The 453,007-nt window shown below is 73.5% G+C and carries 419 protein-coding genes, 4 tRNA genes, 4 pseudogenes and 1 riboswitch (2 of these 428 only partly in view); of the genes and pseudogenes, 229 read left to right on the top strand and 198 right to left on the bottom strand.

The window, feature by feature from the left end:
* Positions 1-581 carry the 5' portion of a phosphatase PAP2 family protein gene (locus ACFPL3_RS06605; RefSeq protein WP_343947037.1) on the bottom strand. 100 nt of this gene lie to the left of the window's left edge, so 581 of the gene's 681 nt are visible here — the first part of the coding sequence; its start codon is at positions 579-581; the stop codon falls past the left edge of the window.
* Between the two features lie 492 nt (positions 582-1,073).
* On the opposite strand from ACFPL3_RS06605, the gene ACFPL3_RS06600 reads away from it, so the two are divergent.
* Together ACFPL3_RS06600 and ACFPL3_RS06595 are read left to right on the top strand one after the other, a co-directional pair.
* Positions 1,074-2,456, top strand: coding sequence for a sugar transferase (locus ACFPL3_RS06600; protein WP_343947036.1), 1,383 nt, complete (start codon positions 1,074-1,076; stop codon positions 2,454-2,456).
* Positions 2,457-2,609: 153 nt separating this feature from the next.
* Positions 2,610-3,452, top strand: a complete 843-nt coding sequence (locus ACFPL3_RS06595) for a hypothetical protein (protein WP_343947035.1) — start codon at positions 2,610-2,612, stop codon at positions 3,450-3,452.
* A 38-nt stretch (positions 3,453-3,490) separates the two neighbouring features.
* On the opposite strand, the gene ACFPL3_RS06590 is transcribed toward ACFPL3_RS06595, so the two are convergent.
* Together ACFPL3_RS06590 and ACFPL3_RS06585 are read right to left on the bottom strand one after the other, a co-directional pair.
* Positions 3,491-5,011, bottom strand: coding sequence for a PIG-L family deacetylase (locus ACFPL3_RS06590; RefSeq protein WP_343947034.1), 1,521 nt, complete (start codon positions 5,009-5,011; stop codon positions 3,491-3,493).
* A gap of 297 nt (positions 5,012-5,308) precedes the next feature.
* Positions 5,309-6,334, bottom strand: coding sequence for a GNAT family N-acetyltransferase (locus ACFPL3_RS06585; protein WP_379588536.1), 1,026 nt, complete (start codon positions 6,332-6,334; stop codon positions 5,309-5,311).
* Between the two features lie 391 nt (positions 6,335-6,725).
* Here ACFPL3_RS06585 and ACFPL3_RS06580 point away from each other — a divergent pair, with 391 nt between their 5' ends.
* Together ACFPL3_RS06580 and ACFPL3_RS06575 are read left to right on the top strand one after the other, a co-directional pair.
* Positions 6,726-7,853 (top strand): glycosyltransferase family 4 protein, encoded by a 1,128-nt coding sequence (locus ACFPL3_RS06580; protein ID WP_343947032.1) that lies wholly within the window; start codon positions 6,726-6,728, stop codon positions 7,851-7,853.
* Between the two features lie 42 nt (positions 7,854-7,895).
* Positions 7,896-9,212, top strand: coding sequence for a lipopolysaccharide biosynthesis protein (locus ACFPL3_RS06575; RefSeq protein ID WP_343947031.1), 1,317 nt, complete (start codon positions 7,896-7,898; stop codon positions 9,210-9,212).
* Here ACFPL3_RS06575 and ACFPL3_RS06570 read toward each other — a convergent pair.
* Genes ACFPL3_RS06570 through ACFPL3_RS06555 form a run of 4 tightly spaced genes read right to left on the bottom strand, consistent with a single transcriptional unit; the run spans position 9,178 to position 13,239 of the window.
* Positions 9,178-9,960 carry a ChbG/HpnK family deacetylase gene (locus tag ACFPL3_RS06570; RefSeq protein ID WP_343947030.1) on the bottom strand — a complete coding sequence of 261 codons (783 nt, stop codon included), beginning with the start codon at positions 9,958-9,960 and terminating at the stop codon, positions 9,178-9,180. The two genes, ACFPL3_RS06575 and ACFPL3_RS06570, sit on opposite strands and share 35 nt — an antisense overlap.
* Positions 9,900-11,015, bottom strand: coding sequence for a glycosyltransferase family 2 protein (locus ACFPL3_RS06565; protein WP_343947029.1), 1,116 nt, complete (start codon positions 11,013-11,015; stop codon positions 9,900-9,902). The genes ACFPL3_RS06570 and ACFPL3_RS06565 overlap by 61 nt, the downstream gene beginning before the upstream one ends.
* Complete coding sequence (locus ACFPL3_RS06560; protein WP_343947028.1) at positions 11,012-11,770, bottom strand: polysaccharide deacetylase family protein; 759 nt, start codon at positions 11,768-11,770, stop codon at positions 11,012-11,014. The genes ACFPL3_RS06565 and ACFPL3_RS06560 overlap by 4 nt, the downstream gene beginning before the upstream one ends.
* Positions 11,767-13,239 (bottom strand): tyrosine-protein kinase domain-containing protein, encoded by a 1,473-nt coding sequence (locus ACFPL3_RS06555; protein ID WP_343947027.1) that lies wholly within the window; start codon positions 13,237-13,239, stop codon positions 11,767-11,769. Before ACFPL3_RS06555 ends, ACFPL3_RS06560 begins: the two co-directional genes overlap by 4 nt.
* Positions 13,240-13,439: 200 nt before the next feature.
* On the opposite strand from ACFPL3_RS06555, the gene ACFPL3_RS06550 reads away from it, so the two are divergent.
* Both ACFPL3_RS06550 and ACFPL3_RS06545 read left to right on the top strand, forming a co-directional pair.
* Positions 13,440-14,675: an O-antigen ligase family protein gene (locus tag ACFPL3_RS06550; protein ID WP_343947026.1), complete on the top strand. Its 1,236-nt coding sequence runs from the start codon at positions 13,440-13,442 to the stop codon at positions 14,673-14,675.
* Between the two features lie 8 nt (positions 14,676-14,683).
* Positions 14,684-15,457, top strand: a complete 774-nt coding sequence (locus ACFPL3_RS06545) for a hypothetical protein (protein ID WP_343947025.1) — start codon at positions 14,684-14,686, stop codon at positions 15,455-15,457.
* Here the strand turns inward: ACFPL3_RS06545 and ACFPL3_RS06540 are convergent.
* The gene (locus ACFPL3_RS06540) at positions 15,444-16,835 is read right to left on the bottom strand and encodes a hypothetical protein (RefSeq protein WP_343947024.1); all 1,392 of its coding nucleotides are present in this window, start codon (positions 16,833-16,835) and stop codon (positions 15,444-15,446) included. The genes ACFPL3_RS06545 and ACFPL3_RS06540 overlap by 14 nt on opposite strands.
* A 238-nt stretch (positions 16,836-17,073) precedes the next feature.
* Between ACFPL3_RS06540 and ACFPL3_RS06535 the strand changes: the two genes are divergently transcribed.
* The 9 genes from ACFPL3_RS06535 (at position 17,074) to lipB (ending at position 25,225) form a co-directional block, all read left to right on the top strand.
* Complete coding sequence (locus tag ACFPL3_RS06535) at positions 17,074-18,219, top strand: DegT/DnrJ/EryC1/StrS family aminotransferase (protein WP_343947023.1); 1,146 nt, start codon at positions 17,074-17,076, stop codon at positions 18,217-18,219.
* 573 nt (positions 18,220-18,792) lie between these two features.
* Positions 18,793-19,542, top strand: coding sequence for a nucleotidyltransferase family protein (locus ACFPL3_RS06530; protein WP_343947022.1), 750 nt, complete (start codon positions 18,793-18,795; stop codon positions 19,540-19,542).
* Positions 19,543-19,574: 32 nt separating this feature from the next.
* A complete protein-coding gene (locus tag ACFPL3_RS06525; RefSeq protein ID WP_343947021.1) occupies positions 19,575-20,906 on the top strand; it encodes a nucleotide sugar dehydrogenase in 1,332 nt (443 codons plus the stop codon).
* Positions 20,903-21,850 (top strand): NAD-dependent epimerase/dehydratase family protein, encoded by a 948-nt coding sequence (locus ACFPL3_RS06520; RefSeq protein ID WP_343947020.1) that lies wholly within the window; start codon positions 20,903-20,905, stop codon positions 21,848-21,850. The genes ACFPL3_RS06525 and ACFPL3_RS06520 overlap by 4 nt, the downstream gene beginning before the upstream one ends.
* A gap of 11 nt (positions 21,851-21,861) precedes the next feature.
* Positions 21,862-23,115, top strand: a complete 1,254-nt coding sequence (locus ACFPL3_RS06515; RefSeq protein WP_343947019.1) for a nucleotide sugar dehydrogenase — start codon at positions 21,862-21,864, stop codon at positions 23,113-23,115.
* 59 nt (positions 23,116-23,174) lie between these two features.
* Complete coding sequence (ctaJ, locus tag ACFPL3_RS06510) at positions 23,175-23,450, top strand: aa3-type cytochrome oxidase subunit CtaJ (RefSeq protein ID WP_343947018.1); 276 nt, start codon at positions 23,175-23,177, stop codon at positions 23,448-23,450.
* On the top strand, positions 23,437-23,964 hold the full coding sequence (locus ACFPL3_RS06505; protein WP_379588530.1) for a DUF5130 family protein: 528 nt from the start codon (positions 23,437-23,439) through the stop codon (positions 23,962-23,964). The genes ctaJ and ACFPL3_RS06505 overlap by 14 nt, the downstream gene beginning before the upstream one ends.
* 208 nt (positions 23,965-24,172) lie before the next feature.
* The gene (locus ACFPL3_RS06500) at positions 24,173-24,532 is read left to right on the top strand and encodes a hypothetical protein (protein WP_379588528.1); all 360 of its coding nucleotides are present in this window, start codon (positions 24,173-24,175) and stop codon (positions 24,530-24,532) included.
* On the top strand, positions 24,533-25,225 hold the full coding sequence (gene lipB, locus ACFPL3_RS06495) for a lipoyl(octanoyl) transferase LipB (RefSeq protein ID WP_343947016.1): 693 nt from the start codon (positions 24,533-24,535) through the stop codon (positions 25,223-25,225).
* Positions 25,226-25,274: 49 nt separating this feature from the next.
* Here lipB and pepN read toward each other — a convergent pair whose 3' ends face one another.
* The gene (pepN, locus tag ACFPL3_RS06490) at positions 25,275-27,824 is read right to left on the bottom strand and encodes an aminopeptidase N (RefSeq protein ID WP_343947015.1); all 2,550 of its coding nucleotides are present in this window, start codon (positions 27,822-27,824) and stop codon (positions 25,275-25,277) included.
* Positions 27,825-27,979: 155 nt separating this feature from the next.
* Here pepN and ACFPL3_RS06485 point away from each other — a divergent pair, with 155 nt between their 5' ends.
* Complete coding sequence (locus ACFPL3_RS06485; RefSeq protein WP_343947014.1) at positions 27,980-28,603, top strand: mycothiol-dependent nitroreductase Rv2466c family protein; 624 nt, start codon at positions 27,980-27,982, stop codon at positions 28,601-28,603.
* Between the two features lie 14 nt (positions 28,604-28,617).
* Here the strand turns inward: ACFPL3_RS06485 and ACFPL3_RS06480 are convergent, their stop codons facing one another.
* On the bottom strand, positions 28,618-29,496 hold the full coding sequence (locus ACFPL3_RS06480) for a LysR family transcriptional regulator (protein ID WP_343947013.1): 879 nt from the start codon (positions 29,494-29,496) through the stop codon (positions 28,618-28,620).
* A gap of 96 nt (positions 29,497-29,592) precedes the next feature.
* Here ACFPL3_RS06480 and ACFPL3_RS06475 point away from each other — a divergent pair, with 96 nt between their 5' ends.
* Both ACFPL3_RS06475 and ACFPL3_RS06470 read left to right on the top strand, forming a co-directional pair.
* Positions 29,593-30,657 carry an MFS transporter gene (locus tag ACFPL3_RS06475; RefSeq protein WP_343947012.1) on the top strand — a complete coding sequence of 355 codons (1,065 nt, stop codon included), beginning with the start codon at positions 29,593-29,595 and terminating at the stop codon, positions 30,655-30,657.
* Complete coding sequence (locus ACFPL3_RS06470; RefSeq protein WP_343947011.1) at positions 30,609-30,890, top strand: hypothetical protein; 282 nt, start codon at positions 30,609-30,611, stop codon at positions 30,888-30,890. The genes ACFPL3_RS06475 and ACFPL3_RS06470 overlap by 49 nt, the downstream gene beginning before the upstream one ends.
* Positions 30,891-30,909: 19 nt before the next feature.
* Here the strand turns inward: ACFPL3_RS06470 and ACFPL3_RS06465 are convergent, their stop codons facing one another.
* The gene (locus ACFPL3_RS06465) at positions 30,910-31,347 is read right to left on the bottom strand and encodes a CBS domain-containing protein (protein WP_343947010.1); all 438 of its coding nucleotides are present in this window, start codon (positions 31,345-31,347) and stop codon (positions 30,910-30,912) included.
* A gap of 293 nt (positions 31,348-31,640) precedes the next feature.
* On the opposite strand from ACFPL3_RS06465, the gene ACFPL3_RS06460 reads away from it, so the two are divergent.
* Entirely contained in the window at positions 31,641-33,140 is a 1,500-nt protein-coding gene (locus tag ACFPL3_RS06460; protein ID WP_379588524.1) for a serine/threonine-protein kinase, read from the top strand.
* Between the two features lie 3 nt (positions 33,141-33,143).
* Here ACFPL3_RS06460 and ACFPL3_RS06455 read toward each other — a convergent pair whose 3' ends face one another.
* Entirely contained in the window at positions 33,144-35,009 is a 1,866-nt protein-coding gene (locus tag ACFPL3_RS06455; RefSeq protein WP_343946592.1) for a S9 family peptidase, read from the bottom strand.
* Between the two features lie 180 nt (positions 35,010-35,189).
* Between ACFPL3_RS06455 and ACFPL3_RS06450 the strand changes: the two genes are divergently transcribed.
* A complete protein-coding gene (locus ACFPL3_RS06450) occupies positions 35,190-35,987 on the top strand; it encodes an LLM class flavin-dependent oxidoreductase (protein WP_343946593.1) in 798 nt (265 codons plus the stop codon).
* Positions 35,988-35,990: 3 nt separating this feature from the next.
* Here ACFPL3_RS06450 and ACFPL3_RS06445 read toward each other — a convergent pair whose 3' ends face one another.
* Genes ACFPL3_RS06445 through ACFPL3_RS06435 form a run of 3 tightly spaced genes read right to left on the bottom strand, consistent with a single transcriptional unit; the run spans position 35,991 to position 38,145 of the window.
* Complete coding sequence (locus tag ACFPL3_RS06445; protein ID WP_343946594.1) at positions 35,991-36,638, bottom strand: TenA family protein; 648 nt, start codon at positions 36,636-36,638, stop codon at positions 35,991-35,993.
* Positions 36,635-37,417 (bottom strand): MBL fold metallo-hydrolase, encoded by a 783-nt coding sequence (locus tag ACFPL3_RS06440; protein ID WP_343946595.1) that lies wholly within the window; start codon positions 37,415-37,417, stop codon positions 36,635-36,637. Before ACFPL3_RS06440 ends, ACFPL3_RS06445 begins: the two co-directional genes overlap by 4 nt.
* The gene (locus ACFPL3_RS06435) at positions 37,417-38,145 is read right to left on the bottom strand and encodes a 2-phosphosulfolactate phosphatase (protein WP_379588522.1); all 729 of its coding nucleotides are present in this window, start codon (positions 38,143-38,145) and stop codon (positions 37,417-37,419) included. The genes ACFPL3_RS06440 and ACFPL3_RS06435 overlap by 1 nt, the downstream gene beginning before the upstream one ends.
* A gap of 69 nt (positions 38,146-38,214) precedes the next feature.
* On the opposite strand from ACFPL3_RS06435, the gene ACFPL3_RS06430 reads away from it, so the two are divergent.
* The 3 genes from ACFPL3_RS06430 to ACFPL3_RS06420 all read left to right on the top strand — a co-directional run bounded on the left by ACFPL3_RS06430 (position 38,215) and on the right by ACFPL3_RS06420 (position 41,077).
* Positions 38,215-39,138 (top strand): TIGR03854 family LLM class F420-dependent oxidoreductase, encoded by a 924-nt coding sequence (locus tag ACFPL3_RS06430; protein ID WP_343946199.1) that lies wholly within the window; start codon positions 38,215-38,217, stop codon positions 39,136-39,138.
* 226 nt (positions 39,139-39,364) lie between these two features.
* On the top strand, positions 39,365-39,814 hold the full coding sequence (locus ACFPL3_RS06425; RefSeq protein ID WP_343946200.1) for a DUF418 domain-containing protein: 450 nt from the start codon (positions 39,365-39,367) through the stop codon (positions 39,812-39,814).
* 21 nt (positions 39,815-39,835) lie between these two features.
* Positions 39,836-41,077, top strand: coding sequence for an FAD-binding oxidoreductase (locus ACFPL3_RS06420; RefSeq protein WP_343946201.1), 1,242 nt, complete (start codon positions 39,836-39,838; stop codon positions 41,075-41,077).
* Between the two features lie 7 nt (positions 41,078-41,084).
* Here ACFPL3_RS06420 and ACFPL3_RS06415 read toward each other — a convergent pair whose 3' ends face one another.
* The 5 genes from ACFPL3_RS06415 to ACFPL3_RS06395 form a co-directional block, all read right to left on the bottom strand.
* Positions 41,085-42,665, bottom strand: a complete 1,581-nt coding sequence (locus ACFPL3_RS06415) for a DUF4153 domain-containing protein (protein ID WP_379588519.1) — start codon at positions 42,663-42,665, stop codon at positions 41,085-41,087.
* Positions 42,662-43,705: a HAMP domain-containing sensor histidine kinase gene (locus ACFPL3_RS06410; protein ID WP_343946203.1), complete on the bottom strand. Its 1,044-nt coding sequence runs from the start codon at positions 43,703-43,705 to the stop codon at positions 42,662-42,664. Before ACFPL3_RS06410 ends, ACFPL3_RS06415 begins: the two co-directional genes overlap by 4 nt.
* Positions 43,702-44,385 carry a response regulator transcription factor gene (locus ACFPL3_RS06405; protein WP_343946204.1) on the bottom strand — a complete coding sequence of 228 codons (684 nt, stop codon included), beginning with the start codon at positions 44,383-44,385 and terminating at the stop codon, positions 43,702-43,704. The genes ACFPL3_RS06410 and ACFPL3_RS06405 overlap by 4 nt, the downstream gene beginning before the upstream one ends.
* Positions 44,386-44,457: 72 nt before the next feature.
* A complete protein-coding gene (locus ACFPL3_RS06400; protein ID WP_343946205.1) occupies positions 44,458-44,631 on the bottom strand; it encodes a hypothetical protein in 174 nt (57 codons plus the stop codon).
* 19 nt (positions 44,632-44,650) lie between these two features.
* Complete coding sequence (locus ACFPL3_RS06395) at positions 44,651-45,418, bottom strand: GAF domain-containing protein (RefSeq protein ID WP_343946206.1); 768 nt, start codon at positions 45,416-45,418, stop codon at positions 44,651-44,653.
* A gap of 318 nt (positions 45,419-45,736) precedes the next feature.
* Between ACFPL3_RS06395 and ACFPL3_RS06390 the strand changes: the two genes are divergently transcribed.
* Together ACFPL3_RS06390 and ACFPL3_RS06385 are read left to right on the top strand one after the other, a co-directional pair.
* The gene (locus ACFPL3_RS06390; protein ID WP_343946207.1) at positions 45,737-46,051 is read left to right on the top strand and encodes a DUF485 domain-containing protein; all 315 of its coding nucleotides are present in this window, start codon (positions 45,737-45,739) and stop codon (positions 46,049-46,051) included.
* A complete protein-coding gene (locus ACFPL3_RS06385) occupies positions 46,051-47,724 on the top strand; it encodes a solute symporter family protein (protein ID WP_343946208.1) in 1,674 nt (557 codons plus the stop codon). The genes ACFPL3_RS06390 and ACFPL3_RS06385 overlap by 1 nt, the downstream gene beginning before the upstream one ends.
* A 97-nt stretch (positions 47,725-47,821) precedes the next feature.
* Here the strand turns inward: ACFPL3_RS06385 and hppD are convergent, their stop codons facing one another.
* A complete protein-coding gene (hppD, locus tag ACFPL3_RS06380) occupies positions 47,822-49,027 on the bottom strand; it encodes a 4-hydroxyphenylpyruvate dioxygenase (protein WP_343946209.1) in 1,206 nt (401 codons plus the stop codon).
* Positions 49,028-49,136: 109 nt separating this feature from the next.
* Here hppD and ACFPL3_RS06375 point away from each other — a divergent pair, with 109 nt between their 5' ends.
* The gene (locus tag ACFPL3_RS06375; protein WP_343946210.1) at positions 49,137-49,649 is read left to right on the top strand and encodes an Lrp/AsnC family transcriptional regulator; all 513 of its coding nucleotides are present in this window, start codon (positions 49,137-49,139) and stop codon (positions 49,647-49,649) included.
* On the opposite strand, the gene ACFPL3_RS06370 is transcribed toward ACFPL3_RS06375, so the two are convergent.
* Together ACFPL3_RS06370 and ACFPL3_RS06365 are read right to left on the bottom strand one after the other, a co-directional pair.
* On the bottom strand, positions 49,618-49,884 hold the full coding sequence (locus ACFPL3_RS06370; protein ID WP_343946211.1) for a DUF1876 domain-containing protein: 267 nt from the start codon (positions 49,882-49,884) through the stop codon (positions 49,618-49,620). The genes ACFPL3_RS06375 and ACFPL3_RS06370 overlap by 32 nt on opposite strands.
* A 44-nt stretch (positions 49,885-49,928) precedes the next feature.
* Positions 49,929-50,894 (bottom strand): zinc-binding dehydrogenase, encoded by a 966-nt coding sequence (locus ACFPL3_RS06365; protein ID WP_343946212.1) that lies wholly within the window; start codon positions 50,892-50,894, stop codon positions 49,929-49,931.
* Between the two features lie 54 nt (positions 50,895-50,948).
* Here ACFPL3_RS06365 and ACFPL3_RS06360 point away from each other — a divergent pair, with 54 nt between their 5' ends.
* The gene (locus ACFPL3_RS06360; protein WP_343946213.1) at positions 50,949-51,308 is read left to right on the top strand and encodes a MerR family transcriptional regulator; all 360 of its coding nucleotides are present in this window, start codon (positions 50,949-50,951) and stop codon (positions 51,306-51,308) included.
* On the opposite strand, the gene ACFPL3_RS06355 is transcribed toward ACFPL3_RS06360, so the two are convergent.
* Both ACFPL3_RS06355 and ACFPL3_RS06350 read right to left on the bottom strand, forming a co-directional pair.
* Positions 51,298-52,068, bottom strand: coding sequence for a PIG-L deacetylase family protein (locus tag ACFPL3_RS06355; RefSeq protein ID WP_343946214.1), 771 nt, complete (start codon positions 52,066-52,068; stop codon positions 51,298-51,300). The two genes, ACFPL3_RS06360 and ACFPL3_RS06355, sit on opposite strands and share 11 nt — an antisense overlap.
* Before the next feature lie 50 nt (positions 52,069-52,118).
* Complete coding sequence (locus tag ACFPL3_RS06350; RefSeq protein WP_379588517.1) at positions 52,119-53,270, bottom strand: ROK family transcriptional regulator; 1,152 nt, start codon at positions 53,268-53,270, stop codon at positions 52,119-52,121.
* A gap of 52 nt (positions 53,271-53,322) precedes the next feature.
* Here ACFPL3_RS06350 and ACFPL3_RS06345 point away from each other — a divergent pair, with 52 nt between their 5' ends.
* Together ACFPL3_RS06345 and ACFPL3_RS06340 are read left to right on the top strand one after the other, a co-directional pair.
* On the top strand, positions 53,323-53,937 hold the full coding sequence (locus tag ACFPL3_RS06345) for an HAD-IA family hydrolase (protein ID WP_343938165.1): 615 nt from the start codon (positions 53,323-53,325) through the stop codon (positions 53,935-53,937).
* On the top strand, positions 53,934-55,049 hold the full coding sequence (locus tag ACFPL3_RS06340) for an epoxide hydrolase family protein (protein ID WP_343938167.1): 1,116 nt from the start codon (positions 53,934-53,936) through the stop codon (positions 55,047-55,049). The genes ACFPL3_RS06345 and ACFPL3_RS06340 overlap by 4 nt, the downstream gene beginning before the upstream one ends.
* A 197-nt stretch (positions 55,050-55,246) precedes the next feature.
* Here the strand turns inward: ACFPL3_RS06340 and ACFPL3_RS06335 are convergent, their stop codons facing one another.
* Both ACFPL3_RS06335 and ACFPL3_RS06330 read right to left on the bottom strand, forming a co-directional pair.
* Positions 55,247-56,050, bottom strand: coding sequence for a class I SAM-dependent methyltransferase (locus tag ACFPL3_RS06335; RefSeq protein ID WP_343938169.1), 804 nt, complete (start codon positions 56,048-56,050; stop codon positions 55,247-55,249).
* Positions 56,051-56,069: 19 nt separating this feature from the next.
* Entirely contained in the window at positions 56,070-57,395 is a 1,326-nt protein-coding gene (locus ACFPL3_RS06330; RefSeq protein ID WP_343938171.1) for an NAD(P)/FAD-dependent oxidoreductase, read from the bottom strand.
* 108 nt (positions 57,396-57,503) lie between these two features.
* On the opposite strand from ACFPL3_RS06330, the gene ACFPL3_RS06325 reads away from it, so the two are divergent.
* From ACFPL3_RS06325 to ACFPL3_RS06305, 5 genes are all read left to right on the top strand, one after another.
* Positions 57,504-58,331 (top strand): sugar phosphate isomerase/epimerase family protein, encoded by an 828-nt coding sequence (locus ACFPL3_RS06325; protein ID WP_343938173.1) that lies wholly within the window; start codon positions 57,504-57,506, stop codon positions 58,329-58,331.
* The gene (locus tag ACFPL3_RS06320; protein WP_379588515.1) at positions 58,328-59,449 is read left to right on the top strand and encodes a Gfo/Idh/MocA family protein; all 1,122 of its coding nucleotides are present in this window, start codon (positions 58,328-58,330) and stop codon (positions 59,447-59,449) included. Before ACFPL3_RS06325 ends, ACFPL3_RS06320 begins: the two co-directional genes overlap by 4 nt.
* Before the next feature lie 119 nt (positions 59,450-59,568).
* Entirely contained in the window at positions 59,569-60,117 is a 549-nt protein-coding gene (locus tag ACFPL3_RS06315; protein WP_343938177.1) for a TetR/AcrR family transcriptional regulator, read from the top strand.
* Positions 60,114-60,554 carry an SRPBCC family protein gene (locus tag ACFPL3_RS06310; RefSeq protein WP_343938179.1) on the top strand — a complete coding sequence of 147 codons (441 nt, stop codon included), beginning with the start codon at positions 60,114-60,116 and terminating at the stop codon, positions 60,552-60,554. The genes ACFPL3_RS06315 and ACFPL3_RS06310 overlap by 4 nt, the downstream gene beginning before the upstream one ends.
* A 209-nt stretch (positions 60,555-60,763) precedes the next feature.
* Complete coding sequence (locus ACFPL3_RS06305; RefSeq protein ID WP_379588514.1) at positions 60,764-61,093, top strand: helix-turn-helix domain-containing protein; 330 nt, start codon at positions 60,764-60,766, stop codon at positions 61,091-61,093.
* A gap of 28 nt (positions 61,094-61,121) precedes the next feature.
* On the opposite strand, the gene ACFPL3_RS06300 is transcribed toward ACFPL3_RS06305, so the two are convergent.
* On the bottom strand, positions 61,122-61,559 hold the full coding sequence (locus tag ACFPL3_RS06300; protein WP_343938183.1) for an Hsp20/alpha crystallin family protein: 438 nt from the start codon (positions 61,557-61,559) through the stop codon (positions 61,122-61,124).
* A 188-nt stretch (positions 61,560-61,747) separates the two neighbouring features.
* Between ACFPL3_RS06300 and ACFPL3_RS06295 the strand changes: the two genes are divergently transcribed.
* On the top strand, positions 61,748-65,779 hold the full coding sequence (locus ACFPL3_RS06295) for a serine protease (protein WP_343938185.1): 4,032 nt from the start codon (positions 61,748-61,750) through the stop codon (positions 65,777-65,779).
* On the opposite strand, the gene ACFPL3_RS06290 is transcribed toward ACFPL3_RS06295, so the two are convergent.
* The 4 genes from ACFPL3_RS06290 to ACFPL3_RS06275 all read right to left on the bottom strand — a co-directional run bounded on the left by ACFPL3_RS06290 (position 65,776) and on the right by ACFPL3_RS06275 (position 70,256).
* A complete protein-coding gene (locus ACFPL3_RS06290; protein ID WP_343938187.1) occupies positions 65,776-67,101 on the bottom strand; it encodes an Nramp family divalent metal transporter in 1,326 nt (441 codons plus the stop codon). The two genes, ACFPL3_RS06295 and ACFPL3_RS06290, sit on opposite strands and share 4 nt — an antisense overlap.
* 175 nt (positions 67,102-67,276) lie before the next feature.
* The gene (locus tag ACFPL3_RS06285; protein WP_343938189.1) at positions 67,277-68,221 is read right to left on the bottom strand and encodes a TAXI family TRAP transporter solute-binding subunit; all 945 of its coding nucleotides are present in this window, start codon (positions 68,219-68,221) and stop codon (positions 67,277-67,279) included.
* A complete protein-coding gene (locus tag ACFPL3_RS06280; protein WP_379588512.1) occupies positions 68,218-69,594 on the bottom strand; it encodes a sensor histidine kinase in 1,377 nt (458 codons plus the stop codon). The genes ACFPL3_RS06285 and ACFPL3_RS06280 overlap by 4 nt, the downstream gene beginning before the upstream one ends.
* Before the next feature lie 2 nt (positions 69,595-69,596).
* Positions 69,597-70,256: a response regulator transcription factor gene (locus ACFPL3_RS06275; RefSeq protein WP_343938195.1), complete on the bottom strand. Its 660-nt coding sequence runs from the start codon at positions 70,254-70,256 to the stop codon at positions 69,597-69,599.
* A gap of 148 nt (positions 70,257-70,404) precedes the next feature.
* Between ACFPL3_RS06275 and ACFPL3_RS06270 the strand changes: the two genes are divergently transcribed.
* From ACFPL3_RS06270 to ACFPL3_RS06260, 3 genes are read left to right on the top strand one after another with little or no spacing between them, the layout of a single operon-like run.
* Positions 70,405-70,845: an NfeD family protein gene (locus tag ACFPL3_RS06270; RefSeq protein ID WP_343938197.1), complete on the top strand. Its 441-nt coding sequence runs from the start codon at positions 70,405-70,407 to the stop codon at positions 70,843-70,845.
* A 2-nt stretch (positions 70,846-70,847) separates the two neighbouring features.
* The gene (locus ACFPL3_RS06265; protein WP_379588510.1) at positions 70,848-71,897 is read left to right on the top strand and encodes an SPFH domain-containing protein; all 1,050 of its coding nucleotides are present in this window, start codon (positions 70,848-70,850) and stop codon (positions 71,895-71,897) included.
* A gap of 7 nt (positions 71,898-71,904) precedes the next feature.
* Positions 71,905-72,810 (top strand): YihY/virulence factor BrkB family protein, encoded by a 906-nt coding sequence (locus tag ACFPL3_RS06260; RefSeq protein ID WP_343938201.1) that lies wholly within the window; start codon positions 71,905-71,907, stop codon positions 72,808-72,810.
* Here the strand turns inward: ACFPL3_RS06260 and ACFPL3_RS06255 are convergent.
* From ACFPL3_RS06255 to ACFPL3_RS06225, 7 genes are all read right to left on the bottom strand, one after another.
* The gene (locus ACFPL3_RS06255) at positions 72,807-74,198 is read right to left on the bottom strand and encodes an APC family permease (protein ID WP_343938203.1); all 1,392 of its coding nucleotides are present in this window, start codon (positions 74,196-74,198) and stop codon (positions 72,807-72,809) included. The two genes, ACFPL3_RS06260 and ACFPL3_RS06255, sit on opposite strands and share 4 nt — an antisense overlap.
* Before the next feature lie 18 nt (positions 74,199-74,216).
* Positions 74,217-75,590 carry a DJ-1/PfpI family protein gene (locus ACFPL3_RS06250; RefSeq protein WP_343938205.1) on the bottom strand — a complete coding sequence of 458 codons (1,374 nt, stop codon included), beginning with the start codon at positions 75,588-75,590 and terminating at the stop codon, positions 74,217-74,219.
* 2 nt (positions 75,591-75,592) lie between these two features.
* Complete coding sequence (locus ACFPL3_RS06245) at positions 75,593-75,988, bottom strand: hypothetical protein (protein ID WP_343938207.1); 396 nt, start codon at positions 75,986-75,988, stop codon at positions 75,593-75,595.
* Between the two features lie 84 nt (positions 75,989-76,072).
* Positions 76,073-76,732 (bottom strand): response regulator transcription factor, encoded by a 660-nt coding sequence (locus tag ACFPL3_RS06240; protein ID WP_343938209.1) that lies wholly within the window; start codon positions 76,730-76,732, stop codon positions 76,073-76,075.
* Positions 76,729-77,823, bottom strand: coding sequence for a sensor histidine kinase (locus ACFPL3_RS06235; RefSeq protein ID WP_343938211.1), 1,095 nt, complete (start codon positions 77,821-77,823; stop codon positions 76,729-76,731). Before ACFPL3_RS06235 ends, ACFPL3_RS06240 begins: the two co-directional genes overlap by 4 nt.
* Positions 77,824-77,861: 38 nt before the next feature.
* The gene (locus ACFPL3_RS06230; protein ID WP_343938213.1) at positions 77,862-79,466 is read right to left on the bottom strand and encodes an alkaline phosphatase family protein; all 1,605 of its coding nucleotides are present in this window, start codon (positions 79,464-79,466) and stop codon (positions 77,862-77,864) included.
* A gap of 111 nt (positions 79,467-79,577) precedes the next feature.
* The gene (locus ACFPL3_RS06225) at positions 79,578-79,979 is read right to left on the bottom strand and encodes an NUDIX hydrolase (RefSeq protein WP_343938215.1); all 402 of its coding nucleotides are present in this window, start codon (positions 79,977-79,979) and stop codon (positions 79,578-79,580) included.
* Positions 79,980-80,047: 68 nt separating this feature from the next.
* Here ACFPL3_RS06225 and ACFPL3_RS06220 point away from each other — a divergent pair, with 68 nt between their 5' ends.
* Positions 80,048-80,230, top strand: a complete 183-nt coding sequence (locus ACFPL3_RS06220) for a hypothetical protein (RefSeq protein ID WP_343938217.1) — start codon at positions 80,048-80,050, stop codon at positions 80,228-80,230.
* A gap of 26 nt (positions 80,231-80,256) precedes the next feature.
* Here the strand turns inward: ACFPL3_RS06220 and ACFPL3_RS06215 are convergent, their stop codons facing one another.
* The 3 genes from ACFPL3_RS06215 to ACFPL3_RS06205 form a co-directional block, all read right to left on the bottom strand.
* Positions 80,257-81,756: a DHA2 family efflux MFS transporter permease subunit gene (locus tag ACFPL3_RS06215; RefSeq protein WP_343938219.1), complete on the bottom strand. Its 1,500-nt coding sequence runs from the start codon at positions 81,754-81,756 to the stop codon at positions 80,257-80,259.
* Positions 81,757-82,233: 477 nt separating this feature from the next.
* The gene (locus tag ACFPL3_RS06210) at positions 82,234-83,292 is read right to left on the bottom strand and encodes an NAD(P)-binding domain-containing protein (RefSeq protein ID WP_343938221.1); all 1,059 of its coding nucleotides are present in this window, start codon (positions 83,290-83,292) and stop codon (positions 82,234-82,236) included.
* 50 nt (positions 83,293-83,342) lie between these two features.
* Positions 83,343-84,347 (bottom strand): threonine ammonia-lyase, encoded by a 1,005-nt coding sequence (locus ACFPL3_RS06205; protein ID WP_343938223.1) that lies wholly within the window; start codon positions 84,345-84,347, stop codon positions 83,343-83,345.
* 54 nt (positions 84,348-84,401) lie between these two features.
* Here ACFPL3_RS06205 and ACFPL3_RS06200 point away from each other — a divergent pair, with 54 nt between their 5' ends.
* On the top strand, positions 84,402-84,842 hold the full coding sequence (locus ACFPL3_RS06200) for a hypothetical protein (RefSeq protein ID WP_343938225.1): 441 nt from the start codon (positions 84,402-84,404) through the stop codon (positions 84,840-84,842).
* A gap of 10 nt (positions 84,843-84,852) precedes the next feature.
* On the opposite strand, the gene ACFPL3_RS06195 is transcribed toward ACFPL3_RS06200, so the two are convergent.
* From ACFPL3_RS06195 to ACFPL3_RS06185, 3 genes are read right to left on the bottom strand one after another with little or no spacing between them, the layout of a single operon-like run.
* Positions 84,853-86,562 (bottom strand): glycerol-3-phosphate dehydrogenase/oxidase, encoded by a 1,710-nt coding sequence (locus ACFPL3_RS06195; RefSeq protein ID WP_379588503.1) that lies wholly within the window; start codon positions 86,560-86,562, stop codon positions 84,853-84,855.
* Positions 86,563-86,595: 33 nt separating this feature from the next.
* Positions 86,596-88,113, bottom strand: a complete 1,518-nt coding sequence (gene glpK / locus ACFPL3_RS06190) for a glycerol kinase GlpK (RefSeq protein WP_343938229.1) — start codon at positions 88,111-88,113, stop codon at positions 86,596-86,598.
* Positions 88,114-88,134: 21 nt separating this feature from the next.
* Positions 88,135-88,944, bottom strand: a complete 810-nt coding sequence (locus ACFPL3_RS06185) for an MIP/aquaporin family protein (protein ID WP_343938231.1) — start codon at positions 88,942-88,944, stop codon at positions 88,135-88,137.
* Positions 88,945-89,087: 143 nt separating this feature from the next.
* Here ACFPL3_RS06185 and ACFPL3_RS06180 point away from each other — a divergent pair, with 143 nt between their 5' ends.
* Both ACFPL3_RS06180 and glpK (ACFPL3_RS06175) read left to right on the top strand, forming a co-directional pair.
* Positions 89,088-89,852: an IclR family transcriptional regulator gene (locus tag ACFPL3_RS06180; RefSeq protein ID WP_343938233.1), complete on the top strand. Its 765-nt coding sequence runs from the start codon at positions 89,088-89,090 to the stop codon at positions 89,850-89,852.
* A 94-nt stretch (positions 89,853-89,946) separates the two neighbouring features.
* Entirely contained in the window at positions 89,947-91,443 is a 1,497-nt protein-coding gene (glpK, locus tag ACFPL3_RS06175) for a glycerol kinase GlpK (RefSeq protein WP_343938235.1), read from the top strand.
* A 155-nt stretch (positions 91,444-91,598) separates the two neighbouring features.
* Here the strand turns inward: glpK (ACFPL3_RS06175) and ACFPL3_RS06170 are convergent, their stop codons facing one another.
* The gene (locus ACFPL3_RS06170) at positions 91,599-92,141 is read right to left on the bottom strand and encodes a hypothetical protein (RefSeq protein ID WP_343938237.1); all 543 of its coding nucleotides are present in this window, start codon (positions 92,139-92,141) and stop codon (positions 91,599-91,601) included.
* Positions 92,142-92,311: 170 nt separating this feature from the next.
* Between ACFPL3_RS06170 and ACFPL3_RS06165 the strand changes: the two genes are divergently transcribed.
* Positions 92,312-93,715 (top strand): chloride channel protein, encoded by a 1,404-nt coding sequence (locus ACFPL3_RS06165; RefSeq protein ID WP_343938239.1) that lies wholly within the window; start codon positions 92,312-92,314, stop codon positions 93,713-93,715.
* An 85-nt stretch (positions 93,716-93,800) separates the two neighbouring features.
* A complete protein-coding gene (locus ACFPL3_RS06160; protein ID WP_343938241.1) occupies positions 93,801-94,088 on the top strand; it encodes a hypothetical protein in 288 nt (95 codons plus the stop codon).
* On the opposite strand, the gene cydD is transcribed toward ACFPL3_RS06160, so the two are convergent.
* The 5 genes from cydD to ACFPL3_RS06135 all read right to left on the bottom strand — a co-directional run bounded on the left by cydD (position 94,061) and on the right by ACFPL3_RS06135 (position 102,402).
* A complete protein-coding gene (cydD, locus tag ACFPL3_RS06155) occupies positions 94,061-97,465 on the bottom strand; it encodes a thiol reductant ABC exporter subunit CydD (protein WP_343938243.1) in 3,405 nt (1,134 codons plus the stop codon). The two genes, ACFPL3_RS06160 and cydD, sit on opposite strands and share 28 nt — an antisense overlap.
* On the bottom strand, positions 97,462-98,820 hold the full coding sequence (locus tag ACFPL3_RS06150) for an NAD(P)/FAD-dependent oxidoreductase (protein WP_343938245.1): 1,359 nt from the start codon (positions 98,818-98,820) through the stop codon (positions 97,462-97,464). The genes cydD and ACFPL3_RS06150 overlap by 4 nt, the downstream gene beginning before the upstream one ends.
* 34 nt (positions 98,821-98,854) lie before the next feature.
* Positions 98,855-100,237, bottom strand: a complete 1,383-nt coding sequence (gene zwf / locus ACFPL3_RS06145) for a glucose-6-phosphate dehydrogenase (RefSeq protein ID WP_343938247.1) — start codon at positions 100,235-100,237, stop codon at positions 98,855-98,857.
* Positions 100,238-100,252: 15 nt separating this feature from the next.
* Positions 100,253-101,842 (bottom strand): GMC family oxidoreductase, encoded by a 1,590-nt coding sequence (locus tag ACFPL3_RS06140; protein ID WP_343938249.1) that lies wholly within the window; start codon positions 101,840-101,842, stop codon positions 100,253-100,255.
* Positions 101,843-101,943: 101 nt separating this feature from the next.
* Positions 101,944-102,402 (bottom strand): DUF7144 family membrane protein, encoded by a 459-nt coding sequence (locus tag ACFPL3_RS06135; RefSeq protein WP_343938251.1) that lies wholly within the window; start codon positions 102,400-102,402, stop codon positions 101,944-101,946.
* 185 nt (positions 102,403-102,587) lie between these two features.
* On the opposite strand from ACFPL3_RS06135, the gene ACFPL3_RS06130 reads away from it, so the two are divergent.
* The 7 genes from ACFPL3_RS06130 (at position 102,588) to ACFPL3_RS06100 (ending at position 109,904) form a co-directional block, all read left to right on the top strand.
* The gene (locus ACFPL3_RS06130; protein WP_343938253.1) at positions 102,588-104,420 is read left to right on the top strand and encodes a glycoside hydrolase family 15 protein; all 1,833 of its coding nucleotides are present in this window, start codon (positions 102,588-102,590) and stop codon (positions 104,418-104,420) included.
* A gap of 12 nt (positions 104,421-104,432) precedes the next feature.
* Positions 104,433-105,821: a cytochrome ubiquinol oxidase subunit I gene (locus tag ACFPL3_RS06125; protein WP_343938255.1), complete on the top strand. Its 1,389-nt coding sequence runs from the start codon at positions 104,433-104,435 to the stop codon at positions 105,819-105,821.
* A gap of 11 nt (positions 105,822-105,832) precedes the next feature.
* Positions 105,833-107,080 carry a cytochrome d ubiquinol oxidase subunit II gene (cydB, locus tag ACFPL3_RS06120; RefSeq protein ID WP_379588497.1) on the top strand — a complete coding sequence of 416 codons (1,248 nt, stop codon included), beginning with the start codon at positions 105,833-105,835 and terminating at the stop codon, positions 107,078-107,080.
* A 72-nt stretch (positions 107,081-107,152) separates the two neighbouring features.
* A complete protein-coding gene (locus ACFPL3_RS06115) occupies positions 107,153-108,349 on the top strand; it encodes an AI-2E family transporter (protein WP_343938259.1) in 1,197 nt (398 codons plus the stop codon).
* A gap of 99 nt (positions 108,350-108,448) precedes the next feature.
* Complete coding sequence (locus ACFPL3_RS06110; RefSeq protein ID WP_343938309.1) at positions 108,449-108,889, top strand: DUF6325 family protein; 441 nt, start codon at positions 108,449-108,451, stop codon at positions 108,887-108,889.
* 28 nt (positions 108,890-108,917) lie between these two features.
* Positions 108,918-109,220: an SHOCT domain-containing protein gene (locus ACFPL3_RS06105; RefSeq protein ID WP_343938261.1), complete on the top strand. Its 303-nt coding sequence runs from the start codon at positions 108,918-108,920 to the stop codon at positions 109,218-109,220.
* A gap of 15 nt (positions 109,221-109,235) precedes the next feature.
* On the top strand, positions 109,236-109,904 hold the full coding sequence (locus ACFPL3_RS06100; RefSeq protein ID WP_343938263.1) for a GAP family protein: 669 nt from the start codon (positions 109,236-109,238) through the stop codon (positions 109,902-109,904).
* On the opposite strand, the gene ACFPL3_RS06095 is transcribed toward ACFPL3_RS06100, so the two are convergent.
* From ACFPL3_RS06095 to ACFPL3_RS06075, 5 genes are all read right to left on the bottom strand, one after another.
* Positions 109,905-110,312: a YccF domain-containing protein gene (locus ACFPL3_RS06095; RefSeq protein WP_343938265.1), complete on the bottom strand. Its 408-nt coding sequence runs from the start codon at positions 110,310-110,312 to the stop codon at positions 109,905-109,907.
* Between the two features lie 60 nt (positions 110,313-110,372).
* Positions 110,373-111,695: an MFS transporter gene (locus ACFPL3_RS06090; protein WP_343938267.1), complete on the bottom strand. Its 1,323-nt coding sequence runs from the start codon at positions 111,693-111,695 to the stop codon at positions 110,373-110,375.
* Positions 111,696-111,716: 21 nt separating this feature from the next.
* Positions 111,717-113,117, bottom strand: a complete 1,401-nt coding sequence (locus ACFPL3_RS06085; protein ID WP_343938269.1) for a M20 family metallopeptidase — start codon at positions 113,115-113,117, stop codon at positions 111,717-111,719.
* A gap of 98 nt (positions 113,118-113,215) precedes the next feature.
* Positions 113,216-114,181, bottom strand: a complete 966-nt coding sequence (locus tag ACFPL3_RS06080; RefSeq protein ID WP_343938271.1) for a LysR family transcriptional regulator — start codon at positions 114,179-114,181, stop codon at positions 113,216-113,218.
* Positions 114,148-114,825: an HAD hydrolase-like protein gene (locus ACFPL3_RS06075; protein ID WP_343938273.1), complete on the bottom strand. Its 678-nt coding sequence runs from the start codon at positions 114,823-114,825 to the stop codon at positions 114,148-114,150. Before ACFPL3_RS06075 ends, ACFPL3_RS06080 begins: the two co-directional genes overlap by 34 nt.
* A gap of 62 nt (positions 114,826-114,887) precedes the next feature.
* Between ACFPL3_RS06075 and ACFPL3_RS06070 the strand changes: the two genes are divergently transcribed.
* Positions 114,888-116,000, top strand: a complete 1,113-nt coding sequence (locus ACFPL3_RS06070) for an App1 family protein (protein WP_343938275.1) — start codon at positions 114,888-114,890, stop codon at positions 115,998-116,000.
* A 2-nt stretch (positions 116,001-116,002) separates the two neighbouring features.
* On the opposite strand, the gene ACFPL3_RS06065 is transcribed toward ACFPL3_RS06070, so the two are convergent.
* From ACFPL3_RS06065 to ACFPL3_RS06055, 3 genes are read right to left on the bottom strand one after another with little or no spacing between them, the layout of a single operon-like run.
* Entirely contained in the window at positions 116,003-116,881 is an 879-nt protein-coding gene (locus ACFPL3_RS06065; RefSeq protein ID WP_343938277.1) for a sucrase ferredoxin, read from the bottom strand.
* The gene (locus ACFPL3_RS06060) at positions 116,878-118,149 is read right to left on the bottom strand and encodes a cupin domain-containing protein (RefSeq protein ID WP_379588493.1); all 1,272 of its coding nucleotides are present in this window, start codon (positions 118,147-118,149) and stop codon (positions 116,878-116,880) included. Before ACFPL3_RS06060 ends, ACFPL3_RS06065 begins: the two co-directional genes overlap by 4 nt.
* Entirely contained in the window at positions 118,139-118,420 is a 282-nt protein-coding gene (locus ACFPL3_RS06055) for a hypothetical protein (protein WP_343938281.1), read from the bottom strand. The genes ACFPL3_RS06060 and ACFPL3_RS06055 overlap by 11 nt, the downstream gene beginning before the upstream one ends.
* Before the next feature lie 156 nt (positions 118,421-118,576).
* Here ACFPL3_RS06055 and ACFPL3_RS06050 point away from each other — a divergent pair, with 156 nt between their 5' ends.
* Positions 118,577-119,605: a TerC/Alx family metal homeostasis membrane protein gene (locus ACFPL3_RS06050; RefSeq protein ID WP_343938283.1), complete on the top strand. Its 1,029-nt coding sequence runs from the start codon at positions 118,577-118,579 to the stop codon at positions 119,603-119,605.
* Positions 119,606-119,655: 50 nt separating this feature from the next.
* Here the strand turns inward: ACFPL3_RS06050 and ACFPL3_RS06045 are convergent, their stop codons facing one another.
* The gene (locus ACFPL3_RS06045; RefSeq protein ID WP_343938285.1) at positions 119,656-120,801 is read right to left on the bottom strand and encodes a hypothetical protein; all 1,146 of its coding nucleotides are present in this window, start codon (positions 120,799-120,801) and stop codon (positions 119,656-119,658) included.
* A 94-nt stretch (positions 120,802-120,895) separates the two neighbouring features.
* Here ACFPL3_RS06045 and ACFPL3_RS06040 point away from each other — a divergent pair, with 94 nt between their 5' ends.
* From ACFPL3_RS06040 to ACFPL3_RS06025, 4 genes are all read left to right on the top strand, one after another.
* On the top strand, positions 120,896-122,167 hold the full coding sequence (locus ACFPL3_RS06040) for a DUF4241 domain-containing protein (RefSeq protein ID WP_343938287.1): 1,272 nt from the start codon (positions 120,896-120,898) through the stop codon (positions 122,165-122,167).
* Between the two features lie 63 nt (positions 122,168-122,230).
* Positions 122,231-123,013 (top strand): ATP-binding cassette domain-containing protein, encoded by a 783-nt coding sequence (locus tag ACFPL3_RS06035; protein ID WP_343938289.1) that lies wholly within the window; start codon positions 122,231-122,233, stop codon positions 123,011-123,013.
* A complete protein-coding gene (locus ACFPL3_RS06030) occupies positions 123,010-124,029 on the top strand; it encodes an ABC transporter permease (RefSeq protein ID WP_343938291.1) in 1,020 nt (339 codons plus the stop codon). Before ACFPL3_RS06035 ends, ACFPL3_RS06030 begins: the two co-directional genes overlap by 4 nt.
* A gap of 103 nt (positions 124,030-124,132) precedes the next feature.
* Positions 124,133-125,107: an ABC transporter substrate-binding protein gene (locus ACFPL3_RS06025; protein ID WP_343938293.1), complete on the top strand. Its 975-nt coding sequence runs from the start codon at positions 124,133-124,135 to the stop codon at positions 125,105-125,107.
* Here the strand turns inward: ACFPL3_RS06025 and ACFPL3_RS06020 are convergent.
* Positions 125,089-125,745 (bottom strand): GntR family transcriptional regulator, encoded by a 657-nt coding sequence (locus ACFPL3_RS06020; protein WP_379588595.1) that lies wholly within the window; start codon positions 125,743-125,745, stop codon positions 125,089-125,091. The two genes, ACFPL3_RS06025 and ACFPL3_RS06020, sit on opposite strands and share 19 nt — an antisense overlap.
* Before the next feature lie 116 nt (positions 125,746-125,861).
* Here ACFPL3_RS06020 and ACFPL3_RS06015 point away from each other — a divergent pair, with 116 nt between their 5' ends.
* Both ACFPL3_RS06015 and ACFPL3_RS06010 read left to right on the top strand, forming a co-directional pair.
* Positions 125,862-126,458 carry a PadR family transcriptional regulator gene (locus ACFPL3_RS06015; RefSeq protein WP_343938297.1) on the top strand — a complete coding sequence of 199 codons (597 nt, stop codon included), beginning with the start codon at positions 125,862-125,864 and terminating at the stop codon, positions 126,456-126,458.
* A gap of 50 nt (positions 126,459-126,508) precedes the next feature.
* Positions 126,509-126,904 carry an SgcJ/EcaC family oxidoreductase gene (locus ACFPL3_RS06010; RefSeq protein ID WP_343938298.1) on the top strand — a complete coding sequence of 132 codons (396 nt, stop codon included), beginning with the start codon at positions 126,509-126,511 and terminating at the stop codon, positions 126,902-126,904.
* Here ACFPL3_RS06010 and ACFPL3_RS06005 read toward each other — a convergent pair.
* The 5 genes from ACFPL3_RS06005 to orn form a co-directional block, all read right to left on the bottom strand.
* Entirely contained in the window at positions 126,894-127,460 is a 567-nt protein-coding gene (locus ACFPL3_RS06005; RefSeq protein WP_379588486.1) for a dihydrofolate reductase family protein, read from the bottom strand. The two genes, ACFPL3_RS06010 and ACFPL3_RS06005, sit on opposite strands and share 11 nt — an antisense overlap.
* Before the next feature lie 108 nt (positions 127,461-127,568).
* A complete protein-coding gene (locus tag ACFPL3_RS06000; RefSeq protein WP_343938301.1) occupies positions 127,569-127,922 on the bottom strand; it encodes a GNAT family N-acetyltransferase in 354 nt (117 codons plus the stop codon).
* 495 nt (positions 127,923-128,417) lie between these two features.
* Positions 128,418-128,490 (bottom strand) — tRNA-Lys (locus tag ACFPL3_RS05995).
* A gap of 80 nt (positions 128,491-128,570) precedes the next feature.
* Positions 128,571-128,646: transfer RNA gene (locus ACFPL3_RS05990), tRNA-His, on the bottom strand.
* A gap of 38 nt (positions 128,647-128,684) precedes the next feature.
* Complete coding sequence (orn, locus tag ACFPL3_RS05985) at positions 128,685-129,311, bottom strand: oligoribonuclease (protein ID WP_343938303.1); 627 nt, start codon at positions 129,309-129,311, stop codon at positions 128,685-128,687.
* A 102-nt stretch (positions 129,312-129,413) separates the two neighbouring features.
* Here orn and ACFPL3_RS05980 point away from each other — a divergent pair, with 102 nt between their 5' ends.
* On the top strand, positions 129,414-130,952 hold the full coding sequence (locus tag ACFPL3_RS05980; RefSeq protein ID WP_343938305.1) for a helicase HerA-like domain-containing protein: 1,539 nt from the start codon (positions 129,414-129,416) through the stop codon (positions 130,950-130,952).
* Between the two features lie 15 nt (positions 130,953-130,967).
* Here the strand turns inward: ACFPL3_RS05980 and ACFPL3_RS05975 are convergent, their stop codons facing one another.
* The 5 genes from ACFPL3_RS05975 to ACFPL3_RS05955 all read right to left on the bottom strand — a co-directional run bounded on the left by ACFPL3_RS05975 (position 130,968) and on the right by ACFPL3_RS05955 (position 137,507).
* Positions 130,968-132,506 carry a PH domain-containing protein gene (locus tag ACFPL3_RS05975; RefSeq protein ID WP_379588483.1) on the bottom strand — a complete coding sequence of 513 codons (1,539 nt, stop codon included), beginning with the start codon at positions 132,504-132,506 and terminating at the stop codon, positions 130,968-130,970.
* Positions 132,503-133,009, bottom strand: a complete 507-nt coding sequence (locus tag ACFPL3_RS05970) for a PH domain-containing protein (RefSeq protein ID WP_343946711.1) — start codon at positions 133,007-133,009, stop codon at positions 132,503-132,505. Before ACFPL3_RS05970 ends, ACFPL3_RS05975 begins: the two co-directional genes overlap by 4 nt.
* Positions 133,010-133,211: 202 nt before the next feature.
* Positions 133,212-134,081: a sucrase ferredoxin gene (locus ACFPL3_RS05965; protein WP_343946710.1), complete on the bottom strand. Its 870-nt coding sequence runs from the start codon at positions 134,079-134,081 to the stop codon at positions 133,212-133,214.
* A gap of 52 nt (positions 134,082-134,133) precedes the next feature.
* Positions 134,134-135,744, bottom strand: coding sequence for an AMP-binding protein (locus tag ACFPL3_RS05960; protein ID WP_343946709.1), 1,611 nt, complete (start codon positions 135,742-135,744; stop codon positions 134,134-134,136).
* A gap of 47 nt (positions 135,745-135,791) precedes the next feature.
* Positions 135,792-137,507 carry a glycosyltransferase family 39 protein gene (locus ACFPL3_RS05955; protein ID WP_379588480.1) on the bottom strand — a complete coding sequence of 572 codons (1,716 nt, stop codon included), beginning with the start codon at positions 137,505-137,507 and terminating at the stop codon, positions 135,792-135,794.
* A gap of 291 nt (positions 137,508-137,798) precedes the next feature.
* Here ACFPL3_RS05955 and ACFPL3_RS05950 point away from each other — a divergent pair, with 291 nt between their 5' ends.
* The 8 genes from ACFPL3_RS05950 to ACFPL3_RS05915 are packed head-to-tail and all read left to right on the top strand — an operon-like array spanning position 137,799 to position 146,770.
* Positions 137,799-138,680 carry an NAD(P)-dependent oxidoreductase gene (locus ACFPL3_RS05950; RefSeq protein ID WP_343940471.1) on the top strand — a complete coding sequence of 294 codons (882 nt, stop codon included), beginning with the start codon at positions 137,799-137,801 and terminating at the stop codon, positions 138,678-138,680.
* Positions 138,677-140,716 (top strand): hypothetical protein, encoded by a 2,040-nt coding sequence (locus ACFPL3_RS05945; protein ID WP_343940473.1) that lies wholly within the window; start codon positions 138,677-138,679, stop codon positions 140,714-140,716. The genes ACFPL3_RS05950 and ACFPL3_RS05945 overlap by 4 nt, the downstream gene beginning before the upstream one ends.
* Positions 140,713-141,738 carry a D-2-hydroxyacid dehydrogenase gene (locus tag ACFPL3_RS05940; protein WP_343940475.1) on the top strand — a complete coding sequence of 342 codons (1,026 nt, stop codon included), beginning with the start codon at positions 140,713-140,715 and terminating at the stop codon, positions 141,736-141,738. Before ACFPL3_RS05945 ends, ACFPL3_RS05940 begins: the two co-directional genes overlap by 4 nt.
* A gap of 13 nt (positions 141,739-141,751) precedes the next feature.
* On the top strand, positions 141,752-143,284 hold the full coding sequence (locus ACFPL3_RS05935; RefSeq protein WP_343940477.1) for an ABC transporter substrate-binding protein: 1,533 nt from the start codon (positions 141,752-141,754) through the stop codon (positions 143,282-143,284).
* An 11-nt stretch (positions 143,285-143,295) separates the two neighbouring features.
* On the top strand, positions 143,296-144,213 hold the full coding sequence (locus tag ACFPL3_RS05930) for an ABC transporter permease (protein ID WP_343940479.1): 918 nt from the start codon (positions 143,296-143,298) through the stop codon (positions 144,211-144,213).
* Between the two features lie 13 nt (positions 144,214-144,226).
* Positions 144,227-145,129: an ABC transporter permease gene (locus tag ACFPL3_RS05925; protein ID WP_343940481.1), complete on the top strand. Its 903-nt coding sequence runs from the start codon at positions 144,227-144,229 to the stop codon at positions 145,127-145,129.
* Entirely contained in the window at positions 145,126-145,998 is an 873-nt protein-coding gene (locus ACFPL3_RS05920) for an ABC transporter ATP-binding protein (RefSeq protein ID WP_343940483.1), read from the top strand. The genes ACFPL3_RS05925 and ACFPL3_RS05920 overlap by 4 nt, the downstream gene beginning before the upstream one ends.
* Positions 145,985-146,770: an ATP-binding cassette domain-containing protein gene (locus tag ACFPL3_RS05915; RefSeq protein WP_343940485.1), complete on the top strand. Its 786-nt coding sequence runs from the start codon at positions 145,985-145,987 to the stop codon at positions 146,768-146,770. Before ACFPL3_RS05920 ends, ACFPL3_RS05915 begins: the two co-directional genes overlap by 14 nt.
* On the opposite strand, the gene ACFPL3_RS05910 is transcribed toward ACFPL3_RS05915, so the two are convergent.
* On the bottom strand, positions 146,763-147,797 hold the full coding sequence (locus tag ACFPL3_RS05910; protein WP_343940487.1) for a LacI family DNA-binding transcriptional regulator: 1,035 nt from the start codon (positions 147,795-147,797) through the stop codon (positions 146,763-146,765). The two genes, ACFPL3_RS05915 and ACFPL3_RS05910, sit on opposite strands and share 8 nt — an antisense overlap.
* 68 nt (positions 147,798-147,865) lie before the next feature.
* Positions 147,866-148,366, bottom strand: coding sequence for a GNAT family N-acetyltransferase (locus tag ACFPL3_RS05905; protein ID WP_343940489.1), 501 nt, complete (start codon positions 148,364-148,366; stop codon positions 147,866-147,868).
* 47 nt (positions 148,367-148,413) lie between these two features.
* Here ACFPL3_RS05905 and ACFPL3_RS05900 point away from each other — a divergent pair, with 47 nt between their 5' ends.
* Together ACFPL3_RS05900 and ACFPL3_RS05895 are read left to right on the top strand one after the other, a co-directional pair.
* Entirely contained in the window at positions 148,414-148,968 is a 555-nt protein-coding gene (locus tag ACFPL3_RS05900; protein ID WP_343940491.1) for a TetR/AcrR family transcriptional regulator, read from the top strand.
* 86 nt (positions 148,969-149,054) lie between these two features.
* On the top strand, positions 149,055-149,762 hold the full coding sequence (locus ACFPL3_RS05895; RefSeq protein ID WP_343940493.1) for a Mut7-C RNAse domain-containing protein: 708 nt from the start codon (positions 149,055-149,057) through the stop codon (positions 149,760-149,762).
* A 4-nt stretch (positions 149,763-149,766) separates the two neighbouring features.
* On the opposite strand, the gene ACFPL3_RS05890 is transcribed toward ACFPL3_RS05895, so the two are convergent.
* Both ACFPL3_RS05890 and ACFPL3_RS05885 read right to left on the bottom strand, forming a co-directional pair.
* Complete coding sequence (locus tag ACFPL3_RS05890; RefSeq protein ID WP_343940495.1) at positions 149,767-150,420, bottom strand: RraA family protein; 654 nt, start codon at positions 150,418-150,420, stop codon at positions 149,767-149,769.
* Positions 150,420-151,298: an alpha/beta fold hydrolase gene (locus ACFPL3_RS05885; protein ID WP_343940497.1), complete on the bottom strand. Its 879-nt coding sequence runs from the start codon at positions 151,296-151,298 to the stop codon at positions 150,420-150,422. Before ACFPL3_RS05885 ends, ACFPL3_RS05890 begins: the two co-directional genes overlap by 1 nt.
* A 130-nt stretch (positions 151,299-151,428) precedes the next feature.
* Here ACFPL3_RS05885 and ACFPL3_RS05880 point away from each other — a divergent pair, with 130 nt between their 5' ends.
* Positions 151,429-152,421 (top strand): methyltransferase, encoded by a 993-nt coding sequence (locus tag ACFPL3_RS05880; RefSeq protein WP_343940499.1) that lies wholly within the window; start codon positions 151,429-151,431, stop codon positions 152,419-152,421.
* On the opposite strand, the gene ACFPL3_RS05875 is transcribed toward ACFPL3_RS05880, so the two are convergent.
* The 4 genes from ACFPL3_RS05875 to ACFPL3_RS05860 all read right to left on the bottom strand — a co-directional run bounded on the left by ACFPL3_RS05875 (position 152,422) and on the right by ACFPL3_RS05860 (position 154,183).
* Positions 152,422-152,748, bottom strand: coding sequence for a DUF1905 domain-containing protein (locus ACFPL3_RS05875; RefSeq protein ID WP_343940501.1), 327 nt, complete (start codon positions 152,746-152,748; stop codon positions 152,422-152,424).
* Positions 152,749-152,752: 4 nt separating this feature from the next.
* The gene (locus ACFPL3_RS05870) at positions 152,753-153,100 is read right to left on the bottom strand and encodes a hypothetical protein (RefSeq protein ID WP_379588474.1); all 348 of its coding nucleotides are present in this window, start codon (positions 153,098-153,100) and stop codon (positions 152,753-152,755) included.
* 79 nt (positions 153,101-153,179) lie between these two features.
* Positions 153,180-153,602, bottom strand: coding sequence for a hypothetical protein (locus tag ACFPL3_RS05865; RefSeq protein ID WP_343940503.1), 423 nt, complete (start codon positions 153,600-153,602; stop codon positions 153,180-153,182).
* 504 nt (positions 153,603-154,106) lie between these two features.
* A tRNA-Pro gene (locus tag ACFPL3_RS05860) sits at positions 154,107-154,183 on the bottom strand.
* A gap of 163 nt (positions 154,184-154,346) precedes the next feature.
* On the opposite strand from ACFPL3_RS05860, the gene ACFPL3_RS05855 reads away from it, so the two are divergent.
* The 4 genes and pseudogenes from ACFPL3_RS05855 (at position 154,347) to ACFPL3_RS05840 (ending at position 157,766) form a co-directional block, all read left to right on the top strand.
* On the top strand, positions 154,347-155,744 hold the full coding sequence (locus tag ACFPL3_RS05855; RefSeq protein WP_343940505.1) for an HNH endonuclease signature motif containing protein: 1,398 nt from the start codon (positions 154,347-154,349) through the stop codon (positions 155,742-155,744).
* Positions 155,724-155,797, top strand: a tRNA-Gly gene (locus tag ACFPL3_RS05850). The genes ACFPL3_RS05855 and ACFPL3_RS05850 overlap by 21 nt, the downstream gene beginning before the upstream one ends.
* Positions 155,798-156,066: 269 nt before the next feature.
* Positions 156,067-156,416, top strand: a pseudogene (locus ACFPL3_RS05845) (acyl-CoA dehydrogenase family protein); the annotation flags it as partial.
* A 174-nt stretch (positions 156,417-156,590) separates the two neighbouring features.
* Entirely contained in the window at positions 156,591-157,766 is a 1,176-nt protein-coding gene (locus tag ACFPL3_RS05840) for a PucR family transcriptional regulator (RefSeq protein WP_343940507.1), read from the top strand.
* A gap of 25 nt (positions 157,767-157,791) precedes the next feature.
* Here ACFPL3_RS05840 and ACFPL3_RS05835 read toward each other — a convergent pair whose 3' ends face one another.
* The 3 genes from ACFPL3_RS05835 to ACFPL3_RS05825 all read right to left on the bottom strand — a co-directional run bounded on the left by ACFPL3_RS05835 (position 157,792) and on the right by ACFPL3_RS05825 (position 164,319).
* Positions 157,792-160,059: a penicillin acylase family protein gene (locus ACFPL3_RS05835; RefSeq protein WP_343940552.1), complete on the bottom strand. Its 2,268-nt coding sequence runs from the start codon at positions 160,057-160,059 to the stop codon at positions 157,792-157,794.
* Positions 160,060-160,223: 164 nt separating this feature from the next.
* Positions 160,224-162,203 (bottom strand): hydantoinase B/oxoprolinase family protein, encoded by a 1,980-nt coding sequence (locus ACFPL3_RS05830; RefSeq protein WP_343940509.1) that lies wholly within the window; start codon positions 162,201-162,203, stop codon positions 160,224-160,226.
* A gap of 25 nt (positions 162,204-162,228) precedes the next feature.
* The gene (locus tag ACFPL3_RS05825) at positions 162,229-164,319 is read right to left on the bottom strand and encodes a hydantoinase/oxoprolinase family protein (protein WP_343940511.1); all 2,091 of its coding nucleotides are present in this window, start codon (positions 164,317-164,319) and stop codon (positions 162,229-162,231) included.
* A gap of 486 nt (positions 164,320-164,805) precedes the next feature.
* On the opposite strand from ACFPL3_RS05825, the gene ACFPL3_RS05820 reads away from it, so the two are divergent.
* The gene (locus ACFPL3_RS05820) at positions 164,806-166,287 is read left to right on the top strand and encodes an amidase (protein ID WP_379588471.1); all 1,482 of its coding nucleotides are present in this window, start codon (positions 164,806-164,808) and stop codon (positions 166,285-166,287) included.
* A gap of 128 nt (positions 166,288-166,415) precedes the next feature.
* Here ACFPL3_RS05820 and ACFPL3_RS05815 read toward each other — a convergent pair whose 3' ends face one another.
* Together ACFPL3_RS05815 and ACFPL3_RS05810 are read right to left on the bottom strand one after the other, a co-directional pair.
* Positions 166,416-166,691 (bottom strand): hypothetical protein, encoded by a 276-nt coding sequence (locus ACFPL3_RS05815; RefSeq protein ID WP_343940515.1) that lies wholly within the window; start codon positions 166,689-166,691, stop codon positions 166,416-166,418.
* Positions 166,692-166,911: 220 nt separating this feature from the next.
* Positions 166,912-167,253 carry a DUF6422 family protein gene (locus ACFPL3_RS05810; RefSeq protein ID WP_379588470.1) on the bottom strand — a complete coding sequence of 114 codons (342 nt, stop codon included), beginning with the start codon at positions 167,251-167,253 and terminating at the stop codon, positions 166,912-166,914.
* Between the two features lie 88 nt (positions 167,254-167,341).
* Here ACFPL3_RS05810 and ACFPL3_RS05805 point away from each other — a divergent pair, with 88 nt between their 5' ends.
* Genes ACFPL3_RS05805 through ACFPL3_RS05795 form a run of 3 tightly spaced genes read left to right on the top strand, consistent with a single transcriptional unit; the run spans position 167,342 to position 169,969 of the window.
* Entirely contained in the window at positions 167,342-168,238 is an 897-nt protein-coding gene (locus ACFPL3_RS05805) for a helix-turn-helix domain-containing protein (RefSeq protein ID WP_343940516.1), read from the top strand.
* Positions 168,239-168,249: 11 nt separating this feature from the next.
* On the top strand, positions 168,250-169,062 hold the full coding sequence (locus ACFPL3_RS05800) for a CPBP family intramembrane glutamic endopeptidase (protein WP_343940518.1): 813 nt from the start codon (positions 168,250-168,252) through the stop codon (positions 169,060-169,062).
* Positions 169,063-169,117: 55 nt separating this feature from the next.
* On the top strand, positions 169,118-169,969 hold the full coding sequence (locus ACFPL3_RS05795) for a phosphotransferase (RefSeq protein ID WP_343940520.1): 852 nt from the start codon (positions 169,118-169,120) through the stop codon (positions 169,967-169,969).
* Positions 169,970-169,979: 10 nt separating this feature from the next.
* Here the strand turns inward: ACFPL3_RS05795 and ACFPL3_RS05790 are convergent, their stop codons facing one another.
* A complete protein-coding gene (locus ACFPL3_RS05790) occupies positions 169,980-170,270 on the bottom strand; it encodes a hypothetical protein (protein ID WP_343940522.1) in 291 nt (96 codons plus the stop codon).
* Positions 170,271-170,320: 50 nt separating this feature from the next.
* Positions 170,321-171,226, bottom strand: coding sequence for a LysR family transcriptional regulator (locus tag ACFPL3_RS05785; protein WP_343940524.1), 906 nt, complete (start codon positions 171,224-171,226; stop codon positions 170,321-170,323).
* 83 nt (positions 171,227-171,309) lie between these two features.
* On the opposite strand from ACFPL3_RS05785, the gene ACFPL3_RS05780 reads away from it, so the two are divergent.
* From ACFPL3_RS05780 to ACFPL3_RS05765, 4 genes are all read left to right on the top strand, one after another.
* Positions 171,310-172,140, top strand: a complete 831-nt coding sequence (locus ACFPL3_RS05780) for an SDR family NAD(P)-dependent oxidoreductase (protein ID WP_343940526.1) — start codon at positions 171,310-171,312, stop codon at positions 172,138-172,140.
* 96 nt (positions 172,141-172,236) lie between these two features.
* Entirely contained in the window at positions 172,237-172,587 is a 351-nt protein-coding gene (locus tag ACFPL3_RS05775) for a YciI family protein (protein WP_343940528.1), read from the top strand.
* A 5-nt stretch (positions 172,588-172,592) separates the two neighbouring features.
* A complete protein-coding gene (locus ACFPL3_RS05770; RefSeq protein WP_343940530.1) occupies positions 172,593-173,810 on the top strand; it encodes an RNA polymerase sigma factor in 1,218 nt (405 codons plus the stop codon).
* 308 nt (positions 173,811-174,118) lie between these two features.
* Positions 174,119-174,382 carry a hypothetical protein gene (locus ACFPL3_RS05765; RefSeq protein ID WP_343940532.1) on the top strand — a complete coding sequence of 88 codons (264 nt, stop codon included), beginning with the start codon at positions 174,119-174,121 and terminating at the stop codon, positions 174,380-174,382.
* 76 nt (positions 174,383-174,458) lie between these two features.
* Here the strand turns inward: ACFPL3_RS05765 and ACFPL3_RS05760 are convergent, their stop codons facing one another.
* A complete protein-coding gene (locus tag ACFPL3_RS05760) occupies positions 174,459-174,860 on the bottom strand; it encodes a DoxX family protein (protein ID WP_343940534.1) in 402 nt (133 codons plus the stop codon).
* An 83-nt stretch (positions 174,861-174,943) separates the two neighbouring features.
* On the opposite strand from ACFPL3_RS05760, the gene ACFPL3_RS05755 reads away from it, so the two are divergent.
* Positions 174,944-175,726: an IclR family transcriptional regulator gene (locus tag ACFPL3_RS05755; RefSeq protein WP_343940536.1), complete on the top strand. Its 783-nt coding sequence runs from the start codon at positions 174,944-174,946 to the stop codon at positions 175,724-175,726.
* Between the two features lie 31 nt (positions 175,727-175,757).
* Positions 175,758-176,975, top strand: a complete 1,218-nt coding sequence (locus tag ACFPL3_RS05750; RefSeq protein ID WP_343940538.1) for an MFS transporter — start codon at positions 175,758-175,760, stop codon at positions 176,973-176,975.
* Positions 176,976-176,979: 4 nt separating this feature from the next.
* Here ACFPL3_RS05750 and ACFPL3_RS05745 read toward each other — a convergent pair whose 3' ends face one another.
* On the bottom strand, positions 176,980-177,798 hold the full coding sequence (locus ACFPL3_RS05745) for a serine protease (RefSeq protein ID WP_343940540.1): 819 nt from the start codon (positions 177,796-177,798) through the stop codon (positions 176,980-176,982).
* 186 nt (positions 177,799-177,984) lie between these two features.
* Here ACFPL3_RS05745 and ACFPL3_RS05740 point away from each other — a divergent pair, with 186 nt between their 5' ends.
* Positions 177,985-178,587: a DedA family protein gene (locus ACFPL3_RS05740; protein ID WP_343940542.1), complete on the top strand. Its 603-nt coding sequence runs from the start codon at positions 177,985-177,987 to the stop codon at positions 178,585-178,587.
* A gap of 112 nt (positions 178,588-178,699) precedes the next feature.
* Positions 178,700-179,146, top strand: coding sequence for a nitroreductase family deazaflavin-dependent oxidoreductase (locus tag ACFPL3_RS05735; RefSeq protein WP_343940544.1), 447 nt, complete (start codon positions 178,700-178,702; stop codon positions 179,144-179,146).
* Between the two features lie 228 nt (positions 179,147-179,374).
* Here ACFPL3_RS05735 and ACFPL3_RS05730 read toward each other — a convergent pair whose 3' ends face one another.
* Entirely contained in the window at positions 179,375-182,176 is a 2,802-nt protein-coding gene (locus ACFPL3_RS05730) for an AfsR/SARP family transcriptional regulator (protein WP_379588468.1), read from the bottom strand.
* 200 nt (positions 182,177-182,376) lie between these two features.
* Between ACFPL3_RS05730 and ACFPL3_RS05725 the strand changes: the two genes are divergently transcribed.
* Positions 182,377-183,774, top strand: coding sequence for an FAD-binding oxidoreductase (locus ACFPL3_RS05725; RefSeq protein WP_343940548.1), 1,398 nt, complete (start codon positions 182,377-182,379; stop codon positions 183,772-183,774).
* A gap of 93 nt (positions 183,775-183,867) precedes the next feature.
* Here ACFPL3_RS05725 and ACFPL3_RS05720 read toward each other — a convergent pair whose 3' ends face one another.
* The 5 genes from ACFPL3_RS05720 to ACFPL3_RS05700 all read right to left on the bottom strand — a co-directional run bounded on the left by ACFPL3_RS05720 (position 183,868) and on the right by ACFPL3_RS05700 (position 188,734).
* Entirely contained in the window at positions 183,868-185,646 is a 1,779-nt protein-coding gene (locus ACFPL3_RS05720) for a helix-turn-helix domain-containing protein (protein WP_379588467.1), read from the bottom strand.
* 39 nt (positions 185,647-185,685) lie between these two features.
* The gene (locus ACFPL3_RS05715) at positions 185,686-186,966 is read right to left on the bottom strand and encodes an MFS transporter (protein ID WP_343943341.1); all 1,281 of its coding nucleotides are present in this window, start codon (positions 186,964-186,966) and stop codon (positions 185,686-185,688) included.
* Positions 186,967-187,036: 70 nt separating this feature from the next.
* Entirely contained in the window at positions 187,037-187,798 is a 762-nt protein-coding gene (locus ACFPL3_RS05710) for a 3-hydroxybutyrate dehydrogenase (RefSeq protein WP_379588465.1), read from the bottom strand.
* Positions 187,799-187,890: 92 nt separating this feature from the next.
* Entirely contained in the window at positions 187,891-188,199 is a 309-nt protein-coding gene (locus tag ACFPL3_RS05705) for a hypothetical protein (RefSeq protein ID WP_343943337.1), read from the bottom strand.
* Between the two features lie 73 nt (positions 188,200-188,272).
* Entirely contained in the window at positions 188,273-188,734 is a 462-nt protein-coding gene (locus tag ACFPL3_RS05700; protein ID WP_343943338.1) for a MarR family winged helix-turn-helix transcriptional regulator, read from the bottom strand.
* Positions 188,735-188,808: 74 nt separating this feature from the next.
* Between ACFPL3_RS05700 and ACFPL3_RS05695 the strand changes: the two genes are divergently transcribed.
* Positions 188,809-189,636 carry an LLM class flavin-dependent oxidoreductase gene (locus ACFPL3_RS05695; protein ID WP_343943339.1) on the top strand — a complete coding sequence of 276 codons (828 nt, stop codon included), beginning with the start codon at positions 188,809-188,811 and terminating at the stop codon, positions 189,634-189,636.
* Here the strand turns inward: ACFPL3_RS05695 and ACFPL3_RS05690 are convergent.
* A complete protein-coding gene (locus tag ACFPL3_RS05690) occupies positions 189,578-191,782 on the bottom strand; it encodes a helicase (RefSeq protein ID WP_379588464.1) in 2,205 nt (734 codons plus the stop codon). The two genes, ACFPL3_RS05695 and ACFPL3_RS05690, sit on opposite strands and share 59 nt — an antisense overlap.
* A 173-nt stretch (positions 191,783-191,955) precedes the next feature.
* On the opposite strand from ACFPL3_RS05690, the gene ACFPL3_RS05685 reads away from it, so the two are divergent.
* Positions 191,956-192,390: a hypothetical protein gene (locus tag ACFPL3_RS05685; protein ID WP_343940466.1), complete on the top strand. Its 435-nt coding sequence runs from the start codon at positions 191,956-191,958 to the stop codon at positions 192,388-192,390.
* On the opposite strand, the gene ACFPL3_RS05680 is transcribed toward ACFPL3_RS05685, so the two are convergent.
* The 4 genes from ACFPL3_RS05680 to chvE form a co-directional block, all read right to left on the bottom strand.
* Positions 192,387-193,874, bottom strand: coding sequence for a DUF2235 domain-containing protein (locus ACFPL3_RS05680; protein ID WP_343940464.1), 1,488 nt, complete (start codon positions 193,872-193,874; stop codon positions 192,387-192,389). The two genes, ACFPL3_RS05685 and ACFPL3_RS05680, sit on opposite strands and share 4 nt — an antisense overlap.
* A gap of 16 nt (positions 193,875-193,890) precedes the next feature.
* Positions 193,891-195,141, bottom strand: a complete 1,251-nt coding sequence (gene mmsB, locus ACFPL3_RS05675; protein ID WP_343940462.1) for a multiple monosaccharide ABC transporter permease — start codon at positions 195,139-195,141, stop codon at positions 193,891-193,893.
* Entirely contained in the window at positions 195,138-196,676 is a 1,539-nt protein-coding gene (mmsA, locus tag ACFPL3_RS05670; protein ID WP_343940461.1) for a multiple monosaccharide ABC transporter ATP-binding protein, read from the bottom strand. The genes mmsB and mmsA overlap by 4 nt, the downstream gene beginning before the upstream one ends.
* A gap of 91 nt (positions 196,677-196,767) precedes the next feature.
* On the bottom strand, positions 196,768-197,892 hold the full coding sequence (gene chvE, locus ACFPL3_RS05665) for a multiple monosaccharide ABC transporter substrate-binding protein (RefSeq protein WP_343940468.1): 1,125 nt from the start codon (positions 197,890-197,892) through the stop codon (positions 196,768-196,770).
* Between the two features lie 284 nt (positions 197,893-198,176).
* On the opposite strand from chvE, the gene ACFPL3_RS05660 reads away from it, so the two are divergent.
* Complete coding sequence (locus ACFPL3_RS05660) at positions 198,177-200,780, top strand: ATP-binding protein (RefSeq protein WP_379588461.1); 2,604 nt, start codon at positions 198,177-198,179, stop codon at positions 200,778-200,780.
* 75 nt (positions 200,781-200,855) lie between these two features.
* The gene (locus ACFPL3_RS05655; RefSeq protein WP_343946993.1) at positions 200,856-201,905 is read left to right on the top strand and encodes a class I SAM-dependent methyltransferase; all 1,050 of its coding nucleotides are present in this window, start codon (positions 200,856-200,858) and stop codon (positions 201,903-201,905) included.
* Between the two features lie 72 nt (positions 201,906-201,977).
* On the opposite strand, the gene ACFPL3_RS05650 is transcribed toward ACFPL3_RS05655, so the two are convergent.
* Together ACFPL3_RS05650 and gltB are read right to left on the bottom strand one after the other, a co-directional pair.
* A complete protein-coding gene (locus ACFPL3_RS05650; protein ID WP_343946994.1) occupies positions 201,978-203,432 on the bottom strand; it encodes a glutamate synthase subunit beta in 1,455 nt (484 codons plus the stop codon).
* A gap of 48 nt (positions 203,433-203,480) precedes the next feature.
* The gene (gltB, locus tag ACFPL3_RS05645; RefSeq protein WP_343946995.1) at positions 203,481-208,037 is read right to left on the bottom strand and encodes a glutamate synthase large subunit; all 4,557 of its coding nucleotides are present in this window, start codon (positions 208,035-208,037) and stop codon (positions 203,481-203,483) included.
* Positions 208,038-208,688: 651 nt separating this feature from the next.
* Here gltB and ACFPL3_RS05640 point away from each other — a divergent pair.
* From ACFPL3_RS05640 to ACFPL3_RS05595, 10 genes are all read left to right on the top strand, one after another.
* A complete protein-coding gene (locus ACFPL3_RS05640) occupies positions 208,689-209,351 on the top strand; it encodes a (2Fe-2S)-binding protein (RefSeq protein ID WP_379588460.1) in 663 nt (220 codons plus the stop codon).
* A 193-nt stretch (positions 209,352-209,544) separates the two neighbouring features.
* On the top strand, positions 209,545-211,032 hold the full coding sequence (gene tig, locus ACFPL3_RS05635; RefSeq protein WP_343943880.1) for a trigger factor: 1,488 nt from the start codon (positions 209,545-209,547) through the stop codon (positions 211,030-211,032).
* Between the two features lie 168 nt (positions 211,033-211,200).
* Positions 211,201-211,809 carry a ClpP family protease gene (locus ACFPL3_RS05630; RefSeq protein ID WP_343943881.1) on the top strand — a complete coding sequence of 203 codons (609 nt, stop codon included), beginning with the start codon at positions 211,201-211,203 and terminating at the stop codon, positions 211,807-211,809.
* Between the two features lie 73 nt (positions 211,810-211,882).
* Positions 211,883-212,536 carry an ATP-dependent Clp protease proteolytic subunit gene (locus ACFPL3_RS05625; RefSeq protein WP_343943882.1) on the top strand — a complete coding sequence of 218 codons (654 nt, stop codon included), beginning with the start codon at positions 211,883-211,885 and terminating at the stop codon, positions 212,534-212,536.
* Between the two features lie 181 nt (positions 212,537-212,717).
* The gene (gene clpX, locus ACFPL3_RS05620; protein ID WP_343943883.1) at positions 212,718-214,001 is read left to right on the top strand and encodes an ATP-dependent Clp protease ATP-binding subunit ClpX; all 1,284 of its coding nucleotides are present in this window, start codon (positions 212,718-212,720) and stop codon (positions 213,999-214,001) included.
* Positions 214,002-214,195: 194 nt separating this feature from the next.
* On the top strand, positions 214,196-215,581 hold the full coding sequence (locus ACFPL3_RS05615) for an OFA family MFS transporter (RefSeq protein ID WP_343943884.1): 1,386 nt from the start codon (positions 214,196-214,198) through the stop codon (positions 215,579-215,581).
* Positions 215,578-215,718 (top strand): MFS transporter small subunit, encoded by a 141-nt coding sequence (locus ACFPL3_RS05610; RefSeq protein WP_343943885.1) that lies wholly within the window; start codon positions 215,578-215,580, stop codon positions 215,716-215,718. The genes ACFPL3_RS05615 and ACFPL3_RS05610 overlap by 4 nt, the downstream gene beginning before the upstream one ends.
* A gap of 15 nt (positions 215,719-215,733) precedes the next feature.
* Positions 215,734-216,015: a DUF6457 domain-containing protein gene (locus tag ACFPL3_RS05605; RefSeq protein ID WP_343943886.1), complete on the top strand. Its 282-nt coding sequence runs from the start codon at positions 215,734-215,736 to the stop codon at positions 216,013-216,015.
* A gap of 179 nt (positions 216,016-216,194) precedes the next feature.
* On the top strand, positions 216,195-217,694 hold the full coding sequence (locus ACFPL3_RS05600; RefSeq protein ID WP_343943887.1) for an alkaline phosphatase D family protein: 1,500 nt from the start codon (positions 216,195-216,197) through the stop codon (positions 217,692-217,694).
* Positions 217,695-217,736: 42 nt separating this feature from the next.
* The gene (locus ACFPL3_RS05595) at positions 217,737-218,465 is read left to right on the top strand and encodes a hypothetical protein (RefSeq protein ID WP_343943888.1); all 729 of its coding nucleotides are present in this window, start codon (positions 217,737-217,739) and stop codon (positions 218,463-218,465) included.
* On the opposite strand, the gene ACFPL3_RS05590 is transcribed toward ACFPL3_RS05595, so the two are convergent.
* Entirely contained in the window at positions 218,462-219,904 is a 1,443-nt protein-coding gene (locus tag ACFPL3_RS05590; protein WP_343943920.1) for an amino acid permease, read from the bottom strand. The genes ACFPL3_RS05595 and ACFPL3_RS05590 overlap by 4 nt on opposite strands.
* 96 nt (positions 219,905-220,000) lie before the next feature.
* Here ACFPL3_RS05590 and ACFPL3_RS05585 point away from each other — a divergent pair, with 96 nt between their 5' ends.
* Both ACFPL3_RS05585 and ACFPL3_RS05580 read left to right on the top strand, forming a co-directional pair.
* Complete coding sequence (locus ACFPL3_RS05585; protein ID WP_343943889.1) at positions 220,001-222,646, top strand: valine--tRNA ligase; 2,646 nt, start codon at positions 220,001-220,003, stop codon at positions 222,644-222,646.
* Between the two features lie 505 nt (positions 222,647-223,151).
* Complete coding sequence (locus tag ACFPL3_RS05580; RefSeq protein ID WP_343943890.1) at positions 223,152-223,805, top strand: TetR/AcrR family transcriptional regulator; 654 nt, start codon at positions 223,152-223,154, stop codon at positions 223,803-223,805.
* Positions 223,806-223,814: 9 nt separating this feature from the next.
* Here the strand turns inward: ACFPL3_RS05580 and ACFPL3_RS05575 are convergent, their stop codons facing one another.
* The 4 genes from ACFPL3_RS05575 to valS all read right to left on the bottom strand — a co-directional run bounded on the left by ACFPL3_RS05575 (position 223,815) and on the right by valS (position 228,758).
* Entirely contained in the window at positions 223,815-224,513 is a 699-nt protein-coding gene (locus ACFPL3_RS05575) for an alpha/beta fold hydrolase (protein ID WP_343943891.1), read from the bottom strand.
* 99 nt (positions 224,514-224,612) lie between these two features.
* Entirely contained in the window at positions 224,613-225,113 is a 501-nt protein-coding gene (locus tag ACFPL3_RS05570; protein ID WP_343943892.1) for a pyridoxamine 5'-phosphate oxidase family protein, read from the bottom strand.
* Between the two features lie 11 nt (positions 225,114-225,124).
* Positions 225,125-226,201 (bottom strand): serine hydrolase domain-containing protein, encoded by a 1,077-nt coding sequence (locus ACFPL3_RS05565; protein WP_343943893.1) that lies wholly within the window; start codon positions 226,199-226,201, stop codon positions 225,125-225,127.
* Positions 226,202-226,238: 37 nt separating this feature from the next.
* The gene (valS, locus tag ACFPL3_RS05560) at positions 226,239-228,758 is read right to left on the bottom strand and encodes a valine--tRNA ligase (protein ID WP_343943894.1); all 2,520 of its coding nucleotides are present in this window, start codon (positions 228,756-228,758) and stop codon (positions 226,239-226,241) included.
* Positions 228,759-228,831: 73 nt separating this feature from the next.
* On the opposite strand from valS, the gene ACFPL3_RS05555 reads away from it, so the two are divergent.
* Genes ACFPL3_RS05555 through ACFPL3_RS05540 form a run of 4 tightly spaced genes read left to right on the top strand, consistent with a single transcriptional unit; the run spans position 228,832 to position 231,634 of the window.
* Positions 228,832-230,310: a bifunctional folylpolyglutamate synthase/dihydrofolate synthase gene (locus tag ACFPL3_RS05555; protein WP_343943895.1), complete on the top strand. Its 1,479-nt coding sequence runs from the start codon at positions 228,832-228,834 to the stop codon at positions 230,308-230,310.
* Positions 230,307-230,684, top strand: a complete 378-nt coding sequence (locus ACFPL3_RS05550; protein WP_343943896.1) for a DUF4233 domain-containing protein — start codon at positions 230,307-230,309, stop codon at positions 230,682-230,684. The genes ACFPL3_RS05555 and ACFPL3_RS05550 overlap by 4 nt, the downstream gene beginning before the upstream one ends.
* 27 nt (positions 230,685-230,711) lie before the next feature.
* The gene (gene ndk / locus ACFPL3_RS05545; RefSeq protein WP_075950494.1) at positions 230,712-231,122 is read left to right on the top strand and encodes a nucleoside-diphosphate kinase; all 411 of its coding nucleotides are present in this window, start codon (positions 230,712-230,714) and stop codon (positions 231,120-231,122) included.
* On the top strand, positions 231,119-231,634 hold the full coding sequence (locus ACFPL3_RS05540) for a GNAT family N-acetyltransferase (RefSeq protein ID WP_343943897.1): 516 nt from the start codon (positions 231,119-231,121) through the stop codon (positions 231,632-231,634). The genes ndk and ACFPL3_RS05540 overlap by 4 nt, the downstream gene beginning before the upstream one ends.
* Here the strand turns inward: ACFPL3_RS05540 and ACFPL3_RS05535 are convergent.
* Together ACFPL3_RS05535 and ACFPL3_RS05530 are read right to left on the bottom strand one after the other, a co-directional pair.
* Positions 231,627-232,463 carry an MBL fold metallo-hydrolase gene (locus ACFPL3_RS05535; protein WP_343943898.1) on the bottom strand — a complete coding sequence of 279 codons (837 nt, stop codon included), beginning with the start codon at positions 232,461-232,463 and terminating at the stop codon, positions 231,627-231,629. The genes ACFPL3_RS05540 and ACFPL3_RS05535 overlap by 8 nt on opposite strands.
* A 23-nt stretch (positions 232,464-232,486) precedes the next feature.
* On the bottom strand, positions 232,487-233,443 hold the full coding sequence (locus tag ACFPL3_RS05530; protein WP_343943899.1) for a helix-turn-helix transcriptional regulator: 957 nt from the start codon (positions 233,441-233,443) through the stop codon (positions 232,487-232,489).
* 62 nt (positions 233,444-233,505) lie between these two features.
* On the opposite strand from ACFPL3_RS05530, the gene ACFPL3_RS05525 reads away from it, so the two are divergent.
* The 8 genes from ACFPL3_RS05525 to ACFPL3_RS05490 all read left to right on the top strand — a co-directional run bounded on the left by ACFPL3_RS05525 (position 233,506) and on the right by ACFPL3_RS05490 (position 239,775).
* Positions 233,506-234,078: a DinB family protein gene (locus ACFPL3_RS05525; protein WP_343943900.1), complete on the top strand. Its 573-nt coding sequence runs from the start codon at positions 233,506-233,508 to the stop codon at positions 234,076-234,078.
* A gap of 1 nt (position 234,079) precedes the next feature.
* Positions 234,080-234,517 carry a VOC family protein gene (locus ACFPL3_RS05520; RefSeq protein ID WP_343943901.1) on the top strand — a complete coding sequence of 146 codons (438 nt, stop codon included), beginning with the start codon at positions 234,080-234,082 and terminating at the stop codon, positions 234,515-234,517.
* A gap of 42 nt (positions 234,518-234,559) precedes the next feature.
* On the top strand, positions 234,560-235,483 hold the full coding sequence (locus tag ACFPL3_RS05515) for an ABC transporter ATP-binding protein (protein WP_343943902.1): 924 nt from the start codon (positions 234,560-234,562) through the stop codon (positions 235,481-235,483).
* A complete protein-coding gene (locus tag ACFPL3_RS05510) occupies positions 235,480-236,310 on the top strand; it encodes an ABC transporter permease (RefSeq protein ID WP_343943903.1) in 831 nt (276 codons plus the stop codon). Before ACFPL3_RS05515 ends, ACFPL3_RS05510 begins: the two co-directional genes overlap by 4 nt.
* A gap of 62 nt (positions 236,311-236,372) precedes the next feature.
* The gene (locus ACFPL3_RS05505; RefSeq protein ID WP_343943921.1) at positions 236,373-237,152 is read left to right on the top strand and encodes an ABC transporter permease; all 780 of its coding nucleotides are present in this window, start codon (positions 236,373-236,375) and stop codon (positions 237,150-237,152) included.
* A 30-nt stretch (positions 237,153-237,182) separates the two neighbouring features.
* Complete coding sequence (locus tag ACFPL3_RS05500; RefSeq protein WP_343943904.1) at positions 237,183-238,073, top strand: LysR family transcriptional regulator; 891 nt, start codon at positions 237,183-237,185, stop codon at positions 238,071-238,073.
* 105 nt (positions 238,074-238,178) lie between these two features.
* On the top strand, positions 238,179-238,922 hold the full coding sequence (locus ACFPL3_RS05495) for an SDR family NAD(P)-dependent oxidoreductase (protein WP_343943905.1): 744 nt from the start codon (positions 238,179-238,181) through the stop codon (positions 238,920-238,922).
* 76 nt (positions 238,923-238,998) lie between these two features.
* Positions 238,999-239,775, top strand: a complete 777-nt coding sequence (locus ACFPL3_RS05490) for a hypothetical protein (RefSeq protein ID WP_343943906.1) — start codon at positions 238,999-239,001, stop codon at positions 239,773-239,775.
* 4 nt (positions 239,776-239,779) lie between these two features.
* Here the strand turns inward: ACFPL3_RS05490 and ACFPL3_RS05485 are convergent, their stop codons facing one another.
* Genes ACFPL3_RS05485 through ACFPL3_RS05470 form a run of 4 tightly spaced genes read right to left on the bottom strand, consistent with a single transcriptional unit; the run spans position 239,780 to position 244,644 of the window.
* A complete protein-coding gene (locus ACFPL3_RS05485) occupies positions 239,780-241,444 on the bottom strand; it encodes an AMP-binding protein (protein ID WP_343943907.1) in 1,665 nt (554 codons plus the stop codon).
* Positions 241,441-242,352, bottom strand: a complete 912-nt coding sequence (locus tag ACFPL3_RS05480; protein WP_343943908.1) for an amidohydrolase family protein — start codon at positions 242,350-242,352, stop codon at positions 241,441-241,443. Before ACFPL3_RS05480 ends, ACFPL3_RS05485 begins: the two co-directional genes overlap by 4 nt.
* Positions 242,345-243,658, bottom strand: coding sequence for an MFS transporter (locus tag ACFPL3_RS05475; protein WP_343943909.1), 1,314 nt, complete (start codon positions 243,656-243,658; stop codon positions 242,345-242,347). The genes ACFPL3_RS05480 and ACFPL3_RS05475 overlap by 8 nt, the downstream gene beginning before the upstream one ends.
* The gene (locus ACFPL3_RS05470) at positions 243,655-244,644 is read right to left on the bottom strand and encodes a phosphotriesterase family protein (RefSeq protein WP_343943910.1); all 990 of its coding nucleotides are present in this window, start codon (positions 244,642-244,644) and stop codon (positions 243,655-243,657) included. Before ACFPL3_RS05470 ends, ACFPL3_RS05475 begins: the two co-directional genes overlap by 4 nt.
* A gap of 191 nt (positions 244,645-244,835) precedes the next feature.
* Between ACFPL3_RS05470 and ACFPL3_RS05465 the strand changes: the two genes are divergently transcribed.
* The 5 genes from ACFPL3_RS05465 to ACFPL3_RS05445 all read left to right on the top strand — a co-directional run bounded on the left by ACFPL3_RS05465 (position 244,836) and on the right by ACFPL3_RS05445 (position 249,464).
* Positions 244,836-245,522: a TetR/AcrR family transcriptional regulator gene (locus ACFPL3_RS05465; protein WP_343943911.1), complete on the top strand. Its 687-nt coding sequence runs from the start codon at positions 244,836-244,838 to the stop codon at positions 245,520-245,522.
* Positions 245,523-245,540: 18 nt separating this feature from the next.
* The gene (gene dapA, locus ACFPL3_RS05460) at positions 245,541-246,425 is read left to right on the top strand and encodes a 4-hydroxy-tetrahydrodipicolinate synthase (RefSeq protein ID WP_343943912.1); all 885 of its coding nucleotides are present in this window, start codon (positions 245,541-245,543) and stop codon (positions 246,423-246,425) included.
* A 38-nt stretch (positions 246,426-246,463) separates the two neighbouring features.
* Positions 246,464-248,419, top strand: a complete 1,956-nt coding sequence (locus ACFPL3_RS05455; RefSeq protein WP_343943913.1) for a TIGR03960 family B12-binding radical SAM protein — start codon at positions 246,464-246,466, stop codon at positions 248,417-248,419.
* Positions 248,412-248,921 (top strand): GNAT family N-acetyltransferase, encoded by a 510-nt coding sequence (locus ACFPL3_RS05450; RefSeq protein WP_343943914.1) that lies wholly within the window; start codon positions 248,412-248,414, stop codon positions 248,919-248,921. Before ACFPL3_RS05455 ends, ACFPL3_RS05450 begins: the two co-directional genes overlap by 8 nt.
* A 99-nt stretch (positions 248,922-249,020) precedes the next feature.
* A complete protein-coding gene (locus ACFPL3_RS05445) occupies positions 249,021-249,464 on the top strand; it encodes a group II truncated hemoglobin (protein WP_343943915.1) in 444 nt (147 codons plus the stop codon).
* Between the two features lie 92 nt (positions 249,465-249,556).
* On the opposite strand, the gene ACFPL3_RS05440 is transcribed toward ACFPL3_RS05445, so the two are convergent.
* On the bottom strand, positions 249,557-250,603 hold the full coding sequence (locus tag ACFPL3_RS05440) for a class I SAM-dependent methyltransferase (protein ID WP_343943916.1): 1,047 nt from the start codon (positions 250,601-250,603) through the stop codon (positions 249,557-249,559).
* 106 nt (positions 250,604-250,709) lie between these two features.
* On the opposite strand from ACFPL3_RS05440, the gene ACFPL3_RS05435 reads away from it, so the two are divergent.
* On the top strand, positions 250,710-253,538 hold the full coding sequence (locus ACFPL3_RS05435; RefSeq protein ID WP_343943917.1) for an AfsR/SARP family transcriptional regulator: 2,829 nt from the start codon (positions 250,710-250,712) through the stop codon (positions 253,536-253,538).
* On the opposite strand, the gene ACFPL3_RS05430 is transcribed toward ACFPL3_RS05435, so the two are convergent.
* On the bottom strand, positions 253,496-254,197 hold the full coding sequence (locus tag ACFPL3_RS05430) for a PIG-L deacetylase family protein (RefSeq protein ID WP_343943918.1): 702 nt from the start codon (positions 254,195-254,197) through the stop codon (positions 253,496-253,498). The genes ACFPL3_RS05435 and ACFPL3_RS05430 overlap by 43 nt on opposite strands.
* The gene (locus ACFPL3_RS05425; protein ID WP_379588453.1) at positions 254,194-255,336 is read right to left on the bottom strand and encodes an MFS transporter; all 1,143 of its coding nucleotides are present in this window, start codon (positions 255,334-255,336) and stop codon (positions 254,194-254,196) included. The genes ACFPL3_RS05430 and ACFPL3_RS05425 overlap by 4 nt, the downstream gene beginning before the upstream one ends.
* Positions 255,337-255,448: 112 nt before the next feature.
* Between ACFPL3_RS05425 and ACFPL3_RS05420 the strand changes: the two genes are divergently transcribed.
* The 8 genes from ACFPL3_RS05420 to ACFPL3_RS05385 all read left to right on the top strand — a co-directional run bounded on the left by ACFPL3_RS05420 (position 255,449) and on the right by ACFPL3_RS05385 (position 263,573).
* A complete protein-coding gene (locus ACFPL3_RS05420; RefSeq protein ID WP_343946032.1) occupies positions 255,449-256,039 on the top strand; it encodes an HAD-IA family hydrolase in 591 nt (196 codons plus the stop codon).
* Positions 256,040-256,091: 52 nt separating this feature from the next.
* On the top strand, positions 256,092-256,682 hold the full coding sequence (locus ACFPL3_RS05415; RefSeq protein ID WP_343946031.1) for a helix-turn-helix domain-containing protein: 591 nt from the start codon (positions 256,092-256,094) through the stop codon (positions 256,680-256,682).
* 100 nt (positions 256,683-256,782) lie between these two features.
* Positions 256,783-257,832, top strand: coding sequence for a BMP family protein (locus tag ACFPL3_RS05410; protein WP_343946030.1), 1,050 nt, complete (start codon positions 256,783-256,785; stop codon positions 257,830-257,832).
* Entirely contained in the window at positions 257,829-259,298 is a 1,470-nt protein-coding gene (locus tag ACFPL3_RS05405; RefSeq protein WP_343946029.1) for an ABC transporter ATP-binding protein, read from the top strand. Before ACFPL3_RS05410 ends, ACFPL3_RS05405 begins: the two co-directional genes overlap by 4 nt.
* A gap of 2 nt (positions 259,299-259,300) precedes the next feature.
* Positions 259,301-260,386: an ABC transporter permease gene (locus ACFPL3_RS05400; protein WP_343946035.1), complete on the top strand. Its 1,086-nt coding sequence runs from the start codon at positions 259,301-259,303 to the stop codon at positions 260,384-260,386.
* Complete coding sequence (locus tag ACFPL3_RS05395; RefSeq protein ID WP_343946028.1) at positions 260,386-261,258, top strand: ABC transporter permease; 873 nt, start codon at positions 260,386-260,388, stop codon at positions 261,256-261,258. Before ACFPL3_RS05400 ends, ACFPL3_RS05395 begins: the two co-directional genes overlap by 1 nt.
* On the top strand, positions 261,255-262,565 hold the full coding sequence (locus ACFPL3_RS05390; protein ID WP_343946027.1) for an amidohydrolase family protein: 1,311 nt from the start codon (positions 261,255-261,257) through the stop codon (positions 262,563-262,565). The genes ACFPL3_RS05395 and ACFPL3_RS05390 overlap by 4 nt, the downstream gene beginning before the upstream one ends.
* Before the next feature lie 15 nt (positions 262,566-262,580).
* Positions 262,581-263,573, top strand: coding sequence for an isopenicillin N synthase family dioxygenase (locus tag ACFPL3_RS05385; RefSeq protein WP_343946026.1), 993 nt, complete (start codon positions 262,581-262,583; stop codon positions 263,571-263,573).
* On the opposite strand, the gene ACFPL3_RS05380 is transcribed toward ACFPL3_RS05385, so the two are convergent.
* Complete coding sequence (locus ACFPL3_RS05380) at positions 263,534-264,337, bottom strand: helix-turn-helix domain-containing protein (protein ID WP_343946024.1); 804 nt, start codon at positions 264,335-264,337, stop codon at positions 263,534-263,536. The genes ACFPL3_RS05385 and ACFPL3_RS05380 overlap by 40 nt on opposite strands.
* Positions 264,338-264,420: 83 nt before the next feature.
* Between ACFPL3_RS05380 and ACFPL3_RS05375 the strand changes: the two genes are divergently transcribed.
* A complete protein-coding gene (locus ACFPL3_RS05375) occupies positions 264,421-264,855 on the top strand; it encodes an SRPBCC family protein (protein ID WP_343946023.1) in 435 nt (144 codons plus the stop codon).
* Here the strand turns inward: ACFPL3_RS05375 and ACFPL3_RS05370 are convergent.
* Positions 264,852-265,793: a zinc-binding dehydrogenase gene (locus ACFPL3_RS05370; RefSeq protein WP_343946022.1), complete on the bottom strand. Its 942-nt coding sequence runs from the start codon at positions 265,791-265,793 to the stop codon at positions 264,852-264,854. The two genes, ACFPL3_RS05375 and ACFPL3_RS05370, sit on opposite strands and share 4 nt — an antisense overlap.
* A gap of 73 nt (positions 265,794-265,866) precedes the next feature.
* On the opposite strand from ACFPL3_RS05370, the gene ACFPL3_RS05365 reads away from it, so the two are divergent.
* Positions 265,867-266,265 carry a winged helix-turn-helix transcriptional regulator gene (locus ACFPL3_RS05365; protein WP_343946021.1) on the top strand — a complete coding sequence of 133 codons (399 nt, stop codon included), beginning with the start codon at positions 265,867-265,869 and terminating at the stop codon, positions 266,263-266,265.
* 37 nt (positions 266,266-266,302) lie between these two features.
* Here the strand turns inward: ACFPL3_RS05365 and ACFPL3_RS05360 are convergent, their stop codons facing one another.
* Both ACFPL3_RS05360 and ACFPL3_RS05355 read right to left on the bottom strand, forming a co-directional pair.
* Positions 266,303-266,983 (bottom strand): Rid family hydrolase, encoded by a 681-nt coding sequence (locus tag ACFPL3_RS05360; RefSeq protein ID WP_343946020.1) that lies wholly within the window; start codon positions 266,981-266,983, stop codon positions 266,303-266,305.
* 23 nt (positions 266,984-267,006) lie between these two features.
* Positions 267,007-268,581, bottom strand: coding sequence for a flavin monoamine oxidase family protein (locus tag ACFPL3_RS05355; RefSeq protein WP_343946019.1), 1,575 nt, complete (start codon positions 268,579-268,581; stop codon positions 267,007-267,009).
* Positions 268,582-268,743: 162 nt separating this feature from the next.
* Between ACFPL3_RS05355 and ACFPL3_RS05350 the strand changes: the two genes are divergently transcribed.
* From ACFPL3_RS05350 to fxlM, 9 genes are all read left to right on the top strand, one after another.
* Positions 268,744-270,225, top strand: coding sequence for an APC family permease (locus ACFPL3_RS05350; RefSeq protein WP_379588447.1), 1,482 nt, complete (start codon positions 268,744-268,746; stop codon positions 270,223-270,225).
* Positions 270,225-270,959, top strand: coding sequence for an IclR family transcriptional regulator (locus ACFPL3_RS05345; RefSeq protein ID WP_343946017.1), 735 nt, complete (start codon positions 270,225-270,227; stop codon positions 270,957-270,959). Before ACFPL3_RS05350 ends, ACFPL3_RS05345 begins: the two co-directional genes overlap by 1 nt.
* Positions 270,960-271,176: 217 nt before the next feature.
* Positions 271,177-271,956 (top strand): TIGR03936 family radical SAM-associated protein, encoded by a 780-nt coding sequence (locus ACFPL3_RS05340; protein WP_343946016.1) that lies wholly within the window; start codon positions 271,177-271,179, stop codon positions 271,954-271,956.
* Between the two features lie 176 nt (positions 271,957-272,132).
* Positions 272,133-275,324 carry a translation initiation factor IF-2 N-terminal domain-containing protein gene (locus ACFPL3_RS05335; protein ID WP_379588446.1) on the top strand — a complete coding sequence of 1,064 codons (3,192 nt, stop codon included), beginning with the start codon at positions 272,133-272,135 and terminating at the stop codon, positions 275,322-275,324.
* 114 nt (positions 275,325-275,438) lie between these two features.
* A complete protein-coding gene (rplU, locus tag ACFPL3_RS05330; RefSeq protein ID WP_343942440.1) occupies positions 275,439-275,747 on the top strand; it encodes a 50S ribosomal protein L21 in 309 nt (102 codons plus the stop codon).
* 12 nt (positions 275,748-275,759) lie between these two features.
* The gene (gene rpmA / locus ACFPL3_RS05325; RefSeq protein WP_343942439.1) at positions 275,760-276,017 is read left to right on the top strand and encodes a 50S ribosomal protein L27; all 258 of its coding nucleotides are present in this window, start codon (positions 275,760-275,762) and stop codon (positions 276,015-276,017) included.
* A 79-nt stretch (positions 276,018-276,096) separates the two neighbouring features.
* Positions 276,097-277,560 (top strand): GTPase ObgE, encoded by a 1,464-nt coding sequence (gene obgE / locus ACFPL3_RS05320; RefSeq protein WP_343942438.1) that lies wholly within the window; start codon positions 276,097-276,099, stop codon positions 277,558-277,560.
* 103 nt (positions 277,561-277,663) lie between these two features.
* Complete coding sequence (gene proB / locus ACFPL3_RS05315; RefSeq protein WP_343942437.1) at positions 277,664-278,791, top strand: glutamate 5-kinase; 1,128 nt, start codon at positions 277,664-277,666, stop codon at positions 278,789-278,791.
* 44 nt (positions 278,792-278,835) lie between these two features.
* Complete coding sequence (gene fxlM, locus ACFPL3_RS05310; RefSeq protein WP_343942436.1) at positions 278,836-280,059, top strand: methyltransferase, FxLD system; 1,224 nt, start codon at positions 278,836-278,838, stop codon at positions 280,057-280,059.
* On the opposite strand, the gene ACFPL3_RS05305 is transcribed toward fxlM, so the two are convergent.
* The 3 genes from ACFPL3_RS05305 to manD are packed head-to-tail and all read right to left on the bottom strand — an operon-like array spanning position 280,004 to position 283,637.
* Positions 280,004-281,068 carry an L-idonate 5-dehydrogenase gene (locus ACFPL3_RS05305; RefSeq protein WP_343942435.1) on the bottom strand — a complete coding sequence of 355 codons (1,065 nt, stop codon included), beginning with the start codon at positions 281,066-281,068 and terminating at the stop codon, positions 280,004-280,006. The genes fxlM and ACFPL3_RS05305 overlap by 56 nt on opposite strands.
* Complete coding sequence (locus ACFPL3_RS05300; RefSeq protein WP_343942434.1) at positions 281,065-282,414, bottom strand: MFS transporter; 1,350 nt, start codon at positions 282,412-282,414, stop codon at positions 281,065-281,067. Before ACFPL3_RS05300 ends, ACFPL3_RS05305 begins: the two co-directional genes overlap by 4 nt.
* Before the next feature lie 11 nt (positions 282,415-282,425).
* Positions 282,426-283,637: a D-mannonate dehydratase ManD gene (manD, locus tag ACFPL3_RS05295; protein WP_343942433.1), complete on the bottom strand. Its 1,212-nt coding sequence runs from the start codon at positions 283,635-283,637 to the stop codon at positions 282,426-282,428.
* A gap of 82 nt (positions 283,638-283,719) precedes the next feature.
* On the opposite strand from manD, the gene ACFPL3_RS05290 reads away from it, so the two are divergent.
* On the top strand, positions 283,720-284,427 hold the full coding sequence (locus tag ACFPL3_RS05290) for a GntR family transcriptional regulator (RefSeq protein ID WP_343942432.1): 708 nt from the start codon (positions 283,720-283,722) through the stop codon (positions 284,425-284,427).
* 26 nt (positions 284,428-284,453) lie between these two features.
* Here the strand turns inward: ACFPL3_RS05290 and ACFPL3_RS05285 are convergent, their stop codons facing one another.
* From ACFPL3_RS05285 to ACFPL3_RS05275, 3 genes are all read right to left on the bottom strand, one after another.
* On the bottom strand, positions 284,454-285,350 hold the full coding sequence (locus ACFPL3_RS05285) for an MEDS domain-containing protein (RefSeq protein WP_343942431.1): 897 nt from the start codon (positions 285,348-285,350) through the stop codon (positions 284,454-284,456).
* Between the two features lie 62 nt (positions 285,351-285,412).
* Positions 285,413-286,060 carry a YdcF family protein gene (locus ACFPL3_RS05280; protein ID WP_343942430.1) on the bottom strand — a complete coding sequence of 216 codons (648 nt, stop codon included), beginning with the start codon at positions 286,058-286,060 and terminating at the stop codon, positions 285,413-285,415.
* A 13-nt stretch (positions 286,061-286,073) separates the two neighbouring features.
* Entirely contained in the window at positions 286,074-288,161 is a 2,088-nt protein-coding gene (locus ACFPL3_RS05275) for a RecQ family ATP-dependent DNA helicase (RefSeq protein ID WP_343942429.1), read from the bottom strand.
* A gap of 443 nt (positions 288,162-288,604) precedes the next feature.
* Here ACFPL3_RS05275 and ACFPL3_RS05270 point away from each other — a divergent pair, with 443 nt between their 5' ends.
* The 4 genes from ACFPL3_RS05270 to ACFPL3_RS05255 all read left to right on the top strand — a co-directional run bounded on the left by ACFPL3_RS05270 (position 288,605) and on the right by ACFPL3_RS05255 (position 291,893).
* Positions 288,605-289,804 (top strand): MFS transporter, encoded by a 1,200-nt coding sequence (locus ACFPL3_RS05270; protein WP_343942441.1) that lies wholly within the window; start codon positions 288,605-288,607, stop codon positions 289,802-289,804.
* A 47-nt stretch (positions 289,805-289,851) separates the two neighbouring features.
* Positions 289,852-290,025, top strand: a complete 174-nt coding sequence (locus tag ACFPL3_RS05265; RefSeq protein WP_343942428.1) for a hypothetical protein — start codon at positions 289,852-289,854, stop codon at positions 290,023-290,025.
* Positions 290,026-290,061: 36 nt separating this feature from the next.
* Positions 290,062-290,940, top strand: a complete 879-nt coding sequence (locus tag ACFPL3_RS05260; RefSeq protein ID WP_343942427.1) for an AAA family ATPase — start codon at positions 290,062-290,064, stop codon at positions 290,938-290,940.
* Positions 290,941-291,035: 95 nt separating this feature from the next.
* A complete protein-coding gene (locus ACFPL3_RS05255) occupies positions 291,036-291,893 on the top strand; it encodes a phytanoyl-CoA dioxygenase family protein (protein WP_343942426.1) in 858 nt (285 codons plus the stop codon).
* 8 nt (positions 291,894-291,901) lie between these two features.
* Here ACFPL3_RS05255 and add read toward each other — a convergent pair whose 3' ends face one another.
* From add to ACFPL3_RS05230, 5 genes are read right to left on the bottom strand one after another with little or no spacing between them, the layout of a single operon-like run.
* Positions 291,902-292,885: an adenosine deaminase gene (add, locus tag ACFPL3_RS05250; RefSeq protein WP_343942425.1), complete on the bottom strand. Its 984-nt coding sequence runs from the start codon at positions 292,883-292,885 to the stop codon at positions 291,902-291,904.
* Positions 292,885-293,934: an ABC transporter substrate-binding protein gene (locus tag ACFPL3_RS05245; protein WP_343942424.1), complete on the bottom strand. Its 1,050-nt coding sequence runs from the start codon at positions 293,932-293,934 to the stop codon at positions 292,885-292,887. Before ACFPL3_RS05245 ends, add begins: the two co-directional genes overlap by 1 nt.
* Before the next feature lie 20 nt (positions 293,935-293,954).
* Positions 293,955-294,683, bottom strand: a complete 729-nt coding sequence (locus tag ACFPL3_RS05240; RefSeq protein ID WP_343942423.1) for an ABC transporter permease — start codon at positions 294,681-294,683, stop codon at positions 293,955-293,957.
* Positions 294,680-295,423: an ABC transporter permease gene (locus ACFPL3_RS05235; protein WP_379588437.1), complete on the bottom strand. Its 744-nt coding sequence runs from the start codon at positions 295,421-295,423 to the stop codon at positions 294,680-294,682. The genes ACFPL3_RS05240 and ACFPL3_RS05235 overlap by 4 nt, the downstream gene beginning before the upstream one ends.
* A complete protein-coding gene (locus ACFPL3_RS05230; RefSeq protein ID WP_343942421.1) occupies positions 295,420-296,211 on the bottom strand; it encodes an ABC transporter ATP-binding protein in 792 nt (263 codons plus the stop codon). Before ACFPL3_RS05230 ends, ACFPL3_RS05235 begins: the two co-directional genes overlap by 4 nt.
* Before the next feature lie 119 nt (positions 296,212-296,330).
* On the opposite strand from ACFPL3_RS05230, the gene ACFPL3_RS05225 reads away from it, so the two are divergent.
* A complete protein-coding gene (locus ACFPL3_RS05225) occupies positions 296,331-296,930 on the top strand; it encodes a TetR/AcrR family transcriptional regulator (RefSeq protein ID WP_343942420.1) in 600 nt (199 codons plus the stop codon).
* A 388-nt stretch (positions 296,931-297,318) separates the two neighbouring features.
* Here ACFPL3_RS05225 and ACFPL3_RS05220 read toward each other — a convergent pair whose 3' ends face one another.
* Positions 297,319-298,173, bottom strand: a complete 855-nt coding sequence (locus ACFPL3_RS05220; RefSeq protein ID WP_343942419.1) for a TauD/TfdA family dioxygenase — start codon at positions 298,171-298,173, stop codon at positions 297,319-297,321.
* Between the two features lie 118 nt (positions 298,174-298,291).
* On the opposite strand from ACFPL3_RS05220, the gene ACFPL3_RS05215 reads away from it, so the two are divergent.
* The 8 genes from ACFPL3_RS05215 (at position 298,292) to ACFPL3_RS05180 (ending at position 303,894) form a co-directional block, all read left to right on the top strand.
* Positions 298,292-299,710: a vWA domain-containing protein gene (locus ACFPL3_RS05215; protein WP_343942418.1), complete on the top strand. Its 1,419-nt coding sequence runs from the start codon at positions 298,292-298,294 to the stop codon at positions 299,708-299,710.
* A gap of 21 nt (positions 299,711-299,731) precedes the next feature.
* Positions 299,732-300,292: a TetR/AcrR family transcriptional regulator gene (locus ACFPL3_RS05210; RefSeq protein ID WP_343942417.1), complete on the top strand. Its 561-nt coding sequence runs from the start codon at positions 299,732-299,734 to the stop codon at positions 300,290-300,292.
* Between the two features lie 61 nt (positions 300,293-300,353).
* Complete coding sequence (locus ACFPL3_RS05205; RefSeq protein ID WP_343942416.1) at positions 300,354-300,812, top strand: nuclear transport factor 2 family protein; 459 nt, start codon at positions 300,354-300,356, stop codon at positions 300,810-300,812.
* Between the two features lie 162 nt (positions 300,813-300,974).
* Positions 300,975-301,595, top strand: coding sequence for an alpha-ketoglutarate-dependent dioxygenase AlkB (locus tag ACFPL3_RS05200; RefSeq protein ID WP_343942415.1), 621 nt, complete (start codon positions 300,975-300,977; stop codon positions 301,593-301,595).
* A gap of 103 nt (positions 301,596-301,698) precedes the next feature.
* Positions 301,699-302,058, top strand: a complete 360-nt coding sequence (locus ACFPL3_RS05195; RefSeq protein ID WP_343942414.1) for an SPW repeat protein — start codon at positions 301,699-301,701, stop codon at positions 302,056-302,058.
* Between the two features lie 118 nt (positions 302,059-302,176).
* On the top strand, positions 302,177-302,776 hold the full coding sequence (locus tag ACFPL3_RS05190) for a TetR/AcrR family transcriptional regulator (protein WP_343942413.1): 600 nt from the start codon (positions 302,177-302,179) through the stop codon (positions 302,774-302,776).
* Positions 302,777-302,787: 11 nt separating this feature from the next.
* The gene (gene nadD / locus ACFPL3_RS05185) at positions 302,788-303,384 is read left to right on the top strand and encodes a nicotinate-nucleotide adenylyltransferase (protein WP_343942412.1); all 597 of its coding nucleotides are present in this window, start codon (positions 302,788-302,790) and stop codon (positions 303,382-303,384) included.
* Positions 303,385-303,468: 84 nt separating this feature from the next.
* Positions 303,469-303,894, top strand: a complete 426-nt coding sequence (locus tag ACFPL3_RS05180) for a hypothetical protein (protein ID WP_343942411.1) — start codon at positions 303,469-303,471, stop codon at positions 303,892-303,894.
* On the opposite strand, the gene ACFPL3_RS05175 is transcribed toward ACFPL3_RS05180, so the two are convergent.
* The 3 genes from ACFPL3_RS05175 to ACFPL3_RS05165 all read right to left on the bottom strand — a co-directional run bounded on the left by ACFPL3_RS05175 (position 303,879) and on the right by ACFPL3_RS05165 (position 305,138).
* Complete coding sequence (locus tag ACFPL3_RS05175; RefSeq protein WP_343942410.1) at positions 303,879-304,169, bottom strand: DUF1540 domain-containing protein; 291 nt, start codon at positions 304,167-304,169, stop codon at positions 303,879-303,881. The genes ACFPL3_RS05180 and ACFPL3_RS05175 overlap by 16 nt on opposite strands.
* Before the next feature lie 160 nt (positions 304,170-304,329).
* Complete coding sequence (locus ACFPL3_RS05170; RefSeq protein ID WP_343942409.1) at positions 304,330-304,752, bottom strand: ATP-binding protein; 423 nt, start codon at positions 304,750-304,752, stop codon at positions 304,330-304,332.
* An 8-nt stretch (positions 304,753-304,760) separates the two neighbouring features.
* Entirely contained in the window at positions 304,761-305,138 is a 378-nt protein-coding gene (locus tag ACFPL3_RS05165; protein ID WP_343942408.1) for an STAS domain-containing protein, read from the bottom strand.
* 436 nt (positions 305,139-305,574) lie between these two features.
* On the opposite strand from ACFPL3_RS05165, the gene rsfS reads away from it, so the two are divergent.
* The 5 genes from rsfS (at position 305,575) to ACFPL3_RS05140 (ending at position 309,420) form a co-directional block, all read left to right on the top strand.
* On the top strand, positions 305,575-305,979 hold the full coding sequence (gene rsfS / locus ACFPL3_RS05160) for a ribosome silencing factor (RefSeq protein ID WP_343942407.1): 405 nt from the start codon (positions 305,575-305,577) through the stop codon (positions 305,977-305,979).
* On the top strand, positions 305,976-306,602 hold the full coding sequence (locus tag ACFPL3_RS05155; protein ID WP_343942406.1) for a histidine phosphatase family protein: 627 nt from the start codon (positions 305,976-305,978) through the stop codon (positions 306,600-306,602). Before rsfS ends, ACFPL3_RS05155 begins: the two co-directional genes overlap by 4 nt.
* 10 nt (positions 306,603-306,612) lie before the next feature.
* Positions 306,613-307,347: a diglucosylglycerate octanoyltransferase gene (octT, locus tag ACFPL3_RS05150; protein ID WP_343942405.1), complete on the top strand. Its 735-nt coding sequence runs from the start codon at positions 306,613-306,615 to the stop codon at positions 307,345-307,347.
* Positions 307,348-307,522: 175 nt separating this feature from the next.
* Entirely contained in the window at positions 307,523-308,371 is an 849-nt protein-coding gene (locus ACFPL3_RS05145) for a DegV family protein (protein WP_343942404.1), read from the top strand.
* 116 nt (positions 308,372-308,487) lie between these two features.
* The gene (locus tag ACFPL3_RS05140) at positions 308,488-309,420 is read left to right on the top strand and encodes a ComEA family DNA-binding protein (RefSeq protein ID WP_379588434.1); all 933 of its coding nucleotides are present in this window, start codon (positions 308,488-308,490) and stop codon (positions 309,418-309,420) included.
* 15 nt (positions 309,421-309,435) lie between these two features.
* Here the strand turns inward: ACFPL3_RS05140 and ACFPL3_RS05135 are convergent, their stop codons facing one another.
* Entirely contained in the window at positions 309,436-309,975 is a 540-nt protein-coding gene (locus tag ACFPL3_RS05135; protein WP_343947134.1) for a hypothetical protein, read from the bottom strand.
* A gap of 128 nt (positions 309,976-310,103) precedes the next feature.
* Between ACFPL3_RS05135 and ACFPL3_RS05130 the strand changes: the two genes are divergently transcribed.
* From ACFPL3_RS05130 to ACFPL3_RS05115, 4 genes and pseudogenes are all read left to right on the top strand, one after another.
* The gene (locus tag ACFPL3_RS05130) at positions 310,104-312,431 is read left to right on the top strand and encodes a ComEC/Rec2 family competence protein (RefSeq protein ID WP_379588433.1); all 2,328 of its coding nucleotides are present in this window, start codon (positions 310,104-310,106) and stop codon (positions 312,429-312,431) included.
* 202 nt (positions 312,432-312,633) lie between these two features.
* A pseudogene (locus ACFPL3_RS05125) lies at positions 312,634-312,873 on the top strand (immunity protein Imm33 domain-containing protein); the annotation flags it as partial.
* Positions 312,874-312,941: 68 nt separating this feature from the next.
* Entirely contained in the window at positions 312,942-313,622 is a 681-nt protein-coding gene (locus ACFPL3_RS05120) for a hypothetical protein (protein ID WP_343942917.1), read from the top strand.
* Positions 313,623-313,647: 25 nt separating this feature from the next.
* Positions 313,648-314,685, top strand: a pseudogene (locus ACFPL3_RS05115) (MFS transporter); the annotation flags it as partial.
* Positions 314,686-314,887: 202 nt separating this feature from the next.
* On the opposite strand, the gene ACFPL3_RS05110 reads toward ACFPL3_RS05115, so the two are convergent.
* Entirely contained in the window at positions 314,888-315,481 is a 594-nt protein-coding gene (locus ACFPL3_RS05110; protein WP_343942916.1) for a TetR/AcrR family transcriptional regulator, read from the bottom strand.
* Between the two features lie 95 nt (positions 315,482-315,576).
* Between ACFPL3_RS05110 and ACFPL3_RS05105 the strand changes: the two genes are divergently transcribed.
* Both ACFPL3_RS05105 and ACFPL3_RS05100 read left to right on the top strand, forming a co-directional pair.
* Positions 315,577-316,494, top strand: coding sequence for an aldo/keto reductase (locus ACFPL3_RS05105; protein WP_343942915.1), 918 nt, complete (start codon positions 315,577-315,579; stop codon positions 316,492-316,494).
* On the top strand, positions 316,491-317,504 hold the full coding sequence (locus ACFPL3_RS05100; protein ID WP_343942914.1) for an NADPH:quinone reductase: 1,014 nt from the start codon (positions 316,491-316,493) through the stop codon (positions 317,502-317,504). Before ACFPL3_RS05105 ends, ACFPL3_RS05100 begins: the two co-directional genes overlap by 4 nt.
* A 163-nt stretch (positions 317,505-317,667) precedes the next feature.
* On the opposite strand, the gene ACFPL3_RS05095 is transcribed toward ACFPL3_RS05100, so the two are convergent.
* Entirely contained in the window at positions 317,668-318,270 is a 603-nt protein-coding gene (locus tag ACFPL3_RS05095; protein WP_343942913.1) for a chorismate mutase, read from the bottom strand.
* Between the two features lie 196 nt (positions 318,271-318,466).
* Between ACFPL3_RS05095 and ACFPL3_RS05090 the strand changes: the two genes are divergently transcribed.
* A complete protein-coding gene (locus ACFPL3_RS05090) occupies positions 318,467-318,928 on the top strand; it encodes a DUF6640 family protein (RefSeq protein ID WP_343942912.1) in 462 nt (153 codons plus the stop codon).
* Positions 318,929-319,193: 265 nt separating this feature from the next.
* On the opposite strand, the gene ACFPL3_RS05085 is transcribed toward ACFPL3_RS05090, so the two are convergent.
* Positions 319,194-319,643, bottom strand: a complete 450-nt coding sequence (locus tag ACFPL3_RS05085) for a hypothetical protein (RefSeq protein ID WP_343942911.1) — start codon at positions 319,641-319,643, stop codon at positions 319,194-319,196.
* A gap of 236 nt (positions 319,644-319,879) precedes the next feature.
* Between ACFPL3_RS05085 and ACFPL3_RS05080 the strand changes: the two are divergent.
* Both ACFPL3_RS05080 and ACFPL3_RS05075 read left to right on the top strand, forming a co-directional pair.
* Positions 319,880-320,232: pseudogene (locus tag ACFPL3_RS05080) on the top strand (cytochrome c oxidase assembly protein); the annotation flags it as partial.
* Positions 320,233-320,615: 383 nt separating this feature from the next.
* Positions 320,616-321,053, top strand: coding sequence for an SRPBCC family protein (locus ACFPL3_RS05075; RefSeq protein ID WP_343942909.1), 438 nt, complete (start codon positions 320,616-320,618; stop codon positions 321,051-321,053).
* A 6-nt stretch (positions 321,054-321,059) separates the two neighbouring features.
* On the opposite strand, the gene thrC is transcribed toward ACFPL3_RS05075, so the two are convergent.
* Positions 321,060-322,331: a threonine synthase gene (gene thrC / locus ACFPL3_RS05070; RefSeq protein WP_343942908.1), complete on the bottom strand. Its 1,272-nt coding sequence runs from the start codon at positions 322,329-322,331 to the stop codon at positions 321,060-321,062.
* Positions 322,332-322,339: 8 nt separating this feature from the next.
* A riboswitch (SAM riboswitch) is annotated at positions 322,340-322,456 on the bottom strand.
* 111 nt (positions 322,457-322,567) lie between these two features.
* Here thrC and holA point away from each other — a divergent pair.
* Complete coding sequence (gene holA / locus ACFPL3_RS05065; RefSeq protein ID WP_343942907.1) at positions 322,568-323,527, top strand: DNA polymerase III subunit delta; 960 nt, start codon at positions 322,568-322,570, stop codon at positions 323,525-323,527.
* A gap of 345 nt (positions 323,528-323,872) precedes the next feature.
* Complete coding sequence (gndA, locus tag ACFPL3_RS05060; RefSeq protein WP_343942906.1) at positions 323,873-325,321, top strand: NADP-dependent phosphogluconate dehydrogenase; 1,449 nt, start codon at positions 323,873-323,875, stop codon at positions 325,319-325,321.
* Between the two features lie 297 nt (positions 325,322-325,618).
* On the opposite strand, the gene ACFPL3_RS05055 is transcribed toward gndA, so the two are convergent.
* Positions 325,619-327,460: a sigma-54-dependent Fis family transcriptional regulator gene (locus ACFPL3_RS05055; RefSeq protein ID WP_343942905.1), complete on the bottom strand. Its 1,842-nt coding sequence runs from the start codon at positions 327,458-327,460 to the stop codon at positions 325,619-325,621.
* Between the two features lie 202 nt (positions 327,461-327,662).
* Here ACFPL3_RS05055 and ACFPL3_RS05050 point away from each other — a divergent pair, with 202 nt between their 5' ends.
* From ACFPL3_RS05050 to ACFPL3_RS04980, 15 genes are all read left to right on the top strand, one after another.
* Positions 327,663-329,300, top strand: coding sequence for a ferritin family protein (locus ACFPL3_RS05050; protein WP_343942922.1), 1,638 nt, complete (start codon positions 327,663-327,665; stop codon positions 329,298-329,300).
* A gap of 78 nt (positions 329,301-329,378) precedes the next feature.
* Positions 329,379-330,428 carry an FAD-binding oxidoreductase gene (locus ACFPL3_RS05045; RefSeq protein WP_343942904.1) on the top strand — a complete coding sequence of 350 codons (1,050 nt, stop codon included), beginning with the start codon at positions 329,379-329,381 and terminating at the stop codon, positions 330,426-330,428.
* The gene (locus ACFPL3_RS05040; RefSeq protein WP_343942903.1) at positions 330,425-331,627 is read left to right on the top strand and encodes an aromatic/alkene monooxygenase hydroxylase subunit beta; all 1,203 of its coding nucleotides are present in this window, start codon (positions 330,425-330,427) and stop codon (positions 331,625-331,627) included. Before ACFPL3_RS05045 ends, ACFPL3_RS05040 begins: the two co-directional genes overlap by 4 nt.
* Positions 331,624-331,986, top strand: coding sequence for a propane 2-monooxygenase effector subunit MimD (gene mimD, locus ACFPL3_RS05035; protein WP_379588430.1), 363 nt, complete (start codon positions 331,624-331,626; stop codon positions 331,984-331,986). The genes ACFPL3_RS05040 and mimD overlap by 4 nt, the downstream gene beginning before the upstream one ends.
* A gap of 78 nt (positions 331,987-332,064) precedes the next feature.
* Entirely contained in the window at positions 332,065-333,753 is a 1,689-nt protein-coding gene (gene groL / locus ACFPL3_RS05030) for a chaperonin GroEL (RefSeq protein ID WP_343942902.1), read from the top strand.
* A 43-nt stretch (positions 333,754-333,796) separates the two neighbouring features.
* Positions 333,797-334,825 carry an NAD(P)-dependent alcohol dehydrogenase gene (locus ACFPL3_RS05025; RefSeq protein WP_343942901.1) on the top strand — a complete coding sequence of 343 codons (1,029 nt, stop codon included), beginning with the start codon at positions 333,797-333,799 and terminating at the stop codon, positions 334,823-334,825.
* An 18-nt stretch (positions 334,826-334,843) separates the two neighbouring features.
* The gene (locus tag ACFPL3_RS05020) at positions 334,844-335,911 is read left to right on the top strand and encodes an amidohydrolase family protein (RefSeq protein WP_343942900.1); all 1,068 of its coding nucleotides are present in this window, start codon (positions 334,844-334,846) and stop codon (positions 335,909-335,911) included.
* A complete protein-coding gene (locus ACFPL3_RS05015; protein ID WP_343942899.1) occupies positions 335,908-336,606 on the top strand; it encodes an iron-sulfur cluster assembly protein in 699 nt (232 codons plus the stop codon). Before ACFPL3_RS05020 ends, ACFPL3_RS05015 begins: the two co-directional genes overlap by 4 nt.
* Positions 336,603-336,839, top strand: coding sequence for a metal-dependent transcriptional regulator (locus ACFPL3_RS05010; RefSeq protein WP_379588429.1), 237 nt, complete (start codon positions 336,603-336,605; stop codon positions 336,837-336,839). The genes ACFPL3_RS05015 and ACFPL3_RS05010 overlap by 4 nt, the downstream gene beginning before the upstream one ends.
* A complete protein-coding gene (locus tag ACFPL3_RS05005) occupies positions 336,836-337,081 on the top strand; it encodes a hypothetical protein (protein WP_343942898.1) in 246 nt (81 codons plus the stop codon). The genes ACFPL3_RS05010 and ACFPL3_RS05005 overlap by 4 nt, the downstream gene beginning before the upstream one ends.
* Positions 337,078-337,665: a hypothetical protein gene (locus ACFPL3_RS05000; RefSeq protein WP_343942897.1), complete on the top strand. Its 588-nt coding sequence runs from the start codon at positions 337,078-337,080 to the stop codon at positions 337,663-337,665. Before ACFPL3_RS05005 ends, ACFPL3_RS05000 begins: the two co-directional genes overlap by 4 nt.
* 66 nt (positions 337,666-337,731) lie before the next feature.
* The gene (locus tag ACFPL3_RS04995) at positions 337,732-338,562 is read left to right on the top strand and encodes a PhzF family phenazine biosynthesis protein (protein WP_343942896.1); all 831 of its coding nucleotides are present in this window, start codon (positions 337,732-337,734) and stop codon (positions 338,560-338,562) included.
* Positions 338,563-338,600: 38 nt separating this feature from the next.
* Complete coding sequence (locus ACFPL3_RS04990) at positions 338,601-339,791, top strand: Tm-1-like ATP-binding domain-containing protein (protein ID WP_343942895.1); 1,191 nt, start codon at positions 338,601-338,603, stop codon at positions 339,789-339,791.
* The gene (locus tag ACFPL3_RS04985) at positions 339,788-340,624 is read left to right on the top strand and encodes a phosphoenolpyruvate hydrolase family protein (protein WP_343942894.1); all 837 of its coding nucleotides are present in this window, start codon (positions 339,788-339,790) and stop codon (positions 340,622-340,624) included. The genes ACFPL3_RS04990 and ACFPL3_RS04985 overlap by 4 nt, the downstream gene beginning before the upstream one ends.
* Before the next feature lie 8 nt (positions 340,625-340,632).
* Positions 340,633-341,070 (top strand): SRPBCC family protein, encoded by a 438-nt coding sequence (locus tag ACFPL3_RS04980; RefSeq protein ID WP_343942893.1) that lies wholly within the window; start codon positions 340,633-340,635, stop codon positions 341,068-341,070.
* Between the two features lie 107 nt (positions 341,071-341,177).
* On the opposite strand, the gene ACFPL3_RS04975 is transcribed toward ACFPL3_RS04980, so the two are convergent.
* The 10 genes from ACFPL3_RS04975 to ACFPL3_RS04930 all read right to left on the bottom strand — a co-directional run bounded on the left by ACFPL3_RS04975 (position 341,178) and on the right by ACFPL3_RS04930 (position 349,801).
* Positions 341,178-341,540, bottom strand: a complete 363-nt coding sequence (locus ACFPL3_RS04975) for a MerR family transcriptional regulator (protein WP_343942892.1) — start codon at positions 341,538-341,540, stop codon at positions 341,178-341,180.
* Positions 341,541-341,583: 43 nt separating this feature from the next.
* Positions 341,584-342,921, bottom strand: a complete 1,338-nt coding sequence (locus ACFPL3_RS04970) for an NtaA/DmoA family FMN-dependent monooxygenase (protein WP_343942891.1) — start codon at positions 342,919-342,921, stop codon at positions 341,584-341,586.
* A gap of 11 nt (positions 342,922-342,932) precedes the next feature.
* Positions 342,933-343,757, bottom strand: a complete 825-nt coding sequence (locus tag ACFPL3_RS04965; protein WP_343942890.1) for an ABC transporter ATP-binding protein — start codon at positions 343,755-343,757, stop codon at positions 342,933-342,935.
* Complete coding sequence (locus ACFPL3_RS04960) at positions 343,747-344,571, bottom strand: ABC transporter ATP-binding protein (RefSeq protein WP_343942889.1); 825 nt, start codon at positions 344,569-344,571, stop codon at positions 343,747-343,749. The genes ACFPL3_RS04965 and ACFPL3_RS04960 overlap by 11 nt, the downstream gene beginning before the upstream one ends.
* The gene (locus tag ACFPL3_RS04955) at positions 344,568-345,410 is read right to left on the bottom strand and encodes an ABC transporter permease (RefSeq protein ID WP_343942888.1); all 843 of its coding nucleotides are present in this window, start codon (positions 345,408-345,410) and stop codon (positions 344,568-344,570) included. Before ACFPL3_RS04955 ends, ACFPL3_RS04960 begins: the two co-directional genes overlap by 4 nt.
* Before the next feature lie 4 nt (positions 345,411-345,414).
* Positions 345,415-346,380, bottom strand: a complete 966-nt coding sequence (locus tag ACFPL3_RS04950) for an ABC transporter permease (RefSeq protein WP_343942887.1) — start codon at positions 346,378-346,380, stop codon at positions 345,415-345,417.
* On the bottom strand, positions 346,377-347,885 hold the full coding sequence (locus tag ACFPL3_RS04945; RefSeq protein WP_343942886.1) for an ABC transporter substrate-binding protein: 1,509 nt from the start codon (positions 347,883-347,885) through the stop codon (positions 346,377-346,379). Before ACFPL3_RS04945 ends, ACFPL3_RS04950 begins: the two co-directional genes overlap by 4 nt.
* Before the next feature lie 5 nt (positions 347,886-347,890).
* Positions 347,891-348,619 carry an alpha/beta hydrolase gene (locus ACFPL3_RS04940; RefSeq protein WP_343942885.1) on the bottom strand — a complete coding sequence of 243 codons (729 nt, stop codon included), beginning with the start codon at positions 348,617-348,619 and terminating at the stop codon, positions 347,891-347,893.
* Positions 348,620-348,727: 108 nt separating this feature from the next.
* A complete protein-coding gene (locus tag ACFPL3_RS04935) occupies positions 348,728-348,850 on the bottom strand; it encodes a hypothetical protein (RefSeq protein ID WP_343942884.1) in 123 nt (40 codons plus the stop codon).
* 90 nt (positions 348,851-348,940) lie between these two features.
* Entirely contained in the window at positions 348,941-349,801 is an 861-nt protein-coding gene (locus ACFPL3_RS04930; RefSeq protein ID WP_343942883.1) for a LysR family transcriptional regulator, read from the bottom strand.
* Positions 349,802-349,903: 102 nt separating this feature from the next.
* On the opposite strand from ACFPL3_RS04930, the gene ACFPL3_RS04925 reads away from it, so the two are divergent.
* From ACFPL3_RS04925 to ACFPL3_RS04915, 3 genes are all read left to right on the top strand, one after another.
* The gene (locus tag ACFPL3_RS04925) at positions 349,904-351,265 is read left to right on the top strand and encodes an NtaA/DmoA family FMN-dependent monooxygenase (protein ID WP_343942882.1); all 1,362 of its coding nucleotides are present in this window, start codon (positions 349,904-349,906) and stop codon (positions 351,263-351,265) included.
* Entirely contained in the window at positions 351,262-351,735 is a 474-nt protein-coding gene (locus tag ACFPL3_RS04920; protein ID WP_343942881.1) for a cupin domain-containing protein, read from the top strand. Before ACFPL3_RS04925 ends, ACFPL3_RS04920 begins: the two co-directional genes overlap by 4 nt.
* Positions 351,736-351,821: 86 nt before the next feature.
* Complete coding sequence (locus tag ACFPL3_RS04915) at positions 351,822-352,715, top strand: CPBP family intramembrane glutamic endopeptidase (RefSeq protein WP_343942880.1); 894 nt, start codon at positions 351,822-351,824, stop codon at positions 352,713-352,715.
* Here ACFPL3_RS04915 and ACFPL3_RS04910 read toward each other — a convergent pair.
* Positions 352,685-353,350, bottom strand: coding sequence for a response regulator transcription factor (locus ACFPL3_RS04910; protein ID WP_343942879.1), 666 nt, complete (start codon positions 353,348-353,350; stop codon positions 352,685-352,687). The two genes, ACFPL3_RS04915 and ACFPL3_RS04910, sit on opposite strands and share 31 nt — an antisense overlap.
* A complete protein-coding gene (locus ACFPL3_RS04905) occupies positions 353,347-354,585 on the bottom strand; it encodes a sensor histidine kinase (RefSeq protein WP_343942878.1) in 1,239 nt (412 codons plus the stop codon). Before ACFPL3_RS04905 ends, ACFPL3_RS04910 begins: the two co-directional genes overlap by 4 nt.
* 177 nt (positions 354,586-354,762) lie before the next feature.
* Between ACFPL3_RS04905 and ACFPL3_RS04900 the strand changes: the two genes are divergently transcribed.
* Both ACFPL3_RS04900 and ACFPL3_RS04895 read left to right on the top strand, forming a co-directional pair.
* Positions 354,763-354,948 (top strand): hypothetical protein, encoded by a 186-nt coding sequence (locus ACFPL3_RS04900; RefSeq protein WP_343942877.1) that lies wholly within the window; start codon positions 354,763-354,765, stop codon positions 354,946-354,948.
* A gap of 117 nt (positions 354,949-355,065) precedes the next feature.
* Positions 355,066-355,953 carry an SAM-dependent methyltransferase gene (locus tag ACFPL3_RS04895; protein ID WP_379588427.1) on the top strand — a complete coding sequence of 296 codons (888 nt, stop codon included), beginning with the start codon at positions 355,066-355,068 and terminating at the stop codon, positions 355,951-355,953.
* A 105-nt stretch (positions 355,954-356,058) separates the two neighbouring features.
* On the opposite strand, the gene ACFPL3_RS04890 is transcribed toward ACFPL3_RS04895, so the two are convergent.
* The 9 genes from ACFPL3_RS04890 to ACFPL3_RS04850 all read right to left on the bottom strand — a co-directional run bounded on the left by ACFPL3_RS04890 (position 356,059) and on the right by ACFPL3_RS04850 (position 364,736).
* Positions 356,059-356,955, bottom strand: coding sequence for a helix-turn-helix domain-containing protein (locus ACFPL3_RS04890; protein ID WP_343942875.1), 897 nt, complete (start codon positions 356,953-356,955; stop codon positions 356,059-356,061).
* A gap of 159 nt (positions 356,956-357,114) precedes the next feature.
* The gene (locus tag ACFPL3_RS04885; protein ID WP_343942874.1) at positions 357,115-357,378 is read right to left on the bottom strand and encodes a DUF397 domain-containing protein; all 264 of its coding nucleotides are present in this window, start codon (positions 357,376-357,378) and stop codon (positions 357,115-357,117) included.
* 610 nt (positions 357,379-357,988) lie between these two features.
* Entirely contained in the window at positions 357,989-358,954 is a 966-nt protein-coding gene (locus tag ACFPL3_RS04880; RefSeq protein ID WP_343942873.1) for an NAD(P)H-dependent flavin oxidoreductase, read from the bottom strand.
* Positions 358,951-360,546: an AMP-binding protein gene (locus tag ACFPL3_RS04875; RefSeq protein ID WP_343942872.1), complete on the bottom strand. Its 1,596-nt coding sequence runs from the start codon at positions 360,544-360,546 to the stop codon at positions 358,951-358,953. The genes ACFPL3_RS04880 and ACFPL3_RS04875 overlap by 4 nt, the downstream gene beginning before the upstream one ends.
* A complete protein-coding gene (locus ACFPL3_RS04870) occupies positions 360,543-361,292 on the bottom strand; it encodes an enoyl-CoA hydratase/isomerase family protein (protein WP_343942871.1) in 750 nt (249 codons plus the stop codon). The genes ACFPL3_RS04875 and ACFPL3_RS04870 overlap by 4 nt, the downstream gene beginning before the upstream one ends.
* Position 361,293: 1 nt before the next feature.
* Positions 361,294-362,487 (bottom strand): CaiB/BaiF CoA transferase family protein, encoded by a 1,194-nt coding sequence (locus ACFPL3_RS04865; protein ID WP_343942870.1) that lies wholly within the window; start codon positions 362,485-362,487, stop codon positions 361,294-361,296.
* Complete coding sequence (locus ACFPL3_RS04860) at positions 362,484-363,218, bottom strand: enoyl-CoA hydratase/isomerase family protein (RefSeq protein ID WP_343942869.1); 735 nt, start codon at positions 363,216-363,218, stop codon at positions 362,484-362,486. Before ACFPL3_RS04860 ends, ACFPL3_RS04865 begins: the two co-directional genes overlap by 4 nt.
* Positions 363,219-363,243: 25 nt before the next feature.
* On the bottom strand, positions 363,244-364,188 hold the full coding sequence (locus tag ACFPL3_RS04855; RefSeq protein ID WP_343942868.1) for a hydroxymethylglutaryl-CoA lyase: 945 nt from the start codon (positions 364,186-364,188) through the stop codon (positions 363,244-363,246).
* 74 nt (positions 364,189-364,262) lie between these two features.
* Complete coding sequence (locus tag ACFPL3_RS04850) at positions 364,263-364,736, bottom strand: MarR family winged helix-turn-helix transcriptional regulator (protein WP_343942867.1); 474 nt, start codon at positions 364,734-364,736, stop codon at positions 364,263-364,265.
* A gap of 117 nt (positions 364,737-364,853) precedes the next feature.
* On the opposite strand from ACFPL3_RS04850, the gene ACFPL3_RS04845 reads away from it, so the two are divergent.
* The gene (locus tag ACFPL3_RS04845) at positions 364,854-366,224 is read left to right on the top strand and encodes an MFS transporter (RefSeq protein WP_343942866.1); all 1,371 of its coding nucleotides are present in this window, start codon (positions 364,854-364,856) and stop codon (positions 366,222-366,224) included.
* Between the two features lie 45 nt (positions 366,225-366,269).
* Positions 366,270-367,250 carry a zinc-binding dehydrogenase gene (locus ACFPL3_RS04840; RefSeq protein ID WP_343942865.1) on the top strand — a complete coding sequence of 327 codons (981 nt, stop codon included), beginning with the start codon at positions 366,270-366,272 and terminating at the stop codon, positions 367,248-367,250.
* Between the two features lie 9 nt (positions 367,251-367,259).
* Here ACFPL3_RS04840 and ACFPL3_RS04835 read toward each other — a convergent pair whose 3' ends face one another.
* From ACFPL3_RS04835 to ACFPL3_RS04825, 3 genes are all read right to left on the bottom strand, one after another.
* The gene (locus ACFPL3_RS04835; protein WP_343942864.1) at positions 367,260-367,448 is read right to left on the bottom strand and encodes a hypothetical protein; all 189 of its coding nucleotides are present in this window, start codon (positions 367,446-367,448) and stop codon (positions 367,260-367,262) included.
* Positions 367,449-367,524: 76 nt separating this feature from the next.
* On the bottom strand, positions 367,525-368,103 hold the full coding sequence (locus ACFPL3_RS04830) for a TetR/AcrR family transcriptional regulator (protein ID WP_343942863.1): 579 nt from the start codon (positions 368,101-368,103) through the stop codon (positions 367,525-367,527).
* A gap of 24 nt (positions 368,104-368,127) precedes the next feature.
* Positions 368,128-369,300 carry a PQQ-dependent sugar dehydrogenase gene (locus ACFPL3_RS04825; protein WP_343942862.1) on the bottom strand — a complete coding sequence of 391 codons (1,173 nt, stop codon included), beginning with the start codon at positions 369,298-369,300 and terminating at the stop codon, positions 368,128-368,130.
* Between the two features lie 190 nt (positions 369,301-369,490).
* On the opposite strand from ACFPL3_RS04825, the gene ACFPL3_RS04820 reads away from it, so the two are divergent.
* The 5 genes from ACFPL3_RS04820 (at position 369,491) to ACFPL3_RS04800 (ending at position 375,177) form a co-directional block, all read left to right on the top strand.
* The gene (locus ACFPL3_RS04820; protein ID WP_343942861.1) at positions 369,491-370,534 is read left to right on the top strand and encodes a Bug family tripartite tricarboxylate transporter substrate binding protein; all 1,044 of its coding nucleotides are present in this window, start codon (positions 369,491-369,493) and stop codon (positions 370,532-370,534) included.
* Positions 370,535-370,662: 128 nt separating this feature from the next.
* Complete coding sequence (locus tag ACFPL3_RS04815) at positions 370,663-371,397, top strand: IclR family transcriptional regulator domain-containing protein (RefSeq protein WP_343942860.1); 735 nt, start codon at positions 370,663-370,665, stop codon at positions 371,395-371,397.
* Between the two features lie 164 nt (positions 371,398-371,561).
* Entirely contained in the window at positions 371,562-372,302 is a 741-nt protein-coding gene (locus ACFPL3_RS04810) for a class II aldolase/adducin family protein (RefSeq protein WP_343942859.1), read from the top strand.
* Positions 372,299-373,747 carry an aldehyde dehydrogenase family protein gene (locus ACFPL3_RS04805; RefSeq protein ID WP_343942858.1) on the top strand — a complete coding sequence of 483 codons (1,449 nt, stop codon included), beginning with the start codon at positions 372,299-372,301 and terminating at the stop codon, positions 373,745-373,747. The genes ACFPL3_RS04810 and ACFPL3_RS04805 overlap by 4 nt, the downstream gene beginning before the upstream one ends.
* Positions 373,744-375,177: an aldehyde dehydrogenase family protein gene (locus ACFPL3_RS04800; RefSeq protein WP_343942857.1), complete on the top strand. Its 1,434-nt coding sequence runs from the start codon at positions 373,744-373,746 to the stop codon at positions 375,175-375,177. The genes ACFPL3_RS04805 and ACFPL3_RS04800 overlap by 4 nt, the downstream gene beginning before the upstream one ends.
* A 14-nt stretch (positions 375,178-375,191) precedes the next feature.
* Here ACFPL3_RS04800 and ACFPL3_RS04795 read toward each other — a convergent pair whose 3' ends face one another.
* From ACFPL3_RS04795 to ACFPL3_RS04780, 4 genes are read right to left on the bottom strand one after another with little or no spacing between them, the layout of a single operon-like run.
* Positions 375,192-377,396 (bottom strand): xanthine dehydrogenase family protein molybdopterin-binding subunit, encoded by a 2,205-nt coding sequence (locus tag ACFPL3_RS04795; RefSeq protein WP_343942856.1) that lies wholly within the window; start codon positions 377,394-377,396, stop codon positions 375,192-375,194.
* A complete protein-coding gene (locus tag ACFPL3_RS04790; protein WP_343942855.1) occupies positions 377,393-378,361 on the bottom strand; it encodes an FAD binding domain-containing protein in 969 nt (322 codons plus the stop codon). Before ACFPL3_RS04790 ends, ACFPL3_RS04795 begins: the two co-directional genes overlap by 4 nt.
* Positions 378,361-378,969 carry a (2Fe-2S)-binding protein gene (locus tag ACFPL3_RS04785; RefSeq protein ID WP_343942854.1) on the bottom strand — a complete coding sequence of 203 codons (609 nt, stop codon included), beginning with the start codon at positions 378,967-378,969 and terminating at the stop codon, positions 378,361-378,363. Before ACFPL3_RS04785 ends, ACFPL3_RS04790 begins: the two co-directional genes overlap by 1 nt.
* Positions 378,966-379,976: an aldo/keto reductase gene (locus ACFPL3_RS04780; protein WP_343942853.1), complete on the bottom strand. Its 1,011-nt coding sequence runs from the start codon at positions 379,974-379,976 to the stop codon at positions 378,966-378,968. The genes ACFPL3_RS04785 and ACFPL3_RS04780 overlap by 4 nt, the downstream gene beginning before the upstream one ends.
* Before the next feature lie 103 nt (positions 379,977-380,079).
* Between ACFPL3_RS04780 and ACFPL3_RS04775 the strand changes: the two genes are divergently transcribed.
* The 4 genes from ACFPL3_RS04775 to ACFPL3_RS04760 all read left to right on the top strand — a co-directional run bounded on the left by ACFPL3_RS04775 (position 380,080) and on the right by ACFPL3_RS04760 (position 384,017).
* Positions 380,080-380,772: a TetR/AcrR family transcriptional regulator gene (locus ACFPL3_RS04775; protein WP_343942852.1), complete on the top strand. Its 693-nt coding sequence runs from the start codon at positions 380,080-380,082 to the stop codon at positions 380,770-380,772.
* Positions 380,773-380,915: 143 nt separating this feature from the next.
* Entirely contained in the window at positions 380,916-382,433 is a 1,518-nt protein-coding gene (locus ACFPL3_RS04770) for a tripartite tricarboxylate transporter permease (protein WP_343942851.1), read from the top strand.
* Entirely contained in the window at positions 382,430-382,951 is a 522-nt protein-coding gene (locus ACFPL3_RS04765) for a tripartite tricarboxylate transporter TctB family protein (protein ID WP_343942850.1), read from the top strand. The genes ACFPL3_RS04770 and ACFPL3_RS04765 overlap by 4 nt, the downstream gene beginning before the upstream one ends.
* A gap of 22 nt (positions 382,952-382,973) precedes the next feature.
* Positions 382,974-384,017, top strand: coding sequence for a Bug family tripartite tricarboxylate transporter substrate binding protein (locus tag ACFPL3_RS04760; protein WP_343942849.1), 1,044 nt, complete (start codon positions 382,974-382,976; stop codon positions 384,015-384,017).
* Positions 384,018-384,026: 9 nt separating this feature from the next.
* Here ACFPL3_RS04760 and ACFPL3_RS04755 read toward each other — a convergent pair whose 3' ends face one another.
* From ACFPL3_RS04755 to ACFPL3_RS04730, 6 genes are all read right to left on the bottom strand, one after another.
* Entirely contained in the window at positions 384,027-385,001 is a 975-nt protein-coding gene (locus ACFPL3_RS04755; RefSeq protein WP_343942848.1) for a VOC family protein, read from the bottom strand.
* A complete protein-coding gene (locus tag ACFPL3_RS04750) occupies positions 384,998-386,068 on the bottom strand; it encodes a 4-oxalomesaconate tautomerase (RefSeq protein WP_343942847.1) in 1,071 nt (356 codons plus the stop codon). The genes ACFPL3_RS04755 and ACFPL3_RS04750 overlap by 4 nt, the downstream gene beginning before the upstream one ends.
* On the bottom strand, positions 386,061-386,750 hold the full coding sequence (locus ACFPL3_RS04745; protein ID WP_379588421.1) for a 4-carboxy-4-hydroxy-2-oxoadipate aldolase/oxaloacetate decarboxylase: 690 nt from the start codon (positions 386,748-386,750) through the stop codon (positions 386,061-386,063). The genes ACFPL3_RS04750 and ACFPL3_RS04745 overlap by 8 nt, the downstream gene beginning before the upstream one ends.
* Positions 386,747-387,481 (bottom strand): PIG-L deacetylase family protein, encoded by a 735-nt coding sequence (locus tag ACFPL3_RS04740; RefSeq protein WP_343942846.1) that lies wholly within the window; start codon positions 387,479-387,481, stop codon positions 386,747-386,749. Before ACFPL3_RS04740 ends, ACFPL3_RS04745 begins: the two co-directional genes overlap by 4 nt.
* A gap of 16 nt (positions 387,482-387,497) precedes the next feature.
* The gene (locus ACFPL3_RS04735) at positions 387,498-388,694 is read right to left on the bottom strand and encodes an FAD-dependent monooxygenase (protein WP_343942845.1); all 1,197 of its coding nucleotides are present in this window, start codon (positions 388,692-388,694) and stop codon (positions 387,498-387,500) included.
* Positions 388,695-388,791: 97 nt separating this feature from the next.
* Positions 388,792-389,379 (bottom strand): TetR/AcrR family transcriptional regulator, encoded by a 588-nt coding sequence (locus ACFPL3_RS04730; protein WP_343942844.1) that lies wholly within the window; start codon positions 389,377-389,379, stop codon positions 388,792-388,794.
* An 84-nt stretch (positions 389,380-389,463) separates the two neighbouring features.
* Between ACFPL3_RS04730 and ACFPL3_RS04725 the strand changes: the two genes are divergently transcribed.
* A complete protein-coding gene (locus ACFPL3_RS04725) occupies positions 389,464-390,504 on the top strand; it encodes an NAD(P)-dependent alcohol dehydrogenase (RefSeq protein ID WP_343942843.1) in 1,041 nt (346 codons plus the stop codon).
* A gap of 3 nt (positions 390,505-390,507) precedes the next feature.
* Here ACFPL3_RS04725 and ACFPL3_RS04720 read toward each other — a convergent pair whose 3' ends face one another.
* From ACFPL3_RS04720 to ACFPL3_RS04710, 3 genes are all read right to left on the bottom strand, one after another.
* A complete protein-coding gene (locus ACFPL3_RS04720) occupies positions 390,508-392,634 on the bottom strand; it encodes a DEAD/DEAH box helicase (RefSeq protein ID WP_343942842.1) in 2,127 nt (708 codons plus the stop codon).
* Between the two features lie 309 nt (positions 392,635-392,943).
* Entirely contained in the window at positions 392,944-394,284 is a 1,341-nt protein-coding gene (locus ACFPL3_RS04715; protein ID WP_343942841.1) for an MFS transporter, read from the bottom strand.
* A gap of 97 nt (positions 394,285-394,381) precedes the next feature.
* A complete protein-coding gene (locus tag ACFPL3_RS04710; RefSeq protein ID WP_343942840.1) occupies positions 394,382-394,999 on the bottom strand; it encodes a TetR-type transcription factor C-terminal domain-containing protein in 618 nt (205 codons plus the stop codon).
* A 110-nt stretch (positions 395,000-395,109) separates the two neighbouring features.
* Here ACFPL3_RS04710 and ACFPL3_RS04705 point away from each other — a divergent pair, with 110 nt between their 5' ends.
* The 3 genes from ACFPL3_RS04705 to ACFPL3_RS04695 are packed head-to-tail and all read left to right on the top strand — an operon-like array spanning position 395,110 to position 398,365.
* Entirely contained in the window at positions 395,110-395,931 is an 822-nt protein-coding gene (locus ACFPL3_RS04705; protein WP_343942839.1) for a MaoC family dehydratase, read from the top strand.
* Positions 395,931-396,743: an alpha/beta fold hydrolase gene (locus ACFPL3_RS04700; RefSeq protein WP_343942919.1), complete on the top strand. Its 813-nt coding sequence runs from the start codon at positions 395,931-395,933 to the stop codon at positions 396,741-396,743. Before ACFPL3_RS04705 ends, ACFPL3_RS04700 begins: the two co-directional genes overlap by 1 nt.
* Entirely contained in the window at positions 396,740-398,365 is a 1,626-nt protein-coding gene (locus ACFPL3_RS04695) for an AMP-binding protein (protein WP_379588418.1), read from the top strand. Before ACFPL3_RS04700 ends, ACFPL3_RS04695 begins: the two co-directional genes overlap by 4 nt.
* A 3-nt stretch (positions 398,366-398,368) precedes the next feature.
* On the opposite strand, the gene ACFPL3_RS04690 is transcribed toward ACFPL3_RS04695, so the two are convergent.
* Entirely contained in the window at positions 398,369-399,079 is a 711-nt protein-coding gene (locus ACFPL3_RS04690) for an alpha/beta fold hydrolase (RefSeq protein ID WP_343942837.1), read from the bottom strand.
* A gap of 93 nt (positions 399,080-399,172) precedes the next feature.
* Between ACFPL3_RS04690 and ACFPL3_RS04685 the strand changes: the two genes are divergently transcribed.
* A complete protein-coding gene (locus ACFPL3_RS04685; protein WP_343942836.1) occupies positions 399,173-400,027 on the top strand; it encodes an SDR family NAD(P)-dependent oxidoreductase in 855 nt (284 codons plus the stop codon).
* A gap of 614 nt (positions 400,028-400,641) precedes the next feature.
* Here ACFPL3_RS04685 and ACFPL3_RS04680 read toward each other — a convergent pair.
* Together ACFPL3_RS04680 and ACFPL3_RS04675 are read right to left on the bottom strand one after the other, a co-directional pair.
* Positions 400,642-402,084, bottom strand: coding sequence for an MFS transporter (locus ACFPL3_RS04680; RefSeq protein WP_343942834.1), 1,443 nt, complete (start codon positions 402,082-402,084; stop codon positions 400,642-400,644).
* Positions 402,081-402,923 (bottom strand): alpha/beta hydrolase, encoded by an 843-nt coding sequence (locus ACFPL3_RS04675; protein ID WP_343942833.1) that lies wholly within the window; start codon positions 402,921-402,923, stop codon positions 402,081-402,083. The genes ACFPL3_RS04680 and ACFPL3_RS04675 overlap by 4 nt, the downstream gene beginning before the upstream one ends.
* A gap of 115 nt (positions 402,924-403,038) precedes the next feature.
* Here ACFPL3_RS04675 and ACFPL3_RS04670 point away from each other — a divergent pair, with 115 nt between their 5' ends.
* The gene (locus tag ACFPL3_RS04670; protein ID WP_343942832.1) at positions 403,039-404,031 is read left to right on the top strand and encodes a LysR family transcriptional regulator; all 993 of its coding nucleotides are present in this window, start codon (positions 403,039-403,041) and stop codon (positions 404,029-404,031) included.
* Here ACFPL3_RS04670 and ACFPL3_RS04665 read toward each other — a convergent pair.
* The gene (locus ACFPL3_RS04665; protein WP_343942831.1) at positions 403,988-404,464 is read right to left on the bottom strand and encodes a MarR family winged helix-turn-helix transcriptional regulator; all 477 of its coding nucleotides are present in this window, start codon (positions 404,462-404,464) and stop codon (positions 403,988-403,990) included. The genes ACFPL3_RS04670 and ACFPL3_RS04665 overlap by 44 nt on opposite strands.
* 249 nt (positions 404,465-404,713) lie before the next feature.
* Here ACFPL3_RS04665 and ACFPL3_RS04660 point away from each other — a divergent pair, with 249 nt between their 5' ends.
* The 6 genes from ACFPL3_RS04660 to ACFPL3_RS04635 all read left to right on the top strand — a co-directional run bounded on the left by ACFPL3_RS04660 (position 404,714) and on the right by ACFPL3_RS04635 (position 412,005).
* A complete protein-coding gene (locus ACFPL3_RS04660) occupies positions 404,714-406,024 on the top strand; it encodes an SLC13 family permease (protein WP_343942830.1) in 1,311 nt (436 codons plus the stop codon).
* An 11-nt stretch (positions 406,025-406,035) separates the two neighbouring features.
* Positions 406,036-407,214 (top strand): CaiB/BaiF CoA transferase family protein, encoded by a 1,179-nt coding sequence (locus ACFPL3_RS04655; protein ID WP_343942829.1) that lies wholly within the window; start codon positions 406,036-406,038, stop codon positions 407,212-407,214.
* The gene (locus ACFPL3_RS04650) at positions 407,211-408,656 is read left to right on the top strand and encodes a carboxyl transferase domain-containing protein (protein WP_343942828.1); all 1,446 of its coding nucleotides are present in this window, start codon (positions 407,211-407,213) and stop codon (positions 408,654-408,656) included. Before ACFPL3_RS04655 ends, ACFPL3_RS04650 begins: the two co-directional genes overlap by 4 nt.
* Positions 408,657-408,670: 14 nt before the next feature.
* Positions 408,671-409,279 (top strand): TetR/AcrR family transcriptional regulator, encoded by a 609-nt coding sequence (locus tag ACFPL3_RS04645; RefSeq protein ID WP_343942827.1) that lies wholly within the window; start codon positions 408,671-408,673, stop codon positions 409,277-409,279.
* Between the two features lie 162 nt (positions 409,280-409,441).
* Positions 409,442-410,854, top strand: a complete 1,413-nt coding sequence (locus tag ACFPL3_RS04640) for a PepSY-associated TM helix domain-containing protein (protein ID WP_343942826.1) — start codon at positions 409,442-409,444, stop codon at positions 410,852-410,854.
* Between the two features lie 89 nt (positions 410,855-410,943).
* The gene (locus ACFPL3_RS04635) at positions 410,944-412,005 is read left to right on the top strand and encodes a glycosyltransferase family 2 protein (RefSeq protein WP_343942825.1); all 1,062 of its coding nucleotides are present in this window, start codon (positions 410,944-410,946) and stop codon (positions 412,003-412,005) included.
* 12 nt (positions 412,006-412,017) lie between these two features.
* Here the strand turns inward: ACFPL3_RS04635 and ACFPL3_RS04630 are convergent, their stop codons facing one another.
* From ACFPL3_RS04630 to ACFPL3_RS04595, 8 genes are all read right to left on the bottom strand, one after another.
* Positions 412,018-413,178, bottom strand: a complete 1,161-nt coding sequence (locus tag ACFPL3_RS04630; RefSeq protein WP_343942824.1) for an NAD-dependent epimerase/dehydratase family protein — start codon at positions 413,176-413,178, stop codon at positions 412,018-412,020.
* A gap of 158 nt (positions 413,179-413,336) precedes the next feature.
* Positions 413,337-414,443 carry a DUF4034 domain-containing protein gene (locus ACFPL3_RS04625; protein ID WP_343942823.1) on the bottom strand — a complete coding sequence of 369 codons (1,107 nt, stop codon included), beginning with the start codon at positions 414,441-414,443 and terminating at the stop codon, positions 413,337-413,339.
* Positions 414,370-415,980, bottom strand: a complete 1,611-nt coding sequence (locus ACFPL3_RS04620; RefSeq protein WP_343942822.1) for a M48 family metallopeptidase — start codon at positions 415,978-415,980, stop codon at positions 414,370-414,372. The genes ACFPL3_RS04625 and ACFPL3_RS04620 overlap by 74 nt, the downstream gene beginning before the upstream one ends.
* A 66-nt stretch (positions 415,981-416,046) precedes the next feature.
* Positions 416,047-417,672 (bottom strand): amidohydrolase, encoded by a 1,626-nt coding sequence (locus tag ACFPL3_RS04615; RefSeq protein WP_343942821.1) that lies wholly within the window; start codon positions 417,670-417,672, stop codon positions 416,047-416,049.
* Positions 417,669-418,976, bottom strand: a complete 1,308-nt coding sequence (locus ACFPL3_RS04610) for an MFS transporter (RefSeq protein ID WP_343942820.1) — start codon at positions 418,974-418,976, stop codon at positions 417,669-417,671. The genes ACFPL3_RS04615 and ACFPL3_RS04610 overlap by 4 nt, the downstream gene beginning before the upstream one ends.
* Before the next feature lie 19 nt (positions 418,977-418,995).
* Positions 418,996-419,925 (bottom strand): hydroxymethylglutaryl-CoA lyase, encoded by a 930-nt coding sequence (locus tag ACFPL3_RS04605; protein WP_343942819.1) that lies wholly within the window; start codon positions 419,923-419,925, stop codon positions 418,996-418,998.
* Positions 419,922-421,199: a hydroxymethylglutaryl-CoA reductase, degradative gene (locus ACFPL3_RS04600; protein ID WP_343942818.1), complete on the bottom strand. Its 1,278-nt coding sequence runs from the start codon at positions 421,197-421,199 to the stop codon at positions 419,922-419,924. Before ACFPL3_RS04600 ends, ACFPL3_RS04605 begins: the two co-directional genes overlap by 4 nt.
* 509 nt (positions 421,200-421,708) lie before the next feature.
* Positions 421,709-423,592, bottom strand: coding sequence for a helix-turn-helix domain-containing protein (locus tag ACFPL3_RS04595; RefSeq protein ID WP_343942817.1), 1,884 nt, complete (start codon positions 423,590-423,592; stop codon positions 421,709-421,711).
* Between the two features lie 343 nt (positions 423,593-423,935).
* Between ACFPL3_RS04595 and ACFPL3_RS04590 the strand changes: the two genes are divergently transcribed.
* Genes ACFPL3_RS04590 through ACFPL3_RS04575 form a run of 4 tightly spaced genes read left to right on the top strand, consistent with a single transcriptional unit; the run spans position 423,936 to position 430,197 of the window.
* Positions 423,936-425,996 carry a hydantoinase/oxoprolinase family protein gene (locus tag ACFPL3_RS04590; protein WP_343942816.1) on the top strand — a complete coding sequence of 687 codons (2,061 nt, stop codon included), beginning with the start codon at positions 423,936-423,938 and terminating at the stop codon, positions 425,994-425,996.
* Positions 425,997-426,021: 25 nt separating this feature from the next.
* On the top strand, positions 426,022-428,169 hold the full coding sequence (locus ACFPL3_RS04585) for a hydantoinase B/oxoprolinase family protein (RefSeq protein ID WP_379588414.1): 2,148 nt from the start codon (positions 426,022-426,024) through the stop codon (positions 428,167-428,169).
* Entirely contained in the window at positions 428,159-429,421 is a 1,263-nt protein-coding gene (locus ACFPL3_RS04580; protein WP_343947102.1) for a CaiB/BaiF CoA transferase family protein, read from the top strand. The genes ACFPL3_RS04585 and ACFPL3_RS04580 overlap by 11 nt, the downstream gene beginning before the upstream one ends.
* A complete protein-coding gene (locus tag ACFPL3_RS04575) occupies positions 429,421-430,197 on the top strand; it encodes an enoyl-CoA hydratase/isomerase family protein (RefSeq protein WP_343947103.1) in 777 nt (258 codons plus the stop codon). The genes ACFPL3_RS04580 and ACFPL3_RS04575 overlap by 1 nt, the downstream gene beginning before the upstream one ends.
* A 9-nt stretch (positions 430,198-430,206) precedes the next feature.
* Here ACFPL3_RS04575 and ACFPL3_RS04570 read toward each other — a convergent pair whose 3' ends face one another.
* The 3 genes from ACFPL3_RS04570 to ACFPL3_RS04560 all read right to left on the bottom strand — a co-directional run bounded on the left by ACFPL3_RS04570 (position 430,207) and on the right by ACFPL3_RS04560 (position 432,214).
* Positions 430,207-430,569, bottom strand: a complete 363-nt coding sequence (locus ACFPL3_RS04570; protein ID WP_343947104.1) for a nuclear transport factor 2 family protein — start codon at positions 430,567-430,569, stop codon at positions 430,207-430,209.
* Between the two features lie 103 nt (positions 430,570-430,672).
* On the bottom strand, positions 430,673-431,227 hold the full coding sequence (locus tag ACFPL3_RS04565) for a TetR/AcrR family transcriptional regulator (protein ID WP_343947105.1): 555 nt from the start codon (positions 431,225-431,227) through the stop codon (positions 430,673-430,675).
* A gap of 84 nt (positions 431,228-431,311) precedes the next feature.
* Positions 431,312-432,214: a LysR family transcriptional regulator gene (locus tag ACFPL3_RS04560; RefSeq protein WP_343947106.1), complete on the bottom strand. Its 903-nt coding sequence runs from the start codon at positions 432,212-432,214 to the stop codon at positions 431,312-431,314.
* Positions 432,215-432,287: 73 nt separating this feature from the next.
* Here ACFPL3_RS04560 and ACFPL3_RS04555 point away from each other — a divergent pair, with 73 nt between their 5' ends.
* Both ACFPL3_RS04555 and ACFPL3_RS04550 read left to right on the top strand, forming a co-directional pair.
* Complete coding sequence (locus tag ACFPL3_RS04555) at positions 432,288-433,211, top strand: DMT family transporter (protein ID WP_343947107.1); 924 nt, start codon at positions 432,288-432,290, stop codon at positions 433,209-433,211.
* Positions 433,212-433,257: 46 nt separating this feature from the next.
* A complete protein-coding gene (locus ACFPL3_RS04550; RefSeq protein ID WP_343947108.1) occupies positions 433,258-434,277 on the top strand; it encodes an endonuclease/exonuclease/phosphatase family protein in 1,020 nt (339 codons plus the stop codon).
* 10 nt (positions 434,278-434,287) lie between these two features.
* Here the strand turns inward: ACFPL3_RS04550 and ACFPL3_RS04545 are convergent, their stop codons facing one another.
* From ACFPL3_RS04545 to ACFPL3_RS04525, 5 genes are read right to left on the bottom strand one after another with little or no spacing between them, the layout of a single operon-like run.
* Positions 434,288-435,058, bottom strand: coding sequence for a FadR/GntR family transcriptional regulator (locus ACFPL3_RS04545; protein ID WP_343947109.1), 771 nt, complete (start codon positions 435,056-435,058; stop codon positions 434,288-434,290).
* Between the two features lie 38 nt (positions 435,059-435,096).
* Complete coding sequence (locus ACFPL3_RS04540; protein ID WP_379588413.1) at positions 435,097-436,233, bottom strand: 3-isopropylmalate dehydrogenase; 1,137 nt, start codon at positions 436,231-436,233, stop codon at positions 435,097-435,099.
* Entirely contained in the window at positions 436,230-438,419 is a 2,190-nt protein-coding gene (locus tag ACFPL3_RS04535; protein WP_343939030.1) for a hydantoinase B/oxoprolinase family protein, read from the bottom strand. Before ACFPL3_RS04535 ends, ACFPL3_RS04540 begins: the two co-directional genes overlap by 4 nt.
* Positions 438,420-438,431: 12 nt before the next feature.
* A complete protein-coding gene (locus tag ACFPL3_RS04530; RefSeq protein WP_343939032.1) occupies positions 438,432-440,531 on the bottom strand; it encodes a hydantoinase/oxoprolinase family protein in 2,100 nt (699 codons plus the stop codon).
* Between the two features lie 7 nt (positions 440,532-440,538).
* Positions 440,539-441,219: a GntR family transcriptional regulator gene (locus ACFPL3_RS04525; RefSeq protein ID WP_343939034.1), complete on the bottom strand. Its 681-nt coding sequence runs from the start codon at positions 441,217-441,219 to the stop codon at positions 440,539-440,541.
* A 290-nt stretch (positions 441,220-441,509) separates the two neighbouring features.
* Between ACFPL3_RS04525 and ACFPL3_RS04520 the strand changes: the two genes are divergently transcribed.
* Positions 441,510-442,973, top strand: a complete 1,464-nt coding sequence (locus ACFPL3_RS04520) for an aldehyde dehydrogenase family protein (protein ID WP_343939036.1) — start codon at positions 441,510-441,512, stop codon at positions 442,971-442,973.
* Positions 442,970-443,752 (top strand): SDR family NAD(P)-dependent oxidoreductase, encoded by a 783-nt coding sequence (locus ACFPL3_RS04515; RefSeq protein ID WP_343939038.1) that lies wholly within the window; start codon positions 442,970-442,972, stop codon positions 443,750-443,752. The genes ACFPL3_RS04520 and ACFPL3_RS04515 overlap by 4 nt, the downstream gene beginning before the upstream one ends.
* A 7-nt stretch (positions 443,753-443,759) precedes the next feature.
* Here ACFPL3_RS04515 and ACFPL3_RS04510 read toward each other — a convergent pair whose 3' ends face one another.
* Positions 443,760-444,791, bottom strand: a complete 1,032-nt coding sequence (locus ACFPL3_RS04510; RefSeq protein WP_343939040.1) for an NADP-dependent oxidoreductase — start codon at positions 444,789-444,791, stop codon at positions 443,760-443,762.
* Between the two features lie 134 nt (positions 444,792-444,925).
* Between ACFPL3_RS04510 and ACFPL3_RS04505 the strand changes: the two genes are divergently transcribed.
* The 7 genes from ACFPL3_RS04505 to ACFPL3_RS04475 all read left to right on the top strand — a co-directional run.
* Positions 444,926-445,822, top strand: coding sequence for a helix-turn-helix domain-containing protein (locus ACFPL3_RS04505; protein ID WP_379588412.1), 897 nt, complete (start codon positions 444,926-444,928; stop codon positions 445,820-445,822).
* Positions 445,823-445,908: 86 nt separating this feature from the next.
* Complete coding sequence (locus ACFPL3_RS04500; RefSeq protein ID WP_379588411.1) at positions 445,909-446,607, top strand: SDR family NAD(P)-dependent oxidoreductase; 699 nt, start codon at positions 445,909-445,911, stop codon at positions 446,605-446,607.
* A gap of 152 nt (positions 446,608-446,759) precedes the next feature.
* The gene (locus tag ACFPL3_RS04495) at positions 446,760-447,596 is read left to right on the top strand and encodes a TrmH family RNA methyltransferase (RefSeq protein WP_343946337.1); all 837 of its coding nucleotides are present in this window, start codon (positions 446,760-446,762) and stop codon (positions 447,594-447,596) included.
* Positions 447,597-447,732: 136 nt separating this feature from the next.
* Complete coding sequence (locus ACFPL3_RS04490) at positions 447,733-449,628, top strand: serine/threonine-protein kinase (protein ID WP_379588410.1); 1,896 nt, start codon at positions 447,733-447,735, stop codon at positions 449,626-449,628.
* Between the two features lie 225 nt (positions 449,629-449,853).
* Positions 449,854-450,189 (top strand): tetratricopeptide repeat protein, encoded by a 336-nt coding sequence (locus ACFPL3_RS04485; protein WP_343946575.1) that lies wholly within the window; start codon positions 449,854-449,856, stop codon positions 450,187-450,189.
* Between the two features lie 146 nt (positions 450,190-450,335).
* Positions 450,336-451,730, top strand: a complete 1,395-nt coding sequence (locus ACFPL3_RS04480) for an LLM class flavin-dependent oxidoreductase (protein ID WP_343946576.1) — start codon at positions 450,336-450,338, stop codon at positions 451,728-451,730.
* Positions 451,727-453,007, top strand: partial view of an MFS transporter gene (locus ACFPL3_RS04475; protein WP_343946577.1) — the 5' portion only. Its footprint extends 48 nt past the window's final position; the window shows 1,281 of its 1,329 coding nt (coding positions 1-1,281); it begins with the start codon at positions 451,727-451,729; its stop codon lies off the right edge, out of view. Before ACFPL3_RS04480 ends, ACFPL3_RS04475 begins: the two co-directional genes overlap by 4 nt.

Below are 453,007 nucleotides of genomic sequence, written 5' to 3'. Positions count from 1 at the left end.
CAAAACCCGCCGAGCGTGTCGGTGGCGTAGTGGTCCCCGTCGGCAACGAGCGCGAGCGCCATCGCGCCTCCCGGCAGCACCGCCCCCGACCCGATGAGGACGGCGCTCGTACCGGGCGTGGGGCGCAGCACGGCGACCAGCAGCAGCGCGACGACAATCCCGAGCGAGGTGGTGCCGCCCGTGTGGCCGCTCGGGTAGGCGAACTCCCCCTCGATCGTTCGTCCGATGATCGGCTTGAGCGTCGACGTGGCGACGCCGGTGAGCCCCGGACCCACGATCGCCAGCACGGCCAGCCTCCGGTGGCCGAGCAGGAGTGCAATCCCGCAGAGCGCCAACGCCAACATGACGACCGAGTCCGGGTTGCCGAAGGCGACGACGGCGTCGGACAGCGATGGCGCGCCGTCGGCGAGCGCGACGAGGACCTGCAGGTGCCGATCCAGCCTGCCCGCGGCGGAGCCGTCGGCGTACCGCGCGGCGAACACGCCGAAGACGAGCAGCGCCAGCACTGCGGTGACTGCGGCCGGTACGCGCAGCGCGGGCGGGAGGATCGTGCGGTCCAGGTGCGGAGCGGTGGCCGACACCCCACCGAAAGTACCGCTGTACCAGCCGCACCCGACCGCAGGCGAGCCGCGCGTGGGCTCCCCGTGGTGATCCCGTGGTCGCCACGGATCCGGCGCCCGTCCGCGCCGCCCACGCCATGGTGGAATCGCCTTCCGGCGAACGGTCGACAAGGGCCGCACCGCCGGTACGCCATTCGCCGAAAATACTTCGTTCGACGTCCGATGCTGTGAAAACCCTGAAGGTGATCGAATATTCACCGGTGCGCACCGAAAGGTAGGTCTGCATGATGTGAGATGTGTAACATTCCCTCGGGTGATCGTAAGGGAGTGGGGGGACCGAAGTCGACGATGTGAGGTCTCATGGGGGAGCCGGCTGAACCGCGGAGGGGTGCGCGGGGGACGGGGGGAGTGGCCGCTCGGCCCGCTCGGGGCCGAGCGGCGGTCCCGCGCGAGCCCGGCGGGAACGGGCGGCACCGGGGCTCCACGGGCTGGCGCGTCCGTCGCCTGCTCCTCGTGGCCTGGGATGCCGCCGCGTGGGCGGTCGCGCTGTTCACGGCGCTCGGCCTCCGGTACGAGTTCGAACTCGACGCCGAGGACGCGTTCGGGATCGCCCAGCTGATCGCCGTCGCCGTCGTCGCCCAGGTGCTCATCGGGGTGGCCCTGCAGGTCTACCGCGGTCGACACTGCATCGGGAGCATCGAGAACATCGTCGACACGGCGGCGTCGATCGCGCTCAGCGGTTTCGTGGTGTTCGTGGCGAACGTCGTGTCGATCGCCGAGTGGATCCCGCGATCCGTGGCGATCATCGGCACCCCGATCATGCTCCTGATCGCGGTCGGTTCGCGCATCGGGGTCGGGTTGCACCGCGCCCGCCGGTCGCTGCCCGATCACAGCACAGCGCAACGAGTGATCATTTTTGGTGCGGGGATCGGGGGCCAGCAGCTGTCCTGGTCGATGCTCACCGACCCGGAGGCCCGCTACCTGCCGGTCGCGTTCCTCGACGACGATCCGCAGCGGCGGGGGCTGCGGGTGTCGGGTGTGGGGGTGCACGGCACGAGCGCGGACATCGCCGAGGTGGCCGCCCGCACCAGGGCCGTTCTCCTGGCGATCACGGGCCACCACGTCGACGGCGCCGCGATCCACGAGTTGTCGCGCGCCGCCGCCGACGTCGGCCTCGAGGTGAAGGTGGTCGCGCCGCTGGCCGAGTCGCTCCGGCCCGTGCCCGCCGCGCTGCTGATCCCGTCGCAGGCGGGCTCGGCCGCGGACGGCGGCCGCGCGGTGCCCCCCCGCCCCGCCCCGGTCGAGAGCAGGGCCAAGCGCTTCGTGGACGTCACGCTGTCCCTCACCGCACTGGTCGTCCTCCTGCCGGCCTTCGTCGTCATCCCGCTGGTGCTCGTGGTCACCGGCGGTGAGGTCCTGTATCGGGCGAAGCGCGTCGGGCTGGGCGGCGAGATCTTCACGATGTTCAAGTTCACGACCATGGTTCCCGGCGAGGGCGGCCCGCGCCTCACGCGAGCGGGCGACCCGCGCATCACACCGTTCGGCCGCTGGCTGCGGATGACCAAGCTGAACGAACTGCCACAGCTCGTCAACGTGCTCAGGGGTGAGATGAGCCTCGTCGGGCCCCGCCCCGAGGATCCGCGTTACGCCGCCCTCTACTCGGCGGAGCAGCGGAAGGTGCTGGCCGTGCGACCCGGCCTGATCAGCCTCGCGTTCCTCAGGTTCGGCGACGAGGAGGCGTACATCGAGCGCGCCGACCCCGCCGACATCGAGTCCTACTACCTGAACGAGCTCCTGCCGGAGAAGCTCGCCATCGAGCTCCGGTACGTCAGGACCTGGACGTTGCGCGGGGACTTCCGGATCCTCGCCAGGACGGTGAAGCACCTCCTGTTGTGAGACCTGCCGCGCACGACGAGCTGCGCGATGGGCTTCAGCCTCGCACCCCGGCACGGTGCAGGCGGCCCGGAATCCACGGGCATTCAGCCGATGCGCGTCGGGGAGCAGAGGCCGATACTGGGCGATTCCTTGTCCTCGAACCGAGGAACCGCGATGGTTGCGAGAACCGAGACCCACGCGGCACCCCGACGAGGGGCCGCCTCGGCGTCATTCCTCCTGCTGGCCGTGGTCGCGGCGGCGTGTGGGGCAGGGGGGGCCGGCCAGGTGCGGCCGGACGAGCCCACCGCACCGCCCGGGCAGCCGGTTCCCGCGGAGACGGCCCAGTTCTGCACGGCTGCGGTCGACCTCGTGCAGGTGGTGGACGACGGGCCCGACGTCTCCGACCCGCCGGGGCCGCCCGAGCAGGTGGCGACGGCGTACAAGGAGTTCGAGGCGCGGCTGGAGCCGCCGCTCAGATCGATAGAGGCGTCGGTTCCTCCCGCCCTGCAGAAGGATCTGGCGACGATCGCGCGGCAGGCGCGGTACGCGGTGGCCACCAACGACGAAGCGCCCCTCGACACCCCCGAGTCCACTACGGCGACGGGCAGGCTCCGCACGTTCATGATCTCCGAATGCGGGTTCCAGCAGGTCCGGGTGACCGCCATCGATTACCGGTTCGAGGGCATCCCGCCGACGCTCCCGGCGAGCACCGTCGCGTTCACCGTCTCCAACCAGGGCGCGGAGTCCCACCAGTTCGACGTGTACCGGGTCAACGAGGGCGTTCCGCAGCCCTTCCAGGAGCTCGTGCTGCTGCCGGAGGAGCAGAAGGACGTGGTGCTCACCCGAGTCGGGTTGATCAACACAGATCCGGGTGACGCCGAGACGGAGTTCATGCCCCTCATCCCGGGCCAGTACGGGGTCGCGTGCCTCGTCCCGCAGGGATCGACGCCGCCGGCGGAGGGAGCCGGCCCACCCCACGCGGCGATCGGCATGATCGGCACGTTCAAGGTCGGGTGAGTGCCGGGGCGACCCCGGTCGCGCGCCTCCCGGCCCTCTCAGAGGGACGTGCGCCCGCCGACGCGCTCGCGGATCGGGACGAATGCCTCGGCGAACAGGTAGCCGGAGTGCCCGCCGCGCACGCGCGCGAGCGCCTCGATGTAGTCGAAGCTGCGAGGGTGCCGTCCGCCGATCATCTCGGTCGGATAGCACTCGAGCGCCTTCAGCTTGCGGTCCCAGACCGGCTCGACGTCGACGAACGTCGTCGGGTTGAACACGTAGCCGCTGATCTGGGGTGCCTGGTCGGTGGACGACGGCGTCTCGAACGTGAGGAAGCGTTCCACCGCGGCCCCGAGCGGCGTCATCGGCCTGCACGCCGCGTAGACGGCCTTGAACACGACCTGGTGGTCGGTGTTGGCGTCGCCGTTGTGGTGGGTGTAAACGGCCGTCGGCCGATACGTGGTGAGCGCAGCCTCCACAGCCTTGATCAGCTGGATGAAGGGGACACCGTCCAACCGCTGGTCGGGGAAGTCGTGGAACACGACCTCGCCGACGCCCAGCCTCCTGGCCGCCTCCACCGCGCATTCCCGGCGCGTCTGGCAGCGCGGAGTGCTCTCCAGCTTCTCCTGCTCGCCCTCACTCATGATCAGCACGGTGACGTCGCCGCCCGCCTCGGCGTGCAGCGCGAGCGTGCCGCCGACGCCGAGCACCTCGTCGTCCGGGTGGGCGACGACGCAGAGGACGCGCCTGCGCATCGGGTCACCGGGGAGCGGCCGGGGCCGGGGAAGCGCGAGCTCCGGCGCGGCCCTGGCCCGCTCGATGAGGATCGGGACCCCGTCGCCGCCGAAGGTGTGCGCCCCGGGGTAGGGCGGAGCGAGCGCGCGTACCAGGTTGACGATCTCCTGTGCGGGACGGGACCAGTCGATCTCGCCGTCCGCAGGCGTGCGCTTGCGCGTGTACGTGCTCGCCGCTCCGTCTTGCTCGGTGCGAGGGGCGGTGCCGTCGAGGACGCCGTCGAGGTGCGCCTCGAGCAGGTCGATCGTGGCGTCGTCGGCCTTGCGGAGGACGTCCGCGGCGTAGTCCTCGGGCTCGAGCGGGAAGCTGCGGGTGCCGATGACGTCGCCGGTGTCGATACCGGCGTCCATGTAGAACATCGTCACGCCGGTCTCGGTGAGCCCGTCGACCACCGCCCAGATCAGCGGCGAGCACCCCCGCCTGCCCGGAAGTACCGCGGAGTGGAAGCCGATGACGCCCAGCGGGGGGACCTCCAGCAGCGCCCGCGGGATGATCTGCGAGAACCCGACGACGAACACCACGTCCGGGTGCAGGTTCCGGATCTCGTCGACGTGGTCGCGGATGCGGCTGATCGTGCGCAGCACGGGAGGGCGGACCAGGTCGTCGAACGTGCGGAACCCGGAGACGCCCGCGCCTGCGGCGTCGTCGAGCACGAAGGCGCCGACGAGGTCCACCCGCGGGTGGGCGAGCAGGACCTCGACTGTGCGCCGCCCGTCGTCGAGCCCGCCGACGAACACGACGCGGCGCCGATCCTCGGTCTGCCCGGTCCGGGAGTCGTCGGCCACGTCGTCCCCCTCGTCATGCATCGGCCGCGCGGCGTGTGACCAGGCTCGGCGCCGGCGGGTGCGGCGTTACCGGGGTGGGCGGCTCGCCCGTCCCGTTCGCGCGCCAGTTGCAGTCGAGGCGAGGGTAGGGCATGGTCGTGTAACGCAGATCACAGTCGCGAACGGCAGTCTGCACGGGAGCAGCCATGGAGCACCGCCGGGTCCGACCCCGGGATCGCAGCGTGACGGCCCTCGACGTCGTCTTCATCGGGATGCTCGCGGTGTTGTTCGTCGTGATGGCTGTCGGCCTGCTGTTCCTCACCTGAGGGATCCGGAAGGTCGGATGAGCTCGCCAGCTCGGCTTCCCAGGAGTCGCTGACGCTTCTTGACGACGCTCCGCGCGGCCTCGCGCAGGACAGGTAGGAGCGCGTAGCGCGAGCGCCGGTAGGCGGGGATCCACAGCTCGTGCGCTCCGTACCTGCGCTTGTAGTCGCCGCCCCCGCCGAGGTCCATCAACCCCGTGCCCCGTTGGCGCCAGTACCGCATCGCGTGCCAGAACAGCAACTCGTTCGGCCGGAGGATCTGGTCGTTCCGCAAGCTGGCGCCGCCCCAGAAATAGGCGGCGCCGTGGTCTGCGGGGAAGATCGCCGTGGCGATGCAGCGCCCGTCCGGGGCGATCGCGCGCAGGCACAGGATCCGCCCTTCGGGCGCGAGGCAGCGGATCAGCTCGCGCACCCGCTCGACGGGGTAGGTCGGGACCAACCCCTGCCGGGCGAAGACCTGCCGGAGCTGGCCGTAGTACTCGTGGGCGAAGCCGAGGTCGGTGGTCTCCTCGACCGTGACCCGGTTCTTGACCGCCTTCCGCACCGCTCGCCTGCATGGGCTGGACATGCGCCCGAAGACGTCGCCCTCCTCGCCGCTGAGATCGACGACGAACGTCAGCGTCGGGCTGCTCGCGAACCCGAGCCCGGTGAGGTCAGTCGTCAGTTCGCGGTCCTTGAGCTCGAGGTGGTGGCATCGCAACGGGCCGAACGCGAAGTCGGCGAGAGCGGTGGCAGCCGCGCGCCGGTCGACCCCAGGCGCGAGGTTGAAGCCCATGTACTCGGTGGTCCAGCCCGGGAGCGGGCTGCCGAGGATCCGAACGCCGAAGCGTCGTACAACGAGGCCGGTGAAGTACCCGACGTGCTCGCCGTCAGCATGGACCCTGGCGACGACGGGCGTGCCGCGCTGGGTCCTCGCGAGGAAATCCAGCCACACCGGGCTCTGGAAGAGCACCCGGTCGGGAAATGCGTCCATTCGGTCGATCTCCGCCCGATCTGGACGGATGAGCTCGAAGGTCAGCATCTGCAATGCGCCTCCCGGTGATACCGATGATCGCAATTCGTCGATCGCCGGCGCGGAGGGCCGGAACGGGCGTCTGGCGCGGCCGCCACGGGGTGGCTGTTCGGCGGTCGACCTCGGGGCCCGAGTCCCAGGGCCCACCGCTCACCACACCACGTCGACCCGGCCGTGTCCACTGCCGGGAACGGGCGGATTCCACTAGGCTTGCCCGCTCGGAGGGCGCTCGGGGGGCGCGAACAACGATCTTCGACAAACCACGTCTTCGCCCCGCAGGAATCGCCGTCGCCTGATCGACGCACTGGCTGCCATTCCCACCTGCGGGGCTGGATCAGCGGAGCGGAGTTCGACGATGAACGGTTCGAACAGAGCACCGGACGATCGACCGGTCGTCTTCATGGCGACGACGCAACAGCCCTACCACCCCCGCCACTACCACCTGATGGCCGTCGGGCTGCACCGAGCGGGCGTGCCCGCGCGGATGGTCGCCCAGCCCGACCACGCCGAGCACCCGCCGGGGCCGGTTCCCGTGGTGTTCGTCGAGGTGTCGCCCGGCCGTCTGGCGCGGTTCCTGTCGGCGCCGAGGGTGATCCGCGCGGCGCTCGCCCTGCGCCCCCGGGTCGTCCACGTGACGAGCCTCGACCTGCTGCCCTGGGCGGTCCTGCTCCGCACGTTCGCCCGCGTGCCGGTGCTGTACGACTCGAACGAGGACTACCCGGCTGACATCCTCCTCAAGGAGTGGTTGCCGCGCCCGGCCCGCACGGTCCTGTCGAGGGTCGTGGGCAGGGTGGAGCCGTGGTGCGCCGCGCGGCTGGATGCGGTCACCCTCGCCGACGAGGGCACCGCGGCCAACTTCGCCGGGATCGGCACCCCGCTGATCGTGATCTACAACTTCCCCTGGCTGGAGATGCTCGGCGGTGCCGATGCCGATGACGTCGAGCCGGAGTTCGACGTGTCCTACCACGGCTCGTTGCCGCAGCTGTACCTCGATCCGCTGCTCGCGACGGCCCGGATCCTCCACGACCGCGGGGTGCCGGCGCGGTGGTGCCTCGTCGCGCGCGACTACCGCGACGAGGAGCGCTCCGCACTCGAGGAGCGCATCCGCCGAGCCGGTCTCCTCGACCGCATGACCTTGCGCTACAACCAGCCGTTCACCGAGATGCCCGGGCTCCTCAGGGCGAGCAGGCTGGGGTTCATCCCGCTCCCGGACCGGCCCAAGTTCCACCGGAACCTGCCGCGCAAGCTGTTCGAGTACCTCGCCGCGGGGCGGCCCGCCGTCGTGTCCGATCTTCCACCGATCCGCCGGCTCGTCGGCGACGCGGGCTGCTGCGTGCTCGTCCGGCCCGGCGATCCGGTGGAGTCGGCCGATGCGCTGCAGGAGCTCCTCACCGCCCCGAACCGCGCACGAGAGATGGGGGAGCGCGGCCGCAGGCTCGTGGCCGACCGGCTCAACGCCGAGCGCGAGGTCGGGCCGTACGTGGACCTCGTGCGACGACTGGGAGCGGGCGTGCGGAATGGCGGGTGACGGCGGCACCGCGGTCAACGCGGAGACGAGCTGAGGCCGGCTGTGCGTCTGCCACGCCCCACGCGGATCCTCAGCGGGATCCTCTCCATCCTGGCCGGCAGCTTCCTCGGCCAGGGCCTCATCGTGCTGTCGACGCCGCTGCTGACCAGGATCTTCGACACCACCGATTTCGGCCTGTGGGCCGTCTTCTCCGCGATCGTGTCGATCCTCGGCGTGGTGGCGACCGGCCGCCTGAACTACGCGATCCCGTTGCCCGGCGACGAACGCGACGCCTCGGCCATGGCGTGGGCCGGGATCGCCTTCGCGGTGGGTACGGCGCTGGTGATCGTCGGCATGGGGTGGGCGGCCGGGGGGTGGCTCACCGAGCGGATCGGAGCGCCCGCGCTGGACGGCTACTGGTGGCTCGTCGCGGTGACCGTCTTCGCGCTCGGGATCAACGACGTCTACTCCGGATGGCTGGTCCGCCAGCGCCGCTACCCGGCCCTCGGCAGGCGCAACGTCGTGCAGGGCGCGAGCCAGGTCGGCACGCAGCTCGGCCTCGGGCTGGCCGGTGTGCGGCCGTTGGGCCTGCTGGTCGGGATGGCGGCGGGCCGGTTGCTGAGCGCGGCAGGCCTCGTCGTCGGCCGGGAGGCGGTGCTGCGCGGGCCCGCGGCGTCGTGGCGCCGGGTCCGCGCGGTCGTGGTGAGGTACAAGCGCTTCCCCCTGGTGGCCTCCTGGGCTGCGTTGATCAACAGTGCGGGGCTCCAGGCTCCGATCCTCGTCATCGCCGCCGCGTACGGCGATGTGGCGGCCGGACTCCTCGGCCTCACGATCAGGGTCGTCGGGGCGCCGGCGTCGTTCCTCGGCGAAGCGGTCATGGGCGTGTTCACGGGTGAGGCGGGCGCGAGGGTGCGCAACGAGGACGGGTCCCTCGCGGGCTGGGTCAGGGGCACGGTCCTGCGGCTGATGGGGATCGGGGTGATACCGACGATCGTGCTCGTCGGGTTCGGCCCGGCGCTCTTCGCGACGGTCTTCGGCTCCGAGTGGCGGGAGGCGGGCCAATACGCCCAGTTGCTCTGCCTCGGCTACTTCGCGCAGTTCGCCGTCGCGCCGGTGTCGCAGACGCTGCTCATCCTGGAGCACCAGGGCCGTCAGCTGGCGTGGGACACGACGCGGCTCCTGCTGACCGTCGGCGGCCCTGCGGTCTGCGCCGTGGCGGGCGCCTCGATCACGACCGCCGTGCTCGTGCTGTCGCTCTGCGCCGCCGCCTGCTACCTGCTGCTCTACCTGCTCTGCGTGCGCGCGGCCGTCGCGGCGGATCGGAAGCGGCCGTCCGGTGAGGGGCTCAGGCGCGATTCGAGGCGAGCTCCCGATGACTGACCATCGTGATCCTCCCGAGCACGGCGCCGAGCGTCTCGTCGAGCCGGCCGAGTGGACGGTCGATGAGCTCGCCCGCGGCGTCGAGCTGCGGGTGGGTCATCACCTCGACCGGCCCGTTCGTGGCGCCGACGGCCGAGCGCACGTCCAACGCCGAGCCGAAGCGCGACACGGCCGCCACCCCCGCGCGGCGCAACCGCGCGTTGTACGCCGCCTTGTAGAGCCGGACCACCGCGGCTGGGGCCGGCCCGCAGTTGCGCGTGAGTCGCACGGCCGGGATCGAGTGCTCGCGGGCGAGGGTGAGCGCGATCGTGCCCAGCGGCCACGCGGTGTGCACGTGGTGGTGGGAGTCCACGTGCGACGGCCGGACACCCTGCGCGAGCAATGCCGCGATCTGTGCGCGCCACTCCACCGCGATCGCGTGGGCCTCGGTGCCGTCGAGGGCCCAGATGCCTCGGTGCCGCCAGACGAAGGTGCCGTCGGGGGCGCAGAACCGCGGGCAGGAGCGTAGCGGTGTCGTGAGCGTGGCGCCCTCCGTCAGGTTGAGGTGCACGCCGAGCCGGTCGGTGAGCCCCGCCTCGTGCGCCATCTCGACCGCGGCGCCGAACCCGGGCATGGTGGCCATCAGCGACGCGCTGCTGACCAGGCCCCGGCGGAACGCCTCGACGATCCCGGCGTTGACCGCGTCGTTCATCCCGAAGTCGTCGGCGTTGACGACGGCGAGCTGCGTGGGAGGCGTTCGATGTGGCATGGATCGGTCCTCGGGGTGCCGTCCTCGTCGGTGTGCGGTGGCCGACGCCAGCGCTCGAGCCCCGCCAGGAACCCGCAGCCGTACGCGACGTGCAGGACCACGAACGCGGCGCCGACCAGCGCGGGACGCGTCCCCGTTCGCTGCGCCGACCGGTGGCTCGCGGCGACGAGCGCCGAGGCGTAGGGAGCCAGCACCGGCAGCGTCCAGCGGGCGTCTCGGCGGGCCACCGCGACGAGGCCCGAGGCGGCCGCGGCGGCCACGAACACAGCGGGGACCAGGTGGCGGGGCGAGGCGAAGCCCCCGCGCTTCTGCGCGACCAGCACCTTGTACAACCCGTACCGGTAGTACTGGCGCCAGAGACGGCCGAGGGTGGCCCGGCTGAAGTACCGGGCGCGGATCGAGGGGTCGTACCAGATCCGCCCCCCGGCCTGCTGCAGCCGGAAGTTGAGCTCGTCGTCCTCGTTGCAGGCCAGCTCCTCGTCGTAGCCCCCGATGTCGGTGAGGACGGCCCGCGGGTACGCGCCGAAGGCGACGGTGTCGACCGCGCCCGGCAGGCGGCGCCCGGTCCGGAAGGCGACGCCGCCGACGCCGAAGCGCGAGCTCTGAGCCGCGGCGATGGCCCGGCCCAGGGCTCCGGTCCCGACCGTCTCGACGATGCCGCCGACGCACGCGCTGCCCGTCGCGCGCAGGACCACGACGCACCGGCGGACGTAGTCGGGCTCGAGCACGGCGTGCCCGTCGACCCGGACGATCACCTCCCCGGTGGCGTCGCCCAGTGCCACGTTCATCGCGGCCGGGACGATCTTCGCGGGGTTGTCGAGCACCCGCACGGCGGGCGGCGCGCCTGCGGGGCGCCGCCGCAGGAGCGCCTGCACCACGGTCCTGGTGCCGTCGGTCGACATGCCGTCGACGACCAGGATCTCCATCCGGTCGGCGGGGTAGTCCTGGTCGAGCACCGACCGGAGGCACCGCCCGATGAAGGAGATCTCGTTGCGGATGGGGAGGACGACCGATACCCGCGGGAGACGCGGACTCCGGCCACCTGCCTCGATCACCGGGACCCCCTCGCGAGCACCCGGTGGATCCGGGCGTGGACGGCGGGGTATGCCGGGCCGAGGATGCGTTTCGGGACGGCGAGCCCGTACCAGCGGACCTGCTGGCGGGCGCGCGGCGCCCAGCGCCCGGCCAGCAGAGCGGTGACCCGGTCGCGGTCGTGGGTGCGGAGCACGGCAAATCGGCCGACGAGCTCCACGCCTGCGTGGCGGCGTCGCCGCGCGGTCGGCACGGAGGTGTAGAGCACGCGGATACCCGCGGCGGCGGCCGTCTCGACGACCACATCGTCGGCGAACCCGTTCGGAACCGAGCCGATGGTGACCGGGTGCCCGACGATCCGCTCGAGGATCTCCGCGCTCGTGCGCCACTCCGCGAGCGCGGACTCGCGGGGGAGGTCGGGCATGCGCTCCGGGTGGCTGTGCGAGTGCGACCCGACTAGGTGGCCGTGCTGGGCCAGCCGCTCGATGTCGCCGGTGTCGAGGAAGCCGGGCTCGCCGATCTTCGAGGTCGTGACGAGGAACGTTCCGCGCAGCCCGTGCCGCTCGAGGATGGGGGCGACCACCCGCACCGCGTTCACCCCGCCGTCGTCGAACGTGAGCTCGGCGCAGCGGGCCATCGGGTGGGCGGCGAGCTCGTCCAGGAGCCGCTGGCCGATCTTGTAGTGCGCCGCCGCGGCACCCGGAAAGCCGCTGTCGTCCGGGTCCTGCCCGACCGCCAACACGTCGTGCAGCATGAGGGCGATGCGCGACCCGGTCATGACGGCGGTGGGGCGGACGGCCGCGGCTGCGACCGCGGCCGCGGGCTGGGACGAACGCGGCTGCCGTTGGCCGGTGGGGCGGCGGGGGTGAACGGAGGCGGCTGCTCGCCACCGTTCACCCGCGGCTGAGGGCTGGTCCAACCGCGCGCCGCGGTCCGGGCCGGGACCCGCGTCACGACCGCCCCGAGCAGGTGCGCCCCGGTAGCGGTGAAGGCGGCGGCTGTCGCCTCGAGGTCGTCGGTGGTGGTCCGGCCGTGCCGCACGACAAGCAGCGCGGCGTCACACCGGGCTGCCAGCGGAGCCGTGTCGGCGAACGAGAGCACCGGTGGCGCGATGACCAGTACGAGGTCGTACTGCGCGCGGACGGACTCGAGCACGGTGGGGACGGCGCGGGCCGCCAACAGGCTGGTCCGCTCGTCCCAGGTCGGGCCGATTTGCAGGACGTCGAGCCCGCCGTCCTCCCAGTGCTGGACGGCGTCGGCCAGGTGGGCCTGGCCGGTCACGATCCCGGCCAGCCCGGGTGAGGTCGGCAGGCCGAGGCAGGCCGCGAGACGTGGCCGAACCCCGTCGGCCTCCACGAGCAGCACGCGGTCGATGCTCTCGGTCATCGCGGCCGCGAGCTCGCAGCTCGTCCGCGCCGACTCGGGATCCGGCGTGGGGCTGGTCACGACGATCATCCGGCGGCGCACCCCCACGCCGAGCGACTGGAGGTGCACCCGAAGCCGACGGAAGGACTCGGCCTGCAGCGAGAGCGGTTGTGCCCGTAGGGCGGGGAGCCGCTCCCCGAATGTCGGCCCGGCGGGCACGCTCGCGAGAACCGGCGCTGAGAGCGCTTCGGCCACCACCCCGGCCGATCGCGCCCTGCGGTCGAGGGTGCGCCGGGCTGCCGCCGCCAGAACGCCGATCAGAAGGCCGACGGCCAGCCCGGACCCGACGTAGACCCACGGGGGCGGGGTTGCCGGGTTCAGGGGCGGAGCCGCCGGTTCGAAGACCCGAGCGCCGAGCGGCGGCGCTACCGCAGGATCCGCGGGTTGCTCGAGGTCGGTCACGAAGATGACGAACCGGTTCGCGACGGCGTTGGCGATGTCGGCCGCCCGCGTCGGCGACGGATCGGTGACCGAGATCGTCAGCAGGACCGACTCGGGCGCCGTCGTCGCCGACACACGACGTGCGAGGTCCGTGGGCCGGTCCGGCAACCCGAGGGCGGCGACGACCTCGGTCGCCATGCGATGGGACCTGACGACCTCGACGTAGGAGGTCATCCGCTGCGCGGACAGGAGGTTGCCCTCGTAGGCCGATGATGCGTCGGCAAGGCCTGCGCGCGCGGAGACGAAGACCGTCGTCCGGGCCGAGTACTCCACCGGGGTGACGAGGTAGAGCGCCACGGCACCGATGAGGCCGACGAGGAGCCCGGCGAGGAGCGGTCGCCAGTGGGTTCGGACCATGTTCACGTACTCGCGCAGGGTCACTCCCACCCCCTCGGGGTGCAGATCCGCTCGCCCTCCCGCGGCCGCCTCGTCGCCACGGGACCGTCAACGAAGGCTTGTGAAGTGCTCGTTCCCGATCAGCCCGCCGTTACACGCGACCGACACGATGCACCGGGTCTCGTAACGTGCGGCGTGACGGGAACGAGATCAGCGCGTCGGAGCAGACGCACGGAGGACCCGTGGTGACGTCAGCCGCACCGCTCACACCCGCCTTCGACGAGGATCGGGGCCGGTGGTCGGTGCGCGACGTCCTCGCGCCCACCGCGCTGGTCACCCTGCTCTTCGCCGGCTACTTCAAGGAGCTCACGGCGCTGGCGTGGCTGCCCGTCGACCTGACGCTCCTCGCACTGGTCGCGACCGCGGGATTCGTCCTCGCGACCGTTCTCCCTCAGGGTGCGCACATGCGGCTACCCGTGGGCGCCGTCGCCCTCGGCCTGGCGTTCGTCCCGGGGGTGCTCCTCGCCTCGGCGAACCCCTACTCGATCGACAAGACCCACAAGCTGGCGATCACGGTGGTCGCCGCGCTCGCGCCCCTGTACCTGCTGACCACGCCACGCAGACAGACGGCCTTCGTCGCCCTCCACGTCGTCGTCGGTGCGCTGGTGGCGATCGGGGAGGTGCTCTTCCCCGCCGGTGCCACCGAGACCATTCGGCTGGCGCTGCAGGGCGCGGGCACGATCGCGTCCGGCCGCGCGGTCGGTGTCGCGATCGTCGTGCTGCTCGTGCTCGCGCTGACCCAGCGTCGGCACCGCGCGCTGCTCTGCCTGGGCGCCGCAGTCCTCTCCTACTTCCTCGTCGGCAGCGGTTCCCGGGGTCCGATGCTCGCCGTGGTGGCCACCGTCGTGTTGGTGGCGGTGCTCGTGCCCGGCCGCGGCCGGGCGGTGCGGTTCCTCGTGCTCGGGGTGGCCCTCCTCGGGCTGACGTGGCTCGTCCTGAACAGCGGTCTGGAAGGAGCCAACCGGATCCGCGGCACGCTGAGCGGCGAGGAGTTGGGCGACGAGTCGCGTTTCTCGATCTGGGGCGAAGCCGTGGCGACGATCCGTGGAACGCCCCAGGGGGTCGGCTGGGGGGACTTCTGGACGGTTCTCCTACCCGGGGCGCGGCACAACCCGGACTACGTCCAGTACGCCCACAACGCCGTGCTGGAGACGGCGGTCGAGGCCGGGTGGATCGCTGCGATCGCCCTGGCGATCTTCATCGGGGCGAGCCTGTGGAAGCTGGGCCGAGCGCGCGGTGCCCGTGCGTTCGCGCTCTTCGGGATCGCGCTGTTCTTCACGCTGAACGCGATGCTGTCCGGGGACGTCAACGACAACCGCAACGCGTGGGCGGCGCTGGCGGTGGCGTGGGCGGTGGCCCCCGCGGAGCGCAGGGCGGCAGCGGACCCGCACACCGCCGCCGGCGTCGGGCGCGACCGGTAGGAGGTGTCATGGCGATCTGGCAGGTGGTGCGCGCGATCCCGGCCGTGATCCGGGAGTCTGCGACCCGGGCCGGGCCGGGCTCCCGCCTCGGGACGGTCCTCGTGGTCCTCGCCGCCGCCCAGGCGGTCGTCGCGGTGGGGCTGTCGCTGACCGCGCCCGGCACCTATCGGGAGCTCATCCGGGAGGACGGGCCCGTCGAGGCGGCATCCGCCCTCTGGTGGTTCCTCGCCGCGGTGATCGCCCTCGGGGCCCTGCTGCTGCCCGTCGTGCGCCGGGCCCGATCGGTGCTCGCCTACGGTGCGCTCGCCGCGTTCTTCGTCGTGTCCGGTGGTGAGGAGATCAGCTGGGGACAGCGCATCTTCGGGTTCGCGGGACCGGACGCCGTCGTAGAGATCAACAAGCAGCACGAGACGAACCTGCACAACATCGGGTCGATCAGCGTCTACGCCAACCTGTTCCTCCTGCTGACGCTGTTCGTGTTCGTGCTGTGGCCCGCGCTGGTAGTGGTCAGGGGCGGACCGGCACGGCTCGCGACGACCCGGCGACTGCCGGTCGTCACCGGGCACGCCACGCTCGTCTACCTCGTGTGGGTCGCGGCGTGGATCATCGTCGGCGTCCGGTCCGGCACCCTGGGTTTCCACCCGTTCAGCCTCTGGGGCGAGTACACGCAGCTGGACGACGAGCTGTTCGAGTACGGCGTCGCGCAGTCGTTCCTCTGCCTCGTGGTCCTCGACCTCGCGGGGGTGGTCACCGGAACCCGGGGCGGCGCTAGGAGGGGATGAACCACGGGTGGGGGAGGGCGAAGAGCTCCGCTCGGTCCGCACCGTTGTCCTCGGTCGTGAAGGGCCAGTCACCCTCGCCGACGTGGAACGTCTTGCGGATGAAGTCGTCGGCTTTCGCCAGCGCCACGGTGCCGGTGTTGGAGATCTCGTACGTGTCGCCCACCCGCACGCGGACCGGGTTGTCCAGGCTGCCCCATACGAGCCCTTCGCCCAGGGGTCCGGTGCTGCCGGTCTCGCCGGTCGTGACGTTGCGGACGGTGACGACGCCGACGTCGCTGCCCAGCGGGGCGTAGCCGCCTGCCTCGGTCAGCGTGGTGTCGTGCGGGACGTCGGAGGCGACGAGGGTGAAGCTGCCGTCCTCGCCGTATGCGTAGTAGGGCTGGTTCGAGGCAGGCGGGGCATCCGGCGACTCCTGCCAGCCGTACCAGGGCAGCGGCGGGCCCGCATCGTCGGTGCGGGAGGCCGTGTAGTTGCCGTACAGGTCGCCCTCGCCCACGCGCCAGCCCCACAGCCACTCGTCCCCGCCGTCCGTGGACCACGTCACGGCCTCCCGCGGGTCGAGGCCTGCGATGGCTCCCGGCGTCTGCGGGTCCAGGCTGTTCTGCGCGTTCGGTCCCGCCACCGATTCGCGGGTGACCGGCGAGTTGATCGAGAAGAAGTCCTGCAGCGGATCCTCGGCTGCGTTGGAGTACACGACGGCGTACGGCCGCCCGGCTTCGAGTTCGGCCGAATCCAGGGTGAAGTAGAGCAGCTGGGTGTCGCCCCCGACGCCGAAGGCCTCCTGCGTCTCCCGGTACCGCTGCACCGCGTTGATGCGCTCCTCGGCCAACACGTTGCCGAGATCCGGCGTTCCATCCGGGTCGATGGTCACGAGGCGCGCACGGATGATCCCGCCGTCGCCGTGCGCGTAGCCCGGTCGCCCGTCGCCCGTCGTCCACCCCGGCGGCAGGTCCTCCGGGGGAGGCGGGTTCGCCTCGTCGTCGTCCTCGCGTTTGTCCTCCACGCTCGTCCGGATCAGCTCCGGTGCGGGAGCGCCGGTCTCGTCGGTGTAGACCCCCTCGAGGTTGAACCCCGAGATGAAGCGGTACACCGGCGTCGGCTCGTCCAGCACGAAACGGATCGCGAACAGGTCATCCCCGTCCCTGATCGGCGTGTTGGCCACGTCCCACAGCCCGACCGGGATCTGCCGGTTGGTCAACGCCGGTGCGGTGGGCGGCGGGGGAGCGGACTCGTCTCCCGTCACGACCAGGGCGCTGGCGATGCCCAGGACCGCGATCATCCCGACGAGACCGGCGACCACGCGCGGGCGCAGCTTCGGTGCAGGCGGGCGGGTGGACCGCAGCTGCCCACGACCTGTCGTCGTCTGCGCCTCGCCCACGAGGGCTCCTCCCGCCGTGCGGTGCGGTGGTAACTTCCGTTGTAGCGCGCGCGAGTCTGCTGTTCAAACGGCGACACCAACCCGCAACACCGGCACCCGAGTGGGTTTCGCGGTGTCGCGGGAACGTGGGAGCGGCACGGGGACCGTGTCGGATCCACCGCCGGTCAGCCGGGACGCGGGGTGTGGACGTGAGGGTGAGCGAGGGGCGCACGGCCCGAGCGCGGATCGACGAGCGCGGGTGTCCCGCGTGACGCCGGCGTCGGCGGTCATCGAGCTCGCCGCCCCGATGCTGGGCGAGCCGGAGAAACGTGCGCTGGCCGAGGTCATCGACGACCGGTGGCTCACGATGGGGGACCGGGTGCGGAGGTTCGAACAGGCCTTCGCGGGTCTGCACGAGGTCGAGGACGCGGTGGCCGTCAACTCGGGCACCGCGGCGCTGCAGTTGAGCCTCGCCGCCTTCGACATCGGCCCGGGCGCGGAGGTCCTCGTCCCGTCGATGAGCTTCGTGGCGACCGCGTCGGTCGTCGTCCACGCAGGCGCCACGCCGGTGTTCGTCGACGTCGAGGCGGTCGACCGGCCGCACATGTCGATCTGTGACGCCCGCCGCCGCGTCACCGACCGCACCCGAGCGATCATGATCATGCACTACGGCGGGTACGCGATGGATCTCGCCGCATGGCGTGCGCTCGCCGACGACCACGGCCTTCTGCTCTTCGAGGACGCCGCCCACGTGGCGGGCCTGGCGGGCGCCGGCACCGTCAGCGATGCGGCGGCCTTCAGCTTCTTCACCAACAAGAACATGACCACCGCCGAAGGCGGGATGGTCGTCCTGCGCGACCCCGAGCGGCGCAGGCGTGCTCGGCTGCTGCGGACCCACGGCATGACGGCGCACACCCTCGACCGCGCGCATGGCCGGGCCGTCGGCTACGACGTGGTCGAGTGCGGCCACAACTGGAGGATGGACGAACTGCGCGGCGCGCTGGGGATCGTCCAGGTGGAACGGCTGGCCGGTTGGAACCGCACCCGCCGCGAGCTCGCGGCCCGCTACCGCGCAGAGCTGGGCCGTGCGACGCCCGAGATCGTCGTGCCGTTCGACCCGGGGCACCGGACGTCCGCGCACATCATGCCGGTGCTGCTGCCGGAGGGATGCGACCGTCCGCGGGTCGTAGCCGAGATGCGCGCTGCGGGCGTGCAGACGAGCGTGCACTTCCCCGCCATCCACCGCTTCGAGTACTACCGCCGCTCGTTCGGAGACGTCCGCCTCCCGAACACCGAGCGGTTCGGCGAGCGCGAGTTGACGCTGCCCCTACACCCGGCGTTGGACACTCCCGACGTCGAGCGGGTCGTGTCCGCGCTGCGCCGAGCACTTCGCGTGGCACGCTGAGAAACCGCTGAGAACGCACCCGCGAATCATTGCGCGGGTGGGCCTAGCGGATTGGTAGTTCCGGCGTACCTCGAACGTACCCACACGATCGGCCGTGAACCGCCCGGGGTGCACGTCCGAGACGGCAGCAGGGTGATGCGCGCTCGACCGACCGAGTGGTCGATCTGGCCCGTGTGCGCGTCTGTGATCCGGATTACAAGGTCTTTTTTGTGGCGTTCCGCCTCGTTGTGCGCTCGCCTTCCCACGCATGGCGGACGCCACCGATCCCGGCCAGCGAACGAGTGAACAGCAGTGCGGCTCGGAAACGCTGTGGCGGGGCCACGCGATATCGCATCCATGGTAGGGAGGGCAGCCGGCGGGATTGGGGTAACGATGGCGTCGCCCTAACCTGTTCATCGAACTCGTCCACCGAGAGTCGAGGGGTCGCTGGGGGCGGTGTGACGCTTCGGCCGGTTCGCGCAGCAGATCCTGTGCGGGCCGGGCGGACCGTGATCACGCGGTCTCCGGGCGTATCCGCGTGTGCACGGCGCGTTACCGCGGCGGCTCCACGGGGAAGGTGTACGTGAGGGGAAGATGGCCATGCACGTTGCGATTCTCGCCGGCGGTCGGGGGGTCCGGCTGAGGCCATACACCACCGCTTTTCCGAAGCCGTTGGTGCCGATCGGCGAGGAGTACGCGGTCCTCGACATCATCCTGCAGCAGCTGCGCATCCAGGGGTTCACCCGCATCACCCTGGCGATAGGCCATCTGGGCTCGCTGATCCGCGCATTCGTGGGTGACGGGTCGCGATGGGACCTCGAGGTCGACTACTCCGAGGAAGAACGGCCGCTGCACACCATCGGGCCGGTCCTGAACTTCCTCGATCGACTCCCCGAGCATTTCATCGTGATGAACGGGGACGTGCTCACGGATCTCAACTACGCCGATCTGCTGCGCTGCCACATCGAGGCGCACGCGCCGCTGACCGTGGCCACGTACCAGCGCAACGTGAAGATCGATTTTGGCACCCTCGAGACCGACCGCGGCCACATCGTGCGGTTCCAGGAGAAACCCACCCTGAACTACCGCGTGAGCATGGGCGTTTACGCGATGTCCCGCAAAACCCTTGCCGCGTACCCCCGGAACGTCCCGTTCGGCTTCGACGATCTCGTCCTCGACCTCCTGGCCCGCGGTCAGAAGCCGCGTGCGTTCGAGTTCGACGGTTACTGGCTCGACATCGGTCGTCCCGAGGACTACGACGAGGCGAACCGTTCCTTCGACGAGTACCGGTCCATTCTGCTGCCGCCCGTCCGGTCCGTATCGCAGGTGGGGTTCGCTTCGTGACCGGCGATGCGGGAAACGGCTGGAGAGCGTCGGTGACGCGGAACTGGAAGGTCGGGGTCGTCGGCATGGGGTACGTCGGCCTCACCTTGGCCGCGGCCATGGCCCGCAGGGGCAGCTACGAGGTGCACGGCGTCGACGTGCAGCCCGCGGTCGTCGACAGCCTGTCCCGGGGCGAACCGCACATCTTCGAGCCGGGGGTGGGCGAGGCCTTCGCGGAACTCGTCGGCAAGAAGATCTTCGTGGCGTCGCGGCTGCCCGAGGGCGCGTTGGACGCGGTCGTCATCTGCGTCTCCACCCCGGTCGACTCCGCGACGCACGAGCCGTACCTGGACAACCTCGTCGCGGCCACCGAACACGTCGCCGAGCGGTGCAGACCCGGCACGCTCGTCGTGGTGCGCAGCACCGTGCCGGTGGGGGCCGGCCGCCGCTTCGTCCTCCCGCCGCTCGTGCGGGAATGGGGGGCGGCGCGGCTCGTGATGGCCCCCGAGCGGACGATCCAGGGGCAGGCCCTGCGCGAGCTGGTCGAGCTGCCGCAGGTCATCGGGGGGATCGACCAGGACAGCCTCGAACTGGGGCTCGACCTCTTCCGCGGCCTGGCGAGGCAGCTGGTGCCGGTGTCGAGCCTCGAGACCGCCGAACTGGTCAAGCTCGCGAACAACTGCCACACGGACGTCATCTACTCGTTCGGCAACGAGATCGCGATGCTCACCGAGCGCCTCGGACTGGACCCGTTGGAGGTCATCAGGGCGACGAACCTGGACTACCCGCGGCCGGACATCGCGAAGCCCGGGTACGTGGGCGGGGGGTGCCTGTCGAAGGACCCGTATCTGCTGCTCTCGGGGGCCGAGCGCCACGGGTACACCCCGCAGCTGATCAGAACCGCGCGCACGGTGAACGAGAACCTGCCGGTCCACGTCGCGCGGCGCGTGGTCGACCTCATGCCGGGTGGGCGCGGCGGCACCCTGACCGTCCTCGGCTGGGCCTACAAGGGGTGGCCGCCCACGGACGACATGCGCGGCACCCCGATCACGGCCATGATGCCCGTCTTCACCGCGGCCGGGATCAGGGTGCTGGGGCACGACCCGCGGGTGCGGCGCGAGGTCATCCGCGACCACGGCGGTGAGCCCGTCGACCTCGCAGAGGGGTTCCGGGCGGCCGACGGTGTCCTGATCGTCACCGACCACCCCGACTACCGGGCCATCGACGTGCCCACCGCGCTCGCGAGCTCGCGGCTGAAGTTCGTGTTCGACTCGTGGCGAGTCCTCGACGCCGAGCGGGTGACCGCGTGCGGCGTGCACTACGCGGCCCTCGGCTTCGAGCGCTCGGAGCCGTCGCGGGTACCGCCGAGCGGGGTGGTCGCATGAGGGCGCTCGTGCTGGGCGGGGCCGGGTTCATCGGCGTGCACCTCACGCGGCGGCTGCTCGAGGCCGGGCGGTCGGTGACGATCGTCGACGACTTCTCCCGGGGCCGGCAGGACACCGAGCTCGCCCGGCTCGACGTACCGGTCATCCCCGCGGATCTCACGCGCCGCGACGCCTACGACCGGCTCCCGCGTGGTTGGGACGAGGTCTACCTGCTCGTGGCCGTCCTCGGCGTGCGGAACGTGGTGGGCGATCCCGCGCGGGTGCTGCGCGTGAACACCCTCGCCGTGCTGAACCTGCTCGACTGGATCGAGCCGGGGGCGCGCCTGTTCTTCGCGTCGACGAGCGAGACCTACGCGGGCGGCGTCAACGCCGGCCTCGTGGCCGTTCCGACACCGGAGACCGTCCCGCTGGTGGTCGAGGACGTCACGGCACCCAGGTTCACCTACGCGATCAGCAAGATGTGGGGCGAGGCGGCGGTCGTGCACACGGCGCGGGCGAAGGGGTTCCCCTTCGTGATCGGCCGGTTCCACAACGTGTACGGGCCGCGGGCGGGTACCGACCACGTGATCGGGGAGATGTCCGTTCGGGCGATCCGGCGCGAGAACCCGTTCCGCGTGTGGGGCGCCGACCAGGCCCGCGCGTTCTGCTACGTCGACGACGCGACCGATGCCGTCGTCCGCCTGATGGACGCGGACGCCGCCGTCGGGGAGATCGTGCACGTCGGCTCCGACACCGAGACGGTCATCGCGGACCTCGCCAAGCTGGTGCTCCGGCTGGCGGACTTCACCCCGGACCTGCAGGCGCTCCCGGCACCGCCCGGCGCGGTCGCGCGCCGGGTCCCCGATCTGACGAAGCTCCGCGCGCTCACCGGGTACGAGCCGCGGGTGCCGTTGGAGGAGGGCGTGCGGCGGACGTTCGCCTGGTACCGCGCTCGATCGGGGTGAGGGGCCCGCCCATGGCACGAACGGTCGTGATCGGACAGGGCTACGTCGGGCTGCCGCTGGCGGTGCGCGCGGTCGACGTGGGGCACGACGTCGTGGGCTACGACACCGACAAGCGCCGCGTCGAGTCGCTGCGCCGCGCGGAGTCGTTCATCGACGACGTGAGCGGCGCGCAGCTGGCGCGGATGCTCGCCTCCGGCCGGTACCACCCCACGTCCGATGCCGCGGACCTCGCCGGTTTCGAGCTCGCTGTCGTGTCGGTGCCGACCCCGCTGCGGGACGGGGCGCCGGACCTGAGCCACGTCGAGGCCGCCGCCGTCGAACTCGGCGGGCACCTGAGGCCCGGGTGCTGCGTCGTGCTGGAGTCGACCACCTATCCCGGCACCACCGAGGACCTCTTCATCCCGTCGCTGGAGGCGGGGACCGCGTTGCGCGCCGGGCGCGACTTCCACGTCGGTTACAGCCCCGAGCGGATCGACCCCGGCAACCCGAGGTGGTCGCTGCAGAACACACCGAAGATCGTTGCCGGGGTCGACGAGCGGTCGCTCGATAGGGTCACCCGTTTCTACGAGCAGCTGGTGGACCGGGTCGTGCCGGTGCGGGCGATCCGCGAGGCGGAGCTGGCCAAACTGCTCGAGAACACCTTCCGCCACGTGAACATCGCGCTGGTCAACGAGCTCGCGATGTACTGCCACGGGCTCGGGATCGACGTCTGGGCGGTCCTCGACGCCGCGGCGACCAAGCCGTTCGGGTTCATGAAGTTCACGCCCGGGCCCGGCGTGGGCGGCCACTGCCTGCCGATCGACCCCTCCTACCTGCAGTGGCAGGTGCGGCGCGCCGTGGGGAGCAACTTCCGCTTCATCGACATCGCCAACGACGTCAACGAGCACATGCCGGACTACGTCGTCACGCGCGTGGCCGAGCGCCTGAACCGCGGGTACAGGTCCGTCAACGGCAGCTCGATCCTGCTCATCGGCCTCGCGTACAAGCCGAACTCGGGCGACGCGCGCGAATCGCCCGCACTCGAGGTCGCGCACAGGCTGGCCGATCAGGGGGCCCTGCTCGCCGCCGTGGACCCCCTGATCGACCCCCAGCAGGTGCCGTCGTTCGTCCACCTCGTGCCTCTCACGCCCGAGCACCTCGGGCGCGCCGACCTGGTGCTCGTGCTCACCGACCACGACGCGCTGGACTGGCCGCTGCTCGAGCGGTGGGCCGACCGCGTCCTCGACACCCGCAACCGGCTCGGATCGGCGGCGGAGCGGCTGTGAGGTCGGGCCCGCCCCGCCCGGTGCGGCCGCCGCGGGCCGGTCGACTATCGTTCCAGCACGTGAGCGTGTGGGAGACGATCCTCTACTTCGCGGTGCCCTCGGTGGCGTTGTACCTGGGTATCGTGTTGCTCGTCGTCGCACCGCGGATGGCCCGCAGGCCCCGGTACCGAGTGGGTCAGCCGTGGCCGCACGAACCGATGTGGTGGACGGCCAACCCGGAGGGCGCGCAACTGCCCGCCGCGGGCCACGACGACCACCACCCCGCCGACCGCAGCCCCGCCCTCGTGGGCGCCCGCGCCGGCGCCGAGCGAGGAGGTGCCCGTGGCAGCTGGTGAGGAGCACCCCGGGAGCACCACCGACCACGGCGGCACCGGCACCGCCGTCGCCCACCCCGGCAGCGACGAGCTGCCCGTGGGCGCGGTCGTCACCGCCTCCGGCCGGATCTCGCGCGCGGAGGAGTTCGAGGACCCGGACCGCGCCGACCAGCCGTTCACGCCGGTCCAGATGGCCCGCCTCGACGAGGCGATCACCCTCGCCAGCCGGGAGACCGGCCTGCGCTTCTCGGTGTACATCGGCGACCTCGGCCCGGAGCCCACGGAGCGGGTGGCCGAGCTGCACGACCAGCTCGAGGATTCCCCCGAGGCCGTGCTCGTGGCCGTGAGCCCCGGGCAGCGGTACGTCGAGGTCCTCAGCGGAGCGGAGGCGCGCACCCGCCTGCCCGACCGCGGCGCCAAGCTCGCCGTCATGAGCATGGTGGCCTCCTTCAAGGAGGGCGACCTCTTCGGCGGGCTGCTCAGCGGCCTGCGCATGCTGGCCGACCAGGCCGGCGGCCGCCGCCGCACGCGCTGACCCGGCCCGCCCGCCGACCGGGAACCGCCGTTTCCCGACCGCTCACCGGCGGGTACCCCCGCCCGAGCATGCGTTGCGACCGGTAACAGATCGACCGTAACCTCCGAGCTTCAACACCAGTTGGTGATGGTCGACCACGTGGTCCGCGTCGCATACTGTGCGTCCACGGCCCCTCGGGGTCACGGACTGATGAAGGGCGGGAACCTACATGGGTGAGGCGGCTCAGGGACGACCGGCAGGCGACAAGCGTCGCGGCCGTCGTGGCACCACGGGCTCGTCCGTCCTCACGCCACCCACGGGCATGCCGGCCATCCCCGACCTCGACTCCTTCCCCGTGCAGCGGCAGGAGTCGCCCGGGGAGTCGGTCACGCTGCCGGCCGACCCGCCGCAGCCCCCCGAGCAGCACACCGTCGTCGACCCCTGCCTGTGCGGCCACGGCCCCGAGGCGCACGAGCACTACCGGCCCGGCTCCGACTGCGGCGCCTGCGGCCGCTCCGCGTGCGGGGAGTACCGCGCGGCCGACAGCGCCTGGCGGCGCCTCCTGCGCGGCGTGGGCATCGGCCGCTGAGTGACCCGGGTCTTCCCCGGCCTCACCCGCGTCGACCTGGGTGAGGTCGAGTACCACACCGCCACTGCCGCCATGCAGGACTGGGTGGCGCAGTGCCAGGCGGGCACCACGGGCGACCGCCTGTTCCTGCTGTCCCACCCGCCGATCGTCACCTACGGCGCCCGCACCTCGCCCGCCGACCTCCCGCCCGCGGCCTCCGGCCTTCCGGTGGTCGAGGTCGACCGCGGCGGGCAGGCCACCTACCACGGGCCCGGCCAGGTCGTCGGCTACCTCGTCGCCCACGTCCGCGACCGCGGCCCCGCCGACGTCGTCCGCTGGATGGAACAGGGCGTCATCGACGCGCTGGACGTGCTGGGCTTCCCCGCCGTCCGCAGGCAGACCCCGCCGGGCGGCTCCAGCCTCGTCGGCGTCTGGACGCCCGACCACCGCAAGATCGCCTCGATCGGGATGCGCATCCGCGGCGGTGTCAGCAGCCACGGCTTCGCGCTGAACGTCGACCCCGACATGACGGCCTTCGGCCAGTTCGTCGCCTGCGGCCTGGCCGACCCCATGACCTCCCTGCGGGTGCTGGCCGACGAGCAGGGCCGGCCGGTGCCCACGGAGGCCGAGGTCCGCGACGCGCTGGCGTCGGCGCTGGGTGCCGGCGCCGCCCTCGACCCGGCGGTACAGGAAAGCCACATTCAGGGCCGCTGAGGCCCTGAATGTGGCTTTCCTGAACTCCCGGGGGCGCCCTCGGGGGCGTCTAGGACCGGTCGAACTCCCTCGCGCCCAGCGCGCGAACGATCCCGGCCCGGCCTTCCGACACCAGGCGGCGCAGGGCGGGCGGGTGGGACTCGTCGGCCAGCCACGCGTCGGCGGCCTCCACCGTGGACTTGTCCACCGCCCACGACGGGAACAGCCCCACCACCACCTGCTGGGCCCGCTCGCTCGTGCGCCGCGACCACACCTCGGCGACCTCGGCGAAGTAGCGCTCGACGTACCCGCCGAGCAGCCCGCGCTGCGCCGGGTGGGCGAAGCCGCTGATGATGGCCTCCTGCACGGCGTTCGGGATCTCGTCGTCGTGCACGGCGCGGTCCCAGGCCCGCTCCTTGGCCTCCGCCGTGGGGATGAGCGCGCGGGCCCGCTCGGCCTGCCGCTGCCCGGTGGACGTGGGGTCGCGCTCCAGCTCGGCGTCGATCTCGGCCTCGTGGGCGTGGCCGTGCGCCACGAGCGCGTGCAGGAGCCGCCAGCGCAGGTCGGTGTCGACGGTGAGCCCGTCCGGCACGTCGATGTCGTCGAGCCATCCGCGCATGCCCTCCAGCACCGACGTGTAGAGCACGCTGCCGGTGAGCGCGTTGACCACGGCGAGCTGCGCGTCCGAGCCCGCCGGCGCGGTGTCGAGCCGGAACAGCAGGGAATCGACCAGCAGGGGCCAGCCGCGCTCGGCCGCCCACTCCTCGTCGGCGTAGGAGGCCACCGCGGTCTGGGCCTGCATCAGCAGCCGCTGCACGACGCCCACCTCGGACTCGGCGCCGAACCCGCCCGCCACGAGTGCCACGAAGTCGCGGGCCTTGAGCTCGGCCTCCCGCGTCATCTCCCATGCCGCCGACCAGCACAGCGTGCGCGGCAGCGGGTCGGCGATGTCGCCGATGCGGTCGACGAGCGTGGCGAGCGACCCGGGGTCGAGGCGCAGCGCGCAGTAGGTGAGGTCGTCGTCGTTGACCAGCACGAGCTTGCCGCGCGATACCCCGACGAGCTGCGGCACCTCGGTGCGCTCGCCCGCGACGTCGACCTCCACGCGCTCGGTGCGCACCAGCTTGCCGTCGCGGTCGTCGTACACGCCCACCGCGAGCCGGTGCGTGCGCAGCTCGCCTGCGCCCGGGCGGGCCCCGCCCTGCACCACCGCGAAGCGGGTGAACCGGCCCTCGCCGTCCACCTCGAACGAGGGGCGCAGCAGGTTCAGGCCGGTGGTGCGCAGCCACTGGGCGCCCCAGTCGGACAGGTCGCGGCCCGAGGACTCCTCGAGCGCGGCGATCAGGTCGTCGAAGGTGGCGTTGCCCCACGCGTGCCGCTGGAAGTAGGTGCGCAGCCCCGCGAGGAACGGCTCCAGCCCGACGTACGCCACGAGCTGCTTGAGCACCGACGCGCCCTTGGCGTAGGTGATCCCGTCGAAGTTCACCTCGACGGCCTGCAGGTCGGGGATGTCGGCGGCCACGGGGTGCGTGGAGGGCAGTTGGTCCTGCCGGTAGGCCCAGGACTTCTCCACGTTGGCGAACGTGGTCCACGCGTTGCGGTACTCGGTGGCCTCCGCCTGGCAGAGCACCGAGGCGAAGGTGGCGAACGACTCGTTCAGCCACAGGTCGTCCCACCAGCGCATCGTGACGAGGTCGCCGAACCACATGTGCGCCATCTCGTGCAGCACGGTCTCGGCGCGGCGCTCGTAGAGGAACCGGGTGACGCGGGAGCGGAAGACGTAGTCCTCCAGGAACGTGACCGCGCCTGCGTTCTCCATCGCGCCCGCGTTGAACTCGGGCACGAACAGCTGGTCGTACTTGCCGAACGGGTACCGCACGCCGAAGTTGCGGTGGTAGAAGTCGAAGCCCTGCTTGGTCTCGGTGAACAGCCGCTCGGCGTCCATGTGCTCGGCGAGCGAGGCGCGGCAGTAGATACCAAGAGGGATTTCCCCCTGATCGTCTTTGTGTTCGTCCCGCCACTCGGCGTACGGGCCGGCGATCAGCGCCACCAGGTAGGTCGGCATGAGCTCGGTGGTGGCGAACCGGTGCACGCCGCCCGCCACACTCTCGGCCGCCGCGTTGGAGACGACCTTCCAGTCCTCGGGCGCGGTGACCGTGAGGGTGTAGCGGGCCTTCAGGTCGGGCTGGTCGAAGCAGGCGAACATCCGCTTGGCGTCGGCCGTCTCGAACTGCGAGTACAGGTAGACCGAGCCGTCGACCGGGTCGACGAACCGGTGCAGGCCCTCACCGGTGTTCATGTAGCTGCCGGTGGCCACCACCCGCAGCTCGTTCTCCGCCGCCAGCCCGGGCAGCGCGATCCCGTCCTCCTCGCGGTAGCCGGACACGTCGAGCGGCTCACCGTTCAGCGTGGCCTCGGCCACCGCGGGACCCACGAAGTCGATCCAGCTGTCGGCGCCGGGCTCGGCGCAGCGGAACCGGACGGTCGTCGCGGTGGCGAACGTCGCGTCACCCGGGTTTCCGGCGCCGTCTGTGAGGTCGAGCTCGACGGTGTAGTCGACGACCTCCAGCAGCGCGGCCCGGCGCTCGGCGTCGGTGCGGGTCAGGTTGGGAGGGGCCATGCGGACGGCACTCCTGGGTCGGGGGAACCTCGGACAGGCTGCCGATCCAACCACGTGCGCCGGGCGGGCGCCGTCGAGATCGGGAGGTCGCGGAATGCCGGGCCGGTACGGCGGGTTGGTGCCTGCGTAGATCGAGGTCGATCCGAGGAGCAACCGTGCCCAGTGCCGCACCCGCCGCGACCGCCCGCGTCGATTTCTGGTTCGACCCGCTGTGCCCGTGGGCGTGGATCACGTCGCGGTGGATGCTCGAGGTACGCGCGGTGCGTGACGTCGAGATCACCTGGCACGTGATGAGCCTCGCGGTGCTCAACGAGGGTCGGGACCTGCCCGAGGAGTACCGCAAGATGATGGACCGCGCGTGGGGACCCGTCCGGGTCGCAATCGCCGCGGCGCGCTCCGAGGGCGCCGAGGTGCTCGAGCCCCTCTACACCGCGCTCGGCACCCGCATCCACAACGAGGGCAACAAGGACTTCGACGTGGTGATCAAGGAGGCGCTCGCCGAGCTGGACCTCCCCGCGAGCCTCGCCGACGCCGCCACGTCCACCGAGTACGACGAGGAGCTGCGCGCGAGCCACCACCGCGGGATGGACCCCGTGGGCCTCGACGTCGGCACCCCCACCATCCACGTCGACGGGGTGGCCTTCTTCGGCCCCGTGCTCTCCCGCATCCCGCGCGGCGAGGACGCGGGCCGCGTGTTCGACGGCGCGCGCCTGCTCGCGTCCTACCCCCACTTCTTCGAGCTGAAGCGCACCCGCACCGAGGGCCCGGAGTTCGACTAGCGGGTCGGGTCCGTTCAGGAGACGAGCGCGTAGAGCGCGTCGCGCACTCCGCGATCCTCGTCGCCGCCCCGCCAGACGACCCGCAGGGCGAGCGGTCGGGGCGGGTCGTGCAGCGGTAGCGGCACCAGCGTGCCGTCGGCCAGGTCGCCGGCGACGGCGAAGTCCGGCAGCAGCGCGATGCCCTGGCCCTGCGCGACCCACGCCTTGACGGTGGAGACGCTGGCGAGTTCGGTGCGCGGCCCGTCCGGCCCGAGCAACCGGCCCACGGCCATGCGGAACGAGCAGCCGGGCGGCGTGACCAGGAGCGGTTCGCCGGCCAGGTCTGCCGCCGCGAGCGGGCCGGCCGTCACCAGCCGGTTCCCCGGCCGGGCGGTGAGGTGCAGCCCGACGGAGCCGATGTCGACGAACTCCAGCGCGCCGACGTCGGCGTCGAACCCGAGCTCCCCGAGCGACGTGCCGACGTCGAGGAGGAGCGCGGCGTCCAGCTCGCCCGCGGCGACCGCGCGCAGGAGCGGCTCGCGCATCATCGAACGGACGTCCAGGCGCAGGTCGGGGCGGCGGTCGGCGAGCCGGGTGACGACGCCGGGGAGGCGGGTGGCGAGCAGCGTCTCCAGCGTGCCGACCCGGACGGTGGTCCGCGCGTCGGTGACGAGGCGCCGCACGGCGTCGGCGTGGTCGAGCAGCTGCCGCGCGGCCGGCACCAGCCGCCTCCCGGGTTCGGTGAGCGCCATGCCGTCGCGCCCACGCTGGAAGAGCGTGACGCCGAGGGTGCCCTCCAGGGCTCGGACCTGCTCGGACACGGTGGCGCGCGACAACCCGGCGCGTTCGGCACCCGCCGCGACGGTGCCCGTCTCCGCGACGGCGAGGAAGACGCGCAGGTGCCGCAGGTCCACCCCACCAGCCTAGGTCCGCGGCGTTCGGGAAAGCCGAACGCAGCCGCCGGGCCGGCCTGTTGGCCGTGGGGCCGCCCGGCCCGCAGGGTCGACGCCGTGACGACCGCTTCGCCCACCGCCACGTCCACCTCGCGGCTGCTCGGGATCTCCCTCGCGTACTTCGTGGTGCTCCTCGACACGACCGTGCTGACCGTCGCGCTGCCCGACCTGCGGTCCGCGACCGGCGCGTCGTCCGCCGAGCAGCAGTGGGTGGTCGACGCCTACACCGTCACGTTCGCCGCGTTCCTCCTCGCCGGCGGGGCGGCCGCCGACCGGATCGGTGCGGCGCGCGTGTTCCGCCGGGGGATCGCGGCGTTCGGCCTGCTGTCGCTGGTCTGCGCGGCCGCGCCGACGGCGGGCGTCCTGATCGGACTGCGGGCGGTGCTCGGGGTGGCCGCCGCGGCGTGCCTGCCGAGCTCGCTCGCGCTGATCGCGCACCTGCACCCGGACCCGCAGAGGCGGGCGCGGGCGCTCGGCACCTGGGCGGCGACGACCGGTGCCGCGCTCGCCGTCGGGCCGCCCGTCGGGGGGTTGCTGGTCGACCTCGGTGGGTGGCGGGCCGTCTTCCTGGTCAACGTCCCGCTCGCCGCGCTGGGGCTCGCCCTGACCGGGCGCCTCGCCGGCCCCGCGCCGACGCCGGGGCGGGTGGGACTTCGCCCGCAGCTCGCCGCCTGCGTCGTGCTCGCCTCGGTCACCGAGGGGGTCGTCGCCGCCCAGCCGCTGGCGGTGGTGCCCGCGGTGATCGGCGCGGTCCTGTTCGTGCGCTGGGAGCGGCGGGCCGCGACGCCCGCGGTGCCGCCCGCGCTCCTGCGTGCGCCGGGGGTGGCCGCCGGCCTCGCGGTGGGCGCGGCGGTCAACCTCGTGCTCGCCGGCGTCCTGTTCACCACCACGTCGCTCCTGCAGGACGACCACGGCCTCGCCCCCTTGCTCGCGGGGCTGGCGTTCCTGCCGCTCACGCTCCCGACCGTGATCGGCCCGCCGCTCACCGCGCGCCTGCTCGCCGCCCGCGGTGCGCGGCTTCCCGTTCTCACGGGCCTCGGGCTGCTGGTCGCGGGCCCGGCGCTGCTCGCGGCATGGCCGGCCGCGCGCCGTACCCGGTGCTCGGCGCCGGGCTGCTGCTGATCGGGGTGGGGGTGTCGCTCACGCTGCCCGCACTCGTCACCGTCGTCGTCGCGGCCGCCCCGGCGGGCACCGCAGGCACCGCCGGCGGCCTGCTGAACGCGGTCCGGCAGACGGGTGCGACCGTCGGCGTCGCGGTGATGGGCTCGCTCGCCGACAGCCCGGCGTTCCTGTGCACGGCCGTCGCGTCCGGCGCGGCCGCGCTGCTGTGGGTGCTGGATCGGCGGCGCCCCTGACCCGTCCGGAGCGGCGGGGTCAGTACCTCGAGATCAGCGCGTCGCGCAGCACGCCGGTCTCCAGCTCCATCTCGCGCACCCGGTGCTTCACGAGGTCGCCGATGCTGACCATGCCCACGAGCTTGCCGTGCTCCAGCACCGGCAGGTGGCGGTAGCGGCCCGCCGTCATCCGGGCCATCGCGTGGGCCACCGTCTCGTCGGGGCCCGCGGTCTGGACGTAGCGGGTCATCACCTCGCTCACGGGCATGGTGAGCAGCTGCGCGCCGTGCTTGCGCAGGGCGCGCACGATGTCGCGCTCGGACACGATGCCCTGGATGGCGTGGTTCTCGTCGCACACCAGCACGGCCCCGATCCCGTGCCGGCCGAGGCGCTCGACCACTTCCGCGACCGTGAGCCACGGCAGCACGGTGTGGACCGTCGAGCCCTTGTTGTCGAGGATGTCAGCGATCTTCATCATCTCTCCTCTGCGCCGCGCGGTGTGACCATCGTGCCCCCGCGGGGCCACCTCCCGCTTCCGCGCGACGGGGCCGTCACCGGAAAGACGCACGGTCCGTCACCGATGCCTGATCCTGTGCGCCGAACGGTCGGTGCGACGGGCGGTTCGGGACGGTTCCGGGGCGCGCGCCGCGGCGTCCCTCCGGGACGCCCGCGTGGCGCCACTGCACCGTCCGGATTACGACGTCGTCACCCGTTCGGACGCGGGGGCGGCCATGAGCGTGCTCTCAGCGCACCTGGCTACCCTTGCGGGCGATGAGCCCCGCATCCGATGACACCCCCGTCCGCGTCGGCGGCCGCTACCGGCTCGACGAGCGCATCGGCGCCGGTGCCATGGGTGCGGTCTGGCGTGCCACCGACGAGCTGCTCAACCGCACGGTGGCGGTGAAGGAGCTCCTCGCGGCCGCCGCGCCGCCCACCGCGGCGGGCAACGACGCGCTCGAGGTGTCGCGCCAGCGCATCCTGCGCGAGGGCCGCATCGGGGCCCGCCTGCAGCACCCGCACGTGATCAGCATGTTCGACGTGGTGGTGCACGAGGACCGGCCGTGGCTGGTGATGGAGTACCTGCCGTCGCGGTCGCTCGCCCAGGTGCTCGGCGACAAGGGCCCGCTGCCCCCGGAGCAGGTCGGTGACATCGGGCGCCAGGTGGCCGACGGGCTCGCCGCCGCCCACCTCGCGGGCGTCACCCACCGCGACGTCAAGCCGGGCAACGTGCTGATCGCCGACGACGGCCGGGTCAAGCTCACCGACTTCGGGGTCTCCCGTGCGGTCGACGACGTGCAGCTCACCCGCACCGGCCTGATCGCGGGCACGCCCGCGTTCCTGTCCCCGGAGGTGGCGCGCGGGCTCAACCCCACCGCCGCGTCGGACGTGTTCGCGCTCGGCGCCACGCTGTACGCGGCCGTGGAGGGCACCCCGCCGTTCGGGCTCGACGACAACGCCTACGCCCTCCTGCACAAGGTGGCCACCGAGCAGGTGCGGCGCCCGAAGCAGGACGGCCCGGTCGTCGACATGATCATGCGGCTGCTGAGCCGCGAGCCCGACGACCGGCCGTCGGCCGCGCAGGCCCGCGACGCGTTCGCCGCCGTGATCGCGGGCAGCGACCCCGGACTGGCTCCGCTCGCCGCCGCGGCGCCGGTGAGCACCGCCGTGGTGCCGCCCGCCCGGTCCGGTCCGCCCACGCTGTCGGACGCGCCCCGTCCCGAGCCGGCGCGGCGGGGGCGCAACCGCAGGATGCCCCTGCTGCTCGCCGCGCTCGGCGTCCTCGCCGTCGGCGCGGGGGTCACGGTCGCGATCCTCACCAGCAACGACCCGGGCGCCGGTGGCGCGCCCTCCGCGCAACCCGCCGTCAGCGCGCCCGCGACGACCAGCGCGCCGCAGCCCACCACCCCGCCCCCGGCCACCAGCGCTCCCGCCGCCGCGCCGACCACGACCCCCAGCGGCGCGCCGGCCACCGACGCCGTCGCGTTCGTCCAGAACTACTACGGCCTGCTGCCCGGCGACACCGAGTCGGCGTGGCGGCTGCTCGGCTCCCAGGCGCAGGCCGCGTCCGGCGGGCGGGGCGGGTACGACCGCTTCTGGTCGGAAGTGGCCTCGGTGAGCCTGCAGAACGCCCGTCAGACCGGCGGCAACACCGTGGAGGGCACCGTGGTGTTCACCCGGCGCGACGGCGGCACGTCGAGCGAGCCCTACCGGTTCGTGATCGGCACGGACGACGACGGGCAGCCGATCATGCAGTCGTTCAGCAGGCTCTGACGATCACGCCGTCTGCTCGGACAGCCCACGCAGGTGGGCCACCACCCACCGCACCACCTCGCGGACGAACACCACGCGGTTGTCCCGGCCGCGCACCTCGTGGCCCTCGTCCTCGAGGAGCAGGAAGCCGGGGCTCGCCCCGCGCTCGCGCAGCGCGTCGACCACCTGCTGCGCCTCGTCGACCGGCACCTGGGTGTCGTGGGTGCCGTGCACCACGAGCAGGGGCGCGGTGATGCGGTCGACGCGCTGCAGCGGTGAGAGCTCCTGCAGCAGGTCGGCGTCGGTGTGCGGGTCGCCGTACTCGGCGGCGGCCGCCGCGGCGATCCAGGGCTCGGTGCGGGCGTAGAACGTGGCGAAGTCGGAGATGCCGCACACGTCGACGCCGACGGAGAACAGCTCCGGGTACCAGGCCAGCGCCGCGAGCGCGAGGTATCCGCCGTAGGAGCGGCCGGACACCCCGACCCGGGCCGGGTCGGCGATGCCCGCCGACACCACGAAGTCGACGGCCGCGCGGACGTCCGCGATGGCGGCGAACCGGCGCTCGCCGTCGTCGGCGGCGCGGAACGTGCGCCCGTAGCCGCCGGAGCCGCGCACGTTCGGCGCGAAGACGGCCACGCCCTCCGCGGTGAGCGCCTGGAAGAGCGGCTGGAAGGCGGGCCGCTCCTGCGACTCGGGGCCGTGCAGCCAGATCAGCGTGGGCTGCGGGCCCAGCGCCCCGCGGGGGCGGAACAGCCAGCCCGACAGGCGCAGCCCGTCCTCGCCGCGGAACTCGTGCAGCGTGGGCTCCACGAACGACGCCCCGAGCTGCTTGGCGGGCCGCAGCAACGGGGTGGCGTCGCTGTGGACGTCGAGTGCGATGCGTGACAGGCGCGGGGAGACCGCCGGGCCCTCGTTCGCGAGGATCAGCGCGTTGCCGTCGAGGGTGAACGCGGCGCCGGTGACGACGTCGCCGGGCACCGGCACGACGGGTTCGAGCAGGCCGGAGCGCAGGTCGAGCAGCTCCACCTCGCTGCGCCCGTCGACGTTCCAGGACAGCGCGGCGCGGACGCCTGCGGGGTCGAGGGCCACCAGGTCGAGGTCGTCGTCGGGCCGCTCGGCGATGGGGTAGACGGCGGAGACCCCGCTCGACCCGCGGAGGGTGACGGCGAGGAGGGCGGGCCGCTCGCGGCCGGCGTCGGTGTGCACGTAGAGCTGGCGGCCGGTGACGCCGAAGCGGGCGTCGGCCACGCCGGCGCCGCCGGGAAGCAGCTCGGTGCGCCGGCCGCTGCGCAGGTCCACCAGCTCGAGCCGCCGCGCGCCCTCGGGGCCCAGCCGCACGACCGCGCGCCTGCCGTCGCCGCTCACCGCGCACACGTGCGGCGCCGGGCCGGAGGCGAGCACGACGGACGTGCCGTCGCGGAGGTCGACGAGGCAGGCCTGCCCGTCGCCGGAGCCCTCGGCGTAGATCGTGATCCCGAGCTGGCGGCCGGTGGGCGACCACACCCCGAGGGTGGCGGCCGCCGCGCCGGGTGCGAGGTCGCGCAGGTCGCTGCCGTCCGGTGAGACCACCTGCACGCCGGTGCGCTCCCCGCCGTGCGGGGCCACCTGGCAGGCGATCCAGAGGCCGTCGGGCGACCAGCACATCGCCTCGACGTCACCACCGGCGGGCAGCGGCCGGTCCGGCTCCACCACCGCCCTGCCCTCCGGGGGCAGCGGAGCGACCCAGACCCGGGGACGGCCGTCGCGATCGGAGATCCAGGCGAGCAGGGCACCGTCCGGCGACGGGGCCGGATCGAGGTAACGGGTGGGGAAGAGCCCGGGCGCGTCCGTGCCGCCCCCGAGGCGAGCGAGCCGTCGCTCGGTGAATCCCGGCATCGCCACGTTCTCCATCTCGTCACAGCCCCCTTCCTGCTGATCGCCGGCCTGGAACGTACTCGGTGGGCGGCGCCGTCCCGGCCGCGGCCCGCCGCGTTCGCGTCCCTCCTGTCGAGTGGACGACGCGGCATGCCACCGGCGCAAGTGACGACGTGTTTCCAGTTGGTGTCGGGCCACCGTGGTGTGATCGCGACCATGACGGAACCGACGGTCGGCGTGACCTTCCGCCCCCAGTGCCCGCCCGAGGATCTGCCCGAGGTGGCGCGGTCGGCCGACGCGGCCGGGATCGCGCAGCTGTGGCTGTGGGAGGACTGCTTCTTCGAGGGCGGCATCAGCACGGCCACGGCCGCGCTGGCCTGCACCGAGCGGCTCCACGTCGGCGTCGGGCTGCTGCCGGTGCCGCTGCGCAACCCGGCGCTCGCGGCGATCGAGATCGCCACCGTGGCCCGGTTGTTCCCCGGCCGGTTCCGCCCGGGACTCGGCCACGGCGTCCTGGAGTGGATGGAGCAGGTGGGTGCCCGGGTGCCCTCGCCGATGACGCTGCTGCGGGAGTACACCACCGCGGTGCGCGATCTGCTGCACAGCCGCACCGTCGATGTCGAGGGCCGCTACGTGCGCCTGCGCGACGTCACGCTCGACTGGCCGCCGTCGGTGCCGCCGCCCCTGCTCGTGGGCGGCCGCGGGCCCAAGACGGTGAGCCTGGCCGGGGAGGTGGCCGACGGCGTCATCCTCGACTCGGTGCTCTCGGTCGACCAGATCCGCGACGGCGTGGCCCACTCGGCCGCCGGGCGGGCCGGCGGCGGTCTGGCGGGGGAGCCGTTCGACACGGTGGTGTTCGTGGAGCTCGACACGTCCGCGCCGCGGCTCGCGGCGCGCGTCGACGAGGCGGTCAGCACCCTGGCCGAGGCCGGGGCCACCACGGTGGTGTTCCAGCCCACCGGCGAGGCGCCCGACCCGCGGCCGCTGATCGACGCGTGCGCGGAGCGGGCGTAGGGCTCAGCCCTGGTAGGCGGCGTCGAAGAACGCCAGCTCGAGGTCCGCGGCGCGCACGAACAGCTCCTGCACCCGGTCGCGGTGGGCCCGCTCCAGGTCGGTGCAGGCGCGGTCGAACTCGGCGCGCAGGAAGTCCACCCACGCGGTGAACGCCCGGCCGCTGTGCAGGGCGATCCACTCGGCCTGCAGCGGCTCCTCCGGCGGCGCCTCCTCCGGGCGGGTGGCCCAGTCCAGGTAGAGCCACTCGGCCACGAGGAGCACGGCGAGGCACGACGGGTAGTCGGCGCTGCGGCGGGCGGTGTCCATCAGCTCGATGAAGCCGCGCGTCGGCTCGAGCAGCACGGGTTCGGTGCGGTCGGCGAGGGGCACGTCGAGGGTGTCGAGGGCACGGGCGAAGAAGTCGTTCTCCGGGCCCGCCACCACGCCGAGCTGGCGGGCGTGCACCACGCGGGCGTCCGCGCGGTCGGCCGTGGCCACCGCGGCGCCCATCAGCGCGAGGAACGCGTCGACGAACTGGTGGTCCTGCACGAGGTAGGTCGTGAGCACGTCGGTGTCGAGCGCGCCCCGCCAGATCTCGTCGACGAACCGGTGCCCCACGGCCGCGTCCCAGGTGGGTCCGGTCAGGTCCCGCAGCTGCGCTGAGAACGTCACTCCGGGGACCCTATCGGCCACGGGACGTCCGGGTAGGGGGAGCGGCGGGCCGCCTCCGCGGCGGTGAGCGCGCCCCGCGCCACGGCGTCGTACAGCGCCGCGACCTCGGCCAGCTCGGCCCGCTGCCCGGCGACGAACGCGGGGTCCACCGGCTCGCCGTGGCCGGGCACCACGGTGCGCGGCCGCAGGGCGAGCAGCGCGTCCAGCGTGGCGGGCCACTCGGGCACCACGGCGTCCTCCAGGTCCGGTGGGGCGCCCTGCTCCACGAGGTCGCCCGCGAACACGACGCCCGCGTCGGGCACCGCCACGACCAGGTCGTGGTCGGTGTGGCCGCGGCCGGGGTGCAGCAGCTCGGCGCGGCGGCCGCCGAGGTCGAGCACGACCGGCGCGTCCGCGTCGGGCAGCGGGGGATCGGTGGCCGCGAGGGCGTCGGCGGTGCCCGGGTCGTGGTCGCGGTAGTGGGCCACCCACCGGGCCCGCTGGGCGGCCGCGGTGGCAACCAGGACCTCCCGGCAGCGGGGCAGCGCGTGCACCGGGGCGGGGGCGAACGCGGCGGTGCCGAAGCAGTGGTCGAAGTGCGCGTGCGTGATCGCGACGGACAGCGGCAGGGAGGTGATCGCCAGCACCGCCGCGGCGAGCTCGGCACCCTGGCGGGCGTCGCCGCGGGTGTCCACCACGAGGGCGCGCTCGGCGCCGAGCACGAGCCCGACCGTGAGGTCCAGCTCGGCGTACCGGCGGGCGAACACGCCGTCCCCGACCTCGAGCCAGCGCCCGTCCATCACGCGGCCTGCAGGAACCCGTCCCGCAGCCGCGGGACCACCGAGCTGGCGTCGAGCTGCGCGGCGAGCTCGACGTCGGCCGCGAACCCGTCGGCGTGCAGTTCCCGCCCGGAGGACGAGGCGGCGAGCACGTCCGCGAGCCCGCGCTCGCGCGCGGCGGCGAACTGCGCCACGGCGAGCTCGGCTTCGGGGGACCGGTCCGCCAGCGCGGCCGCGACGGCGCCCGCCCCGAGCGCGTCCTCGACCGCCACGCGCATCGAGTCGTCCGGCCACCGCTCGCCCGCGGGCACGATCCCGACCGGTCCGCCGACGGCCCGCGCCGCGGCCGCCACGGCGGAGGCGTTGCGCAGGCAGCCCGCGAGCAGCACGGCGCCCGTGGCGGCGACGGCGGCGCAGAGCGTGGCCCCGTTGGGGGAGGGCAGCGCGAGGCGGGTGCCCGCCGCCAGCCCGGTGAGCGACGCGGGGGACAGCGACGGGCCCGCTCCGCCCCGCGGGCCCGCCCGGACCACCCCGGTGGCGGGCGGGTGGTCGGGGTCGGCCCAGCGCAGCGGCAGCACCGCGGCGCCGCGGCCCACCGCCACGTCGACGGCGGTGGAGAACGACAGCACGTCCACGACGACCACGACGGCGCACTCGGCGGCCAGCAGCGCGGCGCCTTCCCGCCCCCACTCCAGCCGGACGCCGTGGTCGAGCTGGCGGTGTTCCGGGCGCGCTGTGGTGGGAAGCACGGGCCGGACGCTACCCGGGCCGCCGTCAGGCACTGACGGTAGCGAGGTGATCCCAGTAGCGTGACCGGCGTGAAGGTCCGCATCGGCATCGGTTCCCTTCCACTGGCCGGCGGTGCCGGCCCCGGCCCGGAGCTGGCCGAGCTCGTCGACGAGCTCGAGGCGCGGCGGATCGACTCGCTGTGGCTGGCCGACCAGGCCTCGCTCCCGCTGATCGACCCGCTCGTCGGGATGGGCTTCGCGGTGGCCCGCACGCGGACGCTCAAGGTCGGCAGCGGGGTGATCGTGCTGCCCGGCCGCAACCCGGCGCTGGTGGCGGCGCAGCTCGCGTCGCTCACCGCGCTCGCGCCGAAGCGGATCCTGCCCGCGTTCGGGGTGCGGCCGGCCGTCGCGGCGGAGCGGCAGCTCTTCCCGGCACCGGACGGCGCCCGGGCGGCCCTCTTCGACGAGTCCCTCGAGGTGGTGCGCCGCCTGCTCGCCGAGCCGCGCGTCACTCACCACGGCCGGTTCTTCCACCTCGACGACGTGTCGGTGGGCCCGCTGCCGCCGCGGCCACCGGACATCTGGCTGGGCGGCCGGGCTCCGGCCGGGCTGCGCCGGATCGGGCGGCTCGCCGACGGCTGGCTGGGCAGCTTCGTCACGCCCGACGAGGCCCGCGACGCCCGCGCGCAGATCGAGCGCGCGGCCGCGGAGGCGGGTCGGGAGATCGAGGACGACCACTACGGCACCAACATCGCCGTGGTGGCACCGGACGCCTCGGCGGCCGAGGTGGCCGCGGCCCGGGAGCGCGCCGCGCGTCGCCGGCCGGACCTCGAGCCTGCCGACCTCGTGCCGCACGGCTGGGGCGAGGCGCGCGAGCTCGTGCGCCGGTACGTCGACGCGGGCCTCACGAAGTTCGTGGTGCGCCCGGCCGCGCCCGTCGCGTCCTGGACGGCGTTCCTCGACGAGTTCACGGCCGAGCTGCGACCGCTCGAGGACGAGCTGAGCGACGAGTGAGTACCGAGGTCGGGGAGATCGATACCTTCGGCCGGTGACGCCCCGGGCGCGCCCGGTTCCCTGGAGCGGTGCCGGAGATCCACCTGCGCCCGACGGGCCTCGCCGAGCGCGTGCTCGCGCCGGACCTCGCCCGCGGCGTGATGCTGCTGTTCATCGCGCTCGCCAACTCGCACTGGTTCGTGCGGGTGCGGGCTACCTCGCCGGGTTCCCGCTGGACGGCTCGCCCGTGGACGCCGCGGTCGCGGGCGTCATCGCCACGGTCGTGGACGGGCGGGCGTTCCCGCCGTTCAGCGTGCTGTTCGGGTACGGGGTGGGGCAGCTGGTGCGCCGCCACCAGGACGCCGGAGCGCCGTGGCGCACCGTCAGCAGGCTGGTGCGGCGACGCGGCGCCTGGATGCTGGTGATCGGCTTCCTGCACTGCCTGCTCCTGTACATGGGCGACATCGTGGCCGCGTACGGGCTGCTCGCGCTCGTCCTGGTCGGGGCCGTGCGGTGGCGGGAGTGGGTGTTGCTGCCGCCCCCCGGACCCGGTGACGGCGTTCGTCGAGCGGGCGGCGGTGTGGCCGGTGCTCGTGCCGCTGGAGGCGGTGGGGCTCCTCGTGCCGTTCCTGCTCGGGATCATGGCGCCCGCAGGCGACTGCTGGAGGAGCCGGCTTGCGGACCGATCCTGTCCTGAAGGGCTCCTAACGTCGCGGACATGAGCGCGATCGACAACGTGGAGGGGCCGGTGCTGCGTCCCGGCGACGACGGATTCGACGACGAGCTCAGCGGCTACCAGCTCGCGCACCCGCACCGCCCGGACCTCGTCGTGGGCGTGACGTCGGCAGCCGACGTCGTGGCCGCGGTGCGGTACGCGGCCGACCACGGGCTGCCGCTCGCGGTGCAGACCAGCGGCCACGGCCGTGAGGTGCCGCTCGCCGGCGGCGTCCTGATCAGCACCCGGCGGATGGACGGCGTGCGCGTCGACCCGGCGGCCCGCGTGGTCCGGGTGGAGGCAGGCACCCGGTGGGCGCAGGTCGTGGCCGCGGCGGCCGAGCACGGGCTCGCGCCGCCCAGCGGGTCCGCGCCCGGGGTCGGGGTGGTCGGCTACACCCTCGGCGGCGGCATCGGGGTGCTCGCCCGGGAGCTGGGCTGGGCAAGCGACCGGGTGCGCAGCGTCGAGCTCGCCATGCCCGTCGGGATCCGGCACGTCACGGCCGGCTCCGACCCGGAGGTCTTCCGCACGCTGCGCGGCGCGGGCACCCCGCCCGGCACCGCCGTGACGGCGATGGAGATCGAACTCGCCCCCGTGGAGCGCATCCACGGCGGCGCGCTGTCGGTGGCGCAGGAGCACGTGCCCGCGCTGCTCGCCGCCTACCGCGACTGGACCGCCGACCTGCCCGAGTTCCTCACCTCGTCGATCGGGGCGCTGCCCTACCCGGACCTGCCGATGGTGCCCGCGCACCTGCGCGGCCGGTACGTGGCGCAGGTCCGGATCGCCTCCACCGGATCGGCGGCGGAGACGCAGCGGCTCGTGGCGCCGCTGCGCGCGGCCGTGCCGACCACCGGCGCGCTGGCCGAGCTGCCCTACGCGCAGGCCGCCACGATCTTCGCCGAGCCCGACCAGCCGCACCCCTACACCGGCACCAACACCATGCTGCGGGAGTTCGACCCCGCCGTGGCGGCCGCGGCCCTGGAGATCACCGGGCCCGGGGCGCCGGTGATGTGCGTGCTGGGGCTGCGGCACCTGGGTGGCGCGCTCGCCCGCCCTCCCGCAGTGCCCGACGCCGTCGCCCACCGCGACGCGCCGTACCTGCTGTCGGTGCTGTCGCTGGTGGACGGCACCGACGTGCCCGGCCGCCTGCACCGCGAGCTGATGGACGCGGTGGCCCCGTGGTCGCTCGGGCCCACCCCGAACTTCCGCTTCGGCGAGGAGGCGGCCCGGGAGTGGGCCCGCTGACCCCGGACTAGCAGCGGAGGTCGGCGAGCGCCTCCCGGGCAGCGGCCCGGGAGGCGTTCCAGCTGGGCCAGTCCGTCTCCGCCTCGCCGAGCCGGGCCGCGATGCGCGGGAGCACCTCGCAGCGCTGCTGCGCGGGCAACCGGACGAGGGCGGGCACGGCGTCGGCCGAGAGCCTGCCGAGGTAGACGGTGTCGATCTTCCCGGTGGTCTCGAAGCGCCCCACGTCGGACGCCGCGACGAACCCCTCCGGGTCGAGGGCCGCGAGCGCGACCAGTGCCGCCACGCCGGCGCCCGCCATCTCGCGCACCAGCGGCCGGGCCTGCAGGCGCAGCACCGCCACGAGCACGAGCAGGAAGCAGACCCCGAGCCACAGCTCGCAGGTCAGCACCACCAGCCGCAGCGTGGTGAAGCCGTACGCCTCCTGGTAGAGCCACATCCGCCGCAGCGCCGACAGGACGATCACCAGCGTGAGCCCGGCGAGCGCGGCCAGCAGGCTGCGCTTCCACGCGCGGTCCGCAGGCGTGGGGGTGGGGGCGAACCGGGACGCCAGCAGCACCACGCCCAGCGCCAGCACGGTGACCGCGAGCAGCTGCCAGAACCCACCGCGCGCGTACTCGGCGTAGGTCAGGCCGGTGGTGCGCCGGACGTAGTCGTCGGAGCCGAACAGCGTGGCGAACTGCACGCCGACGAACAGCCCGAACAATGCCACCAGGAACCCGATCGGCAGCGCCCACTCCACGCGGCGCACCCGGGCCGGGCCGCCCTTCTGCGGCTGTGGCGTCGGCGGCGCCATGAGCAGGAACCCGCAGCCGAGCACGGCGGCCGCCGCGAACGCGCACACCACGGCGCGGGTGACGACCGTGTCGTCGAGGGTGGGCACCAGGTCGTCGAGCACCCGCGCGAACGCCGGGTCGGCGGAGGCGAGCAGCGGCGCGAACACGGCCACCAGGCACAGACCCAGCGCGGTCGCCACCACCGTGCGCGCGCCGCCACCCCCGTCGCCCTGCCGCGCGGCCCGCAGCGCCCGCCCGGTCCACGGCAGCGCCCGGAACGCGGCCAGCACCACCGCCATCGTGCTGAAGGTGAGGCTGCGGAAGTGCCTGCCCGCAACCGCGATCGACCCCGCGGCCAGCGCCGCGAGCATGCACAGCGCCACCAGCCACTCCGCGTCGCGCACGGCGATGACCCCCGCGAGGGCGACGGCGGCGATCGCCCACGCCGCGTCGACCGCGTACGCGCGCGCCGCGGGCGGGGCCGGGTCGTTCCGGTACGCCTGCCGCGCCAGCGCCCCCACGACGATCGCGGCCACGGCGGCCATCACGAACCAGCCGATCCCGGGCCGCTCGACCGGCAGCGCGACCGCGGCGGTGAGCCCGACCGCGGCGGCCGCGCCGAGCACCCACCGCCCGGGCGGTGCGGACGGGCCGCGCCAGTGGGGGAACAGCAGCACCGGTGCGGACGCGAACGGGCCCGCGGCCGGGGCGGCCACCACCACCGCGCTCTCCGACGGCTCCTGCTGCGGCGCCTCCTGTTCGGGCGTCTCCGGTCCGGTCACGGTGTCCCCGGTGCCGCCCTGCGCCCCGCTCACGACCGCGCCGGCAGGGTCACGCGGATGCGGCAGCCCGGGCGCCCGTTCGTCGCCGGGCCGTCCACCACGGCGATCCGCCCCCCGTGCAGGTCCACCACCCACCGGGCGATCGCGAGCCCGAGGCCGGTGCCCCCGCCCACCGCCCGCTCCCCGCGCGTGAACCGGTGGAACACGCGGTCCCGCTCGTCCGGGGCGATCCCCGGACCCTCGTCCCGTACCTCGAGCACGAGCCCCCCTCCCTGTCGTCGTCCGACGACGTGCACATCCGTTCCGGGCGGCGCGTGGCGCGCCGCGTTGTCGAGCAGGTTGACGACGACCTGGTGCAGCCGGATGGGGTCCGCCTGTACCGCGAGGTCGTCCGGCCGCACGTCGAGCCGGAAGCCGACGTCGCGCCCCGTGACGTCGGCCGCCACCCGTGCCTCGGCCACCGCCTGGTCCAGCATCGGCACGAGCGGCACGAGCTCGGGCCGCAGCGTGAGCGCGCCCGCGTCGATGCGGGACAGGTCGAGCAGCTCGCCGACGAGCGCGCCCAGCCGCTCGGTCTGGGCGAGCGCGGTGCGCAGCGTGGCCGGGTCCGGCTCGGCCACGCCGTCGGCGACGTTCTCCAGCACGGCCTGCAGCGCGGCGATCGGCGTGCGCAGCTCGTGCGAGACGTTGGCGATCAGCTCGCGGCGCTGCTGGTCGGCGGCGGCGAGGTCGGTGGCCATCCGGTTGAAGGCGGTGGCGAGCTGACCGACCTCGTCCTTCGAGGTGGCGCGCACCCGGCGCGTGTAGTCGCCCTGCGCCATGGCCATCGCCGCCGCGGTCATCTCGCGCAGCGGGCGCGTCATGCCGTGGGCGAGCACCTGCGCGGTGAGCAGCACGATCGCGATCGCCACGAGCGTGATCGAGACCGGGGGCAGCCACCGGTACTGCAGCCACAGGTAGACGATGCCCGCTGCGCCCGACCCCAGCAGCAGGATGCTGATCTTCAGCTTGATCGACCGCAGCGGGTCGAGCGGGCGCGGCAGCAGGTCGACGAGCGCCGCGAGCCTGCTCATCGCGGCACCTCGAGCGCGTAGCCCACCCCGTGCACGGTGCGGATGAGGTCGGCGCCGAGCTTGCGCCGCAGCGCCTTGACGTGGCTGTCGACGGCGCGCGTGCCGGTGGCGTCGGCCCAGCCCCACACCTCGGCGAGCAGCGACTCCCGCGGGTGCACCGTGCGCGGCTGCCGGGCCAGGTGCACGAGCAGGTCGAACTCGGTGGGCGTGAGGTGGGCGGGCTCGCCGCCGCGCAGCACCCGCCGCTCGGCCGGGTCGATCTCCAGATCGCCGAGCACGATCCGGGTCGGCACCTGCTGCTCGGCCGCCCGGTCGACCCGGCGGAACAGCACCCCGACCCGGGCGGCCAGCTCGCGGATCGAGAACGGCTTGGTCAGGTAGTCGTCCGCGCCGACGGCGAGCCCCACGAGCAGGTCGGTCTCGGTGTCGCGCGCCGTCAGCATGAGGACGGGGATCGGGCGCCGCGCCTGGATCCGGCGGCACACCTCGAGCCCGTCGAAGCCGGGCAGCATGACGTCCAGGACGACCAGGTCGGGCGCGTCCGACTCGAACCGGGCCATCGCCGACGGCCCGTCGTGCGCCACGTCGACCGCGTACCCCTCGGCCCGCAGGCGCGCCGCGATCGACATCGCGATCGTCGGCTCGTCGTCCACCACCAGCACCCGCCGGCCCGCGTTCATGCCGCCGAATCTAGGGGCCGCCTGTGGAGGGGAGCTGTCGGCGATGTGGAGGAACTGTGTAGATCGCTTCCGCTACGAGCGGCCGGGGGCTACCTCGCCGTGGTCGTCGAGGCGTTCGGCGAGCAGACGCCGGGCGTGCTCGTGGGCCTGGCGCCGCGCGTCGGCGAAATAGGTGGCGGGATCGGTCAGCAGGCGCGCCAACCGCGCGCGTTGCACGTCGTCGCCGTTGGTCCGGGTTTTCGCCACGTCACCAGGTTAACCGTGGTCACGCCCCGAGGGCGACCGCCAGCAGCCGGGCGAGCACGCGCACGGTGGCGACGTCGTCCTCGTCGAGGTCGCCGACATGCAGCCCGTCGACGGTGAGGATGCCGAACTGGCGGGCCTCGGTGGCCACGGGCACCGCGATGAACGTGCGGTAGGCGTGGCCCCCGGGCTCCCAGCCGGGCGGGGAGGCGGCCTTGGTGTCGGCGCAGAAGAGGTCCAGGCGCCGGGCGAGCATGTCCAGGGCGAAGTCGCCGAGCTCGGTGCCCTCGACGAACGTGGTGCGCGGCTGCTCCGCGCGGCCGTGGAACCCGGCGGGGACGAGCCGCACGGGCCGCTCGTCGACGCGCGTGAAGAAGCAGGAGCGCAGGCGGTCGGCGCCGGGCAGCTCGGCCGCCGCCGCCAGCACCACGGCCTTGGCCTGGCCCTGCAGCTCCACCGCCTCCCGGCCGAACGACCAGCGCGGCCGGTCGGTGATGCCGCCGATGAGGTAGGTGAGCGGCTCGAGCGTGTCGTCCAGCACCAGCCGGATGCGCGCCTCCGCGTCCTCCGCCACCTGCTGGGCGGTGCGGGCCCGCACGCGCGCGTTGTGCTCGGCCCGCATCGGGATGCCGACGGCGAGTGCGGTGAGCGCGGCCCCGGCGGCCGCCGTGAGGGTGAACGACCAGCCGGACAGGTCGTTGACGAGCGCGCCGAGCACCCAGGCCGCCGTGGCCGCGGTGATCGTGGCCGGACGCGCCGCGGCCCGGAGCAGATCGCTGGTTCCCCCCATCGCGGGGGAGCGTAGCCGTGGGCCCCGTCACTGCGGGGCACGGGCGCGCCGCGCGCGAGCGACGCACATCCGCCCGAAAGAAGGAATGAGCCCGCCTGTACGGCCGTCCCTGCTACTGCGAGTGGTGGCCGAGCCGTTACTGCGTGACGTGGCCCACCGGGGTGCCTCGTACCTTCACCCGGTCGTGTCGCCCCGGTCCACGGGGTTCGCCGAAAGTGCCCAGCAGTTCGATCTTCCTGGTCAGGGGGCGCGGAACCGGTTGGTTCCGCGGTCGTTGCACCGGGCTGCAGACGACGTACGGATGGGGACGGTGCCGGGTTGAGAGACGAACTGACACTGCACCAGCGGGTGCAGGAGAGTCCCGAGTTCGCCGAACTGCGGTCCCGGCTGCGCCGGTTCGTGTTCCCGATGAGCGCGGCCTTCATGCTCTGGTACCTCGGGTACGTCCTGCTGGCCTCCTACGCGCCGGAGGTCATGGCGATCCCGCTGTTCGGCCACATCAACGTCGGGATCGTCGTCGGGCTGCTGCAGTTCGCGACCACGTTCGTGATCACGGGCCTCTACGTCCGCTACGCCGACGCCCGGCTCGACCCCGTCGCGGAATCCATCCGCACCCGCATGGAGGGCCACTGATGTCCGAGAAGCTGGGAAGCCCGATCCTCAACATCTCGGTCTTCGCGGCGTTCGTGCTGGTCACGCTCGTCGTGGTGTTCCGGGTGAGCCGCAGCAACAAGACCGCGTCGGACTACTACGCGGCGGGCCGGTCGTTCACCGGTCCGCAGAACGGGGTGGCGATCGCGGGTGACTACCTGTCGGCGGCGTCGTTCCTGGGGATCGCGGGTGCGATCGCGGTGAACGGCTACGACGGGTTCCTGTACTCGATCGGGTTCCTGGTGGCGTGGCTGGTGGCGTTGCTGCTGGTGGCCGAGTTGCTGCGCAACACGGGCAAGTTCACGATGGGCGACGTGCTGAGCTTCCGGATGCGGCAGCGTCCGGTGCGGGCGGCGGCGGCCACGTCCACGCTCGTGGTGTCGCTGTTCTACCTGCTGGCGCAGATGGCCGGCGCGGGTGCCTTGATCGCGTTGCTGTTGCAGATCCCGAACAGCAACACGTTCGGGCAGGGTGTCGTGATCGCCGTCGTGGGCGGGCTGATGATCGTCTACGTGCTGGTGGGCGGCATGAAGGGCACCACGTGGGTGCAGATCATCAAGGCCGGTCTGCTGCTGATCGGGGCCGCCACCCTGGTGACGTGGGTGCTCGGGCGCCACGCGTTCGACTTCTCCGCGCTGCTCGGTGAGGCGGTCGAGAAGAACCCGACCATGGAGACGTCCACCGGCGTGGTGAAGGAGCTGGGGGAGCGGCTGCTGATCCCCGGCCTGCAGTACGGCGCGTCCGACCTCGCGAAGATCGACTTCCTGTCGCTGGGGCTCGCGCTGGTGCTCGGCACCGCAGGCCTGCCGCACATCCTGATGCGCTTCTACACGGTGCCCAACGCCAAGGAGGCCCGCCGCTCCGTCGTGTGGGCGATCTGGCTGATCGGCATCTTCTACCTGTTCTCGTTGGTGCTCGGCTACGGCGCCGCCGCGCTCGTGCCCGGCGGGGCGGAGCGGATCGCGAACTCGCCCGGCGGCACCAACTCCGCCGCCCCGCTGCTGGCCTACCAGCTCGGCGGGGAGGTCATGCTCGGGATCATCTCGGCGATCGCGTTCGCCACGATCCTCGCGGTGGTGGCCGGCCTGACGATCACGGCGTCGGCGTCCTTCGCCCACGACGTGTACGCCAGCGTCATCAAGCGGGGCGCCGCGTCGCCGGACTCGGAGGTGCGCGTGGCCCGCCGCACCGCCGTGCTCGTCGGCGTGGTGGCGGTGGCGGCAGGCATCCTCGCCCGCAACCAGAACGTGGCGTTCCTGGTGGCGCTGGCGTTCGCGGTGGCGGCGTCGGCGAACCTGCCGACGATCCTCTACTCGCTGTTCTGGAAGCGGTTCAACACCACCGGCGCGCTGTGCAGCATCTACGGCGGGCTCGGGATCAGCGTCGTGCTGATCGTGCTCTCGCCCGCGGTGTCCGGCAGCCCCACCGCGATGGTGCCCGACCTCGACTTCGCGATCTTCCCGCTCGCCAACCCGGGCCTGGTGTCGATCCCGGCGTCGTTCCTGCTCGGCGCCGTTGGGGCCCTGCTCGGCCCGAACGACGAGGGCGCCGACGCCCGGCACGCCGAGATGGAGGTCCGCGCGCTGACGGGGGCCGGCTCGGAGAAGTCCACGGTGGCCCCGAAGACGGCGCCGCTGCCCAAGATCATGGTCTAGGTTCCGCGCCGCGGGGGCGCCCGAACGCCGGCAAGGTGGCTTTACTGGCGTATAACGCCAGCAAAGCCACCTTGCCGGCGTAAGGGGCGGGGCCGGCCTAGAAGTTGCCCCGCCGCGCCTGCTCCCGCTCGATCGCCTCGAACAGGGCCTGGAAGTTGCCCTTGCCGAAGCCCAGGGAACCGTGCCGTTCGATGAGCTCGAAGAACACGGTGGGGCGGTCGCCGATCGGCTTGGTGAAGATCTGCAGGAGGTAGCCGTCCTCGTCGCGGTCGACGAGGATGCCGCGCTTCCGCAGCTCCTCGATCGGCACCCGGACCTCGCCGATCCGGGCCCGCAGCTCGGGGTCGGTGTAGTAGGAGTCGGGCGTCTGGAGGAACTCGACGCCCGCGTCGCGCAGCGCGTCGACGGTGCGCACGATGTCGTTCGTGGCGAGCGCGAGGTGCTGGGCACCCGGGCCGCCGTAGAACTCGAGGTACTCGTCGATCTGCGAGCGCTTCTTGCCCATCGCCGGCTCGTTCAACGGGAACTTGACGCGGTGGTTGCCGCTCGCCACCACCTTGCTCATGAGCGCCGAGTACTCGGTGGCGATGTCGTCGCCGACGAACTCCGCCATGTTCGTGAAGCCCATGACCCGGTGGTAGAAGTCCACCCACTCGTCCATCCGCCCGAGCTCCACATTCCCGACGACGTGGTCGAGCGCCTGGAACAGCCGCTTCGGTGCGCCGTCGGGCTTGCGGCGGGTGGAGGTGCGGGCGACGTAGCCGGGCAGGTAGGGGCCGGTGTAGCGGGAGCGGTCCACGAGCGTGTGGCGGGTCTCCCCGTAGGTGGCGATGGCCGCGAGCCGGACGGTGCCGTGCTCGTCGGAGACGTCGTGCGGCTCCTCCAGGATCGTGGCGCCCTGGGCGCGGGCGTGCCGGATGCACCGGTCGACGTCGGGCACCTCGAGCGCGATGTCGACGATCCCGTCGCCGTGGCGGCGGTGGTGGTCGAGCACCGGGCTGGCCGGGTCCACCCCGCCCTTCAGCACGAACCGGACCGCGCCCGAGCGCAGCACGTAGGCGTGGTGGTCGCGGTTGCCGGTCTCCGGGCCGGAGTACGCCACCAGCTCCATCCCGAAGGCCAGCTGGTAGAAGGCGGCCGCCTGGGTGGCGTTCCCGACGGCCCACACGACGGCGTCCCACCCGGTCACCGGGAAGGGATCGCCCTGCTCGTCGTACTCGACGAGCCCGACGAGTTGCCGCAGCTGGTCGAGGTCGAGTTCGGCCAGCCGCTCCTGGTTGGTGAGGGTCTGCTCGATGGCCATGCCCCAGGACAGCTCATTCCGGAACTGCTGCGCAACTGCCCGCTTCCGATCTGGTCGGCCTGAACGGATTGTGGGTCCGATCGCCACATCGGCTGTACAGTTCGCCCACATGGAGCTGGACGCGCTCGACGTCGACCTGTTGCGTGCGCTGCGGGCGAGCCCGCGGGCCGGCGTGCTGGAGCTGTCCCGCACCCTCGGCGTCGCGCGCGGCACCGCGCAGGCGCGGCTGGACCGGCTGGAGCGCGAGGGCGTCATCACCGGCTACGGCCCCGACGTCGACCTCGCCGCGGCCGGCTACCCGGTGCAGGCCTTCGCCACCCTGGAGATCGCCCAGGGGCAGCTGGAGGACGTCGCCGCGGAGCTCGCGGCCCTGCCCGCCGTGCTGGAGGCCTACGCCACCACCGGCTCGTCCGACGTGCTGTGCCGGCTCGGCGCGTCCTCCCACCAGGACCTGCAGGACACCCTGCTCGCGCTGGGGCGCAGCCCCACCATCGCCCGCTCCACGAGCGTGGTGGTGCTCTCCGTGGTGGTGGAACCCCGGGTCCTGCCGCTGCTGGAGGCGCAGCCGCGCACGGGACCCAGCCGCGCGCCTAGATATGGACGTGCGCCGGCTGGTGGGTGATCCGCTCGATGTCCGCGGCCGTGGCGTCCAGCAGCCGGTGCGACAGCTCCGACAGCGCCCTGGCCACGGCGAGCTCGTCGCCGATCTGCGGGACGTCCTGGTCCTCCGGGCTGCGGCGGGCCACCCCGACCCCGGTGAGCTCGGTGGCCCCCGCGTCCAGGCGGGCCACCGCCCGCGTCTTGCCGTCGTGCTCGTCGATGTCGATCGCGACGCTCCAGCGCTTCACAGCCTGCATGGCGCTCACCTCGGCTCGCTCGGTGGCGAAGAAGTGTCCTCCCGTCAGGGGCGCAGCGCCAGCTTGCCGACGGTGGCCCGGGCCTCCAGCTCGGCGAGGACCTCCGGCCCGTCGGCCAGGTCGTGGACCACCGCGCGGCCCGGCGGGTGGACGCCCGCGGCGATCAGCGCGGCCAGCTCGGTCATGAGCTCGGCGAACAGCTGCGGAGCCACCTGGCTCAGCACGCCGATGTGCAGCCCGATCACGTGCACGGGGTGGGTGAAATTGAGCTCGCGGTTGGTGATCGCGGCCTCGCCCGCGGCCATGCCGTACACGACCACCCGCCCGGTGATCGGCCGCGTCGCCGCCCGCGCGGCCCGGAAGGCGTCGCCGCCCACGGACTCCAGCACGAGGTCGGCACCGCGGCCGCCGGTGCGGCGCAGCACCTCGTCCGTCAGGTCCCGGTAGTCGACGACGTGGTCGGCGCCCAGCGCCCGCACCACCTCGTGCTTGCCCGGTGAGGCCGTGCCGATCACGGTGGCGCCGTAGTGCTTCGCCGTGCGCACCGCCGCCTGCCCCACCCCGCCCGCCGCGGCCTGCACCACCACGGTCTCGCCCGGTGCCACCCGGCCGAGCCGGAGCGCGGCGAGCGCGGTGCCCCGGTTCAGGACGAGGCCGAGCGCCTGCTCGTCGGTCCAGCCCGTGGGGACGGGGGCCGTGCCCGCGGCGGGCAGCACCGCGTACTCGGCGAAGGCGCCGGGCCCGGTGCCGATCACGTGCGCGCCCGGCTCGGGGCTCGTCACCCCGGGGCCGGCGGCGACGACCTCGCCCGCCGCCTCGAACCCCGCGATGTAGGGCGCGCGCGGGCCGCCGTCGTAGGTGCCTCGGGTCTGCATGACGTCGGCGAAGTTGACGCCCGCCGCGCCCACCCGGATCAGGACCTCGCCCGGGCCGGGCGTCGGCACGGGGGCGTCGATGACGAGGCGCATCGCGCCCGGGCCGGTCAGCGCCGTCTGCTGGAGTGCTCGCATGCCACTAGGCTCGGACCCTCACACACGTGTGAAGGTCGATGTGAGGTGGGACACGTGCGGATCGGCGAGCTCGCCCGGCGCACCGGTGCGTCGCCCCGGCTCCTGCGCTACTACGAGGAGCAGGAGCTGATCAGCGCCGACCGCGGCGCGAACGGCTACCGCGACTACGACGAGGCCTGCGTCGACCGCGTCCGCCAGATCAGGGGGCTCCTCGACGCCGGGCTGCCCACCCGCGTCATCAAGCAGATCCTCCCGTGCCTGACCACGGGGGCGATTCACGTAGCCGACGCCACCCCGGAGACGATCGCGATCCTGGAGCGCGAGCACGCCCGCATGTCGGCGCGCATCGAGTGCCTCGTCCGCAACCGGGACGCGATCGCCGGCTACCTCGCGGCCGTGCGCCTCACTCGCTGAGGGCCTCGGTGAGCAGCGCAGGTGGGGTCTGCAGGTCGTGGGCCCGGAACAGCACAGCGTGCTCCACGCCCATCTCCTTGCCGTTCATGGCCAGGAACATCGGGATGAAGTCGGCGGGTGCGGGGTGGCCCGGGAGCGCCGCGAGGTACGCGGCGTGCGCCTCCAGCGACGCGACCCCACGCCGCAGCGGCTCGCCGGTGACGTCCACCCCGTGCGTGGCCCGTGGGTCGCCCGCGAACGACTGGGTGAGGATCCAGCGCGGGCTCCAGGCCTCGAGGCCCTCGTCGTCGATCTGCTCGGCGAACACCCACCGGTTCCCCGCGTCGCGCACCGCGTCGATCGTGGCGAGGCCGGCGGCCCGGTGGTCGGCCTGGTCGAAACCCATCGGCGACTCGACCTCGTACCCGCCGCCGAACACGGCGTCGGGCCGGAACCGCCGGATGGCCCGGCAGATGTCGCGCCGCAGGTCGAGGTTGTAGACGAGCATGCCATCGGGGTGCTCGAGCACGGTGAGGTCCGTGACGCCGACGACCGCGCACGCGGCCCGTTGTTCGGCGACGCGCAGGCGCGCGGTCTCCTCGGGCGGGTTCGGCATCCCGGCCTCCCCGCGGGTGAGCAGCAGATAGGCGACCTCGACGCCGCGTGCGGTCCAGCGCGCGACGGCGGCGGAGGCGCCGTACTCCATGTCGTCGGGGTGCGCCACGACGCACAACACCCGCTCGATGGACTCCTCGGGCAGCGGGGGCAGCAAGTCGGTCATGGGGGGAGCATCCTCCCGTTGCGCCCTGGCGTACACGATCTCGGCAAGAGTCAGGCGCTCCGCAGCGCGGCCCACGCCGCGAGCGACTCCTCGGTGAGCACCGCGTCGAGCGCCGTGGCGGCCGCCCCGTTCAGCGCGGCGTCGTCGCCCAGCGCGGCCGGGCGCAGCGGGGGAGGTGCCGCCCGACGGAACGTCATCAGGCCGTCGGCGAACGCCGCGGTGAAGGCATCGGGTGCGGCCGTCCGCAGCGGCTCCGCGAGGCCGCCCAGCGTCACGACCTGCGGATCGAGGGCGTTGGCGAGCCCGGCGATCCCGCTGCCGAGGCTCGCCGCCGCGCGGGCCACGGCGGCCCGTGCGGCGGCGTCGGTGCGGCCGAGCACGGTCGTGGCGTAGGTGCGCGGGTCGGGCGGCGGCGGTTCACCGAGGTGGCGGGCGAGCGCGCGGCCGTCGACGGTGAGGTCCCAGCAACCGCGCGCGCCGCACGGGCACCGCAGCGCGCGGTCGCCGAAGGGCAGGTGGCCGAACTCGCCGCCGGCGCCGGTGGCCCCGCGCACCGGCCGCCCGTCCACGACGAGGGTGCCGCCCACCCCGACCTCGACCGTGACGTGCAGCGCCGTGCCCGCACCCGCACCCGCCCCGGCGCGCGCCTCCGCGACGCCGGCCAGCGTGGCGTCGTTGTCGATGCGCAGCGGCACACCGGGAAGGCCGAGCGGCGTGAGGTCGACCGGGCCCCAGCCCAGCGTGGACGCCTGCACGACGCGCCCGTCCTGCACGGTGGCGGCGACCGCCACGCCGACCGCACGGATCCGGTCACCGAGCCGGGCGTGCGCCCGCCGGACCGCCTGCCGCACGGCGGCCACGGCGCGTTCGGGCTCGCGTCCTGCGTGCGGTGCGGCGTTCAGCACGGCCGGCCGCCCGTCGAGGCCCGCCACCGCACACCGCCAGTCCTCGTGCCGCAGGTCGAGCGCGAGGACGACCGGACCGTCGGGGTGCGGCGCGAGCACCGTGGTCGGCCGGCCGCGCCCTCCCGCGGCCGCCGGTGTCTCGGTGAGCAGCGCGAGCTCGCGCAGCCGGGCCGTGATGTCGGTGGCGGAGCCGCTGGAGAGGCCGAGTCGCTGCGCCACCGCGGCGCGGGTGACGCCCGGGGTGCGGCGCATCTCGGCGAGCACGGCGAGCGCCCCGCGCCAGCGCGGGCTTGCCATCGCCCCTCCCTCCCGGATTATGCTCGGTGTCCGAGTTTAATGGGAGGTCGCCATGGACGTGTCGTCGGTGCGCGCGGTCCTGCTCGACATGGACGGCACGCTGGTCGACTCCGACGCCTCCGTCGAGCGGGCGTGGACCACGTGGTCGGGCGAACACGGCCTCGACCCCGCCGACGTCCTGCCGACCGTCCACGGCAGCCCGCCCGCACCCACCGTGCGACGCCTGCTCCCCGCGCTCGACGACACGGCCGTCGCCGCCTCCGCGCAGCGCCAGATGGAGCTGCAGTACGACGACGTCGCCGACGTCGTCGCCGCGCCCGGCGCGCACGACCTGCTCGCCGTGCTGGAGCGGCGCCGCCTGCCGTGGGCCGTCGTCACCAGCGCTGACGTGCGGCTCGCCAAGGCGCGGCTGGGGGCGGCTGGGATCGAGCCGCCGCTGCTCGTCACCGTCGAGGACGTGCGGCGCGGCAAGCCCGACCCGGAGGGCTTCCTGCTCGCCGCGGGGCGGCTGGGCGTCGCCCCGGAGGCGTGCCTCGTGGTGGAGGACAGCGAGCCCGGCCTCGCGTCCGGCCGCGCCGCGGGCATGCGCACGGCGGCGCTGCGCGGGCTGGACGGCGACCTGCGGATCACCGACCTCGCTGAGCTCGTCCGCCTGCTGATCGCGTGATCCCGTTCCGCCTCGCCGTACCCGAGGCCGACCTCGCCGACCTGCGGGACCGGTTGCGGCGCACCCGCTGGCCCGAACCCGAGACCGTCGGCGGCTGGGCCCAGGGCGTGCCCCTGGCGTACCTGCAGGAGCTGTGCGCGTACTGGACCGACGGCTACGACTGGCAGGCCACCGAGGCCCGCCTCAACGCGCTCCCGCAGTACCGCACCGAGCTCGATGGCCTCGGCATCCACTACCTGCACGTCCGTTCGCCCGACCCGGACGCCCTCCCGCTCGTCCTCACCCACGGCTGGCCCGGGTCCGTCGTCGAGTTCCTCGACGCCATCACGCTGCTCACGCAGCCGCCGGACGCGTTCCACGTCGTGTGCCCCTCGCTGCCCGGGTACGGGTGGAGCGACCGGCCCTCCGGCCCCGGCTGGACCGTGCAGCGCACTGCGGCGGCGTGGGCCCAGCTGATGGCCCGGCTCGGTTACGGCCGCTACGGCGCGGCCGGCAGCGACTGGGGCACCTCCGTCAGCACCTGGATCGGCAAGCTCGACCCCGAGCACGTCGCCGGCATCCACCTCGTCCCGCCCCTCGCCGCGCCCGACCCGGCCACGTTCGACGACCTCACCCCCGGCGAGCGTGCCGCCCTCGACGACCTCGCCCGCGGTCAGGCCGACGGCGACGGCTACTCGATGCAGCAGTCCACCCGCCCCCAGACGATCGGGTACGGCCTCGTCGACTCACCCGCCCTGCTCGCCGCCTGGATCGTCGAGAAGTTCCACGCCTGGACCGATCCGGCGAGCACCCTCACCCACGACCAGCTCCTCGACAACCTCATGCACTACTGGCTCCCCGGCACCGGCGCGTCGGCGGCCCGGCTGTACTGGGAGAGCTTCCGCGAGGTGCAGCGCACCTTCGCCGGGGAGACCACCGACCAGGTGCACGTCCCGGTCGGCTGCTCGGTGTTCCCCCACGAGAACCCCCGCCCGTCCCGGCGCTGGGCGGCCCGGCGCTTCCCCGACATCCGCTACTGGAACGAACCCGACCGCGGCGGCCACTTCGCCGCGTTCGAGCAGCCGGAGCTCTTCGCCGCGGAGCTGAGTGCCTTCTTCCGCCTGGTCCGCTGAGGGCCGCCCGGGTCGCACACCACTTGTGGGGCCGGCACATCGGTTGCAGTCGGTGTGTGAGCACCGGAGGTGGTGTGTGGGCCTCGGGGGCGGTGGCTTCGGGGTGGTCGCACACCACGTGTGGGGCTTGCACATCGGTTGCAGTCGGTGTGTGAGCACCCGAGGTGGTGTGTGAGCCCGGCAGGACGGCGCGGGCCTCAGAAGCGGTAGCGCAGGATCCGCCCCACGTCGCGGAGCTTGGGCAGCCGGGCGAGCACCCGCATCTCGACGCGGCCGAAGCGGGGCAGGAGGTCCAGGCCGGGCATGTCGACGCTGCGCAGCGCGTCGAGGAGCAGCAGGCCGTCGTGCCAGGCCTCGAGTTCGTGGGGGTCGTCGATGCCCCAGCGGAGGGTGGCGCCGGACTTGCGGACGGCGGTGACGAGCTTCTGGAGGCGGATGCCGATGGTGCCGTAGGCGTCGAACAGCAGCTGCCCGCTCGGGAAGCGCCCGGTGATCCGTTCGACGAGGCGGCGGCCGTCCTCCTTGCGCAGGTACATGGTGAGACCCTCGAACACGGCGACGGTGGGGCGGTCGGCGGGCACCGCGTCGAGCCATCCGTCGTCGGTGACGGACGCGCTGACGAGGCGGTAGTCGCCTGTCGGGGGCGGCAGCAGCCGTTCGCGGAGCGCGACGACCTCGGGGTGGTCGAGGTCGATCCAGCGGACGGACGGCCCGGGGGCGAGCCGCTGCACGCGGGTGTCGAGCCCGCAGGCCAGGTGCAGGACGGTGGCCTCCGGGTGGGCGGCGAGGAACTCGCGGGTCCAGGTGTCGAGCTGCCTGCCGCGCAGCGCGACGCCGGCCGCGAGGGTGGCGGTCATGCCGGTGCGGCGGAAGTCGTAGTCGATCCGGTCGACGGCGCGGGCCGCGGCCTCGTCGTGCAGGACGGAGCGGGGAGCGCGGCTGTCGAGCGCCCGCCCGTACAGCGTGGCGAGCAGCGTTTCCGGTGCCCCGGTCAGTGTCACCCGCTCGCGCTCCACGTGGTCACCGGGCCGCCGGGTGCGGCACCTCGGGTGAGGACGTCTCGAGCGGCACGTCGGGGCCGCGGACGAGCCCGAGTTGCACGGTCTGGCGGGGCAGCACGGCGTCGAGGAGCCAGTCGGCGGCGGTGCGGGCGCGGTTGGCCGGCATCGACAGCAGGTGGTAGCCGCGGGTGACGGCCTTGGCCGCGATCCCGGAGAGCGGCACGTGCAGCGGGTTGGCCGCGGCGTCGTGCCCGCCGAGCTCGACGACGAAGCCGAGGTCGTGGTGGCGGTAGCTGCGGGGCGCACCGTGCCCGAGCGACGCGGCCACGTTGCGCGCCGCGAGCCCGCCCTGGCGGGTGGCGTGCTGCGCGGTCATCGCCGTGATCTCGCCGGGGCGGGTGAGGTCGGGCACCGCGGCCGCGTCGCCGCAGGCGAACACGTCGGGGTGGCCGGGCACCGTGAGTTGCGGGTCGACCACGAGCCTGCCCTTCTCGGTGGGCTGCCCGACGTCCTCCACGAGCGGGTCGGGCCGCACCCCGACGCACCACACGAGGGTGCGGGTCGACACCTTCTCGCCGGTGGTGAGGCAGACGTGGTCGCGGGTGGCCTCCTGCACCGACTGCCCGGTGCGCACCTCGACGCCGCGCTTGCGCAGCACGCGATCGGCCGTCTGCGAGAGGCGCGGGTCCAGCTCGGGCAGCACGTTGTCGGCGAGGTCGAGCAGCAGCCAGCGCACGGGCTGGTCGCGCAGCACGGCGTGCTGGCGCACCAGCGCGTCGGTGAGCAGCGGGCCCTGGGCGGCGACCTCGGTGCCGGTGTAGCCCGCGCCGACCACGACGAACGTGCAGCGCGCCTCGCGTTCGGCCGGGTCGGTGGCGGAGGCGGCGAGCTCGATCTGGCGGGTGATGTGATCGCGCAGGTAGAGGGCCTCGGGGACGCCGCGGAAGCCGTGGGCGTGGTCGGCGACGCCGGGGACGGGCAGCAGCTTGTTGACGCTGCCGACGGCGAGCACGAGCCGGTCGTAGCGCAGCTCGCCGCGCCCGCCCTCGGGGTCGGTCCAGCCGACGGTGCGCTCGTCGAGGTCCACCGCGTCGACCTCGCCGAGCGTCACCCGCACCCCGGGCAGGGTGGCGGCGAGCGGCACGGTGATCCGCCGCGGGTCGATCACGCCGGCGGCCACCTCGGGCAGGAGCGGGAGGTAGAGGAAGTAGTCCGTGGGGTTGATGAGCACGATCTCCGCGGCGTGGCCGATCCGCTCGGCGAGGCCGCGCGCGGCCGTGTGGCCGGCGAACCCGCCTCCGACGATCACGACCCGCGGCCGGGCCACCGCATCCGTCGACGTCATGGCCTTCGCCTACCCGGGGCCCTGGACCGGCAATCGCCGCGCCGGGCCCCACTACGCTCGGTCGCCGGGCGCCCCGTCCGGACGGCGCCCGGACGGGAGCGCAACAGCATGTGGACCCTCTCCGGCTTCGCCGACGAGATCTCCCCCGATCTCGACGAGCAGTGCCGGGTCCTGACCGACCTCGGTATCCGCCACATCGAGTTCCGCAGCGCGTGGGACACCAATGTGCTGGATCTCGACGACGACCAGCTGGAGAAGGTGCGCGTCACGCTGGAGCGCGCCGGGATCGGCACCTCGTCGGTCGGCTCGCCGATCGGCAAGATCGGGGTGCTCGACGACTTCGACGCCCACCTGGTGCGGATGCGCCGCGCCCTGCACGTGGCCCGGGTGCTGCAGGCGCCCTACATCCGGCTCTTCTCCTTCTTCATCCCGAAGGGCGACGACCCGGCGGCGCACCGCGACGAGGTGCTGCGCCGGATGGCCGCGCTCGCCGCCGAGGCGGAGGGGCACGACGTCGTGCTGCTGCACGAGAACGAGAAGGAGATCTACGGCGACACCCCGCAGCGCTGCCTCGACATCGTGGAGTCGGTGGCGTCCCCGAAGCTGCGGCTGGCCTGGGACCCGGCCAACTTCGTGCAGGTGGGCGTCACACCCTTCACCGAGGGCTACGCGGCGCTGCGCCCGCACGTGGAGTACCTGCAGGTGAAGGACGCCCTGCTCGCGGACGGCACGGTGGTGCCCGCGGGCGAGGGCGACGGCGAGGTCGAGGCCACGGTGCGCGCGCTGCAGGCCGACGGCTACGACGGGTTCTGCTCGATGGAGCCGCACCTGGCCACCGCGGGGACGCTCGGCGGGTTCTCCGGCGAGCACCACTTCCGCCGGGCCACCACGGCGTTCACGCAGATCCTCGACCGGGTGGGGGTGCAGTACCGGTGACGGTGCGCTTCGCCGTGGTCGGGTGCGGCGTGATCGGCAGGCTGCACGCCGAGGTGCTCGCCGCCGACCCGGACACCTCCGTCAGCGTGCTGGTGGACGTGGACGCCGCGGCCGCCGAAGACCTCGCGCGGCAGTTCGACCCGGCACCCGCCGTGACGACCTCCCTCGACGAGGCGCTGGCCCGCGCCGACGTCGACGCCGTGGCCGTCTGCACGCCCAGCGGTGCCCACGCGCAGATCGCCGTCGCCGCGCTGGAGACGGGCCGGCACGTGGTGGTGGAGAAGCCGGTCGACGTCACGGTCGAGGCGGCGGCGCCGATCGCGGCGGCCGCCGCCGCGGCGGCGGAGGGCACCGTGGTCTCGGTGATCAGCCAGCACCGCTTCGACCCGGCGAGCGTCGTGGTGCGCGACGCGATCACCGCGGGCCGCTTCGGCCGCGTGACGTCGGCGGTGGCGACGGTGTCGTGGTGGCGCAGCCAGGGCTACTACGACTCCGGCGCGTGGCGCGGCACGTGGGAGCTCGACGGTGGCGGCGCGCTGATGAACCAGGGCGTGCACACCGTCGACCTGTTGCTGTGGTTCCTCGGCACGCCGGTGGAGGTCATGGCGCTCACCGGGCTGCTCGCGCACGAGCGCGTCGAGGTGGAGGACACGGTGGCCGCGGTGGTCCGGTTCGAGTCGGGCGCGCTGGCCACCCTGCACGCCACCACGGCCGCCTACCCCGGCCTGTCGGTCCGGCTCCAGGTGCTGGGCGATGCGGGCTCGGCCGTGATCGACGACGACCGGCTCCGGTACTTCCACAGCAAGGAGCTGGCCGAGGCCGAGGCGGCGGGCGACGCGGGGGTCAGCGCCGACCAGGGCGACCGCTCCGACCAGACCGCGCGCGTGCTGCCCGGCGGCGAGGGGGCGGACACGGCCCACGGCCCGATGTTCACCGGCCACGCGCGGCAGTACCGCGACATCGTCGAGGCGATCCGCACGGGGCGCCGCCCGGGCGTCGGGCTCGACGACGCCCTGCTCGCGCTGGCCACGGTGCGCGCGGTCTACGAGTCGGCGAGAACGGGCGCCCCGGTGAAGGTGGCGGACGTGCTCGAGGCGGTGAAGGTCCCGGCGAGGTAGCCCGGGCCCACCCGCCCCCCTATGCCAGCAAGGTGGCTTTACTGGCGTATTCGGCCAGCAAAGCCACCTTGCTGGCATTCGGGCGGGGCCTGCGTGTACCAGATGGTACAGTCGCCTGCGTGGGGGACGCACGGGCGGCGCTGCTGAGGGCGGCCATCGGGCATCTCGCCGAGCACGGCCTCGGCGGCGCCACCCTGCGGAGCATCGCGGCGGCGATCGGCACCAGCCACCGGATGCTGATCTACCACTTCGGGTCCCGCGACGGGCTCCTGCTCGCGATCGTGCGGAGCGTCGAGGAGGAGCAGCGCGCGTCGCTGGTGGAGCTCGCCGCCGACCCCGGCACGTCGCCCGCCGACCTGGCGCGGCGGATGTGGGAGCGGGTGGCCGACCCGCGGTTGCACCCGCACGAGCGGCTGTTCTTCGAGCTGTACGGGCGAGCGCTGCAGGGCGACCCGGGCGCGGCCCCGATGCTGGAGTGGGTGGTGCCGGCCGCGGTCGAGCAGGTCGCCGCGCTCCTCGTCGAGCGCGGACTGCCCGCCGACGAGGCCCGGGCCACTGCCCGGCTGGGCATCGCGACCGTCCGCGGGCTCCTGCTCGACCTGTTGAGCACCGGTGACCGCGCGGCTGTCGACGCGGCCCACGAGCTGTACGTCAGGAGGCTCGCATGAAGCTGCAGCGCATCGCCGCCGAGGCCACCACGGAGGCGGGGCCGGATGCGGTCTGGGCGTTGCTCTCGGACCGTTCGACGTGGCCGAACTGGTCGCCGCTCGGCTCGCACTCCGGTGTGCAACCCGGCCGGGACGGCACCCCGGACGGGCTCGGGGGGATCGCGCAGTTCGTCACCGGGCGCACGTGCGTGCAGGAGGAGATCGTGGAGCGGGAGCCGCCGCGGCGGCTGAGCTACGCGCTGCTGTCCGGGATGCCGCTGCGCGACTACCGCGCCGTGGTGGAGCTGACCTCGGCCGGTGCGGGCACGCGCATCCGGTGGAGCGCCACGTTCCTGCCCGGGCGGCCGGGCACCGGCTGGCTCTACCGGCTCGTGCTGAACCGCATCTTCCGGGGCATGGTCGCCGGGCTCGCCGCGGCGGCCCGGACGCGCAGCTGACGTTCTCCCGTGCTCGGTTGACCTGATCTCCATTGCGAACTACAGTTTTTCGTAAGTTGCACGTAGCTTCCGCGGGAAGAACGAGCGACTCGGGAGGTGGTCGCCTGGACAGCAGTCGAGCGAAGAGATCATCTACACCGTTGTCATGTTGATCCTCGGGCCCGGTCCTGTCGACCGGGCCCAGTCGTGTGTGGAGGAGTGGTTCGCGGGTGGGTGTCGACCGGCTCGACGACGAGGACTACCCCGCGATGACCATGGGACAGGCTGCCGAGCTGCTGGAGGTGCAGCCGGCCTTCCTGCGCAGCCTCGACGCCGCGGGCGTCCTCACGCCCGTGCGTTCCGGGGGTGGTCACCGGCGCTACTCGCGGCGCCAGCTGGTGCTCGCCACCCGGATGCGCGCGCTGTTCGACGAAGGTCTCACGCTCGACGCGGCGTCCCGGATCGTCGCGCTGGAGGACGAGCTGAGCGCGGCCCGCGCGCGCATCGCGGAGCTCGAGGCGCACCTCGCCGGCCACAACGGCGACGGCCCCGACCGCTGACCGGTCGGGGCCGCTGTTCCGGGAGTGGTCAGGCGTCGATCTGCTCGGGCTCCCGCTCGCCGCCGCCGATGGCGATCCGGCGCGGCTTCGCCTTCTCGGCGATCGGGATCCGCACCGTCAGCACGCCGGCGTCGTACGAGGCGTCGATGTGGTCGGTGTCGAGGGTGTCACCGAGGAAGAGCTGCCGGGAGAACGCCCCGAAGGGCCGCTCGGACACCTGCATCTCGACCTGGTCGCCGCCGTACGGGCGCCGCTCCGCCTTGACCGTCAGCACGTTGCGCTCCACGTCCAGCTCGATGGCGTCCGGCGAGACCCCGGGCAGGTCGAAGCAGACGACGAACTGGTCACCGTCCCGGAAGGCGTCCATCGGCATGGCCGCGGGTCGCGACCACGTGGCCGGGGTGTTGCCGAAGAACTGCTGGGCGAATCGGTCCAGCTCGCGGAACGGGTCGGTGCGCATGAGCATCGCAGGCCACTCCTTCCTTGGTTCGACGACAGTGCAGCGATGCGTCCCGAGCGGGGTGCCGCTCGGATACCTCTAATCGTAACTAGAGATTTCCTGCGGCGCAAGCAGCGCATCTCATGTGCTGATCAGCGCAAGCTCTACGCTGGAGGCTCGCGAGCCGGAGGGGGGCCGGGGGCGTGGCGGTGCACGTGGCACGACCGGCGGTCGCCGGGCTCGCCACCACCGCGTGCGTGCGGGTGCGCGACGTCTCGGGCGAGGTCGTCGGCTCGGGGTTCCTCGTGAGCACCGATCTGGTGGCCACGTGTGCGCACGTCGTCGCGGCCGCGTTGCGCTCCGACCCCTACGACGGCGAGCCGCCCGCCACCGCCGTCACGATCGATTTCCCCACCGTGGCCGGCGGGCCGGTGCAGCGGTCCGCCCGCGTGCACCGCTGGGTGCCGATCGCCGAGGACGGCACGGGGGACGTCGCGGTGCTGCGGCTCGCGGAGCCGGCACCCGCGGGGGCGGTCATGCCGCCGCTGCGGCGCGTCGACCGGCTGTGGGACCACGCGTTCCACGTGTTCGGGTTCCCGGACGGGCGCTGGGACGGGGTGTGGTCCACCGGCCGGATCCGGGGTGGGCAGGGCACCGGCTGGTACCAGCTGCAGAGCGCCGCGGGTGACCAGCGCATCGAGGGCGGGTTCAGCGGGGCGCCGGTGTGGGATGCCGACACCGGTGCCGTGGTCGGGATGACGGTGGCCGCAGACCGCGACCCGGACGTCACCACCGCCTACCTCCTGCCCGTCGAGCACGTGCTCGGCCTCGACCCGGAGCTGCTCCCGAGCCCCTACCGCGGGCTGGAGCCCTTCGACGAGGAGCACGCGGAGTACTTCTTCGGACGGGCGCCGGAGATCGAGCGCCTGGTGACGGCGGTCGGGGCCAACCCGGTCGTCGTCGTGGCCGGCCCGTCGGGCGCGGGGAAGTCGTCGCTGGTCAAGGCGGGTCTGCTGCCGAGGCTGCGGCGGGAGGGCATCCCGGTGGCGCAGGTGCGGGCGCGGCTCGGCACCCCGGTGCTCGAGGAGGTCGACGCCGCGCTGCGGGAGCGGGACGGCGCGGCCAGGGTGCGGCGCGTGCTGCTGGTCGACCAGTTCGAGGAGCTCGCCGACGCCGACGCGGCCGCCGCCCGCGAGCTGCTGGCGGCGCTCGTCGCCGTCGCCACCGCCGACGGGTCGCGGGTGCGGGTCGTGCTGACGATGCGGGGCACGGCGATCGACGAGATCCTCACCCCCGACGCCGCCGACGCGTTGGGCTCCGGGAGCGTGTTCGTCGGCCCGCTCGACCGGGCCCGGTTGCGCGCCGCGGTGGTCGGACCCGCCGAGCGGGCGCCCGGGCTCGCCTTCGAGGACGGGCTCGTCGACCGCATCCTCGACGAGGCGGGCACGGAGCCCGGCCAGCTGCCCCTGGTCGAGTCGCTGCTCGCGCAGCTGTGGGAACGCCGCGAGGGCGGCGCCTTGACGGTGCGCGGGTACGAGGAGGCGGGCGGGGTGGCGGGGGCGCTCGCCGCGCACGCCGAGCGGGTCGTCGCCGTCGTCCGCGACGAGGTCGGTGGCGAGGCCCGCCTGCGTGAGCTGTGCGTGCGCCTGGCCACCACGGCACGGGACGGTCGCGTCCTGCGCCGCCCGGTGCGGCTCGACGAGCTGCCGGCCTCGCTGCACCCGCTGGTGGCGGTACTCGCCGCGGCCCGGCTGGTGGTCGTCACGGGGACGGCGGGCGGCGGCACCGTCGAGCTCGCCCACCAGTCGCTGATCGACCACTGGCCGCGGCTGCGCGGATGGCTGGCGGCCGACCGGGAGTTCCTGGAGTGGCGCTCCGACCTCGACGCAGCACGCGAGCGGTGGGAGGAGAGCGGCCGCGACGAGGGCGCACTGCTGCGCGGCGCGGCACTGGAGACGGCCGGTGAGTGGATGGCCGAGCGGCCCGCCGACCTCGGGGCGGGCCAGGCCGAGTACGTGCGGCGCAGCCGGGTGCGCCAGCGCCGGGAGGTGCGTCGCTGGCGGGTGGTGGCCGCGGTGCTGGCCGTGCTCGTGCTCACGGCGAGCGTGCTCGCCGTGGTCGCGGTCCGGCGCGGCGACCAGGTCGCCGCGCAGCTCGCCACCGCGAACGCAGGCTCGCTCGCGCGGGAGGCGCTCGCCCGGCAACGGATCGACCCGGTGCTGGCGGCGGAACTCGCGCTGGCCGCGTGGCGCAGCGACCCCGAGGTCCCGGTGGTCCGCACCGCGCTCGCCGACGCCTACCGGGCCATGGCCGGCGCGGAGTCCGTGGTCCACACCGACCCCGCCGGACAGCCCGGGCACTCCGTGCTGGCCGGCGACGAGGTGCTCGTCCTCGGCGACGACGCGGGCGTGCACCTGCTCACCGGGATCGCCGGGCCCGCCCTGCAGCCGTGGGTACCGCTCGACCCCGCACAGGTGCGGTTCGCGTTCCTCGGGGTCGGGGAGTCCCGGATCGCTCTGCTCACCACCGGCGGCGAGCTCGGCCTGTGGGACGTCGGCGCGTCCGCCCCGGCCGTCGAGCTGGCGGGCCCGGCCGGCTCTCCGCGCTCACCACGGCTCGCCGCGGACCGCGCCCGGTTGTCCTGGGTGGAGGGCCCCGAGTCGGCCTCCGTGCTGCGCGTCCACGACCTGCGCACCGGAACCACCAGCACCGCGCCGGTGTCGCTCCCCGCCGGCACGTTCGAGGCCTCGCTCACCGCCGACCGCGGCCTCGTCGTCGTCCGTACCCGGGACGGCCTGACGTTGCGCTCGCTCAGCACCGGCGCCGTGGTGCGGACGTTGCCGGCCACCGCGGCCCTCGGTGGCGGCGCGGCGTACGCCACGAGCTGCCCACCCGGTGATCGCACCGCCCGGGAGCTCCTCGTGCAGGACGTCGTCACCGGCGAGCCCCGGCGCGTCGCGCTCACGGGGTTCTGCTCGGATGCCCACGTCACCGGCGACGGCAGGTACGCGGTGGAGAGCCTGACGAGGGGCTCGCCGTCGGTGGCGGAGCACAGCCGGATCGTCGACCTGACCACCGGTGCGGCCTTCCGGTTCACCGCACCCAGCCTCGACCTCAACGCGTGGGACGAGGGCCGCAAGCCCGTGAGCGCCCGGCCCCGTGCCGACGGTGGCCTCGACGTGTACGTGACGCTCGGGTCGCGGCTGGTGCGGTTCGACGCCCGGCCCGAACCCCCGGCCATGCGGGGCAGCGGGGGGATCGGCCCGTACGTGCTGGCCACCGCGGTGGGCCACCTGGTGGTCGACGAGGTCCCGGACCCGCCCGAGGCAGGCACCCCCTACGGCGCCAACGGCTTCCACGTCGCGGTGCACGACCCGCGCACCGGGCAGCAGATCTCGCGCGCCACCGTGCCGGGCGGCGTCTCGCTGATCGACGGCGACGCCCTGTGGTCGCGCGGGCAGGACGACGCGGGCGTCTGGCACTTCCAGCGCTACGACCTGCCGGGCCTCACCCCGGCGCTGGAGCTGCCGCCGGTCACCACCGCTCCCGGCGAGGACGCCGGGTTCGCGATGGCGACCGACGGGGCCACCGACGTCGTGCTCGTCCACGCGCCCGGCGCGCTCACGGCCTGGGACGCCCGCACCGGGGCACGGCTGGGAGAACCCGTCGACGTGGAGGGCGACCTCGCCGACATGACCTGGCCGCGGGAGGGGCACCCCGGCCACGCGGTCGTGGCGACCCCCGGCCAGCTCGAACTCTGGGACGTCCCGGCCGGGCGGCTGCTCGGCCGCACACCCCTCGTGGTGCAGAACCCGCAGAGCGTCGTCGCGGGCCCCGACCTGCTCGTCGTCGCCACCCCTGAGGGCACCCTCGAGGTCCGGCGGCTCCCGGACATGACGCCCACCGGGCCCCCGATCTCCACCCCGGGGCTGGGCGAGCTCCTCGGCTTCGACCCCGAGGGGAGGCTCGTGGCCGTCACCCGGTACACCGATGCGCGGGAGATCGTGCTCTGGGACCTCGAGCTGAGGGCCGAGGCCGGGCGGATCCGCCCGGTGTCGGTGTTCGGCAGCGCGGTGGCCGGCGACGTGCTCACCGTCCGGGGTGGGGGCGGGAACCTCCCCGAGGTGATCCCGCTGCGGGCCGCGGAGTGGCAGGCCCGGCTGTGCCACCTGCTCCCCGGCGAGCCGAGCGCGGCGGCCGGCGCCCTTCTGCCCGCGGGCGCCGACCCCTCCTCGCCCTGCGACTAGCTGACCCGGTTCCAGATGTCGGTCACCAGCAGCACCACGAACAGCGCCGACGCCGCCCCGAGCAGCACGTTCGACAGCCAGCCGGACCGGCCGTCACGGGCGATGCGCTTCGAGTTCAGCAGGAGCATCAGCGTGATCCCGAGGAACGGCATGAACGCCGCGCCGAGCACGCCGTAGACGAGCGTCAGCGCGAACGGGCGGTCGAAGAACAGCAGCGCCATCGGCGGGATCGTGAGCCACAGCAGGTACGCCCGGAACGGCGTGCTGCGCTCGGCGGCCGCCGCCTCGTAACCCGTCTCGGTGGCCGTGGAGCGCTCCGTGCGCAGCGACTCGGCGTCCACCTCGGCCGCCGCGCCGTGGGGCAGCCGGATCGTGCGCGTCCAGTCCGTGAACAGCAGGCTCACGCCGTTCCACACGCCCAGCAGCGACGTGGTGGTCACCGCGAGGAAACCGACGAGGAACAGCACCCGCGCCCAGTCGCCGTACCGGGTGCCCAGCTCGGCGCCGAGCACGAGCAGGCCCTTGTCGCTCTCGGTGAGGTCCTGGCCGAGCAGCAGGTTGGCACCGACGATCAGCATGGCGATCACGAAGATCGCGGTCATCGTGTAGCCGACGGCGTTGTCCAGCCGCATCATCGACAGCCAGCCGGTGCCCTTCCAGCCCTTCGCGATCATCCAGTAGCCGTACGCGGCCATCGTGATCGTGCCGCCGACGCCGCCGATGAGGCCGAGCACGTAGACCACCGAGCCGTCGGGCAGGCGCGGGACCAGCCCGGTGGACAGCTCCAGCAGGTCGGGCGCCACGAGGAAGGCCACCGACACCACGGAGACGAACTTGATCAGCACCAGGACGGTGATGAACTTCTCGAAGATCTCGTAGCGCTGGAGCCACACCAGCACGAGCCCGACGACGCCCGCGATCATCGCCCAGTACCGGACGTCGAGGCCGCCGAACAGGGCGTTGAGCGGGAGGCCGACCGCCGACATCGCGGTGGCGCCGTAGACGAAGCCCCAGATCACGATGTAGCCGCCGAAGAAGACGGTGGCCCACCGGCCCAGCCGCCGCCAGCCGTCCAGCAGTGTGGAGCCCGACGCGAGGTGCCAGCGGCCGACGCCCTCCGCGAGCGCCAGCTTGAGGACGGCACCGAGCACCGCCGCCCACAGCAACACCGTGCCGAACCGGGCACCGGCCACCATCGTGGCGACGAGGTCACCCGCGCCGACACCCGCGGCCGCGGCGAGCAGGCCCGGCCCGACCTGCTTGATCTTCGCCCCGAACCCGGTGGGTGGGCCCACCGTCGTCGTGGTCTCCGAGCTGCTCATCCGTTCCCGCTCCTCATCGATGTCGGGGATCTGGCCAGCCGACCGTAGGTCTGCCCGGCGACGGCAGCGCCCGATCTTTACGGGCCCTTAGCAGACGTACCCCGAAGTTCAGGAACGCCACGTTCATGAACGTGGGGGACAGGAACGTGGCGTTCCTGAACCTCCCCCGGGGCCGCTACCCGTGCAGCTCCCGGTACGCGGCCACCGCGCCCGGGTGCAGCGGGACCTCGCCCGTGCCGATGAGCGAGCGCTGGTCGAGGTACTGGGTGCCCAGCGCCGATTCGGGCACCAGGGCGGGCGCCGCGGTCACGAGCGTGCGCGCGACGGCGGCCGCGGTGGCGGGCGCCAGCTGCGGGGTGCAGACGAGGAGGTTCGCGACGCCGACGGTCGGTACCGGGCCGGCGTGGCCGTACGCGTCGGCGGGCACGGTCACCGGACCGTAGACGCCGCCGTGCCGGGACCGCAGCTGCGGCAGGTGCTCGTCGAGGGGCAGCAACCGGACGGGGCGCCGGGCCGCGAGCTCGGCGAGCGCGGGCGTCGGCACCCCGCCGGACCACAGGAGCGCGTCGGCGGAACCCGACTCCAGCGCGGCCACGGCGTCGCGCAGCGGGCGGCGGGTGACGTCCGCGGAGATGCCGGCAGCCGCGAGCAGCCGGTCGCCGAAGACGGCGGCGCCGGATCCGAGGGCGCCGAGCGAGATCGGCCGCCCGGCCAGGCCCGCGGTGCTCACGGCGGGGTCCTCGGCCCGCACCACGAGCTGCATGTAGTTCTCGTACACGCGGCCGATGGCCTGCAGCGGGACGGGCGCCCCGAAGGGTTCCTCTCCGTTCCGGGCCGCCTGTGCGATGTCGGTGAGCGCGAGCCCGATCGCGGCCCGGCCGGCGCGGAGCTGCTGGATGTTGTCGACGCTGCCGCCGGTGCCCACGACGGTGACGGGCAGGCCCGCCGCGGAGAGGGCGGAGGCGAGCAGCTCCCCGAACTCGACGTAGAAGCCGCCCGGCTCGCCCGCGGCCAGCGCGAGGGGTGGCGCGGCACCCACCGTGCAGCCGGCCGTCAACGCGGCGACGACCGGGGTGCCGAGGATCCCGCGCAGGAGCGCGCGGCGGGAGAGCGCGGTCATGCCGGCAGCTCGATCGTCACGACGAGACCCGCACCCGGTGGTGACGCGACGTGCAGCGCGCCGCCGCGGGCCGTGGCCAGCCGCTCGGCGATCGGCAGGCCCAGGCCGGAGCCGCGGGCGGGGCTGCCCGGCGCCCGCCAGTAGCGCTGCGTGGCCCGCTGCAGCTGATCGGGGGGCAGTCCGGGGCCGTCGTCGCGCACCTCGAGCAGCGCCCGGCCGTCGCGGGAGCTCAACGCGATCGAGACCGTGGCGCCCTGGCCCGCGTACTTCACGGCGTTGTCCAGCAGCACGTCGAGCAGCTGCTCCACCTCCGACGTGGTGGTCGCCGCCTCCACCGGCCCCGGCGCGGCGGCGTCGAGCCGGACGCCTGCCTGCCCGGCGGCGGGGCGCCAGGCGTCGAGGCGCTCGGCCACCACCGCGGCGAGGTCGGTGCGGTCGTCCGGCCGGGCGGCCGCGGCCAGGTCGGTGGCCCGGCTCTCCGCGGACGCCAGCACGAGCAGCCCGTCGAGCAGCGCCTCGAGCCGGTCGAGCTCCACCACCGTGGACCGGTAGGTCGCGCGGCCCGCGGGGGCGACGTGCGGGTCGAGGGTGTCGACGCGCAGCCGCAGCGCAGCAAGGGGGTTGCGCAGCTGGTGGGACGTGTCGGCCACCAGCCTGCGCTGCTCCTCGGCGCTGGTGGCCACCGCGTCGGACATCCGGTTGAACGCCGCGGCGAGCTCGCGCAGCTCGGTGGGGCCCGCGCGGGGGGACACGTGGGCGCCGGGGTGGCCCGCCGCCACCTCGCCGACCCCGGCCGCGAGCTCCCGGATCGGGCGCAGCACCCAGCGCGCCAGCAGCAGCGCGAGCGCCGCGCAGGCGACGGCGGCGAGCAGCGTGCCGAGCAGCACGGCGGCCCACGCGGTGGCGATGTCGGCGGCAGCGTCGGCGGGTTCGGCCCGCAGCACCACGGCGCCACCCACCTCGGTGCCGGTGCCGATCGGGCGGGCGAGCAGGATCGGCTCGGTCGACCACGGCCGCAGCCCCACCGGCCGGGCGGCGGGCTGGTTGCGCAGGGCCGCGTCCACGGCCGAGACCACCGCCGGGTCGTCGGCCCGCAGCCCGGCCTCGACGACGGCCCGGCCCGACCGGTCGACCACCGCGACCCCCTCGCCGTAGACGGTCTGGTGGGCCTGCACCTCCTGGGCCAGCGCGCCAGCCCCCGCCGGCCCGGTGGCCTGCTGGGCGAGCGCGGCGAAGCGGTCGAGGTCGCCCGCCCGCGTGAGCACGAACTCCTGGGTGCGCCCGGCCGCCGTGCTCTGCAGCAGCGGCACCGCGAACCCGGCGACGGCGGCCAGCGCGAAGGCCGACAGCACGAGGAGCAGCCGCCTGCGCACGGCTACCGGCCCAGCCGGTAGCCGAACCCGCGGATCGTCGCGACGAGGCCGGGCCTGCCGAGCTTGTTCCGCAGCGACGCGAGGTGGACGTCGAGGGAGCGCGACACCGCGAGGTAGGCGTCGCCCCACACCTCGTCGAGCAGCTGCTGGCGGCTCACCGCCGCGCCCGGGCGCCGGGCGAGCGCGGCGAGGATGTCGAACTCCTTGGCGGTGAGCGGCACCTCCTCGCCCGCCACGGTGGCGCGGCGCGCGACCACGTCGACGCGCAGGTCCTCGACCTCGACCACGTCGGCGGCGACGTCCGCGGCGGCCCGGGTGCGCCGCGCCACGGCCTCGACCCGCGCGAGCAGCTCCCGCAGCCGCACCGGTTTCACCAGGTAGTCGTCCGCGCCGAGGCGCAGGCCACGCACGACGTCGCGCTCGGCGTCGCGGGCGGTGAGCACCAGCACGGGGGTGGCCGCGATCCGGCGCAGCCTGCGCAGCACGTCCATGCCGTCGCCGTCGGGCAGCCCGAGGTCGAGCAGCACCAGGTCGGCGTCACGCAGGTGCGGCCACACGTCCGCGGCCCGGGAGACCCGTTCGACGCGGTGGCCGTGCGTGCCCAGCGCCTCCACCACGGCGCCGGCCACGCCGTCGTCGTCCTCGACCACCAGCACCCGCACGCGCAGAGCCTGCCACTTCCCCCGGCCGGCCGGGTGCAGACCCCTGCGCCGATCGGCGCCGCCGCTTGCCGATCGCGGCCCTTTCTGCAGGCAGGTCGCTCGGCGCATACTGAGGTGGTCAGCCCCGGTTTCGTGGGCGGGAGGTCCGATGGCCGTGGACATGTGGGTCATCTGGTTGATCGTTGCCGTGGGTCTCGTGGTGCTCGAGGTCTTCACGCTCACCGCGGCGCTGGGGATCCTCGGGGGCGCCGCGCTCATCACCGCGCTCTCCGCAGGGCTCGGGCTGCCCCTGCCGCTGCAGCTCGTGGTGTTCTCCGGCGCGGCCGTGGCCGGCGTCGGGTTGCTGGGCCCGGTCGCGCGGCGGCACCTGACGGCTTCGCGCTCCGGCGCCCCGTTCGGGGTGGACGCGGTGGTCGGCAAGCCGGGTTACGTCGTGCAGGAGGTCACCTGCCGCGACGGCCGGGTGCGGATCGGCGGCGAGGAGTGGACCGCACGCACGGTGGACGACAGCGTCGTCATCCCGGCCGGAGCCACGGTCGGTGTGCTCCACATCGACGGAGCCACGGCCGTCGTCTACCCCAGGGAGTGATCATGGACCTGGCGCTGCTGATCGTCGGAGTGCTCGTGGCGCTGATCGCCGTCATCACGGTGATGCGCACCGTCCGGATCGTGCCGCAGGCCCGCGCGCGCAACGTCGAGCGGCTCGGCCGCTACCACCGCACGCTGCAGCCGGGCCTCAACTTCGTGATCCCCTACATCGACCGCGTCCACCCGATGATCGACCTGCGGGAACAGGTCGTGTCGTTCCGCCCGCAGCCGGTGATCACCGAGGACAACCTCGTGGTCGAGATCGACACCGTGCTGTACTTCCAGGTCACCGACCCGCGCGCCGCCGCGTACGAGATCGCGAGCTACCTGCAGGCCGTCGAGCAGCTCACCGTCACCACGCTGCGCAACGTGGTCGGGTCGATGGACCTGGAGGTCACGCTCACGTCACGGGACCGCATCAACAGCCTGCTGCGCGGCGTGCTCGACGAGGCCACGGGCAAGTGGGGCCTCAGGGTCAACCGCGTCGAGATCAAGGCGATCGACCCGCCCAAGACCATCAAGGACGCGATGGAGAAGCAGATGCGCGCCGAGCGGGACAAGCGCGCCGCCATCCTGGCCGCCGAGGGGCAGCGGCAGTCGCAGATCCTCACGGCGCAGGGCGACAAGCAGGGCGCGATCCTGCGCGCCGAGGGCGAGCGGGCGGCCGCCATCCTCAAGGCGGAGGGCCAGTCCCGCGCCATCGACGAGGTGTTCCAGGCGGTGCACCGCAACGACCCCGACCCGAAGCTGCTCGCCTACCAGTACCTGCAGGTGCTGCCCCAGCTCGCGCAGGGCGACGGCAACACGTTCTGGGTGATCCCCAGCGAGGTCACCTCGGCGTTGCAGGGTGTCTCGAAGGCCTTCACCGAGTCGGTTCCGCGCTCGCCCGCCACCCGGGAGCGGGCGTCCTCCTCGGAGGAGGTGGCGGCGCTGGCCGCCGAGGACGCGGCGGAGGCGGAGGAGGCCGCGGCCGACGCCGTGGCCGACGCCGCGGTGGCCGACGGCATCGCGCACACCAACGGCGAGCAGCCGCGACCCGCGCCGCCCGCTTGAGGGCGGCGTGACGGGAGCCGAGCCCGGGTCCGAGCCGGGCCCGGTGCGGCGCGTGGTCTCGCGGCTGCTGCGCCGGGCCTGGGACGACGACGTGCTCAGCCAGGCCGCCTCCGCGGCCTTCTGGCAGACGCTCGCGGTGCCACCGCTGCTGCTCGGGCTGTTCGGCCTGCTCGGGTACGTGGAGCGCTGGTCGGGCCCGGACACGGTCGTGGCCGTGCAGGACTGGATCATCCGGATCACCGCGGGCGTGTTCAGCCGCAACGCCGTGGAGGAGATCATCGTGCCGACGGTGACCGAGGTCCTCAGCACCGGGCGGGGTGAGGTCGTCTCGGTCGGATTCCTGCTGACGTTCTGGTCGGGCTCCTCGGCGATGGCGGCGTTCGTCGACGCGATCACCCGGGCCCACGACCAGTTCCCGGTGCGCTGGTGGGTCTGGCAGCGCACCCTGGCGATCCTGCTGTACGCCGCGGGCCTGACGCTCGGGATCGTGCTGCTGCCCGCCGCGGCGCTGGGGCCCGACCGCGTGCTCCCGCTCCTGCCCGACCGGATCGAGCCCGCGGCGCGGACGGCGGTGGAGGTGCTCTACTTCCCGGTGGTGGTCGTGGTGCTGGTGCTGGCGCTCGCCACGCTCTACAAGATCGCGCTGCCGTTCAAGCCGCCGTGGCACCGCGGCCTGCCCGGCGCCCTGCTGGCGGCCGTCGTCTTCCTGGTGGGGGCCACCGGCCTGCGGCTCTACCTCGACTGGGTCACCAGCACCGGGTACACCTACGGCGCGCTGGCCGCCCCGATCGCCTTCCTGCTCGGCATCTACTTCATCGCGCTCGCGGTGATCGTCGGGGCGTACCTCAACGCCGCGATCCAGGCCGTCGCGCCGGCGCCGCTGCGCCGGCGCGGACGGCTGGTGGAGACCTAGTCCTTCGGGTCGATGGGGTGCGCGTGCTCCCGGCTGTCGTCCAGGTGGCTGGGGTCGAACTCGACGCGGCCGACCACCAGGTGGTTGATCAGCCAGAGCACGATGCCGACGGCCAGCAGGATGCCGGCGATGAGGAACTGGGACATCGGCCGGCCCGACAGCGGCGTGGCGAGGAAGCCGCACAGGAACACGCCGAGGATCGGCGCCCAGGTGGGGGCGCGGAAGTGCTTGTGCTCCACCTTGTGCTTGCGCAGCACCAGCACCGCGATGTTCACGATGGTGAACACGGCCAGGAGCAGCAGCGCGGTGGTGCCACCGAGCACGCTCAGGTCGACGCTCACCACCAGGACGTAGGCGATGACGCTGCTGAACACGATCGACACCCACGGTGTGCGGCGGGTGGGGTGCACGGTGGCGAACACGGTGGGCAGCACCCGCTCGTTGGCCATGCCGTAGAGCAGGCGGCTCGCCATCAGCATGTTGATCAGCGCCGAGTTGATCACGGCGAGCAGACCGATCGCGGCGAACAGCTGCAGCGGGAAGCCGGGCGCGCCGATCTCGAGCACCCGCAGGAGGGCGCCGCTCCCGGCGTCGGCCAGCTCGTCGGCCGGCACGAGCGTGGAGGAGACGATCGCGACCACCACGTAGATCGCGCCCGCGACGGCCATGCCCAGCAGCATCGCCTTCGGGAAGATCTTGACCGGGTCCCTGGTCTCCTCGGCCATGTTCACGGAGTCCTCGAACCCGACCATGGCGAAGAACGCGAGCGACACGGCGGTGGTGATCGCCAGGAACGGACCCGAGTCACCGGTGTTGATCTCGGTGAGCCGGCTCGCGTCGCCCTGCCCGCTGCCGATCGCCCACAGTCCGGCGATGATGATGATCGCCAGACCGCTCACCTCGATGCAGGTGAGCAGCACGTTGGCCTTCACCGACTCGCCGACGCCGCGGAAGTTGATGATCGCGAGGCCCGCCACGAACACCAGCGCGACGATCCAGAGCGGCAGCACCGCGAACTGCTTCAGGTAGGTGTCGCCGAACGCCTTGGCGGCCGACGCGGCCGACGTGACGCCGGAGCACATCACCGTGAACGTCACCATGAACGTCAGGAACTGGATCCCGAATGCGCGGTGCGTGTACAGCGCCGCCCCGCCGGCTCCCGGGAACTTCCCGACCAGCTCGAGATAGCTGAACGCGGTCAGGAACGCGACCACGAACGCGCCGAGGAAGGGCACCCAGAGGGCACCACCGATCTCCGCCGCCACGGAGCCGGTCAGGGCGTAGATCCCCGTGCCGAGGATGTCACCCACCACGAAGAACAGCAGGAGGCCGGGGCCGATCGCTCGTTTGAGTTCGGGCTGGCTCCGGGCTGGGGCAGAGTCCACCATGGCGACTGAGTGTGACGCCTACCACGCCACCGGTCGAGGATCTTGGCGATGATTTGATGTAACGGAAATGGCACTGCCCGTTCGGCGGCGCCGGGCCAGTTGCACCAGTACGGCCACGAGCGCCGCCACGGGCAGCGCGACCAGCGCGAACAGCGCGAGTGTCGCGCCCCACGGCCACGCGGGCCCGTCGAGCACCAGGCCCGCCGTCGGGAGCTCGAGCACCGCGGCCACCCACCGCGCGGTGGCCACGTCCCCGTTGCGGGCGAGGTCGCTCACCGTGGCGTCGAACGCGAACCCGCCGTGGCGGTGGACGTACTCGGGTGCCGGGCCGTCCGCCACCTGCACCACGGCCCGCGTGCCGGGCACGAGCAGCCGGTCGAGCTGCGCCGCGGCGCCGTCCAGCTCGGCGCGGGGGAGGAACGTCAGCCCGTGCCGCGAGCGCACCGGCCCGCCGTCGGCGGAGACGGCGAGGGTGCGGCTCGCCAGCGACCAGGCCTGCGTGTCGAACACCGAGGCGAGCTCGATCTCGCCCACGCCGTCGGTGAGCGCCACGCCGACCGTCGGCGGGTCCCAGGTGAACCCGGCGTTGACGATCGCGGCGGGGTGGGGGATCGCGGGACCGGTCGTGACGGGCGGCGGCGTGCCCGTGCCCCAGTGGCGCCAGCCGATCGCGGCCGCCGCGTCCCGGGCCGCGGCCGGGCCCAGGGTCCGCTCGACGACGTGCAGCGTGCCGTCGACGCCTGACAGGATGCCCGCGGTGCTCACGACGTCGCCGTCGTCGACGACGCGCTGGCCGTGCACCCACCGCACCTCGGGGTGGGCGCGTTCGAGGCTCGGCAGGCGCATCCAGTGCGCGGTGGCGGGCCGGTCGTCCAGCAGCCCGGCGGAGGCCAGCACGGCGGCCCCGTTGCAGATCGACAGCAGTTGGGCGCCGCGCTCGGCCTGCGCCCGCAGCCAGCCGGTGACGGGCGCGGTGGAGGGTTCGCCCACGTCCGGCAGGGCGGGCACGACCACCAGGCTCGGGGCGACGAGGCCGGCGAGCTCGTCGAACGTGAGGTCGGGGACGAGGTCGAGCCCGCCGGTGAGCGGGACCGGGCCGCGGTGCGGCCCGACCGTGTAGACGTTGAACCGGCCGGTGGCGGCGAGGATCTCGTACGGGGCGAGGGTGTCGGAGCCCTCGGCCCCGTGCGCGCCCACCACGACCACCGCGGTCGGCTTGGCGGGGTCGTGCCGCACCGGTGCCGGCGCGGGGACGGCCCACTCCGGTCCAGGTGCGTACTGGGCGGCGAAGGCGGCCGGGGCGTTCACGGCAGCGGTGGCCGCGGCCGGCAGGAGCACGGCCACCGCGAGGGCGAGGGCGCGGGCTGCGCGCACGAGCGATGTCTTCTTCATGATCAGTGCCAGTAGTCGGCCCGCCGCCACAGCATGGCGGCCAGCATCAGCGGGAACATGATCACGTGGCCCGCGATCATGAGGGTCGAGCCGCTGATCGCGCCCAGCCAGTAGGGCACGAGCAGCAGGACGAACGGCAGGAACATCGCCGCGCACATCTCGGCGGTCCGCGGCCACGAGTGGCGCCGGATGGCCATCCACAGCGCCATCGCGACCGTCATGTCGATCGCCATCGTCATCGCGGCCACGTCCGGGCGCACCACCCACTCGGAGGGCCAGAGCGGGCCGATCGCCATCATCCCGACGAGCATGGCGAGGACCATCTCGAGGTAGTGGGCGGTGAAGCGGAGCAGCTTGCGAGAGCTGGTGCGGGCGGGGGGCGTGGTCGTCGTCGTCATGCCGGAGAGGGTCGTCGCGATCGGCCGCCCTGCCAGGTGCCGGAGGTCATGGACCGGGGTCATGACCCGGCATGACCCCCGGGTTCAGAGCAGGCCGAGGGCGCGGGCGCGCAGCGCCGCCTGGGTGCGGTCGCGGGCGCCGAGCTTCGCCAGCACGTTCGTGACGTGGTTCTTCACCGTGCCCTCGGCGAGGAACAGCTCCGCGGCGATCTCCCGGTTGCTGCGGCCGTCGGCCAGCAGCCGCAACACCTCCAGCTCACGCTCCGACAGCGGCACGACCAGCGGCTGCGGCCGCTCCTGCGCGGTGCTGGTGTCGGGCAGCTGGGCGAAGCGGGCCACCACCTTCGCCGCCACCGACGGCTGCAGCACCGACTCGCCACGGGCCGCCGCCTGCACCGCCTCGACCAGCCGCGCCGACGACACGTCTTTGAGCAGGTAGCCGACCGCGCCCGCCCGCAGCGCCGCGAACACGTCCTCGTCGTCGTCGAACGTGGTGAGCGCGATGACCCGCACCCCGGGCTGCTCGACCCGCAGCCGCCGCGTGGCGCCGATCCCGTCCAGCACGGGCATCCGCAGGTCCATCAGCACCACGTCGGGCGCGAGCTCCGCGGCCTTGCGCAGCGCCTCGTCGCCGTCGCCCGCCTCGCCCACCACCTCGACGCCCTCGTGCACGGTGAGCAGCGTGGCCAGCGCCTCGCGGAAGAGGGCCTGGTCGTCCACGAGCAGCACGCGCACCCCGGTCACCCGGGCACCTCCATCGTCAGCACGCAGCCGCCCCCGGGCGGCGAGTCGACCTGCAGCCGGCCGCCGAGCAGCGCGGCCCGCTCCCGCAGCCCGACGAGGCCGAAGCCCGGCGACCCCGCACCGGTCATGCCCACCCCGTCGTCGCGGACCTCCACGCGCACGCCGGACCCGTCGTAGGTGAGCAGCAGGTCGGCGCGGCTCGCCCGGGCGTGCTTGCGGACGTTCGTCAGGCCCTCCTGCGCGGCGCGGTACAGCGCCTCCCGCGCCGCCTCCGGGAGCGGGCGCTCCGTGCCGTTCACCTCCAGGCGGGTGGGCACGGCCGCGGCCGATGCCTCCTCGGCGAGCGTGTGCAACGCGGCGGGCAGGGCCTCGGCGGCGCGCGGCTCGCGCAGGGCGCGCACGGAGCGGCGCACGGCGTCCAGCGCCTCCTCCGACTGCCGCTGCGCCTTGGCGAGCACCTCGTCGGCCTTGGCCGGGTCGGACTGCAGCACCGCCCGTGCGGCTTTGACCTGCATCTGCACCACCGTGAGCGAGTGGCCGAGGCCGTCGTGGATGTCGCGGGCCACCCGGTTGCGCTCCTGCGCCGTGGCGAGCCGTTCGGCCTGGGCCGCGTGGTCGCGCAGCTGCTCGTGCGCCTCCGCGAGCTCCTGGCGCAGCCGCTGCTCGCGCTGGAGCAGCTCCGTGATCACGGCCGCGAACACGACCGCCGCGAACAGCCCCACGCCCTCCCGCAACGCCGCCTGCCACGACTCCATCGGCGCGTGCGCGAACGGCACGAGCACGACCACCAGCGCGGTGACGGGCCGGGGGAGCAGCAGCACGCACTGGCTCACCAGGACGACCAGGAACAGCGTGGTGGCCACCCCGGGGTCCAGGGCGAACGTCGCCATCGCCAACGCGAGCTGGACCACCACGTACCCGGCCGACCACACCCGGGACCCGCGCCTGCGCACCCAGAAGAAGCCGGCCGTGCCCACCAGCGCATAGGCGGCGCCGATCGGGACGGCCGCGAACGGCCCGCTCTCCCCGACGACCCCGATGACCAGCGTGAGGAACGCGCCTCCGGTCAGCACCGCGAGCGCCCGGTTCACGCCGTGAACCCTACGGGGGGATCGGCCGTCCGGGCAGGTCAATGCTCCACGGGGGCCGGGTCCGGGCCGAATGTTGTCAAGAATCGGTCGCGGAAGTCCTCCATCGGCCAGCCGGGGGCGTCCGGCCCGGGCCGCAACCCGTCCTCCCAGCCCCAGCCGGAGATCCGGTCGAGCACCGCCGGGTCGCGCGTGATGATCGAGATCGGGACGTCGCGCCCCGCGTGCGGCCCGGTGATGAACGGCGCCGCCTGGTGGTCGCCGAGCACCACGAGCACGAGGTCGTCGTCGCCGGAGGCCTGCACCCACGAGGTGAGCGTCTCCAGCGAGTAGGCGATCGAGCGCGCGTACGTGGAGCTGACCACGTCGGAGCCCTTGGCCCACACGGCGTCGCGCGGCTCCCCGGTGGTGTACGTCTGGAAGATCGAACCGTCGCCCACCCGGTCCCAGCCGATCACCGGCGGGATGATGGGCCAGGGGGCGTGACTCGAGGCCAGCGCGATCTCGGCCAACAGCGGCTTCCGGTCGGCCCGGGCGTGCTCCATCTGCTCGAACGCCGACATCGTGTACTGGTCGGGCACGCTCGCCCAGCCGAGGTCGGGGCCGCGGTAGCCGAGCGCCGGGAAGTCGTAGACCTGCTGGTGGCCGTAGAAGCGGGCCTCCGGCCACTCCCCGGTGGTGCCGGGCATCACGGCCACGGTGCGCCAGTCGGCCTTCGCGAACGCGCTGATGAGCGTGAGGCGGTCGCTGGCCATGAGCGCGTCGTGCCGGGCCTGGTTGGCCACGCGCGTGCCGGACAGCATCGTGGCGTGCGCGAGCCAGCTGCTGCCGCCCGCCACCGGGGCGGTGAGGAAGCCGCTGCGGGCGGCGAACCCGGCGGAGGCGAGCTGGGCGGCGCCCGTGTCGAGGGCGGGGACGACGATCCCCGCGAGGTCGGGCCGCTCGATCGTGCTCCGCCCGTAGCTCTCGACGAACGCGAACACCACGTCCTTCCCGCGCAGCGCCGTGAGGAGCTCCTCACCGGGCACGGCGCGGAACGGGTCGGTGGCGAGGGCCGCGGTGAACGTCTCCTGGTCGAGCAGGCTCGTGCGCACCTGCAGCGCCCGCTCCCCGGCGCCGACCGCGGTGACCGCCGACGCCACCGGCACGCCCAGCGCGGCGCACACCAGCCAGACGGGGGCGAGCACGGCCACGGCGCGCAGCGCAGGCTGCCTGCGCCCGGCCGTGACCCGGGCGAGCCGCACCACGGCCGCCGTGACGAGGGCGAGCACGCCCGCGGTGAGGGCGAGGGCGGCGACGACCGCGACCACCTCCCCGGCCGGGCCCGTCGAGGCCCCGAGGAAGCCGAGGCCGTCGTCGAGCAGCGCCCAGTCGAGCACCGGGTCGAACGGGCGGGCGAGCACCGCGGTGAAGCCCATGTCGAGCAGCTTCAGCACGGTGAGCAGGCCCAGCACGACACCCCCGGCCACCGCCGCGGGCCGCCGGGTCCTGGCCGGGAGCAGGAGCACGACGGCCACGCCTGCGAGCGCCTCCAGGGGCAGCCGCAGGAACGCGGCGGGCGTGAGGTCGTCCACCGTGTTCGGCGCGACGAGCAGGGCCAGCACCAGGAGGGCGGCCAGCACCGTGATCACCCGTCGCAGGGACATGTGTCGCGCACCTCCGCCGAACCGCGGACCCCACCGGCCCGCCGCACACAGGGGACACGTGCTTCCCCGGGCGACCAGTTCACCACTGCGGCCGGGCGAACCCGACAGCGGTCACCCCGTCAGGGCGGCCCGGATGTGCTGGGCGAGGTCGAGGCCCGCCGCGTCGGCGGGGAGCAGCCAGGCGAACTCGACGTGTTCGCGGGGGTCGAGCACCACCGGGTCGCAGCCCGCCGCGACGGCCTCGAACACCCGCGCGTGGATCCGCACGGCCCGCCCGGCCACGTCCATCCACGAGTGGCTGCTGCGCTCGCCGGTGAGGCGCACGCCCAGCCCGGTCTCCTCGCGCACCTCACGGACGGCGGCGTCCTCCGCGCGTTCGCCGGGCTCGACCGTGCCGCCGGGCAGCTCCCAGATCCCGCCCAGGAACGTGCCCGGCGTGCGGCGCAGGAACAGGACGGCGTCGTCGCGCGCGATCCAGCAGTACACCAGGTGCTTCTCGGCGATCTTCCCCACTGATCGCTAACGCGAAGGAGCCATTCTCCGATACTCGTCTCGCAACGGGGGTTGCACGGGGGGAAAACATGACGATCGCGTCTCCGCGACAGCCGGAGGGGGCGGCCCAGGGGGCCCGGCGGCTGTGGCAGCTGTGGACGTGGGTGAGCCGGTGCGACGCGTCGGGGTGCGACGAGCGCCCCGTGCACCTGGGCTGGTGCGCCCGCCACACCCCCGCCGACGACCCGGCGCCCGACGAGTACTGGGGCTGACGAGAAACAGGGGCCCCGAACTCCCGTCAGTCGCCTCCCACCGGCGAGGACGTCCGCTCCCGGCGCAGGTGGGCGGGCCGCGCGAAGCACAGCACCGCCACCAGCCCGGCCAGCAGCACCCCCGCGGGCAGCAGCATCGACTGCCCCATCGCGGCGGCGAACGCCGCGTGCTGCTCGGGCGGCAGCGCACCGACGGCGGCCTCCGCCTCGCCGGACATCCCCGGCAGGAGCGCCGCCAGCCGCGCCTCCATCATCGCCGCGATGCCCGCGCTGCCGAGCACGGCGCCGACCTGCCGCGTGGTGTTGTACACGCCCGCCCCGGCCCCGGCGTGCGCCATCGGCAGGTTGCGGGTGGCGGTGCTCCCGATCGGCGCCCAGATGAACGCGCTGGTGACGCCGATCAGCGCGAGCGGCAGCAGCAGCGTCCAGATCGGCGCGCCGGGCACCATCACCGCCGCGAGCCAGAGCAGCGACACCGAGAAGCCGAGCATCCCCGCGCCTGCGACGTAGCGGGGGTGGTGGCGGTCGGCGAGGCGCCCGACGAGCGGCGCCAGCGACCCGGACAGCACGGCCATGGGGGCGAGGAGCAGCGCCGCCTCGGTGGGGCTGAGCCCGCGCACGCCCTGCGCGTACAGCATCAGCGGGAACGCGTGGGACACCACCGTGAACCCCACGGTGGTGATGGCGACGTTGGCCAGGCTGAAGTTGCGGTCGCGGAACAGCGACAGCGTCATCAGCGGCTCGCCCCGGTTGCGGGCCTGCCACACCACGAACCCGGCCAGCACCACGATGCCGGCGACGATCAGCGCCCACACCGGCACCGGCCCGACGATCGGGCCCCAGTCGTAGGTCTGGCCCTCCTGGATGCCGAACACGAGCAGGAACATCCCGACCGCGCTCAGCGCCACGCCGAGCAGGTCGAACCGGTGGACGTGCGTGGGCAGGTCCGGCACGAGGCGCAGCGCGAGCACGAGGCCGACCACCCCGATCGGCACGTTCACGAAGAAGATCCACTGCCAGCCGAGGCTGTCGACCAGCAGGCCGCCGAGGAGGGGCCCGACGAGCGTGGCGACGCCCGCCACGGCGCTCCACAGGCTCATCGCGCGGCCGCGCCGATCGGCCGGGAAGGTGCGGGTGATCACGGCCATCGTCTGCGGGTTCATCATCGAGGCGCCGAGGCCCTGCACGATGCGCGCGAGGATCAGCTGCTCGACACCCCCGGCCAGCCCGCACCACAGCGAGGCCAGCGTGAAGATCACGAGGCCGACGCAGTAGACCTGCCGGGGCCCGAAGCGGTCGCCCAGCCGCCCGGTGATGAGCAGCGGCACCACGTAGGCCAGCAGGTACGCGCTGGTGACCCACACGACCGAGGCGACGTCGGCGCCGAGGTCCTGCATGATCGCCGGCGTCGCCACCGACACGATCGTGGCGTCCACCAGGATCATGAAGAACCCGATGACCAGCGCCCACAGCGCGGGCCACGGGTTCGTGCCCGACTGCGTCACGGCGCGTCCTGGATCGGCCATCGCAGCTCCTCGCCCTCTTTCAGGTGCATGGGCCGCTGGGCGAGCAGGGCCGGCACGGAGACGCCCCGACACGACGCCCACCGAACATACGCAACCGAACATACGGGCAGGCCGGAGCCCCGCGCCGCCCGGGATCCGCTGTCGGGTGAGTACTGGACGAGCAATTCCCCACTCGATCGTTGCTCAGCACGGAACGGCGCCTGGTCCTCCGGGGTTCGACCAACCCGCCCGAGCAGGACCTCACGGCGGCTGTGACAGCCGCGGTGTGCGGCTCGCGCTGATCACACGCGGCATCGGCCGCCCGCCCGGGAGCATGATCGTTGTTCCGGCGCGAAAGCCGACGCATCCCGTCGGGAAACGCGCCGGTTCACCGATCATGGGCTGGGGAGCCCTCGTTGATGGGAGGACCGCCTCCTGGTGGCGCCGTCAGGAGGCCACCGCGGACGGGCACCAGCGGCGCCGTTCGGACTTACTCGTCTAGGCCGCGGCCGGTTCCCGCAGGAGGGCCGCCACCTCCCGGGCCGCCGCCTGCCCCGCCCGGTTCGCCCCGATCGTGCTGGCGCTGGGTCCGTACCCGACGAGGTGGATGCGCGGGTCGGACACCACGCGGGTGCCGTCGACCTCGATCCCGCCGCCGCGGCCGCGCAACCGCAGCGGGGTGAGGTGGCCGAGCGCGGCGCGCCACCCGGTGGCCCAGAGGATCACGTCGGCCCCCACCGCGGTGCCGTCGGCCCAGGCCACCCCGTCCGGGGTGATCCGCTCGAACATCGGCAGCCGGTGCAGCACGCCCGACTCCTGCGCGGCGCGCACCTCGGGGGTGAGCGCGAGCCCGGTGACGCTCACGACGCTCTGCGGCGGCAGCCCCGCGCGCACCCGCTCCTCGACGAGCGCCACCACGGCACGGCCCCGGTCCTCGTCGAACGGCTCCTCGTGGAACACCGGCGGCCGCCGGGTGACCCACGTGGTGGCCGCGGCCACCGGGGCGATCTCCATCAGCAGCTGCACGGCGGACGTGCCGCCACCCACCACGACCACGCGCAGGCCGGCGAACTCGTCGGGCCCGGGGTAGTCGACCGTGTGCAGCTGCCTGCCCCGGAACGACTCGGCCCCCGGGTAGCGGGGCCGGAACGGGCGCGTCCACGTGCCGGTGGCGTTGATCAGCGCGCGGGCGTGCCACGTGCCCGCGTCGGTCTCGACCTCGAGGCCACGCTCCGCCGAGCGGACCGCTGCCACCCGCACCGGGCGGCGTACCTGCAGGTCGAACACGCGCTCGTAGGCGTCGAAGTAGGCGGGCACGATCTCGGCAGCGGGCCGTGTGCGATCGGCGGGCTCGAACGGCAGGCCCGGCAGGCTCGCGATCCCGTGCGCCCGGTCGACCCGCAGCGTGGGCCAGCGGTGCCGCCACGCCCCGCCCGGCCCGTCCTCGCGGTCGAGCACGACGAACCCCGGGCCCGGCTCGAGCCCCGCCCGGCGCAGCCCGTACGCGGCCGACAGCCCCGCCTGACCGGCCCCGATCACGACCACATCGCTCCGCACGCCCAACCCAACGCGGGCGAGCCGCGGGGAAGTCCCGAGCGCGGCAGGCGTCACGCGCTCCCGACGGCGGGCACGCGCGGGGGCAGCGCCGTGGCGCCGAAGCGCTGCACCCAGCCCGCGACGTCCTCGGTGGTGGCGTTGCCGCCGCAGACCACGAGGCCGAGCCGGGCGCCCGGGCCGACCCGGTCGAGCACCTGCCGGGCCGCGGGCAGGAGGCAGCCCGCCGCGGGCTCGGGCCAGATCTTCGCCTCCTCCGCGAAGGTGAGGCAGCCGCGCACGGCGTCGACGTCCGGCACGACGATCACGTCCTCGACGAGCGCCCTGACGTGGGCGAGGGTCAGCTCCGAGACGTACGGGGCCGACAGCGTCGACACGATCGACGTCAGCTCGACCGGCACGGGTGCGCCCGCGGCGAGGGCCCGCGTCATCGCGTCGGCGCCCTCGGTCTCCACACCCCAGACCCGCACGCCGGGCACCAGCGCCCGCAGCGCCGTGGCGACGCCCGCGATGAGGCCGCCGCCACCGATGCTCACCAGCACGTCGGTGAGGTCCGGCGCGTCCGCGGCGAGCTCCAGCCCCACGGTGCCCTGCCCGGCGATCACCTCCGGGTCGTCGAACGGGTGCACGAGCGTGCGACCGGCGGCCACCAGCTCGTCCAGCAGCGCGAACGCGCCCGCCATGTCCGGGGTGAGCCGGACGTCGGCGCCGCGCGCCTCGGCGGCGGCCACGGAGCGCCGCGGCGCCGACTCCGGCATCACGATCGTGGCCGCCACCCGGAGGGTGGCCGCGGCGTCGGCGAGCGCCACCCCGTGGTTGCCGCCGCTGACCCCGACGACCCCGGTCTCCTGCTCGGCGGCGGACAGCGTGAGCAGCTTGTTCACGGCGCCACGCGGCTTGAACGACCCCGTGCGCTGCAGCAGCTCCAGCTTGCACGTCACCGGCACGCCGAGGTGGTCGGAGAGACCGGGGCTGGGCACCGTGGGGGTGTGCACGACGTGATCGGCGATGCGTGCGGCTGCGGCGGTGAGGCGGTCGAGGGAGATCAGGTCCGGCACACCACCACCGTACGAGCACTGGCGGTCCCCGCCGTCGGATGGTGGGGTGGCATCGTGCTGCGCGCGTCCCGGACCGGACTGCTGAGCACCCGCTGCGCCATCACCCGCGACGACACCCCGCTGTGCACGTGGCGCCCGTCGGCGTTCATCGGCGGCGGGAGCTTCGAGCTCCACGGCAGGCGTTTCGACGTGGGGCGCGGCGGGTGGACGGGCCGCCGCTACCGGTTGCGCGACGACGCGGGCGCGCTCGTGGCGCTCGCCGACGGCGTCGGCCGGTCGAGCTGGACGGTGGAGGCGGGCGGGGAGGTGCACGCGTTCGAGCGGCCCTCCCCGTGGCGGCGCGAGCAGGTGCTCGTGCGCGGCGGCGCGCCTGTGGGCACGGTCCGGCGCACGAGCGCCTGGTTCGGGGAGGCCGAGGCCGACCTGCCCGGCCTGCCGCTGGAGGTGCAGGTGTTCGTGCTGGTCAGCCTGCTCGCGGTGTGGGACGAGGACTGAGGGATCGCCCTCAGACCACGGGTACGACCTCCGGTGCGCCCATGCGGGCGGAGTCGGCCGTCTCGTCGTCGGGCATCTTCTGGCTCTCCCGCTCGGCCTCCACCCGCTTGCGGTAGTGCTCGACCTCGCGCCCGATCTGCTCCTCGCTCCACCCGAGCACGGGCGCGACGAGCCGGGCCACCTCCTCCATCGCCCCCACCCCCCGGTCGAACGTCTCGATCGAGATGCGGGTGCGGCGTGCGAGGAAGTCGTCGAGGTGGCGGGCCCCCTCGTGCGAGGCCGCGTAGACGATCTCCGCGCGGAGGTGGTCCGGCGCGCCCGCGAGCGGCTCACCGAGGCTCGGGTCCTCCTTCACGAGCGCCAGCACCTCGTGGATCAGCGAGCCGTAGCGGCCCAGCAGGTGCTGGATGCGCGCCTCGTGCACCCCGTACTGCTCGGCGAGCAGCGGCGCCGCGTTCTTCAGCGCCTCGTAGCCGTCGGCGCCCAGCAGGGGCACCTTCTCGGTGACCGACGGCGGGACCTTGACGTGCAGCCCGTGCACCGCGGCGTCCACGGCGTCCTTGGCCATCACCCGGTACGTCGTGTACTTGCCGCCCGCCACGACCACCAGCCCCGGCACGGTGTGCGCCACGGCGTGCTCGCGCGACAGCTTGGACGTCGACTCCGACTCGCCCGACAGCAGCGGTCGCAGCCCGGCGTAGACGCCCTCGACGTCCTCGTGGGTGAGCGGCTGGTCCAGCACGGCGTTGACGTGGTCGAGCAGGTACTCGATGTCGGCCGCGCTCGCGGCCGGGTGGGCGAGCCCCAGCTTCCAGTCCGTGTCGGTGGTGCCGATGATCCAGTGCCGGCCCCAGGGGATCACGAACAGCACCGACTTCTCGGTGCGCAGGATCAGCCCGGAGTCGCCGCGGATCCGGTCGCGGGGCACGACGAGGTGGATGCCCTTGCTCGCGCGCACGTGGAACTGCCCGCGCTCGCCCACCAGGCTCTGCGTCTCGTCGGTCCAGACCCCGGTCGCGTTGATCACCTGCTTGGCGTGCACCTGGATCGCGCGGCCCGACTCGAGGTCGTGCACCTCGGCGCCGGTGACCCGCTCGCCCTCGCGCAGCAGCCCGACCACCCGCGCGCGGGAGGCGACGTGCGCGCCGTACGCGGCGGCCGTGCGGGCCACGAACATGGTGTGCCGCGCATCGTCGACCTGCGCGTCGAAGTACAGCAGGGCGCCGACCAGCGCGTCCTTGCGCAGCGACGGCACGATCTTGCGCGCGCCGCGGCGGGTGAGGTGGCGGTGGGCCGGCAGCCCGCGGGAGCGGCCGGACAGCAGGCCGAGCGTGTCGTACAGCGCCACGCCCGTGCCCGCGTAGAGCCGTTCCCACCAGCGGTGCGTGAGCGGGTAGAGGAACGGCACCGGCCGCACGAGGTGCGGGGCGAGCGTCTGGATGAGCAGACCGCGTTCCTGCAGCGCCTCGGCGACGAGCCGGAAGTCCAGCATCTCCAGGTAGCGCAGGCCGCCGTGGATCAGCTTGCTGGACCGGCTCGACGTGCCGGAGGCGAAGTCGCGGGCCTCGACGAGCCCGACGGAGAGGCCGCGGGTGGCGGCGTCGAGGGCGGCACCGCTGCCCACGACACCGCCCCCGACGACCAGAACGTCGAGTTCGGTCGAGCTCATCGCATCAAGTGCGGCCTCACGGGCCTGCGGGGAGAGCGCGACCGATCTCATGGTGGTTCCCTTCTCGAAGCGTCGCTTCCGAACTCAGTCGACGTCTACCCAGTCCAACGTCCTGGTCACGGCCTTCTTCCACCGCTCGTACCCGGTAGAGCGCTGCTCGTCACTCCACTGCGGCTCCCAGCGCTTCGACTCGTTCCAGTTGGAACGCAGCTCGTCGGTGTTCTTCCAGAACCCGACGGCGAGCCCGGCCGCGTACGCCGCGCCCAGCGCCGTGGTCTCCGCGACGACGGGCCGGCTGACCGGCACGCCGAGCACGTCGGCCTGGATCTGCATGCACAGCTCGTTGGCGGTGACGCCACCGTCGACCTTGAGGACCTCGAGGTGCACCCCGGAGTCCTGCTCCATGGCCTCGGCGACGTCGCGGCTCTGGTAGCAGATCGCCTCGAGCGTGGCGCGGGCCAGGTGGGCGTTGGTGTTGTAGCGCGACAGGCCGACGATCGCGCCGCGGGCGTCGGAACGCCAGTACGGTGCGAACAGACCGGAGAACGCCGGCACGAAGTACACGCCGCCGTTGTCCTCCACCTGCCGGGCCAGCGACTCGCTCTGCGCGGCGCCGGAGATGATCCCCAGCTGGTCGCGCAGCCACTGCACGGCCGACCCCGTGACGGCGATCGAGCCCTCGAGGCAGTAGACCGCAGGCTCGTCGGCGAACTTGTACCCGACGGTCGTGAGCAGACCCGACTTCGAGCGCACCAGCTCGGTGCCGGTGTTGAGCAGCATGAAGTTGCCCGTGCCGTAGGTGTTCTTCGCCTCGCCGGGCGAGAAGCACACCTGCCCCACGGTGGCGGCCTGCTGGTCACCGAGGTCGCCGGTGATCAGCAGCTCGCCGCCGAACGGCCCGTTCGCCCGCGTGGTGCCGTAGCCCGCCGGGTTCGAGCTGGGCTGGATCTCGGGCAGCATCGAGCGGGGGATGCCGAAGAAGCCGAGCAGCTCGTCGTCCCAGTCGAGCGTCTCGAGGTCCATCAGCATCGTGCGGCTGGCGTTGGTGGGGTCGGTGACGTGCACCCCGCCGTCCCGGCCGCCCGTGAGGTTCCACAGCAGCCAGGTGTCGGTGTTGCCGAAGATCGCGTCGCCGCGCTCGGCAGCGTCCCGGACACCGTCGACGTTCTCCAGGATCCACTGGATCTTGCCGCCGGAGAAGTACGTGGCGGGTGGCAGGCCCGCCTTCCGGCGGATGACGTCGCCACGGCCGTCCCGGTCCAGTGCCGATGCGATCCGGTCGGTGCGGGTGTCCTGCCAGACGATCGCGTTGTAGAGCGGCCGCCCGGTCTTGCGGTCCCACACCACGCTCGTCTCGCGCTGGTTGGTGATGCCCACCGCGGTGAGGTCGGACGCGTTGAGCTTCGCGCTGTTCAGGGCGCTCTGGACCACCGAGGACGTGCGTTCCCAGATCTCGGTCGGGTTGTGCTCGACCCAACCGGCCTGCGGGAGGATCTGCTCGTGCTCCAGCTGGTGGCGGCCCACCTCGTTGCCGCCGTGGTCGAAGATCATGAATCTCGTGCTGGTCGTGCCTTGGTCGATGGCACCGACGAACTCGGCCATGTGGAGGTCTCCTTCGCAGGTCTACTGGGGGATGTCGCGCCCGACGGGCGTCGGCGCCGTGGTGTCCTCCGGGAGGTAGCGGGCCACGAGGTACTTGAAGCCCGCGGTGCCGATCAGGCCGCCGATGATCGGGGCGATGATCGGTAGCCAGAAGTAGACGACGCCGTTCTGGTCGACCCACGCCGTGGAGTAGCCGGTGATGAACGAGGCCAGCCGGGGCCCGAAGTCACGTGCCGGGTTGATCGCGTAACCCGCGTTGGCGCCCCACGCCATGCCGATCCCGACCACCAGCAGACCGATGACGACCGGAGCCAGGTTGGCCAGCGGCGGGTTGTTGCGCGCGTTCACCAGTGCGCACACCACGAAGAGCAGGATCGCCGTGCCGACCACCTGGTCGAGGAAGGCGGTGCCGATGCTCACCCCGTCCACGCCGTTGCCGGGCAGCGTGGAGAAGATGACCTGCGTCTCGGTGTGGTTCGGGTCGACCTTGAAGATCAGGTCCGCGTAGACCACCCGCACGATCAGGGCCGCGACGAACGCACCCGCCGTCTGGGCCAGGATGTACGGACCGACCTTGCGCCACGGGAACCCCTCGAACACCGCGAACGCGATCGTGACCGCCGGGTTGATGTGACCGCCCGACAGCCGGCCGGACACGTAGATGCCCAGGATCACGCCGATGCCCCAGGCCCACGCGATGGAGTCGTGGTCGCCGAGGCTGCCGTCGGGAGTGGTGACGACCTGCGCGACCACACCGACGCCGAACAGGATGAGGATCATGGTGCCGAAGAACTCGGCCCAGAGCTCCCCCATCAATGAGTTCTTCGCCATCGAAGTCCTCCTTGGGTGTGACCCGCCCCTCAGCGGGTTGATCGGACGCTAGGGAGACCGGCGAAGCCGGTCAACGGCCAGTGTTCGGCATTGTCGAACCGCCGATCGGACGAACATCACAGCCGTTGTCGTAGAGTCGCGGCGTGCCCGGCCCCATCCAGTCCATCGAGCGGGCCGCCGCGGTGCTCCGGCTGCTCGGCAGCACGGACCGGCCACTGGGCCTCAACGAGCTCGCCGCCGCGTTGGACCTCCCGCGGCCCACCGCCCATGGCATCGTCCGCACGTTGCGCGACGTCGGATTCGTCGACCAGGACGTTAGCTCCGCGCGCTACCGGCTCGGCACCGCTCTGCGCGAGCTGGGCCGCGGCGGCTGGGACCGCCACGACCTGCGGGCCCGCGCCATGAACTGGGCCGACTCGCTCGCCGGCAGCAGCGGGCTCGCCGTGCACCTGGGCGTCGCCGCGAACCGCGCGGTCCGGCTCGTGCACCACGTCTTCCGGCCCGACGGCACCCCGCAGCGGATCCGCACCGGCGAGGAGCAGCCGCTGCACGCCACCGCGCTGGGCAAGTGCCTGCTTGCGTTCGCGCCCGTCGCCACCCCACCCGCCCGCGACCTCGACCTGCAGCACTGGACCGGCCGCACGTGCGTCACGGTGGCCGCGCTGGAGGCGCAGCTCGTCCTCGCCAGAAGGCGAGGCTGGGCGAGCGACACGGGGGAGTACGAGTCCGGCGTCGGCGGCGCGGCGGCCCCGCTGCGGGCGAGCGGCGGGATCGTGGTGGGTGCGATCGCCGTAGTGGGCCCGGTGGAGGACCTCTACGGCATCGGCGGCGAGCTGCGCCCGTGGCTGGCGGAGCAGCTGGTGGCGGCGGCCCGGGAGATCTCGGCGGCGTTGGTGGCGAGCCCGTGAGGCCGGCCCCCGGAGTTCAGGAAAGCCACATTCAGGGCCGCAGCGGCCCTGAATGTGGCTTTCCTGAACTCACGCGACGACCGGAGGAGGCCCCATGAGCGACCGGGTCGTCGCCGCCATCGACCAGGGCACCACCTCCACCCGCTGCCTGCTCTTCAACCGGGCCGGGCGGATGGTCGCCATGGCCCAGCGCGAGCACCGCCAGCACTACCCGCGCCCCGGGCTCGTGGAGCACGACGCCGCCGAGATCTGGCGCAACGTCACCCGCGTCGTCCCGGCGGCGCTGAAGAACGCCGGGCTCACGCCGGACGACCTGGTGGGGCTCGGCATCGCCAACCAGCGCGAGACCACGGTGATCTGGAACCGCCACACCGGGGTGCCGCTGGCGCGGGCGATCACGTGGCAGGACACGCGCACGGACGGGATCGTGGCCCGCCTCGTCGAGGACGGGCACGCGCCGTTGATCACCTCGATCTGCGGGTTGCCGCCAGCCACGTACTTCGCGGGCCCGCGGCTGCGCTGGCTGCTCGACCACGTGCCCGGGGCGCGCGAGGGCGCCGAGGCGGGCGACGTGCTGTTCGGCACGATGGAGAGCTGGCTCATCTGGCGGCTCACCGGCCGGCACGTCACGGACGTCACCAACGCGAGCCGCACCATGCTCATGGACGTCCGCACGCTGCAGTGGTCGGACAAGCTGCTCGACGTGCTGCGGGTGCCGCGGCGGATGCTGCCGGAGATCCGGCCCAACGCGGAGGTCTACGGCACCTGCACCACCGTGCTCCCGGGCGTGCCGGTGGCGGGTGCGCTCGGCGACCAGCAGGCGGCGCTCGTGGGGCAGGTGTGCTTCTCGCCCGGCGAGGTCAAGTGCACGTACGGCACCGGGGCGTTCCTGCTGATGAACACCGGGCACCGGCTGGCCGAGTCGACGCACGGGTTGATCCCGACGGTCGGATACCTCCTCGGGGACTCACCCGTGTACGCGCTGGAGGGCGCGATCGCGGTGACCGGTTCGCTGGTGCAGTGGTTCCGCGACTCGCTCGGCATGATCGGCACCGCGGCGCAGATCGAGACGCTCGCCAGCACGGTGCGCGACAACGGCGGGTGCTACATCGTGCCCGCGTTCTCCGGGCTGTACTCGCCGCGCTGGCACCCCGAGGCCCGCGGCGTGATGGTCGGGCTCACCTCGTTCATCAACCGCGGCCACCTCGCCCGCGCGGTGCTGGAGGCCACCGGCTGGCAGACGCGCGAGGTGGTGGACGCGATGAACGCCGACTCGGGGGTGCCGGTCACCCGGCTGAAGGTCGACGGTGGGATGACCGCCAACCACCTGCTGATGCAGTTCGTGGCCGACGTCCTCGACGTACCCGTGGAGCGCCCGCTCGGGTCGGAGGCCGTCTCCCTCGGTGCGGCGTACGCGGCGGGCCTCGCCGTCGGCTACTGGTCCGACCTCGAGGTGCTGCGCGCCAACTGGCACCGCGCCGCGGCGTGGGAACCGGCGATGGACGACGACCTGCGCCGCCGCGAGCACGAGAACTGGGGCCGCGCGGTCAACCGCTCCTACGGGTGGGTGCAGAGCCCCGGCGAGGAGTGACCCGCTCGCCGCCGGCACAGCCCAGGGCGGTCCTGACCGCTCTCACATGCGGCGCCGGGACACCCGGCGTGCGGTGCGCCGCGCGGTGCGGCGGGCGACCCGTCGTGATCCGAACATCGTTCCTCCTCGTCTGGTGTCGGTGGCGGTGGCGTCGGTCAGCGGGCCGAGCCGGCTCGTTCGAGCTCGTGCGCCTGCCGGGCCTCCTCCGCCGTGAGCAGCCCGAGCTCGACGAGGTCGAGCGGGCTGATGAACCCGTCGCTGATGCGGAATCCCCCCGCCTTGACCACGGCGTCGCGCAGCGGCACCGCCCAGTGGTGCTCGATGAGGAGCAACGCCGCCGCCGAGTCGTTCGGGATGTCCTCGAGCACGTCCCAGGCCTCCTCGTCGGAGAAGACGTGGACGCCCTCGGCCGCGGCCTCGGCACCCGCCTGCGCGCCGGCGACGAAGCCCTTGTCGCCCTCGATGCCCAGGCCGATCAGCGCGCCGACCGCGCTGCCGAACTCGCGCGCCTCCTCGTCGGTGAGGTTCGACAGGTGCGCGACCTCGATCTCCCCCTCCGCGTCCTTGTGCACCGCGAGAGCGTCGATGACCCGCACCGTGCCGCTCTCCCGGAGCCGCTCCAGCTCCGCGGTGATCTCGCCGTGGAACTCGGGGTTGTGGAAACCCAGCACGATGAGCTGGACAGGTCCGATCGCCATGGCAACGCCCTCTCTTCCGCGCGCCCGGCCGACCGGCCGGCCACCGGGGCGCGAGCATTCCGGCCGCGGGGCCGGTGCGCCTCACCCGTCGGGGGCGATGCACGACCCAGCGGCGGCGGGCACCGTGCGCGGGCGGCGGGAGTGCGCGACGAGGATGCCGAGGTGCGGCGATGGCGGACGGGGCCGGAGGGGCGGAGCCGGCGGGCGAGCCGGCACGTGGTGCTCCGCCCCCTGACCCGGCCGACCAGCTCCGGTCGGCGGCCTACCTGCGGCTGCTGCTCCTCGCGGCGGTGGTCGGCGCGCCGATCTCGGCGGCGGCGTACTACTTCCTGCACCTGGTCGACGCGATCCAGGAGTGGGTGTACACGGACCTGCCGCGGGCGCTCGGCTTCTCCGGGACGCCGTTGTGGTGGCCGCTGCCCCTGCTGGGGATCGCGGGCCTGCTCGTCGGCCTGATGGTCCGCCACCTCCCGGGCGGCGGCGGCCACTCGCCGCTCGCGGGGTTCGCGAGCGGGCACACCCCGCACCCGGCCGACCTGCCCGGCATCCTCCTGGCGGCGATCACGAGCCTGGGCCTGGGCGCGGTGCTGGGGCCGGAGGCGCCGTTGATCGCCCTCGGCGGCGGCCTCGCCGTGCTGGCGGTGCGGCTGAGCCGCCGGGACGTGCCCGACCGGGCCCTCGCGGTGGTGGCGTCGGCCGGCAGCTTCGCGGCGATCAGCGCCCTTCTCGGGTCGCCGGTCCTGGGCGCCTTCCTCCTCATGGAGTCGGCCGGCCTGGGCGGCCCGATCCTCGGGCTGGTGCTCCTGCCCGGGCTGCTCGCCTCGGGCATCGGAGCGCTGGTCTTCGTGGGGCTCAACCAGCTCAGCGGGCTCGGGACCGCCGCGCTCGAGCTGCCGGGCCTGCCACCCTTCGCCCACCCCGACATCGCGCAGTTCGGGTGGGCACTGGTCATCGGTGTCCTCGCCGCCTTCCTCGGGTCGGGCATCCGCAGGCTCGGGACTGTGCTGAGCGGGTACGTCGAGCGCCGGATCGTCCTCCTCACGACGGCGGTCGGGCTCGGCGTCGCCGTCCTCGCGATGATCTACACGGCCGTCACCGGGCACGGCGTGATCGACGTGCTGGGCTCCGGCGAGGAGGACGTCGGCCTGTTGCTGCAGCGCAGCGCGGACTACTCGGTCGGCGCGCTGCTCCTGCTCGTGGCGTGCAAGGGGCTCGCGTACAGCCTGTCGTTGTCGGCGTTCCGGGGCGGGCCGGTGTTCCCGGCGATCTTCATCGGTGCGGCGGGTGGGGTCGCGATGTCGCATCTGCCGGGGCTGCCGATGGTGGCCGGGGTGGCGATGGGGATCGGCGCGATGTCCGTGGTGATGCTGAAGCTGCCCCTCACCTCGGTGATGCTGGCGACGCTGCTGATGTTCGAGGACGGCCTCGCGGTCACGCCGATCGTCATCGTGGCGGTGGTGGTGGCGCACGTGGTGTCGGCCCGGCTCGGCCCCCGGCCCCCGGCTCCGCAGCGGCCGCCGGGGGACCGGGGCACCACGGCGGCCCCTGCCCGCGAGCAGCGCCCCGCCACCTGAGACGGGGTCATCCCCGCCGGGTGAGGCGGGCCGGCCGGTGGTGCCGCACGGTGCGAGCGAGCGTCACGAGACAGGGGAGCGGGAGATGGACGAGCGCCGGACCGACCCGTCACTGCAGGACCTCAACCGCGGCGTGCTGATCGCCGGAGCGGGGCTGCTCGCCCTCGCAGGCGTCCTGGGGCTGGCGGGGTTCGCGATGTTCTGCGCGGCGCTGGTCGGGGCCACGCGCACCTGGTACCGCCGGGCCGACCTGACCCCCCGCGAGCTCGCGACCCTGAAGTGGCACCAGGCCAAGGTCGCCGCCAGTGCGGGCGCGGGCGCCTGGCAGGACCACGAGAAGAACGCCTACTCGCCGCGGTCGGCGCGCACGTGAGGCACGCCGTGCCGGGCCGGGTCCGGAAGGCACACGCGGGGGAGCGCGGGTAGCTCGTCAGGGCGGTGGCTGACGACGAGCGCCGTGCGGCCCGCCGTTGCGCGCAGCAGATCGGCGCGCACGCGGGCCGCGGTGGCGTCGTCGAGGTGTGCGGTCGGCTCGTCGAGCAGCAGCAGCGGACGGTCCGACAGCAGCGCACGCGCGAGCCCGATCCGCTGGCGCTCCCCGCCGGAGACCGCGCCGCCGCCCCGGCCGACCGGCGTATCGAGCCCGTCGGGCAGCTCGGCCGGCCAGCCGGCGAGCCCCGCGCGGCCCAGCGCGTCGACGAGGGCCCCGTCGTCCGCACCCGGGTGGGCGAGCAGGAGGTTCTGGCGCAGGGTGCTGTCGAACAGGTGGGTGGCGGGGCCGCACCACGCGATGCGGGTGCGCACGTCGTCGCCTGCGAGCTCCCGGGTGTCGGTGCCGTCGAGGCGCACGGTGCCCGCCCGCGGCTCGAGGGTGCGCATGAGCGCGGCGAGCACCGTGCTCTTGCCGCAGCCGGTCGGGCCGGTGAGGACGAGCCGCCGACCGACGGGGAGCTGGAGGTCGAGGCCCGTCACGGCGTCCCGGTCGGCCCCGGGCCACCGGACGGTGAGCCCCTCGGCATCCAGCGATCGGCCCGGGGGCACGGGGCGCGGCCGAGCCGGCTCGCCTACCGCGGCGGGCGCCCGCTCCAGCTCCGCGAGCCTGCGTGCCGAGGGCAGCGCGGTGGCCAGTCGCTGCGCGGCGTCGGGCAGGGCCGCGACCAGCTCGGCGGTCGCCAGCGGGGTCAGCGCGATGACGGCCAGCGCGGTGCCGGGCAGGGTGCCGGCCCGCAGCGCGGCCACGCCGAGCGCCGTGCACCACACCGTCGCACCGCCGATGGCCAGCACGGTCAGGCCCGACCCGATCCCGGTCGCGGTGGCGGCCCGCCCGGTCAGCCCGGTGATCCGGTCCTCGAGCGTCCTGATGCCGCGGCACCGGCCACCGGCGGCGCCGCAGGCGATCAGGTCGGCGCGCGCGTCGAGGAGCTCGACGACCGCTGCGGTGAGCGCCCCCTTCGCCGCCGCGGTGCGCTGCGCCGCCCGACGGGCGAGCGCGACGGTGAGCGCGGGGGCGACGATCCCGGCGCACGCGAGCCCCACCGCGAGCGTGATGCCCGCTCCGGGCAGGAGCAGGCCGAGACCCGTCGCGGTCGCGAGGCCCACCACCGCGGCTGCGGCGGCGGGGACGAGCGCGCGGACCACCACGTCCTGCTGGGCGTCGACGTCGCCGGTCATGCGCGCCAGCAGCTCGCCCGACCGGAGCCGTCCGGTCACCGCGGGCCCCAACCGCACGAGCGCGCCCCACACCCGCACGCGCAGCTCGGCGAGCACCCGCAGCGCGGCGTCGTGCGACGCCAGCCGCTCGCCGTAGCGCAGGAAGCCCTTGGCCAGCCCGAACAGGCGCACCGCCGCGATGGCGACCAGCAGCGTGAGCACGGGTGGGTGCAACGCCGCTGCCGAGATCAGCCACGCCGACGTCGCGCTGAGCGCCACCGTGCTGCCCAGCGCCCCGCTCCCCGCGAGCACAGCCACGGCGAGGCGCCTGCGGTGCGGGCGGATCAGCGTGAGCAGCGGGCGCACGTCACCCCGCCGCGCGCCCGGCTCGCCGTCGGTGCCGCCTGCCGCGTCCGTCGACGTGCGAACGGCGGCTTCCCGCGGTGGCGCCGGCGCCTGCGGACGGGGCGCCGGGCCGGTGCGGGCCGGCCGGCCGGGCAGCGCGAGCACCCGGTCGCAGAGGTCGAGCACGGCCCGGCGGTGACTGACCACCACCGCGGTCCGGCCGGCGAGCGCCGCCCGGAGCCCGGTGATGAGCGCGGCCTCGGTGTCCGGGTCGACGCCCTCCGTCGGCTCGTCGAGCAGGACCAGGGGGCGGTCGGCCAGCAGGGCCCTGGCGAGGGCGACGCGGCGCTGTTGCCCCGTGGACAGCCCGCGACCCCGCTCGTGCACCGGCGTGTCGAGCGGGACGTCCAGCGCGGCGGTGGTGGCGACGGCGGCGAGCTCGGCCACCGTGGCCCGTGGGGCGCCCAGCCGCAGGTTGTCCTCGACGGTCCCGGCGACGAGCTCCGGGCGCTGCGGCACCCAGGCCACCCGCTGCAGCCACGCGTCGCGGTCCACGCGGGCGAGGTCGACGCCGTCGACGGTGACCGCGCCCCGGTCGGGCCGCCGCCACCCCAGCAGCAGGTCGAGGAGCGTGGACTTCCCCGCGCCGCTGGGCCCGCTGATCCCGAGCACCTCGCCCGGGGCGATCACGACCGAGATCCCGTCGAGGATCGCGCCTGCCCGCCCGTCGACGCCGACCGCGTGCAGCCGCACCGGCCCGGCGGCCGGGTCGGGTGCGGTGGTGGAGACCGCGTCCCCGGCCGGGAGCTCCAGCACGTCGCAGACGTCCGCCGCGGCGGCCGATCCCTCGGCGCTGTCGTGGTAGCGGGCGGCCACGGCGCGCAGCGGCTGGTAGACCTCGGGGGCCAGCACGATCACGAGCAGGCCGGTGGCCAGGTCGAGCTGCCCCTCGACGAGCCGCAGGCCGACCGACACCGCCACCAACGCCACCGACAGCGTGGCCAGGAGCTCCAGCGCGAGCGAGGACAGGAACGCCACGCGCAGCCCGCGCATCGTCGCCACGCGGTACCGCTCGGACATCACGGCGATCTGGCGGCTCTGCCTGCGGGCCCGCCCGTAGGCGGTGAGCACGTCCAGCCCGGCCACGACGTCGACGAAGTGGTGGCCGATCGCGGCGAGTGCGTTCCACTGCCGCGCGGTGGTGGCCCTGGTCCGCAGCCCGATCAGCACCATGAACACCGGGATCAGCGGCACCGTGACGCCGATGACCAGCGCCGACACCCAGTCCGCCGTGAGGATCCGGACGCCGACGACGAGCGGCACGGTGGCGGCGATCAGCAGCTGCGGCAGGTAGCGGCCGACGTAGGCGTCGAGACCGTCCAGGCCGCGGCTCGCGAGCGTGGCGAGCCGCCCGGTGGACGGCAGCCCGGGGTGGCGCGGGCCCAGGCGCAGCACGTGATCGAGCAGGGCCGCGCGCAGCTGGGCCACGGCGGTGGTGGCCGCGCGCGCCGCCGCCACCTCGGCGGCCCAGGCGAGGGCTGCCCGGCCCAGCACCACGCAGGCCAGCGCGCCCAGGGGCACCGCGAGCGTGCCGAGCCCGGCTCCGGCGAGGAACGCGGCCGCGATCGTGTCCGCGAGCAACCCGGCCTGGGCGATCACCAGCACCGCCGACGCGATCCCCATGGCCGCGCCGAGCCCGGCGAAGCGGCGGACCGCGGGGACGTGCCGCAGCAACCGCCGGTCCAGCCCGCTCACGACGTGACCGGCGGCCGGTCCTCCTTGCGCGGCGAACCGTAGACGTCGCGCAGCCGCTCGATCTGCTGGGTTGTGAATGCCCGCTCGCGACGGGCGTCGCGCGCGAAGGCCGCGGCCCAGGTGAGCACCGCGCCTGCGCGGTTGCGGAAGCCCGTGAGGAAGGCGATGTGGATGAACAACCAGGCCAGCCAGCCCGGGAACCCGGCGAACTTCAGCGGGCCCGCCGACACGACCGCGTTGCCGCGCGACAGGTAGGCGGCCGAACCGAGGTCGTGGTAGCGGAACGGGCCGATCGGCTTGACCTCTGCGCGGTGCCGGATCCGGCGCCCCGCGTACAGGCCGGACTGCATCGCGACCTCGGCCACCCCGGGCAGCCGGTCGCGGCTCATCAGGTCCCCGACGACGGAGATCTCGGGGTGGCCCGCGATGGTGAGGTCCGGTTCCACCTCGATGCGCCCGGCGCGGTCCTGCCGCGCGCCCGTGGCCTTCGCGAGCGCGGCGGCCATGGCGGGTGCCTCGACCCCTGCCGCCCAGAGCACCGTTCCGGCCTGGTGGCGGACGGTGGTCCCGGCGCGGTCGCGGGTCTCGAGGCCCTCGCCGTCCACGTTCGTGACGATCGTGCCCATGTGGAGCTCGACGCCGAGCTCGCGCAGCTCGTTCGCCGCCTTGGCCGACAACTCGGGCCCGAACGACGCCAGCGGCGCGTCGCCGCCGTCGAAGAGCATCACCCGGGCGTCCTCGGGCCGGATGCGCCGGAACTCCGAGCGCAGCGTGCGGGTGGCGAGCTCGCGGATCTGCCCGGCGAGCTCCACCCCGGTCGGGCCGCCGCCGACCACGGCGAACGTGAGCCAGCGGCGCTGCTCGTCGGGGTCGGAGGCGGTCTCGGCGAGCTCGAACGCCCCGAACACCCTGCGCCGGATCGCGAGCGCGTCGGCGATCGTCTTCATCCCCGGCGCCCACTGCGCGAACTCGTCGTGCCCGAAGTAGGACTGGCGCAGGCCCGCGGCCACGATCAGGTCGTCGTAGGGCAGGGTGATCCGCTCGCCGAGCGGTCGCTCCGCGACGACCTGCCGGGCCTCGACGTCGACGTCGACGACCTCGGCGAGCACGCACTCGACGTTGCGGTGGCGCTTGAGGACGTCGCGCAGCGGTGCCGCGATCTGCCCCTCGGAGAGGATCCCCGTGGCCACCTGGTAGAGCAGCGGCTGGAACAGGTGGTGCTGGGCGCGGTCGACGAGGGTGATCGCGAACTCGTCGCGGCGCCGCAGCGCCCGGGCCGCGAAGAGGCCTGCGAAGCCGCCTCCGACGATCACGACCCGGCGCGGGGGCGTTCCGGCCACGGGTGTCCGGCTCATCGTGGTCTCCGAGTGTTCGTGGTCTCCGAGCTGCTCAGACCGGGTCGTGCCAGTGGTCGCCGTTCGGGAGCAGGGCGTCGGCCTCCTTGGGCCCCCAGCTGCCCCGCGGGTAGGTGTGCACCGGGACGACGTCGCCGAGCACCGGGTCGACCACGCGCCACGCGGCCTCCACGGTGTCCTGGCGGGCGAAGAAGACCCGGTGCCCGTCGAGGGCCGCCCCGATGAGCCGGTCGTAGGGGCGCATGTCCTCGCCGCCGTGCTCGGCGAAGACGAGCTCGTTCATCTGCGGCTCGGCCCCGGGCCCCGGCTTCTTGCCCGCCAGCGCGAGGCTGATCCGGGTGGTCGGCCAGATGCGGAACCGCAGCGCGTTGGTGACCTCGTGGCCGGTCACCCCGAACATCGCGAACACGTTGTACGGCACCGGGCGGAACCTGATGCTGATCTCCGTGGCGGTGACGGGCATGGTCTTGCCCGCGCGGATGAGCATGGGCACGCCCGCCCAGCGCCACGAGTCGAGGGCGAGCCGGACCGCGACGTAGCTCTCCACGGTCGACAGCGGGTCGACGCCGTCGACCTCGCGGTAGCCGTCGTACTGGCCGCGCACGACGTCCGACGGCGTCAGCGGGCGCAGCGCCGAGATCACGCGTGCCTTCGCGTCCAGCCAGGAGCTCGGGCCGGAAGCGTCCGGCGGGTCGGCGACCACGGTGGCCAGCACCTGCAGCATGTGGTTCTGCACGACGTCGCGGATCGCGCCGGTGCGGTCGTAGAACCGCCCCCGGTCGGCCACGTCGAACGCCTCGGCCATGGTGATCTGGATGCTCTCGACGTGGTTGCGGGACAGCAGCGGCTCGATCATCGAGTTGGCGAACCGGGCGACGAGGACGTCGTTCAGCGGATCCAGGCCCAGCCAGTGGTCGACCCGGTAGATCGCCTGCTCGGGGAAGTACCGGTGCATCGTCTCGTTGAGCGCGATCGCGCTGTTCAGGTCGTTGCCGAAGGGCTTCTCCACCATCACGCGGGCGCCGCCGGCCCGCCCCGCCTTCGCGATGCCCTCCGCGATGCGACCGAACAGGAACGGGGGCACCTCCAGGTAGTAGAGGGCTCGCGGGGCGTCGCCCATCTCCCGGGACATCGCCTCGTAGGTGGCGTCGTCGCCGAGGTCCCCGTCCACGTAGCGCAGCAGGCCGAGCATCTTGCGGGCCGCCGGCGACCCCGGGTCAATGCCGTTGTCACGCAGGGACCGCGTGGCGTAGTCCCGGAACTGCTCGACGCCCCAGCCGCTCTTGGCGACGCCGACGATCGGGACGTCGAGGACCCCCCGGTCCACCAGCCCCACCAGCGCCGGGAAGGTCTCCAGCTTGGCCAGGTCACCGGTCGCCCCGAAGATGACCAGAGCGTCCACTCGGTCCGTCGGCATGGGTACTCCTCGTGATCATCCGAGTCGTTCGAGCACGTGGTCCCCGACCCGCAGGGCGTTCGCGATCGCCGTCAGCGACGGGTTCACGGCGCCGATGCTCGGGAAGAAGCTCGTGTCGACGACGTAGAGGTTGTCGAGCTCGTGTGCCTTGCAGTCGGTGTCGAGCGCGGAGCTCGCCGGGTCGGTGCCGAACCGGACGGTGCCCGCCTGGTGCGCCGTGGCGCCGATCGGCATGCCCTTGTGCAGGTAGATGCTCCTGTCCAGCAGGTGGTGCTCGTGCATGCCCAGGTCGCCGAGCCGGCGCTGCAGCGCGTTCCGGAGCCGATTCACGCCCTCGACGTTGTTGTCCTCGTCGATCGAGAGGTGGATGCGCCCCTCGCCGTCGAGCGTGACGCGGTTGTCCGGGTGCGGGAGGTCCTCCCCGCAGAGCCAGAGGTCCACCGCGTGATGTGCGAGCACCTCCAGCGGCATCTCCGGGGTGACGCGGCCGGCCCAGCGCGGGGCGTTGGCGCGGATCTGCTCCGCGTCGGACTTGCCGAGCATCTGCACCCCGCCCATCGGGTAGTTCCACTCGGGCGACGCGGAGTACCAGTCGTTGAAGGCGAGGGTCTTCTGGAAGCGGGTCGGGTTCGGCTCCTTCGAGACCGCCATCATCGCCAGGTTGTTGTGGCGCATGTAGTGGCGGCCGACCACGCCGGAGCCGTTGGCCAGCCCGTTCGGGTGGCGGTCGTTCGCCGACCGCAGCAGCAGGGCCGCCGTGTTCACCGCGCCGCACGCGACCACGACGACGTCCGCGCCGAACCGCACCGTGTCGCCGCCCAGGTCGGCGACCACCGCGGTGACGGTCCGACCGCTCGGGTCCGTCTCCAGCCGGGTCACCTCGGCGCCCGTGCGCAGCTCGACGTTCTCGTGCTCCAGCGCCGGGTCGACGCACATCACCTGGGCGTCGGCCTTCCCGTTCACCAGGCACGGGAAGCCGTCCACCCGGTCGCAGCGGATGCACACGCTGTCGTGGGTGGCCATTCCCTGCGCGTCCTGGGTGAGGCGCACCCCGATCGGCAGGTGGAACGGGTGCAGGCCCTGCTTCTCCAGGTCGTCGGACAGCTGCTGGATCCGCGGCTCGTGCTGCACCGGGGGATGCGGGTAGTCCCGGCTCGCGGGCCCCGCGGTCGGGTCCTCGCCGTGCCGGCCGTGCACCTGGTAGAGGTGCTCGGCCTCGCAGTAGTACGGCTCGAGGTCGGTGTAGGAGATCGGCCACGCGGGGGAGATGCCCCCGTGGTGGCGGATCTCCCCGAAGTCCGCCGGGCGCAGCCGGAACAGCGCCGCGCCGTAGAACTTCGTGTTGCCCCCGACGTAGTAGTTGACCTCCGGCGGGAACTCGCGGCCGTGCCGGTCGTACCAGAACTCGGGAGCGCGGTACTTCCCCTTCACGAACACCTCGGTCGAGCTCCAGTTGTCGCGCTCGCGGGGGAGGTAGCCGCCGCGCTCGAGCATCAGCACGCGCTTCCCGGAGGGCGCCAGCCGGTGAGCGAACGTGCCGCCGCCCGCGCCGGTGCCGATGACGATCACGTCGTAGTGCCGGTCGCTCGGAACGGAGACGGACACGGTGCCTCCCGGTGATGGACGTCGCGCGACGACCGTCCACCGTTCTGCGACCACCCGGCTCCGGCATCACCTCACGCGGGTGACCGCCGACCCCGCGTCCGCTAGTCGAGCATCGTCGGCGCGGCGGCCGCGGCCGTCTCGTCGAAGACGCAGAGCGCCCAGACGACGAGCACACCGAGCGCGATCCCGACGATCGACCAGGCCGGGTGCTGGGCGACGGACAGGAAAGAGGCCACGAGGACAGCAGCGGCCAGCACGATGCCCACGATGCGGCCCCAGAGCACGCCGACGATCACGAACATCCCGGCGAACCCGATCAGCGCGCCGAGGCACAGGTGGACCCAGCCCCAGGTCGCCGGGCTGAGCGCGAACGCGTTCGGGCTCGACCCGGGTACCGCACCACCGAACAGCGCCTGCGTGCCGGCGATGATCTGCAGGACGGCGAGGAGGATCATCAGCAGGCCCGCGAACCGGGCCACCCCCGTCGCGGGGGAGGCGGCGCCGGTGGGGCCCGCCTCGCCGCTCGCCGTCACCGGGCTGGTCGTTCCGTCGGTCGTCATGGCTCCTCCGCGTGGCCGCATCGCGCCGTGTTCCGTTCGCCGGGCCAGGGTCGTGCCGCGCGCCGCGGTCCTCGTCACCCACCGCGGGTGAAGCGGCCCCCGCCTCGTCCTCGATGGGTGATGCGGCCCCCGCCCGCTGCGGCAACGGTGCCGCCCGGGAGGCACCACCGATGCGGGAGGCAGCCATGACCGAGGCAGCGATCGCCGACCACGGCCTGATCGGGGATCTCCAGACGGCCGCGCTGGTCAGCACGGACGGGTCGGTCGACTGGTTCTGCTGCCCGCGGTTCGACTCGCCGAGCGTGTTCGGCGCCCTGCTCGACGACGAGCGCGGCGGGCACTTCCGGATCCGGCCGCACCACGACTACGCGTCGCGGCAGATGTACTTCCCGGACACCGCCATCCTCATCACCCGGTTCACCACCGAGGCCGGCATGGGTGAGGTGGTCGACTTCATGCCGCCCGCCGGGTCGGTCGCCACCGGCAACCACCAGCTGGCGCGCATGGTGCGCTGCATCCGCGGCGAGATGACGTTCGAGGTCGACGTCGCCCCGCGCTTCGACTACGGCCGCCGCGCCCACACGCTGGACCTGTCGGCGAGCGGCGCCGTCTTCGGCACCGATGCGCTCACGCTCACGATGCACGCCGTGCGGGAGCCCGCGGACGAGCGGCTCGCGACCGTCCGGGTGGAGGAGAACGACCTGCACCTGACCATCCCGCTCACGGCGGGCCAGGTCCGGGGCGTGGTGCTGGAGTCGGACGCGGGCGGGCCACCGCGGGAGATCCGCGTGGCCGAGTTCGAGCGGATGTTCCACGAGACCGCCGCGTACTGGCGCACCTGGCTGCACCGCTGCACCTACACCGGGCGCTGGCGCGAGACGCTGCAACGCTCGGCGATCACGCTCAAGCTCATGACCTACGCCCCGAGCGGCGGGCTGGTGGCCGCGCCGACCACGGGCCTGCCCGAGCAGGTCGGCGGCGAGCGCAACTGGGACTACCGCTACACGTGGGTGCGCGACGCGTCGTTCTCCGTGTACGCCCTGCTGCGGCTGGGGTTCACCGAGGAGGCGGCGCAGTTCAGCCGCTGGATGCGCGACCGCGTGTCCGAGCGGGTGGGCGGCGAAGGCGGCCCGCTCAACATCATGTACCGGGTGGACGGCTCGTCCGACCTGAAGGAGGAGTCGCTCGAGCACTGGTCGGGCTACCGCGGCTCACGACCCGTGCGGATCGGCAACGGGGCGGCCGACCAGCTCCAGCTCGACATCTACGGCGAGGCCCTCGACAGCATCTACTTCGCCGACCGCAGGGGCCTCGAGGTCGGGCACCGCGGCTGGACCGAGATCCGGGAGCTCCTGGACTGGCTCGCCGCCCACTGGGACCAGCCGGAGGAGGGCATATGGGAGACCCGCGGCGGGCGGCAGGACTTCACCTACGGGCGGCTGATGAGCTGGGTCGCGTTCGACCGCGGCATCCGGATGGCGGCGACCCACGGCAGGCCGGCCGCCGTCGCGGCGTGGACGCAGGCCCGGGACGCGATCTACGACCAGATCATGGAGAAGGGCTGGAACCGCGACCGCGGGGCCTTCGTGCAGCACTACGGCAGCCCGGTGCTGGACTCGTCGCTGCTGCGGATGTCGAGCGTGGGGTTCATCGCCCCGCACGACCCGATGTGGGCCTCGACGTTGCGGGCCATGGACTCCGAGCTGGTCACCGACAGCCTCGTCTACCGGTACGACCCCGAGGCATCCCCCGACGGCCTCCTCGGGTCGGAGGGCACGTTCTCGCTCTGCTCGTTCATGTACGTCGACGCGCTCGCGCGGGCGGGCCGGGTCGAGGACGCGCGGCTGGCCTTCGAGAAGATGCTCACCTACGCCAACCACGTCGGGCTGTTCTCCGAGGAGATCGCGCTGTCCGGCGAGCAGATCGGCAACTTCCCGCAGGCCTTCACCCACCTCGCGCTCATCGACGCCGCGATCACGCTCGACGCGGAGCTCGACCGGGCGAACGCCCGGCGGTGACGGGGAGCTGACGTGTCCACGGTCGACCTGGCCCGTCTCCAGTTCGCCACGACCTCGATCTACCACTTCCTGTTCGTGCCGCTCACGATCGGGCTGGCGATCCTCACGGCCCTGCTGCAGACCCGGTGGCACCGGACCGGGGAGCCGGGGCACCTGCGGCTGACCAAGTTCTTCGGGACGCTGCTGGTGATCAACGTGGCGGTCGGGGTGGTCACCGGGCTGGTGCAGGAGTTCCAGATCGGGATGAACTGGTCGGGCTACTCCCGGTTCGTGGGCGACGTGTTCGGCGCCCCGCTCGCGATGGAGGGGCTGGCGGCGTTCTTCCTCGAGTCGGTCTTCCTCGGCCTGTGGCTGTTCGGCTGGAACCGGCTCTCCCCGCGGGTGCACCTGGCCACGATCTGGGCGGTGGCCGCGGGCGGGGCCCTGTCGGCGGCGTTCATCATGGCCGCCAACTCGTGGATGCAGAACCCGGTCGGGTACACGATCGACCCGGCGACCGGCCAGGCCCAGCTCACCGACATCGGCGCGGTGCTCACCAACCCGGTGTTCCTGCGCAGCTACCTGCACGTGCTGCTCGCGTCGCTGGTCACCGCCGGCGTCGTGATGCTCGCGGTGTCCGCGTGGCACCTGCGCCGGGGCGGGGCGAAGGAGTTCGACCTGTCGGCCCGCATCGCCCTCGCGATGCTCACCCCCGCCGTCGCCCTCAACCTGCTCGTGGGCAGCGAGCTCGGCGTCACCGAGAGCATCTACCAGCCGATGAAGATCGCGGCCGCCGAGGCGCAGTGGGAGACCTGCCAGCCGTGCTCGTTCTCGCTGTTCCAGATCGGCGGCGGCAACAACGACCAGACGCCGACGAAGGTCATCCAGGTGCCGCACCTGCTCTCGGTGCTCGCGACGAACTCCTGGAACGGCCAGGTGGTGGGGCTGAACGACCTGCAGGCCCAGTACACCGCCCAGTACGGGCCCGGCTACTACATCCCGAACGTCTTCATCCAGTACTGGTCCATGCGGACGATGGCCTACCTCGGCAGCCTCATCCTGCTGGTGGGGCTGTGGGGGCTGTGGCGCCGCAACCGACTGGCGAGCTCGCCGTGGTTCCTGCGCGTCGCGATCTGGATGCTGCCGGTGCCGTTCGTGGTGAACACCGCGGGCTGGGTCCTCACCGAGAACGGCCGCCAGCCCTGGATCGTGCAGGGCCTCATGCGCACCGCGGACGCCTCCTCCCCGTCGGTGGGAGCGGCGGCCGTCATCACGAGCCTGGTGATCTTCGCGCTGCTCTACGGCGCGCTCGCGGTCGTCGACTGGTGGTTGATGGCGCGCTACGCCCGCAGGGAGCTCGCGCCCGCCCAGCCGCGTGACGAGACCGAGGCCGCGGCGCCCGACGTGCAACCGACCTACTGAGGACGGCCACGATGACACTCGCCGACTTCTGGTTCATCGTCCTCGCCGTCCTCTGGACGGGGTTCTTCCTGCTCGAGGGCTTCGACTTCGGCGTCGGGATGCTGCACGGCGTCGTGGGCCGCGACGAGGGCGGGCGAGACCAGGCCATCCGCACGATCGGCCCGGTGTGGGACGGCAACGAGGTCTGGCTGATCGTCGCGGTCGCCGTGACGTTCGCCGCCTTCCCGGACTGGTACGCCACGATGCTGTCCGGCTTCTACCCGATCTTCGTCGTGGTGCTCCTCGCGCTCATCCTGCGCGGGGTGTCCTTCGAGTTCCGGGCCCACGCGCCGGGGGAGCGCAGCCGCCGGTTCTGGGGTGGCGCGCTCACCGTCGGCAGCTTCGTCACCCCGCTCGGCCTGGGGATCGTGGTCGGCAGCCTCCTGGGCGGGGTCCCGCTCGATGCCCAGCACGAGTTCGTGGGCGGCGTCGGGGACCTCTTCGGGCCCTACGCCGTCACGGCCGGGGTGACGCTCACGCTGATCTGCCTCCTGCACGGCGCGGCGTTCCTCGCCCTCCGCACGCACGGCGACGTGCGGCAGCGGGCGCAGCGGATCGGCCGGATCCTCGGTCCGATCACCGTCGTGGTGGTGATCGGGTACGTCGTCGCGACGCGGATCGACTCCGGGCGCGGTGTGCTCTGGTCGGCGGTCGAGTTCGGCGCGGTGATCGCCGTGATCACCGCCGCCGTGTTGATCCACGCGGATCGCGACGGGGCCGCGTTCGCCGCCACCTGCGCCACGACGGCGGCCGTCGTCGTGGCGCTGTTCGCCGAGCTCTACCCGAGGGTGATGGTGTCGAGCCTCGGGGCCGCGAACGACCTCACCGTGGCCGAGGCCGCGTCGTCGCCGTACGCGCTGTGGGTCATGACCGCCACGCTCGCGCTCCTGCTGCCCGTCGTCCTCATCTACCAGGCCTGGACCTACTACGTGTTCCGGGCCAGGGTCGGCGGCCGCGACGGCGACGGCGCCGAGGCGCCACCCCGGCCGCCGTCGGGGGCCGCCGTGGCGCACGGGACGGCGGGCAGCGGCAGCCGGGTCGACGGGCACGCCGGGCCGGGATCGCTGCGGGCCGAGGTGCGGAGAGACCGGCCGAGCCACCCGGCGTCGCCCTCGCGGGGGTGGCCCAGGCTGGCGTGGCTGGTGATCGTCTGGTTCCTGGCGTGGCTCTTCTCGCGCATGCGGGCGCTCTTCGCACCCGGCCACGTCGCCGGTCGGTAGGAGAGGGCGGCCCGCCTGTTTCGCCCACAGCGGGTGAGCTGGCCGGGCCGTATCGGGGCCTACGTTCCCGCCGTGACTTCCTCGGGTGACCGGATGTACCCCCGTGCCGTTGCGCCCGCGACGGCGGGCGGCGGGCCCGGGAGCGACTACGCCCTGCCGCGCGCCCTGCTCGTCCTCCTCGGCACGGCCGCGACGGTGATCATCGTCGCCGGCATCCAGGCCGTCGCGTGGCTGGTCGGCCCTGCGTTCATGGCGCTCGTCATCGTGATCGCCGTTGCGCCGGTGCAGGGCTGGTTGCGCCGCACGGGCTGGCCGGGCTGGGCGACGACCCTGGTGGTCGTGCTCCTCGTCTACGCGGTTCTGATCACCATCTGCCTCGGGGTCGTCTTCTCCGTGGCCCGGCTGGCCACCGAACTGCCGAACTACACGTCGGAGGCCGACGGCCTGCTGGCGGCCGCGCACGCGCAGCTCGCCCACCTGGGCATCGGGCCGGAGCAGATCAAGCAGGCGACGAGCTCCTTCAGCCTCGGCAACCTGGCAGGCGTCTTCGCGGCCATGCTGGGCAGCGTGGCCGGGCTGGCGACGAACCTGGTGTTCCTGCTCGTGCTGCTGGGGTTCCTCGGCGTCGAGTCGAGCGGGTACGGCCAGCGGATGGCCTCGATCGCTGCCGACCGGCCCCAGATCGTGGTGGAGCTGGCGAAGTTCGCCCGCGGCACCCGGCAGTACCTGCTGGTCACGACCGTCTTCGGGCTCATCGTGGCGGCGATCGACACAGTCGCGCTGCTGTGGCTGGGGGTCCCGCTGGCGGTCACCTGGGGGCTGCTGTCGTTCGTCACCAACTACATCCCCAACATCGGCTTCGTCGTCGGCGTCATCCCGCCGGCCCTGCTCGCGCTGCTGACCGGCGGCCCTCAGCTGATGCTGATCGTCATCGTCGTCTACTGCGGCATCAACTTCGTCGTCCAGTCGATCATCCAGCCCCGGTTCATCGGGGACGCCGTCGGTCTCTCGGTGACCGTCACGTTCCTGGCACTGGTGTTCTGGACGTGGTTGCTCGGCGCGCTGGGCGCGATCCTGGCCATCCCACTGACGTTGCTCGCCAAGGCCGTCCTGGTCGACATCGACCCGCGGGCCAAGTGGGCCCACGCGCTCCTGCGCTCCACCGCGGAGGAGCCCGACCCGGACGCGCCGGCGAAGACGTCGCGTCGCGAGCGCCGCCGCCTGCGTGCGGCGGAGCCGCCCGGGGGCACGCCCGCGGCGCAGACCTGATTCCGGCCGCTCACCCGCGAGGGGTGAGGCCACGAGTACGTCCGGACTCACCGAGTCGGACGCGCCGACGCTGCGAGAGGAGGCGGCACGGTGGAGGAGATGGACGTCATGGGTCCGGTCGACTACATCGTCGTGGAGTTCCCGGACGGGAAGGTGCCGAAGGAGGTGCTGCCGCGGGTCGTCGACCTCGTCGACCAGGGCACCGTGCGCATCCTCGACCTCGCCTTCCTCCGCAAGGAGGCCGACGGTTCCGTGGTCGGCCTCGAGATCGGGGAGACCTTCGACGGCGAGATGGACGTCCGGGTCTTCGACGGCGCTGCCTCGGGGCTCATGGGGGCCGAGGACCGGGCGGAGGCCGCCGGCGTGATCGAGCCGGGCCGGGCCGCCATGGTGGTGCTGTACGAGAACCTCTGGGCGATCCCGTTCGCCTCGGCGCTGAGGCGGTCCGGTGCCGAGCTGGTGGCGAGCGGGCGCATCCCGGTGGCCGCGCTGCTCGACGCGCTCGACGCCGCCGACGCGGACCACCCCGTCGACGCGTGAGAACCGACACCGAGAGGACTGAGGAGCGATGCCAGGTCTGCTTCGGGGCATAGCCCGCACGGCGGTCATCGCCGGAACCGCCACCGCGGTGTCCAACCGGGTGTCGAGGCGGCAGGCCGGCCGGTGGTCCCGCAAGGACCAGCAGGCGGCCTACGAGCAGCAGGCCGCCTACGAGCAACAGGCGGCACCTGCGGAGCCTGCGCCCGAGCCCACCGGGATGACCATGGACGAGAAGCTCGCGCAGCTGAAGCAGCTGGGCGAGCTGAAGAGCCAGGGCGTGCTCACCGAGGAGGAGTTCCAGCAGCAGAAACGAGCCGTCCTGGGCTCCTGATCGCGCTCCGGCGCCATGAGCACGGAGGCGCTCGTCCTCGCCGCAACCACCGTGATCCGGCCGACGAGCGTGGCGGCGGTGCTCGCCATGCTCGCCGCGTCGCGCCCGCACCGTCTGCTGGTCGCCTACATCGTCGGGGGGCTCGCGTTCAGCCTGGCCGTCGGGGCGCTCGTCGTCGTCCTGCTGGGCGGGATGAGAACCGCCGGTGCCTCCTCCTCCGTGCGGCCGATCCTCGACCTGGTGCTGGGAGCCTGCGCGCTCGGGTACGCCGTGGTCACCCTCCTCGGCGGGGGACCCCGGATCCGGATCGGCGGCGGCACCGGGGACGGCTGGATGCACCGCCGGTTGAGCGCCCTGTCACCCGCGGGCGCCGCCGGCGTCGGCGTGCTCACCCACCTCCCCGGCGTGGTCTACCTGGCCGCGCTGAACGCGATCGCGCACAGCGCGAGCGGCGTGGCCGACGGCGTCCTGCAGGTGGTGGTCTACAACGCCATCTGGTTCAGCCTCGCCGTGTTCGCGCTGGTGCTCTCGGTGCGCCGCCCCGAATTGCCCCAGCAGCTCATCGAACGGGCCGTCGTGGTGCTGCGCAGGCGCCAGCAGGCGATCCTGGTCTGCTTCTGCTGCGTCCTGGGCGGATACCTGTTCGTCGTCGGGCTCCACGGGCTCACCACCATGGCGTCCTGATCAGCCCACCGTCGGGTAACGGGCGGCCTCCACCTCGTCGGAGTCGACGATGACCCGCCCGAGCGGCACGAGCGAGACGGGGACCAGCTTGAGGTTGGCGATCGCCAGCGGGATCCCGATGATCGTCACGGCCAGCACCACCGCCGTCGCGAGGTGCCCGAGGGCGAGCCACCAGCCCGCCACGATGATCCAGATGATGTTGCCGAGCAGGGACGGGACGCCTGCGTCGGGGCGCCGCACGAGCCGCCTGCCGAACGGCCACAGCGTGAAGTCGGCGATCCGGAACGAGGCCAGCCCGAAGGGGATCGTCACGATGAGGATGCAGCAGACCACCCCCGCCAGGACGTAGCCGATGGCCAGCCAGATCCCGCAGAGCAGCAGCCAGATCACGTTCAGCACGGTGCGCATCAGTGCCTCCGTCGACGCCGTCGCGTCCGGCCAGCCTGTGCCGCGGCCCGTGCCCCGGCCTCACCCGGAGAGGGTGGGGCCGCTCGGTGCCGGTGGTCGGTGCAGCCCGAGCCTGCGGATCGTGGCGAGCGCCCCGAGGCTCAGCGCGGCGGTGGCCATCACCCAGAAGCTGGGGGCGAGCGGGCTCCCGGTGGTGGTGATCAGCCAGGCGGCGATGAGCGGGGTGAAGCCGCCGAAGACGGCCACCCCGATGTTGTAGCCGACCGCCATCCCGGTGGCGCGGGTCTCGGCGGGGAAGAGGCCCGCGATGAGCGCGCCCATCGGGCCGAAGTACGCGGCCTTGAGCACGCCGAGCACCGCGAGCATGCCGAGCATGACCGTGAGCCCGGGCACGGCCACGAGCAGCGTGAACAGCGGGTAGATCAGCACGAGGATGAGCACGGCGGCCGGCACCATGATCCGGATCTGGGTGAACCGGTCGGAGTAGTGCCCGGCCAGCGGCGTGGCGATCAGCAGCGCGATCCCGCCCACGACGACCCCCGCGAAGCCCACCGAGGCGGGCAGCCCGAGGTTCTTGATCGCGAACGTCGGCATGTAGGTGATCAGGTAGTTGAGGCAGGTCGTCGCGGCGAGCACCCCGATCGTGAGCAGCACGCGCACCTTCTGCTCGCGCAGCAGCACGAGGCCCGGATGGCCGGCCTCGGCCGCGTCGGTGCGGGTGAACTCCGGTGCCTCGGGCACGTGGCGCCGGATGTACCAGCCGACCGGCCCGACGAGCAGGCCGACCGCGAACGGGATCCGGAAGCCCCACGAGAGCAGCTGTTCCTGCGTCAGCGTGGAGGTCAGCACCGTGCCGAGCGTCGCGGCGAGCAGCGTGGAGGCGGACTGGCTCGTGAACTGCCAGCTGGCGGCGAAGCCGCGCCGCCCGGGCAGGTGCTCGACCATCAGCGCCGTGGAGCTGCCGAACTCACCGCCCGCCGAGAACCCCTGGATCAGCCGCGCCACGAGGATGCCGATCGGCGCGAGCAGCCCCACCACCTCGTAGGGCGGCATGACCACGATGATCAGCGTGCCGAGCACCATCAGCGCGATCGAGAGCGCGAGCGCGGGCTTGCGGCCCGCCCGGTCGGCGTACGAGCCGAGGACCACCGCGCCGATCGGCCGGATCAGGAAGGACACCGCGAACGTGCCGAGCGCCAGCAGCAGGCCGGTGGTCGGGTCCTCCGCCGGGAAGAACACCTGCGCGACGTACACCGCGAAGTAGCTGTAGACGGCGATGTCGTACCACTCGAGCGCGTTCCCGACGCACGCCGCCGTGATGATCCGCGCAGCGCTCGGCTGCCGCGTCGACTCCGGGGCGGTGGACTCAGGTGCGTCCGACATCCGGGTTCCCTTCCGCTGTGGTCAGGCGGGCGGGCCGGCGGGCCCGGATTCGCCGAGGTCCCAGAACAGGCCGGCCATGATCTGCGCGCCCTCGCGCGCGATGGGCACGAGCAGGTGCTCGTCCGGTCCGTGCTGGGCGCAGGCCGGGTAGGAGTGCGGAACCCACACCGTCGGCACCCCGATGACGTCGGTGAAGACGTCGTTGGGCAGCGAGCCGCCGAGGTTGGGCAGCACCGCGGGCGGCGCCCCGGTGGTGCGCGCCACCGAACCGACGGCCCACCGCACCCACGGGTGGTCCGGGTCGACGCGGGTGGCCGCCATGAGGTGGTCGACCCGCACGTCGACCATGTCGAAGCCGTGCGCGTCGAGGTGCTCGCGCACGATCCGCCGCAGGTCGTGCGCGGGCGTGCCGACGACGTAGCGCAGCTGGCAGTGGGCCCGCGCGGTGGCCGGGATGGCGTTCACCGGCCCGTCCGGGGTGCCGGCCGTGAACGCGAGCACCTCGAGCGCGTTCGCGCCCAGCAGCCGCTCGGCCGGGCTGAGGTCCGGCTCGCCCCACCCCTCGTCGATGTCCGGGTCGTCGGGGCCGCCTCCGGGGGAGATGTCGGCCAGCGCCCGGCGCACCGACTCCGGCATGTCCGGGGCGCGCAGGCCGGGCACGCGGATCACGCCGCGGCCGTCGACGAGGCTGGCGATCGCGTTGGCGAGCACTGTGGCGGGGTTGCGCAGCAGGCCGCCCCAGTTGCCGGAGTGGTAGGTGCCCTCGCGCAGGTCCAGGCTCAGCGTGAAGCCGGCGGCCCCACGCGAGCCCAGGAACACCGTCGGCCGGTCCGCCGCGAGGCGGGGGCCGTCGGAGGCGATCAGCACGTCGGCGGCGAGCTCCTCGGCGTGGGCGGCGGCCATCTCGCGCAGCCCGGCCGAGCCGGCTTCCTCCCCGGTCTCGACGAGGACCTTGAGGTTGAACCCCAGCCGCCCGCCGCGCGCGGCGAGCACCTGCTCCAGCGCCGCGAGGTTGAGGGTGTGCTGGCCCTTGTTGTCCGCGGTGCCGCGGCCGTACCAGCGGTCGCCCTCGACGGTGATCGACCAGGGCGACAGCCCGGCGCGCCAGCGCTCCGGCTGGCCCAGCACCACGTCCCCGTGGCCGTAGACGAGCACGGTCGGCCGGGCCGGGTCCTCCTCGCGGTGCCCCACGAGGAACGGGCCACCGCCCGGCAGCGGGTTCTCGACCACCCGCCACTTCGCGCCGAGCCGGTCGAGCGCCGGCCCGATCTCGTCGGTCAGGTAGCGGTGCAGCTGCGGCAGCGCGGCCGGGTCCTGGCTCTCGGTGCGCAGCGCCACCCGGCGGCCGAGCTCGTCCCGGAAGGCGCCCGAGTCGACGTACGTTGCCGCGCGCACGATGGCGTCGCTGCGGGACACGGGCATTCCTCCGTTCGCCGGAACCGGGTTTCGGCGAAGCGTAGGAGTGACGGGCGCCCGGCGACCATCACCGATCCGGCAACGACCGTTGCCGTGCCGGTACGTCAGGGCGCGCGGACGCGCCCGACGAGGTGGGAGACGAACTCCTGGACCACGGGCGGCAGCTCGCGCCCGGCCGTGGACTGGACCTGGACGTAGCGCTGGTGCATCCCGCGATCGGTGAGGGGCACCGCGACGAGCCCGTCGGCCGCGAGGCGGCGCCGGGCGGGCAGCCTGCCCGTGAGCGTCACGGCGTCGGCGAGCTTCGCGAACGTGTAGAGCGCACCGGAGTAGTCGGTCTCGAAGACCGGGTCGAACGTGAGCCCCTCCGCGCTGCAGCAGACGTCGAAGAGCTGCCGCACGGTGGTGGAGTCGTCCACGATCGCGAGCGCGTACGGCCGCAGCTCGGCGAGCGACACCGCGGCCCGGCTCGCGACGGGGTGGCGCGCGCCCACGACTGCGTGCACGTACTCGCGCTGCGAGTACTCCACCCGGACGTCGCGGGCCGGGGTGAGGGCGAAGGTCACGGCGAGGTCCGCCGCGGCGTCGCGCACCCGCTCGGTGGCCGCCGCCGACGACGTGACGTGCAGGTCGAACCCGATGTCGGGGTGCTCGCGGTGGAAGGAGGCGATGGCCTCCGGCAGCAGGTCCCACGCGAAGCCCTCGGCGCTGGCCACGCGGATCCGGGGCCGGTGCCCGCCCCGGGAGCGGCGGATGTCACCGACCACCTGCTCGACGTCGGCGACGTTGCGCCGCACCACCGCGGCCAGCCGCACACCCGCGTCGGAGAGCAGCATCCCGCGCGGCTGCCGTTCGAACAGCGGCACGCCGATCTCGTGCTCGAGGCGGGTGATCTGGCGGCTGATCGCCGACGCCGCGACGTGCAGCTCGGCGGACGCCTCCGCGATGGAACCGGCCTGCGCCACAGCGAGGAAGTAGCGCAGGCCCGGCTCGAGGAACGGACCGGGAGCCCGTTCCGGCGTGGCGCCCGCGCCGGTCAGGCCGCGTCCCGCGGGACCGTGGTGGACCACACGTCGTCCCCGCGCAGCACGGCGGCCAGATCGTCGAGGTCGGCCGCGAGGCGGCGGGCGCCCGCGAGCTCGCCCGGCTCGGCGTACCCCCACCCGACACCGATCACGGGCACCCCGTGCGCCGCGCCGCCGTCGACGTCGTGGTGGCGGTCGCCGATGAGCACCACGGGATGGCGGGCGGGTTCGAGGCGCAGCCGCTGGAGCACCGACCCGACGACGGCCGCCTTGCCCACCCGCCCGGCGACGTGGTCGGCGCCGCCCACGAGGTCGAAGAAGCCGTCGAGCCCGGTGCCGGCCACGATCTTGCGCGCCAGCTCCTCCGGCTTGGACGTCGCCGTGGCCAGGCGCAGGCCCTCCTCGCGCAGCCGGGCCAGGAACTCGGGGACCCCGGGGAAGACGGGGGTGACCGTGGCCGCCACGGCGTCGTACGACCGGCGGTACGCCACGATCGCCGCGGCCGTCTGCTCCGGGGTGAGGCCCAGCTCGGGCAGGGCGGTCTCGAACGGCGGGCCGACGAACCGGCGCAGCCGCGCCTCGTCGGGCACCGGGAATCCGACCTCGGCGATGGCCGCAGCAAGGTGTTCGACGATCGTGGGGGCCGAGTCGACGAGGGTGCCGTCGAGGTCGAGGAGGACGGTGCGCACTGATCGCATGGTACGTGGGGCCCGCGGTGGCCCCGGGAAGCGGCGTGCGGTAGGTCTGCTCCGTGCAGGTGCGCAAGCTGGTCGCCAGGGCCGCGATGGTCGCCGAGAGCGCCGTCCAGACGATGGTGCTGCTCGTGCTGCGGGTGCGGGGGCGGCACCTCCCGATGATCGTGCCGTTCATCGGCCACGGCACCACCCGCAGCGTGCGGATCGGCGGCCGGGTCGTGCTCGGCAGGCCCGAGGCGGCGGCGCCCGCGGTCGGGGTGCCGCAGGCGCAGCCGCCCACGCCGCGGTCGCGGCGGGCGGTGCTGCGGGCCACGATCGCCCGATTCCTCACCGTCGAGGTGCCCGGAGCCGTCGTGACCGTCCGCGGACCCGGCGTCAGCACGCAGATCCGCACCGACCGCGACGGCTACCTCGACACCGTGCTCGACCTCGACGAGCCACTGCAGCCCGGGTGGCACGGGTTCGAGCTGCGGCTGCGAGACGGGGCCGCGGTCACCGCGCAGGTGCTCGTGGTGGACCCGGAGGCGCGAATCGGCCTCGTGAGCGACGTCGACGACACGATCGTCGAGACCGGGCTGACGCGGGGGATCGAGTTCGTGCGGGCCACCCTGCTCACCCCGGTGCGCGAGCGCACGCCGCTCCCGGGTGCCGCGGCGCTGTACCGCGCGCTGGTGGAACCGGCCGGTGGCCCGGTGCGGCCGGTCTTCTACGTGTCGACGAGCCCGTGGAACCTGCACGAGATGCTGCTGGAGTTCGTGGCGCTGCGGCAGTTCCCGCTGGGCCCGCTGCTGCTCACCGACTGGGGTCCCTCGCGCAGCGGCCTGTTCCGGATCGGTGCCCAGGAGCACAAGGCCGGGCTGGTCGAGCGCATGCTCGAGGAACACCCGCAGCTCGGGTTGATCCTGGTCGGGGACAGCGGCCAGCTCGACCCGGAGATCTACGCGGCGCTGGCCCGGGCCCACCCGAACCGCATCCGCGCGGTGTACATCCGCCGCACCCGCCACGCCCTCGCGAGCCGGATCGCCGAGGTGGACGCGCTGGCCGCCGAGGTCAGCGCCGCCGGGGTGCCGATGCTCGCCGTCGACGACAGCGTGCAGATCGCCGTGCACGCGGCCCAGCTCGGCCTGCTCGACGACACCGCGCTCGAGGAGGTCCGCGCGGCCGGCTGAGTTCAGGGGACCCGCAGTTTCCGCAGCTCGAAGACCCGCATCCGGCCGGAGTGGGCGGCCGCGCAGGTGAGCGGGCGCCCGGTGTCGACGTGGCGCTCGCGCAGGAGCACCGAGCAGTCGGGTGCGGCGAGCTCGACGTGCCAGTCCACGACGCCGTCGGCGCCCCGGTCGCGGGTGACGTGCACGAGCCGCAGGTCGTGCACACCGGTGGCGCCGGTGGCCAGCCGGGCGTGGTGCTGCGCGGCCTGCACGGCTGGTGGCAGCGCCGACCGGCCGCGCAGGGTGTCCGGCTCGAGCCGTCCCGCGCGGTACGCGGCGAGCACGGCGGGGGCGTCGGCGGCCTCGAGGTGGGCCAGCACGTGACCGTGGGGGAGCAGCACCACGGCGGGCGCGAAGCGGCACCCGCCCACGTGCGTGCACTCCCAGACCGCGTCGGGTTCCTCTGCCGCGAGCGCGGCGGCCACCGGACGCCCGCGCACCGCGCAGCAGGTGTCGTGCTTCCCGTGGGTGCAGACGAGCACCAGCGGGCCGTCGTGGGGCTCGCCGGGGTCGTCGAGCACGGCCGGTAGCTGCGCCTCGGCGTCGTAGGTGCCCGTGCGCACCGACTCCTGCCCCGGCCGCGAGTCCACGCGGAACCAGCGGCGGCGCTCCCCGGTGCGCGCCCGCCCCGGGCGCCGCACGAGCAGCACCCGGCCGTTCGACCGCGCCGCCCACTCGGCCAGCTCGCTCGCCACCGCGACCGACAGCGCGGCCAGCGCCTGCGCCGGCCACGGGCCCGGGTGCTCGACGAGCAGCCACCGGTCGCCGGGCGGTGCCGTGCCCTCGACCGGGTCATCCGCCGCCTGCGCGGCGAACGCGCACCGCGGCCAGGGACCCGTCACGTCCGCGACGCGGGCACCAGCACGCCCTCCCGCAGGAGACGGCGCACCAGCACCAGCTGGTCGGCCTCGTCCATCCCCGGGAGGGTACCCACGCGACACGCATCTGCGGAGAGAAGAGCGCGCAGCGGTTCGGCACAGGCGATCGGCAGGTCGATCCGCCGGTCGGGCAGTTCGAGGCGCACCCGCTCCGTGCCCTCGACGAGCCGGTGGCGCAGGCCCAGCCGCAACCGCACCGCGTCGCCCGCGGCGAGACCCGCCGCGAACTCGGCCGCGGCCACCGGGCCGATCGGCTCCGGCCGCGCGCCCTGCCACACCCGGCGCCGCACGTGCGCGGCCACGTCCTCCGCGCCGACGCCCGCCAGTGCGCCGGCCAGGGCGTCGCGCACGGCGTCGAGGTGCGGGGCGAGCGCGGCCGGGTCGGCCACGTCGATGCCCAGCGGCAGCGACTCCCGCAGCCGTGGGTCCCCCGCCACGAGTGCGGTGAGCGCCTCCACCAGCGCGAACCGGGTGACGACGTGCACGCCCACCGTCAGGTGCGCTGAGACGCCGCCCAGCGCGGTGGCCGCGTGCAGCCAGCCGCGGGGCAGGTAGAGCACGTCGCCGGGTTCGAGCACCGCGTCGAGGGCCGGGGCGTCGTCACGGGCGCGGGAGGCGACCGCGTCGGCGTGGTCGTTCCACGGCTGGTCGCGCAGCGGGTCGGGGTGCACGGGCGCGTGCACCGTCCAGTGCTTGGACCCGGCGAGCTGCAGCACGAACACGTCGTGCACGTCGTAGTGGGCGGAGAACCCGCGCGACTGCGGCGGGGTGACGTAGGCGTTCGCCTGCACGGGGTGCCCGAGCTCGGTGCCGAGCCCGGTGGCGAACGCGGCGACGGCGGGCCAGGTGCGGTGCAGCGCCTGGAGCACGACGGTGCTGCCGTCGGCGAAGAGCGCGGCCACGGCGTCGTCGCGGACCTGGTCGCGGATCTCCGCCCCGACCCCGCCCGAGCCGGTGAACGAGCGGGAGTCGACCACCGCGCCGTCGCGCGCCAGCCGCAGGAACGGCGTGCGCAACCCGCGTCGCGACAGCAGCTCGTCGACGCCGTCGAGGTCGAGCAGGTCGCGGAACCCGTCCCGGTCGCGGCCCCGGGCCAGCAGCGGGACGCGGCCCCAGTGCCGGTCGGCGAACTCGGCGGGCGCGAGCCCGGTGACGCGGGTGAGCGCGGTGGCCGGGCGCACGTCCTCGGTGCGCCCGGCCACCCGCGGTTGCGGTGTGGTGTCAGCGGGCACCGCTGTCGGCGCCCCCGTCCGCGCCGCCGTCCGAGACGCCCGGCGTGCCGCCACCGGCCCCGGAGTCGGCGGGCCCTTCGGCGCCTCCGTCGGCGCCGCCGTCCTCGACACCCGGGGTGCCGCCCTCGGCCCCGGAGTCGGCCGGACCTTCCGCGCCGCTGTCGGCGCCGCTGTCGCGGACCCCTGGCGTGCCGCCGCCTGCACCGGCGTCGGCCGGGCCCTCGGTCCCGCTGCCACCGGTGGTGGTCATGTCGTCGTCGTCGAGAGCCATGGTTCCTCCTCGAATGGGTATGCCACCGGACGGCGGCGATCAGGGCCTACCCGCCCCCGGGAGCGACTAACACGGTCGCGGTGAGCCGTCCCCCGGTGGCGGCGGCCGCTACGCTCGCTGGGTAAAGGGCAGGTAATGAAGGGCGGAGGCGCGCACGTGCTCGAGATCAGCGGGCTCACCTGGGCGGTGACGATCGGGTTGATCGTGCTGCTCCTCGCGTTCGACCTGGTGCTGGCCGCCGTGCGGCCCCACCGCGTCGGATTCCGCGAGGCCACGGCGTGGTCGGTCTTCTACATCCTGGTGGCGGTGGGCTTCGGGGTCTGGTTCGCCATGGCCTACGGCGGTGACTTCGGCACCCAGTACTTCGCCGGCTACATCGTCGAGAAGAGCCTGTCGGTCGACAACCTGTTCGTCTTCGTGATCATCATGACGACGTTCGCGGTGCCCGAGGAGCACCAGCACATGGTGCTGACCTTCGGCATCATCCTGGCGCTGATCATGCGCGCGATCTTCATCGCGCTCGGCGCCACGCTGCTGTCGCTGTTCTCGTTCATGTTCCTGCTCTTCGGGCTCCTGCTGATCTACACGGCGGTGCAGCTGTTCCGGCACCGCGACGAGGACCCCGACGTCGAGGACAACGCGGTCGTGCGCACGGCCCGCCGGGTGCTCCCGCTCACCGACGAGTACGTCGGGGGCAAGCTCGTGGCGCGCGTCGAGGGTCGCCGGGTGGCCACGCCGCTGTTCATCGTGCTGCTCGCCATCGGCAGCATCGACCTGCTGTTCGCGCTCGACTCGATCCCCGCGGTCTTCGGGGTCACCTCGGAGGCCTACATCGTCTTCGTGGCCAACGCGTTCGCGCTGCTCGGTCTGCGTGCGCTGTACTTCCTGGTGAAGGGCCTGCTCGACCGGCTCGTCTACCTGTCCACCGGCCTGTCGATCATCCTGGGCTTCATCGGGGTGAAGCTGATCCTGCACTGGGCCCACGAGGACATCTCCCCGGACATCCCCGAGATCACCACGCCGATCAGCCTCGGCGTGATCATCACCGTCCTGGTGGTCGTCACGGTGGCGAGCCTGATCAAGACGCGCAAGGACCCAACGCTCACGGCGCACGCCGGCTCGCTGCGCGCCCACAAGCGGGCCCCCGCGGACGACCCGGGTGGTTCAGGAACGCCACGTTCCTGAACCTGCAGGACAGGGACGTGGCGTTCCTGAACCCCGGCGCCCCCGCCCTCCTAGATTCCGTACCGCCAGGTCGTCAGGGCGTAGCCGCCGAACCACGCCGAGGTGAGTGCCGCGGCCACCACGACCGCCACCGCGGTGGTGGGCCGGCGTCTTGCGAGGCCCGTCGCCACCGGCACCAGCAGCACGAACGCCGGCACGAGCAGCCTCAGCTTGGCGTTCATCAGCCCGTGGGTGCCCCACACGGACATCAGCGCGAGCGCGGCGTAGGCGAGCAGCGGCCAGGGCGTCCGCCGGGCCACCGCGACGCCGAGCAGGACGAGGCTGCCGGCGAGCGCGAGCACGGTGACCAGCTCGAACACGCGCTCGCCCCCGGCCAGCACGCGGGCGAGGTACAGGGCGGTGGCCGCGCCCCCGTCGAGGTACCAGCCCCAGCCGCTGCGCTGCACGCGGAACCAGCCGTCGGGCTCGCCCGTGCGCAAGGCGACCCACCCGAGGTAGCCGAGCAGGCCGGAGACGGCGAGCAACCCGCCGGCCCACGGCCGCCACCCGTGCCGGCGGTCGAGCACCGCCACGAGCGCCGCCAGCCCGACTGCCCCGACCACCGCCGACGCCGTGGGCCGCACGAGCCCGGCGCCCGCCGCGCAGAAGCCTGCGAGGAGCCACCGCTCCTGCAGCACGCACACCAGCGCCCACGCCGCCAGGGCGCAGAAGAGCGCCTCGGTGTAGGCCATCGAGAGCACCACGCTCATCGGCGTGGCGGCGAACAGGGCGGTGAGCAGCAGCCCGGCGCGCCGGGACCCGCCGGGCACGAGCTCGCCGATGCGGGAGATCCCGTAGGCCGCGGCCACGCCCGCGAGCGCGGAGACGAGCAGGCCCGCGACCCCGAGGTTGCCGCCGGTGAACACGCCCAGCGCGGCGACGAGCGCGGGGTAGCCGGGGAAGAAGCCGGTGGCGGTGTCGCGCGTGTGGTTGCCGAAGGCGTCGACCATGTGGGCCGGCACCCCGTCGTAGCCGTGCCCGGCGATCGCGAGCAGCCAGGCCGCGTCCCAGCTGGTGAGCTCCGGCACCAGCCGGGCCGGGCCCGCCATCAGGGCGAGGACGGCCACACCGACCGCCCGGACGCCGAGGTAGACCCCCGCGGGTGCGAGCGCGTGCGCCATCCGGGGCCGTGCACGCACGCCCTCGACCGCGGTCATCGCGAGCCCCCCTCCCTGCGACGATCTTCCAGGATCCCCGCCCCAACCGGGCCGCGGTCCGAGGGGTCGTACGTCTCGTGACGAGGAGGGCCCGATGACGACCGCGAAGGTGCAGTTCGACGCCGAGTACGGCGAGTCGTGGGATCCGCAGCGCCGCACGCTCGCCGGGCCGATGCCGGTGGCGGACGCGCGTCGCAGGCACCTGGCGGGCGAGCCCTACGCCGCCCTGCTCCGCGGCTCCGGGCAGACCGTGCTGGTGGAGGTGGAGCTGCGGAAGGACGAGATCACGGCCTGGCGCCTCGACGCGCACCTGCGGCGGGCGTCCCTGTTCGAGTTCCGCACGCTGGTCGTCGACCGGATGGCCCTGATCCGGATGGCGGAGTGGCGCTACGCCGCCGCGGACCGGCCCGAGTTCGACACGGGGTCGCCGCGGTGCCTGACGACGTTCGGCGTGGGCGGGAAGCCCGTCGTGCAGGCGATCGACGCGCCCGAGTCGGCGTTCCGCGCGCTCGCGACCCACGACCGGTGGGTCGATCAGCCCGGGTTCGGGAGCTGGAAGCCACTCGCCACCTTCGTGCTCGATTCGCCGCCGGAGCGCGATCGGCACCGCGTCGTCCCCCACGCTCCGCACGAGCGCCCGGCAGCCCCGGCCGGGGAGCCGCCGATCGCCCGGCAGGGGTGCCCGATGCAGCCGGGCCCCGAGATCGTCACGATGTTCGGCCCGCCCACGCGCTATCTCCTGGAGGCGGACGAGCACGGCGGCACCCCCGAGGTCGTCGTCGAGACCCGCCCCGCGGGCATGTTGCGGCTGCCCACGGGGCAGCTCGTCGTGGCGGATCCCGGCCACCTCGCCACAGGTGGTCGGGAGGCGCTCACCGCCACCTTCCCGCGCGGGCGGCACCCGGTGACGTTGGCGCTCGCGCGGTTCGCGGAGAACCCGGAGCACGTCCGGGTGGCGGGGTGCCGCGTGGACGTGCGGGACGTCGCGCCGGTCACGTGGGAGCAGGCGCTGTTCCCGGGACAGGACCCGAGCACGCTCGGCGACGGCGAGTTCTTCGGCGTCGGGGTCGACGCCGGGCTGCTCTCCTTCTTCGACGCCGCAGCGTTGCCGGGGCTCGTCGAGGCGAGCAGGCACTGGGACGAGCCGCGGGGGCTGTGGGAGGAGCTGAGCGCGACCGTCCTCGCGGCCGACAGTGTCGAGCTGGAGGATCCGGAGACGGGGACGAACCTGATCGCCTTCCGGATCGGGTGGGGCGACGGCGCCTACCCCGTGTGGATCGGCCGCGCCGGTGACGGTGAGGTCGCCTGCATCGTGGCCGACGGCATGGTGTTGAGCGACGCGACCTGCCTGGGGCCCGTCGAGTGATCGACAGAACGCCTCCGGAGGGCCAGGCTGGGGTACCTGGTCGTCGAGGATCGGGGGGCGTGCGTGACGGGATCGGGCGACGGGGCCACCCCGCTGCTGCAGGCGCGTGATCTGCGCAAGAGCTACGGCTCGGTGCAGGCGCTGCGCGGGGCGTCGTTCGACGTGTCGGCCGGTGAGGTCGTCGCGTTGATCGGGGACAACGGCGCGGGCAAGTCGACGCTGGTGAAGTGCCTGTCCGGGGTGGAGCAACCCGACTCCGGCACGATCTCGATCGCGGGCGAGCAGGTGGTGCTGGAATCGCCGACGGCCGCCCGCGCCTACGGCATCGAGACCGCCTACCAGGACCTCGCCGTCGCCCCTGATCTCGATCCCGCCGCCAACCTGTTCCTCGGCCGCGAGCTGCGCCGCCCCGGGCTGCTGGGCGCGCTCGGCATGCTGGACAAGCAGCGGATGCGCAGCCAGGCGGCCGAGCAGTTCGCGCGCCTCGGCGTCACCCTGCAGGACCTCGACGTCCCGATCGGGTCGCTGTCGGGCGGGCAGCGCCAGAGCGTGGCGGTGGCCCGGTCGGTGGTGTGGGCGAGCCGGGTGGTGTTCCTCGACGAGCCCACGGCGGCGCTCGGCGTGGTGCAGCGCGAGCGGGTGCTCGAGGTCGTGCGCAAGGTGCGCGACACCGGGGTGGCGGTGGTCCTGATCAGCCACAACATGCCCGAGGTCCTCGCCGTGGCCGACCGGATCGAGGTGCTGCGGCTCGGTGCGCGCGTCGCCCGGTTCCGGGCCGACGACGTCACGCTCGAGGAGCTCGTCGGCGCCATGACCGGTGCGCTCACGCAGGAGGAGGAGCAGTGACCGACACCGAGGTCCGGGCGCCCCTGCAGCGCTCGCCGGTGCAGCGGGTGGCCGCCGCGTCCACGTTCTGGATCGGGCTCGTGCTCGTGGTGCTGTGCGTGCTGTTCAGCGTGCTGCGGCCGGACGCGTTCCCCACGCTCTTCACGCTGCAGACGCTGCTGATCGAGGCGTCGGTGCTGCTCGTGCTCGCCGTCGGGATGACGTTCGTGATCATCACGGCCGGCATCGACCTGTCGGTCGGGTCCGTGCTGGTGTTCTCCGGGGTCGTCGCGGCCACGCTGATGGAGTCGCTCGGCGGAGGGGACGCCACCGACGCCGGGCCGGGTGTCGTGATCGCGGGGCTCGTGGCCGCGCTCGTCGGCGGCGGCGCCTGGGGCCTGCTCAACGGGGTCCTCGTCGCCATGGCGCGGATCCCGCCGCTGATCGTCACGCTCGGGTCGTTCGGCGCCGCGCTGGGTGCGGCACAGCTGATCACCGATGGGGTGGACGTCCGCACGGTGCCCAAGGTGCTGCGCGACGGGCTGGGCTTCGGTCAGACCTTCCAGGTGCCCCACATGGTGGCGCTGGCGGCCGTCGTGACGCTCCTGGGCGCCTGGCTGCTGCACACCACCCGGTTCGGCCGCCGGACGTTCGCGGTCGGGTCGAACGCCGAGGCGGCCCGGCGCGCGGGCATCCCCGTGCGCGGTCACCTCGTGCGCGTCTACACGGGCGTCGGGGTGCTGGCGGGCCTGGCCGGGTTCATGTCGCTCGCCTACTTCGGCACCACCACGATCAGCGGGCACTCGACCGACAACCTGAACGCCATCGCCGCGGTCGTGCTGGGCGGCACGAGCCTGTTCGGCGGCGTCGGCACGGTCTTCGGCACGGTGATCGGTGTGTTCATCCCCGCGGTGCTGACGAAGGGCTTCGTCATCGTCGGGGTGCAGCAGTTCTGGCAACCGGTGGCGATCAGCGCGGTGCTGGTGGCCGCCGTGTGGTTCGACCAGGTCCGGCGGCGGTCCCGGGACCGCGGGTGAGGAGGAGCGCGCGATGAGCGAGCGTGCGAGCGAATCAGTGTCACAGCGGCCCGCGCGAAGCGCCGGCCGAGCGCAGCGAGGCCGAGTGCGGAGGCGCAGGCGGATGGGATCTGCGGCGGTGGCGGCGGCGTTGGCGCTGCTCGCGGCCGGGTGCGGGAACAGCGGCACGATCGGCGAGGGCTCGGGCGGTGAGGCCGAGGCCCCGGCCAACAAGAACCTGGTGCTGATGCCGGGCGTCAAGGCCGAGCCGTTCTACATCTCGATGCAGTGCGGTGCCGAGGAGGAGGCGGCGAAGCTCGGCTACCAGCTCGACACCCAGGCACCCGACCAGTTCGAGGCGGCCCTGCAGACCCCGATCGTCACCGGCGTGCTGTCCACGCGGCCCGCCGGGGTGCTGATCGCGCCCACCGACGACGTCGCGCTCGCCAACCCGATGACCCAGCTCAAGGACGCCGGGATCAAGGTCGTCGAGGTGGACACCCGGCTGCAGGACGAGTCGGTGGCCCTGTCGACCGTGTCGTCGAACAACGAGCAGGGTGGCCGGCTCGCCGCGCAGACCGTGGCGGAGCTGATCGGCGACCAGGGCAAGGTGATGGTGCTCAACACGAAGGCGGGCACGTCCACCACCGACGCCCGCGAGCGCGGCTTCGCGGAGGAGATCGCGAAGCACCCCGGCATCACCTACCTCGGCCAGGAGTACACCGACAACCAGCCCGCGGTGGCGGCGCAGAAGGTGTCGGCGAAGCTGTCCAGCGACCCCGACCTCGCCGCCGTGTTCGCCACCAACCTCAACTCCGGCGAGGGGGCGGCCACCGGGCTGCGCAACGCGGGCAAGACCGGGCAGGTCAAGCTCGTCGGGTTCGACGCCAGCCCGAACCAGGTGGAGGACCTGCGCTCGGGCGAGGTCTCCGCGCTGATCGCCCAGGACCCCGCCACGATCGGGCGCCAGGGCGTCCAGCAGGTCGTGAACGCGATCGAGGGCAAGCCGGTGGAGCGGGAGATCCAGACCGACCTGGTGGCGATCACCCAGGCCGACATGGACGCGAAGTCCCAGTACTTCTACAAGACGGCCTGCTGATCGGCCTGTCCGGAGAGATCGGCCGCAGTCTGCGTGATGTGCTGCTCGAGCAGCGCGGCCGCGGTGTCGGCGTCGCGGGCCAGTGCGGCCTCCTCGAGCCCGCGGTGCTCGGCGAGGTGGTCACGGGCGGGCCCGCGGCGCCCCGCCCAGCGGCGCGCCAGCTCGCCGGCCAGCCACATCCGGTCGAACGTCTCGAGCAGCACCGCGTTGCCGCTGCCGTCGAGCAGGGCGCGGTGGAAGTCGCGGTGCGCCCGTGACCACGCCGCGCTGATCACGCGGGCCGAACCGGGCTCGTGGGCCGGGGTGCGGGCGAGCTTGTGGTGCGCCGCGCGCACGCGGGCTTCCCAGTCCAGGTCGCCGCGCTCGATGGCCAGACGCAGCATGGCGACCTCCACGGTGCGGCGCGCCTCGGCCAGGTCCTGCCAGCGCTGGTCGGACTGCAACGGCACCGCGAACCCGCGGTTGGTGAGCCGGCTGGCCAGGCCGTCGCCGACGAGGCGCACGAGCGCCTCCCGCACCACCGCGAGGCTCACGCCGTGGGCGCTCGCCAGCTCCTGCGGCTTGAGCGCGGCACCGGGGGCGAAGTCGCCGCGCAGGATCGCGTCGCGCAGCTCGTCGTACACCCGCCCCGACAGCATCTGCTTCGCGGGTCGATCGGCCATGACCGGGATCGTAGTCGTCGGCTTCTGATAATCGATTATTTGCAGGCGCTAGTGCAACATGCAATACTGCAACACTCACTAAGGAGGTGGAGATGCCCCTGCGGCGCGGCGACCGGGACCTGCCGGCGCTCACGGTGCTCGCCCTGCTCACCACGGGCCCGCGGCACACGTACGAGATGCACCGGCTGATGATCGACACGCACAAGGACTTCGTGACCGGGCTGCCGCGCAGCATGTACCACGCCGTGGAACGGCTGCTGCGCGCCGAACTGATCGAGGTGGTGCGCACCGACCGGGCCGCCGGGCGTCCCGAGCGCACCGTGTACGGCCTCACCGGGGCAGGCCGGGCCGAGCTCGTCGACCGGGTGCGGCGGCTGCTCGAGCACCCCGATCCGGACGCCACGCTGTTCGTGGCCGCCCTGTCCTTCCTGGGCTGCCTGTCGCCGCCGCAGGCCCGCGCGGCGCTCGACGTCCGGCGGGCCGAGCTGGAACGCCGGGTCGACGAGGTGCGCGCCGGCCTCGCGGCGGCCCCGGCCCTGCCGCGCCTGCTCCTCGTGGAGGCCGAGTTCGACATCGCGCGCCTCACGGCCGAACGCGACTGGGTGGCGGGCCTGCTCGCCGACCTCGACGACGGGCGCCTCGACTGGCCCGCGGACCTGCGGGACCTGGCGGTGCCGCCCATGACGTGACCGGCCGTCTCGAGCCTCCCGACACCCACAACCACCGAAAGGAACCGACGATGCCCGCGTCCGTCGAGGACACCCTCACCCGACTCGCCGCCGCCTGGAACGACGGCGACGCCACCGCCTACGCCGACCTGTTCACCCCCGACGCCACCTACGTGATCTTCGACGGCACCGTCGTGCGCGGCCGCACGGCCATCGAGGAGGGACACCGCGCCTTGTTCGCCGGTCCGCTGCGCGGCTTCCGGATGGATCCGCCCACGGCCACCGTGCCGGTCCGGTACCTGGGCGGGGACGTGGCCCACGTGCTCGCCGCAGGCGGCACCCGCCCGCCGGGGCAGGAGGCCACCCCCGCCGACCGGGCGTCGGTGGTCTCGTTCGTGCTCGTGCGCGACGGCGACGACTGGCGGATCGCGGCGTTCCAGAACACCCGGGCGGCGCTCAGCTCCTGATCGCGTAGCGCATCAGGGTCACGCCGGTCTCGAACCCGGTGGCCTCGAGCAGTCGCAGGTCCTGCCGGTCCTCGAACAGGTGCGTGCCCTTGCCCCGCGACACCGGGCAGACCAGCATCCGCACATCGTCGACCAGGCCTGCGGCGAGCAGGGAGCGCATGAGTTGCAGGCTGCCCCACAGCCAGATGTCCTTGCCGTCCTGCTCCTTGAGCTCCCGCACCGTGGTGACCGGGTCGCGCGTCACGGTGGCGGCGGGGAAGTCGCCCCAGGGTGCTTCCTCCAGCGTCGTCGACGCGACGAACTTGGTGAGCTCGTTCAGCTTCTTCCCGTACTCGCCCTGCTCGGTGGCGTGGGGCCAGTAGTCCTTGGACTGCGCGTAGGTGTTCGCCCCGAGGACGAGCGTGTCGACGGTGTCGATCAGCTCCATCACGCGCTGCTGGAACGCGCTCTCGACGGTCTCGGGGAACGGCGACGCGGTCACGAAGCCGAGGCCCCCGTCCTCCTCCGCGACGATGTTGTCGACGGTCACCCACTGCTGCACCACGAGCTTGCGCATCACGATCTCCTGTCGCATCGGGCCGGCGGTCGCCGGCGGACACGACGGGGACGGAGTCGTGTGCGGCCCCTCGACACGCCCCGGATGTGACGTGGGGCACAGTGCAGGTCAGAACGGGCAGTACATGACGTGCAGCCCCACCCGGCCGTGCACCGGGTGGGCGAAGGCGCCGGGGACCGTCCCGGCGACCTCGAAGCCGAGCCGCTCGTAGATCGCCACGGCGGGCTTGTTGGTCTCCACCACGGCGTTGAACTGCATGCCCGCGAACCCGCGTTCGCGGGCCCAGCCGAGCGCGAAGCGGCACAAGGCGGTGCCGACGCCCCGACCGCGCGCCCCGGCCGCGACCATGAAGCTCGCCGAGGCGACGTGCGCGCCGGGGCCCGGCCGGTTGGCGCCCATCTTCGCGGTGCCGAGCACCGTGCCGTCGCCTGATCCGTCGACCGGGCCGTCGACCGCGACCACGGTGAGCCCCGGCGGCGCCTCCAGCCACGTTGGCCTGCTCCTCGGTCATCGCCGGGTCGTAGGGGAACGTCTCCTGGGCCTGGACGACGTCGCGGATGATCGGCCAGACCTGCGCCCAGTCGGCCGACGAGAAGTCCCGGATCAACACGTCCGCGCACGCTAGGGTCCGCGCGGCCGGGAAGCAGGTGGTTTTCGATCTGCAGAGTGCGCGCGAAGCGAAGGTTCCCCGTGGAAACCGAGCGAGGGAAGGTGCTCCACGGAAGTCGAGCGGGGAAGGCGACCTACGGAGCCGAGCGAAGCGAAGGCGGGCCATGGAAGCCGAGCGAAGCGAAGGCCACCCGAGAAGGACGGTGAGCCGGGCGAGGGAAGGCGCCCCATGGAAGGGGGGTCCGGGGGGCGAAGCCCCTCCGGGCGGGGTCTGGGGGTTGCACCCCCAGAAAACGAAGAGGGCGAGGTAGGTTCGCGCTTTCCGCGAACACACCTCGCCCTCGCCCGTGCGCCGCCAGGGACTCGAACCCCGAACCCGCTGGTTAAGAGCCAGCTGCTCTGCCAATTGAGCTAGCGGCGCCTGCCGTTGCGCCCTCCCGCTCGGCGCCCGATAACGCTAACACGAGCGTTTCCGGGGCCGAGCGGCGGGGTGCCTCGGCATGGGGTGAGTGACGGGACTTGAACCCGCGACTTCCTGGACCACAACCAGGTGCTCTACCAGCTGAGCTACACCCACCACGCGATCCCGGCCGGGGCCGGGCTGCACGACCAAGCTTAGCGTGGCGGGTGCGGTGCCTCGAAGCGGGTTGCCGGTAGCGCGGCGGCCACCGCCTGTGCGGCCTCGGTGGTGGGTCCGGGGGGTGGCACGAACAGGGTGCGGCGGTAGTACTCGAGCTCGCGGATCGACTCCATGATGTCGGCGAGGGCGCGGTGGGCGAGGCCCTTCTCGGGCTTGGCGTAGAACACGCGGGGGTACCAGCGCCGGGCGAGTTCCTTGACGGAGCTGACGTCGACCATCCGGTAGTGGAGGTGGCTGTCGAGCTCGGGCATGTCGCGGGAGAGGAACGCGCGGTCGGTGGCGATCGAGTTGCCGGCGAGGGGGGCGGTGCGCGGGTCGGGCACGTGCTGCCGGATGTAGTCGAGTGCGATCTGCTCTGCTTCGGCCACGGTGACGGTGGAGGCGCGCACCTCCTCGGTGAGCCCGGACTTCTCGTGCATGTCCCGCACGACCTCGGGCATGCCGGTCAGCGCGTCCTCGTCGGCGTGGATGACGAGGTCGACGCCTTCGCCGAGCACCGTGAGGTCGCCGTCGGTGACGAGTACCGCGATCTCGATGAGCGCGTCCCGCCCGAGGTCGAGCCCGGTCATCTCGCAGTCGATCCACACCAGCCGGTCGGTCACGGCGTCACACTATGCCCGCGGGGGGCCGGGGTGCCCGCTCCCGCGCGTGTCGTGATCTCGTCGTTCCTTCTGACAGCCCCGTTACCAGTAGGCTCCGGCGCCGTGAACAACACGGCCGCACAGGAGATCGCCGCCGGGTACGCCACCGAAGGGGCCGCCCTGGAGCTGGGCAGCGTCGTCGTCGACGGCTCGGTCGACCCGAGCGCCCGGGTGCGCATCCCGTTCGCGACGCTGAACCGGCACGGGCTGGTGGCCGGCGCCACCGGCACCGGCAAGACCAAGACGTTGCAGGGGATCGCTGAGCAGCTCTCCGCGGCGGGTGTGCCCGTCCTGCTCGCCGACGTGAAGGGCGACCTGTCCGGCATGGCCCGGCCGGGTGAGGGCGGGGAGAAGATCGAGTCGCGGGCGAAGGACACCGGCGACGACTGGACGCCCACCGCGTTCCCGGTCGAGTTCCTGTCGCTGGGTGGTGGCAGCGCGGCGGTGCCGATCCGGGCCACGCTCACGCAGTTCGGGCCGATCCTGCTGAGCAAGGTGCTGGATCTCAACGACACGCAGGAGTCGACGCTCGGCCTGATCTTCCACTGGGCCGACCAGCGCGGGCTGCCGCTGCTCGACACGAAGGACCTGCGCGCGGTCATCCAGCACCTCACCTCCGACGAGGGCAAGGTCGACCTGAAGGGCATCGGCGGGGTCTCCTCGGCCACCGCGGGGGTGATCCTGCGTGCGCTGGTGAACCTGGAGGCGCAGGGCGGCGACGACTTCTTCGGCGAGCCGGAGTTCGAGCCCGGCGACCTCCTGCGTCAGGTCGACGGGAAGGGTGTCGTCACGCTGCTGGAGCTCGCTGAGCAGCAGGCGAACCCGCGGCTGTGGTCGACGTTCCTCATGTGGCTGCTCGCCGAGCTGTTCGAGGAGCTGCCCGAGGCGGGTGACCTCGACAAGCCCAAGCTCGTGTGCTTCCTCGACGAGGCGCACCTGCTGTTCGACGGCGCGTCCAAGGCGTTCCTGGAGCGGATCGAGCAGACCGTCAAGCTGATCCGGTCGAAGGGCGTCGGGGTGTTCTTCTGCACCCAGCTGCCCACCGACGTGCCCAACGCGGTGCTCTCGCAGCTCGGCGCGCGGATCCAGCACGCGTTGCGCGCCTTCACCCCCGAGGACCAGGCGGCGCTCGCCAAGACGGTCAAGACCTACCCCACCACGAAGAACTACGACCTCGAGGAGGCGCTCACCACGCTGGGCACCGGTGAGGCCGTGGTCACCGTGCTGTCCGAGCGGGGCGCGCCCACCCCGGTGGCGTGGGCCCGCATGCGGGCGCCGCGGTCGCTGATGGCGGCCATCGGTCCCGACGCCGTGGCCGCCGCGGCGAAGACGTCGCCGCTGTACGCGAAGTACGGCGAGACCGTCGACCGGGAGTCGGCCTACGAGAAGCTGACGGCGCGGATCGCGGAGCAGCCCGCCCCGGCGCCTGCCGACGCACCACCGCCGGAGGCCCCGGCCCCGCCGCCGGAGCGTGCCGAGCCGAGCTTCGTGGAGAAGGCGTTCGAGTCGCCGGTGGTCCGCTCGTTCATGCGGTCGGCGGCCAGCGCGCTGGGCCGGGAGATCACCCGGGGGCTGTTCGGGACGAAGCGGCGCCGCCGCTGAGCCGGACCGCAGCGGTCACGCGGTACGCGAGTCCTGCCGGCTCAGATCCGCGCGGAACGGCGTGAGCAGCCCGGGGACCGTGGCGTCGGCGAGCGCGACGCCGTCCGGGGCGGAGACGTCGAGCACCCGGTACCCGCCCGCCCCGGCGGCGGTGACCGCCTCGAGCTCCACCAGCCCCGCACGGCGTTGGAAGACGCTCTGCCGGAACGTCCAGCCGATCACACCGGTGCGCTGGAGCGCGACCGTGCGCCGCTGCACCGAGCCCTCGCGGGTGACGAGGTGGCGGACCGTGAGCTCGTGGCCGAGGTTGCGGTAGCGGTCCAGCGCGAGCAGCACCGCCGTCGGCAGCAGGACGAGGCTCGCCGGGCCGAGCCACGGCAGCGGCACGGCAGCTCCGGCGGCGAATGCGAGCACGACCAGGGCGGCGGCAGGCCCGACCGCGCGCGTCAGCCGCCGCTGCAGAGCGGCGCGCGGGTGCCTGCGCAGCGGCGCGAGCGTGGCGAGCTCCGGGTGCTCCCGCAGCGCCAGGCCGGCCACGCGGTGGGTCTCGGCGCGCGGCGCCGGGGGCTCCAGCACACCGCCCTGCGACTCCCGCGACAGCCCGGCCGCCAGCGCGCGGGCCTGCGCCCCACGCCCGGCGCGCAGCAGCAGCGGCTCCACGACCTCCGCGCCGCGCAGCCGCCGCTCGGCCACCGACAGCGAGCGGCGGGTGAGCAGCCCACGCCGTACGCGCAGCGCGCCACCCAGCTCCGCGGTGGCCTCGCGCGTGAGGCGGTAGCCGTACCAGCGCTCGGCGAACAGCAGCAGCGCCCCGGCGACGGCCACCACGAGCAGCACGGCCCCGACGGTGGCGACCGCCACCCAGATCGGCGCGGTGGCGAGGTCCTGCGCGGCGTCGTCGAGCGACGGGACGTCGCGCGGGTCGACGCCCAGGTTGTCGAACAGGTTGAGCACCGCCGCCATGACCGCTCCGACGCCTGCGATCGAGGAGAACGTCAACGGGGCGAAGCGCAGCCACGACCACTGCAGGCGGGCCAGCTCCTCCACCGGGGCGGGGGCCGTGGTGGGCAGGTCGGGCTGCGGCACCCCGTCCGTCCGGGGGCGGTCGAGCAGCTCGCGGCGCAACCGGTCGGCCTCGGCCTTGCTCACGGCGTCGAGGACGAGCCCGGAGCTGTCGAGCGGCGAGCCGGACGCGGCGCCGACGTGCACCACGCTGAGCCCGAACACCCGGTGCAGCAGGCGCGCGGTGAGGTCCACGGTGCGGATCCGGTCCCGCGGCACCGAGCGGCGCTGCCGGTTCAGCCAGCCGCTGTGCAGCTCCACCCGCTCGTCGGTGATCCGGTAGCGCGTGGTGCGCCACCGCACCACACCGCCGATGACGAGCACGAGCGCGATCCCGAGCGGCACCCACAGGCGCGCGACCGGGTCGCCCCGGCCGGTGAGCAGCAGGATCACCGCCACCGGGAGCAGCCGCACCACGTTGGACAGCGGGGTGACGGCCAGCATCCGCTTGTCCAGGCGCCGCCACGGCGTCGCGTCGGGCGGTTGCGTCACGTCGCGTCCCCGGGGGTGGCCTGGGTGGTCTCGGTCAGGGTGCGGGCGAGCTCGGCCGCCGCGGCCTCGTCGAGCCCCCGGATCGTGACCGGCCCGCGCGCCGACGCCGTGGTGACGGTGACGCTCGCCAGCTTCAGCAGCTGCTGCAGTGGCCCCTGCTCGGTGTCGACGGTCTGGACCCGGGAGATCGGCGCGATCCGCCACTCCCGCACCAGCCAGCCCGAGAGGGTGTAGACCGCCTCGGGCGTGACCTCCCAGCGGTGGATCCGGTAGAGCAGCGGCGGCACCACGGCCACGTACGCGAGACCCGCGACGGCCGTCAGGACGGTGGTGGTCGTGAGCCAGGCGGAGACGTCGGTGCTCAGCAGGACCGCCACGACCGCCTGCGGGACGCCGAGCGCCACCGTCGTGAACAGGGCGCGCAGCCGCCACCACAGCACGGCTCGCGGGCTCACCCGGTGGGTGGGCGGGCGCAGCGGCAGTGCGGGCGGCGCGGCGGTCATGGGAGCGAGTCTGCCCGTTGCCACGGCCCGGCCCCCACGCGACGCGCGTCCACCGATCGCGCACCTCGCCCCGCGAGACGTGGGACTCGCGCGCCTGGGGTGCGGGACTCGGGCCGCGAGAGGGGAGACTCGCCGACACAGGGGGCGCGAGTCTCCCGTCCCGAGGCCTGAGTTGCGCGTTTCGCCGGGGGAGTTGTGCGGGTCAGGGGAGCGGGCGGACGTCCGTGGCCTGCAGCGATTCGCTCGGGGTGGGGTCGGTGCCGCAGGACAGGGGGCGCGGGGCGCCGACGACCGGGGCGACGTCCACGGCCCAGCGGCGGCCGTCGCGGGCGGTGACGATCGCGCCGCCCACGGTGTCCTCGACCTGCAGCGCGTCGGCGTCGCGCAGCCCCGTGGCTGCGCGGACGGCCAGCTCGGCGACCTGCCCGGTGTGCGACCACGTGGTGCGGCCGCGGCACAGGGCGGTGTCGACCTCGCCCGGGAAGGCGGCCTTGCGGGCGGTGACCGCGGTGGCAGGGTCGAGCCTGCCGTAGGCGTAGCCGGTGGGGAGCACGAGCGCGGTGGGGGCGAACCGGTGCCCGCCGAGGTGGCTGCACTCCCACACGTGCTGCTCGCCCGCGTCGACGACGGAGAGGGCGAGCGCGCGCCCGTCGACGGCGCAGCAGCGGTCGCGCCTGCCGTGGGTGCAGACGAGCAGCAACGGATCCTGGACCGGGGTGCCGGGCAGCGGCTCCCCGGGGCCGGGCAGCTCGAGGCCGGCGAGCTCCTCGGGGTCGCCGACGGTGAAGCTGGTGATGCGGCTGGCGCCGGGGGTGGTGTCGGCGAGGAAGACGCGCAGCGGCACGCCCGCCTCGCCACGCCGGCCGGGGCGGCGGATCAGCAGCAGCCGCCAGCCGGGGGTGGCGGCGAGGGCGGCGAGAGCGGGTTCCGGGTGTGCGGTGAGGTCGTTCGGCCACGCGCCGCGCTGTTCCACGCACACCCAGCGGCGTGCGACGGGCGCCGTGCCCGCGAGCTGTTCCTCACCGGCGAGCGCGAGGAGGCTGCACCGCTGCCACCTCGGGTCGCCGTCCACCGCGCCACAATACCTAAGCCTTACCTAACTCGAAGGGGTGAGGTGTCTCACCTCAGCCGCGCAGCTCGCGGTGCACGACCTTGCCGGTGGAGTTGCGGGGCAGCTCGTCGACGAACGTGACGTCGCGGGGCACGGCGAACCGGCTCAGCTCGGCGCGCACCCACCCCCGGACGTCGTCGGCGTCGACGTCGGCACCCGGGGCGAGCACGACGAAGGCGGCGAGCCGCTGGCCGTACTGCTCGTCGGGCACCCCGGTGACGGCGGCCTCGCGGACCTCGGGGCGGGCCGCGATCAGCTCCTCCACCGGGCCGGGGTGCACGTTCTCCCCGCCGGAGATGATCATGTCGTCGGCGCGCCCCGTGAGGTGCAGCAGCCCGTGCTCGTCGAGGTGGCCGACGTCGCCGGTGCCGATCATCCGGCCGCGCCGCTCGACGTCGACGCCCTCGCGGGTGTAGCCCGCGAACGGCATGTCGTTGTGGACGAACACGCGCCCGTCGGTGCCCACGGGCACCGGCTGGTCGTCGTCGCCGAGGATCACCAGCCGGGTGCCGACCGGCGCGCGGCCCGCGGTGCCGGGCGCGGCGCGCAGGTCGGCGGGGGTCGCGATGCTCACCCACGAGACCTCGGTGGAGCCGTAGAGGTTGTAGACGACGTCGCCGAAGCGGTCCATGAAGGCCGTGGCGAGGCCGCCGGGCAGCGCCGACCCGCTGACGGCCACGATCCGCGGGCGGTGGCCCGACCAGGCCGTCGCGAGGTCGCCGTCGGGCAGTTCGAGCACCCGCTGGAGCATCACGGGTACGGCGAAGACCGCGTCGACGCGGTGCTCCTCGGCGGTGCGCAGGAACGATTCGGGCGTGTACCGGCGGCTGAGCACGACCGGGGTGCCGTGCAGCACCGCCAGCTGCAGCGCGGCGTACCCCCAGGTGTGCAGCAGCGGCGCGGCGATGTACGCGGGCTCGCCCGCGCGCAGCGGGATCGCCGAGAGGATCGCGGCGGCGGGGGAGATGCTGTACAGGGGCGGGCGGCGCGCGCCCTTGGGGGTGCCGGTGGTGCCGGACGTCAGCACGATCGTGTGGCCCGCCGGTGGGCGGCGGGGAAGCGGTCCGGGGCCGTCGAGATCCTCGAGCGCGGTGTCGGTGACGACCCGGACGTGCTCGGGGAGGCCAGCGAGCGCGGGGCCGAACTCCTCGTCGGCCACCACCGTGTGCAGGCGCAGCTCGTCGGCGACGTCGCGGAGCTGGCCCGCCGACAGCCCGAGGTTCAGCAGCACGGCGTCGGCGCCGAGCTTGCCTGCCGCCACCTGTGCGGCGATCGCGCCGCGGTGGTTGCGGCAGAGCACGCCCACGCGGGTGCGCGGGCCCACGCCGGAGGCCCGGAGGCCGCGGGCGATGGCGTCGGTCCAGGCCGAGACCTCGGCGAACGTGAGGGAGCCCGCGTCGTCGACGATCGCGGTGCGGTCGGGGTGGCGGGCCGCTCCCGCCGCGTAGCCCGCGGTGATCGACAGGCCGTAGCGCACGAGGGCGCACGCCATGCGCGCGAGGCGGTCCGGGCGGATCGGGCGGACCACCCCGGAGCGGGTGAGCGCCACCAGCGCCCGCGCCGAGCCGACCGCCTGTTCCGCTCCCGACCGTGCCATTTCCAGCGCCCGCGCGAGGTCGACCACGGGAGCCAGTCTGGCAAGCGCCGCCCCGCCGCGCAGACGTCCGCGGCTCACGACCTCGGTTTGGCCAGGTCGTAGACGGTGTGATCCCCGATCGTGGTCGCCTCGAAGTGCTCTCGGACCCAGCTCGGGACGGGGGAGTGGTCGCCTGGCGCCCGGTCGACGAACCAGCGCACGTCCCCCGCGTCGACGAAGGCCTGGAACTGCTCGAGGGTGGGCACGGGATCGCGCCCGGCCAGCCCGCCGATCCCCATCACGGTGGTGCCGCTGGCGAGCGTGAGCGCTGCGGCGTCCTGCGCACCCATCGTGGCGGCCGACCACGGACGCCCGGTCGCGCGGAGCAGGTCCGCCAGCTCCGGCGCGGGCGCGGCCGGTGCGGCCGTGGCCCGGCCTCCGGCGGCCGCGGCGTGCACGGCGTGGACGGCGGGTCCCGCCAGCGCCATCAGCGCCAGCGTCACCCCCACCGCGGCGGCGCCGCGCCGCCGCAGGGCCGCCCCGGCCAGCACGACCCCGATCACCAGCCCGACCGCTGCGACGACCACCGATCGGGGCAGGACCTCCGGGGTGCGGTCGAACAGCGTCCACGCCCACGCCACCGTGCCGGCCACGAGCAGGGCGAGCGTGCCGCGGCCCGCCCACCTGCGCCGCCGCTCCCACAGCACCGCGCTGCCGATCCCGACGAGCGCGGCGACGCCGGGGGCGAGCGCCACCGTGCCGTACACGTGCTCGCCGCTGACGGCGAGGGCGGCTGCCGTGAGCAGGGTCCAGCCGCCCCAGAGCAGGAGCGACGCGCGGGCGGCGTCGGTGCGCGGGGCGCGGGCGCGCAGCAGCAGCCCCACCAGGAGCAGCGCGAGCGCGGCCGGCAGCAGCCAGCCGACCAGCACCCCGCTGTGCCAGCCGGGCATCGGCAGCGGGCCCGGCACGCGCACGAACGGCCCGAGGCCGCCGTCGCCCAGCACGAGCTCCACCACGCTGTCCGTGCGGGTGCCACCGATGTACGGGCGGGTGGCCGGTGGCCGCAGCTCGACGAGCGCGTACCACCAGCCGCCCGCGGCGACGGTCACGATGCCCGTGGCGAGCAGCTGCAGCAGGCGCCGCCACGCGGCGGTAGGGGCGGCCACGAGGTAGGCGAAGGCGAGCGCGGGCAGCGGCACGAGGGCCTGGGCGGGGTCGGCCAGGAACGCGGACCCACCGAGCGCGCCGGCCAGGAGCAGCCAGCCGGTGCGCGCCGCCTCGAGGGCGCGCACCGTGGCGTACGCCGCGGCGACGAGCAGCAGCACCAGCAACGCGTCCGGGTCGGTGTGGCGGAACGTCGCGACGGCCACGGGTGTGAGGGCCAGCGCCGCCCCGGCGAGCAGCCCGGCGCCGCCCCCGCCGGCCCGGCGCACGACGGCGGCCAGCAGGGCCACCGCGCCGACCCCCAGCAGCGCCTGGGGCAGCAGCACGCTCCAGGGCGAGAACCCGAAGACCCGCGCCGACAGCGCCATGACCCACAGCGAGGCAGGTGGTACGTCGACGGTGACGATCCTGCCCGGGTCGGTGGCGCCGAAGAGGAAGGCGGTCCAGTCCTGCGCCATGCCCCGGACCGCGCCGGCGTAGTAGGGGTCGGCCCAGCCCGCGGACGGCAGGCCCCACAGGTACAGGGCCGCGGTGGCGATCAGCAGGCTGGCCGACGTGCGGCGCTCGACCGGGGTGAGCCGTCGGCGGGCAGGACGCTTCGGCCGGACCGGGCGCAGGTCGGGGACGGTGTCCGCCACAACGCTCACAGCGCCTCCTGTCCCGTGCACGCGGTGGCTCCAGGTTGCGTCGCGGGCCCGGTCGTGTGGGCCCATCGGCACCGGGCGTGGCCGAGCGGCAGCGGGCAGTCCGTGAGCGGCGCTCAGCCTGAGAACCGAGGCGTGGGCTCACAGCCGGCCGGCACGGCGGCCGCGTGCCGCGCGGACGGGACTTGACATGAGCAAAGTAAATCGAAACACTCCCGCCACCGCAGCTCTGGAACGCGGATTCTCGCGGCAGGGAAATCGGTGTACCGAACGAAACGGCGATGTGGAGGTTCCGTGGCGGAAGTCGGCGTGATCGGGCTCGGGGTCATGGGTGCCCCGATGGCCGCGAACCTCGTGGCGGCCGGGCACCGCGTGCGCGGCTACAGCCGCACGCCCGCCACCCGGCAGGCCGCCGCCGAGCGCGGCGTCGAGCCGGCCGGGAGCGCCCGCGAGGCCGCGAGCGGGGCCGACGTGGTGATCACGGTGCTCCCGGACGGCCCGGACGTCTCCGCCGTCCTCTTCGGCGCCGACGGCATCGCGGGCGAGCTCGCGCCCGGCAGCCTGTTCGTCGACATGAGCACGATCGAGCCCGGCGTCGCGACGGAGGTGCACACCACGCTGGCGGCCCGCGGGATCGACGTGCTCGACGCCCCGGTCAGCGGCGGGGAGGCCGGCGCGATCGAGGCCACCCTGTCGATCATGGTGGGCGGGCGGCCCGAGGTGTTCGAGCGGGCCCGGCCCGTGCTCGACGTCCTCGGCACCACGGTCGTGCACGTCGGCGGGCCCGGCAGCGGCCAGACGGTGAAGGCGGCCAACCAGCTGGTGGTGGCCGGGCACCTGCAGATTCTGGCCGAGGCCGTGGTCCTGCTGCGCTCGCAGGGCGTGGAGCTGGAGGCTGCGCTCGAGGTGATCGGCGGTGGCCTCGCCGGGAGCACCGTGCTGCAGCGCAAGCGCGCGGCCGTGCTCTCGGGCGACTTCACGCCCGGCTTCCGGCTCGCGCTGCACCACAAGGACCTCGGGATCGTGCAGCGCACGGCCCGCGACGCCGGGGTCGCCCTGCCGGTCACGGCAGCGGTCGCCCAGCTCGTGCAGTCGCTCGTGGCGCAGGGCCACGGCGGGCTCGACCACTCCGCGCTGTACCGGCTCACCGCCGAGCTCAACGGGCTCGAGCCGTGAGCGATCGCGAGCAGTGGTGGACCGCGCCGTTCGAGATGTTCCAGACCAACCTGCGCGAGGTCGACGCGGGCATGGACGTCGAGGACGTGGCCGACCGGATCGTGGCCTTCGGGGCCGACACGTGGCTGGTGAACGCGGGCGGGATCCTCTCCTTCTACCCCACCGACCTGCCGTTCCAGACCCGCAACCCGCACCTCGCCGACCGGCCCAGCGGTGACCTGCTCGGCGACGCGATCCGGGCGGCCCACGACCGCGGCCTGCGGCTGGTGGCGCGGATGGACTTCTCCAAGGTGTCGCTCGCGATCGCGCAGCAGCACCCCGAGTGGTGCTTCGTCGACCCGGACGGCGAGTGGCAGGTCTACAACGGCCTGGTCAGCGTGTCGCCGAGCGCGGGCTACTACCAGGAGAAGGTCGTCGACGTGCTCGACGAGGTCCTCGACCGCTACGACGTCGACGGCTTCTTCTTCAACTGGTTCGGCTTCAACGAGGTCGACTACAGCGGCCGCTACCGCGGCGTCGACCACAACCCCGCGGTGCGGGAGGGGTTCGCCGCCTACAGCGGGGGCAGGCCGCTGCCGACCTCGTCCGACTCACCGGACTACGACCTGTGGCGGCGGTACGCGGCCGGCGTGATCGCCGATCTCAACGCCCGGTTCGCCGCGCACGTCCGCGGCCGCGGCCCGCACGTCGGGCTGATCCGTTCGGACATCACCTTCCACGAGGCGAACAACGCGGTCGGGCGGCCGCTGTGGCACCACGCGACGGGCGCGGCCGTGAGCGCGTTCCGGGCGCACCGGCCCGCGACGCCGGTGGTGGTCAACTCCGTGGCGTTCCTCGACATGCCCTACCGGCTGGCGGGCGAGCAGCCCGAGCACTTCGCGCAGTACCTCGTGCAGGCGATCAGCCGGGGCGCGAACCCGTCGACGTACATCATGGGAGCGCCGGGGGACATCCCGTACGGCGCGCTCGACGCGGCGGGCGAGGTCACGCGGTTCCACGACCGGCACCGCGACACCTACGCCGGCCTGCGGCCCTGCTCCACGATCGGGCTCGTCCGGCCCGACCGGCTGGCGCAGCCGCTCGACCGGGCCGCCGAGTCGGTGACCGAGTTCCGCGGCCTGTACGAAGCCCTGCAGCAGACCCACCTCGCGTTCGACGTGCTCCCGCAGGAGGGCCTCGCCGAGCTGGCCACCACCGGCGGGCTCGACGGCTACCGGGTGCTCGTCCTCCCCGACGTCGACGGGCTCGCACCGGAGGCGGCGGAGGCGCTCGACGCCGCCGTGGCGCGGGGAGCGCGGCTGCTGCTCACCGGGGTGAGCGGCTTCGGCGCCGACGGCGCCGCGGTGCTCCGCAGCGCGCCGGGAGAACGGATCACGGCCACCGCGGCCGGCCCGGAGGAGTTGATGGCGGTGTACGCGGCGGAGCCCGGCCAGCGCGGCGGGCGCCGGTTCGACGGCCCGATCCTGCCCGTCCACGGGGCGCTGCACACCGTGCAGCCGCGCGCCGGCGCGACGGTCCGGCTCGACGTGCTGGGCGCGGCGCCGTTCGGGCCACCGGAGAAGGCCTACGGCAACGAGCCCGATGGCCGGCCCGCCGCCCTGGAGGTCGGGTACGGCGACGGCGCGGTGGTGAGCGTGCCGTGGACGATCGGGCGCAGCTACCACGATCTCGGGCTCACCACGATCCGCGACCTGGTCGCCGCCCTCGTCACCGGCCTGCACGCGGGCGTCCACCCCGCGGCCGGCGCCGACCTGCCCGAGCAGGCCGAGATCACCGTGCAGCGCGGGCCCGCCGGCACGGTGGTGCACGTGCTCAACACGTCCGGCGCGCGCCGGGCGAGCTTCGGGCCCCCGATCCCGCTGCGCGGCGGCACGGTGCGGGTGCCCACGGGCACCCCGGACGCCACGGCGCACGCGTTGGTGGCCGGCACCGACTGCCCGACCTCGTGGCACGAGGGCGTGCTGACCGTGCAGGTGCCCGACGTCGACCTGTTCGACGTGATCGTCGTCCCCGACCCCCGGAACGGTGCCGCATGAACCCCCCACGGACGATCTCCACCGTCCTGTCGACCGTCCCGTTCACCCCCGACGAGATCGACCAGCTGCGGGAGGCCTTCGCGCCCGCCGAGTTCGTGTGGTGCCCGTCGGACGACGCGGCGACGATCGCCGACACGCTGCGCCGGGCCGACGTCGCCGTGCTCGAGGGTGACCTCGACGACCGGTTCCTCGACGCCCCGCACCTGCGGTGGGTTCACTGCGACCACTCCGGGCTCAACCGGTCGGCGCGCCCGGAGGTCTTCGAGAAGGGGCTGATCGTCACCGGGTCCGCGGGACGGTCGGCGCCCGCGCTCGCCCAGCACGCGTTCTACTTCGCGCTGGCGCTGACGTTCGAGGCGCGGACGCTGTTCGAGAACCAGGCCGCCCACGTCTGGCGCGGGATCGAGGGCTACTTCTGGAAGCCGGCGCTGTGGGGCAAGACCCTGGGGATCGTCGGGTTCGGGCACACCGGCCGGGAGATGGCCGCCCTCGGCAAGGCGTTCGGGATGCGGGTGGTCGTCTACCGCCGCCGGGACGGCGAGGTGCCCGCCACCGTCGACGTCCTGCTGTCCGCCGACCGCGGCGACACGATCGACCCGCTGGTCGCCGAGTCCGACGTGATCATGCTGGCCGCGCAGCTGACCGACGAGACCCACCACCTGTTCGACCGCGACCGGTTCGCCCAGATGAAGCCGAGCGCCTACCTGATCAACCTCGCGCGGGGCGCCATCGTGGACTCCGACGCGCTGGTCGAGGCCCTCACCGAGGGGCAGATCGCCGGCGCCGGGCTGGACGTCTTCGAGCAGGAGCCGCTCCCCGCCGACTCCCGGCTGTGGGACGCCCCCAACCTGGTGATCACGCCGCACACGACGCCGCGGATGCCGGACAAGACCCAGCGCTCCATCGACACGATCACGGAGAACGCGCGGCGCTACCGGGCGGGCGAGCCGCTGCTCAACGCGATCACGCCCCGGGACGTCTGGACCGCGCCCGAGCGGCGACAGGTCACCGGCCAGGCCTAGAACGGAGATCCACATGACGACAAGGACGTCTCGCCGGATCGCGGCGTTCGCCGCCGTCCCGCTCGTGTTCCTCGCGGCCTGCTCGGGGCAGGGCCCCGGCACCGCGGCGGGCACCGACCTCACGATCGCGCTCGCGGTCGAACCGGTCTCGCTGGACCCGTGCGACACCCAGGACGCCACCAACGCGGTGGTGCTGCGCACCAACGTGACCGAGTCCCTGACCCGCATCGACCCGGAGACCGGCGAGGTGGTGCCGTTCCTCGCCGAGTCGTGGGAGCAGGTCGACCCGAGCACGTGGCGGTTCACGCTCCGGCAGGGCGTGCGGTTCCACGACGGCACCCCGTTCGACGCCGCGGCCGCCGCCGCGAGCATCAACCGGGTGCTCGACCCCGAGCTGAACTGCCAGAACCTCGACCAGTTCCCCTACCCGCTCACGGCCACCGCGCTCGACGCCGCGACGCTGCAGGTCGTCTCCGAGTCCCCGGACTCGATCCTCCCGCTGCGGATCAGCTACGCCGACATCGGCGCGCCCGCCACCCCGGCGGGCGAGAAGACCAGCTCCCCCGTCGGCACCGGCCCGTACCGCTTCGCCGAGCGGGTGCAGGGCCAGTCGGTGACGCTCACCCGCAACGACGACTACTGGGGCCAGGCGGGCCAGGCCACCAGCGTGCGCTACGTCTACCGCGAGGAGCCCTCGGTGCGCGCCGGGATGGCCCGCACCGGCGAGGCGAGCATCGCGGTGCCCGTGTCCGTGCAGGACGCCACGGACGACGACCGGACCCGCGAGTACCAGGACAACCGGGTGTTCTTCCTGCGCACCTCCACCGAGAAGGCCCCGTTCACCGATCCGCGAGTGCGCCGGGCCGCGCAGCAGGCCATCGACAAGCAGACGATCGTCGGATCGCTCATGGAGCGGACGGGCACCCCGTTCGACCAGATCGTGGCGAGCACGGTCAACGGCCACATCGACGGCTTCACCGGCCCGGCCTTCGACCCGGCGGCGGCCGAGCAGCTGCTGCGGGCGGCCGAGGCCGACGGTGTGGACGTACGCGCCCCGATCGACCTCGTGACGCGCCCCGACCTCTTCCCGGGCTCCGACGAGGTGATCCAGGCGATCCACCAGAACCTGCAGAGCGTCGGGTTCACCGTGAACATCCTCAGCCTCGACACCGACGCCTGGCTGCAGCTGCTGCGCTCGCCGTTCCCGCCGGACCAGAAGGCCACCATAATCGCGATCTCGCACGACAACATCTCCGGCGACGCGAGCTTCTCCTTCCCGAAGTACATGGCCGGCGACGGCTCGAACTCCACGATCCGCAATCCGGAGATCGACGCGCTGCTCGCCGAGGCAGAGCAGGCGGGTGGTGCGGAGCGCGCTGCGCTGTACCAGCGCGCGGCGGAGATCGAGTACCGGGACGTGAACGCGTTCCTGCCGATCGCGCTCCAGTCGAAGCTGCTCATGCTCGGGCCCGGCATCGAGTACCAGCCCAACAGCCTCACCGGCGTGGAGCTCAGCGTCGCCGACATCGCCATCACCACCGGGTAGCGGGTGGATCCGTGCTGACCTTCCTGCTGCGGCGGCTCGTGACGAGCGTCGTCACCGTCGTCGGCGTCGTCGTGATCGTGTTCTTCCTGGCCCGCCTCACGGGCAGCCCGGCGAACCTCTACCTGCCGGAGGGGGCGAGCCCGGAGCGCTACGAGCAGTTCAACCGGGAGCACGGCTTCGACCTGCCGCTGTGGGAGCAGTTCGTGCGGTTCCTCGGCGGGGTGCTGCGGCTGGACTTCGGCGACTCGATCTGGCAGCAGCGGCCCGCGCTCGAGGCGGCCGCCGAGGCGATGCCGCCCACCCTGTTGCTCGCGCTGATCGCCATGACCGGGTCGCTCGCGGTGGCCGTGCCGCTGGGCGCCGCGGCGGCGCGGCGCCGGTTCCGGCTCGCCGACCGGGTCATCACGCTGTCCTCCCTGACCACCGCGAGCATCCCGGACTTCTGGTTCGCGCTGGTCGGGGTGCTGTTCCTGTCGATCCAGCTGGGCCTGCTGCCGACCTCGGGCGACGCGACCGTGGCGTCGTGGGTGCTGCCGGTCGCCACCCTCATGCTCGCGCCGGTCGGGGTGCTCACCCAGGTCACGCGCGGCGCGATGATCGACGCGCTGGGCTCGGGCTACGTGCAGAACGCGCGGGCGCGCGGCCTGTCCCCGTCCCGGCTGGTGTACCGGCACGCCCTGCGCAACGCCGCACTCCCGCTCCTCACGGTGGCGGGGGACCGGGCGGCCGGGATGGTCAACGGAGCGATCATCGTCGGCACCGTCTTCGCGTTCCCCGGCATCGGCACGCTGATCGTCGGGGCCGTGCTCAACCGGGACTTCGCGCTCATCCAGGCGTCGATCTTCATCGTCGGCGTGGCGGTGGTGCTGCTCAACATCCTCGTCGACCTCACCTACGCGCTCGCCGACCCGCGTGTGCGGATCAGCTGAAGGAGGGCGCTCGATGACCACCCCGTCCGGCGGCATCCCGTGGCGGCTGCTGCGCGGTTCGGCCAGCGCCGTGGCCGGCGCGTCGTGGCTGGCCGTGCTGATCCTCGTGGCGGCCGTCCTCCCGGTGTTCGTCACCGAGGCGGCCAACCACCAGGACCTCGCCCTGCGGTTCGAGGAGCCGTTCGGCACCGGGCACGGCATCGCCTACGTGCTCGGTGCCGACAGCCTCGGACGCCCGATGCTCCTGCAGCTGATCGTCGGGGCGCGCACGTCCCTCGTGGTGGCCGGCCTCACCGTCGCGATCTCGGCGCTCGCCGGCTTCGCGATCGGCGTGCTGTCGGGCTACGCCGGGGGCTGGCTCGACACGGTCCTGATGCGGCTCGCCGACATCCTGCACACCGTCCCGTCGCTGCTGCTCGCGCTCGCGGTGCTGTACGTCCTCGAGCCGAGCATCACGAACCTCGTCCTCGTGCTCGCGATCACCCGGATGCCGGTCTACCTGCGCACCGCCCGCGCGCAGACCCTGGAACTGCGCGAACGCGTGTTCGTCGAGTCCTCGCGCTCCCTGGGGGCCACGAACGCGCGGATCATGACCCGCGACATCGCCCCGCTGGTGGCGCCCACGATCCGCACGCTCGCGATGCTCGAGGTCGCGAACGTCATCCTCGCCGCGGCCAGCCTGAGCTTCCTCGGCATCGGCCTGCAACGCCCCGACGTGGACTGGGGGATGATGGTGGCCGACGGGCGCTCCTACCTCGCGAGCGCCTGGTGGGTCACCGTGCTGCCGGGCCTGGCCGTGCTCGCCACGGCGCTGTCGGCCAGCATCCTGTCCAACTGGTTGCGCGCGGTGGAGGACCCGACACAGCGCGGCGCGTTCCTCTCCCGGTCCCGGCGGCCCGCCGGAGCGAAGGCATGAGCGCCGCGCCGCCCGCCCTCGAGGTCACCGACCTCGCGGTGACGTTCCGCACCGAGCGCGGCGACGTCCCGGCCGTGCGGGGGATCTCCTTCACGCTCGAGCCCGGCGAGAGCCTCGCGATCCTGGGGGAGAGCGGCTCGGGCAAGTCCGCCACGGCCCACTCCCTCCTGGGCCTCGTGGACCCGCCCGGGGAGGTCACCGGCTCGGTCCGCTTCGGCGGCACGGAGCTGGTCGGGATGAGCGAGAGGGACCTCAACACGATCCGCGGACGCGAGCTGTCGATGGTGTTCCAGGACTCCCTGGACAGCCTCAACCCGGTGTTCTCGATCGGGTCGCAGCTGGGCGAGGTGTTCCGGGCCCGCGCCGGGCTCTCCCGCGCCGCGGCGGCGGACCGGGCCGTCGAGCTCATGGCCGCCGTCGGCATCCGCGACCCGCGGCAGCGGATGAACGACTACCCGCACCAGTTCTCGGGCGGGATGCGCCAGCGCATCTGCATCGCCATGGCGATCGCGCTCGACCCCAACGTGCTGATCGCCGACGAACCCACCACCGCGCTCGACGTCACGATCCAGGCCGGCATCCTGCGGCTGCTGCGCACGCTGCAGCGCGAACGCGACATGTCGCTGATCTTCGTCACCCACGACCTCGCGGTGGCGCGGATGGTGGCCGACTCGGTGATCGTCATGCGGCACGGGCGGATCGTCGAGCGTGGCGTGCTCGAGGACGTCTTCCGCAACCCCCGCCACCCGTACACGCAGGCGCTGCTCGACGCCCACCCGGCCCGGGCCACCCGGTGGCAGGACCTGCGGCCCGGGCCGGAGCACCCCGGCCTCGCCACACCCGCAGGAGTGTCCGATGAGAAGCGCTGACACCGAGCCGATCCTGCGGGTCCGCGGCCTGACCACCCGCTTCGGCAGCCGCGGGCGCGTGGTGCGCGCGGTGGACGACGTGAGCTTCGACGTCGTGTCCGGCGAGTGCGTCGCGATCGTCGGGGAGTCGGGGTCGGGCAAGTCCACGCTGGCCCGCTCGGTGCTGCGGCTGGTCGAGCCGACCACGGGCAGCGTCGAGTTCCGCGGCGCCGACCTGCTCGCGCTCCCGGCCCGCGAGATGCGCGCCCGCCGCCGGTCGCTGCAGATGATCTTCCAGGACCCGTACGCGTCCCTGCACCCCCGGCGCACCGTCGGGCGGCTGGTGGCGGAGCCGTGGGCCGTGCACCCCGGCGTCGTCGCCCCCGCCGACCGGCCCGCCCGCGTGCGCGAGCTGCTGCGCCAGGTCGGGCTCCCGGAATCGCTGGCGGGGGAGTACCCCGCCCGGCTGTCGGGCGGCCAGCGCCAGCGCGTCGCGATCGCCCGCGCGATCGGGCTCGAGCCGGAGCTGCTCGTGCTCGACGAACCGGTCTCCGCGCTCGACGTCTCCATCCAGGCGCAGATCATCACGCTCCTGATGACCCTGCGCGAGCAGCTGGGGCTGACCTACCTGTTCATCTCGCACGACCTCGCCCTCGTGCGCCTCGTGGCCGACCGCGTGCTCGTGATGCACCGCGGCGAGGTGGTCGAGAGCGGCCCCACCGACGACGTCTACCACCGGCCCGGGCACGAGTACACGCGGTCGCTGCTGGCCGCGTCCCCCGGCCTCACCTGACGGCGGCGGTCGACCCCCGCACCAGCAGGTGCGGCCGGTCCAGCGGCGGCGGCTCGCCGACGTCCTCCCCGAGCAGGCCCAGCAGCCTGCGGGCCACTGCCCGGCCGCGCTGCACGGCGTCGCGGTGCACGCTCGTGAGCGGCGGGTCGAGCCACGCGCCGATCGGCAGGCCGTCGAACCCGATCACCGACAGGTCCGCGGGCACCACCAGGCCCCGGCTGCGCGCGGCGCTGACACCGGCGATGGCCATCGGGTCGGAGCCGTAGACGATGGCGGTCGGGCGGGTGCCCGCGGCGTCGAGCAGCCTGCCGGTGCGGTCGGCCGAGCTCTCCGGGGAGTAGTCGGTGGCGATCGACGCCACCGGCTGCAGGCCGGCCGCCGCCATCGTCGCGTCGAACATCTCGTGCCGGGCCCGCGCCTGCACCCGGTCGTCCGGGCCCCCGATGTAGGCGATGCGTGTGTGGCCGAGCTCGAGCAGGTGCCGCACGGCGTCGTCGACCCCGGCGCCGGGCGGGTCGTTGTCCAGGTGGGGGACGGGGTCGCCGTCGGCGGGCGTACCGATCAGCACCGCGGGGAGCCCGAGGGAGCGCATCAGCGCGAACCGGGTGTCGCCGTAGCGGCTGTCGGTCAGCACGACGCCGTCGACGCGGCGGTCCTCGGCCAGCGTGCGGTAGGCGCGGGTCTCGTCGTCGGCGGTGTGGTCGACGAGGTAGAGCAGCAGGCCGTAGGACCGCGGGGCGAGCACCGACTCCAGGCCGGAGATCAGCAGCGAGCTCGTGGCCCCGATCTCCAGCGCGCCCGGGCGGCTCAGCACGAGCCCGATGGTGCGGCTGCGGGAGCGGCGCAGGGCCACGGCGGCGGCGTTCGGCGTCCAGTTGAGCTTCCGGACGGCGTCCTGCACGCGGGCGGCCGTGGCCGGCGAGATCTTCCCCGTGCCGTTGACGACCTTCGACACCGCGGCGCGCGACACCCCGGCCAGCGCGGCGACGTCGCCGATCGTCACCCGTCGCGGCGCCTCGTCCGCCACGTGCACCCACCCCTGTCGTGTCGAGGGACCGGACGCACAGGGTAATCGATTTACGCGAGGCGAGGGGATCAGGGGGTGGCGGCGAGGTCGAGCACGTAGTCCTGGCCGACGAGGTCGGCCCCGAAGCTGCGGTGCGGTTCCTCCCCGACGAGCCGGAAGCCCGCCGCGAGGTAGATCCGGCGGGCGGCGACCAGCACGTCGTTGGTCCAGAGTCGCACGCGGGCGTAGCCGGCGCTGCGCGCGAACCCCACGCAGGTGTCGGCCAGCCGCTTCCCGACGCCGCCGCCGCGTGCGTCCGGGTGCACCAGCAGGATCCGCAGCTTCGCCGTGCCCGGCTCCTCGTCAGCCACGCAGAAGACGCACCCCACGCGCCGCCCGTCGAGCTCGGCGATCCAGCCGCGCTCGCGAGCCGGGTCGGCGCTCTCGGCGAAGTCGGCCACGATCCGGGCGACGAGCGCCTCGAACGTGGTGTCCCACCCGAACTCGGCCGCGTACTGCTCCCCGTGCGCGAGCACCACCCAGCCGAGGTCACCGGGCTGCCCGATCTCCCGGATCCGCACTTCGCCCATCGGTACCTCCGCGTACTGAAACGAGTGTTTCAGTGCAGAATGTCGCCATGACCGCCGATCCGCAAGCCCCTTCCGCCCGCCGGGAGGAGCTGCTGGAACTGGCGTACGGCTACGTGCTCCGCCACGGCATGGCGGCGATGTCGCTGCGCCCGCTCGCCGAGGCCGTCGGGTCGAGCCCTCGCGTGCTGCTCTACCTGTTCGGCTCCAAGGACGGGCTGGTGCGCGCCCTGCTCGGGCGCTCGCGCGTCGAGGAGCTCGCCCTCCTCGCCGCGGTGCGGGAGCAGGGCGGCGGCCCGGCGGAGGTCGTCGAGCGGCTCTGGGAGTGGCTCGCCGCGCCGCAGCGGCGCGACCTGCTGCGGCTGTGGGCGGAGGGCTACGCCCGCGCGCTCGTCGAGCCGGACGGGCCGTGGTCGGGCTTCGCCGCCCAGGGCGTTCGCGACTGGATCGAGCTCCTCGGCGAGGTGCTCGGGCCGGCCGGCGACCCCACGGCGGTGCTCGCGACGTTGCGCGGTGCCCTGCTCGACCTGCTCGCCACCGGCGACGTCGGGCGCACCACGGCGGCCGTCCGGCGGCAGACGGCGATCCTCACCCCCCACCCGTGAGTGGATACGAGTGCTCCAGCACCCGTATCCACTCACGGGTCAGGTGCCGGCTGCCCTGACGCGGCGACCCTGGGATGCTCGGCGGGATGGAGGTGCTGGTCCGGCCCGACCCGGCGCTGTGGCTGTTCCTCCCGCCGCGCAGGCGGCGGGCGCGGTTCGCCGTGCCCTACGACGGCGAGGCCTCGCTCGGGCACGTCGTCCGCGCGATCGGCGTCCCGCCCACCGAGATCGGCCCGCCGGTCGTCGACGGCCGCCCCTGCGGCACCGGGCGGCGCCTCGCCGACGGCAGCGTGGTCGACCTCGCCCCGCCGGACCGCCCGCAGCCCCTGCCGGACGGCGCCCGGTTCCTGCTCGACGTCCACCTCGGGTCGCTCGCCCGCCGGCTGCGCCTGCTCGGTGTCGACACCGCGTACGACACGCACGCCGAGGACGCCGAACTCGTCGAGCGGGCCGGGCGGGAGCGGCGGGTGCTGCTCACCCAGGACCGGGGGCTGCTGATGCGCCGCGCCCTGTGGGCGGGCGCGTACGTGCGCGGGCACGGCGCGGACGCGCAGCAGGCCGACGTGCTCGACCGGTTCGCGCCGCCGCTGGCCCCGTGGACGCGCTGCACCGCCTGCAACGGCGAGCTGGTGGACGTGCCGAAGGAGGAGGTCGTCGGCCTGCTCGAGCCCGGCACCCGCCGGTGCTACGACCGGTTCGTCCGGTGCCGCTCCTGCGGGCGCGTGTACTGGCGCGGCGCCCACGGGCGGGGCCTCGACGCGATCGTCGAGGACGCGGTGCGGGCCGTGCGGTGACGGATCAGGGCTGGAAGCGGAACGTGCTCGGCTCGCCCGCCGCCACCGCCCGCAGGTGCTCCGGAGCGTTGGTGAGCTCGTGCAGCGCACGGCCCTGCTGCATCCCCTCCGCCACGGCCGCCTCGACGCGCTCGATCTCCTCCGCGCGGTCCACGGCGGCGGCGATCCGCTCGGGCGGGGCGATGAGCACGCCGTCGTCGTCGCCGACGACGAGGTCGCCGGGCCGCACGCGGACCCCGCCGACCGTCACCGGCTCCTGGACCACCGCCGGCCCCAGCGCGGGGCCCGCGGCGGGCGTGGTGCCGCGCGCGAACACGGGCAGCCCGACTCGGCGCATCCCGCGCAGGTCACGGCAGTAGCCGTCGACGACGATCCCGGCGATCCCGCGCCTGCGGCCCTCGGTGGCGAACAGCTCGCCGGACGCCGCGAGCGGACGGCCGTCCGTGGCCACCACGAGCACAGCACCCGGCTCCGCGCGCCCGATCGCGTCGATCATGCCGAGCAGGTCGCCGTCGGCGCGCACGGTGAACGCGGGCCCCACCAGCGTGACGTCGGGCAGCAGCGCGTGGATCGCCGGATCGCACACCGGCAACGTCTTGTCCGCGTCCGACAGCGACGACACCTGCACCTGCCGGAGCCGCGCGACCAGCTCGTCCATCAGCCCTCCTCCAGGAACCGTTCGATCCCGGCCAGCGACTCCTCCGGCCGCTCCTCCACCAGGAAGTGCCCCGCGTCCAGCGCCACCCCGCGGACGTCGGTGGCGTGCTCCCGCCACACCGCGACGGGGTTCTCCGGGCCGGTCCCGACGACCCCGCGGGTGCCCCACATCGCGAGCAGCGGGGCCTGCACGCGCCGTCCGGCGTCGGCGCGGTCGTGCTCCAGGTCGATCGACGCGCCGGCCCGGTAGTCCTCCAGCATCGCGTGCCGCGCGTCCGGGTCGGCGAAGACGCGCTCGTACTCGGCCACCGCCTCCGGCGCGAACGCGTCGAGCGTGCCGCCCCAGCCGCCGAGCAGCCGGTGCAGGTAGCCGGTCGGGTCGCCCGCGATGAGCCGTTCGGGCAGGTCGTAGGGCTGGATGAAGAAGAACCAGTGGTAGTAGGCCGTGGCGAGCCTGCGGTCGACGTGGGTGTAGACGTGCAGCGTCGGCAGGATGTCGAGCACCGCGAGCCGGGTGACCGCCTCCGGCGCGTCGAGCGCCATCCGGTGCGTCACGCGCGCGCCGCGGTCGTGCCCGATCACCGCGAAGCGCTCGTGCCCGAGCGCCCGCATCAACGCCACCTGGTCGGCCGCCATCGCGCGGAACGAGTACCCGGCGTGATCGTCACCCGCCGGCGGGCGGCTGGAGTCGCCGTAGCCCCGCAGGTCGGCCGCCACCACGGTGTACCGCTGCGCCAGCGCGGGCGCGACCCGGTGCCACATCGCCGACGTCTGGGGGAAGCCGTGCAGCAGCAGCACCGGCGGGCCCGTGCCGCCGTGCACCGCGTTGATCGTGGCCCCACCCGTGTCGACCCGCACCCGCTCGAACCCCTCGAACACGAATCGGAACGTACCCGTTCGGCATGTTTGGCGACGGCCGTGGCCGGTCACCCCCTGCCAGCCCGGCCGGCGGGTCGACCCCCTCGCGGCCTGCCGGCCGGGCACCGCCACGTCGGGGTAGGAAGATCGCATGGACCCCGCACCGACCCCGTCCCTGCGCGACATGGCCGATCTCGCCACCCCCATGGCGATCCGCGTGGGCGCCACGCTGCACCTGGTGGAACGGGCGGGGAGCGGGGGAGCCACGGCGGAGCAGCTGGCCGCCGCCACCGGCACCGCAGCCCCCGCCCTGCGCCGCCTGCTCGACCACCTCGTCACCGTCGGCGTCTTCGACCGGGACGCCGGGCGCTACCGCCCGACCGCCCTCGGCGCCCAGATGGGGGCGGACGCCGAGGAGGGGATCAAGCCCCTGCTCGACATCAACAGCGCCGGTGGGCGGGCCGACCTCGGCTTCGTCGAGCTGCTCGGCACCGTCACGTCGGGCACGCCGGGCTACGTGCGGCGCTACGGCCGCGACTTCTGGGCGGACCTCGACGCCGACCCGCAGCTGCGCCGCTCGTTCGACGCGCAGATGAACTGGCGCTACGCGGTGCAGGCGGGCCAGATCGCCGAGCGGTTCGACTGGAGCCGCTTCCCCGAGGTCATCGACGTCGGCGGGGGCGACGGCCAGGTGCTCGAGGCGATCCTGCGCGCCCACCCCGGCGTGCGCGGGCGCGTGCTGGACCTGCCCCCGACGGCAGCCGGCGCCACCGAGCGGTTCGCGACCGCAGGCCTCGCCGACCGGGCCGGCGCCGTGCCCGGCAGCTTCTTCGACTCCCTGCCCGCGGGCGCCGACGCCTACCTGCTCTCCGACATCGTCCACGACTGGGACGACGACCACGCCCGCGCGATCCTCACCCGGTGTCGCGCGGCCGCCGCCCCGGGCGGCGCCGTCGTGGTGATCGAGAACGCGGGGGCGGCGGGGACCGCCATGGACCTGTTCATGCTGATGTGCTTCGGAGGCCGCGAGCGCACCGCCGCCGAGCTGGCCGAACTCGCCGACGACGCCGGTCTCGTCCTGCGCGCCTCGGGCCCGGTGGCCGACGGGCGCACGATGCTGGAGTTCGGTGTGCGGCAGCCCTGATCAGAAGGTGGGCCCCGTGCCGTTCGCCGCGCGGCCACCCCGCGGGGCCACGGTCATGCCGATTTCGACCACGTCGCCCAGGCCCACGCCCTCGGCCTTCCGCACGGCGTCCTTGACCGGGAGGACGTACCCCCCGTCCCGGGGCAGCAGCGAGGTCTCCCACTCGGTGGCGCCGATGCGGACCCGCACCGGGATCGCACCCCAGCCGTACGACGCCTCGGCCGCCTCGGCCCGCACGTACTCGCAGCCGTCCTCGGGAACGGTCAGCCAGTAGAACGGAGCCGGGCCACGCCACTCCCACAACTCGGCGGAGAAGGCCAGATCCACGCGGTCACCGTACCGGAGTCGAGCCGGGCACCTCGACGACGAAGAACAGGAATCCCGGTATCGTCGAGAGGGCGGCGAAATCGTCGGGGAAGGGGTCGCGCGCGGCGGGGTCGGGTGGCGGCTCGCTGATGGCGGAGATGTGGAAGCCGGCTTCGGTGAATGCGTCCGTCATCGCGTGCAACGGCTTGCGGCAGAACTTCATCGGCACGGTCCGCCCGCCGAACCACCAGTCGAATTCGTAGCTGGTGGCGACGACGGCCCCGCGGTCGCGCAACGCCGCGGACACGGGACCGGAACCGCAGCCGGCGTCCAGAACCCGCAGCCCGCTCACGTCCTCGGCCAGATCCAGCATCGCGGGGCGCGCGTAATACGCGTTGGCGAAACTGTCTCGGTCTCCGCCGAATACGCCTCGGCGGAACTGTCCTAATCGTTCACGCGGGCCGGATCCGCGGATCGGGGTGGCTCTCGGTATGGAGGAGGCGACGGACGAAGGCGCGGGACAGCATCAGGACGAGGATCAGCAGCGTCACCGAGAAGAAGCCTCCGAGACTGACGCGGGTGCCGAAGACGAGGTCGATGGCCTCCAGGACGAGGAACTTGCTGCCGAACAGCACCAACCACAGGAGGAATCCGGCAGCGAACTTACCCAGTGGGGTGGAGGCCTGGCGTAAACGGTCCTTCACCCGGTTCTTCGCGGCGACGACGACCTCGAGGACGCCCTTGAGCAGGACGGCGGTCAGGAGGGAGAGCGTGAACGTCTCGCTGAGCACCTGGGGGAAGTACTCGATGAAGAGGTTCAGGACGACGACATAGACGAAGACGTCGACAACCGCGGCCGCAGCCCGCTCGGACACGCGAACACCCTAGAGCGAGCAGGTTTCCGGGGCGGCGTTCGTTCAGCAGTGAGCTGGCTCGCCGCACAACCCGGCTCGGGGCGGCACGCAGGCTGGGACGTGTGTGCCGCCCCGAGCGGGTGTGTGCCGTGGGGCTCCGGTTCCGCGGAACCCGGTCGGGAGGCTGCGGTGGGCGCGCCGTTCCCGGCGGGCAGGTCGTGGCCCTCTTCCCGGCCGCTGTCTCCTGGGCGTGCCTGTGGTTCCGGCCGTCGGCCCGTGTTGGTGGGGTGGCTGGGTGCGCATCACTGCCGTATCCCGTGGGCGGTCACTCGTCCGGCTGTGGTCCCGTTCGGGACGCCCCTGTGATCACTTCCGCCCGGACGGGGCGGTCCGGACCCATGATCGCCGACCGGGAGCGAAACCCGACATCCGGCGTCCGGAAACGCGCCGATCCGCTGATCAAGCCACACGTGACGCTTCTCCTGGAGCGTCCGGCCCGGAAGATCATCCAAAGCGGACCTGACCTGGTCGGGGTGGCGGGATTTGAACCCACGGCCCCTCGCTCCCAAAGCGAGTGCGCTACCAAGCTGCGCCACACCCCGTGACGTGCTGGTGGAGCCTAACGCGTCGATGCGCCGGGTGGGCCGCCGTGGCGGCGATCAGGCGCCTGACGCACGGCTCGAGCTGCCCCGCCGCTCGTCGCGCCACCCCTGCCACCTGCCGCTTTGGTCTTCAATCGAACAACAGTTCGACTAATATGAAGGCATGGGTGACTGGCAGCACGCCGGCGAGGACGAGGTCCTCGCGGGGCTCGCCGCTGCCCAACAGCGCATGAACGGCGCCTATCGCGAGCTGCTGGAGGTCGTGGCCGAGGCGGAGCGCCGCGGGCTCGCGGGCGCCCACGGCTACGTCGACGCGGTGCGGCTGGTGGCGTGCACCCAGAACGTGTCGAAGGCGGAGGCGCGGCGCCGGGTTGCGGCCGCCGGTTCGGTGCTGCCCGGGCGCACGCTCACCGGTGCCGAGACGGCGGCCCCGCTGCCCGCCGCCGCGCAGGCCTTGGCCGAGCACGCGATCTCGCACGAGCACGTCGACGTCATCCGCCAGATCCTCGGTGCGCTCAAGCCGCACCTGGAGCCGCACCGCGCGGAGCTCGAGGAGTACCTGGCCGAGCAGGCGCGCACGTTCGACCCGCATTCGCTGCGCACCCTGGGGAAGCGGCGCGTCGCCTTCCTCGACCCCGACGGGCCGAAGCCCCGCGACGGATCCCCCTCCCGCAACCGGCTGTCGTTCGCCGAGGACGGCGCGGGGTGGGACGTGCGCGGCTGGCTCGACCGCGAGTCGGCGGCCGTCCTGCGTTCCGCGTTGTCGCCGCTGTCGGCGCCGCGGCCCGCATCCGGTGGCTGTGAGGACGCGCCGGCCGAGCCGGCCGAGAAGGACCCGCGCACGTTCGCCGAGCGTGAGGGCGACGCCCTCGTCGAGTTGGCCCGCCGGGTGATGACCGCGGGCGCGCTGCCGCTGGAGCGGGCCGAGCGGCCGCAGGTCACCGTCGTCATCCCGCTCGAGGTGCTGGAGGAGCGGATCGCAGGCGCCGGCCTGATGGGCTTCGCCGACGGGATCGGGCGCGGCGCGATCACCGCCGAGCGGGCGCGCCGGTGGGCGTGTGACGCCGAGGTCGTGCCCGTCGTCCTCGGTGAGGCGGGGCAGCCGCTCGACGTCGGGCGCTCGGCCCGCACCGCGCCCCGGTGGCTGCGGCGGGCCCTGCGGCAGCGCGACGGCGGGTGCGCGTTCCCGAACTGCCCGATCCCGGCGCAGTGGTGCGAAGCCCACCACATCATCCACTGGGCCTGCGGCGGCGAGACCTCGCTCGACAACACGGTGCTGCTGTGCGGCGCCCACCACGACCTGCTCCACGTCGGCGACTGGACGGTGGCGATCACCGACGGCTTCCCGCTCTTCCACCCGCCGCCCTGGGTCCCCGGAGGGCCGCGCCGCAACGCCCTGCACCGCGTCGACCGGCCACATCGCACCAGCCGCGCCCCCGGGCGCCGCCGCACCGGGCCGCCGACGCGACGTGACGGCAACCGCGCGCCGGCACGGTGGGACGGCGCGTTAAGATCTGGGGGTGCCCCGCCACGGGGCCGTGCGGGCGTAGCTCAATGGTAGAGCCCCAGTCTTCCAAACTGGCTACGCGGGTTCGATTCCCGTCGCCCGCTCCACTGCTGACCAGCGGCGATGCTGGCGGCAAAGATCATCAGGGTCACCTGTGTGGCACCGGATGTGGCACGAGTCGCGCTATCGTCCCTGCTATGGCGGGTCGTCCCGGGGTCGGTAAGGCACGGGCGCGAGGCAACATCGAGCAGCTGCCCAGCGGTGCTCTGAGGGTCCGGGTCTACGCCGGAGTCGACCCGGTGACCAAGAAGCGCCACAACCTGATCGAGGTCGTTCCCTCTGGTCCGAAGGCGTGGCGTGAGGCAGAGGCCGTGCGAGAGCGGCTGCTGCGCGGGAGAGCTTCGGCAAGCCGATCTGGCAGCACTGGCCGAGATGGCCACGAAGCTGACAGCCGCCCGGCAGCTGATCCTGTTCGCGGCGGAGAAGTTCGACGCCGGCGAGCGGTGCGACATGGAGGCGGGGATGGCGAAGCTGTTCACCTCCGAGATCGCCATGGAGGTCGCGCTGAACGCCGTGCGGATCCACGGTGGCTACGGCTACTCGACGGAGTTCGACGTCGAGCGATACTTCCGCGATGCCCCGCTGATGATCGTGGGTGAGGGCACCAACGAGATCCAGCGCAACGTGATCGCCGCTCAGCTGGTCAAGCGCGGCGGGATCGACTGATGGCCCCAGCGCGACCGACCGAGGTGTGGGGCCCGGCGCTGCTGTTCTGTCCCGGCGACCGGCCGGAGGTGTCCCGGGAGGGTGAGGTCAGCGCCCGACGCAGCGCCTGGGACGGCGGAATCTCGGGCCGGTGGGACTGTGTCAAGGCCGCGGTCGCTCGCCTATCGTGCTGACGTGGGTCACGCCATCGCTGACGAGTCCTCGATCGTCGCCCTCGCTGACGTGGCCCGGCGTTGCCTGCGCCGGGTCGAGGACCAGTACCGCGCGTGGCTCGTGCTGCTCCACGAGTCGGGCTTATACGGCGATTCGTGGGTCGACCATGATGAGCTTCGTGCGAAGGCGCTCGAGGTGTTCGAGCTCATCTGGCGGCGCATCGCTGGTTTCGAGGTGGCCGAAGACCTCGCCGAGGTGTCCGACCGCGTAGGAGTGCGGCGCGCGGAGCAAGGTGTCTCGCTCAACGAGGTGCAGGCCGCGGCCAACCGGGACTTCCAGATCGTGTGGGAGGCGTTGCTGGCGGAGGCGGACGAGCGGGAAGCCGGAGCGTTGCTGCATCAAGCTCCGGCGATCTGGGCGATCGTCGAGGACCACACACAGCGCATCACGGAGGCATATCGACGACGCACGAGCGAGTTGGACGACCTTTCCGACGACCGGCGGCGCGAGTGGTTCCGACGCTTGTTGAAGTGCAACGGTGAGCGGCCTGATGTCGTGCAGAACGCGGCGGAGGTGCTGGCGCTCCCGGTGGACGCTCGGTTCCGGGTTGCAATAGCCAGTCGGGAATGCGCCGGCCGCCTCCGGGACGCGCGCGACGCGCTGACGTCTCTGAGGTGGTCCTTCCACTACCAGGAGGTCGAGGGTGGTGACGTTCTCGTCATACAGAGCACGCTGGAGCAGGACAAGCGCATCATGAACTGTCTCGCCGGGATCCGTTGCGCCGTCGCTCCGCCGGCCCATGGGCTGGACGAGGTTCCTCGCGCCACCCGGATCGCTTCCGACATCCTCGCGGCGCTGCCCGAGGACCGGAACTCGCCGGGCCTGCTCGAGGACGCGTGGCTCTCGGTTGCGGCGACCCAGGCCCCGCTGGTGACCCAGGCGCTGGCCGATCGTATCCACCGCGGTCTGGGGAATGTCCAGGACGCGGACGTGCTCCTCGAGACCGCGCAGGTGTTCTGTGAGGGGGACGGCACGGTCTCCCGCGCCGCGAGCGAGCTCTTCTGCCACCGGAACACGGTGCTGAACCGGCTCGAACGTCTGCGCAGCCTGACCGGTTTCGACGTCCGTCGACCTCGGGATGCGGCCGGCTTCCTGTTCGCGATGAGCGCCGGCAAGCCGGCCGGCGGGACCCCGTAGAGCGGTCGGAGGCGCCGAGCCGGTCTCAGCCCGGCGGCCGCAGCTCGAGCATCGACTCGGCCGCCGCGTCAACGGCGGAACGGCTGTAGAGCAGCGGGAAGTACTGGCCGCGCGCCCACCCGTCGACCAGGTCGGCGAAATGCGGTGACGTCGGGTCCCCGGACTGTCCGGGGTAGTTCAGGGCGAGCGACTCGTCCCAGTCACCCACGTCGATCACCACTCGAAACGTCGATCCTCCGGTCTGCACGAAGGCGGAGTCGTAGGCGGTGTCGCACACGGTGTCCCCGCTTCCACCACGAGGAACCGGCCCGACCTTCACCTCGTCGCCGGTCTGGTCGTTCGTGAGCCCGAGGGGATGACGCAGCACCGAGACGTGCAGCCGTCCCCAGGCCCATGCCGACGGGTCGTCGCCCAGTAGTGATTCGCAGTCCGCAAACGCAGCCTCGAGTGAAGCCTTCATGACGTGCCGCAGCGTGGTGGCGGGGTCGGGTCCGAGGCGATCGGCGGGCTGCTCGAGAAGGCTGAGCAGGACCCGGGAGTCGGCGAGCAGCGACTCGTCGGGCACCAGTCGGGCGACCGCGTCGTCGACGTCGGCGGCCGGCAGAAGGCGCTGGAGCGCCGCGGCGAGCACCGCGGGGCGCAGGTGGCGCCGATGCCACACCTCGAAGAGGGCAGCGGCGCCCGACGTCGCATCGAGGATGCCGTCCCATTCCCTGAGCATCGCGAGGCCAGGCGTGCCGTCGCCCTCGGTGAAGCGGTGCAGCACCCGGAGGATCCGTTGGGCGGGGAGGCTCGTCACGTCGCTCTGCAGTCGAGCGGCGTCGCTGACCGACCGGACCAGCCCGTCCGAGATCGCCGCATCGATCCGTCGCTTCCGATCAGGCGCGTACCAGTCGTGCGTGATCGTCTTCTCCACAGGATGGTCGGACGGGAGGTTCATCTCGTTCGCTGATGCGAACCAGCCCGCCTCGGGGTTCTCGATCCCGGGGAGCTCGTCGGCGTCGTAGAAACCGTTCCACTCGTAACGCCCATCGCCCGGCACGGGCAGTGTTCCGTCCCAGTTCGGCCTACGCGGAGTGAGCCCGGCCGCCTTCCAGGCGATGTTCCCGTGGACGTCGGCGTAGATCTGGTTCTCCGCAGGCGCGCCCCACCTGTTCATGGCCGCGCCGAAGCTCTCGAAGTCCGTTGCCCGCATGTAGTCCACGCTGCCGAGGTAGGGCGCCATGCCCGGCTCGAGCCACACGGCGCGGACGGCGAACGCGTGCGTCCCGGTCACGCGGACGACCGGCCCGTGTCGGGTGAAGGAGAGTTCGGCCTCGACGTCATCGCCCCCACGGACCGGGACGGAGCAGCGTTCGACCCTCATCCGCTCCCAGCCGTCGAGGTAGCGGTAGCGCGTCGGATCCTGCGGATCGAGCTCGTAGACGTACAGGTCCTCCTGATCGACGCTGAACAGCGTCATCCCGAAGGCCAGGGCGCCGTTGTGACCGATCGAAACTCCGGGCAGAGCCGGCTCACCGCCGCCGACCACGCTGAACGACGGCGTGTTCAGGTGGACGAGGTAGCGCAGTGACGGCAGGGACAGCGCGCGGTGCGGGTCGTTCGCGAGGATCGGCCTTCCGGTCGACGTGGCCTGCCCACCAAGAACCCAGTTGTTGCTGCCTTCCACCAGGACAGCGTCCGAGGACGGGACGCGAGCAGGGTCATCGAAGTCCGGATAGGTCGTCGCGAGCTCGTACACGTCGAGGACGTCGTCGGGGATCGCGTCGAGGTCCAGACCCTCGGGCACCGTCAGCGGGACGAAAGGCTCCCTCACCTTCCGCAGCTCCTCGACCGCGACGCCGTAGTCCCTGATCGTCCGCGCCCGAGCGACCTCCTCACGCACGTTCTGGAAGAGACCATGGCTGCGGATGCGGGCGACGTCCTCCGGCTGCCAGCGCGACGGCAGATAGCCGTGCCGGCGGAACTCCGGCGGCAGCAAGTCGGGGGAGGCACACACCAGATCGACGTAGGCGTTCACGCCGGCGACGAACGCGGACGCGATCCGCTTGGTGTCGGATCCGTACGCGAGCCATTCCTGACGCATGTCACCGCGAAAAAGGAACAGTCTCGCGGCCCGGTCACGCTCGACGAACTGCGGTCCGAACACCTCGGACAGGAGCCCCAGGCCGCGACGCCTCCACAGGTCGATCTGCCACAGTCGATCGCGTGCCGCGTTGAAGCCCTGCGCGAAGAACGCATCGTGCGACGACGAGGCATAGATGTGGGTGACGCCCCAGCGGTCGATGACCATCTCCACCGACGACTCGAGGCCGGGGACGACGCGGACCCGTCGGTCGGCAGGCGCGTCCTGCTGACTCATCGTGACTCCTATAAAGGTGCGGGGGAAAGCAGAAGCGCAGGCCGCAGCGCCGGGGGACGTTGGGCTTACCGTCACCCCGGCGCCGCGGGAAGGGATCAGCCGACCGGGTTGCCGTTCTCGTCGTAGGCGAGGTCGTCGTAGTCACTGACCTCGATGAGGCCTTCCTCGACCATCTTGTTGAAGGCCTCTCCGCGATCGATGAGCTTCAGCGGAGCGCGGTTGGCGGCGAGCTCCCGACGCCGATCGGCGGTCGCCCCGGCGTCGACGGCCAAGGGGTGCCGAGGGTTGGCGGTGTCGACGAGGACGACGCCGTACTCGTCACGTGCGCTCTCCGGGGACACCAGGGCGCGCTGAACGTCGAGGCGCACGGCCTCCGGGTCGCGCTTGAGCGGGTCACCCCACCCGCCGCCGCCGGGGGTCGTGATGCGGACGATGTCGCCCTTCTTCACCGGGACCATCTGCTGGCGGTGAACCAGCTTGACCTCGTCGGGTGTACCCGGGTTGATCCAGCACACGCCCGGAAGGCCGGCCTTGCCCCCGTTGACGCCGAACGGGCCGAAAACGGTGCGGTACGCGGTGATCGAGAGGAAGCCGTCCGCGAGGCAGCGAACGTCCTTGAGGTACCCGAGGCCACCGCGGTAGAGCCCGGCGCCGCCGGAGTCCTTGTAGAGACCGACTCGCTCGACGACGATCGGGTAGCGCTGCTCGATGAACTCCGCCGGCAGGTTCTTCGAGTGGGGGACGAGGTCGACGGTGTCCGTACCGTCGGCCCATGGGCGCGCTCCCGAGCCGGCACCGAAGATCTCGCGATAGAGGTACTCGTTGCCGTCGTCGTCGTGACCCCAGATGCCGTAGAGCTGGATGTTCATCATGCCGGCGATGACGTTTCCCTTGTGCGCCTTCGCCAGCGCCGCCGTGTAGGCGTTGATCATCACCAGCATGCATTCCATGCGGTCGACCACGGGTGCGGGATGCCTCGCCGACAACACGGTGTCGGGCGGGATCATCATCTGCATCACGCGGCCCATGCCCTCGTTGACGAGGATCTCCTGACCTGCCTCGCCGGCGAGGAACGCTCCGAGCCACTTGATGTAGTGGCGGCCGTCCATCGCCCAGTTGACCGGGCCCTCCGCCGTCGGACCGGTCCCGCTGGCGTCGATCACCATGCGGTCCTTGTCCTTGTGGATGGTGTACTTGATCTTGATCGGCTTGTTGGAGATGCCGTCTTCTTCGATGAAGTCCTCGCCGACGTAGGTGCCGTCGGGGATGTTCGGCAGCGCGTGCGCGCGAGCGTCGTTCTCGCAACGATCCATGATCGCGTAGAAGGCCGCCTCGACGACGTCCGCGCCGTACTGGTCGATGAGCTCGAGGACCCGGCGCTCCATCAGCCGTGCGCACGCGATGAACCCGTCGATGTCGCCCTGCAGCTCGCCCGGGAAGCGGCTGTTGCGCAACAGGATCTTCTGCGCGTCCGCGTTGAGCTTGCCGCCGTCGAACAGCTTGATGACCGGGCAGATCGTGCCCTCTTCGTAGATGCTGGTCGACCGGATGGGCCAGCTACCCGGGACGGCCCCGCCGACGTCGGTGACGTGGCCGAACACCTGGGAGAAGCCGATCAGCCGGCCCTCTCCGAAGATCGGGATGACGATGCAGTAGTCGGGCAGGTGGCCGATCGTGGCGCACGAGCCGTGCACGTCGTTGTAGATGTAGACATCCCCCGGCAGGATCTCCTCGAGGGAGTAGGTATCCCGGATCGGGTCCGCGGTCGCGGCCCACGACACCGTGGTCACGTTGTCGCAGTCGATCGAGTTGATCGAGGCGCGATAGTCGTGCTGCTCGCGGATGATGCTGCTGCGCGCCATCCGCTCGACGACGGCCTCACCCTCCTCCACGGCCCACTGGAGCGCGCCGCCGATGACGTCGACGGTGAGCGAGTCGAGCGTCGGCTTCAGCTTCTGAATGCGTTCCCACGCGGCATCGTCGCGCGGCCAGCTCTTCAGCCGCATCGGCTCGAACCGCGTGCGATCCTCGTACGGCGTCATGTCGATCGTGAAGTGCGTGATTTCCTGAGTCATGTCGGGCTCCGTTCGAGGCGTCGGGTCAGTCGCGGGTGGCGAGGATCTGGCCGTTCTTGTCCACGGTCATCGACCAGCCCGGCTCCAGTACGAACGTCGAGTCCTCCTGCACCACGATCGCGGGTCCCGAGGTCGGTATGCCGACGGGCAGGCCATCACGTGAGTAGACGGGAGTGGAGACCCAGCCGCCGTCGTGGCCGGCCTTCGACTCGAAGTAGACCTGGGTGTCGCCGAGGTTCGCGTCGTCCCAGGTGGTGTGCTTGGCGTCGATCTCGTTGATGGGCGGTCGGCTGAGCTCGCCGATCCCGGCCGCCGCGAGCGCGACGATCTCCACGGGGTCCTGGCCCTTGTACGAGTACCCGTAGGTCCGCTCGTGAGCGTCGTGGAACTGCTCGATCGCCTTCTGCCAGGCCTCCTCGGAGAGTTCGTTGGGGTCCCCGTCGTAGTGGGAGTCGACCTGCACGCGGATCTCGTAGGCCTGGCTGCTGTAGCGGAAGTCGAGGAAGGTCTCCACACCGATCCGCTGCTGGTCGACACCCTCGCGACGTGCGGCCGCGAGCGCCTCCTCGGCGATCTTGCGGTACGCCTGCTGAAGCTCGGGGAAGTCGATCTCGTCCTCGCGACGCACATAGGTGTAGACGGCGTCGGTGCGCAGGTCGGTCATCAGCAGGCCCTCGGCGCAGGCGAGGCCGGGGGCGAGCGGGACCAGGACCTTGCCGGTCTGCATGATCTCCGCGCACCTGCAGGCGTGCAGGCCGCCGGCACCGCCGAACGGGAAGAGGGTGAACCTACGGGGGTCGCGGCCGCGGGCGACGCTGGTCAGGCTGATGCCCCGGGCGATGTTCTCGCTCGCGAGCCGGAGAATGCCGAGCGCTGCCTCCTCCACGCTCACCCCGAGCTTGTCGGCGATGTTCTCGGCGATGGCCTTGCGAGCGCCGGCGCGGTCGACCGTGATCGACCCGTCGCCGAGGGTGGCCTCAGGGATGCGGCCGAGGACCACATGGGCGTCAGTCACCGTCGCCTGCGTACCGCCCTTGCCGTAGGCAGCCGGGCCCGGGCTCGCGCCGGCACTCTGGGGGCCGACTCGCAAGGATTCGTCGCCGACGATCGTCGCGATCGAGCCTCCCCCGGCACCGAGCGTCGTGATGTCGACCATCGGTGTCTTGATGTTGTAGTGCTCGATCTTGCCTTCGGCCAGCATGTGCGGGCGGCCGTTCTCGATGAGACAGATGTCTGTGCTGGTACCACCCATGTCGAGGGTGATCAGGTCCGGCTCGTCCGCCACCTGCCCGAACGCACACGCGGCCAGCACGCCGGCCGCGGGACCGGACAGCACGGCCTTGATCGGCTGGGTGGCGATGTCGGCGTCTGGAACCAGGCCGCCGTTGGACTGCATGACGAACAGTTCGGACTTACCGCCGCTCGTGGCGATCGCACGGGACAGCTGGTTGACGTAGCGCGTCAGCGCGGGCATGAGCGCGGTGTTGAGGCAGGTGCTCAGAGTGCGCTCGTACTCGCGGTACTCACGGCTCAGCTCGGAGGACAGCGTCAGGTAGCACTCCGGATAGACCTCCGCGAAGATCGCGCGGACGGCTTCCTCGTGGATCGGGTTTCGGTAGCTGTTGAGCAACGAGACCGCCACGGCCTCGATGCCCATGCGCTTGAACTCCTCGGCGACGGCGCGGACGGAGTCGGAGTCGAGCGGCACCATCTCGTCGCCTGTGTGGGCCATCCGGCCCTTCACCTCGCGCACGAGCTCGAGGGGCACCACACGAGGTGGCTTCTCCCAGTAGGCGATGTTGCCGAAGCCACCCGGCACGGTCTGCCGGGCGCACTCGAGCACCTCGCGGTGCCCATGAGCGACGATGAGCCCGGCCTCGCTGTACTTGCTCTCGAGGATCGCGTTCGTGGCCACGGTGGTGCCGTGCATGACCATGGCGGTGTCGTCCGCGCGGACTCCGTGCTCCGACAGGCCGTCGAGACCGTTGGCGAAGCTCTCCGAGGGATCCCACGGCGTCGACGGGACCTTCTCGTAGACGCGCCGTCCCGTCTCCTCCTCGATCGCGACGACGTCCGTGAACGTCCCCCCGATGTCAATCCCCACTCGCCACGTCATTTGGTGTCCCTTCCGGTTGATCGGCTGCCGGAGTGAGCGGCCGCTGCCGCCAGGCCGGCCGCGCCGGTGACCTGGCCCACAGCTACCAGCGAGAACTCAGTACAGGGGTCGGCCCGGCCGGTCACAAGCGACAAGCTCACAGCGTTGGCAGGGGGCGGTTGTGCATTTGCTGTCCGCCCAGTGGGCCAACGTCTCGATCAGGTCGCCCGCAGATCGGGCTCACCTCGCACCTGTGCGCGCCTCCCGATAGCCCTGACCTCGAGAGTTCGGTGCCCGTCTCCCGCGGAGCAGGCGCAAGGGACGCCTCGCATCCTGTTCCTGTTGCACCGCCCACGCGTGGTCGGCGTTGAGCACATGTCGAGTCTGGGCGCGTCCTCGCTTGATGTCTGCCCATCGATCCTCCGCGATCCAACGCCTACCGTCCTGGGGGGCTGGTGCCGCATCCGCGACGCCGGCTGCAGGCCGAAACCGGGAGGTCGTCGAGGCATGTCGGTAGCCGCTGAGTTGGACGCCGTTGGTCAGGCGGAGCTCATCCGTCGAGGTGAGGTCACTCCCGAGGAGCTCGTTCGTGCCGCGATCGAGAACATCGAGGCCCTGAACCCACGGATCAACGCGGTGATCCACCGTATGTACGACGAGGCGCTGGAGACCGCTCGGCGGGCAGCAGCCGCGAGCACGTCAACCGGGCCGCTTCACGGCGTTCCGTTCCTCCTGAAGGACTTGCTGGCCGAGTACGCCGGGCAGCCCTATCGGGCGGGCAGCAGGTTTCTCGAGGGCAATGTGTCGACGCAGGACGCGGAGCTGACGAGGAGGTACAAAGCCGCCGGCCTGATCACGCTCGGCAAGACGAACCTTCCCGAGTTCGCCGTCGGACCTGCCACCGAGCCGTTGCTGTTCGGCGCGACCGGGAATCCTTGGAACGCGGACAAGACGACCGGCGGCTCGAGCGGGGGAGCTGCTGCAGCCGTCGCAGCCGGTCTCGTTCCCCTGGCGCACGCGAACGACGGCGGGGGTTCGATCCGGGTCCCGGCATCCTGCTGCGGGCTCGTGGGGCTCAAGCCGAGCCGGGGCCGCAATCCTCTCGGCCCCCGCTACGGCCAGGTCTGGGGTGGACTCGTCACCGAACACGTCGTCAGCCGCAGTGTTCGGGACAGCGCCGCCGCCCTCGACGCAACACACGGTCCGGATGTGGGCGCGCCGTACTGGTTCGAGAATCCGCCGACGACGTTCCTCGAGTCGATCGGCCGCGTGGAGCGGCCGCTGAAGATCGCCTTCACCGAACAGACCTACGGTGGGGACGAGGTTCACGAGGAGTGTCGCGCCGCGGTGCGCCACACCGCGACTCTGTGCGAGTCCCTCGGTCACAAGGTGGTCGAGTCCCGGCCACCCATCGACGAGGACGTCTTGTTCGACAACTTCACCCGCATGCTCGCGGTGGCTGTCGCTGCCACACTCCGCGACGTCGCCCGACTCAAGGGGCGGGAGCCCCGGGAGGACGAAATCGAGCCGTTGGTGTGGTTGATGGCCCAACGCGGCGAGAGGATCACCGGGGGCGAGTACCTCGCGGCCGTGCAGGACCTCCAGGTGTTGAGCCGGCAGGTCGCCCAGTTCCACGAGGAGTTCGACGTGATGCTCACGCCGACGCTCGGGCAGCCTCCGGTCCCGATCGGAGCGTTCGTGACCGAGCCCACGGGAGACCCCTTCGAGACCCGACGGCGTATGTGGTCGTTCGCGCCCTTTTCCCAGCTCCAGAACGCGACAGGCCAGCCGGCCATCTCCCTGCCACTGCATTGGACGCCTGATGGTCTGCCGGTCGGGGTTCAGGCTGTTGCGAGACTCGGGGAGGAACACACGTTGTTCGGGTTGGCCGGTCAGCTGGAGGCTGCGGCGCCTTGGGCGCATCGCTGGCCTCCAATCTCGGTGGCCCGCGAAGAAACGGGCGCACGCGCTTCGGCCCCGCTGCAATGAGGCTTTTGGTGTCGCGCTGTGGGGACCGGGGCCTCGCTCCAGCAGCGGCCGGTCACGATCGCGAGCTCGTTCTCGTCGATCCACGCGGCGTAGTCCGGCGTTCGGCCGTCGGCGAGCGCGAGCGCTTCCTAGGCCCGGCCGAGGCAGCGGGCGGTCGCGTTTGCGTCGCCGTCGAGGGCTGACGTCCAGGCGGCGCGGGAGTAGAGCAGCGCACGGACACCGGGCTCCACGTCCGGCTGGTCGGCGGCGTGCACCGACTTCTCGGAGATCGCACGGGCCGGCTGTCCGAGCCCGATGAGCTGGTAGGCGTTGAAGGCGAGGGCGTTGCCGGCGAGCCCGGCGTCAGCGGCTTCCGTCGCGGTCGCATGGCTGCGCCGGTAGTGATCGCGGCGGTGTCCTGCCACCCGGCGTCGAAGGCCGCCCACCGGCTTGCTGCGGCTGCTCAGCGTGCAGGGCCAGGAGGCCGCGCTGCACGAACCGCAGCGAGTTGAAGTGCTTCGAGGCCATCGGTGCGGGCCGAGGAGCGGCTGTAGCTGCTGGTAGAGGGCCTGAGCAAGGCGGAGCGGCTGCCTTCCAAACTGGCTACGCGGGTTCGATTCCCGTCGCCCGCTCCACTGCTCCTGCTCAGATCGACAGGTGGCTTTCGCGCGAGTGTCCGCAGATGCGGATAGCCGGTCCGACGCCGAAGTCGGGTGCTGTGTGGTCGTCGTAATGCGACACGCAGAAGTCGCTCCCTCCGGCGGGGGAGAAGAGGTTGCATCCACACCGGACGAGCGGTGGGCCTGGGGACAGCACCCTGGTGCAGGGACCCAGGAATCCGTCGGAGTTCCGCGGGTCGCCGGGGCCCGGGTCGATTCCGGCGTCGGCGAGCATGCCAGCGGCGGTAGCCCGCGCATCCAGGATGAGCCGGGTTGCTTCACCCAGTGTTCGCGCCTGCTCGTCATCGAGACTGTCTGAGCTCGACATTCGCGACTCTCCCGTCGGAGCTGAGGTTCGCGACCGTGCTCGCGCTGGGCGAGGAGTGCGTTACCCGCCTGCGGTTACCCTCGCAGCGATGAACATCGTCGCCGCCGTGCCGGTCGGGGATCGCCCGCTGGGCGCCTCCGGCGAGGCGGTGGCGTGCCACCGGCCGGGTCGGGAGCGTGGGTTGCCGCGGCGCACCGCGGGCTACGAGGAGCACCACACGGTGCCGGTGCCGGCGCGGATCCTGGCGTCGAGCACCGTGCGGCTGACGATCGGCGTCGCGGACCCGATCGCGGTCACCCGCTCGCCGGACGGCAGGGCGCCCGTCGGCAGCCCGTCGATCGTCGCGGGCCTGCACGACGCGCCGCTCGACGTCGAGGTGGCGGGGGTGCAGCGCGGCGTGGCGGTGCGGTGCGACCCGCTGCTGGCCCACGCGCTGCTGGGCGTCCCGATGCACCAGCTCCGCAACGCCGTGGTCGACCTGGAGTCGATCCTGGGCCGCCGGGCCGTGCGGCTGGCCGACCAGCTGGCCCACGCCACGGGCTGGAGCCACCGGTTCGCGGTCCTCGAGGCCGGGCTGGCCGGGCTACGAGCGGCCGGGCCGACGCCGGACCCGGAGGTCCGGTGGGCGTGGCGGCGGATCCGCGCGAGCGGTGGCGGCGTCCGCGTCGACGCACTGTCGGACGAGCTCGGCTGGAGCAGGCGGCACCTGGCGCGCAGGTTCCGCGAGCAGGTCGGCGTCTCGCCGAAGGCGGCAGCGCGCATCGTGCGCTTCGAACGGGTCGTGGCGCTGCTGGCGGGGACGCACCGCGGCCTGGCCGACGTCGCCGCCGACACCGGTTACGCCGACCACGCGCACCTGAGCCGGGAGGTCCGCGCGCTCACCCGGTGGACGCCCACCGAGCTCGGCCGCGGGCTGCAGCTGGCCGGCGCCTCCTACCAGCGCATGTCCCGTTCGTTCAAGCCGAGGCTGCCCGTCCCCGCCTAGCGTCCGGGCGCGTGCAGAACCAGTCCCGATCGCCGCTGGCGTTCTTCGCGCTGACCGTGGCGCTCTTCGTGCCCTTCCCCATCCTCGCCGCGTTCGTGCACGTCCCCGGCCTGCCGAAGAACGCCCCCGTGACCGACTTCTTCGCTGCGTTCGTCCCGGCGATCGCGGCGCTGATCCTCGTGCACCGCGCCGAGGGACGCGTCGGCGTGCGCCGGCTGCTGCGTCGCGTGGTCGACCACCACCGGATCCGTGACAAGCGCTGGTATCTGCCGGTGCTGCTGCTCCCGGTGGTGTGCCTCGTGGCGACCTGGGGTCTCATGACCGTCACCGGCTGGCAGTTCCAGCACCAACCCGAACTCGCGGTGACCACGATGCTGCTGTTCGTCGTGGTGTTCCTCCTCGCGGCGGCCGGCGAGGAGCTGGGCTGGTCCGGGTACGTGATCGACCCGCTGCAGCAGCGGTTCGGCGCGCTGGGCGGCAGCCTCGTGCTCGCCGTGCCGTGGTGGGGGCTGCACGTCCCGTCGATCCTGCAGAGCGGCCAGGACACCACGCTGATCGTGCTCGGGTTCTTCGGCAGCCTCGCGTTCCGCGTGCTGTGGACCTGGCTGTTCAACAACACCGGCGGGAGCGTGTTCGCGATCATCGTGGTGCACGCCGTCACCAACGTCTGCGCGGCGTACGTGCCGAGCATCCCGACGTCGGCGAACGCCCCCGTCCTCGTCGCGCTCGCGGTGCTCGTCACCGCGCTGTGGGGGCCGCGGACGCTCAGCCGGTTCCGCTTCTCCGCTCGGCGTCCGGAGCGCTACCGGGCCTCGACCGCGTAGAAGACTGGGCCCGGTGGGGTTGCCGTCACCGTTCCCGAGAGTCGATCTTTCGACGGTGCGCGAGCTGGTGAGCCGGCAGTTCCCGCGTTGGGCCGCCCTGCCCGTCACGGAGGGGCCATCCGACGGGGCGGGCAACACGTTGTTCCGCCTGGGTGATGACCTGGTGGTGCGTCTCCCGCGGCATCCCGGGTCGGCGGCGGCGGTCGACATGGCCGTGACCTGGTTGCCGCGGCTGGCGCCGCTACTGCCGCTGGCCGTGCCGACGCCGGTGGCGGTCGGCGGCCCGGACGAGGTGTTCCCCGGGCCGTGGGCGGTGTTCCGCTGGCTACCCGGATCCGGCCTGGACACCGGTGCGGACGTCGATCTCGCGGCGGCCGCGGTGCGCCTCGGCGAGTTCGTGGCGGCGCTGCGGAACGTCGAGGTCACCGGTGCCCCGCCGTCGCTGCGCCCGCACCCGCTGCAGGGCGACGACAGCGACGTCCGCTCCGCCATCCGCGCGCTCGGGGCGGCGGGTGTGGTGGACGAGGCTGCGGCGACGGCTGTGTGGGAGGACGCGCTGGCGGCGCCGTCCTCCCGCGGCCCCACGTGGGTCAACGCGGACCTGTTTCCGATGAACCTCCTGGCCGACCGAGGTGCGTTGGTCGCGGTGATCGACTTCGACCTGATGGGTGCGGGCGACTCGGCGGTGGACATGGTGCCGGCGTGGACGCTGCTCACGGCGCGGACGCGAGCGTTGTTCCGCGAAGCGTCCGGCGTCGACGAGGCCACCTGGGGCCGTGGCCGGGGATGGGCGTTGAAGGCCGGGCTCGGCGCGGTACGCAGGTACGGCCTGGGTGATCACCCGCGCGCGGTGGAGGGGCGTCGCGCGGTGGCGGAGGCGATCGCCGACCACCGGCAGGGCCCGTGACGACGGCGGCTCAGCCGAGCGTGTCCAGCACGGCGGTGAGGTAGGCGTCCAGCCGCGCCTCGACCACCCGCGTCGTCAGCTCGGTCCGGCCAGCCTCCCGCCACGGCTGCGACACCACCTGCACCTCCTCCGAGGCCGCCGGCGCGTCCCGCACCCGCCAGTACAGGCGCGCGCTGACGGTCAGCCTCTGCATCTCGGCCGTGATGCCCCCGCGCAGCGCGTCGACCCCGACGATCCGCTCGCCGGCCGCGAGGTGCCGGCGCACCCACGCCAGCGTCGTGGGTCGGTCGTGCTCGGCCACGCCGCCACCCCGCCACCCCGGCGACGGCTGCGCGATCGCTTTACCGCCGATCACACCATCCGCGCCGCCTCCGCGTGCACGGCCCGGACGACCGCGCGCGCCGCCCTCGACGGCGACGGCGCGGTGACGATCTGCAGCGACCCGCGTGCTGTTGCGGCCGGGTCTCGGACGGGCAGCCACCGCACGCCCTGCGGCAGCGCGTCGGCCGCGAGGCCCGGCACACGGGCGATCCCCAGACCGGCGGTGACCAGGCCGAACCGCGCGGGCCAGCTCCGCACCGCAGGTCCGATGCGAGGTTGCTCGAGTCCCGGCCACGGCCCGAACTGCGGCTCGCCCGCCGGGCCCGTGCCCACGATCCAGGTCTCGTCCGCCAGGTCGGTGACCTCCAGGGTCTCCTGATGGGCCAGCCGGTGGTCTGCCGCCACGGCGACGCCCGGTCCGCGGGGGATCTCCACGGCCTCGTGGCGCAGGCCGTCCAGCTCCTGCTCGGCCACCCCCTCGCCGGCCGCCACCAGCGCCACCTCGATCCGCCCCGCACGCAGCCGGCGGATCTGGACGGGGCTCGCGGCCTCCTGCAGCTCCACCCGGAGCGCGGGGTGCCGCTGCGCCATCAGGGCGAGTGCGCGGGGGAGCAGCACCGCCGCGGAAATGGGGAAGCCCGCCACCGCCAGGCGGCCGGCGAGCCGGTCGCGCACCCCGGACACCTCCTCGAGCGCGCCGTCGACCTCGCCGAGGACCCGCTCCGCGCGCCGGGCCACCACCTCGCCCGCGGCCGTCGGCCGCACGCCTCGCGCGAGGCGTTCGAACAGCGCGGTGCCCGCCGCTGCCTCCATCGCCGCGACCTGCCGGGACACCGCCGACTGCGTGTAACCCAGCGAGACCGCCGCGGCGCTGAACGAGCCCAGCCGGGCCACCTCGCGGACGACCCGGAGCCCGACGAGCGTCATCTCGGCCATCGTGCCAAGGTATGCGATCGACGCATGGGATGTGTGCGGAAGCGTCGCTTGTCGCACAGCGTCGTCGCGCCGACGCTGGAGGCATGACATCGAACGAGAGCAGGGTCTGGTTCATCACCGGCGCGTCCCGCGGCTTCGGCCGGCTCTGGACCGAGGCCGTCCTCCGGCGCGGTGATCGGGTCGCCGCCACCGCACGCGACCTCCGTACCCTCGACGACCTCGCCGCAGCGCACGGCGACGCGTTCCTGCCGCTGCGCCTCGACGTCACCGACCGCGACGCCGTGTTCGAGGCGGTCCGGCGCACCGCCGACCGGTTCGGCCACATCGACGTCGTGGTGAACAACGCCGGGTACGGGCACTTCGGCGCCGTCGAGGAGCTCACGGAGGACGAGGTCCGCGACCAGATGGAGACGAACTTCTTCGGCGCGCTCTGGGTGCTGCAGGCCGCGCTGCCGGTCATGCGCGAGCAGGGGGCCGGGCACCTGGTGAACGTCACCAGCGAGGGTGGGGTCCGCGCCTACCCCGGCATCGGTGCCTACCACGCGTCGAAGTGGGCGGTGGAGGGCCTGACCGAGTCGCTGGCCCAGGAGGTGCGCGACTTCGGGATCCACGTGACCAACATCGAGCCGGGCCCCTACGAGACGGGCTGGCTGCCCGTCGGCTCCCGGCACAGCGCGCCCCACCCCGCCTACGACCGGATGCGCGCGGACGCGGGAGGTTTCGAGCTCGGCGACCCCGCGGCCACGGTGCCTGCGCTCTTCGCCGTGGTCGACGCAGACGAGCCGCCGCGGCGGGTCTTCTTCGGTCGGTCCTTCGAGGCGGTGCGCGATCAGCACCTGGAGCGGATCGCGGAGTGGGAGCGGTGGCAGGACGTCGCGCTCGCCGCGTTCGGAACGATCGTCGCCGTGGGCTGAGCCGGGGGCTGCGCGCGCGGGCGATTCCTCCGGGAGGATCTGTCGATCCGGGGCAGGGCCGTTCGTGTAGGGGCTGAACGACCCGGAGGAGGAGACATGACCCGTTACATGCTCAGCATCTACCAGCCCGTCGGCGACCCGCCGCCGCCGGAGGTCCTCGAGCCGATCATGCGGGACCTGGATGCGGTGAACCAGGAGATGCGCGCCGCCGGGGCGTGGGTGTTCGCCGCAGGCCTGCACGACCCGAGCACGGCGACCGTCCTGCGCGCCCAGGAGGGCGAGGTGCTGGTGACCGACGGCCCGTTCGCGGAGGGCAAGGAGCACCTCGGCGGCTTCACGATCATCGAGGCGCCCGACCTGGACGCCGCGCTGGAGTGGGGTCGCAAGGTCGCGCGGGCGATCACGCTCCCGATCGAGGTGCGGCCGCTGCGCTTCGGCAGCTGCTGACCACCGTGCTCTCCACCGCCGAGATCGAGGCCGTGTTCGCCCGGGAGTACGGGCGATCGGTGGCGGTGCTGACCCGCGTCCTCGGCGACCTCGACGTCGCCGAGGACGCGGTGCAGGACGCCTTCACCACCGCGGTGCAGCGGTGGCCGGAGACGGGCCTGCCGCCCAGCCCGGCGGGCTGGATCATCACCACCGCCCGCAACCGGGCCATCGACCGCCTACGGCGCGAGGCCTCCCGCGCGGACCGGCACGCGCAGGCCGCGCTCCTGCTGGACGGGGGCGACGAACGGGACGAGGAGCTCGCGGTGCGGGACGACCGATTGCGGCTGATCTTCACCTGCTGCCACCCCGCCCTCGCACCGGCCGCCCGGGTGGCGCTGACACTGCGGTTGCTCGGCGGCCTCACCACCGCCGAGATCGCCCGGGCGTTCCTGGTGTCGGAGGCCACGATGGCGCAGCGGATCGTGCGGGCGAAGGCCAAGATCCGCAAGGCCCGCATCCCGTACCGCGTGCCCGGCGAGTCCGAGCTGCCCGACCGGCTGAGCGCGGTCCTCGCGGTCGTCTACCTGGTGTTCAACGAGGGCTACACGGCGAGCGGGGGCGAGGGGCTCGTCCGCGCCGACCTCTGCGCGGAGGCCATCCGGCTCGGCAGGCTGCTCGTCGAGCTGATGCCCGACGAGCCGGAGGCGCTCGGCCTGCTCGGGCTGATGCTGCTCGTCGAGTCGCGGCGGCCGGCCCGCACCACGGAAACCGGTGCCCTCGTGCTGCTCGCCGACCAGGACCGCTCGCGGTGGAACCACACGCTCGTCGCCGAGGGGCAGGAGCTCGTGCGGCGGTGCCTGCGCCGCGGGCGGCCGGGGCCCTACCAGATCCAGGCCGCGATCAACGCCGTGCACAGCGACGCCGTCGACGCGCGGGACACCGACTGGCGCCAGATCGTCGCCCTCTACGACCAGCTGCTCGCGGTGGCGCCGAGCCCGGTGGTGCGGCTGCACCGGGCCGTCGCCGTGGCCGAGGTCGACGGCCCTGCTGCCGGCCTGGCGCTCGTCGAGGAACTCGACCTGCCCGACCACCACCTGCTCCACGGCGTGCGGGCGGACCTGCTGCGCAGGCTCGGCCGGACCGCGGAGGCCGGGACCGCCTACGACGCCGCGATCGCGCTCGCGGGCAACGCGGCCGAGCGCGCGTTCCTCGAGCGCAGGCGCGCCGAGCTCACCCGATGATCACCCGGACGCGCCGTGCGCATCGCCCGCGCGGTGGGGGTGCGGACCGCCACGCACGGTGATCATCTGGAGTCGATCTTCCGGGGTCCGATCACCATGCGTGTCGGCAGGAAAGCCGCTTCCCCGCTTTCCGGGGCGGCAAACATGCGATCCCGATTCGGGCACACGATCGTGGGACAGCCGTGGTCGGAGTTGCGGACGCGAGGTTAGCTTTCTGTCTGTCAGTAACGACCGCACAGTGCTCACCCAATCAGGAGACAAACGTGTGGAAGAAAGCTGGAATCGTCGTATCCGCGAGCCTGGCGGCCGTGCTGGCGCTCGCGCCGTTCGCCCACGCAGGAGAGTCGCCGGAGGGCGATGACGATGCGGAACAGGTCATCTCCGGAGACGACGCTCCCCAGGACGGCCTGCTCAACCTCGGTGACCTCAACGTGCTGAACGGTTTGAACGTCTGCCCGGACGTCACCGCCACGCTGGGGCTGGGCAACGTGCTCGGCATCCTCGGAACCGGTTCCTCGGATCCGCAGGTGGCCGACGCCCCGATCGACTGCGAGGCAACGGCGAAACGTTGACCCATATCCCGGAAACGCAGACGGAGAAACGGGCACCCCGGCGCGGGGTGCCCGTTTCCCGTTTTCCGGTTCTGCGTCAGCGCCCCGGGAGCCACGCGGCGATCGAGTCGCGGCGCACCCACGCGATCACGGCGGCGAGCACGAAGAAGAGCGCCGGGAAGAGCATCAGGTCCGGCGCGCCCATGATCACCGCCTGGGTGTACGCCGCGCCGATCATCAGAGCCATCACGCCGACGGCGGCGGGCCCGGCCAGCCGCGGCACCATCAGCCCGATGCCCCCGGCGACCTCGACGGCCCCGACGAAGTAGCGCAGCCACTGCCCGGCACCGATCTCGGCGAAGATCTGCACCGCGTAGGGGTCGCCCCAGAACTTGGGCGCGCCCGACGCGACGATGAAGAACACGCCCATGAGGATCTGCAGCGCCCACACGGCGACGTGGCCGATTCGGTGGCGGGCGGCGGTGGTGGCGGTGGTCATCGGTCCCTCCGGGGTGGCGCGAACGTTGCTGTCGGGGGTAGGACCGGGGCGCGCGGCGGAACTCATCGGTCGGGGGTGCGGTGATGGCGGGCGGGACGTCCGAGCCGGGGCGGTCGGTGCTCGACCGGGCCCTCGCCGTGCTCGGCTCGTTCTCCGACGAACGGCCCGAACAGGCCCTGGGGGAGATCGTCGCGGCCACCGGGCTCGCCGCGGCCACGGTGCACCGGCTGGTGGGCGAGCTCGTGGCCTGGGGCGCGCTGGAACGTCCCGCGCGGGGGCGGTACCGGATCGGCATGCGCCTGTGGCAGATCGGGTCGCTCGCGCCGCTGGCCAGGGACCTGCGCGACGCCGCGCTGCCGTTCCTGCAGGACCTCGGGGCCATCACCGGCCAGGTCGTGCACCTCGTGGTGCTCGACGGCCACCGGGCGCTGTTCCTCGAACGCCTGCCGGGGCACGCGGAGGTGCCGGTGCGCTCGCGGGTGGGCAGGCGGATGCCCGCGCACGCCAGCGGGCCGGGCAAGGTGCTGCTCGCGTTCGCCCCGCCCGCGTTCGTGTCCGAGGTGGTGGCGCGCGGCCTGCCCCGCATGGCGGCAGGCACCATCACCGACCCGCGTGAGCTCGCGCTGGCGCTCGGCGAGGTGCGGCGGGCGGGCTACTGCCTGTCGCGTGACGAGATGACCGACGGGGCGGCCTCGGTGGCCGCACCGGTCGTCGGCCCCTCCGGCGAGGTGGTGGCCGGGGTGTCGGTGGTGGTGCCCAGCAGCGTGGAGAACCTGCAGCCGCTGGTGCCGGCCGTGCGCCTGACGGCCGCGGCGATCGGCCGCGCGCTGGGCGCGGGAATTCCGCTCAGTGCGAGGAGGACCTGACGCCGCAGCGGCCGCCGCCGATACTCCGCGCATGTCAGCGGATCCGGTGTCGAATCCGACCGAGTCCCGCCGGCGCGCCGCCTGGGTGGCGCCGCTCGCGTGGTCGTCGGTGGCGCTCGAGGGCTTCGACCTCGTGGTGCTGGGCGTGGTGCTGTCGCCGATGCTCCGCGACGGGGTCTGGGGGCTCACGCCCGCGAGCGGTGCGCTGATCTCGTCGGTCGGGCTGGTCGGCGTGATGGTCGGGGCGATCGCGATCGGCACCGTCACCGACGTGATCGGTCGCCGCCGCACCATGCTCTACACCGTGAGCGGCTTCTCCGTGCTCACGCTGCTGTGCGCGGTGGCGCCCGACCCGTGGACGTTCGGCGTGCTGCGCTTCCTCGCCGGGCTCGGGCTGGGTGGGGTGCTCCCCGTCGCGATCGCGCTGGTCAGCGAGCACGCGCGGGTCGGGCGCAGCGGCGGTGCCACCACCGTGCTGATGACGGGCTACCACGTCGGCGCCGTGGTCACCGCGCTGCTCGGGATCGTCGTGATCCCGGCGCTGGGCTGGCGCGCGATGTTCGTGATCGGTGCGTTGCCCGCCCTCGTGCTCGTGCCGTTGATCGTGCGTCACCTGCCGGAGTCGGAGTCGTTCCTGCGCGATCGGGCGGGGGAGCGGCACAACCCCGCCGCGATCCTCTTCGGCCCCGGCTACGTGCGGGCCACGATCGCGTTCTGGGTGACGTCGTTCATGGGCCTGCTGCTGGTCTACGGGCTGAACACCTGGCTGCCCGAGATCATGCGCGCGGCCGGGTACGACCTGGGCGCCGCTCTCGCGCTGCTGCTCGTGCTGAACGTCGGCGCGATCGCCGGGCTGCTGGTGGCGGGCCAGGTGGCCAACCGGATCGGGACGCGGCCCGCGGTGCTCGCGTGGTTCGTCGCCGCCGCGCTGTTCCTGGCGCTGCTGTCGATCCGGCTCCCCGGGATCGGTGTCTACGTCGGGGTGCTGCTCGCGGGCGTGTTCGTGTTCAGCGCGCAGGTGCTCGTGTACGCCTACGTCGGCCAGTTCTACCCCGCGGCGGCCCGCGGCACCGCCATCGGCGCCGCGAGCGGGGTGGGGCGCCTCGGTGCGATCAGCGGCCCGCTGATCGGCGGGGCCCTGCTCACGGCCGGCGTCGCCTATCCGTGGGGCTTCTACGTCTTCGCCGTGGTGGCCGCGATCGGCGCCGTCGCCGTGGCCGCGGTCGGGCGCGCCCGGCCCGGCGCGTGACGGCTCAGTCGCGGAGCCGGAACGGGCGTCGGCCCGGCACCAGGTCCACCGGGCCGATCCCGCCGTAGGTGCCCGCGTAGTCGAGGGCGTGGGCGAGATCGGTGACGCCGTTGGTGGCGCTGCCGTCGGTGAACAGCGTGGAGAGCACGCCGAAGGCGCGGCCCCCGCCGTCGAGGTAGCCGCTGCCGGAGTCGCCGGGGCGGCCCGGCGGGCGGGTCTCGACGCGGTGGGCGAGCCCGCCGCCGCTGGTGCCCAGGCTGCGCCCCTGCTTGACGCTCGTCTCGCCGCCCTGCGGCTGGAGGCTGACCACCGGCTCGCCGAACCGGGTGCCGTCGGTGTCGAGCCCGGTCGGGCCTCCGACCACGGGCACGGTCGGGTCGACCCGCGCGGCGTCGGCGGGATCCAGCTCGACCAGGGCGAAGTCGTTGTGCAGGCACAGCGCCGGGTCCGTCTCGCCGCGGCGCTGCATCGTGCCCCACGAGGTGTAGGCGAGCCGGCCCGCCGTCCGCGAGCCGTCGGACCCGACGATCGTCACGTCCGTGCCGACCGGCAGCGCCGGTTCCCGGCAGCCGGACAGGCCCATCGACTCGCTGGCGCCCGCGCAGTGCGCCGCGTACCCGAGGTAGGTCGCGTCGCCGCCCGCGAAGACGAACGCCGCGGTGCACGCGCTCGTGACGTGCCCGTCCACGGGCGTCATCATCAGTGCGCCCGGTGAGATCGTCGCCGTCGTGATCGTCGCGGGGGGTGCGGCGTGGGCCGGGCCGCCGGCCAGCGCGAGCGCGGCCACGGCGACGCCGAGCACGGCGATCCGGCGAAAGGTCACCGATCACTCCCGTCCGGTCGGGGAACGGGCCGAGAGTAGATCGACTTCGCGACCTGCACCGTGCTCGTCGCACGAGGGGGTGACGGGGACCGGACTGTCGCCATCCCCCGCCGTCTGGAAGGCTGGGCCTGCTCCCCGGTGTCGGTTCCGCGCGTGCTCGGGCGAGCGCGACCGAGAGGTGCACCGTTGGACGTCCTGAGCGTGTGCGACGCGGTGCTGCGCAGCTCCTGGTTGTTGCCGCTGCTCGTCGTGATGATCGCGGTGGACGCGCCGTTCCCGGTCCTCCCCAGCGAGACGATCCTGATGTCGGCGGCCACCACCGCGTTCGGCGGGGGCGACGTGGGCATGGTGATCGGCCTCTTCGTGGCCGCGCTGACCGGTTCGGTGCTGGGCGACGCGGTGGTGTTCTGGCTGGGCCGCTGCTCGCACCGGCTGCTGGCGCGCACCGTCGACAACGAGCACGAGGTGGCGGCGTGGGTGCGCAGGCACATGCTCCGGCGCCCCGGGATCGCGCTGGTGGGTGCGCGGTTCATCCCCGGCGGGCGCCTGGTGAGCACCGCGGCCGCGGGCCGCTTCGGCCTCCCGGTGCGCCGCTTCCTGCCCTGGACGATCGCGAGCTCGGCGGCATGGAGCGTCTACATGCTCCTGATCGGGCTGGCGCTCGGCCCGGTGACGGGGGGCGACCCGCTGCTCAGCCTGTGCGCGGGCGTCGCGATGGCCCTGGTCACGGCCGCGGGGTTCGCGCTGGTGGCGCGGGTGCGCCGCAACCGTGTCCTCGTTTCCTCCTGAGAGAGTTCTCATCACCCGCTCTCGAACGAGAGCACTGCTCTTGACGTCGGTCGCCGTTGGTGATGCACTGTTCACGAACAAGAGCAGTGCTCTCGATCTGGAGGAGAACCCGATGGCCACCGATCAGCGCTACGTCCGAGCCGGCCGCGGGACCGACCTGTTCAACGCCGTCGTCCGATGGCTCACCGCGCGCGGGCTCAGCGTCTGGGGCTCCCGTGTGCTGGCGGTGCGCGGACGGCGCAGCGGCGAGTGGCGCACCGTGCCTGTGAACCTCCTCGAGCACGACGGCGCCCGATACCTCGTGGCCCCGCGCGGCCACACGCAGTGGGTGCGCAACCTGCGGGCCGCGGGCGGCGCGGGCGAGCTGCGACTCGGCAAGCACGCCGAGGCGTTCGTCGCCGACGAGGTGGCCGACGCCGACAAGCCCGAGACCCTGCGCGCCTACCTGCGGCGCTGGAAGTTCGAGGTCGGCGTGTTCTTCGAGGGGGTCGACCACACCGCATCCGACGAGACCCTGCTCGCGATCGCCCCCGGCTACCCGGTGTTCCGCCTGCGCTGAGGCCCCGGAAAGAAGATCAACCGAAGCCGGCGGAGGCTCCCCGTTCCGCCGGCCCCGGTCACGCTGGTCAACGCGCGATCCGTGGTCCGGTTGCGGGTGGATGTCCGGAGTCCGTCGAGCGGGCGATCACGATCGGTGATCGGTTTGTGACGAGATCGGCGCCGAACGGTGGCCGTCGAGCGATCGGCGGGAACCATCCGGCGAGCGAGCCGCGCGTCGCCGTGCGCGTCAGCCGCCGAGGTGGCGGCGCAGCGCTGCCCGGGCGGTCCGCAGCGCGTCGTCGCGGCCGATGGACCGCCGCACCGCGTGCGGTGCGGGCTCCGCGGCCGGTGGGGCGTCCGGGGCCTGATCGGCCGCCGCGTCGAGCAGGTCGGCCTCCTCCGCATCCCCCAGCCGCCGCAGCAGCACGGCGAGGTTGCGCAGCGTCACCCACAGCTGGGTCCAGTTCCCCGCCTGCGCGAAGTACTCGACGATCTCGCGGTAGCCGCGCAGCGCGTCGGCGGTGCGCCCCGCGGCCGCACGCACCGTCACCAGCCCGACCGACGCGATCCCGGCCACGAACGTCGCGCCCGTGGCGCGGGCCCCCGCGATCGCGGCGAGGTAGTGCTCCTCGGCCCGGTCGGCGCGGCCCGCGGCGTTCTCGATCTCCCCGGCCGCGTAGTGGGCGAACGCCTGCACCGTCGGGGGGAGCGGGCCCTGCGCCACGAGGGCGGCGTGGAGCTCGCGGGCCTGGTCGAGGTCACCGGCGTACGTGGCGGCGAGCGCGGCCACCCCGAGGCCGCCGTCGGGCCGTGCTGCGTGCTCGGCCGCCGCCCGCTTGTGCGCGACCACCTCCGCGAACGCGCCCCGGCTCAGCGCGGCGTTCGCCAGCGCGGCGTGGCAGAACCAGCGCCCCTCGGCGTCGCAGGCGCGGGCGAGCCCGTCCCGCGCGAGCCGCTCGGCCCGGGCGTGGTCACCCCGGATGTAGGCGCTGCGCGCCGCCGCCCCCAGGACGGTGGCGGCGCGCGGGTGGCCGGCGAGCGCGGGGTCGTCGGCCAGCTCGTCGGCCCAGCCGCGCAGCTCGACCAGATCGCGCCACACCGACACCTCGTACACGGCTACCACCAGCGCGACCGCCGCGTCGAGCGCACCGCGGCGGCGCGCGAGCCGCCACGCGGCACGCAGGTTCGCCACCTCGCGCCGCAGCGCCGCGTCGGCCTCGGGTTCGCGGTCGGTCGTGGCGGTGGCGTCGGCCCACTCCGCCAGCGCCACGGCCCACCGCACCACCCGGTCGTCGGCGTCGTCCGCCTCCCCAGCCGCGCCGAGCCGGTCGACGCCGAACGCGCGCAACGTCTCCAGCATCCGGTAGCGGGGGCGGTCGGCGAAGACGACGTCCACCATCGACGCGTCGACCAGGTGGGCGAGCGCGCCGGCCGGGTCGCCCGCCAGCCCCAGGTCGGCGGCGACCCACTCCGCGGTGGGCAGGTCCACGCCGTCCACGAACGCGGCGAGGTGGCGGAAGAGCCGCTGTTCCTGCGGTGGCAGCAGGTCGTAGGACCACTCGACGGTGGCGCGCAGCGTGCGGTGCCGCGCGTCGCCGGTGCGCGTGCCGAGGAGGTCGAGGGCGCGGTCGAGGCGCGCGGCCAGGTCGGGCAACGCCAGCCCGACCAGGCGCCCGGCGGCCAGCTCGATGGCGAGCGGGATCCCGTCGAGCCGGTGCACGACCTCGCTGATCAGCCGCAGGTCGTCCGCGCCGGGTGCGAAGCCGGGCCGGGTGCGGGCCGCCCGATCCAGGAACAGCGCCACGCTGGGTGCCCGGTCCGCGGTGGCGGGATCCGGGCCGGGCAGCGCCAGCGGCGCGACCCGCGACGACGTCTCGACGGGCAACCCGAGCGGTTCCCGGCTGGTGGCGAGCACGGTGAGACCGGGACAGCTCTCGAGCAGGCGCTCCACCACGGCGCGCACGGCGTCCAGCAGGTGCTCGCAGTTGTCGACGACGAGCAAGGTGGGCGTGGCGCCCAGCAGCGCGACGCAAGCGTCCAGCACGTCATCGGTGACGACCTGCAGGTCGAGCGCGTCGGCGAGCGCCTGCGGCACGGCGGCCGGGTCGCGCACCGGCGCCAGCCGCAGCACCCGGGCGTGGTCGCGGCGGCGCGCCAGTTCCAGCGCCACCCGCGTCTTGCCCACCCCGCCCGGGCCGACCACCGTGACGAGCCGCTCGCCGTCCAGCAGCCGTTCCAGGGCGGTGAGTTGCGCGTCGCGGCCCAGCAGCGGAGCGGTGCCGCGCGGCGGCCCGGCCACCGGCCGGGGGCCGGCGAGCTCGCCCGCCGCCACCGCCCGCTCCAGGTCGCCGAGCGCGGGGGAGGGGTCGAGCCCGGTCTCCGAGGCGAGCCGCCGCCGGTACTCCCTGCCGACGGCCAGCGCCTGCGCGGCGTCGCCGGTGGCGGCCAGCGCCCGCACGAGCAGCAACACGGCCGGCTCCCGGAGGGGGTCCTCGTCCAGCGCGGCCTGCGCCGGCCCCACCACGCCGTCGAGCCGCCCCGACCGGATCGAACGCTCGACGAACAGCTCGGTGATCTCGCGGCGCAGCTGCCCGTACGCGACCGCGTCGGCCGCGAGCGGGGCGACGTCGGCGAACTCGGCGAGCAGCGGTCCCCGCCACAGCGCGCGGGCCACCCGCAGGAGATCGGCAGCCACCGCCGCGTCCGGCGTCTCGCGGGCCCGGCGCAGCAGGTCCCGCGCCTGCGCGACGTCCAGCTCGGTGCCCTCCAGCACCAGCCGGTACCCGCCCGGCGCAGCGACCAGGCGGGACGCACCCGCCCCGAGGTGCCCGCGCAGCCGGGAGACGTGGCTCTGCAGCGCGGCCCGCCCGGACTCCGGCGGCTCGGCGGGCCACAGCGCGTCCAGGAGGTGGTCGGCCGGCACGACGCGGCCCTCCGCCGCCGCCAGCACCGCCAGCACGGCCCGCCGCTTCGGGCCGGGCACGTCCACGGGCGTGCCGTCCACCGTGAGCCGCAGTGGCCCGAGCAGCTCGACGCGAACCGCTGTCATGCCGCTCAGGATGCCGGGCGGGGCGTCCCTCGTGGTTCAGGAAAGCCACATTCAGGGCCGGAGAGGCCTGCAATGTGGCTTTCCTGAACTCCCGCCGGTCCGTGCCAGCCTCCTGCCAGCCCCGTGCCAGCCGCCTCCGCGAACCTCCTCGGCGCGGGGCGGCAGCGGGCCGACCCCGGGTGATCCGAGGGACGAGTGGAATGACGACGAGCGAGCTGGTGGGCACGGACGAGCGGGCGGTGGTCGCGGCGCTGCGGGAGTCGGTGCGCGGGGCCGTGATCGGGCACGGCGACCCGGGCTACGACGAGGCGCGGCGGGTGTGGAACGGGTTGATCGACCGCAGGCCCGCGGTGATCGCGCGATGCGCGGGCACGGCGGACGTGGTGGAGGCCGTGCGGGTGGCCCGCGCGCACCGGCCCGTCGTGAGCGTGCGGGGCGGCGGGCACCAGGTGGCCGGCACCGCGGTGTGCGACGACGGCATGGTGATCGACCTGTCGGGGATGCGCGGCGTGCACGTCGACCCGGCCGCTCGCACCGTCCGTGCCCAGGCTGGCGCCACCTGGGCCGACGTCGACCGGGCCACCCAGCTGTTCGGCCTCGTCACGCCGGGCGGGGAGGTCTCGCGCACCGGCATCGCAGGCTTCACCCTCGGCGGTGGGATGGGTGTGCTGCAGCGGCGCTACGGGCTGGCGTGCGACAACCTGCGTTCGATCGAGATCGTCACGGCCGACGGCGCCGTGCGCACCGCGAGCAGGCAGGAGCACCCGGACCTGTTCTGGGCGGCGCGCGGCGGCGGGCGCGGCCTCGGCGTGGTGACCTCCTTCGAGTTCGACCTGCACCGGCTCGGCCCGGTGGTGCGCAAGGCGCTGGTCTTCTACCCCTACGACCAGGCCCGGAGCGTGGCGTGCGGCTGGCGCGACCTCACCGCGCAGCTGCCCGACTCGGTCTCGCCCGAGCTGGTGCTGTGGAGCGTCCCGGCGGACCCGGCGATCCCGGCCGCCCTGCACGGCGCCCCGGTCGTGATCGTCGCGGGCGTGTACGCGGGCGACCCCGCCGACGCGGGACCCGTGCTGGCCCCGCTTGCCGAGCTGGGCACGCCGCTCATGCAGGCCGGGGGCGAGCTGCGCTACGCCGAGATGCAGCAGGCCGTCGACCCCGCGTTCCCCGACGGTGGGCGCTACTTCTTCAAGTCCCACTTCCTGCGGGAGCTCACCGACGACGCGATCGACGCCCTGCTCGCCTGCGACGCCCGGCGGCCCACTCCGCAGTCGCTGGTGGTGCTGCGCACCCTCGGCGGGGCCGTCGACCGGGTCGGCCCCGGCGAGAGCGCCTACCCGCACCGCGGCGCCCGCTACAACCTGAGCATCGACGCGGGCTGGACCGACCCCGCCCTCGACGACACCGCGATCGGCTGGGCCCGTTCCTCCTGGGACGCGCTGCGCGGGCACGCCACCGGCGGCGTGTACGTCAACTTCGCCGGCCTCGACGCGGAGACCGGCCGCGACACGGTCTACGGCGGGAGCGCAGGCCGCCTCGACGAGATCCAGGCCGCCTACGACCCGGACGGCCTCTTCGCGGCGGCCGCCCGTCGCCCCTGACGGCCCGGGGGTATGCCAGCAAGGTGGCTTTGCTGGCGCAATATGCCAGTAAAGCCACCATGCTGGCATGAGCGGCCGGGGGCGAGGGGCGCGTCAGCCGCGGAGCTTGCGCAGGCGGAGGGCCAGCTGGAGTTCGAGGGCGCGGTCGGGGGTGTGCCAGTCGTCCCCCAGCAGGGCCGCGACGCGTTCCAGGCGCTGGGCCACGGTGTTCACGTGGACGTGCAGGGTGCCTGCGGCGCGGGTGGGGCTGGCCCCGGCGGCGAAGTAGGCCTCGAGGGTGGTGAGCAGGTCGGTGCCGCGGCGGGCGTCGTGGGCGGCGACCGGGCCGAGCACGCGCTCGACGTACCCCTCGACGTCCGCGGCGTCGCCGGTGACGAGCCCGGCGAAGCCGAGGTCGCGGGCGGCGCCTGCGGGGAGGCCGAGCGCGGCGAGTGCCTCGGCGGTGCGGCGGGCCTCGGCGTGGGCGTCGCGCAGCCCGGCCGCGGGCAGGACCGGCCCGGCGGCGCCCACCGGGCCCGCGTCCCGCCCTGCGCGGCGGGCCAGGTCGTGCGCCACGGCCGACGGGTCGTGCCCGGGCAGGACGGCGACGACCCAGCCGTCGTGCCGCCCCACCAGTCCCGGGCCGGGGGCGCGCCCGTCCCGGCACACCGCGACGACGTGCGGGGTGCGCAGCCGCAGCCCGAGCAGCCTGCCCCGTGCGACGAGCGCGGGGTCCACCTCGCCCGCCGGGCGGGCCAGCAGGTCGGCGAGCAGGTCTGTGCGCACGCGCTGATCGGCCTCGGCCTCGCGCAGCCGGAAAAGCAGGACGAGGGCGGTGACCATCGCGGCCCGCTCGACCGTGCGGACCTGCCCGTCGTCGAGCGCGGCGCGGCCGCCGAGCACGAGGGTGCCCAGGCGCTGGCCGACGGCGCGCACGGCCACCGCGGCGGCGCCGTCGGCGCTCACGAGCCGGGCCGCGTCGTCCGCGCGCCGGACGGCGGTCAGGTCCGCGAGGTCGTCGGGCACCGGGCCGTGCGCCGCGAGCCGCTGGCCGTCGACGTCCAGGACGGCCACCCAGCCGTCGAGCAGCTCGCCGAGGGCGGCGGCGATGTCGTCGACCCCACCGCCGGAGAGCACGACCCCGGCGAACCGGTCGTGGGCGGCGGCTGCCTGCTCGATGCCGGCGTGGGCGGCGGACAGGGCCGCGAGCGCGTCGGCCGTCTCGGTGATGCGGCGCACCTGCACGAGCGAGACGGCGGCGAGCGCGGCGAGCGAGCCGAGCAGGGCCACCTCGGTGCGGGCGAACGGGCGCGGTGCCCGGTGCGCGGCGAACAGCACCCCGACGAACTCACGTCCCACCAGCAGCGGGGTGCCGCAGATCGCGGCGATCCCCTCCTCCTCGACGGCAGCGTCGATCTCGGTGGTGTGGTCGTAGCGGGTGTCGGTCGGGTAGTCGGCGGTCCAGTACGGCCGCCGCGTCTGGGCCACGAGGCCGCCGAGGCCCGCGCCCAGCGGCAGCCGCAGGGTCTGGAACCGGCCGGAGATCGAGCCGTCGGTGGCGCGCATGAACGTGTCACCGCGGTCGGGATCGGCCAGCGTCAGGTAGGCGACGTCGGCGCCGAGCAGGCTGCGGGCGCGGCGCACGATCGTGTCGAGCACCTCGCCCGGGTCCGGGAGCGAGGCGAGGTCGCGGGCGATGTCGACGAGGGCCGACAGCTCGGTCTCCCGCCGCCGGTGGGCGTCGATGCCGGCCCGGACGCGCAGGGCGAGCTCCCGCGCGACCGCGCCGGACTCCGGGTCTCCCGCCGCGAGCGCCCGCGCCTGCTCCTCGATGCGCTCCGCGGGCGCGTCCTGGGCGAGCAGCCGCAGCAGCTCCAGCGCCGTGCGAGACACGGCGGTGATGATGCCATCGGCCGCCGTGTCGCTCACGGCTCAGCGGGTGGGCGCGACCGCGTGGTCCTCGGCGAGGTCGCGGTGGCGGGTCTCGCCGTAGCTGGCCACGGCCACGATCGTGAGTAGCGCGCTGAGCGCCACGTAGACCGCCACGGCGTACCCGCTGTCGAACGAGGTGTAGAGCGCCACCGCGATGATCGGTGCGAGCCCACCGGCCACGACCGAGGCGAGCTGGTAGCCGACGGAGGTGCCCGAGTAGCGGACCTTCGTGCCGAACAGCTCGGACAGGAAGGCCGCCTGCGGCCCGTACATCGCGGCGTGGAAGACGAGGCCGCCGATCACGGCGATCGTGGTGAGCGTGAAGTTGGCGGTGTCGATGAGCGCGATGAACACGAACGCCCACACCCCGACGCCCGCGGCGCCGATCAGGTAGATCGGCTTGCGGCCGAACCGGTCCGACAGCGCGCCCCAGACGGGGATGACCACGAGGTGTGCGGCCGTGCCGATGAGCACCGCGCCGAGCACGAAGGAGTTGGGCAGCCCCATCCGCTTGGTCATGTAGGTCGTGATGACGATCGTGAAGATGTAGTACGACACGTTCTCGGCGAACCGGGCGCCCATCGCGGTGAACACCTCGCGCGGGTAGCGGCGGAAGACGTCGACGATCGGGACGATCTCCCGCTCGCCCGCGGCCACGCGCTCGGCGGCGCGGGCCTGCGCGTCCCGGAAGACCGGCGACTCCTCGATCGAGAGCCGGATGTAGAGCCCGATCAGCACGAGCACCGCGGAGAGCAGGAACGGGATCCGCCACCCCCACGACTGGAAGGCGGCCTCGCTCTGCACGGCGGCGAGCAGGAACAGCAGCGCGTTGGCGAGCAGCTGCCCCACCGGGACACCTGCCTGGGGCCAGCTGGCCCAGTAGCCGCGCCGGGCCGGGTCGCCGTGCTCGGAGACGATGAGGACGGCGCCGCCCCACTCGCCGCCGATCGCGAAGCCCTGCACCAGGCGCAGGACGACCAGCAGCAGCGGGGCCGCGATCCCGATGGTCGCGTACCCGGGCAGCAACCCGATGGCGAACGTCGCGGCCCCCATCGAGACCAGGCTGATCACCAGCAGCTTCTTGCGACCGAGCTTGTCGCCGTAGTGGCCGAACACGAGCCCGCCGAGCGGGCGCGCGACGAAGCCGATCGCGAACGTGCCGAGCGCGAGCAGGGTGCCGACCGCCGGGTCGTCCGACGGGAAGAACACCGCCGGGAACACGACCGCGGCCGCCACCCCGTAGAGGAAGAAGTCGTACCACTCGACAGCCGTGCCCGCCATGCTGGCGGCCACGACCCGGATGATGTTGGCGCGTGGTTGTCGGTCGGTGACCACGATGTCTCCGTTCCTCTCAGTGGGCGGTCCAGCCGCCGTCCATCGACAGCGACGTTCCGGTGATCGAGGCCGACGCCGGCCCGTAGAGCACGGCTGCCAGCTCGGCCACCTCCTGCGGCTCGACGAGCCGCTTCACGGCGGCGGGGGCGAGCATCACCCGCTCCACCACGGATCCGGGGTCGATCCCGTGGGTGCGGGCCTGGTCGGCGATCTGCCGCTCGACCAGCGGTGTGCGCACGTAGGCGGGGTCGATGCAGTTGCTCGTGACCCCGCGGTCGGCGCCCTCCAGCGCGATGACCTTGGACAGGCCCTCGAGGCCGTGCTTCGCGCTCACGTACGCCGACTTGAACGGGCTCGCGCGCAGCCCGTGCACGCTCGAGATGTTGACGACCCGGCCCCAGCCGCGGCCGTACATGTGCGGCAGCGCGCGGCGGGCCAGCCGGAACGGCGCCTCCAGCATCACGCGCAGGATCAGCGAGAACCGGTCGGGGTCGAACTCGGGGATCGGGGCGACGTGCTGCAGCCCGGCGTTGTTGACCAGGACGTCGACGTCGGCGGGCAGCGCGTCGACGGCGTCGAGGTCGGACAGGTCGCAAACCACCGGTTCCACGCGGGCGTCCGCGGCGAGCGCGGCCAGCCCGGGCTCGTCGCGGTCGACGGCGAACACGTGCGCGCCGTCGGCGGCGAGGCGCTCGGCCAGGGCCGCCCCGATCCCCGACGCGGCGCCCGTGACCAGGGCGCGGCGGTCGGCCAGCGGCGGCGACACTGCGGCGGTCATGTCGCTGGACGGTACGGCGGCGGACGCCGCAGCGCCCTGTGTGTAGACCCCATGGATCAGCGCTCCCCATGTGTTCGGGCCACATCAGCGCCTCAGAACAGGAGCCGCTTGCGCCGCGGGCGCACCGCGTCCCCGGCCCGGCGGAGCGCTCTCTCAGCCCCGGTGTTCCCGGTGAGGATCTTCGCCGCCTGCCCGTAGAGGTCCACCGCCATCGCGCCGAGGGGGATCCCCAGCGGCAGCAGCAGGATGGTGGCGCACAGCAGCCCGGCCACGACCAGCAGGACCGTCGCCAGCACGCCGAGCACCAGCGCCAGCACCCCGCGCACGACGGTGGAGAGCAGGCCGACCACGGCACCGAGCAGCCCGGTCACGAAACCCGTCAGACTTCCCACGAGCCCCATCGCCAGCTCCTCGGCTCGAAGGGCTTCGAAAACGGCGGGATACCCCGTGCCGGGTCCCGGCACACGGGGTTGGCTACACGGAGCGGTAGCCCGGGTGCACGCCGGGGCGCAGGCCCTGGTCGGCCGCGATCCGGCTGAGGAGGGCACGCAGGGTCTCGCGCTCGTCGGCGTCGAGGCTGCGGCAGAGCGCGTCGTCGTGGGCGCGGCCGACGGCGCCGATCTCGTCGAGCACGGCCCGGCCCGCCTCGGTGATGTGCAGGGCGTGCAGGCGCCGGTCGTCCGGGTTGCGCCTGCGCTCGACGAGCCCGCGGTCGGCGAGCGCGTCGACCAGCCCGACGAGCCGGCTCGGCGGCATGCCGAGCACTTGGGCGACCTGCTGCTGGCTCTGCCCGGGTGACGCCGCGATGAGCCCGAGCAGGCCGACCTGCGGCGGGGTGAGGTCGAGTGCGGCGACGCGCTCGGCGAAGCGCGCGGCGGCGTGCGCGCCGACGGCGGCGAGGAGGAACGCCGAGCCGGGTGGGTTCTCCAGTGGCACGGGTAGACCGTACACGTCCTGAACGGTACTCTCCAGATAATCGTTCAGAGTTGTAATCGTTCTGGAGGTGGGGGATGTCGGAGCACAAGTTCCGGTTCGGTGTGGTGGTGACGCCCGAGGGCGGCAGGCAGGAGTGGGCCGCCACGGCGCGGCGGGTGGAGGAGCTCGGCTACTCCACCCTGCTGATGCCCGACGGCCTGCAGCTGCTCTCGCCGTTCCCGTCGCTCGCGGTGGCCGCCTGCGCGACCACCAGCCTGCGCGTCGGCACGTTCGTGCTGGCCGGTCCGCTGCGCTCGCCCCGGGCCGCCGCGTGGGAGGGGCATTCGCTGTCGGTGCTCACCGAGGGCCGCTTCGACTTCGGCATCGGCACCGGGCGCCCGCAGGCCCGGCAGTTCGCCGAGGAGCTCGGCCGCCCGTGGGGGACGGCGGCCGAGCGGCTGCGGGAGGTGGCCGAGTCGATCGAGCAGCTGCGCTCGCTCGACGGCGACCGGCACACCCCGGTGCTCGTGGCGGCGGGCGGCCCCCAGGCGCTCGCGCTGGCGGGCCGCGTCGCCGACATGGCCACCCTCGCCGCGCCCGCGCTCGCCGGCCGCGACCACCTCGTGGACATGGCGGCCCGGCTGCGGGAGGCAGCCGGCGATCGCGCGGACGACATCGAGATCGCCATGAACCTGTTCGCCGTGGGCGACGACGAGATCCCGCAGTGGACGCAGAAGTTCATCGGCGCGGACCGCGCCACGCTCGTCGCCCACGACTCGCAGACGCTGCTGCCCGGCGGCCCTGCGGAGATGGCCGACGAGCTGCTTCGGCGGCGCGACGCCTATGGGGTCTCCTACGTGAGCGTCAACGGCTCGTACCTGGAGCAGTTCGCGCCGGTGGTGGAGCGGCTCGCCGGGAGCTGAGGCGGCGCAGCGACGCCGGGAGCGGCTCGGTGTGCAGCACGCCGAGCCGCTGGGTGGCGCGGGTGAGCGCCACGTAGAGGTCGGCGACCTCCAACCGCTGCGGCTCCACGAGCAGCACGGTGTCGAACTCCAGGCCCTTCGCCTCCCGGGGGGTGAGCACGGTGGCCCCCGGCAGGTCCGGGAACGGGCCGGGGGCGATCACGGCGACCTCCCCGTCGCCGTCGACCGCCGCGCGCACGGCCGTCTCGAGCTCGTCCGGTTCCACGCGCCGGGCCCACGGGCGCACCCCGGTGCTGCGGGCCGCCTCCGGTGGGGTGGAGCCCGGGGCGTGCGCGGCCAGCACGTCGGCGGCCACCGCCATGACCTCGGCGGGTGTGCGGTAGCCGACGGTGAGTACGCGGTGGGTCCAGCGCCCGGGGGCGTGCCGGTCCAGCGCCGCGGCCCACGTCCGCGCCCCGGCCGCCGATCGGCGCTGCGCCAGGTCGCCCACCACCGTGAACGAGCGGCTGGGGCAGCGGCGCACCAGCACGCGCCAGTCCATGTCCGACAGCTCCTGCGCCTCGTCGACCACCACGTGCCCGTACACCCACTCCCGGTCGGCGGCCGCGCGCTCGGCGATCGTGCGGTGGTCGGCCTCCTCCTGCCGCTCGGCGAGCAGGTCGGCGTGCACCACGTCGACCGCGCGGGTGCCGTCGTCGTCGGCGGGTTCGACGTCGAGCAGCCGCAGCACGTCCGCGGCGTAGCCCAGGCCCTCCGCCGCGCGCCGCCGCGCCCGCGCCGCGCGCTTCCGCGCCGAGGACGGCGGGCCCAGCAGCTCGGCCGCCTCGTCGAGCAGCGGCACGTCCGCCACCGTCCAGGCCTCGCCGTCGGTGCGGGCGAGGGCGGCCCGGTCGGCCGCCGGGAGCGCGGCCGCGGCCACGGCCAGGCGCTCCGGCGAGGTGAACAGGTCGGCGAGCAGCCGCTGCGGCGTGAGCTCGGGCCACAGCGCGTCGAGGGCGGCGTGCAGCTGCGGGTGGCGGCGCAGCTCGGCGCGCGCGTCGTCGCGCAGCTGTGTGGCGAGCTCGGGCACCTCGCGCGGCGCGAGCCACCCGGCGCCGATCCGGTCGACGGCCTGCTCGGCGAGCGCGTCGAGCACCGCGGTGGCGAAGACCGGCCGGGCCTCGTTGTGGCGGCGGTGCCCGGCCCGGGCCTGCTCGCGCGCGGCCGCCGCGATGCCGGCCGTGATCTCGACGGTGATGTCGTCGAGCTCGATCGGCACCGGCTCGACGGGCACGTCCTGCCGGTCGGCCACGGCCACGGCGAGCACGTCGACCATGGCCAGTGACCCCTTGACGCGCGCCACGTCCGGCTCTTCCTCGCGCTGCGTCGTGACGCCGGGCAGCAGCTCGCCCGGCGTGGCGAACACGACGTCGGTCTCGCCGAGGGAGGGCAGCACGGCCGAGATGTACTGCAGGAATCGCGGGTGCGGTCCGACCACCAGCACGCCGCGGCGGGCCAGCTGCGGGTACGTGTAGAGCAGGTACGCCACCCGGTGCAGCGCCACCGCCGTCTTCCCGGTGCCCGGCCCGCCCTCGATCACGGTGAGCCCGGTGCTGTCGAGCCGGATGATCTCGTCCTGCTCGGCCTGGATCGTGGCGACGATGTCGCGCATCGCGCCGGTGCGCGGGGCGTCGAGGGCGGCCAGCAGTGCGGCGTCCGAGCCCGCCGAGCCGTCGGTGCCCTCCCGGGCGAGCACGTCGTCGTGCGCGTCGAGCACCGCGCGCCCGCGCGTGCGGAAGTGGCGCCTGCGTGCGAGGCCCTCGGGGTGTGCGGCCGTGGCGGTGTAGAAGGGGCGGGCAGCAGGCGCGCGCCAGTCGACGAGCAGTGGCTCCAGGTCGTCGTCGAGCAGGCCGATGCGGCCCACGAACGTGCGGGTGCCGTCGAGGGCGTCGGTGCGGCCGAAGCACAGCCCGTCGCCGACGGCGCGCAGCCGGCCCAGGCGGGCGGTCTGCGCGCGCACCGCGGCCTCCCGCAGCGCCCGCTCGCCCGGCGAGCTGCCCGACGCGCGTTGGGCGAACACCAGCTCGCGCTGCGCGGCCACCCGCTCGGCGTCGAACCGGTCGTACAGGAGGGCGATGTGGCGGCGGTCGTCATCCACGCTCGACATTTCCCGGACCCCTCTGGTAGAATTGCCGAAGAATCGCGATTCCGGCTCATTCATCGGAATCGCGACCTTCTTTTGTACCAGAGAATTCCGGGCTCGTGGTGGGGTTTTCCCCCGGTCCGGCACGGGTGCGCGCCGGGCGGTGCCGAGGCGGCTTCCGGCGAACACTGCTCGGCATGACCTCCGTCGCCGAGCGCACCGCGCCGCCCACCGTCCAGCTCTCGGTCCTGCTCTGGCTCTCGGCCATCGGGGCCGGGGCCATCGAGGCCCTCATCCACCTGCTGTTCCCCGAGCCACCCACGTTCGGCCGGCTCGGCGCGCGCTTCGCGATCTACGCGGTGCTCGCCGTGCTGGTGCTCGCGCTGCGCACCGGGCGCAACCCCGTCCGCTGGACGGTGGCCGTGCTCCTCGGCGGGTTCGGCACGCTGTCGCTCGTGATCGAGCCCGTCTCGTGGCTGCTCGCGGGTGGCTCGCCGGGCCTGTTCCTGGTGACGGCCGACGCGCCCGCGCTCGTCGCCGCGGCCCTGCGCGCCGCGCACGTCGTCGCCGTGTGGTCGGCGCTCGTGCTGATGTTCCGCCCGGCCGCGAATGCCTTTTTCGCTCGGCGCTAGACGCGGGTGACGGTGAGTCGCACCTCGCCGCTGTTGTTGCCGTAGAAGCCCCACGCGTCGTTGGCGAATGCGTGCAGGTATCCGCGCCGCTGCACGTCGTACGTGGTGCCCGCGCCGATGGGGATGCGCTCGTCGGGGTGCACCACCTGGCCGCGGGCGTCCGTGACCTCGTCGGCCACCAGCCCGAGCAGCGACATCCACGGCTCCTCCGGAACGCGCCGGGTGCCGACCAGCTGCGCCTCCGGGTTGCGCAGAGCGGCGCGCAGGACGGTCTCACCGGCGCCGATCACGGTGCTGAACAGGCGGCCGGGCAGGTGCCACCGCGAGGTGTCTCCCGCCGGGCCGCACCGGTCGAACGCGCTGCTCCACTCGCCCACGGCCGCGAAGCGGTACCTGCCGGGTTCCAGGTAGAGGCCGGTGGCCGTCCACCCCCGGGCGGCGGGCACCACCACCTCGGCGGTGTCGCCCGGCGCGGCGAGCGTGCGCGTGGGCCGGTAGCCGTTCGCCCGCCGGCTCGCGTACGCCGACGGGCTGACGCCGGGCTCCTCGTGGCGGTGGTCCACCCGCGGTGTGGCCCGGGGACGCGGCTGCAGCGCGATCTCGTAGGCCACGCCGAGCGGCCCACCGGGCATGTCGTTCGGTGGCGTCGTCGGGTCCGGTGCGAAGCCCGCGATGCGGCTGCGGTCGAACGTGATCCCGACGGCCTCGGTGGCCTCGCGCATCATCCAGTCGAGCGCCTCGTCGCTGAGGCCCTTCTCGGCGTGGCTGCCGCCGACGTCGCCGTGGTCGCCGGGGAACCACACCTGCTTCACGTCCTGGCCGGGCCCGTGATCGCGCCAGAGGGTGGGCCGGAACGGGCCGCGCATCTCGTCGAGCGCCACGGCGTGGCGGGCGTGCGGGATGCGCGGGTCGAGGCGCACGTCGAGGAACTCGTACTGCTCGCGGGAGCGGAACAGGTCCGGCACCCCGACGTAGGCCGGGATGCCGAGCGCGCCGACCGTGTCCCACACGCCGATGAAGCGCACCGGGTTCTGCGGGTCGGTGGGTTCCCACGCGAGCGGCACACCGAGCGGGGGCAGGCTGCCGGGGGGCGCGGAGTGCTGCTCGCGGTAGCGCGCGTACGCCAGCTCGACGGCCCGGTCGAGGTCGCCGGTCGGGGCCACGAGCCCGACCCGCGAGATCATGCCGGCGATGCTGCGCGCGGTGTAGGCACCCCGGCTGTAGCCGAACAGCGCCACCTGGTCGCCCGGCCGGTACTCCCGGGCGAGCCACCGGTAGCCGGCCGTGATGCTGCGGTCCAGGTCGGCGCCGGTGAGCCCGCCGCGCAGCGCGTCGATCGGGTTGTCCGACACCCCGGCGCCCTCGACGTACAGCGGCTCCGGTTCCCCGGGCTGCGTCACCACGGCCGCGCGCAGCCTGCTCACGTTGCTCTGCTTGACGGCGGTCATCCACGTGCCGTCGCAGCACGCGATGAGATGGCGCATCGCTGCTCCTCCGGCGTCAGCGCGAGGCGCCCGCCCGGCGCTTGTTGTAGATGTCGAACGCGACGGCCACCAGCAGCACGAGCCCCTTGACCACGGACTGGATCGACTGGTCGATGCCCATGAGCTGCATGCCGTTGCTCATGACGGCCATGATCAGTCCGCCGACCATCGCCCCCACCACCGTGCCGACGCCACCGGTGACGGCCGCGCCGCCGATGAACGCCGCCGCGATGGCGTCGAGCTCGAACATGTTGCCCGCTGCGGGCTGCGCGCCGTTGATGCGGGACGAGTAGATGATCCCGGCGACGGCCGAGAGCAGCCCCATGTTGACGAAGATCCAGAAGTTGACCGTGCGGACCTTGACGCCGGACAGCATCGCCGCGGACAGGTTGCCGCCGATGGCGTAGACCTGCCGCCCGAAGACGGTGCGCCGCGTGATCACGCCGTAGGCCATGACCAGCACGGCCAGGATGATCAGCACCACCGGCAGGCCGCGGGCATGCGCGAGCTGCCACGCGAAGTACATGACGACGAGCCCGACGAGCACGACCCGGGCCACGAACAGCGGGAACGACTCGACCGGCTGCTGGTAGGTGATGCGGGCGATCCGGGTGCGGAACCCGCTCACCCCGTAGCCCACCACCGCGATCGCACCGATGAGCAGCGTGAACGCGTCGAAGCCGTCGCCGCCGAGCAGGCCGTTGAGGAAGCCGTTGGCCACCAGCTGGTACTCGGCGGGGAACGGCGAGAGCGAGATGTTGTCGAGCACCCGCAGCGTGAGGCCGCGGAAGAGCAGCATGCCGGCGAGCGTCACGATGAACGCGGGGATGCCGACGTAGGCCACCCAGAAGCCGTGCCAGGCCCCGACCACGAGGCCGACGGCGAGCGCGGCGACGATCCCGACCCACCAGGGCATGCCCTGCTGGATCACCATCACGGCCGACACGGCGCCCGTGAGCGCCACCACCGACCCGACCGACAGGTCGATGTGCCCGGCGATGATCACGATGACCATGCCGATCGCCAGCACGAGGATGTACGAGTACTGGAGGACGATGTTCGTGATGTTGATGGGGGACAGCAGCACCCCGTCGGTGAGGATCGCGAACAGCGCCACGATCGCCACGAACGCCACGTAGATGCCGCTCTGGCGCAGGTTGCGGGTGAGCAGCGCGCGGATGTCGCTGGTGCCCGTGTGCAGCGCGGCCGCCGTGGTGGCGCCCTCGGCGGCCTTCTCCGCGGAGGGCGCGGGGCCGGTGGTGGTCATGCTGCGGACTCCCTCTCCTGGGTCATGAGCGCCATCAGCCCCTCCTGGGTGGCCTCGCCCACCGGGACCTCACCGGTGATCCGGCCGGCGGACAGCGTGTAGATGCGGTCGCAGATGCCCAGCAGCTCCGGGAGCTCGGACGAGATCACCAGCACCGCCTTCCCGGCCGCGACCAGCCGGTTGATGATCGTGTAGATCTCGTACTTCGCGCCGACGTCGATGCCGCGGGTCGGCTCGTCCAGTATGAGGACGTCCGGGTCGGTGAAAAGCCACTTCGACAGCACGACCTTCTGCTGGTTGCCGCCGGAGAGCTTGCCGACCACGCTCATGACGCTCGGCGCCTTGATGTTCAGGTTGCGCCTGCTCTCCTCGGCCACGCGGGTCTCCTCGTTGCCGTTGACCCACCCGCGCCGCGAGAGCTTGTGCAGGCCGGCCGCCGAGACGTTGCGCCGGATGTCCTCGATGAGGTTGAGCCCGTAGCGCTTGCGGTCCTCGGTGGCGTAGGCGATCCCGTTCTCGATCGCCTCCGCCACGGTGCGCGTGCGCACCTCCTTGCCGTGCATGAACACCTTGCCGGTGATGTTGCGCCCGTAGGACCGGCCGAAGATGCTCATCGCGAGCTCCGTGCGCCCCGCGCCCATGAGCCCCGCGATGCCCACCACCTCGCCCGCCCGCACCGTGAAGGCGGCGTCGTCGACGACCTTGCGGTCCTGGCTGGGGTGCCACACCGTCCACCCCTCGACGCGCAGCACCTCCTCGCCGGGCGACGACTCGCGGTCGGGGTAGAAGCTGGCCAGGTCGCGCCCGACCATGCCGCGGATGATCCGCGCCTGCGAGGCGTCGGGGTCGCCCATGTCCATGGTCTCCACGGTGCGGCCGTCGCGGATCACGGTGGTGCGGTCGGCGATGCTGACGATCTCGTTCAGCTTGTGCGAGATCATGATGCAGGTGATGCCGCGGTCGCGCAGCAGCCGCAGCAGGTCGAGCAGGTGCGCCGAATCGGTGTCGTTCAGCGCGGCGGTGGGCTCGTCCAGGATCAGCAGCCGGACGTCCTTCGACAGCGCCTTCGCGATCTCCACGAGCTGCTGCTTGCCGACGCCGAGCTGCCCGACCGGCGTGACCGGGTTCTCGGCCAGGCCGACCTCCTGCAGGAGGCGCCCCGCCTCGGCGTTGGCGCGGTTCCAGTCGATGAGCCCGCCGCGGCCCCGGCGCTCGTTGCCGAGGAAGATGTTCTCGGCGATCGACAGGTACGGCACCAGCGCCAGCTCCTGGTGGATGATCACGATGCCGACGTGCTCGCTGTCGCGGATGCCGGAGAACCGCACGGGCTCCCCGTCGAACACGATCTCGCCGTCGTAGTCACCGGTCGGGTGCACGCCGGAGAGCACCTTCATCAGGGTCGACTTGCCGGCCCCGTTCTCGCCGCAGATGGCGTGGATCTCGCCGCGGCGCACCTCGAGGTTGACGTCCGCCAGTGCGGTGACACCCGGGAACGTCTTGGTGATGCCGCGCATCTCGAGGATGTGGTCGTCCATGGGCCTCGCCTCGGGGGTGGGGGAGTGGCCGAGCGCCGGCCGGCCCGGCGAAGGGTCACGGGCCGGCCGGCGCTCAGGTCTCTGGTGGTGGCTAACCCGCCTGACCGCTGGCGACCTCCTCGGCCGTCCAGTAACCGGTGTCGACGAGCGCGGACTGGATGTTGTCCGCGTAGACGGTCTCGATGGGCAGCAGGTAGGACGGCACGACCTTCACGCCGTTGTCGTAGGTCGTGGTGTCGTTGGCCTCCGGCTGGGTGCCGCCGAGGAAGGCCTGCGCGGCCGTCACGGCCTGCGCGGCCAGCTTGCGGGTGTCCTTGAAGATCGTGGAGTTCTGCACGCCGTCGGCGATGAGCTTGACCGAGGCGATCTCCGCGTCCTGCCCCGTGACGACCGGGATCGGGTTGTCGGCGGTGCCGTAGCCGGCGTTCTGCAGCGCGGTGATGATGCCGCGCGACAGGCCGTCGTACGGGGAGAGGACGCCGTCCACCCGGGAGCCGTCGTTGTAGCTGGAGGTGAGCAGGTCCTCCATGCGCTTCTGGGCGGTCTCCTGCTGCCAGCGCAGGATGGCGACCTGCTCGATGTCGGTCTGGCCGCTCTTGACCACCAGCTTGCCCGAGTCGATGTGCGGCTGGAGCACCGACATGGCGCCGTCGAAGAAGAAGCCCGTGTTGTTGTCGTCGAGCGACCCGGCGAAGAGCTCGATGTTGAACGGGCCGGTGGCGCTGCCCGGCGACCCGTCGCGGTTCAGGATGCCGAGCCCGGTCAGCAGCGCGTTGCCCTGCTCGACGCCGACCTGGCGGTTGTCGAAGGTGACGTAGAAGTCGACGTTCTCGCTGCCGCGGATGAGGCGGTCGTAGGCGATGACGGGGATGTTCGCGCTCGCGGCAGCCTGGAGCTGGCTCGACAGCGCGGTGCCGTCGATCGCGGCGATGATCAGCAGATCGGCCCCCCGCGTGATCATCTGGTCGACCTGCTGCGACTGCGTGGGGATGTCGTCGCCCGCGTACTGCAGGTCCACCTGGTAACCCGCGGCCTCGAGCTGTTCCTTCACCGAGTTGCCGTCGGCGATCCAGCGTTCCGAGGTCTGGGTGGGCATGGCGACCCCGACGAGCAGGTCCTGCGCCTCTGCTCCGGCACCGGCGCCACCGCCTCCGCCGGCGCCCTCGCCGGCACAGGCCGCGAGCACGAGCGCCAACGCGGCGCCCGCAGCGGCCATTCCGAGCTTCCTGTGCACGTCTCCTCCTCGAGATGCCGTCCCGCGGTCGGCGGGCGACCCAATGTGAGCGCTAACAGGTATCAGCGTCAACCCCTCGGCCCCACGTGGCCGTCACTATCCGATAACGCGCGCGCAACGGGGCCACCGCCGCCGCCCACATGTACGAACGGCACCCCCGTTCGATAGAGCGGTACAGAGGTGCCGTTGGTACGAAATGACGGTTCCGGGGAGCGCCGGGTCCGGTACCGTGCTCGACCCGGAACGGGTAGCCGGAGAGGCCGACGATGGGCGCGGATCCCTCGCTCGTGGGCCGGGACACCGAACTGGCCACGCTCACCGCACTGATCGAGCGCCATCGGCTGGTCACCGTCACCGGGGTCGGCGGCGTGGGCAAGACACGGCTCGCACTGGCCGTGGCGCGGCGGGTCCCGGGCGCCGCGATCTGCCTGCTGGCCCGGCGGGCCCGCCCCGACCAGGTCCCGGCCGCCCTCGCCGAGTCGCTCGGGTACCCGTCCTGGGACACCGCGCTGGCCGCGCTCGCCGACCGGTCGGTGCTGCTCGTGCTGGACAACTGCGAGCACCTCCTCGACGCCGCGGCCGACGCCGTCGAGCTGCTCCTCGCCACCGCGCCGGGGGTGTCGGTGCTGGCCACGAGCCGCGAGCCGCTGGCGGTGCCGGACGAGCACGTGCTGCGGCTGCAACCGCTCGCGGTCGACGACGGCGACGGCCACGCGGCACCGGCCGTCCAGCTGTTCCTGGCCCGGGCCGCGGCCGCCGGGGCCGCCGTCGACCTCGACGGCGACGGCGCACCGGCCGTGGTCGAGCTGTGCCGCCGCCTCGACGGGCTGCCGCTGGCCATCGAGCTGGCCGCGGCCCGCACCCCGACGCTCGCGCCCGCGGAGATCCTCGCGCACCTCGCCCGCAGGCTCGACCTGCTCGTCGGGCACCGCCGCGCCCCGGCCCGCCACCGCAGCCTCGAGGCCGTGGTCGACTGGTCCTACGAGCGGCTCGAACCGGACACCGCCCGCTTCTTCGCGCGGCTCGGGGTGGCCGAGGGGCGGTTCACCGCGGAGGCGGCCCACGTCGTGGCCGGTGAACCGGGGGAGGACCTGCTCGCCGTGATCGGCCACCTCGAACGGCTCGTGGCCCGTTCCCTGGTGCAGGTGCACCGCCGCGGAGGGCGCACCTGGTACTCGTTGCTGGAGACGATCCGGGCCTACGCGCGGGCCAAGCTCGAGGCGAGCGGCGAGTTCGACGCCGTCACCACGCGCTGCGTGGACTGGACGGTGGCGCAGTGCCGCGAGATCACGGCCACGTCGTGGCGGTCCTGGTCGGCCGAGCTCGCGGCCACCGCCGACGTGCTGCGCCACGACGCGTACGACGCCCTGGGGTGCGTGCTCGAGCACGACGAGCACCCCGACCGGGCCTTCGCCGTCTACGGGCTGCTGTGGGGCACCGACGTGCACCACGGACGGGCGGCACCGGTGGCGGAGTGGGGCGATCGGCTGCTCGCGCGGTGGCCGGATCCCGGGGAGCCGGGCTGGGCGCAGGCGGCGGGCATCGCCGCCACCGCCCACGTCGTGGCCGGGGACCGCGAGCGCGGCCTCGTGCTGGCCCGGGCCGCTCTGGACGCCGCAGACGGGGAGCCGCCCGCGCTCGTCGCCCATCGGGCCCTGCTGCTGGCGAGCCTCGCGGAGGGCGAGGGCGACGCCGCGCTCCGCCACGCCGACGACGCGCTCGCGCACGCACGGGACCTGGGGCCGTGGCGCACCGAGCTGGAGAGCCTGCGGGCGGTCGCGCTCGCGGCCGCGGGGCGGGACGCGGAGGCGGTGGCCGTCGCGCGCGCCGCGCACGTCGACGGGGCGGCGCTCGAGGGCACCGTGCTCGCCGCGTGGTGCGCGCTCGTCCACGGCCACGTGCTCGCCCTGTGCGACCCGGAGGCGGCCCGGCCGGTGCTCGCCGAGGTGGTGGCGCGGTCCGAGGCCGCCGAGTACCCGCTCGGGCGCGGGCTCGCCCACCGCGCGTTCGGCGTGCTGGACCTGCTCGCCGGCCGTCCCGAGCCCGCGGCCCGGTCGTTGCTCGCCGCGCTGGAGGACTTCGTGCGCCTCGGCGACGCGCACGTGCGCACGACGCTGCGCTGCGTCGCGGCGCTGGCGACGGTGGCCGGGCGCGGTGCGGACGCCGCCGGGCTCGGCGCCGCGGTGCCCCTCCCCGGCGCCGACCTGAGCGACCTGCTCACCCGTGCCACGCTCGACCGGAGCCTCGCCCCGCCGGTCGATCCCGGCCCCGTCCTTCCGCTGCCGGCCGCGCTCGCCCGCGCCCGCGAGGTGCTCGCGGCGGTGGCAAGCGGCGACGGGCCGCAACCCGCGACGTTCCGGCTCGAGGGCGCGGTGTGGACCCTCGCGTTCGACGGCACCACCGTCCGGCTGCCCGACGCGAAGGGGTTCCGCGACCTGGCCACGTTGCTCGCGCACCCCGGCCGCGAGTTCCACTGCGCCGAGCTCATGGGGGTGGCGGTCGACGTCCCCGACACCGGCCCCACCGTCGACGGGCACGCGCTGCGGGCCTACGAGGAGCGGATCGTGCAGCTGCAGGCCGACCTGGCCGAGGCCGAGGACAACCACGATCGCGAGGCCGCCGACCGGGCCCGCCTGGAGATGGACCTGCTGGTCGACCACCTCGCCGCCGCCACCGGGCTGGGCGGTCGCCCCCGGCGCGGCGGCAGCAGCAACGAGCGGGCCCGCGCCGCCGTCCGGTGGCGGATCCGGGCGGCGATCGACCGCATCGCGGCCGTGCACCCGGCACTGGGCCGTCACCTCGCGGACGCGGTGCGGACGGGCACGTGGTGCTGCTACCGGCCGGAGCGGCAGGTGACGTGGCGCCTGTGAGGTCCGACCTTCCCGGTGCAAGGCCCCGCCTTCCGCCTCCACGAGCAGGAGTACCCCACCGACGAAGGAGCGACCATGCCCCAGACCCTGGACGAGCGCCTCCTCGAGGCCACCACCGGCACGCTCGAGCTCTTCGGCGTGTACCTCGGCACGCGGCTCGGGCTGTACCGGACGCTGGCCGAGCGCGGGCGGCTCACCGCGCCCGAGCTCGCCGACGCCGCAGGCATCCACCCCCGCTACGCGCGGGAGTGGCTGGAACAGCAGGCCGTGGCGGGCTTCCTCGCCGTCGACGACCCGGCCCGCCCCGCCGACGCCCGGCGTTACCGGCTGCCTGCCGACCACGCCGGCGTGCTCGTCGACCCGGACGACCCGGCGCACGTGGCCCCGTTCGCCGACATGCTCGTCGGTATCGCGCGCGTGCTCGACGAGGTCGTCGAGGCCTACCGCGACGGCTCGGGCGTGCCCTACGCCCACTACGGTGCCGCCTTCCGCGTCGGCCAGGGCAGCATCAACCGGCCCGCGTTCCTCACCGATCTGACGGGCAGCTGGCTGCCCGCCGCACCGGACGTCCACGCCCGGCTCTCCCGCGAGGGCGCCCGGATCGCCGACGTCGGCTGCGGCCACGGCTGGTCGACGGTGGCGCTGGCCCGCGCCTACCCGGGGGCCGAGGTGATCGGCTACGACGCGGACGCGCCCTCGGTGGAGGAGGCGCGTGGGCACGCCGAGGGCACCTCGGCGCGCTTCGTGCACGGCGACGCCACGGCGCTGCTCGACGACGGGCCGTTCGACGCGGTCCTCGTGCTCGAGGCGCTGCACGACATGGCCCGGCCGGTGGAGGTGCTCGCCGCCTGCCGCAAGGCGCTCGCGCCCGGGGCCGCGATGATCGTCGTCGACGAGAAGGTGGCGCCGCGGTTCACCGCGCCCGGCGACGTGCTCGAGCGGCTCATGTACGGCTGGAGCATCATCCACTGCCTGCCCGCGGCGCTCGCCGAGCAGCCCTCGGCCGCGCTGGGCACGGTGCTGCGGGAGGACACGCTGCGCGAGCTGGCCACCGCTGCCGGGTTCACCTCGGTGGCGGCCCTCGACGTCGACGCGGGCTTCTTCCGCGTGTACGTGCTGTCCTGACCCCAGGCCCCGACGTACGAACGGCACCCCCGTACCGCTCTATCGGACGGGGGTGCCGTTCGTACGTTCGGATCAGGTGATGGGGCGGTCCGTGGGCGCGATCGGGCGGGGCAGGACATCGCGCCCCGTCAGGTAGGCGTCGACGCCGGCCGCGGCGGCGCGGCCCTCGGCGATGGCCCAGACAACCAGGCTCTGGCCCCGGCCCATGTCACCGGCGGAGAACACGCCCTCGACGCTGGTCATGTAGTCGGCGTCGCGCGCGACGTTGCCGCGCTGGTCGAGCTCCACGCCGAGGTCGGCGAGCAGCTTGCCCTTCTCCGGGCCGACGAAGCCCATGGCCAGCAGCACGAGCTGCGCGGGCAGCTCCCGCTCGGTGCCCTCGACCGGCTGGAACCGGCCCTCGGCGTCCCGGCGCACCTCGACGATCCGCAGCGCCGCGAGCTTGCCCTCGGCGTCGGCGACGAACTCGGTGGTGTTGACCGAGAACAGCCGCTCGCCGCCCTCCTCGTGGGCCGAGGACACCCGGTAGACCATCGGGTAGGTGGGCCACGGCATGCCCTCGGTGCGCTTCTCGGGCGGCGTGGGCATGATCTCGAGCTGGGTGATCGAGCGGGCACCCTGGCGGTGGGCGGTGCCGAGGCAGTCGGCGCCGGTGTCGCCGCCACCGATGATCACCACGTCCTTGCCCTCCGCGGTGATCGGCGGGGCGTCGATGTCGCCCTGCTGCACGTGGTTGGCCCACGGCAGGTACTCCATCGCCTGGTAGACGCCCTCGACCTCGCGGCCCTTCGCGGGCAGGTCGCGCCACGCGGTGGCCCCACCGGCGAGCACGACGGCGTCGAAGTCCTCCCGCAGCTTCTCGGCGGTGATGTCGGTGCCGACGTCCACCGACGCGCGGAACTGGGTGCCCTCCGCGCGCATCTGCTCCAGCCGCCGGTCGAGCCGGCTCTTCTCCATCTTGAACTCGGGGATGCCGTAGCGCAGCAGGCCGCCGATCCGGTCGGCCCGCTCGTACACCACGACGTCGTGCCCGACGCGGGTGAGCTGCTGGGCCGCGGCGAGCCCGGCGGGCCCGGACCCGACCACGGCCACCTTCTTGCCGGTCTTGGTGGCCGGGAGCTGCGGCGCCACCCAGCCCTCCTCGAACGCGTGGTCGATGATCTGCAGCTCGACCTGCTTGATCGTGACGGCGTCGCTGTTGATCGCGAGCACGCACGCCGCCTCGCACGGGGCGGGGCACAGCGTCCCGGTGAACTCCGGGAAGTTGTTGGTGGCGTGCAGCCGCTCGACCGCCTCGCGCCAGTCGCTCCGGTAGACGAGGTTGTTCCACTCGGGGATGAGGTTGCCCAGCGGGCAGCCCTGGTGGCAGAACGGGATGCCGCAGTCCATGCAGCGGCTGGCCTGCCGCTCCAGGCGCCCGTCCGGGAACTCCTCGTAGACCTCCCGCCAGTCCATCAGCCGCAGCGGCACGGGACGGCGCGTCGGGGTCTCACGGGGGACCTTCAGAAAACCCTTCGGGTCAGCCATGCGCGGCCTCCCCAAGAATGATCACTGCCGCCTCGTCGATGTTTCCGCTCATCCGTGCGCCGCTTCCATGATCGCCTCGTCGATGTCGCGGCCGTCGCGCTCGGCCGCGGCGCGGGCCCGCAGCACCCGCTTGTAGTCCTTGGGCATGACCTTGCCGAACCGCTCGACGGCGTCGTCCCAGTCGGTGAGCAGGGCGCGCGCCACCGTCGAGCCGGTCTCGGCGTGGTGGCGCTCGACGGTGTCGCGCAGGAACGCGCGGTCCTCGTCGTCGAGCGGGTCGATGTCGACCATCTCCCCGTTGACCCGGTGGCGGGGCAGGTCGAGCAGGTACGCGACACCGCCCGACATGCCGGCCGCGAAGTTGCGCCCGATGGGGCCGAGCACCACCACGCGGCCGCCGGTCATGTACTCGCAGCCGTGGTCGCCCACGCCCTCGACCACGGCCAGCGCGCCGGAGTTGCGCACGCAGAACCGCTCGCCGACGACACCCCGGATGAACATCTCCCCGGACGTGGCGCCGTAGCCGATGACGTTGCCCGCGATCACGTTCTCCTCGGCCGCGAACGGGGCCGACGGGTCGGGGCGCAGCGTGAGCCGCCCGCCCGACAGGCCCTTGCCGAAGTAGTCGTTGGTGTCGCCCACCAGGCGCAGGGTGATGCCGCGCGGCACGAACGCGCCGAAGCTCTGGCCGGCCGAGCCGGAGAGCGTGACGTCGATCGTGTCGTCGGGCAGGCCCTCGCCACCCCACCGCCGGGTGAGCTCGTAGCCGAGCATCGTGCCGACGGTGCGGTTGACGTTGCGCACGGGCAGGTCGAGGCGCACCTTGTCGCCGGAGGCCAGCGCGCCCTCCGACAGCTGGATCAGGGTGTTGTCCAGCGCCTTGTCCAGGCCGTGGTCCTGGGGCTTCGTGCGGTGCCGCGGGGTGCCCGGCGGCAGCGGCGGCGTGTGGAAGATCGGCGAGAGGTCGAGACCCTCGGTCTTCCAGTGCCGCACGGCGTCGTCGGTGTCGAGCATCTCGGCGTGCCCGACCGCCTCGGCGATCGAGCGGAACCCGAGCTGCGCGAGGTACTCCCGCACCTCCTGCGCCACGAACCGCATGAAGTTCACGACGTACTCGGGCCGCCCGTCGAACCTCTTGCGCAGCTCCGGGTTCTGGGTGGCGACGCCGACCGGGCAGGTGTCGAGGTGGCAGACCCGCATCATGATGCAGCCCGACACCACGAGCGGTGCGGTGGCGAAGCCGAACTCCTCGGCCCCGAGCAGCGCCGCGATGACGACGTCACGGCCGGTCTTGAGTTGCCCGTCGGCCTGCACGACGATGCGGTCGCGCAGCCCGTTGCGCAGCAGCGTCTGCTGGGTCTCGGCGAGCCCCAGCTCCCACGGCCCGCCCGCGTGCTTGATCGACGACAGCGGCGACGCACCCGTGCCGCCGTCGTGGCCCGAGATGAGCACGACGTCGGAGTAGGCCTTCGCGACGCCGGCCGCGACCGTGCCGACGCCCACCTGGCTGACCAGCTTCACGTGGATGCGGGCCCTCGGGTTGGCGTTCTTGAGGTCGTGGATGAGCTGCTTGATGTCCTCGATCGAGTAGATGTCGTGGTGCGGCGGCGGCGAGATGAGGCCCACGCCCGGCGTGGAGAAGCGGGTCTTCGCGATCCACGGGTAGACCTTGGCGCCGGGCAGCTGCCCGCCCTCGCCCGGCTTGGCGCCCTGCGAGATCTTGATCTGCAGGTCGTCGGCGTTCACCAGGTACTCGCTGGTGACGCCGAACCGGCCGGACGCCACCTGCTTGATGGCGCTGCGGCGCGAGTCGCCGTTCGGGTCGACGGTGAAGCGGTCGGCGTCCTCACCGCCCTCGCCGGTGTTCGACTTGCCGCCGAGGCGGTTCATCGCGATCGCGAGCGTCTCGTGCATCTCCTTCGAGATGGACCCGTAGGAGATGGCGCCCGTGGCGAACCGCTTCACGATGTCGTCGACCGACTCGACCTCGTCGATCGGCACCGGCGGGCGCACCCCTTCCTTGAACCGGAAGAGGCCGCGCAGCGTCATGAGCCGGCCCGCCTGGTCGTCGACGGCGCGCGTGTACTCCTTGAACACCTCGTAGCGGCCCTGCCGCGTGGAGTGCTGCAGCTTGAACACCGTCTGCGGGTTGAACAGGTGCAGCTCGCCCTCGCGCCGCCACTGGTACTCGCCGCCCACCCCGAGCGTGCGGTGGTTCGGGCGCACGTCGTCGGCCGGGAACGCGCGGCGGTGCTGGATCAGCACCTCCTCGGCGAGCTGGTCGAACCCGACGCCGCCCAGGCGGGACGTGGTGCCCGCGAAACAGGACTCGATGACCTCGGGGCCGAGCCCGATCGCCTCGAAGATCTGCGCGCCCGTGTACGAGGCCACGGTGGAGACGCCGATCTTCGACATCGTCTTGCGGACGCCCTTGCCGAGCGCCTTGACGAGGTTGGTGGCGGCCTGCTCGGCGGTGACGCCGGGGATGTCGCCGCGCATCGCGAGGTCCTCGACGGTGGCCATCGCCAGGTACGGGTTCACCGCGGCGGCGCCGTAGCCCAGCAGCAGCGCGATGTGGTGCACCTCGCGCGCGTCACCCGCCTCGACGATGAGCCCCACGCGGCTGCGGGTCTTCTCCCGCACCAGGTGGTGGTGCACGGCGCCGGTGAGCAGCAGCGACGGGATCGGGGCGAAGTCCTTGGTGACCCCGCGGTTGGACAGCACGATCAGCCGCGCGCCGTCCTCGATGGCCTCGGAGACCTCGGTGCAGATCTCCTTCAACCTGCGCTCGAGCCCCGCGCCGCCCTCGGCGGCCTTGAACACGCCCTTGGCGGTGACGCAGGCGAAGCCGGGCAGCTCACCGTCGTCGTTGATGTGGATGATCTTGGCGAGGTCGTCGTTGCCGAGCACCGGGAACGGCACGACCACCGTGCGGCAGTTGGCCGGCGTGGCGTCGAGCAGGTTCTGCTCGGGACCGAGCAGGCTCTGCAACGACGTGACCAGCTCCTCCCGGATCGCGTCCAGCGGCGGGTTCGTGACCTGCGCGAACAGCTGGGTGAAGTAGTCGAAGATCTGCCGCGGCCGCGACGAGAACGGTGCGAGCGGCGCGTCGTTGCCCATGGAGCCGATCGGCTCGGCACCGGAGGCCGCCATCGGCTTGAGCAGGACGTTCAGCTCCTCCTCGGTGTAGCCGAACGACTGCTGCCGGTGGGTGATGGCCGCGTGGTCGTAGATCTCGCGCTCGCGCGGCGGCAGCTCCTCCAGGTGGATCAACCCGGCGTGCAGCCACTCGGCGTACGGGTGCTCGGCCGCGAGCGCGCCCTTGATCTCGGCGTCGTCGAGGATGCGGCCCTCGGACGTGTCGACGAGGAACATCCGGCCCGGCTCGAGGCGGCCCTTGCGCACCACGGCCGAGGGCTCGACGTCGAGCACGCCCACCTCGGACGCGAGCACGACCGTGCCGTCGTCGGTGACCCAGTACCGCGCGGGGCGCAGGCCGTTGCGGTCGAGCACCGCGCCGATCTGGGTGCCGTCGGTGAACGCCACCAGCGCAGGCCCGTCCCACGGCTCCATCAGCGTGGAGTGGAACTCGTAGAAGGCCTTGCGGGCCGGGTCCATCTCGTCGTGGTTCTCCCACGCCTCCGGGATCATCATCAGGACGGCGTGGGGCAGGCTGCGCCCGCCCAGGTGCAGCAGCTCCAGCACCTCGTCGAAGGTGGCCGAGTCGCTGGCGTCCGGGGTGACGATCGGGGAGAGGCGCGCGAGGTCGCCCGGGATGAGGTCGGACTCCAGCAGCGCCTCGCGGGCGGCCATCCAGTTGCGGTTGCCCCGCAGCGTGTTGATCTCGCCGTTGTGGGCCACGTACCGGTACGGGTGGGCCAGCGGCCAGGCGGGGAACGTGTTGGTGGAGAACCGGGAGTGCACCACCGCGAGCGCGCTGGTGACGCGCTCGTCGGCCAGGTCCGGGTAGAACGCCTCGACCTGGGGCTCCGCGAGCATGCCCTTGTAGACGATCGTGCGCGGCGACAGGCTCGGGAAGTACACGCCGGTGGCGTGCTCGGCGCGCTTGCGCAGGCAGAACGTGCGCCGCTCCAGCTCGATGCCGGTCTCGCCGGCCAGGCCCGCCACGAACAGCTGGCGGAAGCTCGGCATCGCCTCGCGCGCCATCGGCCCGAGGTCGGCGGCGTCCGGGGCGACCGGCAGCTCGCGCCAGCCCAGCACCTGCAGGCCTTCCTCGGCGGCCAGCTTCTCGATCTCGGCCACGGCGACGTCGGCGTCGGCCCGCGCGGCGGGCAGGAACGCCGTGCCGACGGCGTAGCCACCCTCTGCGGGCAGCGGGAATCCCACGACGGCCCGGAAGAACTCGTCGGGCACCTGGATCAGGATGCCCGCTCCGTCCCCGGTGTTGGCCTCCGCGCCGCGGGCACCGCGGTGCTCCATGCGCAGCAGCGCGGTGAGCGCCTTCCGGACGATTCCGTGGCCGCGACGGCCCGCGAGATCGGCGACGAAGGCGACGCCACAGGCGTCGTGCTCGAACTCCGGGTCGTAGAGCCCGACGCTTGTCTGAGGGGTGTGCGCGCTGCGAAGCGAGCGCGCAGCCCTCAGTGGAGTCGCAGACGAGGTACCCGCTGAGATCGCAGCCAAGAGTGCCTCCCGTTGTGTCGTCTCGGTGCACCCCGACACCAGCATCGGGACGACGGTGTGACGAGTGGTGGATGGACGTGCTCGAAATGGAGTATCGGTCGCGCCTGCCCCCTCCGCCGGGCCTGGCGCATCTCGTGCGTGCCGCGCAGCACCGTGCGTCCGGACGTTTGTGGGCCTCGGACACCGGCACGACGGCCGGGCGCCCACGGTTTGGCGTCGGCCGGTTCCCGTGTCCGGCGCCGCAGGCCCGCTGCGTATCGCGGATCCAGATCCCCTGCGGAGCCGGCTGCGGACTTCCGGCGCCTCAGGGGGGAGCTGGGCCGTCGACGTACGTTGTGGTCCTCCGGTGCTGGACACGTGGCACAGGTGCGAGCGCGCACGCGTCAGCGGGTGCGGTTTCGCCGGGACAATGTCGCACGTGCACGCGGCGATTCGCCAGTGAGAGCTGCAGTGACCACAGTGACCGCTCTCGAACGCGCGAGATCAGCCGTACTCCCTGTAATGTGTACGGCCGGTTTCGTGAGTGTGACCGGAACGTCGGGGTTCTGCCCCCACCACCCTACCCGCCCGTGAGCGCGCGAGCGCGTCACGTGATCGGGGCACACTCCACGGGTGGACGCCCGCGAGCTGCTCGCCGACGTGGCCGACCTGGGCCCCTTCTTCGCGCTGGGCACCGGCGAGGCCGAGGCCGGGCCCGCCGACCCCGTGCCGGACCGGGTCGCGCACATCGCCACCGCGCTGGGCTGCACGCAGCGGGTGGCGGCCTCCGTCGCGTTCCAGGGCTTCGCCGCGCACCTCGTCTCGGCGCCGTTCGCGGCCGCCGTCCTGCACGGGACGGTGCCGGATCTCACCCCGGCCTCGGTGTGGTGGGGCCGCTCCGCCGACGGCGGGTGGGTGCCGCGCACCGGCGCCACCGCGCTGCTGCCCGCCGACCGGCTGCCCGGCGTGCTGGAGGAGCTGCTCGCGCCGCTGGTGGCGGCCGTCCGCGCCGAGGCCGCGGTGTCCGGGCGGGTCCTGTGGGGCAACGCGGCGTCCGCGCTCGCCGCCGCCAAGCGCCTGCTCGTGCTGCAGCGCCCCGCCACGGCGGCCCGGGCCGCCACGACCGCGGCCGCGGTGCTCGCGCACGGCGCGTTCGCGGGCACGGGCGAGCTGCTGCCCCCGCGCGACCCCGACCGGGTCTGGACGTTCCGGCGGCGCAGCTGCTGCCTCTACTACCGGGTGCCCGGCAGCGGAGGCCTGTGCGACGACTGCGTGCTGCCCCGGGCACCCGGGTGATCGGCCCGTTCACCGCCGCGGGACGGGGCTCCGGGCGCAGCCGCGGGCCGCCCGGGCAGCGACGGGTCGGACCCGTAGACTCGCGGGAACGGCCGGCCGGGCGCCCCCCGGTGCCCGTGGCCGGGCGCGCCAGCGGGACCGTGTCGCAGGCGGCGCGCCGCACACCCCAGTACAACCGAGGAGTAGTCCCACCGTGAAGAGCACCGTCGAGCGGCTGAGCCCGACGCGAGTCCGCATCAACGTCGAGGTGCCCTTCGACGAGCTGAAGCCGGACTTCGACCGGGCCTACAAGAAGATCGCGCAGCAGGTCCGGGTGCCGGGCTTCCGCCCCGGCAAGGCCCCGGCCCGCATCATCGAGGCCCGTCTCGGCCGCGGCGTGGTGCTCGAGGAGGTCGTCAACGGCGCCGTCCCCGCCAAGTACGGCGAGGCGGTCGACGCCGCCGAGGACGTCAACCCGATCGGCCGCCCCGACATCGAGGTCACCGAGATCGCCGACGGCGACAAGCTGTCCTTCAAGGCCGAGGTCGACGTCCGCCCGGAGATCAAGCTTCCCGACCTCTCGGCGCTCGCCGTCTCCGTCGACGACGTCGAGGTCACCGACGCCGACGTCGAGGAGCAGCTCGACAACCTGCGCGCCCGCTTCGGCACCCTCGTCGGCGTCGACCGCCCGGCGGCCAAGGACGACTTCGTCCTCATCGACCTGTCGGCCACCGTCGACGGCACACCCGTCGAGGACGCCACCACCACCGGCTTCTCCTACCAGGTCGGCCAGGGCGGCCTGATCGACGGCATCGACGAGGCCATCGAGGGCCTGTCCGCCGACGAGGAGGCCACCTTCACCTCCCGGCTGGTGGCGGGCGAGTACGCCGACAAGGACGCCGAGGTCACCGTCAAGGTCACCGCGGTCAAGGAGCGGCAGCTCCCCGAGGCCGACGACGAGTTCGCCCAGCTGGCCAGCGAGTTCGACACCCTCGAGGAGCTCACCGCCGACCTGCGTGAGCGGCTCGGCCGCGTGCGCCGGATGGAGCAGGTCACCCAGGCCCGCGACAAGGTGCTCGAGGCCCTCGTCGCCGCCACCGAGGTGCCGCTGCCGGAGTCCGTGGTGCAGGCCGAGGTCGACTCGGCGCTCCACGACGCCGTGCACCCCTTCGACCACGACGAGGCCAGGTTCGAGGAGTTCCTGGTCTCGCAGGGGCGCACCCGCGAGCAGTTCGACACCGAGACCCGCGAGGCGGCGGAGCAGTCCGTGCGCACCCGGCTGGTGCTCGACGCCCTCGCCGAGCGTGAGAAGACCACCGTGAGCGAGCAGGAGCTCACCGAGCGCATCGTCTTCCAGGCGCAGCAGTACCAGATGCAGCCCGAGGAGTTCGTGCGGCGCATCCAGGAGGCGGGCCAGCTCGGCGCCGTCTACTCGGACGTCCGGCGCAGCAAGGCCCTCATCTCCGCCGTGCGCGCCGCCACCGTCACCGACGAGTCGGGCAACGAGGTCGACATGTCCGAGCTCCTGGGTGACGAGGAGGCGGAGGAGGCCGCGGCCACCGAGTCGGCCACCGAGTCGGCCACCGAGGCCGGCGAGGAGAGCGCCGACGAGGCGGGCGAGGAGTCCGCCGAGGCCACGGGCGAGGGCTCGGACGAGGACACCGGCGCCGAGGACGGCGACAAGGCGCAGGCCTCGTCCTGAGGCGCGCCACGCCCACAGCGAACAACCTGGCCAGACGCGGCGCATGAGAGGTTCGTCCGCGTAGGGTCGCAATCGATGGACACGCGAGCCGAACCAGCAGAAGGCAGGGGTGAAGTGAGGCCAGAGGACATCGGCCCGCGTACGGCGGACCGACCGGTGGGGGCGTCCATGCGGCGGGGTGGAGCGCCCACGTCGATGACGCTGTCCGACTCGGTGTACGAGCGGCTGTTGCAGCAGCGCATCATCGTGCTCGGCCAGCAGGTGGACTCGGAGATCTCCAACCGCATCGCGGCGCAGATGCTCCTGCTCGCGGGCGAGGACCCGGAGTCCGACATCTCCCTGTACATCAACTCGCCCGGCGGTTCCGTGCCGGACGGTATGGCGATCTTCGACACGATGCAGTTCATCCCGTGCGACGTCGCCACCTACGGGATGGGCATGGCTGCCTCGATGGGGCAGTTCCTGCTCTCGGCGGGCACACCCGGCAAGCGGTACGCCCTGCCGCACTGCCAGATCCTGATGCACCAGCCGTCCGCGGGTGTGGGCGGCACCGAGTCCGACATCTCGATCCAGGCGGAGCTGTTCAAGCGCCACAAGCGTGAGATGGCGGAGCTCATCGCCGAGCACACCGGCCAGACGGTGGAGCGCATCATCGCCGACTTCGACCGCGACCGGTGGTTCTCCGCGCAGGAGGCGCTCGAGTACGGCTTCGTCGACCACGTGATCTCCCGCGCCGGGCAGATTCCCGACGCGAACCAGAACGGGAGCAGCCGATGAGCGAGCGCATGCGAGCGAATCAGTGTCACAGCGCCCGCGCGAAGCGCCGGCCGAGCGCCAGCGAGGACGAGCGATGAGCAACATGTGGACGCCGTCGGGGGGTCGCGCTCCCGAGCCGGCGCAGTCCCGGTACGTGCTGCCGTCGTTCGTCGAGCGCACCAGCTACGGGGTCAAGGAGTCCAACCCGTACAACAAGCTCTTCGAGGAGCGCATCATCTTCCTCGGGGTGCAGATCGACGACGCGTCGGCCAACGACGTGATGGCGCAGCTGCTGTGCCTGGAGTCGGCCGACCCGGACCGCGAGATCAGCATGTACATCAACTCGCCGGGCGGGTCGTTCACGTCGCTGATGGCCATCTACGACACGATGCAGTTCATCCGGCCGGACATCCAGACGGTCTGCCTCGGGCAGGCCGCGTCCGCGGCGGCGGTGCTGCTCGCGGCCGGCACGCCGGGGCGCCGCCTCGCCGTGCAGAACGCGCGCGTTCTGATCCACCAGCCCGCCACCGAGGGCTTCTACGGCCAGGTGTCGGACCTGGAGATCCAGGCGGCCGAGATCTCCCGCATGCGCAAGCTGCTGGAGACCACGCTCGCCCACCACACCAACCGCACCCCCGAGCAGGTGCACGACGACATCGAGCGGGACCGGATCCTCACGGCCGAGGAGGCCAAGGAGTACGGGATCGTCGACGAGATCATCCAGAGCCGCAAGCTCTCCGCGGTCTGAGAACTTCACGAGGCGCAGTCGGTGCCGGTCGAAAACGGGCCGGCACCGACCGTCCGCCGACCCGTCGCCGAATCTCCGGTGTGCGAAGCTCCCCGGGGACCGGGTCGGACGGGTACCGTCCAGAGAGCGCGCCTCCCGGACCCGCCGGGGCAGCGCAGAGAAGGATTTGGGGTCTGCACTCATGGCACGCATCGGCGACGGCGGTGACCTGCTCAAGTGCTCGTTCTGCGGGAAGAGCCAGAAGCAGGTCAAGAAACTGATCGCCGGTCCTGGGGTCTACATCTGCGACGAGTGCATCGATCTCTGCAACGAGATCATCGAGGAGGAGCTGGCCGAAGCGGGTGAGGTCAAGCTCGACGAGCTGCCCAAGCCGGCCGAGATCCACGAATTCCTCGACCAGTACGTCGTCGGGCAGACCCAGACGAAGCGCACGTTGTCGGTTGCGGTCTACAACCACTACAAGCGCATCCAGGCCGGCGAGCGCCGCGGTGGCGGCGACAGTGGCGACGGTATCGAGATCGCCAAATCCAACATCCTCATGCTCGGTCCCACCGGCTGCGGCAAGACCTACCTCGCGCAGACGCTGGCCAAGCTGCTCAACGTGCCGTTCGCGATCGCCGACGCCACGGCGCTCACCGAGGCCGGCTACGTGGGCGAGGACGTCGAGAACATCCTGCTCAAGCTGATCCAGGCCGCCGACTACGACGTCAAGCGCGCCGAGACCGGCATCATCTACATCGACGAGGTCGACAAGATCGCCCGCAAGTCGGAGAACCCGTCGATCACGCGGGACGTCTCCGGCGAGGGTGTGCAGCAGGCGTTGCTGAAGATCCTGGAGGGCACCACCGCGAGCGTGCCGCCGCAGGGTGGGCGCAAGCACCCCCACCAGGAGTTCATCCAGATCGACACCACCAACGTCCTGTTCATCGTGGCCGGCGCGTTCGCCGGTCTCGAGAAGATCATCGGCGACCGCGTGGGCAAGCGGGGGCTCGGTTTCGGGGCGGAGATCCGGTCGAAGCGCGAGCTCGACCCGGCCGAGAGCTTCGCCGAGACGCTGCCCGAGGACCTCATCAAGTTCGGCCTGATCCCCGAGTTCATCGGGCGCCTGCCGATCGTCGCCTCGGTCACCTCGCTCGACAAGGAAGCCCTCGTCAAGATCCTCACCGAGCCGCGCAACGCCCTGGTGAAGCAGTACCGCAAGCTGTTCGAGATGGACGGCGTGGAGCTGGAGTTCACCGAGGACGCCCTCGAGGCGGTGGCAGACCAGGCCATCCTGCGCGGCACCGGTGCCCGTGGGCTCCGGGCGATCATGGAAGAAGTGCTGCTGCCCTGCATGTACGACATCCCGAGCCGCGATGACGTGGCGAAGGTCGTCGTCACCGGGCAGACGGTGCGCAGCAACGTCAACCCCACGATCGTGCCCCGCACCCCGGCCCGCCGGGAGCGGCGCGAGCGCTCGGCCTGACACCACCAGAACAACTCCCCGAAGCGACGCCGGTCCGCACCGATGCGGGCCGGCGTCGCTGCATATCGGGTGAATGTCCGGGTCCGTGCCGTTCGTCCGCCGTTCGTCGGCCGGTCGTCGCATGAAGTTGCACGTGCACGTAGCGTGATCTACGTTCACGCGGTCGTGTCGATCGAGGTGGCTAGGGAGCTGCGATGCCCGTCGGTTTCCTGCAACGCGAGCGCATCATCGCGCCGCCCGGCTGGAGCCGGTGGCTGATCCCGCCCGCCGCGCTGTCCATCCACCTCGCGATCGGGCAGGCGTACGCCTGGAGCGTCTTCAAGAACCCGCTCGCGGCCACGATGCTGGAGGGCAACCCGGCGGCGGGCACGCTCACCGCGCTCCCGTTCACCCTGGGCATCGTCATGCTGGGGGTGTCGGCGGCCGTGTTCGGCACGGCGGTGGACCGCAACGGGCCGCGCTGGGCGATGTTCATCGCCACCTGCTGCTTCTCGACCGGCTTCCTCGTCTCGGCGTTCGGCGTCTGGATCGGGCAGTACTGGCTGGTCATCGTCGGGTACGGGCTCATCGGCGGCATCGGCCTCGGCATCGGCTACATCTCGCCGGTCTCCACGCTGATCAAGTGGTTCCCGGACCGCCCGGGCATGGCCACCGGCCTGGCGATCATGGGCTTCGGCGGTGGCGCGCTCATCGCGTCACCGTGGTCGGCGTCGATGCTCTCGGCCTTCGGGGCCACCGGTGAGGGGGCCCGGTCGAGCGGCATCGCGATGACCTTCCTCGTCCACGGCATCGTGTACGCGGTGTTCATGTCCGTGGGCTGGCTGCTCGTGCGGGTGCCCGCCGACGACTGGAAGCCCGCGGGGTGGAACCCCACCTCCGCGAAGACCGGCACGCTCATCACCACGGCCAACGTCTCGGCGAACAACGCGATACGCACGCCCCAGTTCTGGCTGCTGTGGGTCGTGCTCTGCTTCAACGTCACCGCCGGGATCGGCATCCTCGAGCGGGCCTCGCCGATCTTCCAGGACTACTTCCCGGACGCGGGCACGCAGATCGCCGCGGCCGCCGCCGGGTTCGTCGCGATCCTGTCGCTGGCGAACATGCTGGGCCGGTTCATCTGGTCCTCCACCTCGGACCTCATCGGCCGCAAGAACATCTACCGCGTCTACCTCGGCGTCGGTGCGCTGCTCTACCTGCTCATCACGCTGCTCGGCAACGCCAACCAGGCGTTGTTCCTGGTGGCCTCGCTGCTCATCCTGTCCTTCTACGGCGGCGGCTTCGCCACGGTGCCCGCGTACCTGCGCGACCTGTTCGGCACCTACCAGGTGGGCGCGATCCACGGCCGCCTGCTCACGGCCTGGTCCACGGCGGGCGTGCTCGGGCCGGTGATCGTCAACGCGATCGCCGACGCCCAGATCGCGTCGGGCGTGGCGGGTCCGGGCCGGTACACTGAGGCGTTCTCGATCATGATCGGGCTGCTGGTCGTCGGGTTCATCTGCAACGAGCTCATCCGGCCGGTGAACACGCGCTACCACGAGCCCACCGGGGAGCAGACCACGACGGGAGCGAAGGCGGCATGACCACCGAGTCCGGCACCACCGACGTCCGCACCGGCCCGCCACCCATCGCCTGGGCCGCCTGGGCCTGGGTCGTGATCCCGTTCCTCTACGGCCTGTACCAGCTCGTCGTCAAGATCCCGGCGCTCTTCGGGGGCTGAGGCTAGGCTCTCCCCGTGGCGGAGAGCAGCGATGCACAGGCCCTGTCCGAGTGGGTCACCGCGGTGGTGCGGGAGCTGGGGCTCGAGGGTGCCCTGGACCGCGAGGGCGTCGTCGACATGGTGCTCGACCTGACCTCCGACGTGGCCCACGGCGTCTCGCGACCCGGGGCGCCGGTCACGGCCTTCCTCGTGGGAGTGGCGGCCGGCCGCGCCGACGACCCCGCCGTGGCGGCCCGCGACTACGCGCAGAAGATCAGCGCGCTCGCCGACGGCTGGGACCGCGACGGCGGCGCCTGACCGCGCACCTCGCCCCGCAGGACGCGCCACTCGCCCCCCGAGACGGGAGACGCGCGCAAGATTGGGGCGAGTCTCCCGTCCCAGGCCGCGAGTGACGCGTTTCGGCGCGTGGGTTGCGCGCACACGCCGTTCATCCGGGTAGCGATCTCCGTTCACCCGCTTGGGCTACACCATTACCCATGCGCTCCCCCCGACTCGACCGCCGCACCTTCCTCCGCGCCGCCGCGCTCAGCGGCGTCGCCGCACCCGCGCTGATCCGCGCCGACCGTCCTGCGCTCACCCACGGCGTGCAGTCCGGTGACGTGGTGCGCGGGTCCGGGCTCGTCTGGGCGCGGGCGGACCGGCCGGCGCGGATGGTCGTCGAGGTGGCGGAGGACCCCGCGTTCACGCACGTGCGCCGGGTGGTGGGGCCGCTGCTGACGCCGGACACCGACTTCACCGGGAAGGTGCGGCTGCACGGCGCCGGGCGCACCGTCCACTACCGCGTCACGGCGGAGGACCTCGACGGGCGCGTCGCGAGCGAGCCGGTGACCGGGTCGTTCCGCACGCCGCCGGGCCGTGGGGAGGGCGTGCGGTTCCTCTGGTCCGGCGACGTCGTAGGGCAGGGCTGGGGCATCGACCGCGACCGCGGCGGGATGCGCATCTTCCGGGCCATGGCCGAACGCGACCCGGACTTCTTCCTGTACAGCGGTGACACCGTCTACGCCGACGGGCCGCTCACCGAGACCGTCGCCCTGCCCGACGCCAGCATGTGGCGCAACCTCGTGACGCCGGAGAAGCTGAAGGTGGCCGAGACGCTCGCGGAGTTCCGGGGGCAGTACGCCTACAACCTGCTCGACGACAACCTGCGCGCCTTCGCCGCGGCCGTGCCGCAGGTGAACCAGTGGGACGACCACGAGGTCACCAACAACTGGTACCCGGGCGAGGTGCTCGCCGACGACCGCTACACGGAGAAGCGGGTGGACGTGCTCGCCGAGCGCGCGTTCCGGGCCTACCACGAGTGGGTGCCGCTGGACCCCCGCCGGGCGCTGGACGGCCGCGTCCACCGGCGCATGCCCTACGGGGCGCACGTCGAGCTGTTCGTGATCGACATGCGGACCTACCGCGACGCCAACGGGGTGAACACCGACCCGCAGGGGCGGATCCTGGGGGAGCGGCAGGCCCGCTGGCTCGTCGACGCGCTGGCGTCCTCGCAGGCGACGTGGAAGTTCGTGGCCGCGGACATGCCGATCGGGCTGCACGTGCCCGACGGCACGGCGTGGGAGGCCGTCGCCAACGGCGTGGCGGGCCCGCCGAGCGGGCGGGAGGCCGAGCTCGCGTGGGTGCTGTCGGAGCTGCGAAGGCGCCACGTCCGCAACGTCGTGTGGCTCACCGCGGACGTCCACTACACCGCCGCGCACCACTACGCACCGGAGCGGGCGGCGTTCACGGAGTTCGACCCGTTCTGGGAGTTCGTCTCGGGCCCGCTGCACGCGGGTGCCTTCGGCCCCAACCCGCTCGACCCGACCTTCGGGCCCGAGGCCGTGTTCGTCCATGCCCCGCCGGCGCCGAACACCTCGCCCGCGGAGGGCTACCAGCATTTCGGCGAGGTGGAGGTGGCGCCGGGCGGCGGCGAGATGCGGGTGGCGTTGCGTGGTCCGGACGGCGGGGAACTCTGGTCGACGGTGCTGCAGTCCTGAACGGCGTGGCGCACCCCGTGGGCCGCGGGGGAGTATCGGGGCATGCGGACCGTGATCGGGTTTGCGCGGTGGGTCTCCTCGCGCGTGCGGCGCGCGGAGGGCGGGCACGCGGCGCAGGTGCGCCCGTTGGCGGGGGGCAGGCGCCCGCTGCTGTCCGATCGCATGGGTGAGCAACGGCGTGGTGGGGTGCGGCTCGACCAGGTCGACGGCACCACCTGCGGCAGCGCGGTGCTCGTCGCCCTCGCCGCCTGGGCCGATCCCGCGGAGACCGCGCGTCTCGACGGCCACGACGCGGTCACCGCGGCGGGCGGCACGGGGGTGGGCGCCGGAGCGCGGGCCGGCGTCGCCGTCGGGTTCGGTGCGCGCTACGACGCCCGGCAGGAGGAGGTGCACCGCCAGTCCACCCGGTTCTGGCCGCGGGCGCTCGGCACCAGCCCGTGGGGCATGGCCCGCTGGCTGCGCCGCTACGCCCCGGCCGCGGGCCCCTACCGCGTGCGGCTGGTGGACGACCGCTCAGCCGCGGACGTCGACGACGCGATCGCGCAGGTCCGCACCGCGCTGGTCGCGGGCCGCCCGGTGCCGTTGCTGGTGGGCGGGTTCGTGCCGCGCCACTACGTGCTGGCGCTCGGCGTGCTGGGCGACGGCCGGTGGCGGGTGTACGAGCCCACGAGCGGCCACGTCCGCGCGCTGGAACCGCACCTGGTGGCCGAGCGCCGGCTCGCGCCCGTGCTGGGCTTCGACCGGCTGCACGCGGTGCTGGTGCCCGTCTAAAGCTTCTGCTGGGAAGGACTCAGCAGGGAGTGGCGCCGCCCGTAGACCAGGTAGATCACCAGGCCGATCACGAGCCACACCGCGAACCGCAGCCAGCTGAGCAGGTCGAGGTTCAACATCAGGTAGAAGCAGGCCACGGCGGCGAGCGCGGGCACCGCGGGCGACAGCGGCACGCGGAAGGGCCGCTCCAGCTCGGGACGGGTGCGGCGCAGCACGGGCACGGCGATCGCCACGATGATCATGGCGCTGAGCGCGCCGATGGAGACCATGTCGGCCAGCTCGGAGATCGGGGTGGTGGCCGCGATGACCGCGATCACCACGGCGCCGATGATCGTCATCCGGTGCGGGGTGCCGAACCGGGGGTGGGCCGTGCCGATCGGGGAGGGCAGGAGCCCGTCGCGGCCCATCGCGAAGCCGATCCGGCCGATCGTCACGAGCTCGACCATCATCACCGAGGTCAGCCCGGTCACGGCCCCGATGGAGATCAACGCGCCGACCCAGGGCAGGCCGACCGCGTTGAACGCGCCCGCGAGCGGGGCGCCGGTGTCGATCTGGTCGTAGGGCACCATCGCGGTGAGCACGAACGAGACGGCGACGTAGAGCACCGCGCACACGCCCAGTGCACCGAGCAGCCCGACCTTCATGTCGCGTTCCGGGTTGCGGGTCTCCTCGCCGAGGTTGGCCAGCGCCTCGAAGCCGGTGTAGGCGAAGAAGACCACCGCGGCCGCGGTGAGCATGCCGCCGATCCCGTACACGGTGGCAGGCAGCCCGAACACGCCCTCGACGACCGGCTGTTCGAGCACCGAACCGCCGTCGGGCACCGGCACCGCCTGCGGGATCAACGGCACGAGGTTCGCGGCGTCGATGAAGAACACCCCGACCCCGATGATCAGCACACAGACCGCGAGCTTGACGGCCACCAGCACGTTGGTGAGCCGGGAGGACTGCCGGATGCCGAGCACGGCCACCACCGTGAGCACGCCGATGATCAGCACCGCCCCGATGTTGACCGGCGCCGTCTCCCCGAACAGCACCTGCGGCAGCCCGAACAGGTTCGCCAGGTAGCTCGACCAGCTGCGGGAGACCACGGCCAGGCCGAGGCCGAACTCCAGCAGCAGATCCCACCCGATGATCCACGCGAAGAGTTCGCCGAGGGTGGCGAAGGCGTAGGTGTAGGCGGACCCGGCGGTCGGCACCGAGGAGGCGAGCTCCGCGTAGCACAGCGCGGCGAGCGCCGCGACGACCGCGCCGATCACGAACGACAGCGTGACGGCGGGCCCGGCGTGCTCCTTGGCCTCGACCCCGGCCAGCGTGAAGATGCCGGTCCCGATGATGATGCCGACGCCGAACCCGATGAGGTCGCGCCCCCGCAACGTCCGTTTGAGGTTCTCGCCCTTGCCCCGCTCGAGGATGTGCTCCACCGGGATCGTGCGCATCATCGACACCCGCAGCACGGTAGCGCTGGTGGCGCGTTCGCGCCGGGTACGCGGCCCCGCCCCGGAGGTGCGCACCGCGTCGCTCGTAAACTTCGATAGGTGACCGACACCCTCCCATCGCGCACCGCCGACCTGCCCACCCAGTGGAACCCGGGTGAGGTAGAGGGCGTGCTCTACGAGCGGTGGGTGGAGCGCGGGTACTTCGAGGCCGACAACACCTCCGACCGGCCGCCGTTCTGCATCGTGATCCCGCCGCCGAACGTCACCGGCAGCCTGCACCTCGGCCACGCCATGGACCACACGCTCATCGACATCCTCACCCGGCGCCGGCGGATGCAGGGCTACGACGCGCTGTGGCTGCCCGGCATGGACCACGCGGGCATCGCCACCCAGAACGTCGTCGAGCGCAGGCTCGCCGGCGAGGGGCGCAGCCGCCACGACCTGGGCCGTGAGGCGTTCGTCGACGAGGTCTGGTCGTGGAAGGCCGAGTCCGGCGGCGCGATCCTCGGCCAGATGCGCCGCCTCGGCGACGGCGTCGACTGGACCCGCGAGCGGTTCACCCTCGACGAAGGGCTGTCGCGTGCCGTCCAGACGGTCTTCAAGCGGCTCTTCGACGACGACCTGATCTACCGCGCCGAGCGGATCATCAACTGGTGCCCGCGCTGCCACACCGCGCTCTCGGACATCGAGGTCGACCACCACGACGACGAGGGCGAGCTCGTCTCCATCCGCTACGGCGACGGCGAGAACTCCCTCGTGGTGGCCACCACCCGCGTCGAGACGATGCTCGGCGACACCGGCGTGGCCGTGCACCCCGACGACGAGCGCTACGCCCACCTCGTCGGCCGCGAGATCGAGCTCCCGATCGTCGGGCGGAAGATCCCGGTGGTGGCCGACGAGCACGTCGACCCCGCGTTCGGCACGGGCGCCGTGAAGGTCACGCCCGCGCACGACCCCAACGACTTCGAGATCGGCCGCCGCCACGACCTGCCGATGCCCTCGATCATGGACGAGGCCGCGGTGATCAGCGGGTCCGGCACCCGGTTCGACGGGATGGACCGCTTCGCCGCGCGCGAGGCCGTGCGCGAGGAGCTGCGCGCGCAGGGCCGCATCGTCGCCGAGAAGCGCCCGTACGTGCACGCGGTCGGCCACTGCAGCCGCTGCGACACGGTGGTCGAGCCGCGGCTGTCGCTGCAGTGGTTCGTCCGGGTCGAGCCCCTCGCGAAGGCCGCGGGCGACGCCGTCCGCGACGGGCGCACCACGATCCACCCGCAGGAGCTGGAGAAGCGCTTCTTCGACTGGGTCGACAACATGCACGACTGGACGATCAGCCGGCAGCTGTGGTGGGGCCACCGCATCCCGGTCTGGTACGGGCCGAACGGCGAGGTCGTGTGCGTCGGTCCGGACGAGCAGCCGCCCACCGGCGAGGGCTGGCGCCAGGACGAGGACGTCCTCGACACCTGGTTCTCCTCGGGCCTGTGGCCGATCTCCACGCTCGGCTGGCCCGACTCCACGAAGGACCTCGAGCGCTACTACCCGACGTCCGTGCTGGTCACCGGCTACGACATCCTGTTCTTCTGGGTCGTCCGGATGATGATGTTCGGGCTGTACGCGATGGACGGGAAGCCGCCGTTCGAGCACGTGTTCCTGCACGGGCTGATCCGTGACCAGTTCGGCAAGAAGATGTCGAAGTCCAAGGGCAACACGATCGACCCGCTGGACCTCATCGACCGCTTCGGCGCCGACGCCCTGCGCTTCACGATCGCCCGCGGCGCCAACCCGGGCGCCGACATGGCGCTGTCGGAGGAGTGGGTCGCGGGCTCGCGCAACTTCGGCACCAAGCTGTGGAACGCCACGCGGCTCGCGCTCACCAACGGCGCCTCGCCCGACCTCCCGCTGCCCGCCGAGGCCGACCGCACCGACGCCGACCGCTGGATCCTCGGCCGCCTCGCCGAGGTGGTGGAGCAGACCGACGCGCTGCTGGAGGACTTCCAGTTCGCCAAGGCCACCGAGGGGCTCTACCACTTCACGTGGGACGAGCTGTGCGACTGGTACCTCGAGCTGGCCAAGGCGCAGCTGCGCGACGAGCGCACCGCCGAGGGCACCCGGGCCGTCCTCGGCCACGTGCTGGACGCCCTGCTGCGGCTGCTGCACCCGATCAGCCCGTTCGTCACCGAGGCGCTCTGGACGGCGCTCACCGGACGCGAGTCCGTGGTCGTCGCGCCCTGGCCCACGGGTGTGGGCGCGCCGGCCGACCCGGCCGCGAACGGCCGGCTGGCCGACGTGCAGAAGCTGGTCACCGAGGTGCGCCGGTTCCGCACCGAGCAGGGCCTGCCCGACAGCCGCCGCGTCGCGGCGCGGGTCGAGGGTCTCGACGGCGCGGGCCTCGGCGAGCAGGGCCCCGGCGGCGCGGCCGCCGCGCTGCGCTCGCTGGCCCGCCTGGACGACGCCGGCGACGGGTTCTCACCCACCGCCACCCTCGACGTCCTGCTCTCCGGGGGCACCGTCCACGTCGAGATCGACACCTCGGGCGCCATCGACGTCGCCGCCGAGCGGGCCCGCCTCGGCCGCGACCTCGCCGCGGCGGAGAAGGAACTCACCCAGGCCGACAAGAAGCTGGCCAACCCGAAGTTCCTGGAGAAGGCCCCCGCCGACGTCGTCGAGGGCATCCGCACCCGCCGCGAGGCCGCGGTGGCCGAGATCGAGCGTGTCAACGCGCGGCTGGCGGCGCTGCCGAAGGCCTAACCGCCGGTCGGGTCGCCGCGAGTCGCACTCTGCGGTCCTCGGGAGGGCTGTGAGGTGCTGTTCGGGCCGGTTGATCGATCTGAGTCGCACCTCCCGGTTGGTGTGGTGACAGTGGGGTGCTGTTGGGGCTTGGTGGCGGCCGGGGTGGCGTCGATCAAGGGGAGATGGTCGTAGTTCGATCTTTGAGGGCGACCGTTTGCCCTTGGTCAACAAGCTGGTCGCTTCGAGACGCACACCAGGGCTGCTGGGGCCGCCGTGAGGTACTGCTCGAGCTGCCGGTGGTGGCGTTCTTCGCGGTCGGGGTGGCCGGGGAGCCGGTGAGGTGCGCGAGTCGCACACCGCGGTCCTTCGGACGACCGTCAGGTGCTGTTCGGGCCGGTTGATCGATCTGAGTCGCACCTCCCGGTTGGTGTGGTGACAGTGGGGTGCTGTTCGACCTTGGCGGTGGCCGGGGTGGCGTCGATCAAGGGGAGATGGTCGTAGTTCGATCTCTGGCGGATGAGGCATGGCCGAGCGACGCAGGCAGGTGCTCTCCCGGGAGCGCATCGTGGAGGCGGCCGTCGAGCTGCTGGACGCGGCAGGGGAGGGAGCGTTGACGGTCCGGGCGCTGACCGAACGCCTCTCCACCGGATCCGGCGCGGTCCACCACCACGTCGGCAGCCGGGACGAGCTGTTGCATACCGCGACCGAGGCCGTCGTCGCCGACGCCCTGGCCGCGCCGGTGGAGCCCGGCATGCCCGGCGACGAGATCCGCGCCGCCGCGCTCGGCGTGTTCGACGCGGTGGCCGAGCACCCCTGGCTCGCCGCCCAGCTGGCCGTGCAGATCACCCGCAACCCCTGGGGTCCGGTGACGGTGCGGGTCTTCGAGAACATCGGCCGGCCATTGGGTGCCCTGGGGGTGCCGCAACGCGACTGGTTCGCCACCAGCTCGGTGCTGGTCCACTACATCCTCGGCGCCACCACCCAGACCGCCCAGCCGTCCGAGGGCGGGGCCGACCGCGCCGGGTTCCTCGACGCGGCCTCGCGGGCGTGGCAGGACCTCGACCCCGACGAGCACCCGTTCGTCCGGGCCGTCGCGGGCCAGATGCGCGACCACGACGACCGCGAGCAGTTCCGCACCGGCATCGACCTGGTGCTCGGGGGGATCGGCCGGTCCTGAACCGGGGACCTACCGCGCTGCGCCCTTCGCGGCCTCGTCGATGACGTCGGCGACGACCCCGGCCTGCGTCATGAAGAGGGCGTGGCTCGCGCTGACGGTGGTGATCGTCGCCGCGCTGCGCTTGGCCATGTGCTGCAGCATGGCCTGGTCGAACGACTTGTCCTCCGTGGCGATCACGGCCCAGGTGGGCTTGTCGCGCCAGGCGGTGTGCGTGACCGGCGAGTCGAAGACCGACATGTTGATCGGGACCTGCGAGTCGCGCAGGAAGGCGGCGTCCTCGTCGCTCGCGTCGTGGGCGAAGCCGGCCTTGAACTTCCCGGGGTCGAGGAACCCGTACCCGTCGTCGCCGACGTCGATGACGAACTCCGGTGTGGGCGCGAAGCCCTCGTACTGCTGGCCCGTGGTCTCGCCGGAGTCGGGGGCCAGGGCGGAGACGTAGACCAGGCCGGCCACCTTCGGGTGGACACCGGCCTCGGTGATCACGGTGCCGCCCCAGGAGTGGCCGACGAGGATCGTCGGGCCGTCCTGCCGGTCGAGGATCCGCGTGGTGGCCGCGACGTCGTCCGCCAGCGACGTGAGCGGGTTCTGCACGATCGTCACCGTGTAGCCCCGCGCCGTCAGGATGTCGTGGACGCCCCGCCACCCCGATCCGTCGGCGAACGCCCCGTGCACCAGCACGACGTTCCTGATCTCCCGGTCCGTGCTCATGGTCAGGTCCCTTCCTCCGTTGGGTGGCTGCGATATGCAAAATATTGCTAGTTCGCAGACGGGCGCAAGCGGACGAACGGACCAACCCCGGCGTCCCGGTCAGAAACGGTGGCGGGTGTGGGAGTAGGTGCCCTTGCCGAACGCGAGCACCTTGGTGGGCGCCACCGCGAACACCAGTGCCTCGCCCGCCCCGTGGTGGAACGCGCCGTCGCGCGCCTCGAACTGCCAGCGCCCGTCCCACTTCGTGCGCCAGGCGTCGGCGAGCCGCTGCAGCGCGGCGTCGTCCGTGACGCGCACGGCGTCGCCCTCGACCACCACGTCGAGCCCGTGGTCCCAGGTGCTGCTGCCGGTCGTGAGGACGACGTGCGGGTTCGTGCGGAGGTTCACGGCCTTCTGCTCGGCCGCGCCGGTGCCGAAGTGCAGCGCCCCGTCGAGCCACACCGCGACGAGCGGGGTGACGTGCGGCCGCCCGTCGGCCCGCACGGTGGTGATCCAGCACAGTTCGGCCGCCTCCAGTGCCTCCACCGTGGTCTCCCACGGGGTCGGGGTGGCGTCCGGTTCGCTGAACCGGCCGTCGAGCGTGGTCGTCGGTGCACCCATGGGGATTCCTCTCATGCCAGTTCATCCGTGATCAGCTGGTCGATCCGGGCGGCGGTGCCCAGGTCGCCGAAGCGGTTGTGCAGCACCGCGACCGCGACGCCGGAGTCGACGTCGGCGAACGCGACGCTGCCGCCGGCGCCGACCATCCCGAACGTCGAGCCGGGGCGGCCGCTGCCGCTGGGGCGGAAGGGGGCGTAGCCGTACGTCCAGGACGCCGAGAAGCCCATCACCCGGTCCATCCCCTCGAACGCGACCTGTGTGATCTCGGTGCGGCGGGCGGGCGACACGAGGTCGTCCAGGAGCGCGGCGTAGACGCGGGCCACCGCGCGGGCGCTCATGGTGCCCTCGGCGGGGATGTCGCTGGTGAGCAGGTCCGGGCGGTTGGCGTAGTCGGCGTCGGGCACCACGCCCGGTGGCATCGCTCGGTCGAGCGGGGACCCGGGTTCCGGGCGGGTGGCGGGGCCGCCCACCTGCCGGGCGACCCGCGGGAGCAGGGACGCCGGCACGCCGAAGTGGATCTCGTCGGCCACCCCGAGCGGACCGGTCACCTCTCTGCGGAGCAGGGCCGAGATCGGCTCGCCGGTCCCGCGGCGCAGCGTTTCGCCGAGCAGGAACCCGAACGTCTTGGCGTGGTAGCCGAACCCGGTGCCGGGCTCCCACCACGGCCGCTCGTCGGCGACCACCGCGCACATGCGGTCCCAGTCGCACAGGTCGGCCGCGCTCGTGCCGGGCGGGAGGCCGGGCACGCCCGCGGTGTGCATGAGCACGTGGCGCAGGGTCACCCGGTCCTTGCCGTGCGCCGCGAACTCCGGCCACACGTCGGCGACGCGCATGTCGTCGGCGAGCTCACCCCGGTCGACGAGGACGTGCGCCACCGTAGCCGCCACTCCCTTCGCCGCGGAACCGGCCCAGAACAGCGTGCCCGGCTCGACCGGCGCGCCCGTGCGCGGATCGGCCACGCCCCGCACCGCGTCGACGATCGTGCGGCCGTGCCGGATCACGGCGACCTGCACCCCGACTTCCGCCCCCGAACCGACGAGCTCGTCGAGCAGCGCGTCGAGCGCCGTGGCCAGGTGTTCCTCGCTCACACCGGATGAGACCGCGCCCGGACGCGGAACTCATCGGTCAGAGGAGCACCTGGACCTCCAGGGCGGGCCCCTCCCGGAGCTGGAGCTCCTCGATCCGGCCTGCGGCGCGGACGTCGGTCTCGGCGAGCGCGATCCGCGCGAGGACGTCCGGCGGCGCCGTCACCACGGTCTTGCCGACCTCGGTGCGCATCGACACCTTCGCCTCCGACTTGGCGCGCCGCACCGCCGTGAGGACGTCGGTGGCCGCGGTGAGGACGTCCGGGTCGCCCGCCTGCGCGCGGAGCTCCCCGGCGTCGGGCCACGGCGCGAGGTGCACCGAGCCGTCCTGCCACCACGACCACACCTCCTCGGTGACGAACGGGAGCACCGGCGCGAAGAGGCGCAGCAGCACCGACAGGGCCGCGGCCAGCCCCGCGCGGGCGGACGCCGCGGCGTCGTCCCCGTGCTCGCCGTAGGCGCGGGCCTTGACCAGCTCGAGGTAGTCGTCGCAGAAGTGCCAGAAGAACCGCTCGACGGCCTCGAGGGCGCGGGCGTGGTCGAACTCGTCCAGCGCGGCGGTGGCGGCATCGACGGTGACGGCGAGCTCCGCGAGCAGCGCGCGGTCCAGGGGTGCCGTGACGGCGCCGGGCGCGGCTCCCGTCGACAGTGCGAAGCGGCTCGCGTTGAGCACCTTGATCGCGAGCCTGCGGCCGATCTTCATCTGGCCCGGGTCGAAGGCGGTGTCGGTGCCGGGCCGCGCGGCCGCCGCCCAGTAGCGGACGGCGTCGGAGCCGTACTGCTCCAGCAGCGCCATCGGCGTGACGACGTTGCCCTTCGACTTGGACATCTTCTTGCGGTCCGGGTCGAGGATCCAGCCGGAGATCGCCACGTGCCGCCACGGCAGCGTGTCGTGCTCGGTGTGCGCGCGCAGCACCGTGGAGAACAGCCAGGTGCGGATGATGTCGTGGGCCTGCGGGCGCAGGTCGAACGGGAACACGCGGCGGAACAGGTCGTCGTCGGAGCACCACCCGCCCGCGATCTGCGGGCTGAGCGACGACGTGGCCCAGGTGTCCATGACGTCCGGGTCGCCCGCGAACCCGCCGGGCACGCCGCGCTGCGCCTCGGTGTAGCCGGGCGGGGCGTCCGTGCTCGGGTCGACCGGCAGCGCCGCCTCGTCGGCGACGATCGGGCGGTCGTGGGCGGGCTCGCCGTGCTCGTCGAGCGGGTACCAGAGCGGGAACGGCACGCCGAAGAAGCGCTGGCGGCTCACCAGCCAGTCGCCGTTGAGGCCCTCGACCCAGTTCTCGTAGCGCGCCCGCATGTGGGGCGGGTGCCAGTCGAGCTCGCGGCCGCGCCGCAGCAGCGCCTCGCGCAGGTCGGCGTCGCGGCCGCCGTTGCGCACGTACCACTGCCGCGTGGTGACGATCTCGAGCGGCCGGTCGCCCTTCTCGTAGAACTTGACGGCGTGCGTGATGCGCTCCGGCTCGCCGACGAGCCTCCCCGCCTCCCGCAGCCGGGCCACCACGTGCTCCCGCGCGGCGTGCACGGTGGCCCCGGCGAGCGGGGCGTACTCCGCCGGGTCCACGCCGGCGGGCGGCTCGGGGAGGAACCGGCCGTCGCGGCCCACCACCGCGCGAGTGGGCAGCTGCAGCTCACGCCACCACAGCACGTCGGTGGTGTCGCCGAAGGTGCACACCATGGCGATGCCGGTGCCCTTCTCCGGGTCGGCGGCCCGGTGTGCGAGCACCGGCACCTCGACGCCGAACACGGGGGTGCGCGCGGTGCCGCCCACCAGGTCGCGGTACCGCTCGTCGTCGGGGTGGGCCACCAGCGCCACGCACGCGGGCAGCAGCTCGGGGCGGGTGGTGGCGACCTCGAGGTCGGTGCCGTCGGCGCGGGTGAACAGCAGGCGGTGGAACGCGGCGGGCCGCTCGCGGTCCTCCAGCTCGGCCTGCGCAACGGCCGTGCGGAACGTGACGTCCCACAGCGTGGGGGCCTCGGCGAGGTAGGCCTCGCCGCGGGCGAGGTTGCGCAGGAAGGCCCGCTGCGCGGCCGCCCGGGCCCGGGTGCCGATGGTGCGGTAGGTGGTGGACCAGTCGACGGACAGGCCGAGCCGGCGCCACAGCTCCTCGAAGGCCACCTCGTCGGTCTCGGTGAGCCGCTCGCAGAGCGCGATGAAGTTGCGCCGCGACACCGGGATCTGGCGGTCGCCGGGCTTCTCCGGCGGCTCGAACGCGGGGTCGTAGGGGAGCGCGGGGTCGCAGCGCACCCCGAAGTGGTTCTGCACCCGCCGCTCGGTGGGCAGGCCGTTGTCGTCCCACCCCATCGGGTAGAAGACGGCCTGCCCCCGCATCCGCCGGTAGCGCGCCACGACGTCGGTGTGCGTGTAGGAGAACACGTGCCCGACGTGCAGGGACCCGCTGACGGTCGGCGGCGGGGTGTCGATCGCGAACACGTCCTCCCGTGGCCGGTCGCGGTCGAAGCGGTGTACGCCCAGCTCCTCCCAGCGGCCGGCCCACCGCGGCTCGAGGCCGTCGATCGTGGGCCGCTCCGGCAGGGTGGGACGCGGCGGGTTCATGCGGCAACGGTAGTGCGCCCACCGCGACGCCCGCCCCGGGTTTCGTCCCCCTCCGGCTCGTAGACTCGCACGTGTGACCGACGAGCGCGACGAGCGACCCGAGGGCGAGGGCGAGCTCTCCACGCCCGAGGACGCGGTGGTGGCGCACGTCCTCGATGCCATCCGCGGCGGCGACACGCCGGACGTGGTGCCCGCCCAGTCCTCCACGCGGGGCTACGCGGAGTTCCTCGCCGTGGAGCAGGAGCTCAACCGGCGCTGGCCGGAGACGGTGATGGAGCCGTCGCTGGACCGGATCACCACGCTGGTCGACGTGCTCGGCGAGCCGCACCGCGGCTACCCGGTCGTCCACCTCACCGGCACCAACGGCAAGACCTCCACCGCGCGCATGGTCGACGCCCTGCTCACCGGGGTGGGGCTGCGCACCGGGCGCTACACGAGCCCCCACCTGCAGCGGGCCACGGAGCGCATCAACATCGACAACCGGCCGATCACGCCGGAGAAGTACGTGCAGGTCTACCGGGACGTGAAGCCGTTCGTGGAGCTCGTCGACCTCAAGGAGGGCACGGCGCTCTCCAAGTTCGAGGTCCTCACCGCGATGGCGTTCTCCGCGTTCGCCGACGCGCCCGTGGAGGCGGGGATCGTGGAGGTGGGCCTGGGCGGGCGCTGGGACGCCACCAACGTGGCCGACGGCTCGGTCGCGGTGATCACCCCGATCGGACTGGACCACGCCGAGTACCTCGGCACCGACGTCCTCGGCATCGCGCGGGAGAAGGCCGGGATCATCAAGCCCGGCGCCGTGGCGGTGCTGTCCGCCCAGGACAAGGCGGTGGCCGACGTGCTGCTGGAACGGTGCGTCGAGGTCGACGCGCAGGTCGCGCGCGAGGGTGCCGAGTTCGGCGTGCGCGAGCGGGAGTTGGCCGTCGGCGGGCAGCGCCTCGTGCTGCAAGGGCTGGGCGGCACCTACGACGACGTCTTCCTCCCGCTGCACGGCGAGCACCAGGCCAACAACGCGGCGCTGGCGCTGGCCGCCGCGGAGGCGCTCGTGGGCGCGGGCCCGCATCAGCCGATCGACGCCGACGTGGTGCGGGCGGCGTTCGCCGGCGTGCTGTCGCCGGGTCGCCTGGAGCGGCTGGCGGCCGGGCAGGGCGTGCCCACGGTGCTCGCCGACTCCGCCCACAACCCGCACGGCGCCCGTGCGCTCGCCGCCGCCCTCACCACCGAGTTCCGCTTCACCCGGCTCGTCGGCGTGCTCGGCGTGATGCGGGAGAAGGACGTCCGCGGCATCCTCGCCGAGCTGGAGCCGGTGCTGCAGGAGGTGGTGATCACCGCCAACTCCTCGCCCCGCGCGATGGACCCCGACGAGCTGGGCGCGCTGGCCGTCGAGGTGTTCGGCTCCGCCCGCGTGAGCGTCGAGCCGTCGCTGCGTGAGGCCGTCGACCAGGCGCAGGAGCTCGCGGAGGAGGGCGGCGAGTCCGGCGTCGGGGTCGTGATCACCGGGTCCGTGGTCACCGCGGGCGAGGTGCGCACGATCTTCGGCAAGGACCCGGCATGAGCGCTCCCGACCCGATGAAGGGGCTGCGCGGCGTCTACGCGGCCACGCTCACGCTCGAGGCCATCGTGGTGGCGCTCGCCCTGCTGGTGCTGCCGAAGTTCGGCGAGGGGGCCACCGCGTTCGGCGTCACGGTGATCTCCGCGCTCGCCGTCGCGATGGTGGTGGCGGCGGGGCTGCAGCGGCGGCCGTGGGGGCTGTGGCTCGCGCTCGCCCTGCAGGCCGTGATGATCCTCTGCGGGCTGCTCGTCCCGGCGCTCGGCGTGATGGGCGTGGTGTTCGCGCTGGTCTGGGGCGGGATCCTGCTGCTGCGCCGCGACCTGGTGGGCAAGATGGAGCGCGGCGAGCTGCCGAGCCAGCAGGTGCGTGAGCCCTGACGCGGGGCCGCCGATACCCTCGTCCGCGTGACTGAACGCACCCTGGTCCTCGTCAAGCCCGACGGCGTGCAGCGCCGCCTGATCGGCGAGGTCATCTCCCGCATCGAGCGCAAGGGGCTCGACGTCGTCGCCCTCGAGCTGCGCACGGTGGAGCGCGAGCTCGCCGAGCAGCACTACGCCGAGCACGACGGCAAGCCGTTCTTCGGCGACCTGCTCGAGTTCATCACCTCCGGCAAGGTGCTCGCGGCCGTGGTGGAGGGCCCGCGCGCGATCGCGGCGTTCCGCCAGCTCGCAGGCGGCACCGACCCGGTGGAGAAGGCCACCCCGGGCACCATCCGCGGCGACTTCGGCCTGGAGACCCAGTACAACTTGGTGCACGGCTCCGACTCGCCGGAGAGCGCCGCCCGGGAGATCAAGCTCTGGTTCCCCAACCTGTGACGTCCGCGCCGCGCCTCGTCACCGAGGTCGGCCCGCACACCGCGATCTCGCTCGGCACGCTGTGGACCGCCGTGACCCGGGCGGGTGGGGCCGTCGGGTTCGCGGCGGACGCGCCGGAGCAGGACATCCGGGAGGCCGCCGAGCAGGCGATCGAGGACGTCCGGGCGGGTGGTGCGCAGCTGTTCGTGCTCGAGGACGGCGACGAGCTGGTCGGCGCGGTCTTCCTGCGGCGCGGCGCCAAGGCCACCACCCGGCACCGCGCCGACGTCGTGCGGCTGATGGTGCACCCCGACCTGCAGGGCCGGGGGTGGGGCAAGGCGCTGCTCGACGCGGTGGTCGCCCACGCCACCGCGATCGGACTGGAGCAGCTGCTGCTCTCCGCGCGCGGCGGCACCGGGCTGCCCGACTTCTACACCAAGCAGGGCTGGACCCAGGTCGGCCTGTTCCCGGACGCCCTGCGGATCGGCGACGAGCTGCGCGACGAGCACTGGTTCCAGCTGCGGCTCAGCTGACCGGCACGCGCTGCCGCGACCGCAGCTCCACCGGGTCGTGGGCGCAGAACACCGCGATCCGGTCGCCGTGGCCGCGCACCAGCTCCCGCAGCCGTTCCTGGTTGGCCAGCCGCAGCCCCCGCGCGGTCTCCATCCGCGCCTGCATGTAGCGCAGGGCGGGCGGGCAGACGGGGCCGTCCACGCGCATCTCGTCGTGGTGGAAGTACGCGTCGCCCGCGTGCAGCAGCCAGCCATCGCCGTGGCGCACGGCCACCCCGGTGTGGCCCACGGTGTGCCCGATGAGCGGCACCAGCCGGATCTCCGCCTGCACGCCGGGCAACTCCCGGACGGCCGAGAAGCCGTACCACTCGTCGCCGTCGGGGTCGTGCGTGACCCACCGCGGCCCGTGGGCGCGCTGCGCCTCCGGGTAGCGCGTGCGCTCGACGGACGTGCGCGCCGCGCCTGCCGCCTCCAGCTCGGCGCGCAGGACGTGCACGCGCGCGTGCGGGAAGTCGCGCAGCCCGCCCGCGTGGTCGAGGTCGAGGTGGGTGAGCACGACGTCCCGGACGTCGTCGGCGCGGAAGCCGAGCGCCTCGACCTGCCGCACCGCGGTCTCGGACTCCGCGAGCACCGGGCGCGACATCCGGCGGAACGACCTCGTGAGCGAGGCGTCCGGGGCGCGCACGTCGTCCAGCCCGTACCCGGTGTCGACGAGGACCAGCCCGTGGTCGGCCTCGACCAGCAGGCAATGGCAGACCATCTCGGCGGTCGTGAGCACGGGCCCGCGCCCGCTCACCCACCGGCCGCCGAAGGGACGCATCGTGCCGCAGTTGAGGTGGTGGACCCGCACAACGCAAAAATATAGAGATCGGTCTACTTATTGGCAAGCGCCGTCATACGCCGGGCGAGGCGCGCGGCGGCCTCCCGCAGCTCCGGGGGTTCCAGCACCTGGGCCTCGAAGCCCAGCCGCACGACGTGCAGGGCCAGGAACTCCAGGTCGACCCCGCCCACCACGAGCAGGCACCAGCCGTCGCGGTCGTCCTCCACCCGCGCCACCTGGGGCGGCACGAGCGCCCGCACCTCGTCGGGCCGGGCGCGCAACCTCACCCGGGCCACGTGCGGGTAGGGCGCCTCGGCCACCGCCCGCTGCACGTGGGCCACCGGGTCCGGGTGTTCACGCGGCCGGAACCGCCAGGTCGTCGCGACGACGTCGCGCATCCGGTCGAGCCGGAACGTGCGCCAGTCGTCGCGGTCGACGTCGTGGGCCATCAGGTACCACCGGCGGCCGGTGGTGACCATCCGCACCGGCTCCACGGTGCGTTCCCGCTCCACGCCGTGCCGCCCGGCGTACCGGAACCGCACGCGGACGGCGTCGCGGCAGGCACGGGCGAGCGTCACCAGCAGCTCGGCGTCGATCACGACGCCGGGGCCGACGAGCGTCTCGGTGGCGCCGTGCACCGCCCGCACCTCGGCACGCAGCCGGGGTGGCATCACCTGATCGAGCTTCGCGAGTGCCCGCAGGGCCGCCTCGCCCGCCCCGGCCACCGTGCCCGCCGACGCCAGCCGCAGGGACACCGCCGTGGAGATCGCCTCCTCGTCGTCGAACAGCAGCGGGGGCAGCCGGGTGCCCGCCCCGAGCGCGTACCCGCCGCCGACGCCCGCGGTGGCGTGCACGGGGTAGCCCAGCGCGCGCAGCCGTTCCACGTCGCGGCGCACCGACCGGTCGGTGACCCCGAGCTCCGCGGCCAGCTCGGCGGCGGTCCAGGACGGCCTGCGCTGCAGCAGCGCGAGGAGCCGCAGCACCCGCTCGGTGGTCGCCTCGACGGTCATGTCCGCGATGGTTCCACGAATTGCGGAACGTACCTGTCCGCTATCTGCGAGACGCTGTCCCCATGACCGACCAGACGTGGAACCACCAGCTGCGTGACCAGCTGACCTGGCACTGGGACCACCAGCTGCGCAAACGCCTCGACGGGCTCACCGACGACGAGTACTTCCGGGAGCCGGTGCCCGGCGCGTGGAACGTCCGCCCGCGCGGCACCGGCACCGCTCCCGTGCAGGCCGGTGGCGCAGCGATGACCATCGACTTCGCGTTCCCGCCGCCCGATCCGGCGCCGTTCACCACGATCGCGTGGCGGCTCGGGCACGTGATCGTCGGCGTGCTCGCCATGCGCAACGCCTCGCACTTCGGCCGCCCGGCCACCGACTACCAGTCGTTCGAGTACGCGGCCACCGCCGCGGAGGCGCTCGCCCAGCTCGACGCGGAGTACGCCACCTGGACCGCGGGCGTCGAGTCCCTCGGGGAGGAGGGCCTCACCCGGCCGTGCGGGCCCGCGGAGGGGCCGTACGCGGACTGGCCCCTGTCGGCGCTGGTGCTGCACATCAACCGCGAGGTGATCCACCACCTCGCCGAGGTGTGCCTGCTGCGCGACCTGTACCTGCACACCCGGCGGGAGGGGAGCTGAGGTGGCCCGCGACGTCCAGATCACGTTCGACTGCGCCGACCCCGCCGCACTGGCCGCCTTCTGGGCCCAGGCCATGGGGTACCGGGTGCAGGACCCGCCGCCGGGCTTCGCGACGTGGGAGGAGGCCCTCGAGGCGTTCGGCGTGCCGCCCGAGCGTCGCAACGACGCCTCGGCGGTGGTCGACCCGGACGGCTCGGGGCCCCGGCTGTTCTTCCAGCGCGTGCCGGAGGGCAAGCAGGTCAAGAACCGCGTGCACGTCGACCTGCGCGCCGCCCCGGGGCTGCAGGGCGACGCGCGGATGGCGGCCCTGGAGGCGGAGGCCGAGCGGCTGGCCGGCCACGGCGCCACCCGGCTGCGGCGCCACGAGCCCGAACCCCCGCTCGGCGCGGGCCACATCGTGATGGCCGACCCCGAGGGCAACGAGTTCTGCCTCGACTGAGCACCACGCCTTCTGTCGGGGAATCCGGCTAGCGTGCTCGACGTGGGGGACGGACTGGTCCAGGCGCGCGGGCTGCGCAAGCGGTTCGGTGAGTTCGAGGCCGTGCGCGGCATCGACGTCGACGTCGCGCGCGGCGAGGTGTTCGGGTTCCTCGGGCCCAACGGCGCGGGGAAGTCCTCCACGATGCGGATGATCGCCTGCGTGTCCCCGCGCTCGGCGGGCGAGCTGCAGGTGCTGGGCATGGACCCGTCCGTCCACGGGCCGCGCATCCGTGCCCGGATCGGGGTCGTTCCGCAGCTGGACAACCTCGACCAGGAGCTGTCGGTGCGCCAGAACCTCGAGGTGTACGGGCGCTACTTCGGGCTCTCCCGCGCCCACGTGCGCGCCAGGGCCGCCGAGCTGCTGGAGTTCGCGCAGCTGTCCGAGCGCGCCGACGCGGCCGTCGAGCCGCTCTCGGGCGGGATGAAGCGCCGGCTCACCATCGCGCGGGCGCTGGTCAACGACCCCGAGTTGCTGCTGCTCGACGAGCCCACCACCGGGCTCGACCCACAGGCCCGCCACCTGCTGTGGGAGCGGCTGTACCGGCTCAAGCGCGAGGGCGTCACGCAGATCATCACCACCCACTACATGGACGAGGCCGAGCAGCTGTGCGACCGCCTCGTCGTCATGGACGACGGGCTGATCGTCGCGGAGGGCTCGCCCGCTGAGCTGATCGAGCGGTACTCCACGCGGGAGGTGCTGGAGCTGCGGTTCCCGCCCGGTGCGGCGCCGCCGGCCGATGTGCTCGCCCCCCACGTCGAGCGCATCGAGGAGCTGCCCGATCGGCTGCTGCTCTACACCGCCGACGGCGAGCGGGCGCAGGCGGCGATCGCGGGCGCGGGCCACCGGCCGCTGTCGGCGCTCGTGCGCCGCTCCACGCTGGAGGACGTCTTCCTCCGGCTCACGGGGCGGAGCCTGGTGGAATGAGCGCCCCGGCCCGCGTCGCCCGCTCCACCGGCCGCGCCCCCGGTGCCGTGCGCGGTGTGCTGCTCGTCGTCGAGCACGCCTGGGTGTGGTACCGCGGCAACTGGCGGGCCACCGTGGTGTCGTCCGTGCTGCAGCCGCTGCTGTTCCTGCTCGCGTTCGGGGTGGGTTTCGGGGCGCTGGTGCAGGGCGGCAGCGGGGTCGCGGCGGCCACCGGCGGCCACACCTACCTGGTGTGGCTCGCGCCCGCCCTGCTGGCCGTCTCGGCGGTGCAGACGGGGGCGTTCGAGTCGTCGTACCCGGTGCTGTCGGGCTTCAAGTGGCAGCGCCACTACCACGGCATGACGGCCGGCCCGGTCTCCCCGGCCCAGGTGGCGCTGGGGCACCTCACCTGGGTGGCGCTCAAGACTGCGGGCGCGGGTGCGGTGTACGTCCTGGTGATCGCGCTGTTCGGCGGGGTGGCGAGCCCCGGGATCGTGGTGGCGCTGCTCGTCGCGGTGCTCACGGGCGCGGCCGTGGCGGCACCGGTCACCGCGTTCTCCGCCACCCTCGAGAACGAGGGTGCGGCGTTCAGCGTGCTCTTCCGGCTGGTCGTCATCCCGATGACGCTGTTCTCGGGCACGTTCTTCCCGGTCGACCGGCTGCCCGCGTGGGTGCAGCCGGTGGCCTGGGTGTCGCCGCTCTGGCACGGCACCGAGGTGGCCCGCGCGGCCGCGCTCGACCGGTGGGAGCCGCTGCCCGCGCTCGGCCACACCGCGTTCCTGCTCGCGCTGCTGGGGCTGGGCGCGTTCTTCGCCACCCGGCTGTTCACGCGGAGGCTGCAGCCGTGACGGCCGTCGACCGCGCGGCCGGCCGGCGGCCGCCCACCTCCGCGGCGCTCGTGCGCTTCCTGATGCCCGCGGGCAGCTACGCGGGCCGGTCGCACGCGCTGCTGCTGCGCTCCGCCACCGCGTCGCGCCGGTCGTGGATCGCGTTCGTGTCGGGGTTCTTCGAGCCGTTCTTCTACCTGCTCGCGATGGGGCAGGGCCTCGGGTCGATGGTCGGCACGCTGCCCGGCCCCGACGGCGCCCCGCTGAGCTACGCCGCGTTCATCGCGCCGGGCCTGCTGGCCGCGTCCGCCATGAACGGCGCGGTGTTCGACTCCACGTTCAACGTGTTCTTCAAGCTCAAGTACGGCCGCATCTACGACGCGATGCTCGCCACCCCGCTCGGCCCGGTCGACATCGCGCTCGGCGAGATCGGCTGGGCCCTCATCCGCGGCGGCATCTACTCGCTGGGGTTCCTCGCGGTGATGGGCGGCTTCGGGCTGCTGGTGTCGCCGTGGGCGCTGCTCGCGCTGCCGGCGGCGCTGGTCGTCGCGTTCGCGTTCGCGGCCGTCGGGATGGCCGCCACCTCGTTCATGCGGTCCTGGCAGGACTTCGACCTGGTCACGCTCGTGGTGCTGCCGATGTTCCTGTTCTCCACCACCTTCTACCCGCTTTCGGTCTACCCGCGCTGGCTGCAGATCGTGGTGGAGTGCCTGCCGCTCTACCACGCGGTGGAGCTGATGCGCGGGCTCACCACCGGCGTCGTGCACGTCGGGCTGCTCGGCCACCTGGCCTACTTCGCGGTGATGATCGCGTTCGGCGTGGTCGTCGCGGCCCGGCGGCTCGACGCGCTGCTGCTGCGGTAGCGCCGCCGACGGGCGTGGTCCCATGAGCGGATGGAACTGCGGGAGCTGCGCGGGTTCGTCGCGGTGGTCGAGGAGGGCGGGTTGTCGGCGGCGGCGCGCCGGCTGCACGTGAGCCAGCCGGCCGTCTCCCAGACCGTCGCCGCGCTGGAGCGCCAACTGGGTGTGCCGCTGCTGGTGCGCAGCAGCACCGGCGTGAAGCCCACAGACGCTGGGCGCACCCTGCTCGCCGAGGCCCGCGCGGTGCTGGCCCGCCACGACGAGGCGGTGGCCACGATGGCGCGACACCTGGCCGACGGGGCCGAGGCGCTGCGGATCGGCGTGCCGCTCGAACTGCCGGTCGGGTTGCTGTCCGGGCCGTTGGCCGCGCTGCGGGACGCCCACCCGGCCACCCGCACTCAGCTGCGCCACCTGTCCACCGCGGCGCAGCGGGACGCGCTCCGGGCCGGTGAACTGGACCTCGGTCTCCTGCGTGAGCGACCGTCCGGCCGTCAGCTCGACGCGGCGCTGGTCCTCGAGGAGCCGCTGGGGGTGCTGCTCGCGGCCGAGCAGGCGCCGGCCGTCGCCGGGCCCGGTGGCGTGCGGCTGGACGCGCTGGCCGGGATGGACTGGATCGGCTTCCCGCGTTCGGGGAGCCCGGCCTGGTACGACGAGATCGCCGCCGTGATGCGCAGCCACGGGCTCGACCCCGCAGCCCGGGCGCCGGAGGGCCAGTCGCTGATCCCCGAGGTGAAGGTCGCAGCCGTGAGCGCCGGCGGTGCGTTCGCGTTCGCGCCGCCGGGCTGGCCCGTCCCCGTGCCGGCCACCGTCACGTGGTCGCCGCTGGTGGGCAGCCCATTGGTGCGGCGGACCTGGGCGGCGTGGCGCGCCGACTCGCACCGCAGGGATCTCGGGAGGCTGGTGGCCGCTCTCCCGGCGCCCTGAGCGCTTATGGCGGGCATAAGCGGGTCGAGGAACGAGCCGGAGGATCGGCCCGGCCCGCCGGAGTTGCACGGAAGGTCCAGGACGTGCGACGGAAAGAGAGTGATCATGTCCGAACTGACGGGGACCTCGGCGCTGGTGACCGGCGGCAACAGCGGTATCGGGCGCGCCACGGCGGTCGCGCTCGCGCGGCTCGGTGCCCACGTGGTGATCAGCGGGCGGGACGCGGCCCGGGGCGAGCACGTCGTGGCCGAGATCCGGGCGGCGGGTGGGAAGGCGGACTTCGTGGCCGCCGACCTGCGCGACGACGCGTCGGCGCGGGCGCTCGCCGCCCGTGCGCAGGAGCTGGCCGGACCGATCGACGTGCTGGTCAACAGCGCGGGCGTCTTCCCCTTCGGCCCGACCGAGCAGACCAGCGAGCAGGAGTTCGACCAGGTCTTCGCCCTGAACGTCAAGGCGCCGTACTTCCTCGTGGCCGCGTTGGCGCCCGCGATGGCCGAGCGGGGCCGGGGCGCGATCGTCAACGTGACGACGATGGTGGCCGAGTTCGGCGCGGCGGGGATGGGCCTGTACGGGTCGAGCAAGGCGGCGATGGTGCTGCTGACGAAGTCGTGGGCCGCCGAGTACGGCCCGCGCGGCGTGCGCGTCAACGCCGTCAGCCCCGGACCCACCCGCACGGAGGGCACGGCCGCCATGGGTGAGGCGCTCGACGAACTGGCGAAGGGCGGGCCCGCGGGCCGTCCGGCCGCGCCGGAGGAGATCGCCGAGGCGATCGTGTACCTCGTGACCGAGCGGGCGAGCTTCGTGCACGGGGTCGTGCTGCCCGTGGACGGCGGTCGCGTGGCGGTCTGAGGCCGGGCGGGTCGGCTGGCGTGACCCGTTCGGCGCAGCGCCAGCCGTCCTGGCTCGGACGAGGAACAATGGGGGCATGACGGTCCTCTCGCCTGGCCCCACCCGGACCGATCTCGTACGGAACGTCGTGGTGGCGCTGCTCGCGATCGCACAGGTCGTCGTGGCGGCCACGGCAGGCGACGCGATCGGGTCGGTCGCACGTGACTACCCCACCCCGCTGCTCGCGGTCGGGTGGGCGTTCGCCGTGTGGACGCTGATCTATGCCGGCTTCATCGGCTACGCGATCTTCCAGGCGCTACCGGACCAGCGGGCCCGCCACGTCCACCGCACCACGGGGTGGTGGCTGGCGGCCTCCGCCGTGTTCAACATGGGCTGGGTGCTGTCGTTCGCGGCCGGCTGGCTGCCGCTCGCGGAGCTGATGATCATCGGGTTGTTGCTGAGCGTCGCGCTCGTCTTCGGCCGTTACTGCCACACACCCGCCGAGAGCCTGGGGGAGCGCATCGTGGCGCGCGGCACCGTCGCGCTCTACGCGGGCTGGGTCTCCATGGCCACCCCGCTGGGCACCGCGGCCACCGGCGTGTGGATCGGCCTGCCGGGCACGGGGGCGCTGTCCACGATCGCCGCCGTGGTGGTGCTCCTCGCCGTCACCGCGGTGGTGTCCTGGGCGGTGCTGTCCGGCACCGCGGTGGTGCCGTTCGCGCTCGCCGTCATCTGGGCCAACGTGGGCATCGCGGTGAACGACCGGCCCGCGGCCGTGGTGATCGCGTGCGCCGTCGCGATCGTGGTGGTGCTCGCCGCCGTCGCGCGCCGGATCAGCACCGCCGGCTACCCCGTCCGCGCGGCCTGGGGCTGAGGTCCTACCGGAGCGACGCCGGTGGCAGCGGCGCGACGTGCTCCTGCCAACGGTCCGACACCGCGTCGTAGCAGGGTCCGAGCGACTCGACGGGCTCGCTGCGCAGCTCGGCCTTGGCCACCTTCTCCGACGGGGTCAGCGGTAGCCCGGTGCGCAGCTCCCAGAAGCGCGGCACCTTGAAGGAGGCGAGCTGCGTGCGCGTGTGTTCGATCAGGTCGGCGAGCTCGACGGCCGTCCCGGGGACGGGCACGACGTAGGCCTTGATCTCCTCGCCGCGGATCTCGTCGGCGACGGGGACGCAGGCACACACCCGGACCGCGGGGTGGGCCTGCACGACCTCCTCGACCTGGGCGGCGGAGACGTTCTCGCCGCTGCGGCGGATGATGTCCTTCTCGCGGCCCCGGAAGTGCAGGTACCCGTCGGGGGTCTGCACGGCGAGGTCTCCGGTCGCGTACCAGCCGGTGCCCGCGGACGAGCCCGCGCCGTCGTCGAGGTAGCCGTCGCTCAACGCCGTCCCCCGCACGAGGAGGCGGCCCACCGTGCCGCGCGGGACGGGAGCACCCCGCTCGTCGACGATGCGGACCTCCCGGTGCGGGAGGGCGCGGCCGATGGTGCCGCTGCGCAGCGCGAGGTCGTGTTCGTCGGCCTCCACGAGCACGTCCGCGCCCGTCTCGGTGCTCCCGTACAGCTCGTACCAGGGTGCTCCGAAGCGGTCCTCGAGCTCGGCGTGCCGACCGGCGGGGATGGCCGAGCAGGCGATGTAGCGGACCCGGTGATCACGTTCGCCCTCGCGCGCGGGCGTGCGCAGCAGCATCGCGGGCATCACCCCGAGGCAGTAGAAGAACGTCGCCCCGTGCTCCTGGACGGCGGGCCAGAAGGTGCTCGAGCGGAACCGTTCGAGCACGACGAGTCGGGCGCCCGTCAGCAGCGCCGCGACGAGGTTCCACTGCGGGTCCATGTAGGAGAACGGCTGCGCGGTGAGCAGCACGTCGTCGCTGTGGAGCCGAGGGCCGTGCAGCCGCATCGCCTCGCCGATGGCGATCCAGTACCGGTGGGAGAGCAGGCAGCCCTTCGACAGCCCCGTGCTCCCGGATGTGAACTGGACGTTGGCGGTCGATTCCGGCCACGGCCCGTCCGCGGCGCCGGATCCAGGACCGGATGGGGCCGCGGCCGACGGCTCCGGCGCGGCCAGCTCTTCGCGCAGCCCGCCCGCCGCGGCACCGACGCGGATCAGCAGGCTCGTGGGACGGTCCGCCTCCGGCACCAGCGGCAGCGCGCTCGCCAGCACGTCGGAGAACTCCTCGTCCGCGATCATCAGCGCCGGCCGTGCCGCCGCCACGGCGTGGGCGAGGTCGGCCGGGCCGAGGCGCACGTTCAGCGGAACGGTTGCGGCGCCTGCGCGGGCGATGCCGAGCCAGCACGCCGGGAACTCGAGGTCGTTGTGGAACATGATCGCGACCCGGCTCCCGGCGCCGATCCCGCGGCTGCCGAGCGCCGATGCGACGTGATCGGCGAGCTCGTCCAACTCGGCGAAGCTCGACTGCTGCCGCCGCCGGTCGCAGTAGAGCACCGTCCGCGGCCCCCAGCGGTCTGCGGCGTCGCGCAACACCGTCGAGAGCGTTCCGCTGAACGCAACGGCGTGGACGAGTGAACCGCTGTCAGCGGTCACGCCGGCACCTCAGCGGGGCATCGGAGCCCGGGCCCGCCGAGGAGCCTGCGGGCGTTGCCGCCCAGGATCGCCTCCACCGCGTCCGGCCGCAGCCCGCTCGCCCGCCACTCGTGCAGCGCGCGGACGTGATCCATGATCGGCCAGTCGGTGGCGAACAGCACCTGGTCCCGGAGCAGGGTGCCCGCCAGCGTGCCGAGCACGTCCCATCCGGTGCCGGGGCGCATCACGTACTTCGGGGCCAGACCACCCAGCTCCAGCATCACGGTGGGGTGCCTGCGGGCGACGGCGCAGTACTCGGCCACCCACGGCCAGCCACCGTGACAGGCGATCAGGGTGAGGTCCGGGAAGTCGCACGCGACCTGGTCGAGGAACGCGGGGCGTTCGTGCGACATGGGGTAGACCCGCGAGTAGTTGATCCCGGTGTGCAGCGCCACCGCCAGGCCCGACTCCTCGGCCGCGGCGTACGCCGGATAGAGGCGCCGGTCGATCGTGTCCATGCCGAAGAACGCGGGCTGGATGTTCACCCCGATCAACCCGGCCGCGGCGCACTCCCGCACCTCGCGGGCCCCGGTGCCGGCCGTCGGTGGCGGCATCGTCACCGTTCCGAACCCCGACAGCATCGTCGGGTGCTCTGCCACGAACGCGGCCGTCGCGGCGTTCAGGGCGGCGACGTCCTCGTCGCCTTCGTTCTCCGCGTGCACCACGGCGCGCGTGACGCCGGATTCGTGCAGCTGGCGCATCAGCGCCTCGGTCGTCCCGGCAGCGACCTTGGCGCTCATGTCGAGCACGTCGTCGTACTGCTGGCGGGCCATGGCCGCCGGGCGTCCCTGCGCCGGCCTTCGGTCCAGTGGGAGGCGCACGCGAGCGTCGACGACCCCCGCACCGCTGGTCGCATCGAGCTCAGGCATGGATGTCGGTCTCCTTGGTCTCGGGCAGGCGGAAGGTGCAGAGCAGGACGAGCAGCGCGACCGTGGCGAGGTAGTAGCCGGGCGCGTACTGGCTCCCGGTCCAGGTCACGAGCACGCTGCCCAGGAGGGGTGCCGTGCCCCCGAACAGCGCGTAACCGGCGTTGTAACCGAGTGCGGCCCCGCTCAACCGGGTGCGGGTCGGGAAGACCTCGAGCAATGCGGCGTAGCTCCCGCCGCCGAACACGCAGAGCGCGAGGGCGAGCAGCAGCTGTCCCGCCACCGCCGCGGCCACGCTGCCGCTGCCGGCCAGCAGGAATGCGGGTGGGCTGGTCACCACGAGGAGGCAGGCGCCGATCCTGATCATCGGGAGCCGGCCCACGCGGTCGCCGATGGAACCGGCGACGATGAGGCACGCGGTGAAACCGACCAGGGCGACGCCGTTGCTGAGCAAGGCGTCCGACCGGGAGAGGCCTGCGTTCACCTGGAGATAGGTCGGGAAGTAGCCGACCAGGTAGTAGAAGGCGAGTGCGCTCATCGCCGCCAACGCGAAGGCGGCGAAGACCGCCCGGCCGTTCCGTGCGAGTGCTTCGCGGACGGGCGTGGCGCTGAGGGCCTTGCGCCGCTGAGCCCTCTCGAAGGCGGGGCTCTCGTCCGTGCGCAGCCGGATGTAGAGACCCACCAGGCTCAGCGGGAGGGCGAGCAGGAACGGGATCCGCCATCCCCATGCGGCGAACGCCGCCTCGGGCAGCGCGGCGCCGAGCCCGAGGACCACGATCAGCCCGACGATCGACGACACCGCGGACATCGCCACCACGGTCGTGATCCAGGTGGAGCGGCGGTGGCCGGGTGCGTGCTCGAGCGCGAACGAGGTGGCGCTCGTGACCTCGCCGCCCGCGGACAGCCCCTGTGCGACGCGCAACGCCACGAGCAGCAGTGGTGCCAGCAGGCCGACCTGTTCGTAGGTGGGCAGCACGCCGATGAGCGCGGTGGCGACGCCGATGAGCGTCAGCACCAGCATCAGGACGCGGCGTCGCCCGAAGCGGTCGCCGATCGCGCCGAAGACGACACCGCCGAGCGGCCGGACGATGAACGCGACGCCGTAGACCGCGAACGCGGAGATCAGAGCAACCGCGGCGTCGCCCGGCGGGAAGAAGCTCGCGGCCACGATCGGCACGGTCAGGGCGTAGACGGCGAAGTCGTAGAACTCGATGAAGGTCCCGACCGCGGCGCCGAGGAGGGGGCGACGGGTGCCGGGGCGCCGATCGGTCAGCTGGTCGACCGCGTCGGCGGTGTCCTCGGCGCTCATGCGGCGATCCCGAGGACCTCGAGGGGGTTGCGGACCGTCAGGCGGTGGATCGCGTCGTCGTCGAAGCCCTTGCGGCGCATCAGCGGGACCACGTTGCGCAGCAGGTGCCCGTAGCCCTCGCCGCCGTACTTCTGGAGGTGGGACTTGACGCAGATGTCCTGGGACACCAGGAGCCGGTCCCCGTGGCCGCGCTCGGTGAGCGCCACGAGGTGGTCGACGCGCGTGGCGTCGTTGGGCATGTCGATGTCCGCCAGCGGGTAGTAGCTCGACTCCTGGCCGAAGAGGTCGAACTCCAGGTAGCAGCCGGTGTCGGCGAGCGCGAGCATCGCGTCGAGCTCGAAGAGCGTGCGATCGATGTGGCTCATGATCACTCGCTGCGTGTCTCCACCGTCGGCGATGATCCTGCGCATGGCGTCGGCGGGCGCCTCGGTGTGACGCCCCGGATGGACCATCAGCGCGGCGCCGGTGGCGCGCTGCGCGTCCACCGCCGCGCTCAGGACCCGGGCCTCGGCCTCGTGCACCGGCCAGCCGAGGCCGATCTCGCCGATCAGCCCGGCCCGGACGCCGTCGGTCACGCCGTCGACGACGTCGGCGTGGATCTCGGCGGCGATCGCCTCCCGGGAGCGGTCGGCGAGCTCGGGCGGGTGGTAGTCGTGGTGGTAGTAGCCACTTCCCATCACGATGTGCAGGCCGGTGCGCTCGGCAACCCGCACGAGGCCCTCGGGATCTCGCCCGAGCCCCACGCTCGTGGCGTCGACGATGGCGCTGCCGCCCTGGCGCCGGTACGCCGACAGCTCCTCGACGGCGTCGTCGACGTCGTTCACGACCATGTCGAAGGCGCTGTGGTGCCTGCGGATCTCGTAGTAGTTGTCCAGGCGGATCTCCTCCATGGAGGGGATCGCGCTGCCCTGCTGGGTGGACGTGCCACCGATGTTCGAGAGCACGTGCTCGTGGGGCTGGATGTGGCCCACGTCCTGCAGCGGCACGTCTCCGCGAACGGTCCTGAGCACTCGCACGGTCGTCTACCTTCCTCGTCGAAGGTCTCTGAGCAGCACTAATCAGTTGATGAGAAGCTACTAATCAGGTGATTAGCCGTCAAGGGCGGCGTCCGGGTACAGTGCTGCGACGCGGCGTCGACCGGGCGAGCGTCGACCGGGTGAGGAGGAGCAGGGCGCGCGTGACGAGCTTGATCGACCTCCAGCGGGCTGCCGTCCTCACGTTCTCCGAGCGCGGGTACGCGGCCACCGGGATCAGGGACATCGCCACCGCCGCCGGAGTCACCTCCGGCGCGCTGTACATGCACGCTCCGAGCAAGATGGCGCTGCTGGAGTCGGTGATGCACCTGGCGCTGGACGAGCTGCTGCGGATCGCCGAGACGGTGCGCAGCGCGAGCCCGGACCCCGCCACCCGGCTCGCCGGGCTCGTGCGGGCGCACGTGTCCGTGCAGGCGCGGAACCCGAGGACCGTGCGCGTCGTCGACGGCGAGGTGCGGATCCTGCCCGCGGCCGATCGCCCGGTCATCCTCGAGAAGCGGGACGCCTACGAGGCGTACTGGGCCGAGGTGCTGGGCGACGGCATCGCCGCAGGCGACTTCACGGCGGAGGAGCCCGCCGTCACCCGCCTCGCACTGCTCGAGATGTGCAACGGGGTGGCGCGCTGGTATCGGCCGGGCGGTCCGCTGAGCCTGGAACGGTTGCAGGACGTGTTCGTCCGGCTCGCCTTCAACGTGGTCGGATTCGCCGGAGCCGTTCCGGCCGCCGATACGTCCTCGCACGCGCGCGTGCTGCCGTGCGAACCTGCCGAGGCGAACGTTCCACCCGTCTCCCCTGCCGCACCCGTCGGCAGACCCCTCGCCGGTGAGTGACCGGTTCCAGGAGGACTCATGATCACCGGAAGCATCGTCGCGCTGGTCACGCCCATGCGTGCCGACGGATCCGTCGACCACGATGCGCTCGAGCGGCTCGTGGAGCGCACCATCGCGGCCGGGACGTCGGCGATCGTCTCGGTGGGCACCACGGGGGAGTCCTCGACGCTGTCGGTGGCCGAGCACACCGAGGTCATCCGCCGCACGATCGACGCGGCCGCCGGCCGGGTGCCCGTGATCGCGGGCACCGGGGCCAACAACACCGACGAGGCCATCCACCTCACGCGCGCGGCGAAGGAGGCGGGTGCCGACGCGGCGCTGCTCGTCACGCCGTACTACAACAAGCCGCCGCAGGAGGGGCTCTACCGGCACTTCCGCACGGTCGCCGAGGCGGTCGACATCCCGCAGATCCTCTACAACGTCCCCGGTCGCACGGCCTGCGACATGCTCCCGTCCACCGTCGAGCGGCTCGCGCAGGTCCCGAACATCGTCGGGCTCAAGGAGGCGCTGGGCGACCTGGACCGGGTGCGCGACCTCGTCGCGCTGAAGCTCCCCGACTTCGCGCTCTACTCCGGTGACGACGCCACGGCCCGGGCCAGCATGCTCGAGGGGTTCCACGGCGTCATCTCGGTCACCGCCAACGTCGTGCCCGAGGCGATGGCGCGGATGTGCGCGGCCGCCGTCGCGGGCGACGGGGAGACCGCGGCGGCGATCGACGCGGACATCTCCGGGCTGCACCGGGCGCTGTTCGTCGAGCCGAACCCGATCCCCGTCAAGTGGGCGCTCGCGGAGCTGGGGCTCGCCGACCGGGCGATCCGGCTGCCGCTGGTGCCGCTCGACCCCGTGCACCACGAGGACGTCCGCGCGGCCCTGCGCGCGGCGGGCGTCGGCGCCGACGCCTGAACGACGGCGGGCGGGCGCGGACTACCCTGGCGGGCACCATGACAGCTCCGTCCGTTTTTCCCGACCTCGAACCGCTGCTGCCGCGGGTGTCCAAGCCCGTGCAGTACGTCGGCGGCGAGCTGAACGCGCAGGTGAAGGACTGGGAGTCGGCCGCCGTCCGGTGGGCGCTCATGTATCCCGACGCCTATGAGGTGGGTCTGCCCAACCAGGGCGTCATGATCCTCTACGAGCTGCTCAACGAGCGCCCGGACGCGCTCGCCGAGCGCTGCTACGCGGTCTGGCCGGACCTCGAGGCGCTGATGCGCGAGCACGGCGTGCCCGCGTTCACCGTCGACGCGCACCGGCCGCTGGGCGCGTTCGACCTGATCGGGGTCAGCTTCTCCACCGAGCTCGGCTACACCAACCTGCTCACGGCGCTCGACCTCGCCGGCATCCCGCTGCACGCGGTCGACCGGACGGCCGACCACCCGGTGGTGGTGGCGGGTGGCCACGCGGCGTTCAACCCGGAGCCGATCGCCGACTTCGTCGACGTCGCGGCCATCGGCGACGGCGAGGAGGTGGTCGGCGAGATCACCGACGTCGTCGGGGCCTGGAAGGCCGAGGGCCGCCCCGGCGGGCGCCGGGAGCTGCTGCTGCGGCTCGCCGCCGTCGACGGCTGCTACGTGCCGTCGCTGTACGAGGTGGGCTACGGCGCCGACGGCGCGATCGCGTCCGTCACCCCGGTCGACGCGCGGGTGCCCCGCTCCGTCACCAAGCGCACCACCACCGACCTGGACGCGTGGCCCTACCCGAAGAAGCCGCTCGTGCCGCTGGCCGAGACGGTGCACGAGCGCGCGAGCGTGGAGATCTTCCGGGGCTGCACGCGCGGCTGCCGGTTCTGCCAGGCCGGGATGATCACGCGGCCGGTGCGGGAGCGGTCGTTGCAGGGCATCGGCGAGATGGTCGACTCGGCGGTGCGCGCGAGCGGGTTCGACGAGGTCGGGCTGCTGTCGCTGTCGAGCGCCGACCACTCGGAGATCGCCGAGATCACCAAGGGCCTCGCCGACCGCTACGAGGGCACCAACACCTCGCTGTCGCTGCCGAGCACCCGCGTCGACGCGTTCAACATCGACCTGGCCAACGAGATCTCCCGCAACGGCCGCCGCTCCGGCCTCACCTTCGCCCCCGAGGGCGGCTCCGAGCGGATCCGGCGCGTGATCAACAAGATGGTGTCGGAGGACGACCTCATCCGCACCGTCTCGGAGGCGTTCGCGCAGGGCTGGCGGCAGGTGAAGCTGTACTTCATGTGCGGCCTGCCCACCGAGGAGGACGACGACGTCCTGCAGATCGCGGACATGGCGCACAACGTCATCCGCGCCGGGCGCGCGGCGTCGGGCCGCAACGACGTGCGCTGCACGATCTCGATCGGCGGGTTCGTGCCCAAGCCGCACACCCCGTTCCAGTGGGCCGCGCAGGCCTCGCCCGAGGTGATCGACTCGCGGCTGCGCAAGCTGCGCGAGAAGGTCAACAGCAACCGCAAGCTGGGCCGCAACGTCGGCATGCGCTACCACGACGGCGAGCCGTCGCTGATCGAAGGGCTGCTCGCGCGCGGCGACCGGCGGGTCGGGCGCGTGATCGAGCGGGTCTGGCGCGAGGGTGGCCGGTTCGACGGCTGGAGCGAGCACTTCTCCTACCAGCGGTGGATCGACGCGTGCGCGGCGGAGCTGGAGCCGCTGGGTGTCTCGCTCGACTGGTTCACCACGCGGGAGCGCGACCGCGACGAGGTGCTCCCGTGGGACCACCTCGACTCCGGGCTGGAGCGCGACTGGCTCTGGGACGACTGGCAGGACGCCCTGTCCGGCCGCGAGCAGGACGACTGCCGGTGGACGCCGTGCTTCGACTGCGGCGTGTGCCCGGCGACGGGCACCGACATCGAGGTGGGCCCGAGCGGCACCACCCTGCTGCCGCTCACGGTGGTGAACCCGATCCGGGGGAACGCGGGCACGGGTGGCTGAGGTCACCAGCACCGACTTCGGGCAGCAGGTCGCCATCCGCGTGGCCGACGAGCGCGACCTCGCCGCGCTCGCCGGCCTGCGCCGAGCCTGGCTGGAGGAGCGCCTCGGGTACCCGGTGGAGGACCCGGGTTTCGAGGCGGCGTTCGCGCAGTGGTGGCGGGTGGAGCTGCCGCGCCGCACGTTCTGGCTCGCCGAGGTCGGTTCGCCGCGCAGCGGCTACACAGCCGTCGGTTCGATCAACGTGCTGGAGATCGTCCACATGCCGCGGCCCGGGGCCCGGGGCGGGCGGATCGGACACGTCGGCAACGCCTTCGTGCTGGCGTCCTTCGCCGACCGCGGCGTGCCTGCCGCACTCCTCGACGCGGTGGTGGAGCACGCCCGCGCCCGCCGCTACCGCCGCCTGCTCCTGGCCCCGACCGCCGGGAGCGCCCCGTTCTACCGCCGCGCGGGCTTCGTGCCCGCGGGCGACGGGTTCCTGGTGCTGGAACCGGATCACGGGTGATCCGCCCGGCCATGGCGCCACCGCCGGCCGCACGAGTGCGATCGGCGGCATGCGCGACCGCATCTTGACCGCGGGGTCATCGGGTGCAAGCGTGTAATCGTGCCGTCGCTCTACGAGTTCGCCGGCGGCGAGGACGCGCTGCACCGGCTCGAGCAGGTGTTCTACGACAGCGTTCTCGCCGATCCGCTCCTGCAACCCCTCTTCGGTGCCGGCCAACCGCAGCACGTCGACCACCTGACGGCGTTCACGGCCGAGAGTTTCGGGGGTCCTGACCGCTTCTCCCGCGAGCTGGGTTTCGCCCATCTGATCGCGGTCCACCGCGGCCTGAACATCGCCGAGGAGCAGCGTCAGCGGTTCGTGGACCTGTACCTGGCTGCGCTCGATGCGGCCGGGATGCCGACCGATCCGGCGTTCCGGGAGTCGGTGCGCGAGCACGTCGAGTTCGGCACCCGGGTTGCGATGCAGAACTCCCACGCCACCACCGACGACGAGCTGCACCCCCTGCGCGAGGTGCCGCGCTGGACCTGGACGGGCGACGACTGACGGCCGGGACCGGAAGGTGCGGGCCCCCGCGGTAGAGCGACCCGGTACCGGTCGTCCCCCGGCGGGGAAGACCGGCACCGTCGGTCAACCGACTACGGCCGGACCTCGAACACCAGGTTGAACGGGCTCTCCGTGGCCCGGCGGAACCTGGTGAACCCGGCCTGCTCGACGACCTCGCGGATCTTCACCTCACCGGCCTGCGCCCCGAGCGCGTAGCGCCCCGGCTGGGACAGGCTGTTCGGCACGCACAGGAACGTCGAGCCGTTGTAGTACAGCCTGCCGACCGTCGTGAAGTTCTCCTCGACGTCGTCCGACGCATACGGCTCGACGAGCAGCCACGTGCCGTCGGGAGCGAGGGCCTCCCGCACCCGGCGGGCGGCGCCGACCGGATCGCCCATGTCGTGCAGGCAGTCGAACATCGTGACGAGGTCGTAGCCGGTGCCGGTGAAGGTCTGCGCGGTCGCCACCTCGAAGGTGACCCGTTCGGCCACCCCGGCGTCCGCGGCCTTCTTGCGCGCCAGGTCGATCGACTCGGCGTGGTAGTCCGACCCGACGACCGTGGCCTTCGGGTAGGCCTCGGCCAGCAGGACAGAGGACGAGCCGAGCCCGCAGCCGACGTCGGCCACCCGGCCGCCCGCGGCGAGCTTCTCCGCCACGCCGTCGAGCGCCGGGATCCACTCGGGCACCAGCGACGCGACGTAGCCGGGCCGGTAGAACGCGTCGCACCCGACGAACACGTCCTCGCTGTGTTCGTGCCACGCCACGCCCTCACCCGTGCGGAACGCCTCGGTCAGCCGCGGCTCGGCGCGCAGGTAGCCCAGCCCGATGAGGAACACCGCGGGCACGTTGGGCCCGTTCGGGTCGGCCAGGCAGAACGCCTGCTCCTCGGTGAGCGAGAACTCGCCGGTGGTGCGGTCGTACGTCACGTAGCCGCCCGCGGCCTGGCCGCGCAGCCACTCGGCGAGGTAGCGCTCGTGGCAGCCGGTGCGTTCGGCGAACTGCTCGGGGGTCGCCGGGCCCTCCTCCAGCGCGCGGTAGAGGCCGAGCCGGTGGCCGATGACCGTGAGGCCGGCGGCGCCGGTCGCCGCCATGTCGGTCATGGCTCGGCCGAGGAATTCCGTCACCTTGTCCTGATCCACGCCCTTCTCCTTCCCTCGTGTGCGGGTACGGGAAGGTTCGGCGGGCCGGCTGTCACGGCGCCTGCACGTGCTTTCACGACGCTGACAGGCGCGGCATGCTGCCCGGGTGGGCATTCGGGTGGAGGTGCTCGGGCCGTTGCGGCTGGTCGTCGACGGGGTTCCGGTCGACGTGCCCGGCCCGAAGCGGCGCGCGGTGCTGGCGCTGCTCGCGCTCGCCGAGAGCCGGGTCGTCACCGTGGAGCACCTCCTGAACGCGCTGTGGCCCGCCGAGATCCCCGAGTCGGGCCGCCAGGCCCTGCACACGCACGTGTCCCGGCTGCGCGGGCACCTCGGGCCGGCCGCGGACCGCCTGCAGACCAGGCACGACGGCTACCGGCTCGACCTCACGACCGTCGAGCTGGACCTGGCGCAGGCGCGGGCCGCGCTCCGAAGCGCGCACAAGGACGACCAGGACGCGTTCGAGGTGCTCCGTGCGGCGCACGCCCTGTGGCGGGGGCCGGTGCTCGCCGACCTCACCGACGTGGCCCCGATCGCCACCGCGGTGGAGGGATGCGCGCAACTGCACCGCGAGGTCACCGACGCCCTGGTCGCCGCCGGGATCGCCGCGGGCCGCGGCAGCGAGGTCTGCGGCAGCGCGGCGGACGCCGTGGCCGCCGATCCGTTGCGCGAACCGGGGGTGCTGCTGCTCGTACGCGCCCTGGCGGCGGACGGCCGGGCGGTGGAGGCGCTGCGCACCGCGCGCGAGTTCCGCCGCAGGCTGGCCGACGAGACGGGGCTCGACCCCACACCGGCGCTCGACGAGCTCGAGCGCGCCATTGCCGGGGGCACCGCCGGCCCGGCACCGGCCCGGGCCGAGGCACCGGTGCGGCCGGCGACCCGGCTGATCGGCCGCGCCGAGGAGGTGGTGGCGCTGCGCCGGCTGCTGGACGTCGAGCGGCTGGTCACGGTGGTCGGACCGGGCGGGGTGGGCAAGACGAGGGTCGCGCTCGAGGTGGCGGGGCGCAGCGACGGCGCCACCGTGCTCCTGCTCGCGCCGGTCACCGACCCGGCCGCGATCCCGCACGCGCTGGCCGCCGCGCTGAACCTGAACGTGGCACGGGGCGACGTGCTCGACGCGTGCGTCGCCGTGCTGGCCCACCGCACCGGCGTGCTGGTGATCGACAACTGCGAGCACCTGCTCGACGCCGTCCGCGACGTCGTGGAGGTCGTGCTCGCCGGATGCCCCGGCCTCACCGTGCTGGCCACCAGCCGCGAACGGCTCGGGCTGGCCGCCGAGTACGCGTTCCGGCTCGCCCCGCTGCCGGTGCCCGGTGCCGACGGCGACCCCACGCAGGTCCCGTCCGTCGCGGTCTTCCTCGACCGCGCCCGGCGGGCCCGGCCCGGCGCGGCGCCGGCGCCCGCGCAGCTGCGGACGGTCGCCGACATCGTCCGGCGTCTCGACGGGATGCCGCTGGCCATCGAGCTCGCCGCGGGCCGGCTGTCGACGTTCACGCTGGCCGACCTGCACCGCCGGCTCGACCGGTCGCTCGACCTGCTCGGCGGCGGGCGCGCGAGCGCCGACGCGCGGCACCGGACGCTGCGGGCGACCGTCGGGTGGTCCTACGACCTGCTCCCCGACGACGAGCAGCGGCTGTTCCGGCACCTGTCGGTGTTCGTCGACGGGGTGGACCTCGACACCGCGGAACGGATCGGCGCCGACCTGGGATTGCGGTCCGATCCGGGCAGCGTGCTCGCCCACCTCGTCGACACGTCCATGATCGAGGTCGTGTTCGCGGGGCCCACCCGCTACCGCATGCTGGAGACGCTGCGGGCCTACGGGCTCGACCGGCTGGAGGCGGCCGGTGAGGCCGAGGACGCGCAGCGGCGGTTCATCCGCTGGGCCGTAGAGTTGGCCGGGTGGGTCGGCGCCACCCTGCGCAGCGAGCACGAGCCGGACGCCGACGCCGTGCTGCGCCGGGAGCTGGCGAACCTGCGCGCCGCGTGGCGCGCGGCCCGCGGCAGGCGGTCGTTCGAGGACGCGGCCGTGATCGTGAGCGCGCTGTTCGACACGCTCTACCGCGATCTCGTCGAGATCCGGGGGTGGGCCGAGGAGCTGGCGGGTGATCCGGCGATCGCGACCCATCCGCGCGCCGGGGCCGTGCTCGGCGCGGCGGCCGAGGCCGCGTACATGCGCGCCGACCCCCCGCGGGCCGAGGAGCTCGCCCGCGCCGGCCTGGAACGGGCCGGCGACGACGCCGCGACCTGGAGCTGCCACCTGGCGCTGGCGTGGGTGGCGCTGACGCGGGCGGCGCACGTGCAGGTCGTCGAGCACTGCCTCGCCGCGGCTGCGCTCGACGTGCGGCGCTCGGAGGGCTTCGCCGGTGCCGCGCTCGCCACCGCCTACGCGGGCGATCCCGACGGCGCACGGGCGCTGAACGAGAAGGCGCGCGCCGCGGCGGTCTCACCGTCGATGCGGGCCTTCGTGGCCTACGTGGGCGGCGAGATCGAGAGCCGTGCAGGCGACAACGACCGCGCGGAACGGCACTACGTCACCGCCATCGAGCTGGCCCGGGCGTCCGGCGCGACGTTCTACGTCGGCGTCGCGACCGTGGGCCTGTTGACGGTGCGGGCATCCGCCGGTCGGGTGGCCGACGCGCTGCGCGGTTACCGCGAGGTGATCGGCTACTTCGAGCGCACCGGCAGCTGGACCCACCTCTGGGCCACGCTGCGCGACCTCGCCGGACTGCTGCGGACGCTCGGCGACGACGAGCCGGCCGCGTTGCTCCTCGCCGCCGCCGCGGCGGCACCGGACGCGCCCGCCGCCGTGCCGCCGCCACCGCTCGTGCCGGGAACACCGGTGCTGGACCGCAGGGAGGTGCTCGACGTGGCGCGGCGGGCCGTCGCGCGGCACCTTCAGACCACGGCGAAGGACTCCTCGCGCACCCACGCCGTGTAGCGCTGCACGCCCATCGTGGCGATGAGCCCCGCGGTCTGCGTGGTCTGCGCCTGCAGCGCGCGGACCTTGCGGGCCACGGTGTCCGCGTCGAGCTCAAGGTCGATCGCGAGCCGGTCGGCCGGCGTGATGACCGGGTAGCCGGGCAGGTAGATGCCGAGGCTGTCGCCGAGGTCCTTCCACCGGTGCACGCGCGGGCCGGAGAGCGCGGCGTAGCGCAGCCGCGAGCCCCGTGGGGCCGCGCGGTCGAAGGCCTTGGTGGTCCAGGCGCAGACGGTGCGGTGGTCCTGGTGACCGGTGATGCCGTCCGGGCCGAAGGTCAGCACCGTGTCGGGCCGCACGTCGTCGATCAGTTCGCTGATCCGGTCGACGGCCTCGGACGGCGCGACCCGGGCGCACTCGCCGTCGCGGTAGCCGAGCCAGTGGTGCTCGGTGACGCCGAGGATCTCCAGGCAGCGGGCCATCTCCACGGTGCGCTCCGCGGCCAGCCGGTCCGGCGGCCACGCCACCGGGTCGGGGGTGCCGAGCTCGCCGCGGGTGGCGGTCACGCAGACCACGCGCGAGCCGGCGTCGCGGGCCAACGCCATCAGCCCGCCGGACAGGTACGCCTCGTCGTCGGGGTGTGCCCACACCCCGAGGACGGTGCCGAGTTCGGCGATCACGACCGCACCTCCTGCCTGAGGATCCCAAGAAGAACCAGCCCGGCGCCACAACAGACGACCGGGAACACCCACAGCGAGCCGACACCGGTCGCGTCGACGAGTCGGCCGCCGAGCAGCGCGCCGGTCGCGAACCCGAGGTGGACCGCGCAGCTGTTGAGCGCGAGCAGCAACGAGGTCGGTCCCAGCCCGGCCACGCGGTGCTGCTGCGCGGCCGCGAACCCCCAGACCGCCACACCCCACGCGGCGACGACGGCGACCGCCACCGCCGTGCCGACGCGCGGGAGCGCCGCGACGCTCACCGCCAGCGTGACCACCGCGACCACGACCACCGGGCCGCTGCCGTGGCGGTCGACGGCGCTGCCGCCCCACCAGGTGCCCGCGATGCCGCCCAGGCCGAACACCGCGATCAGCAGCCCGAGCGCGGCCGGGTCGGCCACGACGACCCCGAGGTAGGTGTACGTGCTGTTGGAGGCGGCCATCACCAGGAAGGTCACGCCGAGCGTCCCGGCGACGGCGGGGGAGCGCACCGGCGCCAACCGCTCCGCGAGGGTCGAACGGCTCGGCTCACCGGTTCCGGCGCCGCTCCGCACCAGTCCGAGGACGGCGGCCGTGGCGAGCAGCGCGACCAGCCAGAAGGCCGCTCGCCACGAGTGCAGCGCCGCGACCAGCACGCCGAGCGGCGCGCCCAGCACCATCCCGAGCGCCGTGCCCGCCAGCACCACGCCGAGGGCCCGCCCCCGCCGGGCCGCGGGAGCGGCGGCGACGGCGGCGGCACCCGCGGCCGGCACGTAGGCGGAGGCGGCCAGCGCGCCGAGCACCCGCATCACGAGCAGCACCGCGAGCCCGGGCGCGAGCGCCGACCCCACGTTGCACAGGGCGAACACCGCCAGCGAGGCGATCAGGACCTGCCGGGGCGGCCGGGCCCCGAGCAGGGCGCTGAGCACGGGTGCGCCGATCGCGGACGCGAGCGAGAACGCGGTGACGGTGAGGCCCGCCTCCCCGGCGGTGGCGCCGAGGTCCGCGGCGAGGCCGGGGAGCACCCCCGCCACGACGAACAGATCGGTGCCGATCGCGAACGTGCCCGCGCCGAGCGGCGCGACCGGCAGCCACCCGGCCCGAACAGACACGGCCTCGGTCATCTCGTCCCTCCCTCGTCGGGGGCACCGATGGTGGGAGGGGGCGCTCACAGCGCGCTGGCAGCGCGCTCACACGGCTCACGGCGGGCTGGCGTGCGTGGCTACCGTGGGGCTCGTGGAACGCTCCCGCACCGTCGTGTTCGACCTCGGCGAAGTGCTCGTGTCGTCCGGGGAGGTGCTGCCGCTGCTCGCGGCCGAGGTCGGGGTGTCCCCGGCCGAGTTCGCCACGGCCTACTGGCCCGGCCGGCCCGCCTACGACCTGGGTGGCGCCCCCGAGGACTACTGGACGGGCGTGGTCCGCGCACTGGATCGCGAACCCGACCCGGCCCTGTTGCGGCGGCTTGTCCAGCTGGACTCGGCGAAGTGGTCCACGCTGCCGCAGGCGAGCGCCGACCTGCTCGCGCACGTGCGGGGCCGCGGGATCCGGCTCGCCGTGCTGTCCAACGCCCCCGCCCCGCTCGCGGCGGCCGTGCGGGCCGCGCCCTGGAGCGCGGTCGTCGGGCACCTCGTGTTCTCCGCCGAGGAAGCGCTCGTCAAGCCGGACCCGGCGATCTACGCGCGCGCCGACGCCACCTACGGCACCGAGCCGGGCGACGTGATCTTCTTCGACGACAAGCCGGAGAACGTCGCGGCCGCGCGGGCCCACGGCTGGGACGCGCACGTCTGGGCGGGGGCCACTGCCGCACTCGCCGCACTGGAGCGGTGACGGCCGTCCTACAGACTGTTCTCAGCTATCGACCGTAGGTGAGGATGGCCCGGTGACCGACGGGCAGCGGGACGCCGGCGAGGCGGCGATGATGGCCGCCATCGGGTCGTCGGTGCGCCGGGCGCGCCGGCGCAGCGGGATGTCCACCCGCGAGCTGGCGCAGCGGGCGTCGCTGTCGCAGCCGTTCCTGTCCAACATCGAGAACGGGCGCTCGTCCCCGAGCGTCGCCACGCTCTACAAGCTGGCGGGAGCGCTCGGGATCGGCGCAACCGACCTGCTCCCCCCGAGCGTCGACGAGGGGATCGTCGTCGTCCGGGCCGGTGAAGGGGTGCCTGCCGGCATGGACGAGACGCCCGGGGTCGCGCAGTCGGCCCTGCTGGCCGGCGCGCCGGGGCGGCTGATGGAGGCCCGCCGCGCCGTCATCGAGCCCGGGCAGCCCGCCGGGAGCTGGTTCGACCACGCGGGCGAGGACTTCCTGCACGTGCTCGAGGGAGTGGTGCGCGTCGAGTTCGGCACCGGCCGGACCGAGGAGCTCAGCGAGGGCGACTCGATCTGGCACGAGGGGTCGGTGCCGCACCGCTGGCGGGTGGGACCGGACGTGGGCGCGACGCTGCTCCTCGTCACCGCTCGGGTGCCCGGGTGATTTCCCACAGGAATCGCAACATGCCGGAAACAGAGCGACATCCCACGGTGACGCGGCCGACCTAGCGTTCGGGCACTCCCCGAACCGAAGGACACCGCCGATGCGTTCCTCCTCCCGCCCGCGGCGGCGCCGGCACGCCCTGCTCGCCGCCACCGTCGTCTCCGCCCTGCTCGTGCTCGCCGGCTGCGGCGACGCGGGCCGCCGCGACACCGCGCCCGCGGACGACGCCGCTGCCGCGTCGGCCGGGCCGCGGCTGGCGATCGTCTACTACCCGCAGTTCCGCGACGGGTCGTGGGGCGAGGCGGCGCTCACCGGCGCCCAGAAGCTCAAGGACACGGGCGTGATCGCGGACTTCGCGGTGCAGGAGAACGTGAACCCGGGGCCCGACGCCGTGCGCGCGCTGCGCAGCTTCGCCGAGCAGGGCTACAACCCGATCATCGCCCACTCGTTCAACTACGGCGACAACGTCAAGGAGGTCGCGGCCGACTTCCCGGGCACGATCTTCGCCTACGCGGGCGGGTTCGGGGACGTCGCGGCGAACGTCGCGGACTACTCGCAGCCGTTCTGGGAGGCCACCTACCTCGAGGGCATCCTCGGCGCCGGGGTGACGGAAGGCGGGAACGTCGCCGGGGCAGGCGGCTTCGACATCCCGGTGTGCCGGGCGATGTACAACGCCTACCTCGAGGGCGCGCGGGTCGTGCGACCCGACACCACCGGCTCGTTCGTCGCGATCGGGGACTGGTCGGACGTGCAGCGGGCGAAGGAGGCCGCGCTGGCCCAGGCCGACGAGGGCGCCACGATGTTCGTCGGCTGCGGGCAGGGCCCGACGTTCGGCCAGATCGAGGCCGCCACCGAGCGCGGCGCCGTGGCCAACGGCTACACCGGCGACATGTCCGGGCTGTCGGGGCAGGTGCTGGCGTCGTTCACGTGGAACCTCGACCAGGTCTTCGCCCCGATGGTGGCCGACGTCGTCGCGGGCAACGTCAACCCCACGCGCTACTACGAGGTGGGGATGACCGAGAACGCGATGGACGTCGTGATCAACCCCGCGTGGCGCGACCGGATCCCGGCCGAGGTGATGGCCACCTACGAGCAGAAGCTCACCGAGATCCGCAGCGGCGCGTTCACCGTCGCGATGAACACGCAGTGATCGCAGCCGCACTCCACGGCATCCGGCGCAGCTTCGGGTCCGCGCCCGCGCTGGACGGGGTCGACCTGGAGCTGCGGGCCGGCGAGGTGCACGCGCTCCTCGGCGAGAACGGGGCGGGCAAGACCACGCTCATGCGGATCCTGGCCGGCCTCGACCGTCCCGACGAGGGCACGGTCGAGGTGGCCGGGCAGCCGATCGGCGAGTTCAGCCCGCGCGCGCTGCGCGAGCGCGGGGTGGCGATGGTCCAGCAGCACTTCACGCTGGTGCCCACACTCACCGCGGGGGAGAACCTCGCGCTCGCGCGCCCGCCCGGGCGGCTGCGGCCGGGCGCCCGGCAGGCCAAGCGGCGGGTGGCGGAGCTGGCGGAGCGCTACGGGCTGCCGGTGCGCGCGGACGTGCCGGTCGAGCGGCTCTCCGTGGGAGAGGAGCAGCGGCTGGAGATCCTGCGCGCCCTCGACGCCGACGCGCGGCTGTTGATCCTCGACGAGCCGACCGCCGTGCTCGTCGACTCCGAGGCGGAGGCGCTGCTGCGCACCTGCCGCGCGCTCGCCGACGACGGGCGGGCGGTCGTGATCATCACCCACCGGCTGGCCGAGGTGTTCGCCGGCTGCGACCGCGTCACCGTGCTGCGCCGCGGCGCGGTGGTGTGCGCGGGCGAGCCGGTGGCCGACCACGACCGCGCGAGCCTCGCCACGCTCATGGTCGGCACGGCGCCCACCGCGTCCTCCGGGAGGCAGCGGGTGCCCGGTGCGCAGGTGCGGCTGCGTCTCGACGGCGCGGCCCGCGGGCGGCTGCAGCCGCTCGACCTCGCGGTCCACGCGGGGGAGGTGCTCGGCGTCGCGGGCGTCGACGGCAACGGCCAGGCCGAGCTGGAGGAGCTGCTCGCCGGGATCGCCGCCCCCGAGCGGGGCGCCGTCACCGTCGACGGGGAGCCGGTGCCGGTGGCCGCGCCGCGCGAGCGGGTCGCCGGTGGCATCGCCTACGTCCCGGCCGACCGGTACCGCCGGGCCCTCGCCGGGCCGCTCACGGTCGCCGACAACCTCGAACTGGGACGCGGCCCCCGGCACCGTCCACCCGCGGCCCGGCGCCAGGCCCGCGCCGAGCCCGTCCTCGCGGAGTGGGACGTGCGGGGCGGCGGTCCGGCCGTGCCCGCGGCGAGCCTGTCCGGCGGCAACGCGCAGAAGCTGGTGCTCGCCCGCGAGCTCGCGGGCGGCCCGCGCCTCGTGGTGGCCGCCCAGCCGACCCGCGGGCTCGACCCCGAGGCCGCACGGATGATCAGCGAACGCATCCTCGCCGCGGCCGCCGACGGGGCCGCCGTCGTGTGGTTCGGCGCGGAGCTCGACGAGCTGTTCGCCGTGGCCGACCGGCTCGTCGTGCTGGCGGGCGGGCGCGCCACCGAGCCGTTCACCCCGCCGTACGACCGCGGCGCCGTCGGGCTCGCGATGGCGGGAGGGCACGCGTCGTGACGATGACCCGCGACCCCGCGACCGTCCCGGCGCCCGACGGCGTGCTCGGCCGCGTCCTGCGGGGTCCCGACAGCCGGGCCGCGAGCGTCGCGGTCCCGGTCGGCGCGGTGCTCGCCGCGCTGGTGGTCGGCGGCGTGCTCATGGCCGTGGAAGGCGTGGCGCCGCTGTCGGCCTACGGCGAGGTGGTGCTCGGCGTCTTCGGGCGCACCCGCGGCCTGATCGACACCGCGGTCATGGCCACCCCGCTGATCCTGCTCGGACTCGGCGTCGCGGTCGCCTACCGCGCGCGGGTGTTCACGATCGGGGCGGAGGGCCAGTACATCGCGGGGGCGCTCGCGGGCACGGCGTGGGCCACGGTCGGCCCGCCGTTGCCGGGGCTCCTGCTGCTGGTCAGCGGGCTCGCGGTGGCCGTGCTCACCGGTGCGGCCTGGTCCGGGGTCGCCGCGTGGATGCTGGCCCGGTTCGGCGCGAGCGTGGTGATCACCAGCCTGCTGCTCAACTACGTGGCCGCCGCCGCGCTCGCCTGGGCGGTGCGGGTGGGCATCCGCGACCCCGGCTCGTTCACCCCGCAGAGCAGACCCCTCGGCGCCGCCGCACTGCCCGACATCCCCGGCACCGGTGTCCACCTGGGCTTCCTCGTCGCCCTCCTGGCGGTGCCCGCGCTCGCCGCGGTGCTGCGCCGCACCCGGTTCGGCTTCCGGGTCGAGGTGCTCGGCGCCCACCCCGAGGTGCTGGCCGCCACCGAGGCGCGCCCCGCGCGCACCCGGCTCGCGGTGCTCGCGCTCGCCGGGGCGTTCGCGGGTCTGGCCGGGTTCGTCGAGGTCGCCGGGGTGACCGAGCGGATGACCCCGGCGTTCGCCACCGGCTACGGCTTCACCGCGATCATCGTGGCGCTACTCGGGCGGCTGCGCCCGGTCGGCGTGCTCGTCGCGGCGCTGCTGCTGGCCGGGCTCACGGTCGGGTTCGACGAGGCCGAGCGGGTGTTCATCATCCCGTCGACCACGGTCGGGGTGATCCAGGCGCTGATCGTCGTGTTCTTCGTGGCCGGTGATGCCCTGAGCCGACGTCCGGGCAGGCGGAGGCGCTGATGGACACCCTGTTCACCCTCGCCACCCTCGCGGCGGCGGTCCGGCTCGCGATCCCCGTGGCCGTCGCGGCGCTCGGCGAGCTGGTGACCGAGCGGGCCGGCGTGCTCAACCTCGGTCTCGAGGGCACCATGTTGTTCGGCGCGCTGGCCGGCTACCTCGCCACGCTCGCGAGCGGCACCCCGTGGCTGGGGCTGGGCGGCGGGCTGGCGGCCGGGGCGGCGTGCGGCGCCGTGATCGCGCTGCTGGTGGTGGTGATCCGGGCCGACCAGATCGTCACCGGGCTGGCGTTCACGCTGTTCGCGGTGTCCGCCACCACGTACCTGTTCGAGCAGTCGTACACGATCGGTCAGGCGCCGCCGCGGATCCCGAGCCTGTCGATGGGGCCGCTCGTCGCGATCGTGCTCGTCGTGCTGGCCGGCGTGTGGTTCGTGCTCGCCCGCACCACGGCCGGGCTCGTGCTCGGCGCCACCGGCGAGGCGCCGGAGGCCGTGGACGCGCTCGGCTACCGCGTGCCGCGGGTCCGCACGCTCGCCACCGTGGCCGGGAGCGCGCTCGCCGGCCTGGCCGGGGCGATGCTCGTCTGCGGGCCGCTCGGGCTCTTCGTCCAGAACGTCACGGCCGGGCGCGGCTGGGTGGCGCTGGCGCTGGTCGTCTTCGCGCGGTGGCGCCCGGGCCGCGCGGTGGCGGGCGCGCTGCTCTTCGGGCTCTGCGACGCGGCGCAGCTGCGGCTGCAGGGCACCGCCACCGAGATCCCGTACGAGGTGTTCCTCGCGCTGCCGTACGTGGTCACGCTGCTCGCGCTCGTGGTGCGGGCCCGGCGCAGCGGCACGCCGGCGGCGCTCGCGGTGCCGTTCGTCCGGGGCGGGACATGACGGACCTGCGGATCGGCCCCGCGCTCGTCGTGCCGGTGACGGCCGAGCCGTTCACCGGCTACGTCGAGGTCACCGGCGGGGAGATCACGCACCTCGGCCCGGCGCCCACCGACGCGCCGGCCGCGGAGACCGTGGCGGCGCCGGGACGGATCGTCATCCCGGCGTTCGTCAACACCCACTGCCACACCAGCCAGCAGCTGGGCCGCGGCCTCGGCGACGACGTCGGCCTGCTCACGTGGCTGCACGAGCGGATCTGGCCCTACGAGCTGGCGCTCGACGAGTCCGACTCCGAGCTCTCGGCGCTGGTCTGCGCGATCGAGCAGGTGCGCAACGGCTGCACCCTGCTCGCCGACCCCGGCGGCCGGCACGTCGACGGGATGGCCCGCGGGATCGCGGCCGTCGGGATCCGCGCCCTGCTCGGGCGCAGCGCGATGGACTCCGGCGACGGCCGTCCGCCCGGTGACCGCGAGACGACGGACGAGGTGCTCGCCGCCCAGGACGAGCTCGTCGAGCGCTGGCACGGGACGGGCCTGCTCCGCTTCTCCTACACCCTGCGCACGATCTTCAACTGCTCCGACGAGCTGATCACCGCCACGGTGGAGCGCGCGCGGGAGCTGGGCACCGTCGTGCAGATGCACGTGGCCGAGGTGCCGGAGGAGAACGCGCACTCGGTGGCGACGCGGGGCACCACCACCGTGCGGCACCTCGACCGGCTGGGTGCCCTGGGCCCCGATCTGCTCGCCGTGCACGCCACCTGGGTGGACGACGGGGAGATCGGGCTGCTCGCCGAGCGCGGCTGCCCGGTGTCGCACAACGCGGCGTCCAACCTCAAGATCCTCGGCACCCCGCGGATCGCCGACATGCTCGACGCGGGCGTCCACATCGCGCTGGGCACCGACGGCGCGCCGTCCAACAACCGCATGAGCCTGCTCGACGAGATGTGGCTCGCGGCGATCGTCCAGAAGGGCGTGCGGCGCGACCCGACCGTGCTCCCCGCCGCCGCCGTGCTGCGGATGGCGACCGTCGACGGCGCCACCGCGCTCGGCATGGGCCATCTCGTCGGTTCGCTGGAGACCGGCAAGCGGGCCGACCTCGTCGTGCTCGACCCGTTCACCCCCAACTTCGCCACCGCGGCCGACCCCGTGTCCGCGCTGGTCACCGCCTGCAAGTCCGAGAACGTCGAGTCCGTGCTCTGCGACGGCGAGTGGGTGCTGCGCGAGCGGCGCCTCGCCCGCGTCGACGAGGCCGCGGTGCTCGCTGAAGCCGCCGACCGCGCCGCCGCCGTTCGCCGCCGGCTGCAGCTGTAGAACCAGGAGGAACCCGTGACCGAGACCCTGCCCACCGTCGACGTCAGCCCGTTCGCCACCGGCGCGCCGCCGAGCCCCGAGCAGGACGCCGTCGCCGCGGAGATCGACCGGATCTGCCGGGAGATCGGCTTCTTCCTCATCGCGGGCCACGGCGTCGACCCCGCCGTGAAGGAGTCGATGTTCACGGCGATGCACGACTTCTTCGCGCGCCCGGTGGAGGAGAAGGAGAAGATCGCGATCGGGAGGTCGGAGAACCACCGCGGCTACGTCGGGATCGCGGCCGAGAAGAGCGACGAGGAGGGCGCGGCCGACCTCAAGGAGTCGCTCGACACCGGCGGCGAGCACGGCCCCGACCACCCCGAGGTGCAGGCAGGCGTCCCGACGTTCGGGCCGAACCAGTGGCCGGACGACCCCGCGTTCCGCGCGGCGTGGGAGGCCTACCGCACCCAGGCCATCGAGGCCGCGCAGCGCGTGCAGCGGGCGATGGCGCGGGCGCTCGGGCAGCACGACGAGTTCCTGCTCGACCGGCCCGGCGGCGAGGTCATGTACCACCTGCGCCTGCTGCACTACCCGCCGCAGGAGACCGTGCAGCCCGGCCCCGACCAGCTCGGCTGCGGCGCCCACACCGACTACGGCACCGTCACCCTCCTCGCCGACGACGGCGTGGGCGGCCTGCAGGTGATGACGCGCGACGGCACCTGGATCAGCGTCGGCATCCCCGCCGACCTGCTCGTCGTCAACATCGGCGACCTCATGGCGATCTGGACCAACGACCGCTGGGTCTCCAACCCCCACCGCGTGGTCAACCCGCCCCGGACCGACCGCTACTCGATCCCCCTCTTCGTCACCCCGCCCTTCCACGCCGAGATCGCCTGCCTCGACTCCTGCCTCGAGGCGGGTGCGGAGCCGAAGTACGACGCGCAGGAGGCCGGGCCGTACCTGATGAGCCGGCTCAACGCCACCCACACCTACCGCAACCCGCTGCTGGCGGAGGCCGGATCGTTCTGATCGAGGACGCACCTGAGCGCACCGGGCGTACAGCCGGTATGTTCGCGCACGGTGCGGGTGAGGTGGGCCTGGTCGGCGAAACCGAGGTCGGCCGCGAGCAGGGCGAGGTTGCGCTCGCCCTGCTCCAGCCGCTCCAGCGCGCGCCCCACGCGTACCCGGTTGCGGTAGCGGGTGACCGGGACACCGACCTCGCGTACGAACGCCCGGCTCAGCCGGTAGGGCGAGACCGCGAGGTGATCGGCGAGGGGGAACAGGCCGCGGGCGGCGGGAAGCCCGGCGAGAATCGCCTCCCGAGCCGCCGCGACCAGCGCCCCATCGCCCGCTGACCCGGCGGGGAGCAGACCGACCGTCGCGGAGAGCAGCGCGAGCAGTCGTTCCACCAGCGCGTAGTCCGGATCACCGCCTGTGGCGAGCAGCCGCCGGTGGGCGAGGTCGACGTGGGCGTCGACGTAGAAGTCGGAGCGGGCGGGGGCACGGCACAACGCCTCCCAGCTGGCGGGAGCGATCGAGATCGACGTGCAGACGTCGCCCCCGGCGGGGTGGGCGAAGCGCTCCTCCACCCCGGGCCGGGAGAGGTACCCGACCGTCGGGTCGAGGTGGGTGAGGCCCTCCGGGCCCGCCCGGCGGAACCGCCCCGCACGGATGAGCACGAGGCGGTGTTCGCCCGGCGCCTCCGCGTCGGACCAGCGACGCCGGTGTTCCTGGCACACCACCGTGCTCACCGTGAGGCCGGACCAGGCGGCGACTTCGGCGACCGAGAGCACGTCGCGGACGTTATGCGTGACCTCCGACGATTCCCGCAAGGATGTTCAAGACCCCGCTCGTCGTGCCCCGCCAAGCTCGTGGCATGGCACTCCTGCGTACCGAGTTCCCCATCGCCGCCACGCCCGCCGACGCCTGGGCCGTCATCCGCGACTTCGCGGCGGGCCCGCTGCGCATGGCCCCTGGTTTCGTCGTCGGTTGCGAGGCCGACGGGGACGTCCGGGTGGTCACGTTCGCCGACGGCGTGGTCGCGCACGAGCGGTTCGTCGCGCTCGACGACCGCGAGCGGCGCATCACCTACGCCGTGGTCGGCGGCAGCGTTCGGCCCGACCAGGACACCGCCGAGATGCGGGTGGTCCCCGCGGACGGCGGCTGCCGGCTGATCTGGACCCACGACGTCCGCCCCGACGAGCTCGGCCCTGCCTTCCAGGCGGCGATGGACCGCGGGGCGAAGGTCATCAAGCGGACGTTGGAAGGCGGCGGAGCCGGCCTGACGGGCGCCCCGCGCTCAGCGCCCTAGCGTCGCCCGGGGACGAGCACCAACCGCCCGCGCAGCCCGCCCGCCGCGACCTTCCGGTACGCCGCCGCCGCGTCCTCGAGGTCGTGCACCCCCGCCACCCTCGTGCGGACGACACCGGCCTCGGCCAGACCGGCGATCCGGTGGAGCCGCTCACCATCCGCGCTGATGAGGACCGTGTGCACGCGGATGCCCCGCAGCGGTGCCGGTCCCGGGGTCGCCACGAGGTGGGCGAACGCGCCACCGTTGCGCACGGCCTCCTGCGCGGCGACCCCGACCAGCGCGGCGTCGACGACACCGTCCACGCCGCCCGGCACCAGTTCGCGCACGGCCGTGGGCAGATCTGCACCCCGGGGGACGACGTGCCGCGCTCCGAGCTCCCGCACGAGGCCCTCGTCGGCCGGGGCGGCGAGCGCCACGACGTCCAGCCCCCGGTGCCGGGCGAGCTGCACGGCGTACCCGCCGACCGCGCCGGCCGCTCCGGTGACGAGCAGCGTGGCCCCGGCGGCCAGCGCCAGCGCGTCGAGCGCCTGATCGGCGGTGAGGGCGTTCAGCGGGATCGTCGAGGCCGCGACCGGATCGAGCCGGCGTGGGGCGGGCGCCACCGCGGTCGCGTCGAGCACGACCTGGTCCGCGTGTGTCTTCAGCGGCCGTCCGAGCAGGTCGGACAGGCCGATCACCGGCGTGCCGACGGACAGGTCGACGCCGGGGCCGACGGCGTCGACCGTGCCGGCCACGTCCCAGCCCAGGCCGTACTGCTCGCGGGCCGCGGTGAGGCCGAGCCGCTGCAGATCTCCGCGGGAAACCGCCACGTCGACCGGGTTCACCGCGGCCGCGGCCACCGCGATCCGGACCTGCCCCGGCCCCGGCTCGGGAACGGCCGTCTCCACCAGCTCGATCGCATCCGGCCCGTCGAGCCGTCGGGCCACCAGTGCACGCATGGCTCCACGATCGGAGAGCTACTCTTCGTCGGGAAGAAGGCACCTGCAAGTGCGCAACGCACGCGGAGGAGAGATGGCCACCCGCACCGCGAGCGAACGCCGAGCCGAAGCGGCGCGGCGGTACGACGCCTACATCGCGTCCTGCCCCACCCGCCAGCTGCTGGACCGGATCAGCGACAAGTGGGTCACGCTCGTGCTGTCGGCGCTCGCCGACGGGCCGAAGCGGTACTCGGACCTGAGCAGGCGCATCGCCGGGGTGAGCCAGAAGATGCTCACCCAGACACTGCGCTCGCTCGAGCGCGACGGGCTGGTCAGCCGGGCCGTCACACCGTCGGTGCCGGTGCGGGTCGACTACGCGCTCACCCCGCTCGGGAGCACGCTCATGCCGTTGCTGGCCCACATCAAGCAATGGGCGGAGCAGCACATGGACGAGGTGGCCGCGGCCCGCGCCGGTCACGACGGCGCCGGCTAGCGCCTCCGCGCCCGCCCTGTGAAGCGAGCCCCCGCGCTCACTGCGGGGACGTGCCGTCCGGGAAGACGGCGTCGACCTCCACCTCCACCAGCCAGCCCGCCACCGGCAGGCTCTGCACCTCGAGCGCGAACCGGCTCGGCCGGGCCGGGTTGCGCACGAGCGGGGCCGCCGGTGCCGCGCTGCCCATCGGCACCAGCTCGGTGTCACCGGTGGCCAGGTTGGTGTTCGCGAAGAACTGCCGGTAGGCCCGGTTCCAGCCGGCGTAGTCCGCCCGGTCCGAGCCCGGGGCGTTGTCCAGGAACACGCGCATCGACGTGACGTCGTCCAGGCGCAGTCCCTGCAGCTCCAGGTTCTCCTGGATCGCGCGCAGGACGTTCATCCCCTGCGCCTCGGTGATCGTCACGCCCGCGGGCAGCGCGCCGCCCGGGAACTGCCCCGGGTCGATGAACGCCTCCGGTGTGCCGTCGGCGGCGGCGGTGTTGAGCTGCGTCGGGCCGGTGCCGCTGCTCTTGTAGAGGTTGGCGCCCGCGCCCAGCGCGACGCCCTCGGCGATCATCGGGTTGTCCTCGCCGTCGGGCAGCACGGCCCGCGCGGTGAACGGCTCCTCCGGCGCGGCGGCGGGTGCCGGGGTCGCGCAGCCGCCCAGGCCGAGGACGGCGGCCGTGGCAGCGGCGGTGACAGCGGCGGCGGTGACGGGGAACAGGCGGACGGGACGCATCGAGCGCACTCCTTCGGGATCGGTCAGTTCGCGCCGGCGACGCGGCGGTGGACGGCGGTGACGACGGCGCGGGCGGAGGTCAGGGCGCCGTGCTGCCACGCGATGGCGTTGGAGAGGTGGTCGCCCGTGAACCAGATGCGGCCCACGGGCTGCAGGAGCAGGCGGTACTCGGGGCTGTGCTGGTCCCAGGTGGCCCACGCCGACTCCGAGAAGCGGGTGCGCGCCCAGCTGCCGGAGAACGAGGCGGTCACGCCGTCGCGGTAGACGTCGCCGTGGATCTCCGCGCCCTCGGTCAGCGCCTTGGCGAGCCGCTGCCGGTGGGTGAGCGACTCGAACGCCTGGTGGCGCGGCCCGGTGTTGTAGTAGCCGACGACGATGCCGCGGTCGGCGTGGAAGTGGTCGTAGGGGAACATGATCTGGGCGATGTCCTTGTCGGTGTTGCTGGCACCGCCGTAGATCCGCTGGTCGGTCTCCCACCACCGGCGTGAGTACTCGATCCCGAGCTTCCCCGACGACGTGCGGCCCGCCGACCCGAGCGCCGCAACCACATCGGCCGGCAGGTTGTGGTCCAGCCGCGGCACCAGGTGCGGCGGCAGCGTGCAGATCACGTGGTCGGCGGTGATCGACTGCGGGCGGCCGCCCTCGCGGAACTCGACGGTGACGCCGTCGGGCGTGTTGCGCACGGCGGTGACCTCGGCGCCGAACCGCACCCGCTCGGCCCCGATGCGGTCGGTGAACGCCTGGTAGATGCGGTCCATCCCGCCGACCGGCGTCATCATGATCGTCGCCTGGTCGTACTCGAAGTCGAACGCGAAGTTGCGGCCCAGGCCGCTGCGGATCACGTCCGACATCCCGTACGGCGGCAGCTGCGTGCCGTAGTCGGTGCCCGCGCCCGGCTCGCCGGCGTAGCCGCGGCGGGTGGAGCCGAGGTAGCGCCCGTCGCTGCTGAGGTCGCCGAGGTCGGTGAGGAACTCGGCGAGCGCGGCCTTGTCGTCCGCGCTGAGCACGTCGTCGAGCGCCCCGCGCGACGTCGCCTTGTGCAGCAGCTCGGCCACGTAGCCGTACGTGTCGGACTTGGCCTCGCGGTAGGTCACCGAGGTCTTCGACAGCGGGGTGTCGCCCGCGTAGTTGACCAGCGTGTTCGCGTTCTGGTTGCCGAACGGCTGCAGCTCCACGCCCAGCTCGCGGCAGTAGTCGAGCGTGACGTGGCTCTGCGGGATGCGGGTGGCGCCCATGTTGAAGAAGTGGCCCTCGCTGAACGTGGCCCGCTGGGTCTCGCCGTTCAGGTCGGTCTCCTCGGTGCCGCCGCGGATCGACCACACCCGCCCGCCCGGCCGCGTCCGGGCCTCCAGCACCGTGACGTCGTAGCCGGCCTTGCCCAGCTCGTAGGCTGCGGCCAGGCCCGCGGGCCCGGCGCCGAGCACCACCACCCGGTGGTGGCCGGGCGCCTGCCCGACGAGGTCACCCATCGCGGGCGGCCGGAACGCCGCGGCCGCGGCCGCCGGCGCCAGGCCGATCGCCGACATCGCCCCGTACACCACCCCGGCGCCCCCGGTGGCGCCGAGCCCTTTCATGAACGATCTGCGCGTGACGGTCACGATCATCGATCGTCGGTCCGCCCCGCGTCGGCCGTGCGAACGCGCGCGAACGATCGGCGGCGCCAGGAGTGGGAGAGCGGGTGCCGGGCTCCCACTCGCGGTGCGCCGTTCGACCCGCACGGGTCACCCGGCGGTAACACCGCGCGCCTAGCGTCGGCCGGCATGTCGGCCCTCGCGGACGCCATCGCCCGCTCGTTCACGGCGGGAGAGCCGGAGCGCCCCGCGGTGTCACCGCTGCGCGCGCTGGGCCGCCGCAGGCTGTCCGGGCTGGAGGTGCTCGCCCAGTCGGTGGCGACCACCGCGCCCGCGGCCTCGATGGTGGTGCTGCCGGTCACGATGCTGCAGACCGGTGACCCGGCCGCAGGCGTGCTCACCGTGCTGGGCGCCACGCTGCTGATCATGTGCATCGCGGGCTGCGTCGTCCGGTTCACCCGGCGGCAGGTCGCGGCGGGCGGGCTGCACAGCTTCGCGTTCCAGGGCCTCGGCACCCGCGCGGCGCTCGCCACCGGCGTCGCGATCCTCGCGAAGTTCCTCGGCAGCGCCGCGCTCACCCTGCACTCCGGCGCCGTCACCGTCACCACGCTGGCCACCCTCGCCGGGTTCGACGCCACCGGGGCGGGCGCGCGGCTCGCCGTGCTCGCCCTCGTCGCCGCCGTGGTGCTCGCCGTGCTGGTGCGCGGGGTGCGGGTCGGGGCGATCGCGATCCTCGCCGTCGAGCTCTGCTCGCTGGTGTTCATCATCGGGCTGTCCGTGCTGCCCGCGCCGGGCGTGGTCGTGCTGCCCGCACCGGCGGCGGGCGCCACCCACGCCGTGCTCTACCTCGCGCTCGCCACGATCTTCTCGCTCGCCGGCTTCGAGAGCGCCACGTTCTTCGGCCCCGAGGCGAAGCGCCCGTTCGTCACCATCACCCGCACGGTGCTCGCGACGCCGCTGCTGTGCGGTGCGCTGTTCGTCGTGGCGGCGTGGGCGGCGTGGACCGGCCGAAGCGCCACCCTGCTGAACGCGTGGCTGCACGGCACGGCCTCCGGCGTGCCCGCCCCGCTCGTGGTGGCCCTGCACGTCGGCGTCGGCTGCTCCTGGCTCGCCTCGGCCACGGCGTCGGCGCACGCCGCGTCCCGGCTCGTGTACTCGATGGGCGTCGAGCGGTTGCTGCCGCGGCGCTTCACGAGGGTGCACGCCCGGTTCCGCACGCCGTGGCCCGCGCTCGTCCTGATCGTGCCGGTCATCGCCCTCGGCGCCGGGGTCACCGCCGTGGCCGGCGCCGGCGACCTGCGCCACGTCGTCCGCGCGATGGTGGTGTTCGCCTACGTGCTCGTGGCGGCGGCGTCGGTCCGGTTCCTGCTGCGGATCGGCGAGCACACCCCCGCCGCGCTCGTCACCGGCACCGCGGCGGCCGCCGTCGGCACCGCCCTGCTGGCCTACCAGCTGGTGGCCACCCTGCTCGACGGCAGCGGCGCGGCCGCCGCCGTGGTCGTCGCGCTGCTGCTCGCCGGCCCCTGCTGGCAGCGGTTCCTGCGCCGCCGCGAGCGCCTCGACGGGATCGGGGCCTTCGACTGCGCGGAGTCGGCCGACGTGCTGCCGGGTTCCGGCGCCCTGGCCCGCGACGCCGCGGGCAACGTCGTCCTCGTCCGCCGCTCGGCCTGATGGCCGGCTGCGACCGCGCTCCCGCGGGGCAAGAGCCGGGGGCGGTGCAGAAGGCCCTCGCGCTGCTCGAGGCCGTCGCGCAGCTCGGCGCGGGCGTGACGGCGCGCGAGATCTCCCGGCACAGCGGCATCCCGCCCGCCACCGCGTACCGGCTGCTCAACCTGCTCGTCGCGGACGGCTACCTGGTGCGGATCGCCGACCTGTCCGGGTTCGCGCTCGGCCGGCGCACGCGCGAGCTCGCCGGGGCCGCCGTGAACGACCCCGAGCCGCTGCCGGCTCCGGGCGTCGTCGACGAGCTGCGGACCCACGTCCGCTTCGGGATCTTCGTCGCGTCCTACGCGCACGGGCGGGTCCGGTTCGTCGACCGCGACCCCGACCACGAGCTGCCCGACGAGGGGACGATCCGGATGCACCTGCACGCCTCGGCGATCGGGAAGCTGTTGCTCGCGCAGCGCCCCGAGCTGGCGCCCACAGCCCTGCGCCCGGTCACCGCGCGCACGATCACCCACCCGGACACCCTCGCCGCCGAGCTGGGCGCGATCCGCGAGACCGGGGTGGCCCGCGAGGTCGACGAGGCCCGCCTCGGCCGCTCCGCCCTGGCGGTGCCGGTCCGCGACGGCGCGCGGCGCGTGATCGGTTGCCTCGTCGCCATCGGGCGCACCGGTCGGATCGCGGTGGACGACGCCGGTCTCGTGCGGATGCTGCGCGCCTACGCCGACCGGGCCGGCGCCTGACCCACCGTGCCCGGGAGCCAAGATCGCCGGTCGGGCGCGTTTTCCGACACCTGGCGTCGGGAAACGCGCCCGAACAGCGATCAAGCCCACGCTCGACTGGTCATCCGGCGCGGTGGAGCTCTCAGCGGCCGGAGTCGATCTCGAAGTGGCCCGCCGCATCGCCGTGCAGCGGGCATGACGCGCCCGGTCCTTCCCTCGCCTGCCTAGACTCCCCGCCATGGCTCGCGTGCGCCCCGGGGAGGCCGCCAACCCCGCCCCACCCACCGTGCAGAAGGTGCGGCTGCGGTTCGCCAAACGGGGGCGGCTGCGGTTCCTCTCCCACCGCGACGTGGCGCGCAGCTTCGAGCGGGCGGTGCGGCGGGCGGGGGTGCCGGTGGCGCACTCGCACGGCTTCAGCCCGCACCCGCGGCTGTCGTGGATCGGCGCCGCACCCACCGGCACGGCCAGCGAGGCCGAGTACGTGGAGATCGGGCTGACCGAGCCGGTCGACCCCGATGCACTCGCCAGGGCCCTGGACGCGGCCCTGCCCGACGGCCTCGACGTGCTCGCGGCCGCCGTGGCCGAGGGGCCCGCGCTCGCCGACCGGATCGAGGCCGGCAGCTGGGTGGTCGAGCTGCCCGGCGTCGAGCCCGGCGCGCTGCGGTCCGCGCTGGCCGAGTTGCTCGCGCGGGACTCGGTCGTCGTCGAACGCGTCACACCCTCCGGCCGTCGTCAGATCGACGTCCGGGCCGCGCTCGTCCGCGCCGACGTGCGGGATCCGGCCCAGGTCGATGCCGCTCCGTCGGGTGGCGCGCCCGCGATGCCCCCCGATCGGGCGGGAGTCTGTGCGATACTGACGGCGGTCGTACGGCAGACGACACCCGCTGTTCGACCCGACGACGTGTTGGGTGCACTCGATGTTGTCGCAGGCCTCAGGCCGCCATCGCCCGCGAGGGCGACCAGGACGGCCCAGGGACTGCTCGACCATCGGGGCGACCTGGCCGATCCTCTCGGCTGAAGACCGGGTCACCACCCGGGCCTGATTCCAGCGGACCGGCTCGTCGCCGAGGAGTACCGCCCCGCGGGGCGGAGCGAGACCCGAGGATTGCTCGTCGCGCAACGCGTCGAGAGAACTGCACGTGGCCCCTGCGCGGCCGCCTCCGCACCGGAGGCGCCCGGGGGCGGAGGAGCTGGATGTCGAATACAGAAGCGCCCGCCGGTACGCCCGGCGGGCCTGTCCCCGTACCCGCGCTGGACGATCTCCCCGAAAGGATGCGGGTGCACGCGCTCGCCAGAAGGCTCGCCCGTACGAGCCGCGAGGTGCTCGCGGCGCTGGCTTCGCTGGGCATCGAGGTGCGCAGCGCGCAGTCGAGCGTCGACAAGAAGGTGGCCGAGCAGGTAGCCGCCACGTTCGAGCCCGCGCCGGAGGAGGCGGCCGCCGACGAGGCGCCCGCCGCCGAGGCCGGCGCCGAGCCGGCCGAGGAGCCCGCCGCGCTCGCGCCGGTGTTCGCTCCGCCCACCCCGCTGTTCCAGGCGCCCACCCGGGGCCGCCGCAAGGCCGCCGCGCCCGAGCCGGTCGAGGAGGAGCCCGCCGCGGCGTCCGACGACGCCGAGGCCACCGGCCCGGCGGGTGCTGACGACGAGGGCGACGACTCCGAGGACGGCACCGGCCGCAGGCGCAGGCGCCGCGGCCGCCGCGGTCGTGGCCGTGGGCGCGGCGGCGACGAGGACGCCAACGAGGACACCACCGCCGACGCCGAGGACACCGGCTCGGCCGAGTCCGACACCGACTCCGCCGACTCCACCGGCGACACCGACGGCGAGGGTGACTCCGACACCGACGAGGGCGCCGCACAGGACGACGAGGCGGCCCAGGGCGACGGCGAGGCGGGCGGTTCCCGTCGGCGCAGGCGCCGCAGGCGTCGCCGCGGTTCCTCCGAGGACGGCTCCGACTCCGGCGACGAGGCCGACCCGCCCAACACGGTCACCAAGGTGCGGGCACCGCGCGAGGCGCGCGACGCCGACGAGGGCGACGGCGTGCAGAGCGTCCGGGGCTCCACCCGGCTGGAGGCCAAGCGCCAGCGCCGCCGCGACGGGCGTGACGCCGGGCGCAGGCGGGCGCCGATCCTGTCCGAGGCCGAGTTCCTGGCCCGCCGCGAGTCGGTCGACCGCACGATGGTCGTGCGCGAGCGCGGCGACCGCGTCGAGATCGCGGTGCTCGAGGACGACGTGCTCGTCGAGCACTTCGTCAACACCACCGGCGGCCGTGACGGCACCGGCAAGTCGCTGGTCGGCAACATCTACCTCGGCCGCGTCCAGAACGTGCTGCCGAGCATGGAGGCCGCGTTCGTCGACATCGGCCGCGGGCGCAACGCCGTGCTGTACGCGGGCGAGGTCGACTGGGACGCCGCCGGGCTCGGCGGCAAGCAGCGCCGCATCGAGCAGGCGCTCGCCAGCGGCGACAGCGTGCTCGTCCAGGTCACGAAGGACCCGATCGGCCACAAGGGCGCCCGCCTCACCACCCAGATCAGCCTGGCCGGCCGCTTCCTCGTCTACGTGCCGAGCGGCGGCGCCGCCGGGATCAGCCGCAAGCTGCCCGACGTCGAGCGCAAGCGGCTCAAGGACATGCTCAAGGAGATCGTCCCCAGCGAGGCCGGGGTGATCATCCGCACCGCGTCGGAGGGCGTCAGCCAGGAGGCGCTCGAGCGCGACGTCCGCAGGCTGCAGGCCCAGTGGGAGGTCGTGAAGAGCAAGGCCGAGGCCACGGGCCCCAACAAGCCCAAGGCGCCGGTTCTGCTCTACGAGGAGCCGGACCTTCTGGTCAAGGTCATCCGCGACCAGTTCAACGAGGACTTCTCCCGGCTCGTCGTCGACGGCGACGACGCGTGGGACACGGTGTCGGGCTACGTCGCGCACGTGGCGCCGGAGCTCGCCGACCGGCTGCACCGCCACGTCGGGCCGAACGACGCGTTCTCCGCCTACCGGATCGACGACCAGCTGCTCAAGGCGCTCGACCGGAAGGTGTGGCTGCCCTCGGGCGGCACGCTGGTGATCGACCGCACCGAGGCCATGACGGTCATCGACGTCAACACCGGCAAGTTCACCGGCTCCGGCGGCAACCTCGAAGAGACGGTCACCCGCAACAACCTCGAGGCGGCCGAGGAGATCGTGCGCCAGCTGCGGCTGCGCGACATCGGCGGCATCATCGTCATCGACTTCATCGACATGGTGCTCGAGGCCAACCGCGACCTGGTGCTGCGCAGGCTCACCGAGTGCCTGGCCCGCGACCGCACCCGCCACCAGGTGGCCGAGGTCACCTCGCTCGGCCTCGTCCAGATGACCCGCAAGCGCGTGGGCGGCGGGCTGCTCGAACACTTCTCCACACCGTGCGAGCACTGCCGCGGGCGCGGCGTGATCGTCAACACCGAACCCGTCTCGAGCGGTCCCGTCCGATCCGAGCGCTTCGACCGCCCCGAACGTGACGGGCGCCGCTCACGCGGTGGCCGCGGCCGGCGCGACGGCGACGACCGCAACGGTCAGGACGTGCGCACGCAGGAGCCCGTGCCGAGCGCCAACGGCATCCGCAACGGCCGTCCCGAGAGCACCCCCGCCGACACCTCCGCGGCGGCGGCGTCCGTTGACGTCGGTGCGCCCGCCCCGGTCGTCACCCCCGCGGTGCTCGACCCGGCAGGCCCTGCCCCGGCGGCGGAACCCGCCCCCAGCACGAGCAGGCGGGTGCGCCGCAGCGCCCGCCGCGGTGTGGTGCAGACCTCCCCTTCGGCCGGGCCGGTGGACGTCGCCGCCGACGCGGTGGAGGAGGTGGTGGTCGAGCGCTCGGTCGCTCCCGAGTCGGCCAGCGACACGGCAGCGCCCGACACGGCAGCGCCCGACACGGCAGCGCCCGACACGGCAGCGCCCGACACGGCAGCCACCGACACGGCAGCCACCGACACAGCAGCGCCCGACACGGCAGCGCCCGACACGGCAGCCATCGAAACGGCAGCGCCCGAGGCAGCAGCTCCCGCGCCCGCCGAGCCGGTCGCCCCGGAGCCGGCAGCCGCCGAGCCCGTCGCCGCCGAACCGGTGGCCGTCGAGCCGGCCGCTGCTGAGCCCGCCGCCGACGAGCCGCAGGAGCGCCCCCGGCGCCGCCGCGGCCGCGTCACCCGCACCGCCGGTGCGCCCACCGCCATCGCGGGCGACGCGCCGGTCGCGGCGGTCGTCACGGTGTCGAGCACGCCCCAGCCGGCCGAGGCATCGGCCGCGCCCGCCCCGGTGGCCGTGCCGCCGCAGGCCGAGCCCGGTCCCGCCGTCCGGCCGCGCCGCTCCCGGCGCGCCGCGTCCCGGCCCGCGGGCCCGCCCGTCGAGGGTGGGGCCGACCCGGCATGACCGCCCGTCGAACCCGTCCGGTATCCTGGGAAATCAGTGCCGCCCTGGAGAGCAGTCGCGGCCCGCGCAGGATTTCCTGTGACACGACCCCCGAGCTTCAGGAGCAGTGCGTCGATGTACGCGATCGTCAAGACCGGCGGTAAGCAGTACAAGGTGGCCGTCGACGACGTGGTCACCGTCGAGAAGATCGACGGGGAGCCCGGCGCCGAGGTGAACCTGCCGGCCGTGCTCCTGGTGGACGGCGAGGACGTCACCACGGATGCCAAGGCGCTCTCGGCCGCCTCGGTCACCGCCACGGTGGTCGAGCACACCAAGGGCCCGAAGATCCGCATCCACAAGTTCAAGAACAAGACCGGGTACCACAAGCGGCAGGGCCACCGGCAGCCGCTCACCAAGGTCCAGGTCACCGGCATCTCGAAGTAGGAGGACGCCACCATGGCTCACAAGAAGGGTGCGTCCAGCTCGCGCAACGGTCGCGACTCCAACGCACAGCGCCTCGGCGTCAAGCGCTTCGGCGGCCAGGCCGTCAACGCGGGCGAGATCCTCGTCCGCCAGCGCGGCACCAAGTTCCACCCGGGTCTCGGCGTCGGCCGGGGTGGCGACGACACGCTGTTCGCGCTCGTCGAGGGCTCGGTCGAGTTCGGTTACTCGAAGGGCCGCAAGGTCGTCAACGTGGTGCCGGCGCAGGCCTGAGGCCTGCGCACCCAGTAGAACCTGACAACGGCGGGCCGCCCGGGTGGTGGCCCGCCGTTGTCGTGTGTGAGGAGAGTCGATGTCCAGGTTCGTGGACCGCGTGGTGATTCACGCCACGGCGGGCTCGGGCGGCAACGGCTGCGCCTCCGTGCACCGCGAGAAGTTCAAGCCGCTCGGCGGCCCGGACGGCGGCAACGGGGGCCGCGGCGGGTCGATCGTGCTGGTGGTCGACCCCGGCGTGCACACGCTGCTCGACTTCCACCACCGACCGCACGCCCGGGCGCGCAACGGCAAGCAGGGCCAGGGCGGGTTCCGGGCCGGGGCCAACGCCGAGGACCTCGAGCTGCGCGTGCCCGACGGCACCGTCGTGTTCGACGACCGCGGTGAGATCGTCGCCGACCTGGTGGGGGCGGGCACCCGTTTCGTCGCCGCCGAGGGTGGCCGCGGCGGGCTCGGCAACGCGGCGCTGGCCTCGCAGGCGCGCAAGGCGCCGGGGTTCGCCCTGCTCGGGGAGCCCGGGGAGAGCCGCGACCTGGTGCTCGAGCTGCGGTCGATGGCCGACGTCGGGCTCGTCGGCTTCCCGTCGGCCGGGAAGTCGTCGCTGGTGGCGGCCCTGTCGGCGGCCCGTCCGAAGATCGCCGACTACCCGTTCACCACGCTCGTGCCGCAGCTCGGCGTGGTCACCGCGGGCGAGGACGTGTTCACCGTCGCCGACGTGCCGGGGCTGATCCCGGGTGCGTCCGAGGGGCGCGGGCTCGGCCTGGACTTCCTGCGCCACATCGAGCGCTGCTCGGTGCTCGTGCACGTCGTCGACTGCGCCACGTACGAGCCGGGCCGCGACCCGGTGTCGGACGTGCAGGCGCTCGAGGACGAGCTGGCCCGCTACACGCCCGCCCTCGGCGGAGAGCTCGCCGACCGGCCCCGGCTGATCGCCCTCAACAAGGTGGACGTGCCGGACGCCGCCGAGATGGCCGACCTGGTGAAGGCCGACCTCGAGGAACGCTTCGGGTGGCCGGTGTTCCCGATCTCCACGGCGTCCCGGGCCGGGCTGCGGGAGCTGGCGTTCGCGATGGCCGCGCAGGTGCGCGCCCACCGCGCGGCCCAGCCCGTGGCCGAGCCCACCCGCATCGTGCTGCGCCCGCAGGCCGTGGACGACGCGGGCTTCACCGTCGAGCCCGACCCGGAGCTGCCCGGCGGCTTCATCGTGCGCGGTGCCCGGCCCGAGCGTTGGATCCGCCAGACCGCGTTCGACAACGACGAGGCCGTCGGCTACCTCGCCGACCGCCTGGCCCGCCTCGGAGTGGAGGACGCCCTCGCCGAGGCCGGTGCGGAGCCGGGCTGCCCCGTCACGATCGGCGACGTCACGTTCGACTGGGAGCCCAGCACCCCGTCGGGCGTGGCGGTGATGTCCGGGCGTGGCACGGACGCCCGGCTGGAGCGCTCCGCGCGCGTCTCGGCCGCCGAACGCAAGGCGGCCCGGGCGGAGCGGCGCAGGCACCACACGGACGAGGAGCTGTGGTCCGAGCAGGACGAGGACGAGTGATGCCCAGCCGCACCGCGTCCCGCAATGCCGGCATGGTGGCTTTACTGGCACATTGCGCCAGTAAAGCCACCATGCCGGCGTTCGGGGGCCGGGGAGCGCGGGCATGAGCGCCGCGCGGGCACGGTTGGCCGCGGCGCGCCGCGTCGTCGTCAAGGTCGGCTCCTCCTCCCTCACCAGCCTCGACGGCGGGCTCGACCCGGCCCGGCTCTCCGCGGTCGTCGACGCCCTCGTGGCGCGGCGGGAGAGCGGGAGCCAGGTGGTGCTGGTCTCGTCGGGGGCGATCGCGGCCGGACTCGCTCCGCTCGGGCTCACCCGGCGGCCCCGCGACCTCGCCACCCAGCAGGCCGCCGCGGCCGTCGGCCAGCTGATGCTCGCGGAGGCCTACGCCGCCGCGTTCGGCCGGCACGACCTGCCGATCGGGCAGGTGCTGCTCACCGCCGACGACATGATCCGCCGGTCGCACTACCGCAACGCCCAGCGCACGCTGGAACGGCTGCTCGGGCTCGGGGTGCTGCCGGTCGTCAACGAGAACGACACGGTGGCCACCGACGAGATCCGAGTGGGCGACAACGACCGGCTCGCGGCGCTGGTGGCCCACCTGATCGGCGCCGACGGGCTGCTGCTCCTCTCCGACGTCGACGGCCTCTACGACGGCGATCCGCGCCGCCCGGGCTCGCGCCTGCTGTCGGAGGTGGAGGCCCCGGCCGACCTGGAGGCGGTGCGGGTGGCGCGCTCCCGGGCCGACTCGCTCGGCACCGGCGGCATGGCCACCAAGATCACCGCGGCGGCGATGGCCGCGGCCGCGGGCATCCCGGTGCTGCTCGCCGCGGCGGAGGACGTCGGCGCGGCCCTGGACGTCGCCGACACGGGCCCGAAGGTCGGCACCGCGTTCCGCCCGTCGGGCAGGCGGATGTCGGCGCGCCGGTTCTGGCTGCGGCACGCCGCCGACGTGCGCGGTGCGCTCGACCTCGATGCGGGCGCCGTTGCCGCGGTGATCGACCGCAGGCGTTCCCTGCTCGCGGCCGGGATCCACGGCATCAGCGGTGACTTCGTGGCCGGGGACGTGGTCGACCTGGTGGGGCCCCACGGCGTGGTCGTCGCGCGCGGGGTGGTGGGGTTCGACGCCGCAGAGCTGCCGGACCTGATCGGGCGCCGCACCCGCGACCTCGCACCCGAGCAGCGCCGAGAGGTCGTCCACGCCGACGACCTGGTGCCCATGACGGGCCCTTGACACCCGGGTTGTCGGGTTCCGCCGCGGGCAGCAGACTCCCCGTGGTGGACGTCGTGCGGGTTCGCAACCGGATGGTCGACGCCCTGCGCGAGGCGGGGCGGGTGCGTTCGGCCGCCGTGGAGGAGGCGTTCCGGAGCGTTCCGCGCCACCTGTTCCTGCCGGGGCTCGCCGTGTCGGACGCCTACGCCGACGAGGCCGTGGCGGTGCAGTTCAGCGACGGCGTGGCCACCAGTTCGGCGTCGCAGCCCTCGATGATGGCGATCATGCTGGAGCAGCTGGACCTGAAGCCGGGCCACCGGGTGCTCGAGATCGGGGCAGGCACCGGCTACAACGCCGCGCTGATGGCGCGGATCGTGGGTCCCGCGGGCGCGGTCACGGCCGTCGACATCGACGAGGAGCTCGTCGACCGCGCCGCAGGCCACCTGGAGTCGGCGGGCGTGGACGGCGTGGAGCTGGTGGTGGCCGACGGCGCGGAGGGCTACCCGTCCGGCGCCCCCTACGACCGGATCGTGCTCACGGTGGGCAGCGACGACGTCTTGCCCGCGTGGGTGGCGCAGCTCGCGCCGGGCGGCCGGCTGCTCCTGCCGCTCGCGGTGCGCGGCAGCCAGCTGTCGGTGGCGCTCGACCTGGGGGTGGACGGGGTGCTGCGCTGCGACTCGGTGCGCAGTTGCGCGTTCATCCGGCTGCGCGGCACGGCCGCGAGCGCCGAGACGAGCCGGATCGTCGACGGACTCGGTGTCGCGCTGCAGACCCCCGACGACGCGCCGGAACCCGACCTGGCCGCCGCCGCGCGGGCACTGGCCGACCCGGGGGAGCAGCGGACCGCGCCTGTGCGGCTGGGTGCGGTGGACGTCTGGGACGGGTTCGGGCTGTGGCTCGCCCTGACCGAGCCGGGCGTGTGCCGGCTGCTGGCGGTCCGGCCCGACACCCCGCTGGCGGACCACCTGCTCCCGCTCGGCGCCACGGCGGGCACGGTCGCGCTGAGCGCGGGCGGCGGCCTCGCCGCGGTGGTGCCCGTCGAGTCGCGGGGGTGCGGCGCGGCGGACGTGGCCGTGCGGGAGTTCGGCCGCGACGCACGCGCGCTCGCCGACCGCCTGCTCGCGGCGCTCGACGCCTGGGCCGCGGCGGGCCGTCCGGGTGCTTCCGACTGGCGCCTCACCGTGGTGCCGGTGGGGGTGGACGCCCCCGCGCTGCCCGCACCTCAGGTGATCGTCAAGCGGCACTGCCGGGTGCTGGCGGAGCCGCCTCGCCCCCAGCAACGAGGTTGAGGAGCACCTTGCTGCTGCCCGTGGTCCGGTCGGCCGCGGTGCGCAGGGCCTGCTCGGCCTGCTCGAGCGGAAAGCGGTGGGTGATCACGGGGGAGACGTCGAGGCCGTCGCGCATGGCGTGCAGGGCGTCGTCGATCTCGTCGACGAACCGATAGGACCCCACCCACGTGATCTCGCGGGTCACGAGGTCGCCCAGCACCGCCGACACGGCGCTGCCCGGCAGGTTGCCGACCTGCACGAGCGTGCCGCCGCGGGCGGTGGCACGCAGCACCGGTCCGATCGCCGCGGCCGCGCCCGAGGCCTCGATCACCACCTCGACGTCCTCCGGGAGGGCCGATGTGGTGAGGTCGACCGTGCTGTCGGCGCCCATGGCCGCGGCCACGGCCAACGCAGGCGCCGCGACGTCGGCGGCCACCACGGCGGCCGCGCCGCGGTGCTTCGCCGCTGCCACCACGAGCGAGCCGATCGGGCCCGCGCCGTTCACCAGCACCGTGCGTCCCCGCAGGTCGCCCGCGCGGTGCACGGCGTGCAGCGCCACGCCGAGCGGCTCGGCGAGCGCGCCGTGCTCGGTGCTCACCCCGGAGGGCAGGGCTCGGACCTGGTCGGCGCGGACCACCCGGTACTCGCTGAACCCGCCGTCGGTGTGCGGGTCGAACGCGGCCGAGCCGAAGTAGCGCACGTGCGGATGCAGGTTCGTGCGCCCGGCGATTCGCTCCGGCAGCCGCACGTCGCCGACGAGCGTGGCGGGGTGCACGGTGGCGGCGTCGCCCTCGGCGATCCCGGCCACGTCCGGCCCCACCGCGGCGACCCGGCCGGCAACCTCGTGCCCGAGCACGAGCGGGTGGCGCAGCACCGCGGTGCCGGTGGCGCCGTGGCGGAAGTAGGAGATGTCGGAGCCGCAGATGCCGCCCCACTCCATCGCGAGCAGCACCTCGCCCGGGCCGGGGCGCGGGTCCGGCACCTCGTCGACGCGGACGTCGCCCGCGGCGTGCACCACCACCGCTCTCACGCCGCGTCCTCCAGCTCGACGAGGTCGCGGCCGCGCGTCTCGGGCGAGAGCACGGTGGCCACGAGCGTGATCAGGGAGTAGGCCACGAGCATCGCGGCGATCGGCCACCAGCTGCCGGTGACCGCGGTGAGGGTGGCCGCGACGACGGGACCGATCGCGGTGGCGAGGATCCCGCCGATCTCCTTGGCGAGCGCGAGCTGCGTGAAGCGCGTGCGCGCGCCGAAGAGCTCGGCCATCGTGACGCTCTCCAGCGAGAAGAGGCCGAGCACTCCGACGTTCAGGGCGAGCACCATCCCGAGCACGAGCGCCACCGTGCTGCCGCTGGTGATCATCAGCACCAGCGGGAAGGCGAGCACGACCGTGAGCACCGACAGCACGGCGTACATCGGGCGGCGGCCGAACCGGTCGCCGAGCAGGCCCACGACCGGCACGGTGGCGAAGCCGAGGATGGAGCCGTAGACGATGGCGTCGGTCGGGATCGAGCGGTCGACGAGCAGCGTGGAGGCGATGTAGCCGACGAGGAAGGTCTGGACGAGCCCCGAGTTGCCCGCCTGGCCGAACCGCAGGCCCAGTGCGAGGAAGAACGCCTTGCCCTTGCGCTGGCGCAGGCCCTTCTCCAGCACACCACCGGCCTCGGCGCGGCTCACCGCCCGGCCGTCCACGACGTCGGCGCGTTCCTCGAAGACCGGGCTCTCCTTGAGGCTGCGCCGCAGCCACACCGCGAAGATCATCAGCACGAAGCTGAGGAGGAACGGCAGGCGCCACCCCCACGCCAAGAGCTGCTCCTCCGACAGCACGGCCAGCAGGAACGCCCAGAGCGCGGAGGCGGCGAGCGTGCCCGAGTTGGTGCCGAGCGACACCAGCGAGGCGATCAGCCCGCGCCGCTGGACGGGCGCGTACTCGGTGAGCATCACGGTGGCGCCCGCGATCTCCGCGCCTGCGCCGAAGCCCTGGACCAGCCGCAGCACCACCAGCAGGATCGGCGCGAGCAGCCCGATCTGCGCGTACGTGGGCAGCACGCCGATCAACGTGGTGGAGGCGCCCATCAGCAGGATCGTCAGGTAGAGCACCCGCTTGCGGCCGATGCGGTCGCCCATCCGCCCGAAGTAGAGCGCGCCCGCGAGCCGGGCGACGTACCCCACGCCGTAGGTGGCCATCGCGGCGATGAGCCCGATCGCCGGGCTGACGTCGGGGAAGAACAGCTGGTTGAAGACGATGGCGGCCGCCAGCGAGTACAGCTGGAAGTCCATGAACTCCATCGCCGTGCCGAGCCAGCCGGACGTCGCGGCTTTCGCGAGATCCCGAGTGGTTCGGGTCGCGGGGCCGGCCGTGGTGCCCTCTGCCACGGGGTTCCTCCTCACCAGTCGTGGACGGAGCCGTCGAGGCGGCGGGCGACGGGCAGGTAGCGCGGCTGGTACGGGAACCGCTGCGCGACCTGCTCGTCGTACTCGACGCCGAGCCCGGGCTCGTCGGACGGGACGAGCATCCCGTCGGCGAACCGCACCCCGGAGCGGAAGATCTCCATCGTCTCCGGTGCGTGCGGCATGTACTCCTGGATGCCGAAGTTGGGCACCGCGGTGTCCAGGTGCACCGCGGCCGCGAGCGTGACGGGGGAGAGGTCGGTGGCGCCGTGGGATCCGGTGCGCACCTGGTAGAGCGCGGCCAGGTCGAAGATCCGCCGCAGGTGCGTGATGCCACCGGCGTGCACGACGGTGGTGCGCACGTAGTCGATCAGCTGCTCGGTGATGAGCTGCTGGACGTCCCAGATGGAGCTGAGCACCTCCCCGACGGCGATCGGGGTGGTGGTGTGCTGCCGGATGATCCGGAACGCCTCCTGGTTCTCCGCGGGCGTCGGGTCCTCCATCCAGAACAGCCTGCAGTCCTCCACGCGCTTGCCGAACCGCGCCGCCTCGATCGGCGTGAGCCGGTGGTGCACGTCGTGCAGCAGGTGGAAGCCGAACCCGAAGCGCTCCCGCACCGCCTCCAGGTAGGTCGGGGCGAACCCGAGGTAGGCCTCGGTGTCCCACGGCTGCTCCTCGGGCAGCGCCGTCGAGGCCGGCTCGTAGATGCCTTCCCCCTTGCGCACGCCGTAGGTGCCGGCCACGTCGGGAACCGCCGCCTGGGCGCGCACGGCGCGGTAGCCGAGGTCGAGGAAGCGCGCGACGTCGTCGAGCAGCGAGGGCACGTCGGCGCCGCTCGCGTGCGCGTAGACCGTGACGCCCTCGCGGGACTTCCCGCCCAGCAGCTGGTACACGGGCAGGCCCGCGACCTTGCCCTTGATGTCCCACAGGGCGGTGTCGACGGCCGCGATCGCCGTCATCGTGACCGGGCCGCGCCGCCAGTAGACGCCCTTGTAGAGGTACTGCCAGATGTCCTCGATGCGAGCCGGGTCGCGGCCGATGAGCAGCGGTACCACGTGCTCGCGCAGGTACGCGGCGACGGCCAGCTCACGCCCGTTCAGCGTGGCGTCGCCCAGGCCCGTCACGCCGTCGGAGGTGGTGATCCGCAACGTGACGAAGTTCCGCCCGGGGGAGGCCACGAAGACCTCCGCGCGTTCGATCGTGCTCACGAATCCCCAACCTCCTTGTCGCCCAGTGCTGGTATACAAGCAGATGTCGCGAAGTTGGTGCAAGGGCGGATAAGCTGGTGCGGTGACGCGGGCGACCAGGCGGACCAGCCGCAGAACGGTCTACGAGACCCTGCGGCGCAAGGTCCTCACGCTCGAGTACCCGCCCGGCTCGGCGCTGTCGGAGAACGAGCTCGCCGCCCAGCTCGGGGTCAGCCGCACACCCGTGCGGGAGAGCCTGATCCTCCTCGCCGAGGAAGGCCTCGTGCAGGTCTTCCCGCAGGTCGGGTCGTTCGTCTCGCGCGTCGACCCCGCCCGCGTCGCCGACGCGCAGTTCCTCCGCGAGGCCGTCGAGCTCGCCGCGCTCGAGGACATGCCCGCCGAACTCGACCCCGACATCGTCACCGAGCTCCGCCAGAACCTCAGGGCGCAGCGGCGCCGCGGCCTCGACGTCGAGGAGTTCTTCGCGCTCGACGAGGCGTTCCACCACGCACTGCTGCGCCTGTCCGGGCACGGCAACGCCTGGGCCACCGTCGTGGCGGCCAAGGGCCACCTCGACCGCGCCCGCAGGCTCGGGCTGCAGGCCACCGCACCGCCGGCCTTCACCCACCAGCACGTCGAGATCCTCGACGCCGTCCTCGCCGGCGACGTCAGCGCCGCACGCGCCGCCATGCGCACCCACCTGCGCGCTGTCTTCGACGACGTCGAGCGCATCCGGCAGCGGTCGCCGCAGCTGTTCGCGGGCAACCGCGACTCGGTGCCCGTGCGGCGCAACGTGGTGGTGTGGGAGTAGGCCGCGTGGCAGCCCGCCGGCCCCGGTCAGGCCACGCCCGCCGCATCGTTCAAGTCGCTCGCCACGGCGAGCTCCAGCTGCGGCACCGCGTCGGCGCCGAGCCCGCGCAGCACCATCTCCAGCGAGCGGTCGCAGCGCACCACGAGGCGGTCGGCCGGGGGGAGCGCCCCGGCGAGGTCGATCAGCATCCAGGCGCAGTGCGCGTCGACGTCGCGGGCGCCTGCGAGGTCGAGTTCGAAGTGGAGCGGGCTCTGTTCCGGGCCGCGGGCCAGCACGTCGGTCAGCACGCGGGTGAGTTCCTCGCGGGACCCGGATCCGGCGATCCGGGCGCCGCCGGGGTGGCGGGTGACCTCGAGCATGCTCAGCCGGTCCAGCACGTGCACCGGGTGGATCTCCCGCGCGCCCGCCAGCATGTGCTCGCTGAACCGCGCCCGGTCGTACCAGCACAGCGCCGCGAATCGCGCAGGCCGGAACAGGTGCTCGGCCGACCCCTCCCACGCCATCAGCTCGTCGTCGCTCCACCCGGCCCGGGGCGCCCAGGCCATGGACACCGCGACCCGCAACGCGTGGTGCCCGTCGTCGACGGTCTGCTGGGTGGCGGCCGCGTAGGCCCGGCGCGTGCGGTCGGCGTCGAACCGCCCGTCGGGGAAGTAGAGGGAGGTGTTGCGCGCAACCACGAGGTGGCCGTGCTCGTGGGCGCCGGCCGCCACACCCGTGCCGTCGTCGACGCGGGCGACGGTGGCGGCGTCGTCGAGGTCGTCGGGGTCGAGCAGCAGCATCACCCGTTCCCCGCGGGCCAGCCCGATCTGCGCGAACGCGGTGAGCACCTCCCACCGGGACTCGACGTCGTCGAACTCGACGCAGGCGTGGTCACCCGGGCGCAGGTGCTCCACGTGGACGGGGGCCGCAGCGTGCTCGATCACCGGGGTGCCTCCCTGGTCACCGGCGCTGTACCGGCGCAGGTGAACCAGCGTAATGAGCTGGATCACCCGTGCAGTGGTCCGGATGGCCGCATTGCGCGGCCGGTGAAGCCCGCTGCGTGGAGCCGCTCACCGGCCTCCCGCACCTCGTCGGGAATCGGCTGCGGCACGATGAACCCGCGGGCCGGGTAGGCGAGGATCCGCTGCAGCTCGCCGACCATCATGGCGATGACCAGGCGTTCGTCGCCGATGCTCTCGACGTAGGCGTCGAAGTCGAGCGGTGTGGAGCTGCAGACGACCTCGACCTCCGGCCAGAGCTTGCACGCCGTGGCGTGGGTGCGCCGTTCGGCGTAGGGCTTGGAGATCAGCAGGACGGATGCGGGCGCGTCCGCGGCCAGCAGCGCGCGGGCGTTGCGGATGTTCGCGCCGGTGTTGGTGGCGTGCGGGTCGACGAGCACCGCCGAGGCCGGCACGCCGAGGGCGAGGGCGTGCTCGCGGTAGTGCACCGCCTCCCCGCGCGGGAAGCGGTCGCGGGTGGTGGGGGTGGAGCCGCCGGAGAAGACGACCACCGGGAACATGCCGCGGTGGTAGAGCTGCGCCGCGTGCGTGGCGACGCCCAGGTCGTGGCTGCCGAGGCCCACGCCCGCGTCGCACGGACGCAGGTCGTGGCCCAGGCGCAGGTAGCGCCACAGCAGGAGGGCGTCGCCGCGCACGGTCGGGCAGGGCTCAGCCGCGCTGGGCCAGCGCGAACGGGAGCACCGCGGACGCCCCGGCACGGCGGAGCAGGCGGGCGGCGACCGTGGCCGTCCAGCCGCTGTCGATCATGTCGTCGACCAGTAGGACCGGCCCGGCGGGCACCGGGAACTCCGGCGGCTCGAACGCCGACCAGACCGCCGCGAGCCGTTGCGGGCTGTTGGCGTGCTCCTCCGGGCGCGGCCCTGCCGGGACGAGGGTGCCGAGCAGGGGGAGCCGCCCGATGTCGGCGATCCGCCGCGCCAGGTGCTCCAGCTGGTGGGGCCGGGTGCGGGAGCCGACGCCGATGACGCCGACGGGCCGCTCCTCCCACCCCCACCCCGCGAGCACGCGCACGCAGGCGTCGAGCACCTCGCCGGGCACCGGCACGTCGTCGCCGCCGACGAGCTCGCGCAGCCGGGTGCCCCAGCCGATGTCGGACAGCCGCCCGATCACGCGGCCCGGCGCGGCGAGCTCGCCCGCGGGGATCCGGCCCGACGCCGCGACGCCCAGCTCCGCCATGCCGCTGGGCCACTGCTTGCGCGGGGCGACCTCGACGCCGGGCCTGCTGATCCGCTCCTGCGCCGCGGCGGCCGCGCCCGCGTCGACGTCGGTGCTCCAGGCCGGTGTGGTGCAGGTATCGCAGCGCCCGCACGGTTCGGTGGCCGGGTCGTCGAGCTGCCTGCGCAGGAACTGCATGCGGCAGCCCGTGGTGGCGATGTAGTCGAGCATCGCCTGCTGCTCGATCTTGCGGGCCTCGGCGATGCGCTGGTGGCGCTCCCGGTCGTAGAGCCACTCCTCGCCGGTGGCCACCCAGCCGCCCTTGACGCGGCGCACGGCGCCGTCGCTGTCGAGCACCTTGAGCAGCATCTCGAGCCGGGTGCGGGACAGGTCGACGCGCGTCTCGACGGCCGCCGTGGACAGCGGCTCGTCGCCCAGCACGGCGAGCGTCTGGCGCACCAGCCCCTCGGGTGGGAACGCGAGCGAGGCGAAGTAGGCCCAGATGTCGCGGTCCTCCCGCCCGGGCAACAGCACCACCTCAGCGCGTTCGACGGCGCGGCCGGCGCGGCCGATCTGCTGGTAGTACGCCACCGGCGATGCGGGCGCACCGAGGTGCACGACGAACCCGAGGTCGGGCTTGTCGAACCCCATCCCGAGCGCGCTGGTGGCCACGAGCGCCTTGACGCGGTTGTCGAGCAGGTCGGACTCGGCCGCGAGCCGCTCCGCCGGATCCGTCTTGCCCGTGTAGGACGCCACGGCGTGGCCGCGGTCGCGCAGGAACTCCGCCACCTCCTCGGCGGCCGCGATCGTGAGCGTGTAGACGATGCCGGCGCCGGGCAGGGCGTCGAGGTGGTCGGCGAGCCACCCGAGCCGCTGCGCGGGCGTGGGAAGGGAGACCACCGAGAGCCGCAGGCTCTCCCGGTCGAGCGAACCGCGCAGCACCAGCGGCTCGCCGGACGCGAGCCCGAGCTGCTCGGTGACGTCGACGACCACGCGGTCGTTGGCGGTGGCCGTGGTGGCGAGCACCGGGATGCCGGTGGGCAGCTCGGCGATGAGCTGCCGCAGCCGCCGGTAGTCGGGGCGGAAGTCGTGGCCCCAGTCGGACACGCAGTGGGCCTCGTCGACGACGAGCATGCCGGCGGTGGCGGTGAGCTGCGGCAGCACGCGGTCGCGGAAGTCGGGGTTGTTGAGCCGCTCCGGGCTCACCAGCAGCACGTCGACCTCGCCCGCCGCCACCGCGGCGTAGGTGTGCTCCCAGTCGGAGGTGTTGGCGGAGTTGACGGTGGCAGCGCGGATGCCGGCGCGGGCGGCGGCGTCGATCTGGTTGCGCATGAGCGCGAGCAGCGGCGACACGATCACCGTGGGCCCGGCGCCGTCGGCCCGCAGCAGCGACGTGGCCACGAAGTAGACCGCCGACTTGCCCCACCCCGTGCGCTGCACCACCAGCGCGCGCCTGTGCTCGGCGACCAGGGCGTGGATGGCCGTCCACTGGTCCTCGCGCAGCCGCGCTCCCGCGCCCGCGAGCGTGGCGAGCACGGCCTCGGCGCGTTCGCGCAGATCCGACGTCACGGTGGAGGTCATGGGGCCATGGTGACCGAGGGCTCCGACAGCCCGCGCGGGGGTGGCGAGGTGGCCGGTCCGCGTCCTGTCCGTGACCGGTGCCCGCTGCTAGCTTCGGATCGCGGGACCGGCGGGGGTCCGGTCCTGATTGGGGGGTCCGATGAACAAGGATTGGGAGGCCACCGTGCCTGCTTTCGGCACGAGGGTCACGTTCACGGGCACGAGGGTGACGTTCCGATAGGTCGTGTTGAGGAAGTCCGGGTCGATGGGCTTCGTGATCCAGGCGGCCGCTGGCAAGGCGGAGGGCTGAGCCGTTGTATTGGCATACCCGGTCGGCCCGACAACGCAGCCAGCGGTCGGCTGGGCGCGAAGACCGCGATCAGGACTTCCTCAGCGCGGCCTAGAACCGCCACGTCCGGCATCCGCGCCCGCCCCGGCGCGGATGCCGGCTCGCTCTTGGGGGAATCATCACCGCCTACCGCCGCGTCGTCGCGGCCTCGGGCCTGGCGAACCTCGGCGACGGTGTCCGGCAGGTCGCGCTCCCGCTGCTCGCGGCCTCGATCACCCAGGACGCCGTGCTCGTCGCCGGCCTCACGGCGATCGCGTACGTGCCGTGGATGCTCCTCGGCCTGCCCATCGGTGCCCTCGTCGACCGCAGCCGCCCCGAGTTGTTCGTGGTGTGGGCGGCGGTCTCGCGGGGCGCCCTGTTCGGCGTGCTCACGCTCGCCCTGCTGCTGGACGCCGGGTCGATGTGGCTGCTGTACGCCGTCGCGTTCCTGCTCGGGGTCGGCGAGGCCGCCTACGACAACGCGAGCCAGTCGCTCGTGCCGCGCCTCGTCGCCGACGCCGACCTGGAGCGGGCCAACAGCGCGCTAGTGAGCGTCGAGCGCCTGGGCCAGGACCTGGTCGGACCCGCGGTCGGCGGCGTCATGTTCGCCGCGGCGGCGTCGCTGCCGTTCGCGGTGAGCGCCGCTGCCCTGCTGCTCGCCGGCGTGCTCGTCACCGGCCTGCGGACCCCGGCCCCGGCCGTCGACGGGCGCCCCACGCCCCGCGCGCTGCTGCGCGAGGCCGCCGACGGGATGCGGTGGCTCCTGCGCGCCCGGTACGTCCGCACGATCATCCTCACCGGTGCGGGCCTCACCTTCTTCACCCAGACCTGGGAAGGACTACTGGTCCTGCTCGCCGTCGGACCGATGGGCACCTCGGAGACCGTGTTCGGGCTGATCCTCGCCGGTGGCGCCGTCGGCGGGATCGCCGGCGGGGCGCTCACCGCCCTGCTCGTGCACCGGTTCCCGCAGCGGGCGCTCCAGGTCGTCGCCCTCGCGGTGGCCGCGGCCGGCAACTTCGTGCTCGCCGCGTTCCCCACCCCGGTGCTCGCCGCCGTCGTGCTCAGCACCACGAGCTTCTCGTTCGCGCTGTGGAACGTGCTGTCGGTGACGATCCGCCAGCGCATGGTGCCCGCCACCGTGCTCGGCCGGGTCAACGCGGCCGCCCGGACGCTCTCGATGACGGCGGCCCCGCTCGGCGCACTCGCGGGCGGCGGGCTCGCGGCCGTGCTCGACCTGCGTGCGCCGCTGTGGGTGAGCGGGCTGGCCCTGCTCGTGGTCACGGCGATGTTCGCCGTGGCCACCCGGGACGCCGAACGGGTGGGAGAACGTCACTGACGGGCGTCCCGAGGTGTGGAGTCACCCGGACGGGGAATCCGGTCGGCATGAACAACCCCTTCTGGCCGGCCGCGGTGCGGCGTTGCACGCGGTGCACGAGGGAGGCCGCCGTCGTGGTCACCTCGGACGACGGCTCGGGCACCGTGGCGGCCTGCGTCGAGCACCTGGAGTGGGTGTTCCTCCTCGGCGTCGACGAATGGAGCGGCCGCCGCGCCGCATGACCCGGCCCGCCCGGCACGGCACGGCACGATGGCCGGGTGGACCTCTCGCAGCAACCCGCGCTCTTCGGCTCCGTCGACGAGGTGGCCGAGCGCCTCGCCGGCGCCGGCTACCTGGCGTCGACGGCCGTCGCCACCACGGTCTTCCTCGCCGACCGGCTCGGCAAGCCGCTGCTCGTGGAGGGGCCGGCCGGGGTGGGCAAGACCGAGCTGGCCAAGGCCGTGGCCGAGGCCACGGGCTCCGGCCTGGTGCGCCTGCAGTGCTACGAGGGCATCGACGAGGCCCGCGCGCTCTACGAGTGGAACCACGCCAAGCAGCTGCTGCGCATCACTGCGGGGCAGGGGCACGAGTCCTGGGACGAGACGCGCGACGACGTGTTCTCCGAGGAGTTCCTGCTGCCGCGGCCGCTGCTCACGGCGATCCGGCGCACCGACCCCACCGTGCTGCTCGTCGACGAGATCGACAAGGCCGACGTCGAGGTCGAGGGCCTGCTGCTGGAGGTGCTCTCGGATTACCAGGTGACGGTGCCGGAGATGGGCACCGTGCGCGCATCGCGACGCCCGTTCGCCGTGCTCACGTCCAACTCCACGCGCGAGCTGTCCGAGGCGCTCAAGCGGCGCTGCCTGTTCCTGCACCTCGACTTCCCCGACGCCGACCTGGAACGCCGCATCGTCCTGGCCCGCGTGCCCGAGCTCCCCGAGGCGCTCGTCGACGCGCTGGTGCGCACCGTGGGCGTGCTGCGCGGGCTGGAGCTGCGCAAGTCCCCGTCTGTGGCCGAGACCATCGACTGGGGACGCACCCTGCTCGCCCTCGGCCTGGACACCCTCGACGCCGACGCGGTGCGCGCCACCCTCGGCGTGGTGCTCAAACACCGCACCGACAGCGAGCGCGCGGCACGGGAGCTGCGGCTGGACTGAGGGCCTGCTGACCAGGGTTTCACGGGAACGTAACTCCATCCGGCCCGCAGCAGGCGACACTGGTTGAACCGCTCGGTTCAACCAGAGGAGTCGCCGTGACCGACCTCGACCTGACCACCTTCGCCGACATCGGCGTCTTCACCCCCGCCGACGGCCCCGACGCCGCCGAGGCGTTCTACCGCCGCTGGGGTTTCGTCGTGCTGCGCGACCTGGTGAGCAGCGAGCTGATCGACGAGCTGGAGGCCGAGTGCGTGGCCGCCCAGGGCGGCGTGCTCGCCGGCGAGCTGGACGCGCGGTACGGCTCGACGAAGTACCTGGACGACGAGAGCAAGGCGGAGCGGTTCGTCAACTACGTCGAGCACGTCGAGGAGCTCGCCCCAGCGCTCGGCACCACGCTCGCCACGCCCGCACTCGTGGAGCTCGTGGGCCGGATCCTCGGCCCCGACTTCTGGCCGGGCCGCAACGGGGTCGTCTACCAGGACGCGCGGCCGGGCCGCGAGTCCGGGTACACCCGGATCGGCTGGCACGCCGACTGGCAGGCCGTCCCGCACCTGGACATCTGGCCCGGCACCGCGTTCACGATCCACATCGACGGCACGAGCCCGGCCAACGGTTACCTGCGGGTCGTGCCCGGCAGCCACCTCTGGGCCACCCCGTCGCCGTTCGAGAACATCAACAACGCCGCGGTTCCGGACGGCACCCCGCCCGCGCGCGGCTACACCGACGCCCCGCCGCCCGCGCCGATGCCGCTCGGGTTCGAGAAGATCCGCGGCGAGATCCCGGTGTACGTCGAGCGCGGCGACGTGATCCTGCACGACGCCTACCTCTGGCACTCCGCCGCCCGCGCGACGGACGACGACACGATGCGCCGCCACGTCCGGGGTGGCTGGCACGGCGGCGACCGGTCGCTGATGGACCGGGAGACGGGCTTCGTGAAGAACGCGGCCCGCTGATCCGGGCTTCAGGATCTCGTGAGCCACTCCTCGACGTGGTCGACCGCCTCGGCCATCAGGTCGGCGGGCGCGCCGGAGCCCACGAGGCTCGAGCGGGCCAGCTGGGCGAGCTGTTCGTCGGTGAGCCCGATGGTGTCGCGCACCAGCTCGTACTCGGCGAGCAGGCCCGGGCCGAACAGGAGGGGGTCGTCGCCGTTGAGCGAGCACCGCACGCCGGCGTCGAGCAGCCTCACGAGGGGGTGCTCCTCGATCGAGGGCACCACGGAGAGCATGACGTTCGACGTGGGGCAGACGTCGAGCACCACCTCGTCGGCGGCGAGCCGTTCCACCAGCGCCGGGTCCTCCACCGCGCGGACGCCGTGGCAGATGCGGTGCGCGCCCAGCGCGTCGAGGGCGCCGTAGACGCTGGCGGGCCCGGCCAGCTCGCCCGCGTGCGGGGCCGAGATGAGCCCGGCGTCGCGCGCGACGCGGAACGCCTCGGCGAAGGGCTCCGGCGGGAAGAGCGCCTCGTCGGCGGCGAGGCCGAACGCCACCACACCCGCACCGGCGAACTTCGCGGCGAGCTCGGCCAGGTCCACGGCCTGGGCCACGTCGAAGTCGCGCAGCGCGGAGACGATCCAGCCGCACCCGATGCCGCGGGCGGCAGCCGCGCGCTCGCCCTCGTCGATCACGATCTCGAGCACCTCGTCGGCGGAGCCGAGCTGCCCGGCGTAGCGCGGCGGGTAGAAGTGCGGCTCCACCCAGACCGCGCCGTCGTCGGCCGCGTCGTCGACGACCTCGCGGACGAGGCGGCGCAGGTGCTCCTCGGTTCTGATCAGGGCCGACGCGGCCCGGTACTGCAGTCCGAACTCGGCGAACGAGGTGTAGCCGCGCACGGGTGGCGTGGGCACGCCGGCCTCCGCCGCCAGGTCGGTGAGGGTGGACGGCCGCATCGCGCCTTCCAGGTGCAGGTGCAGGTGGGCCTTGGGGAGGAGTCGGAGATCGCGAGGCATCAGATGGTGGACCTTCCCTGGAAGACGGCGTCGAGCACGCTTGTGTCGATGATGCGCGAAACGTCCGGAAGCGGGGATACGCCGGCAGCGGCATATGCGGCGTACATCGGCCCCGAGATGCGGTCCGGGTCGATGCGGAACAGCCCGCTCGACTCCGTCAGCTCGCTGCGCGTGTAGGGGATCTGCAGCTCGTTCTCACGGGTCTGCTGCGCGAGGTCGAGCCCGAGGTCGGCGCCGTAGTTCTCCACCGCGAGCCGGGCCGCGACCGACGGATCGGCCGCGTTGTCCTGCCAGCCGCGGATCGTGGCGCGCATGAACCGCTCGACGACGGGGCGGTTGCCCTCCAGCCAGGAGCGCGAGCTGCACAGCATGCTGGCGTATTGGGGCAGCCCCAGCTGCTCGTAGGTGGTCACCACGAAGTCGCGGTCGGCCACCATGCCCTGCTGCTCCAGCATGATCGGCTGGTTGGTGGCGAAGCAGGTGTAGACCTCGCCCTGCCCCTCCACGAGGGGGCTCGGCTCGTAACCCGCCGGGATGAACTCGTACTCGACCGGCACGCCCGCCAGGCGCATGGCCGCCTCGACGTAGGGCTGCACGCCCTGCTGCCCGAGCACCCGGGCGCCGACCGCGTCGCCCGCGGTGCGCACGGGCCGCGCGGCGAGCGACAGCCACGCCGCGGGCGAGTTCTGGAACATGGTGCCGTAGGCGACGAAGTCGTTGCCGTTGTTCACCGCGGCCAGGAACTCCTGCATGGCCACGGGGATGGCGATCTCCGCGCCACCTGCCGCGAGGGTCTGGGCCGTGCGCGGGGCGTTGGGCCCGCCCGGCAGGAACTCGACCTCGAGGCCCTCCTCCGCGTAGTAGCCGCGGTCGTCGGCGATCCAGAAGCCGGCGAACTCGACGTTGGGGATCCAGCCGAGCGCCACCCGCAGCGGTGTGGTGGCACCACCGCCCGCGGGGCCGGTGTCGCCCGAACCGCACGCGGCGGTGAGACCGAGGCCGGCGAGACCGGCGGCGTGCAGGAACCGGCGGCGGGACAACGTGGACATGCGATCTCCTCGGGGTGGGATCAGGTGAAGCGGGCGACGCCCCAGCGCTCCACGGCGCGGGCGGCCACGAAGCAGGCGACGGACACGACCGTGGCGACCAGCGCGGTGCCCCACGCGCGATCGACCTGGTAGAAGCTGATCGACTGCGCGAACAGCGTGCCCAGGCCGCGCCCGCCCATCAGGTACTCGGCGAGCATCGCGCCGAGCACGGCGGTGGAGGCGGTCAGCCGGAAGGCCACGAGCAGGCCGGGCACGGCGTGCGGCAGGAGCAGGCGCCGCAGCAGCGTGGCCCGGGAGGCGCCGAGCACGGCCATGAGGTCGGACGTGGCCGGGGGTGCATCCCGCAGCCGGGCGGCCACCAGGACGAACGCGGGGAAGAACGAGACGACGCTCGTGATGACCAGAACGGTGGTCCAGCTGTAGCCGAACACCCGGGCCAGCACCGGGATCATCGCGACGACGGGGACCGAGCGCATGATCAGCGCGACCGGTGTCATCATCCCGGAGAGCACCCGCGACGACCACACCGCGACGGCGAGCGCGGTGCCCAGCGCCATGCCGACCACGAGCCCGGCGCCGGCCGTGCCGAGCGTCCAGGCGAGGTCCGGCAGGTACACGCCGATGTTGACGGCGACGTCGGCGAACACACTGACGGGCCCGGGCACGACGATCCGGTTGAGGCCGGAGAACGAGGAGTGCAGCTGCCAGCCGGCGAGCAGCGCGAGCACCGTCCAGTACCGGGAGATCACGAGAACCTCCGGTTCACCACGCCGCGCAACGCCACCAGCAGCACGTAGGCGACCAGGGAGACGGCGGCCGCGGTGAGCGCGGCGGCCCAGAGCTGCTCGACCTGCAGGTTCTGCATCGAGCTGACCAGCAGCACGCCGATCCCGCGGCGCGCCCCGAACCACTCGCCGATCACCGCGCCGAGCACCGCGGCCGGGGCCGCGAGGGTGAGCCCGTCGACGATCAGCGGCACACCCGCGGGGAGCTGCAGTCGCAGGAGGGTGACCAGGCGGCCGGCGCCGAGCACGGCGAACACGTCGCGCTGGGCGGCGTTCGTGGCGGCCAGCGCGGACGTGGCCGCGACGAAGACGGCGAACCCGGCCGCGAGCGCGGCCACCAGCATGGGGGTGGCGTCGCGCCCGGCGATGGTGATCAGGAGCGGGCCCACGGCGATGAGCGGCACGGCGTGGAGCACGGCGGCCAGCCGGTCCAGGCCGGGAGCCGCGGCGGGCAGCAGCGCGCCGAGCGCGGTGACCAGCAGCGCGACGGCCGTGCCGAGCACGAAACCGGTGCCCGCGGCCGCACCGGTGGCGGCGAGCGCCCGGCCGAGCAGCTGCTGCGCCTGCGGCTCGGTCAGATAGCGCAACACCGCGGTGGCGGGCGGCCACCCGACCCCGCCCCACCCGGCGCGCCCGATCAGCTCTGCCAGCGCCAGCACCGCGAGCACCCCGGCCGCCGCTAACGCCCGGTCGCCGACCCTCACGCCGCCGCCTCCGGGTCGTCGAGGAGCGCGGTGAGCTCGTCGACGATCGCGTGGAAGCCCGGGTCGCGGGTGGCGTCCGTGCCCCGCGGGCGCGGGATCCGGATCTCCTCGACGTGGCGCACGCGCCCCGGGCGGCCGGTCATGACCACCACGCGGTCGGCGAGCAGCACGGCCTCGTCGACGTCGTGGGTGACGAGCAGCGTGGTGATCCGCTGCTCGGCCCAGATCCGGGCGAGCTCGAGGTTCATCCGCCGCCGCGTGACCGCGTCGAGGGCGCCGAACGGCTCGTCGAGCAGGAGGACGTCGGGTTCGAGCGCGAGCGCGCGGGCGATGGCGACGCGCTGGCGCATCCCGCCGGAGAGCTGGCGCGGCCGCGCCGACTCGAACCCCGCCAGGCCGACGAGCTCGAGCAGCGCCGCCACGCGCCCGTGGTCGACGGGGCGGCCCGCCACCCGGAACGGGAGGGCGACGTTGTCGCGGGCCGTGGCCCACGGCAGGAGCGCGTGCTCCTGGAACGCCACGCCGAGGCGGTGGCTGCGGACGAGGTCGGCCGGGCCAGCGCCCTCCACGGCGACGCTGCCCTCCGTGGCCAGCTCCAGCCCCGCCACCAGGCGCAGCACCGTCGACTTGCCGCACCCCGACGGGCCGAGCAGCGCGACGAACTCCCCGTGCCCGACGTCCAGGTCCAGCCGGTCGAGGGCCCGCACCGTCTCGCCACGGCGCATCGGGAAGTCCTTGACGATGCCGGTGAGGGCGATCGCGGTGGCCGTGCTCGGGCGGGTGAGCATGCGGGCGGCTCCTGGGTGAATCGAGCGGTTCACCCCACGCTATGGAGACCTGGTTGCTGCCGTGTTGCGCACGCGGCGCCCGCACGTAACGCCTGGTGCCTCGGCTACCGTGCCGGGGCATGGGCGCCGAACCGGAGCGCGACCGGCTGCTCCGGCTGATCGCGGACTACGTGCTCGAGCACGGCATCGCCGGGATGACGCTGCGCGGGCTCGGCGGCGCGATCGGCACGAACAACCGCATGCTGCTCTACTACTTCGGCTCGAAGGAGCAGCTGATCGCGCAGGCGCTCGGGGAGGCGGCGCAGCGGTTCCCGGCGTTCACGGCGGGGATGGCGGCCCTCGACGAGCCCGGCGTGCCGCTCGTCGACCGGTTGCAGGCGGCGTGGCGGGGCATCGCCGCGCCGGAGAACCTCCCGTTCCTGCGGCTGTTCTTCGAGATCTTCGGCCAGGCCGCGCACAACCCGGGCCGGTTCGACGGCTTCCTCGCCCGCGTCGGGCACGACTGGACCAACCAGGTGGCGAAGGCGCTGGAGGCCGAGGGGGTACCTGCGGCGGAGGCGGCGGCGCTGGGCCGGGAGATCGTCGCCGTCTGGCGCGGGCTGCAGTTCGACCTGCTCTCCACGGGCGACGCGGACGCGGTGGCGGCGAGCTACGCAGGCACCGCGGACGCGTTCGCCCAGCGGTGCGAGGCCGCCGCCCGGCGTGGGGCCCGCTCTTAGAGGGCCCCGGAGGTTCAGGAACGCCACGTTCCTGAACCTGCAGGACAGGAACGTGGCTCTCCTGAACGTCCCGCTCCCCGCGGGCGCGGGCAGGCCGGGGCGCCTGCCCCTTCGTGCGCGCGGCGCCACCAGGAGGCGGTCCACTCGAGATTCGCTTGTCCAGCCCCGCAGTGATCAAGGGAAGTGGTTGCTCTCGAAGATCATTTGACGACCTTCTCCCCTCGATCGACGAACCGGCACGTTCCCCGACGGAATGCGTCGGCTTTTGCGCCGAAACAACGATCATGCCCGCGAGCGGCAGCCCGGAGGCTTGTGCGATCGCGGCGAACCGCACGCCAGGGCCGCGACCACGACCGCGAGGTGCTGCTCGGACCGAGCACGGACCCGGCTACCCGGCGAGCTGGGCCGGTGCCTTCGGCGTCACGATGTCCAACTCGCCCACCGGCACCGCCACCGCCGCGCTGCTCCAGCCCCAGATCGAGTAGAGCGTGCGCGCCGGGTCGGTGTAGCCGTGGCGGCCGTGGAAGAGCCGGTAGTTGTCGACGCAGGCCATCTCGCCCGCCTCCAGCCGGAACCGCGGCCCGGTGTCGCGGGCGGCCGTCACCGCCGCCGACCAGTGCTTGACGAACGGCCACTGCGCCGCCTCGTCCGGTCCCACCACCGGTGCGAGGTAGGGGTGGTGGCGCACCTGCGGGCGGCCCGCGGGCGTGGTGCGCAGGATCGGCGAGTACGTGCCCTGCGGGAAGTTCGGCTCGGAGTGGTCGATGTCGGCCGTGCGGCAGAACTCGACCATCTCCGCGTTGGCCGGGTCGCGCGCGAGGATGTCGAGCACGGCGAGCCCGTCGACCAGGAACGACTCGCCGCCGGTGGCCGCGGGCCGCGCGCTGAACAGGAACAGCCGGTCCGGTGCGTGGTCGCCGAAGGCGAACCCGTCGTTGTGGGCGGGCATCGGCAGCGACGTGTCGGTGACGAACCTGCGCCTGCGGCCGCGGGCGTCGGCGGGCTGCTGCTCGACCTTCGCGCTCGCCTCCTCCCCCCGCTGCCGGGTGACCTCGATCTGCCTGCCGATGCGCCGCAGGTCGGTGCCGAGCATCGCGGTGCCGAAGGCGATGGCGGCCTCCTCGTCGGCGATGCCGCCCACGATCGCGGCGCCGTCGGTGTCGACCACCTCGCGGGCCTCCTCGGGGCTCGACACCCGGCGGGGGACCACGCAGGCGTCGGCGAGGTCGGGGCTCAGCTGCATGACGCGCTCCGTTCGGTTGAACCATCCGGTTCAACCGAACCTACGGGCGCCGCATTGCCCCGGTGTTACCCGGCCGTGACGCCTCGCCAGTGGTGCGGCAGCACGGCATGATGGCGGCGTGCAGCCCGCACCGACCGTCCCCGAGCACGGCCTCCCGGGGCACCTGGTCGACTTCGTCGGGGCGCTGCGCCGGCACGGCGTGGCGGTCGGGCCGGGGGAGACGATCGACGCCGCGCGCGTGCTCGCGGCCCTCGATCTCCTGCACCGCGAGCACCTGCGGGAGGGCCTCGCGGCGGCGCTGCTGCGCCGGTCCGGGCAGCGCGAGGTGTTCGACGCGTTGTTCGACCTCTACTTCCCCGCGGCGCTGGGCGCCGGTGCCGCACCGATCGAGGTGCCCCGGGCCGAGGCGGACGGGCCGGTGGACGTCGACGCGGTGCGCGCACTGCTCGCCGACCTGCTGCGGGACGGCGACGAGCGCGCGCTCGCCGAGCTGGCGCGCGCGGTCGTCGACGCGCTGGGTCGCTCGGGTGCCGCGGGCACCGGTGTGCGCGGGGCGGCGGCGCAGCCGGGCTGGTCCTCCTACCAGGCGCTGCGGGCGCTCGCGCCGGAGACCCTGCTGGCCGGGATCCTGGCCGACCTGCGCTCACCCGCCACCGACGACTTCGCCGACGAGGTGCTGCGCCGCGACGTCCGCGGCCGGATCGCGGCGTTCCGCCGGATGGTCACCGACGAGGTGACCCGGCGCACCGCCGAGACGCGGGGCCGCGAGCGGGTGGCGCGCTCGGCGGTGCCGGTCCAGGCCGACCGGGTGGAGTTCCTCTCCGCCCACGCCGAGCAGCTCGCGCGGCTGCGGCGCACGGTGCACCCACTGGCCCGGCGGCTCGCATCGCGGCTCGCGGTGCGCCGCCGGCACGCGAAGCGCGGCGAACTCGACATGCGCCGCACCCTGCGCCGGTCGATGTCGACGGGTGGCGTGCCGATGCGCCCGGCTCACCGCACCCGCCGCCCGGGCCGCCCGGAGCTGGTGGTGCTGTGCGACGTGTCCGGCTCCGTCGCCGGCTTCAGCCACTTCACGCTCCTGCTCGTGCAGGCGCTGCGCGAGCAGTTCAGCAAGGTGCGGGTGTTCGCGTTCGTGGAGCGCGCCGACGAGGTCACGCACCTGTTCGAGCCGGGGGCCGAGCTCTCCGGCGTGATGCAGCGGGTGCTGCGGGAGGCCGATCTCGTCGCGTTCGACGGGCACAGCGACTACGGCGGCTCCTTCGGCGGCTTCGCCGAGCACTGGGGTGATGCGGTCGGCCCCAAGACCTCCCTGCTGGTGCTGGGCGACGCGCGCACCAACTACCGCGACCCCAACCTCGCCGTGCTGAAGCGGCTCGTCGGGCAGGCCCGGCACGCGCACTGGCTCAACCCCGAGCCGCGGAAGCAGTGGGGCAGCGGCGACTCCGCAGCCCTGCGCTACGCCGACGTCCTCCCGATGCACGAGTGCCGCACGGCGGCGCAGCTCGCCGAGGTGGTGGAGGGTCTCCTGCCGGTGTGACGGCGGTAGCGTGGACGCCTCATGGCTCCACCCGACACCGAGACCGCCCGCACCCGCCTCCTCGACGCGGCGGAGGAGCTGTTCTACGCCCGCGGGATCCAGTCGGTGGGCATGGACGAGATCCGCTCCACCGCAGGCCTGCCCCTCAAGCGGGTCTACGCGCTCTACCCGGCGAAGGAGCAGCTGCTCGAGGCCTACCTGCAGCGCCGCGACGTCCGGTGGCGGGGCCGTCTCGCCGCCGCCGTGGAGGAGGTCGCGGATCCCCGGCAGCGGATCCTCGCGGTGTTCGACTGGCTCGGTACGTGGTTCCGCGAGCCGGGGTTCCGCGGCTGCGCGTGGATCAACGGCTTCGGCGAGCTCGGCGCGGTCTCCGACGTCGTGGTGCGGCAGGCGCGGCTGCACAAGGAGGCCTTCGCCGATTACGTCGCGGGCCTGGTGGCGGACGCGGGCCTGCCGGCCCGTCTCGCCCCGCAGCTCGTGCTGCTCGCCGAGGGTGCCATGGTCACCGCGGGCATCCACGGCACCGACGCCCCGGCCGCGCAGGCGCGGGAGGCCGCGGAGGCGTTGCTGCGCGGGCATTGATTGGAGAACGGTCGTTCTCTAGGCTCCCCGGGAACGCTCGTTCTCTCCGTGAGGAGGCCCTGTGGCCGACCGTCCGCCGCTCCCGCCGTTCACCCTCGAGGCCGCCCGGCAGAAGGTCCAGGCCGCCGAGGACGCGTGGAACAGCCGCGACCCGGAGCGGGTGTCGCTGGCCTACAGCGAGGACTCCGTCTGGCGCAACCGCGACCGCTTCGTGCGAGGGCGGAAGGAGATCGTGGAGTTCCTGACGCAGAAGTGGGAGCGCGAGCTCGACTACGCGCTGCGCAAGTCGCTGTGGACCTTCGCGGACAACCGCATCGCCGTGCGCTTCCAGTACGAGTGCCGCGACGCGACGGGCGTGTGGTGCCGCAGCTACGGAAACGAGAACTGGGAGTTCGACGGCCACGGGCTGATGACGCGGCGCGAGGCCAGCATCAACGACGTCGTCATCGACGCGTCGGAACGGCGGATCTTCGGCCCGCGCCCGGAGGGGGAGCGCGAGCTGGAGATCCCCCTGCAGTAAGGGGTGACGACCGGCCTGCTGCGGGAAGGGCTCACACACCGGTAGTGGTGCCGGCACACCGGTTGCAGTCGGTGTGTGAACACGTGAGCTGGTGTGCGAGCGCGAGCACTGACCCTCGGGAACATCTCGAACTGATGTTCGATCCGGCGTAGCGTGGGCGGCATGGCCGCTCCCGACCTGTCCTGGCAGCCCTCGCTGCTCGATGCGCCCGCGCTCGAGTTCGACCGCTCCTTCGGCGGGCTGCGCCGCCGCCACCTCGCCGAGGGTGCGTGGGTCGACCACGCCCCGGGGTGGTGTCGCGGGGCCGACGCGCTCTTCGCCCGCCTGCTGGAGGAGACCCCGTGGTCGGGCCGTGAGGTGCGGATGTACGACCGCCTCGTGCCCGAGCCGCGGCTCACCCATCGCTGGCGACTCGACGAGGGGCCCACCCCGCCCGCGGAGCTGTGCGAGATGGCCGGCCTGCTGAGCGAGCGCTACGGCGTGGCGTTCACGCAGGTCGGCGTCAACCTCTACCGCGACGGCGCCGACAGCGTCGCGTGGCACGGCGACCGCGTGGCGCGCGAGCTCCCGGAGGCGATCGTCGCCCTGGTCTCGCTCGGTGCGCCCCGCCCGTTCCGGCTGCGGCCCACGGGCGGCGGCGCCTCGATCGGCTACCTCCCGGGCCCCGGCGACCTGCTGGTGATGGGCGGCTCCTGCCAGCGCACGTGGCAGCACGCCGTGCCGAAGACGCGGGCCTCGGCGCCGCGCATCAGCATCCAGTTCCGGCACGCCTACGTGCGCTGACGGGTGTTCCGCACGTCTCACCGGACGGGCTCGAGATTTCTTGACCGGGCGGCCAGTCAAGCGCATCATGAAGGCATCTCCTCACGAGGGAAGGGTGATCTCCATGGCAAAGACATGGCGCCGGTGGCAGGACTGGGCGGCACTCGTGATCGGTGTGCTGACGGCGCTGTCGCCGATCGTGGTGGCCACCGACACCGCCGCTCTGTGGTCCCTGATCGTCTTCGGGGTGCTGATCGCCGCCACGGCCCTGTGGTCGCTGGCGCAGCCCGACTCGGTGGCGAGTGAGTACGTGCACGCGGTTCTCGGCGTGCTGCTCTTCATCTCGCCCTGGGTCTTCAGCTACGCCGACATGGCAGGTGCCGCCTGGACGTCCTGGGTCGCGGGCGTACTCACGGTCGCGGTCGGCCTCGCCGCACTGCCTGCGGCCAACGCGGAGCACCGGGGGCTCGCCGGCCAGCACTGAAACCGCACGATCACCACAGAAGATCGATCACCACAGAAGAACGACGGAAGACGGAACGGCCGCGGCCCGGCTTGGCCGCGGCCGTTCTGCATGTACAGGATGGGCCGGTGAGGAGCACATGAACGACGTTCCGCCGCCCGACGAGCCCGGGGCCCGCGAGCGGATCCTCGCGGCCGCCGAGGAGCTCTTCGCGGAATCCGGGTTCGACGCCACGCCCACGTCCCGCATCGCGGAACGGGCGGGCGTGCCGAAGGGTCTCGTCCACTACTACTTCAAACGCAAGCCGGACCTGCTGTCCGCGCTGGTCGAACGGCTGCCCGACGACCGCGTCGACATCAAGGCGGTGGTCGTGCCCGGCGACGTCGCGGCGAGCCTGCACCGGCTCGTCGACGCGCTCGACCGGGCCATCGGGTCCTCGGCGGTGCTCTCGCACCTGCTGTGGCGGGAGTCCGACACCCACCCGGCGGTGCTCGACGCCCTGCAGACCCGCTTCAAGCGCATGGTCGGGCTGATCCGCGACGTGGTGGCCGCCGCGCGCCCGGCGGGCTGCCCCGAGGCCGACGTCGACTGCGCCGCGCAGCTGCTCGCCTCGGCCGTCAGCTACCGGCACTCGGTGGCCCGGCACGCCGAGGACGGGCAGGAGGCCATGCACCGCGAGCTGCGCTTCCTCGCCGACGCGCTGGCGGCCGGCGCGGGTGCGGGCACCTCTGTCGCTTAGGCTCCGAGGTTGTGCAGCGCAAGATCGGGGTGATGGGCGGGACGTTCGACCCGATCCACAACGGGCACCTCGTGGCCGCCAGCGAGGCGGCCTACCGGTTCCAGCTGGACGAAGTGATCTTCGTGCCCACCGGGCAGCCGTGGCAGAAGACCGAGCGCGTGGTGAGCCGCGCCGAGGACCGCTACCTGATGACGGTGGTGGCCACGGCGTCGAACCCGATGTTCTCGGTGAGCCGGGTCGACATCGACCGGCCCGGCCCGACCTACACCGCCGACACCCTCGCCGACCTGCACACCGAGTACCCCGACGCCGAGCTGTACTTCATCACCGGCGCCGACGCGCTCTCGCAGATCCTCACCTGGCACCGGCTCGACGAGCTGTTCCGGCTGGCGCACTTCGTCGGCGTCACCCGGCCCGGCTACACCCTCGACGACGACCACCTGCCCGAAGGGGCGGTATCGCTCGTCGAGGTGCCCGCGATGGCGATCTCGTCCACCGACTGCCGGGAGCGGGTCGCCGGGGGGCGGCCGGTCTGGTACCTCGTGCCGGACGGGGTGGTGCAGTACATCTCCAAGCGGCACCTCTACCGCACGGAGGTGCCGACGTGACGGCGGTCGCCTGAGGCCCCGGACGTCTGGACTCCTCCGCGGACCGCAGGTTAGCCTCGCCTCATTCGCGCGAGGAGGTCCCTGGTGTCCCTGCAACTGCCGGTGGGCAGCCTCACCGTGCTGCTCGGCCCGGCGCTCGCCCGGCACCGCGTGATGGCCGCGCTCGACGAGAGCACCGGCCGGTGCGCCTCCGGGCACACGGCGGTCCAGGCGGTGCGGCTCGTGGCCGCACCGGACGACCCCGTCGCCGAGCGCATGCACGCGCTGGAGGACGTGCGGCGCGGCGGCGCCGCGATCGTGCTGGTCGACCGCTTCACCGAGGGGCTCGCGTCCCGCGACCGCGCCGCGCTGCTGCGCGAGCTCGCGGCGCTGGCCGGCGGGCGCGCCGTGCTGGTGCACGACCGCGACCCGGTCGCCGCCCTCGCGGTGGCAGGCGGGGCGCTGCGGGTCGGCGCGTCGGGCGAGCTGGCGTACGAGCCGATCGGCGAACCGGGTTACCTGGCCTCGTAGGTCAGGCAGTCGGCCACGTCGGTCCCGGCACCCACGTCCACCGAGGGGGCCGTGCACTCCAGCTTGTCGTTGAAGCGGCAGTCCGAGCGGTGGCAGGCACCCACGAGCCCGGTGCGGTCGGTGCCCGCGCGGAACGAGATCTCCACGAAGGTGCCGCAGTGGGCGTGATCGCCGCCGATGGTGATGGCGCCCGCGTGGCAGGTGGAGGAGTCGTTGTAGGAGCAGCTGGTGGCCGAGCAGCTGTGCACCTGCGGCATGTCCTGAACGGAGGTCATGGCCGGGAGTCTCGCCCGCTCGCCGTGGCGCTGCCACCCAACGCAGGCTCGCCTCGCCGCCGCTGAGGGCCGTCTTGCTTGCCGGGCTGACCAGGCGATTCCGTGCGTGGACGCCGTCCCGGCCGCGCGCCAAGTGCGGCCGATCGGGTGACCCCCATGATCACAACGGGGGTACCCGCGCGCTCGTCAGCAGCATGGTGGTGCCGTCGTCCTCCCGGGACACCTCGATCGCGTCCATGCACGCGTGGATCATCAGCAGGCCCGGGCCCTCGAAGCCCGTGGGCTCGGGCGTCCAGTGCTCGCCGCCCGCCACCGCCACCAGTACCCGACGCCCGCCGTCCGGCTCGTCGTACTTGCGCGCAGCCACCCGCACCTCGGCGCCGATGGCCGCCGGGTGGGTGTGCTCCACCGCGCTCGTGACCGCCTCGTTCACCGCCATCACGACGTCGTCGACCTCGCGCTCGGGCCAGTAGAGCGAGGACAACCACCTGCGGAAGCGCTCGCGCACCACCGACAGCGACACCGGGTCAGCCATGAGCACCATCGAGATGACGTCCTCGGGCGGGTGAAGCGGGTTCTCCACGGAACGACTCAGGCCGCAACGGCCTCGTCGACGGTGCGGTAGAGCGAGAGCACCTCGTCCAGCCCCATCGTGCGGATCGGGCGGATCACAGGCCGCGTGGGGTCCACGACCACCCGCAGCGGCGCACCCAGCTCCCTGCCGTCGTCGTGCAACGCCACGAGCAGGCCGAGGCCCGAGGAGGAGAGGAAGTCGACCCCCGTGAGGTCGAGGACGACCGGCTGCTGCGCGGATTCCTGCAACGCAGCGCTCCCGGCCTCCATCAACCGCCCTCCCGTGCTCAGGTCCACCTCGCCGTGCACGACCAGAACCAGGCAACCGTCCCGATCATCACGCTCGATCGTCATCAACTGCTCGGCCGGCGGCACCCCGCCGAGTGGACCGTTCATGCTGGCGGAGCGTACATCGCGTGGCCTCGCTGTCGTCCGATCGCGGGTTACCCGTCGTGGTGAGCCGAGTGGACTCGCGTAGAACGCGGTGGGCGAGCGCCACCACCTCACGCAGCCCCCGGCGGTCGAGAAGGCGTGCGACGTCGCGGGCCGCCGCTTCCGCGACGCCCTCCTCCGCATCCTCGGAGTCCTCGACAACAGCGCCCTGGCTCGCAACCCGGGCGCGCACCTCCTCGTCGGCAGGTGCGTCGTCGGTCGTCTCGTCGGTTGCAGTCATCGGCCCTCGCAGCCCTCGGACGTCCGCACACCGACCCCGTTCCCACTCCGCGCGCCCGGGAAACCACCCCGCGCCGGACCGCCTGCCGGACCCGCCGAACGGTGCTGGGACAATGGGTGACGAGCAGGTGGGCGCAACCCCGCCGGGGAAGGGGAACGCGTGACGGCGACCGACGACGCGCTCGACATGGCCCGCGTGGCGGTGGCCGCCGCGGCCGACAAGAAGGCGCAGGACATCGTCGTGCTCGACGTGTCCGACCAGCTCGTGATCACGGACTGCTTCGTGATCGCCTCGGCGCCCAACGAGCGGCAGGTGCAGGCCATCGTCGACGAGGTCGAGGAGAAGCTGCGCCGCCACGGGGCGAAGCCCACCCGGCGGGAGGGCACCCGCGAGGGGCGGTGGGTGCTGCTGGACTTCGTCGACGTCGTGGTGCACGTCCAGCACACCGAGGAGCGCGGCTTCTACGGGCTGGACCGGCTGTGGAAGGACTGCCCGCGGATCGCGTTCCCCGAGGCGGTCGTCGACGCCGGGCCGGCCGACGACACGACCGGGTCGACCGCGTGAGCCTGCGCAGGCTGGTCCTGCTGCGCCACGGCCAGACCGACTACAACGTGGCCGGCCGCATGCAGGGGCACATCGACTCGAAGCTCACCGACGAAGGCGTCGAGCAGGCGTCCTCGGCCGCCCCCGAGATCGCCCGGCTCACCCCCGACCGGCTGATCAGCTCCGACCTGCGGCGCGCCGTCGACACCGCCGACCTCGTCGCCGCGGCGTGCGGCCGCCCGGTCAAGCTCGACGCCCGGTTGCGGGAGACGCACCTCGGGGAGTGGCAGGGCCGCACGGTAGCCGAGATCGAGGAGGCCTGGCCCGGGGCCATCGCCACCTGGCGCTCGGACCCCGCGTGGGCACCGCCCGGCGGGGAGTCCCGCATCGAGGTGGTGCGGCGTTCCCTGCCCGTCGTGGAGGAGCTCGACGACGAGTACGGCCCCAACGGCCCCGAGACCACCGTGGTGCTGGTGGCCCACGGCGGGCTGATCGCCGGGCTGGTGTGCGGGCTGCTCGCCCTGCCCACCGCGGCGTGGCCCGCCATCGGCGGGATGGGCAACTGCCGCTGGGCCGCGCTGGCGCGCCGGGCCGACCACCCCCGCTGGCGGCTCGCCGGGTACAACATCGGCCTCGGCCACTGACCGTCCCCCGGTGACGGTCCACGGCCGGGTGCTGCTGGTGCTCGGCGACTCGCTCGCCTTCCACGGCCCGGAACGGCCCGAACCGGCGGACGATCCCCGGCTGTGGCCCAACGCCGCGGCCGCCGCGCTCGGCGCCCGGGCCGAGATCGTGGCCGGCACCGGGTGGACGGCGCGGCACGCGTGGCACGCGCTGACCTCCGATCCCCGGGTGTGGGCGGTCCTGCCCGCCGTCGACGCGCTCGTGCTCGGGGTGGGCGGGATGGACACCCTCCCGTCCCCGCTGCCCACCGCCGTGCGCGAGCTCATCCCGGTGCTGCGGCCCGAGGCGCTGCGCCGCCGCGTCCGGGCCGCCTACCTGCGCGCACAGCCGGTTCTCGCCCGGACGTTCGCCGCCCTGCCCGGCGGCGGCCCCGTCGCGTTGCCCCCGCGGCTCACCGTGCAATACCTGGAGCGCTGCCGCAGCGCCGTGCTGGCGATCCGGCCCGGCCTGCCCGTCGTGGCCGCACTGCCGCCGCCGCACCGCGCCGAGTGCTACGCGCGCGTCCACCCCGGCCGGGCCGCCGGTGAACGGGCCACGCGGGCCTGGGCCGCCGACGCCGGTGTCGCGCTGCTCGACCTGCCCGCTCTCGTCGGCGACCACGTCCTGGGCGGCCACGGCAACCCGGACGGGATGCACTGGGGCTGGGAGGCACACGCCGCGGTGGGCGAGGCGTGCGCGCGGGTGGTGAGTGGCGGGGACCACTAGTGCCCCGCCTCGGAAGGTTGGTGGGTGAATCGGTGGATCTGGACGTCCGCCGGCAAGGCGCCGCGCGAGCCTCGTACCGGGTGTACTCGGCTCGTGCGGCAACGCCGCCGGCGGGCGTCCGGGCCGCCGAGTCGCGCGGTGAACCTTTCGAGGCGGGGCACTAGGCTGCGGCGTCGTGCCTGTCGCGGTCGTCACGGACTCCACCGCCTACCTGCCGACCGGCGTGGCGGAGGAGCAGGGCATCAGGGTCGTCGCGCTCGAGGTCCGGATCGGCGACCGGGTCGGCCGGGAGGGCATCGACATCACCACCGCCGAGCTGTCCGCCGCCCTCGCCGATCGGCACCTCGACGTGCAGACCTCCCGACCCGCGCCCGCGGAGTTCGTCGCCGCCTACCGCGCCGCGTTCGAGAGCGGGGCCGACGAGGTGGTGTCGGTGCACCTGTCGCGCGAGCTCTCCGGCACCTGGGACACGGCGCGCCTGGCGGCCGAGGAGGTCGGGGCCCACCGCGTGCACGTCGTCGACTCCCGGTCCACGGCGATGGGCCTGGGTTTCGCCGTGCTGGCGGCCACGGAGGCCGCGCGCGCCGGTGCGACCGGCGCGGACGCCGCGGCCGCAGCGGAGGCGGTGGCGGCCCGCTGCCGCATGTTCTTCTCGGTGGAGACGCTCGACCGGCTCCGTCGCGGCGGGCGCATCGGAGCCGCGGCCGCACTGGTCGGCACCGCGCTCGCGGTGAAGCCGTTGCTGCACGTCGCGCAGGGCCGCATCGTGCCGCTCGAGAAGGTCCGCACCACCGCCCGCGCGGCTCAGCGGCTCGTGGAGCTCGCGGCGCGCGCGGCGGGCGACGGCCCGGTGGACCTCGCCGTGCACCACCTCGCGGCCGCCACCCGGGCCGAGGAGGTGGCGGCGCGGCTGCGGGAGCGGCTGCCCGAGGTGGCCCGGCTGCTCGTGTCGGAGGTCGGCGCGGTGATCGGCGCCCACGTCGGCCCGGGCCTGCTCGGCGTGGTCGTCGTGCCGAGAGGTTAGCCGCCGCACACGACGACCCCGGGGGATTCCGGCGAGTTGTCCACCTCGCCCTCCGGCCATCCACAGCTCGCCGCGACGGCCGTCCACCCCGCCCCCGCCGACCTAGCGTCGGCCCCATGACCCGATCCGAGTCGCTCGTCCTGCCCGCCACGCCCGAACCCGACGCCGGGGTGTTGGGCGCTGGGACATCAGGCGCTGGGACATCCGGGGTGCTCGGCGCCGGGGGAGTCTGGCCGCCGCCGCGGCCGCACCGGCTCGATCCCCCCACCGAGCCGATCCTGCTCGCCGGGATGCCCGACGCCCAGCCCCGTGCGGGGCCGGCGCCGCCCTCCCGCTTCGGTGCTGCGCTGCGCAGGCTCGCCCCCGAGTCGTGGCGCGGCGCGCGCGTCGATCCCGGTCGGCCGGGTGCCACCGCGCTGGCACTCGTGGCCGCCGTCGCCGCCGTGGTCGCGGCGGTGGGCGTGTGGTTCGAGCGGCCGCGGGCCGAGCCGGTGCCCCACCTGCCTGCGGTCACCGTGTCCGCGGCGGGCGGTGCCGAGCCCGCGGCACCGGAGCCCGTGGCAGCCACCACGGCCGCGTCGCCGGCCCCGCCGCCCGCTCCGCCCGTCCCGCTCGTCGTGAGCGTGGCGGGCAAGGTCCACCGGCCCGGGCTGGTGGAGGTGCCGGAGGGCGCGCGTGTCGCCGACGTGCTCGAGGCGGCCGGTGGCGCGCTCCCGGGCACCGACCTGTCCGCGCTCAACCTCGCGCGCCGCGTCGCCGACGGCGAGCAGGTCGCGGTCGGGGTCCCGCCCGCGGCCGACGCCGCGCCTGCTCCCGCGCCCGCAGCGCCGGCACCGGTGGGCGGTGCAGCGCCGACCGGCAGGGTCGACCTGAACACCGCCACCGCGGAGCAGCTCGACGCGCTTCCCGGGGTCGGGCCGGTCACGGCACAGCGGATCGTCGACTGGCGCACCCGCAACGGCCGCTTCAGCCGGGTCGAGCAGCTGCGGGAGATCGAAGGCATCGGGGAGCGCCGGTTCGCGCAGCTGCGAGAGCTGGTGGCGGTGTGACGCCCGGCGGCCTCCTCAGGCCCACCAGCGCTCCACCGGGGCGATCGGTGCCGTGATGTCGGTGTGGCCGTCGAGCAGCCGGATCGACCGTTGCGTGTCCGGGTGGTGCGGGCCCAGCACCGTGAGCTGACCGTCGATCACCAGCGCGAGCAGCACCATCGCCCGCACCCGCTGGCCCTTGTGTAGCAGCAGGTGGGCGAGCGTGCAGGACCAGCGCAGCGTCAGGGGGTCGTACTGCCCGCACAGCGTCTCCAGCTGCTTCACGTACCCCTGCAGCTCCACGGCCGCGTCGAGGAAGCAGCCGGTCTCGACGTAGCGGCAGACGCGCCGGACGCTCCGCCGATCCAGGGCCCACTCCGTCGTGGCGCGGATGAGGCCGATGCCCAGCCCCGCCGCGAGCGCCACGGCGGTGTGGCGCATCCACGTGGGCGTGCCGTCCACACCGCCGACGAGCACCGCGATCCCCACCCCCGCCGCGAACAGCCCCGCCACAACCATCCCGATCACCAGGAACGGAGGCACGGATGCCTGGCGCAGGAGTCGGCTGGGGCTCACGGGACCTCCCGAGATCGTGGTCGTCACCCCGGCGACGACCGCGCGGAGCTCGCGGTGGTTGGGGGCGGGCGCCCAGAAGATCGGCACACGGCGTCGACGAGCCGCGCCACCCGCCCGACCTGCGGCTGGTGCCCGCGGCGCTGGCGGTGTGGGCGGTGGTGCTGCTCGGGATCGGGCTCGGACCTGGAGCGGGCGCCGGGGTGCTGGCCTCGTGCGCGGTGGTCGTCGCCGCCACGCTCACCCGCCACCGCGGGGCGGTGTGGGCGGCCGCGGTCCTGGCCGCGGCCGGGAGCGCGTCCGCCGCCGCGCTCGTGGTCGCCGCCCACACCGCCCTCGTCGAGCTCCACCCGCTGCGCGCTCCCGCGGAGCGCGGCGCAGCGGCGGAGGTGCGAGTGGTGGTGACCGACGACCCGCGGGCCCTGCGCACCACGGGGTACGGCGCGCGACCGGGCGAGGCGAGCCAGGTGCTGGTGCCGGTGGTGCTGCAGCGCGCGGTGGTCGGCGACGGCAGCTGGGCGGTGGGCGGCCGGCTGCTGCTCATCGCGCCCGCGGGCGAATGGGCCGGGCTGCTGCCGGGACAGGCGGCCACCGCCCACGGGCTGCTCGCGCCGGCCGGGCGCCGCGACCTCACCGTTGCCGTGCTGCGGGTCCGCGGGCCGCCGGGGGAACCGGCACCGCCCCCGTGGTGGCAGCACGCCGCGGGCGGGCTCCGCGCAGGGCTCCGCGAGGCCGCGGGCGTCCTGCCGCCCGCACCGGGCGGACTGCTGCCCGGGCTGGCCGTCGGCGACACCAGCGCGCTCACGGCTGAGGTCGAGTCGGACTTCCGGGCCGCGGGGCTCACCCACCTGCTCGCGGTGTCCGGCGCCAACCTGGCGATCGTGGCCGGGGCCGTCCTCGCGCTGCTGCGGCTCCTGCGGGCCGACCCCCGGCTCGCCGCCGCGGTCAGCGCCGCCGCGGTGCTCGGGTTCGTGGTGCTCGCACGGCCGTCGCCGAGCGTCGTGCGGGCGGCCGCCATGGCGGGCGTCGTACTGCTCGCGCTGGCCATGGGGCGGGGCCGGTCCGCGGTTCCCGCGCTCGCGGCCGCCGTGCTGGTGCTGCTCCTGGCCGATCCGGCGCTCGCCGTCGACCCCGGGTTCGCGCTCTCCGTGCTCGCCACCGCCGCGCTGGTGCTGCTCGCGCCGGGATGGTCCGCCGCACTGCAGCGCCTTGGCCTGCCCCGGTGGGCCGCGGAGGCGCTCACGGTCCCCGCGGCGGCGTTCGTCGCCACCGCCCCGTTGATCGCCGGGCTGAACGCCGAGGTCAGCCCGGTCGCGGTGGTGGCCAACCTGCTCGCGGTGCCCGCGGTCGCGCCGGCCACCGTGCTCGGGGTGCTGGCGGCGGTGGTCTCCCCGCTCGGCGCACTGCCGGCGCAGATGTGTGCGTGGGCGGCCGCCCCGGCCGCGTGGTGGCTGGTGGTCGTGGCCGACCGGTCCGCGGCCGTGCCCGGGGCGGTCCTCGGTTGGCCGGGCGGGCCCGCGGGTGCGCTGCTGCTGTGCCTGGTGGTGCTCGGACTGCTGTGGTTCGGCCGCTCGCCGCGGTGGCGGGCTCTGCTCCTCGCCGTCGCGCTGGGGCTGGCGCTCGTGCTGGTGCCCACGCGCGTCGCTCCGCCGGGCTGGCCGCCGCCGGGGTGGGCCGCGGTGGCCTGCGACGTCGGCCAGGGCGACGCCGTCGTGCTGGCCACGGGGCGTCCCGGCTGGGTGGTGCTGGTCGACGCCGGGCCCGACGACGGCCCGGTCGACGCCTGCCTCGACCGGCTCGGCGTCCAGGGGATCGCGCTGGTCGTGGTCAGCCACCTGCACGCCGACCACGTCGGCGGGCTCGCGGGGGCCCTGCGCGGCCGCGCGGTGGGCGGGGTGGCGGTGGGCCCCGTGCGCGCGCCCGCGTGGGCGTTGCGGGAAGTGGCCGCCACCGCGTCCGGTGCCGGCGCGCCGCTCGTGGCGCTCGCCGCGGGCGGGCGGCTGGAATGGCCCGCGCTCACGCTCGACGTGCTCGGCCCGCTGCACCCGGCCGCGTTCGTCGACGGCGACGACGGCACGGCGGTCAACGACGGGTCGCTGGTGCTGCGCGCCCGTACGCCGGCCGGCTCGGTGCTGCTCACCGGCGACGCGGAGCTCGCTGCCCAGGCCGACCTGCTCGGGTCCGGCGCCGACCTGCGCGCCGACGTCCTGAAGATGCCGCACCACGGGAGCCGCTACACATCCGTCGCGTTCCTCAACGCGGTGGCCCCGCGGGCGGTCCTCGTGAGCGTCGGCGCGGGCAATCGGTACCGGCACCCCGACCCGGGCCTGGTCGGTGGCCTGGAGCGGGCCGGAGTCGCGGTCCGCCGCACCGACCTCGCGGGCGACGTCGCCGTGGTCGGCAGCCCGGCCGACCTCGAGCTCGTGTCCCGGGGTTCACCGCTCCCGGCTCCACGATGAGGATGCTCGGCGGGTCCGCCTGGGTGCCCGGACACCGCCGGCACATGGCGTAGGGACCGGTACCGAGATGTGGAGGAGACCGGCGATGCAGTTCATCCCCCGCGCCGGGGCCTGCCTGACCACCACCACCACCGTGCTTTCCGGTGCGGGCCGGGTCAAGTGGATGGTGCGTGAGGAGTCGTGAGCCTCCGCTGACAGCGGCTGGAGGATCTTCTCCCACATCGACACGAGTGAGTACCTGGCGGATTCGGCGAACACGAAGGTCGTCGACTACAACGAGGTCTGCCGGATCGAGCCCGCCCTGATCGGGATCTGGGACCTGCCGGTCGGATCCGACCTGCAGCTTGTCGATGAAGGTGAAGGCACCAGGGTCGTCGACACCGCCACCGGTCGGGAGATCCCGACCGATGCGCTCTACTTCCCTCCTCGATTCCGAGGCTGAACCAGCTCGTCACCTGCGGCCGTGCCAGACTCGCCCGATCGGATCCAGGACCGGGAGGGTCGTTCCCGTTGCGCATCGTCGAGATGGCCGACCTGGCGCCGCAGCAGCGGCACGATCTGCTCACCCGGCTGGTGGCGCCGCACCCGACAGTCGTGATCTCCACGCTGGACGCGGCCGGCGAGCCGCTGGTCGCGCCACTGGGCCACTGCGTGCCGATGCGTGGGCGACTCGCGACGGTCGCGATCACCATCGCGGCGGTCCGCGACGCCGGCGGCGAGCCCGAGTTGGTCCAGGCGGCGGCGTTGGCGTGCGGTGAGCTGGTGGCCAACCTGACCGCATCGGACCTGCCCCAGCACCTGGCCGACGTGGCCAGGGCGCCGCGCGAGCGCGCGACCGGGGCGGTGCGGTGGCCGACCACCGCGTCGCACCAGGTCGCGGTGCCATCGCTGGTGGCGGGCCGGGCGCGGCTGGAGTGCCGGGTGATCGAGCCGGCAGGTCAGCCGGCCCTCCGCGACCGCGGTGCCGCCCGTCCGCCCACCGGCTACCTGGTGATCGCCGAGGTGGTCTGCGTGGTCGCCGACGACGACCTGCTCGCGCCGCCGGCGGAGACGCCGGAGCGGGTGGCGGGGCAGGTCGAGTTCCCGTGGTTCTTCGGGCCGGGGGACCGGTCGGTGGTCGACGGCGCGCGTGCGCATCCGGTGATCGAGCAGCAGCCGCCGGTGCGGGGCGGCCCCGCCCGCGCGTGTTAGTCCGCGCCTCCCAGGAAGGCGCACAGTGGTGGCGAGCTACCTCGTGGCCGCGATCGTGCTGCAGGGTCCGGGCGGCAAGCTCGGCGACCGGATCGGGCACCGGCGCGTCCTGGCGCTCGGGCTGGCCCTGGTCGCGGTCGGTGCGGTCCTCGGCGCGGCCGCCGGGTCGATCGGCGTGCTCGCCGTGGCCCGGGTGCTGATGGCGGCCGGTGGAGCGGCGATCGTGCCGGCCACCCTGGCGCTGCTGCGGATCGAGCTGCCCGCGGAGCGGCGCGGCCGGGCGTTCGGCCTGTTCGGGGCGGTGATGTCGCTGGCGGCCGGCATCGGCCCGGTGGTGGGGGGTGAGCTCGTGCGCGCGTTCGGCTGGCCGAGCATCTTCGCCGCCAACCTCCCGGTGATCGGCCTCGCGTCCGTGCTCGCGGCTGGTCGCACCCGGCGCCCCGGGTCGCCGCGCCGGTCCCCGTTCGACGTGGTGGGCACGGTGCTGCTGACGGCGGCGCTCGCCGCACTGGTCCTCGGCCTCGACGCTCCCGCCGCCACCGCGGCGGTCCTGCTGGGCGCGTGCGCCGCGCTGGTGGTGCCGCTGGTGTGGTGGGAGCGCCGGGCCACCGATCCGGTCGTCGCCTTCGGGCTGTTCGGCTCGAGGGCGTTCACCGCCGGGTCGCTGCTCGTCGCGTTCCAGAACCTGGTGATGTACACGCTGCTGTTCGAGCTGCCGCAGGTGCTGGCCGCGCTGCTCGGGGCCGACCCGGCGGCCACCGGACGGCTCCTCGTCGCCCTGACGGCCGCGATGATCGTCGCCTCGCTCGTGGCGGGCCGGATCACCGACCGGGTCGGGGCCCGGCTGGTGGCGCTCGGCGGCACGCTCGCGTCCCTCGGCGCGGTGGGCCTGTTGGCGGCCGCGGACCTGTCGTCCCTGGCGGGGCTCGTGCTGCCGCTGGCCGTGCTCGGTGTCGGGGTCGGGCTGGCCACCCCCGCCGCCCAGAGCGCCTCGCTCACCGCCGTCGCGCGGGAGCACAGCGGCGCGGCCGCGGGCATCGGGACGACGATGCGCTACCTCGGCGGGGTCGTCGGTGTCGCGCTGCTCGGGCGCCTGGTCGACCTCACCGGTGACCGGCCGGTCGGCCGTGCTGGCCGAGCACCGGACCGTCCTCGGCGTCTTCGCGGTGGCCCTGGTGGCCGGTCTGGCCTGCGCGGTGGCTCTCCCGGGGCGGTCGGCGGCGGAGCCGGCGCGGGTGCCCGGCGACCCGTGACCGGGGCCGATCTCAGGCCCCCCGGGAACGGACGCCGTCGAGGATCAGCGACAGGACGCGCTCGGAGGCCGCCTCGACCTCCGGGGCGCGCCACTCCTCCGCGTGCACCGGGTCGTGGAAGCGGCTGGTCGCGTCGAGGACGGCGCGCGCGGCCTGCTCCGGGTCGCCGTCGGTGAAGTCGCCGCCGGCGATGCCGTCGGCGACGACCGCGCGGATCTGGTCGAGCAGGAACGCGACGTGCGCGGAGGACACGCCGCTGTGCTCGCGCGCCAGCACCCGGAACGTGGCGAACAGCTCCGGGTCCTCCCGCGCCTTCGTCCACTTGGCGGCGAACATGCGGGTGAGCAGCCTGCGAAGCCGGTCGGGCGGGGCGAGGCCGTCGTCCTGCGCGGCGGCGGCGAGCTCCTCGGACACCCGGTCGAGCCAGCGCCGGATCACGGCCTCCCGCAGCGCCGTCTTCGACGGGAAGTGCCGGTAGACGCTCCCGTGGCTCACTCCCAGGACGCGCGCGACGTCGAGCACCGTGGCCTTCTCCGGGCCGTGGCGGCGCAGCACCTCCTCGGTGGCCGACACGATCGTCTCCGCGTCGAGCGGCTGCGCGCGCATGAGGCCAAAACTACGTGAGCGGACCGGCATGGACACAGTGTTCTGTGACTGACAGATATTGAAATCTGTCAGTCAGAGTGCCTAGGGTCGGGCCCATGAACACCCCCACGGCCCCGTTCGCCGGCCGCGCAGTCCATCGCGTCGGCTACGGCGCCCTGCAGCTCGAACGCCTCCACGACCGCCGCGACGAGGCGGTCGCGCTGCTGCGACGCGCGGTCGAGCTGGGCGTCGACCACGTCGACACCGCGCAGTTCTACGGCTTCGGGTTCGCCAACGACGTGATCCGCGAGGCGCTGCGCCCCGAGGACGGCGTCCTCGTCGTCACGAAGGTCGGCGCCGATCCCGACCCGGGCGGGCCCCTGCCGCTGAAACCGGCCCAACGGCCCGAGCAGCTGCGCGCCAGCGTCGAGGACAACCTGCGCAGCCTCGGTGTGGACCAGCTCCCGGTGGTCAACCTGCGCCGCCTCGACTCCGGCCCCGGCCTGCGTCCCGAGGGCGACCAGGTGGTCGATCTCGACCACCAGCTCGCGGTGCTGACCGCCCTGCGCGACGAGGGCAAGGTCGGCGCGATCGGCCTGAGCAGCGTCACCCTCGACGTCCTGCGGCGCGCCCTGCCCGCGGGCATCGCGTGCGTGCAGAACGCCTACAGCCTCGTGGCACGCGACGACGAGGACCTGCTGCAGCTGTGCCGGGCCGAGGGCATCGCGTGGGTGCCGTTCTTCCCGCTCGGCGGGGCCTTCGCGGGCCTTCCCCGGGCCACCGACGAACCCGCGGTGCAGGCCGTCGGGGCCGACCTGGGCGTGACCGCCGCGCAGGTCGGTCTCGCCTGGCTGCTGCACCACGCGCCGAACGTGCTGCTCATCCCCGGCACCGCCGATCCCGCCCACCTCGAGGCCAACGTGGCCGCCGCGGCGATCACCCTCGACGACGCGGCCATGGCCGCACTCGATGCCGTCGAGTCCCGCTCCGCCGAGGTCCCGATCGGCGCCGCGCGTGGCGAGGGCGGATCGTGAAGGCGATCGTCCACCGCGAGGCCGGCGGGCCCGACGTCCTCCGGCTCGTCGAGCGCGACCTGCCGGTACCCGGGCCCGGTGAGGTCCGCGTGCGGGTCGCCGTGTCCGGGATCAACCCGGCCGACACGCAGGCCCGCACCCGCGGTCCGGGGGGTTTCGCGGAGATCACCCCGCACCTGGACGGCGCCGGCCTGGTCGACGCCGTCGGCCCGGGGGTCGACGAGGGCCGCGTCGGTCAGCGGGTCTGGCTGTTCATGGCGGCCGCCGGGCGCCCCACCGGCACCGCCGCGGAGTACGTCGTGGTGCCCGCCGACCAGGCGGTGCCGCTGCCGGACGGGGTCGGGTTCGACGTCGGCGCCGCGCTCGGCGTCCCCGCGCTCACCGCGCACCGCGCGCTCACCGTCGCCGAGGACCGGCCGCGCCGGCTGGGTCCCGGCGCGCTCGACGGCGCGGTGGTGCTCGCCGCGGGCGGGGCCGGGGCGGTCGGGCACGCGGTGATCCAGCTCGCCCGGTGGGCGGGCGCCACGGTGATCGCCACGGTCAGCGGCCCGGCGAAGGCTCGGCTGGCCACCGCCGCCGGTGCCCACCAAGTGGTCAACTACCGCGAGGGCGACCCCGCTGCCGAGATCCGCGGGATCGCCCCGGACGGCATCGACATCGTGGCGGAGGTGGCGCTCGGCGCGAACCTCGCGCTCGGCCAGGCCGTGCTGCGCACGCGCGGCACGATCTCGACCTACGCAAACGACGGTGGCGGCCCGGTCGAGCTGGACGTCCTGCGGCACATGGTGCTGAACGCCCGCATGCAGTTCCTGGTGCTCTACACGGCCGGTGCGCAGGTGCGGTCCGCGGCGGTGGAGGACGTCGCCGCGGCGGTCGCCGCGGGTGCGCTCCCCGTCGGCGAGGAGCACGGGCTGCCGCTGGTCCGCTTCCCGCTCGAGCGCACCGCCGACGCGCACCGGGCGGTGGAGGGCGGCGCGGTCGGGAAGGTGGTGGTCGACGTCTCGCGCTGACGCCGGCTGTACTCGGCGGCGTGTGCGACCAGCACGGCCGTCTGGTCGGGAAGCGGGCTCACGCGCGATCCGTCTGCATTCCTGGTCTCGTCCATGGGATCGACGCTATGAACCGGTCCCGCCCACCGGGAGGGTGTAGCGCACCCACCCGCGGCCGGCGGGCTCAGCCGGTGGGTGCGGAGCAGACGGACCGCAGGGCCCGGTCCAGCGCGGCCGCGTGGAGGGGATCCAGCTCGCCGGCCTGCTGCCGCACGGCCGCGGCGAGCGCGGACGGGCAGTCCTCCTGCGTGCGGACCGGTTCGGCGCCCTTCAGCGCGGTGACCAGCTCGGTGCTGATGCGGGTGATCTCGGGCCGGATCTCCGCGAGGTCCGGGCGCTCGGAGGGCCCCGAACCCAGGTGTTCGTCCCACTGCCGGAGCAGGTCGTTCTGCACCTGGGTGCTGGCCGCGATCTGATCGGAGACCACGCGGGTGACCCAGTCGGGATCGACCCCTGCGCGGTCGGCCTGGGCCCGGGCGTCCGCGACCACCACGGCCTCGCGCTCCGGGTCCGTCACCGGTTTCCCGGTGCCGAACTTGGCGGCGGCCACCCGGTCCGAGATCGCCGCCCGCTCGGCGGCGAGCTGGACGACCCGGGCCAGCCTCTCGGCCGACGGCCCCGGGGCCGAAGGGGTCGCCGCCTGCCCGCACCCCGCGAGCATGGCCGCCGTGACGGCGAGCGCCGCCCCGCCGGCGACCGTCCTGCGCTTCGCCTGATCCTCGATCATTCGTCCCCCCGTTGACGAACTAGTACGTCTGCCTCACGGGCACGCTTCCGCGCCGGTTCGATCACGGCAAGCCGATGTGGCGCACGGAACAGCGGGTGCGTCCGACGAGAGACTGATGTCATGAACTGACATCGCCTGCTACGCTCGATGTCACACTGAGACATCAGGTCGAGCGTGAGTGGAGACGAGGTTTCCCATGGGTGCGAGGAACAAGACGGCGCGCGGGCTGGTCGGCCTGATCGCGGCCGGGACGGCCGTGGGCGCGCTGGTCGTGGACGCCGTCATACCGGAGACGGCGCGCCAGCACATGCGCAACCCCCGCTGGCCCGCGCACGCGAAATTCCACAACGCCCAGTACATCGTGATGAGTGCCGTCCTGGGTGGCATCGGCCTGCGGCTGCTGACCTCTCCGAACGGTGACCCCGACCGGAACCGGGTGCTCGCCGCCGCGATCGTGTCGGTGCCCCACGTCGGCATGTTCGGCGCCGCCGCCTTCCCGGGCACCGCGCTCAGCGACGAGGAGTTCCGCGACTCACCGGCCAACACCGTCAAGGGCGTGGAGGTCAACATCCTCTCGGCGGCGGTCTGCCTGGCCGTGCTCGGCGCCTCGCTGGTCCTGGGACGGGGCAGGCGTCATCCCACGCCTTCGCACGGGTGAGCCGCCCGCCGAGGCGGGTGAGCCCGAACAGCACGAGGCCCAGCGCGAGCAGCAGACCCGCACGCAGCCACACCGTGGCTTCCTTCTGCGCGGCGAGCGCCACGCCCGAGGCGAGCCCGAGCCACGGCAGCACGATCAGGATGCGCACGTGGTCGCGTTCGCCCTCGTCCGGGCGCCGCCGCAGGACGATCACGGCGAGGTTCGTGCTCTCCACCAGCTGGGTTCAGCGGAGTCCACCCCGGATTGTTCACCCGTGGCGCGGACTTCACACGGTGCCCGTCACGTCCTCGGGCGTCTTCTCGTGACCGGGCTGCTTCGGCGTGCGCCTGCTCTGCTTCATCTCGGCCTCGTACACGTGCCGCTTCCCCTCCATGATCTCGTCGCGCACGGTGCGCTCGAGGTCGCGGTAGACCGTGTAGTAGCCGTCGTCGAACTCCTCGACGAGCTGGAAGGTCCACCGCCCGGCGATCACGTTCCGGCCGCGGATCTCGTCGGAGACCCGGTCCGCCAGCGCGTCCTTGTCGATGGCCCGGAGGTTGTCGACGACCTCGTCGAGCATCGCATCGGCTTCGCCGATCAACCGGTGGAAGGAGTAGAGGTGCCCGCGGGCGCGCTCGAGGTAGGCCAGCGCCTCGGTGAACTTCCCGCTGGCGAGGACGTGCTCGTCAGTGGCGCCTTCCGGGCGGGTGTGCGCGGCGTCGATCGGTTCATCCACGCGGAGCCGGTACCCCGTGGGGAGCGCGTCAACCGCGGTCCGGGAGCCCGCGGGCGGTTCGACCCGTCCGCTCCGGGAACCACCGCCGCTACGACACCACGGACCTGCTCACCTACGACCTGGCGTGGAACGCCGCGGCCGTGGCGCTGCTGCTGATCGGCGCCGCGCTCACGTGGCGGGGCCGCCGGGAAGTCCGGTGAGCGGCCGGCGCACCGTCGCGTTCGCCGCCCGGGCTGGTGCTGGTCGCGGTGGCGGTGTCGCCCGCCGTACCGGGCCACGACCCGCGCGGCCACATGGTCCAGCACCTCCTGCTCGGGATGTTCGCGCCGCTCGCGCGCGTGCTCGCCGCTCCGGACCGGCTGCTGCTCGGCGTGCTGCCCCTCTCCCGGCGGGCCGCCGTGCGGCGCCTGCTGCGCAGCCAGGTCCTGCACGTCCTCACCCACCCCGCCACCGCGGCGGTGGTCGACGTGGGAGGCTCTACCTGCTCCACCTCACCCCGCTGTACGCGGCCACGGCCCACCACGCCGTCGCACACCACCTGGTGAACCTGCACTTCCTGCTCGCCGGGTCCCTGTTCACCTGGTCGGTCCTCACGACCGGTCGGCACCGCCCCACGCTCGCCGTCCGGGCGCTGGTCCTGATCGCCGCCGAGCAGCGCACGCGTACCTCGCGAAGCTCCTGTACGCCCACGCCCCCGAGCTCCCGCCGGGCACCTCGTACGACGTCGACCAGCTGCGGGCGGCCGCGCAGCTCATGTACTACGGCGGGGACCTCGCCGAGCTCCTGCTCGCCGTCGCGCTGTTCGCGGGCTGGTACCGGGCGGGCCGCCGGGCCGCGTCCTGCCCGCATCCCGGTTAGCGGGCCCGCACCGGGTTACCCGGACGTCGGCGAGGGCTGCCACATCTTCTCGGCGAAGCTGGACGGCTGCATCACGCCGCTCGTCGTCGCGAACGCCGGATGAGGGAGGACGCCGTGGTCACGGTCAGCCGCGAGATCGCGTCGTCGCCGGACGCCGTGTGGGCCGTGGTGTCCGACGGCTGGCTCTACCCGAGCTGGGTGGTGGGGGCGTCCCGGATGCGGCACGTCGACCCGGCCTGGCCCGCGGTCGGGGCCCGCCTGCACCACTCGGTGGGGGTGTGGCCCGCGCTGCTCGACGACACGACCTCGGTGGTCTCGTCCGTGCCGGGGAAGGAGCTCGTGCTCGAGGCCCGCGGGTGGCCGTTCGGCGAGGCGACCGTGCGGCTCACGATCGAGGCGCGGCCCTCCGGCTGCCTCGTGGCCATGGCAGAGGACGCCACGAGCGGACCGGGGAAGCTCATCCCCGGGCCGGTGCGCACCGCGCTGATCGGCCCGCGCAACACCGAGAGCCTGCGCCGGCTGGCCTACCTCGCCGAGAACGGGTCCCGGTAGGGGACCTCAGAGCCCCCGCGCCGCCAGTGCCTCGCGCACCGCCTTGCTGGTGGAAGGCACGGTGGCCGACGGGCCGATCTGGCCGGCGACGGCGTCGAGGGTCTTGAGCCCGTCGCCGGTGATCAGCAGCACCGTCTCGGCGTCCGGGTCGATCTGCCCGGCCTCGATCAGCTTCTTCGTGGTGGCCACGGTGACGCCACCCGCCGTCTCGGCGAACACGCCCTCGGTGCGGGCGAGCAGCCGGATGCCTTCGACCACCTCTTCGTCGGTGACGTGCCCGATCGCGCCGCCGGTGCGCCGGACGGTGTCGAGGACGTACGGGCCGTCGGCCGGGTTGCCGATGGCCAGCGAGCGGGCGATCGTGTCGGGCCGCACCGGCTGCACGACGTCGTGGCCGTCCTCGAACGCCTTCGCCACCGGCGAGCAGCCCGTGGCCTGGGCGCCGAACACCCGGTACGGGGTGGGCTCGACCAGGCCGAGCGTGCCCAGCTCGGTGAAGCCCTTGTCCACCTTGGTGAGCTGCGAGCCCGACGCCACCGGCACCACGATCTGCTCGGGCAGCCGCCAGCCCAGCTGCTCGGCGACCTCGTAGCCGAGGGTCTTGGAGCCCTCCGCGTAGTAGGGCCGCACGTTGACGTTGACGAACGCCCAGTCCTCGTGCTCGGCCGCCAGCTCGGTGGCGAGGCGGTTGACGTCGTCGTAGTTGCCGTCGACGGCCAGCAGCGTGCCGTCGTACACGGCGGTGGTGAGCACCTTGGCCTGCTCGAGCGAGCTGGGGATCAGCACCACGGAGTCCCAGCCGGCCCGGGCCGCGGCGGCGGCGACGGCGTTGGCCAGGTTGCCCGTGGAGGGGCAGCAGAGCACGGTGAAGCCGAGCTCGCGCGCGGCGGCGAGCGCCACGGCCACCACGCGGTCCTTGAAGGAGTGGGTGGGGTTGCCGGTGTCGTCCTTGACCCACAGGGAGCGCACGCCGAGCGCGGCGGCGAGCCGGTCGGCCTTGATCAGCCGGGTGAGGCCGGGCTCGGTGTTGGGGTGGGCCTGCACGTTCGCGGGCACGGGCAGCAGGTGGCGGTAGCGCCAGATCGACTTCGGCCCGGCCTCGATCGACTCGCGGGTGACGGTGCCGAAGTCGTAGGCCACCTCGAGCGGGCCGAAGCACTCGGGGCAGGCGAACTCGGCGGCGAGGGGGATCTGGTGGCCGCACTCCCGACAGGACAGCGCACGCGCGGGGCCGAGGTCGAGGGAAGTGGTGGTGGCGCTGTCGGCAGCCAGGGTCATGAGAAGTCTCCTCATCTTTCCCGCACCGTGCGGGTCGGAATTGGCACCGTGATCGAGCGCTCGAACGCGCATCGCCGGTTGCCGGGGCTTCGTCGGGCCGTTCCCTCTGCCCCTCTGGATGAGCCATATGCGGTTGTGCAGTCCACGTTACGACAACATCACCGCGGCCCCCAAGCTCGTCCCGTGATCTGGGAGCCGGGTCACGCCGTGTCGGGGTCGTGCGCGAGCATGGGGTCATGGCCGCGCCCGCCCCGCTCCGCCTCGTCGTCGGCGAGGAGGAACTGCTCGTCGAGCGGGCGATCGAGCAGGTGGTGGCCGAGGTCCGCGCGGGTGACCCCACGGCCGAGGTGCGCCGGGTGCGCGCCGCCGAGCTCACGCCCGGTGACCTGGCCGAGAGCCTGAGCCCGTCGCTGTTCGCGGAGGGCCGGGTGCTCGTCCTGCTCGCGGCGCAGGAGGTCGGGAAGGAGCTGGCCACGGCCATCGTCGAGCAGTCCGCCGACCCGGCCGACGGCATCGTTCTCGTGGTCGTCCACTCGGGCGGAGCGCGCAACAAGGGCCTCGTCGACGCGCTCCGCAAGGCCGGCGCCGTGGTCACCACCTGCAACAAGATCACGAGGATGGACGAGCGGTCCGACTTCGTGCGCGCGGAGGCCCGCCGCGTCGGCGGGAAGATCACCGGCGACGCGATCGGCGCGCTGCTCGAGGCCGTGGGGTCGGACCTGCGGGAGCTGGCGTCGGCCACGAGCCAGCTGGTGGCCGACACCGGCGGTTCGGTCGACGAGCGGGCGGTGCGCCGCTACCACCGCGGCCGGGCCGAGGCGTCCGGGTTCGCGGTGGCCGACAAGGTCGTGGCGGGCGACCGGGCAGGCGCGATCGAGGCGTTGCGCTGGGCGCAGCTGCTCGGCACGCCGTCGGTGCTGATCGCCGACGCGCTGGCGGACGCGGTGCGCACGCTCGCGAAGGTCGGCTCGGCGGGCCGCGGCGATCCCAACCGGCTCGCGGGCACCCTGGGCATGCCGCCGTGGAAGATCCGCAAGGCGCAGCAGTCGGTGCGCCAGTGGGGGCCTGCGGCCATCGCGGAGGCGTTCGCCGCGGCGGCCGAGGTCAACGCCGACGTCAAGGGCGCGGCGGCCGACCCGGACTACGCCCTGGAGCGCGCGGTGCTGCGGATGCTGGACGCGCGGGGCAAGCGGTAGACCGTCAGCTGTTGCCGCTGGTGCGGGTCTTCTTGATCCAGAGGCCGACCTTGTCGCCGAGGAAGGCGCCGCCGATACCGGCGAGGACGGCGGGGAGCAGTGCGAGCAGGTCAACGAGCATCGGGGGATCTCCTCGGGTCGGACGGGCGAGGGGAGCGGACGCCCGCCGGCGGAATCACCACTTTCGGTGGCCGGCCGCCGGGCTGTCGACCGGGTGTAGGGCACGTCACGTTTGAACACCGTGATCACCGTTGGTGACGGACGCCGCGTCCGATCGCGCCACCCCGGCGTCCCGGCTGGCGGTACGGTTCGAACGCAGGGCTGACCGATTGGCGAGGGGTAGCGATGGCCGTGGCAGGTGCGAAGAGCCGCATCGGGGTGACCGGGCTGGCCGTGATGGGGGCGAACCTGGCCCGCAACATCGCGCGGCGGGGCACGCCGGTGGCCGTCCACAACCGGACGACGGCGCGCACGCGGGAGTTCATCGAGGCCTACGGGTCGGAGGGCACGTTCACGGCGGCCGAGTCGCTCGAGGACTTCGTGGCCGCGCTGGAGCGGCCGCGGCGGATCATCGTGATGGTGAAGGCGGGTGCGCCCGTCGACGCCGTGATCGAGGAGCTGGCGCCGTTGCTCGACGAGGGCGACATCATCATCGACGCCGGCAACTCCCACTTCCCCGACACCAAGCGCCGCACCGAGGAGTGCGCGGCGCGCGGCCTGCGGTTCATGGGCGTGGGCGTGTCCGGCGGCGAGGAGGGCGCGCTGCTCGGGCCGAGCATCATGCCCGGCGGCGACCCGGCGGCCTACGCCGAGGTGGAGGAGATCCTCACCGGCATCGCCGCGCAGGTGGACGGCACGGCCTGCTGCGTGCACGTCGGCCCCGACGGCGCGGGCCACTACGTCAAGATGGTGCACAACGGCATCGAGTACGCCGACATCCAGCTCATCGCCGAGGCCTACGACCTGCTCACGCACGTCGCCGGTCTCGACGCCCCGGCCATCGGCAAGATCTTCGAGGAGTGGAACTCCGGCGACCTGGAGTCGTTCCTCATCGAGATCACGGCGGAGGTGCTGCAGAAGACCGACGCCCGCACCGGCCGCCCGCTCGTCGACGTCATCCTCGACGAGGCGGAGCAGAAGGGCACCGGCCGCTGGACGGCGATCGACGCGCTCGACCTGGGCGTGCCGCTCACCGGCATCACCGAGGCCGTGTTCGCGCGCACCCTCTCGTCGCTGAAGAGCGAGCGGAGGGCGGCCGCAGGCACCCTGGCCGGGCCGGTGCCGGGAGCGGGCGAGGACCGCGCAGACCTCGTCGAGGACATCCGCCAGGCCCTCTACGCCAGCAAGGTGGTGGCCTACGCGCAGGGCTTCGCGCAGATGCGCGCGGCGTCGAAGGCGAACGACTGGAACCTCGACCTGGGCGCGATGGCCACGATCTGGCGCGGCGGCTGCATCATCCGCGCGCAGTTCCTCAACCGCATCCGCGACGCCTACGCCGAGCACGGTGACGTCGAGAACCTTTTGATGGTGCCGTACTTCACCGACGCCGTGGCCAAGGCGCAGGACGCCTGGAGGCGCGTGGTGGTCACGGCCACGCAGCAGGGCGTGGCGATCCCGGCGTTCGCGAGCTCGCTGTCGTACTACGACGGCTACCGCCGCGAGCGGGGCCCTGCCAACCTGATCCAGGGGCTGCGGGACTTCTTCGGCGCCCACACCTACCGCCGGACCGACACCGACGGCGTGTTCCACACCCGCTGGGCGCAGGACGGCACCGAGGTGCGCACGGACGTCTAGCCGGTGCCCGCGGATGGCCTCCTGATGGCGCCGCGCATCGTGCGGGGCCGCCCCTCCGGCAGGCTCCCCAGCCCATGATCGGTGAACCGGCGCGTTTCTCGACGGGATGCGTCGGGTTTCGCGCCGAAACAACGATCATGCTCCCGGGCGGGCGGCCGATGCCGCGTGTGATCAGCGCGAGGCGGTACACCGGGGCTGTCACAGCCGCCGTGAGGTCCTGCTCGGGCAGGTTTGTCGAGCCCCAGAGGACCAGACGTCGCTCCGTGCTGAGCAACGATCGAGTGGGGAATCGATCGTCTAGGAACGCTGGGCCGCCCCTTCCACGGGGCTCGGCATGGCGATCCCGTACTCGCGGATCTTGCGGTAGATGGTGGCGCGTGACGAGCCCAGCCTGCGCGCCGCCTCCACCTTGTTGCCGCCGGTGTCGAGCAGCGCCTCGATGATCGCGTCGCACTCGATCGCCTCGAGCGGGGTGAGCACCCGGCGCGTGGTGACCCGGCACTCCGGCGGCAGGTCGCGAGCCTCCACCACGCCGGCGCGGCGCTTCGCCACGACCTTGCGCAGCACCTGGTGCAACTGCTCGACGTTGCCGGGCCACCGGTTGCGCATGAGCACGTGCATGGCCTCGGGCGAGCAGGTGAGGGCACCGCGGGCGAGGCGCGCGAGCAGGTGGGGCACGAGCTCGGCGACGTCCTCGATGTGGTGGCGAAGCGACGGCACCTCGACCGTGCGGGGGAAGCAGGTGAGCAGGGCCGCCAGGTCGGCGCTGCGGCGGGCGGACGCCTCGCGGGTGACCGTGGCCACCACCCACGGCCGCTCGATCCCGGTGGCCTCGCGGTAGGGCTCGAGCGCCTCGGCGAGGGCGGTCACACCGGCGGCGGGGAGCCGGTCGAGGTGGGCGATGACGAGGGTGCCCGCGTGCTCCAGTTCGGCGGAGACCTCGCCGATCCACTGCGGCCCGTGGTCGTCGGCGTCGAGGACCCGCAGGTGCCCGGCCGGCGTGCGGTTCTGGTGCGCGGCCCGGGCGATCGTGACCTTGCCGACCCCAGGCTCGCCCTCGAGCAGCAGCCATTCCCGGGCCTGGAAATGCCGGTCGACGGCGTGGCCGCACTTCTTCCACGAGGTGCTGGAGCCGACCGCGGTGGGCTGGGACGGGGGGAAGGCGGCCGCGGTGTCGCCGTGCGTCACGTGGGTCATGTGGGCGACGAGCTGCACCTGCAGCACTCCACCGGTGACGCCGCCCTCGCTGAAGCTGGGCCGGCAGTGCACCCGCGCGGTGAGGCCGCTGGGCAGGTCGACCACGAGCTTGCGGTCGCGGCCGGCGCCGAGTGCCTCCACGGCCTCGGCGAGAAGGGCCCCCTGGTCGCGCTGGTCGAACTGCTCGCGGGCCCGGTCGTTCATCATCAGCACGTCGGCGCCGATGGCGAAGACCGCGCCGCGGGCCCGCCGGCAGGCGCGCAGGTAGTCCTGGAGCAGCAGGTGTTCGCGGCGACCGGAGTGCACGAGGACCGCCTCCTCGATCCGGCGACCGATCGAGGCGACCGCGGTCGCCATCATGCTGCCGGCGTGGCGCCGCCAGCAGGTGATGTCGACAACGCCGAGCACGCGGCCCGTGCCCGGGTGGCGCACCGGGATGCCCGCGCAGGCGAGGTCCTCGAGGTGCTCCACGTAGTGCTCGTGCCCGAACACCTGCGCCGGCCCGCCGCCCTCGAGGGCGCTGCCGATGCCGTTGGTGCCGACGTGGCGCTCCGCGTAGCTGAAGCCCGGCCGCAGCAACACGCGGTCGAGGTGGGACTCCAGCGAGGTGTCCGCGGTGCGCCGGTCCAGCACCACCCCGTCCGCGTCGCACAGGATCACGCTCACCGGCTCGGTGGCGAACTGGTCCGAGACCTCCGCGAGCACCGGCCGGGCGGCCCGGGTGAGCACGCTGTCGTCGTCGACGTCCTCGGCGTAGGGCAGCTCGATGTGGTCGGCGGGGACCTGCCAGGCGACTGATCGGGTCCAGGAGGCGAGGATCGGTTCCCTGACCACGCCGGACTGCACCGGCTCGTCCATCAGGAACGAGACGCGCGCGCGGGCCAGTTCGTCGGTCGCCGCTCCCGCAGGTGTTCGCGGTCCGCCTTCCGGTCGCCGAGCCAAGCAGGCCTCCTCGGAGCAACGTCGGTCCGTCAGAGCCTCCACAGCGTAGGCCGTACAGCGGCGACGGCGCCGTCTCATATTGAGACCGCGGATGCAAGCGGACGGGGGTGTGATCGGCGACACGAGCAGACGACAACCCGCGCCGTCGTGCGGCTCGCCGCCTACCCACCACCCGTGAGGAGATGTCGTGAGTCGGCAGAGTCTGGCGAAGGCTCATCAGAAGATCCAGGAACTCGCCTGGGAGCCTCTGTACCACGAGCCCTACATGAAGTACGGAACGGACTACACGTTCCGGAAGGCTGCGAAGAAGGACCCGCTGAAGCAGGTCCTGCGCTCGTACTTCCCGATGGAGGAGGAGAAGGACCACCGCGTGTACGGCGCGCAGGACGGCGCCATCCGCGGGAACATGTTCCGCCAGGTGCAGGAGCGTTGGCTGGAGTGGCAGAAGCTGTTCCTGTCGATCATCCCGCTGCCGGAGATCTCCGCCGCCCGGTCGATGCCGATGCTGTTCCACACGGTGCCGAACCCGGAACTGCACAACGGCCAGGCGATCCAGATGATCGACGAGGTCCGGCACTCGACGATCCAGCAGAACCTCAAGCGCCTGTACATGAACAACTACATCGACCCGGCGGGTTTCAACACCAGCCTGCGCGGGTTCCAGGGCGACTACTGCGGCACCATCGGCCGCCAGTTCGCCGAGGGGTTCATCACCGGTGACGCGATCACCGCGGCGAGCATCTACCTGACGATCGTCGCCGAGACCGCGTTCACGAACACCCTCTTCGTCGCCATGCCGGCGGAGGCGGCGGCCAACGGCGACTACCTGCTGCCCACCGTGTTCCACTCGGTGCAGTCCGACGAGTCCCGGCACATCTCCAACGGCTACGCCACGCTCCTGATGGCGTTGTCGGACGAGGAGAACCACCAGCTGCTCGCCCGCGACCTGCGCTACGCGTGGTGGAACAACCACCGCGTCGTGGACGCCGCGATCGGCACCTTCATCGAGTACGGCACGAAGGACCGGCGCAAGGACCGCGAGTCGTACGCGGAGATGTGGCGGCGCTGGATCTACGACGACTACTACCGGTCCTACCTGGTCCCGCTGGAGAAGTACGGCCTCACGATCCCGCACGACCTGGTCGAGGAATCCTGGAAGCAGATCTGGGAGAAGGGCTACGTCCACGAGGTCGCGCAGTTCTTCGCCACCGGTTGGCTCGCCAACTACTGGCGGATCGACGGTATGACCGACGAGGACTTCGAGTGGTTCGAGTACAAGTACCCGGGCTGGTACGACAGGTACGGGAAGTGGTGGGAGAACTACAACCGGCTCGCCACGCCCAACGGACACAACGCGATCGTGGCCGAGGACGTCGACTACGTGTACCCGCACCGGTGCTGGACCTGCATGGTGCCGTGCCTCGTGCGCGAGGACATGGTGATGGACAAGGTCGACGGCCAATGGCGCACCTACTGCCACGAGATGTGCCACTGGACCGACAAGGTGGCCTTCCGGCCGACCTACGAGGGGCGTGACACCCCCAACATGGGCCGGCTCGTCGGGCACCGGGAGTGGGAGACCCTCTACCACGGCTGGAACTGGGCCGACGTCGTCAAGGACATGGGCGCCGTGCGCGACGACGGCAAGACCATGACGGCCCAGCCGCACCTCGACCTGGATCCCAAGAAGATGTGGACGCTCGACCACATGCGGCGCATGCCGGTCGTGCAGAGCCCCAACGTCCTCCTGAACGAGATGAGCGACGCCGAACGCGCGGCGTTCGCCGCCGACTACGTCCGTCAGGGACCGGCCGGGCGACCCGCCCCCTCTGACGCCTGAGCGCGGGTCAGGCGAGGGGAGAGGGCCGGTTCGCCACCGGCTCTCTCCCTGCCGGGCCCCATCTTCCGAGGAGACCCGTTGGGCGAGAAGCACATCGTCCGGTTCGAGCCCGTCGGCATCGAGATCGAGGTGGACGAGGACCAGACCATCCTGCGTGCCGCGGCCGAGCAGGGCGTCCAGCTCATGCACGGCTGCAAGGAAGGCCAGTGCGCAGCCTGCAAATCGTTCGTGCTCGAGGGTGAGGACATCGAGCTGGACCGCTATTCGACGTTCGCGTTGCCGGACTTCGAGAGGGAGGAGGGGCAGACGCTGCTCTGCCGGGCCCACGCCTACGAGGACCTGACCATCGAGCTCCTCAACTACGACGAGGAGATCATCCGGGGCGGGCTTCCCCTGCGGCGCGGCACGGTCGAGGTCGTGTCCATCGACGCGGTGACCCACGACATGCGCCACCTGGTCGTCAAGCTGGTCGAGCCCGAGGAGATCAAGTTCTTCCCGGGCCAGTACATGGACTTCCGGGTGCCGGGCACCGACGAGACCCGCTCGTTCTCGATGGCGAACCCGCCCGGCCGGGACGGCCAGTTCGAGTTCGTCATCAAGATCTACCCCGACGGCCTGTTCTCCGGGTTGCTGGCCTCCCGGTTGCAGGTGGGGGACCGGCTGGAGGTGGAGGCGCCGTTCGGCACCTTCACCCTCCGCGAGAACCGCACCTCCGACCTGCTGTTCATCGGCGGCGGTGCGGGGATGGCGCCGATGCTCGGGCTGCTGAGGTCGATGGCCGAGCGCGGGATCGAGCGGCGGGTCACCTTCTACTACGGGGCCCGCTCCGCCCGGGACCTGTGCTTCGAGAAGGAGCTCGCGCGTCTGCAGGAGCAGCTGCCCGGACTGACGTTCGTGCCGGCGCTGTCCGAGCCGGCGGAGGAGGACGACTGGCAGGGCGAGACCGGTCTGATCACCGACGTCGTCGCCCGGCACGAGTCCGGGGCGGCCGGGAAGGACGCGTACGTCTGCGGCCCACCGCCGATGGTCGACGCCGCGGTGGCGGTGCTCGAACGGCTCGGCTGCACGACCGACCACATCTTCTACGACAAGTTCACCACCACCGGTGATCCGGAGGACCAACCGTGACGACAACAGAGCGGACCCCCACAGAACGCCCGGAACGGAGCGTTCCCAAGCCCGTCTTCACCGATGCCGAGGCCGGGGCGCGCGAGTTCCCCGACTCGTCGGCGAGCGCTCGTCGCTACAACTACTTCAAGCCGGCCAAGCGCAAGCAGACGCACTACGAGGACGTCACGGTCGACGTCCAGCCGGACCCGCGGCACTACCTCACCCAGGGTTGGATCTACGGCTTCGCCGACGGTTCCACCGGCTACCCGCTGCACTGGACGAAGCTCAAGGCCTGGGGTGTCGACAAGCCGGAGCCGCAGCGCGGCATCGGCACCGGTGGCCTGCCGGTGGAGAACTGGCCCGCCCACGGCTGGCACGAGTTCCGCGATCCCAACGAGGAGTGGGAACAGACGATTTACCGCTACAACGCGAACGTCGTCCGCCAGCTGAACCAGAACATCGAGAACGCGCGGTACACGAAGTCGTTCGCGCAGTGGTCGCCGAACTGGGTGCGGTTCGTCGAGCGCCACGTCGGTGCCTGGATGCACATCGAGCACATCCTGGGCCTCTACGTGTTCGCGGCGAACGAGCGGTCCGCGCCGACCAACATGCACAACACGGCCCTCGCCGTGAACAGCGCGCACAAGATCCGGTTCGCGCAGGACCTCGCGCTCTACAACCTCACCCTCTCCGAGGAGATCGAGGGCTTCGACGGGGCGGCGCACCTCGCCGCCTGGAACTCCGACGCGGAGTGGCAGGGCGTGCGCCAGGTGTGCGAGGCCCTCACCGCGGTCCAGGACGACTGGGGCGAGGCGATCTTCGCCGCGAACGTCGTGTTCGAGCCGCTGCTCGGGGAGCTGTTCCGCAGCAACCTGGTGATGCAGTCGGCCGCGGGCAACGGCGACTACGTCACGCCCACCGTGATGGGTGCGGGTGAGTACGACTACGCCCAGCGCGACCTGCGCTGGACGATCGCCTGCTTCGCGCCGCTCACGCAGGACCGCGAGTTCGCCGACCACAACACCGCGCTCATGCAGGGGTGGCTGTCGCACTGGGTGCCGCTGGCGCTCGACGCGGCCCGCAAGCTGCAGCCGCTGTGGTCGCAGCCCGACGCCAGGCCGCCGCGTTTCGAGGACAGCCTCGACACCGCCAAGAACCGGTTCGCCGGGATCTGCCGCGATCTCGGCCTCTCGATCCCCGAGGAGCTGAAGAAGTGACCGCGACGACCAGCCGCTTCGAGCAGAACAGCACCGCGTCGAACATGTGCGGATTCACGTTGATGAACAGCCAGGTGGGGGTGCTCATCGCGAACGTGATGAGCCGGCTGGACAACGTGAAGGTCACCCACCTGCCCTCGATGATCCGCGTCGACGGCCAGAACCGGTTCGACGTCGTCTACGCCGACGTCGACGAGGAGGCCGGCGAGGAGGAGGGCTGGTTCAACGCCGCCGAGTTCGAGGAGGCGATGTCCACCCACTACGGCCGGATGGTCCACCTGGACGACCGCACGATCATGTTCGCCAATCCGGAGGACGCGGCTGAGTACCTCGATTTCGACCTGAAGCCCGTCAACTGATCACACCCCTCGTGAGTGGATACGGGTGCCGGGGCACTCGTATCCACTCACGGGGCCCAGTTTCAGGAGAACCCGCGCATGGCGAAGGAACTGCGATTCGGCGCCGACGGCAGGCAACTGCTGCAGGCCGGAGTCGACCAGCTGGCCGAGACCGTCAAGAGCACGCTCGGTCCCAAGGGCCGCAACGTCATCCTGGAGAAGATCACCGGATCGCCCGAGGTCACCAACGACGGCGTCACGATCGCGCGGGAGATCCACCTGCGCGACCCGTTCGAGAACATGGGCGCCCAGCTGGTGAAGGAAGCGGCGGTCAAGACCAACGACACCGTCGGTGACGGCACCACCACCGCGATCGTGCTGGCCCAGGCGATCGTGCGGGAGGGGATGAAGGCCATCTCCGCCGGCGGCAACCCCGTGCTCGTCAAGCGCGGCATCGACCTGGCGGTGAGCCGCATCGTCGAGCACCTGCAGCGGGTGACTCACCCCGTGTCGACCGAGCAGGAGCTGGCCCGCGTGGCGTCGATCTCGGCGAACGACGACGAGGTGATCGGCGCCGTCGTCGCGCGGGCGCTGCACACGGTCGGCGAGGACGGCGTGGTCACCGTGGAGGACGTGCCGCAGCACGGCGTGAGCGTCGGCTTCGTCGAGGACTTCGAGTTCGACAACGGGTACGTCACCCCGTACATGGCCACCGATCCCGGGAGCCTGGAAGCGATCGTCGACGACCCGTACCTGCTGTTCACGGCCGAGAAGGTCAAGGACGTCCAGCAGCTGATGCCGGTGCTCGACAAGATCATGCGCGGCGAGCGGCGCCCGCTGGTGCTCATCGCCGAGACCGTCGAGGGCACGGCACTGCAGATGCTGGTGCACAACCACGTCAACGGCACGTTCCAGGCCGTGGCGATCCGGGCGCCCGGCTTCGGCGAGAAGCGCATCCACCTGCTCGAGGACATGGCCGCGCTGTGCGGGGGCAAGGTGCACAGCCGCAGCGCCGCGTTCGCGCTGGAGCAGATGACCACCGAGCACTTCGGGCGGGCCGCCCAGGTGCGCGTGACGAGCGACAGCACCACGATCATCGGTGGCCGCGGCGAACGGGCGGCGCTGGAGCGGCGGCTCACGCAGCTGCGTGCCGAGCTCGCGCGCGCCACGATCGGCACCGACGAGGACTTCCTGTCCGAGCGGATCGCCCGGCTGTCGGGCAAGGCCGCGGTGCTCGCCGTAGGCGCGCCCACCAACGCCGAGGCCAAGGAGATCCGCCACCGCGTGGACGACTCCCTGCAGGCCACCCGCGCGGCCATCGCCGAGGGCATCGTGGCGGGCGGCGGGGCCGCGCTGCTGCACGCCGAGCCCGCGCTCGACGACCTGCACGTCGACGGCGACTACCGGATCGGGGTCGAGATCGTGCGGCGCGCCCTCACCGAGCCCGTGCACCTCATCGCCTCCAACGCCGGCTACGACGGCGACGAGGTCGTCAAACAGGTCACCGCTCTGGGTGTTGACGAGGGCTTCGACGCGTTGGAAGGTCGGTTCGGCGACCTCGTCGAGTCCGGTGTGATCGACCCGCTGCGCGTCGTGCGGTCCGCACTGCAGAACGGCGCGTCCGTGGCCGGGCTGATCCTCACCACGAACTCGCTGGTGGCGGAGGAGGTCACGCCGTGGAACAAGTCGCTCATGACCGAGTTCGGGCAGCTCGACGAGGGCATCCCGCAGCCGTCGCCGGACTCGAGCACGCCGCAGTCGCTGGGCCTGGGCCCGTCGATCGGTTAGGTCGGACCCCGCTGAACCGGACCCCAACGAGGAGGTCACTGTCGTGAAGGCAGTACGCGTGCACGACTACCACACGGATCCGAAGATCGACGACATCGACGAGCCCACGCTGCAGGGGCCGCTCGACGTGATCGTCAAGATCGGTGGCGCGGGTGTGTGCCGCACCGATCTGCACATCCTGGAAGGCCAGTGGGCCGAGGCGATGGGCCCGACGCTGCCCTACGTGATCGGGCACGAGAACGCGGGCTGGGTGCACGCCGTCGGCGACGGGGTCACCAACGTGGCGGTCGGGGACACGGTGATCCTGCACCCGCAGCCGTCGTGCGGGCTGTGCCTGGCCTGCCGGCGGGGCAAGGACATGCAGTGCGTCAACGCGTTCTTCCCCGGCCTGTCCGACAACGACGGGGGCATGGCGGAGTACCTGCGCACCACCGCGCGGGCCTGCGTGAAGCTCGACCCGTCCACCAACCCGGCCGACGTGGCCGCGCTGGCCGACGCCGGCATCACCGCCTACCACGCGGTGCGCAAGGCGGTGCCCGTGCTGTGGCCCGGCACCACCGCCGTCGTGCAGGGCGCCGGCGGGCTCGGGCACATCGGCATCCAGTGCCTGGCCGCCCTCACGGCCACCCGCATCGTGGTGGTCGACAAGAACCCGGACGCCCTGGAGCTCGCGAGGCAGATCGGCGCGGACGAGACCGTGGTGGCCGACGGCTCGCACGTCGACGCGGTCAAGGACCTCACCGGTGGTGAGGGGGCCACCGTGGTGTTCGACTTCGTGGCCGAGCAGGGCGCGGAGAACGACGCGTGGCAGATGACCGCGCCCGACGGTTACCAGTACGTCATCGGTTACGGCGGCGACTTCTCCGCACCGACGCTCGATTTCGTCGCGAACGAGAAGAACGTGATCGGCAACATCGTCGGCACGTACACCGACCTGGCCGAGCTGATGGTGCTGGCGCAGGCGGGGAAGGTCACCCTGCACACGAAGCAGTACCCGCTCGACGCGGCGCTGGACGCGCTGCACGACCTCGATGCCGGTCGCGTGCGCGGCCGGGCGATTCTGGTTCCCTGACGCGAAAGGCCCACCACGATGTACGAGAAGGACGGCGAGAAGTACTTCATCGTCGATTCGCACAGCCACTTCTGGGATGCGAGCCGGGAGAACTGGAAGCCGGGCGCCGAGCAGTACGCGAAGGGCTGGATCGACTGCTTCTACGGCTACCACCAGCTCGGCCCGCCCGAGACCCACTGGGACTACGACCACTACCTGAAGGTCACGCCGGAGGACTTCGAGCGCGACATGTTCATCGAGGGCCACGTCGACTACGCGGTCTTCCAGTCCACGTACCTCAAGGAGTGGTACACGAACGGCTTCAACACCGTCGAGCAGAACGCGCAGCTGCTCGAGCGGTTCGGGGACCGCCTGATCGTCAACGGGCGTTTCGACCCGCGCGACGGCGACCCCGGCCTGAAGCAACTCGAGATGGACGCCGAGAAGTACAACCTGAAGGGCGTCAAGCTCTACACCGCCGAGTGGAACAGCGGCTCGCGCGGCTACAAGCTGTCCGACCCCGAGGCCTACGTGTTCCTGGCGAAGGCGCAGGAGCTGGGCATCAAGAACATCCACGTCCACAAGGGCCCCACGATCTGGCCGCTGGACAAGGACGCGTTCGACGTGGCCGACGTCGACCACGCCGCCACCGACTTCCCGGAGCTCAACTTCATCGTCGAGCACGTCGGGCTGCCCCGCATCGAGGACTTCTGCTTCATGGCGGTGCAGGAGCCCAACGTGTACGCCGGCCTGTCCGTCGTGATCGGCGGCCTGATGCACGCCCGGCCGAAGTTCTTCGCGAAGGTCATGGGCGAGCTGCTGTTCTGGGTCGGCGAGGACAAGATGACCTTCGGCGGCGACTACAACATCTGGGTGCCGAAGTGGCAGGTCGAAGGCTTCGTCGACTGGCAGATGCCCGACGACGACGCGTTCACCGACTACCCGAGGCTCACCACGGCCACGAAGAAGAAGATCCTCGGGCTGAACGCGGCGAAGCTCTACGACATCCCGGTTCCGCCCGAGTGCCGGCTGGAGACGTCGGCGGGCGCGCAGGACACGCCGGGCGAGCAGCTGGTCACCGAGGCCGCGGCGGCCGGTTCGTCGTGACCGCGCCGACCACCGGGCTCGCAGGCGCGGTGTGGGCGGCGTTGGACACGGTGCGCGACCCCGAACTCGATCAGCCGATCACCGAGCTGGAGTTCGTGGCGTCGTGCACCGTGTCCGACGACGGCGTGGCGACCGTGCGGCTGCGGCTGCCCACCTTCTTCTGCGCGCCGAACTTCGCGTGGCTGATGGTGGCCGACGCCCACGACGCCGTGTCGGCGGTACCCGGAGTCACCAGCGCCGACATCGCGCTGGAGGACCACTTCGCCTCGGTGACGATCAACGAGGGGGTGGCCGCCCGGGCGGGGTTCGTGGCCGCGTTCGACGGGGAGGCGCAGTCGGAGCTCGACGAGCTGCGCGCGGTGTTCCTGCGGAAGGCGGCGCTGGCGGGCCAGGACCGGCTGGCCCGCCCGCTGGTGGACGCCGGTGCCACGCCCGAGCAGCTCGCGGTCGCGCGTCTCGGCGACCTCCCGCCGTCGCCCGACCTCGACCGGCTCCGGCAGCGGCGGGCCGCCGTCGGCCTGCCGCACGGCCCGGACGCCCCGCTCCTGCTCCACCCGGACGGGGCACCGGTCACCGCCGACCAGGTGCCGTTGCACCTGCGCCGGGCCCGGCTCACCCGGGTCGGCATCGAAGCCAACACCCACACGTGCCGCGACCTGCTCGCCGCCCGCTACCCGCATGAGGTGTCCTCGTGACGACGACCCAGCCGGTCCGCACCGACGCGGACTTCCCGGCCCGGCGGCTCGCCCTGGTCGAGCTGTTCCTGGTGCGGATCCTGCGCCTGGAGCCCGCCGAGGCCACGGTCGAGGCCGACGCCCTGCAGCACGCCGTCTCCGCACGGCTGCTCGACCGCATCGACGCGCTGCTCGGCCGCCCGGAGCGGGACCTGCGCGGCGCGCCGATCCCACGGGGGGACGGATGGCCGTGAGCACCGAGACCTACAACCCGTGGACCGTGGTGCACGTGGTGTTCGAGCACCTCGCCGAGGCCGGGCTGCACCCCGTGCTCGGTGAGACCGGCGACCCGGGCGAGCCGGCCGCGGCCCTGCTGCGGGCACTGGGCATCGAACCCGGACGCGAGGACGAGGGCCCGGCCGCCCCGGCCGTGCAGGCACAGCTCGCCGAGATCAGGGCCCGGATGTTCCCGGGCGTCGAGGAGGGGTCACCGTGAGCGCACCCGCCGCACCGCCCACCGCGGTGCGCAGGCTCGACACGCCCGGCGCCGCCGGGCTGGCCGAACTCGCCGCGGTGTTCGAGGACCTCCAGTACGCCCTGCGCTGCTGCGAGCACCTCGTCACCGAGCTGGCCCGGCCCGAGCCCGACCCGGTGGCGGTGGAGGCGCTGTGGACGGGCGCCCTGCTCGCCTACGCCCGCTGCTTCTCCGCGCGCACCGCCGTGCTCACCGTCGCCGACCTGGACGAGCTCGAACAGGAGCAGCCGGGGGAGTACGCGAAGCTGCACGCGGTGCTGCTGAAGCTGCGCGACCACCTCGCGTCGCGGCACGTCAACCCGCGGGAGGCGTTCTCGATCGGGGCGGCGCAGGCCAACGACGGCACCCCCACCGGGGTGGCGGTGGTCTCCAGCCCCCGCCCGCTGGTCGAGGAATCCACGGTCCGCCTGCTCGGGCGGCTCGCGTACTTCCTCGCCGGCCGGATCGACGCCCGCATGCAGGAGCGGCAGAGCGAGGTGCTCGGCGAGGCCGCGGCCCTTTCGCCCGCGGAGCTGGCGAAGCTGCCGCTGGTGCACCTGAGCTGACGCGCCCGGTCCACGAGCCGGGGATTGGCCATGGCGGGCGGCGGCGCGGCGGATGATGCTGCAGGCATGACGAGCCGCCCGTTCGCCCAGGTCGACGTCTTCTCCGCCGTGCCGTACCGGGGCAACCCGGTCGCGGTCGTGCTCGACGGCGACGGCCTCACCACCGAGCAGATGCAGCGGATCGCGAACTGGACGAACCTGTCCGAGACGACGTTCGTGCTCCCGCCGATCACCCCGGCCGCCGACTACCGCGTCCGCATCTTCACCCCGGCCGAGGAGCTCCCGTTCGCCGGTCACCCCACGATCGGCACCTGCCACGCGTGGCTGGAGCGCAACCCCCAGCACACGGCCGACACCGTCGTGCAGGAGTGCGAGGCCGGGCTGATCACGCTGCGCCGCACCGGCGGCAGGCTCGCGTTCGCCGCCCCGCCCCTGGTGCGCGACGAGCCGGTGGACGAGGAGCTGCAGGTTCGCATCGCGCGCATCCTGGGCGTCGACCGGGCCGGGATCGTGGACGCCCGGTGGATCGACAACGGCCCCGGCTGGGTGGGCGTCCTGCTCGAGGACGCGAAGACGGTGCTCGCGGTCGACCCGAACGCCGAGGACCTGAAGCTGGGCATCGCCGGGCCGTACCCGGCGGGTTCGCCGGAGGCGATCGAGGTCAGGGCGTTCTTCCCGGCGGGCCGCACCAGCTTCGAGGACCCCGTGACCGGGAGCCTCAACGCGGGCCTCGCGCTCTGGCTCCTGCGCACCGGCCGCCTCCAGGCCCCGTACGTCGCGTCCCAGGGCGCCGCGCTGGGCCGGGCGGGTCGCGTGTACGTCGACCAGGACGCGGACGGCGCGGTGTGGGTCGGCGGCGACGCGGTCACCTGCGTGGAGGGCCGGATCGAGGGTTGAGGCTCGCCCGGGGGGCCGGAGTGCACTAAGAACGAATCATGGCCCTCGCCTACGTCATCGGCACCTTCGACACCAAGGGTGCGGAGCTGGCCTACGCGGCGGAGCGGCTGCGCGCGGCGGGGGCGGGTGTCGTCACCGTCGACGTGTCCACGCAGGAGCGCGGCAGCCCCGCGGACGTCCAGCCCGGCGAGGTGGCGGCACACCATCCCGACGGCGCCCGTGCGGTGTTCACCGGCGACCGCGGTGGCGCCGTCGCCGCGATGGCCGTGGCGCTGGAGCGGTTCCTGCGCAGCCGCTCCGACGTCGGCGGCGTGCTCGGGCTCGGCGGCTCGGGCGGCACCGCGCTGGTCACCCCGGCGATGCGGGCGCTGCCGGTGGGCGTCGGCAAGATCATGGTGTCGACGGTGGCGTCGGGCGACGTCGCCCCGTACGTCGACGCCTCGGACATCGCCATGTGGTACTCGGTCACCGACGTCGCAGGCCTCAACCGGATCTCCCGGCGGGTGATCGGCAACGCCGCGCACGCGCTCGCCGGCATCGTCACCCACGACGTCCCCGCCGCCGACGACCGGCCCGCGGTGGGCCTCACGATGTTCGGGGTCACCACCCCCTGCGTCACGGCTGTCACGGAGCGGCTCGGCGACGCCGTCGACCCCCTCGTGTTCCACGCCACCGGCACCGGCGGGCGGGCGATGGAGAAGCTCGTGGACGACGGGCTGGTCGGCTCGGTCCTCGACATCACCACCACCGAGGTGTGCGACCTGCTGGTCGGCGGGGTCTTCCCGGCCACCGAGGACCGCCTCGGCGCGATCATCCGCACCGGCGTGCCGTACGTCGGGTCGTGCGGCGCGCTCGACATGGTCAACTTCGGGGCGCCGTCCACCGTGCCCGCGCAGTTCGCCGGCCGCACCTTCTACGAGCACAACCCGCAGGTCACGCTCATGCGCACCACACCGGAGGAGAACGTCGCGATCGCCCGGTTCCTGGCGCGGCGGCTCAACGAGTGCGAGGGTCCGGTGCGGTTCCTGCTGCCCACCGGCGGCGTCTCCGCGCTGGACGCTCCCGGGCAGGCGTTCTGGGACCCCGAGGCCGACGAGGCCTTGTTCTCCACCCTGGAGGCCGAGGTGCACCGCACCGGCCGGCGGCGGGTCGAACGCCTGCCGCACCACGTCAACGATCCCGAGTTCGCCGACGCCCTGGTGGCCGCCTGGCAGGAGGAGCAGAAGTGACGGCACGGTTCGCGCGGGCGGAGCTGGTCGAGAAGTTCCAGGACATGGCCGGCCGCGGTGAGCCGATCGTCGGCGGCGGGGCGGGCACCGGCCTCTCGGCCAAGTGCGAGGAGGCCGGCGGCATCGACCTCATCGTCATCTACAACTCCGGCCGCTACCGCATGGCAGGCCGCGGCTCGCTGGCCGGCCTGCTCGCCTACGGCAACGCCAACCAGATCGTGGTGGAGATGGCCGCCGAGGTGCTGCCCGTCGTCGAGCACACCCCGGTGCTGGCGGGCGTCAACGGCACCGACCCGTTCCTGCTCACCGACCGGTTCCTGCGCGAGCTGGCCGACCTGGGCTTCGCCGGCATCCAGAACTTCCCCACCGTCGGCCTGATCGACGGCGTGTTCCGGGCCAACCTGGAGGAGACCGGGATGGGGTACGGGCTCGAGGTCGACCTCGTCGCCGCCGCCCGCGAGGCCGACCTGCTCACCACGCCCTACGTCTTCTCCGCCGACGACGCGCGCGCCATGACGCGCGCGGGCGCCGACATCATCGTCTGCCACATGGGCCTCACCACCGGCGGGTCGATCGGCGCGGAGACCGCGAAGTCGCTCGACGACTGCGTCGAGCTCATCGACGAGTGGGCGGCCGCCGCGCGGGAGGTCCGCGAGGACGTGCTGGTGCTCTGCCACGGCGGCCCGATCGCGATGCCCGACGACGCCGCGCACGTGCTGGCGCGCACGAAGCACTGCCACGGCTTCTACGGCGCCTCCTCGATGGAACGCCTGCCCACCGAGAAGGCGCTGACCGAACAGACCCGCGCGTTCAAGACCCGTCTCGACCGATAGGAGATCCCATGCCCCGCCCGTACGCCAGTGGTGTCGTACCCGCCTCCGCCGACGACGTGTGGAAGGTGGTGCGCGACTTCAACGGCCTCCCCGCCTGGCTCCCCGCGGTCACGGCGAGCGAGCTCGACGAGGGCGGCTCCGGCGCCGAGGTCGGCGCGGTCCGCCGCCTGACCCTGGACAACGGCGGCACCGTGGTCGAACGCCTGGTGGAGCTGCACGACGGTGAGCGCCGCTGCACCTACGAGATCCTCGAGAGCTCGTTCCCCGTGCGCCGCTACGTCTCGACGTTCCGCGTCGCCCCGATCACGGCCTCCGGCGAGACGTTCGTCGAGTGGTGGTCGGAGTACGACGCCGACGGTGCCGACGAGGCGAACCTGACCCAGACCTTCGCCGACGGGATCTACGGCGCCGGCATCGCGGCGCTGCGCAAGCACTTCGACGGCTGAGCCCGGGTTCCGCGGAACCCGGCGGCAGCTTGATCAGCGGATTGGCGCGTTTCCCGACGCCAGGTGTCGGGAAACGCGCCCGGTCGGTGATCATGGGGTCCGGCGCGTCAGACCTGCGTGCGGCGGTGGTTGCGGTTGCAGGCGATGAGGCCGTCGAGGGCGTCGCGGGTGTGGATGAGCTCCTCGATGTGGGCGCTGAGCTGGTCGCGCTCGTGGATCATCCGGGTGAAGGCCGCGTCGGTGTGGTCGGTGCTGGGGGAGTCGACGCACGGCAGGATCTCCGCGATGGTGCGGCTCGACAGCCCGGCGGAGTAGAGGCTCTGCAGCAGCCGCACGCGCTCGACGGCGTGCTCGTCGTAGTGGCGCTGCCCGCCCGCGCTGCGGGTGCTGGTGAGGAGCCCCTGCTGCTCGTAGTAGCGCAGGGACCGGACGCTCACCCCGGCCCGCTCCGCGAGTTCACCGATCCGCATGCCGACCCTCCCCGACCTCTGACGTCGATGTCAGATTATTCGGTCAGACGGTCACGGCGCGGGCGGCGGTGTGGCGGTTCTCCGGGATGGGGAGACCGAGGTTGCCGCGCAGCGTGTCGGCGTCGTACTCGCTGCGCACCAGCCCGCGCGAGCGCAGCACCGGGAGCACCTCGGCGGCGAAGCGCTCCAGGTCCTCCAGCGTGCGGAAGCCGAGGTTGAGCCCGTCGAACGAGCGCGCGCGGAACCACGTCTCGATCGTGTCGGCGATCGTCGTCGGCGTCCCCGTGAACGGTGAGGGCCGGAACGTGGTGAACGCCTCCACGGTCTGGCGCAGCGTGAGCCCCTCCTCGCGGGCCCGCTGCACGATCTCGGCGCCGCGGGTGCGGCCGCCGCGCTCGGCCAGTTCGGACACGTCGGGGAACGGGGCGTCGAGGTCGTACTGGGAGAAGTCGTGGGCGCCGAAGGCGCGGCCGAACTGGCCGAGCTTGCGGTCGAAGTCGTTGTCGGCCTCGTAGATGTCCCGCGCGGTGCGGTGGGCCTCGTCGTCGGTGGCGCCGACGACCGGCGCGGCCCCGAGGAAGATCAGGAGGTGGTCGGGGTTGCGCCCGGCCGCCGCGGTGCGGGTCTTGACGTCGGCGTAGTAGGCGGAGGTCTCCTCCAGCGTGCCGGGTGGCGCGTAGATCCCCTCGGCGACGGCGGCGGCGAGCGTGCGCCCCTCATCGGAGACGCCCGCCTGGAAGATCACCGGCTGGCCCTGGGGCGAACGGGAGATGTTGAGCGGGCCCGCCACCGCGAAGTGCTCGCCGCGGTGGTTCAGCGCGTGCAGCTTGCTCGGGTCGAGGAACACGCCGCGCTCGACGTCGGCCGGGAACGCGTCGTCCTCGTAGGAGTCCCACAGGCCGCGCACGACGGCGACGTGCTCGTGGGCGCGGCCGTAGCGGGTGGCGTAGTCGAGGTGTTCCTCGAGGCCGTAGTTGCGCGACGTGCCGGTGTCGAAGCTGGTGACGACGTTCCAGCCGGCGCGGCCGCGGCTGATGTGGTCGAGGGAGGCGAAGCGGCGCGCGACGTTGAACGGCGAGTTGTAGGTGGTGCTCAGCGTGCCGACGAGGCCGAGGTGGCGGGTGTGCGTCGCCACGGCCGACAGCAGCGTGAGCGGTTCGAGCCGGTTGAGGTAGTGCGGCGGGTAGGTGTGGTCGATGAACTGGCTGTCGACGATGAAGAGGGTGTCGAACAGGGCGGCCTCGGCGGCTTTCGCCTGGGCGATGTACCAGTCGATGTCGATGCTGGCGTCGTTCGGGACGCGCCGGTCCTTCCACAGGCCGTGCTGGCCGGGGCCGCCGACCCCGTACAGGCGCAGTCCGAGCTTGATCTGGCGGGCCATCGCGTTCTCCTTCAGCCGACGGTGAGGAGCTGCCTGCGCAGCTCGGCGCGCGTCTCCCGGTCCACCGCTCCGGTGGTGAGGGTGGGCGCCGAGCCGACGAGCAGCCGGGTGTAGGGGTGCTGCGGGGCGGTGACGATCGCGCGGGTGGGTGCGGTCTCGACCACGGCGCCGCGGTGCAGGACGGTGACGCGGTCGCTGATGCCCGCGACCGAGCCGAGGTCGTGGGAGATGAACACGAGTGCCGTTCCGGCCTCCCGCAGCTCGGTGAGCACCTCGAGCACCCGTACCCGGTTGGCGGCGTCGAGGGCGCTCACCGGTTCGTCGAGCACCACGAGCTGCGGGTCGGTGACCAGCGCGCGGGCCACGGCCACGCGCTGGCGCTGCCCGCCGGACAGCTCGGCGGGGTAGCGGTCGGCGAGGTCGGCGGTGAGGTGCACGCGGGTCAGCACGGCACGCACCGCGGCGTCGGCGTCGGCGCGGGAGCGGCCCTGCAGGAGCAGCGGTTCGGCGATCGACGCGCCGACCGGCAGGTGGGGGTCGAGGCTGCGCAGCGGGTCCTGGAAGACGTACTGCGCGACGCCGCGGCGCCGGAACGCGCGCCACTGCCGGCGGGAGAACGCGGTGACCTCCTCGCCCGCGATCGTCACGGTGCCCGCGGCGGGCGCCACCAGCCCGACGACGGCGCGGGCGAGCGTCGACTTGCCCGACCCGGTCTCGCCGATCACGCCGACGGTCTCACCGCGGTGCACGGTGAGCGCGGCGCCGGCGAGCGCGGTGGTGCGCCCGTAACGGACGTCGAGGTCGGTGACCTGCAGGAGTGGCGGCTCAGCCGGCATGTTCGAGCTCCGGGGCGAGGTAGCGGTCGAGGCCGTAGCGGTTGTGCTCGTCGACGAGCAGCCGGGTGTAGGGGTGCTGCGGCGCGTGCAGGACGGCGTCGGTGGCGCCGCGCTCCACCACCTCGCCGCGGCGCAGCACCACCACCTCCGTGCACAGCTGCGCGACCACGGCGAGGTCGTGCGAGACGACGACGAGCGCGAGCCCGGTGCGTTCCTGCAGATCGGCGAGCAGGTCGAGGATCTCGGCCTGGACGGTGACGTCGAGCGCGGTGGTGGCCTCGTCGGCGATGAGGACCTGGGGGTCGAGGGCGATCGCCGCGGCGATGACGACGCGCTGCAGCATCCCGCCGGACAGCTCGTGCGGGTACTGCCGGTAGACCCGTTCCGGGTCGCGCAGGTGCACGGCGTCGAGCAGTCGCAGGGCCTCGGCTTTGGCCGCGCGCCGCCCGAGGCGTTTGCCGACCCGCAGCACCTCGGCCACCTGGGAGCCGATCCGCAGCGAGGGGTTGAGGAAGGCGCCTGGGTCCTGGAAGACGGCGCCGATCTCCCGGCCGCGCAGCTCCCGCCACCCGCGTTCGGTGAGGCCGGCCGTGTCCTCGCCCAGCAGCGTGACGGTGCCGCGGGTGACCCGCAGCGGCGCGGGCAGGATGCCGAGCGCGGTGCGGCAGGTCAGCGTCTTGCCGCTGCCGGACTCGCCGACGATGCCGAGCGCGCCGCCCGCCGGGACGTCGAACGAGACGCCGCGGACGAGCTCGGTGCCCGATCGGGGATCGGAGATGTGCAGGTCGTCAACGGACAGGACGGGCCCGGTCATCGGGTGCTCGCCTCCTTCACGGGGGCACGGCCCGCCGCGCCCTCGGTGTCGCGGAAGGCGTCGGCCAGCAGGTTGAACGCCCAGACGGTCAGCATGATCAGGACGGTGGGGATGAGCGGCGCGTACGGCCGGAAGGCCAGGTAGCCGAGGTCGGACGCGAGCACGCCGCCCCACGTCGGCGCGGGTTGCTGCACGCCGATCCCGAGGAAGGTGAGGCTGGAGACCACCACGAAGCCCGCGGCCATCGTGTTGGCCAGCGCGATCGCGACCGGCGGGAGCACCTGGGCGACGACGTGCCTGCGCACGATCCAGCCCGTGGACGCGCCGGCGAGGACCGCGGCCTCCACGTACTGCGAGCGCGAGACGCCGAGTGCCGCCGCCCGTGACACGCGGTAGAAGACCGGCGAGACGAGCACGCCGACCGTGGCCATCGCTTGCACGATCCCGTTGCCGAGCAGCGCGGTGACGGCCACGGCGAACACGAGGAACGGCAACGCGATCAGCGTGTCGACCAACCGCAGCGTGGCCCACTCGAACCAGCGGCCCAGGTACACCGAGAGCAGGCCGGGCACCGCGCCGACCACGAGCGCGATCACGGCCACGAGCACGGCGCCGAACACGCTGGCCGGGGCGCCGGCGAGGATCCGGGAGAGTACGTCGCGGCCGAGGTAGTCGGTGCCGAGCCAGCGCTCGGCCGACGGGGCGGCGAGCGCGGCGTCGGTGCCCTCGATCGGGTCGTGCGGGGCGAGTGCCGGGCCCAGCAGGGCGAGCAGCAGCACACCGCCGAGGACGGTGACGGCGACGCGGCCGGTGGGCAGGCGCAGGACGGCGCGGAACACGGGCTCACACCCCCCGCGCCGCGGACGGCGTGATCCGCACCAGGGCCAGGTTGACCAGGACGTTGAACACGACGACCACCACGATCGAGACGACGAGGACGCCCTGCACCGCGGGCACGTCGCCGCGCTGGGCGGAGTCGGCGGCGAACGCGCCGAGGCCGGCGAGCCCGAAGACCGCCTCGGTGACGACGGCGCCGCCGATGAGGTTGGGGAACTTGAGGGCGAGCATGGCGAGGGCGGGGCCGAGGGCGTTGCGCAGCACGTGCCGGAAGAAGATGCGCCGCGGCCCGAGCCCGCGCACGACCGCGCCGAGCACGTAGTCCTGCCGGTAGGCCGACACCAACCCCGTGCGCAACTGCCGCGCGACGTCGGCGACGGTGTCGACCGAGAGCGCGAGCGCGGGCAGCAGCAGGTGGGCGAGCCACAGCTGCGGGCTGCGGTCGAACGGCACGAACCCGGCCGAGGGCAGCCAGCCCAGCCCGACGGAGAACACCGCGACCAGCGCGATCCCGACCACGAACGGCGGCATCGTGGAGATCAGGGTGGTCCAGGCGGTGATCCCGCGGTCGAGCAGGGTGCGCGGGCGCAGCGCGGCGAGCGTGCCGAGGACGAGTCCGCCGACGATCCCGATCGCGAGCGCGAGCCCGGCCGCCGACAGGCTCACGACGGCGCGGGTGGCCAGCCCGTCGGCGATGTCGACGCCGTTGTACCAGCTCGCGCCGAGGTCGCCCTGCAGCACACCGGCGAGCCAGTCGCCGTACTGCACGAGGAAGGGCCGGTCGAGCCCCCACTCGTGCTCCAGCGCGGCCACGGCCTCCGGGGTGGCCGACTCGCCGAGCTGCAGGTGGGCGGGGGAGAGGCCGGACAGGTCCTGCAGCGCGAAGGTGACGAACGTGCCGACCGCGAAGACCGGCACGAACACGCCCGCGGTGCGCAGCAGCACGCCGCCGACGGCGCCCCCGCGGATCACAGCTCGTCCTCGAGGCGCACGCCCGTCCAGTGCACCTGGCCCGGGATCCTGGGCAGGTCACCGACCCGCGGGTTCTTCACGAACAGGTTCGGCAGGCTGTAGGTGAAGACCAGCGCGCCGCTCTGGAGCCCGGCGCGGGTGGCGGCCTGCAGGTTGGCCTGGTAGTCGGGCGAGTCGAGCGGCGTGCTGCGGGCCAGCGCCACCGCCTCGGCGAACCCGGGCGGGGTGGCGGGCGAGCTGAGGTTCAGCGGCCCCTCCGGCCCGAAGTGCGCGGTGAGCGTCTGCACCGGCGACTCCCGGCCGGTGGTCGAGTACCAGGACAGCGCGAGGTCCTTCGCGAAGAACGGGGTGGCCCAGTCCGGCGACACCCGGATGTCCACGGTGATCCCGATCGCCCCGAGCTGGCTCTGGATGATCTCCGACTGGGGGTCCTCCGCGCGCGCCACCAGCTCCACGCGGATGTCCCCGGGCGCGTAGCCCGCATCGGCGAGGATCTGCCGCGCCCGGTCGGGGTCGTAGGGCCACAGGTCCGCCGACTGCGGGTCGTAGGCGACGTACTGCGGCGGGAACGGCTGCGTGGTCGGCTGGGCGAGCCCGAACGTGATCTTGTCGACGAACTCCTGCCGGTTCACCGCGTGCCGCACGGCCTCCACGACGGCCGGGTCGTCGAAGGGCGCCTTGTTGGTGTTGAGGCTGATGTTCGCGGCGTTGAAGCCCGGCTGTTCGACGACGTCCAGGCCGGCGGCGCGGGCCGCCTGCGCCTGGCTCGGCGCGAGCGGCGCGAGGTCGTAGACACCGGTCGAGACGGCCGAGACCACGCTCGCCGCGTCCGGGGCGTCGTGCACCTCCACGCGGTCGATGTGGATGTTCGCGGCGTCCCAGTAGGCCGGGTTCTTCTCCAGCACGACGTGCGACTCGGGCACCAGCTCCGTCACCACGAACGGCCCGGCGCCCACCGGCCACTGGTCGAGCCGGTCGAGGTCCTGCGCCGCGGTGGGGCTGGTGATCTGCGCGACGCGCTGGCCGAGCAGCAGCGGGATCTGGTAGTCGACCTGGGTCAGCCCGATCACGACGTCCAGCTCGCCGTCGGCCGTGACCGACGCGATCGAGCCGAGGTCGCCGTCGAGCGCGGAGTCCTCCTGGTGGCGGGCCCGCTCCAGGTACTGGCGCACGGCGTCGGCGTTCACCGGGGTGCCGTCGGAGAAGGTGAGGCCGGGGCGCAGGTGGAAGGTGATCTGGTCGCCGGTCTCGTTGTAGGTCCAGCTCTCCGCCAGGCCGGGGCGGGCCCCGCCGTTCTCGTCGATCTCGGTGAGGGAGGCGTACACCAGCGACAGCACGCGGAAGCCCGCGCCGCTGCCCTGCACGACGGGGTCCCAGTGGGCCGGGAAGTCGACGGCCCAGGACAGGGTCGGCCCGCCGGCCGCGGACCCGCCGCCACCGCAGCCCGCGAGCAGGAGGGTGGTGACGACGGCCGCGAGCGCGGCTCTCGGACGTCCGGTGATCATGTGCATCACCGGACCTCGACCGCGATCGGGGCGAGTTCCGGGCCGGAGCGCAGCTGCTCCAGGAAGAGCACGACCGTGGCCGCCGCGGTGCGGTGGGTCTGGTCGTTGAGGGCGTCGTGGCGCCCGCCGGTGATCCGCACCAGCCGGCCGGAGGGCAGGTCGCCGTACCAGGCGCGGGCCACGCCGAAGGGGCTGATCGCGTCGTCGCCGCCGTGCAGGCCGAGTACCGGCACCGTGATCGCGGCGGCCCGGGCGCGGTCGGCCCACCCGTCGGGCACCGGCTCCTGGATCGCGCCGCGACGCAGTGCCGGGTCGGCCGTGAGCCGTCCCTGGTGGGTGGGGCAGGCCGTGCGGGCGGCCACCTCCTCCTCCCAGGAGCCGGCGGCGACCGGGGGCCCGGGCACCGGCAGCCCGGCGAGCACGAGCGCGTCCACGGCGAGCTCGCCCTCGGCCACCAGGCCCGCCGCCCACAGCGCACCGGTGTCGGAGCCGACGAGCACGTGCGGGCCCGGGCGGTCGGCGAGGGCCGCGCGCACACCGTCGAGTGCGGCCGCGCCGTCGCGCACGGGGTCGGGCACCGCGTGGACCGGGTAGCCGTCGGCGGCGAGGCGCAGGCCGAAGCGCTCGTAGACGCCGGGGTGCTCACCCCGGCCGGGGACGACGACGAGCGTGCCGCGCGCGGCCACTGCGGGCGGCTGCGGCCAGGTCTGCACGGGCTGCTGGGCGAGCGTCATGACGCGCTCCTGTTTTCGGGGGCAGGACGGGATCCGGGCGCGGCCGGGGGCCGGCACGCCGGGGTGCGGAGGAGGGACGCGCGCGGGCGCGTCAGCCGGGCGGGGTCGTCAGAAGGGGCGACAGCCCGCGGACCCGGTGCGGCCGAGGTCGACGGCCCGGCGCCGGGTGAGCAGGCACGACGGCGCGCAGCGACGCGTGGAGGCGCGGCGGGCGGTCGTGGTCAGCGGCACGAAGGGAGTCTCACCGACGTCCGCTGTGCCTGTCCAATAGCGGATCCACATCGTGGTCGATCGCACACAGTGATCAATTTCGTCCGGACATTACCCGCTGTGACCAGCGACGAGGATGTTCCGCACGGCCGCCGCGGCCAGGTCGGCGACCTCGGGGCGCAGCCCCCGCCGCGACCGGACCGCCACCGGCAGCGGGGTGACGGCCGGCAGGTCGTCGCGGCGCTCGAGCCCGTCCGGGCCCGCGCCGACGGTGGCGAGCAGCGCCACGCCGAGCCCGGAGCGGGCGGCGGCGAGCACCCCCGCCAGGTAGGCGGCCTCGCAGGTGATCGCCGCGGTCGTGGCGTGCGCGGCGAGGGTCTCCAGCGCGCGGCTGCGGATCGCGCACGGCTCGTCCAGGGCCACCAGCGGCACCGGGCCGTGCTCCGGAGCACCGGACCAGCCGGGGGCGGCGTACCAGCGCAGCGGCAGCGCACCGGCCTGCTGCGAGCGCTCGTCCTCCGGGTCGCCGAGCAGCAGGGCGACGTCGACGTCGCCGCGGTCGATCGCCTCGCGCAGCCGGGCGCCGCGGTCGAGGCGGAACCGCACCTGCCCGACGCCGGGCCCGTCGGCCAGCGCGCTCGCCAGCTCGGGCAGCAGGTCGTCGGCGGCGTGCTCGGTGGCGCCGACGACCAGGTCCTCGTCGGTGTCGGCGCCGAGCCTGCGCAGCGTCTCGTCGTGCAGGGCGAGGATCCGGCGGGCCTCGCCGAGCAGCAGCTCGCCCGCCGCCGTCATCCGGGACAGGCGGCCGACGCGCTCGGTGAGCGGCTGGCCGACCACGCTCTCCAGCCGCCGCACGTGCTGGCTGACCGTGGGCTGCGACAGGTGCAGCGCCTTGGCGGCGCGGTGGAACCCGCCGCAGTCGGCCACCGCGACGAAGCTGCGCAGGTGCTCCAGGTCCAGCGTCCGTCCCACGACGGACGACGCTACGGGCGCCGATCGATCGGAGTCCACGATCGATGCCGATCCTCACTCGTTGTTGGACGGCCCGCACGGGCCGGTGTGACGATCCCGGCCGTGGCCCCTCCGACCCGCCGGTCCAGACAGCTCAAGCTCGGCGCCGTGCTCATGGGCGTCGGCGGCCCCGGCCAGCACGACACCTGGCGCCACCCCGAGATCCCGGGCGATGCCAGCATCGACATCCGCTGGTACGCCGCCCGTGCGCAGCAGGCCGAGGCCGCGCTGTTCGACCTCGTGTTCATCGTCGACAGCCAGTTCATCACCCCGCACTCACCGCCCCACTACCTCAACCGGCTCGAGCCGCTCACGCTGCTGTCGGCCCTGGCCGTGCAGACCACCCACATCGGGCTCGTCGGCACGCTCACCGCGTCCTACAACTCGCCGTTCAACCTGGCCCGGCGGCTGGCGTCGCTGGACCTGATCAGCGGTGGCCGGGCCGGCTGGAACGTGGTGGCCACCGGCGACGGGGGCACCGCGGGCAACTACGGCCTCGACGAGCACTACGACTACGCCACCCGCTACGGGCGCGCGCTCGAGCACGTCCGGGTGGCGCAGGGGCTGTGGGACTCCTACGAGGACGACGCCTTCCCCCGCGACCGCGGGACGGGCGTGTTCCTCGACCCGGCCAAGCAGCACCGGCTCGACCACCGCGGCGAGCACTTCTCCGTGGTGGGCCCGCTCAACATCTCCCGCTCGGCCCAGGGCCAGCCGGTGATCTTCCAGGCGGGCGACTCCGAGGAGGGCCGCGACCTCGGCGCCGCCGTCGGGGAGGGGATCTTCACCCACGCCGCCACCGTCGAGCAGGGTGTGGCGTTCGCCCGCGACGTCAAGGCCCGCGCCGCCGCGAAGGGCCGCGACCCGGACCACGTGCTGATCTTCCCGGGGGTGAGCCCGGTGATCGCCGACACCGACGAGGAGGCGCGCGACCGGGAGGAGGCCGCGCGGCTGGGCAAGGACTTCGCCAAGACCCTCGCCCAGTTCGGCCGCCCGTTCGGCTGGCACGACTTCAGCCGGTACGACCTCGACGCCCCGTTCCCCGAGCTCGGCGACCTCGGCGCCACGAGCTTCCGCACCCGTGCCGAGCAGATCAAGGCGCTCGCCCGCGAGAACGGGTACACGCTGCGCCAGACCGTGGAGCACGTCACCCGGGAGCAGCGCTCGCCGTTCGTCGGGTCGCCGCGGACCGTGGCCGACGAGATCCAGCGCTGGTTCCAGGCCGGCGCGCTCGACGGGCTCAACATCACCGTCACCGTGCCGAGCGAGTTCGCCCGGTTCACCGACGAGGTGCTGCCGATACTGCGCGAGCGCGGCGTGGTCCGAAGCGCCTACGAGTCCACGACGCTGCGCGGCAACCTCGGCCTGCCCGTGCCGCGCAACCGGCACACGGCCGCGCGGGACGCCGAGCTGGTGGCACGGTGACCAGGCGGAGGGGGACCCGGCAGCAGTCGAGGCTGTACCGCATCGGTGCCGACGAGCTCACCGCCGACACCGCCCAGAGCTCCGGGATGCGGCGCGAGGAGGCGATCTCGGGCCGCACGGTGGGCTCGGACCGGCTGTGGACCGGACGCACCACCGTTGCGCCCGCCACGAACTCGGCCGACCACCACCACGGCGAGTCCGAGACGTCGATCTACGTGGTGTCCGGGCACCCCGAGTTCGTGTTCCTGGAGGACGGCGAGGAGCGCAGGCTGCGTACCGGACCCGGGGACTTCGTGTACGTGCCCCCGTGGGTGCCGCACCGAGAGGAGAACCCCGACCCGGACGAGGACGCGGTCGTGGTCATCTCCCGCACCACCCAGGAGGCGATCGTGGTGAACCTGCCCGGGCTCTGGCTGCCCGGTGACGGGGACGCCGCGTGGCACGACACCGGGGCCGGCGCCCCGGGCTGACGGGCGCTTGCACCTTTCGACGGCGCCCGTGGGGTGCGGTCCTTCGCATCTCGTGGCGGAGCGCTCCTGATCCGAGACTCGATGCCATGACGATCTCGGACACCCGGCCGGTCCAGGGCGACCTGCTCGACGTGGTGCGGCGCAGGCCGCTGCTCAGCTTCTTCGTGCTCGCGAACGTGATGAGCTGGCTGGCCTGGCTGCCCTACATCCTGTCGCAGAACGGGCTGGGGCTCTGGGAGTACCGGTTCCCCGAGTTCCTGGGCACGAGCCAGTTCGCCGGCGTGCTGCCCGGGGCGTACCTGGGCCCGATCGCGTCGGCCCTGTTCGTCACGGCGGTGGCCGACGGGCGGGCCGGGCTGCGGCGCTGGCTCGGGCGGATGTGGCGCTGGCGGGTGCGGTGGCACTGGTACGCGATCAGCCTGCTCGGGGTGCCGGGCGCCATCTTCGTCACCGGGTACGTGTTCTCCGGGGGACAGGTGAGCAGCCCGTCGACCGCGGCGTTGCTGGCCTACGTCCCGGGGCTGGTGCTGCAGATGATCACGACCGGCCTCGCCGAGGAGCCCGGCTGGCGCGACTTCGCGCTGCCGCGCCTGCAGCGCCGCTTCGCCCCGCTGGCCGCCACGATGGTGCTCGGGCCGGTCTGGGCGGTCTGGCACCTGCCGCTGTTCCTCACCGACTGGGGCGGCCGGCTCGACGCCGGCTGGACGCACCCCGTGGCCTTCACCGTGTTCTGCATCGCGTTCAACGTGGTGATGACCTGGGTGTTCAACCGCACCGGGGAGAGCCTGCCGCTGGCCGTGCTGGCGCACGTGAGCGTGAACAACACCTTCTCGATCCTGTGGGCCGAGGTGTTCCCGACGATCGACGCGAGCGCCGCGATGCAGGCGATGGCGGCGGGGTCGGTCGTCGCGGCCGCGCTGCTCCTGATCGGGACGCGCGGGCGGCTCGGCTACTCGGGCACCGTGACCACGCGGTTCTGATAGGCCCAGACGACGGCCTGCAGCCGGGACTGCACGCCGAGCTTGGGCAGCATCCGCGCCAGGTGCGACTTCACCGTGGACACCTCGACCACGAGGGTGCGGGCGATGTCGTCGTTGGACATGCCCTGGGCGAGCAGCAGCAGGATCTCGTGCTCCCGCGGGGTGAGCAGGTCCTCGGCCCGCCTGCCCGAGACCGGCTGCAACCGGCGGCGGTGGACGAACTCCTGGAGGATCCGGCGGGTGAGCGTCTGGTCGATCGTGCCCTGGCCGGCGGCCACCTGGCGCACCGCTTGCACGATCGTCTCCGGGGGTGCGTCCTTGAGCAGGAATCCCGACGCCCCGGCCTCCAGGGCGCCGAAGACGTAGTCGTCGAGGTCGAACGTGGTGAGCACGAGCACCGGCACCTGCGGGTCGGCGTCGGGTGCGCACAGCTCGCGGGCCACCTCGATGCCGTTGCGGCCGGGCATCCGGATGTCGAGGCAGGCGACCTCGGGCCTCAGCTCCCGGGCCATCGCGAGGGCCTCGGTGCCGTCGCGGGCCACGCCCACCACCTCGATGCCGGGTTCCGCACCGAGCAGGGCTTCGAGGCCTGCGCGGACCAGGTGCTGGTCGTCGGCGATGAGGACGCGGATCATGCAGGAGCCTCCGGGAGCGGCGCGGGCGCGCGCATCGTACTGATCGTTTCGCTGAGCGGGAGCGTCAGCCGGACCTCCCAGCCGCCGTCCGGGGTGGCCCCGTGGTCGAGCTCGCCCCCCACCAGCTGGGCCCGTTCCGCCATGCCGACCAGCCCGAACCCGCTGCCGGGACCGGGATCGGGTGCAGTCGGGGCGCCGTTGCGCACGATGATCGCGACCTGCCCGCCGTGCGGTTCCCCGATCTCCACGGTGCACCGCGCGCCCGGGGCGTGGGCCGCGGCATTGGCCAGCGACTCCTGCACCATGCGGTAGGCCACGAGCTGGGCGAGCGCGCCCAGGTCCACCGCGGCCGCGGGCACGGTGAGGTCGATCTCGGCCCCCGCCGCGCGGCGCGTCTCGACGAGCACGGACACCGCGTCGAGCGTCTCCAGGGGGCGGGTCGCGTCGGCGCCCTCGCGCAGCAGGCCGACCAGCCGGCGCAGGTCGTCGAGCACGGCGCTGCTCTGCTCGCGGATCTGGCGCGCCGACCGCTTCGCCCCCTCGGGGTCGGCGTCGATCTGCCGGTCGATCGCCGCCGCCATCAACGCGATGCCGGACATGTGGTGGGCGGCGATGTCGTGCAGCTCGCGCGACATCCCGACCCGCTGCTGCGACACCGCGGCCTGCAACAGGGCGTCCTGCTCGCGGCGCAGCGCCTCCACCTCCTTCACGCGGGCGTCGTGCGCGTTGCGCTGCGCCGCGACCACCAGCCCGACCAGCAGCGGCAGGCCGACGACGGCGATCGCCTGCAGCACGCCGGCCGCGGCGGCCGGGCCGAGGCCCGCGGCGCCGCTGCGGACCTCGTTGAGGAGTTGCCCACCCGCCAGCAGCAGCGCGGTGCCCGCCAGCGCGGTCCACAACCCGCGGGGCGGCCGGGCGGCCACGGCGAGGAACACCCCGGCGATCTCGGCGACGGCCGTGACTGTGAACGCCCCACCCGGCGCCGCGACCGCCAGCACGAGGGGCACGGCGGTGAGCGCGGGCGGCACCGTGGTGGGGAACCGGTCGGTCCACGCCACGAGCACGGCCTGCACCACCACGACCGCGACCACCAGCCACCACCCCGCGCTGCCCACCGCGGGCGGCGGGGGAAGCGTGGGATCGGACGCCGCGGCGCCCTGCAGGCCGAACAGCAGCCCGATCGACACCATCCCGCAGACCACGGCGGCGACGGGGTGGAGCGGCGGTCGGGACACGGACGGCCTCCGCGGTGCAGCGCACGGTCGGGGTCTGGGGAGCGGGCCCATCATCCGCCACGCCTGCATCGAAAGTTGGCAGCGGGGGAGTGCACGCCTCGGACCGATGTGCACCGGCTGCGCACCGGCGAGGCTTGATCACATCGGACGACCAGTCCCCGACGAAAGGTGCTCCTGATGACCCTCCCCCGTCCGGCCCTCTGGGTGCTCCTCGTAGTCGCAGTCGTGGCCAACGGGCTCACGTCGATGTCGACGCTTCCGCCTGCGGTCGGAATCGCGTTCGGCGTACTCGCACTCGTGCTCGTGGTGCTGCTGGTCCGCGACTACATCGGGCGGCGCGGCGGTGGTGCTTCACCGCGCTGAACGGAATGCGCCCCTCGCGGCTCCGGTTGCCTCACCTGCGCAAACAGAGGTGCCGACGAATGGCCGGCCGCAGTGGTTGATCTCGGAGCGTGCCGCTCGACGCATCCTTTTGCGAACATGCCGCACGGCCGCGCATCGAGTCGTGTGATCATGTACCCTCTGGGAGGCCTACTGGACACAGAGAGTGAGTGCGTCAACGACATGAGCAACGAGTTCTCTAGCTCAGACGCCGGGCCGGCGGTCGACGAGTCTGTTCCCCACTCGGCGCGGATCTGGAACTACTGGCAGGGCGGGAAGGACTACTACCCCGTCGACAAGGAAGCCGGGGACCAGTATATCGCGACCTTCCCCGGAATCGTCGACATCGCGCGGAACATGCGGTTCTTCCTGCGGCGCAGCGTCCGCTACCTGGCGGGTGAAGCAGGGATCTCGCAGTTCCTCGACATCGGCACCGGGCTGCCCACCAACGACAACACGCACCAGGTGGCCCAGTCGGCCAACCCGGCCGCCCGCATCGTGTACGTCGACAACGACCCCACCGTTCTCGCGCACGCCCGGGCGCTGCTCACCAGCACGCCCGAAGGGGCCACCGCGTACATCGACACGAACATGAGTGACACCGCGGTCGTCCTCGAAGAGGCCGCGAAGACGCTCGACCTGAGCAAGCCCATCGCCGTCACCATCAACGGCGTGCTCGGGCACACCAACGATTACGGTGTCGCCACCGGGATCGTGCACCGCATCATGGACCAGCTCGTGTCCGGCAGTTACCTGGCGTTCTCCGATTCCACCACCGAGGACGAAGCGTTCAACCGGGCGCAGCAGGGTTATGACGACACCGGCGCGGTGCCGTACAAGCTGTGGACCCCGGAGGAACTCGCCGGGTTCTTCGACGGTCTCGAACTCGTCGAACCCGGACTCGTTCCCATTCCGAAGTGGCGTCCCGAGCCCGGTGACGACCCGAAGGACCAGCCCACTCTCGCCGGCGTGGGTCGCAAGCCCTGATCGTCGCGCACATGTGATCCGGCCGGAAGGCGGCCGCCCGAGTCCGAACAGGACTCGAGCGGCCGCCTTCTTCGTTGTTCGGGGAGGCCCGGATCGCGACTGACGTCAGAGCGCGTCGCGCACGGAAGTGATCAACTCGGCGGAACGCTGCGGGGTGAGGGCCCCCGCGGCGAGCCGGTTGATGATCTGGAGGTAGTTGCGGACGTCGACGTCCTTGTTCAGGTACAACGCGCTGTTGAGCTGCTCGAGGTAGACGATGTCGGGCAGGTCGGGTTCGGCGAAGCGGAGCAGCGTGAACGGCCCGCCGACCGCCGCGACGTCGCTGCGGTCGAAGGGCACGACCTGCACCGTGATGTTCGGCCGCTTGCTGACCTCGAGGATGTGATCGAGCTGATCCCGCATGGCGTCCTTGCCGCCGAGGTTGCGCCGCAGCACCGCCTCGTCGATCACCGCCCAGTAGTCGGGGGGCTTGGGCATGTAGAGCAGCTGCTGGCGGTGCAGCCGCAGCTCCACCCGCTTACCCACCTCGTCGGCCCGGACGGCCTCGCCGAGGTTGACCACCGCGTTGGCGTAGGCCGCCGTCTGCAGCAGCCCGGGCACGTACTGGGCCTCGTAGCTGCGGATGATCGTGGCGGCCTGTTCCAGCCCGACGTAGGTGGAGAACCAGTCGGGCATGGTGTCGCTGTAGCGGTGCCACCACCCCGGCTCGTTGGCCTGCTCGGCGAGGTGCAGCACGACATCTCGGGCTGACCCTTCGGCCAGGCCGTACAGGGTGAGGAGGTCGGCGACGTCGCGGGGCTTGAAGCCGACCCGGCCGGACTCGATCCGGCTCATCTTCGCTTCGGAGCCCCGGATGGCATATGCCGCGGCCTCGCGGCTGATGCCACTGGCCTCACGAAGCCGTCGGAGCTGGGCACCGACCAGGATGCGCAGGACAGTGGGACCGCCTCGAGCCTCGGCGAACGCACCGTCGAGCGGGTCGTCCTCCTGGCCATCGGCCATATTCACCCCCGAGAAGACCGCGGTTCCTGCGCATCGGGCCACACGGTACCGCGAGCATTGCTCCGACGGACCACCCGGACTACACCCTACGGCGTCGAGTGGGTGCAGAGCGATATCGGGGATGGGTGCACGAGATGTTCGTCTCGTGTGCGTTCCGATTCAGGCGCTCAGGTCCTCGGCCAGATCGTCGAACTCACCGTGCTTGGCGCCGAGCAGGAACTCCCGGAACTCCTCCGCGGTGTGCACCAGCACATTCCCGTCAGGGTGGCGCGAGTTGCGCATCGCCACTCGCCTGCCGGTGACGGGTGCGAGCTCGACACAGGAGCCGTTGGGGTTGCTGTGGAGGCTCTTGCGCCACCGCAGCTCACCACTCGACGTCGATGACGTCGTCAACTCGTCCGCCGGCCCAACGAAGTCCTGCATCTGGGTCGTCCCTCCGCCTGCTCGTGGTGGATCCGGCCACCCCCCAGGCGGCCGCAATTGCATATGAAACTTCATCTGGGGTTGCATCGGCAACTTGCAAGCTGCGCCTGCAGAGGAGTGCCAGGCCAGGGCCTTGCCCGGTGGCTTGCGGGCAGGCGCTCCGGGGAAATAGGCTGTGGATCATGAACGCCGACGTTCGCGGTGCGGGCTCCGGGTCCGGCATGCGGGCCGGCCGCGGGCGGGGAGCCGGCCGGGCCGCCCCGCGACACCCGCGGGCCAGGATCGCCGCGGAGGCCGGTGCTCCGGGTGCGGCGAATTGCGTTTTCCCCGTACCCGGTACCGGCGAGGTCGGAATCGCGACCGGGTCGGCGCGAGAACGCGCGCTCTCCTACTCACGACGCGTGTCCGATTCCACGACGCGGCACCACCGGCGCCGTGGTGGACCGGTGCAGAGCATTTCACCGGCGACGAGTCCGGCCGACCTGTCCCACTCACCTGCCGGATAGCACTGCCGAGCAGCGGGGATGCAGTACGGTGAGCCCGGCCCGCGCTTACCGGTATTGCGCCGACGGCCGTGGTCCGGAAATCCCGAATCCGGCGCCGACCGGGCTCAGTCGTCGCACGGCTGCGGAAGTGCGGCGAGCGCGGTGCGGTACTCCGCCACGATCCGCTCGACGATCTGCGCGGCCGGCAGCACGGCGTCCACGAGGCCCGCGGACTGGCCCGCCTCGACCTTGCCGCCCGCGACGTCGCCGTGCAGCGCGGCGTCCTTGAGGGTGGCGGCGTGGAAGGCGGTGCGCCGCGCGTCCTCGCCTGCGCCGGACTCCTCGAGGTCGAGCATGCGGCCCGTGAAGTCGTTGGCGAGCGCCCGGATGACACCGAGCCCGCGACCCACGGTGCGGGTGTCGTGCACGCCGGCCGCGACCACCGCGGACTTGTACCCCTCGTGCACCGCGGCCTCGGTGCTGGCCAGGAACCGGGTGCCGAACTGGGCGGCGCCCGCTCCGAGGGCGAGCACCGCAGCGAGGCCGTGGCCGTCGGCGACCCCGCCGGACGCGATCACGGGGACGTCCGGCACCGCGGTGACCACGGCGCGTACGACGACCTGGGTGCTGACCATCGCAGGGGGTGGGTGGCCGCCCGCCTCGGCCCCCACCACGACGAGCGCGTCCACCCCCGCCTCGGCGGCCTTTCGGGCGTGCTCGACGCTCGCGACGACGTGCAGGCACCGGGTGCCGACGTCGTGGAAGCGCTCGAGGTAGCGGCGGGGGCCGCCCTGGGAGGCGATCAGCACCGGTGGCGGCCGCTCCAGCAGCAGGTCGACGACCTCGTCGGCGCCCGCCCGGTGGAGCGGGAGGTTCACCGCCCACGGCCGGTCGGTACCGGCGGCCACCTCGTCGAGCGTGCGGGCCAGCTCGGGCAGGCGCATCGGGCCCGCCGCGACGACGCCGAGACCACCGGCGCCGCTGACCGCGAGCGGCAGGGCCGAGCACGACGAGGCCCACGACATGCCGGCCTGCACGACGGGCAGGTCGATGCCCAGCAGGTCGGTGACGGGGGTGCGGAGCCGGGTCATGCGCCGGTCCGGGCGCGCTCGAGCAGGGCGCGGGCGTGCTCGGCGAGCCTGCTCTTCTGCACCTTGGAGCTCGCGGTCATGCCGATGTGCTCGAACCCGTCGACGATCCGCAGGTGCCGCGGCACCTTGAAGCCGGCCATGTGCTCGCGGGACCAGGCGATCAGCTCGTCCTCGGTGACTCCCGGCCCGGAGAGCACGACGAACGCGAACGGCACCTCGACGAGCCGCTCGTCCGGTACCCCGACCACCGCCGCCTGGCGGACCAGCGGGTGCCGGTGCAGGGTGTCCTCGACATCGGCCGGGGCGACGTTCTCGCCGCCCACGCGGATGATGTCCTTGGTGCGGCCGATGAAGTGCAGACGCCCCGACGCGTCGAGCGCGCCGACATCGCCGGTGAACAGCCAGCCGTCGGCGTCGACGGTCTCGGCCGTGCGGACCGGGTCGTCGAGGTAGCCCTGCATGACGTTCCAGCCGCGCACGAGGATCGACCCTGGCTCGTCCGGGCCGCAGTCGCCGCTGCCGTCGAGCGCCCGGATCCGCACCTCGACACCCGGCTCGATCGCCATCGCGCCCGCGGCGCGCACCTCCTCCGGTTCCCACCACGCCGACTGCGCGACGTTCGGGGAGGCCTCGGAGAGCCCGTAGCCCGCCACGCACTCCCGCGCGCCGAGCTCGTCGATCACGCGGCGCACCACGGTGGGGGAAGCGGCCACCCAGGCCCCGCGCAGGTGCAGGGTGCGGCGCGCCCGGTCGGGGTGGCCGAGCAGCAGGAGGGCGATCGTGTCGTTGCCGGAGAAGTGCGTGCACCGCTCGGTCTCGAGCAGGCGCAGCGCCTCACCGGGTTCGAAACGGGGCATCGTGACGAGCGTGGTGGCGTGCTGGATCGACGACAGCACGGACAGGGTGCTGCCCGCGACGTGGAAGAACGGCCGTGCGGAGTGGAACCGGTCTCCGGGGCGCAGGCCCATCCGCGCTCCCGAGAAGAACGCGTCGGCGCACATGCTGCGGTGGGTGAGCAGCACACCCTTGGGGCGCGAGGTGGTGCCGGACGTGTACTGCACGAGCAGGACGTCGTCGGGGGTCGCCGTCGGCTCGGTGGTGGTGCCCTCGCCCGCGGCGAGGAAGTCGGTCCACGGGGTGGCGGCGGGCGCGACCGCGCTGCCCAGCATGACGACACGGCGCAGCTCGGGGAGGGTGTCGAGCCCGATCCGGTCGAGCATGGCCGTGAAGTCGACGTTGAGCACCCGGTCGGCGACGAACAGGGTGCTCACCCGGGCGTGGGCGAGGGTGTAGCGGACCTCGTCGGCGGTGAACCGGGTGTTGACCGGCACCGTGACCGCCCCGACCGAACCGAGGGCGACGAACAGGGCCACCCAGGCCGGGCCGTTGCCGAGGCAGAGACCGATCCGGTCGCCGGGCCCGATGCCGGCCGCCCGCAGCGCGGCGCGGATCCGCCCGACCTCGGCCGCGAGCTCGCCGTAGGTGACGCGCTCCTGCGCCGTGACGACGGCCTCGACGTCCGGCGCGAGCAGGGCGGCGCGCTCCAGCGCCTCGTGCGCGGTGAGCGGGCACGCGCTGCGCAGCTCGATCACTTCCCGGTCTCCTTCCCGAACCGTTCCCGCCACCCGCCGTCGGCGAGGCACTGCTCGATCGCGGACATCTCGATCCGGATGCCCCGGTCGAGGTCGGTCTCGGCGCCGAGGTCGACGGCGCGCTTGGTGAGCGCCATCGCGAGCGGGGGTGCCTGCGCGATGGCGCGTGCGGTCTCCGCACCCGCGTCGGCGAGCTCGTCGGCCGGGACGACGCGGCTGACGATCCCGAGCTCGGCGGCCTCGGCGGCGTCGACGGGGCGGCCGGTGAACAGCAGCTCCTTCGCGCGGCGCCGGCCGATCGCGCGTTGCAGGCGCTGGGTGGCGCCGACCGTGCCCCGGTGTGGTTCGGGGAACCGGAAGGTGGTGCCCTCCGCGGCCAGGGCGAAGTCGGCGGCCAGGGTGATCTCGCCGCCCGAGCCGACGACCGCGCCGTGCACGAGCGCGACCACCGGGCGGCGGCACGCCTCGATCGCGGCGTACGCGGCGAACGAGGCGACGCGGCGCCTGCGCACCCACGGGTCGTCCTTGCCTGCGCGTTCCTTGAGGTCGGCGCCCGCGCAGAACGCCGGGCCGTCGGCGCCGAGCAGGACCACCCGGACGCCGTCGTCGGCGTCGATCTCCTCGAACCCCGCACGCAGCTGCAGGCACATGGGCAGGTCGACCGCGTTGCGGGCCTCGGGCCGTGCGAGTTCCACGTGCGCGACCGCGTCCTCGACGCGCAGCCGGACCCTCCTCGGTTCGCTCACCTCAGATCACCCCCGCGGCGCGCAGCTCGCCGATCTCGGCTTCCGTGAGCCCGGCCAGGTCACCGAGCACGCCTGCGGTGTCTGCCCCGAGCAGGGGTGGCACACCCGGTGCGGGTGGTGGTCCGCCCGCCTCACGCAGCGGTGTGCGCAGCGCGGGGAATTCGCCCTCGGTCGGGTGGGAGAAGCGCCCGACCACCTCCCGTGCGGCGGTGTGCGGGTCGGCGAGGGCCTCCCGCAGCGAGCGGACCGCCCCGGCCGGGACGTCGGCCGCGCGCAGCTGCTGGACCAGGGGGTCGCGGTCCCACCGGGCGATGGCCGCGCGCAGCGACTTCATCACACGATCGCGCTGTGCGACGCGCCCCGCGTTGCGCTGCAGGCCGGCGTCCGCGGCGAGCTCGGGCAGCTCGAGCACCGCGCACAGCGGGCCCCAGTGCTGGTCGCTGCCGCTGATGTGCAGCCAGTGGCCGTCACCCGCCTGGAAGGCCGCGGACGGCACCCGGCCGGGGTGCTCGGTGCCGGTGCGGACCGGATCCTCGTCGAGGGCGAAGAGCCGGGCCGCCCCCAGCGCCTGGAGGCTGAGCTGGACGTCCATCATCGAGACGTCGAGGTGGGTGCCCAGCCCGTGGGCCGCGCGGCCCGCGAGGCCGCTCAGCACGGCGATCGCCACCCAGAGCCCGGAACTCAGGTCCGCCACGGGCACGCCGCACTTCACGGGCGGTCCGTCCGCCTCGCCCGTCGCCGCCATCACGCCCGACAGGGCCTGGAACACGGTGTCGTAGCCCTTGCGGTCGCGGTCCGGACCGCTCTGGCCGAACCCGCTGGCCGAGACGTAGACCAGGCCCGGGTTCGACTCGGCGAGGACGGCATAGCCGAGCCCGAGGCGCTCCATCGTGCCGGGCAGGAAGTTCTCCACGAGAACGTCGGCGCGGGCGGCCAGGCGCCGGGCGAGGTCGCGGCCGCGCGGGTCCTTGATGTCGAGGGTGATCGAGTGCTTGCCACGGTTGAAAGCGAAGAAGTAGGCGCTCTCCCCGTGGGGGAGCCGGGGCTCGAAGCCGCGGGTCTCGTCCCCGGACCCCGGGCGCTCGACCTTGACGACGGTGGCGCCGAGCTCGGCGAGCACCTGGGTGGCCAGGGGCGCGGCGAGCACCCGGGAGAAGTCGAGGACGGTGGTCCCCGCGAGCGGCTGGGGGCTCACCGGCGGAACCCGCGCATCAGGGCGTTGACGTCCTGGCTCGCGCGCATCGCGGCGTCCGTCGGGAGGTCGGCGACGCGGTGGAAGAGGTCCTTGGCCGCGGCGAGCGCGCGCGGCTCGACGGCCGCCCACTGCTCGGCGATCCCGAGCGCGGCGGCCACGACCTCGTCGGGCTCCACCACCCGGTTGACGAGCCCGTGCTCGAGCGCCTCGCCCGCGTCGAGCAGGCGACCGGTGCTGACGAGCTCGAAGGCGAGCTTGCGGCCGAGGTGGCGCACCAGCCCCGTCATCACCAGCGCGGGCACGATGGAGTGCTTGAGCTCCGGGTAGCCGAACCGCAGGTCGGAGCCCGCCACGGCCATGTCGGCGCCGATCGCGAGGCCTGCACCGCCGCCCACCGCCACCCCGCGCACGGCGGACACCACCGGCTTGGCCATGCGCTGCATCCGCACCTGCAGCCGGGCGGTCAGCGCGGCGCGCTCCAGCACGGCGTCGGGCCGGTCCGGGGTGAGCCCGGAGAACTCGCGCAGGTCGGCGCCCGCGCAGAAGCCGCGCCCGGCGCCGGTCAGCACGACGGCGCGCACCGCGCGGTCGGCGTCGGCCGCGTCGAGGGCCGCGTCCAGGGCGCGGGTGAGGGCCGTGTCGAGGGCGTTGAGTTTCTCCGGCCGGTTGAGGGTGAGGACGCGGACGGCGTCGCGGTCCTCGACGAGCAGCACGTCGGTCGGGACGGTCAAATGCTTCCTCCAGGGGTGGGGCGGATCAGGCGGGGATCCGCGTGCCGGCGAAGCCCGCGCGCGCCACCATGCTGTGGAGCGGGCGCTGCAACGCCTCCTCGCACGCACGCGACACCGCGGCCAGCGCGTCGAGGTCGACGCCGGTGTCGACGCCCATCGCGTCGAACAGGCTGACCAGGTCCTCGGTGCAGACGTTGCCGGTCAGCCCGGCACCGTAGGTGATGCCGGAGGGGTGTCCACCGACGCCGCCGACGGCGCTGTCGAAGTGCCGGCAGCCCGCGTCGAGCGCGGCGACGGCGTTGGCGATGCCGGTGCCGCGGGTGTTGTGGAAGTGGGCGACGACGGGCAGGTCCGGGTGGGTGCGCTCCAGCCGCGAGAACAGCGCGGCCACCGTGCGCGGGGTGGCCACGCCTGTGGTGTCACCGAGGGTCACGAGGTCGGCGCCCAGCTCCACGAACCGCGCGACGTCGGCGGCGACCCGGCCCGGGTCGACGGCGCCCTCGAAGGGGCAGCCGAAGGCCACCGAGACGACCCCCACGAGCCGGAATCGGCCCGCGGCCAGCGCCACCATCTCCGCCACCCGCTCCCACTGCCCGGACCGGGTCGTGCGCAGGTTGCGCTCGGTGTGGCTCTCGGTGGCCGAGACCAGCAGGCTCAGCTCGTCGGCGCCGTGACCGGCGTCGAGGTCGGCGAGCGCCCGCGTCACCGCGCGGGGGTTGGGGCAGGTCGCCTTGAACGCCACCCCGGGCCGGGGCGCGACCTCGGCGAGCACCTGGGAGGCGTCGGCGAAGGCGGGCACCCGGGAGGGGTGGCTGTAGCTGGTGGCCTCCACGCGGCGGAACCCGGCGTCGGCGAACGCGCGCAGGAGCGCGATCTTCGTGGCGGTCGGCACGAACGCGGGCTCGTGCTGGAGCCCGTCGCGGGCGAAGCACTCGCAGATCGTCACGACGTCACGCGCCGGACCGGCCATGGTGGAGCCACCTCTCTCGTCGATGGCTCAACCAGTACGCGGTGCTGTTGATAATGTCAACACCAGTGAGGTGTTCAGCGCTCCCGCTCGAGCTGTTCGGTGGCGAGCGCGAGGTCGGCGAGCTTGTCGAGCGCGCGCAACAGCGTGTCGGCCTCGTCGGGGGACAGGATCGCCAGGAAGGCCGTGTCGCGTTCGTTGGCCGCGGCGATCAGGCCCCGGTACACGCGGGTGCCCTCCTCGGTGAGCGCGAGCTGGGACGTGCGGCCCGACCCGGCGGTCCGGTTGACCAGGCCCCGCTCGGTCAGGCGGCTGACCACCCGGCTCATCTGCGCCTTGTCCAGGCCGGCCCGGCGGGCGAGCCGGTTGAGCGTGAGCGTGGGGTCGGACGCGATCAGCGCGATCGCGCGCCACTCGCCCAGGCTCACGTCGAACTCCCGGCGGTAGCGGAGGGCGGCCGACCGCGACATCGCCGACGAGGTGCGCGACAGCCGGTACGACAGGAGCTCCGAGATGGGCACGAGCTCCCGCCCGTCCGTGCGCTGCGCCATAGCGTCATCGTAGCGATCGCCACCCGACTGTTGACAGAATCAACACACGATGGCGACACTCGGCCGCGCCGCCGGTGCCTCGGCGACAACGCGCCCAGACGAAGGAGTCGAGAAGTCGTGGCCGAACCCCACGCCGTCACCGGGCAGCCGGACCGCGGCAGCGGTGCCGACGCGGTGGACCGCGCGTCCACCTACCGCACCATCGCCCTGCGGATCATGCCGCTGCTGGTGATCTGCTACGTCGTCAGCTTCATCGACCGCACGAACATCGGGATCGCCCAGCAGGGTCTGCAGCGGGACCTCGCCTTCGGGCCGGCGGTCTACGGGCTCGGCGTCACGCTCTTCTTCGTCGGGTTCATCCTCTTCGAGGTCCCCAGCAACGCCCTGATGGCGCGGATCGGCGCCCGCAAGACCCTCGTGCGGATCATGATCACCTGGGGCCTGGTGACGTGCGCGACGATGTTCGTGCGCGACGAGTTCACCTTCTACCTGGCGAGGTTCCTGCTCGGCGTGGCCGAGGCCGGGTTCTTCCCCGGGGCGCTGTTCTACCTCTCGCGCTGGTTCCCCTCCGCCCGGCGCACCCGGATGACGGCGGTGTTCTTCATCGGCGTGCCGGTCTCGGGCGTGCTGGGGTCCGTGGTGTCCGGGGCCATCATGCACACGCTCGGCGGGGTGGCCGGGCTCGCGGACTGGCAGTGGCTGTTCCTGCTGGAGGGGATCCCGCCGATCCTGCTCGCCGCGCTGGTGGCGGTGGTGCTGGTGGACGAGCCGGAGCAGGCGAGGTGGCTCACCCCGGCGCAGAAGGCCGCCGTCCGCGCCGACCTCGACGCCGACAGCCGCAGCAAGGGGGAGGGTGCCGGCTCCGAGACCCACGGTGGGCTGCTGCTCGCGCTGCGCGACCCGAAGGTCTGGATCCTCGGGCTGTGCGCGTGCGGCGCCTACACGCTGGCCAACGCCGTGTCCTACTGGACGCCGCGGATCATCGCCGAGGCCGGCGTCGGGAACGTGCTGAACCTCGGGCTCTTCTCCGCGGTGCCGCCACTGCTCGGCATCGCCGTGATGCTCGTCGTGGGCAGGCACTCCGACCGCACCCTGGAACGCCGCTGGCACGCGGCCACCAGCTGGATGGTCGCCGTCCTCGCGATGGTCACGCTCTCCGTGGTCGGCGAGAACGTCGTGCTGGTGGTGGCGTTGCTGGCCGTCATGGCCGCGGCCCACTACTCGGGCCTGACCGTCTTCTACTCGATCCCGTCGATCTACCTCACCGACCGGGCCGCCGCCACCGGCATCGCCGTCGTCACCTCGATGGGCTCGTTCGCCGCCGCGGCGTCGCCCTCGTTGCTCGGGTTCATCCAGTCCGCCACCGGCAGCCTGTCGCTCGGCCTGCAGATCAGCGCGGGCGTCATCCTGCTGGCCGTCGTCCTGCTGCTGGTCGGGGTGAAGCCCGGTGACCTGAAGGAGGGGGCGCGCGACCCCCAGCGCGTGTGACGATCGACGGGCCGCTGCCGTCGGGGCGGCGGGAGGGGAGCGGTGATGCGCGCAGCGTTCGTGCCCGAAGCGGGTCGGGTCGAGGTGGGGGAGTTCCCGGAGCCGGCGGCACGGTCCGACGGTGAGCTCGTGGTCCGGATGGAGCGCGCCTCGATCTGCGGCTCCGACGTCCACTCCGTGTACGACGGCTTCCACAACCCCGAGCGCGTCGGGTGGCCGGGGTACCCCGGGCACGAGGGCGTCGGCGTCGTGGTCGAGAGCAGGTCGGCGCGCTACCCCACCGGGGTGCGGGTGCTCACCGTCCCCACCGGGCGCGACGGCGGCTGCTTCGCGGAGTACCAGCTGATCGACGACGACCACGTGGTGCCGCTGCCGGCCGACGGCGACCCCGCGCGGCTGCTCATGGCCCAGCAGTACGGCACCACGCTCTACTCGATGCGGACGTTCGAGCCGGTGGTGGGCAACGGCGTCGCGGCGATCATCGGCGCGGGCTCGGCCGGGCTGTTCTTCCTGCAGCAGGCGCGGCAGCTCGGCTTCGAGCACGTCGTGGTCTCCGACCTGGACGAGCGGCGGCTCGCCGTGGCCCGCAGGCTCGGGGCGCGCACGCTCGTGCACGCGCCGGACGAGTCCTTCGTGGACGCCGTGCTCGACGTCACCGGGGGCACGGGCGCCGACATCGTGATCGAGGCGGCGGGCTACGACGCGCTGCGCTCCGCCGCCGTCGACGCCGTGGCGATGCGCGGCACGCTCGGCTTCTTCGGGTTCCCGGAACGCCTCGGCCCGGCGCCGTTCCCCATGTTCGAGGCGTTCCGCAAGGTGCTGCGCATCCAGTGGGCGGGTGGCACGCAGTCCGAGCCCGGGCTGGTCTCGTTCCGCGACGCGGTGCAGCACATCCACGAGGGCCGCATCGACGTCGAGCACTGCCTCGAGCCGGTCTACCCGCTCGACCGGCTGCCGGAGGCGCTCGCGGTGGCCCGGCGGCACGGCGACGGTGCCGTCAAGCTGTCGATCGACCCCGCCGCCTGAGGCCGGCCGCTACGAGCGGGCCAGCCGCCGGCGGTCGCGGGCCAGGGTGAAGCACTCGGCGTGCAGGTACACGCGCGATCCCTGGCTGCCGGGCCAGTGACGGGTGGCCACCACTCCGCCGCAGCGGACATCGGCCACCGGGCAGCAGCATTCCTCGCACAGTTGCGGGACGGGGTAGGGCAGGTTCTCGTGAAGCATGGTTGTCCTCCCACCTCGCGGACAGCGAGGTATCCCGGGCGGAGTACCCGCCCGCCCGGGATGCACGCCATTGCCCTCAGCCGGTGCGCAGGCCGGCGAGCACCACGCGCAGCAGCCGCTGCGCGCGGTCCGGCCACTCGTCAGGTCCCATCCGCCACAGGAAGCCCACGAGGAGCAGCACGTCGCGGGCGTCGACGCCCTCGCGCAGCCGCCCGTCGGCGCGGCACGCCCGCAGCAGCTCGTCGATGGCGTCGATGATCGGCCCGTAGCCCTCGGTGGCGAGCTCGGCGAGGGTGGCGGCCTGGAGGGCGTCGGTCATGCCCCGCTTGATCCGGCCGAAGTCGGCCAGCCGCACCAGCCACTCCTCGAGGGCGCCCCACGGCGGGCGCGTGCGCACCAGCTCGCCCGCCGCGAGTGCGAGCTCCCCGACGTCCGCGCGGTGGACCTCCATGATGAGGGCCTCGCGGCTGGTGAAGTTGCGGTAGAGCGTGGCCTGGCCGACGCCGGCCCGCCGGGCCACGGCCGCCATCGCCACGTCGCCGTTCTCCTGGAGCAGGCCCCGCGCGGCGTGGAGGATGCGCTCCCGGTTCTCGGTGGCGTCGGACCGCCGGGCACGCTGCGTCGCGGGCTGGGGCGCGGGTTGCGGTCGGCTCATCGGGTGCCCAGGGTAGCCCGCCGGTCAGGGCGTGGAGAGCGCGACGCGGAGGATGCGGTCGTCGCCGGGACGCGGGTCGGTGCCGCCCCAGGTCGCCTCGTCGGTGTTGGACGTGACGATCCACAGCGCGCCGTCCGGCGCCACCTCGACCGCTCGGATCCGGCCGTGCTCGCCGACGAAGTGCGGCACCGGCGCACCCGCGGCCTGCCCGTCCTGCACCGGGAGCTGCCAGAGCCGCTGCCCGGACAGCGCACCCATCCAGAGCGAGTCGCGGGCGAAGGCGATGCCCGACGGCGAGGCCTCGTCCGGGTGCAGGGCGAACAGCGGCGGTTCCCCGGTGCCGCCCTCGACCCCTTCGGCGTCCGGCCACCCGTAGTCCGCTCCGGGGCGCAACACGTTGACCTCGTCCCACGTGCGGTGGCCCAGCTCGGACGCGTACACCGTGCCGTCCGGGCCGAAGGTGATGCCCTGCACGTTGCGATGCCCGAGCGAGAACACCGCGGTGCCGAGCGGGTTGCCCGGAGCCGGTGAGCCGTCCGGCCGGATGCGCAGCACCTTCCCGTTGAGCGAGTCGCGGTCGGGGGAGCGGCTGCCCTCGAACGCGTCACCGGTGCCGATCCAGAGGTGGCCGTCCCGGTCGAACACCAGCTTGCCGCCGTGGTGGCGGTCGGCGGTGCCGATCCCGTCGAGGACGACCCGCTCGACGGCCAGCGAGCGGAGGTCCACGGCGATCCGCAGCGCCACGACCCGGTTGGTGGGGGCGGCGGACACGTAGGCGTACACGGTGCGGTCGGTGATGAAGCCGGGGGAGGCGGCCAGCCCCAGCAGGCCGCCCTCGGAGCTCGCCGTGACACCGGGCACCGTGCCGACGAGCGACGCCGGCCCGCCACCTGCCGGGACGTGGCTGATCTCCCCCGAGTCGCGGCTCGAGACCAGCGCCGACCCGTCGGGCAGGAACGTCAGCCCCCACGGCATCCGCAGTCCCGACGCCACCTCGGTGACCGGCCCGGGCGTCGCGACCTCGACCGGGGTCATCGGCTCCCGCGGCGGGGCCGTCACCGGCGGGACCACCGGGCTGACCGCGGGCGCGCTGTCGTCGTCGGGGTAGTTGCGGCCGGCGGCGGGCGTGGTGGCGCATGCCGCGGCGAGTGAGAGCGCGACGAGGGCTGCCGCGGTGCGGAGTCGATTCGTGGTCACGACGGGGTCCCATCCGGTGCTTCCAGTGGAAACAAGCTGGCGATATCAACGGTATCACAGTCGCTAACGCAAGACTGTTATCAGTGATAAGCAGCGGAGCTTGACGCCGCGTGGGGCGTCATGGTTGCCTAGATAGGCGAAAGCTTTTCGCTTAGCGAAAGCACGTCATCGTCGACGGAAGGGTTGCTCCATGCCTCGCACGAGTTGGTCGCACCGGGCCATGGCGGTGGCGGTGTCACTGGCAGCAGTCGCGGCACCGGCGGGCTGCGCGATCGGCGCTCCGGAGGCCGGCACGGAGCCGGCCGACGGGTGCGCGGCGCTGGAGGGGCAGACCATCACGCTCGTCGCCCCCGCCAGCCCGGGTGGCGGGTTCGACACGCTCGCGCGCGTCATCGCCGAGCCGCTGGGTGGCGAACTGGGTGCGCAGGTCATCGTGGAGAACCGGCCGGGCGCCGGCGGGCTGCTGGCCGTCAACCGGCTCGTCAACGCGCCGGCCGACGGCACGCAGCTCGCCCTGATGAGCGGCACGGGGGCTGCGGCCTCGGTGCTCGGCGGGGCCGAGGGGGCGGACTTCGCGCTGCGCGACCTGTCCTACATCGGCCGGGTCGCCCAGGAGGACACCCTGCTCGTGACGTCGCCGCAGGGCGGCACCTGGTCCGACGCGCTGGCGTCCGACGACTTCCGCTTCGGCTCGACCGGTCCGGGCGGCACCGACTACGCCACGGCCACCCTGCTCATCGAGGCCTTCCAACTGCGGGGCCGGATCGTCACCGGCTTCCCCGGGCAGAGCGAAGCCATGCTCGCGTTGCTGCAGGGCAACATCGACGGCCTGATCGGCACGGCCGACGACCGCAGGTCGCCGATCGAGTCGGGTGAGGTGGTGCCGATCCTGTCCATCACCCCCGAGCGCGCGGACGTGGCGCCGGACGCCCCGGCGATCGGCGAGCTCGACCTGCGCCCGGAGCAGCGGAGCCTGCTCGACGCGCTGCTGACCCTCAACGAGCTCGGGCGGCCGCTGGTGGGTCCGGCCGGCATCGAGCCGGGCACGCTGGAGTGCCTGCGAACGGCGTTCGCCGCCGTCGCCCAGGATCCCGCCGTGGTGGCGCGGGCCGCCGACCAGCGCCGCCGGATCGGGTACGCCTCCGGCCAGGAGCTCGACGCGGTGATCGGCCGGATCGAGGCGTTGCCCCCGGAGTTCGTCGGGATCCTGCGGGAGGCGCTCGGCCGGTCGTGACGCGGTCGCCGGTACTGTCGAAGATCGCGGGATTCCTTGACAGGCCCGCCCCGGTTTTCGTATAACGAAGTGTGTCCGAATCTGCGGATGGTGCTCGGCCTGCTCCCCTGCGTGAGCGGGCGGAGGTGATGGCCGGGCTCGCCAAGGGGCTGCGGATCATCGAGGCCTTCGACGAGACCCATCCGACGCTCACGGTCTCCACCGCGGCCGAGGCGGCGGGCATCACGCCGGCGGCGGCCCGCCGGTGCCTGCTCACGATGCAGGAACTCGGGTACGTCAGCCACGACGGCAAGTTCTTCCGGCCCACACCCCGGATGCAGCGCCTCGGCGGCTCCTACAGCGGCAGCGCGCAGTTGCCGGTGCTGGCCCAGCCGCACCTGGAGGCGGTGCGCGACGAGCTCGGGGAGTCGGCGTCGCTGGCGGTGCTCGACGGCTCGTACGTCACGTTCGTGGCCCGGGTGGAGTCGCAGCGCATCGTCACCATGAACGTGCGCCTGGGCGCCCGGCTGCCCGCGCACGCGTCCGCTACCGGGCGGCTGCTGCTCTCGGCCCTCCCCGATGACGAGATCGACCGCCACCTCGAGGGGTGCGAACCCGAGCGCACGGGGCCGAACACGGTCACCGACGTCGCCGAGATCCGCAGGCGCATCCTCGCGGTGCGCGAGTCCGGGGTGTCGTTCACCGACGAGGAGCTCGAGGTCGGGATCCGCACGGTCGCCGTGCCGGTGGTCGACGTGGCTGGCCGGACCCACGCCGCGCTGAGCCTCGCCGTGCTCGCGAGCCGGACCCCGCTGGAGGAGCTGCGGGAGCGGCACGTCCCCGTGATGCAGCAGGCGGCGGCCCGGCTCGGCCAGATGCTCTGACGCTCCTCCGCGTTCCCTGACGCGCCGCCGGCAACTCCCGCCGGCGGCGCTCTCGTGTCTGCGCTCGTGAACGCGCAGGTCAACCGCTTGCCCCTGCCGAGCCCCTCTGTTAGATTCCAAATCCGCAAGTTCTTCGAATAGCGAAACCGAGCTGCAGGAGCTGCATGTCCGTCCTCGACCGCGCGGTCCGCGATCTGGTGATCGCCAACCGGGTACTGGCCAACGAAGGCGTGCTCGACGCGTACGGGCACGTGAGTGTCCGCCACCCCGACGATCCGCAGCGCTACCTGCTGTCGCGTTCGCTCGGGCCGGAGCACGTGACCCCCGACGACATCGTCGAGTTCACCCTCGACGGCACGGCGGTGTCCGACGACCGCCCGCCCTACCTCGAACGCTTCATCCACGGTGCCGTCTACGCCGCGCGCCCCGAGGTCGGGGCCGTGGTCCACGGCCACACGGCGGCCGTCCTCCCCTACACGATCACGGACGTGCCGCTGCGCGCCGTCGTCCACGACGCCAGCGACATCGGCTCGCACATCCCGCGGTGGGACATCCGCGAGGAGTTCGGCGACGACACGGACATGCTCGTCCGCTCCGAGGAGATGGGGAAGTCGCTGGCCCGCAGGCTCGGCGACCACAGCGTCGTGCTCATGCGCGGCCACGGCTTCGCGGCCGCGGGCCGGTCGCTGGTGATGACCGTGCGCATGTGCGTCTACCTGGGCCGCAACGCCCAGGTGCAGACGATCGCCGCTGCCGCCGGTGGCGAGGTCGTGGCGCTGACCGACGGCGAGATCGCGGCGCGGCGCGCGTACGACCCGGACTCGCCCGCCATGCGCCGGGGCTGGAACGCCTGGGCGGAGCGCGCCGGATGTGGACACCTCCTCGACGGACAGGGAGCACCGTGAACGACACCGACCTGAGGATGAGCATCGGCGGGCAGTGGGTGCCCGCCTCCGACGGCGCCACCCTGCCCGTCGTCGACCCCGCCACCGAGAAGCGGATCGCCACGATCCCGGCCGGTGGTCCGAAGGACGTGGCCGTCGCCGTGGAGGCGGCGGCCGATGCCGCGCCCGCCTGGGCCGGCCGGTCCTGGCTCGACCGCGGTGAGCTGCTGCGCGAGCTGGCCCGCCGCCTCGAGGAGCGCGTCGACGAGCTCGCGATGATGGACGCGGTCGACGGCGGCAACCCGGTCAGCGGCATGCGGGGCGACGTCCGCCGCGCCGTCGAGGAGGTCCGCTACTACGCCGGGCTCGGCGGCGAGCTCAAGGGCGACACCGTGCCGTGGACGGCCCAGCAGTTCGGGCAGACCTACCGCGAGCCGTACGGGGTGGTGGGGCGGATCACCGCGTACAACCACCCGCTGCAGTTCGCCGTCACGAAGGTCGCGGCCCCGTTGATCGCGGGCAACACCGTGGTGCTCAAGCCCTCGGAGCACACCTCGATGTCGGCCCTGCGGTTCGCCGAGCTCGCCCAGGACGTGCTGCCGCCCGGGGTGCTCAACGTCGTGACCGGCACCGGGGTCGGCGTCGGCGCTCCGCTCGTCGAGCACCCGGGCGTCCCGCGGATCTCGTTCACCGGAGGAGTGCCCACCGGGCGGGCGATCCTGCGCGCGGCCGCGGAGCACATCAAGCACGTGTCGCTGGAGCTGGGCGGCAAGAACCCGATGATCGTCTGCCCGGACGTCGACGTCGAGGCGGCGGCGCAGGCGGCGGTCGCCGGCATGGGCCTGCGCCGTTCCACCGGACAGTCGTGCCAGTCGACCTCCCGGATCCTCGTGCACGACTCGATCGCCGAGGAGCTCACCGAGCGGGTCCTGGAGATCATCGGCGGGTTGCGCATCGGCGATCCGCGCGACGACGACGTGGAGATCGGCCCGCTGTGCTTCCGCGAGCACCACGAGCGGGTGCTGGGCTACATCGAGATCGGCAAGGCCGAGGGCGCCCGGCTGCTCACCGGCGGCGGGCGGCCCGAGGGTCTCGACCGCGGCTTCTACGTGGCACCGACGGTGTTCACCGACGTCACCCCGGACATGCGGATCGCGAACGAGGAGATCTTCGGGCCGGTCATCTCGATCATGACCTGGCGCGACGAGGCCGAGGCGATCGCGCTCGCCAACGGCGTGGAGTACGGCCTCACAGCCAACATCTGGACCAACGACTTCTCCGCCGTGCACCGCATCGCCCGCGCCGTCGAGGCCGGCACGGTGTGGATCAACGGCGCGGCCGGCGCCCGGCCGGTCGGCGTCCCGTTCGGCGGCTACAAGCACAGCGGGCTCGGCCGTGAGGCCTGCCTCGGCGAGGCGCTGAGCTTCACCAGGGAGAAGAGCCTGATCCTCACCTTCCCGGCATGACCGTCTTCTCACCGGCCCGGGCGCGGCACCTCGTCGGGGGCGAGTGGCTGGCCCATGGCGACCTCGCCGCGTCGCACGACCCGGCCACCGACGAGCAGCTCGGCGTGTTCCACGACGGGGGAGCCGAGGTCGCCCGTGCCGCGATCGACGCCGCCGCCGGCGCGTTCGCGCGTGGCCGATGGCGCACCGACCACGAGCTGCGGGCCCGCGTGCTGTGGGAGCTCGCCGACGCCCTCGACCGGAACGCCGAGCGCCTGGCGACCGCACTCACCCTGGAGAACGGCAAACCCATCGGGCAGGCCACCGGGGAGGTCACGCGCTCGGCGGGCAAGCTGCGCTACCACGCGGGGCTCGCGCTCACCGACCTCGGCACGGCGGCGCGCTCGCCCACCGGATCCGTCTCGATGCTGGTGAAGGAGCCGGTCGGGCCTGCAGGGGTGATCGTGCCGTGGAACTCGCCGGTGATCCTTGCGATCCGCAGCCTGGCCCCCGCCCTCGCCGCGGGCTGCACCGCGGTGGTGAAGATGCCGGCCCAGACGGCCTTGACGGGCGTGTTGCTCGCCGAGGTGCTCGCGGGCGTGCCCGCGTTGCCGCCGGGTGTGCTGAACGTCGTCACGGAGTCCGGGGACGGCGCGGCGCGGGAACTGGTCGCCGACCCGAGGATCGCGGTGGTCAGCTACACCGGCAGCACGGCGGTCGGGGCGCAGATCATGGCCGCGGCGGGTGCCCGGCTCAAGCGGGTGTCGCTCGAGCTGGGCGGCAAGACACCCATGATCGTGTGCGCCGACGCCGACCTCGACGTCGCCGTGCCCGCCCTCGTCGCGGGGGTCACCCGCTTCGCCGGGCAGTTCTGCATGGCCGGGAGCCGCATCCTGGTGCAGCGGCCGATCGCCGACGAACTGTGCGTGCGGCTGCGCGACGCGCTCGCCGCGACCGTGCTGGGCCCGGGCATCGAGCCCGCGACCCAGCTCGGCCCGCTGATCGACCACGCCGCCGTGCGCCGCGTCGAGGGGTTCATCGCGCGCGCCGACGGCGCCGAACCGCTGCTGCGCGGTGGCCCGACGCCCGGCCTCGGCTCCTTCTTCCGGCCGGCCCTGCTCGCGGTGCAGGACCTCGGTTCGCCGCTCGTGCAGGAGGAGGTCTTCGGGCCCGTCGCGACCGTCGAGCTGTTCGACGACGAGGACGACGCGGTCCACCGGGCCGGCGCCACCCGCTACGGCCTCGCCGCGTCGGTCTGGACGCGCGACGGCGCCCGGGCTCAGCGCCTCGCGGCCGCCCTCCCCGCGGGCACGGTCTGGATCAACGACTGGGCGCGGATCGTCGACCGCTTCGAGGAGGGCGGCTACAAGCACAGCGGGCTGGGCCGGCTCGGTGGCCCCGGCGGCCTGGCCGAGTTCCAGGAGGTCAAGCACGTCTACCTCGCGCCCTGACCCGCGGAACCCCGTCAGGTCGCGGGCGGGGCCAGGACTTTGTCCTGGGTGATCGGCAGGTCCCGGATGCGCCGTCCGGTGGCGTGGTGCACGGCGTTGCCGATCGCCGCGGTCACCCCGGTCGAGGGGGTCTCGCCGAAGCCCCGGGCACCGAGGGCCGGACTGGCCGGGTCGGGCTCGTCGATGAAGCTCACGTCGATCTCGGGGACGTCCGCGGTCACCGGCACCAGGTAACCCGACAGGTTCGGCGTGACGATCCGCCCGAGGTGCGGGTCGAGGAGCGTGTGCTCGGTCAGGGCCACACCGATACCCCAGATCACCCCGCCCACGGCCTGGCTGCGCGCGGTCTGGTGGTTGAGCACCCGGCCCGGGTCGAACACCCCGACCACCCTGGTGACCCGCACCCGCCCCACCGCGGGATCGACGTGGACCTCGGCGAACACCGCGCCGGTCGAGTAGCCCAGCGGCGCGGGGGCCGGCGAGCTGGTGAGCACCTCCGCCCTGCCGTGGTGCCCCATCAGGTCGCGGTAGCTGATGCGCCGCGACGGCATGCCGGTGGCGAACAGGTGCCCCTCGGCCGCTCCGACCTGGTCGGGCGCCAGGCCGTGCAGGGGCGAGCCGGGGTCGCCGACCGCCAGAGCGACGGCGCGGTCGCGCGCCTGCGTGCACGCCCGCACCACGCCCGCCCCGACCGCGGGCACGGTCGAGGAGGCCGCGGACCCGAACGCCGGTGGGAAGTCGGTGTCACCCAGCTCGAAGGACACCGTGTGCAGGTGCATGCCCAGGGTGTCCGCGGCCACCTGCGTCATCACCGTGTAGGTGCCGGTGCCGATGTCGTGCGTGGCGCACTGCACGGTCGCGGTGCCGTCCGGGCCGAGGGTGACCCGCACTCCCGCGCCGGGCCGGTTGCCCGCGGTGTGCGCCGCGGTGGCCATGCCCCAGCCCACCAGGGCGCCGCCGTCGCGCATCGCGCCGGGGCGCTGGTCCCGGCCTGCCCACCCGAACGCCTCGGCGCCGCGGCGGTAGCACTCGACGAGGTGGTTGCTCCCGTGCGGCACGCCGGTGTCCTGGTTGACCGCGGAGTGGTTGCGGATCCGCAGCTCCACCGGGTCGACCCCCAGCGCGACGGCCACCTCGTCCAGCGCCGACTCCAGCGCGTGGACGGCTGCGGTCTCCGGGGAGCGGACGAAGCTCTGCGTCGGCAGGTCCAGCGGCACCGCCCGCTGGGTGGAGCGCAGGTTCGGGACGGCGTAGAGCATCCGCGTCGGCTCGGAGCCGTTGCCCATGAACGTGTCGGTGCGCGACACGTGCTGGGTGAGGACGTGCTCGATCGCGGTCAGCCGCCCGTCGCGATCGGCGCCGACCCGCAGGTGCTGGTGCGTCGCGGCCCGGTGGCCGTGGGAGGTGTAGGTCTGCGCCCGGGTCAGCACGAGCTTCACCGGCCGACCGACGTGGCGGGCCGCGGCGGCGGTCAGCAGGGTGTGCGGCCAGACCGGGCCCTTGGAGCCGAACCCGCCGCCGAGGAACGGGGAGATCACCCGGACGTTCTCCGGTGGCAGCCCGAACGCCTGCGCGAGCGCGTTCCGCGTGGCCACGACGTACTGCGCCGACTCGTGGACGGTGAGCCGGTCGCCCTCCCACCGGGCGATCGTCGCCGAGGGTTCCAGCGCGTTGTGGTGCTGCAGCGGCGTGCGGTACTCGGCGTCGACGACGACGTGCGCCGCGGCGAACCCGGCGTCCGGGTCGCCGCGGACGACGTCGTTGTGCTCGACCGGGGTGGGCGGTGGCACGAAGGCGGTGGGCAAGGCGTCGTCGAGGTCCACCGCGGGCTGCTCGGCCGCGTACTCGACGGTGACGAGGGCTGCGGCGTGCTGAGCCTGCTCGAGCGTGCCCGCCACGACGAGGGCCACGGGCTGCCCGGCGTGTCGGACGAGGTCGTCCTGCATCGGGAGGAACCGCTGGAAGAAGGCCGTGGCGAGGTCGGCGGCGGGGAGGGCGAGCCGCGGTGACGTGCGGTGGGTGAGCACCGCGAGCACCCCCGGCGCCGCCTCGGCCGCGCGGACGTCGATCCGGGTGATCCGGCCGCGGGCGACGGTGCTCATCACCAGCGTGCCGTGGGTGACGCCGGCGACCTGCGCATCCGCGGCGTACCGCGCGGCGCCGGTGACCTTCGCTTCGCCGTCGAGCCGGGCGATCGGGCGTCCGACCATCGAGGTCATCGCACACCTCCGAGGAGCTGCGTGAGCGCTCGCTGCACGAGGTCCACCTTGAAGGCGTTGTGCCTGCGGGGCACCGCGTCGCGGACCAGCGCCCGTCCGGCCGCTTGCGCGGTGGCGGCGGTCAGCGGTCGGCCGACGAGGGCGGCCTCCGCCTCGGGCGAGCGCCACGGCCGGGTGCCGATCCCGCCGAAGGCGAGCCGCGCCTCCCGGACGACGCCGCCGGCGAGCCGGACCACCGCGGCGACCGAGACCACGGCGAACTCGAACGTCGCCCGGTCCCGCAGCTTCAGGTAGCGCGACCACGTGCCGCGGCCGGGGGTCGGCACGTCGACGCTCGTGATGAGCTCTCCCGGGTGCAGCGCGGTCTCCCGGTCGGGGGTGCTGCCGGGTAGCAGGTAGAACTCGCCCACCGGGATGCTGCGCTCGCCGTCGCCGCGCAGGGTGTTCACGGTGGCGTCCAGGGCGGTGAGCGCCACGGCGAGGTCGGACGGGTGCACGGCGATGCAGTGCTCGCTGCCCCCGAGCACCGCGTGCCACCGGTTGACCCCGTCGAGCGCGGGACAGCCGCTGCCGGGCGCGCGCTTGTTGCAGGGCGCGGTGGCGTCGCGGAAGTACCAGCAGCGGGTGCGCTGCAGCAGGTTCCCCCCGATCGAGGCCATGTTGCGGACCTGCGGGGACGCCCCGGCGAGCAGCGCCTCGGCCAGCACCGGGATGGCGGTCACCGCCGGGTCGGCGGCGACGTCGCTCATCCGCGCGGTGGCCCCGATGCGCACCCCCTCCGGCGACGACTGCACGCCGGCCAGGTCGAGGGCGCCGACGTCGACGAGAAGATCGGGTTCCTGCACGCCGTCCTTCATCAGGTTCAACAGATCGGTCCCGCCCGCGACGTACCGGGCGTGCGGCGGGGCGGCGAGCTGCACCGCCTCCTGCGGCCCGGCCGCGCGCGCGTACGCGAAGTCCCGCATCAGCGCACCTCCTGCGCGGCCTCGCGAACCGCGGCCACGATGTTCGGGTAGCAGCTGCACCGGCAGAGGTTGCCGCTCATCCACTCGCGGATCTCGTCGTCGGACGACGTGTGCCCTTCCTCGATGACCGCGACGGCCGACATGACCTGCCCGGGCGTGCAGAAGCCGCACTGCAGGGCGTCCTGCCGGACGAACGCCGCCTGGACCGGGTGCAGCTCGCCATCGGCGGCGAGCCCTTCGACGGTCGTGACGTCGCGGCCGTCCTGCATCACGGCCAGCGCCAGGCAGGACGTCACCCGCCGGCCGTCGACCAGCACCGTGCAGGAGCCGCACTCGCCGCGGTCGCACCCCTTCTTGGTGCCGGTCAGCCCGATCCGCTCGCGCAGGGCGTCCAGCAGGGTGACGCGTGGTTCCACGTCGATCGTGCGGACCTCGCCGTTGATCCGCAGGGCGACCTCCCGCGGCCCGGAGGTGGGCGGGACCGGGGCGGGGGCCGCCGAGCACGCCGTGACGGGGAGCGCCGCGACGGCCGTGCCGACGGCACCCGCCTTCAGGACCGTCCGCCTGCTGATCTCGAACGCGGGTGCCTCGCCGGGGGACGTGGTCACGACCGGTTCGCCTCGCTGTCGAGTCCGGCCATGAGCTGCTCGGGGTACCGGTGGCCCGCGGCGGCGCCCGCGGGCACGGCCGCCTCGATCGCCGCGAGGTCGTCGGCGCCCAGCACGACGTCGGTGGCGGCGAGCGACTCCTGCAGGCGATCGCGGCGCCGGGCGCCGACGAGCGGCACGATGTCGGTGCCGCGGGAGGCGACCCACGCGATGGCGACCTGCGCGACCATGGCCCCGAGCCGGTCGGCGACGGAGCGCAGCGCGTCGACGAGGGCGAGGTTGGCCGCGAGGTTCTCGCCCTGGAAGCGGGGCACGTGGGCGCGGAAGTCAGCCCCGGTGAGCGTGCGGTCGGGCGTCCAGTGGCCGGAGAGCAGGCCGCGGGAGAGCACCCCGTAGGCGGTGATGCCGGTGCCGAGCTCACGGGCCGTGGGCAGGATCTCGGCCTCGATGCCGCGGGAGAGCAGGGAGTACTCGATTTGCAGGTCGCAGATCGGGTGCACGGCCGCCGCCCGGCGCAGGGTCTCCGCGCCCACCTCGGAGAGCCCGACGTGGCGGACGTAGCCGGCCTGGACCATCTCGGCGATGGCACCCACGGTGTCCTCGATCGGGACGTTCGGGTTGAGCCGGGCGGGCCGGTAGACGTCCACGTGGTCGGTGCCGAGCCTGCGCAGGGTGAAGGCGAGCCGGTCCTTGACGGCGGCGGGGTCGGTGTCGGGCGGGACGGGCTGGAAGGCGCCATCGGGGGTGCGCCTGCCGCCGAACTTGACGCTGATCACGACGTCGTCGCGGTTGCGGTCGCGCAGTGCGTCGCGGATCAGCATCTCGTTGTGGCCGGAGCCGTAGAAGTCTCCGGTGTCGATCAGGTTGATGCCGGCGTCGATCGCCGCGTGGATCGTGGCGATGCTCTCGGCCTCGTCGGCCGGGCCGTAGAGGTCGGACATGCCCATGGCGCCGAGCCCCAGTGCGGAGACCTTCGGGCCGTGGGTGCCGAGCGTGCGGGTGTCCATCGTGGCGCTCCTCGGGTGGTGAGTACTGCTTCCGCCGTTAACGTAAGCACGTTTCCGTCGCTAACGCAACTAGCGCTAACGGTTGGGTGTTATCGTTGGAAGCATGGACGCGAGGTCGACCCGTGAGCGCATCGTCGAAGCCGCTGTCGAGCTGCTGGCCAAGGGCGGGCGCGAGGCGGTGTCCACGCGGGCGGTGAGCGCGGCAGCGGGCGTGCAGGCCCCCACGATCTACCGCCTGTTCGGCGACAAGCAGGGCCTGCTCGACGCCGTCGCGAGCCACGGGATCGCCGAGTACCTGCACAGCAAGACCACCCGCGAGCGCGATCCGGACCCGGTGGACGACCTGCGGCGCGGGTGGGACCTGCACGTGGGCTTCGGGCTGGAGCATCCCGCCCTGTACGCCCTGGTCTTCGGGGAGGTGCGGCCGGGTGCCGAGTCGCCTGCCCAGCGCCGGTCCGCCGCCGTGCTCGCGGGGATGATCCGGCGCGTCGCCGAGGCGGGGCGGCTGCGCGTGGGGGAGGAGCGGGCTGCGAACCTGGTGCACTCCACGGGCCGTGGCGTCACGCTCACGCTGATCGGGATGCCGCCCGAGCAGCGGGATCCCGGGCTGTCCGGGTTCGCCCGGGAGTCCGTGATCGCCGCCATCACCACTGACGGGCCGGCAGGCGACGGTGCGGGATCCGTCCCCGCGGCGGTGACCCTGCGGGCGCAGCTGGACGACCTGGCGCCGCTCACCGATGCCGAGCGCGGGCTTCTGCGGGAGTGGCTGGACCGGGTCGCGGCCGCCGGCGCCTGAGCGGGGCGCGACCCCGGTTCGACCTGCGCGGGGGCGTTCGCGCCCCCTTGACTCCCGTGCGGGGGCCGTGGTTCGCTGAGCGGACTGAAAACTATTCGCTTAGCGAAAACTCGCGACAGCGCAGTCGACTCCGTGAGGTGGCCATGCTCGAGGCGATCGTCGCCGGCCTCGCCGGGATCCTGGACCTGCGAACGTTCGCGGTGATGCTGCTGGGGATCGCGATCGGGTTCGTCGTCGGGATCCTCCCCGGCCTCGGCGGTCCCGTGGCCCTGGCGCTGATGCTGCCGTTCACGTTCGGGATGAGCCCGGTCGAAGGCTTCGCGTTCCTGCTGGGCATGTGGGTGGTGACCTCGACCGCGGGCGACATCACCTCGGTCCTGTTCGGTGTGCCCGGCGAGGCGACGTCCGCCGCCGCGGTGCTCGACGGCTACCCGCTCACCCGGAAGGGGCAGGGCGGGCGCGCGCTCGGCGCGGTGTTGTCCAGTTCGGCGATCGGGGCGATCGTCGGTGCCGTCGTACTGGCGCTGACGATCAGCATCATCCGGCCCGTCGTGCTGGCGTTCGGGCCACCCGAGTTCTTCATGCTCACCGTCGTCGGCCTGACGTTCGTGATCACGTTGTCCAGCGGCGCGATGCTCAAGGGCTTCGTGATGGTGTCCCTCGGGCTGCTGGTCGCCACGATCGGCATCGACCCGCAGCTGGGCATCCCGCGCTACACGGGCGATCAGCTCTACCTGTGGGACGGCGTGAACATCGTGCCGCTCGTCGTGGGGCTCTTCGGCGGCGCCGAGGTCCTGCAGATCATGCTGAGCAAGAAGAGCATCGCCTCGGCTCCGGCCGGCCCCGCGCGGCTCACCGGGACTCTGGCCGGCGTCCGCGACGCCTTCCGGCACTGGAGCGTGGTCGTCCGGTCGGCCGCGATCGGGGTGGGCGTGGGCAGCCTGCCCGGCGTCGGCGGCACCGTCACGCAGTGGATCGCCTACGGGCAGGCCCGGCAGGCGTCGAAGAACCCGGAGTTGTTCGGCAAGGGCGCGATCGACGGGGTGGTCGCGGCCGGGGCCACCAACAACGCCCGCGACGCCGGATCCCTCATCCCGACGATCGCGTTCGGCATCCCCAGCGGGGCGTCGTCCGCGGTGCTCCTGGGCGGCTTCATGATCCTCGGGCTCAACCCGGGCCAGGAGATGCTCGACGAGAACCTGCACGTGACGTTCTCGATGGTGTGGATCATGATCGTCTCCAACATCATCGCGGTCGCGCTGGCCGTCGCGCTCGCGCGCCCGCTGACGTTGCTGACCAGGGTCCCCGGGCCCGTGCTGGTGCCCGGGCTGCTGTTGCTGCTGCTCGTGGGCGCCTTCACGGCCACCAACAGCTACGGCGACATCCTCGTGATGCTGTGCGCCGCCGGGGTGGGTGTGGCCTGCATCCGGTGGGGCTGGCCGCGCGTGCCGTTCCTGCTCGCCGTGGTGCTCGGCGGGCTGGGCGAGGAGTACCTGAACCTGTCGACCACCCTGTTCGGCACCTCGTGGGTGACCCGTCCCGGCGTGCTCGTGCTGGCGCTGATCGGGGTGGCCTCGATCGTCTTCGGCATCCGGGCCGGACGCAGGCGCGCCCAGCGCGCGGAGCCCGCCGAGCCTCGTGAGATGGAGCGCAACGCGTGACCACCACCGACGTGACCCGCACCCCGGCCCGGCAGGCGATCGGCCCCGACGTCGCCATCGCCGCCGCCGCCCTCGTCCTGTGCGCGATCGCCTTCGCCGTGACCTTCTCCTGGCCGGAGGCGGCCGCGCGGTTCCCCCGCATGGCCTCCGGGGCGGGTGTGCTGTTCGCGCTCGCCGTGCTCGTGACGGTGCTGTGGCGGCGCCGCGCGTCCGTGCCCGAACCGGCAGGCGACGACGCGGGCGCCGCTCCGGACGACGGCGAGTACGTCTTCGCCACCGCCGGCACCCGCGAGTGGCTGCGGGCCCTGGGCTGGGTGGCGGGCTACCTGCTGCTGCTCCTCGCCTACGGCCTGTTCACCGCCAGCGGCGTCTTCGCGCTCGCCTACCTGCGGTTCTGCGGCCGCCGCAGCTGGCTGTTCTCGGCGGTCTACGCGGCCGTGCTCGTGCTCGTGCTGCTCGCCTCGTTCCGCTGGTTCGTCCACGTCCCCGTGCCGCAGGGCTTCATCCGCTTCGCCTGACCCCCCGACGAGAGGTTCGACCATGTCCAGGACACCGGCGTCCCCCCGGACGCTCGCCGCCGCCGTCGCGTCGCTCGCGTGCCTGACGGCGTGCACGATCGGCAGCCCGGAGTCCGCGGGGGGCGGTGGCGGCTGCGCGGCGCTCGAGGGCGAGACGATCACGCTGGTCGTCCCGTTCAGCCCCGGCGGGGGCTTCGACACGGCCGCCCGGATCGTCGCCGACCCGCTGGGCGCAGAGCTGAACGCCCAGGTGATCGTGGAGAACCGGCCCGGCGCGGGCGGTCTCCTGGCGATCAACCGGCTGGTCAACGGGCCGGCGGACGGCACCCAGATCGCGATCATGAACGGCACCGGTGCCGCGGCGTCGGTGCTGGGCGAGGCCGAGGGTGCGAGCTTCGCGCTCACCGACCTCGCCTACATCGGCCGCGTCGCCACCGAGGACACCGTCCTCGTCCGGTCGCCCGACGGCGTCCACCGCACCTGGGACGACGTCCTGGCCGCCGAGGACTTCCGCTTCGGCTCCACCGGTCCCGGCGGCGCCGACTACGTCACCGCGACGGTCCTCATCGAGGCGTTCGGCCTGGACGGGCGGATCGTCACCGGGTTCCCCGGCCAGAGCGAGGCGCGGCTCGCGCTCCTGCAGGGCGACATCAACGGCCTGACCGGCCCGGTCGACGACCGGCGCGGGGCGATCGAGTCCGGCGAGCTCGTGCCCGTCCTCAACGTCACCCGGGAACGCACGGAGATCGCCCCCGATGCGCCTGCCGCGGGGGAGATGGCCCTGCAGCCCGACCAGGCCGCGCTGCTCGAGGCGCTCCTGACCCTCAACGAGCTCGGCCGCCCGCTGGTGGCACCCGCGAGCATCGCCCGCGAGACGCTCACCTGCCTGCGGGATGCCTACACCCGGGCGGCGACGAACCCGCAGACCGTGGCCGCGGCGCAGCAGCAGCGGCGCGCCATCGGCTACGCGTCCGGCGCCGACCTCGAGGGCGTGGTGACCCGGATCGACGGCGTGTCCGAGCAGTTCCGGCAGCTGCTGCGCGAGGCCTACCGGACCGCCTCCTGACCGAGCAGGTCAGAGCACGGGCGTGCCGTGCGTGTGGAACGACTCGATCGTCTTCAGGCCCCAGGCCTGACCCTTCGCGCGCTCCGACTGGGTCCAGGTGACCGGCTCCCAGTCGGGGGCGAGCACGAGCCGGGCGGCGGCGTTGCACAGCTCTACGCGGTTGCCACCCGGCTCCCACACGTAGAGGAAGAAGGTCTGCTGGATGGCGTGCTTGTGGGGGCCCGTCTCGATGTGCACGCCGCTGTCGAGGAACAGGTCGGCGGCACGCAGGATGTCCTCGCGGGTGTCGGTCGCGAACGCCACGTGGTGCAGCCGGCCCGACGCCCCCGGCACCCAGTCGCCGGTGTAGACGAGGTCGTAGGACTTGTCCGAGAACGTGTACCAGGCCGCGGCGGTGGTGCCGTCGTCCAGCACGATCCGCTCGGTCATCCGGCCGCCCATCGCCGCCTCGAGGAACTCGCACACCCCGGGGATGTCGGCCGCGAGGTAGTTGACGTGGTCGAGGCGGCGCACGCGCGTGCCGCCGAGCGGCAGCCGGGAGGCCTGGTTCTTCAGCGACGGCCGGTCGTCGTCGCCGGGGGTGTACCACTCCGTGTCGAAGTACAGGCCGAGCTCGTGGCCGTCGGGGTCGGTGCCCACCCACACGCGGCCCAGCGCCCACTCGTCCTGCACCCAGCGCCCGGACACCCCGCGGTCCTGCATCGCGGCCACCCGGCGTTCCAGCGCGGCCGGGCTCGCGGCCCGCAGGTACGTGCGCCCGACGCCGGCCTGCGCGCCGCCCGTCACCTTGATCGTCCACTGCTCGTAGTCGTCCCACGCGTGCAGGTAGGTGGACCCGCCCGCGGAGTGCACCACCCTCATCGACATGAGGTCGCGGAAGAACGCGACGGTCTCCTGCGGCACCGGGCTGAACAGCTCCACGGAGCCGACGTGCGCGATGTCCCTGCTGCGCTCCACGAAGCCCTGGCTCCCGGTGTGCGTCATCGGTGGTCCTCCTCGTACGGGAACACGATTCCGTCGAACAGCTTGCGTGCGGTGCTGACGAGCCCTGAGCTCGTCGGGTGTCCTGCGTCGTCCACGCGCACGACGGTGTCGGTGACGCCGCTCGGGTGCTCGACGCGGACACGCCCCTCCGGGCCCGGGTCACCCGCGACACCCGCGGTGACGGTGCCGGGCAGCGCCACGGCCGTGGCGACGGTGACGGCGCCGAGCACGCCGATCGAGGCGTGCACGCGCTCGGGGATGAACGTGCGGGTGGCCACGGTCCCGCCCGCGGCGGGCGGCGCGACCAGGCAGATCTTCGGCACAGTCGCGGTGGTGACGTCTCCGAGCCCCATCCGCTCGCCCGCCTCGAGCCGCAGGTCGCGCAGGCGCGCGGCGAGCTCGCGGTCGGCCTCGAGCTCGGCGGGCGACTCGGCGCCGGTGCGGCCCACATCGGCGGCCCGCAGCACCACGACCGGCATGCCGTTGTCGATGCAGGTCACCTCGAGGCCCTGCACCCGGTCCAGCCGCTGCCCGGTCGGCAGGAGGCTGCCGGTGGCCGAACCGGCCGTGTCGCTGAACTCGATCAGCACCGGCGCGGCGCTGCGCGGGACCCCCGCGACCGTCGCGTCGCCCGCGTAGCGCACGGTCCGCCCCGGCGTGTGCAAGGTCAGCGTCGCGAGGGACGCGGAGTTGACCATGCGCACGCGCACCCGGGTGCTGCCCTCCGCGGCGGGCACGAGCCCGCGCTCGACGGCGAACGCGCCGACGCCCGCGAGGACGTTCCCGCAGTTCTGCCGGTCGGACACGACGGCCCGGTCGACCGCGACCTGCAGGAACAGGTAGTCGACGTCGGCGCGCGGGTCGGGGGAGGGGGAGACCACGGCGACCTTGCTGGTGAGCGGGTGCCCACCGCCGATCCCGTCGATCTGGCGGGGGTCGGGCGAACCCATCAGCCGCAGGAGCAGCTCGTCGCGCTCGGTCGGCTCCGCGGGGAGGTCGGATGCGAGGAAGTAGGCGCCCTTCGACGTGCCGCCCCGCAGCAGCATGCAGGGCAGGCCGCTACTCATCGGCGTCCACGTAGGTCACTCCGAGGTGCTCGAGCAGCGGCCGCAGCCCGTACATGTCGAGCCCGAGCACGCCCGAGCGCAGCGCCTCCCGCTTGGCCACCTCGGCCTCCTCCCGCTCCCGCGCCCTGCGCGCGACCTCCGCCTCCCGGCCGAGGGGCACCACCACCACGCCGTCGTCGTCGGCGACGACCACGTCACCGGGACGCACGAGCCCACCCCCGCAGACGACCGGGACGTTGACCGAGCCGGGCGTCGCCTTGACCGTGCCCCGGGCGCTCACGGCCCGCGACCAGACCGGGAAGCCCATGGCGCGCAGGGCGGCGACGTCGCGCACGCCCGCGTCGCTGACGAGCCCGCGCACCCCGCGCGCCATCAACGAGACCGCGAGGAGGTCGCCGAACATCCCGTCGGTGGACGGCGAGGTCGTGGCCACCACCACGACGTCGCCGGCGCGGCACTGCTCCACGGCGGCGTGCAGCATCAGGTTGTCGCCGGGCTGGCAGGACACCGTCACCGCGCGGCCTGCGACGGACGCGCCCACCTGCCGCGGCCGCACCTGCGTGCCGAGCAGCCCGGTGCGGCCCATCGCCTCGTGCACGGTCGCCACGCCGGAGCGTTCGAGCTGCCGCACCGGTTCGGCCGCCGGTCCCGCACCGGACCGCACCACCACGTGCGCGCTCACGCCAGTGTCCGGGTGACGAGCGGGAAGACCCGCTGGTACGCCTCGCCGTAGCTGTCGGCGGGCAGCCCGAGGTTGGGGCCGCTGTTGCGGCGGGCCTGCACACCGCGGCGCCGTCCGAGGTCGGTGTAGTACTCCAGGAGGTGCCCCTGCGCCGCGAGCTGCTCCATCGCCGCCCGCTTGCGGTCCCACACGGGCGTGATGTCGAGCAGGACGTCGGGCCGGAAGCCGCACATCTCGGGCTGGTGCGGCTCGAAGCAGAACACCGGGGGCGCCCCGAGCACGTCGCCGGTGCCCGGGGCCACGCCGGGGGCCTGCGCGAGGATGCGCGCCTTGCGGGCGATGGCCGCCGCCACGGGGTGGTCGGCGTTGTAGGGGTCCTCGACCGCGTGCGTGAGCACCACGGACGGGGCGATCCGCCGGTAGATCCGCACGAGCTCGTCGAGCAGCGCGGCGGTCTCGACGAGCGGGTAGTCGCCCGCGTCGAGGAACTCGATCTTCGCGCCGAGCGCGTCGGCCGCGCGCTGCCCCTCGTCCCGGCGCACCGCCTTGATCTCGTCGAGGCCCTTGCCCGCCCGCCACTGGCTGGCGGACTCGCCGCGCTCGCCGTAGCTGAGGCACACGATCGTCACCTGCCGGTCCTCGGCCACGGCGAGGGCGATGGCGCCGGCGGCCCGCCAGACGAAGTCGCCGGGGTGCGCGCAGACCACCAGCATCGGTCCTGCGTCGGTCATATCGGTCCCTCCCGGGTCAGTCGGCCGCGGTCTGCAGGGCCGAGCGGGCGTCCAGCGCCGCGCGCTCGACGTCGTAGTCGTAGAGCGAGAGGCGGAAGGTGCGCACGCCGTCGAGCTCGGCATCCCGGACGCTGAGGTCCTCGTACCGCGAGTCGTAGCGCAGGCCGTTCGCCCGCGCCCCGGCCTGCACCGCGGACGTGCGGGGGTGACGCAGGGCCTCGTACTCCCGCAGCCGCTCCGGCGCCGTCTCCGGCGTGGCGTCGGCCAGCACGATGGACAGGGCGATCGCGTCCTCGATGGACTGGTTCGCGCCCTGGCCGAGGTGGGGCAGCATCGGGTGCGCGGCGTCGCCGAGGAGCGTCACCCGGCCGTTCGTCCACCGGCGCAGCGGTTCCCGGTCGTACAGGCCCCACCAGAACGTGCTGCGGACCGCCGCCAGCAGCTCCTGGATGCGGGGGTCCCAACCGCGGAACGCCTGCGCGAGGACGGCCGGGTCGCCCGGCGCCGACCACGACTCCTCGGCCCGCTCGCCGCTCGGGACGAACGCCACGTAGTTGATCAGCGTGCCGGCGCGCACGGGGAAGACCAGCAGGTGCTTGCCCGCTCCCATCCAGAGCTCGAACCGGTCGGTGGGCCACGACGGCACCACGTCGGCGGGCAGGAGCCCCCGGTAGGCGACGGAACCCGAGTTCACCGGGAGGGCCGGCTCCACCACGTGCCGCTGGAGCGACGAGTGGATGCCGTCGGCGGCGACGACCACGTCGGCCGTGACCGGTGCGCCGCTCCCGAACTCGAGCTCGACCGCGTCCTCCGACTGGCGCAGCCCGGTGCACCGGTGGCCGGTGCGGACCACCCCGGCCGGGATCGCGCCCGCGAGCACGTCCACCAGGTCGGCCCGGTGCATCCCGTAGATGGGGTTGCGGCCGGTCGAATCGGTGGTGAGCACGGGGGCGATCGGCGTGCCGTCCATCCGGTAGTACATCGAGTGCCGCGGGTCGAGCACCACGCCGAGCTGCCGCAGCGCGTCACCGAGCCCGAAGCGGTCGAGGAGCCGCAGGCTGTTCGGCGTCACCTGCACGCCTGCCCCGACCTCCCCGAGCGCTGTTGCCTGTTCGTGGACGGTGACGTCGATCCCGCGCTGGTGCAGGGCGAGTCCTGTTGCGAGCCCGCCGATCCCACCGCCCACGACGGCCACCCTGAGCTTCCCGCCCATCGGCGTCCTTTCGTTATACGAAAAGTCTTCGGCACAGAACAGTACGGCCGGTCCGAGGGGTGTGTCAACGGCGGTGCGGGAGGGGTGGGTGAGGGTCTCAGCCGGTGGTCACGGCGCGCCGGACGCACTCGCGGAGCAGGTCGCGGCGCCGCTGGTGCAGCTCCGGCGGCTCCTCGGCCGTGGCGGCGTAGACGTTGCTGACCGGCGACCACGCCATCGACATCGCGATCACCATGGCCATCACGTCGAACGGATCACCGGGCCGCACGAGGCCTGCGGCCTGCGCCTCGGCGATGGCGTGGAGCTTGGGGTCGGTGCGCTGCCCGCCGTCCTCGACGAGGGGGCCGGTGGGACGCCGCTCCAGGCGCGCCCAGGTGGCGAGCCGGATCAGGTCGGGCCGGCGCAGGTACTCGTCGTAGAGGCGCACAGCCCAGCCCGGGAGGTCGCCCGCGTCGATCGGCACGACGTTCACGATCCGGTCGAGCGAGCAGTTGAAGATCGCGTCGAAGAGCCCTTCCTTGCTGCCGAAGTACCCGTAGAGCTGGGCCTTGTTGGTGCGGGCCGCGGCCACGATGCGTTCGATGCGGGCTCCGGCGATGCCGTGCTCGGCGAACTCCCGGGTGGCCACCTCGACGATCCGCTCGCGGGTCGCGGCGCCACGGGCGGTCACGGGCTGCTCGGGCATGGGTGCAGCGTAGTGAACAGAATGGTTGGTCTGCCGCGCGTGCTACGGTCGAACAGACAGAACAGTCTGTTTGAAGGAGTACCGATGAGGACCACGGCCGGATGGCGCGCCGACGGCACGGGCACGGCGCTGCGGCAGGTGCCCCTCGAGCGGCGCGACCTGCGCCCCGAGGACATCGCGGTGCGGGTCGACCACTGCGGGGTCTGCCACACCGATCTGCACGCCGTGAAGGCCAGGGCCGCCGGCGCGGACCCGGTCGTGCCGGGCCACGAGTTCACCGGGGTCGTCACCGAGGTCGGGCCGGACGTCACCGCCTTCCGCGTGGGCGACCCGGTCGCCGTCGGCAACATCGTGGACTCGTGCGGGGTATGCGCCATGTGCCGCGCCGGGCAGGAGAACTTCTGCCACGAGTACCCCACGCTGACCTACGGCGGCACCGACCGCCACGACGGATCGACCACCCTCGGTGGCTACTCCCGCGAGTACGTCGTGCGCGAGCGGTTCGCCCACGCGCTACCGGCCGGGCTCGACCCGGCCGCCGCGGCACCCCTGCTCTGCGCGGGCATCACCGTCTGGGAGCCGCTGCGCGCCCTCGGCGTGGGGCCCGGCATGCGCGTCGCGGTGGCGGGGCTGGGCGGCCTCGGCCACCTCGCGGTCAAGTTCGCCGTGGCGCTCGGCGCCGAGACCTCCGTGATCAGCCGCACGGCGGGCAAGGCCGACGACGCCCGCCGGCTCGGCGCCCACGCCGTCGTCGTCTCCACGGACCCCGAGCAGTTGGCGGCCGCCCGCGACCGGTTCGACGTCATCATCGACACGATCTCCGCGCCGCACGACCTCGGCCCCTACCTGCGGCTGGTGGCGATGGACGGCGCACTCACCCAGGTCGGATACCTCGGGCCGGTCACCGTGGAGACCTTCGACCTGCTCGCGGGCCGCAAGAAGCTCACCTCCGGCGGCAGCGGCGGCCTCGCCGCCACCGCCGCCATGCTGGAGTTCTGCGCGCGCAACGGGGTCACCGCCGACGTCGAGGTGCTCCCCTCGGGGAAGGTCAACGAGGCCCTCGAGCGCCTCGAGCGGGGCGACGTGCGGTACCGGTTCGTGCTGGACCTGTCGGACCTGCCGTAGCGCTCAGGCCGCGCGCTCGCCGATGAGCGCCTCGGTGAGCAGGGTGACCAGGGCCTCGAGCTGCACGTCGGCCGAGGACCCGACCTCCTCGTCCGAGCCGTCGAGCGCCTGGGCGGCGAGCCCGGCCTTGCTGTCGATCAGCTCGGCGATCCGGGCGTCGATCGTCTGCGCGGCGATGATGCGCCAGGCGGTGACGGGCTGCGACTGGCCGATGCGGTGGCTGCGGTCGATCGCCTGCGTCTGCTCCGCGGCCGTCCAGGAGAGCTCGGCGAGCACGAGGTCGGACGCCACCTGCAGGTTGATGCCCACGCCCGCCGCGGTGAGCGAGCAGACCGCCACGGCGACGTCCGGGTCGTTCGTGAACGCGTCGATGTTGCGCTGGCGCACCGTGGACGTCTGGTCGCCGCGGATCGACGAGAAGCGGATGCCGCGCTCGGCGAACGTCTGCTCCGCGGCGTCCATCACGTCGACGTGCTTGGCGAAGAACACCACCTTGCCCGCGCTGCGCGCCAGCTGGGCCGCGTAGTCGGCGGCGAGGCCCGCCTTGGCCTTGCCGATGCGCCGCATCATGGTGAAGACGTTGTCGCCGGACTTGGCCTCGGCCGCGTCCTTCTGCTCCCACCGCGCCACCTGGCGCACCAGGTCGTGGTCGATGCCCTCGACGGCCGGACCGGAGTCGCGCGCGGCGAGCGCGTGCTCGTAGCGCGCCACCATGCGGCGGGCCAGCTCGCGCTCGGCCGCCCGGATGGACCGGCCCTCCGGACCGTCGAGCTCGACGGGGAGGTCGGCGATGCGGCGCGCGGGGATGTCGGCGGCCACATCGACCTTGCGGCGGCGCACGATGCCGAAGTCGACCACCGTCTGGCGGGCGGCGGTGTAGAACCCGGGGTCGGCGGGGGTCAGGCCGTTCTCGTCGAGCGCGTTCATCAGCTCCGGGAGCGGCTTCTTCTCGTCGATCCAGCCGAGGAACTGCCAGATCGCCCGGAAGTCCTCGATGTCGTTGATCAGCGGCGTGCCGGTGAGGGCCATCAGCAGCGGGCGCGCGGTGAACGAGCGGACCCGGTCGGAGAGCGAGAGCACGTTGCGCGAGCGCTGGGAGGTCTTGTTCTTGATGAAGTGCGCCTCGTCGACGACCATGCCGCGCAGGCCGATGTCGCCGAGCCAGCCGACGTGCCGGTCGAGCACCTCGTAGTTGACCACCACGATGTCGGCGAACCCGTCGATCGACTCGCCGTTGCCCTGGATGACGGTGGTGGCGCGGTGGGGGGTCCAGATCCCGGCCTCGCGCGCCCAGTTCGTCTTCACGACGTTCGGCACGACCACGAGCAGCGGGTAGGCGTTGGCCGCCTCCGCGGCGAGCAGCGCCTGGGCCGTCTTGCCGAGCCCCGGTTCGTCGGCGAGCAGGAACGTGCGGTGCCCGGCCGCGGCCGCCGCCACGACCCGGCCCTGGTGGGGCATGAGTTCCCGGCCGCGCGGCGTGAACCGCGACGTCGGCTCGGGGAGATCCATGCACGCCGCGGCCCCGCTGCCGGCACGCTCGAACGAGCTGAGCAGCGGGCCGATCAGCTCCCACGTGGCGAGCCGCGTGGCGCGGTGGGTGCGCGGGCGCACGGCGGCGACGTCGGGGGCGAGGAACGGGTTGGCCAGCTGCCGCGAGACGACCGACGGCGGCACGAACCGGTGCTCGGTGGCGGCCGCGGGCGCCGCGGGCGGGGGCTCCTCGACGACCGGCTCGATGCCGGCGGCCCGGAGCATCTCCCGCTTGAGCGACCGGGCCTCGTCGGAGACGACGGCGTCCTCGGCGAGGAGCGCCATCAGCCCGGAGTCGCGCACGGCGCTCTTCGCGAGGATCGTGGCGACCCCGTCGAGGCGCTTGAGCTGCTCGGACCGGCGCCCCTCGCTGATGTCCTCCTGCGCCCGGACGCGGGCGCGCTCCTCGCGCAGCAGCAGGGCGACGGCCTGGAACCTCGTGCGCGTGGCGGGCGTGACCCGGCCGTTGCGCAGGGCCGCCTCGACCTGGCGCACGCCGCGGGCGAGCACCGAGTTGACGTCCTCGCGGCCGCGGCTGGGCCGCCGGTCGCGCGGGACGGTGCGCCGAGCCCTGGTCTGGGCCTGGCCTCGTCGAGCCACTGACTCCTCCTCCTGGGCGCGCAGCACGGCAGCCACAGCTGCCGTTCCGCGCGCACCGTGCTGCCGGCGCGCTCCGGCGTCGCGTGGAGAGAGCCGAACGGCTCCTCCGGACTCGAGCGGATCCGCGGGCCTGCAGGGAAGGTGTGATTGGTGATCGACCAGCGGCGACGGCCGCTGACCCTCCGCAGAGCACCCGTCACAGGACGGGCGATTGCGCCGAGATCGGCTCTTCCGGGCGAGTCTAGCGCGCTGCGCGGACCACGGCTCGCCTCAACACGCGAACGTGATCGCGGACACGCTCCGCGGAGGTCAGTGCTTGCCCGCCCCGACGGCATCCGAGGTCTCGTAGAGGTCGCGGCCGAACCGCTCCTTGATCGTCGCCACCGCGACGAACGTGACCGCCGCGCACCCGATGATGTACGCCGCCACCGACCACGAGGCACCGGTGGCCGCCAGCAGGGCCGTCATGATGAACGGGGCCAGCCCGCCCGCGAAGACCGACGCGAACTGGTAGCCCAGCGACGCCCCCGAGTAGCGGACGTCGGCGGGGAACATCTCGGCGTACAGGGTGGCCTGGGGGCCGTACATCGTGGCGTGGATGGTGAACCCGACGAGCAGCGCGAGGAACACCAGTGGCACCGACCCGGTGTCCACCAGCCAGAACATCGGGAACGCGAACACGGCCATCAGCACGGTGCCGGTGAGGTAGAGGCGCTTGCGCGACCCCATGCGGTCGGTGAGCATGCCGAACAGCGGCATGGTCACCACCTGCGTGAGCCCGGCCGCCATCACGCACCACAGGATCGTGGACCGGGACATCCCGACGGTCGTCGTCGCGTAGCCGAGCATGCCGCTGATCAGGATGTAGAAGGTGGCGTTGACGACGAAGAAGGCGCCTGCGGCCTGCAGGATCTCCCGCCAGTAGCTGCGCACGGCCTCCACGAGCGGCGCCTTGCGCAGCCCGGCCTCCTCGCGGGACGTGCTCGAGCGCTCTCGCAGCTCGCGGAACACGGGGGTGTCCTCGATGCGCAGCTGCACGTACGCGCCGATCGCCACGAGCACGAGCCCGGACAGGAACGGGATCCGCCAGCCCCACGCGAGGAACTGCTCCTCGCCGAGCAGGGCGTTGAGGAGGAGGAAGAACATGTTGCCGGCCACCGCGCCGAAGATCGCGCCGGTCTGCACGAGGCTGCCGTAGAAGCCGCGCCGCTCGACGGGCGCGTGCTCGGTGAGCAGCAACGCCGCTCCGCCCCACTGCGCCCCGACGCCGATGCCCTGCACCAGCCGGGCGAGCACGAGCAGGGCCGGTGCCCACGACCCGATCGCGTCGTAGCCGGGCAGCACGCCGATCGCGAACGTCGCCACGCCCATGATCAGCATCGCGCCGACGAGCGGGGGTTTGCGGCCGAACCGGTCGCCCACGTGACCGGCGATGATCCCGCCGAGCGGGCGGGCCACGAACCCGACCGCGAACGTCGCGAAGGAGGCCAGCGTGCCGGCGACCGGGCTCACCGAGGGGAAGAACAGGTGGCCGAAGACGAGCGCGGCGGCGGTGGCGTAGATGAGGAAGTCGAACCACTCGAGGGTGGTGGCGAACACGGCGGCGGCAGCGAGCCTGCCCATCCGCTGCGGGGGAGCGTGCTGGTCCATCTCTTCCACCTCCGGGCTGCGGCGGTGCGGCCGTAGGTACGAACGATCGTTCATAACGTAGCCGAGCGGAATTCCCCCGGCAAGGATCGGGGTGCATTCAGTGGGGGAGGCGGGCTTCCAGCAGCGCGAGCGCGTAGCGCGCCTGCTGCTCGGCGAGCTGGCCGCGCGACAGGCGACCGTCCGGCCGGTACCAGGAGGCGATCGCGCCGATCCCGGACAGGATCGCGCGGGCGGCGTCGGCGGCGTACGGCGTGCGGAACTCCCCGCTCGCCACGCCCTGCGCGACGATCTCCTCGAACGTGCCCTGCGTGGAGTCGCGCTCGGCCACCAGCGCGGCGCGATCGTCCGGGTCGAGGTATCGCACCTCGTTCGTGGAGACGAGCATCGCGACCTGGTGGTCGACCACGAACCCCACGTAGGCGCGCACGGCCTCGCGCATTCGCGAGCTCGCGTCGTCGCCCGCGTCGGCCACCGCGCGCCGCACCCTCGCCTGCAGCTCCTCGTTGGCGTGCCGCAGCACCTCCGCGAGCAGCCGCGACTTCGAGGGGAAGTAGTTGTAGAGGTTGGAGAGGCTGGTGCCGGCGAGCTTCGCGACGTCGCGCATCGACGCGCCGTTGAAGCCCTTGCGGCCGAACGCCTCGAGCGCCGCGTTGAGGATGACGGCCTCGTTCCGCCGGCCGGTGTCGGCGACGAGGGCGGCGGAACGGGTGTTCATGCCGTCGAGCCTACGGCACCTGCCCGCCGCATTCGGAGCCGCTTGACAGGGGTGTCGGCGGCGTGCTTCGTTGAATGACAAGAACGTTCGTTCGTGTCGAAGGGGGGCGCATGGGTTCCGGCCCGTACTTCGAGGACTTCGAGGTCGGACGCACCTACACCGGCCCGGAGCGCACGCTCTCTCCGGCCGACGTCGCTGCGTTCGCCGACCTGAGCGGCGACCACCACCCGGTGCACACCCGCGAGGAGCGGCCGCTCGTGCACGGCCCGCTCGGCATCGCGTGCTTCTTCGGGTGGCTCTACGAGACGGGGCTCGGCGCCCACGTCGAGGCCGCGCTGGACACCCGCTGGCGTTACCTCGCGCCGCTGCACCCCGGCGACCGGGTGCGCTACGAGATGACGATCACCCGCGCCCGGCGGACGTCCGCGCGGGTCAACGGCGTGGTCGGGCGGCACGTGCTCGTGCGCGACCAGCGGGGCGAGCTCGTCCAGGAGGGCGAGACCGCCGCGCTGGTGACCGCCCGCGACGCGGAAGGCGACGACGCGCGCCGGGTCGGCCGGGCGTTCCCCGGTACCGCGTGGGCGCGTGCGCTGGGGGAACGGCTCTCGGCCTCCCCGGCGTTCACCACGGCCACGAGCACCTGGGACGGCGCGATCGGCCTGCGCTTCGGCGAGGACGTCGTCCAGTTCCGGATCTACCGCGGGCGCGTGCTGGACAGCGGCGCCCGCACCCCCGACGGCCCGGCCTTCGTCCTCGGCGCCCCCGACATCACCTGGGTCCGGCTGCTGACCGGGCCGGTCAACGACCTCACGAAGCGGACCATGCGCGACGAGTTCACCGTGAGCGGCAGCGCCTACGAGTACCTGCGCCTGACCAGTGCCCTCGTGGCGCTGGTGGACGAGGCGCGCGCGCTCGCGAAGGAGGCGGCGTGATGCGCGCGCACGACGTCCGCGTGGCGGGCAGCCGGGCGTTCGTGCTGGAGGAGGGCGCGGGCACCCCGGTGCTGTGCCTGCACACCGCGGGGCAGAGCGGGGTGCAGTGGCGCGACGTGCAGTCCGAGCTGGCCGCGCTCGGGTACCGCGTGGTCGTGCCCGACCTGCCGGGGCACGGCCGCTCCGAGCCCGCCCCGCACGGGCCGGTGCGCGACCTCGGCGACTACGCCGCCTGGTGCGAGGAGCTGATCGACGTCCTCGGCATGGAGCGGCCGTTCGTCGTCGGGTGCTCGATCGGGGGTGCGATCTCCCTGCAGCTGGCCGTGCGCCGCGGCGACCGGCTGGCCGGCGCGGTCGCGATGGCCGCGCACGGCGGCACCGACCGCGACCCGATGCTGTCGGTCCGCGGCCTGGAGCGCGAGCTGGTCGACGCCGCCGCGCCGAGTCGCGCCGACCGCACCTACCACGGCACGCTGGCCGTCGTGGGCGCGAACGTGGCGCCGGAGCGGGCCGAGCTGATCGCGCGCATGCACCGGCGGGAGGACCCGGAGGTCACCACCAGCGACCTCATCGGGTGGGTCACCCACGACGTCCGGTCCGGCCTGCCCGGCGTCCGGTGCCCCGTGCACCTCGTCGCGGGCACCGACGACCTGTGGCTCCGCCCGGCGGACGTCCGCCACGCGGCCGGCCTGATCCCCGACGCCCGCTGCACCTTCCTCGAAGGCGTCGGCCACTACCCGATGGAGGAGCTCCCCGGCTTCGCGGCCACGCTGCACGGGTGGCTCACCGACCTGGCGAGGCGATCCCGGTGACACTGGCAGACCTGCTGGCCGACGTCGTCGCGACGCGCCCGGACGCCGTGCTCGTGATCGACGGCGAGGACGACGTGCGGGTCACCCGCGGCGAGTTCCTCGCGCGCACCGTGGCGCTGCGCGACGCCCTGCGCGAGCGCGGCATCGGGCACGGCGACTGCGTCGGCGTCATGCTGCCCAACTGGTCCGACGCGCTGGTCTGGCAGTTCGCCGCCGCCGCGCTCGGTGCCCACGTGATCGGGATCAACACCCGCTACGGCGTCGGCGACGTCGCGCACGTGCTGGAGCGCGCCCGCCCGACCGTCGTCGCGGTGGCGGACGACTTCCTCGGCATCGACCTGTCCGGGCGGCTGCGCGACGCCCTCCCCGAGGCCGGCGCCCCCGCGCCGCAGGTGGCGGTCGTCGCCGGTCCGGGGCGCCCGCCCGTCACCGCGGACGCCGCGGCCCGGCACGACGTCGGCGCAGGCACCTGGGTGCCGCCGGAGCCGGCGGGCCCGCCGCCCGACGCGGACGCGCTGCGCGGCGGGCCCGATGCGCTCGCCGTGGCGTTCACGACGTCCGGCTCCACCGGCCGGCCGAAGCTCGCCGCCCACCTGAGCAGCGGCGTCGCCACGCACGCCCGGAACGTGGCCGCCGCGGGCGGGTGGGACGAGGACTCCGTCAGCCTCGTGGTGCTCCCGCTGTCAGGGGTGTTCGGGTACGTGCCCGCGCTCGCCGCGATCGCGGCCGGCGGCGCCGCCCTGCTGGAGCCGCGCTTCGACCCGGCCCGCACCCTGCGGGACATGGCCCGCCACGGCGTCACCCACCTCGCCTGCGCCGACGACATCAGCGGCAGGCTCATGGAGGCGTGGCACGCGCAGCCCGTGGACCTGCCCGCCTGGCGTCGGCTGCTGATCGCCGACTTCTACGGCAGCTCCGGCGCCGTCGCCGCGTGGGCCGAGGACGAGACCGGCACCCCGACGTGCGGTGTGTACGGCTCCAGCGAGCTGTTCGCGCTCATGTCGTTCTGGCAGCCGGCACTGCCGCGGCCCGAGCGGTGGCGCGGCGGCGGCGAACTCGTCTCGGACGCGATCGAGGTGCGCGCGGTCGACCTGTTCACCGGAGAGCCGATCACCGGTGACGAGCCGGGCGAGCTGCAGTTCCGCGGCTACCACGTCGTCGACGGCTACCTCGGCGACCACGACGGCGCGATCCGCGCCGCCGCGTTCACCGACGACGGCTGGTTCCGGTCCGGCGACCTGGGCACCGCGCGGCCCGACGGCTCCTTCGTCTACCTCAACCGCATCGGCGACGCGCTGCGCCTCAAGGGCTTCCTCGTCGACCCGGCCGAGATCGAGAACCGCCTGGCCGCACACCCGGACGTCGGCCGCACGAAGGTCGTCGGGATCACCGCGGCGGGCGAGACGCGCGCCATCGCATTCGTCGAGCCCACGGAGGGCGCCACCCCGGATCCCGCGGCGCTGCGCGAGTGGTGCGCGGCCACGCTGGCGCGCTTCAAGGTGCCCGACACCGTGCACGTCATCCCGGAGATGCCGACCACCGTCGGCACCAACGGCTCGAAGATCCGGGCGGCCGCCCTGCGCGAGCTCGCGGAACAGCTGGCGGGGTCGAACCCGGGCTGAGCCTCACCGCTCCTGCGCGTGCAGCAGCGCCTTCGTGAGCTCGTCGGGGTGGGTCAGCAGCGCCTCATGGGTGCCGGGCACCGGGATCGGCTCCACGCCCACGCGGGCGGCCAGCTCGTCGCCGGGCGCGGCGAGTGCGATGTCCTGCTCGGCGAGGAGGTAGGTGATCGGCACCCCGAGGGTGTCGACGCCGTCGACGTCCAGCGCGTCCAGCATGTAGCCGCCGGGCTGGGGCGTCAGCTGGTCGAAGACGAGCTGCCGCACGTCATCCGGGCCGTCCTGCATGATCATGGTGCAGAACGCTTCGTAGTCGAGCCCGATGGTGCCCTGCGAGTCGGCCTCCACCGTCGCGCGGATCCACGCCTCGGCGTCGGGTCCCGAAGCGGCGGCCATGGACTCCCCGCGGCGCGGCACGAACGCGCTGAAGAACACGACGTGGGCCAGCCGCCCGGCGAGCCGGTGGGCGGCGCCGGTGATCGGGATGCCCCCGAAGCTGTGGCCGACGAGCACGACGTCGCGCAGGGCGCGCCGCTCGACCTCGCGCACGACGTGGTCCACCGCGTCGGCGAGCCGCAACCCGGTGGGATCGTCGCCCATCGCGAGGCCGGGCAGCGTGAGGGCGAACGCGCGGTGCCCGGCGGCCCGCACCCGCCGCCCGACCGGGTGCCAGGACCAGCCGCCGTGCCAGGCGCCGGGGACGAAGACGAAGTTCATGATCACCAGTCTGCTCCCCGCGTTCTGCTGGACCTTGTGCGCGCTAGTTTTGTCTGACAGCCTGGCAATCGTGCGTCGCCGAGAGGAAGTGGAATGACCCTCAGTGGGAAGGTGTGTCTGATCACGGGCGCGGCCGGTGGCTTGGGCTCGGCCACGGCGCGGCGGCTCTCCGCCGCCGGCGTGCGGCTCGTGCTCACGGACGTCGACGGCGACCGGCTGGGCAAGCTCGCGGCCGAACTGCCCGGCCCGGTGGTGACGCACGCCGGTGACGTCGCGAGCGAGGCCGACGTGGATGCCGCGGTGGCAGCGGGGGTGGCCGAGTTCGGCCGCATCGACCTGCACCACCTGAACGCCGGCATCCCGGGCCCGCTGGTGCGGCTGCCCGAGCTGTCCGTGGAGGACTGGGACCGCGTGATGGGCATCAACCTGCGCGGCGTGTTCCTGGGCATCCGCGCGGCGTTCCGGCAGTACGAGGTGCAGGGCGGCGGTGGCGCGATCGTGCTGACGGCGTCGATCGCCTCGCTGCGCGCCAGCGACGACCTGCTCGCCTACCACGCGTCCAAGCACGGGGTGCTCGGCCTGCTGAAGGGCGCGGCGATGTTCGGCGGGCCGATCGGCGTGCGCGTGAACGCGGTGGCGCCCGGCATCGTGCCGACGGCGCTGTTCGCGGGCGCCGGCTCGGGCCCCGGCGGCGGTGACGACATGGCGCGCCGTGCGGCCACCAGCCCGCTGCGCCGCCCCGGCACGGGCGACGAGATCGCCTCGGTGGTCGAGTTCCTGCTGGGCGACGGCGCGGCGTACATGACCGGCGAGGTGGTGTCCGTCGACGGCGGTGCGGCGGCGGTGAGCATCGTGCGCCCCTCCGGTGGCGCGGGCGCCTGGGACCCGCGACCCCACGACCTCCGCATGCACCCGGAGCTCGGGGGGGACGACGCCGTGGGGCGGTGAGCTGCCGACTCACGCCGCGGCGTGATCATGGAGTCCGTTGCTCGGCAGCGCAAGATCGCTTCATGGGCCGCGTTCCGCGGAACCCGGCCGGGAGAACAACCCATCTTGCGTGCTGGGCCGGGTCGGAAGACAACCGATCCGGTGGGCGCGCTGCGAGATGCTCGTCGCGGCCTTCCGGGCTCGGCGACGAGTACGTCCCGTGGGCTGCGGGGTGACTGTCCGGTGGTCCGGAGCCGGGGTGTTCTTGGGTCTTGATCGGCGGGTTGGCGCGTTTCCCGACGCCAGGTGTCGGGTTTCGCTCCAGGCTGGTGATCATGGGCCGGTGCCCGCGGGTTCCGCGGAACCCGGCTGGGAAGACCACAGAGGCGCGGCCGAGCGCCGTGGTCAGCACGGCTCCCACGGCGCAGGACCTCCCCGGGCACAACCGCCGGTTCCCCGTGAGCCCGTAAGGATCAGGCGACCTTGGTGGCGCCCGCGTCGACGGCCCAGTTCTCGCCCGGCATCGTCTACCGGGCGGACTGCCCGAGCCGGCCGATCCTCGACCAGATCGCGGACAAGTGGTCGATGATGGTGATGGCCCTGCTCGATCGGCCCCGCCGGTCGGCGTCGAGTACTCATGCCGCTCGGTGAGTCGCTGCGGGAGCCGTTCGGTCACCTCTACGAGTGGACGGTCGCCCACGCCGACGAGATCCACCGGTGCCGGCAGGACTACGACCGCCGCCACTGAGCCGGTGCAGGACCGCGGTGGCGAGTGCAGCGAGGGTGAAGACCGCCACCTCGTAGGTCATCGCGTGCCAGAACGCGGCGCCGGGGTCGGCGGCAGGCGCGGTGTAGGCCACGCCGGCGAGCGCCACCCCGAAGGTCCCGCCGAGCTGCTGCGCCGTGGGCAGCAGCCCGGACACGGAGCTCGCGGCCCGGCCCGGGACCTGCGCCAGCACCAGGGTGAACGCCGACGCGGTGAAGACGCCGAAGGCGAGGCCGCCCAGCCCGAGCACGAACGCGAGCGCCGGGCCCGGGGCGGCGATCGTCACGGCGGTGAGCACCGCGCTCGCCCCGAGCCCACCGGCGCAGATCACCAGTGCCGCGGCGCCGAGGCGCCGGGCCACCCGTTCGGCCACGGCGCTGCCGAGCAGCGCCCCGACGGCGTAGGGCGTGATCGCGAGCGCCGTCGGCAGCGGACCGAGGTGCAGCGCACCCTGCAGGTGCAGGGACAGGAGCAGGATGAACGACGGGATGCCCGCGTTGAACAGCAGCACCGCCGCGATCCCCCAACGCGTCGTGCGGAGGGCCAGGGCCGCCGGGTTCACGAGCGGATCCCGCACCCGGCGCTGCGCCACCGTGAACGCGCCGAGCAGCGCCGCCGCCGCGACCAGGCTGACCCAGACCCACGTGGGCCAGCCCTGGTCCGCGCCGAGCGTCAGCGGCAGCACCAGCAGGAACAGGCCCGACAGGCTGAGCCCCGCGCCGAGCAGGTCGATCCGGGTCGCGGACCCCTGCCCGCCGCGCTCCGGGAGCACGGGGCACAGCGCCAGCGCGGCGATCCCGACCGGCACGGTCAGCGCCAGCGCCGCCCGCCACCCGAGGCCGAAGGGGTCGATCTCCAGCAGCACGCCGGCGAGCACCGGGCCCGCCAGCGACGCGGCCGCCATCGTGGCGCCGTACCAGGCCAGGGCGCGGGGCCTGCGGCCGGCGGGCACGGCGGTCTGGATCAGCGAGAGGATCTGCGGGGCCATCAGGCCGCTGCCGAGCCCCTGCACCAGCCGCGCTGCCACGAGGACGTCCGGGCCCGGGGCCGCGGCCCCCACCGCCGCGGCCGCTGTGAACACCGCCATGCCGGCCACGAACAGCCGCCGGTAGCCGAACCGGTCGCCCAGCCGGGCCGCGGTGATCAGCGAGCAGGCGAAGGTGAGGGTGTAGCCGGCGAGCACCAGCTGGGCCGCCCCGGGGCCCGCGCCCAGGTCGTGCCGGATGTCCGGCACCGCGACCTGCATCACCGTGACGCTCATCAGCTGGACGAACGTCCCGGACAGCAGCACCGGAAGCGCGAGTCGCTTCACCTCCGCTCCGCGAGCGGGGCCAGCAGTGCGGCGAGCTCGCCGGGCCGCGTGAGGAAGGGGGAGTGCCCGCCGGGCAGCGAGTGCACCTCGGTCTTGTGCTCCGGCGCCACCTGGTCGGCCTCGGCGATCATCAGGTCCTGGGTGACGACGGGGAGCGCGAGGTCGTCGGTGAGCCGGATGTAGGTGCGGGGGATGCGCCCCCAACGGGCCGCCGAGACCTGCACCGGCGCGGTGAGGGACGCGGCCGGCTCGTCAGGGTGCAGGAGCAGGCGCCAGCCCGGCTGGTCGGCGGGCCAGTCGCCGAGGAAGGAGCGGTGGATCGCGGAGACCTCGTCCGGGTCGGGCGACAGCGGGTTGATCCGGATGGCGCCGATCGCGGCGGGGTCGCCCACCCGCGGCACGTGGACGGCGCCCGCGTTCTCCGGCGCGTCGACGTAGTCGAGGAACCGCGGCCGGCCCGCGGGGAGGAACGCCGAGAGATACACGATGTGGTCGACGAGCTCCGGGGCCCGTTCCGCGGCGGCCGACGCCGGGCCGCCGCCCGCGCTGTGCCCGACGAGGACCACCCGCTCGAACCGCGGGCGGATCTCGGCGAGCCGGGCCACCAGGGCGTCGGTCAGATCGTCCATGGTCACGTCGGCGAGCGCGGACCGCTCGGTGCCGAGGCCGGGCTGGCCGGGCTGCAGGTAGCCGCTCGGGACGGGCGCGCCGACGCCGTGGCCGGGCAGGTCGATCGCGATGCCGGGCACGCCGCGCTGCGCCAGCGCGCGCAGCGTCAGGTTCCAGTGCAGCGACGAGTGCCAGGCGCCGTGGACGAACACGAGGGTGGTGGAGGTCATGACGATGCCTTCCGACGGTGAACGGGTCGATCACCACCTCACCCCCGGAAGCGCCCGCCATACACGTCCATAGCTGACAACTCGTTCCGCAATACTTCTGACGTATCGTCGGGGCGTGGAAGCCCGTCATCTCCGGTACGCGTTGGCGCTCGCGGAGCACCAGCACTTCGGCCGGGCCGCGGCGTCGCTCGGCATCGCCCAGCCACCGCTGTCGGCGCAGATCGCGGCACTCGAGCGGGAGGTCGGCGAGCGGCTGTTCGACCGCACCTCGCGCGGGGTGTTCCCGACCGCGGCGGGCACGGCCTTCCTCGACCGGGCCCGCCGGGCGTTGGCCGAGATGAGCGGCGCCGTGACCGACGCCGGGAGGGCGGCCCGCGGCGAGTCCGGCCGGCTGCGCATGGGGTTCATCGGGTCGGCGCTTCTCGCGCCGCTGCCCGGGGTGCTCGGCCGGTTCCAGCGGTCCCGGCCAGACGTGCGGCTCGACCTGCGCGAGATGGGCAGCCCGGACGGGGTGGCCGCGCTGATCGCCGGCGAGCTCGACGTCGCGGTGGGGCGCGGGGCCCCGCGCGGTGCGGGGGCCGAGGGGCTCGTCACCGCGCCGATCGGGGCCGACCACCTGATCGCCGTCGTGGCGAGCACGCACCCGTTCGCGGGGCGGGCCGAGGTCGGTCTCGACCAGCTCGTCACGGAGACCCTCGTGGTGGCCCCGGGGGACCAGGAGCCCGCGGTGTCGTCGTGGCTGCGTTCGCTGTTCGGATCCGCGAGCTCGCCCCTCGACCGCGCGGCCTCGGCCCGGGACATCCACACGATCATCGGGCTCGCGGCCTGCGGGGTGGGGGTGGGGCTGGGGCCGGACCGGATGCGCCTGCTGCGCCGCGACGACGTGTGGTTCTGCGACGTCACACCCCAGGTGCGCCTGCCCGACCTGCAGCTGTCGTTCCGGGCGGCCGATCGTTCGCCGGTGCTCGCCGCCTTCCTCGACGTCGTGCGGGCCAACTGCCGGGAGGTGGGGTCGCGGCTCGACGAGGTGCTCGCGCGGCACCCCGCCGCGTGCTCGGAGGGTGTCAGCCCTGCCGCGGCGGTGCCCAGCCCGGCAGGTGCTCGATGACCCGCCCGAGCAGCGTGGCCAGCTGCTCGTAGTCGTCCTCGCCGAGCGAGCGGCGCAGGTGGTCCTCGAGGTGGGCCATGATGCGGTCGGCGACGGTGGTCTCGGTGCGGCCGGCCTCGGTGAGGTGCAGCTCCTGCACGTTCTGGTGGCGGGGGTGCGCGCGCCGTTCCACCCAGCCGCGGTCGACGAGCTTGGCGACCAGGGGGCCGATGGCCTGGGGTGTCACCCCGACCACGCGGGCCAGCTCCGCCCCGGTGAGCCCCGGAGTGACCCGCAGGTTCATCAGCACGGCGTAGAGCGAGCCGGAGACGCCGATCTCCCGCAGCGGCGGTTCCTTGACGGCGAGCAGGGCGAGGTCGGCGCGGCGCAGGAGTGCGGCGACGCGGCCGAGGACCTCCGCGTCGGAGGCTGTCGCGGTGGGGTCGTCGGGCACGGTTGAGAGCTTATCGCGACTTCACGCTGTTTCACGCGCTTGACGATCGGCAAGATCTTGATGGACGTCCCCCCGTCCACGGCCGGGTGCGCCCGGCGTCGCGGTGGCCGCCCCAGAGGTCGACGGCGGCGCACCCTTGACAACTGACCCGGAGACCTATTGGCTAGGCCACTCAGCCACCACCTCCGAGTTCTCTGTCAACGCCGACGCGCCTCGCCCGCGGGGCCCCTGGAGACCCAAGGAACGCTCATGTCCGCAGAGTGGTTGTCCGTCCTCGCGCTCGTCGCGCTGTTCGTCGTGGGCACGGTGCTGCCGATCAACATGGGGGCGCTCGGCTTCGTCGCCGCGTGGATCGTGGGCACCTACGCGCTGGGCCTCTCCGAGAAGGAGATCATCAGCGGGATCAGCGGCGACCTGGTGCTGACGCTGGTCGGGGTGACCTACCTGTTCGCCATCGCCCGCAACAACGGCACCGTCGACCTGATCGTGCGCGGCGCCGTACGCGTGGTGGGCGGCCGCGTGGGGCTGGTGCCGTGGGTGATGTTCGCCGTGACGGCCGTGCTCACGGCGATCGGGGCCGCGAGCCCCGCCGCCTGCGCGATCATCGGGCCGATCGCGCTCGGGTTCGCCGGCCGGCACCGGATCAGCCCGTTGATGATGGGCATGTTCGTGGTGCACGGCGCCCAGGCGGGCGGCTTCTCGCCGATCAGCATCTACGGCGTGATCACCAACTCGGTGATGCGTGACAACGGGCTGCCGGTGGACGAGGGCGCCATCTTCCTCGCGAGCCTGGTCTTCAACCTCGCGATCGCGGTCGTGCTGTTCGTCGCGCTCGGCGGTCGTGAACTGCTCGCCCGGCGCATCGAGGACGACGGCCCGGACATCGAGCCCGCGCCGTCCGGTGGCGGCGGCGGTGTCGGTGGCGGGGGCACGGCCACGGCGGTGGCCGTGCGCCAGACGGTCCGCGCCGACCAGCTCATCACGCTCACCGCCTTCGTCGCGGTCGCCGTCGTGGCGCTCGTGTTCGAGCGGAACATCGGGTTCACCGCCGTCACCGCGGCCGTGATCCTCACCGCGCTGTTCCCGAAGGAGCAGAAGGGCGCCATCACGCAGATCGCGTGGTCGACCGTGCTGCTCGTGGCCGGCGTCAGCACGTTCGCCACGATCCTCAGCACCGCGGGCGCCCCGGAGGCCGTCGGCACCTGGGCCGCCGGGCTCGGCACGGTGCTCATCGGCGCGCTCGTGCTCTGCTACGTCGGCGGTGTGACCTCGGCGTTCGCCTCGTCGACCGCCCTGCTGCCGATCATCATCCCGATCGCCATCCCGCTGGTGGCCTCCGGCGGCGTGAGCGCCGTCGCGGTGGTGGCAGCCCTCGCGGTGTCCTCGACCATCGTCGACGTCAGCCCGTTCTCGACCAACGGTGCGCTGATGGTCGCCAACCGCCCCGACACCGTCCCCGAGGACCGCTTCTACCGGCAGATCCTCGGCTACAGCGTGATCGTCACCGTCGCCGGGCCGCTGCTCGTCTGGGCCGCCTTCGTGGTCAGCGGCGTGTTCTGAGAGGAGGACCGATGTCCGATGCCGCGTGTGGCCCGCTCTCGGGCACCCTCGTGGTCGACCTGTCCCGGGCCCTCGCCGGTCCCCACGCCACCATGATGCTCGGCGACCTCGGGGCCCGGGTGATCAAGATCGAGGCGCCGGGAGCGGGGGACGACACCCGCGGTTGGGGCCCGCCGTTCGTCGGGGACGAGTCGACGTACTTCCTGTCCGCCAACCGCAACAAGGAGTCCGTGGCGCTCGACCTCAAGGCGCCCGCCGACCGGGCGCTGCTGCTGGAGCTGGTGCGGCGGGCCGACGTCCTGGTGGAGAACTTCCGCACCGGCGTGCTGGACCGGCTCGGGCTCGGGTTCGACGTGCTGCACGAGGAGAACCCCGGCCTCGTCATCCTGTCTATCACCGGGTTCGGGCACGACGGCCCGGAGGGCGGCCGGGCCGGGTACGACCAGATCGCGCAGGGCGAGGCCGGTCTGATGTCGCTGACCGGTTCGGGCCCGGACGACCCGCAGAAGGTCGGCACCCCGATCGCCGACCTGCTGGCCGGGATGTACGGGGCCTACGGGGTGCTCGCCGCGCTGATCGAGCGCGGCCGCACCGGCGCGGGCACGGTGGTGCGCACGTCGTTGCTCGCCGCGACGGTGGGCGTGCACGGCTTCCAGTCCACCAGGTGGACCGTCGTCGGCGAGGTCGGGCGGGGGCAGGGCAACCACCACGCCTCCATCGCGCCCTACGGGCTGTTCCGCTGCGCCGACGGCTCCGTGCAGATCGCCGTGGGGAGCGAGGGCCTCTGGCAGCGGTTCTGCGCGGCGTTCGACGTCGACCCCGACATGGCGGGCTTCGCCACGAACCCCGAGCGGGTGGCCCACCGCGAGAAGCTCGTGGACGTCGTCGAGGACGTCTTCGCGGACTGGAACGCCGACGACCTGCTCGTGCGGCTCGCCGAGGCCGGGGTGCCCGCGGGCCGGGTGCGGACGATCGAGGAGGTGTACGCGTGGGAGCAGACCCGCAGCCAGGGCCTGCTGATCGACGTCGAGCACGCCACACTGGGACGCGTGCAGCTCGCGGGGCCGCCCCTGCGGTTCTTCGACCCAGGTGGCCGGGAAGTCACGAGGAGGGCGCACACGCCGCCGCCCACGCTCGACGGCAACGGCGCGTCGGTGCGCGCCTGGCTCATGGGGGCGGAGCCACGATGATCCGCACCGACCTGCGCGCCCGCGACCTGATCGACCTCGTCCTCGGCGACTCGTTCACGAGCTGGGACGAGCCGGTGGATTTCACGGGTCTCGATCCCGGGTACGTGGCGCAGCTCGAGGCGGCGCGGGAACGGTCCGGCGTCGACGAGGCCGTGATCACCGGCGCGGGCGCGATCGACGGCACGGCCGTCGCGGTGATCGCGGGCGAGTTCGCGTTCCTCGGCGGCTCGATCGGCCGCGCCACCGCCCGGCGCATCGTCACGGCGGTGCAGCGGGCCACGCGCGACCGCCTCCCGCTGCTCGTGGCCACGTGCTCCGGCGGCACCCGGATGCAGGAGGGCACGCCCGCGTTCCTCGAGATGATCGCGATCTCGAAGGCCATCGTGGCCCACAAGGCCGCGGGGCTGCCCTACCTCGTCTACCTGCGCAACCCGACCACGGGCGGGGTCTTCGCGTCGTGGGGGTCGCTGGGGCACGTCACGGTGGCCGAGCCGGGCGCGCTCATCGGGTTCCTCGGCCCGCGCGTCGTCGAGGCCGTCACGGGCACGCCGTTCCCGAGCGGCGTCCAGGTGGCCGAGAACCTCGTGGCGAAGGGCGTGATCGACGCCGTCGTGGCGCCCGACGGGCTGGCCGGCGTCGCGCGGCGCGTGCTGCGGCTCCTCACGCCCCACCCGGCCTCCGGTGCGGCGGCGCCGCCCGCTGCGCCCCCACCGCCGCGCACGACGTCGACCTGGGAATCCGTGCTGCTCACCCGCCGCCCGGACCGCCCCGGCGTGCGCGACCTGCTGCGGCTCGGGGCCGACGACGTGATCCCGCTCAGCGGTACGGGCGACGGCCAGCGCGATGCCGGGCTGCTGCTCGCGCTCACCTCGTTCGACGGGCTGCCGTGCGTGCTGGTGGGGCAGGACCGCCGCCTCCAGACGTCCGACCGGCCGCTGGGGCCCAGCGCGCTGCGCGAGGCGCGCCGGGGGATGCGGCTGGCCGAGGAGCTGCGCCTCCCGCTCGTCGCCGTGATCGACACGCCCGGTGCGGACCTCTCCCCGAGCGCGGAGGAGGGCGCGCTCGCCGGGGAGATCGCGCGCTGCCTCGCCGACATGTCGAACCTGTCGGTGCCCTCGGTCTCGGTGCTGCTCGGGCAGGGCAGCGGGGGAGCCGCGCTCGCCCTGCTGCCGGCCGACCGGGTGATCGCCGCCGAACACGCGTGGCTGTCCCCGCTGCCGCCGGAGGGTGCCAGCGCGATCGTCCACCACGACACCGCCCACGCGCCGCTCATGGCGGAGCGGCAGAAGGTGAGCGCGTTCGACCTGCTCGAGGCGGGCGCGGTGCACGTACTGGTGCCGGAACGCCCGGCGGCGCACGAGGATCCCCGCGGGTTCGCGCACGCCGTGATCGGCGCGTGCGCCGCCGCGATCCGGGACGCCACGAACGCCCGGCGCGGGTGACTAAACTCGACGACGTGGCGGGCACCCGGAGGGCGACGATCGGGCGGCCGCGGGAGTTCGACGTCGACGAGGCCCTGGAACGCGCGATGGTGGTGTTCTGGGAGCAGGGCTACGAAGGTGCCAGCCTCACCGACCTCACCGCGGCCATGGGCATCACCCGCACGAGCATGTACGCGGCCTTCGGCAACAAGGAGGAGCTGTTCCGCAAGGCGGTGCAGCGCTACTTCGCCGGGCCGGCCGCGTACACGACGCAGGCCGTGAACGAGCCCACCGCCCGGGACGTGGCATCGGCATTCCTGCGTGGGGCGGTCGAGGCCACCACCACGCCGGGCCGGCCGTCCGGGTGCCTCGCGGTCCAGGGGGCGCTGGCCACGGCACCCGAGGACCGGCCTGTCCGCGACTTCCTGATCGGCTCGCGCGACGAGGGCTGCGCCCTGCTCCAGGAGAGGTTCCGGCGCGCACGCGACGAGGGCGACCTGCCGGCCACGTCCGACCCGGAGCTGCTCGCCCGCTACCTCATGACCGTGGGGGCCGGGATCGCCGTGCAGGCGGCGGGCGGCGCGGGCCGCGACGAGCTGCACCGGGTGGCCGAGGCCGCACTGCGGAGCTGGCCGCCCGCCTGACGCTCCCGCGGCGGACGGGTACAACGAGGGAATGCGGCGAAACGCCGTGAATTCCGTGTGACGACATTCTCACGGATCGCTTCGGCGCCCGCGGAGATCGCCGTTACGGAGACCTCACGTGGCCGTTCCTGGTCGTTACCGGGGCGCCGGTAGGAATCGCCAATGTCGACCGACGCCGAGCCCACGGCCCGCCCCGCGTCCGAGCCATCCGCCGGCGCCGCCTCCGGGTGGCGTGGCCTGGTGCTGCGCCTGCATTTCTACGCGGGCTTGTTGGTGGGCCCGTTCCTGCTGGTGGCGGTGGCCACCGGCGTCCTCTACGTGCTGACCCCGCAGCTGGAGGACTGGCTGTACTCCGAGCAGCTGCGGGTGGAGCCGAGCACGCAGCAATTGCCGTTGGCCGATCAGGTGCGGGCCGCGGTGGCGGGCGGTCCCGGCGGCGAATTGGTGGCGGTGCGGCCCGCGCCCGAACCCGGCGCCACCACCCGGGTGTTGTTCGACGACCCCGCTCTGGGTGATTCGGAGCGATGGACGGTGTTCGTCGATCCGGGCACCGGTGAACCGAAGGGGGCGCTGGTCACCTACGGCACGAGCGGGGTGCTGCCGTTGCGGACGACGATCGACCAGTTGCACCGCAATCTGATGCTGGGGGAGCCGGGCCGGCTCTACAGCGAGTTGGCGGCGTCGTGGTTGTGGGTGGTGGCGCTGGGTGGCGTGGCGTTGTGGGTGGCGCGGTGGCGGGCCCGCCGGGCCGCGGGCCGGGCCGGGGTGGTGGATCTGGTGCGTCCCGAGCGGGGTGTGCCGGGTCGGCGGCGGCTCGTGGGGCCGCACGGTGCGCTGGGGACGTGGTTGCTGCTGGGCGCATTGTTCCTGTCCGCGACCGGCTTGACGTGGTCGACGTACGCGGGGGAGAACGTCGCTGCGCTGCGTGCCTCGTTCGGTTGGCAGAACCCGGTGTTGCAGACGGCGGTGGGTGGAGAACACGCCGCCCACCGCGCCGCCGCCGCCGCTGGTGGTGGGTCCGGGATCGTGGACCCTTCGCTGTTCGACAGCGTGCTGGGAGCGGCGCGGGCGGCCGGGATCGACGACGGCCGGGTGGAGGTGGCGCTGCCGGCGCAGGTCGGTGCGGCGTGGACGGTGACCGAGGTCGGGCGGGAGTGGCCGACCCAGGTGGATGCGGTGGCGGTGGACGCCGCGTCGGGTGCGGTGGTGGGCGAGGTGCGGTTCGCCGATTACCCGCTGATGGCGAAGCTGACGCGGTGGGGGATCGACGCCCACATGGGCGTGTTGTTCGGGTGGGTGAACCAGCTGGTGCTGGTGGCGTTCGGGGTGGGCATGATCGTGTTGATCGTGCTCGGCTACCGGATGTGGTGGCAGCGCCGGCCCACCGGTGGCCGAGCGGTGCCGCGGGGCCGGTTGCGCGCGGCGGGGCAGCCGGTGGTGTTCGCCGCGGTGGCGGCGGCGCTGGTGGTGGGCTGGTTCGCGCCGCTGTTCGGGATCAGTCTGCTCGGCTTCCTCGCCGTGGACACCGTCCTGGGTCGCCGGGCCCGCCGCGTGCCGCAGCCGCCGCGGGTGTGATCACGGTTTAGGGTCGCCCGGTGCGGGCGATTCGTACCACTTTGCTCCTTGCCGGGGTTGCGGCCTCCGCGTACCGCAGCGTGCGGAGCGTGGACCGCGTCCGCCGGGTGCTGGCGCTGAGCCCGGTCGCCGACCCGGGCGGGACCGACGTGCCGGTCGTGGCGGTCGTGCCCGCCCGGGACGAGGAAGCCGTGATCGACGCGTGCGTGCGGGGGCTGCGTGCCCAGATCCACGCGAACCTGCGGATCGTCGTCGTCGACGACGCGTCGGCCGACGCCACCGGCGAGATCGCCCGCCGGCACGCGGCCGAGGACGCGCGGGTCTCGGTGGTGCGCACCAGCGGTCCGCCTCCCGGTTGGAAGGGCAAGGTGCACGCGATGCATGCCGGCGTCGTGGCGGCGGGCGATTTCCCCGGATCGGCGTGGCTGCTGTTCGTCGACGCCGACGTCGTCCTGGGCCCGCAGGCCCTGGGCAGGCTGCTCACCACCGCCCGCGATGCGAGGGCCGACCTGGTGTCGAGCCCGGCCGGCCCACCCGCGGGCCGGTCGCTGACCTGGCCGGTGCTCGTGCCGCCGAGCATCCAGATGATCGGGGAGAACGCCGACCCGCAGGGCCGCGGGCGCAAGGCCTTCGCGATCGGGCACTGCATCCTCGTCCACGCGGGCGCGTACGAGGTGGTGGGTGGCTGGGCGGCGCTGCGGAACCTGCGCAACGAGGACATCGCGCTCGCCACCGCGGTGCGCGACCGCGGCGGGGTCACCCGGCTGGTCGACGGGCTCGCGCACGTCACCACCAGCGGGATGGACCCGTGGACCCAGGGCTGGACGTCGTTCCGCAAGAGCTTCGTCGCCGGGACCCGCGGTTCGGTGCCGGTCCTGCTCGGGGGCGGGCTCGGCCAGATCGCCCTGTCGCTCGCGCCGCCTGCCGCCGCGCTCCTCGGCCGGCGCCACGTGCGCCTCGCCGGGCTCGCCGGGTGGGCGCTGCAGGCGATCGCCCACCGCCGGGCCGCGCGCCTGATGCGGGCCGGGTCCTGGGGCGCGCCGCTCGCCCCCGTGGCGAGCGCGCTGTTCGGCGGTGTGCTGATCGACGGCGCGGTGCGCGTCGTCCGGCGGACGTCGGGGTGGAAGGGGCGCACCGACCGTTTCCGCTGACGCGCGTGGGCCTCACCGCAGCGCGTTCGCGGTGCTCCTCCAGCGCACGGTGGGGGCGAGCATGGCGCGGTCGACACGGTCGCGGTGTCGCTCGACCACCGGGAACAGCGAGGTGATCAGCGTGTCCGACAGCAGGTGGGGCTGCAGGCCGAGCGACCGCAGGCCGGTGAACACCACGTTGTAGTGGTGCGAGTCGGCCTCGACGCGCGGGTTCTCGACGTTCTCCACCTCGGCCGCGCCGGGGAAGGCCGTGGCCACCGCCTTGGCCATCTCGTGCACCGACATCTGCTCGGTGAGCTGGTTGAACACCCGGAACTCGCCGGGCTGCGCCGGGTGCGTGACCGCCAGCCGGATGCACTCCACGGTGTCGCGGATGTCGATGATCCCGCGTGTTTGCCCACCGGAGCCGTAGACCGTGAGCGGCTCGCCCAGCACCGCCTGGATGACGAAGCGGTTGAGGACCGTGCCGAAGACGGCGTCGTAGTCGAAGCGCGTGGCGAGCGCGGGATCGCGTTCGGTGAGCTCGGTCTGCTGGCCGTAGACGACGCCCTGGTTGAGGTCGGTGGCGCGCAGCCCCCACACCCGGCAGGCGAACTCGATGTTGTGGCTGTCGTGCACCTTGCTCAGGTGGTAGAAGCTGCCCGGGCGCTTGGGGAACAGCACGCGGTCGGTGCGGCCCTTGTGCTCCACGTCCAGCCACCCCTCCTCGATGTCGAGGTTCGGGGTGCCGTACTCGCCCATCGTGCCCAGCTTCACCAGGTGGATGGCCGGGTCGACCTCGGCGATCGCGTAGAGCACGTTCAGCGTGCCCACCACGTTGTTGTGCTGCGTGTGGACCGCGTGCTCGCGGTCGATCATCGAGTACGGCGCGGACCGCTGCTCGGCGAAGTGGACGATCGCGTCGGGCCGGAAGGCGCGCGTGGTCTCGGTGACGAAGTCCCCGTCGCACAGGTCGCCGACGAACGTCTCGATCCGCCTGCCCGTGAGCGCGTGCCACGTCCTGGTGCGCACCTCGAGCGACTCGATCGGCACGAGGCTGCAGACCCCGAGCTCCTCGTCGTAGCGGCGGCGCAGGAAGTTGTCGACGACGGCGACGTCGTTGCCGGCCTCGGACAGGTGCAGCGCCGTGGGCCACCCGAGATAGCCGTCTCCGCCGAGAACCAGAACCCGCACGTCGCGTCCCACCTTCTGTCGCCGGCCGATGTCGTGCCTCGGCATGCCGCGAACGCCCGTGACCGGACATCCGAAAGATCCATCCCATTTTTACGGCATGTCTGGTTCGTCGGCTCGTCCCGCGGCCATCCGGCCGGTGCGACGTGCGGTGGCGCGGGTCAGGCGGTGCGCGAGTCCGCGCAGGCGCGCCGGCGGAAGCTCTCGAAGGCGTCGACGGCGTTGTCGCCGAAGTCCTCCCACGGCCGGCCGGACGCGTCGGTGCCCAGCTGACCGAACAGCGGCACGGCCTCGGCGGCCCGGCCGGCGCTCACGAGCCCGTACGCCGCCCACCGCCGGTCGGCGGCCGCGTGGACGCTGCGGCTGCCGGCAGGGCTCGCCAGGTGCGCGAGCAGCGCGTCGAGCGCGCGGTGGATCCTGGCCTCCTTCCAGATCTTCTCGTGGTGATCCTCGTAGTCGTATGCGGCCGCGATCACGAGGAACGCGAGCGACGGGGACGCGGCGGCGGCCCGCTCGGCGAATGCGAACAGGTCGTCGTAGGGGCCCTGCCCCTCCGGGGACAGGTACATCAACGCGAACTCGTGCCCGGCGCGGTGCAGCGGGTCGCGGGCCTGCAGCGCCCGCCAGACCGCGGAGAACGTGCCGCCGTCGTAGCCCAGGCCGCGCGCGAGCGTCACCAGCGTGTACCACGGCGTCGGGTCGTCCGGTGCCAGCTCCGTGGCCCGCTGCGCCGCGGCCTCCGCCCGCAGGATCGTCTGCTGGAACGCGTGGTGCTGATCGGCGGAGGTGAGCTCGCCCTGCTTGTTGCCGCGCAGCTTCCAGGCCAGCCAGAGCAGCCCGTGGGCGTCCACCACCGCGAGGTGCCGGTCGTGCGGGCCGACGGCGGCGCGCCACCCCTGCAGCCAGCCGGCGTCGTCCGCCGCGGCCTCACCGAGCGCGTGCACCACGGCCGCGCGCATCCCCCAGTCGCCGTAGCAGCGGTGGAGCAGATCGGCCGCGGGCCGCCAGTCGCGGGCCCGCGCGGCCGCCACCACCGAGGCGATCACCGGGACCGGCCTGCTGAGGTCGGTGCTCAGCGCGTGCTTGGGCGGCAGGCCCCACTGCGTGACGTCGACGGCCGGCAGGTCGGGCAGGCCGGGCACCATCTCGGCCGGGTTGACGGTGGGATCAACCTCGTGGATCAACGTGATCAGCTCATCGGCGGACGCCGCCTCGATGTAGTCCTTGACCGAGAGGCCGCGACGCTTGGCCTCCTTGCGCATGGCCATCAGGACCCGGGTCCTCGTCCCCAGTAGCAGTGCCACGTCGTTGCTGCCTTCCCTGTTGTCGGATCGCCGAGTCGAGCAGCGCCCGCAGGCCCCTCGTGTCCGGCCGGTCGGACACCGCCGCCTCGACCAGGTCGTGCAACGGCTCCAGCAGCCGCCCGTCCGCCTGCATCGCACCGACCGAGGGCCACGCCTCCTGCCAGCGCACCGCGCCGATCTCGGTGAGCGTGGCGACGACCGCTCCGCGCAGCCCGTCGCGGACGATCAGCCGGGACCGTTCGGCACGAACCCGGGGGCTGTCCGACGGCCGGTCCGGGGCGGCCGGATCCGCGCCGATGTCGGCCACCATGCCGGCGTCGAGCGCGTCGAGGAGCGTGCGCAGCGACGGCCGGCGCCCGGTCAGCTGCGCTGCTCGGGCCAGCACCCGGTCGGTGTGCTCCGTCATCGAGGCGAGTCCGCTGATGCGGATCAACGTCGGCCAGTCGACGCGCCGCATGGTGCGTGCCGCCGGCACGAGCTCGTCCAGCAACGCCGCGTCGAGCAGCGGCGCCGGGTCGCGCAGCAGCCCGAGCGCGGGGCCGGACGGGACGTGAACCGTGCCGGCGGCGCGCAGCGCGCCCACGGCCGCGACCCGCGCGCGCATCGGCGGGTGCGTGTCGTACGGGTCGGCGTCGTCGGGTGGCTCGGCGCGCAGCCGGGCCGGCTCGTCGTGCAGGGAGGCCCGCAACCTGCGGTACCCGCCGAACGGGTCGGCCGGCAGGTATCCGGCGGAGCAGCCCGCGATCAGGTGGTTGTCCCGGAACTCGTTCCACGACCAGGCGATCGGTGCCAGCTCGCGCAGCGCGCCCGCGGTGGCCGCCGAGCCGACCGCTTCGGCCGCTGCCGCATCCGCCGCGCTCTCCTGCCGCCTGGCCAGCGTCGCGGTGGCCTTCAGCGTGAGCGTCCCGCAGCGCCGCAGCAGGAAGTGCAGCGCGCGCTGGAGGTGGTCGTCCCTGTTCAGCGTGGTCAGCGTGTGCACGAACGCGCGGCGGCTGCGATAGGCGATGCCGGCGAAGCGGGTGTCGCGGTTGCTGTAGTGCGCGAGCTCGTGGGTGAGCACCGCGGCGAACTGGGGCGCGCTCAGCTCGGTGACCAGCGGGGCGCCGATGAACATCCGCCGCCGCGTGGAGATCAGCCCGAGCAGCCGCGTGTCCTCCATGACGGCGGCGTTCGCGTCGGCGACCAGGTGGATGTCGTGGGGCGGCGTGGTGCCCGCGACCTCGGCGAGCCTGCGGACCAACGCCCACAGCTGCGGCTGTTCGTGCTCGTGGACCGGCACGCCGTTCACCGGGCTGTCGATCCGAGAGACCAGGAGCCACAGCCCGCGGCCGAGCACCAGCACGGTCGGCACGACCCCGATCGCGATCTTGACGGCGGTCACCGGGGACACGACGAACGCGTAGACGTTGAACGCGACCAGCGCGGTCATCACGACGAACATCCCCGCCGGGACGACGGCGACCAGCAGCACCCACGCGATGCTGCGCCCGACGCGCTTCACGGACCCCCCCGATCGGAGGACGATCATGGTAATCGGGGTGGGGTGCGCGTGCCGACGCGGGCGTCGCTAGCGCTCGAAGACGACCTCGCCACCGATCACCGTCGCGGTGACGTGCAGGTCCCTGATCCCGCTCGGGTCGATCGCGAGGACGTCGTCGTCGAGCACGGCGAAGTCCGCCAACCGGTCGGGCGTGAGCCGGCCGACCTCGGCCTCCCGGCCGACCGCGAACGCCGACCCGTGGGTGTAGGCGTTGAGCGCCTCGGTGACGCTCACGCGTTCGGCGGGCGCGAAGTCCCGCCCGGAGCGGGTGACCCGGTTGACGAGGTCGTGGATCGAGACGAGGGGGTTGGCGTCCGACACGGGGGAGTCGGTGGAGCCGGGCACGACCATCCCGGCGTCGAGCAGCGACCGCATCCGGTACGTGCCCGCCGAGCGCTCGGGGCCGATCGCCTCGAGGATGCCGTCGCCGAAGTCGGAGATGAACACCCCCTGCGGGACGGGCACGACCCCGAGGGCCGCGCAGCGGCGCACCTGCTCGTCGGTGGCGATCGCGAAGTGCTCGATGCGGTGGCGCACCTCGCGCGGGTGGACGCGCTGGGCCTCGGCGATCGCGTCGAGGACGTGGTCGATCGCGCGGTCGCCGATCGCGTGGGTGGCCACCGTCCAGCCCGCCCGGTGGTAGGCGACGATCGCGTCCCGCAGCTCGTCCGGGGTGAGCTGCAGGACGCCGACGTTGTCCGGCTCGCCGCAGTAGCACCGGTGCACCGCCGCGGAGCGGCCGATGAGCGACCCGTCCGACACGATCTTGACGGGCCCGATGCGCAGGCGCTCGTCGCCGAAGCCCGTGCGGATGCCCCAGTCGAACGTCTGCCAGCCCTCGGGGCCGTCGGCGGGCGGGTGCAGGGTGCTGTGCCACGGCATCACCGTCATCCGCGGCCGGATCGTGCCCTCGGCCACGGCGGTGAGGTAGTGGTGCATCGCGACGCCGCCGCGCCCGATGCTGCCGTCGACGGCGACCCCGGGCTCGGTGACGCTGGTGAGCCCGTAGGACAGGGCCTGCGCGTTCGCGAGCCCGAGGCGGTGCGCGATCTCCTCGTCGCCCACCTCGGCGGCCGCGTTGCGCAGCGGGTGCATCGCGGTCTCCTGCAGCAGGCCCTCCGGCCGCCCGTCGGCGCCGCGGAACACCCGGCCGCCGGGGACGTCCGGGAAGCCCGCGCGATCCGGGTAGCCGGCGCGCGCGAACGCCGCGGTGTTCGCGACGACCATGTGGCCCGAGACGTGTTCGACGACGCACGGGCGCCCGCCGACGGCTCGGTCGAGCGCCTCCGCGGTGGGGTGCACGCCGCCCAGGGCGTTCTGGTCGTAGCCGCTCGCCCTGACCCAGGCGTCCGGCGGCAGCGCGGCGGCGCGGGCGGCCAGCGCGTCGTACAGCTCGGTGAGGCTGCGGACCGCGCCCGGCCGCACGTCGACGCTCGCCAGGCGGGTGCCGGTCAGGGCGAGGTGGTGGTGCGCGTCGTGCAGCCCGGGGACCACCCGCGCGCCGCCGAGGTCGTGCACCCGGCGCGCCCGCAGACCGCCGGTGTCGTCGACGGCGACGATCCGCCCGTGGTGCACGGCCACGGACGTGGCCTCCGGGTGGCCCGGGTCGCCGGTCCAGAACCGCCCGTTCTCGAAGAGGGCATCGACCCTCACGCGGTGACCTCACTCCCCGTTCCGGCGGCCGCGGCGGCCCGGACCCGCCGCATCCCCATGATCCCGGCGAGCGTCACCACCGAGAGCAGCGCGAAGAACGCGGCCACCCCCCACGGTCCGGCCACGCCGAGGATGGCCTGCGCGATCAGCGGCGTCGAGCCACCGATGATCATCGCGCAGAGCCCGTTGGCGAGCGCGACGCCGGTGTAGCGCACGTTCGGGCGGAAGGCCTCGGCCAGGAAGCTGGCGAGCATCGCGTAGTACCCGGCCGCGCCCACGATGAAGACGACCTGGGCCGCACCGACCAGCCAGATGTTTCCGCTCAGGATGGCGAGGAAGTACGGGATCGTGATCGCGATCGACAGCAGGACGCCGAGGATCATCACGCGGTCGCGCCCGATGCGGCCCGCGATCACGGCGGCGATCGGCTGCCAGACGAACTGCCACACGGCGATCACGAACCCCAGGTTGAGGATCGCGTCCCGGCCCTGCCCGAGCTCGTTCGTCCACCACGACACGAGGAACGTGTTCTGGAAGAACGCCGCGGCGATGCCCAGGGAGCTCGCCACCACGCCGAAGAAGACGATCGCCGGCGCGGTCCGCAGCACGGTGGCGATGGGGACGCGCACGACGTCCTGGTGGGCCTTCGTAGCGAGGAAGTCCGCCGACTCCTCGACCTTCGCCCGGATCACGAGGCCGACCACCACGAGCACCGCGGAGAACAGGAACGGCACGCGCCAGCCCCACGTCATGAACTGCTCGTCCGGCAACCGGCCGACGATCAGGAACATCAGCGTGGCCAGGATCGACCCGGCGGGCGAGCCCTGCTGCACCCACGTGCCCGCCATGGTGCGCCTGCCCTGCTGCGCGTTCTCGGTGGCCATGAGCGTGGCCCCGGCCCACTCACCGCCCACCGCGAGCCCCTGCCCCGCGCGCAGGAGCACCAGCAGCACCGGCGCCAGCGCCCCGACCTGCGCGTACGTCGGCAGCAGGCCGATGAGCGTGGTCGCCGTCCCCATCAGGAGCAGCGTCGTGACCAGCACGTTCTTGCGGCCGAACCGGTCGCCCAGGTGCCCGAAGAGCACCCCGCCGATCGGGCGGGCGAGGAACCCGACCCAGAACGTCGCGAAGCTGGCGAGCACGCCGGCCGCGGGCGAGGCGTCGGGGAAGAAGACGCGGCCGAACACGAGTGCGGCCGCCGTGCCGAAGATGAAGAAGTCGTACCACTCGATCGCGGTGCCCACGAACGCACCGGCCACGGCCCGGCGGCGCCGGACGTCCGCGGAGGGTGGGGAGACGGTCACTGTCGAATCCTCCTGCGGGTCAGGTGCCGGCCAGTGCGCGCAGGGTGCGCGCCGGGCTCGGGCGGCCGAGGCGGGTGGCCAGCCAGGTGCTGGTCTCGGCCAGCTTCGCCAGGTCGACCCCGGTACGGATGCCGAGGCCGTCGAGCTGCCAGACCAGGTCCTCGGTGGCGAGGTTCCCGGTGGCCGAGCGCGCGTACGGGCAGCCGCCGAGACCACCGGCCGACGCGTCGATCGTGGTGACGCCGCGCTGCAACGCGACGAGCGTGTTGGCCAGCGCCTGGCCGTAGGTGTCGTGGAAGTGCACGGCGATGCGGTCGATCGGTACGCCGGTGGCCAGCAGCGCGTCGAGCAGGGCGCCCACCCGGCCCGGGGTGGCCACCCCGATGGTGTCGCCGAGGCTCAGCTCGGTGCAGCCCATCCCGATGAGCCGGGAGGCCACGGAGACGACCTGGTCGACGGGCACGCGGCCCTCCCAGGGGTCGCCCCAGCACATCGACAGGTAGCCCCGCACCCGGCACCCGGCCTCCCGGGCGCGGGCCACGACGGGGGCGAACATCTCCAGCGAGTCGGCCACCGTGCGGTTCAGGTTGGCCTTCGCGAAGCTCTCCGTGGCCGAGCCGAACACGGCGATGTCGGTGACGCCGAGGTCCACCGCGCGTTCCAGCCCTCGCCGGTTCGGCACGAGCACCGGGTAGCGCACCCCCGGCTTGCGTTCGAGGCGCCGCAGCACCTCCTCGGCGTCGGCGAGCTGGGGCACCCAGCCCGGGTGGACCAGGCTGGTGGTCTCCACGACGGTGTGGCCCGCGTCGACCAGGCGCTCGATGAACTCGACCTTGACGTCCGCCGGCACGAGACCGGCCTCGTTCTGCAGCCCGTCGCGCGGCCCGACCTCGCAGATCGTGACGCTGCTCGGCAGCCCGGGGAGCGGATCGACGCCGTAGCGGTTCATGCCTTGCCGGCGCGGAGCTCGGCGAGCACGCGTTCGGCGTGGTCGGCGCGCACCGCCTTGTCGGCGACGAGCCGGGCGACGACCGCGGGCACCTCCTCGGCGGTGGCGCCGACGGTGGTGGCGACGTTGCGGGCGTGCAGCGCCATGTGCCCGCGCTGGATGCCGTCGGTGGCCAACGCCCGCACCGCGCCGAAGTTCTGGGCGAGCCCCACCGCGACGATGATCTCGGCGAGCTCGGCGGCGGTGCGCACCCCCAGCAGCTCGATCGCGGCCTGCGCCACCGGGTGCGCCTTGGTGGCCCCGCCGACCAGGCCGACCGGCATCGGCAGCTCCAGCGTGCCGACGACGTTGCCGTCGGCGTCCTTCTCGTACCGCGACATCGAGGTGTAGCGCCCGGCCGGGGAGATCGCGTGGGAGTGCGCCCCCGCCTCGACCGCGCGGGTGTCGTTGCCCGTGGCCAGCACCACCGCGGTGATCCCGTTCATGATCCCCTTGTTGTGGGTGGCAGCCCGGTACGGGTCGGCCTCGGCCAGCGCCGCGCCGTGCACGATGTCGTCGACGACCGCCTCCCCGCCCAGCGCCTCTTTGTCGAACACCGCCCGGGCCCGCGACAGCCGCAGGTCGGCCTTGTTCGTGAGGATCCGCAGCAACGTCCGCCCGCCCGCGATCTGCCCGGCGCGCTCGGCCACCGCCTCGGCCATCGTGTTGACCGCGTTCGCGCCCATCGCGTCCCGGACGTCCACCTGCAGGTGCGCCACCACGTAGGTGCCCGCCCGCGACTCGACCACCCGCACGGCGATGTCGCGCACGCCGCCGCCGAACTTCTCCAGCACGGGATCCTGCGCGTTGGCCAGGTCGATCAGCTCCTGGCGCGCCTCGAGCAGCCGCACCCGGCCCGCCTCCGGGTCCCGCACCCCCACGATCTGCACCTGGGCCTGCATGATCGGCGCGGTCGAGGAGGTGCTGAAGCCGCCGTGGATCCGGGCGACCTTCGCCGAGTTCGAGGCGGCGGCCACCACCGACGCCTCCTCGGTGGCCATCGGCACCAGCACCTCGCGGCCGTTCACGACGAAGTTCGTCGCCACCCCCAGCGGGATCCCGAAGACCCCGACCACGTTCTCGATCATGTGATCGGCCAGGCCTGCGCCGATCCCCTTCTCCGGGGCGAACGCGGCGAGCCGGTCCGCGTCGAGGCCTGCCGACTCCGCGACGGTCTTGCGCCGGGCCTCCACGGACAGGTCCCGGAGACCCTGAATGCGACTGGTGCGCGACATCGCCCCTCCCACTGCGGCGTGGCTTCTCGTCCGCGAGGCGACGCTAGTGAGCAGCCGGGGCAGAAGGGATGTGTCAACCGTCCACGGAATCAGCGGGCGGCGTGGGCCATCGGCCCGGTGGGTGTCCCCAACCTCGCCCCGGACCGCGGCGGTCACCAGGTCATGATCGCTGGTCTGGTGCGTCTTCCGACGCCAGGTGTCGGAAAACGCACCGGTCTGGCGATCATGCCTGTGGTGGGTGACCTCCTGGCGGCACCGCGCAGTCTCCGGGGCAGTTTCGCGGGCATGCTTCTCCTGGAAGGGGCGAATCCAGGGGTTTCGCGGCGACCAAGGGGAAATGGTCGCTCTTGGAGATCATCTAGCGACCATTTCACCTTGATCGACGATTTGGGGAGGCCTTTTCGACCACCAGTGCGCCCATGATCGGCGAGTTGGCGCATTCCCGTGTCGAAAACGCCCGTTTTTGCGCCAAACCTGTGATCATGCCTCCTCGTGGGCGCCAGGAGTCCCTAGCCGCGGTGGGGCGCCGACAGCCTCGCCACGCGGACCGCGACGCCGATCCGGAAGAGCCGGTCGGGCTCCTGCCAGTCGTCGCCGAGCAGTTCGGTGATGCGCTCCAGCCGCTGCAGCACGGTGTTCTTGTGCAGGTGCAGGGCGCGGCCCGCGGCGACGGGGCTCAGGCGGTTGTCCAGGTAGGCGCCGATCGTGGTGAGCAGGTTCCCGCCGCGGGTGGCGTCCCAGTCGAGGATGGGGCCGAGGACGTTGCGCACGAAGGTGGCGACGCGGGTCTCGCCGGGGCCGAAGAGCGCGGTGTAGGGGAGGTACTCGTCGCTGGTGACGGCCGCGTCGGTGATCCCGAGCGCGGGGAGCACGCGGGCGCACGCCGTCGCGGCCTCGAGCTGGGCGCGCACGTCGCGGGGTACGGCGTCGAGCTCCGCGGCCACGGCGAGCGCCGGCTGGTCGATCGCGCGCCGCACCGCCTTGTGGATCAGCGTTGCCGCGGCGGCCGGGTCGGTCTCGCAGGTGAGCGCGACGACCCAGTCGGCGTGCTCGCCGATCAGCCCGCCACTGCCCGCGGCCCGTCCTGCGGCGCGGGCGGCGGGGCGGCGGTGCTCGGCGGGCAGTGACACCACCACGAGCGTGCGGAGCTCGGCGGTGCGGATGCCGCGGGCCAGGGCGCGCTGCGTGACGCCCGCGCGGCGCTGCGGGTCGTCGGACAGCAGGTCGGCGAGCAGGTCGCCGCGCACCCGCTGCTCGGCCTCCACCAGCGCGTCCTGCTTGAGGCTGAGCAGCGCCGTGATCTGCGCGGCGCGTTCGGCGGTGCGCAGCTCGACGGGCCCGAACTCCACCGCGCCCGGTTCGAGCACGAGCGCCCCGAGGAACGTCTGGCCCGCCACCACGGCCACGACCACGTCGTGGCCCGACCCGGGCAGGGTCACGCACCGGCCGCTGCGCCTGCTCTCCTCCACGGCCTTGCGGATCTCGTCGCGGCGCGAGCCGTCGTCGCCCTCGAGGTCGGCGTCGAGCACCGTGACGCGGCAGCGCAGGGCCTTCCCGAGCGCGCCGGCCACGGCGGTGGTGTCGCCGCCCTGCAGGACGAGCGTGGTGAGGTCGGAGTGCACCTCGCTGGCGCGTTCCATCGCCTCGACGTGCCGGGCGAGCTGGCCGTAGGCGCGCCGGGTCTCCTCGGCCGCCTCCTGCGTGCGGGCGAGCAGGCGTGCGGTCTGCAGGACGACGGCGGCGTGGTCGGCGAACGCGGACAGCAGCGAGATCTCCTCGGGGGAGAAGGAGTGCTCGACGCGGTTGGCGGCGAAGAGCACCCCGATCACCTCCTCGCCCGCGAGCAGGGGGACGCCGAGGAGGGAGACCAGGCCCTCGGCGGCCACGGTGGCGTCGATGTGGGCGTCGTGGGGGGCCTGCGTCATGCCGGAGTAGCTGGAGGTCCAGCAGGGCTGGCGGCGCTCCACCACCAGGCTGGCCAGCCCCATCCCGGGCGGGACGCGCAGGCCGAGGAACGCCGGGGCGACGGTGCCCAGCGTGGTGCGCACCCGCAGCTCGCGGGTGCGCATGTCGAACTCGGACAGGTACGTGACGTCGGTGCCCACGAGGTCGTGGGCGCGCTCGACGAGCCGTTCCAGCAGCTTGTCGACGTCGCGGAGCTGCGCCAGCTCCCGTGCGCTGGAGAACAGGGCGGTGAGCTGCCGGCCGCGCCGCCGCCACCGCTCGGATCCGCCGCGCAGCCGGCTGATGCCGTCGCCGACCCGGGCCGCCGCGTCGGCCGGGAGATCCAGGTCGCCGAGGAGGTCGCGGATCTCGGTGTCGTCGACGTCCCGCTCGGCCGCTGCCGCGTCGAGCAGGGCGACCACGGTGTCGACCGGGATGGTCGCGCTCATCGGTTCGCCTCCGGATCATGGTGGACCGTGGGTCCACCGTCGCCGCATCGGGTGTGGGCGGACCTTACATAGCGACGGGCCGTCGCCGCGCTGCGCCGCCGATCTCGGGCGTCGCGAGGTGGTCGAGGTCTCAGGATGGGCCGTGGGTACACCCGCGCCGGGCGGATCGGTGACCGCCGGACCATGTGCGCAGGACAGCGCCCGCTCTAGCGTGCCCCTGACCAGCGGACGCCACGCCGGACGGCCCCCCGCCGTCGGGCCCGGACGCCGGAACACCGAGCATCCGCTGCAGTTTCGCGTCCTCGCCGAGTACGACCCAGACGCAGTCGAAGGAGACAGCGGAATGACGCTTCACGTGGGCATTGACGTCGGTGGGACGTTCACCGACGCCGTGGCGCTCGTCGATGGCCGGGCCATCCGGGGCAAGGCCTTCTCGACCAAGGACGTGACCACCGGCATCCTCGGCGCCCTGCAGGTGCTGCAGGAGCGGGCGGGCATGGGTGAGGCGGAGTTCTTCGCCGGCGTGGACCGGTTCGTCCTCGGCAACACGATCGTCACCAACGCGGTCGACGAGCAGAAGTACGCGGCCGTCGGGCTGCTGACCACGCAGGGCTTCCGCGACACTCTGCGCATCGCGCGTTCGGCTCGCACCGACGAGCGCGACCCCCACCGGATGAGTGCGCCCGTCGACATCGTCGAGCGCCGCCGCATCGTGGAGGTGGCCGAGCGGGTCGACGCGCACGGGCAGGTCCTCGTGCCGCTCACCGAGGAGCAGATCGCGACGGCGGTCGATGCGCTGCTGGCCACCGGCGCCGAGGCAGTGGCGGTCTGCCTCCTGTGGTCGTTCCGCAACCCGGCCCACGAGCAGGCGATCGGGCGCTACCTGCAGGAACACCACCCGGATGTGCCGTTCACCCTGTCGAGCAGCCTGACGCCGGTGTACCGGGAGTACGAGCGGATGGTCACCACGGCGCTCGACGCCGCGGTCAAGCCGCTCGTGGCCTCGCACTTCGAGCACCTCGCCGAGGAGCTGCGCTCGCGCGGGCTCCGGTCGCGCGTGCAGATCATGCAGGTGCACGGCGGGTTCCTGTCGGTCGAGGAGACCAGCAAGGCCCCGATCGCGATGTTCAACTCCGGCCCGGTCGGCGGGGTGACCGGGGCGCGCCTGCTGGGCAAGCAACTCGGCCGCAGGCGGGTGCTGACGGCCGACATGGGCGGTACCAGCCTCGACGCCGCCGCGATCATGGACGACGAGTTCCGGCTGCTGCCGCGCGCGGAGATCGGCGGCCTGCCCACGAGCCTGACCGCGGTGGACATCGAGACGATCGGCGCGGGCGGGGGCAGCATCGCCTGGGTCGACGGGCGCGGGCTGCTGCGGGTCGGCCCGCACAGCGCGGGCGCCACGCCGGGGCCCGCCTGCTACGGCAAGGGCGGCACCCGTCCGGCCGTGACGGACGCCGCGCTTGTGCTCGGGCTGATCAACCCCGACTTCTACCTCGGCGGCACCGTGGCCCTCTACGAGGACGCGGCGCGCGCCGCGATCCGCGAGCACGTCGCGGGCCCGCTGGGGCTCACCGAGGACGCCGCCGCCGAGGGCATCTACCGGCTCGCCACGTCCCAGATGTCGAACGCCCTGCGCAAGATCACCGTCAACCGGGGGCACGACCCGCGGGAGTTCACGCTCGTCGGGTTCGGCGGGGCCTGCGGGCTGTTCGCGGCGGGCATCGCCGCGGAGGCGGGCGTGCAGGAGGTCGTCGTGCCGCGCAACGCCGCGGTGTTCTCCGCCTACGGGCTCATGCACGCCGACTCGGTGTTCTCCGCCGTGCGCACCAGCCCGTGGACGATGCAGCAGCCCGCCGCCGAGCTGGACGCGGAGTTCGCAGCGCTCGAGGAGCGCGCGCAGGCCTGGTTCGAGGCCGAGGGCATCCCCGCCGAGCGGCGCGAGCTCTACCGCGAGGCAGACATGAAGTTCGTCGGCCAGATCTTCGAGGTCACCACCCGGCTGCCGGCCGGCACGTTCACCGAGGCGGACAAGGAGGCGTTGCGCGCGCAGTTCATCGCCGACTACGAGGAGGAGTTCGGCGCGGGCACCGCGTGGACCGAGACCGAGATCCTGCTGGTCAACTCCCGGGTGCGGGCGATCGGCCGCAGCGAGGTGCAGGACGGCCACGAGGTCGGTGACGCCGAGGGGCAGGTCCACCAGGCCTCCCGGCGCAGCATCGTGGAGCCGCTGACCGGCAAGCGCGTCGAGGTCGACGTGCACCGGGGGTTCGGTGCGCTGGGCCGCGCGAGCGGGCCGTGCCTGCTGGAGGAGCCCGACACCACCGTCTACGTGCCCAGCGGTGCCGAGGTCGAGCTCACCGACGGCGGCCACTTCCGCATGCGGCTCGACGCAGGCCTCTGACCCGCCACCGTCGAAGGAGACGATCATGACCAGCTCCCTGCCCGCCGGCTACGACCCCGTCACCCTCGAGGTCATCCGCATGCGCCTGGACTCCATCGTCGAGGAGATGGGCATCGCGATGATCCGCTCCTCGGGGTCGCCGGTGATCACCGAGGCCGGTGACTTCAACACCGCGCTGTTCGACCCGACCGGCCGCATCTACGCCTACTCCGACTACGTGCAGTTCCACATCGGTTCCGGCAGCGTGGCCGTGCAGAACCTGGTGAAGGCGATCGAGGGCGAGCCGCTGCACCCCGGCGACGCGTTCATCAGCAACGACCCGCACACCGCAGGCGCCAGCCACCCGCCGGACACCAACGTGATCTCCCCGATCTTCCACGAGGACGAGCTCATCGGCTGGGCGCAGTCGCAGGCCCACCTCGTGGACGTCGGCGGGATGACGCCCGGCGGGTTCGCGCCCGGCGCCACCGACTGCTACGCCGAGGCGCTGCGGCTCCCGCCCGGGGTGAAGATCTTCGAGAAGGGTGAGCCGGTGGAGTGGGTCCGCCGCACCCTGCTCAACAACGTCCGCGTGCCCGCCCTGTTCTGGAACGACGTCCGCAGCCTCGTGGCCAGCAACAACACCGGCATCCGGCGGCTGCTGGGCACCATCGCCGAGTTCGGCCTCGAGCAGTTCCGCGAGTACACCCGCCTGTCGTTCGAGCTGGCCGAGCAGGTGGTGCGCGAGCGCATCGCGGTGATCCCCGACGGCACCTACCGCGCGGAGGAGTGGACCGAGCACAACGGCCACGTCGACGACCTGTACCGCGTGGCCTGCACGATGACCAAGCGGGGCAGCCAGATCACCTTCGACTTCACCGGCTCGAGCGAGCAGACGGGCGGCTTCGTCAACTGCAGCTACGGCGCGCTGGTGGGCAGCGTCGCGAGCGCGGTGGTGCCCATCCTGGCGTGGGACGTGCCGTTCAACGAGGGCGTGATGACCGCGTTCGACGTGGTCGCGGAGCCCGGCACGATCGTCAACCCGACCCCGCCCGCGCCCATCAGCAACGGGCACCTCACCACGGGCGCCCGGGTGAGCAGGCTCGTCACCAAGCTGATGAACGAGGCGTGCCGGACCAGCGCCGACGACGTCATGCGCGGCCGCACCCAGGGCGTGTGGGCCGACTCGTGGACCGGCGGGATCTCCGCGGGCACGAGCGACGCGGGCGAGTACTTCGTGCTGTTCAACATGGACGGCGGGGGCATGGGCGCGGGCGCCCAACCGGAGATGGACGGCCTCGACTGCGCGGGCATGATGACCCAGGTCAACAACATGCTCCCCGACGTCGAGATGAACGAGATGCTGTATCCGGTGCTCTACCTGTGGAAGCAGCTCAACACCGCGAGCGCCGGGCACGGGGCCCAGCGCGGCGGGCTCGGCCTGCAGTTCGCCTGGACCCTGCACGGTGCGCAGGAGGTCGTGCAGACGGTGTTCGCGCCCAGCGCCCAGGTGGTGGCCGACGGCTTCGGCGGCGGGCTGCCCGCGGGTGGCAGCGGCCACGAGGTGCGTCGGGGCACCAACGTCGCCGCGCTGCTGCGGGAGGGCACCGTGCCCACGGACGCCGCGCTGACCGCCGAGCGGGCCGACCTGCTCGCCATCAACCAGCAGTCGGTGCCGATCGCCGCCGGTGACGTCTTCGTGCAGTGGATCGCCGGTGGCGGCGGCTACGGCGACCCGCTGCTGCGCGATCCCGCCCGCGTGGCGGCCGACGTGGCCGACGGCTACATCGGCGCCGAGACGGCGGCCGCCACCTACGGGGTGGTCCTCACCGGATCCGGCGTCGACGAGGAGGCCACCGCCCGGGCCCGCGACGCCATCCGCCGGGCCCGTCTGGGCGGCGAGCCGACCGCGCGCGTCACGCCCGGGTGCGCGGCCACCGCGTCCACCCCACAGCGCGACGACGCCGGCTGGTACTGCCCGGCCAGCGGCGCCCGCCTCGGCGACGACCCGGACTGGCGGCCGCACGCCGTGCGCGTCACGCACGTCGCCGCCGACCGGCTCGCCGAGCACGGCGTGCGCGTCCGGCACCGCGACGCGGGCCCCCGGGTGCTGATCGACGAGTGCTACAGCCCGGCCTGCGGCACCCTGCTGGAGGCCCGCATCCGCGTCGAGGAGGAGCAGCATGTCGCCTGAGGGCACCGAGGTACTGGAGGGGCTCTTCCCCGGCGGGCTCCCGCAGGGGGCGCTGCGCGGCGTGGTGGTCCTCGACATCACCCGCGTCGTCGCCGGGCCGTTCTGCTCGATGCTGCTCGCCGACCTCGGCGCCACCGTCATCAAGGTCGAGAACCCGCGGGAGCCCGACTACGCCCGCGGGTTCCCCCCGACGCTGCGCGCCGCGTCGGGGGACGACGAGTTCAGCGCGTTCTTCGCCCAGTTCAACCGCAACAAGATGGGCCTGACGCTGGACCTGGCCACCGCGGAGGGCAAGGACCTCCTGCGCCGGCTCGCGGCGCGCGCCGACGTCCTGGTCGAGAACTTCCGGGCCGGCACCATGGACAAGCTCGGCGTGGGCTACGAGGAACTGAAGAAGGTCAACCCGCGGCTGGTGTACACGGCGATCTCCGGCTACGGCCAGACCGGCCCGTACCGGCGCAAACCCGCCTACGACAACAGCGCGCAGGCCACCGGCGGGCTCTGGTCCATGAACGGGTTCGCCGACCGCCCACCGGTACGCGTCGGCACGATCATCGGCGACCTCTCGGCCACCTTCTACGCCGTGATCGGCACGCTCGCCGCCCTGCGGCACGCCGAGCGCACCGGGCAGGGCCAGCTCGTGGACGTCTCCCAGCAGGACTCGGTGCTCAGCCTCACCGAGAACGCCGTGGTGTCCTACACGGTGGACGGCAAGGTCGCCGCCCCGCTGGGCAACGAGCACCCGTTCGTCAAGCCCTACGAGCTCTACCCCTGCAAGGACGGGTTCGTCTTCTTCGGCGGCTACACCGACAAGTTCTGGCGGCTGTCGTGCGAGATGTTCGGCCGGCCCGACCTCGCCGACGACCCCGAGATCGACACGATGGCCAAGCGCTTCACCCCCGAGGTGTACGAGCGCCGGATCCGGCCGCTGCTGCACGAGTGGTTCGCCGACCGCACGAAGATCGAGCTCGAGGAGCTCGCCGGGGACCAGGTGCCGCTCAGCGCCGTCAAGAACATCGGCGAGGTCGTCGAGGACCCGCAGATCGCCGCCCGCGACATGGTGGTCGACGTCGAGTACCCGGACTTCGGCGAGCTGCGGATGGTCGGCTCGCCGATCAAGCTCGACGTCACCCCGACGAACCCGCGCGGGCTGGCCCCGAAGGTCGGGGAGCACACCGACGTGCTGCTGCGCGCCCTCGCCGACCTCGACGACGAGCAGATCGCCGCCCTGCGCACCGCGGGCGCGATCTGATGGCCGGGATCGAGCTCGACCGCGACGGCCCCGTCGCGATCATCCGCTTCGCCCGCCCGGAGAAGCTCAACTCCCTGACGCTGGCCATGTACCGGGAGCTGGGGGAGGCGTTCGCCGAGGTCCGCGACGACGACGCGGTGGCCGTCGCGGTGCTCACCGGGGCGGGGGAGCGGGCCTTCTGCGTGGGGGCCGACCTCACCGAGTCGATCCCGGCCCTGGCCGAAGGGCGCTTCGACATCTCCGAGTGGGACCCGGCCCACCAGAAGCACACCACGCTGTTCAAGCCGGTGATCGCCGCGGTCAACGGGCTGTGCCTCGGCGGCGGGTTCGAGATCATGCTGTCCACCGACATCCGCATCGCCGCCGACACCGCGGAATTCGGCCTCCCCGAGAGCGGTGTCGGCGTGGTGCCCGCAGGCGGGACCCTCACCCGGCTCACCCGGCAGATCCCGTACCCGTGGGCCATGCAGCTGATGCTGCTCGGCGACCGCATCAGCGCCGCCGACGCGCTGCGCTACGGCCTGCTCAACGACGTCGTCCCCGCCGCGGAGCTGCTCGACACCGCCCTCGACCGGGCCCACCGCCTCGCGGCGCGCAGCGGCACGGCCCTCGAGACGATCAAGGAGGCGGTGCTGCGGCTCGGGGACCTCCCGCAGGACCAGGCCTTCCACGTCGAGGCGCTCTACGGGCAGAAGGCGTTCACCGCGCCCGACGCGCGCGAGGGCCTCGCCGCCTTCGCCGAACGCCGCGCCCCGCGGTTCCCGTCCCGCGGCTGACCCGGGCCGTCACAGCCCCGGGACCGGGCTCAGGTAGAAGCGCGTCCAGGCGATCCGCCCGTCGCGGGTCGCCATGATCACGGGCCCGCGCATCACCGCCTGGGTGCCGTCCGGTGCGGTGCCCACCATCTCCCACTCGGACCAGAGCTCGTCGCCCGCCGCGGCGCGGCGCAGCACCTCCGCCCGGATGTCGGGGAGGCGGGCGAGGACCGCGACCCAGTTGGCGTGCACGCGGTCCGAGCCGGTGAACGACTCGGCGGGGCGGTGCGGTAGCTCGGCCCGGTAGTCGGGGGTGAAGCAGTCGGCGATGCGCTGCGGGTCGTGCGAGTTGATCGCGTCCCGGAGGCGCTCGATCGGGTCGGTCGTGGTCATCGTCGTCCTTCGTGAGGAGCGGTACCGTGGTCGATCGAGACAATAAAGCGAGCGCTCGCTCTATTTGAAGGCGGGTCGCTGCGAGCCCCGTCCCACGGGGGTGTCAGCTTCGGAGCGGTGTCTCGACGAGGTCGGTGAGCGCGGCGACGAACCGCTCTTCGTCCACCGGCACGCCGGCCGCCACCAGCGCGGCCAGCCCGATCACCGCGGCGAGCGCGACCTGGGCGACCGCGTCGTGGTCGCGCTGCTCGTCCGGCCCGGCCTCGGCGCGCAGGAGCTGCGCCAGGTGTTCCTCGAGCCGCTGGTGCACGGGCACGACCTTGGCGGCGAGCTCGGGCTCGACCGCGGCCTCGCCCCACACCTGCACCGAGAACCGGGCGTGGTCGCCCTCGGGGCCGCGTTCCTGAGCCAGCCGCGCGAGCAGGTCCCGCGCGCGCTCGGCGGGGAACTCCCCGTCCACCTCGCCGCCGTGGCCCTCGCCCGCCGCGATCACCAGGTCGACCTTGCTGGGGAAGTAGCGGTACACGGCGCCCATCGACAGGCCCGACTCCCGCACGACGTCGTTCATGCTGGTGCGGGCGAAACCGCGCTCGGAGAACAACGCGACGGCCGCGTCGAGGATCTGCCGGCGGCGGGCCGCCAGGTGTTGCTCGCTCACTCGCGGCACGTGGTCCTCCTGCCTTGCCCCACCGTGACGGCGGACCCTATCCGAGGTGCTGCGTATCCGTTGTACCCGTGATCGTCACGGGCGCGGCTCGCCGGAGACGACCTCCAACAGTGCGTCGACCATCGCGGCGGGGGCCGGGGGCAGCTCGCCCTGCCGGGTGGCCACCCCGATCGTGCGGGTCAGGGCCGGGGCGACGGGCACGAGAGCGACGCCGGGGAAGGACTCGACGGGGTCGCGGGGCACGAGCGTGACGGCGAGACCCGCGGCCACCAGCGTCATCTGGGTGAGGAAGTCGTCCACCACGTACCGGACGGTGGGTTCGACGCCGTGCCGGCGCATCGTCTGGATCTGGGCCTCGTGGTTGTCGGTGCCGGGGCGGCAGGCCGTCCAGGCCTCGCCCTCGATGCGGTGCAGCGGCACCGGGTCGGGGCCCGCGAGGGGGTGGCCGGGCTGCACCGCGAGCACCACCTCGTGGGTGACCAGCGGCCGCACCGTGACCTTCGGGGGGAGCCGCGCGGGCATCGTCGACCAGCTCTCGACGAGGACGACGTCGAGGTCGCGCGTCTCCAGCTTCGGGATGAGGTCGACCGCCTCCCCGGTCCACGCACGGGGCACCAGGCGGGGGTGCCGCCGGGCGAGCAGTCGCAGGGCGGGCGCCACCAGCGGGCCGACGCTGCTGTTGAGCGCCCCGATGCGGAGTGGTCCGACGGCCTCCCCGCGCAGGGTGGCGACCTCGGCCTCGGCAGTGGTGATCGTGCGGTCCACGTCGCGGGCCGCCTGCGCGGCGATGTGCCCCGCCGGGGTGAGGCGGATCCCGCGCCCCTCGCGCACGACGAGCGCGCAGCCGGCCTCCCGCTCGAGCTTCCTGATCTGCTGGCTGACGGCCGGGCTGGTGACGTGGAGCGCCGCCGCGGCGGCGGTGATCGAGCCGTGGTCGGCCACGGCGGCCAGCACGCGGAGGCGGTCCCACCCGAACACCGAAGAAAAGCTACTGATTGCCGCGCAGAAAAAGCAACTGGTGCTGAAGTGTCAGTGGTGTCACCGTGGATCGGTGAGCCTCGCGCAGCACCGCACCGACGCACCCACCTCGGCGTACGTCGCGGTCGTGCTCGGGGCCGCGTCGATGTCCGCCTCCTCGGTGCTGATCTCGCTCGCCGAGGTCGACTCGGCCACGGCGGCGTTCTACCGGTGCTTCCTCGCGGCCCTCGTGCTGAGCCCCCTCGCCGTGGCCGAGGTCCGCCGTCACGGCCGGCTCCCCGCGGGGCTGACGGGCGCGGCGCTGGTCGCGGGTGTGTTCCTCGGGGTCGACTTCCTCATGTGGAACGTCAGCATCGGCGACATCGGCGCCGGTATCGCCACCGTCGTGGTGAACCTGCAGATCGTCCTGTTCCCCGTGCTGGTGGGGCTGGTGAGCCGCACCCGCATCAGCAGGCGCTTCCTGTTCGCCCTCCCGGTGCTGACGGCCGGGGTCGCCCTCGCGGGCGGCGTGCTGGGCGGCGCCGGCGGTGGCGTGGGTGCCGACCCCGTGCGGGGCACCGTGCTCTGCGTGCTCGCGGCGGTGGCCTACACGGGGTACCTGTTCCTCAACCGCCGCTCCGGGGAGCGCTCACCGGCGCACCTCGTGACGCCGGTGTTCCTCAGCACCGCCGCGGCCGCCGCCACCGCAGGCGGCGCGGGGGTGGCGGCCGGCGGGATCCCCGTCGACCTCCCGGCGATCACGTGGCTGTGGCTGGCGTTGCTCGCCGTGTTCAGCCAGGCGCTCAGCTGGGTGCTGGTGGCGCGCGGGCTGCCGCGCATCGAACCCTCGTGGGCGTCGACGCTCCTGCTGCTGCAGCCGGTCGGGGCGGTCGTCCTCGCCGCCGTGGTCCTCGGGCAGGTGCCCACGGCGCCGCAGTTCACCGGGTGCGCCCTCGTCCTGCTCACCATCTGGCTCCTGGCCGCCGGTCCCCGGCTCGGGCGGGGCCGCCGCGAATGATCTTCCTCTTGGCCGGCCCACAGGGAGCCTGCGCAAGACTCGTGAGGTGAGCCCGCTCCCCGACGTCGGCCGCCGGTCCCCGGCCGGCGCGCCCCCGTCCTCCCGTTCCCGGATCGCACGCCGCGTGGTGGCGGCCGGCTGCGTCGGCGTCGGGCTCCTGGCGCTCCCGGACCTCCTGCGCATCGACCGGGTGACGCCGTTCGCGCAGGTGGTGTCGCTGCGGCCGTACGTGCTCGTGGGGGTGGCCCTGCTGGTGCTGGTCACGGCCGGGTTCGCGTGGCGGTTCCGGCAGCTCGTGCCCGCCGTGGCCGCGCTGCTGGCCGTGCTCGTCACCGGGGTGGCCATGACGGTGCCGCGCACCCAGGCCGGGCCGCTGCCGGCCACCGGGCGGCCGCTGACCGTGCTGACCTTCAACGCGCTGGACGGGGCGGCGGACCTCGACGCGCTGGCGGCGCTGATCCGCACCGAGCGGCCCGACGTGGCGGCGCTCATCGAGGTGAGCGAGACGTACCGGGACCGCCTCGCCCCGCTGGTCGAGCCGCTGGGCTACCGCATGGTCACCGCGACCGGCACCGACATGGACGGTGTCACCGACGTCTTCGGGGTCACCGCGCTCGTCGCCGGGCACCTGGGCGAGGTGACGAGCAGCGTCGACCGGTCGACGCAGTTCCCGATCGTCGAGGTCTCGGCCGCAGCGCTCGGCCCCACCCGGTTCGTGGCGTTCCACGCGGTCGCGCCCCGCCTCGGCGACGTCGCGGAGTGGAGCTCGGACGTGGCCAAGGTGGCGCGGTACTGCAGCGGCGGCCCTGCGATCGTCGCGGGCGACTTCAACGCGACCCTGGACCACTCGGTGCTGCGCGAGGCCACCACGGGTTGCTCGGACGCGGCCGCCCAGCGTGGGCAGGGCCTGCTCGCCACCTGGCCGACCTGGCTGCCCGCCTGGTTCGGGCCGCAGCTCGACCACGTCTTCGCGACCGACCCGATCGCCGCGGAGGACGTCGCGGTGCGCGAGGTCGCGGGCAGCGACCACCGCGCGGTGCTGGTGCGGCTGCGCCTCCCCGGCTGAGCCGCGCCGCTCAGGCCGGCAGCCGGCCGCGGCACTCCCGCACCAGGTCGGCCATGATCGCGCGGTCGGCCTCGTCGACGTGGTCGGCGTAGTACGCGTAGAGGCTCTCGCGGGCCAGCCGGGAGGCCAGCAGGCCGTCGCGGTCGGCGATGGCGTCGAAGACCGCCCGGTGGTGGCGGATCGACTGCAGCATGAGGGCGGTGCGGTCGTCGGCGTCGAGGATGGTGCGCTGGATGAGGGTGAGGACCGCTTCCCGGGTGACGTCGCCGTAGACGTGCACGAGCTGGTTGCCCCCGGCCTGCGCGATGAGCTCGTGGAACTCCATGTCGGCCTGGCTGAACTCGGCGTAGCCGCGGCGCATGCACTCCCGCATGCGCGCCATGTTGCGTTCGAGGCCGAGCAGCTGGGCGTCGGTGCGCCGGTTGGCGGCGAGGAGGTTGGCCGAGGCCTCGACGATCATGCGGAACTGCACGAGCTCGGCGAGGCCCAGCACCTTGGCCGAGGTCAGCATCTCCACCGAGCGGCGGACCGGAGCGGTGGTGACGGGCAGGACCAGCGGGCCGCGCGGGTCGCGGGGGCGGGACCGGACCAGTTCCATGTTCTCCAGCACGCGCAGCGCCTCGCGCACCGAGGCCCGCCCGATGGAGAACTGCTCCACCAGCTCGCGTTCGCTGGGCAGCCGGTCGCCGGGCTTGAGCTCACCCGCGGCGATGGCGTTGCGGACGTGGTCGACCACCCGCTGGTAGACCCGCTCGCCGGAGGCGGCAGCGTCGGTCGTCACCGTGCACCTTCCCAGAAAGCCCTGGCCGTCGCCCGAGCCTACCGGCCCGTGAGCCCGGCGAGCGCGCTCATCAGCGACGTCGCGGGGTCGCCGATCGCCGCGGGGTCGGCGTCGGCCACCCGCTGCGCGATCCGCCTGCCGATCCCGGCGGTGTCGGCGCCCATCCCGGGCCCGGCGAGCGCGGGCAGCTCGGCGAGCACGGCGGCGGTGGCGGCCTCGAGCGCCAGCGCCGCGTCGCGCTCGCCCAGCGCGGCCAGGCACAGGGCGCCCGAGAGCGCGGCGGCCGCCGGGTTGGCCCAGCCCCGGCCCGCGATGTCCGGTGCGGAGCCGTGCACGGGTTCGAACATGCTCGGGGCGCTGCCCGCGGGGTTGTGGTTGGCGCTCGCGGCGAGCCCGAGCCCGCCCTGCACGGTGGCGCCGAGGTCGCTGATGATGTCGCCGAAGAGGTTGTCGGTGACCACCACGTCGAACCGGCCGGGGTCGAGCGGCAGGTGCTGGCACATGGCGTCGGCGTGGACGTAGTCGTGCTCGACGTCGGGGTGGCGGGCGCCGACCTCGTCGACGACGTCCTGCCAGAGCTGCCCGGCGTGGACCAGGATGTTCTTCTTGTGGCACAGCGTCAGCCGCTTGCGGCGGGCCGAGGCTAGCCGGAACGCGAACTCGACCACCTCGGTGGTGGCGGCCACCGTGGTGACGGAGTGCTGCAGCGCCACGGCGTGGGTCGTGCCGGCGTGCGCGGTGGAGCCGCCGCCGGTGTAGAGGCCCTCGGTGTTCTCCCGGATGATCACCAGGTCGCAGTTGCCCGCCGTGACCCCGGCGACCGGGCTGGTGACGCCCGGGTAGAGGCGGACCGGGCGGATGTTCACCGACTGCCGGAACGCCACGCGCAGGGCCACGATCAGTCCCCGCTCCAGCACCCCGGGCGGCACCCGCGGATCGCCGACCGCGCCGAGCAGCACGGCGTCGTGCTCGCGCAGCCGGGCGGTGGACTCCTCGTCGAGCGCGACGCCGGTGTCCAGGTAGGACTGCGCGCCGAGCTCGACGTCGGTGGTGTCCACCCGGAACCCGAAGCGATCGGCGGCCGCGTGCACCCCCTGCAGGGCGGCGGCGGTGACGTCGGGTCCGATGCCGTCGCCGCCGATCACGGCGACGCGGTGGGTGCGGGTGTGGCTCACGTGAGGGAGAAGTCCTTCCAGGTCCTGCCCGTGGCCGGCTCGGTGTCGACCCAGAGCGAGGTGACGCAGTGCGGGCAGACGTAGGCGACGGCGACGAGGTCGTCGTGGACGTGGACCCGGCGGCCCAGGTCGTCCGGGCCGAGCACGACGCGCCCGGCGAGTGGCTCCCAGCCCGCCTCGAGCGGGCCGAGGGTCTCGCCGCAGTGCCGGCAGGAGGCGATGAGTCCCTGTGGGCCGGTGCGGGTGGTGAGCGACGGACCCCAGGTGCCGGCCGGTTCGCCGCCTGCGGGCGCGGCCGGGGTGCCCGCGGGGGCGGTCATCCGGGCGCGGCGCGCCTCCCGGATCCCCGCGCGCAGGGCCTGCGTTCCGTCCTCGTCCACGCCGATCCCGCCGACCCCGCCGACGCCTTCCCGCAGCGCCACGCCGTACAGCCGCGCCGCGGCATCGGTGCTCACCGCGCCGGCCTCGACGTCGGCCGCCACGCGTGCCGGGTCGCGCAGCAGCGGGTCGCCGTAGCCGCCACCGTTCTGCACGGTGCACTCGAAGACGTCGCCGTGCGCGATCCGGGCCGCGGGCGCCACGCCGGGCAGGACCTGGTGGTCGCCGTCCAGCTCGGAGAGCGCGGCGACGGGACGGCCCTCCCGCAGCCGGTCGAGCACGCCGGAGCCGGTGACGCGCTCGAACGCCGCGCACGAGCCCGGCAGCCCGCCGAACAGCCCGGTGCGGTTGGGCAGGGCGACGCCGTGCGTGCCGAGCACCCCGGTGACCTCGGCGGTGTCGATCGGGGTGAGCGCGAACTGGATGCCGTTGCCGCCGCGGAAGGTGCCCGCGCCGCCGGAGTCGGGAACCTGCCGGCGCCAGAGGTACAGCAGCGGGTGGCGCATCTCCTGCTGCTCGACGTCGGTGGCCCCGCCGCCGAGGATCACCATCGACCCACCCGTGTCGACGCCGTCGCGGAAGGAGAACGCGGGCCCACCCCACAGCAGCGAGTCCATGTACATCGACGCGAACGGCTCGCCGTGCTGGTCGATGCCGCCGAACTGGTTGAGCTGCCACGAGCCGTCCGACGGGCCGAAGGCGTGGTCGGCGTACCGCTCGCTGAACGACAGCATCTTCGCGATCGCGCCTGCCGCGGAGCAGGTGGCGGTCCAGTTCGCGCCCGCCGCACCGCCGGAGACCGGCATCGGCTCGACGGCGGTGACGCACAGCCCGTCCGGCGCCACCACCTCGACCGGCCGCATCAGCCCGTGGTTCCACGGGATGTCGGAGCCGAACGTGCACAGCATGAGCGTGGCGACGGCGCCGAGCAGGCCGCCGCGCGTGGTCATGCCGTAGGCGGGGGACTGCGGGCTGGAGGCGGAGAAGTCGAAGACGATCCGGTCGCCGGTCTTCTCCATCCGGCAGGGCACCTGCAGCAGCTCGATCCCGGCGTCGCCCTCGGCGCCGGACCCGTCGGGCCGGTCGAGGTAGGAGGTGTGCTCGTAGACGCCGTCGGGCAGCTCCCGCAGCATGGCGCGCAGCTCGGCCTCGGAGTTGTCGAGCGTGCGCTCCATCGTGGCGCGGACCGGCCCGGCGCCGTAGCGGTCGCACAGCTCGTGGAAGCGCTCCTCGGCCACCCGCAGCCCGGCGAGGAACGCGCGGAAGTCGTTGGCCACGGTGTGGTGCATCCGCGAGTTGAGGACGATCGTGTCCCACAGCTCCTGGTTGAGCACGTCGCGGCGCACGATCCGGCCCGGCGGGATCCGGATGCCCTCCTGGAACACGTCGGTGGCGGTGGTGCACCAGCTGCCCGGATCCATGCCGCCGAGGTCGACCTGGTGGGCCATGCACCCCAGCCAGGCCACGATCTCGCCGTCGCGGAACACCGGCTTGCAGAACTGCACGTCGTTCTGGTGCATGGCCGCGAGGTAGGGGTCGTTGATGATGAAGACGTCGCCGGGCTCGATGTCGTCGAAGCGGTCGAGGAACACCTCGATCGCCATCGCACCGGTGTAGATCGGCGTGAGCAGGTAGGTGCCGATGATCGCCATCTCACCGGCGGCGGTGTAGATGCCGAAGTTGTAGTCCGTGGCGTGCACGACCGGCGAGCCGGAGACGTGCTCCACGGTCGTCGCGCCCTCGGAGTTGATCGACCAGAGCTTGTGCCGGATGACCTCGAAGGTGACCGGGTCCACCGCAGTAGTCATGTCCGTCCTCCCTCAGCGGTTCCGGATGACGATGTCGCCGGACCCGTCGACCTCGGCGTCCTGCTCCGGCCCGATCACGACCGTGGTGTCGCGCAGCTCCACGATCGCCAGGCCCTCGATGCGCATCCCGTCGTGGAGCTGCTCGGGCCGGTACACCGTGGCGTCGCGCCACCCGCCGCCGCAGAACACCCGCCGCACGCCGGGCTCTCCGCCGCCGGAGCCGAGCGCGCCGGTGTCGACGTCGGCCTTCGGGACGGGGCTCGTGACCACCACCCGGAAGGTCGTGATCTCCACACCGCCCTCGAGGAACGCCGCACCCTTCCCGAAGCGGCCCTCGTAGATCTCCACGAACCGCTCCACCATGCCGTCGACGTCGGCGGCGGTGATCCGGTCGGTCTCGAACGGCACGGTGAGCACGTGGATCTGGGCCCGGAAGCGGATCTCGACCGACCGCGCCACGCGGATGCCGTCGGCGGCTGCCCCGGCCGCCACCAGGTGGGCGCGGGCGCGGTCGGCCAGCGCGTCGAAGGTGGCGTTGAGCTCGTCGGGCGGCAATGCGGCGGCGTGGTCGGTGGTGCCGGGTGGGGTCTGCATCGGCTTGGACAGCTCCTCGACCATGGTCAGGTCGGAGCAGCCGATGCCGAACGCCGAGTGCACGGACGCGGTGATCGGCACGACGATCTCCGGGCAGCCCAGCTCGGCGCCGTAGGAGAAGGCGTGCAGGGGCCCGGCTCCGCCGTAGGCGAAGAGGGCGAAGTCTCCCGGGTCGTAGCCCTGCTCGACGGTGACCTGGCGGACCAGGTCGGCCATCCGGGCGTCGACGATCGTCTTGATCCCCTCCGCCGCCTGCTCGACGGTGAGGCCGGTGGGCCGCGCGACGTGCTCGTCGATCGCCGCGCGCGCCTTCTCGACGTCGAGCACGAGCCTTCCGCCGAGGAAGTTCTGCGGGTTGAGGTAACCGAGGACGAGGTCGGCGTCGGCCACCGTGGGCAGCGTGCCGCCCCGGCCGTAGCAGGCCGGGCCGGGCCGGGCGCCCGCCGACCGGGGCCCGACCTGCAGCACCCCGCCGCGCACCGACGCGATAGAGCCGGCTCCCGCGCCGATCGCGCGCACCGCCACCGAGGGCAGGGCCAGCTCGTCGCGGCCGATGAGGGTGGTGTTGGACATGACGGGGCGGCCGTCGAGGACCAGCCCGACGTCGAAGCTCGTGCCTCCCATGTCCGTGGTGACGACGTTGCGGTAGCCGCCGCGGGCACCGAGGAACCGGGAGGCGACGACGCCGCCGACCGGGCCCGACATGACCGTGGCGGCGGCCCGCCTCTCGACCTCGGCGAACGTGGCCAGCCCGCCGCCCGACTGCATGAGCAGCGGCCCGGAGCGCAGGCCCGCCTCGGTGAGCGCGCGGTCGAAGGAGTCGAGCGAGGTCTTCAGCATCGGGCGCAGGCTCGCGTTCACCGCCGTGGTCAGCGTGCGCTCGTACTCCCCGATGCGGGGCAGGAACTCGCTGGACAGGGTGACCGTCGCGCCCGGCACCTCCTCCTCGACGATCTCGGCGATCCGCCGCTCGTGGGCGTCGTTCGCGAACGACCACAGCAGCGACACCGCGAAGACCTCCGCACCCGCGGCGCGCAGCTCGGCGACGGCCCGCCGGACGTCCGCCTCGTCGAGCGGGCACACGACGCGGCCCGCGTAGTCGATCCGCTCGGTGACCTCGGCGACGAGCCGCCGGGGCACCGCGGGCGGCTGCTTGACCAAGGTGCGGAACCGCTTGACCTCGTCCTCGCCCAGCCCGGTGCTCTTGAACCCGCGCATCACGCCGAGCGTGTCGCCGAAGCCGCGGGTCTGGATCAGCCCGACGGTGCTGTGGCGGCCCTCGAGCATTGCGTTGGTGGCCACGGTGGTGCCGTGCGCGAACACCTCGACGTCGGCGAGCAGCCGGTCGAGCGGCACCCCGCGCTCCTCGGCCGCCAGCTCCAGTGTGTCGAGCACGCCGCGCGCCGGGTCGTCGGGCACGGTCGAGGACTTGTAGCGGCCGACCCGGCCGCCCGCGTCGATCACGACCGTGTCGGTGAACGTGCCGCCGATGTCGGAGGCGACGTAGTAGGTGGGCATCCGGCGGTCACTCCTCTGTGACGGGCTGCGACGCCTGCGCCGCGCTCCGGTTCTGCTTCAGCTGGGCGATGGTCGCCTCGATGTGGGCCCGGGCCAGCCGCTCGGCGGCGGCCGGGTCGCCTGCCTCGATGGCGTCGGTGATGGCGGTGTGCTCGCGGATCGCCCGCACCGCGCTCTCCGGGCGGACGAGCGCGACCGGGGTGAAGACCTGCGCCGTCATGCGCAGGAGCGGCGCCTGGTTGATCACGAACTCGTTGCCGGACAGGTAGGCGATCTGCTCGTGGAAGTCCACGTTGGACTGCGTGTACCCGCGCGGGACCCAGGGGTCCACCGCGGCACGCTGGTCGTCGATCGCCCGCCGCAGGTGGCGGACCTGCTCCCGCTGGGCCCGCTCGGCGGCCAGCCGGGCGGCGAGGCCGTCGACGACGGCCCGCAGCTCGTAGGCGTCCAGCAGCGTGCCGAGGTCGCCGGTGACGACCCGCGCCCCCTGCCCGGCCGTGACCTGGACCAGCCCTTCCTGTTCCAGGAGCCGCAGCGCCTCGCGCAGCGGGGTGCGGCTCACCCCGAGCTCGGCGGACAGCTGCTCCTGCCGCAGCCAGGAGCCTGCCGGGTACCGCTGGGTGTAGATGCGCTCGCGGATCACCGAAGTGATCTCGTCGACGAGCGGGACCCGCTTCGACGACGGCATCCCTCCACCGTCCTCTCCGTCGAGTCCCGCGGCTGCCCGGGATTGGATCCAGCGCAGCGAAGGCTCGTCCATCTCTGGCGGCACGTCAAGGCCCGCAGTGCAACTGGCACGCGCTGTCGCGGGAAATCCCAGGTGAACGGGCTGAATCGGCGGACGGCATTGACCCTCGCCCGGCGGAGGGTGCATCCTCAGGCCACGTCGAGCTGGTCCGACCAGCAGGCGACGACAACCCCGCGAACACCCCACTGGCGACCACGTGGGCACCGCCGCGGTGCAGAGGAGATCCGAAGATGGGCTCGAAGCCGAGCTACCCGGTGCCCGACATCCCGCCCGGCCTGCCGGTGGGCCCGGACTGGGTGCCCGCCGGCACCACCGCGCCGGTCGTGTTCCCCTACGACGGGTCGGTGGTGGCCCAGGGCCCGGTCGGGTCCGTGGCACACGCGACGGCGGCTCTGGACGCGGCGGTGGCCGCCCGGCGCCCCGTCGGGAAGCTCGGCTCGGCCGCGCGGCGCGCGCTGCTGCTCGACGTCGAGCGGGAGCTCTCGGCGCACGCCGACCAGCTCGTGGACCTGCTCGTCGCCGAGACGGGCAAGACCCGCGGCGACTGCGCCGTGGAGGTCTCGCGCACCCTCTTCACGTGGTCGGCGGCCGCCGAGGAGGTGGCGCGCCTGCACGGCGAGACCGTGCCCCTCGACCTGCAGCCCGCCGGCTCCGGCATGGTCGGCTTCTGGGTGCGCAAGCCCATCGGCGTGGTCGTGGGGGTGGCCGGTTTCAACGCGCCGCTGCTGCTGGCCTCCCACAAGATCGCGCCGGCGATCGCGGCGGGCTGCCCGGTGATCTGCAAGCCGGCCCCGGCCACCCCGCTCGCCACGCTGTGGCTGGCCGACGTCGTGCGCCGGGCCGCTGTCGCGCACGGCGCCCCGGCGGAGATCGTGCAGGTCGTCACCGGCGACGCGGAGGTCGGCCGCACGCTCGTGACCGACCCGCGGATCGGGGCGGTGTCGTTCACCGGCTCGGCAGCGGTCGGTCATCGCATCGCCCGCGACGCGGCACCGCGCAAGACCCTCCTCGAGCTGGGCTCGAACACCGCGCTCGTCGTCGGTGCCGACGCCGACCTGGACAAGGCCGCCGACGCGGTGCTGCGCGGCGGGTTCTACTTCAACGGCCAGGCCTGCATCGCCGTGCAGCGGGTGATCGTCTGCGAGCCGGTGCTCGACGAGTTCGTCGCCCGGCTCACCGCCCGGATCGGTGAGCTGACCGTGGGGGATCCCCGCGATCCCGCCACCCGCGTGGCGCCCCTGATCGACCAGGCGGCCACCGACCGGGTGCTCGCGTGGATCGCCGAGGCCGAGCAGGCGGGCGCCAAGGTGCTGCACGGCGGCCGCGTGGTCGACCGCACGCTCGAGCCCACGATCCTGCTCGACGTCCCGGAGACGGCGCAGGCATGGTGCGAGGAGGTCTTCGCCCCGGTCGTCGCGATCAACCCGGTGCCGGACATGGCCGCTGCGCTGGACACGGTCAACCGCTCCCGCTACGGCCTGCACGCCGCCGTGTTCACCCGCTCGCTCGCCACGGCGTTCGCCGCGATCGAGGAGCTCGAGGTGGGCGGTGTCGTGATCAACGACGTGCCCGGTTTCCGGTCGGACATCATGCCCTACGGCGGGGTCAAGGACTCCGGCACCGGACGTGAGGGGCCCCGCTTCGCGATCGAGGAACTGACCGTCACCCGCATGGCCGTGATCCGGCCGGAATGAGCGAGACGATGACCGACAACCCCTACGGCGACCTGTTCCGGCTGGACGGCAAGCGCGCCCTGCTCGTCGGCGCGGGCGGGATCGGCCGGGAGGCCGCGCTCGCACTGGCCGCGCACGGCGCCCGGCTGGTGTGCGCCGACAAGGACGCCGCCACCGCCGAGGAGACCGCCGCGAGCGCGGGCGGCGAGGCCCTGGCGCTCGACGTCACCGACCGCGCGGCGGTGCAGCGGGCGGCGGGCGAGGTCGGACCCGTCGACGTGCTCGTGCTCACCGCCGCCACGAACGTCCGCAAACCGATCCTCGACTACGCGCACGAGGAGTTCGACCGCGTCGTCTCGCTCAACCTCGCGGCCACCTTCACGGTGCTGCAGGCGTTCGGGCGCGGCATGGTGGAGCGCGGCGCCGGGAGCATCATCGTGTTCTCCTCCGTGCGCGGCCAGGTCGTCGAGCCCGGCCAGTCGGTCTACGCCGCCACCAAGGCGGGGGCGATCCAGCTGGTCAAGACCGCCGCCGCCGAGTTCGGCCCGGCCGGGGTGCGGGTCAACGCGATCGCGCCGGGCGTCGTGGAGACCCCGCTCACCGCGCAGATCTCGGCCGACCCGGACTGGTACCGCGCCTACGCCACCAAGGGTGCGCTCGGCCGGTGGGCGAAGCCGTCCGAGCTGGCCGGGGCCGTGGTGTTCCTCGCGTCCGAGGCCGCGAGCTACGTCACCGGGTCGACGCTCATGGTCGACGGCGGCTGGACGGCCGTCGACGGCCGGTTCACCCCGCCGACCTGAGCGCGCGTCAGCCGGCCTTCGCGATCATCTTCCCGGCGACGCGGCCGGTGAACATCTCCGGGAACACGACCGGGATGCGTTCGAGCCCTCCGTCGACGACGTGCGTGCTGAAGTGCAGCTTCTGGTCCGCGACTGCCGGGCCGAGGTCCGCGTGGAACTCGGGGTAGCAGTCGTAGAACTCGGTGACGTTGAAGCCGCGCACGGTCAGGTTCTTGTACATGACCGCCCGCAGCAGGTCCGGGAGGTTGTCCGGCCCCTCGAAGCCGCCGGTCTGCGTGATCTGCGACATCACACCGCCCACGGCGATCTGCGCCTTCTCGTTCAGGTGCGGCACCAGCGCGGGGAGCAGGGCGACCCCGACGTTCTCGTAGACCGTGTCGATCCCGTCGGGCACGGCGGCGGCCAGCTGATCGGCGAAGTCGGGTGCCTTGTAGTCGACGGCGGCGTCGAGGCCGAGCTCCTCGAGCAGGTGGCGGGACTTCGCGGGGCCGCCGGCGATCCCCACCACCCGGTGCCCGCGCAGCTTCCCGATCTGCGCCGCGGCCGAGCCGACGGCACCGGCCGCGGCGGTGACGACGAGCGTCCCGCCCGGCTTCGGGTCGAGGATCTTGGTGAGGCCGACCCACGCCGTGAGCCCCGTGATCCCGAGCATGCCGAGGTAGGCCTCCAACGGTGCCGCGTCCGGGTCGACCGGACGCAGGTCCGCGCCGTCGCACACGGCGTAGTCCTGCCAGCCGGTGGTGCCGTACACGCCGGAGACGTGGTCACCCACGGCGAACGCGGGATTGTTGCTCTGCTCGACCACGGCGATCGTGAAGCCGAACATCGTGTCCCCGATCCCGATGGGGGGCTGGTCGCTGTTGGCGTTGCCCATCAGGATTCTGTTGAAGGGGTCGAGCGAGAACAGGATGTTCCGCACGAGCACCTCCCCGTCGCCGGGCACCGGGACCGGGCGTTCCACGATCTCGAAGTCGCTCTCCTTCGGGGTCCCGTGCGGGCGCGCCGCCAGGATGATCTGCCGGTTGACCTGTGCGTTCACGAACTTCCTCCGGTGGTGGCACGAGTGGTGCCCCACCAGGGAACGCCGGATGCCGCCGCGGAGGCAGCGTCCCCGTGAGACCGGGTAGTGACAGGACCCCCCACGGCCGCGAGGCAGCGGCTTACCGTGCTCGTATGACCGGCAGGCCGAACCACCTCGGCGAATTCCTCCGCGCCCGCCGCGAGCTCGTCACGCCCGAGCAGGCGGGCCTCGCCGACGCGGGCAGGCGCCGGGTGCCCGGCCTGCGGCGCGAGGAGGTCGCCCTGCTCGCCGGGATCAGCGTCGAGTACTACCTGCGCCTCGAGCGGGGGCGCGACCGAAACCCGTCCCTGCAGGTGCTCGAGTCGATCGCGCGCGTCCTGCGGCTCGACGACGAGCACATGGCCCACCTGCTGGGCCTCGTGGCGGACAAGCCCCGGCGCACGCGGCGCAGGCCACGCCGCGAGACGGTGCCGGCGGGCACCGCCGCGCTCCTGCCGACGCTGCCGCACCCCGCGTTCGTGGAGGGGCGGTACTTCGACATCCTGGCGGCCAACGCCATGGCCACCGCCCTGTCGCCGCGGCTGTCGATCGGGGGCAACCAACTGCTCGACCTGTTCCTCGACCCGGCCGAGCGCGCGCTCCACCTCGACTGGGACGGCACCACGCAGTGCTACACCACCAGCCTCCGCCAGGCTGTGGGCACCGACACCGACGACCAGCGCTTCATCGAGCTCATCGGCGAGCTCTCCCTCGTGAGCCCCCGTTTCCGCACCCTGTGGAACCGCCACGACGTGAGCACCCAGCGCGGTGGTTCGGTGCCGTTCGACCACCCGCAGGTGGGGGAGATGCGGCTGCACCGGGAGCGGCTCGCGATCAGCGGGACCGACGGGCTAGCCCTCGTCATCTACCACGCCGAGGCCGGCACCCCGGACGCCGAGAAGCTGGCGCTCCTCGGGTCGTCGGCGCTCCCGCCGGCCGACCGCGGCGGCCAGCGCGGCGTCGGCGGCGTCGCGCGGCCCGGCCGCCCGCAGGCCCCACGGCGCGGGTAGCGCCCGGGCACCACCCACCTCCCCGGCACCACGCCCCTCGCGACGTGGTGGCGGCGGACCCGTCCCTGGAGAAGGCAGGTACCCCCATGTCCCGCGAGCAGCGAGTGGCCGTCGTCACCGGCGGCACGGGCGCGATCGGGCACGCCATCGTCACCGCCCTCGACGCGGCAGGCCACCGGACGGTGGTCCTCGGCCGGAGCGGCGGGGACGTCCGCGCCGACCTGACCTCGGCGACCGCGACCACGCATGCCGCGGCCGAGGTCCTGGAGCGGTACGGCCGCGTCGACGTCCTGGTCCACTGCGCAGGCATGATCGACCCGATGTCGCTCGGCGAACTCGACGCGCAGCGGTGGCGCACCGTGCAGGCCGTCAACGGCGAAGCGCCGCTGTGGCTGGCGCAGGCGTTCACGCCCGGGATGGCCGAGCGCGGGTTCGGGCGCATCGTGTTCGTCGCGTCCAACACGCTCTGGTCGCCGCCCGGCGCCACGTTCCTGCCCTACGTCGCCAGCAAGGGCGCCATGATCGGCGTCATGCGCACGCTGGCCGTCGACCTGGGACCCGCCGGGATCGCGGTCACGGCGGTGGCCCCGGGGCTCACCGACACCCCCATCGCGCGCAGCGTCAACGACCCGGGCCAGATCGAGGCGGTCGTCGCCACGCAGGCGCTGAAGCGCCCGCTCGTGCCCGAGGACACCGCCAACGCCGTCGCGTTCCTCGCCTCGGACGGCGCGGAGGCGTTGACGGGACAGGTCCTCGTTGTGGACGGCGGCACGACGATGCGCTGAGCCGGGCCCGGCCCCGCAATGCCGGCATGGTGGCTTTGCTGGCCGATTACGCCAGCAAAGCCACCATGCCGGCATTCGGAGGCGGCGGCGCGGCGGGGCGCGCGCCTCGTGTGGGAAACTTCGACCTCCGGTGGGCGGCGACTGGAGTGCGGGTGCGGGACGTGCGGCGGATCTCGCGGCCCAACGCGCGGTTCCAGCAGTGGGAGTCGTTGCTGCGCAACCGGAACAAGCGCCAGCGGGCCGGTGAGTTCCTGGTGCAGGGGGTCCGGCCGATCAGCCTGGCCGTGGAGCTGGGCTGGCCGGTGCGCGCGCTGATCTACGACGCGGACCGGCCGCTGTCGCGCTGGGCGGCCGGGATCCTCGAGCGGGCCGGGGGCGAGCGGGTGGCCATGGCCCCCGAGCTGCTGCGGGTGCTGGGCGAGAAGGAGCAGGACGCTCCCGAGCTGGTGGCGGTGCTCGAACTGCCCCCCGACGACCTGTCCCGGATCGAGGTCGGGCCGTCCTTCCTCGGCGTGGTCTTCGACCGGCCCAGCGGACCGGGCAACATCGGCACGATCGTGCGGTCCGTGGACGCGTTCGGCGGCGCCGGGCTGATCATCACCGGGCACGCCGCGGATCCGTACGACCCGAAGTCGGTGCGCGCCTCCACCGGGTCGCTGATGGCGGTGCCGGTGGTGCGGGTCCGTTCCCACCGCGACGTGCTGGAGTGGGTGGAGCGGGAGCGGGCCGCCGGGCGCGGGCTCACCGTGGTCGGCACGGACGAGAACGGCGCGGCGGACGTGGCCGACGTGGACCTGACGGGTCCCACCTTGTTGGTGATCGGCAGCGAGACGTCCGGGTTGAGCACGGGCTGGTGGGAGGGCTGCGACACCATGGCGCGGATCCCCATCGGTGGCGCGGCGAGTTCGCTCAACGCCGCGAGCGCCGCCACGGTGGCCCTGTACGAGGCCGCCCGGCAGCGGGGCGCCCGGACCGGCACGTCGCGCTGACGCGGCTCGCCGCGGACCTCACCGCAGGCGGTCCTGCGCGGCCGGGCAGGCCGGAAGGCTGTGGCAAGCGATCTGGAATCGCGATCTGCAAAGCTGATCACGTGTCGGAGCGCGCATCAGGTACGGGAGATCGCCGGTGACAGGGGTCCCGGACGGCGCTCCGGTGGCCGTCCTGGCGGGCCGGTACCGGCTGATCGAGCTGATCGGCACCGGGGGCATGGGTGCGGTGTGGCGGGCCCGTGACGAGCTGCTCGGCCGCGACGTGGCCTTGAAGCAGGTGCGGCTGGACCCGGCCGAGGTCGACCCGGTGCTCGCGCGGGAGTGGACGTTGCGCGAGGCGCGGATCGTGGCCGCGCTGCACCACCCGAACATCGTGTCGATCTTCGACGTGGTGGTGGAGCAGGGGGTGCCGTGGCTGGTGCTGGAGTTCCTGCCGTCGCGCAGCCTGGGTGGGGTGCTGGCGGAGCGTGGCACCCTGCCGCCGCTGGAGGTGGCGGCGATCGGGGCGGACGTGGCGGGTGCGCTGGCCGCGGCGCACGCGGCGGGGATCGTGCACCGGGACGTGAAGCCGGACAACGTGCTGCTGTCGCGGCCCTCGGCCGCGGGGCCGGTGGTCAAGCTGACCGATTTCGGGATCGCGCACACGGCCGCGGCGCCTGCGCTCACGGCCACGCACGTGGTGACGGGCACGCCGGCGTACTTCGCGCCGGAGACGGCGCGGGGGGAGGGCACGGACCCGCGCACCGACGTGTACTCGCTCGGCGCCACGCTGTACGCGGCGGTGGAGGGGCGGCCGCCGTTCGGCACGGAGCCGGGCAACGTCCTCGCCCTCCTGGGTCGGATCGGGCTCGGGGGTGCGCCGCGGCCCGGCCGGGCGGGGCCCCTGACCGACCTGTTGGTGCAGCTCACCGCCGACGACCCGGACCGGCGGCCGTCGGCGGAGCAGGCCCGCGTCGCGTTGCGCCGGGTCGCCGACGGTGCCTCGGCGGCGGTGGCCGCCCCCCTCGCCGGCACCGTTCCCGGCGATCGCGACCGCGCCGGGAAGCGGGGCCGTCTCCTGGGTGTGGCCGCGGCTGTCGTCGCGGTTCTCGCGGTGGCGGCCGGCGTCCTCACGGGCGTGGTCGGCACCCGGGCCGACGGCGCCGCTCCGGCGGGTCCGGCGGCCGGCCCGCCCACCAGCACGGCTCCGGACGGCGCGGTGATCGGCGACGTCACCACCGCCGACCCGTGCTCGCTGGTGGATCCCGGCCCGTTGCATGCGTTCGGTGCGGCATCGTTCCTGCGGGACGAGGCGCGCTTCGCCGCGTGCGCCGTGTCGATCGCCAGGCCGGACGGAACCACCGCCACCTACTCGCTGACGTTCCAGACCCAGGCCGAGACCGAGGACCTCTGGTTGGGCCTGCGCCAGGAGGAAGCGGGCTACACCGTGGTCAGCTTCGAGCCGGCCGACGGCTACTGCGACGAGCTCGTCGAGTTGCCCGACCGGAACGTCCTGCGCCTGGCCGCCCAGCCGCAGCGGGGCTGGACCGGCACGCAGGACATGTGCGCGATCGTCGGCGCCGCGCGGGCGACGGCCCTCGCCCGGCTCGAGGGGAGCGGCGTCGGCACCCGGCCGCCGTTGACCGACGGCGGTCCGCTCGCGGGCATCCCCGCGTGCGGCCTGCTGACACCCGCGGACCTGGTCGCCGTGATCCCGGACGTCACCCAGCCGCAAGCCCGGTTCGCCGACTGGGGGTGCGACTGGGCGTCCACCTCCGGCGACAGCACGGTGGAACTGGTCTACTACCGCTCCCTTCCGCTGAGCGCCTACCTCGGCACGCGGGCTGACTTCGCCGGGCGGCCGGGACTCGTGCACCCCGCGGAAGGGGCCTGCTGGATCCCGTTCGTGCAGCGCTCCTACTCGGTCGAGGGCTCCGAGCGCCTCGAGACCGTCCAGCTGACCTACTCGGGCCCGGGCCCGCAGGCCGAACTCTGCCGCGCGGCCACCGCGCTCGCGACGGCCGCGGCGGGCCGGCTGCCCCCGCCGGGCTGACGCTGTGCCTCCGCGGACGCGACTTCCGCCCTCTGAGACGGGAGACTCGCCCCCGAAGTCCGGCGAGTCTCCCGTCTCGCCGGGGCAGTCCCGCATCTCGCGGGGCGAGTTGCGCGTTCCGCCGGGCGAGGCGCCCTACGCGCGGGTAGTTGCGCGTTGAAATAACTACGCGGGGCCGGTGGTTGAGCGGGCGTCGGATCGGATCGACGCACGAAGGAGGCCCCGATGCACGAGACGTTGCGCTACCGGCTCGCCGAGGTGCAGCTCGATGCCGGTGACCCGCTGGAGGCGCTGCGCCTGCTCGAGCCGCTGGTCGACGAGCTGCAGACGCACGCGGCCGGGCAGCTGCTGCTGGGGCGGGCCTACTACCACTCCGCCCAGCTGGCCCGGGCGCAGGAGGCGTTCGAGCGCGTGGTGGAGATGGCGCCGACCGATGCCTTCGCCCGCGTGGCGCTGGGCCGCACGCTGCAGCGACGCAGCCGCCACGACGAGGCCGCGGTCCACTTCCGCGTGGCTGCGGCGCTGGACCCGCGCCCGGAGTACCGGGAGCTGGTCGCCTGACCCGCACGGCGGGGCGGCGCTGAGCCGCCCCGCCCGGTCCGGACAATTCCCGGGCACGTCCTGCCATGTGGCCGCGGGCTTGTGGGCCACGTTCCCGCCGACGACGATCGCGCCGTGATCTCCCCGGCGGCGCACGAGCGGGCCCGATGAGCCGCATCCTGCTGAACGCCTTCGACATGGCCTGCGTCGGGCACCAGTCGATCGGCCTGTGGCGCCACCCGGACGACCAGGGGCACCGCTACGTCGACATCGACTACTGGACCGAGCTCGCGCAGCTGCTGGAACGCGGCGGATTCGATGCGCTCTTCCTCGCCGACGTCCTCGGCGTCTACGACGTGTACGGGGGCTCGCGCGACGCGGCGGTCCGCGAGGCCGTGCAGGTGCCGGTCAACGACCCGATCATGGCGATCTCGGCGATGGCCGCGGTGACGCGGCACCTCGGCTTCGGGGTCACGGTGTCCGTGGCCTACGAGCAGCCCTACGCGCTCGCCCGCCGGATGACCACCCTCGACCACCTGACGAGGGGTCGCGTCGCGTGGAACGTGGTCACCTCCTACCTGGAGAGCGCCGCCCGGAACCTGGGCCGCGACCAGCAGATCCCGCACGACGAGCGCTACGACCTGGCCGAGGAGTACCTGGAGGTCTGCTACAAGCTCTGGGAGGGCTCGTGGGAGCCGGGTGCGGTGGTGCGCGACGTCGAGCGTGGCGTGTACACGGACCCCTCCAAGGTGCACGACATCGAGCACAAGGGGCGGTACTTCGAGGTGCCGGGGCCGTTCCTGTGCGAGCCGTCGCCGCAGTGCACGCCGGTGATCTTCCAGGCGGGCGCGTCGTCGCGCGGTAGCCGGTTCGCCGCGGCGCACGCGGAGGCGGTGTTCATCAACGGCCCGACGCCCGGGGTCGTGCGTCATTTCGTGGACCGGATCCGCGACCAGGCGACCGAGGCCGGCCGGGACGCGTCGGCCATCAAGGTGTTCGCGATGCTCACCGCGATCACGGCCGAGACCGACGCGGCCGCGGTCGCGAAGCGCGACTCCTACCTCCAGCACGTCAGCCGCGAGGGTGCGCTCGCCCTGTTCGGCGGCTGGACCGGCGTCGACCTCGCCGGCGCGTCACCGGGGCAGCGCCTGGAGTACGTCGAGACCGACGCCACCCGCACCGCCCTGGCGGCCTTCACCACGGCAGACCCCGACCGGGAGTGGACGGTCGAGGAGCTGGCCCGGTTCGTCGCGATCGGCGGCCGGGGGCCTGTCGTCGTCGGCTCGGGCGCCACGGTGGCCGACGAGATGGAGCGCTGGGTGGACGAGGCGGGCGTCGACGGGTTCAACCTCGCCTACGTCGTCACACCCGGCACGTTCGTCGACTTCGTCGAGCACGTGGTGCCGGAGTTGCGGCGCCGGGGCCGGGTGCAGGACGGGTACGCGGCGGCGACCCTGCGGGAGAACCTGGGCACCGGGGCAGGTGCGCACCTCGCCCCCGACCACCCCGGGACGCGCTACCGCCGGGCGACGCCGGGACAAGGGACGGTGGACAACCCATGACCGCGGAAGCACCAGCGATCCGGCCGGAGGACCGGCGCAATGCCGTCAAGGCGGTCGTCGCCGGGACGCTCGGCACCACGATCGAGTGGTACGACTTCTACATCTACGGCCTGGTCGCCGGCCTGGTCTTCAACAAGCTCTTCTTCCCGGAGTTCGACCCGCTGGCAGGCACGCTGCTGGCCTTCTCCACGTTCTTCGTCGGGTTCCTCGCGCGGCCACTGGGCGCCGTCGTCTTCGGGCACCTCGGGGACCGGATCGGGCGGAAGGCGAGCCTCGTCGCCACGCTCACGCTGATGGCGATCGGCACCGTGCTGGTCGGCGTCGTGCCCACCTACGAGACGGGCGGCATCTGGGGCGCCGTGATCCTGGTGCTCCTGCGGGTGGTGCAGGGCATCGGTGTCGGCGGCGAGTGGAGCGGGTCGGTCCTCCTCGCCACCGAGTGGTCGACGTTCCGCGGGCGCCGGGGGTTCACGGGGAGCTGGGCGCAGTGGGGCTCGCCCGCGGGCCTGACGCTGGCCACGGCGGCCCTGTCGCTGGTGAGCGGCCTGGGCGAGGAGCAGCTCCTGACCTGGGGCTGGCGGGTGCCGTTCCTCGTCAGCTTCGTGCTCTTCGGCATCGGGCTGTGGATCCGGCTCGGGATCCTCGAGACGCCGTTCTTCGAGCAGATGGTGGCCGGGCGGCGGCGCTCGTCGCGCCCGGTGGTGGAGGCGATCCGGGGCAACGGCCGCGAGATCGTGCTGACCTGCCTCGTGCGGATGGGCCAGCACGCGTCGTTCTACCTCTTCACGACGTTCGCGCTGTCCTACGGGGTGGCCACGCTCGGGCTGCCCCGGCAGTCGTTCCTCACGGTGATCATGGTCGCGGGGATCGTCTCGCTCTTCACGACGCCCCTGTGGGGCTGGCTCTCCGACGTCGTCGGGCGCAGGCGCCTGTACCTCATCGGCGTCGTGACCATGCTGGTCTTCGCCGTGCCGTACTTCGCGGTGCTGGAGTCGGGCAACTTCGCCCTGATCGCCGTGTTCGTGGTGCTGTCCCTGGTGGTCCACGACATCCAGTACGGGCCGCAGGCCGCGCTCATCGCCGAGAGCTTCCCCGCCCGGGTGCGCTACAGCGGCTCGGCCCTGGGCTACCAGCTCTCGTCGGTGACGTCGGCCGGGCCGGCGCCGATCGTCGCCACCTTCCTCGCGGCGCAGTTCGGCAGCTCCCTGCCGGCGGGCATCTACCTTGTCGTGCTGTGCGCGATCGCCCTCGTCGCCACGATCCTGCTGCGCCCGCAG

This window comes from Pseudonocardia zijingensis, assembly GCF_042657305.1.
Classification (GTDB): domain Bacteria; phylum Actinomycetota; class Actinomycetes; order Mycobacteriales; family Pseudonocardiaceae; genus Pseudonocardia; species Pseudonocardia zijingensis.
Note: the sequence above shows the minus strand (reverse complement) of the source record. Positions and strands in the feature narration are given on the sequence as shown.

Excerpts from the sequence above, each read along its gene's own strand:
- ACFPL3_RS06135 (WP_343938251.1), bottom strand. The coding sequence starts at position 102,402 with ATGACGACCGACGGAACGACCAGCCCGGTGACGGCGAGCGGCGAGGCG.
- ACFPL3_RS05425 (WP_379588453.1), bottom strand. The coding sequence starts at position 255,336 with ATGACCGAGGCCGTGTCTGTTCGGGCCGGGTGGCTGCCGGTCGCGCCG.
- ACFPL3_RS06220 (WP_343938217.1), top strand. The coding sequence starts at position 80,048 with ATGACGATCGCGTCTCCGCGACAGCCGGAGGGGGCGGCCCAGGGGGCC.
- ACFPL3_RS05370 (WP_343946022.1), bottom strand. The coding sequence starts at position 265,793 with ATGCGTGCACTGGTGGCCCGACGGCTCGACGGGCCGGATGCGATCGAG.
- ACFPL3_RS04940 (WP_343942885.1), bottom strand. The coding sequence starts at position 348,619 with ATGACGCTCGCCCAGCAGCCCGTGCAGACCTGGCCGCAGCCGCCCGCA.
- ACFPL3_RS04895 (WP_379588427.1), top strand. The coding sequence starts at position 355,066 with ATGCCGCACGGCCGCGCATCGAGTCGTGTGATCATGTACCCTCTGGGA.
- ACFPL3_RS06245 (WP_343938207.1), bottom strand. The coding sequence starts at position 75,988 with ATGACGACGACGACCACGCCCCCCGCCCGCACCAGCTCTCGCAAGCTG.
- ACFPL3_RS06195 (WP_379588503.1), bottom strand. The coding sequence starts at position 86,562 with ATGAGATCGGTCGCGCTCTCCCCGCAGGCCCGTGAGGCCGCACTTGAT.
- ACFPL3_RS06325 (WP_343938173.1), top strand. The coding sequence starts at position 57,504 with ATGTGGACCCTCTCCGGCTTCGCCGACGAGATCTCCCCCGATCTCGAC.
- ACFPL3_RS05175 (WP_343942410.1), bottom strand. The coding sequence starts at position 304,169 with ATGACCTCCGTTCAGGACATGCCGCAGGTGCACAGCTGCTCGGCCACC.
- ACFPL3_RS06055 (WP_343938281.1), bottom strand. The coding sequence starts at position 118,420 with ATGGCTCTCGACGACGACGACATGACCACCACCGGTGGCAGCGGGACC.
- ACFPL3_RS05785 (WP_343940524.1), bottom strand. The coding sequence starts at position 171,226 with ATGGCCGAGATGACGCTCGTCGGGCTCCGGGTCGTCCGCGAGGTGGCC.
- ACFPL3_RS05105 (WP_343942915.1), top strand. The coding sequence starts at position 315,577 with ATGAACACCCCCACGGCCCCGTTCGCCGGCCGCGCAGTCCATCGCGTC.
- ACFPL3_RS05825 (WP_343940511.1), bottom strand. The coding sequence starts at position 164,319 with ATGACGTGGCGAGTGGGGATTGACATCGGGGGGACGTTCACGGACGTC.
- ACFPL3_RS06105 (WP_343938261.1), top strand. The coding sequence starts at position 108,918 with ATGCCAGGTCTGCTTCGGGGCATAGCCCGCACGGCGGTCATCGCCGGA.
- ACFPL3_RS06520 (WP_343947020.1), top strand. The coding sequence starts at position 20,903 with ATGAGGGCGCTCGTGCTGGGCGGGGCCGGGTTCATCGGCGTGCACCTC.
- ACFPL3_RS04815 (WP_343942860.1), top strand. The coding sequence starts at position 370,663 with ATGGCCGGGCTCGCCAAGGGGCTGCGGATCATCGAGGCCTTCGACGAG.
- ACFPL3_RS05655 (WP_343946993.1), top strand. The coding sequence starts at position 200,856 with ATGCCCCAGACCCTGGACGAGCGCCTCCTCGAGGCCACCACCGGCACG.
- rpmA (WP_343942439.1), top strand. The coding sequence starts at position 275,760 with ATGGCTCACAAGAAGGGTGCGTCCAGCTCGCGCAACGGTCGCGACTCC.
- ACFPL3_RS05805 (WP_343940516.1), top strand. The coding sequence starts at position 167,342 with ATGAACATCGTCGCCGCCGTGCCGGTCGGGGATCGCCCGCTGGGCGCC.
- ACFPL3_RS04625 (WP_343942823.1), bottom strand. The coding sequence starts at position 414,443 with ATGGCCATGCGCAAGGAGGCCAAGCGTCGCGGCCTCTCGGTCAAGGAC.
- ACFPL3_RS05810 (WP_379588470.1), bottom strand. The coding sequence starts at position 167,253 with ATGTCGAGCTCAGACAGTCTCGATGACGAGCAGGCGCGAACACTGGGT.
- ACFPL3_RS05530 (WP_343943899.1), bottom strand. The coding sequence starts at position 233,443 with ATGACCGTCGAGGCGACCACCGAGCGGGTGCTGCGGCTCCTCGCGCTG.
- ACFPL3_RS05090 (WP_343942912.1), top strand. The coding sequence starts at position 318,467 with ATGGGTGCGAGGAACAAGACGGCGCGCGGGCTGGTCGGCCTGATCGCG.
- ACFPL3_RS06170 (WP_343938237.1), bottom strand. The coding sequence starts at position 92,141 with ATGGCGATCGGACCTGTCCAGCTCATCGTGCTGGGTTTCCACAACCCC.
- ACFPL3_RS06285 (WP_343938189.1), bottom strand. The coding sequence starts at position 68,221 with ATGACCGCGCTCTCCCGCCGCGCGCTCCTGCGCGGGATCCTCGGCACC.
- ACFPL3_RS04580 (WP_343947102.1), top strand. The coding sequence starts at position 428,159 with ATGTCGCCTGAGGGCACCGAGGTACTGGAGGGGCTCTTCCCCGGCGGG.
- ACFPL3_RS06300 (WP_343938183.1), bottom strand. The coding sequence starts at position 61,559 with ATGCTCATGCGCACCGACCCGTTCCGCGAGCTGGACCGATTCGCCCAG.
- ACFPL3_RS05140 (WP_379588434.1), top strand. The coding sequence starts at position 308,488 with ATGACCCGATCCGAGTCGCTCGTCCTGCCCGCCACGCCCGAACCCGAC.
- ACFPL3_RS04600 (WP_343942818.1), bottom strand. The coding sequence starts at position 421,199 with ATGTCGCGCACCAGTCGCATTCAGGGTCTCCGGGACCTGTCCGTGGAG.
- ACFPL3_RS05550 (WP_343943896.1), top strand. The coding sequence starts at position 230,307 with ATGAGCGCTCCCGACCCGATGAAGGGGCTGCGCGGCGTCTACGCGGCC.
- ACFPL3_RS04520 (WP_343939036.1), top strand. The coding sequence starts at position 441,510 with ATGGGCTCGAAGCCGAGCTACCCGGTGCCCGACATCCCGCCCGGCCTG.
- ACFPL3_RS04850 (WP_343942867.1), bottom strand. The coding sequence starts at position 364,736 with ATGGCGCAGCGCACGGACGGGCGGGAGCTCGTGCCCATCTCGGAGCTC.
- ACFPL3_RS06450 (WP_343946593.1), top strand. The coding sequence starts at position 35,190 with ATGACGGAACCGACGGTCGGCGTGACCTTCCGCCCCCAGTGCCCGCCC.
- ACFPL3_RS06455 (WP_343946592.1), bottom strand. The coding sequence starts at position 35,009 with ATGGAGAACGTGGCGATGCCGGGATTCACCGAGCGACGGCTCGCTCGC.
- ACFPL3_RS05245 (WP_343942424.1), bottom strand. The coding sequence starts at position 293,934 with ATGTCCACGTTGTCCCGCCGCCGGTTCCTGCACGCCGCCGGTCTCGCC.
- ACFPL3_RS06045 (WP_343938285.1), bottom strand. The coding sequence starts at position 120,801 with ATGACCGCGGTCGAGGGCGTGCGTGCACGGCCCCGGATGGCGCACGCG.
- ACFPL3_RS06085 (WP_343938269.1), bottom strand. The coding sequence starts at position 113,117 with ATGCCCGTGTCCCGCAGCGACGCCATCGTGCGCGCGGCAACGTACGTC.
- ACFPL3_RS05735 (WP_343940544.1), top strand. The coding sequence starts at position 178,700 with ATGGCCACCGATCAGCGCTACGTCCGAGCCGGCCGCGGGACCGACCTG.
- ACFPL3_RS06365 (WP_343946212.1), bottom strand. The coding sequence starts at position 50,894 with ATGCGAGCACTCCAGCAGACGGCGCTGACCGGCCCGGGCGCGATGCGC.
- ACFPL3_RS05200 (WP_343942415.1), top strand. The coding sequence starts at position 300,975 with ATGGCCGCTCCCGACCTGTCCTGGCAGCCCTCGCTGCTCGATGCGCCC.
- ACFPL3_RS05915 (WP_343940485.1), top strand. The coding sequence starts at position 145,985 with ATGAGAAGCGCTGACACCGAGCCGATCCTGCGGGTCCGCGGCCTGACC.
- ACFPL3_RS05715 (WP_343943341.1), bottom strand. The coding sequence starts at position 186,966 with ATGGCGGGCACGGCTGTCGAGTGGTACGACTTCTTCCTCTACGGGGTG.
- ACFPL3_RS05595 (WP_343943888.1), top strand. The coding sequence starts at position 217,737 with ATGCGGACCGTGATCGGGTTTGCGCGGTGGGTCTCCTCGCGCGTGCGG.
- ACFPL3_RS04890 (WP_343942875.1), bottom strand. The coding sequence starts at position 356,955 with ATGGCCGATGGCCAGGAGGACGACCCGCTCGACGGTGCGTTCGCCGAG.
- ACFPL3_RS05895 (WP_343940493.1), top strand. The coding sequence starts at position 149,055 with ATGGAGGTGCTGGTCCGGCCCGACCCGGCGCTGTGGCTGTTCCTCCCG.
- dapA (WP_343943912.1), top strand. The coding sequence starts at position 245,541 with ATGATCACCGGAAGCATCGTCGCGCTGGTCACGCCCATGCGTGCCGAC.
- ACFPL3_RS05480 (WP_343943908.1), bottom strand. The coding sequence starts at position 242,352 with ATGCCTGAGCTCGATGCGACCAGCGGTGCGGGGGTCGTCGACGCTCGC.
- ACFPL3_RS04755 (WP_343942848.1), bottom strand. The coding sequence starts at position 385,001 with ATGACGCACACCGGGAGCCAGGGCTTCGTGGAGCGCAGCAGGGACATC.
- ACFPL3_RS05750 (WP_343940538.1), top strand. The coding sequence starts at position 175,758 with ATGTCAGCGGATCCGGTGTCGAATCCGACCGAGTCCCGCCGGCGCGCC.
- ACFPL3_RS06160 (WP_343938241.1), top strand. The coding sequence starts at position 93,801 with ATGGACGAGCGCCGGACCGACCCGTCACTGCAGGACCTCAACCGCGGC.
- ACFPL3_RS05570 (WP_343943892.1), bottom strand. The coding sequence starts at position 225,113 with ATGGGTGCACCGACGACCACGCTCGACGGCCGGTTCAGCGAACCGGAC.
- ACFPL3_RS06370 (WP_343946211.1), bottom strand. The coding sequence starts at position 49,884 with ATGCAGGCTGTGAAGCGCTGGAGCGTCGCGATCGACATCGACGAGCAC.
- ACFPL3_RS04480 (WP_343946576.1), top strand. The coding sequence starts at position 450,336 with ATGAGCCGCATCCTGCTGAACGCCTTCGACATGGCCTGCGTCGGGCAC.
- ACFPL3_RS05195 (WP_343942414.1), top strand. The coding sequence starts at position 301,699 with ATGGCAAAGACATGGCGCCGGTGGCAGGACTGGGCGGCACTCGTGATC.
- add (WP_343942425.1), bottom strand. The coding sequence starts at position 292,885 with ATGCCTCGCGATCTCCGACTCCTCCCCAAGGCCCACCTGCACCTGCAC.
- ACFPL3_RS05855 (WP_343940505.1), top strand. The coding sequence starts at position 154,347 with ATGGGTGACTGGCAGCACGCCGGCGAGGACGAGGTCCTCGCGGGGCTC.
- ACFPL3_RS06345 (WP_343938165.1), top strand. The coding sequence starts at position 53,323 with ATGGACGTGTCGTCGGTGCGCGCGGTCCTGCTCGACATGGACGGCACG.
- ACFPL3_RS04910 (WP_343942879.1), bottom strand. The coding sequence starts at position 353,350 with ATGATCCGCGTCCTCATCGCCGACGACCAGCACCTGGTCCGCGCAGGC.
- ACFPL3_RS05650 (WP_343946994.1), bottom strand. The coding sequence starts at position 203,432 with ATGGCTGACCCGAAGGGTTTTCTGAAGGTCCCCCGTGAGACCCCGACG.
- ACFPL3_RS04770 (WP_343942851.1), top strand. The coding sequence starts at position 380,916 with ATGCTCGAGGCGATCGTCGCCGGCCTCGCCGGGATCCTGGACCTGCGA.
- ACFPL3_RS04655 (WP_343942829.1), top strand. The coding sequence starts at position 406,036 with ATGTCCGATGCCGCGTGTGGCCCGCTCTCGGGCACCCTCGTGGTCGAC.
- ACFPL3_RS06375 (WP_343946210.1), top strand. The coding sequence starts at position 49,137 with ATGGAGCTGGACGCGCTCGACGTCGACCTGTTGCGTGCGCTGCGGGCG.
- ACFPL3_RS04685 (WP_343942836.1), top strand. The coding sequence starts at position 399,173 with ATGACCCTCAGTGGGAAGGTGTGTCTGATCACGGGCGCGGCCGGTGGC.
- ACFPL3_RS04945 (WP_343942886.1), bottom strand. The coding sequence starts at position 347,885 with ATGATCACCGGACGTCCGAGAGCCGCGCTCGCGGCCGTCGTCACCACC.
- ACFPL3_RS04640 (WP_343942826.1), top strand. The coding sequence starts at position 409,442 with ATGTCGACCGACGCCGAGCCCACGGCCCGCCCCGCGTCCGAGCCATCC.
- ACFPL3_RS04795 (WP_343942856.1), bottom strand. The coding sequence starts at position 377,396 with ATGACCTCGATGGTCGGACGCCCGATCGCCCGGCTCGACGGCGAAGCG.
- mmsB (WP_343940462.1), bottom strand. The coding sequence starts at position 195,141 with ATGACCACCACCGGCCCCGCGCCCTCCGCGGAGAAGGCCGCCGAGGGC.
- ACFPL3_RS06530 (WP_343947022.1), top strand. The coding sequence starts at position 18,793 with ATGGCCATGCACGTTGCGATTCTCGCCGGCGGTCGGGGGGTCCGGCTG.
- pepN (WP_343947015.1), bottom strand. The coding sequence starts at position 27,824 with ATGGCCCCTCCCAACCTGACCCGCACCGACGCCGAGCGCCGGGCCGCG.
- zwf (WP_343938247.1), bottom strand. The coding sequence starts at position 100,237 with ATGCCGACGGACCGAGTGGACGCTCTGGTCATCTTCGGGGCGACCGGT.
- ACFPL3_RS05400 (WP_343946035.1), top strand. The coding sequence starts at position 259,301 with ATGACCCGCGACCCCGCGACCGTCCCGGCGCCCGACGGCGTGCTCGGC.
- ACFPL3_RS06100 (WP_343938263.1), top strand. The coding sequence starts at position 109,236 with ATGAGCACGGAGGCGCTCGTCCTCGCCGCAACCACCGTGATCCGGCCG.
- obgE (WP_343942438.1), top strand. The coding sequence starts at position 276,097 with ATGTCCAGGTTCGTGGACCGCGTGGTGATTCACGCCACGGCGGGCTCG.
- ACFPL3_RS04900 (WP_343942877.1), top strand. The coding sequence starts at position 354,763 with ATGACCCTCCCCCGTCCGGCCCTCTGGGTGCTCCTCGTAGTCGCAGTC.
- ACFPL3_RS05350 (WP_379588447.1), top strand. The coding sequence starts at position 268,744 with ATGTCGGCCCTCGCGGACGCCATCGCCCGCTCGTTCACGGCGGGAGAG.
- thrC (WP_343942908.1), bottom strand. The coding sequence starts at position 322,331 with ATGACCCTGGCTGCCGACAGCGCCACCACCACTTCCCTCGACCTCGGC.
- ACFPL3_RS06130 (WP_343938253.1), top strand. The coding sequence starts at position 102,588 with ATGACCGAGGCAGCGATCGCCGACCACGGCCTGATCGGGGATCTCCAG.
- ACFPL3_RS06330 (WP_343938171.1), bottom strand. The coding sequence starts at position 57,395 with ATGACGTCGACGGATGCGGTGGCCCGGCCGCGGGTCGTGATCGTCGGA.
- gndA (WP_343942906.1), top strand. The coding sequence starts at position 323,873 with ATGGCCGTGGCAGGTGCGAAGAGCCGCATCGGGGTGACCGGGCTGGCC.
- ACFPL3_RS04965 (WP_343942890.1), bottom strand. The coding sequence starts at position 343,757 with ATGCCGGCTGAGCCGCCACTCCTGCAGGTCACCGACCTCGACGTCCGT.
- ACFPL3_RS04740 (WP_343942846.1), bottom strand. The coding sequence starts at position 387,481 with ATGACCGACGCAGGACCGATGCTGGTGGTCTGCGCGCACCCCGGCGAC.
- holA (WP_343942907.1), top strand. The coding sequence starts at position 322,568 with ATGGCCGCGCCCGCCCCGCTCCGCCTCGTCGTCGGCGAGGAGGAACTG.
- ACFPL3_RS04525 (WP_343939034.1), bottom strand. The coding sequence starts at position 441,219 with ATGCCGTCGTCGAAGCGGGTCCCGCTCGTCGACGAGATCACTTCGGTG.
- ACFPL3_RS06020 (WP_379588595.1), bottom strand. The coding sequence starts at position 125,745 with ATGCTGTCGGGGCGGGTGTACGACGAGCTGCGCGACGCGATCCTGCGC.
- ACFPL3_RS05110 (WP_343942916.1), bottom strand. The coding sequence starts at position 315,481 with ATGCGCGCGCAGCCGCTCGACGCGGAGACGATCGTGTCGGCCACCGAG.
- ACFPL3_RS06090 (WP_343938267.1), bottom strand. The coding sequence starts at position 111,695 with ATGTCGGACGCACCTGAGTCCACCGCCCCGGAGTCGACGCGGCAGCCG.
- ACFPL3_RS06010 (WP_343938298.1), top strand. The coding sequence starts at position 126,509 with ATGCCCGCGTCCGTCGAGGACACCCTCACCCGACTCGCCGCCGCCTGG.
- ACFPL3_RS04885 (WP_343942874.1), bottom strand. The coding sequence starts at position 357,378 with ATGCAGGACTTCGTTGGGCCGGCGGACGAGTTGACGACGTCATCGACG.
- ACFPL3_RS04730 (WP_343942844.1), bottom strand. The coding sequence starts at position 389,379 with ATGCCCGAGCAGCCCGTGACCGCCCGTGGCGCCGCGACCCGCGAGCGG.
- ACFPL3_RS04830 (WP_343942863.1), bottom strand. The coding sequence starts at position 368,103 with ATGAGCCGACCGCAACCCGCGCCCCAGCCCGCGACGCAGCGTGCCCGG.
- proB (WP_343942437.1), top strand. The coding sequence starts at position 277,664 with ATGAGCGCCGCGCGGGCACGGTTGGCCGCGGCGCGCCGCGTCGTCGTC.
- ACFPL3_RS06385 (WP_343946208.1), top strand. The coding sequence starts at position 46,051 with ATGTCCGAGAAGCTGGGAAGCCCGATCCTCAACATCTCGGTCTTCGCG.
- ACFPL3_RS05920 (WP_343940483.1), top strand. The coding sequence starts at position 145,126 with ATGAGCGCCGCGCCGCCCGCCCTCGAGGTCACCGACCTCGCGGTGACG.
- ACFPL3_RS06395 (WP_343946206.1), bottom strand. The coding sequence starts at position 45,418 with ATGGGGGGAACCAGCGATCTGCTCCGGGCCGCGGCGCGTCCGGCCACG.
- ACFPL3_RS06355 (WP_343946214.1), bottom strand. The coding sequence starts at position 52,068 with ATGACCGACTTGCTGCCCCCGCTGCCCGAGGAGTCCATCGAGCGGGTG.
- ACFPL3_RS06585 (WP_379588536.1), bottom strand. The coding sequence starts at position 6,334 with ATGCTGACCTTCGAGCTCATCCGTCCAGATCGGGCGGAGATCGACCGA.
- ACFPL3_RS05610 (WP_343943885.1), top strand. The coding sequence starts at position 215,578 with ATGACCACCGAGTCCGGCACCACCGACGTCCGCACCGGCCCGCCACCC.
- ACFPL3_RS05575 (WP_343943891.1), bottom strand. The coding sequence starts at position 224,513 with ATGAGCACGGACCGGGAGATCAGGAACGTCGTGCTGGTGCACGGGGCG.
- ACFPL3_RS04750 (WP_343942847.1), bottom strand. The coding sequence starts at position 386,068 with ATGAGTAGCGGCCTGCCCTGCATGCTGCTGCGGGGCGGCACGTCGAAG.
- ACFPL3_RS04715 (WP_343942841.1), bottom strand. The coding sequence starts at position 394,284 with ATGGACCAGCACGCTCCCCCGCAGCGGATGGGCAGGCTCGCTGCCGCC.
- ACFPL3_RS05630 (WP_343943881.1), top strand. The coding sequence starts at position 211,201 with ATGCGGCGGGGTGGAGCGCCCACGTCGATGACGCTGTCCGACTCGGTG.
- ACFPL3_RS06545 (WP_343947025.1), top strand. The coding sequence starts at position 14,684 with ATGGCGATCTGGCAGGTGGTGCGCGCGATCCCGGCCGTGATCCGGGAG.
- ACFPL3_RS06350 (WP_379588517.1), bottom strand. The coding sequence starts at position 53,270 with ATGGCAAGCCCGCGCTGGCGCGGGGCGCTCGCCGTGCTCGCCGAGATG.
- ACFPL3_RS05375 (WP_343946023.1), top strand. The coding sequence starts at position 264,421 with ATGGCACTCCTGCGTACCGAGTTCCCCATCGCCGCCACGCCCGCCGAC.
- ACFPL3_RS04530 (WP_343939032.1), bottom strand. The coding sequence starts at position 440,531 with ATGCCCACCTACTACGTCGCCTCCGACATCGGCGGCACGTTCACCGAC.
- ACFPL3_RS04485 (WP_343946575.1), top strand. The coding sequence starts at position 449,854 with ATGCACGAGACGTTGCGCTACCGGCTCGCCGAGGTGCAGCTCGATGCC.
- ACFPL3_RS05680 (WP_343940464.1), bottom strand. The coding sequence starts at position 193,874 with ATGCGCCATCTCATCGCGTGCTGCGACGGCACGTGGATGACCGCCGTC.
- ACFPL3_RS05275 (WP_343942429.1), bottom strand. The coding sequence starts at position 288,161 with ATGACCTCCACCGTGACGTCGGATCTGCGCGAACGCGCCGAGGCCGTG.
- ACFPL3_RS04675 (WP_343942833.1), bottom strand. The coding sequence starts at position 402,923 with ATGACCTCCACCACCCTCGTGTTCGTCCACGGCGCCTGGCACTCGTCG.
- ACFPL3_RS06095 (WP_343938265.1), bottom strand. The coding sequence starts at position 110,312 with ATGCGCACCGTGCTGAACGTGATCTGGCTGCTGCTCTGCGGGATCTGG.
- ACFPL3_RS05870 (WP_379588474.1), bottom strand. The coding sequence starts at position 153,100 with ATGCTGGATCTGGCCGAGGACGTGAGCGGGCTGCGGGTTCTGGACGCC.
- ACFPL3_RS05390 (WP_343946027.1), top strand. The coding sequence starts at position 261,255 with ATGACGGACCTGCGGATCGGCCCCGCGCTCGTCGTGCCGGTGACGGCC.
- ACFPL3_RS06265 (WP_379588510.1), top strand. The coding sequence starts at position 70,848 with ATGGACCTGGCGCTGCTGATCGTCGGAGTGCTCGTGGCGCTGATCGCC.
- glpK (WP_343938229.1), bottom strand. The coding sequence starts at position 88,113 with ATGGCCGAGTTCGTCGGTGCCATCGACCAAGGCACGACCAGCACGAGA.
- ACFPL3_RS04790 (WP_343942855.1), bottom strand. The coding sequence starts at position 378,361 with ATGCGGGACTTCGCGTACGCGCGCGCGGCCGGGCCGCAGGAGGCGGTG.
- mmsA (WP_343940461.1), bottom strand. The coding sequence starts at position 196,676 with ATGGACGACCACATCCTCGAGATGCGCGGCATCACCAAGACGTTCCCG.
- ACFPL3_RS05500 (WP_343943904.1), top strand. The coding sequence starts at position 237,183 with ATGGAACTGCGGGAGCTGCGCGGGTTCGTCGCGGTGGTCGAGGAGGGC.
- ACFPL3_RS04570 (WP_343947104.1), bottom strand. The coding sequence starts at position 430,569 with ATGACCACGACCGACCCGATCGAGCGCCTCCGGGACGCGATCAACTCG.
- ACFPL3_RS04605 (WP_343942819.1), bottom strand. The coding sequence starts at position 419,925 with ATGAACCGCTACGGCGTCGATCCGCTCCCCGGGCTGCCGAGCAGCGTC.
- ACFPL3_RS06405 (WP_343946204.1), bottom strand. The coding sequence starts at position 44,385 with ATGAACGCGGGCCGGCGGGTGCTGGTGGTGGACGACGAGCCGACGATC.
- ACFPL3_RS04995 (WP_343942896.1), top strand. The coding sequence starts at position 337,732 with ATGACGAGCCGCCCGTTCGCCCAGGTCGACGTCTTCTCCGCCGTGCCG.
- chvE (WP_343940468.1), bottom strand. The coding sequence starts at position 197,892 with ATGGCCGCTGCGGGCGCCGCGTTGGCGCTCGTGCTCGCGGCCTGTGCC.
- ACFPL3_RS06040 (WP_343938287.1), top strand. The coding sequence starts at position 120,896 with ATGACGACCGCGAAGGTGCAGTTCGACGCCGAGTACGGCGAGTCGTGG.
- ACFPL3_RS06150 (WP_343938245.1), bottom strand. The coding sequence starts at position 98,820 with ATGAGCCGGACACCCGTGGCCGGAACGCCCCCGCGCCGGGTCGTGATC.
- rplU (WP_343942440.1), top strand. The coding sequence starts at position 275,439 with ATGTACGCGATCGTCAAGACCGGCGGTAAGCAGTACAAGGTGGCCGTC.
- ACFPL3_RS05265 (WP_343942428.1), top strand. The coding sequence starts at position 289,852 with ATGAACAACCCCTTCTGGCCGGCCGCGGTGCGGCGTTGCACGCGGTGC.
- ACFPL3_RS04500 (WP_379588411.1), top strand. The coding sequence starts at position 445,909 with ATGTCCCGCGAGCAGCGAGTGGCCGTCGTCACCGGCGGCACGGGCGCG.
- ACFPL3_RS04855 (WP_343942868.1), bottom strand. The coding sequence starts at position 364,188 with ATGGCCGGTCCGGCGCGTGACGTCGTGACGATCTGCGAGTGCTTCGCC.
- ACFPL3_RS04505 (WP_379588412.1), top strand. The coding sequence starts at position 444,926 with ATGACCGGCAGGCCGAACCACCTCGGCGAATTCCTCCGCGCCCGCCGC.
- ACFPL3_RS06460 (WP_379588524.1), top strand. The coding sequence starts at position 31,641 with ATGAGCCCCGCATCCGATGACACCCCCGTCCGCGTCGGCGGCCGCTAC.
- ACFPL3_RS04915 (WP_343942880.1), top strand. The coding sequence starts at position 351,822 with ATGACGATCTCGGACACCCGGCCGGTCCAGGGCGACCTGCTCGACGTG.
- ACFPL3_RS06595 (WP_343947035.1), top strand. The coding sequence starts at position 2,610 with ATGGTTGCGAGAACCGAGACCCACGCGGCACCCCGACGAGGGGCCGCC.
- ACFPL3_RS06420 (WP_343946201.1), top strand. The coding sequence starts at position 39,836 with ATGAGCGCGATCGACAACGTGGAGGGGCCGGTGCTGCGTCCCGGCGAC.
- ACFPL3_RS04705 (WP_343942839.1), top strand. The coding sequence starts at position 395,110 with ATGGGTTCCGGCCCGTACTTCGAGGACTTCGAGGTCGGACGCACCTAC.
- ACFPL3_RS04990 (WP_343942895.1), top strand. The coding sequence starts at position 338,601 with ATGGCCCTCGCCTACGTCATCGGCACCTTCGACACCAAGGGTGCGGAG.
- ACFPL3_RS05890 (WP_343940495.1), bottom strand. The coding sequence starts at position 150,420 with ATGGACGAGCTGGTCGCGCGGCTCCGGCAGGTGCAGGTGTCGTCGCTG.
- ACFPL3_RS05225 (WP_343942420.1), top strand. The coding sequence starts at position 296,331 with ATGGGCGCCGAACCGGAGCGCGACCGGCTGCTCCGGCTGATCGCGGAC.
- ACFPL3_RS05340 (WP_343946016.1), top strand. The coding sequence starts at position 271,177 with ATGGCTCGCGTGCGCCCCGGGGAGGCCGCCAACCCCGCCCCACCCACC.
- ACFPL3_RS05510 (WP_343943903.1), top strand. The coding sequence starts at position 235,480 with ATGAGCGCCCCGGCCCGCGTCGCCCGCTCCACCGGCCGCGCCCCCGGT.
- valS (WP_343943894.1), bottom strand. The coding sequence starts at position 228,758 with ATGAACCCGCCGCGTCCCACCCTGCCGGAGCGGCCCACGATCGACGGC.
- ACFPL3_RS04595 (WP_343942817.1), bottom strand. The coding sequence starts at position 423,592 with ATGAGCGCGACCATCCCGGTCGACACCGTGGTCGCCCTGCTCGACGCG.
- hppD (WP_343946209.1), bottom strand. The coding sequence starts at position 49,027 with ATGGCCATCGAGCAGACCCTCACCAACCAGGAGCGGCTGGCCGAACTC.
- ACFPL3_RS05660 (WP_379588461.1), top strand. The coding sequence starts at position 198,177 with ATGGGCGCGGATCCCTCGCTCGTGGGCCGGGACACCGAACTGGCCACG.
- ACFPL3_RS05940 (WP_343940475.1), top strand. The coding sequence starts at position 140,713 with ATGAACCCCCCACGGACGATCTCCACCGTCCTGTCGACCGTCCCGTTC.
- ACFPL3_RS06290 (WP_343938187.1), bottom strand. The coding sequence starts at position 67,101 with ATGAGCAGCTCGGAGACCACGACGACGGTGGGCCCACCCACCGGGTTC.
- ACFPL3_RS04800 (WP_343942857.1), top strand. The coding sequence starts at position 373,744 with ATGACCGTCTTCTCACCGGCCCGGGCGCGGCACCTCGTCGGGGGCGAG.
- ACFPL3_RS06570 (WP_343947030.1), bottom strand. The coding sequence starts at position 9,960 with ATGCCACATCGAACGCCTCCCACGCAGCTCGCCGTCGTCAACGCCGAC.
- ACFPL3_RS06185 (WP_343938231.1), bottom strand. The coding sequence starts at position 88,944 with ATGGCGAAGAACTCATTGATGGGGGAGCTCTGGGCCGAGTTCTTCGGC.
- ACFPL3_RS05165 (WP_343942408.1), bottom strand. The coding sequence starts at position 305,138 with ATGAACGGTCCACTCGGCGGGGTGCCGCCGGCCGAGCAGTTGATGACG.
- ACFPL3_RS05410 (WP_343946030.1), top strand. The coding sequence starts at position 256,783 with ATGCGTTCCTCCTCCCGCCCGCGGCGGCGCCGGCACGCCCTGCTCGCC.
- ACFPL3_RS05760 (WP_343940534.1), bottom strand. The coding sequence starts at position 174,860 with ATGACCACCGCCACCACCGCCGCCCGCCACCGAATCGGCCACGTCGCC.
- ACFPL3_RS05590 (WP_343943920.1), bottom strand. The coding sequence starts at position 219,904 with ATGATGCGCACGATCCCGGTGGAGCACATCCTCGAGCGGGGCAAGGGC.
- ACFPL3_RS04710 (WP_343942840.1), bottom strand. The coding sequence starts at position 394,999 with ATGAACACCCGTTCCGCCGCCCTCGTCGCCGACACCGGCCGGCGGAAC.
- ACFPL3_RS05580 (WP_343943890.1), top strand. The coding sequence starts at position 223,152 with ATGGCCGAGCGACGCAGGCAGGTGCTCTCCCGGGAGCGCATCGTGGAG.
- ACFPL3_RS06580 (WP_343947032.1), top strand. The coding sequence starts at position 6,726 with ATGGCGACGACGCAACAGCCCTACCACCCCCGCCACTACCACCTGATG.
- ACFPL3_RS04775 (WP_343942852.1), top strand. The coding sequence starts at position 380,080 with ATGGACGCGAGGTCGACCCGTGAGCGCATCGTCGAAGCCGCTGTCGAG.
- ACFPL3_RS05685 (WP_343940466.1), top strand. The coding sequence starts at position 191,956 with ATGACCTCCGTCGCCGAGCGCACCGCGCCGCCCACCGTCCAGCTCTCG.
- ACFPL3_RS04840 (WP_343942865.1), top strand. The coding sequence starts at position 366,270 with ATGCGCGCAGCGTTCGTGCCCGAAGCGGGTCGGGTCGAGGTGGGGGAG.
- groL (WP_343942902.1), top strand. The coding sequence starts at position 332,065 with ATGGCGAAGGAACTGCGATTCGGCGCCGACGGCAGGCAACTGCTGCAG.
- ACFPL3_RS05775 (WP_343940528.1), top strand. The coding sequence starts at position 172,237 with ATGACCCGTTACATGCTCAGCATCTACCAGCCCGTCGGCGACCCGCCG.
- ACFPL3_RS05220 (WP_343942419.1), bottom strand. The coding sequence starts at position 298,173 with ATGCAGCTGAGCCCCGACCTCGCCGACGCCTGCGTGGTCCCCCGCCGG.
- clpX (WP_343943883.1), top strand. The coding sequence starts at position 212,718 with ATGGCACGCATCGGCGACGGCGGTGACCTGCTCAAGTGCTCGTTCTGC.
- ACFPL3_RS05710 (WP_379588465.1), bottom strand. The coding sequence starts at position 187,798 with ATGACCGCCGCAGTGTCGCCGCCGCTGGCCGACCGCCGCGCCCTGGTC.
- ACFPL3_RS05210 (WP_343942417.1), top strand. The coding sequence starts at position 299,732 with ATGGCTCCACCCGACACCGAGACCGCCCGCACCCGCCTCCTCGACGCG.
- ACFPL3_RS05970 (WP_343946711.1), bottom strand. The coding sequence starts at position 133,009 with ATGACCGCCGCGCCGCCCGCACTGCCGCTGCGCCCGCCCACCCACCGG.
- ACFPL3_RS05935 (WP_343940477.1), top strand. The coding sequence starts at position 141,752 with ATGACGACAAGGACGTCTCGCCGGATCGCGGCGTTCGCCGCCGTCCCG.
- ACFPL3_RS06215 (WP_343938219.1), bottom strand. The coding sequence starts at position 81,756 with ATGGCCGATCCAGGACGCGCCGTGACGCAGTCGGGCACGAACCCGTGG.
- ACFPL3_RS04700 (WP_343942919.1), top strand. The coding sequence starts at position 395,931 with ATGCGCGCGCACGACGTCCGCGTGGCGGGCAGCCGGGCGTTCGTGCTG.
- ACFPL3_RS05835 (WP_343940552.1), bottom strand. The coding sequence starts at position 160,059 with ATGGTCATCGACCGCTGGGGCGTCACCCACATCTATGCCTCGTCGTCG.
- ACFPL3_RS04780 (WP_343942853.1), bottom strand. The coding sequence starts at position 379,976 with ATGGACACCCGCACGCTCGGCACCCACGGCCCGAAGGTCTCCGCACTG.
- ACFPL3_RS05615 (WP_343943884.1), top strand. The coding sequence starts at position 214,196 with ATGCCCGTCGGTTTCCTGCAACGCGAGCGCATCATCGCGCCGCCCGGC.
- ACFPL3_RS06560 (WP_343947028.1), bottom strand. The coding sequence starts at position 11,770 with ATGACCGGGTCGCGCATCGCCCTCATGCTGCACGACGTGTTGGCGGTC.
- ACFPL3_RS05020 (WP_343942900.1), top strand. The coding sequence starts at position 334,844 with ATGTACGAGAAGGACGGCGAGAAGTACTTCATCGTCGATTCGCACAGC.
- ACFPL3_RS05925 (WP_343940481.1), top strand. The coding sequence starts at position 144,227 with ATGACCACCCCGTCCGGCGGCATCCCGTGGCGGCTGCTGCGCGGTTCG.
- ACFPL3_RS06410 (WP_343946203.1), bottom strand. The coding sequence starts at position 43,705 with ATGAGCAGGCTCGCGGCGCTCGTCGACCTGCTGCCGCGCCCGCTCGAC.
- ACFPL3_RS05395 (WP_343946028.1), top strand. The coding sequence starts at position 260,386 with ATGGACACCCTGTTCACCCTCGCCACCCTCGCGGCGGCGGTCCGGCTC.
- ACFPL3_RS04690 (WP_343942837.1), bottom strand. The coding sequence starts at position 399,079 with ATGAACTTCGTCTTCGTCCCCGGCGCCTGGCACGGCGGCTGGTCCTGG.
- ACFPL3_RS05365 (WP_343946021.1), top strand. The coding sequence starts at position 265,867 with ATGGCCACCCGCACCGCGAGCGAACGCCGAGCCGAAGCGGCGCGGCGG.
- ACFPL3_RS05475 (WP_343943909.1), bottom strand. The coding sequence starts at position 243,658 with ATGAGCGCCGAGGACACCGCCGACGCGGTCGACCAGCTGACCGATCGG.
- ACFPL3_RS05690 (WP_379588464.1), bottom strand. The coding sequence starts at position 191,782 with ATGTCGAGCGTGGATGACGACCGCCGCCACATCGCCCTCCTGTACGAC.
- ACFPL3_RS04970 (WP_343942891.1), bottom strand. The coding sequence starts at position 342,921 with ATGGCCCGCCAGATCAAGCTCGGACTGCGCCTGTACGGGGTCGGCGGC.
- ACFPL3_RS04660 (WP_343942830.1), top strand. The coding sequence starts at position 404,714 with ATGTCCGCAGAGTGGTTGTCCGTCCTCGCGCTCGTCGCGCTGTTCGTC.
- ACFPL3_RS04515 (WP_343939038.1), top strand. The coding sequence starts at position 442,970 with ATGAGCGAGACGATGACCGACAACCCCTACGGCGACCTGTTCCGGCTG.
- ACFPL3_RS06270 (WP_343938197.1), top strand. The coding sequence starts at position 70,405 with ATGGCCGTGGACATGTGGGTCATCTGGTTGATCGTTGCCGTGGGTCTC.
- ACFPL3_RS05695 (WP_343943339.1), top strand. The coding sequence starts at position 188,809 with ATGTCGGAGCACAAGTTCCGGTTCGGTGTGGTGGTGACGCCCGAGGGC.
- ACFPL3_RS06165 (WP_343938239.1), top strand. The coding sequence starts at position 92,312 with ATGGCGGACGGGGCCGGAGGGGCGGAGCCGGCGGGCGAGCCGGCACGT.
- ACFPL3_RS04590 (WP_343942816.1), top strand. The coding sequence starts at position 423,936 with ATGACGCTTCACGTGGGCATTGACGTCGGTGGGACGTTCACCGACGCC.
- ACFPL3_RS06025 (WP_343938293.1), top strand. The coding sequence starts at position 124,133 with ATGGGATCTGCGGCGGTGGCGGCGGCGTTGGCGCTGCTCGCGGCCGGG.
- ACFPL3_RS06465 (WP_343947010.1), bottom strand. The coding sequence starts at position 31,347 with ATGATGAAGATCGCTGACATCCTCGACAACAAGGGCTCGACGGTCCAC.
- ACFPL3_RS04975 (WP_343942892.1), bottom strand. The coding sequence starts at position 341,540 with ATGCGGATCGGTGAACTCGCGGAGCGGGCCGGGGTGAGCGTCCGGTCC.
- ACFPL3_RS05190 (WP_343942413.1), top strand. The coding sequence starts at position 302,177 with ATGAACGACGTTCCGCCGCCCGACGAGCCCGGGGCCCGCGAGCGGATC.
- ACFPL3_RS05360 (WP_343946020.1), bottom strand. The coding sequence starts at position 266,983 with ATGCGTCCCGTCCGCCTGTTCCCCGTCACCGCCGCCGCTGTCACCGCC.
- ACFPL3_RS06005 (WP_379588486.1), bottom strand. The coding sequence starts at position 127,460 with ATGCGCAAGCTCGTGGTGCAGCAGTGGGTGACCGTCGACAACATCGTC.
- ACFPL3_RS06470 (WP_343947011.1), top strand. The coding sequence starts at position 30,609 with ATGGCCGGCCGCGCGCCGTACCCGGTGCTCGGCGCCGGGCTGCTGCTG.
- ACFPL3_RS05455 (WP_343943913.1), top strand. The coding sequence starts at position 246,464 with ATGACAGCTCCGTCCGTTTTTCCCGACCTCGAACCGCTGCTGCCGCGG.
- ACFPL3_RS05625 (WP_343943882.1), top strand. The coding sequence starts at position 211,883 with ATGAGCAACATGTGGACGCCGTCGGGGGGTCGCGCTCCCGAGCCGGCG.
- ACFPL3_RS05880 (WP_343940499.1), top strand. The coding sequence starts at position 151,429 with ATGGACCCCGCACCGACCCCGTCCCTGCGCGACATGGCCGATCTCGCC.
- ACFPL3_RS05335 (WP_379588446.1), top strand. The coding sequence starts at position 272,133 with ATGTCGAATACAGAAGCGCCCGCCGGTACGCCCGGCGGGCCTGTCCCC.
- ACFPL3_RS06230 (WP_343938213.1), bottom strand. The coding sequence starts at position 79,466 with ATGTCCCTGCGACGGGTGATCACGGTGCTGGCCGCCCTCCTGGTGCTG.
- ACFPL3_RS04880 (WP_343942873.1), bottom strand. The coding sequence starts at position 358,954 with ATGACCCGGCTCCGCACCCCCGTCACCGACCTGCTGGGCATCGACCTG.
- ACFPL3_RS05525 (WP_343943900.1), top strand. The coding sequence starts at position 233,506 with ATGACCGACCAGACGTGGAACCACCAGCTGCGTGACCAGCTGACCTGG.
- ACFPL3_RS04835 (WP_343942864.1), bottom strand. The coding sequence starts at position 367,448 with ATGCTTCACGAGAACCTGCCCTACCCCGTCCCGCAACTGTGCGAGGAA.
- ACFPL3_RS04960 (WP_343942889.1), bottom strand. The coding sequence starts at position 344,571 with ATGACCGGGCCCGTCCTGTCCGTTGACGACCTGCACATCTCCGATCCC.
- ACFPL3_RS04735 (WP_343942845.1), bottom strand. The coding sequence starts at position 388,694 with ATGGGCGGGAAGCTCAGGGTGGCCGTCGTGGGCGGTGGGATCGGCGGG.
- ACFPL3_RS04760 (WP_343942849.1), top strand. The coding sequence starts at position 382,974 with ATGTCCAGGACACCGGCGTCCCCCCGGACGCTCGCCGCCGCCGTCGCG.
- ACFPL3_RS05820 (WP_379588471.1), top strand. The coding sequence starts at position 164,806 with ATGTCGGTAGCCGCTGAGTTGGACGCCGTTGGTCAGGCGGAGCTCATC.
- ACFPL3_RS04820 (WP_343942861.1), top strand. The coding sequence starts at position 369,491 with ATGCCTCGCACGAGTTGGTCGCACCGGGCCATGGCGGTGGCGGTGTCA.
- ACFPL3_RS04535 (WP_343939030.1), bottom strand. The coding sequence starts at position 438,419 with ATGACTACTGCGGTGGACCCGGTCACCTTCGAGGTCATCCGGCACAAG.
- ACFPL3_RS05730 (WP_379588468.1), bottom strand. The coding sequence starts at position 182,176 with ATGACAGCGGTTCGCGTCGAGCTGCTCGGGCCACTGCGGCTCACGGTG.
- ACFPL3_RS05490 (WP_343943906.1), top strand. The coding sequence starts at position 238,999 with ATGACGGTCCTCTCGCCTGGCCCCACCCGGACCGATCTCGTACGGAAC.
- ACFPL3_RS05830 (WP_343940509.1), bottom strand. The coding sequence starts at position 162,203 with ATGACTCAGGAAATCACGCACTTCACGATCGACATGACGCCGTACGAG.
- ACFPL3_RS05905 (WP_343940489.1), bottom strand. The coding sequence starts at position 148,366 with ATGGGCGAAGTGCGGATCCGGGAGATCGGGCAGCCCGGTGACCTCGGC.
- ACFPL3_RS06110 (WP_343938309.1), top strand. The coding sequence starts at position 108,449 with ATGGACGTCATGGGTCCGGTCGACTACATCGTCGTGGAGTTCCCGGAC.
- ACFPL3_RS04575 (WP_343947103.1), top strand. The coding sequence starts at position 429,421 with ATGGCCGGGATCGAGCTCGACCGCGACGGCCCCGTCGCGATCATCCGC.
- ACFPL3_RS06250 (WP_343938205.1), bottom strand. The coding sequence starts at position 75,590 with ATGAAGAAGACATCGCTCGTGCGCGCAGCCCGCGCCCTCGCCCTCGCG.
- ACFPL3_RS05725 (WP_343940548.1), top strand. The coding sequence starts at position 182,377 with ATGACGACGAGCGAGCTGGTGGGCACGGACGAGCGGGCGGTGGTCGCG.
- ACFPL3_RS05095 (WP_343942913.1), bottom strand. The coding sequence starts at position 318,270 with ATGATCGAGGATCAGGCGAAGCGCAGGACGGTCGCCGGCGGGGCGGCG.
- ACFPL3_RS05505 (WP_343943921.1), top strand. The coding sequence starts at position 236,373 with ATGCCCGCGGGCAGCTACGCGGGCCGGTCGCACGCGCTGCTGCTGCGC.
- ACFPL3_RS04980 (WP_343942893.1), top strand. The coding sequence starts at position 340,633 with ATGCCCCGCCCGTACGCCAGTGGTGTCGTACCCGCCTCCGCCGACGAC.
- cydB (WP_379588497.1), top strand. The coding sequence starts at position 105,833 with ATGACACTCGCCGACTTCTGGTTCATCGTCCTCGCCGTCCTCTGGACG.
- ACFPL3_RS05755 (WP_343940536.1), top strand. The coding sequence starts at position 174,944 with ATGGCGGGCGGGACGTCCGAGCCGGGGCGGTCGGTGCTCGACCGGGCC.
- ACFPL3_RS04650 (WP_343942828.1), top strand. The coding sequence starts at position 407,211 with ATGATCCGCACCGACCTGCGCGCCCGCGACCTGATCGACCTCGTCCTC.
- ACFPL3_RS05600 (WP_343943887.1), top strand. The coding sequence starts at position 216,195 with ATGCGCTCCCCCCGACTCGACCGCCGCACCTTCCTCCGCGCCGCCGCG.
- ACFPL3_RS06310 (WP_343938179.1), top strand. The coding sequence starts at position 60,114 with ATGAAGCTGCAGCGCATCGCCGCCGAGGCCACCACGGAGGCGGGGCCG.
- ACFPL3_RS06500 (WP_379588528.1), top strand. The coding sequence starts at position 24,173 with ATGGGTGAGGCGGCTCAGGGACGACCGGCAGGCGACAAGCGTCGCGGC.
- ACFPL3_RS05705 (WP_343943337.1), bottom strand. The coding sequence starts at position 188,199 with ATGGGGCTCGTGGGAAGTCTGACGGGTTTCGTGACCGGGCTGCTCGGT.
- glpK (WP_343938235.1), top strand. The coding sequence starts at position 89,947 with ATGAGCGACCGGGTCGTCGCCGCCATCGACCAGGGCACCACCTCCACC.
- ACFPL3_RS04810 (WP_343942859.1), top strand. The coding sequence starts at position 371,562 with ATGTCCGTCCTCGACCGCGCGGTCCGCGATCTGGTGATCGCCAACCGG.
- ACFPL3_RS06255 (WP_343938203.1), bottom strand. The coding sequence starts at position 74,198 with ATGGTGGACTCTGCCCCAGCCCGGAGCCAGCCCGAACTCAAACGAGCG.
- ACFPL3_RS04585 (WP_379588414.1), top strand. The coding sequence starts at position 426,022 with ATGACCAGCTCCCTGCCCGCCGGCTACGACCCCGTCACCCTCGAGGTC.
- ACFPL3_RS04725 (WP_343942843.1), top strand. The coding sequence starts at position 389,464 with ATGAGGACCACGGCCGGATGGCGCGCCGACGGCACGGGCACGGCGCTG.
- ACFPL3_RS05345 (WP_343946017.1), top strand. The coding sequence starts at position 270,225 with ATGGCCGGCTGCGACCGCGCTCCCGCGGGGCAAGAGCCGGGGGCGGTG.
- ACFPL3_RS06440 (WP_343946595.1), bottom strand. The coding sequence starts at position 37,417 with ATGGACGGGCGCTGGCTCGAGGTCGGGGACGGCGTGTTCGCCCGCCGG.
- ACFPL3_RS05495 (WP_343943905.1), top strand. The coding sequence starts at position 238,179 with ATGTCCGAACTGACGGGGACCTCGGCGCTGGTGACCGGCGGCAACAGC.
- ACFPL3_RS05900 (WP_343940491.1), top strand. The coding sequence starts at position 148,414 with ATGACCGCCGATCCGCAAGCCCCTTCCGCCCGCCGGGAGGAGCTGCTG.
- ACFPL3_RS05780 (WP_343940526.1), top strand. The coding sequence starts at position 171,310 with ATGACATCGAACGAGAGCAGGGTCTGGTTCATCACCGGCGCGTCCCGC.
- ACFPL3_RS06015 (WP_343938297.1), top strand. The coding sequence starts at position 125,862 with ATGCCCCTGCGGCGCGGCGACCGGGACCTGCCGGCGCTCACGGTGCTC.
- ACFPL3_RS05230 (WP_343942421.1), bottom strand. The coding sequence starts at position 296,211 with ATGCTCACCCGCCCGAGCACGGCCACCGCGATCGCCCTCACCGGCATC.
- ACFPL3_RS06515 (WP_343947019.1), top strand. The coding sequence starts at position 21,862 with ATGGCACGAACGGTCGTGATCGGACAGGGCTACGTCGGGCTGCCGCTG.